This window comes from Gillisia sp. Hel_I_86 (assembly GCF_007827275.1).
Lineage (GTDB): Bacteria > Bacteroidota > Bacteroidia > Flavobacteriales > Flavobacteriaceae > Gillisia.
The window spans coordinates 2,537,543-2,998,915 of record NZ_VISE01000001.1 but is presented as its reverse complement, the minus strand read 5'-3'; the positions used below and the strand labels follow the sequence as shown (position 1 = coordinate 2,998,915).

At 36.8% G+C, this 461,373-nt stretch carries 397 protein-coding genes, 7 tRNA genes, 3 rRNA genes and 6 pseudogenes (1 of these 413 running past the window's edge); 207 read left to right on the top strand and 206 right to left on the bottom strand.

Annotated features, from left to right (window positions below; genetic code table 11):
- Positions 1-247, top strand: partial view of a response regulator gene (locus JM83_RS13530; RefSeq protein ID WP_144962705.1) — the 3' portion only. Its footprint begins 152 nt before the window's first position; only the last 247 of its 399 coding nucleotides appear in the window; its start codon lies off the left edge, out of view; its stop codon occupies positions 245-247.
- 191 nt (positions 248-438) lie between these two features.
- On the opposite strand, the gene carB is transcribed toward JM83_RS13530, so the two are convergent.
- Positions 439-3,291: a carbamoyl-phosphate synthase large subunit gene (gene carB, locus JM83_RS13525; RefSeq protein WP_144962704.1), complete on the bottom strand. Its 2,853-nt coding sequence runs from the start codon at positions 3,289-3,291 to the stop codon at positions 439-441.
- Between the two features lie 104 nt (positions 3,292-3,395).
- Complete coding sequence (gene rpmH, locus JM83_RS13520; protein ID WP_010230478.1) at positions 3,396-3,554, bottom strand: 50S ribosomal protein L34; 159 nt, start codon at positions 3,552-3,554, stop codon at positions 3,396-3,398.
- Positions 3,555-3,718: 164 nt separating this feature from the next.
- Here rpmH and JM83_RS13515 point away from each other — a divergent pair, with 164 nt between their 5' ends.
- Positions 3,719-4,234 carry a DUF2892 domain-containing protein gene (locus JM83_RS13515; RefSeq protein ID WP_144962703.1) on the top strand — a complete coding sequence of 172 codons (516 nt, stop codon included), beginning with the start codon at positions 3,719-3,721 and terminating at the stop codon, positions 4,232-4,234.
- A 135-nt stretch (positions 4,235-4,369) separates the two neighbouring features.
- The gene (locus JM83_RS13510; protein WP_261376467.1) at positions 4,370-5,077 is read left to right on the top strand and encodes a TlpA family protein disulfide reductase; all 708 of its coding nucleotides are present in this window, start codon (positions 4,370-4,372) and stop codon (positions 5,075-5,077) included.
- Between the two features lie 77 nt (positions 5,078-5,154).
- Here the strand turns inward: JM83_RS13510 and JM83_RS13505 are convergent, their stop codons facing one another.
- Both JM83_RS13505 and JM83_RS13500 read right to left on the bottom strand, forming a co-directional pair.
- On the bottom strand, positions 5,155-6,087 hold the full coding sequence (locus JM83_RS13505) for a lytic transglycosylase domain-containing protein (protein ID WP_144962701.1): 933 nt from the start codon (positions 6,085-6,087) through the stop codon (positions 5,155-5,157).
- 11 nt (positions 6,088-6,098) lie between these two features.
- Positions 6,099-6,788 (bottom strand): alpha/beta hydrolase, encoded by a 690-nt coding sequence (locus tag JM83_RS13500; RefSeq protein WP_144962700.1) that lies wholly within the window; start codon positions 6,786-6,788, stop codon positions 6,099-6,101.
- 387 nt (positions 6,789-7,175) lie between these two features.
- On the opposite strand from JM83_RS13500, the gene JM83_RS13495 reads away from it, so the two are divergent.
- Positions 7,176-7,481, top strand: coding sequence for an N-acetyltransferase (locus tag JM83_RS13495; RefSeq protein WP_144962699.1), 306 nt, complete (start codon positions 7,176-7,178; stop codon positions 7,479-7,481).
- A gap of 88 nt (positions 7,482-7,569) precedes the next feature.
- On the opposite strand, the gene mtaB is transcribed toward JM83_RS13495, so the two are convergent.
- The 3 genes from mtaB to JM83_RS13480 form a co-directional block, all read right to left on the bottom strand.
- Positions 7,570-8,907: a tRNA (N(6)-L-threonylcarbamoyladenosine(37)-C(2))-methylthiotransferase MtaB gene (mtaB, locus tag JM83_RS13490; RefSeq protein WP_144962698.1), complete on the bottom strand. Its 1,338-nt coding sequence runs from the start codon at positions 8,905-8,907 to the stop codon at positions 7,570-7,572.
- 167 nt (positions 8,908-9,074) lie between these two features.
- On the bottom strand, positions 9,075-10,247 hold the full coding sequence (locus tag JM83_RS13485) for a GlmU family protein (protein ID WP_144962697.1): 1,173 nt from the start codon (positions 10,245-10,247) through the stop codon (positions 9,075-9,077).
- Between the two features lie 676 nt (positions 10,248-10,923).
- Positions 10,924-11,175, bottom strand: a complete 252-nt coding sequence (locus JM83_RS13480; protein WP_144962696.1) for a type B 50S ribosomal protein L31 — start codon at positions 11,173-11,175, stop codon at positions 10,924-10,926.
- Positions 11,176-11,357: 182 nt separating this feature from the next.
- Here JM83_RS13480 and JM83_RS13475 point away from each other — a divergent pair, with 182 nt between their 5' ends.
- The 7 genes from JM83_RS13475 (at position 11,358) to JM83_RS13445 (ending at position 18,581) form a co-directional block, all read left to right on the top strand.
- Complete coding sequence (locus JM83_RS13475) at positions 11,358-11,888, top strand: DUF4199 domain-containing protein (RefSeq protein ID WP_144962695.1); 531 nt, start codon at positions 11,358-11,360, stop codon at positions 11,886-11,888.
- Positions 11,889-11,903: 15 nt separating this feature from the next.
- Positions 11,904-12,863 (top strand): glycosyltransferase family 2 protein, encoded by a 960-nt coding sequence (locus JM83_RS13470; RefSeq protein WP_144962694.1) that lies wholly within the window; start codon positions 11,904-11,906, stop codon positions 12,861-12,863.
- Positions 12,864-12,908: 45 nt separating this feature from the next.
- Entirely contained in the window at positions 12,909-14,639 is a 1,731-nt protein-coding gene (locus tag JM83_RS13465) for a phospho-sugar mutase (protein WP_144962693.1), read from the top strand.
- A gap of 9 nt (positions 14,640-14,648) precedes the next feature.
- Positions 14,649-16,472: an ABC transporter ATP-binding protein gene (locus JM83_RS13460; protein ID WP_144962692.1), complete on the top strand. Its 1,824-nt coding sequence runs from the start codon at positions 14,649-14,651 to the stop codon at positions 16,470-16,472.
- A 561-nt stretch (positions 16,473-17,033) separates the two neighbouring features.
- Positions 17,034-17,579, top strand: coding sequence for an RNA polymerase sigma factor (locus JM83_RS13455; protein WP_144962691.1), 546 nt, complete (start codon positions 17,034-17,036; stop codon positions 17,577-17,579).
- 39 nt (positions 17,580-17,618) lie between these two features.
- Positions 17,619-18,125 carry a hypothetical protein gene (locus JM83_RS13450; protein WP_144962690.1) on the top strand — a complete coding sequence of 169 codons (507 nt, stop codon included), beginning with the start codon at positions 17,619-17,621 and terminating at the stop codon, positions 18,123-18,125.
- Between the two features lie 3 nt (positions 18,126-18,128).
- A complete protein-coding gene (locus tag JM83_RS13445) occupies positions 18,129-18,581 on the top strand; it encodes a hypothetical protein (RefSeq protein WP_144962689.1) in 453 nt (150 codons plus the stop codon).
- An 84-nt stretch (positions 18,582-18,665) separates the two neighbouring features.
- On the opposite strand, the gene JM83_RS13440 is transcribed toward JM83_RS13445, so the two are convergent.
- Positions 18,666-19,709: a WD40/YVTN/BNR-like repeat-containing protein gene (locus JM83_RS13440; RefSeq protein WP_144962688.1), complete on the bottom strand. Its 1,044-nt coding sequence runs from the start codon at positions 19,707-19,709 to the stop codon at positions 18,666-18,668.
- A gap of 73 nt (positions 19,710-19,782) precedes the next feature.
- Between JM83_RS13440 and JM83_RS13435 the strand changes: the two genes are divergently transcribed.
- The 11 genes and pseudogenes from JM83_RS13435 (at position 19,783) to JM83_RS13385 (ending at position 35,714) form a co-directional block, all read left to right on the top strand.
- Entirely contained in the window at positions 19,783-20,994 is a 1,212-nt protein-coding gene (locus tag JM83_RS13435; protein ID WP_144962687.1) for an RsmB/NOP family class I SAM-dependent RNA methyltransferase, read from the top strand.
- A gap of 10 nt (positions 20,995-21,004) precedes the next feature.
- On the top strand, positions 21,005-21,781 hold the full coding sequence (locus tag JM83_RS13430; protein WP_144962686.1) for an endonuclease I family protein: 777 nt from the start codon (positions 21,005-21,007) through the stop codon (positions 21,779-21,781).
- A 145-nt stretch (positions 21,782-21,926) separates the two neighbouring features.
- Positions 21,927-25,604: a phosphoribosylformylglycinamidine synthase gene (gene purL, locus JM83_RS13425; protein ID WP_144962685.1), complete on the top strand. Its 3,678-nt coding sequence runs from the start codon at positions 21,927-21,929 to the stop codon at positions 25,602-25,604.
- Between the two features lie 120 nt (positions 25,605-25,724).
- Entirely contained in the window at positions 25,725-27,500 is a 1,776-nt protein-coding gene (locus JM83_RS13420) for an AMP-dependent synthetase/ligase (RefSeq protein ID WP_144962684.1), read from the top strand.
- Positions 27,501-27,667: 167 nt separating this feature from the next.
- The gene (locus JM83_RS13415) at positions 27,668-28,120 is read left to right on the top strand and encodes a MarR family winged helix-turn-helix transcriptional regulator (protein ID WP_144962683.1); all 453 of its coding nucleotides are present in this window, start codon (positions 27,668-27,670) and stop codon (positions 28,118-28,120) included.
- 60 nt (positions 28,121-28,180) lie between these two features.
- Positions 28,181-30,586 carry a 3-hydroxyacyl-CoA dehydrogenase/enoyl-CoA hydratase family protein gene (locus JM83_RS13410; protein WP_144962682.1) on the top strand — a complete coding sequence of 802 codons (2,406 nt, stop codon included), beginning with the start codon at positions 28,181-28,183 and terminating at the stop codon, positions 30,584-30,586.
- Between the two features lie 41 nt (positions 30,587-30,627).
- Positions 30,628-30,923: pseudogene (locus JM83_RS13405) on the top strand (four helix bundle protein).
- A gap of 39 nt (positions 30,924-30,962) precedes the next feature.
- The gene (locus JM83_RS13400) at positions 30,963-32,153 is read left to right on the top strand and encodes an acetyl-CoA C-acyltransferase (protein WP_144962681.1); all 1,191 of its coding nucleotides are present in this window, start codon (positions 30,963-30,965) and stop codon (positions 32,151-32,153) included.
- A gap of 42 nt (positions 32,154-32,195) precedes the next feature.
- A complete protein-coding gene (locus JM83_RS13395) occupies positions 32,196-32,555 on the top strand; it encodes a four helix bundle protein (protein ID WP_144962680.1) in 360 nt (119 codons plus the stop codon).
- A 42-nt stretch (positions 32,556-32,597) separates the two neighbouring features.
- The gene (locus JM83_RS13390; protein WP_144962679.1) at positions 32,598-34,406 is read left to right on the top strand and encodes an acyl-CoA dehydrogenase family protein; all 1,809 of its coding nucleotides are present in this window, start codon (positions 32,598-32,600) and stop codon (positions 34,404-34,406) included.
- A gap of 270 nt (positions 34,407-34,676) precedes the next feature.
- Positions 34,677-35,714: a mechanosensitive ion channel family protein gene (locus tag JM83_RS13385; protein ID WP_144962678.1), complete on the top strand. Its 1,038-nt coding sequence runs from the start codon at positions 34,677-34,679 to the stop codon at positions 35,712-35,714.
- Here the strand turns inward: JM83_RS13385 and JM83_RS13380 are convergent.
- Entirely contained in the window at positions 35,711-37,504 is a 1,794-nt protein-coding gene (locus tag JM83_RS13380; protein ID WP_144962677.1) for a glycoside hydrolase family 15 protein, read from the bottom strand. The genes JM83_RS13385 and JM83_RS13380 overlap by 4 nt on opposite strands.
- A 96-nt stretch (positions 37,505-37,600) precedes the next feature.
- On the opposite strand from JM83_RS13380, the gene JM83_RS13375 reads away from it, so the two are divergent.
- The 4 genes from JM83_RS13375 to JM83_RS13360 all read left to right on the top strand — a co-directional run bounded on the left by JM83_RS13375 (position 37,601) and on the right by JM83_RS13360 (position 43,814).
- Entirely contained in the window at positions 37,601-39,811 is a 2,211-nt protein-coding gene (locus tag JM83_RS13375) for a bifunctional alpha,alpha-trehalose-phosphate synthase (UDP-forming)/trehalose-phosphatase (protein WP_144962676.1), read from the top strand.
- 166 nt (positions 39,812-39,977) lie between these two features.
- Positions 39,978-40,265 (top strand): YtxH domain-containing protein, encoded by a 288-nt coding sequence (locus tag JM83_RS13370; protein WP_144962675.1) that lies wholly within the window; start codon positions 39,978-39,980, stop codon positions 40,263-40,265.
- Between the two features lie 137 nt (positions 40,266-40,402).
- Positions 40,403-41,761, top strand: coding sequence for a M28 family metallopeptidase (locus JM83_RS13365; protein WP_144962674.1), 1,359 nt, complete (start codon positions 40,403-40,405; stop codon positions 41,759-41,761).
- Between the two features lie 37 nt (positions 41,762-41,798).
- On the top strand, positions 41,799-43,814 hold the full coding sequence (locus JM83_RS13360; protein WP_144962673.1) for a S9 family peptidase: 2,016 nt from the start codon (positions 41,799-41,801) through the stop codon (positions 43,812-43,814).
- Between the two features lie 191 nt (positions 43,815-44,005).
- Here the strand turns inward: JM83_RS13360 and JM83_RS13355 are convergent, their stop codons facing one another.
- The 6 genes from JM83_RS13355 to JM83_RS13330 all read right to left on the bottom strand — a co-directional run bounded on the left by JM83_RS13355 (position 44,006) and on the right by JM83_RS13330 (position 54,343).
- Positions 44,006-45,859 carry a glycerophosphodiester phosphodiesterase gene (locus tag JM83_RS13355; RefSeq protein ID WP_144962672.1) on the bottom strand — a complete coding sequence of 618 codons (1,854 nt, stop codon included), beginning with the start codon at positions 45,857-45,859 and terminating at the stop codon, positions 44,006-44,008.
- A gap of 26 nt (positions 45,860-45,885) precedes the next feature.
- The gene (locus JM83_RS13350) at positions 45,886-47,322 is read right to left on the bottom strand and encodes a glycosyltransferase family 2 protein (protein ID WP_144962671.1); all 1,437 of its coding nucleotides are present in this window, start codon (positions 47,320-47,322) and stop codon (positions 45,886-45,888) included.
- Positions 47,323-48,339, bottom strand: a complete 1,017-nt coding sequence (locus JM83_RS13345; protein WP_144962670.1) for a hypothetical protein — start codon at positions 48,337-48,339, stop codon at positions 47,323-47,325.
- Positions 48,340-48,449: 110 nt separating this feature from the next.
- Positions 48,450-48,812 (bottom strand): response regulator transcription factor, encoded by a 363-nt coding sequence (locus tag JM83_RS13340; RefSeq protein WP_144962669.1) that lies wholly within the window; start codon positions 48,810-48,812, stop codon positions 48,450-48,452.
- Entirely contained in the window at positions 48,809-49,567 is a 759-nt protein-coding gene (locus JM83_RS13335; protein ID WP_144962668.1) for a response regulator transcription factor, read from the bottom strand. Before JM83_RS13335 ends, JM83_RS13340 begins: the two co-directional genes overlap by 4 nt.
- Positions 49,568-49,609: 42 nt before the next feature.
- Entirely contained in the window at positions 49,610-54,343 is a 4,734-nt protein-coding gene (locus JM83_RS13330; RefSeq protein ID WP_144962667.1) for a PAS domain S-box protein, read from the bottom strand.
- Between the two features lie 419 nt (positions 54,344-54,762).
- On the opposite strand from JM83_RS13330, the gene JM83_RS13325 reads away from it, so the two are divergent.
- Both JM83_RS13325 and JM83_RS13315 read left to right on the top strand, forming a co-directional pair.
- A complete protein-coding gene (locus tag JM83_RS13325; protein ID WP_144962666.1) occupies positions 54,763-55,245 on the top strand; it encodes a hypothetical protein in 483 nt (160 codons plus the stop codon).
- A gap of 197 nt (positions 55,246-55,442) precedes the next feature.
- Positions 55,443-56,069 carry a class I SAM-dependent DNA methyltransferase gene (locus JM83_RS13315; protein ID WP_144962664.1) on the top strand — a complete coding sequence of 209 codons (627 nt, stop codon included), beginning with the start codon at positions 55,443-55,445 and terminating at the stop codon, positions 56,067-56,069.
- Positions 56,070-56,078: 9 nt separating this feature from the next.
- On the opposite strand, the gene JM83_RS13310 is transcribed toward JM83_RS13315, so the two are convergent.
- The 3 genes from JM83_RS13310 to JM83_RS13300 form a co-directional block, all read right to left on the bottom strand.
- Positions 56,079-56,675 carry an HD domain-containing protein gene (locus tag JM83_RS13310; protein WP_144962663.1) on the bottom strand — a complete coding sequence of 199 codons (597 nt, stop codon included), beginning with the start codon at positions 56,673-56,675 and terminating at the stop codon, positions 56,079-56,081.
- A gap of 17 nt (positions 56,676-56,692) precedes the next feature.
- Positions 56,693-57,241 (bottom strand): phosphatase PAP2 family protein, encoded by a 549-nt coding sequence (locus JM83_RS13305; protein WP_144962662.1) that lies wholly within the window; start codon positions 57,239-57,241, stop codon positions 56,693-56,695.
- Positions 57,242-57,601: 360 nt separating this feature from the next.
- Positions 57,602-58,360 (bottom strand): sensor histidine kinase, encoded by a 759-nt coding sequence (locus tag JM83_RS13300; protein WP_144962661.1) that lies wholly within the window; start codon positions 58,358-58,360, stop codon positions 57,602-57,604.
- 182 nt (positions 58,361-58,542) lie between these two features.
- Here JM83_RS13300 and JM83_RS13295 point away from each other — a divergent pair, with 182 nt between their 5' ends.
- Positions 58,543-59,310 (top strand): IS5 family transposase, encoded by a 768-nt coding sequence (locus JM83_RS13295; RefSeq protein ID WP_144959460.1) that lies wholly within the window; start codon positions 58,543-58,545, stop codon positions 59,308-59,310.
- On the opposite strand, the gene JM83_RS13290 is transcribed toward JM83_RS13295, so the two are convergent.
- The 3 genes from JM83_RS13290 to JM83_RS13280 are packed head-to-tail and all read right to left on the bottom strand — an operon-like array spanning position 59,283 to position 62,648.
- Positions 59,283-59,756, bottom strand: a complete 474-nt coding sequence (locus JM83_RS13290; protein WP_144962660.1) for a hypothetical protein — start codon at positions 59,754-59,756, stop codon at positions 59,283-59,285. The two genes, JM83_RS13295 and JM83_RS13290, sit on opposite strands and share 28 nt — an antisense overlap.
- A gap of 1 nt (position 59,757) precedes the next feature.
- Complete coding sequence (locus JM83_RS13285; RefSeq protein ID WP_144962659.1) at positions 59,758-60,432, bottom strand: response regulator transcription factor; 675 nt, start codon at positions 60,430-60,432, stop codon at positions 59,758-59,760.
- A gap of 59 nt (positions 60,433-60,491) precedes the next feature.
- The gene (locus JM83_RS13280) at positions 60,492-62,648 is read right to left on the bottom strand and encodes an efflux RND transporter permease subunit (protein WP_261376899.1); all 2,157 of its coding nucleotides are present in this window, start codon (positions 62,646-62,648) and stop codon (positions 60,492-60,494) included.
- A gap of 89 nt (positions 62,649-62,737) precedes the next feature.
- On the opposite strand from JM83_RS13280, the gene JM83_RS13275 reads away from it, so the two are divergent.
- A complete protein-coding gene (locus tag JM83_RS13275) occupies positions 62,738-63,505 on the top strand; it encodes an IS5 family transposase (protein ID WP_144959460.1) in 768 nt (255 codons plus the stop codon).
- On the opposite strand, the gene JM83_RS13270 is transcribed toward JM83_RS13275, so the two are convergent.
- From JM83_RS13270 to JM83_RS13255, 4 genes are all read right to left on the bottom strand, one after another.
- Positions 63,478-64,377 (bottom strand): efflux RND transporter permease subunit, encoded by a 900-nt coding sequence (locus JM83_RS13270; protein ID WP_261376466.1) that lies wholly within the window; start codon positions 64,375-64,377, stop codon positions 63,478-63,480. The two genes, JM83_RS13275 and JM83_RS13270, sit on opposite strands and share 28 nt — an antisense overlap.
- The gene (locus JM83_RS13265) at positions 64,377-65,294 is read right to left on the bottom strand and encodes an efflux RND transporter periplasmic adaptor subunit (RefSeq protein WP_144962658.1); all 918 of its coding nucleotides are present in this window, start codon (positions 65,292-65,294) and stop codon (positions 64,377-64,379) included. The genes JM83_RS13270 and JM83_RS13265 overlap by 1 nt, the downstream gene beginning before the upstream one ends.
- Positions 65,295-65,297: 3 nt before the next feature.
- The gene (locus JM83_RS13260; protein WP_144962657.1) at positions 65,298-66,578 is read right to left on the bottom strand and encodes a TolC family protein; all 1,281 of its coding nucleotides are present in this window, start codon (positions 66,576-66,578) and stop codon (positions 65,298-65,300) included.
- A 247-nt stretch (positions 66,579-66,825) separates the two neighbouring features.
- The gene (locus JM83_RS13255; RefSeq protein ID WP_409994706.1) at positions 66,826-68,505 is read right to left on the bottom strand and encodes an APC family permease; all 1,680 of its coding nucleotides are present in this window, start codon (positions 68,503-68,505) and stop codon (positions 66,826-66,828) included.
- 222 nt (positions 68,506-68,727) lie between these two features.
- On the opposite strand from JM83_RS13255, the pseudogene JM83_RS13250 reads away from it, so the two are divergent.
- The 4 genes and pseudogenes from JM83_RS13250 to JM83_RS13235 all read left to right on the top strand — a co-directional run bounded on the left by JM83_RS13250 (position 68,728) and on the right by JM83_RS13235 (position 72,779).
- Positions 68,728-69,619: pseudogene (locus JM83_RS13250) on the top strand (IS1595 family transposase).
- A gap of 144 nt (positions 69,620-69,763) precedes the next feature.
- Positions 69,764-70,477 carry a glycosyltransferase gene (locus JM83_RS13245; protein ID WP_144962655.1) on the top strand — a complete coding sequence of 238 codons (714 nt, stop codon included), beginning with the start codon at positions 69,764-69,766 and terminating at the stop codon, positions 70,475-70,477.
- A complete protein-coding gene (locus JM83_RS13240; protein ID WP_144962654.1) occupies positions 70,474-71,124 on the top strand; it encodes a lipid-A-disaccharide synthase N-terminal domain-containing protein in 651 nt (216 codons plus the stop codon). Before JM83_RS13245 ends, JM83_RS13240 begins: the two co-directional genes overlap by 4 nt.
- Before the next feature lie 26 nt (positions 71,125-71,150).
- On the top strand, positions 71,151-72,779 hold the full coding sequence (locus JM83_RS13235; RefSeq protein WP_144962653.1) for an ArnT family glycosyltransferase: 1,629 nt from the start codon (positions 71,151-71,153) through the stop codon (positions 72,777-72,779).
- A 9-nt stretch (positions 72,780-72,788) separates the two neighbouring features.
- Here the strand turns inward: JM83_RS13235 and rimK are convergent, their stop codons facing one another.
- The 3 genes from rimK to JM83_RS19175 all read right to left on the bottom strand — a co-directional run bounded on the left by rimK (position 72,789) and on the right by JM83_RS19175 (position 74,298).
- Positions 72,789-73,664 carry a 30S ribosomal protein S6--L-glutamate ligase gene (gene rimK, locus JM83_RS13230; protein ID WP_144962652.1) on the bottom strand — a complete coding sequence of 292 codons (876 nt, stop codon included), beginning with the start codon at positions 73,662-73,664 and terminating at the stop codon, positions 72,789-72,791.
- A 201-nt stretch (positions 73,665-73,865) separates the two neighbouring features.
- Positions 73,866-74,144 carry a hypothetical protein gene (locus JM83_RS13225; protein ID WP_144962651.1) on the bottom strand — a complete coding sequence of 93 codons (279 nt, stop codon included), beginning with the start codon at positions 74,142-74,144 and terminating at the stop codon, positions 73,866-73,868.
- Positions 74,122-74,298 (bottom strand): hypothetical protein, encoded by a 177-nt coding sequence (locus JM83_RS19175; protein ID WP_186434998.1) that lies wholly within the window; start codon positions 74,296-74,298, stop codon positions 74,122-74,124. Before JM83_RS19175 ends, JM83_RS13225 begins: the two co-directional genes overlap by 23 nt.
- A gap of 193 nt (positions 74,299-74,491) precedes the next feature.
- On the opposite strand from JM83_RS19175, the gene JM83_RS13220 reads away from it, so the two are divergent.
- Positions 74,492-75,067 (top strand): pseudouridine synthase, encoded by a 576-nt coding sequence (locus JM83_RS13220; protein ID WP_144962650.1) that lies wholly within the window; start codon positions 74,492-74,494, stop codon positions 75,065-75,067.
- On the opposite strand, the gene JM83_RS13215 is transcribed toward JM83_RS13220, so the two are convergent.
- Genes JM83_RS13215 through JM83_RS13200 form a run of 4 tightly spaced genes read right to left on the bottom strand, consistent with a single transcriptional unit; the run spans position 75,062 to position 82,092 of the window.
- Positions 75,062-75,643 carry a biliverdin-producing heme oxygenase gene (locus JM83_RS13215; protein WP_261376465.1) on the bottom strand — a complete coding sequence of 194 codons (582 nt, stop codon included), beginning with the start codon at positions 75,641-75,643 and terminating at the stop codon, positions 75,062-75,064. The genes JM83_RS13220 and JM83_RS13215 overlap by 6 nt on opposite strands.
- Entirely contained in the window at positions 75,630-76,187 is a 558-nt protein-coding gene (locus JM83_RS13210) for a response regulator (RefSeq protein WP_144962649.1), read from the bottom strand. The genes JM83_RS13215 and JM83_RS13210 overlap by 14 nt, the downstream gene beginning before the upstream one ends.
- A gap of 27 nt (positions 76,188-76,214) precedes the next feature.
- Positions 76,215-78,425 (bottom strand): ATP-binding protein, encoded by a 2,211-nt coding sequence (locus JM83_RS13205; RefSeq protein WP_144962648.1) that lies wholly within the window; start codon positions 78,423-78,425, stop codon positions 76,215-76,217.
- A 19-nt stretch (positions 78,426-78,444) separates the two neighbouring features.
- Positions 78,445-82,092, bottom strand: a complete 3,648-nt coding sequence (locus JM83_RS13200; RefSeq protein ID WP_144962647.1) for a CheR family methyltransferase — start codon at positions 82,090-82,092, stop codon at positions 78,445-78,447.
- A gap of 232 nt (positions 82,093-82,324) precedes the next feature.
- Between JM83_RS13200 and JM83_RS13195 the strand changes: the two genes are divergently transcribed.
- Positions 82,325-84,598 carry a M3 family metallopeptidase gene (locus tag JM83_RS13195; protein ID WP_144962646.1) on the top strand — a complete coding sequence of 758 codons (2,274 nt, stop codon included), beginning with the start codon at positions 82,325-82,327 and terminating at the stop codon, positions 84,596-84,598.
- Positions 84,599-84,674: 76 nt separating this feature from the next.
- Here the strand turns inward: JM83_RS13195 and JM83_RS13190 are convergent, their stop codons facing one another.
- The 3 genes from JM83_RS13190 to JM83_RS13180 form a co-directional block, all read right to left on the bottom strand.
- Positions 84,675-84,896, bottom strand: coding sequence for a hypothetical protein (locus JM83_RS13190; protein ID WP_144962645.1), 222 nt, complete (start codon positions 84,894-84,896; stop codon positions 84,675-84,677).
- Positions 84,897-85,178: 282 nt separating this feature from the next.
- Positions 85,179-85,391 (bottom strand): hypothetical protein, encoded by a 213-nt coding sequence (locus JM83_RS13185; RefSeq protein ID WP_144962644.1) that lies wholly within the window; start codon positions 85,389-85,391, stop codon positions 85,179-85,181.
- A gap of 188 nt (positions 85,392-85,579) precedes the next feature.
- Complete coding sequence (locus JM83_RS13180; protein ID WP_144962643.1) at positions 85,580-85,843, bottom strand: zinc ribbon domain-containing protein; 264 nt, start codon at positions 85,841-85,843, stop codon at positions 85,580-85,582.
- 501 nt (positions 85,844-86,344) lie between these two features.
- On the opposite strand from JM83_RS13180, the gene JM83_RS13175 reads away from it, so the two are divergent.
- The 4 genes from JM83_RS13175 (at position 86,345) to JM83_RS13160 (ending at position 90,072) form a co-directional block, all read left to right on the top strand.
- Positions 86,345-86,767, top strand: a complete 423-nt coding sequence (locus JM83_RS13175; protein WP_144962642.1) for a hypothetical protein — start codon at positions 86,345-86,347, stop codon at positions 86,765-86,767.
- 447 nt (positions 86,768-87,214) lie between these two features.
- Entirely contained in the window at positions 87,215-88,018 is an 804-nt protein-coding gene (gene proC / locus JM83_RS13170; protein WP_144962641.1) for a pyrroline-5-carboxylate reductase, read from the top strand.
- 33 nt (positions 88,019-88,051) lie between these two features.
- On the top strand, positions 88,052-88,822 hold the full coding sequence (gene proB / locus JM83_RS13165; protein WP_144962640.1) for a glutamate 5-kinase: 771 nt from the start codon (positions 88,052-88,054) through the stop codon (positions 88,820-88,822).
- A gap of 50 nt (positions 88,823-88,872) precedes the next feature.
- Entirely contained in the window at positions 88,873-90,072 is a 1,200-nt protein-coding gene (locus tag JM83_RS13160; protein ID WP_144962639.1) for a glutamate-5-semialdehyde dehydrogenase, read from the top strand.
- Positions 90,073-90,746: 674 nt separating this feature from the next.
- On the opposite strand, the gene rrf is transcribed toward JM83_RS13160, so the two are convergent.
- From rrf to JM83_RS13130, 6 genes are all read right to left on the bottom strand, one after another.
- Positions 90,747-90,856 (bottom strand): 5S ribosomal RNA (gene rrf / locus JM83_RS13155).
- Positions 90,857-91,048: 192 nt separating this feature from the next.
- Positions 91,049-93,891: ribosomal RNA gene (locus JM83_RS13150) — 23S ribosomal RNA — on the bottom strand.
- Between the two features lie 231 nt (positions 93,892-94,122).
- Positions 94,123-94,196: transfer RNA gene (locus tag JM83_RS13145), tRNA-Ala, on the bottom strand.
- 130 nt (positions 94,197-94,326) lie between these two features.
- Positions 94,327-94,400 (bottom strand) — tRNA-Ile (locus JM83_RS13140).
- 178 nt (positions 94,401-94,578) lie between these two features.
- Positions 94,579-96,104, bottom strand: a 16S ribosomal RNA gene (locus JM83_RS13135).
- Together the 16S, 23S and 5S rRNA genes with 2 tRNA genes alongside form the textbook arrangement of a ribosomal RNA operon.
- 895 nt (positions 96,105-96,999) lie before the next feature.
- A complete protein-coding gene (locus JM83_RS13130) occupies positions 97,000-97,686 on the bottom strand; it encodes a DUF4294 domain-containing protein (protein WP_409994697.1) in 687 nt (228 codons plus the stop codon).
- 191 nt (positions 97,687-97,877) lie between these two features.
- Between JM83_RS13130 and JM83_RS13125 the strand changes: the two genes are divergently transcribed.
- The 3 genes from JM83_RS13125 to JM83_RS13115 all read left to right on the top strand — a co-directional run bounded on the left by JM83_RS13125 (position 97,878) and on the right by JM83_RS13115 (position 100,945).
- Complete coding sequence (locus JM83_RS13125) at positions 97,878-98,966, top strand: M42 family metallopeptidase (protein WP_144962638.1); 1,089 nt, start codon at positions 97,878-97,880, stop codon at positions 98,964-98,966.
- 72 nt (positions 98,967-99,038) lie between these two features.
- A complete protein-coding gene (locus JM83_RS13120; RefSeq protein WP_186434997.1) occupies positions 99,039-100,127 on the top strand; it encodes a DNA topoisomerase IB in 1,089 nt (362 codons plus the stop codon).
- A gap of 101 nt (positions 100,128-100,228) precedes the next feature.
- Entirely contained in the window at positions 100,229-100,945 is a 717-nt protein-coding gene (locus JM83_RS13115; protein WP_261376464.1) for a glycoside hydrolase family 16 protein, read from the top strand.
- 10 nt (positions 100,946-100,955) lie between these two features.
- On the opposite strand, the gene JM83_RS13110 is transcribed toward JM83_RS13115, so the two are convergent.
- Both JM83_RS13110 and JM83_RS13105 read right to left on the bottom strand, forming a co-directional pair.
- On the bottom strand, positions 100,956-101,915 hold the full coding sequence (locus tag JM83_RS13110) for a phosphoribosylaminoimidazolesuccinocarboxamide synthase (protein WP_144962636.1): 960 nt from the start codon (positions 101,913-101,915) through the stop codon (positions 100,956-100,958).
- 80 nt (positions 101,916-101,995) lie between these two features.
- Positions 101,996-102,949: a PhoH family protein gene (locus JM83_RS13105; protein ID WP_144962635.1), complete on the bottom strand. Its 954-nt coding sequence runs from the start codon at positions 102,947-102,949 to the stop codon at positions 101,996-101,998.
- A 199-nt stretch (positions 102,950-103,148) separates the two neighbouring features.
- On the opposite strand from JM83_RS13105, the gene JM83_RS13100 reads away from it, so the two are divergent.
- From JM83_RS13100 to dnaN, 5 genes are all read left to right on the top strand, one after another.
- The gene (locus JM83_RS13100) at positions 103,149-103,982 is read left to right on the top strand and encodes an S-adenosyl-l-methionine hydroxide adenosyltransferase family protein (RefSeq protein ID WP_144962634.1); all 834 of its coding nucleotides are present in this window, start codon (positions 103,149-103,151) and stop codon (positions 103,980-103,982) included.
- On the top strand, positions 103,983-104,279 hold the full coding sequence (locus JM83_RS13095; RefSeq protein WP_144962632.1) for a putative quinol monooxygenase: 297 nt from the start codon (positions 103,983-103,985) through the stop codon (positions 104,277-104,279). It abuts the gene before it with no gap.
- A gap of 11 nt (positions 104,280-104,290) precedes the next feature.
- Positions 104,291-105,028 (top strand): gliding motility-associated ABC transporter permease subunit GldF, encoded by a 738-nt coding sequence (gene gldF / locus JM83_RS19500; protein WP_144962631.1) that lies wholly within the window; start codon positions 104,291-104,293, stop codon positions 105,026-105,028.
- Between the two features lie 3 nt (positions 105,029-105,031).
- Positions 105,032-106,705 carry a gliding motility-associated ABC transporter substrate-binding protein GldG gene (gene gldG / locus JM83_RS13085; RefSeq protein ID WP_144962629.1) on the top strand — a complete coding sequence of 558 codons (1,674 nt, stop codon included), beginning with the start codon at positions 105,032-105,034 and terminating at the stop codon, positions 106,703-106,705.
- 190 nt (positions 106,706-106,895) lie between these two features.
- Positions 106,896-108,014 (top strand): DNA polymerase III subunit beta, encoded by a 1,119-nt coding sequence (gene dnaN / locus JM83_RS13080; protein ID WP_144962627.1) that lies wholly within the window; start codon positions 106,896-106,898, stop codon positions 108,012-108,014.
- A 102-nt stretch (positions 108,015-108,116) separates the two neighbouring features.
- Here dnaN and JM83_RS13075 read toward each other — a convergent pair whose 3' ends face one another.
- The 5 genes from JM83_RS13075 to JM83_RS13055 form a co-directional block, all read right to left on the bottom strand.
- Positions 108,117-108,440: a type II toxin-antitoxin system PemK/MazF family toxin gene (locus JM83_RS13075; protein WP_144962625.1), complete on the bottom strand. Its 324-nt coding sequence runs from the start codon at positions 108,438-108,440 to the stop codon at positions 108,117-108,119.
- On the bottom strand, positions 108,431-108,676 hold the full coding sequence (locus tag JM83_RS13070) for an AbrB/MazE/SpoVT family DNA-binding domain-containing protein (protein WP_144962623.1): 246 nt from the start codon (positions 108,674-108,676) through the stop codon (positions 108,431-108,433). Before JM83_RS13070 ends, JM83_RS13075 begins: the two co-directional genes overlap by 10 nt.
- A gap of 233 nt (positions 108,677-108,909) precedes the next feature.
- A complete protein-coding gene (locus JM83_RS13065; protein WP_144962621.1) occupies positions 108,910-109,215 on the bottom strand; it encodes a type II toxin-antitoxin system RelE/ParE family toxin in 306 nt (101 codons plus the stop codon).
- Entirely contained in the window at positions 109,215-109,433 is a 219-nt protein-coding gene (locus JM83_RS13060; protein ID WP_144962619.1) for a hypothetical protein, read from the bottom strand. Before JM83_RS13060 ends, JM83_RS13065 begins: the two co-directional genes overlap by 1 nt.
- A 141-nt stretch (positions 109,434-109,574) precedes the next feature.
- Positions 109,575-109,913 carry a DUF4870 domain-containing protein gene (locus tag JM83_RS13055; RefSeq protein ID WP_144962617.1) on the bottom strand — a complete coding sequence of 113 codons (339 nt, stop codon included), beginning with the start codon at positions 109,911-109,913 and terminating at the stop codon, positions 109,575-109,577.
- A gap of 103 nt (positions 109,914-110,016) precedes the next feature.
- Between JM83_RS13055 and mnmE the strand changes: the two genes are divergently transcribed.
- On the top strand, positions 110,017-111,501 hold the full coding sequence (gene mnmE / locus JM83_RS13050; RefSeq protein ID WP_144962615.1) for a tRNA uridine-5-carboxymethylaminomethyl(34) synthesis GTPase MnmE: 1,485 nt from the start codon (positions 110,017-110,019) through the stop codon (positions 111,499-111,501).
- A 468-nt stretch (positions 111,502-111,969) separates the two neighbouring features.
- Here mnmE and JM83_RS13045 read toward each other — a convergent pair whose 3' ends face one another.
- Positions 111,970-112,515, bottom strand: coding sequence for an RNA polymerase sigma factor (locus tag JM83_RS13045; RefSeq protein WP_144962613.1), 546 nt, complete (start codon positions 112,513-112,515; stop codon positions 111,970-111,972).
- A gap of 114 nt (positions 112,516-112,629) precedes the next feature.
- Here JM83_RS13045 and JM83_RS13040 point away from each other — a divergent pair, with 114 nt between their 5' ends.
- From JM83_RS13040 to JM83_RS12990, 11 genes are all read left to right on the top strand, one after another.
- Entirely contained in the window at positions 112,630-113,790 is a 1,161-nt protein-coding gene (locus JM83_RS13040) for a FecR family protein (protein ID WP_144962612.1), read from the top strand.
- Between the two features lie 97 nt (positions 113,791-113,887).
- On the top strand, positions 113,888-117,376 hold the full coding sequence (locus JM83_RS13035; RefSeq protein WP_144962610.1) for a SusC/RagA family TonB-linked outer membrane protein: 3,489 nt from the start codon (positions 113,888-113,890) through the stop codon (positions 117,374-117,376).
- A 10-nt stretch (positions 117,377-117,386) separates the two neighbouring features.
- A complete protein-coding gene (locus JM83_RS13030) occupies positions 117,387-118,808 on the top strand; it encodes a SusD/RagB family nutrient-binding outer membrane lipoprotein (protein ID WP_144962608.1) in 1,422 nt (473 codons plus the stop codon).
- A gap of 133 nt (positions 118,809-118,941) precedes the next feature.
- The gene (locus tag JM83_RS13025) at positions 118,942-119,799 is read left to right on the top strand and encodes an N-formylglutamate amidohydrolase (protein ID WP_144962606.1); all 858 of its coding nucleotides are present in this window, start codon (positions 118,942-118,944) and stop codon (positions 119,797-119,799) included.
- Between the two features lie 345 nt (positions 119,800-120,144).
- On the top strand, positions 120,145-121,623 hold the full coding sequence (locus JM83_RS13020) for an aminotransferase class V-fold PLP-dependent enzyme (protein ID WP_144962603.1): 1,479 nt from the start codon (positions 120,145-120,147) through the stop codon (positions 121,621-121,623).
- 20 nt (positions 121,624-121,643) lie between these two features.
- A complete protein-coding gene (locus JM83_RS13015; RefSeq protein WP_186434996.1) occupies positions 121,644-124,682 on the top strand; it encodes an amidohydrolase family protein in 3,039 nt (1,012 codons plus the stop codon).
- A gap of 14 nt (positions 124,683-124,696) precedes the next feature.
- Entirely contained in the window at positions 124,697-126,016 is a 1,320-nt protein-coding gene (locus JM83_RS13010; protein ID WP_144962600.1) for an amidohydrolase family protein, read from the top strand.
- Positions 126,009-127,379 (top strand): alanine/glycine:cation symporter family protein, encoded by a 1,371-nt coding sequence (locus tag JM83_RS13005; protein ID WP_261376463.1) that lies wholly within the window; start codon positions 126,009-126,011, stop codon positions 127,377-127,379. The genes JM83_RS13010 and JM83_RS13005 overlap by 8 nt, the downstream gene beginning before the upstream one ends.
- A 19-nt stretch (positions 127,380-127,398) precedes the next feature.
- A complete protein-coding gene (locus tag JM83_RS13000; RefSeq protein ID WP_144962598.1) occupies positions 127,399-128,664 on the top strand; it encodes a M14 family metallopeptidase in 1,266 nt (421 codons plus the stop codon).
- 717 nt (positions 128,665-129,381) lie between these two features.
- Positions 129,382-129,591 (top strand): hypothetical protein, encoded by a 210-nt coding sequence (locus JM83_RS12995; protein WP_010228566.1) that lies wholly within the window; start codon positions 129,382-129,384, stop codon positions 129,589-129,591.
- A 230-nt stretch (positions 129,592-129,821) separates the two neighbouring features.
- Positions 129,822-133,022 (top strand): Eco57I restriction-modification methylase domain-containing protein, encoded by a 3,201-nt coding sequence (locus JM83_RS12990; RefSeq protein WP_144962596.1) that lies wholly within the window; start codon positions 129,822-129,824, stop codon positions 133,020-133,022.
- A 228-nt stretch (positions 133,023-133,250) separates the two neighbouring features.
- Here JM83_RS12990 and JM83_RS12985 read toward each other — a convergent pair whose 3' ends face one another.
- Positions 133,251-133,865, bottom strand: a complete 615-nt coding sequence (locus tag JM83_RS12985) for a hypothetical protein (protein ID WP_144962593.1) — start codon at positions 133,863-133,865, stop codon at positions 133,251-133,253.
- Between the two features lie 49 nt (positions 133,866-133,914).
- Entirely contained in the window at positions 133,915-135,762 is a 1,848-nt protein-coding gene (locus tag JM83_RS12980) for an adenylate/guanylate cyclase domain-containing protein (protein WP_144962591.1), read from the bottom strand.
- A 489-nt stretch (positions 135,763-136,251) separates the two neighbouring features.
- On the opposite strand from JM83_RS12980, the gene JM83_RS12975 reads away from it, so the two are divergent.
- Both JM83_RS12975 and JM83_RS12970 read left to right on the top strand, forming a co-directional pair.
- Entirely contained in the window at positions 136,252-136,464 is a 213-nt protein-coding gene (locus JM83_RS12975) for a hypothetical protein (protein ID WP_144962589.1), read from the top strand.
- Positions 136,464-137,054: an HD domain-containing protein gene (locus tag JM83_RS12970; protein WP_144962587.1), complete on the top strand. Its 591-nt coding sequence runs from the start codon at positions 136,464-136,466 to the stop codon at positions 137,052-137,054. Before JM83_RS12975 ends, JM83_RS12970 begins: the two co-directional genes overlap by 1 nt.
- Positions 137,055-138,441: 1,387 nt before the next feature.
- Here JM83_RS12970 and JM83_RS12965 read toward each other — a convergent pair.
- The 11 genes from JM83_RS12965 to JM83_RS12915 form a co-directional block, all read right to left on the bottom strand.
- Positions 138,442-138,663, bottom strand: coding sequence for a CDGSH iron-sulfur domain-containing protein (locus tag JM83_RS12965; RefSeq protein WP_144962585.1), 222 nt, complete (start codon positions 138,661-138,663; stop codon positions 138,442-138,444).
- 114 nt (positions 138,664-138,777) lie between these two features.
- Positions 138,778-140,526 (bottom strand): hypothetical protein, encoded by a 1,749-nt coding sequence (locus JM83_RS12960; protein ID WP_144962583.1) that lies wholly within the window; start codon positions 140,524-140,526, stop codon positions 138,778-138,780.
- Positions 140,516-142,714 (bottom strand): tryptophan-rich sensory protein, encoded by a 2,199-nt coding sequence (locus JM83_RS12955; RefSeq protein WP_144962582.1) that lies wholly within the window; start codon positions 142,712-142,714, stop codon positions 140,516-140,518. The genes JM83_RS12960 and JM83_RS12955 overlap by 11 nt, the downstream gene beginning before the upstream one ends.
- Positions 142,711-144,009 carry a BatA domain-containing protein gene (locus JM83_RS12950; RefSeq protein ID WP_144962580.1) on the bottom strand — a complete coding sequence of 433 codons (1,299 nt, stop codon included), beginning with the start codon at positions 144,007-144,009 and terminating at the stop codon, positions 142,711-142,713. The genes JM83_RS12955 and JM83_RS12950 overlap by 4 nt, the downstream gene beginning before the upstream one ends.
- Before the next feature lies 1 nt (position 144,010).
- The gene (locus tag JM83_RS12945) at positions 144,011-144,907 is read right to left on the bottom strand and encodes a DUF58 domain-containing protein (protein WP_144962578.1); all 897 of its coding nucleotides are present in this window, start codon (positions 144,905-144,907) and stop codon (positions 144,011-144,013) included.
- On the bottom strand, positions 144,908-145,921 hold the full coding sequence (locus tag JM83_RS12940) for an AAA family ATPase (RefSeq protein WP_144962576.1): 1,014 nt from the start codon (positions 145,919-145,921) through the stop codon (positions 144,908-144,910).
- A 10-nt stretch (positions 145,922-145,931) separates the two neighbouring features.
- Entirely contained in the window at positions 145,932-146,552 is a 621-nt protein-coding gene (locus tag JM83_RS12935) for a DUF4159 domain-containing protein (RefSeq protein WP_144962574.1), read from the bottom strand.
- Positions 146,553-146,930: 378 nt separating this feature from the next.
- On the bottom strand, positions 146,931-148,244 hold the full coding sequence (locus tag JM83_RS12930) for a TldD/PmbA family protein (RefSeq protein WP_144962572.1): 1,314 nt from the start codon (positions 148,242-148,244) through the stop codon (positions 146,931-146,933).
- 32 nt (positions 148,245-148,276) lie between these two features.
- On the bottom strand, positions 148,277-149,917 hold the full coding sequence (locus JM83_RS12925) for a TldD/PmbA family protein (RefSeq protein WP_144962570.1): 1,641 nt from the start codon (positions 149,915-149,917) through the stop codon (positions 148,277-148,279).
- Positions 149,918-150,374: 457 nt separating this feature from the next.
- Entirely contained in the window at positions 150,375-152,504 is a 2,130-nt protein-coding gene (locus tag JM83_RS12920; RefSeq protein ID WP_144962568.1) for a Tex family protein, read from the bottom strand.
- Between the two features lie 81 nt (positions 152,505-152,585).
- Positions 152,586-153,554, bottom strand: a complete 969-nt coding sequence (locus JM83_RS12915) for an App1 family protein (RefSeq protein ID WP_144962566.1) — start codon at positions 153,552-153,554, stop codon at positions 152,586-152,588.
- A gap of 63 nt (positions 153,555-153,617) precedes the next feature.
- Between JM83_RS12915 and JM83_RS12910 the strand changes: the two genes are divergently transcribed.
- The 5 genes from JM83_RS12910 (at position 153,618) to JM83_RS12890 (ending at position 157,961) form a co-directional block, all read left to right on the top strand.
- A complete protein-coding gene (locus tag JM83_RS12910; RefSeq protein ID WP_144962564.1) occupies positions 153,618-154,514 on the top strand; it encodes a diacylglycerol/lipid kinase family protein in 897 nt (298 codons plus the stop codon).
- 108 nt (positions 154,515-154,622) lie between these two features.
- Positions 154,623-155,840: a bifunctional alpha/beta hydrolase/OsmC family protein gene (locus tag JM83_RS12905; RefSeq protein ID WP_144962562.1), complete on the top strand. Its 1,218-nt coding sequence runs from the start codon at positions 154,623-154,625 to the stop codon at positions 155,838-155,840.
- Between the two features lie 121 nt (positions 155,841-155,961).
- Positions 155,962-156,543 carry a superoxide dismutase family protein gene (locus tag JM83_RS12900; RefSeq protein WP_144962560.1) on the top strand — a complete coding sequence of 194 codons (582 nt, stop codon included), beginning with the start codon at positions 155,962-155,964 and terminating at the stop codon, positions 156,541-156,543.
- A 96-nt stretch (positions 156,544-156,639) separates the two neighbouring features.
- Positions 156,640-157,167: an RNA polymerase sigma factor gene (locus JM83_RS12895; protein ID WP_144962558.1), complete on the top strand. Its 528-nt coding sequence runs from the start codon at positions 156,640-156,642 to the stop codon at positions 157,165-157,167.
- Positions 157,168-157,169: 2 nt separating this feature from the next.
- A complete protein-coding gene (locus JM83_RS12890; RefSeq protein WP_144962556.1) occupies positions 157,170-157,961 on the top strand; it encodes an anti-sigma factor domain-containing protein in 792 nt (263 codons plus the stop codon).
- A 349-nt stretch (positions 157,962-158,310) separates the two neighbouring features.
- On the opposite strand, the gene JM83_RS12885 is transcribed toward JM83_RS12890, so the two are convergent.
- From JM83_RS12885 to JM83_RS12875, 3 genes are read right to left on the bottom strand one after another with little or no spacing between them, the layout of a single operon-like run.
- Positions 158,311-159,066, bottom strand: coding sequence for a LytR/AlgR family response regulator transcription factor (locus tag JM83_RS12885; RefSeq protein WP_144962554.1), 756 nt, complete (start codon positions 159,064-159,066; stop codon positions 158,311-158,313).
- Between the two features lie 16 nt (positions 159,067-159,082).
- Complete coding sequence (locus tag JM83_RS12880; RefSeq protein WP_144962551.1) at positions 159,083-159,376, bottom strand: 2TM domain-containing protein; 294 nt, start codon at positions 159,374-159,376, stop codon at positions 159,083-159,085.
- Positions 159,377-159,381: 5 nt separating this feature from the next.
- Positions 159,382-160,710, bottom strand: coding sequence for a 2TM domain-containing protein (locus tag JM83_RS12875; protein WP_144962550.1), 1,329 nt, complete (start codon positions 160,708-160,710; stop codon positions 159,382-159,384).
- Between the two features lie 208 nt (positions 160,711-160,918).
- Here JM83_RS12875 and JM83_RS12870 point away from each other — a divergent pair, with 208 nt between their 5' ends.
- Positions 160,919-161,353, top strand: coding sequence for a hemerythrin domain-containing protein (locus JM83_RS12870; protein ID WP_144962549.1), 435 nt, complete (start codon positions 160,919-160,921; stop codon positions 161,351-161,353).
- 266 nt (positions 161,354-161,619) lie between these two features.
- Here JM83_RS12870 and JM83_RS12865 read toward each other — a convergent pair whose 3' ends face one another.
- On the bottom strand, positions 161,620-162,924 hold the full coding sequence (locus tag JM83_RS12865; RefSeq protein WP_144962548.1) for an NAD(P)/FAD-dependent oxidoreductase: 1,305 nt from the start codon (positions 162,922-162,924) through the stop codon (positions 161,620-161,622).
- Positions 162,925-163,114: 190 nt separating this feature from the next.
- Between JM83_RS12865 and JM83_RS12860 the strand changes: the two genes are divergently transcribed.
- The 3 genes from JM83_RS12860 to JM83_RS12850 all read left to right on the top strand — a co-directional run bounded on the left by JM83_RS12860 (position 163,115) and on the right by JM83_RS12850 (position 165,318).
- Positions 163,115-163,609 carry an RNA polymerase sigma factor gene (locus JM83_RS12860; protein WP_144962547.1) on the top strand — a complete coding sequence of 165 codons (495 nt, stop codon included), beginning with the start codon at positions 163,115-163,117 and terminating at the stop codon, positions 163,607-163,609.
- Positions 163,610-163,613: 4 nt separating this feature from the next.
- Entirely contained in the window at positions 163,614-164,249 is a 636-nt protein-coding gene (locus JM83_RS12855) for a hypothetical protein (RefSeq protein ID WP_144962546.1), read from the top strand.
- A gap of 148 nt (positions 164,250-164,397) precedes the next feature.
- Complete coding sequence (locus tag JM83_RS12850; RefSeq protein WP_144962545.1) at positions 164,398-165,318, top strand: sterol desaturase family protein; 921 nt, start codon at positions 164,398-164,400, stop codon at positions 165,316-165,318.
- A 165-nt stretch (positions 165,319-165,483) separates the two neighbouring features.
- Here JM83_RS12850 and JM83_RS12845 read toward each other — a convergent pair whose 3' ends face one another.
- Together JM83_RS12845 and JM83_RS12840 are read right to left on the bottom strand one after the other, a co-directional pair.
- Positions 165,484-166,287, bottom strand: coding sequence for a lysophospholipid acyltransferase family protein (locus tag JM83_RS12845; RefSeq protein ID WP_144962544.1), 804 nt, complete (start codon positions 166,285-166,287; stop codon positions 165,484-165,486).
- Between the two features lie 63 nt (positions 166,288-166,350).
- Positions 166,351-166,992 carry an NUDIX hydrolase gene (locus JM83_RS12840; RefSeq protein WP_144962543.1) on the bottom strand — a complete coding sequence of 214 codons (642 nt, stop codon included), beginning with the start codon at positions 166,990-166,992 and terminating at the stop codon, positions 166,351-166,353.
- Between JM83_RS12840 and JM83_RS12835 the strand changes: the two genes are divergently transcribed.
- The 3 genes from JM83_RS12835 to JM83_RS12825 all read left to right on the top strand — a co-directional run bounded on the left by JM83_RS12835 (position 166,991) and on the right by JM83_RS12825 (position 169,317).
- Positions 166,991-167,731, top strand: coding sequence for a peptidylprolyl isomerase (locus JM83_RS12835; protein WP_261376462.1), 741 nt, complete (start codon positions 166,991-166,993; stop codon positions 167,729-167,731). The genes JM83_RS12840 and JM83_RS12835 overlap by 2 nt on opposite strands.
- A gap of 124 nt (positions 167,732-167,855) precedes the next feature.
- Positions 167,856-168,287 (top strand): DUF2141 domain-containing protein, encoded by a 432-nt coding sequence (locus JM83_RS12830; protein ID WP_144962542.1) that lies wholly within the window; start codon positions 167,856-167,858, stop codon positions 168,285-168,287.
- Positions 168,288-168,360: 73 nt separating this feature from the next.
- Positions 168,361-169,317 carry a hydrogen peroxide-inducible genes activator gene (locus JM83_RS12825; protein ID WP_144962541.1) on the top strand — a complete coding sequence of 319 codons (957 nt, stop codon included), beginning with the start codon at positions 168,361-168,363 and terminating at the stop codon, positions 169,315-169,317.
- Between the two features lie 23 nt (positions 169,318-169,340).
- Here JM83_RS12825 and JM83_RS19495 read toward each other — a convergent pair whose 3' ends face one another.
- The 3 genes from JM83_RS19495 to JM83_RS12810 form a co-directional block, all read right to left on the bottom strand.
- The gene (locus JM83_RS19495; protein ID WP_144962540.1) at positions 169,341-169,535 is read right to left on the bottom strand and encodes a hypothetical protein; all 195 of its coding nucleotides are present in this window, start codon (positions 169,533-169,535) and stop codon (positions 169,341-169,343) included.
- Between the two features lie 183 nt (positions 169,536-169,718).
- Positions 169,719-170,519, bottom strand: a complete 801-nt coding sequence (locus JM83_RS12815; RefSeq protein ID WP_144962539.1) for a TIGR00266 family protein — start codon at positions 170,517-170,519, stop codon at positions 169,719-169,721.
- A 524-nt stretch (positions 170,520-171,043) separates the two neighbouring features.
- Positions 171,044-171,508, bottom strand: a complete 465-nt coding sequence (locus JM83_RS12810; protein ID WP_144962538.1) for a DUF4442 domain-containing protein — start codon at positions 171,506-171,508, stop codon at positions 171,044-171,046.
- Between the two features lie 145 nt (positions 171,509-171,653).
- Here JM83_RS12810 and JM83_RS12805 point away from each other — a divergent pair, with 145 nt between their 5' ends.
- The 5 genes from JM83_RS12805 to JM83_RS12785 all read left to right on the top strand — a co-directional run bounded on the left by JM83_RS12805 (position 171,654) and on the right by JM83_RS12785 (position 175,768).
- Positions 171,654-172,178 carry a DUF4870 domain-containing protein gene (locus JM83_RS12805; protein WP_144962537.1) on the top strand — a complete coding sequence of 175 codons (525 nt, stop codon included), beginning with the start codon at positions 171,654-171,656 and terminating at the stop codon, positions 172,176-172,178.
- A complete protein-coding gene (locus JM83_RS12800) occupies positions 172,175-172,519 on the top strand; it encodes a PadR family transcriptional regulator (RefSeq protein ID WP_144962536.1) in 345 nt (114 codons plus the stop codon). Before JM83_RS12805 ends, JM83_RS12800 begins: the two co-directional genes overlap by 4 nt.
- On the top strand, positions 172,512-174,341 hold the full coding sequence (locus tag JM83_RS12795; protein WP_144962535.1) for a PspC domain-containing protein: 1,830 nt from the start codon (positions 172,512-172,514) through the stop codon (positions 174,339-174,341). Before JM83_RS12800 ends, JM83_RS12795 begins: the two co-directional genes overlap by 8 nt.
- Before the next feature lie 225 nt (positions 174,342-174,566).
- Entirely contained in the window at positions 174,567-175,388 is an 822-nt protein-coding gene (locus JM83_RS12790; protein WP_144962534.1) for a GIN domain-containing protein, read from the top strand.
- A gap of 65 nt (positions 175,389-175,453) precedes the next feature.
- Positions 175,454-175,768: a hypothetical protein gene (locus tag JM83_RS12785; protein ID WP_144962533.1), complete on the top strand. Its 315-nt coding sequence runs from the start codon at positions 175,454-175,456 to the stop codon at positions 175,766-175,768.
- A 65-nt stretch (positions 175,769-175,833) separates the two neighbouring features.
- Here the strand turns inward: JM83_RS12785 and trxB are convergent, their stop codons facing one another.
- A complete protein-coding gene (gene trxB / locus JM83_RS12780; RefSeq protein ID WP_144962532.1) occupies positions 175,834-176,814 on the bottom strand; it encodes a thioredoxin-disulfide reductase in 981 nt (326 codons plus the stop codon).
- 172 nt (positions 176,815-176,986) lie between these two features.
- On the opposite strand from trxB, the gene JM83_RS12775 reads away from it, so the two are divergent.
- Complete coding sequence (locus JM83_RS12775; RefSeq protein WP_144962531.1) at positions 176,987-177,628, top strand: trimeric intracellular cation channel family protein; 642 nt, start codon at positions 176,987-176,989, stop codon at positions 177,626-177,628.
- Here JM83_RS12775 and JM83_RS12770 read toward each other — a convergent pair.
- The 16 genes and pseudogenes from JM83_RS12770 to JM83_RS12695 form a co-directional block, all read right to left on the bottom strand.
- Positions 177,625-178,038: a YeeE/YedE family protein gene (locus tag JM83_RS12770; RefSeq protein ID WP_144962530.1), complete on the bottom strand. Its 414-nt coding sequence runs from the start codon at positions 178,036-178,038 to the stop codon at positions 177,625-177,627. The genes JM83_RS12775 and JM83_RS12770 overlap by 4 nt on opposite strands.
- A 1-nt stretch (position 178,039) precedes the next feature.
- A pseudogene (locus JM83_RS12765) lies at positions 178,040-178,601 on the bottom strand (YeeE/YedE family protein).
- Positions 178,602-178,748: 147 nt separating this feature from the next.
- Complete coding sequence (locus tag JM83_RS12760) at positions 178,749-180,290, bottom strand: acyl-CoA carboxylase subunit beta (protein ID WP_144962529.1); 1,542 nt, start codon at positions 180,288-180,290, stop codon at positions 178,749-178,751.
- Between the two features lie 351 nt (positions 180,291-180,641).
- Positions 180,642-182,084: an acetyl-CoA carboxylase biotin carboxylase subunit gene (gene accC, locus JM83_RS12755; RefSeq protein ID WP_144962528.1), complete on the bottom strand. Its 1,443-nt coding sequence runs from the start codon at positions 182,082-182,084 to the stop codon at positions 180,642-180,644.
- A gap of 69 nt (positions 182,085-182,153) precedes the next feature.
- The gene (locus JM83_RS12750) at positions 182,154-182,639 is read right to left on the bottom strand and encodes an acetyl-CoA carboxylase biotin carboxyl carrier protein subunit (protein WP_144962527.1); all 486 of its coding nucleotides are present in this window, start codon (positions 182,637-182,639) and stop codon (positions 182,154-182,156) included.
- 177 nt (positions 182,640-182,816) lie between these two features.
- Positions 182,817-184,154 carry an MBL fold metallo-hydrolase gene (locus JM83_RS12745; protein WP_144962526.1) on the bottom strand — a complete coding sequence of 446 codons (1,338 nt, stop codon included), beginning with the start codon at positions 184,152-184,154 and terminating at the stop codon, positions 182,817-182,819.
- A 25-nt stretch (positions 184,155-184,179) separates the two neighbouring features.
- A complete protein-coding gene (locus JM83_RS12740; RefSeq protein WP_144962525.1) occupies positions 184,180-185,058 on the bottom strand; it encodes a sterol desaturase family protein in 879 nt (292 codons plus the stop codon).
- A 354-nt stretch (positions 185,059-185,412) separates the two neighbouring features.
- Positions 185,413-186,102 carry a nitroreductase family protein gene (locus JM83_RS12735; protein ID WP_144962524.1) on the bottom strand — a complete coding sequence of 230 codons (690 nt, stop codon included), beginning with the start codon at positions 186,100-186,102 and terminating at the stop codon, positions 185,413-185,415.
- A gap of 147 nt (positions 186,103-186,249) precedes the next feature.
- Positions 186,250-187,821, bottom strand: coding sequence for a GMC oxidoreductase (locus tag JM83_RS12730; RefSeq protein ID WP_144962523.1), 1,572 nt, complete (start codon positions 187,819-187,821; stop codon positions 186,250-186,252).
- Between the two features lie 63 nt (positions 187,822-187,884).
- Entirely contained in the window at positions 187,885-188,511 is a 627-nt protein-coding gene (locus JM83_RS12725; protein ID WP_144962522.1) for a class I SAM-dependent methyltransferase, read from the bottom strand.
- An 11-nt stretch (positions 188,512-188,522) separates the two neighbouring features.
- Entirely contained in the window at positions 188,523-188,903 is a 381-nt protein-coding gene (locus JM83_RS12720) for a rhodanese-like domain-containing protein (RefSeq protein ID WP_261376461.1), read from the bottom strand.
- Between the two features lie 25 nt (positions 188,904-188,928).
- A complete protein-coding gene (locus tag JM83_RS12715) occupies positions 188,929-189,729 on the bottom strand; it encodes a sulfite exporter TauE/SafE family protein (RefSeq protein WP_144962521.1) in 801 nt (266 codons plus the stop codon).
- A 78-nt stretch (positions 189,730-189,807) separates the two neighbouring features.
- Positions 189,808-190,440: a Crp/Fnr family transcriptional regulator gene (locus JM83_RS12710; RefSeq protein ID WP_144962520.1), complete on the bottom strand. Its 633-nt coding sequence runs from the start codon at positions 190,438-190,440 to the stop codon at positions 189,808-189,810.
- Between the two features lie 275 nt (positions 190,441-190,715).
- A complete protein-coding gene (locus JM83_RS12705; RefSeq protein WP_144962519.1) occupies positions 190,716-192,005 on the bottom strand; it encodes an acetyl-CoA hydrolase/transferase family protein in 1,290 nt (429 codons plus the stop codon).
- A gap of 116 nt (positions 192,006-192,121) precedes the next feature.
- A complete protein-coding gene (locus tag JM83_RS12700) occupies positions 192,122-194,767 on the bottom strand; it encodes a cation-translocating P-type ATPase (protein WP_144962518.1) in 2,646 nt (881 codons plus the stop codon).
- Positions 194,768-194,869: 102 nt separating this feature from the next.
- Positions 194,870-195,487, bottom strand: a complete 618-nt coding sequence (locus JM83_RS12695; RefSeq protein WP_144962517.1) for a WG repeat-containing protein — start codon at positions 195,485-195,487, stop codon at positions 194,870-194,872.
- A gap of 244 nt (positions 195,488-195,731) precedes the next feature.
- Here JM83_RS12695 and JM83_RS12690 point away from each other — a divergent pair, with 244 nt between their 5' ends.
- Positions 195,732-196,577 (top strand): universal stress protein, encoded by an 846-nt coding sequence (locus JM83_RS12690; protein WP_144962516.1) that lies wholly within the window; start codon positions 195,732-195,734, stop codon positions 196,575-196,577.
- A 294-nt stretch (positions 196,578-196,871) separates the two neighbouring features.
- Here JM83_RS12690 and JM83_RS12685 read toward each other — a convergent pair whose 3' ends face one another.
- The 12 genes from JM83_RS12685 to JM83_RS12630 form a co-directional block, all read right to left on the bottom strand.
- The gene (locus JM83_RS12685; RefSeq protein WP_144962515.1) at positions 196,872-197,528 is read right to left on the bottom strand and encodes a hypothetical protein; all 657 of its coding nucleotides are present in this window, start codon (positions 197,526-197,528) and stop codon (positions 196,872-196,874) included.
- Between the two features lie 15 nt (positions 197,529-197,543).
- Positions 197,544-197,987, bottom strand: a complete 444-nt coding sequence (locus JM83_RS12680) for a hypothetical protein (RefSeq protein WP_144962514.1) — start codon at positions 197,985-197,987, stop codon at positions 197,544-197,546.
- A 49-nt stretch (positions 197,988-198,036) separates the two neighbouring features.
- The gene (locus tag JM83_RS12675; RefSeq protein ID WP_144962513.1) at positions 198,037-198,456 is read right to left on the bottom strand and encodes an Hsp20/alpha crystallin family protein; all 420 of its coding nucleotides are present in this window, start codon (positions 198,454-198,456) and stop codon (positions 198,037-198,039) included.
- 728 nt (positions 198,457-199,184) lie between these two features.
- A complete protein-coding gene (locus JM83_RS12670; protein ID WP_144962512.1) occupies positions 199,185-200,030 on the bottom strand; it encodes a restriction endonuclease in 846 nt (281 codons plus the stop codon).
- Positions 200,031-200,055: 25 nt separating this feature from the next.
- Positions 200,056-200,463: a hypothetical protein gene (locus tag JM83_RS12665; protein ID WP_144962511.1), complete on the bottom strand. Its 408-nt coding sequence runs from the start codon at positions 200,461-200,463 to the stop codon at positions 200,056-200,058.
- Between the two features lie 11 nt (positions 200,464-200,474).
- Complete coding sequence (locus JM83_RS12660; RefSeq protein ID WP_186434995.1) at positions 200,475-201,326, bottom strand: universal stress protein; 852 nt, start codon at positions 201,324-201,326, stop codon at positions 200,475-200,477.
- 64 nt (positions 201,327-201,390) lie between these two features.
- The gene (locus tag JM83_RS12655) at positions 201,391-202,239 is read right to left on the bottom strand and encodes a universal stress protein (RefSeq protein ID WP_144962509.1); all 849 of its coding nucleotides are present in this window, start codon (positions 202,237-202,239) and stop codon (positions 201,391-201,393) included.
- A 12-nt stretch (positions 202,240-202,251) separates the two neighbouring features.
- Complete coding sequence (locus tag JM83_RS12650; RefSeq protein ID WP_144962508.1) at positions 202,252-203,106, bottom strand: universal stress protein; 855 nt, start codon at positions 203,104-203,106, stop codon at positions 202,252-202,254.
- Between the two features lie 10 nt (positions 203,107-203,116).
- A complete protein-coding gene (locus JM83_RS12645; RefSeq protein ID WP_144962507.1) occupies positions 203,117-203,965 on the bottom strand; it encodes a universal stress protein in 849 nt (282 codons plus the stop codon).
- A 154-nt stretch (positions 203,966-204,119) separates the two neighbouring features.
- Positions 204,120-204,956 (bottom strand): universal stress protein, encoded by an 837-nt coding sequence (locus JM83_RS12640; protein ID WP_186434994.1) that lies wholly within the window; start codon positions 204,954-204,956, stop codon positions 204,120-204,122.
- Between the two features lie 86 nt (positions 204,957-205,042).
- Positions 205,043-206,098 (bottom strand): response regulator, encoded by a 1,056-nt coding sequence (locus tag JM83_RS12635; protein WP_144962505.1) that lies wholly within the window; start codon positions 206,096-206,098, stop codon positions 205,043-205,045.
- A 6-nt stretch (positions 206,099-206,104) separates the two neighbouring features.
- Positions 206,105-207,268: a PAS domain-containing sensor histidine kinase gene (locus tag JM83_RS12630; RefSeq protein WP_144962504.1), complete on the bottom strand. Its 1,164-nt coding sequence runs from the start codon at positions 207,266-207,268 to the stop codon at positions 206,105-206,107.
- A 278-nt stretch (positions 207,269-207,546) separates the two neighbouring features.
- Here JM83_RS12630 and JM83_RS12625 point away from each other — a divergent pair, with 278 nt between their 5' ends.
- From JM83_RS12625 to JM83_RS12615, 3 genes are all read left to right on the top strand, one after another.
- Entirely contained in the window at positions 207,547-207,957 is a 411-nt protein-coding gene (locus JM83_RS12625) for a hypothetical protein (protein WP_144962503.1), read from the top strand.
- A gap of 68 nt (positions 207,958-208,025) precedes the next feature.
- Positions 208,026-208,310, top strand: a complete 285-nt coding sequence (locus JM83_RS12620; RefSeq protein ID WP_144962502.1) for a hypothetical protein — start codon at positions 208,026-208,028, stop codon at positions 208,308-208,310.
- Between the two features lie 150 nt (positions 208,311-208,460).
- Positions 208,461-209,339 carry an RsiV family protein gene (locus JM83_RS12615; protein WP_144962501.1) on the top strand — a complete coding sequence of 293 codons (879 nt, stop codon included), beginning with the start codon at positions 208,461-208,463 and terminating at the stop codon, positions 209,337-209,339.
- Positions 209,340-209,390: 51 nt separating this feature from the next.
- Here JM83_RS12615 and JM83_RS12610 read toward each other — a convergent pair whose 3' ends face one another.
- The 3 genes from JM83_RS12610 to JM83_RS12600 form a co-directional block, all read right to left on the bottom strand.
- Entirely contained in the window at positions 209,391-210,224 is an 834-nt protein-coding gene (locus JM83_RS12610; protein ID WP_144962500.1) for a universal stress protein, read from the bottom strand.
- Positions 210,225-210,306: 82 nt separating this feature from the next.
- Positions 210,307-210,954, bottom strand: a complete 648-nt coding sequence (locus JM83_RS12605; RefSeq protein ID WP_144962499.1) for a hypothetical protein — start codon at positions 210,952-210,954, stop codon at positions 210,307-210,309.
- An 11-nt stretch (positions 210,955-210,965) separates the two neighbouring features.
- Complete coding sequence (locus JM83_RS12600) at positions 210,966-211,331, bottom strand: arsenate reductase family protein (protein ID WP_144962498.1); 366 nt, start codon at positions 211,329-211,331, stop codon at positions 210,966-210,968.
- Between the two features lie 216 nt (positions 211,332-211,547).
- Here JM83_RS12600 and JM83_RS12595 point away from each other — a divergent pair, with 216 nt between their 5' ends.
- Together JM83_RS12595 and JM83_RS12590 are read left to right on the top strand one after the other, a co-directional pair.
- Entirely contained in the window at positions 211,548-212,213 is a 666-nt protein-coding gene (locus JM83_RS12595; RefSeq protein WP_144962497.1) for a peroxiredoxin, read from the top strand.
- Between the two features lie 858 nt (positions 212,214-213,071).
- Complete coding sequence (locus JM83_RS12590; RefSeq protein WP_144962496.1) at positions 213,072-213,833, top strand: patatin-like phospholipase family protein; 762 nt, start codon at positions 213,072-213,074, stop codon at positions 213,831-213,833.
- A gap of 14 nt (positions 213,834-213,847) precedes the next feature.
- On the opposite strand, the gene JM83_RS12585 is transcribed toward JM83_RS12590, so the two are convergent.
- From JM83_RS12585 to JM83_RS12570, 4 genes are read right to left on the bottom strand one after another with little or no spacing between them, the layout of a single operon-like run.
- Positions 213,848-214,348 carry a hypothetical protein gene (locus JM83_RS12585; protein WP_144962495.1) on the bottom strand — a complete coding sequence of 167 codons (501 nt, stop codon included), beginning with the start codon at positions 214,346-214,348 and terminating at the stop codon, positions 213,848-213,850.
- 10 nt (positions 214,349-214,358) lie between these two features.
- Positions 214,359-215,342 (bottom strand): MlaD family protein, encoded by a 984-nt coding sequence (locus JM83_RS12580; protein WP_144962494.1) that lies wholly within the window; start codon positions 215,340-215,342, stop codon positions 214,359-214,361.
- Positions 215,343-215,347: 5 nt separating this feature from the next.
- A complete protein-coding gene (locus JM83_RS12575) occupies positions 215,348-216,100 on the bottom strand; it encodes an ABC transporter ATP-binding protein (RefSeq protein ID WP_144962493.1) in 753 nt (250 codons plus the stop codon).
- Positions 216,100-216,879 carry an MlaE family ABC transporter permease gene (locus tag JM83_RS12570; protein ID WP_144962492.1) on the bottom strand — a complete coding sequence of 260 codons (780 nt, stop codon included), beginning with the start codon at positions 216,877-216,879 and terminating at the stop codon, positions 216,100-216,102. Before JM83_RS12570 ends, JM83_RS12575 begins: the two co-directional genes overlap by 1 nt.
- Before the next feature lie 653 nt (positions 216,880-217,532).
- On the opposite strand from JM83_RS12570, the gene JM83_RS12565 reads away from it, so the two are divergent.
- The 16 genes from JM83_RS12565 to JM83_RS12490 all read left to right on the top strand — a co-directional run bounded on the left by JM83_RS12565 (position 217,533) and on the right by JM83_RS12490 (position 235,036).
- Positions 217,533-218,033 (top strand): c-type cytochrome, encoded by a 501-nt coding sequence (locus tag JM83_RS12565; protein WP_144962491.1) that lies wholly within the window; start codon positions 217,533-217,535, stop codon positions 218,031-218,033.
- Between the two features lie 23 nt (positions 218,034-218,056).
- On the top strand, positions 218,057-218,641 hold the full coding sequence (locus tag JM83_RS12560) for a fasciclin domain-containing protein (protein WP_144962490.1): 585 nt from the start codon (positions 218,057-218,059) through the stop codon (positions 218,639-218,641).
- A 10-nt stretch (positions 218,642-218,651) separates the two neighbouring features.
- Positions 218,652-220,616 carry a Sec-dependent nitrous-oxide reductase gene (gene nosZ, locus JM83_RS12555; protein WP_144962489.1) on the top strand — a complete coding sequence of 655 codons (1,965 nt, stop codon included), beginning with the start codon at positions 218,652-218,654 and terminating at the stop codon, positions 220,614-220,616.
- Between the two features lie 259 nt (positions 220,617-220,875).
- Positions 220,876-221,496 carry a hypothetical protein gene (locus JM83_RS12550; protein ID WP_144962488.1) on the top strand — a complete coding sequence of 207 codons (621 nt, stop codon included), beginning with the start codon at positions 220,876-220,878 and terminating at the stop codon, positions 221,494-221,496.
- Positions 221,496-221,918: a nitrous oxide reductase accessory protein NosL gene (locus JM83_RS12545; protein ID WP_144962487.1), complete on the top strand. Its 423-nt coding sequence runs from the start codon at positions 221,496-221,498 to the stop codon at positions 221,916-221,918. The genes JM83_RS12550 and JM83_RS12545 overlap by 1 nt, the downstream gene beginning before the upstream one ends.
- 198 nt (positions 221,919-222,116) lie before the next feature.
- Entirely contained in the window at positions 222,117-222,239 is a 123-nt protein-coding gene (locus JM83_RS19490; RefSeq protein ID WP_261376460.1) for a hypothetical protein, read from the top strand.
- Positions 222,240-222,351: 112 nt separating this feature from the next.
- Positions 222,352-223,602, top strand: coding sequence for a nitrous oxide reductase family maturation protein NosD (locus JM83_RS12540; RefSeq protein ID WP_261376459.1), 1,251 nt, complete (start codon positions 222,352-222,354; stop codon positions 223,600-223,602).
- Positions 223,589-224,299 (top strand): ABC transporter ATP-binding protein, encoded by a 711-nt coding sequence (locus JM83_RS12535; protein WP_144962485.1) that lies wholly within the window; start codon positions 223,589-223,591, stop codon positions 224,297-224,299. Before JM83_RS12540 ends, JM83_RS12535 begins: the two co-directional genes overlap by 14 nt.
- The gene (locus JM83_RS12530) at positions 224,292-225,074 is read left to right on the top strand and encodes an ABC transporter permease (RefSeq protein ID WP_144962484.1); all 783 of its coding nucleotides are present in this window, start codon (positions 224,292-224,294) and stop codon (positions 225,072-225,074) included. Before JM83_RS12535 ends, JM83_RS12530 begins: the two co-directional genes overlap by 8 nt.
- A gap of 261 nt (positions 225,075-225,335) precedes the next feature.
- The gene (locus JM83_RS12525; protein WP_144962483.1) at positions 225,336-227,144 is read left to right on the top strand and encodes a hypothetical protein; all 1,809 of its coding nucleotides are present in this window, start codon (positions 225,336-225,338) and stop codon (positions 227,142-227,144) included.
- Positions 227,145-227,275: 131 nt separating this feature from the next.
- A complete protein-coding gene (locus JM83_RS12520) occupies positions 227,276-227,887 on the top strand; it encodes a thioredoxin family protein (RefSeq protein ID WP_144962482.1) in 612 nt (203 codons plus the stop codon).
- Between the two features lie 757 nt (positions 227,888-228,644).
- Positions 228,645-229,115, top strand: a complete 471-nt coding sequence (locus tag JM83_RS12510; RefSeq protein WP_144962480.1) for a hemerythrin domain-containing protein — start codon at positions 228,645-228,647, stop codon at positions 229,113-229,115.
- Between the two features lie 1,323 nt (positions 229,116-230,438).
- Positions 230,439-230,954, top strand: a complete 516-nt coding sequence (locus JM83_RS12505) for a hypothetical protein (RefSeq protein ID WP_144962479.1) — start codon at positions 230,439-230,441, stop codon at positions 230,952-230,954.
- A gap of 96 nt (positions 230,955-231,050) precedes the next feature.
- Positions 231,051-231,566, top strand: a complete 516-nt coding sequence (locus JM83_RS12500; RefSeq protein WP_144962478.1) for a T9SS type A sorting domain-containing protein — start codon at positions 231,051-231,053, stop codon at positions 231,564-231,566.
- Positions 231,567-231,569: 3 nt separating this feature from the next.
- Positions 231,570-233,819: a hypothetical protein gene (locus tag JM83_RS12495; RefSeq protein WP_144962477.1), complete on the top strand. Its 2,250-nt coding sequence runs from the start codon at positions 231,570-231,572 to the stop codon at positions 233,817-233,819.
- Positions 233,819-235,036, top strand: a complete 1,218-nt coding sequence (locus JM83_RS12490) for a hypothetical protein (RefSeq protein WP_144962476.1) — start codon at positions 233,819-233,821, stop codon at positions 235,034-235,036. Before JM83_RS12495 ends, JM83_RS12490 begins: the two co-directional genes overlap by 1 nt.
- A 200-nt stretch (positions 235,037-235,236) precedes the next feature.
- Here JM83_RS12490 and JM83_RS12485 read toward each other — a convergent pair whose 3' ends face one another.
- The 24 genes and pseudogenes from JM83_RS12485 to JM83_RS12375 all read right to left on the bottom strand — a co-directional run bounded on the left by JM83_RS12485 (position 235,237) and on the right by JM83_RS12375 (position 263,659).
- Complete coding sequence (locus tag JM83_RS12485; protein WP_144962475.1) at positions 235,237-235,722, bottom strand: glycosyltransferase; 486 nt, start codon at positions 235,720-235,722, stop codon at positions 235,237-235,239.
- Complete coding sequence (locus JM83_RS12480) at positions 235,719-236,162, bottom strand: oligosaccharide biosynthesis protein Alg14 (RefSeq protein ID WP_144962474.1); 444 nt, start codon at positions 236,160-236,162, stop codon at positions 235,719-235,721. Before JM83_RS12480 ends, JM83_RS12485 begins: the two co-directional genes overlap by 4 nt.
- Positions 236,163-236,506: 344 nt before the next feature.
- Positions 236,507-237,412, bottom strand: coding sequence for a glycosyltransferase family 2 protein (locus JM83_RS12475; RefSeq protein WP_144962473.1), 906 nt, complete (start codon positions 237,410-237,412; stop codon positions 236,507-236,509).
- A gap of 8 nt (positions 237,413-237,420) precedes the next feature.
- On the bottom strand, positions 237,421-238,554 hold the full coding sequence (locus JM83_RS12470) for a glycosyltransferase (RefSeq protein ID WP_144962472.1): 1,134 nt from the start codon (positions 238,552-238,554) through the stop codon (positions 237,421-237,423).
- A 366-nt stretch (positions 238,555-238,920) separates the two neighbouring features.
- Positions 238,921-240,249, bottom strand: coding sequence for a glycosyltransferase (locus tag JM83_RS12465; protein WP_144962471.1), 1,329 nt, complete (start codon positions 240,247-240,249; stop codon positions 238,921-238,923).
- Between the two features lie 12 nt (positions 240,250-240,261).
- Positions 240,262-241,560, bottom strand: coding sequence for a hypothetical protein (locus tag JM83_RS12460; protein ID WP_144962470.1), 1,299 nt, complete (start codon positions 241,558-241,560; stop codon positions 240,262-240,264).
- Positions 241,560-242,801, bottom strand: a complete 1,242-nt coding sequence (locus tag JM83_RS12455; RefSeq protein WP_144962469.1) for a glycosyltransferase — start codon at positions 242,799-242,801, stop codon at positions 241,560-241,562. Before JM83_RS12455 ends, JM83_RS12460 begins: the two co-directional genes overlap by 1 nt.
- Before the next feature lie 9 nt (positions 242,802-242,810).
- Positions 242,811-244,193: an MATE family efflux transporter gene (locus JM83_RS12450; protein ID WP_144962468.1), complete on the bottom strand. Its 1,383-nt coding sequence runs from the start codon at positions 244,191-244,193 to the stop codon at positions 242,811-242,813.
- Between the two features lie 80 nt (positions 244,194-244,273).
- The gene (locus JM83_RS12445) at positions 244,274-245,404 is read right to left on the bottom strand and encodes a glycosyltransferase family 4 protein (protein WP_144962467.1); all 1,131 of its coding nucleotides are present in this window, start codon (positions 245,402-245,404) and stop codon (positions 244,274-244,276) included.
- 3 nt (positions 245,405-245,407) lie between these two features.
- Positions 245,408-246,637, bottom strand: a complete 1,230-nt coding sequence (locus JM83_RS12440) for a class I SAM-dependent methyltransferase (RefSeq protein WP_144962466.1) — start codon at positions 246,635-246,637, stop codon at positions 245,408-245,410.
- Between the two features lie 30 nt (positions 246,638-246,667).
- Positions 246,668-247,192, bottom strand: coding sequence for a dTDP-4-dehydrorhamnose 3,5-epimerase family protein (locus JM83_RS12435; RefSeq protein WP_144962465.1), 525 nt, complete (start codon positions 247,190-247,192; stop codon positions 246,668-246,670).
- A 5-nt stretch (positions 247,193-247,197) separates the two neighbouring features.
- Entirely contained in the window at positions 247,198-248,283 is a 1,086-nt protein-coding gene (gene rfbG, locus JM83_RS12430) for a CDP-glucose 4,6-dehydratase (RefSeq protein ID WP_144962464.1), read from the bottom strand.
- A 33-nt stretch (positions 248,284-248,316) separates the two neighbouring features.
- On the bottom strand, positions 248,317-249,108 hold the full coding sequence (rfbF, locus tag JM83_RS12425; RefSeq protein ID WP_144962463.1) for a glucose-1-phosphate cytidylyltransferase: 792 nt from the start codon (positions 249,106-249,108) through the stop codon (positions 248,317-248,319).
- 186 nt (positions 249,109-249,294) lie between these two features.
- Entirely contained in the window at positions 249,295-251,628 is a 2,334-nt protein-coding gene (locus JM83_RS12420; protein WP_144962462.1) for a GumC family protein, read from the bottom strand.
- 20 nt (positions 251,629-251,648) lie between these two features.
- Positions 251,649-252,410, bottom strand: a complete 762-nt coding sequence (locus JM83_RS12415) for a polysaccharide biosynthesis/export family protein (protein ID WP_144962461.1) — start codon at positions 252,408-252,410, stop codon at positions 251,649-251,651.
- A gap of 122 nt (positions 252,411-252,532) precedes the next feature.
- Positions 252,533-253,429, bottom strand: coding sequence for a family 16 glycosylhydrolase (locus JM83_RS12410; RefSeq protein ID WP_144962460.1), 897 nt, complete (start codon positions 253,427-253,429; stop codon positions 252,533-252,535).
- Between the two features lie 94 nt (positions 253,430-253,523).
- Positions 253,524-254,648 (bottom strand): GDP-L-fucose synthase family protein, encoded by a 1,125-nt coding sequence (locus JM83_RS12405; RefSeq protein ID WP_144962459.1) that lies wholly within the window; start codon positions 254,646-254,648, stop codon positions 253,524-253,526.
- Between the two features lie 49 nt (positions 254,649-254,697).
- A pseudogene (gene gmd, locus JM83_RS12400) lies at positions 254,698-255,809 on the bottom strand (GDP-mannose 4,6-dehydratase).
- Between the two features lie 32 nt (positions 255,810-255,841).
- Positions 255,842-257,191, bottom strand: coding sequence for an exopolysaccharide biosynthesis polyprenyl glycosylphosphotransferase (locus JM83_RS12395; protein WP_144962458.1), 1,350 nt, complete (start codon positions 257,189-257,191; stop codon positions 255,842-255,844).
- A gap of 16 nt (positions 257,192-257,207) precedes the next feature.
- Complete coding sequence (locus JM83_RS19485; protein ID WP_261376458.1) at positions 257,208-257,333, bottom strand: hypothetical protein; 126 nt, start codon at positions 257,331-257,333, stop codon at positions 257,208-257,210.
- Positions 257,334-258,407: 1,074 nt separating this feature from the next.
- The gene (pdxH, locus tag JM83_RS12390) at positions 258,408-259,097 is read right to left on the bottom strand and encodes a pyridoxamine 5'-phosphate oxidase (RefSeq protein WP_144962457.1); all 690 of its coding nucleotides are present in this window, start codon (positions 259,095-259,097) and stop codon (positions 258,408-258,410) included.
- Positions 259,098-259,260: 163 nt separating this feature from the next.
- Positions 259,261-259,638, bottom strand: coding sequence for a HEPN domain-containing protein (locus tag JM83_RS12385; RefSeq protein WP_144962456.1), 378 nt, complete (start codon positions 259,636-259,638; stop codon positions 259,261-259,263).
- A gap of 113 nt (positions 259,639-259,751) precedes the next feature.
- Positions 259,752-263,282, bottom strand: a complete 3,531-nt coding sequence (nifJ, locus tag JM83_RS12380; protein WP_144962455.1) for a pyruvate:ferredoxin (flavodoxin) oxidoreductase — start codon at positions 263,280-263,282, stop codon at positions 259,752-259,754.
- A 26-nt stretch (positions 263,283-263,308) separates the two neighbouring features.
- Complete coding sequence (locus JM83_RS12375) at positions 263,309-263,659, bottom strand: 4Fe-4S dicluster domain-containing protein (protein ID WP_144962454.1); 351 nt, start codon at positions 263,657-263,659, stop codon at positions 263,309-263,311.
- 129 nt (positions 263,660-263,788) lie between these two features.
- Here JM83_RS12375 and JM83_RS12370 point away from each other — a divergent pair, with 129 nt between their 5' ends.
- From JM83_RS12370 to JM83_RS12310, 14 genes are all read left to right on the top strand, one after another.
- On the top strand, positions 263,789-265,657 hold the full coding sequence (locus JM83_RS12370; protein ID WP_144962453.1) for a 2-oxoacid:acceptor oxidoreductase subunit alpha: 1,869 nt from the start codon (positions 263,789-263,791) through the stop codon (positions 265,655-265,657).
- Between the two features lie 2 nt (positions 265,658-265,659).
- Positions 265,660-266,670, top strand: coding sequence for a 2-oxoacid:ferredoxin oxidoreductase subunit beta (locus JM83_RS12365; RefSeq protein ID WP_144962452.1), 1,011 nt, complete (start codon positions 265,660-265,662; stop codon positions 266,668-266,670).
- A gap of 74 nt (positions 266,671-266,744) precedes the next feature.
- Entirely contained in the window at positions 266,745-267,095 is a 351-nt protein-coding gene (locus JM83_RS12360; protein WP_144962451.1) for an NADH-quinone oxidoreductase subunit A, read from the top strand.
- Entirely contained in the window at positions 267,086-267,646 is a 561-nt protein-coding gene (locus JM83_RS12355; protein ID WP_261376457.1) for an NADH-quinone oxidoreductase subunit B, read from the top strand. The genes JM83_RS12360 and JM83_RS12355 overlap by 10 nt, the downstream gene beginning before the upstream one ends.
- A 12-nt stretch (positions 267,647-267,658) precedes the next feature.
- Positions 267,659-268,135, top strand: coding sequence for an NADH-quinone oxidoreductase subunit C (locus JM83_RS19300; RefSeq protein WP_222430233.1), 477 nt, complete (start codon positions 267,659-267,661; stop codon positions 268,133-268,135).
- Positions 268,136-268,141: 6 nt separating this feature from the next.
- Positions 268,142-269,263 (top strand): NADH-quinone oxidoreductase subunit D, encoded by a 1,122-nt coding sequence (locus JM83_RS12350; RefSeq protein ID WP_222430232.1) that lies wholly within the window; start codon positions 268,142-268,144, stop codon positions 269,261-269,263.
- A gap of 10 nt (positions 269,264-269,273) precedes the next feature.
- Positions 269,274-270,338 (top strand): NADH-quinone oxidoreductase subunit NuoH, encoded by a 1,065-nt coding sequence (gene nuoH, locus JM83_RS12345; protein WP_144962449.1) that lies wholly within the window; start codon positions 269,274-269,276, stop codon positions 270,336-270,338.
- Between the two features lie 5 nt (positions 270,339-270,343).
- Positions 270,344-270,820 (top strand): 4Fe-4S binding protein, encoded by a 477-nt coding sequence (locus tag JM83_RS12340; RefSeq protein WP_144962448.1) that lies wholly within the window; start codon positions 270,344-270,346, stop codon positions 270,818-270,820.
- Positions 270,821-270,824: 4 nt separating this feature from the next.
- Positions 270,825-271,382: an NADH-quinone oxidoreductase subunit J gene (locus JM83_RS12335; RefSeq protein ID WP_144962447.1), complete on the top strand. Its 558-nt coding sequence runs from the start codon at positions 270,825-270,827 to the stop codon at positions 271,380-271,382.
- Between the two features lie 57 nt (positions 271,383-271,439).
- Entirely contained in the window at positions 271,440-271,757 is a 318-nt protein-coding gene (gene nuoK, locus JM83_RS12330; RefSeq protein WP_144962446.1) for an NADH-quinone oxidoreductase subunit NuoK, read from the top strand.
- Positions 271,758-271,768: 11 nt separating this feature from the next.
- Positions 271,769-273,691, top strand: a complete 1,923-nt coding sequence (gene nuoL, locus JM83_RS12325) for an NADH-quinone oxidoreductase subunit L (protein WP_144962445.1) — start codon at positions 271,769-271,771, stop codon at positions 273,689-273,691.
- A gap of 225 nt (positions 273,692-273,916) precedes the next feature.
- Positions 273,917-275,404, top strand: coding sequence for a NuoM family protein (locus JM83_RS12320; RefSeq protein WP_144962444.1), 1,488 nt, complete (start codon positions 273,917-273,919; stop codon positions 275,402-275,404).
- An 18-nt stretch (positions 275,405-275,422) separates the two neighbouring features.
- Positions 275,423-276,850, top strand: coding sequence for an NADH-quinone oxidoreductase subunit N (locus JM83_RS12315; protein WP_144962443.1), 1,428 nt, complete (start codon positions 275,423-275,425; stop codon positions 276,848-276,850).
- A 6-nt stretch (positions 276,851-276,856) separates the two neighbouring features.
- Positions 276,857-277,180: a hypothetical protein gene (locus tag JM83_RS12310; protein ID WP_144962442.1), complete on the top strand. Its 324-nt coding sequence runs from the start codon at positions 276,857-276,859 to the stop codon at positions 277,178-277,180.
- 250 nt (positions 277,181-277,430) lie between these two features.
- On the opposite strand, the pseudogene tnpA reads toward JM83_RS12310, so the two are convergent.
- Positions 277,431-277,832, bottom strand: a pseudogene (tnpA, locus tag JM83_RS12305) (IS200/IS605 family transposase).
- An 87-nt stretch (positions 277,833-277,919) separates the two neighbouring features.
- Between tnpA and JM83_RS12300 the strand changes: the two are divergent.
- Entirely contained in the window at positions 277,920-278,264 is a 345-nt protein-coding gene (locus JM83_RS12300; RefSeq protein WP_144962441.1) for a cupin domain-containing protein, read from the top strand.
- A 190-nt stretch (positions 278,265-278,454) separates the two neighbouring features.
- On the opposite strand, the gene JM83_RS12295 is transcribed toward JM83_RS12300, so the two are convergent.
- The 4 genes from JM83_RS12295 to nirK form a co-directional block, all read right to left on the bottom strand.
- Positions 278,455-279,663: a type ISP restriction/modification enzyme gene (locus tag JM83_RS12295; RefSeq protein WP_144962440.1), complete on the bottom strand. Its 1,209-nt coding sequence runs from the start codon at positions 279,661-279,663 to the stop codon at positions 278,455-278,457.
- Positions 279,664-280,300: 637 nt separating this feature from the next.
- Entirely contained in the window at positions 280,301-280,909 is a 609-nt protein-coding gene (locus JM83_RS12290) for an SCO family protein (RefSeq protein WP_144962439.1), read from the bottom strand.
- A 53-nt stretch (positions 280,910-280,962) separates the two neighbouring features.
- A complete protein-coding gene (locus JM83_RS12285) occupies positions 280,963-281,748 on the bottom strand; it encodes a formylglycine-generating enzyme family protein (protein ID WP_144962438.1) in 786 nt (261 codons plus the stop codon).
- Positions 281,749-281,924: 176 nt separating this feature from the next.
- On the bottom strand, positions 281,925-283,391 hold the full coding sequence (gene nirK, locus JM83_RS12280; RefSeq protein WP_144962437.1) for a copper-containing nitrite reductase: 1,467 nt from the start codon (positions 283,389-283,391) through the stop codon (positions 281,925-281,927).
- Positions 283,392-284,745: 1,354 nt separating this feature from the next.
- Between nirK and JM83_RS12275 the strand changes: the two genes are divergently transcribed.
- Positions 284,746-285,861 (top strand): ATP-binding protein, encoded by a 1,116-nt coding sequence (locus JM83_RS12275; protein ID WP_144962436.1) that lies wholly within the window; start codon positions 284,746-284,748, stop codon positions 285,859-285,861.
- Between the two features lie 443 nt (positions 285,862-286,304).
- Here JM83_RS12275 and JM83_RS12265 read toward each other — a convergent pair whose 3' ends face one another.
- Positions 286,305-287,216 (bottom strand): IS982 family transposase, encoded by a 912-nt coding sequence (locus tag JM83_RS12265; protein ID WP_144962435.1) that lies wholly within the window; start codon positions 287,214-287,216, stop codon positions 286,305-286,307.
- A 249-nt stretch (positions 287,217-287,465) separates the two neighbouring features.
- Between JM83_RS12265 and JM83_RS12260 the strand changes: the two genes are divergently transcribed.
- Positions 287,466-288,290: an IS982 family transposase gene (locus JM83_RS12260; RefSeq protein ID WP_144962434.1), complete on the top strand. Its 825-nt coding sequence runs from the start codon at positions 287,466-287,468 to the stop codon at positions 288,288-288,290.
- Between the two features lie 199 nt (positions 288,291-288,489).
- Here JM83_RS12260 and JM83_RS12255 read toward each other — a convergent pair whose 3' ends face one another.
- Entirely contained in the window at positions 288,490-289,257 is a 768-nt protein-coding gene (locus tag JM83_RS12255) for an IS5 family transposase (protein WP_144960962.1), read from the bottom strand.
- Positions 289,258-289,866: 609 nt separating this feature from the next.
- Complete coding sequence (locus JM83_RS12250; protein WP_144960960.1) at positions 289,867-290,193, bottom strand: phosphotyrosine protein phosphatase; 327 nt, start codon at positions 290,191-290,193, stop codon at positions 289,867-289,869.
- A gap of 116 nt (positions 290,194-290,309) precedes the next feature.
- Here JM83_RS12250 and JM83_RS12245 point away from each other — a divergent pair, with 116 nt between their 5' ends.
- From JM83_RS12245 to JM83_RS12215, 8 genes are all read left to right on the top strand, one after another.
- A complete protein-coding gene (locus JM83_RS12245) occupies positions 290,310-291,101 on the top strand; it encodes a type IV toxin-antitoxin system AbiEi family antitoxin (protein ID WP_144960958.1) in 792 nt (263 codons plus the stop codon).
- Positions 291,098-291,889, top strand: a complete 792-nt coding sequence (locus JM83_RS12240) for a nucleotidyl transferase AbiEii/AbiGii toxin family protein (protein ID WP_144960956.1) — start codon at positions 291,098-291,100, stop codon at positions 291,887-291,889. The genes JM83_RS12245 and JM83_RS12240 overlap by 4 nt, the downstream gene beginning before the upstream one ends.
- Positions 291,890-291,939: 50 nt before the next feature.
- Positions 291,940-292,302, top strand: a complete 363-nt coding sequence (locus JM83_RS12235; RefSeq protein ID WP_144960954.1) for a hypothetical protein — start codon at positions 291,940-291,942, stop codon at positions 292,300-292,302.
- A 49-nt stretch (positions 292,303-292,351) separates the two neighbouring features.
- Positions 292,352-293,119 carry an IS5 family transposase gene (locus tag JM83_RS12230; RefSeq protein WP_144959460.1) on the top strand — a complete coding sequence of 256 codons (768 nt, stop codon included), beginning with the start codon at positions 292,352-292,354 and terminating at the stop codon, positions 293,117-293,119.
- Positions 293,120-293,296: 177 nt separating this feature from the next.
- Positions 293,297-294,019 carry a DUF1524 domain-containing protein gene (locus JM83_RS12225; RefSeq protein WP_144962433.1) on the top strand — a complete coding sequence of 241 codons (723 nt, stop codon included), beginning with the start codon at positions 293,297-293,299 and terminating at the stop codon, positions 294,017-294,019.
- A 2-nt stretch (positions 294,020-294,021) separates the two neighbouring features.
- On the top strand, positions 294,022-294,183 hold the full coding sequence (locus JM83_RS19170; protein WP_186434993.1) for a hypothetical protein: 162 nt from the start codon (positions 294,022-294,024) through the stop codon (positions 294,181-294,183).
- A 902-nt stretch (positions 294,184-295,085) separates the two neighbouring features.
- On the top strand, positions 295,086-295,502 hold the full coding sequence (locus JM83_RS12220; RefSeq protein ID WP_144962432.1) for a BfmA/BtgA family mobilization protein: 417 nt from the start codon (positions 295,086-295,088) through the stop codon (positions 295,500-295,502).
- Complete coding sequence (locus tag JM83_RS12215; RefSeq protein ID WP_144962431.1) at positions 295,502-295,930, top strand: hypothetical protein; 429 nt, start codon at positions 295,502-295,504, stop codon at positions 295,928-295,930. The genes JM83_RS12220 and JM83_RS12215 overlap by 1 nt, the downstream gene beginning before the upstream one ends.
- On the opposite strand, the gene JM83_RS12210 is transcribed toward JM83_RS12215, so the two are convergent.
- A protein-coding gene (locus JM83_RS12210; RefSeq protein ID WP_144958303.1) for an IS630 family transposase occupies positions 295,927-297,062 on the bottom strand; the annotation gives its coding sequence in 2 pieces (ribosomal slippage) (positions 295,927-296,633 and positions 296,633-297,062; 1,137 coding nt in all). The genes JM83_RS12215 and JM83_RS12210 overlap by 4 nt on opposite strands.
- A gap of 100 nt (positions 297,063-297,162) precedes the next feature.
- On the opposite strand from JM83_RS12210, the gene JM83_RS12205 reads away from it, so the two are divergent.
- Complete coding sequence (locus tag JM83_RS12205) at positions 297,163-297,372, top strand: hypothetical protein (protein ID WP_144962430.1); 210 nt, start codon at positions 297,163-297,165, stop codon at positions 297,370-297,372.
- A 3-nt stretch (positions 297,373-297,375) separates the two neighbouring features.
- On the opposite strand, the pseudogene JM83_RS19480 reads toward JM83_RS12205, so the two are convergent.
- The 4 genes and pseudogenes from JM83_RS19480 to JM83_RS12185 all read right to left on the bottom strand — a co-directional run.
- Positions 297,376-297,902: pseudogene (locus JM83_RS19480) on the bottom strand (site-specific integrase); the annotation flags it as partial.
- 18 nt (positions 297,903-297,920) lie between these two features.
- Positions 297,921-299,471, bottom strand: coding sequence for an IS1634 family transposase (locus JM83_RS12195; protein ID WP_222430213.1), 1,551 nt, complete (start codon positions 299,469-299,471; stop codon positions 297,921-297,923).
- 23 nt (positions 299,472-299,494) lie between these two features.
- A complete protein-coding gene (locus JM83_RS12190) occupies positions 299,495-300,283 on the bottom strand; it encodes a phage integrase SAM-like domain and Arm DNA-binding domain-containing protein (RefSeq protein ID WP_261376456.1) in 789 nt (262 codons plus the stop codon).
- Positions 300,284-300,522: 239 nt separating this feature from the next.
- Positions 300,523-300,607, bottom strand: a tRNA-Ser gene (locus tag JM83_RS12185).
- A 261-nt stretch (positions 300,608-300,868) separates the two neighbouring features.
- Here JM83_RS12185 and JM83_RS12180 point away from each other — a divergent pair.
- Complete coding sequence (locus JM83_RS12180) at positions 300,869-301,891, top strand: M28 family metallopeptidase (RefSeq protein ID WP_144962428.1); 1,023 nt, start codon at positions 300,869-300,871, stop codon at positions 301,889-301,891.
- A gap of 371 nt (positions 301,892-302,262) precedes the next feature.
- On the opposite strand, the gene JM83_RS12175 is transcribed toward JM83_RS12180, so the two are convergent.
- The 6 genes from JM83_RS12175 to tgt all read right to left on the bottom strand — a co-directional run bounded on the left by JM83_RS12175 (position 302,263) and on the right by tgt (position 309,486).
- On the bottom strand, positions 302,263-303,522 hold the full coding sequence (locus JM83_RS12175; protein WP_261376455.1) for an asparagine synthetase B: 1,260 nt from the start codon (positions 303,520-303,522) through the stop codon (positions 302,263-302,265).
- 118 nt (positions 303,523-303,640) lie between these two features.
- Positions 303,641-305,200 carry a replicative DNA helicase gene (gene dnaB, locus JM83_RS12170; RefSeq protein WP_144962427.1) on the bottom strand — a complete coding sequence of 520 codons (1,560 nt, stop codon included), beginning with the start codon at positions 305,198-305,200 and terminating at the stop codon, positions 303,641-303,643.
- Between the two features lie 166 nt (positions 305,201-305,366).
- A complete protein-coding gene (locus JM83_RS12165) occupies positions 305,367-306,320 on the bottom strand; it encodes an acetyl-CoA carboxylase carboxyltransferase subunit alpha (protein WP_144962426.1) in 954 nt (317 codons plus the stop codon).
- Between the two features lie 59 nt (positions 306,321-306,379).
- Complete coding sequence (locus tag JM83_RS12160) at positions 306,380-307,291, bottom strand: DMT family transporter (RefSeq protein ID WP_144962425.1); 912 nt, start codon at positions 307,289-307,291, stop codon at positions 306,380-306,382.
- Positions 307,278-308,354 (bottom strand): LptF/LptG family permease, encoded by a 1,077-nt coding sequence (locus JM83_RS12155; protein ID WP_144962424.1) that lies wholly within the window; start codon positions 308,352-308,354, stop codon positions 307,278-307,280. The genes JM83_RS12160 and JM83_RS12155 overlap by 14 nt, the downstream gene beginning before the upstream one ends.
- 1 nt (position 308,355) lies before the next feature.
- Entirely contained in the window at positions 308,356-309,486 is a 1,131-nt protein-coding gene (tgt, locus tag JM83_RS12150) for a tRNA guanosine(34) transglycosylase Tgt (RefSeq protein ID WP_144962423.1), read from the bottom strand.
- A gap of 174 nt (positions 309,487-309,660) precedes the next feature.
- On the opposite strand from tgt, the gene JM83_RS12145 reads away from it, so the two are divergent.
- The 3 genes from JM83_RS12145 to JM83_RS12135 all read left to right on the top strand — a co-directional run bounded on the left by JM83_RS12145 (position 309,661) and on the right by JM83_RS12135 (position 312,392).
- Positions 309,661-310,506 carry a transketolase gene (locus tag JM83_RS12145; protein ID WP_144962422.1) on the top strand — a complete coding sequence of 282 codons (846 nt, stop codon included), beginning with the start codon at positions 309,661-309,663 and terminating at the stop codon, positions 310,504-310,506.
- 100 nt (positions 310,507-310,606) lie between these two features.
- Positions 310,607-311,560, top strand: a complete 954-nt coding sequence (locus JM83_RS12140; protein ID WP_144962421.1) for a transketolase family protein — start codon at positions 310,607-310,609, stop codon at positions 311,558-311,560.
- A 235-nt stretch (positions 311,561-311,795) separates the two neighbouring features.
- Entirely contained in the window at positions 311,796-312,392 is a 597-nt protein-coding gene (locus JM83_RS12135) for an outer membrane beta-barrel protein (RefSeq protein ID WP_144962420.1), read from the top strand.
- 136 nt (positions 312,393-312,528) lie between these two features.
- Here JM83_RS12135 and JM83_RS12130 read toward each other — a convergent pair whose 3' ends face one another.
- On the bottom strand, positions 312,529-313,479 hold the full coding sequence (locus tag JM83_RS12130; protein WP_261376454.1) for an FKBP-type peptidyl-prolyl cis-trans isomerase: 951 nt from the start codon (positions 313,477-313,479) through the stop codon (positions 312,529-312,531).
- A gap of 75 nt (positions 313,480-313,554) precedes the next feature.
- Here JM83_RS12130 and JM83_RS12125 point away from each other — a divergent pair, with 75 nt between their 5' ends.
- The 3 genes from JM83_RS12125 to JM83_RS12115 are packed head-to-tail and all read left to right on the top strand — an operon-like array spanning position 313,555 to position 315,059.
- Positions 313,555-313,974, top strand: a complete 420-nt coding sequence (locus JM83_RS12125; protein WP_144962419.1) for an RNA-binding S4 domain-containing protein — start codon at positions 313,555-313,557, stop codon at positions 313,972-313,974.
- Positions 313,971-314,555 carry a methyltransferase domain-containing protein gene (locus JM83_RS12120; protein ID WP_144962418.1) on the top strand — a complete coding sequence of 195 codons (585 nt, stop codon included), beginning with the start codon at positions 313,971-313,973 and terminating at the stop codon, positions 314,553-314,555. Before JM83_RS12125 ends, JM83_RS12120 begins: the two co-directional genes overlap by 4 nt.
- A 3-nt stretch (positions 314,556-314,558) precedes the next feature.
- Positions 314,559-315,059, top strand: a complete 501-nt coding sequence (locus tag JM83_RS12115) for a phosphoribosyltransferase family protein (RefSeq protein WP_144962417.1) — start codon at positions 314,559-314,561, stop codon at positions 315,057-315,059.
- Here the strand turns inward: JM83_RS12115 and JM83_RS12110 are convergent.
- A complete protein-coding gene (locus JM83_RS12110; RefSeq protein ID WP_186434992.1) occupies positions 315,051-315,572 on the bottom strand; it encodes a shikimate kinase in 522 nt (173 codons plus the stop codon). The genes JM83_RS12115 and JM83_RS12110 overlap by 9 nt on opposite strands.
- Before the next feature lie 121 nt (positions 315,573-315,693).
- Between JM83_RS12110 and JM83_RS12105 the strand changes: the two genes are divergently transcribed.
- The 3 genes from JM83_RS12105 to JM83_RS12095 all read left to right on the top strand — a co-directional run bounded on the left by JM83_RS12105 (position 315,694) and on the right by JM83_RS12095 (position 316,116).
- A tRNA-Lys gene (locus tag JM83_RS12105) sits at positions 315,694-315,766 on the top strand.
- Between the two features lie 125 nt (positions 315,767-315,891).
- Positions 315,892-315,964 (top strand) — tRNA-Lys (locus JM83_RS12100).
- Positions 315,965-316,032: 68 nt separating this feature from the next.
- A tRNA-Leu gene (locus JM83_RS12095) sits at positions 316,033-316,116 on the top strand.
- Between the two features lie 34 nt (positions 316,117-316,150).
- Here the strand turns inward: JM83_RS12095 and JM83_RS12090 are convergent.
- Positions 316,151-316,609: an RDD family protein gene (locus JM83_RS12090; protein WP_144962416.1), complete on the bottom strand. Its 459-nt coding sequence runs from the start codon at positions 316,607-316,609 to the stop codon at positions 316,151-316,153.
- A gap of 235 nt (positions 316,610-316,844) precedes the next feature.
- Here JM83_RS12090 and JM83_RS12085 point away from each other — a divergent pair, with 235 nt between their 5' ends.
- The 5 genes from JM83_RS12085 to JM83_RS12065 are packed head-to-tail and all read left to right on the top strand — an operon-like array spanning position 316,845 to position 321,661.
- On the top strand, positions 316,845-317,744 hold the full coding sequence (locus JM83_RS12085) for a MerR family transcriptional regulator (protein WP_144962415.1): 900 nt from the start codon (positions 316,845-316,847) through the stop codon (positions 317,742-317,744).
- Complete coding sequence (locus tag JM83_RS12080; protein WP_144962414.1) at positions 317,744-319,210, top strand: phytoene desaturase family protein; 1,467 nt, start codon at positions 317,744-317,746, stop codon at positions 319,208-319,210. The genes JM83_RS12085 and JM83_RS12080 overlap by 1 nt, the downstream gene beginning before the upstream one ends.
- Positions 319,207-320,046 carry a phytoene/squalene synthase family protein gene (locus JM83_RS12075; protein WP_144962413.1) on the top strand — a complete coding sequence of 280 codons (840 nt, stop codon included), beginning with the start codon at positions 319,207-319,209 and terminating at the stop codon, positions 320,044-320,046. The genes JM83_RS12080 and JM83_RS12075 overlap by 4 nt, the downstream gene beginning before the upstream one ends.
- On the top strand, positions 320,046-320,495 hold the full coding sequence (locus tag JM83_RS12070) for a sterol desaturase family protein (protein WP_144962412.1): 450 nt from the start codon (positions 320,046-320,048) through the stop codon (positions 320,493-320,495). Before JM83_RS12075 ends, JM83_RS12070 begins: the two co-directional genes overlap by 1 nt.
- 26 nt (positions 320,496-320,521) lie before the next feature.
- Positions 320,522-321,661 carry a lycopene cyclase family protein gene (locus tag JM83_RS12065; protein ID WP_144962411.1) on the top strand — a complete coding sequence of 380 codons (1,140 nt, stop codon included), beginning with the start codon at positions 320,522-320,524 and terminating at the stop codon, positions 321,659-321,661.
- Here the strand turns inward: JM83_RS12065 and JM83_RS12060 are convergent.
- The 6 genes from JM83_RS12060 to JM83_RS12035 form a co-directional block, all read right to left on the bottom strand.
- A complete protein-coding gene (locus JM83_RS12060; RefSeq protein ID WP_144962410.1) occupies positions 321,650-322,210 on the bottom strand; it encodes a TlpA family protein disulfide reductase in 561 nt (186 codons plus the stop codon). The two genes, JM83_RS12065 and JM83_RS12060, sit on opposite strands and share 12 nt — an antisense overlap.
- Positions 322,211-322,264: 54 nt before the next feature.
- Entirely contained in the window at positions 322,265-323,023 is a 759-nt protein-coding gene (locus JM83_RS12055) for an XRE family transcriptional regulator (protein WP_144962409.1), read from the bottom strand.
- A 1,762-nt stretch (positions 323,024-324,785) separates the two neighbouring features.
- Positions 324,786-327,053, bottom strand: a complete 2,268-nt coding sequence (locus JM83_RS12050; protein ID WP_144962408.1) for an aconitate hydratase — start codon at positions 327,051-327,053, stop codon at positions 324,786-324,788.
- 493 nt (positions 327,054-327,546) lie between these two features.
- Complete coding sequence (locus JM83_RS12045) at positions 327,547-328,500, bottom strand: AAA family ATPase (RefSeq protein WP_144962407.1); 954 nt, start codon at positions 328,498-328,500, stop codon at positions 327,547-327,549.
- Positions 328,501-328,509: 9 nt separating this feature from the next.
- Entirely contained in the window at positions 328,510-329,967 is a 1,458-nt protein-coding gene (locus tag JM83_RS12040) for a peptidylprolyl isomerase (protein WP_144962406.1), read from the bottom strand.
- A complete protein-coding gene (locus JM83_RS12035) occupies positions 329,930-330,790 on the bottom strand; it encodes a peptidyl-prolyl cis-trans isomerase (RefSeq protein ID WP_144962405.1) in 861 nt (286 codons plus the stop codon). The genes JM83_RS12040 and JM83_RS12035 overlap by 38 nt, the downstream gene beginning before the upstream one ends.
- 197 nt (positions 330,791-330,987) lie before the next feature.
- Between JM83_RS12035 and JM83_RS12030 the strand changes: the two genes are divergently transcribed.
- From JM83_RS12030 to JM83_RS12020, 3 genes are all read left to right on the top strand, one after another.
- The gene (locus JM83_RS12030) at positions 330,988-331,446 is read left to right on the top strand and encodes an SRPBCC family protein (protein WP_144962404.1); all 459 of its coding nucleotides are present in this window, start codon (positions 330,988-330,990) and stop codon (positions 331,444-331,446) included.
- Positions 331,446-331,688: a hypothetical protein gene (locus JM83_RS12025; RefSeq protein ID WP_144962403.1), complete on the top strand. Its 243-nt coding sequence runs from the start codon at positions 331,446-331,448 to the stop codon at positions 331,686-331,688. Before JM83_RS12030 ends, JM83_RS12025 begins: the two co-directional genes overlap by 1 nt.
- Before the next feature lie 529 nt (positions 331,689-332,217).
- A complete protein-coding gene (locus tag JM83_RS12020; protein WP_144962402.1) occupies positions 332,218-332,730 on the top strand; it encodes an OmpH family outer membrane protein in 513 nt (170 codons plus the stop codon).
- Between the two features lie 327 nt (positions 332,731-333,057).
- Here the strand turns inward: JM83_RS12020 and guaB are convergent, their stop codons facing one another.
- The 9 genes from guaB to JM83_RS11975 form a co-directional block, all read right to left on the bottom strand.
- Complete coding sequence (gene guaB, locus JM83_RS12015; RefSeq protein WP_144962401.1) at positions 333,058-334,530, bottom strand: IMP dehydrogenase; 1,473 nt, start codon at positions 334,528-334,530, stop codon at positions 333,058-333,060.
- Between the two features lie 109 nt (positions 334,531-334,639).
- A complete protein-coding gene (locus tag JM83_RS12010) occupies positions 334,640-337,105 on the bottom strand; it encodes a TonB-dependent receptor domain-containing protein (RefSeq protein ID WP_144962400.1) in 2,466 nt (821 codons plus the stop codon).
- Positions 337,086-338,450, bottom strand: a complete 1,365-nt coding sequence (locus JM83_RS12005) for an HTTM domain-containing protein (protein ID WP_144962399.1) — start codon at positions 338,448-338,450, stop codon at positions 337,086-337,088. Before JM83_RS12005 ends, JM83_RS12010 begins: the two co-directional genes overlap by 20 nt.
- Positions 338,451-338,462: 12 nt before the next feature.
- Positions 338,463-339,575 (bottom strand): imelysin family protein, encoded by a 1,113-nt coding sequence (locus tag JM83_RS12000; RefSeq protein ID WP_144962398.1) that lies wholly within the window; start codon positions 339,573-339,575, stop codon positions 338,463-338,465.
- A 55-nt stretch (positions 339,576-339,630) separates the two neighbouring features.
- Positions 339,631-340,839, bottom strand: coding sequence for a DUF4856 domain-containing protein (locus JM83_RS11995; protein WP_144962397.1), 1,209 nt, complete (start codon positions 340,837-340,839; stop codon positions 339,631-339,633).
- 138 nt (positions 340,840-340,977) lie between these two features.
- Positions 340,978-341,841, bottom strand: coding sequence for a hydroxymethylglutaryl-CoA lyase (locus JM83_RS11990; RefSeq protein WP_144962396.1), 864 nt, complete (start codon positions 341,839-341,841; stop codon positions 340,978-340,980).
- A 114-nt stretch (positions 341,842-341,955) separates the two neighbouring features.
- Positions 341,956-342,564, bottom strand: coding sequence for a LysE family translocator (locus JM83_RS11985; RefSeq protein ID WP_144962395.1), 609 nt, complete (start codon positions 342,562-342,564; stop codon positions 341,956-341,958).
- A gap of 15 nt (positions 342,565-342,579) precedes the next feature.
- Entirely contained in the window at positions 342,580-343,608 is a 1,029-nt protein-coding gene (locus JM83_RS11980) for a quinone-dependent dihydroorotate dehydrogenase (protein WP_144962394.1), read from the bottom strand.
- A gap of 312 nt (positions 343,609-343,920) precedes the next feature.
- Positions 343,921-346,839 (bottom strand): TonB-dependent receptor, encoded by a 2,919-nt coding sequence (locus JM83_RS11975; RefSeq protein WP_144962393.1) that lies wholly within the window; start codon positions 346,837-346,839, stop codon positions 343,921-343,923.
- A 130-nt stretch (positions 346,840-346,969) separates the two neighbouring features.
- On the opposite strand from JM83_RS11975, the gene pepT reads away from it, so the two are divergent.
- Positions 346,970-348,211, top strand: coding sequence for a peptidase T (pepT, locus tag JM83_RS11970; protein ID WP_144962392.1), 1,242 nt, complete (start codon positions 346,970-346,972; stop codon positions 348,209-348,211).
- Positions 348,212-348,219: 8 nt separating this feature from the next.
- Positions 348,220-348,816 carry a YdeI/OmpD-associated family protein gene (locus JM83_RS11965; RefSeq protein WP_144962391.1) on the top strand — a complete coding sequence of 199 codons (597 nt, stop codon included), beginning with the start codon at positions 348,220-348,222 and terminating at the stop codon, positions 348,814-348,816.
- Positions 348,817-348,871: 55 nt separating this feature from the next.
- Here the strand turns inward: JM83_RS11965 and JM83_RS11960 are convergent, their stop codons facing one another.
- From JM83_RS11960 to JM83_RS11950, 3 genes are all read right to left on the bottom strand, one after another.
- On the bottom strand, positions 348,872-349,591 hold the full coding sequence (locus JM83_RS11960; RefSeq protein WP_144962390.1) for an outer membrane beta-barrel protein: 720 nt from the start codon (positions 349,589-349,591) through the stop codon (positions 348,872-348,874).
- 563 nt (positions 349,592-350,154) lie between these two features.
- Positions 350,155-350,535 carry a rhodanese-like domain-containing protein gene (locus JM83_RS11955; protein WP_186434991.1) on the bottom strand — a complete coding sequence of 127 codons (381 nt, stop codon included), beginning with the start codon at positions 350,533-350,535 and terminating at the stop codon, positions 350,155-350,157.
- Positions 350,536-350,545: 10 nt separating this feature from the next.
- On the bottom strand, positions 350,546-350,857 hold the full coding sequence (locus JM83_RS11950) for a rhodanese-like domain-containing protein (RefSeq protein ID WP_144962388.1): 312 nt from the start codon (positions 350,855-350,857) through the stop codon (positions 350,546-350,548).
- Between the two features lie 317 nt (positions 350,858-351,174).
- Between JM83_RS11950 and JM83_RS11945 the strand changes: the two genes are divergently transcribed.
- The 12 genes from JM83_RS11945 (at position 351,175) to JM83_RS11895 (ending at position 360,888) form a co-directional block, all read left to right on the top strand.
- Positions 351,175-351,627 carry a MarR family winged helix-turn-helix transcriptional regulator gene (locus JM83_RS11945; protein ID WP_144962387.1) on the top strand — a complete coding sequence of 151 codons (453 nt, stop codon included), beginning with the start codon at positions 351,175-351,177 and terminating at the stop codon, positions 351,625-351,627.
- A 4-nt stretch (positions 351,628-351,631) separates the two neighbouring features.
- Positions 351,632-352,264: an NAD(P)H-dependent oxidoreductase gene (locus JM83_RS11940; protein WP_144962386.1), complete on the top strand. Its 633-nt coding sequence runs from the start codon at positions 351,632-351,634 to the stop codon at positions 352,262-352,264.
- A gap of 20 nt (positions 352,265-352,284) precedes the next feature.
- Positions 352,285-352,854, top strand: a complete 570-nt coding sequence (locus tag JM83_RS11935; protein ID WP_144962385.1) for a YceI family protein — start codon at positions 352,285-352,287, stop codon at positions 352,852-352,854.
- Positions 352,855-353,074: 220 nt separating this feature from the next.
- On the top strand, positions 353,075-354,469 hold the full coding sequence (locus JM83_RS11930; protein ID WP_144962384.1) for an anthranilate synthase component I family protein: 1,395 nt from the start codon (positions 353,075-353,077) through the stop codon (positions 354,467-354,469).
- Position 354,470: 1 nt separating this feature from the next.
- Positions 354,471-355,103 carry an anthranilate synthase component II gene (locus JM83_RS11925; RefSeq protein WP_144962383.1) on the top strand — a complete coding sequence of 211 codons (633 nt, stop codon included), beginning with the start codon at positions 354,471-354,473 and terminating at the stop codon, positions 355,101-355,103.
- 185 nt (positions 355,104-355,288) lie between these two features.
- The gene (gene trpD, locus JM83_RS11920) at positions 355,289-356,284 is read left to right on the top strand and encodes an anthranilate phosphoribosyltransferase (RefSeq protein ID WP_144962382.1); all 996 of its coding nucleotides are present in this window, start codon (positions 355,289-355,291) and stop codon (positions 356,282-356,284) included.
- A gap of 178 nt (positions 356,285-356,462) precedes the next feature.
- A complete protein-coding gene (gene trpC, locus JM83_RS11915) occupies positions 356,463-357,251 on the top strand; it encodes an indole-3-glycerol phosphate synthase TrpC (RefSeq protein WP_144963773.1) in 789 nt (262 codons plus the stop codon).
- A 31-nt stretch (positions 357,252-357,282) separates the two neighbouring features.
- On the top strand, positions 357,283-357,966 hold the full coding sequence (locus JM83_RS11910; RefSeq protein WP_144962381.1) for a phosphoribosylanthranilate isomerase: 684 nt from the start codon (positions 357,283-357,285) through the stop codon (positions 357,964-357,966).
- Between the two features lie 129 nt (positions 357,967-358,095).
- Positions 358,096-359,277, top strand: coding sequence for a tryptophan synthase subunit beta (gene trpB, locus JM83_RS11905; protein ID WP_144962380.1), 1,182 nt, complete (start codon positions 358,096-358,098; stop codon positions 359,275-359,277).
- 341 nt (positions 359,278-359,618) lie between these two features.
- Positions 359,619-360,380 carry a tryptophan synthase subunit alpha gene (trpA, locus tag JM83_RS11900; RefSeq protein ID WP_144962379.1) on the top strand — a complete coding sequence of 254 codons (762 nt, stop codon included), beginning with the start codon at positions 359,619-359,621 and terminating at the stop codon, positions 360,378-360,380.
- Between the two features lie 242 nt (positions 360,381-360,622).
- On the top strand, positions 360,623-360,751 hold the full coding sequence (locus JM83_RS19475) for a hypothetical protein (RefSeq protein WP_261376453.1): 129 nt from the start codon (positions 360,623-360,625) through the stop codon (positions 360,749-360,751).
- 2 nt (positions 360,752-360,753) lie between these two features.
- Positions 360,754-360,888, top strand: a complete 135-nt coding sequence (locus JM83_RS11895) for a 30S ribosomal protein THX (protein WP_144962378.1) — start codon at positions 360,754-360,756, stop codon at positions 360,886-360,888.
- 17 nt (positions 360,889-360,905) lie between these two features.
- Here the strand turns inward: JM83_RS11895 and JM83_RS11890 are convergent, their stop codons facing one another.
- The 5 genes from JM83_RS11890 to JM83_RS11870 form a co-directional block, all read right to left on the bottom strand.
- Positions 360,906-361,565 (bottom strand): uracil-DNA glycosylase family protein, encoded by a 660-nt coding sequence (locus JM83_RS11890; protein WP_144962377.1) that lies wholly within the window; start codon positions 361,563-361,565, stop codon positions 360,906-360,908.
- A gap of 162 nt (positions 361,566-361,727) precedes the next feature.
- Positions 361,728-365,177, bottom strand: a complete 3,450-nt coding sequence (locus tag JM83_RS11885) for a pyruvate carboxylase (protein WP_144962376.1) — start codon at positions 365,175-365,177, stop codon at positions 361,728-361,730.
- A 174-nt stretch (positions 365,178-365,351) separates the two neighbouring features.
- Positions 365,352-366,113, bottom strand: coding sequence for a peroxide stress protein YaaA (gene yaaA / locus JM83_RS11880; protein ID WP_144962375.1), 762 nt, complete (start codon positions 366,111-366,113; stop codon positions 365,352-365,354).
- Positions 366,114-366,447: 334 nt separating this feature from the next.
- Positions 366,448-367,509, bottom strand: a complete 1,062-nt coding sequence (locus tag JM83_RS11875) for an RluA family pseudouridine synthase (RefSeq protein ID WP_144962374.1) — start codon at positions 367,507-367,509, stop codon at positions 366,448-366,450.
- On the bottom strand, positions 367,496-368,128 hold the full coding sequence (locus tag JM83_RS11870; RefSeq protein ID WP_144962373.1) for a PASTA domain-containing protein: 633 nt from the start codon (positions 368,126-368,128) through the stop codon (positions 367,496-367,498). The genes JM83_RS11875 and JM83_RS11870 overlap by 14 nt, the downstream gene beginning before the upstream one ends.
- Before the next feature lie 196 nt (positions 368,129-368,324).
- Between JM83_RS11870 and JM83_RS11865 the strand changes: the two genes are divergently transcribed.
- Together JM83_RS11865 and coaD are read left to right on the top strand one after the other, a co-directional pair.
- Complete coding sequence (locus tag JM83_RS11865; protein WP_144962371.1) at positions 368,325-369,305, top strand: D-alanine--D-alanine ligase; 981 nt, start codon at positions 368,325-368,327, stop codon at positions 369,303-369,305.
- A gap of 53 nt (positions 369,306-369,358) precedes the next feature.
- Positions 369,359-369,808: a pantetheine-phosphate adenylyltransferase gene (gene coaD / locus JM83_RS11860; RefSeq protein ID WP_144962369.1), complete on the top strand. Its 450-nt coding sequence runs from the start codon at positions 369,359-369,361 to the stop codon at positions 369,806-369,808.
- 31 nt (positions 369,809-369,839) lie between these two features.
- On the opposite strand, the gene JM83_RS11855 is transcribed toward coaD, so the two are convergent.
- The 3 genes from JM83_RS11855 to JM83_RS11845 form a co-directional block, all read right to left on the bottom strand.
- Positions 369,840-371,234 carry an IS4 family transposase gene (locus JM83_RS11855; protein ID WP_144959452.1) on the bottom strand — a complete coding sequence of 465 codons (1,395 nt, stop codon included), beginning with the start codon at positions 371,232-371,234 and terminating at the stop codon, positions 369,840-369,842.
- A 519-nt stretch (positions 371,235-371,753) separates the two neighbouring features.
- Positions 371,754-374,042: a TonB-dependent receptor gene (locus JM83_RS11850; RefSeq protein ID WP_144962367.1), complete on the bottom strand. Its 2,289-nt coding sequence runs from the start codon at positions 374,040-374,042 to the stop codon at positions 371,754-371,756.
- Between the two features lie 11 nt (positions 374,043-374,053).
- Positions 374,054-375,337, bottom strand: a complete 1,284-nt coding sequence (locus tag JM83_RS11845; RefSeq protein ID WP_144962365.1) for a PQQ-dependent sugar dehydrogenase — start codon at positions 375,335-375,337, stop codon at positions 374,054-374,056.
- Between the two features lie 167 nt (positions 375,338-375,504).
- Between JM83_RS11845 and JM83_RS11840 the strand changes: the two genes are divergently transcribed.
- Positions 375,505-377,256: a M14 family metallopeptidase gene (locus JM83_RS11840; RefSeq protein ID WP_144962363.1), complete on the top strand. Its 1,752-nt coding sequence runs from the start codon at positions 375,505-375,507 to the stop codon at positions 377,254-377,256.
- Here the strand turns inward: JM83_RS11840 and JM83_RS11835 are convergent.
- The gene (locus JM83_RS11835) at positions 377,224-377,847 is read right to left on the bottom strand and encodes an NUDIX hydrolase (protein WP_144962361.1); all 624 of its coding nucleotides are present in this window, start codon (positions 377,845-377,847) and stop codon (positions 377,224-377,226) included. The two genes, JM83_RS11840 and JM83_RS11835, sit on opposite strands and share 33 nt — an antisense overlap.
- 7 nt (positions 377,848-377,854) lie before the next feature.
- On the opposite strand from JM83_RS11835, the gene pyrE reads away from it, so the two are divergent.
- Both pyrE and JM83_RS11825 read left to right on the top strand, forming a co-directional pair.
- Entirely contained in the window at positions 377,855-378,496 is a 642-nt protein-coding gene (gene pyrE, locus JM83_RS11830) for an orotate phosphoribosyltransferase (RefSeq protein WP_144962359.1), read from the top strand.
- 1 nt (position 378,497) lies between these two features.
- On the top strand, positions 378,498-378,887 hold the full coding sequence (locus tag JM83_RS11825; protein WP_144962356.1) for an SRPBCC family protein: 390 nt from the start codon (positions 378,498-378,500) through the stop codon (positions 378,885-378,887).
- On the opposite strand, the gene JM83_RS11820 is transcribed toward JM83_RS11825, so the two are convergent.
- Positions 378,884-379,615 (bottom strand): biotin--[acetyl-CoA-carboxylase] ligase, encoded by a 732-nt coding sequence (locus JM83_RS11820; RefSeq protein ID WP_144962354.1) that lies wholly within the window; start codon positions 379,613-379,615, stop codon positions 378,884-378,886. The two genes, JM83_RS11825 and JM83_RS11820, sit on opposite strands and share 4 nt — an antisense overlap.
- 94 nt (positions 379,616-379,709) lie before the next feature.
- On the opposite strand from JM83_RS11820, the gene rsfS reads away from it, so the two are divergent.
- From rsfS to JM83_RS11790, 6 genes are all read left to right on the top strand, one after another.
- Positions 379,710-380,081: a ribosome silencing factor gene (rsfS, locus tag JM83_RS11815; protein WP_144963771.1), complete on the top strand. Its 372-nt coding sequence runs from the start codon at positions 379,710-379,712 to the stop codon at positions 380,079-380,081.
- A gap of 17 nt (positions 380,082-380,098) precedes the next feature.
- Positions 380,099-382,114, top strand: coding sequence for an ATP-dependent zinc metalloprotease FtsH (gene ftsH, locus JM83_RS11810; RefSeq protein ID WP_144962352.1), 2,016 nt, complete (start codon positions 380,099-380,101; stop codon positions 382,112-382,114).
- A gap of 100 nt (positions 382,115-382,214) precedes the next feature.
- Complete coding sequence (locus tag JM83_RS11805; RefSeq protein ID WP_144962350.1) at positions 382,215-382,820, top strand: LUD domain-containing protein; 606 nt, start codon at positions 382,215-382,217, stop codon at positions 382,818-382,820.
- A 3-nt stretch (positions 382,821-382,823) separates the two neighbouring features.
- A complete protein-coding gene (locus JM83_RS11800; RefSeq protein ID WP_144962348.1) occupies positions 382,824-383,627 on the top strand; it encodes a phosphatidate cytidylyltransferase in 804 nt (267 codons plus the stop codon).
- Positions 383,617-384,270 carry a phosphatidylserine decarboxylase family protein gene (locus JM83_RS11795; protein WP_144962346.1) on the top strand — a complete coding sequence of 218 codons (654 nt, stop codon included), beginning with the start codon at positions 383,617-383,619 and terminating at the stop codon, positions 384,268-384,270. Before JM83_RS11800 ends, JM83_RS11795 begins: the two co-directional genes overlap by 11 nt.
- A 10-nt stretch (positions 384,271-384,280) precedes the next feature.
- Positions 384,281-384,547 (top strand): acyl-CoA-binding protein, encoded by a 267-nt coding sequence (locus JM83_RS11790; RefSeq protein ID WP_144962342.1) that lies wholly within the window; start codon positions 384,281-384,283, stop codon positions 384,545-384,547.
- 39 nt (positions 384,548-384,586) lie between these two features.
- Here JM83_RS11790 and JM83_RS11785 read toward each other — a convergent pair whose 3' ends face one another.
- Positions 384,587-387,217: a valine--tRNA ligase gene (locus JM83_RS11785; RefSeq protein WP_144962340.1), complete on the bottom strand. Its 2,631-nt coding sequence runs from the start codon at positions 387,215-387,217 to the stop codon at positions 384,587-384,589.
- Between the two features lie 131 nt (positions 387,218-387,348).
- On the opposite strand from JM83_RS11785, the gene JM83_RS11780 reads away from it, so the two are divergent.
- Complete coding sequence (locus JM83_RS11780) at positions 387,349-387,738, top strand: DUF1573 domain-containing protein (RefSeq protein WP_144962338.1); 390 nt, start codon at positions 387,349-387,351, stop codon at positions 387,736-387,738.
- 102 nt (positions 387,739-387,840) lie between these two features.
- Here the strand turns inward: JM83_RS11780 and JM83_RS11775 are convergent, their stop codons facing one another.
- A complete protein-coding gene (locus tag JM83_RS11775) occupies positions 387,841-389,175 on the bottom strand; it encodes an aspartyl protease family protein (RefSeq protein ID WP_144962325.1) in 1,335 nt (444 codons plus the stop codon).
- A 103-nt stretch (positions 389,176-389,278) separates the two neighbouring features.
- On the opposite strand from JM83_RS11775, the gene JM83_RS11770 reads away from it, so the two are divergent.
- Complete coding sequence (locus JM83_RS11770) at positions 389,279-390,469, top strand: pyridoxal phosphate-dependent aminotransferase (protein ID WP_144962323.1); 1,191 nt, start codon at positions 389,279-389,281, stop codon at positions 390,467-390,469.
- Positions 390,469-391,482 (top strand): UDP-N-acetylmuramate dehydrogenase, encoded by a 1,014-nt coding sequence (gene murB / locus JM83_RS11765; protein ID WP_144962321.1) that lies wholly within the window; start codon positions 390,469-390,471, stop codon positions 391,480-391,482. The genes JM83_RS11770 and murB overlap by 1 nt, the downstream gene beginning before the upstream one ends.
- A 55-nt stretch (positions 391,483-391,537) precedes the next feature.
- Here murB and JM83_RS11760 read toward each other — a convergent pair whose 3' ends face one another.
- Entirely contained in the window at positions 391,538-392,164 is a 627-nt protein-coding gene (locus tag JM83_RS11760; protein WP_186434990.1) for a fasciclin domain-containing protein, read from the bottom strand.
- A gap of 165 nt (positions 392,165-392,329) precedes the next feature.
- On the opposite strand from JM83_RS11760, the gene JM83_RS11755 reads away from it, so the two are divergent.
- From JM83_RS11755 to JM83_RS11730, 6 genes are all read left to right on the top strand, one after another.
- The gene (locus JM83_RS11755; protein WP_144962317.1) at positions 392,330-392,530 is read left to right on the top strand and encodes a membrane or secreted protein; all 201 of its coding nucleotides are present in this window, start codon (positions 392,330-392,332) and stop codon (positions 392,528-392,530) included.
- A 12-nt stretch (positions 392,531-392,542) separates the two neighbouring features.
- Positions 392,543-393,643, top strand: coding sequence for a glycosyltransferase (locus tag JM83_RS11750; RefSeq protein WP_144962315.1), 1,101 nt, complete (start codon positions 392,543-392,545; stop codon positions 393,641-393,643).
- Entirely contained in the window at positions 393,634-394,203 is a 570-nt protein-coding gene (locus JM83_RS11745) for an RNA polymerase sigma factor (RefSeq protein WP_144962313.1), read from the top strand. The genes JM83_RS11750 and JM83_RS11745 overlap by 10 nt, the downstream gene beginning before the upstream one ends.
- Before the next feature lie 76 nt (positions 394,204-394,279).
- Positions 394,280-395,152: a lipoyl synthase gene (gene lipA, locus JM83_RS11740; RefSeq protein ID WP_144962311.1), complete on the top strand. Its 873-nt coding sequence runs from the start codon at positions 394,280-394,282 to the stop codon at positions 395,150-395,152.
- A gap of 18 nt (positions 395,153-395,170) precedes the next feature.
- A complete protein-coding gene (gene gap / locus JM83_RS11735; protein WP_144962309.1) occupies positions 395,171-396,178 on the top strand; it encodes a type I glyceraldehyde-3-phosphate dehydrogenase in 1,008 nt (335 codons plus the stop codon).
- A 38-nt stretch (positions 396,179-396,216) separates the two neighbouring features.
- Positions 396,217-398,454, top strand: a complete 2,238-nt coding sequence (locus JM83_RS11730; RefSeq protein ID WP_144962307.1) for an ATP-binding protein — start codon at positions 396,217-396,219, stop codon at positions 398,452-398,454.
- Positions 398,455-398,552: 98 nt separating this feature from the next.
- On the opposite strand, the gene lpxK is transcribed toward JM83_RS11730, so the two are convergent.
- The gene (gene lpxK / locus JM83_RS11725; RefSeq protein WP_144962305.1) at positions 398,553-399,563 is read right to left on the bottom strand and encodes a tetraacyldisaccharide 4'-kinase; all 1,011 of its coding nucleotides are present in this window, start codon (positions 399,561-399,563) and stop codon (positions 398,553-398,555) included.
- Positions 399,564-399,608: 45 nt separating this feature from the next.
- On the opposite strand from lpxK, the gene JM83_RS11720 reads away from it, so the two are divergent.
- From JM83_RS11720 to msrA, 4 genes are all read left to right on the top strand, one after another.
- Positions 399,609-400,703, top strand: a complete 1,095-nt coding sequence (locus tag JM83_RS11720) for a Nif3-like dinuclear metal center hexameric protein (protein WP_144962303.1) — start codon at positions 399,609-399,611, stop codon at positions 400,701-400,703.
- A 2-nt stretch (positions 400,704-400,705) separates the two neighbouring features.
- Positions 400,706-401,485, top strand: coding sequence for a zinc ribbon domain-containing protein (locus JM83_RS11715; RefSeq protein WP_144962301.1), 780 nt, complete (start codon positions 400,706-400,708; stop codon positions 401,483-401,485).
- Positions 401,486-401,742: 257 nt separating this feature from the next.
- Positions 401,743-402,390, top strand: coding sequence for a hypothetical protein (locus JM83_RS11710; protein WP_144962299.1), 648 nt, complete (start codon positions 401,743-401,745; stop codon positions 402,388-402,390).
- A gap of 1 nt (position 402,391) precedes the next feature.
- Positions 402,392-403,051, top strand: a complete 660-nt coding sequence (msrA, locus tag JM83_RS11705; RefSeq protein ID WP_144962297.1) for a peptide-methionine (S)-S-oxide reductase MsrA — start codon at positions 402,392-402,394, stop codon at positions 403,049-403,051.
- 324 nt (positions 403,052-403,375) lie between these two features.
- Here msrA and JM83_RS11700 read toward each other — a convergent pair whose 3' ends face one another.
- A complete protein-coding gene (locus JM83_RS11700; protein WP_144962295.1) occupies positions 403,376-404,734 on the bottom strand; it encodes an FAD-dependent oxidoreductase in 1,359 nt (452 codons plus the stop codon).
- A 279-nt stretch (positions 404,735-405,013) separates the two neighbouring features.
- On the opposite strand from JM83_RS11700, the gene JM83_RS11695 reads away from it, so the two are divergent.
- The 4 genes from JM83_RS11695 to JM83_RS11680 all read left to right on the top strand — a co-directional run bounded on the left by JM83_RS11695 (position 405,014) and on the right by JM83_RS11680 (position 407,697).
- On the top strand, positions 405,014-406,126 hold the full coding sequence (locus JM83_RS11695) for an alkene reductase (protein WP_144962293.1): 1,113 nt from the start codon (positions 405,014-405,016) through the stop codon (positions 406,124-406,126).
- A 37-nt stretch (positions 406,127-406,163) separates the two neighbouring features.
- A complete protein-coding gene (locus tag JM83_RS11690; protein ID WP_144962292.1) occupies positions 406,164-406,409 on the top strand; it encodes a hypothetical protein in 246 nt (81 codons plus the stop codon).
- Positions 406,410-406,750: 341 nt separating this feature from the next.
- Positions 406,751-406,906: a lmo0937 family membrane protein gene (locus tag JM83_RS11685; RefSeq protein ID WP_144962290.1), complete on the top strand. Its 156-nt coding sequence runs from the start codon at positions 406,751-406,753 to the stop codon at positions 406,904-406,906.
- A gap of 104 nt (positions 406,907-407,010) precedes the next feature.
- Positions 407,011-407,697 (top strand): hypothetical protein, encoded by a 687-nt coding sequence (locus JM83_RS11680; RefSeq protein ID WP_144962288.1) that lies wholly within the window; start codon positions 407,011-407,013, stop codon positions 407,695-407,697.
- Positions 407,698-407,936: 239 nt separating this feature from the next.
- Here JM83_RS11680 and kynU read toward each other — a convergent pair whose 3' ends face one another.
- Positions 407,937-409,223, bottom strand: a complete 1,287-nt coding sequence (gene kynU / locus JM83_RS11675; protein ID WP_144962286.1) for a kynureninase — start codon at positions 409,221-409,223, stop codon at positions 407,937-407,939.
- Between the two features lie 126 nt (positions 409,224-409,349).
- Between kynU and JM83_RS11670 the strand changes: the two genes are divergently transcribed.
- Complete coding sequence (locus JM83_RS11670) at positions 409,350-409,994, top strand: O-methyltransferase (protein WP_144962284.1); 645 nt, start codon at positions 409,350-409,352, stop codon at positions 409,992-409,994.
- Here JM83_RS11670 and JM83_RS11665 read toward each other — a convergent pair.
- From JM83_RS11665 to JM83_RS11635, 7 genes are all read right to left on the bottom strand, one after another.
- Positions 409,991-410,548, bottom strand: coding sequence for a phosphatase PAP2 family protein (locus JM83_RS11665; protein ID WP_144962282.1), 558 nt, complete (start codon positions 410,546-410,548; stop codon positions 409,991-409,993). The genes JM83_RS11670 and JM83_RS11665 overlap by 4 nt on opposite strands.
- Positions 410,548-410,829, bottom strand: a complete 282-nt coding sequence (locus tag JM83_RS11660; protein ID WP_144962281.1) for a twin-arginine translocase TatA/TatE family subunit — start codon at positions 410,827-410,829, stop codon at positions 410,548-410,550. Before JM83_RS11660 ends, JM83_RS11665 begins: the two co-directional genes overlap by 1 nt.
- Before the next feature lie 209 nt (positions 410,830-411,038).
- Complete coding sequence (locus tag JM83_RS11655; protein WP_144962278.1) at positions 411,039-413,351, bottom strand: M1 family metallopeptidase; 2,313 nt, start codon at positions 413,349-413,351, stop codon at positions 411,039-411,041.
- 57 nt (positions 413,352-413,408) lie between these two features.
- Positions 413,409-413,912, bottom strand: a complete 504-nt coding sequence (locus JM83_RS11650) for a DUF6702 family protein (RefSeq protein ID WP_144962276.1) — start codon at positions 413,910-413,912, stop codon at positions 413,409-413,411.
- A 126-nt stretch (positions 413,913-414,038) separates the two neighbouring features.
- Positions 414,039-414,860, bottom strand: coding sequence for a hypothetical protein (locus JM83_RS11645; protein ID WP_144962274.1), 822 nt, complete (start codon positions 414,858-414,860; stop codon positions 414,039-414,041).
- Positions 414,861-414,876: 16 nt separating this feature from the next.
- On the bottom strand, positions 414,877-415,692 hold the full coding sequence (locus JM83_RS11640) for a hypothetical protein (RefSeq protein ID WP_144962272.1): 816 nt from the start codon (positions 415,690-415,692) through the stop codon (positions 414,877-414,879).
- A gap of 19 nt (positions 415,693-415,711) precedes the next feature.
- Complete coding sequence (locus tag JM83_RS11635; protein ID WP_144962271.1) at positions 415,712-416,524, bottom strand: hypothetical protein; 813 nt, start codon at positions 416,522-416,524, stop codon at positions 415,712-415,714.
- Between the two features lie 107 nt (positions 416,525-416,631).
- On the opposite strand from JM83_RS11635, the gene pepE reads away from it, so the two are divergent.
- Positions 416,632-417,339 (top strand): dipeptidase PepE, encoded by a 708-nt coding sequence (gene pepE / locus JM83_RS11630; protein WP_144962269.1) that lies wholly within the window; start codon positions 416,632-416,634, stop codon positions 417,337-417,339.
- A 1-nt stretch (position 417,340) separates the two neighbouring features.
- The gene (locus JM83_RS11625) at positions 417,341-418,255 is read left to right on the top strand and encodes a glutaminase (RefSeq protein WP_144962267.1); all 915 of its coding nucleotides are present in this window, start codon (positions 417,341-417,343) and stop codon (positions 418,253-418,255) included.
- A 286-nt stretch (positions 418,256-418,541) separates the two neighbouring features.
- Here JM83_RS11625 and JM83_RS11620 read toward each other — a convergent pair.
- A tRNA-Gly gene (locus tag JM83_RS11620) sits at positions 418,542-418,614 on the bottom strand.
- A gap of 47 nt (positions 418,615-418,661) precedes the next feature.
- Positions 418,662-419,087, bottom strand: coding sequence for a GNAT family N-acetyltransferase (locus JM83_RS11615; RefSeq protein WP_261376452.1), 426 nt, complete (start codon positions 419,085-419,087; stop codon positions 418,662-418,664).
- A gap of 64 nt (positions 419,088-419,151) precedes the next feature.
- Between JM83_RS11615 and JM83_RS11610 the strand changes: the two genes are divergently transcribed.
- From JM83_RS11610 to JM83_RS11595, 4 genes are read left to right on the top strand one after another with little or no spacing between them, the layout of a single operon-like run.
- Positions 419,152-419,703 (top strand): ClpP family protease, encoded by a 552-nt coding sequence (locus JM83_RS11610; RefSeq protein ID WP_144962262.1) that lies wholly within the window; start codon positions 419,152-419,154, stop codon positions 419,701-419,703.
- Positions 419,704-419,706: 3 nt separating this feature from the next.
- The gene (locus tag JM83_RS11605) at positions 419,707-419,997 is read left to right on the top strand and encodes a GNAT family N-acetyltransferase (RefSeq protein WP_144962260.1); all 291 of its coding nucleotides are present in this window, start codon (positions 419,707-419,709) and stop codon (positions 419,995-419,997) included.
- Positions 419,998-420,006: 9 nt separating this feature from the next.
- Positions 420,007-420,471 carry a GNAT family N-acetyltransferase gene (locus tag JM83_RS11600; protein WP_144962258.1) on the top strand — a complete coding sequence of 155 codons (465 nt, stop codon included), beginning with the start codon at positions 420,007-420,009 and terminating at the stop codon, positions 420,469-420,471.
- A gap of 4 nt (positions 420,472-420,475) precedes the next feature.
- Positions 420,476-422,134 (top strand): murein L,D-transpeptidase, encoded by a 1,659-nt coding sequence (locus JM83_RS11595; protein WP_261376451.1) that lies wholly within the window; start codon positions 420,476-420,478, stop codon positions 422,132-422,134.
- On the opposite strand, the gene JM83_RS11590 is transcribed toward JM83_RS11595, so the two are convergent.
- Complete coding sequence (locus JM83_RS11590; RefSeq protein ID WP_144962254.1) at positions 422,124-422,861, bottom strand: murein L,D-transpeptidase catalytic domain family protein; 738 nt, start codon at positions 422,859-422,861, stop codon at positions 422,124-422,126. The genes JM83_RS11595 and JM83_RS11590 overlap by 11 nt on opposite strands.
- A gap of 771 nt (positions 422,862-423,632) precedes the next feature.
- Between JM83_RS11590 and gpmI the strand changes: the two genes are divergently transcribed.
- The 6 genes from gpmI to JM83_RS11560 all read left to right on the top strand — a co-directional run bounded on the left by gpmI (position 423,633) and on the right by JM83_RS11560 (position 428,390).
- On the top strand, positions 423,633-425,150 hold the full coding sequence (gene gpmI / locus JM83_RS11585; protein ID WP_144962252.1) for a 2,3-bisphosphoglycerate-independent phosphoglycerate mutase: 1,518 nt from the start codon (positions 423,633-423,635) through the stop codon (positions 425,148-425,150).
- 15 nt (positions 425,151-425,165) lie between these two features.
- On the top strand, positions 425,166-425,759 hold the full coding sequence (locus JM83_RS11580) for a thioredoxin family protein (RefSeq protein WP_144962250.1): 594 nt from the start codon (positions 425,166-425,168) through the stop codon (positions 425,757-425,759).
- 67 nt (positions 425,760-425,826) lie between these two features.
- Positions 425,827-426,258 (top strand): BT0820 family HAD-type phosphatase, encoded by a 432-nt coding sequence (locus JM83_RS11575; protein ID WP_144962248.1) that lies wholly within the window; start codon positions 425,827-425,829, stop codon positions 426,256-426,258.
- Positions 426,255-427,070, top strand: a complete 816-nt coding sequence (gene map / locus JM83_RS11570; RefSeq protein WP_144962246.1) for a type I methionyl aminopeptidase — start codon at positions 426,255-426,257, stop codon at positions 427,068-427,070. Before JM83_RS11575 ends, map begins: the two co-directional genes overlap by 4 nt.
- Positions 427,063-427,626 carry an NUMOD4 domain-containing protein gene (locus JM83_RS11565; RefSeq protein WP_144962244.1) on the top strand — a complete coding sequence of 188 codons (564 nt, stop codon included), beginning with the start codon at positions 427,063-427,065 and terminating at the stop codon, positions 427,624-427,626. The genes map and JM83_RS11565 overlap by 8 nt, the downstream gene beginning before the upstream one ends.
- Positions 427,623-428,390, top strand: a complete 768-nt coding sequence (locus tag JM83_RS11560; protein ID WP_186435059.1) for a class I SAM-dependent methyltransferase — start codon at positions 427,623-427,625, stop codon at positions 428,388-428,390. Before JM83_RS11565 ends, JM83_RS11560 begins: the two co-directional genes overlap by 4 nt.
- Before the next feature lie 4 nt (positions 428,391-428,394).
- On the opposite strand, the gene JM83_RS11555 is transcribed toward JM83_RS11560, so the two are convergent.
- The 8 genes from JM83_RS11555 to JM83_RS11520 all read right to left on the bottom strand — a co-directional run bounded on the left by JM83_RS11555 (position 428,395) and on the right by JM83_RS11520 (position 435,845).
- Positions 428,395-429,402, bottom strand: coding sequence for an FAD:protein FMN transferase (locus JM83_RS11555; protein WP_261376450.1), 1,008 nt, complete (start codon positions 429,400-429,402; stop codon positions 428,395-428,397).
- Positions 429,403-429,406: 4 nt separating this feature from the next.
- The gene (locus JM83_RS11550; protein WP_144962240.1) at positions 429,407-429,766 is read right to left on the bottom strand and encodes a Na(+)-translocating NADH-quinone reductase subunit F; all 360 of its coding nucleotides are present in this window, start codon (positions 429,764-429,766) and stop codon (positions 429,407-429,409) included.
- 96 nt (positions 429,767-429,862) lie between these two features.
- Entirely contained in the window at positions 429,863-431,152 is a 1,290-nt protein-coding gene (nqrF, locus tag JM83_RS11545; RefSeq protein WP_144962238.1) for an NADH:ubiquinone reductase (Na(+)-transporting) subunit F, read from the bottom strand.
- A gap of 15 nt (positions 431,153-431,167) precedes the next feature.
- On the bottom strand, positions 431,168-431,782 hold the full coding sequence (nqrE, locus tag JM83_RS11540) for an NADH:ubiquinone reductase (Na(+)-transporting) subunit E (protein ID WP_144962236.1): 615 nt from the start codon (positions 431,780-431,782) through the stop codon (positions 431,168-431,170).
- A 20-nt stretch (positions 431,783-431,802) separates the two neighbouring features.
- Positions 431,803-432,549: an NADH:ubiquinone reductase (Na(+)-transporting) subunit D gene (locus JM83_RS11535; protein ID WP_144962234.1), complete on the bottom strand. Its 747-nt coding sequence runs from the start codon at positions 432,547-432,549 to the stop codon at positions 431,803-431,805.
- Between the two features lie 2 nt (positions 432,550-432,551).
- Positions 432,552-433,295, bottom strand: a complete 744-nt coding sequence (locus JM83_RS11530) for a Na(+)-translocating NADH-quinone reductase subunit C (RefSeq protein ID WP_144962232.1) — start codon at positions 433,293-433,295, stop codon at positions 432,552-432,554.
- A gap of 2 nt (positions 433,296-433,297) precedes the next feature.
- A complete protein-coding gene (locus JM83_RS11525) occupies positions 433,298-434,491 on the bottom strand; it encodes an NADH:ubiquinone reductase (Na(+)-transporting) subunit B (RefSeq protein WP_144962230.1) in 1,194 nt (397 codons plus the stop codon).
- Positions 434,492-434,501: 10 nt separating this feature from the next.
- Complete coding sequence (locus JM83_RS11520; protein WP_144962228.1) at positions 434,502-435,845, bottom strand: Na(+)-translocating NADH-quinone reductase subunit A; 1,344 nt, start codon at positions 435,843-435,845, stop codon at positions 434,502-434,504.
- A 167-nt stretch (positions 435,846-436,012) separates the two neighbouring features.
- On the opposite strand from JM83_RS11520, the gene JM83_RS11515 reads away from it, so the two are divergent.
- The 3 genes from JM83_RS11515 to apaG are packed head-to-tail and all read left to right on the top strand — an operon-like array spanning position 436,013 to position 438,768.
- Positions 436,013-437,260 carry a DUF5103 domain-containing protein gene (locus JM83_RS11515; protein WP_144962226.1) on the top strand — a complete coding sequence of 416 codons (1,248 nt, stop codon included), beginning with the start codon at positions 436,013-436,015 and terminating at the stop codon, positions 437,258-437,260.
- A 24-nt stretch (positions 437,261-437,284) separates the two neighbouring features.
- Positions 437,285-438,379: a DUF3667 domain-containing protein gene (locus tag JM83_RS11510; protein ID WP_261376449.1), complete on the top strand. Its 1,095-nt coding sequence runs from the start codon at positions 437,285-437,287 to the stop codon at positions 438,377-438,379.
- A 2-nt stretch (positions 438,380-438,381) separates the two neighbouring features.
- Complete coding sequence (gene apaG / locus JM83_RS11505) at positions 438,382-438,768, top strand: Co2+/Mg2+ efflux protein ApaG (RefSeq protein ID WP_144962224.1); 387 nt, start codon at positions 438,382-438,384, stop codon at positions 438,766-438,768.
- Positions 438,769-438,860: 92 nt separating this feature from the next.
- Here the strand turns inward: apaG and JM83_RS11500 are convergent, their stop codons facing one another.
- The gene (locus tag JM83_RS11500) at positions 438,861-439,568 is read right to left on the bottom strand and encodes an NRDE family protein (RefSeq protein WP_144962222.1); all 708 of its coding nucleotides are present in this window, start codon (positions 439,566-439,568) and stop codon (positions 438,861-438,863) included.
- Between the two features lie 141 nt (positions 439,569-439,709).
- On the opposite strand from JM83_RS11500, the gene pruA reads away from it, so the two are divergent.
- The 3 genes from pruA to JM83_RS11485 all read left to right on the top strand — a co-directional run bounded on the left by pruA (position 439,710) and on the right by JM83_RS11485 (position 461,175).
- The gene (gene pruA, locus JM83_RS11495; protein WP_144962220.1) at positions 439,710-441,338 is read left to right on the top strand and encodes an L-glutamate gamma-semialdehyde dehydrogenase; all 1,629 of its coding nucleotides are present in this window, start codon (positions 439,710-439,712) and stop codon (positions 441,336-441,338) included.
- 454 nt (positions 441,339-441,792) lie between these two features.
- Entirely contained in the window at positions 441,793-451,533 is a 9,741-nt protein-coding gene (locus JM83_RS11490) for a LamG-like jellyroll fold domain-containing protein (protein WP_144962218.1), read from the top strand.
- A 534-nt stretch (positions 451,534-452,067) separates the two neighbouring features.
- Entirely contained in the window at positions 452,068-461,175 is a 9,108-nt protein-coding gene (locus JM83_RS11485; protein WP_186434989.1) for an HYR domain-containing protein, read from the top strand.
- Positions 461,176-461,373: the final 198 nt, after the last annotated feature.

Sequence of the window (461,373 nt, the reverse complement as noted above, 5' to 3'; positions counted from 1 at the left end):
AGCAGGGGAAAAATTACCAGATATCATTTTATTGGATCTTAACATGCCCATTATGGATGGATGGCAGTTCTTGGATGAGTTTACAAAGATCAAAACCCAGAAAAAAATCACTATTTATATAATTACCTCCTCTGTAGATCCCACCGATGTTGAAAAAGCCAAAGAGTACGATAATGTAAATAACTATATTGTTAAACCTATAACACTGGAAACGTTAAAGGAGTTGTTGCATGAAAGTGTAGCATAGTTAACTTTAAAATATCGTGACCAAGAACCTCGTGGGCAAGCCCACGAGGTATGTATTGGAAAATATTTTTAAAAATCCGAGGCAAGCCTCGGGGAATTAAACCCTCAATGAGGGATTAAAGAAGCCTCCTTAAATTAAGGAGGCTAGGACTATCTCATAATAAACTTACACACTTTAAGAGATAGTCCCTTTTATTTACTCAAATACATTTTTCTTCTTGCGTACAGATCATAAAAAACATCATCTTTTAAACTGTCTATAAAAAGGATACTTTCTCCGGTACTCTTCATTTCCGGGCCTAATTGTTTATTCACATTATGGAACTTATCGAAAGAAAAAACCGGTTGTTTAATCGCGTATCCATTCAATTTCGGATTAAAATCGAAATCTGTAACTTTCTTTTCTCCCAGCATTACCTTAGTTGCATAATTCACATAAGGTTCCCCATACGCTTTCGCAATAAAAGGAACTGTACGAGAGGCTCTGGGATTGGCTTCTATGATATACACAACATCATCCTTGATAGCGAATTGAATATTGATTAGTCCAACCGTATTTAAAGCCAATGCTATTTTATGAGTGTGATCTTTTATTTGTTGCATTACCAGATCTCCCAAGTTAAAAGGAGGAAGTAAGGCATTGGAATCTCCGGAATGAACCCCACATGGCTCTATATGCTCCATGATCCCGATGATATACACATTTTCACCATCGCAAATAGCATCTGCTTCAGCTTCTATCGCGCCATCTAAATAATGATCTAAAAGCAGTTTGTTATTTGGGATCTTTCTAAGAAGATCTACCACATGTTCTTCCAATTCCTTTTTGTTGATCACGATCTTCATTCCTTGTCCTCCCAAAACGTAAGAAGGTCTTACCAATATCGGGAAATCAAGCTCGTCTGCTATTGCCAAAGCTTCATCGGCAGTTTCAGCAACTCCAAATTCTGGGAATGGAATATCATTTTCTTTCAACAGTTTAGAAAAACTGCCCCTGTCTTCTGCTAGATCCAAAGATTGAAAACTGGTTCCAATTACTTTGATCCCATATCTATCCAATTTCTCAGCCAATTTAAGGGCTGTTTGCCCACCTAATTGAACAATTACACCTTCTGGTTTCTCATGTCTTATAATATCGTAGATATGTTCCCAGAAGACCGGTTCAAAATATAACTTATCGGCAACATCAAAATCTGTGGAAACAGTCTCTGGGTTACAGTTGATCATTATGGTCTCGTACCCACATTCTGAAGCAGCTAGAACCCCATGCACACAACTATAATCGAATTCTATTCCTTGACCAATTCTGTTTGGACCAGATCCTAGAACTACTATTTTCTTTTTATCGCTTACCTTACTCTCATTGTCTACGTACCTAGTTCCATCTGCCATTTCAATTTCGGCTTCAAAAGTGGAATAATAATAAGGTGTTTCCGCTTTAAATTCGGCAGCACAAGTATCTACCAATTTAAAGATTCGGTTAATGTTCAGTTCATCGCGCCTATTATAAACCTGACTTTCCAAACATTTAAGCATATGTGCGATTTGTCTATCTGCAAAACCTTTTTGTTTAGCTTCCAACAATAAATCTTTAGGCAACGTGCCTATATTGAATTTAGAAATTTCTACTTCTAAGGCATATAATTCCTCGTATTGCTTTAGGAACCACATATCTATTTTGGTAATCTCATGGATTCTGCTCAATGGAATTCCTATCTGGATTGCATCATAAATCACGAACACCCGATCCCAACTCGCATGAGTCAGTTTATCTATGATTTGATTGTAATTTGTATAGCTCTTCCCATCGGCTCCCAGTCCATTTCTTTTTATTTCCAAAGATTGGGTGGCTTTATGCAAAGCTTCTTGGAAAGATCTTCCAATTCCCATCACCTCCCCTACAGATTTCATTTGAAGTCCTAACGTACGATCACTTCCTTCAAATTTATCGAAATTCCAACGCGGAATTTTTACGATTACATAATCTAAAGTCGGCTCGAATAATGCAGAAGTAGATTTGGTGATCTGGTTCTCCAATTCATCCAACGTAAATCCAATAGCCAACTTAGTAGCGATCTTTGCAATGGGATAACCCGTTGCTTTCGATGCCAAAGCTGAAGATCTTGAAACCCTTGGGTTTATCTCGATGGCAATAATGTCTTCATTTTCATCTGGACTTACTGCAAATTGCACATTACACCCCCCGGAAAAATTACCAATTTTACGCATCATCTTGATGGCAAGATCCCTCATTTTCTGAAAAGTGACATCACTCAAAGTCATCGCGGGTGCAACCGTAATTGAATCTCCCGTATGGATTCCCATTGGATCCATGTTTTCAATAGAACAAATAATTACAACATTGTCGTTTTTATCCCTAAGAAGCTCTAATTCGTATTCCTTCCAACCAAGTAAGGCTTTATCTATTAAAACCTCATGAATTGGCGAAGCTTCCAATCCGCGAGTAAGAAGCTCATCAAAATCTTCGGCTCTATGAACAAAGGCGGCACCACTTCCCCCTAAGGTGAAAGAAGCACGTATAACCAAAGGAAAACCAAATTCCTGCGCCACCTCTTTCCCTTGAAGATATGAGGTAACAGTCTTAGCAGGTGCAACTGGCACATCGATCCTGCCCATTAGCTGCTTGAACTTCTCCCTATCTTCAGTGATATTAATTGCGTCTATATCTACCCCAATAAGTTTTACACCAAAATCTTTCCAAATCCCTTTTTCATCTGCTTCGATACAAAGGTTTAATGCAGTTTGTCCTCCCATTGTAGGCAGCACTGCATCTATATTTGGATGTTTCTTAAGGATTTCTACAATGGATTTTGTTGTAAGAGGCAATAAATATACATGATCGGCCATTGCGGGGTCGGTCATAATTGTTGCCGGATTGGAATTGATAAGCACGGTTTCAATCCCCTCCTCCATAAGCGATTTAAGGGATTGGGCACCTGCATAATCAAACTCACAAGCTTGACCAATCACAATTGGTCCAGAACCGATTAATAAAACACATTTAAGCTGGCTGTTTTTGGGCATTTTAAAGTGGAATTTAAGAGTTATATAATACTAGGAGAAACTTAGATATAAAAAAAGGCGTTACTTATAAAAGTAACACCTTGTTATTTAAATACTAATTCTCACTAGTGTTTGTGTCTAGTTTCTGAAGATACAGATATTTTCTTTCTACCCTTGGCACGTCTTCTCGCCAACACCTTTCTGCCATTCACACTCGCCATGCGCTCCCTAAATCCGTGTTTGTTTTTTCTTTTTCTCTTAGATGGTTGAAATGTTCTTTTCATTTTAATTATCTTTAATCTTCTGTGGAATTCTTGGTTTAACTAGTTTAGACCTATCTCTAAAACTGCGGGCAAATATACAAAGACTTCTATATCTTCCAAAAACAAAATTGAAATAATTTCCAATTGTTTTTAGTAACTTTGCGCTCTCAAAAAATAGGAAACTCATGTTCAATAAAAATTTCAAATTAATATTAGCCGGAATCGTCTTTATTGCCTCTATCTGGCAATTTATTGAAGGTCACATAGGCAACGGAATAATGTTTGTTCTATTAGGGCTAATTTTCATATTCCTATATTTTAAGAACGAAATGATCTTGATGGCATTTTTAAGACTTCGGAAACAAGATTTCCCTGGGGCAAAAAAATGGCTGGATAAGATAAAAGATCCAGAAACAGCCTTAACTCAAAAACAGCAAGGTTATTATTGGTACTTAAACGGATTGATGCTTTCTCAAACCAATATCACCAAGGCTGAAAAATATTTCAAAAAAGCGATCAAATTAGGTTTGGCTATGGATCAAGACCTTGCCATGGCAAAATTAAATCTTGCCGGAATAGCCATGACAAAAAGAAGAAAAAGAGAGGCTCAAATGCTTCTTACCGAAGCTAAAAAATTGGATAAACATGGAATGTTGAAAGAGCAAATAACCATGATGAAACAGCAAATGAAAAAAATATAAACCCATAAGTGTTAATAACTTAGGGCATAACTTTTCAAATACGCACTTTAACTAATATACGTACTCTTTGGCGATAAAGTTTCGCTGTCTTCTACATCTACCATACCTTTGATATTGTAAGTGTAAATGCATCGAATGATAAAACTATTACCTCTATTAAGTTTACTTCTATTGGTTTCTCCAATTTTCGCTCAACAGGAAGAAAATAAAATTTTCTTTTCTGATGCCCTTAGCTTGCATCTTCCAAAATATGAATCCAATGCAGAAAATGCCTATAGCCGACGGGATTATAAAGAAGCTACTAGACTTTTCGATTCTTTAGTGGAATATGGTTTAAACGGAAGTTATATGAACAACTTTCAATTTAATCAGCTTAACAGTAAAGAGGTTTCTTTATACGATTTCAAAAAACCCACGTATCTTATAACATATGCCTCTTGGTGCGTAACTACCGAAGGGGAAATTCCGGCAATTAATGAACTTGCCAATAAGTACAGTGATGAAATTGATTTTGTGATCCTTTTTTGGGATGATCAAAAAACAACAAAGAAGATGGCAAAATCATATAACAAGAATATTACAGTACTATATGTAAATGAATTAAACAACAGGGACGCGCATGTTGTAAGCAAGCTAAAGCATTCTCTGGGTTTACCAACCACTTTTTTATTGGACAAGGACAAAATGGTCTTGGATGTAAGAAGAGGGGTTACACACGCTTTAAACAAAAGTTTTGAAGAGTCTTTCGACTTAAACTACACTTCGATGTACGACGGTATTGCCAATCACTTATTGGGCAATAAAAAATACAGCACGAATCAAGAAACTGTTGCAACTAATTAATGTATGGGTTATTTGCAGATTAAAGAAGCTGCACATTTAACAATGTGCAGCTTCTTTGTTTTAAATGAATTCCCTATTTACTTGTAGTATCCTTTCTCGGGGATATCTATAAAATAGGTTTTACCGGACTTATTATTTAAATGTGAATCCCTTAGCCAAGGATTGTGGATCTTCAGTATTTTATAATTAATATCCATTTCTTTAGCAAACGCAGCAAAATCTGTTACAGCCGTATCCACTTTCACCTTATAAGTTGGAATATCCTTATACAATTGATCTTCATTATAATTAAATCCATATTTTAGGGGATTGCTCATAATTTCTTTAAGAGCCAGGATCCTAAACACATAGCGCCCAGTTTCTTCCCCTAACAACAAATCATAATACTTGCTCGCATCTTGTCTCTCCAACTGTCTTATCATTCCTGCATTTCCAGCATTATAGGCTGCTGCAGCCATCGTCCAAGTACCAAACTTTTCTTTGGATTTTTTTAAATACTCACAAGCCACTCGGGTAGATTTTTCAATATGGTACCGCTCATCCACATTATCATTGATCTCAAGTTTAAAATCTTTTCCTGTCCCTTCCAGAATTTGCCAAAAACCAACTGCTCGCGCAGGGGAAACAGCCTGAGTAAGCCCACTTTCTATAACTGCTAAATATTTAAAATCATTTGGAACATCATACTCGGCAAGGATAGGTTCTATTACCGGAAAATATTTATTGGCCCGCTTTAATAACAATAAAGCATTCGATTGCCAATAAGTATTTACCAACAATTCCCTATCCATCCTTTCATAGATATCAGGGTTCTCAATAGGTACGGGCTCCCCCGCAAAATTTAAATTTTCAGGCATTGGTAAAGCATAAATTGCATAATGTTCCCCAACAACCTTTGTTTTTGAACCTGCCATAAGTTCAGCTTCTGGACCATCTTGGACTGCCTGAATGCTTATTGCACAAACACTTATAAATCCGATGCTCATCAATAATACTTTCAAAATTTTCATATATATTAAATTTAATTTTTAGTTTGCATTTTTCCTTTTAAAATAAGGGAAGGAAGATGCACATTGAACCATCTAAACCTATTTACAACCATTATATGAGTTCCTCCTTTTACGGTTATACACCCATTGATGTACTTATAAGGAAAAACAATATCTTGATCTCCATGGATATGTACAATTCCAGGGATTGGATTTTTGCGATCCCAATTGATCATATTCTTGAGTGCCCAATCTACATAATTCACATCTCTTATAGATAAATACTTTTTATAAAGTTCTGCTCTTTTTTTTAAAAAATCTCCAAAAGCCAATTTTTCAAACTTGTCTATATGATTCAATAAACTGGTGGGAATAAATTTTACCAGGCCTTTATTGGACGCATACCTCATCCTTCTAGGCAATTCCCTTCTACTTTTAACGCTTGAAATTATGATCAATCTTTTTAATTTCAAATATTTGCTCATCTCCTGAACAACCATCCCTCCAAAAGACACACCAATCAAAGCAATATTATCATGTTCTATAAAAGAGTTCATTCTTAAGGCATACTCCTTTAAAGATTCATTAGGTTCTGGTATAAGCCATTCTAACCAATGAATTCGGAATTTATCCTCAGGTAATTTTATATGTTCAAAAATCGAAGGATTAGCAGCCATGCCCGGCATAAAATATACATGGACAATTTTATTGTTAATCAGCATTTTAACAGGTGTGTAACATTAATAAGGAAAGTTTTATTGTAAATTTACTATCCAAATAACCACTATTTTTTTTGCTTTCGCAAATAAGATCTATTAAAATATGATCGAAGAAGTACACAATCCTTTCCTTTTCAGAAACAGTATAAATTACGGTTGGATTATGTGGTATTTTACTGTTTTCAGGTTTAAATTAAGAGAATTGAATTTAAGGAGACCCATCTTCTGAATTTAAAAACATAGGGTTTCTTCCCAGAAGTGTCTAAAAATGATATAATACGGCTAAATCCATTTTTTAAAACAATTGAAAATACCAACATAATTAAAATGAAAGTTAAACAAACCTTAAAATTGCTTCTTATTGAAGTATCTTTGGATTAAAACCTTACGATGATGATGGATGTAGAAATTAAGATTACAGACAACGAGTTTTTAAGACAATTTGAATCTGTGATCAACGAAGAATTAGTGATTGTGGAATATTCCCAGCAGGAGCGAAAAGTATTCTTAACAAAGCTTAAAATGACGGACGCACTTAAAGATGGTGGATATTTAGAACCATTTTTAGAGTCTCTTTTAAGCTATATTCAGGAAGGAACACATAGAGTGGTACCCACAAATCCCGAAATTGCCAAATATATGCGCAAGTACAGAAGAAAATATAAGGATCTTCTACCGGTGGGAATGAATATTTAATCCCTCATTAAAGGTTTAATTCCCTGTGATTTGCTTTGAATTTTAAAAAGTATTTTTTCATTTATGCCTCGTGGGCTTGCCCGGAAGTTTATGATTTTAAGATTTCCAGCTCACTATAAGCAAAGCGAACGATTCCATCTTCATCTATTTTATCCAATTTAATTTGATGCAGGGTATTAACCAACTCCGGATTCCACGGAGTTTTTACTTTTACATAGTTTTCCGTAAATCCGTGAATATATCCTTCTTTGTTTTCTCCTTCGAACAAAACCGTATGGGTAGTTCCAAGCTGACTTTCATAAAAAGCCCTTCGTTTTTTAGCTGAAAGTCCCCTAAGCATCTTACTTCTCTTTTTTCTGATGCTCAATGGAACAACTTCATCCATTTCGGCAGCCACTGTGTTTTCTCTTTCAGAATAGGCAAAAACATGTAAATAGGAGATTTCCAATTCATTTAAGAAATTATAGGTTTCCAAAAAATGTTCATCTGTTTCTCCAGGAAAACCTACGATTACATCTACTCCAATACAGGCATCTGGCATCACCTTTTTAATCTGACTTACTTTTTCCACATACAATTCGCGCATGTATCTGCGGCGCATTGCCTTCAAAATTTGGTTGCTCCCGCTCTGCAACGGAATATGGAAATGAGGAACAAAACTATTGCTTTGGGCCACAAAGTCTATTGTTTCATTTTCAAGTAAATTTGGTTCTATGGAAGAGATCCTTAACCTATTAATTCCTTTTACTTCATCTAAAGATTTAACTAGGTCCAAAAAAGTGTGTTCATGTTTTTTATCTCCAAACTCACCCTTTCCGTAATCTCCAATATTCACACCTGTAAGTACAATCTCCTGAATTCCTTTCGCTGCGATTTCTGAAGCATTCTTCAAAACATTCTGTAGATTATCACTTCTGGAAATCCCTCTCGCAAGCGGAATTGTACAATACGTGCATTTATAATCGCAACCATCCTGTACTTTTAAAAAAGCCCTGGTTCTATCACCAAAGGAATATGCACTTTCATAAAAGTCGGCATCTGCAATCTCACAAGAGTGAATTTCAGCAAATTCCTGTTTTGTGAGATCATTTAAATAATCTGTAATTTTAAATTTTTCGGTAGCTCCAAGAACAAGATCTACTCCATGAACATCTGCAAGTTCTTCAGGTTTTAATTGAGCATAACACCCAATAGCGATTACAAAAGCATCTTCATTAACTTTCTGGGCTTGCTTCACTATAGATTTAAACCTTTTATCGGCATTCTCGGTTACCGAACAGGTATTGATCACATAAATGTCAGCCCTCTCGGAAAACTCCACGCGTTGAAACCCTTCATTTTTGAAAGAACGGGCAATAGTGCTTGTTTCAGAAAAATTAAGCTTACAACCTAGGGTATAAAAAGCTACTTTTTGAAGATTGTCCATTGATTAAATCTTTAATCCCTCCATGAGGGTTTAATTCCAAAAAATATTTCAAATCAAAACTCCTGTTTAGGCACCGAAGCACTTAGATATTTTCGATAAATTTTGGAGTGCAAATATACCAACTAATCTCGGGTTGATAAAATGTATATGCAATGAGAATTCATCGTTTAATCCCTCCTCCATTTTTTAGAATCTTCAAAGACGTGTTCTAAGATTTCTTTATCATCTTCGGAAAATTCAATGCCTCGACGTTTCATCACTATTTCTGCTACTTCAAAAGCTTTAGCTGTTTTATAGGTTGTCATTCCAGCGCTCCCGCCCCAACTGAAACTAGGGATAAAATTCCGTGGAAACCCGCTACCAAAAATATTTGAGCTTACTCCTACTACGGTTCCTGTATTGAACATGGTATTGATTCCACACTTACTATGATCTCCCATCATTAATCCGCAGAATTGAAGACCTGTTCTGGCAAAACCCTCTGATCCATAATCCCAAAGTCGGACTTCGGCATAATTGTTTTTAAGATTGGAGTTATTGGTGTCTGCACCAAGATTACACCACTCTCCTATTACTGCATTTCCCAGATACCCGTCATGTCCTTTATTGGAAGATCCAAAGATCACAACATTATTAACTTCTCCCCCAACTTTGGAGTGAGGGCCAACAGTAGTTGGGCCATACACCTTAGCACCTAATTTTAAAACAGCATGCTTGCAAAGTGCAAAAGGACCCCGTACCAAACTTCCTTCCATTATTTCTGAATCTGCCCCTATATAAATAGGACCAGCTGAAGCATTTAAAGTTGCGAATTCTACCGATGCACCTTCTTCTATGAAAATATTTTCTGAATTAATCACATTATTGGAAGCTGGAATTGGCTGAGACTTTCTGTCTTGTGTGAGCAGTTCGAAATCTGCAGCAATAGCATCTCCATTTTTTGAGAAAATATCCCAGGTGTGCGCGATCTGAAATGGTTCACCTGCAAGTTCCAGTGCGATAAAGGTTGAAAAATCTACTTCTTGATCTTCTAAAGTATAAAATGCTACGATATCCTCTTCAAAAAAGATAGCTTGATTTTCTTCTAGATTTTCTATTTGAATCAGAAGTTCTGGAGTTGGCAGAAAAGAAGCATTTATCATAACATTTTGCTCCAATTCCACCATGGGCCATTTGTTGGCCAAGTAATCCTCGGTTACCGTAGACGTGGTTGTACCCAATAGTTTCTCCCATTTCTCACGGATGGTAAGAATCCCTATTCTTATATCTGCAACCGGCCTGGTAAAAGTAAATGGCAAGAGTTGGCCTCTAGAGGAACCATCAAAAAGTATATAATTCATGTTCTATAATTTGAGTGCTAAAATACTAATGAAATTGCGTTAAATAAAAAATTTCTTGAAACCGACTATCCTCCCAAGCCATAGAGGTATTTCGTCGGTTTCATTGTGGCCTCTGGGCCAGAAATCGAAATTTCGTATTTTACCTCACCTAGAACTGCCAAAAAAAAAGCAGTTCTCACCTCTCACAAGGAGAGGTGAAACGGAAACCCCGAGGCAGAGCCATCGGGGAATTTTATAGATTAAGATCCCTATTTATATATCTATGCATATCCGTTTTTTTTTCCAAAAGTTCTTTCGTCACCCTGAGATCTGTGATAAAAAAATCATCCAGCGTAGGAAATTGACGTGTTTTTTATATAAGCTGATGGGATGCTGAAACAAGTTCAGCATGAGGACAATTGCGCATCGTCACCCTGAACTGGTTTCAGGGTCTTGGATTCACAAATATATAAAAACACGTCAATGGTAATTTATTTCAGGGTCTCAACAGTGTATTGAGTTACATTGAGTTGAGATTCTGAACCTCCCGAACGGTCGGGACAGAATGACGTCCTTTTTCAGTTTAGGATACTTTACGGACAAACAAATATATCTTTTCAATAGAGAGATCAATAAAAAACAATGCAAAAAAAAAGCCTTCATTTCTGAAGGCTTTAGAGGATCACTAAAACAAGGATTATTTCTTGAATTTAGCGTATTTGTTCTTGAATTTATCAATTCTACCTGCTGTATCCAATAATTTGGATTTACCAGTATAAAATGGGTGTGATGTTCTTGAGATTTCCAATTTAATTAATGGATACTCATTTCCGTCAACTTCAATAGTTTCTTTAGTATTCGCGGTAGATTTAGTAAGAAAGACTTCTTCGTTAGACATGTCTTTAAATGCTACTAATCTATAATTTTCCGGATGGATTCCCTGCTTCATCTCTTTATTCTTTAATAATCGTGTTCGTTTTTCGAGTGGCAAATTTAATCATTTTTAATAAATATCAAACTATATCCACGTTATTTTTTCTATGCTAACAACAAAACATTAAAATTCCAAGTTTGTAACGAATTGCTATATTTGTTAACTAACCACAAAACTAATCTTTCAATCTTAATTTTATGGAAAATCAACAAGCAACCGCTAAAAAATTTGTTCTTAACTACGGTCTGTTATTAGGGATCGTATCGGTTATTTTTGGAGTAATAATGTACGTTACCAACGTATATCTAGATCCAGGTATTATATACACTGTTATTGGGTTCTTGGTTTTAATTACCATTATAACATTAGCCATTAAAGCTTTTAAATCTGAAAATGGCGGATTCTTAAGCCTGGGAGAAGCTTTAAAAGTTGGAATTGGAGTAGCTGTTGTTGGAGGTATTATCGCAGCAGTGTGGTCTTTCGTTCTAATGAATTATATTGAACCGGATTACATGAACCAGATGATGGAAGTTAACCGTGAAAAAATGATAGAAGCACAACCAGACATGACGGAATCTCAATTAAATGCAGCTGAAGAAATGACTGCTAAATTTGCTTCTCCTATTATGGTGGTTGCTTTTTCATTAATTGGAAATTTATTCTTTGGATTGGTTATATCCCTGATTGCTGGCCTAATCATGAAAAATAAAAATCCTATGGAAGGATAGTCTAAATAATATTGAATGCAACTATCTATAGTTATTCCTCTATTAAATGAGGAAGAATCTTTAACAGAATTATATAATTGGATTGTATCGGTGATGCAATCCAATTCCTATTCTTATGAAATAATTTTTATAGACGATGGGAGCACCGATGCTTCTTGGAAAACTATTTCTCAATTAGCAGTTCAAGATCCCCATGTTAAAGGAATCAAATTCAACCGGAACTACGGTAAGTCCCAAGCGCTCCATGCGGGTTTTTTGGAAGCTCAAGGAGATGTGATCATCACCATGGATGCCGATCTTCAAGACAATCCAGAAGAAATTCCGGAACTTTACGACCTTATCCAAAAAGATCAATTCGATTTGGTTTCAGGCTGGAAAAAGAAACGATACGATTCAGTAATTAGTAAGAATCTGCCTTCCAAACTTTTCAATGCAGCTGCCAGAAAAACTTCCGGAGTTAACCTACACGACTTTAATTGCGGGTTGAAAGCCTATAGGAAAGAAGTTGTAAAGAATATAGATGTGTATGGAGAAATGCACAGGTATATTCCTGTTTTGGCTAAAAATGCCGGGTTCAGTAACATTACTGAAAAGGAAGTACAACATCAAGCGAGAAAATATGGGAAGACAAAATTCGGTGTAGATCGGTTCATTAATGGTTTCCTTGATCTTATTAGTATTTGGTTCCTATCCAAGTTCGGAAAAAGACCGATGCACCTTTTTGGGGCTTTGGGCGTGCTTATGTTCTTTTTTGGATTTATTGCGGCTGCATGGATAGGAGTCTCTAAACTTTATAAATTATACCATAGTTTACCTAATATATTGGTAACCCAGAATCCTTGGTTCTACATCTCGCTCATTTTAATGGTGATAGGAACTCAGTTTTTCCTTGCCGGGTTTTTAGGAGAACTTATTTTAAGGAGCAGACGGGATACCGAGAGGTACCTAATAAGTAAAACTACCGGAATCCAATAAGCTCTTTCCACATTAATCCTTATTTTTGATTAAAATTTTGATCACATGACTCAAATTAAATCCGATATCCTCTCTAAAGCAAAACTTTGGCTTTCCGATACTTTTGATGCAGGGACACAGGCACAAGTAAATCATCTTATCAATAACGATCCAAAGGAACTAGAAGAGAGCTTCTATAAAAATGCTGCTTTTGGAACCGGAGGAATGCGTGGAGTAATGGGTGCCGGTCCCAATAGAATCAATAAATACACTTTAGGAAAAAATACGCAAGGTCTTTCAAACTACCTTAAAAGAGAATTCAAAGGAGAAGAAATTCGAGCTGTTATTGCATACGACTGTAGAAAAAACAGTAAAGAATTTGCACAAATAGTTGCAAATATCTTTTCTGCAAACGGAATTAAAGTCTTTCTTTTCTCTAACCTAAGGCCAACTCCGGAATTGTCATTTGCAGTAAAACATTTGGATTGTCACTGCGGAATTGTACTTACCGCAAGTCACAATCCTCCCGAATATAACGGTTACAAGGTCTACTGGCAAGACGGCGGGCAATTGGTGCCACCACAAGACAACAAGATTATTGAAGAAATTGAGTCTTTGGACTTTTCAGAAATTAAATTTGAAGCGAGACCAGAACTAATTGAGATTATAGATAAAAAAGTAGATGAAGCATTTCAAGCTGCTTCGGTAAAAAATGGAAGTTTTGGAACCTCTCCTTCAGCCAAAGATGATCTAAAAATAGTTTTCACCTCTTTACATGGAGCTTCTTCCACGGCCACGCCTCAAGTTTTAAAGAAAGCAGGTTACAATAATGTTTATTTGGTTGAAGAGCAAGCAGCACCAAATGGTAATTTTCCTACTGTAAAATCTCCAAATCCCGAAGAACCTGAAGCCTTAAAAATGGCCCTTGCCCTTGCTGAAAAAGAGCACGCAGACATTGTAATAGGAACAGACCCTGATGGAGATCGTTTGGGAATTGCCGTAAGGGATTTAAATGATGAACTGTTCTTGCTTAATGGAAACCAAACCATGGTAGTGATGACTTGGTTTTTGTTGGAGCAATGGAAAAAGAACAAAAAGTTGACCAAAGATTCTTTCGTTGCATCTACCATAGTTTCCACGCCGATGCTTAAAAATATTACCAAGTCTTATGGCGCACATTATTATGAGGTTTTAACAGGATTCAAGTGGATTGCGAAGTTAATTAAAGATCATCCGGAAATGGATTTTGTAGGTGGTGGTGAAGAAAGTTTTGGGTACATGGTTGGTGATTTTGTAAGAGACAAGGATGCAACCACAGCTACCCTGCTCGCTTGCGAAATTGCTGCACAGATGAAAGAAAACGGAAGTTCTTTTTATAAGCAATTAATAGCGCTATACCAAGAATTCGGCTTTTATAAAGAAGAACTCATCTCTCTAGTTAAAAAAGGAATTGAGGGAGAGCTTCAGATAAAACAAATGATGGTAGATCTTAGGGAGCATCCTTTAAAAGAGATCAATGGCGAAAAAGTGGTGCTTATAGAAGATTATCAGGCTTCGATTGCCAAAAATATGCAGGATCGTTCGGAAACTGCGATAGATCTTCCAAAATCCAATGTGTTGATCTATTATACAGAAGATGGCTCAAAAATAGCAGCAAGGCCCAGTGGCACTGAGCCTAAAATAAAGTTTTATATCAGTGTCAACGAAGAATTGACATCTTCTTCTGCTTTCGAAAAAGCACAAAAATTACTACAACAAAAAATCGCCGGAATTAGAGCAGATCTTCAGGTAGAGTAAAATTAACGAATGAGCTATTTTAGAAAAATTCTTGAATATGCGAAGCCCTATAAGCAGTTCGCGATTTTAAATATTATTTGTAACATCTTTTATGCGCTATTTAGCACTCTTTCATTTATCGCCCTGATTCCGGTTATTGATATCCTTTTCGATAAAAGCAAAAGAGTTGCTATTAAACCAGATTACGAAGGAATTTCTAGTGCTAAAGATTTTTTAGTAGACTATTTTAACTACCAGGTTACTCAAAAAGTAATTGAAGATGAAATTTCAGCATTGATTTTTATCTGCGGAATTGTAGTGCTATTATTTTTTCTAAAGAATCTATTTGGATATCTAGCTGCATTTTTCATCACCTTCTTAAGAAATGGAGTGCTTCGGGACGTAAGAAATGCTTTATATCATAAAATTCTTCACCTACCAATCTCTTATTTTTCCGAAAAGAAAAAAGGAGATACTATTTCCAGAATTACTGCCGATGTTAATGAAGTGCAAACATCCTTTCTTTCCATCCTTGAACTTATAGTTAGAGAACCACTAACTATTGTCTTTACTATTATCGCCATGTTAATGATAAGCGCCAAGCTTACCATTTTCGTATTTATTTTTCTGCCCATTTCTGGATTCATCATTTCATTGATTGGAAAAAAATTAAAAAGCCAATCTTTGAGAGCGCAGGAAGAAAATGGGAATTTCCTGTCTATTGTAGAAGAAACCTTATCTAGCTTAAAGATTGTAAAAGGTTTTAATGCTGAAGATAAATTTCAGGATAAATTTCAGGAATCTACCAATAAATTAAATAAAATCCTGAACAGTCTTATTAACAGACAAAATTTAGCCTCTCCAACCAGTGAATTTCTCGGGATCTTTGTTATTGTTATAATTCTTTGGTTTGGCGGAAATATGGTTTTAATAGAAGAAAGTTTAAATCCAGCAGCTTTCATTGCTTTCTTAGGTTTGGCTTACAATATATTAACCCCGGCAAAACAAATCTCCAAGGCTACTTATTCTGTTAAAAAAGGAAACGCAGCTGCAGAAAGGATCATAGATGTATTAGAAACACCATCGACTATTATTGATGCGAAAAATGCGGTTATTGCCACCGACTTTAAATCCAGTGTTCAAATTGAAAATGTTGACTTCAAATATGAAGATGAACTGGTATTAAAGAATTTTAGCTTGAAGGTACCAAAAGGAAGCACAGTCGCTTTAGTGGGACAATCTGGTAGCGGAAAATCTACAATAGCGAATTTAGTAACGCGTTTTTACGATGTTAACTCAGGAAGTATAAAAATAGATGGAGTAGATATTCGTGATATAACAAAGAGATCACTCCGTGATCTACTGGGCTTGGTAACTCAAGACTCCATATTGTTTAATGATTCTATAAGGGACAACGTCGCTTTAGGGAAAAACAACGCTACAGAAAAAGAAATTATTGAAGCTTTAAAAATAGCAAACGCCTGGGAATTTGTAAAAGATTTACCAAAAGGGCTAGACACCAATATTGGCGATAGTGGAAATAAATTGAGTGGTGGGCAAAAGCAGCGGTTATCTATTGCACGTGCCGTTCTAAAAAATCCTCCTATCATGATCTTGGATGAGGCAACATCTGCCTTAGACACCGAGAGTGAAAAATTGGTTCAGAAAGCATTGGAGAATATGATGCGCAATAGAACATCCATAGTTATTGCACACAGGCTTTCCACAATCCAGAACGCAGATCTTATTGTGGTAATGCAAAAGGGCGAAATCGTAGAACAAGGAAAGCACAGCGAACTGCTACTGAAAAATGGTACTTATAAAAGATTAGTAGAAATGCAATCTTTCGAATAATTTGCGTTTAGGTATAGAAGTTAGAGGAAGGTTGGTAATGCATATACAGGAAAACACCCATTTGATTGAGAAGAGCCTACATATGTTAAACACACTTTTAGGAATAAAAAAAAGGATGAAGTAGGTTCATCCTTTTTTTTCGTAGTTTTCATTTTGGGGAAATGAAAACTTAGGTTTAATTCAACTTATAATCTTTGGGGCAAAAAAAGATTAAATAATATTAACACTTCAAAGATATAAGAATAAATGGCTTCTGCAAATAAAAAATGTATTTAATCTTTAAAAAATGTATTTAATCTTTAAATTTAACATTTTTACTTACAAAATTCCTACAAAAAATATTATTTTGAGGAGTTTTAAGGTTTGTTTTTTTTGTATATCCGAAAAGTATTATAAAATGATAAATAACGTCATTCCGAACTTGTTTCAGAATCTCATAACGCTAAGAATCAATATAGTAAATATAGACCCTGAAATAAATTCAGGGTGACAAAACAACTATAGGACAAAAAACGGATATACAATTACTTTTTTACTTAAAAGCTAAAACAAGCTAAAATCTTGAAACTCGAAGAAAAACTATTAATTAAACGCCTTCAAGATCCCAACACACTTAAAAATTCGTTTGGGGAGTTGGTTACATTATATAAACAACGCTTGTACTGGCATATTAGGAATATGGTTAAAGATCATCAAGACACCGATGACATCCTGCAGAACACTTTTATCAAGATCTTTAAGAACATCCAGAATTTTAAAGGAGACAGTCAACTCTATTCTTGGATGTACCGAATTGCTACAAACGAGTCGCTTACATTTTTGAATAATAAGGCCAAACGATTGCATATAAATTCAGAAGAACTTCAGAATAAATTAATTGAAAACCTCGAAAGTGATGCTTATTTTGATGGAGACCAAATTCAATTAAAACTTCAAAAAGCAATAGCGATACTTCCAGAAAAACAGCAATTGGTGTTTAATATGAAATATTTTCAAGAATTAAAATATCGGGAAATTTCATATATTCTAGGCACAAGCGAAGGTGCCCTTAAGGCATCCTACCATATTGCAGTAAAAAAGATCGAAGAATATTTAAAAATGGATTAAACCTTGCTATAGAATAAGAGTCTAAATATTAGAATGAAAATGAATTTAGAAAAATATAAAAATAAACCTGGTTTTAAGATCCCCCATAATTCTATGGAAAATCTTGAAACAACTTTATTTGAAAAACTGGAAATCACCTCAACCAAAGGCAAGGAGAGCAAGTCAGGATTTCAAGTACCCGCAGGTTATTTTGATACTCTAGAGCACATTATCCAAGCTAAGTTAAATTCAGAAAACAAGAGAGGTAAAACAATTAAACTTTTCTCGAAAAAACAACTGTATTATGCCTCTGCAATTGCCGCAATATTTATTGTGCTACTTAGTACCGTATTATTGAAGTCCCCACAGGACAGCGGTTTAGATACCTTGGATTATGCAACATTAGAGGCTTATATAGAAGAAGATTTGAATTATACCGATATTTCCAACCTTATATATGAAGATGGATTAAATATAGATAATATTCATTCGTTTAGTTTTAGTGAAGATGCGATTTTCGATTATTTAAGTGAACATGTAGAAGATTCAGGACTAATTATAGAATAACAGATGAAAAAAGTAACACTTATTATTATATTGTTTTTTACTTTTTGTGGTTTGCAAGCCCAAGATTCCAAAAGTAAAGAAGATCATAGAGAGCGAATAAAAGCGATGAAAGTTGCCTACATCACTCAAGAAATGAACATGAACCCTGAACTTGCACAAAAATTCTGGCCTATTTATAATAAATATGAATGCCAAAAAACGGATTTACAAAGAAGGGAGCATCAAGAACTTAAGGAGATTGAAACGATATCTGAACAACAGGCAGAAAAAATGTTGATGGAATATCAGGAAATTGAGAATGAAGAATATCAAATTAAAAAAGCCCTTTTTGCTGATCTCAAAAAAATAATTTCTTCTAAAGAAATTATCAAACTTCATAAACTAGAATCTGACTTTAATAAGAAATTATGGAAAGAATACAGAGAGCGAAAAGCGAAAGAACGACAAAATAAGTAGTTCGATTGTAAAAAATTGTATAATAAGTTTTGGTTGGTTAGTTAGAATTTCCGGATCTCGCGATCCGGATTTTCGTTTTTGGCCTTATTTTTTAAATCTTAGTTTGGCAATTCTATTCTTTCCTGCTGCATAGGCTATAGAATCATTTAGAAAACGGATTGTATAAAATCCTTCCGAAGATAAATTATTCCAACTTTTCCCTGCATCCTTAGAGTAGGATATTCCAGTAAATCCGACGGCAATCAATTCATGTCCATTTTTACCCGGCACATATCTCACACTGCTTTTATAACCCGGCTCCTGTCCCACTGCCAACAACTTCCAAGTCTTTCCGCCATCCTTGGTAATAGCTTTATTAGCTTGGTTTTCATCTGGATTCGTATAATCCCCTCCTATAATAAAACCTTGATTTTCATCGTGAAAATCTAAACTATAACCTCCTTGTGTTGGAGTTCCTTGAATAATCGGAGTATCAAAAACCTCCCAAGTTTCTCCTTTGTCTGGAGAGAAAAATACACGTGATTTCATGCCCCCAGATAAGATCCAGGTTTTATTGCCTTTAATAGCAATATTGGAGTTACTGGCAGCAAAAGCCGCTTCGCCTTCCGCAGCTGCTGGTAAATTCTCACACGGGATCTTGTTCCAAGTTTTCCCACCATCCCTGGTTATAATTATAGAAAGGCAATTATCTACAGGATCGCCCATGGCAATTCCCTCTTCATCATTCCAAAATGCCAGCGCATCATAAAAAACCTTTTCATTTTCCTCTTTATACACCAATTCCATCCGACCGGAATCCCCAGTTTTATATAAAAGTGCGGGGTTTGCAACGCTTAGCATAAAGAAATTTGTAGAGGTACTGGCCACCGCACGAAACTCCGGAACCAGAGTGTCATATTTCTGAATATTTGTTTTCCAAGTATCTTTCTGGGAATTGTACATTCCATAAATTCCATTGTTTGTGGCAAAAGCAAGATTTTTACCCATCAATTCTATAGCCCTCACACTAATGGAGTCTTCTAAAATTATTTCAACTTCTACAGAAGTATAATAAGATGGGGCTGTTTTCTTTTCCTTGGAGTTGCATCCAATAATCAATAATAGCCCAAACCAGTAGTATAATTTCATCAATAAGAATTTGAATCAAATATAAAATAATCGGTGTCAAAATTGAGTACCTTTGCCACCTTAAAATTAAACTATGCGTTTACACCGAAATTTAGTATTTGCAACCATCGATGCATTATCAGATATCTTTAATGAAGGAAATTATGCCGACAAAGTAATTGAAAAAACATTAAAACGCGATAAGCGTTGGGGTTCCCGTGATAGAAGTTTTATTGCAGAAACCGTTTACGAGATCGTACGTTGGAAACGTTTATATACTGAAATCGCTGAAGTAAAAGCACCATATTCCAGAGAGAACCTATTTAGGGTCTTCGCTGTTTGGGCCACTTTACGTGGGGTTACACTACCAGATTGGAAACAAATTGAGCCAACTCCAAGCAGAAAGATCAAAGGTAAGTTTGATGAGCTTAGTAAAATAAGAAAGTATAAAGAGTCCATTCCAGATTGGATGGATGAATTGGGCATGAAAGAATTAGGCGAAAAGGTCTGGGAAAAAGAGATTCACGCATTAAATGAACAAGCTCCTGTTGTGCTTAGGGTCAATACTTTAAATACTACCAGAGATAATTTAAGAAGTGTTTTAAATGATGAAGGCATTAAAGCCGAGCCTGTAAAAGGCTATCCTTATGCTTTACAATTGGAGGAACGATCCAATGTTTTTAAAACTGAGGCCTTTAAAAAGGGATTTTTCGAAGTTCAGGATGCCAATTCTCAATTAGTTGCAGAATTTCTGGATGTTAAACCTGGAATGCGAGTAGTGGATACTTGTGCAGGTGCAGGGGGCAAAACCCTTCACATTGCAGCATTAATGGAAAATAAAGGCCAAATAATAGCGACCGATATTTATGAGAATAAATTAAAGGAACTTAAAAGAAGAGCAAAAAGAGCGCATGCCCACAACATAGATCCTAGAGCAATAGAGTCTACTAAAGTGATCAAAAAGCTTTATGGAACTGCAGACCGTGTTCTTATTGATGCTCCTTGTAGCGGATTGGGAGTTCTAAGTAGAAACCCGGATGCTAAATGGAAACTTCAACCGGAGTTTATTGAGAAAATTAAAAAGACTCAAGCCGAAATCTTAAACACCCACTCTAGAATTGTAAAGGATGGTGGAAAATTGGTATATGCAACATGTTCAATTTTACCTTCAGAAAACCAGGAACAAGTAGAAAAGTTTCTTGCAAGTGAACATGGGAAGGATTTTAAATTGGTGAAAGACAAAAAATTATTATCCTCAGAGTCTGGATATGATGGATTTTACATGGCACTTCTTCAGAAAAACTAATACTTAGATAATGAGAGTTAGGATTTTATATGTAGTTTTTTCCTTTCTAATTCTTGTTGGATGTAAATCTGAAAACAGAAAATCTGAAACTGTACTTGAGAATCCAGAAGAGCTAAGTGTCCCTTCTGAACTTATTTCTTATTATAAAAATGTGGATTTTAATCTTCGTGGAGAGGGTTTAAAAGATGAACTGGCAGTTACTACAATTGCTAAACATACCCGCTTTTTAGAATATTACGAAAGGCATCGCTATTTATATAAGGCAGATGAAGACCCTTCTAATTCTAAAAATGTTTTATTGATCTATTCAGGAGAAAGTAGGGATAAAAGGGAATTTTATTCTGGCAGCAATAAATACCTACCTCAAACCTTTAACACCGAGCATGTTTATCCGAGATCATTTATTGAGAATACCGCAGAAGCAGACCTTCATCATTTAAGAACCGCAGACACAAAAATTAATGCTCAAAGAAGGAATTATCGCTTTACTTCTGGAAGTGGAAAATACAAGTTGGTCTCAAATAATTCTTGGTACCCAGGAGATGAATGGGTTGGAGATGTTTCGCGAATGGTCTTTTATTTAAATTTAAGATATAATGAAGACTTTGAGCCCGTTGGGAATCTAGCTCTTTTCCTGAAATGGAATTCTCAGGATCCTGTGTCGAAAATTGAAATTCAGCGAAACGAGATCATTTTTAAAGCCCAGGGAAACCGAAATCCTTTTATAGACAATCCATATTTAGCAACCCTAATTTGGGGTAGTCCAAAGGCTGAAAATAAATGGTAAATACTACTCAAGATTTAAGGTGCTGCAATTAGTTTTTTAGGAGTAATCCTGTAAATAGGCTGTGTGTAATAATTTGATTTTAGGCTAACAATTCTCTCTAAAAAAGTTATTTTTGTGCTCACATCAACACACAAAAAAACTTAGAATGATCCTATTCTTCGGAACCCAAACCTCAAAGGTTTATGCTGTGCAAACGCACGCTGACTTATCTGCTCAAAACATTTCAAAATTAGACTGGCTTTTTGGTGACGCTCAACTACTTAACAAATCTGCACTGGCAGATTTTTTTGTTGGTCCCCGTGCCGCTATGGTTTCTCCCTGGAGTACCAATGCTGTGGAGATTACCCAAACCATGGGGATTTCTGGGATAATTAGAATTGAAGAGTTTCTAAAAGTAGATTCCCATTTTCATGATTTTGATCCTATGCTTTCTCAGAAATTTGAAGGCTTGGATCAAGAAATCTTTACCGTAAACACAAAACCACAACCTGTTTTGGAGATCAAAGATGTGGATGCTTTTAATAAGCAAGAAGGCTTGGCTCTTAATGGGGAAGAAGTAAAATATTTAGAAGAATTATCGGTAAAGCTCGAAAGACCTTTAACAGATTCTGAAGTGTTCGGATTCTCCCAGGTGAATTCAGAACATTGCCGCCATAAGGTCTTTAATGGAACTTTTGTGATCGATGGAAAAGAGAAACCATTTTCTCTTTTTAAAATGATCAGAAAGACTTCGGAAGTAAACCCGAACGATATAGTTTCAGCATATAAAGATAATGTTGCTTTTGTAAAAGGGCCTCGAGTGGAGCAATTCGCTCCAAAAACTCCATATAAACCAGATTTTTATCAGAATACAGATTTTGATTCTGTTATCTCCATAAAAGCTGAAACCCATAATTTCCCGACAACAGTGGAACCTTTTAATGGTGCTGCTACCGGAAGTGGTGGAGAAATAAGGGACAGATTGGCCGGTGGTAAAGGATCACTTCCTTTAGCCGGCACCGCAGTTTATATGACCTCCTACTCTCGTTTAGACGAAAGTAAGGAATGGGAAAAAGCAACGAAGGAGCGTAAATGGCTGTATCAAACCCCAATGGATATTCTTATTAAAGCTTCCAACGGAGCTTCAGATTTCGGAAATAAGTTCGGGCAACCATTAATCACAGGATCTGTACTGACTTTTGAACATAATGAAAATAACCGTTTTTTAGGTTACGATAAAGTGATCATGCTTGCTGGTGGAATTGGGTATGGAAAAGCAGACCAAGCCATAAAAGCAATTCCTCAAAAAGGGGATAAAATCGTAGTGCTAGGTGGAGATAATTATAGGATTGGAATGGGCGGTGCCGCAGTTTCTTCAGCAGATACCGGAGAATTTAGCAGTGGTATAGAATTAAATGCCGTACAACGTGCCAATCCAGAAATGCAAAAACGTGCTGCCAATGCTATTAGGGGAATGGTAGAAAGCGAAACGAATCCTATCGTCTCCATCCACGACCATGGTGCAGGTGGGCACTTGAATTGCTTGAGTGAATTGGTGGAAGAAACTGGTGGGAATATAGATCTGGATAAATTACCGGTAGGAGATCCCACCCTTTCTGCAAAAGAAATTATAGGGAATGAATCTCAGGAACGTATGGGCTTGATTATTCCTGAAAAAGATATGGACGTCTTAAAACGTGTTTCTGAACGGGAAAGAGCTCCAATGTATGATGTTGGTGAAGTAACAGGCGATAACAATTTCATGTTTCAACGCAATAGCAATGGGGAGAAACCGATGGATTTGAAGTTGGCAGATATGTTTGGAAGCTCTCCAAAAACCATCATGACAGATAAAACTATCCAAAGAAATTATAAGGAACTGGATTATTCTCAGGATAAAATATACAATTATTTAGAGCAGGTACTTCAATTAGAAGCGGTGGCTTGTAAGGATTGGTTAACAAATAAAGTAGATAGATGTGTTACCGGTAGGGTTGCCAAACAACAAACTACTGGAGCATTGCAATTACCGTTAAATAACTGCGGGGTAATGGCACTGGATTATAATGGCAAAGAAGGCGTTGCAACCTCGCTTGGGCACTCCCCTATTTCTGCCTTGATAGATCCCGTTGCAGGTTCCAGGAATTCTATTGCAGAATCTTTAACCAACCTTATTTGGGCGCCTTTGGAGCAAGGTTTAAAGTCTGTTTCTTTGTCTGCGAACTGGATGTGGCCTTGTAATAATGAAGGTGAAGATGCAAGATTATACGAAGCTGTTCAAGGAGTATCCGATTTTGCCATTGAGTTAGGTATCAATGTGCCAACGGGCAAGGATTCCCTATCCATGAAGCAAAAATATAATGGTGACGGTAGCGAGGTGATCTCTCCGGGAACGGTTATTATTTCAGCAGCAGGACATTGTAAGGATATCACCAAAGTTGTAGAACCGGTTCTACAGCCAGAAGGTGAGATCTATTATATCAACTTATCGCAAGATACTTTTAAACTTGGTGGAAGCTCTTTTGCTCAAACCCGCAATAAAATAGGAACCGAAGTTCCTACAATATTAGATTCTGCAAACTTTGCGAACACCTTCAATGTTGTACAAGATCTTATTTCTAAAGATCTTATTATAGCAGGACACGATGTGGCTTCAGGAGGATTGATTACCACTTTATTGGAAATGTGTTTTGCTGAAGTAAATCTAGGAGCGCAATTAGATCTTACTTCTTTGAATGAAAAAGATTCAGTAAAATTGCTTTTCAATGAAAACTGCGGAATTGTTTTTCAAGCAAAGGATGCTTCAATTGAAGCAGTTTTAGATGAAAACAATATTGAATTCCATAGAATCGGAAATCCTATTGAAGGAAATAGAGTTTCAGTAATTAATGGAACCGATTCTTTTGATTTTGACATTCCTACCTATAGGGACCTTTGGTATACTACTTCTTTTATGTTGGATAGAAAGCAGAGCGGAACAGATCACGCAACGCGACGTTTCAATAATTATAAGAATCAACCATTGGAATTCAAATTTCCAAAGAATTTTACAGGAAAACTTCCTGTCATTTCGAACGATAGTGAGAAATCTCAACCAAGAATAAAAGCTGCGATCATTCGTGAAAAAGGTTCTAACAGTGAACGGGAAATGGCACGTGCCATGTATCTTGCGGGTTTCGATGTAAAAGATGTGCACATGACCGATCTTATTTCTGGTCGTGAGAATTTGGAAGAAATTCAATTTATTGCCGCGGTTGGAGGATTCTCAAATTCAGATGTACTAGGTAGCGCTAAAGGTTGGGCCGGAGCATTTTTATATAATGAAAAAGCAAAAGTTGCCTTGGATAATTTCTTCAAAAGAGATGACACCTTATCTTTAGGGGTTTGTAATGGTTGCCAGTTGTTCATAGAATTGGGGCTTATTAACCCGGACCATGACCAAAAACCAAAAATGTTACATAATAGATCGAATAAATTCGAGTGTAATTTTACTTCCGTAGAAATTCAAGAAAACAACTCGGTGATGCTATCTAGCTTGGCGGGAAGTAAATTAGGGATTTGGTCTGCACACGGGGAAGGAAAATTCAGTTTTCCTTATGAAGAGAGCAAATACAGCATTGTTGGGAAATATGGGTATGAAGAATATCCTGCAAACCCTAATGGATCCCATTTCAATACCGCAATGCTAACCGATACTACAGGAAGACATTTAGTAATGATGCCACATTTAGAGCGTTCTACATTTTCATGGAACTGGGCCTACTATCCAAAAGATAGAAAAGATGAAGCAACTCCTTGGTTAGAAGGATTTACAAATGCTAAAAAATGGTTAGAGAACAAATAGAAATTATACTAATTAATGAAATTTAGGAAGGGAACGTAAAAATTCCCTTCTTTTTTTGTGGGATTCATTTGAAATAGCAAGCAATTTTACTATTTTGCAAGGAATATCTTATCCACTAACATGACCGAAATTAAAAGACTTTTTGATTTTCCTTACTATCAATTAGAAAATCACCCCCTAGAGAAGGCATTAGTTACCAAATATAATAACAAATGGGAAGCTCTAAGCACACAAGAATATATTGATAAGGCGAATGCCATAAGTAGAGGTTTGTTACGTTTAGGCATAAAACCAAATGATAAAATTGCATTGATCTCCTCTAGTAATAGAACCGAATGGAGTGTTATGGATATTGGGATCCTACAATTAGGAGCTCAAAATGTGCCAATTTACCCTACAATATCACAAGAGGATTATGAGTATGTTTTAAATCATAGTGAGGCTACCTATTGTTTTGTATCTGACGAGGATGTTTTAGAAAAAGTAAATGCAATAAAACACAATACTCAGCTTAAGGAAATTTATAGTTTTGATAAGATAAATGGCTGCAAAAATTGGTCGGAAATTCTAGATTCAGGAAAAGATAACAGCAATCAAGACCAAGTTGAAGCATTGAAAGATGCTGTTACAGAAGATGACTTGGCAACTTTAATTTATACTTCCGGAACTACGGGAAGACCAAAAGGAGTTATGCTTTCCCATAAAAACATAGTAAGTGATGTCTTAAATAGTGCACATCGCGTGCCTTTTGAAACAGGAAAGTATGTAGGATTGAGTTTCTTGCCTATGTGCCATATTTTCGAGAGAATGATCTCTTACCTCTATCAATATTATAGTGTTTCGGTTTATTTTGCGGAGTCTATAGAAAAAATAAGCGATAATCTTAAAGAAGTACAACCACATGTAATAACCGCGGTTCCCAGACTTTTAGAAAAAGTATACGATAAGATAATTGCCAAGGGAACAGCACTTGGAGGAATTAAACAAAAGTTGTTTTATTGGGCCGTAGAATTAGGTTTACAATACGAACCTTACGGTGCGAATGGCTGGTGGTATGAAATGCAATTAAGTTTAGCCAGAAAATTGATCTTTTCCAAATGGAAAGAAGGTCTTGGTGGAAATATAGAATTAATAGTCTCTGGTAGTGCCGCTTTACAGCCTAGGCTAACTAGGGTGTTTGCTGCTGCAGGCATCCCAGTTATGGAAGGTTATGGTCTAACAGAAACTTCCCCCGTGGTAGCAGTTAACGATGAACGCAATGGCGGATTCAAAATTGGCACGGTAGGCAGGGTAATAGATAATGTAGAAGTTAAGATCGCTGAAGATGGGGAAATCCTAACAAAAGGACCTAATTTAATGTTAGGGTACTTTAAGGATAAAGAAAAAACAGAGGAGGCCATAAATTCTGATGGTTGGTTCCATACTGGGGATATAGGTGAAATTGATTCAGAAGGATTTTTGAAAATTACCGATAGAAAGAAGGAAATGTTCAAAACTTCCGGCGGTAAATATGTAGCTCCACAGTTAATCGAGAATACAATGAAACAATCCCGTTTTATTGAACAGATCATGGTTATTGGTGAAGGCGAAAAAATGCCTGCAGCATTCATTCAACCAAATTTTGAGTTTATAGAAGAATGGGCAACTCGTAAAAACCTGGATATTGGTAAATCCAATGAAGAGATGGTCAAAAATCCCGATGTAATCGCGAGACTTCAGGAAGAAGTAGATTTCTATAATGAAAAATTTGGTAGCTGGGAGAAGATCAAGAAGTTCGAACTTATCCCCGAAGTATGGAGTATAGAGAATGACCTGCTTACCCCTACCATGAAATTAAAAAGAAGGAATATTAAAGAAAGGTATATGGACCTATACAATACTATTTACGAAAGATAGAATTAGCACTCATAACATCAAGTTATTGTTAAACTCTCCTCTTTTGGGGAGTTTTTTTGTTTATATGGAGTAAATTTAGGGTGGATATTAGGAAGTCAAAACATTTCTATAATTTATTATGCGCGCATAATAAATTTTCTTAACTTTGGGTTCACTCTAAATTAAAGATGAAGGAAAAAACTATCGATTATGTATTAAGGGCTACCTGGATGGCAGTCTCAAAGATGTATAATGAAGAAGCCGGAAAAGCAGGAAGTACTATGGCTACGGGTTTTGCCCTTTTAAGTATAGATCCCGAAAAAGGAACTCCTTCTACCTCTCTCGGACCCAAAATGGGCATGGAAGCCACTAGTTTGTCCCGAATATTAAAATCAATGGAAGAAAAAGGACTAATAATTCGTACAAAAAACCCTCAAGATGGTCGTAGCGTGTTATTGCACTTAACAAAACTCGGAAAAGAGATGAGGGATTTTTCCAGAGGGGTGGTCCTTAAATTTGATGAAGCCGTTAAAGAAAACATAGACGAAGAAGATCTTAAAACATTTATTAGAGTAGCCAATTCTATCATGGATTTAATTTCGAGCAAGAAAATCTATAGTCAAGAAATACGTTTAAAATAAATATATCATAAGAATTTAATTCAGGAATTGCCTAAATCAAATTCTAATTAAAAATCACATATGAAAAGAAGAATTAATAAAGTTGCAATTGTCGGTTCTGGAATCATGGGAAGCGGGATTGCATCTCATTTCGCAAATATTGGCGTAGAAGTATTGCTATTGGACATAGTTCCTCGGGAACTTACTGATAAAGAAAAAAGCAAAGGACTAACTTTAGAAGATAAAGCAGTTAGGAACAGGCTTGTGAACGATTCGTTACAGGCCTCCTTAAAATCGAAGCCCTCTCCTATATATAGTCAATCTTTTGCCAGCAGGATTCATACTGGCAACCTAGAAGACGATATCGCAAAGGTTTCAGAAGTAGATTGGATCATAGAAGTTGTTGTAGAAAGACTTGACATTAAAAAGAAGGTTTTTGAACAATTGGACAATCACCGTAAAAAAGGAACTTTAATTTCTTCGAATACTTCAGGGATTCCAATAAAATTAATGAGCGAGGGAAGAAGCGAAGATTTTCAGAAGCACTTTTGTGGAACTCACTTTTTTAATCCTGCTCGCTATTTAAGATTGTTCGAGATCATTCCTGGACCGGAAACTTCAAAAGAAGTTCTAGAGTTTATGAATGAATACGGAGAGAAATTTCTAGGAAAAAAATCTGTAATAGCTAAAGATACTGCCGCTTTTATAGGAAACCGAGTTGGTATCTTCAGTATAATGAGTCTATTCCATATGGTGGATGAGCTGGGAATGACCATAGAAGAAGTAGACAAACTTACCGGTCCAGTAATAGGGAGACCTAAATCTGCAACTTTTAGAACAGTAGATGTTGTTGGGCTGGATACCTTGGTCCATGTTGCCAATGGACTTCATCAAGGTGTGCCAAGTGATGAAAAGCATGATCTTTTTGCCCTTCCTAATTTCATCAATTCCATGATGGATAAGCAATGGTTGGGAAGTAAAAGTGGACAAGGCTTTTATAAAAAAGTAAAAGGTGATGATGGTGCTAGCGAAATTCAGTCGTTAGACCTTAAGACGCTGGAATACAGATCTGCTAAAAAAGCAAATTATGCAACCTTGGAACTTACCAAATCTATAGACAATGTCGTAGATAGATTTAAAGTACTGGTTGGCGGAAAAGATAAGGCCGGAGAGTTTTACCGTAAAAACTTTTCTTCTCTTTTCGCATATGTATCCAATAGAATTCCTGAGATCACCGATGAACTCTATAAAATAGATGATGCTATGAAAGCCGGATTCGGTTGGCAACATGGACCATTCCAGATCTGGGATGCTATTGGCGTAGAAAAAGGAATTGAAATGATGAAGGCTGAAGGGGAAGAACCGGCAGCTTGGGTTAGAGAAATGTTGGAATCTGGCAGTAAGAGTTTTTATACCGTAAAGGAGGGAAATACTTATTACTATGATATCCCTAAAAAAGAGCACGTAAAAGTGCCCGGACAGGATGCGTTTATTATTTTGGACAACATTCGAGAGTCCAAAGAAGTATTTAAAAACACGGGTGTTGTTGTTGAAGATCTCGGTGACGGAATCTTGAATGTAGAATTTAGAAGTAAAATGAATTCTATTGGAGGTGATGTCCTAGATGGTTTAAATAAAGCACTAGATATTGCTGAAAAGGACTATCAAGGACTGGTAGTTGCAAATAACGGAGCAAATTTCTCTGTTGGAGCGAACATCGGAATGATCTTTATGATGGCTGTAGAGCAGGAATATGATGAGCTTAATATGGCCATTAAATATTTCCAAGATACAATGATGAGAATGAGATATTCTTCTATCCCAACCGTAGCAGCTCCACATGCTATGACCTTGGGTGGAGGATGTGAACTTTCCCTGCATGCCGATAAGGTGGTTGCAGCTGCAGAAACCTATATTGGATTAGTGGAATTTGGTGTTGGGGTACTTCCTGGTGGTGGAGGTTCTAAGGAAATGACCTTAAGGGCTTCTGATACCTACCATAAAGATGATGTAGAGTTGAACAGATTGAGGGAGCATTTCTTAACAATTGCCATGGCAAAAGTATCTACTTCTGCATACGAAGCTTTCGATACCAATATCCTTCAGAAAGAAAAAGATATCGTAGTAGTGAATCCAGACAGACAATTGGCAATCGCTAAGAAACATGCACTTTTAATGGCTGAAACAGGATACACCCAACCAATTCAAAGAACAGATATTAAGGTTCTAGGTAAACAAGCCTTGGGAACTTTCTATGTAGGTACAGACCAAATGTATGCTGGAAAGTATATTAGTGAACATGATAAGAAGATAGCTAACAAACTGGCCTATGTAATGGCCGGTGGGGATCTTTCTGGCGCCTCTTACGTAACCGAACAATATTTATTGGATCTAGAAAGGGAGGCATTCCTTTCGCTTACAGGAGAACGCAAAACTTTGGAGCGTTTAGAACACATGATAAAAAAAGGGAAACCGCTTAGAAATTAGGAGTGAGGAGTGAGGAGTGAGGAGTGAGTAAATTAAAATTAATGCATAAAATTGAAGATTTGAAAATCTGGAAGAAATCTATGGAATTGACTAAATCTGTTTATAAAATTTGTGGTGAATTACCTTCTGATGAACGATTTGGACTTATTTCTCAGATAAAAAGATGTGCGGTTTCAATTCCTTCCAACATTGCTGAAGGTGCTGGAAGAAATTCAAAAAAAGAATTCGCTCACTTTCTATGGAACTTAAATTAATTTCAGAAGAAATAATAAAACCAATACTTGAAAATATAATTGAGGTACAAAAAATGAATTACGGACTTCAAAAATCCTTATAAAATCTCAATACTAAGTACTAAAATCTAAAATCTAATTAAATGAGAACAGCATATATAGTAAAAGCATACAGAACTGCAGTAGGAAAAGCCCCTCGAGGGGTATTCAGGTTTAAAAGACCAGATGAACTGGCTGCGGAAACCATCCAATATATGATGGAGAAACTTCCTGATTTTGACAAGGAAAGAATAGACGATGTTATTGTTGGAAACGCAATGCCAGAGGCAGAACAAGGTTTAAACGTAGGTAGATTGATCTCTTTAATGGGATTAGATACAGTAAAGGTTCCAGGGGTTACCGTAAACAGGTATTGTGCATCTGGATTGGAAACTATTGCTATTGCATCTGCTAAGATTCAGGCAGGAATGGCAGATTGTATTATTGCAGGGGGAGCAGAAAGCATGAGTTACATCCCAATGGGAGGATATAAGCCTGTTCCAGATTATAAACTTGCCGTGCAAGGCCATGAAGATTATTATTGGGGAATGGGACTTACTGCAGAAGCTGTTGCCAATGAATATAAAGTAAGTAGGGAAGATCAAGATGAATTTGCGTTCAATTCTCATCAAAAAGCATTGAAAGCTTTAAAAGAAGATAGATTTCAAGATCAGATAGTTCCTATAACCGTAGATGAAACTTATGTAGATGAGAACGGTAAAAAGCAAACCAGATCGTATACGGTAAACAAAGATGAAGGTCCTAGAGCTGATACTTCTAAAGAAGTCCTTGCAAAATTAAGACCTGTTTTTGCCGATGGCGGAAGCGTAACCGCCGGAAATTCCTCACAAATGAGCGATGGTGCAGCATTTACCTTGATCATGAGTGAAGAAATGGTGAAAGAATTCAATCTGGAACCAATAGCCAGATTGGTAAGTTATACCGCGGTGGGTATCGAGCCAAGAATTATGGGGGTTGCTCCTATTACTGCAATTCCGAAGGCATTGAAACAAGCTGGGCTCCAGCAAAACGATTTGGAGGTTATAGAGCTTAATGAAGCCTTTGCTTCACAATCTTTAGCAATAGTAAGAACTTTAGGTTTGGATCCAGATAGAGTAAATGTAAATGGTGGAGCAATTTCTATGGGACACCCACTAGGTTGTACCGGTGCAAAACTATCTGTTCAATTATTCGACGAGATGCGCAAACGTGATCTTAAGAACAAATATGGAATGGTAACTATGTGTGTGGGAACAGGACAAGGAGCTGCCGGGGTTTACGAATTCTTATCATAATTTCAAATAAGAATCTAGATTCAAGAATCAGGAAACAAGATTATGCAAAGGCATAATTTCAAAAAATTGAAGATTTGGCATGAGAGTATGGCTTTAGTTAAAGAAACTTATTCTTTCACAAAAAGTTTTCCTGATCATGAGAAATTCAGTTTGGTATCGCAACTAACAAGATGTGCTGTTTCAATACCTTCCAATATCGCAGAAGGAACTAGTAAAAGTACGTTGAAGCATTTTAAAACATATTTAGAAATTAGTCTAGGTTCAGCTTTTGAATGGGAAACACAGTTAATAATTGCATATAATGAAAAATATATTTCAGAAGAAAAATTTTGGGAATTAGAAAATAAAGTTCAACAAATACAAAAAATGATATCAGGATTTATAGATGGGCTAATAAAATAGTAGTCTTGTTTCTAACATCTTGATTCTTAAATCTTAAATAAAATGAGCACAGAAACAACCAATAAGGAATTACTTCGCGGAGGTCAATTTTTGGTAAAGGAAACATTAAGCGAAGATGTTTTTACACCAGAAGATTTTACCGAAGAGCAGAAAATGATGAAAGATTCGGTTAAAGAATTTGTAGACCGTGAAATTTGGCCAAAAAAGGAAGAATTCGAAAACAAGAATTACGCGCTTACAGAAGAGATAATGAAGAAAGCCGGAGAGCTCGGTTTTTTAGGCATATCTGTTCCAGAAGAGTATGACGGGCTCGGGATGGGCTTTGTTTCTACCATGTTGGTCTGCGATTATATTAGTGGTGCTACTGGATCTATTGCGACTGCATTTGGTGCCCATACAGGAATTGGAACTATGCCAATTACTTTATACGGCACAGAAGAACAAAAGAAAAAATATGTTCCAAAATTAGCTACTGGAGAATGGTTTGGGGCGTATTGCCTTACAGAACCTGGAGCAGGAAGTGATGCAAACTCTGGTAAAACCAAAGCAGTACTTTCTGAAGATGGAAAAAGTTATAGTATTAGCGGACAAAAAATGTGGATTTCCAATGCAGGTTTCGCAAAGGTATTTATAGTATTCGCAAGAATAGAAGATGATAAAAATATCACCGGTTTTATTGTTGAAAATGATGCTGAAAATGGAATCACTTTTGGGGAAGAAGAAAAGAAATTAGGAATTCATTCCTCCTCCACTCGCCAGGTTTTCTTTAATGAAACGAAGGTGCCTGTAGAAAATATGCTAGCAGGACGGGGGGATGGTTTTAAAATAGCCATGAATGCATTGAATATTGGGCGTATTAAATTAGCTGCGGCTTGTTTGGATGCTCAAAGAAGGGTTACAGATCAGGCAGTAAAATATGCAAATGACAGGATTCAGTTCAATACTCCTATTGCTCAATTTGGGGCCATTAAATATAAATTGGCAGAAATGGCAACTTCGGCATATGTAGGAGAATCTGCTTCTTATCGCGCTGCTAAAAATATTGAAGATAGAATTAGTAAAAGATTGGAAGAAGGAAATTCGCATGCAGAGGCAGAGTTAAAAGGGGTTGAAGAATATGCTATCGAATGCTCTATTTTAAAAGTAGCTTGTTCAGAAGATATTCAGAATTGTAGCGACGAAGGAATCCAAGTATTTGGTGGAATGGGCTTCTCTGCAGATACCCCTATGGAATCTGCTTGGAGAGATGCACGTATTTCCAGGATCTACGAAGGGACTAATGAAATCAATAGAATGTTAGCTGTGGGAATGCTTGTGAAGAAAGCCATGAAAGGACATGTAGACCTTTTAGGACCTGCAACGAAGGTGGGAGAAGAACTTACTGGAATTCCATCTTTTGATAAACCAGATTTTTCGGTGTTGTTTGCGGAAGAAAAAGATCTCTTGAAAAGATTGAAAAAAGTTTTCTTAATGGTAGCTGGTAGTGCTGTTCAAAAATTCGGGCCAAAACTGGAAGAACACCAACAATTACTTTTAGCTTCTGCAGATATTTTAATTGAAATCTACATGGCAGAATCTGCGATTTTACGTACAGAAAAAAATGTGAATCGTTTTGGGGAAGAAACTCAAAAGGAGCAAATTGCTATGTCCAAATTATACCTATACCATGCAGTTGATATTGTTAACCAAAAAGCCAAAGAAGGAATTGTATCTTTTGCTGAAGGCGATGAACAACGTATGATGTTAATGGGATTGAAACGTTTTACCAAATACGATAATCATCCCAATGTTGTTAAACTAAGAAACATTATTGCAGAAAAATTGACTACAGAGAATATGTATTGCTATTAATATTTTGAAATAAATCAAGAACCTCGGGGCAAGCCCACGAGGTATGCATTGGAAAATAATTTTAAAAATTCGAGGTAAGCCTCGCGGAATTAAACCCTCAATGAGGGATTAAATTTTAAATTTTGAAGAAGCCGTCTCGTTTACCAAAATGCGGCGGCTTCTTTTATTTCTACGAAATCCTTATAGGTTAATATTTATAGAAAGCCAAGTATCACTTTATACAAAAATCTTATTTTTAGTGGCAGTACAAAAAGATTTTCAAGAACAACTATGGTTTCAATCAATCCAGAACTAATAAACTATTTAATTTTAGGTATAATTGCGGTAATAATTTGCTTTTCATTGGCATACTATGCCTTAAAGAAAATAGGCAAAGATCCTAGAAATATACTTCCTGTAAATTTTGCCAATAGAATATGGATTCCATTACTTATTTTCATGGCTTCGCTATTTTTTCAAATAGCAATCATAGTAAAGTTATTCAGGTATGATTACACATATACTATAGTAGGGCATTTAAGTATTATAGGAATTATCGTAAGCACTGCTTGGTTTCTAATAATACTTCTTAAGATTTTTAAAGCTCGTATTCTTAGAAAATATGATGTGTCAACTTCAGATAATTTAAAAGCTCGTAAGGTTTATACGCAGTTCATGATCTTGGAAAATATAATTATCTTTATTATCACAGTATTAGCCGTAGGTGTGGCATTAATGAGTTTTGATAGCATTAGGTCTATTGGTGTTAGTCTTCTTACCTCAGCCGGAATTGCCGGGATTATTATAGGTCTGGCAGCACAAAAGGCCATAGGAACATTATTGGCTGGTATTCAAATAGCCATTACTCAACCAATTAGGTTAGAAGATGTTGTAATTGTAGATGGAGAATGGGGTTGGATTGAAGAAATTACACTTACCTATGTAGTGGTTAGAATTTGGGATAAAAGAAGACTTGTAGTTCCTACTACCTATTTTATTGAAAACAACTTTCAAAACTGGACTAGAAATACGTCAGAAATATTAGGCACTGTTTTTATTTATACAGACTATGAAGTGCCTTTTGAAAAGCTGAGGGAAGAACTTACCAGGCTTTTGGAGGGTTCTTCGTTATGGGACAGAAAAACAAATGTATTGCAAGTTACGGATGCTACTGATAGATCTATAGAAATTAGAGCTTTGATGAGTGCAAAAGATTCTCCAACAGCGTGGGACCTGCGAGTATATATTAGAGAGCAACTGATAGTTTTTATTAAAGAAAATTACCCTGAAAGTCTTCCGAAATCCAGGGTGGATTTAAAAACTAATTAAAACTGAATATTTTCTTCTAAAGCAGAACTTTTACTAAAATTTGCAGCTGCTTCTATTAAAGCAAGATGGGAATATGCCTGCGGAAAATTTCCCAACAATCGCTTTGTCTCAAAATCTATATCCTCACTAAACAAGCCTAAATGATTGCTGTAAGATAAGAGTTGATCGAATAGTTTTTTGGACTTTTCCTTTTCGCCTATTTTATACAAGCTGTTAATAAACCAAAAGGTACATATAGTAAAGGAGGAAGTAGGTAGGCCAAAATCATCTTTATTCTTATAACGGTACATTAACCCATCTTGGGAAAGTTCTTTTTCGGTAGCTTTTACGGTACTTATATACCTGGGATCTTTAGCATCAACAAAACCGTAACTCTCCATCAAAAGGGTTGAGGCATCCAAATCTTTGGATCCGTAAGATTGGGTATATGCCTGCACTTCTTCATTCCATCCGTTTTTATATATATCATCATATATTTCGGCCCTTAGAGAAACCCACTTGGTATCATTGATTCCTTTTCTAAGAATTTCCCCTATTTTTACAGCCCGGTCTATAGCAACCCAACATAGCAATTTAGAGAATACAAAATGTCGTTCTTCTGTTCTCAATTCCCAAATGCCTTTATCAGGCTCTTGCCAATGTTTTTCTACTATATTCACAATACCTCTTGTTACTGTCCATAATTCTTCGCTGTTTTCTAGATTGGTTTCAAATTGAAGAAATTGCTGATAAATCACCTCCATCAATATTCCATAAATATCATTCTGTTTCTGGATATAGGCAGCATTTCCTGTACGTACAGGCTTTGACCCCTCATAACCGTCCAAATGATCCAATATATGCTCGGTTAAATTCTTTTCTCCATTAATACCATACATAATCTGGATCTTTTCATCCTTATGGGGAATCAAATTAATAATAAACTCGAGAAAATCTTTAGCAGATTTAGCATGGCCTAAGCCTGCCATTACCTTTATTACCATGGAAGCATCCCTAATCCAACAAAACCTATAATCCCAATTGCGCTCTTCCCCAATGGTTTCTGGAAGGGACGTAGTGGCAGCTGCAAGTACCGCCCCCGACTTTTTAAAAGTTAAAGCTTTAAGTACCAATGCACTTCTTAATATTTCTTCATTATAATATTTGTATTTTGTGGTGTGCTCACTCCAATTCATCCAATAGGTCTTGGTGCGCTGATATTTAAGGTATGCCCTATCCAAGGATTGTTCAGCCAATTTTTCATGATATCCCATTAAGAAGTACCCATTCCCTTTTAATTCAATTTCCTTTTGTTCCAAAATATCATCCATATCAAAACTTGAGTATAGAAATAGAGAATCGTATTTTCCTTCGGATGTATAGCTCTTTATATAATTTCCTTTATTTTCGTTATAGGTTTTTTCTCTTGCAAAATCCAATCGGGGGTTATATAATACTTTAAAAGTTGGCGTCCCTTTTAAAAGTCTTAAAAATCGAATTATATCTGGAGCTGCATAAAAGGATCTATCCTCACGTTGGTAACGGGGCATGAAATCTATAAGTTGAAATGCATCGGTGCCATTATGAAATACGGTGCTTATTATATTGGTGCCCCACAGATATTCCTGAACTATTTTATAATTATCCATAACCTTTAATTCAAAGCTCCCACCCTTCTTTTCATCTAATAATTTTGCAAATACTGCTGCCGAGTCAAAATTTGGTAAACAACACCATTCTAGCGAGCCAGTTTTTGAAATTAAGGCTGCACTTTTACAATTTCCAATAATACCGTAGTCTAAATTCTTCATATGCTCATAAAGTTCTTTTAAAATAATGGTGGAACGAAAGTATTTTCGGAAATTTAGTAAAAAACCAAAACTCTTCAACAATTTTCATATTATATTATGGGTAAAACAATCATTATTTCCAATAGGCTACCGCTTCAAGTTTCAATCAAAAAAGGCAAATTAAACGTCACCCCTAGTGTGGGAGGTTTAGCTACAGGTTTAAAATCTTTTCATAGGGATGGAGATAGTGTTTGGATTGGATGGAGCGGTTTGACTATAGAAGAGCTTCCTGAAAATTTGATAAGTGAAGTTTCTCAAAAAGCAAAAGATCAGGCCTGTATTGCAATAAATTTTACTGAAAAAGAAATAGAAGGTTTTTATTATGGCTTTAGCAATAGAAGTATCTGGCCTCTCTTTCATTATTTTATGGAATTCACAGAATGGGAAACCTGGCATTGGGAAACCTATAAAAGTGTAAATCAGAAATATGCTGATGCAATTTTGGAAAATTACAAGGATGGTGATATAATTTGGGTTCATGATTATCAACTTCTTTTAGTTCCAAATATGGTACGGGAACAATCTCCCAATGCTACCATTGGTTTCTTTAATCATATTCCTTTTCCTTCCTATGAAGTCTTCAGGACCATGCCGTGGAGAGAAGAAATTCTTAATGGTCTCCTAGGCGCAGACCTTATTGGTTTTCACACCTACGATTATGAAAGGCATTTTTTGAGCTCGGTGAGCCGTATTCTCAGGCATCCGGTACACTTTAATGAAGTAAGCCTACCAGCGAGAATGGTAAAAGTGGATTCTTTTCCTATGGGAATAGATTATACCAAATTTGAGCAGGCTGCGCTAAACCATTTTGAGAATAGCTTAGAAAACCAATCAGATTTACAACGCAGACTGAATCACCATAGAAAAGAAGTACCCGGGGCAAAATTAATCCTGAGTATAGATCGGTTGGATTACACAAAAGGAATTGCTCATAGAATAAGAGCTTTTGAATATTTCTTGGAAAAATACCCCCAATATATAGAAAAAACACGCTTGGTGATGCTAGCAGTTCCCTCTAGATCTGAAGTGCCACAATATCAATTATTGAAAAAGGAAATTGATGCATTGGTAGGAAGGATAAATGGAAAATTCGCAACGGTAAGTTGGACACCTATTTGGTATTTCTACAGATCTATGCCATTTAACAACTTAATAGACCTTTATGCTTCATGCGATATAGCACTTCTAACCCCCATAAGAGACGGAATGAACCTTGTTGCAAAAGAATATATTGCAAGTAGGAAAGATCAAACAGGAGTGCTTATATTAAGTGAAATGGCAGGTGCAGCACAGGAAATGAACGAAGCTATTTTAATTAATCCCAATAACTTTGAGCAGGTGGCTGATGCTATCAAACAGGCTATAGAAATGCCCGCAGAACAGCAAATTAAAAGGAACAAAATCCTTCAAAAGCGATTGAAACGTTATGATGTGGAGAAATGGGCCAACGACTTCATGAAGGCTTTATCCAAAACCCAAGAGAACAGGCAAAGCAACAAAGCGACACTTATAACTGCGGACATTAAAGAAAACATATATGCCGATTTCAAAAAATCTAAAAATCGGGTATTATTTTTGGACTATGATGGAACCCTTGTAAATTTTGTGGATAATCCGGAAGATGCAAAACCCGATGAAGGCCTTATCACACTAATAAGCCAACTAGCGGATTTGGAAAATATTACCGTTGTACTAATTAGCGGAAGGGATAAAGAAACCCTAGGTACTTGGTGGAAGGAATTTAATGTGGAGCTAATCGCAGAGCATGGGGTTTGGGCTTTAAAATCCACTAAAGAATGGAAACTAAATGAAAATGTAAGAAATGACTGGATGGAATCAATTCGTCCCGTAATAGAAGCTTTTGTAGATAGGACCCCAGGAAGTTTTATTGAAGAAAAAAATTATTCCCTAGCCTGGCACTATAGGAAAACGGATCCCGATCTAGGAGAAAAACGAGCCAATGAACTTTCCAATGTATTAAAAGATTTAATTTCCAATCATGGATTGAGCGTATTGGACGGAAATAAAGTGCTGGAAATAAAAAGTAGCGGAGTTAATAAAGGAAAAGCTGCCACAAAATTTCTGCTAAAAAAAGAGAGTGATTTTATATTTGCAATTGGGGACGACTGGACAGATGAGTATCTATTTCAGGAATTACCACCCACTGCAGTGACTGTAAAAGTAGGTTTAAAGAATACCAGTGCAAATTATTATGTGAATAACACCAAAAAAGTAAGAGAGTTGTTGCAAGGATTTCTACAAATATAATGACGAGTCATCGTGATTTTAGCTGCAAATACCAACTGTTAAAATCCTTAGTAAAATCGATGAAAATTTATATCAAACTTAACTAAAGAAAATCCTCTAACCTTCTAATTAGAAGTACTTTTACATTATCGAAATTTATAAAACCAATATTTAAAATATCATAATTATGAAAGTAGGAAAGTTAATTACAGGATTGGTATCAGGAGCAGCCGTTGGAGCAGCAATTGGATTGTTATTTGCACCAAAAAAAGGAGCAGATACTCGTAAGTCAATTACTGAAACTGGAGATAGCTATATAAAAGATGCTAAAGGAAAGTTCAATGAGATGGCAGGTAATCTTAACCAAAAGGTTGATGCAATCAAAGAAAGGTCTAAAGCTAAAACAAGTAATTCCAAAGTAGAAGAAAAATATCATGATACTAAAGCAGATATTCATGACATGAGGGCTAGCTAGTCTAAACTCAAATATTTTATATGAACCCTCGGATTTTTTTCGAGGGTTTTTTATTTGTAATAATCTGGGTTATCAATAGAAAAGATTCTGAAAAACATTTCTTACTTTAGAAAACTCTAATAATTAAAAACAGATTAATGAAAATCCTTTTCTCCCCGTTGAGCATATTTCTATGCATTTTTACATTCCTCCCCTTCAATAAAACAAATGCACAAGCTACCGATGCTAGGATCTATAGTATAATAGATTCTGTGTCTGCCGATAGAATTGAAAATGATATCCGAAAATTAGCAGGTTTTGGGACTAGAAATACTTTTAGTGATACGGTTTCTACAACTCGAGGTATTGGAGCTGCAAGACGCTGGATAAAGTCTCAATTTGATAAAACTTCCCGGGATTGCAATAACTGTCTAAATGTTTTTTACCAAAAAGATCTGGTAACTCCCGAAGACGGAACTCGTGTGCCAAAAGAAGCATGGGTTGTTAATGTAGTGGCCATTCAAAAAGGAACTACATATCCAAATAGATATATCATTATGAGTGGCGATATAGATTCTCGAGCTAGTGACACCATGGATTTTGAAACCGATGCCCCCGGAGCTAACGATAATGCCAGTGGGATGGCTGGGACTATGGAAGCGGCCAGGGTACTATCCAAATATAAATTTGAAAACAGTATTATTTATGTGGGGCTTTCTGGAGAAGAACAAGGTTTGTTTGGTGGAAAAGGATTGGCTCAATATGCACAAAACAACAACTGGGAGATCATTGGGATATTAAACAATGATATGATCGGGAATATTGAAGGGGTTGACGGGGTAATAGATAATAGAAGTTTTAGGATTTTTTCTGAACCGGTACCTCCAACAGAAACAGAAAAAGAACGTAATGCAAGAAGATACTATGGTGGGGAAGTGGATGGAATTTCCAGACAGCTTGCTAGGTACATTCATGGCACAGTACAAACCTATATGCCGGAAATGAACCCGATGATGATCTATAGATTGGACAGATTTGGTAGAGGAGGTCATCACAGGTCTTTTAATGACCTTGGATTTGCAGGAATTAGAATTATGGAAGCCCATGAGAACTATAACAGGCAACATCAAGATATAAGAACAGAGAATGGAATAGAATATGGGGATGTAATAGAAGGGGTGAATTTTGATTATGCCGCAAAACTAACTGCGGTGAATGCTATTAACCTAGCCAGTATAGCTTGGGCTCCCCCTGCGCCTTCTAAAGTAGCAATTGGTGGTATAGTAGAACCTTCAACTAAATTACGTTGGGAAAAAGTTAATGGTAATATTGCAGGTTATAAAATCTATTGGAGGGACACCACTTCTCCCGTTTGGCAACATTCAAGATTTGTTGGAAATGTCTCCGAATTTATGCTGGATGGAATCGTAATAGATAATTTCTTCTTTGGGGTTGTAGCTGTTGGTAAGAATGGACATGAAAGTTTAGTTTCTTTTCCATCATCTACCTTTAGATAATTGTATTTAATATTGAATTGAGTTTAAAATTCCATTTATGAAAAAACTAACATTCCTTTTTCTATTAACTTCCCAGTTACTCGTAGCCCAACAATCCGATAAGTTGGAGTTATTGGATATCTTCAATCTCGAATATATTTCTGACCCACAAATATCCCCAGATGGAAAACAAGTGGTTTATGTCCGGAATTTTAAGGATGTGATGACCGATAAGAATCTATCCAATCTCTGGATAGTGAATTTTGATGGTACACAAAACAGGCCATTGACCACCGGTAACACTTTAGATAATTATCCGCGTTGGTCTCCAGATGGAAAAAAATTACTTTTTAAATCGAATAGGGATGGCGAAATGCGGTTGTATTTAATGTGGTTGGATTCCAAACAACCTTTGGTACTATCCAATTCCAACGATCTACCGGGAGCAATTTCCTGGTCTCCAGACAGCAAGTTTATCGCATTTTCAAAATTTGTAACTAAAGAGAATGCTTCACCTATAAAAATGCCAAAGAAGCCGGAAGGTGCCAAATGGAACGAGGCTCCCAAGTATATCACAGATATGAACTATCGGGCAGATGGTGCGGGTTACTTAAAAAGTGGAAACACCCAATTGTTTATAGTTTCAATAGATGGACATACACCAAGACAACTTACTTTTACCGGTTTTGATCACGGAGCACCAATTTGGGGTAAGGATGGTAAAAACCTATATTTTTCAGCAAATCTCAAGGAAGATCATGAGTTAGACCCGATGAATTCAGAAATTCACAAACTGAATATTACAGATGGAAAAATAACAATGCTAACGGAGAGACAAGGTCCAGACAGCGATCCTATAATTTCCACAGATGGTAAAAAAATAGCATATTTAGGCTTCGATGATAGATTACAAGGTTATCAACTGAGTCAGTTATATATTATGAACACCGATGGTAGCGGAAGTAAAAACATTTCAGAAGAATTTGATAGGGATATCAGTGATATTTCTTGGGATAAAAATAGCAATGGCCTATATTTTCAATATAACGATAAAGGCAATACAAAACTTGGTTATATTTCTACGAGTGGCAAAGTTAAAGGGATCACCAAAGATATGGGAGGACTTTCATTGGGAAGGCCTTATAATGCAGCATCCTATAGCATTGCAGAAAATGGGAATTATGCTTTTACTTCCGGGAAAAATGCAATGTTATCTGATCTGGGGGTTGGAAACAATGGAAATGACAGAGTGCTAACCGATGTAAACAGTGACCTGCTTTCGTTCAAAAAACTTGGAAAGGTGGAAGAGATCTGGTGGAAGTCTTCTGTGGATAAAAGGGATATTCAAGGTTGGATCGTAACTCCGCCCGATTTCGATCCGAACAAAAAATACCCGATGATCCTAGAAATCCATGGTGGGCCTTTTGCAAGTTATGGAAATGTGTTTTCAGCAGAGATACAGCTAATGGCAGCTGCCGGCTACGTTGTTCTTTACACCAATCCTAGGGGAAGTACAGGTTATGGAGAAGAATTCGGGAATTTAATACATCATGATTATCCCAATAACGATTATCATGATTTAATGTCTGGAGTAGATGCCGTGCTTGAAAAAGGGTATATAGATAAGGAAAATTTATTTGTTACCGGAGGTAGCGGCGGTGGAGTATTAACCGCATGGATAGTTGGGAAAACTGAGAGGTTTAAAGCTGCAGTTGTTGCAAAACCTGTTATAAACTGGACCAGCTTTGTGTTATATGCAGATAACCCTGGGTTCTTTGCCAAATACTGGTTTGGTAAAAAACCTTGGGAAGACCCGGAAAGTTATTTCAAGAGATCCCCTTTAAACTATGTGGCAAATATTACCACCCCAACGATGTTGTTAACTGGAGAAGAAGATTACAGAACTCCAATTGCGGAATCTGAACAATTTTATAGCGCTTTGAAATTAGAAGGGGTAGAAACCGCAATGGTTCGAATTCCCGGTTCCGGACACGGAATAGCAAATAGGCCAAGTAACCTTGTTGCTAAAGTAGCGGCAATCCTATCTTGGTTTGAAAAGTATAAGGACAACTAACTTATTAATCCCTCATTGAGGGAATAATTGCCGAGGCTCATCTGGAAATTTAAAAGTGTTTTCCAATCATCCCTGTGGGTTCCCAGAGGTTCTTTATTACTAAAAAAAGTTGCGAGTAGAGAATCACATATTCGCAGCCTTTTTTTAATCGATTAGTTTAGCTAAGCCTTAAAATAAACTAATCATAGTGGTTAAAATCGATTGGATTCTTGACCGTTTAAACTTTCCAAGATCGGTATTAAGGTCCATATTCTTTCTGAAGCTCCATCTTCAGAGGTGATTTTTATGGTTTTATATTTTTCACCCAATAAAAGATCTAATGATGCTCCAGGTTCAATTGAACTTTTCGCTCCAAAAGGGATATCAAAATCTATCTTGATTTGAGAAAGGTCTATATTGTTTGGAAACCTTATGTAAATTTCCTTTTTATCCCAATTAACAATAGGTGCAGCTATTGACCCTTCAAGCTTTACATTATAGATCCCCGAATTCCCAATTGCGATCCCTTCTGCTTTTGAATTTCCCAAAACAGCCATGTCCTTGGCATCCATGGAATAATTTCTAAGCTGGATGGCATTTATAAAAAATTCAGAAGTTTCATGATCGTTATCTGTAAAAAGCAAAAACCCTTGGTCTTGTCCGCCGGCAAATACATTATACACAGACCACCTTCCTCCAGATATTTCATTCTCCCCAATAAACTTTCCATCGATATATTTTTTGATAGAATTTTCTGTAACTACAATTCCCAATCTGTACCAAGTTTCAGGTTTTAAAGGATTATGGTATTCATTGTTCACGCCTATTCCTTCCCCATTTATAAACAATTCGGCATCATTCTCATTATCAGGATTTGTTTGATAAAGACTTATATACTTGCTAATGCTTTGTTTTGGGATATAAATATCCATTATTAGGGAATAGTTGTAATGAAGGTTTGCCTCGATCCCTGATGTGAAATTGGTGAAAATGAACAATCCGTTATTGCCATCGAATGCCGGTATTTTGGCTACTGGAGCCTCATTTCCATTTATAGATTTAATATTGAAAGAAGTAGTAGTCCCAAATTGTACTGGCTGAAAGGCAAATTCTTGATTATAATTGAAATGTCGAAGTTGGCTACCTACACCTGTGCTATATAAATTCCCTTTCTCAAAATTCCAGTTTCCAGTAGTGGCTCTAAGGGGTTTGGTATCTAATTCTATTCCCTCGCAAATAGATTTTAATGCAGAAGTTGCAATATCTGATTCCACCCCATCTACCCCGGCAATTTTTAATTTTTTGATCTCTTCAATATTATTGGAAGTAAACACCCAAACCTTGGCATTGTTCTCATGGACCTTAGTGAGAAAAGTTTTAAATTCTTGATTGGTTTCATCCAATGCAAAAGTATAGTAGGTTTCAAAAATAATACAACCTAGATCTGCCATTTCCTTGTACCAACTGTTATTATTTACATTTTCCGGCAACCCGCCAAAGTATATAAATGAAGAATCAGGACAGTAACTTTTAAATTGTTTAGCCTCTTCTATGGATGCCACAGCGGGCAACATCCTTTTGGGATTCACTTTGGAGTCTTGAAGTACCCTGCACATGAGTTCATGGTCAGTCTTTTTCGTATCCAAATAAAGATAAGCATCATATTTTTCGGCTAAGACGAGTGCTTCTTCCAAGGTTGCTATCTTAGTATTGGCAAACTGGCTTCCTTTCCAGCTACCAAAATCCAATTCCAATAATTCATTGTATATAGAAGAAACCACATAACCCTGCCCGCTACTTGTTCTATACATTGTAGGTTGATCATGAAATAAAACATATACATCGTCTGAAGTTATATTAATATCGATCTCACAATATTTAACGCCCCTTTTAAATGCCTCTTCTATACTTAGCAAGGTGTTTTCGGGATAGATATCTGAATATCCCCTGTGGCCTATTACCTGAAAATCACAGTCAGCATAAAAATATGAGGGTATTGGATGCTGCGCATAACTGCAAGGCAGAAGCGCCGAAAAAACGATAATAAATAGAATCTGGTTTTTCATCAAAATATATTTATTGTCGATTTCATTTAATCTTTTTGTTTTTTAACAGGCTTAGTTAATCCTGCTCTATTCATGACACCCCAACTATTTTTCCCTCTTAAAAGATCAAAATTCCCCATTACTGCAGACCACATGATTACAGGATGATAAATTATAGGCTCTAACAATGCTGTCCCAATCAATCTAAATATATAACGCGGTTTCTTATACTGCTGAAAGGAATATTCCTCAAAAAACAATGCAGTAACTGAAAACAGTACGGCGAAGCTATATACCGCCAAAAAGAAAGTGAGAAAAACCCACCCATTTATTTGGCCTAATGCTAAAAGAATTAGAAAAAATAAAATTCCTGTAAATTCTATTAAGGGTGCCAACCATTCAAAAAAGAACCAAAAAGGAGTACTTAGCATCCCCAATACTTTATACTTTGGGTTGAACATCATCTTTTTGTGTATCCAAAGGGTTTCAGCGGTACCTCTCGTCCACCTATTTCGTTGGCGCTGGAGTACTTTCCATGTTTGGGGGACTTCTGTCCAACATAAAGGGTCTGGAACAAAGCCTACGGTATAAGGCTCATCTCGTTCTTGCATCATTCGACGCATTCTTACCAATAATTCCATATCCTCACCAACAGTATTGGTATTATAACCACCAGCTTCAATTACTATTTGTTTATCGAACATACCAAATGCTCCAGAAATTAGTAGCAATCCATCTACTCTCGACCAAGCCATTCGACCCATTAAGAAGGCCCTAAAATATTCCAATACCTGTACTCTAGCAATAAAAGTATTAGGAAGTTTGACTTCTATGAGCCTCCCATCCTCAATTACACAAGAATTTGCAACCCGTATAACCCCTCCAGATGCAATAACCTTGTTTCCATTGTCCAAAAATGGCTTAATAAGCTTTAACATCGCATCATTTTCCAAAATACAATCTACATCTATACAGCATATAACATTATGCTGGCAAATATTTATTCCCGTATTAAGCGCATCTGCCTTTCCTCCATTCTTTTTATCAACTACAGTTAAATTTTTGAATGCTTTATTGGTAGACTTATAGATGTTTTTAATTTCTTTGGTTTCAACAAAATTGTGATAAAGAATATTTTTAGCTTCCAGCTCATATTCTTTAATGAGCAGTTCTAAAGAATTATCAGAACTTCCATCATTTATTATAACGATTTCAAAAGAAGGGTAATTAATTGTGAGGAGGGACCGCACATTCTCAACGATATTTAAACCTTCGTTAAAAGCAGGGGCTAAAATAGAAATAGCCGGTAAATTCAAGGATTGTAATAAGGCGATGTCGTCTTCAAAATTATTCCGTCGCTTATAATCCCTAATCTCAAAAAGAGAATAGATGGCTGTAAACAAATAACCAGAACTAATAATTGCCCCGTATATTAAAAAAAGCCAACTGGCTATTTCTGTAAATTGACTTAAAGTTGAACCCATTTATATACCATACTGCTTCTCCAGCATGAACTGCGAATATATGCGTTCTTTTTTATCTGGTAGGAAGCCTTGCTCAATATTAAGGTATTTAATTCTCAATTCCCAATCTGTAGTTTCTATTTGATCTCCAATTCTTTTTAAATCCCCGTAGTCACCTATTTGGTGGACCGCTTCAAGAATTTCTAATTTTATTATCCTACTGTTGTTCATAAAATCAGGAATAATATGGCGCAATAATTCTGTGTACTCTAAACTGACCAAGGAATTTATGGCTTCCCGTTTTATTATATCGCTTTGATGTTTAATATAAGGAAGTAATTTTTCTATATGTTCAAATTGATTGTACCTAGCGATCATTCTTATAGAAAATTCCACAACACTTAAGAGATCATGGTCCAACCACTGGGAAAAATCGGGAGGGGTTCCTTTATAAAAGTTTTTCAAGGCATTTTCAATATAAATTTGTTGCCAAGTGGTTAAAGGACGTACCGTTTTATTTAGGAACCCCAAGGGGTTTTCCTTAGCTAGTTTCAAAAAATAAACTTGGGATTGTTGCCTAACTTCATTTCGGGATTCATTTAGATAAGCTTCAATTTTATGATCTGGTACTTCCAGACCTAATTCTGAAAGTGCATTAATTGCCCTTGCAGTAGTGAACCAACTTCCTTTATTTAAATCTAAAAGTATATGATCTATAAGCCCTAAATTGGTGAATAACATTTCCAATTCCCTTGCAGACCCTCCCTTTAGGTTTTCATGGAAATGAAGAATCTCTTTAATGGTAACTTTTATTTCTAGTGGGGACTTTAAATGTTTTTCCTTAAAATTTTTAATTTCAAGCTCTTTTTCAAAATCTTCATCAAATAGAAAAGAATTCAAAAACTCTATTAAAAGCAATTTTTGCTTTTGCTTTTTCTCATTGCGAATATTCTTATAAATCCTGATCCAAATAATAGCGACAAAAAAACCAATTGCGAATAATAGAAAGAACAATGAAAAACCGATATTTAATTTCATAATCCATGGTAGTCCCGACCAAAAAGAATCAAAATTCGAAAAACCGATATTTATCATAAAAATTTGATTGAAAAGATGTGGGGTATTCTAAAAATCATGCGAAAATTGCTCTACTTCTTACCTAATAACCTTTTTACCCTTAAGGATAATTCATTTGGACTAAAAGGCTTGGTAATAAAATCGTCCACGCCCATGTTGAAGGCATCCATAATTATATTTTCTTGTGTAGAAGTAGACAGCACAATTATTGGAGTATCTGGGGTGTTTTTTTTAATATAGCTAATCAATTCATTTCCAGTAACAAAAGGCAGCATAAGATCTGTAAGTATTAAATCGAATATATCCTCCTTTAAGTGCTTCATGGCCTCACGGCCATCATTGGCAATTACTACATCATGTCCATCTTTGGTAAGCTTAAATTGCAATGATTTAATTACCATGGGATTATCTTCTATCACTAGAATTTTCTTCATTGTCCAATATTTAACTCGGGGAAATCTTTACTTAGTTGATTTGTGATGTTAATGAATTCCAAATTAAGTTCATCTATAAGTGAAGACATTTCTGTCTCTTTTGCACCTGAATTTAATAAATGACAAATACCTCTACCTGTCTCATTCTCCAACATTTCAAAGGATGGCTTTATGCCATGTGCTATTTCCCGAATTCTAAGATAATCTTTTTGATTTAAAACTTCCTTTAAGTTTCTTAATTCCGTATTAATAGTTGCGCTAAATAATTCTATGGATTCCTGAATAAATTGTTTATCCCCACCAGAAAGTTCGCTTAAATATTCAAGTGAGTAATAATCATTCTGTTCTGGAGAAATTTCTATAGAATTTTCTAGAATTTTTCTTATTTGCAGGATGGCAGAACCTTCCGCGAAAGGCTTTTTTAAGATAGCCTCTGCATAGGCCAACATTCTACTTTCCTGCTTAATTGGGATTTCACCAGTAGAAATAATCACTGGCATGGCAAGACCCAATTCAGATTTTATATAATCGGCTATTTGATATCCACTAATAGGCGACGAGTTCTCTTCTATTACAAGGAGATCTGCATTGCTGTTATCGGTCAACCATTGGATTACTTCAAGTCCGTCTTCGCAAACAACCAATCGCCAAGCTTCCGAAAGGGAAATATGGCTAAATTTTTCGCGTTCCAGCGGATTGCTCTCCACAAGAATAATGGTAGTGTGCTCCCGTTGGGAGGCTAGTAGGTTTTTCATAGGGCTCGGTGATTTGGGGATAAATTACCTTGTCCAGATTTTTTAAATTAAATCTAAAACTATATCTATTTCTTTTTTAATATTTTTATTATGTGTTAAAAGTACTGATTTTTTTTCGGCTTTGGTGTGTTCCAAAGCAAAAGCTAGTTCACTTAAGGCATAAAACCCGCAATTTAACGATGATCCTTTGAGACTGTGTGCTACTTTTCTTACATATTTGAAATCTTCATTCTCTATCGCGATATCAAGTTTCGACTGTATATCGGCTAAATTTATTTTTATCATTTCCATTAGTTGGGTGTATCCTTCTTCATCTCCTTCCAACTTATCCAATAATTCCACTTTATTAAAATGATGGGTATTGGACATCGCTACAGGGTCTTCTTCTTTTGCGGTTTTGGTTGAAGGAACAATCAAGAATGTTTTAATAACATCGCTTATGGTATTAAAGACTACAGGCTTAGTTACATAATCGTCCATTCCAAACTCTTGGCAACGTTCTTTTTCTCCTTTAACAGTTCTTGCTGTTAAAGCAATAATTGGGATATGCGAGCCATCACCCTCCAACTGCCGAATTTCTTGGGTAGCTTCGAAACCACTAAGTATAGGCATCTGGACATCCATAAAAATTAGGTCTATTTTTTCAGACTTAAACATATTCACAGCTTCTTCCCCATCGTTTGCTTCAAGAATATTACTATTTGGGAGTGCCTTTTTAATGATCGTTTTAGCAAGGAACATATTCACAGGGTTGTCTTCTGCTATTAAAATATTAAATACAATATCGGTTTTCTCAACTTTATGAACAAGCTCGCTAGAAGTTTTCTGAGCTGATGGTGCCTGAATATTTTTCATCATATTAAACAATTGGTCTATTTGAATAGGCTTTGTAATATTAAATTGCACGTTTAATTCCTTGCAGGCTTTATGTATTTTTTCATCATCTGCAGAGCTATGTAAAAGTATAAGCGGTAAATCCGCTGGAGTGTATTTAAGCTTATTGCGAATTTGAGCTATTAGTTCCACGCCGTTCATATATGGCATATTGTAATCTACAATTGCCAGGTCAAATCTATTCTTTCCTCCCAATGCCTGAAGGGCCTCTATTCCATTGGAAACCAGCTCGGTCTCAACATCACCAATAGCCAACATCTCTTTAAGAATAATCCTGTTACTCTTGTTGTCGTCTATAACAAGAACATGATTTATTTCTTTGGAATTTTCCTGTAGCGAGTTATCTCCTTTCTCTGTTTTAAAAGCAATTTTAAAAGAAAACTGGCTTCCAACACCTAACTCACTGGTGAGTTCCAATTTACTGTTCATTAAACCCAATAGCTTATTGCTAATTGTAAGCCCTAATCCAGTTCCTCCATATTTTCTGGTCGTGGACGAATCTTCTTGATCGAATGCAATAAAGATCTTCTTGAGGTTATTGGGGGCAATCCCAATGCCCGTATCTCTTATTAGAAAGGTGTACAGCATCTCCTCCGGATTGTTCGCTACAGGAGCGGCATCTATCCTAAGTTCTACTTCACCCGACTCGGTGAATTTTACTGCGTTACCCAAGAGGTTGGTAATTACCTGCCGTACCCTCACAGAATCGGCATAAATATATCTATTAACATCTGATGAAATGTTCAATAATACTTCCAGATCCTTTTCGTGAGCCTGATGTTTTATAATATCTATTGTTTGGCCACATAGATCTAGAAGGTCCGTCTTCTCTTCACTTAGTTCCAATTTTCCGGCCTCAATTTTAGAAAAATCGAGAATATCGTTTATTAAATCCAACAACGCATTGGCCGAATTATAAACGGTACCCATGTATTGTTTTTGACTGGGATTGAGCTCCGTTTTCATTAAGAGGTCTGTGAAACCTATTACTCCATTCAATGGAGTTCTTATTTCATGACTCATATTGGCCAAAAATTCAGATTTTGATTTGTTCGCTGTCTCTGCTTTTAATTTTGCATCAATCAGTGAATTTTCCATCTTTTTTCTTTGGGTAATATCCTGGATTGTAGAAAGAATGATCTTTTTTCCTGTGGAATCCTTAATTTTCACTCCGCTTATTAAAACTGGAAATGGTTCTCCATCCTTTCTAATAAATTCACTTTCGAAGGCCTCTTTGGTGCCAAATTTAATAAAGTTCTGAAACTGATCTTTATTCTTGTCCAGATTCTCGTTCGAGATATGCCCCATAAAAGAATGGTTGGTGAATTCTTTTAAACTGTATCCTGTAGATTCCAACAAAGCCTTGTTGGCGTTTATAAACTTACCAGATTTTACCTCTATTAAGCCTATACCAGCAGGAGAAAGTTCGTATAAGGACCTAAATCTGGCCTCATTCTCCTTAATGAGATTTTCGGCATTTTTCCTTTCAGATATATCTGTTTGGGTACCTATCATCCTCAATGGGTTTCCCCTGGAATCCCATTTTATAATCTTTCCTCTATCCAAGATCCATTTATAGGTACCATCCTTACATAATATCCTTTTTTCTATATAATATATTGTCACTATATTATTGAAATAATCTTGTAGTGCTTTTTCAGATTTTTTCTGTTCCTCTGGATGAATTCTCTTGTCCCACTCCTCGATATCTGTTAGGGACTCTTCTGGATCAAAACCAAGCATTTCCTTTGCCCGGTCGGACATGTATTGTTTACCGTTTGGTATATCCCAATCCCATACTCCATCGCCAGAGCCTTCTAAAGCTAAATGAAGTCGTTGCTCGCTTTCCCCTAATTCATTTTCGATATTTTTAATTCGGGATATATCGGTAGCAATCCCCAGGTAGCCAATTAATTCACCATTATTATTTGTCATCGATGTTATAACCGATTGTACAGGAAATTTGCTTCCATCCTTTCTCCTATAGGTATATTCATACGAATCAAAATTCCCTTGCATTGCATTATAAATAAGAACTTCAAATTCACTTAAATTTTTAGCATTTTGAAAATCCAATTCTTCCAATCGTTTCAAGATTTCTTCGGAATCATGAAACTTTAGAATATCTGCCTTTTTTACTACTTCTTCAGCAGTATAACCCAACAAATTTTCTGCTCCTTTATTGAATTTCCGGATAACCCCAACAAGATCAATTTCAATAATTGCAACTTGTGTGGTGGCGTCCATAACGGTTTGAAGTTCGTTCAAACTTCTTTTCAAGGCTTTTTTGGCCTCTATACTTTCGGTAATATCATTTATTTGCGCAATAAAATATAATGGATTCCCATCTCTATCCCGTAAAAGTGAAACGCTTATTAACCCGTATACAATATTTCCGTTTTTATGGAGATATCTTTTTTCAATTTTATAGGATTTTATTTTATTGGAAAATAATTCTTTGAGCATTTCAAGGTCTGTAGCTACGTCTTCTGGATGGGTCACATCATTAAAACTTCGATCTAAAAATTCTTGTTGGGTATACCCTAAAAGTTTCGATAAAATCCTATTTACCTTGAGCCATTTTCCTTCCAATGACACCATGGCCATTCCATTAGGGGAAAATTCAAAAGCATTTTTAAACTGGCCAGCAGTTTCTTCTGCCTTTTTTTCAAGGAGTTTTTGAGAGGTGATATCTTCTACCTGAGTAATAATTAGATCTTCGATGCCATTTTCTCCACGAATTATAGAAGTGTTGACGTCACACCAAATAATTTCATTTGCTACATTGAAAAATCTTATTTGTAGTTTATAGCTATTTACCTCGCCGTTCAATAATTTTTCTCGATACATACTGGCAATCTCCAAATCATCTTTATGGATTAGATCTTTGAATGTTAATTTAGAGATCCTATCTGCATCTGCCTCGGTAAACCCAAATATTTTATAGGAGGCTGTATTGGACATAAGAATCTGATTTTGAGGTCCCACTAAAACAATTCCTATAGGAGAATTATAAAAGATTTGTTGGAACCTGTCCTTATTCCGTTGAAATTCAATTTCCCTTTTTTTCTTACTATCAATGTCCTGAAAAGCGCCATATACACGAACACATTTATTATCCCTCATCTCTGGCTTTCCAAATGCTCTAACCCAAATTTCATTTCCTTTGGCAGTAACAAGTTGTAATTCTGTATTAAAAGGAATTCCCTTCTCCACAGCTATTTGAAAAAGTTTATTGATCTTGTCCCTACTCTCACCTTCCTTATAAAAATTGATCCCATTTTCCAGTGTTGGAACATAATCTGGGGAGACCTCGTGGATATCTTTGGTCACCCTTGTCCAAGTTAAAGATTGATCTTCTAAATTGATTTCCCAACCTCCAGTGCGGGTAAGTTCATTTGCCTCTTCAAAAACTTCGTTCAGCTTTTTTAAAGATTCATTTTCATCAAATAAACGCTGAAGGTGTTCTTCGTTTCTGGTAGCATCTGTATAAATAATTAAAATACGGGGAGAGGAAATCGAAGGGTCGTTTATAATTTTAGCCTGTCCTTCAAAAAGAAGTGTTTTTCCATTTTTAGCTTTAAATTTAAAAAAAACTTCAAAATTCATCTTAGGGTCTGCACTTTCTTTCAAAAGGTTAAATTCTTTTATCCCGTCTGAATCTTCCAAAATTTCACCTAAGTGGCCAAAGTGGGTCTTTTCTTTATTTTTAAAACCAAGTGATTTCCAAAAGGAATCGCTTACCCATAAATTTTCGGGATCATCTATACGGCCATACCAAATACCATTTACAGTATTTTCACTTATCCATTGAAATATTTGGGGGTCCGTTTTAAATAATTGGTAAAATTCTTCTTTCAAATTGATATCAGAAATCGGCATAGAGGTATTTGTTAGGGTTTTAGTCTGAAAATGAATAGGTTTGAATTTGACACTCCAAAGTAGGCATTAACTTTCAAGAATCAAACATAATATTCTCTACAGGGCAATTTTACCGATAAATCACGAATAATCATAGCTATTTAGTGGTTCAATGAAGTAAATCAAAAAAAAGTCTTTGTAGAAGGTGAAGAAATAACACCTTAAAAGGTTTTTGTATATCCGCTAATATGTCTAAAAGGCATAATGGAACTAAAAATGTCACGTCGAGCGCAGTCGAGACGTCCTTGTTTAACCCTTCGACTCCGCTCAGGGAGACAAAACCTATTTTTAGGTGTGTAAACGGATAAGCATTAAAGGTTTCTTAGAAAATACCTATGGCTTCCATATAAAATCATGTCAACAGGTTTCCAATCATTTTTATGACTAGCATATTCAAGGTAGCTTCACTAAGTATTCTTGCACTACTACAGCTATTGTTCTTAACTGCACTATTTTATGACTTACCTAAAAACGTCTATGGCGTAATTTTCATTGCCATGATTAGCTTATTGGTTTTAATGGGAAACCTTACGAGCACGAAGGCTTCAAACAATACTTCCTATAATGGCTTATGGATTGTTTTATATACAATTATTGCAGCAATTTCAACCTATATCTTGGCTATCGAACTTACTATGGGAACCGTTATTGCCTCAGCCCTGGTAGGAACTATAGGCTCTTTTTTACCCTTATTAAATAAAAAACCTAAACAACTAAATGAAATTTCAAAGGTGCTATGTTGCGGTTCTTTTGGGGGCATGACTGCTTCCCTTTTCCAGACTTGTTTTCAAACTATTTGCAATTACATATCCCTGTTGTATTTCTGGGAGCTTCTTTTGTTGGAATGGTATCGAAGGACTTAATTTCCAATTATGGGGAATTGGCAACGGCAGGACTTCTTTTTTCTTTATTATATTTAAATACCGAAACCTATTTTGAAGGTTTTGGAGGTGCCTTGGGACAGCCACTTCCATTTCTGTATTACTAATTTTAAGAATAAAGAATTTAAGAAGAATTGGTAAACTTGCTTTGAATAGACGCCAGAATAAAAAATTAAAGAATGAGTATTAGTAAAGCATATAATTCTTGGGCAGGGAGCTACGACGAAATGTTGAACAAAACCAGGGACCTGGAAGAAAAGGTGGCTAGACAAACCTTAGATGGCTATTATAAAACTATTGTTGAATTAGGCTGCGGAACCGGAAAAAACACAGGATGGTTGCTGGAAAAGTGCGATTCCCTGATTGCTTTGGATTTTTCTGAAGAGATGCTTGCCAAGGCAGGGGAAAAAACAAACTCATCAAAAGTGGGTTTTAGACAACAGGATCTTACTAAAGACTGGGGTTTGCCCGAAGTTTCTACAAATTTAATAAGCTGTAGTTTAGTGCTTGAACATATTGAAGACCTGGATGCAATTTTCGCGAAATCTTCTAAAATTTTAAAGAAAGACGGATTTTTTTATATTTCTGAACTCCATCCATTCAAACAATATTCGGGTAGTAAGGCTAGATTTGATACTGGTAAAGGCATACAGGAACTAGAAACGTATGTGCACCATATCACCGATTATACCGAAGCTGCCTTTACAAATGGATTTAAGCTGGTACAATTAAATGAGTGGTTCGATGAAGATGACAAAAAAAACATACCAAGATTGGTGAGCTTTGTTTTCAAAAAAACATCTTAATAGGAATATTTAATTATTAGGGACCCAACCCTGTTCTAGGAGCAGCAAATTCTTCAATTTATTTTGTTCCAAAACGGTACTCCCAAAGTTCGTATGGTATCTATGATTGGCTAGGAATTCAATATTTAGAACTCGCCATTCTTCATCGGAAAATTTCATGCCCAAGAAGCAGCTCCACTCTTCCCTAAGTAAAGCAATCCTTTGTAGATAATTGGTCGCTGAAAGATGTGCTAGATCTGCATCGCAAATAATTTTTTCTAAATTGCTTTCGGGCTGTTGTGGCATTTTTGTAGCAGCAATGCATTTTAAAACAGATAAAAGGTAATCATTGTTACAATTTTTCAGGGTTAAAAATTCTTCAGCAATTTGCATACTTATCTCCTCATGTCCTTTATAAATTTGAGAATATCCTGTATCATGAAAAAGCGCAGCTATTGATACTATTTCCTTTTCTTCAGCAGTTATATTTTCTGCTTCTGCGATTAATCGAGCGCTTTTACAAACTTCCAGGGTATGCTGTAAGTTATGAAAGTGATAATTAGAACACATCCTAGTAGAGAGCATGCTTGCACAAACTATTTTCGCTTCTTCGATTATTTTAGACATCGCTGTATTGGATTTTTCTAAAATTTATACACAAATCCCAGTAAATAATTCCCATTGGTAGAATTCATGGTTAATTCCAAATGTTCCTGTTGATATGGTGTTGTAAAAAGATAGGTGCTTCCAATTCCCACTACAGCTCCAGCTAAAATATCCCAGCCATCATGCTTTTGTGCATTTATCCTACTAAAGGCTGTAAAACCGGCGGCTATATAGACAGGGATACTATATTTAAAACCGTAACGTCTATGAATAAAAGAGGCACTTTGAAAGGTCGTTGAAGTATGTCCAGATGGAAATGCATTATCGCCATTGTTGTAAGGCCTGGGTTTGTTTAAAGCTATTTTTAATCCAAAAGTAACAGCTTCATTCACCAAAAATGCCTTTGTAAATTGCCAACTCCCTTCTTTATCCTTTAAAATTAAAGTTGTTCCAAAGGCTGCTGCAGGTAAGGCAAATAAAAAAATATCTCCGGAAGTTTCGATTGTTTTATTTTGAGCATAGGTATTTGGAATTAAGAGAAAAATAAACATCAAAAACAATACTACATTTGTATAAGCTTGTAACATAGGGCAGTTTATAATGATTAAAAAATTTAAAAATATTTGAATATATAGTGCATATAAGCTGTTCGTAGAAAAATGCCAAGAATTTTAGATCTATCTCAACCCCCGATCAATTACCTATTTGTATATCCGTAAAGTATCATAAGGTGATAAATAACGTTATTCTGTTACGATAGCTATTGAAATTGTTTCAGAATCCCATCACACTAATAATCAATACAGTAAATAGAAACCCTGAAATAACCCAGTACCAAGCAGTACCGTAAAAATTCCTTTTATAATTTTCATGCTGTCAATTTTAAATTTGTATCGTAAAACTAAAACTAAAATCTAAAGAGAAGCTAAAGGAATTCTAAATTGATTCTATTCTTTGGAAGTTTTAAAAAATATACTGAAGACATGCCTTCCATCCTGAAATTTATAAGTGATTTTAAAACCATAGAGGTCGCAAATCTTTTTAACAATTGCTAAACCCAAACCGGTAGACTGGTTGCTTTTAGATTCTCTATAAAATCTATTGAACAGTTTCTCTGGGTGCTCAATTGCTTTTTCTCCTGAATTGGAAATCACCAAGGAATTCTGGGAACAAGAAACCAAAATTTTATTTTTAAGGGCAGCATGCTTTACCGCATTTGAGATCAGATTATTACAAAGCACCTCAACTAAATACGGATCCATAGAAACAAATAAGGGCTGCTTATCTATAAAATCTATTTCAACATAAAACAAATCCCTAAAATTTTGAATGGTTTTACCTATGCTATCTGCAATATCTACCTCATCTATGTTAATAAATTGATTGTTCTCGATCTTAGTGAGCAAGGTTAATCGCTTGTTCAATTGCTTTAACCTTTGAATGTCCTTTTGTAAGGAGGCAAATAACAGGTATTGATCTTCGTCTATTTTATTGGTATTTATAATATTCTCGATCTTGGCTTGCATGATCGCTAGCGGGGTTTGCATTTCATGGGAAACATACTCTGTAAACTGTTTCAAATTTTGATAATCGTCCCGGACTTTATTGGTGAGCAGGGAAATTTCATTACTTAATTCCTGAAACTCCAGAATATTGCTCTCCACTAACCTGATAGGATTTTCAGATTTCACCGAAAAACCCTTCATTGCTTCTAAATTTTTAAAGAAAGGAGACCATAATTTTCTATTACCCTCTACATTGAAATAATAAAGAAATAAGAAGGCTAATAGAATAATAATAAGAGCATGTTTAAAAACAAATTTGGGTGAAAGTTTGTAAAAAAAGTTGGGCAGTATAAACTTTGTAGTTCACAAATAAAACAGAGTTTATGAAATCGAGATACACCCGATCGACTGCCCAACAGTGGGAAATTATGAAAAAATTCCTTCCCGTTAAAATCAAGGGCCACTATAAGTTGCGCGACATTGCCGACGCCATCCTTTGGATATTGCGCACCGGCTGCCAATGGCGGAACCTACCGGAATGCTTTCCCAAATGGGAGAGCGTCTACTACCATTTCAGGAAGTGGGGCCGGGACGGCACCCTTTCAAGGCTGAACGCAGGGCTGAACATGATGGAGAGGAAGCGGCAGGGAAAGGGGGCAACACCCAGTATGCTGTCGATCGACAGCCAGTCCGTCAAGGCGGGGCCGATGACCTCCGAGTCGAAGGGCATCGACGGGAACAAGAAGATAAACGGACGGAAACGGCACGCGATCACCGATACCCTCGGCCTGGTATGGGGCGTTGTGGTAGGCGCGGCGAACCAGGCCGACGGGGCGGTGGCCGAGAGGGTGGTGGAGCCCCTGTTGGGCTATCTGGACCGGATGGAAAAGATACTGGCCGACCATGCCTACAAGAAGGTGTTCATGGAGTGGGTCGAGAGGACGGTAATAGGGCTGGAAGTGGAGATCTCGTCATGCCCGCCATCCTCGAAAGGCTTTGTCCCGGTAAAGTGGAGATGGGTCACCGAAAGGACCTTCGGGATCTTCAATTTCTTCAGGCGACTGGACAAGGATTATGAAAAAACACCGGAAAGTCAGGAATATTGGGTATTGTGGCAGAATTGTCAGATTATCCTCAATAGAATCGAATGATTCTTGTGAATCGTTTTTAAACATGCTCTAAAATACGAAATATCTATCCCTATAAGGATATCCTCAGATTCTACCACCAAATTCCTCACAGTGATCCTGTATTTTTTACCGTTAATAATTGTGAAGGTGGAGAGTTCTCTAAAAATCTCATCCTCATTTTGAGAAGGATCATAGATCAAAGTGTCTTTTAGAATCTCTCCCTTTAATTCTTGAATTTCCACAACCTCTATAACGGGAGGTAAAGAAAATGGCACGTTATTTTTTTTAAGGGAACTTTCTATCCTTGCTACTGTAGAGAAGAGTTCCTCTTCTACTTCGTCTTGTAGTAAATTCTTGGTGTAAAAATATAAAGCTATAGTGCTGGCAATCATTAAAATACTGCTTAACAGCAGAAAGGTCTTAGAGGCCTTTCTTAAAAGCTTAATTGGCTTTTGTTTTTCGTTCAAATTAGTAGTTTATAAATTTATAACCACTTCCGTAAGCAGTCTTGATATATTTTGCGGTATCACTCGTCATTTTTTTTCTCAAATTATTGATATGTACATAAATAAAATCAAAATTATCCATAAGGTCACTATCGTCCCCCCAGAGATGTTCTGCAATTATTTCTTTTGAAAGCACCCTTCCTTGATTGGTTATAAAAAACACCAAAAGATCATATTCTTTTCTGGTTAACGATAGGGGGACATCGTCTATATAAGCCGTACGCGATTTTGTGTTAATCTTGATCTCGTTGAATTCTATAGTTTCGTCCCCACCAAATTTTCCTCTCCTTAGCACCGCCTTGATCCTGGAATTCAATTCGGCTAAATGAAAGGGTTTGGTGAGGTAATCGTCTGCACCCAGATCCAAACCTTCTAGCTTATCATCTAGCGAATTGTTGGCTGAAATAATGATCACTCCTGCCCTCTTTTTACCATTTTTCAACTCCTTTAATACTTCTAAGCCACTACCGGTAACTAGATTGATATCCAATATAATTGCATCGTAGTCGTAAAGGGCTACCTTCTCCAAAGCCTCATCAAAATCTGAAGCTACTTCACATACATTGGCATCCCGCTCTAAATAAGTTACTATGGATTGTTGTAGATCCAATTCGTCTTCAGCAATTAAAAATTTCATGATGTGTGGTTTTTAATATATTTTCAGTTTTAAAAAGGAATTGACAATTTAAAATTATATTATTCCTTTATCAATTTCAGGATTGTAGGCAATACAATTAAGAGTAAAGGTAATGCAAACACCAATCCCCCAATCACCGCAATTGCTAAAGGTTGATGCAGTTGTGCGCCTGCTCCAATTCCCAGTGCTAATGGCATTAATGCCATAATTGCTGCAAAAGCGGTCATTAATTTGGGTCTTAATCTGGCTGCTATAGCATACTCTATCTTTTCCAGATGGGACATAGACTTATCACTATCCTGATATTGCCTGTAGGTAAAAATGGCATTTTCCCCTATAATCCCCACAATCATTATAATCCCCGTATAACTTCCCACGTTTAGCGGAGTGCCCGTTAAATATAAACTCAACAAACAGCCTGCAACTCCCAAAATGGCGATGCTTATAATTGCCAATGCAATTTTGATCCTTCGAAATAAGAATAGAATAACAATAAATACTAATAGAATTGCAGAGATCAAGATCATCATCAATTCTTTAAATGCTTTTTGTTGTTCCTTATAAGCGCCTCCATATTCTATAGTATAACCCGAGGGCAAACTCACGTTTTTGGTAAGGGAAGCTTGAATTTCCTTTAAAGTAGAGCCCAGATCGCGATTATCCAACCGGGCAGTCACTACGCCCATAGATTTTTGATTTTCCCTATTGACCTCTGCCACCCCTTTCCCGACTTCTATACTAGCAACATTATTTATGGGAACACTCGCGCCATTAGGCAATAGAATAGATGTGTTTTTAATATCTGCTATGGAGGTTTTGTATGCATCCGGATAAATCAACCTTATATCTACAATTTGTTCCCTATCTAACATAGTACTGACCACAGTACCTTCTATCTGGGTTTGAAGCTGAAGTTGAAAATCTGCCGGAGTCATTCCATACTGAGCCAAAACAGGGACATTTGGAATTATGGACAAGGTAGGACCCGCCACTACAATTCCATCGAACACATCGGCAGTTCCAGAAACTTTTTCGATCTCTGCGGCAACCTCCATAGAAATAGCTTCTATTTTTTTTACTTCGTTCCCAAAGATTTTCACCTCTATAGGTTGCACAGAGCTCATAAGATCTCCTAACATATCTCCAATTACCTGTCCAAAATCTACCGTAAGTTGTGGTACCGCAGCTTCTACTCTTTTTCGTATTTCATCGGAAACCTCATCTGTGGTAGTATTTCTTTTATCCTTTAGCTTAATTAAATAATCTCCTCTATTGGGTTCAGTAATAAAAAATCCCATTTGCGTTCCTAATCTGGCAGAATACGCTTCTACTTCCGGCTGGGTATCCAAAATCCCATTTAATATTTGAAGCATCCTATCGGTTTCTTCTAAAGTGGTACCTGCCGGACTATTATAATCCAGTACAATACTACCTTCATCCATTTCCGGTAAAAATCCAGATGGTAAATTTGAAGGAATAATCGCTAAAATCACAATACAGACAACTAGGAAAGAAACCCCAATTATAGGTCTCCTTAAAACACTATGTATCCACTTGGTTTTAGGTTCGTGTTTTCTTTCTTTGGATTTCTTTCCTGCAAATAAAATAGAGAATACAGGAACTATCAACCATGTGACTACAAAAGATGAAGCCAAGGCGATAATCATACTAAAAGCCATTACCTGAAAATATGCCCCGGCAACTCCCGTCATTAAAACAAAAGGAATAAAAATCACCAATGTACTTAAAGAGGAACCTAACATAGCAGGGAAAAGATGCTGAATAGCCTCATGTGCCACCCAAGAAATTGGTTGATCGGGATGTTCCTCCCGTATTCTATGGATTTGCTCTATAATTATAACCACATCATCTATCATGAGCCCAATTGCCGCTGCCACTGCTCCAAGCGTCATGATATTAAAAGTGTAGTTTACCGCATCTAAAACAATTAAGGTAAGGGAAAGTGAAACCGGGATGGTAAACAAAACTACCATACTAGCCGAAAACGACCTCAAGAAAAAGATAACTACCAATAACGCCAGCACCAATCCAATTAGAAGTACATCTTGAATGCTTTTAATACTTGTATTTACAAAATCTGCTTGCTTATAATAAGGCTTTAATACCACCCCTTTTGGTAAGGTTTTAGATAGCTCGGCAACTTTTTGTTCGATACTTGCATTTACATCTATTAAGTTTGCGTTGGGTTGTTTTATAAGAGCATGTTTAAAAACAAATTTGGGTGAAAGTTTGTAAAAAAAGTTGGGCAGTATAAACTTTGTAGTTCACAAATAAAACAGAGTTTATGAAATCGAGATACACCCGATCGACTGCCCAACAGTGGGAAATTATGAAAAAATTCCTTCCCGTTAAAATCAAGGGCCACTATAAGTTGCGCGACATTGCCGACGCCATCCTTTGGATATTGCGCACCGGCTGCCAATGGCGGAACCTACCGGAATGCTTTCCCAAATGGGAGAGCGTCTACTACCATTTCAGGAAGTGGGGCCGGGACGGCACCCTTTCAAGGCTGAACGCAGGGCTGAACATGATGGAGAGGAAGCGGCAGGGAAAGGGGGCAACACCCAGTATGCTGTCGATCGACAGCCAGTCCGTCAAGGCGGGGCCGATGACCTCCGAGTCGAAGGGCATCGACGGGAACAAGAAGATAAACGGACGGAAACGGCACGCGATCACCGATACCCTCGGCCTGGTATGGGGCGTTGTGGTAGGCGCGGCGAACCAGGCCGACGGGGCGGTGGCCGAGAGGGTGGTGGAGCCCCTGTTGGGCTATCTGGACCGGATGGAAAAGATACTGGCCGACCATGCCTACAAGAAGGTGTTCATGGAGTGGGTCGAGAGGACGGTAATAGGGCTGGAAGTGGAGATCTCGTCATGCCCGCCATCCTCGAAAGGCTTTGTCCCGGTAAAGTGGAGATGGGTCACCGAAAGGACCTTCGGGATCTTCAATTTCTTCAGGCGACTGGACAAGGATTATGAAAAAACACCGGAAAGTCAGGAATATTGGGTATTGTGGCAGAATTGTCAGATTATCCTCAATAGAATCGAATGATTCTTGTGAATCGTTTTTAAACATGCTCTAACTGCAATAATAGGAACATTCTTTCCATTAGCTAAAATTTTCACATATTCCTTAACCTCACTTATTTTGATTTCTGCAACGTCTTTCAACCGTATTAATCTATTGGGACTATTAATGATTACCAATGACTGAAGATCTTCCAGATCGTCTACAGCATTATCGGTTAACGTAAGATACATGCGGTTATAATCTGTTATATAACCATTAGATTGTAAAACATTGGAATTTACAATGGCATCCTTTATAGATGTAATGGAAATTCCCAAAGATTTAATAATATCTGGTTTTAAAACAATTTGATATTCCTTATCCTTTCCTCCTATAACCGCGATATCCGATACCCCGGGAGCTGCAGCTAAGTAAGGTTTAATTTGATATTTCGCGATCTTCTTAAGATCTACTTGAGATAAGTTATCTCCCTCCAAGGAATATCCCATAACAGGCAAGATCGAAGGATTCATTTTTTCTACCGAAAATACCGTGTTGGGCAGAATGCCCCCTTGAGATTGATTAATAAAAGATTCAATCTGGGCTTTAGCGGTATTTATATCGGTATTCCAATCTAAAAACACCGATATCTCACAGCTCCCTCTGGACGTTGTACTTCTTATGTATTGTAAACCTTCCGTTCGCCGAATAATGTTTTCCAACGGGATGGTAACCGTAGTTAGCATTTTATCTACAGGTTGCTGCCCGGCATCTGCAATTACCTTGATCTTTGGAAAGGTGATATCCGGAAAAAGTCCTGTTTTTAAATTTGAATAAGAAAAAATTCCACCAGCTAACAGTAAGATTGCAATGGCTAAAAGCGGAAATTTATATTTAGAATGAAGATCTTTCATTAATTGGATTTGCTAACAATGGTGGAATCCTGCATTTGGTATGCGCCTTCCGTAATTATAATATCATTTACTTTTAATAATCCGGGAGCTATCTGAACCAAAGAATCATTTCTTAGCATTGGGATCACCTTTTGTTTTATCGCCAAGGAATCTTGAACAACCTTCATTACCCAGTATTCTGTGAGTAACTCATTGGTTTGTAAAGCAGAATTTGGAATACTTAGGGCATTTACAGCTTCCCTATATACCGTTCTCACCTGTACATTCAAATTTTCAGGCAGATCTGTATCCGGTAAAGCAATTAAAAATATTTGAGCTTGTGCAACAGGATCTATCGTTGGTAAACTACCTGTGATTTTGGCGATTATGGTTTCTTCATTTTGAAGCACGATCTCGCAAAGTGTTCCTATACTCACATAATCTTCATATTCATAAGGGACATTTACCTGAATTACCAAAGATTTAGGTTGCACTACTGAAGCTAATATATCTCCCTCTGCAATATAATCGTTGGAAGTTATTTTCAATTCAGAAATAACCCCAGAAACATTGCTCCTAATAACTATAGGGCTAATAAATTTAGAAAGGGAACTATCTATTTTTACAGCATCTTTTAGGGCATCCTGTTCTTTTGTTCTCACACTTGCAAATAGCTGTCCTTTGTTAATTCTGTCGCCAATTTTAAAATTCATTCGAGATATATAGCCCGTAACATTCGCCCTTATATTCTCCTTTTTCTGATACTTGCTAACCCCATTAAAAGTGAGATATTCCTTGATATCGCTTTGTTGTACCAAAGTAGTCTCCACTGTAATTGCAGCTTTTTTTCCTGAAGTGGTTTCAACTTTATTTTTACATGCCAAAAAGAACATGATGAAAACAGGGATATAAATACTCTTTATTAATTTACCAGTCATATTTTACCAGTTTATAAAATTATACTCACTCTGTAAGAGCCAATTATTGGTTTGCATTTGTAATTTTGCATATACATTCTGTTTGTAATTTTGAACAACATTCAAATAATCTACGATCGAAATTTGGCCTTGTACCAATTTCCCTTTATAGATCCCTAAAATATTTTGCTGCTTCTTCAGTTGATTCTCCAGAGCCATTTTATTTGCATTTAGCGCTTCCATTTGCTGTGCTATATTCCTTAAATTATTGGCATACTGAACATTGGAATTCTGCTTATAATATTTTAAATTATCTTGTTTTAATTGAGATTGTAGGGAATTGATCTTTCGTTGATTTCCATCGTAAATAGGGATAGTTAAGCGCAAACCCGCACTAGCTCCAATTTTATGCTCAATATTATTAAGTTCTACCGCATTAAGTCCGCCATTAGCATAGACACTAACTTGCGGCTTATACTGATTTTCAAAAACTGCTCGATCTGCTTCTAATTGTAGGCTATCATTTTCAAAACGTTGTTCATAGAATTTTTTTAATGGGGATTCAATTTGTTCAAAATTGGGAATTGTCAATTCATCAACCGCCTCCACTGGAAATCCGCTCAAAGTGTATAACTGATTTATAGCAGTAGTAAAGGAGCTTTCCAATTGTTGCAATTCCAACTTTTTTCCTTCAACATCCAGCTCCAATAACAAATAGTCACTTTCCATTAAGATCCCTTTTTTGACCAACAATTCCACCACTATTAACCTTGTACCCATGTCTTTTAAAAGTTCACGGTTAAATTTTTCTTGTAGCTGAAGTTGGTAAGCAATTATATAAGCTTCAGAAATGTTTTTTATTAAGTTGTGCGAGAATTCTTCCGAAGAAAGCACCAAGGAATTGTTGCTAATTTTGTTCTGAAAAAGAAGGTTGTTTAAAACAGCTTGATTAAAAAGGTTTTTGGTGATATTGATCTGGGAGGAATAAAGTCCACCATTGGTAATTCCCACATCGTAACCAAATGCATTCGAGGATGGTGTGGTGGTTATAGCCAATGCGCTACCATTATTATTAAAGTAAGGTGCAACCAACACTTCTGAAGTGGCATTTACTTTAAAGGCATTATTTTGAGATTTTATAAGATCATTTTGCAACTTTCCAATTTCCTGAAGATTTCCATTTTCTAAAAGAGCAGGAGCATTTTTTTGCCCATTTTCAATAAAATAATCCAGGCCTACTTTTTGTTGGGCGTTCAAAAATGAAGTGAATAACACGAAAAGTAATAGTAAACTAAACTGCTTCAATTGGTAGAAATTAAGGTAAATAAACAACCAGAATACCCCCTGTAATCAATTTTCAGATTATGAAATATCTATGATAAATTGTGCCTAAAACGAGAAGGGATGTTAATAACGGTAAAGTCACACCTCTTCTCCCTTAGGACTTAGAAACATATAAATCAACGGTTAGGGTATTTTAATTAATGTAAAATTAAACCTGGAATCTAAAGATATATTAAAGTTGAAAAAGCGAAATAGCTTGGAGGATACGTCAAATAATTACTCTTACCTCCCCTAAATCCTGGACACTAAATGGAAAAGAATCTCCTGGAGAACCAATAAACATAAAATGAATTGGGATTTTCCAACGTTTTGAAAGTTCCTCGATTTTATCTGGTCCAAACTCCCCAGGTTCTTCTATAAATTCTATATGGAGAGCTGGGTAAGCCCTATTCAAGACATCGATATCATTTTTCAAATTTTTAGCGACCACATCCCCTTCCTTTAACACAGTTACTATTTTTATCTTTCTGGTGGTTTCATTTTTCTTAATATAGAGCATAACTTTATTCAAGTTTTCTACATTATCATGATTTGTAAAAAACACAAATTGCTGAGAAGATATTTGAGCTAATTTTAATTTCACCTTTTGATTTATTCTTCGGAAAAGTCTATTGTTCTCAGGAAACAAATACATACCCATTACTAGAAACAATTTGAAGATATATCCTCTATAAAGCATAAAAAATATAACTCCCAATGTGGGGATTAAGTATTCTATAAAAATCAACAAGTATGATGGGTTTAAAAAGATATTACCAATTATAGCCGCAATAATGGCGGTAATTGCAATGAAAAGCGCTAACCAGCTTGCTCTTTCGGGTCGGGGAAGGCTGGATCTATTAACTTTTAGCAGTAAATTTCCAATTCCAAACAATGCCATTACAGATAAAAATGCGATGGTATAAACTCCTGCTAATTTGGCCAAGTTACCTCCTGTTACAATTAAAATTGAAGTACATAACACAAAGAATAATATGTAAATAAGATAAGAAGTATTTCTTCTATTTTTCTTCAATAAAAACTGGGGTAAAATTCTGTCTAAAGCCATACGTTCCATAAGGCCTCCCACGCCAACAAACGAGGTTAGTACCGCACCGCTTAGCACTAAAGAAGCATCTAAACCTATTAAAAAGGAAAGCCAGTTCCCTCCAGATATTTCCCCTAAAAAAGAAAGCAATGCATCTTGATTACTGTTTACAACATCTATTGGAATTAATGCCAAGGCAAGAAAAGCGATAAGTGGATTAAAAACACTTACGACAATCCACATATTACGCAGTGTCTTTGGGAATACCCCAGGTTTTTGTTCTTCCACGAAGTTAGCAGAACTTTCAAAACCACTTATACCCAACATAGCCGCCGAAAACCCAAAAAACAAAGCCTGAACAATACTTCCTTTAACAGGAACATGAAAATTTGAGATTAAAGTTTCAAAACCATTATTAAAAAAATAATAAAGACAAAATCCAGATAACAAGGTAAGAGATACTAAATGAAAAAGAAATATTGCAATAGCTACTTTAGAAGATTCTCCTATCCCTATAATTACCAATCCCATAAAAAGCAATAAAAGTGCGATGCTTACAGGTAATATTGGAATCTGGCCCCAAATACTATAAGCATATTTCACAGCCTCACTGGCAGAAATTACCGCCGTAGCCATGTACGACAACACTGTGAGCGCAGCAGCAAGAGAGGCCGTGGATTTCTTTGTTGTATTTAATAAGGCATTGTAGGCTCCACCGTTTAGAGGCAACGCACCCACCATTTCCCCATAAATTTTTCTGAAAAGAAAAAGAACTCCCGTGACCATAAGCAGTGAAATCCAAGCATACTGTCCGGCATAAAAGATGGCTAAGGCAGATACATAAAGACATGAAGAACTTATATCGTTACCACAGATGGCAGTAGCTTCGAGCTGATTTAATTTTTTGGCCTTTGATTACTTTAAATACATAACTAATTTAACGAGTAATACTTAAGCAATTTTAAAGTCGGCGGTATTTAACTTCCGGCGTAATCTTTTTTTTAATCCAATTTCAATTATTGACTTAGGCACTTTGTTATTAGTAATAAAGTCATTATATTAGGGCAAACAACTGTTGAAATTATGGAGCAAAGATTTAAAAGCCTATCTCTTTTCGAGTTTCAGGAACGGTATTCCTCGAAAGGAGACTGCCTCGCCTATTTGGCAGAGCTAAAATGGGGCAACGGTTTTTTATGCCGTAAATGCGGGCATGGGAAATCCTGTAAGGGCGTGCCAGCTGCTTCGCGGCAGTGCACCAGTTGCAATTATACGGAGTCCCCGACTGCCAACACACTTTTTCATATGGTCAAGTTCGATCTTGTCAAGGCGTTCTACATAGTCTATTTCGTGGCCACAAACAAAAAGGGCATCACCTCTACCGAACTCAGCCGAAAATTGGAGCTTAGGCAAAAGACCTGCTGGTCTTTCAAGCGCAAGGTCATGAAGGCCATGAAAAGCTCTGGAGACCACCCCATAACCGGAACCGCCGAAGTGGACGAAACAGTCTTTGGTGGACAGGAAGAGGGGGGTGCGTGGAAGAAAAAATGGGAGCAAAAAGCTCGTGGTAGTTGGTATTCAGAAAAAGAAAAAGGGCGTTTCAAGGCTCTACGCCCGAGAGATATCCCATGCCGATGCAGCATCGTTGGGTGATTTCATGAAGCATCATATCGCTGTAGATGCCAATGTGACCACTGACCAATGGTCAGGTTATGGCCCCTTGGCCAAGGTCTTCGAGAATCTAGTGCAGATCCCGTCGGGAAAGAAAGGAGCCAATTTCCCCGATCTCCATAGGGCTATAATGAACCTCAAGGGATGGCTCAGGGGAATGCACCACCACGTCTGGGACCTTCAGGACTATTTGGATGAGTACTGCTATAGGTTCAACCGAAGCTTCAGGAAGGAAGGAATATTCGAAAATCTTATGATACGAATGGTAAACGCATCGCCATGTCTTATAAAAAATATTAGTAATTAAGTGCCTAAGTCAATTCAATTATAATATAATTTTAAAAGAAAATATGGATTGAAGAAAGTTTCCAGAAGGCTTCTTTAGATTCTTTTTAGAATTATTACATACATTTGTTTACAATACTTAAGAAAACCATCCAATCTAGATTTAATGCCTGAAGCACTTACCGTAATTGTACCCCTTTACAACGAAGAAGACAATCTGAAACGTGTAGAAAAAGAACTTTCCGAATATATTAAAATAGCACATGTTCCTACACAAGTTTTATTTATAAATGATGGATCTAGCGATAATAGCCAACAAATCATTGAGGAAATTTGCAATGCGAACCCAGATTTTCAATTTATTAGTTTCGTAAAAAATTGTGGCTTAAGTGCAGCCATTAAAGCCGGCTTCGATCATGTGGAAACTTCTTTAACCGGTTATATAGATTCCGACCTTCAAACGGACCCAATGGATTTTAATCTTCTGCTAGACCATCTTGTGGGCTACGACCTTGTGACCGGCTATCGGAACAATAGGAAAGATTCTTTCGTAAAAAATATGTCTTCAACGATTGCTAATGGAATCCGAAGAACCTTTACCAATGATGGGATGGATGATACGGGATGTCCCTTAAAGGTGATAAGAACAGATTATGCCAAGCGCATACCAATGTTTAGGGGATTGCACCGGTTTTTACCTGCAATGATCTTGCTTCAACAGGGAAAGATCAAACAAGTACCAATAAAGCATTTCCCAAGAATGGCAGGAACGGCACATTTTGGGGTTTGGAATAGGTTACTTGGGCCCTTAATTGACTGCTTTGCCTACGTATGGATGAAGAAAAAATACATCAATTATAAGATCGCTAAAAAAGGATGAGCAATTGGATAATTTATAGTGTTGGTTTTTTGGCACAATTGCTATTCTCTGGGCGCTCTGTATTTCAGTGGATATTATCTGAAAAAAGCAAAAAAGTGCTCACACCCTCACTTTTCTGGAAAATGAGTTTGGTCGCCTCTTTCTTAATGTTCCTCTACGGATATCTAAGAAGTGATTTTGCCATTATGCTTGGGCAAACCCTTACCTATTTTATCTATATAAGAAATTTACAATTGCAGGGGGAATGGCTCAAATTAAATAAATATCTCCGGTTTTTACTCTGGATCTTCCCTATATTGATAGTTATTTTGGGATATAACAACAACATTTATGATGCAGAACGACTGTTTAAAAACGAAGCCATCCCATTTTGGTTATTAATGCTTGGAATAGTATCCCAAGTTGTTTTTACGCTCCGGTTCATCTATCAATGGATCTATTCAGAAAAACAAAAAGAATCTATACTACCATTAGGGTTCTGGCTACTTAGTTTTACAGGATCTTTCCTAATTATTGTTTATTCGGTATTTAGAGTAGACCCAGTTCTATTCGCAGGGCATGCTTTTGGAATTGTTATGTATGCACGTAATATGGTGATCTTACGTAGGCAGATACGATCTGAGAGCCGGGAGAAAAATGTCTTTTGAAAGTCATTAGATTTATACTAACTACTATGAAAGTAAAACTATTTACATTACTATTATTATTGTTCGTGGTATTTAATATTGGTCTTGGAAGTTTTGGGTTATCCGAAACAAGCGAGGCCAGATATGCCGAAATAAGCAAGGAAATGGTTATTAGTGGGGATTATTTGCATCCAACCTTATTGGGTATTAAGCATTACCATAAGCCACCACTCACCTATTATATAAGTTCTTTAGGATATGCTATTTTTGGCATAAATGAATTTGGCGCGCGATTTTTTCTTGGAATTGCTCTCCTTTTACAAATTTATCTAGTCTTTAGGATTGGGTACTTATTATTGAAGGATGAAAAAATAGCTTACGCAAGCGCAGTAATTTACAGCTCTTTCCCAATAGTTCTTATTGCTGTGAGGAACCTAACCACCGATGCTTTTTTAGTAACATTTATTTTGTGGAGCATTTACTTATGGCTTAAATACCAAAAAAGCAAAAAACCTATGGATTTATATGGCTTTTTTACGGTCTTGGGATTAGCATTTCTTACTAAAGGCCCTGTAGGTTTAATTCCTTCGTTGTTATTTATTGTATGTTATAAATTTTACTATAAAGAAAAGATCAAGTTTTCTTTGCCTGTACTGTTTGGAGCTATATTAACGTTGGCCATTTCGGGTTCTTGGTTTCTCGCTATTATCTTGGATGATCCTAAAGTCTGGGATTATTTTATACAGGAACAAATTATAAATAGGGCCACAAATGCCGATCAGTTCCATAGAAGTCAGCCAATTTGGTACTATCTTCTCTTGGCACCTGTATTAGGATTACCCTGGGTAATTTTTATTATCACTTATCTTCTAAAGAAAATAAAATTGGAGTGGAAACAGTCCCTGCTTTTAAAAATAATTTTAAGTACTTCTGTGCTTTTGTTTATTTTGTTTTCCCTCTTTTCCTCTAAATTGATCTTATATATCCTGCCAATATTCCCTTTTATTGCATTGTTGGGAGGAATGCTGCTTTATAAATTTTCAAAAAAACAACTGGGATATTTTATAAAGTGCTATTATGCGCTATTTATAATACTCATCCTCGCGTTGATCTTTTCTTTCTTTTATGCTGAAATAGAAGTGAATTATCTTCAAACTTCCTTTATAATTTTTCTTGCAATTGCATGTTTGCTATATTTTCTAAAGGTTTCCAAACAAAATACAACTTCTAAGCTTTTACAGTTGAGCGTTGGTTTTATAGTATGTTTATTATTGGTTCATACAACCTTTGCTTCCAGTAATCCAAACATAATTAATTCATTTAAGTCCATATCAAAATTTATTCAGCAAGAAAAAGGAGGTACTATTAGTGATGTAATTGTGTATGATGACCTGCTCCCTTCAGCAAAATTCTATTTAAATAGCAGCATTATCACAGTTCATGACAATAATTACAAAACCATTCGAGAAATCCAATTTGAACATAACACCACTTATAAGAAGAATATTATCAACCTTAAAGATCCTTCAGGATTAAGTAGGTTCAAGCACTTGTTTCAAGGAAGGGACCATGTATATATAGAACGAAAAAAGTCTCCATTAAACGACTCGTTGAGCTATCTATTGGAGACTTTTACTCATAAAGTCGAAAAAGGCAAATGGGTGATTTATTATTAATCCCAAAACCTATTCGGCATTTCTCTCTACATATTTTATAATTTGAAGGGCAATATTTTTCCCCGTTGCTTTCTCGATTCCTTCCAATCCTGGAGAAGAATTCACTTCCAAGATAAGTGGGCCTCTGGCCGATTGTAGCATATCTACCCCGGCAACTCCCAATCCCATAACACGGGCAGCTTTAAGTGCCGCATTTTCTTCTTCATCGGTAAGTTCTATGATCTCTGCAGAACCTCCCCTATGCAAATTAGACCTAAATTCCCCATCCTTTCCTTGCCTTTTCATAGCTCCCACGACTACTCCATCTACCACAAAGGCACGAAGATCTGCACCTTTTGCTTCTTTGATAAATTCCTGAACGATCACTCTTGCTTGCAAGCCATTAAAAGCCTCTAAGATGGATTCAGCCGAATTTCTGTTATCTGCCAGTACCACTCCCAGACCTTGAGTTCCTTCCAGTAGTTTAATCACCAAGGGAGCACCCCCAACCTTATCTATCACACTACTCACATCTTTGGAATAGTTACTAAATACGGTTTTAGGCAATCCTAAACTTGCTCTGGAAAGTATTTGCAAACTTCTTAATTTATCTCGGGATCTCACCAAGGCTTGTGATTCTGTAGCGGTAAAAACTTTCATCATCTCAAATTGACGAACTACGGCAGTACCAAAAAATGTTACCGAGGCACCAATTCTTGGGATTACACCGTCTATATCTGTAAGTTCTTTCCCTTTATAAATTACGATAGGTTTTTTCTTTTCGATAACAAGATCGCATTTTGTATGATCTACGACCATCATTTCATGTCCTTTCTTCTCCCCAACTTCAACGAGTCTTCTTGTAGAATATAAATTTGGGTTTGCAGATAGAATTACTAATTTCATGTATTAAATTTTAAATTGTTTTGAATCGTAAGGAAGAGGAATTACATTAAAATAAAACTTCCGGCAGAAAGGTGTTTTTTATAGGTTGATAAGTTACAGCGCAAAGAAACCAAAACTGAAACTATTAAAGTTAAACTTTCGATAAAAAAAAGAGTTGCCTGTAAAAAAGCAACTCTAAATATCTTCAATTCGAATTTTTATTTAATTTCTTTTTGCAAATACCTCGGTATAATTACTACTGTACTTAATAGAGAACTTCTTAAAACTATCCAGGAATGTGAGGGTTAAATTATCGCCAGAATTACTTCCGTTAGGCGTTAATTTAAATTGATTATCCCCTAAATTCTCCCATGTGCCATTTACAATCACAGCAACAGAACAATTAGTAGAACCTTCCCCGGCAAAAGTGGTTTTGGTATAGGTTTTCGTATTGGTAAAAGTATATCTGATTTGGTTACTATTGGTTACTACACGTAACATTTTCTATTAAATCCCCGCTCTGTATATAATAGTCCAGATCCCACGTTCCATACAAACTAGTAGTTTCAATTGGTGGGGAAGAATCATCGTCTCCCGAACAAGATGTGAAGAACAAAACGGGCAATGCAAGAAGTATCAAAAGTGTTTTTTTCATGGGTGCTTATATTTTTTAATGTTGGGTGGAAACCTTTCTTAAATTTTTCGGCTAATTTATTCCAATCAAATGAATTAGCAAGCTTTAATTTTATTATTTGATCCCTGATTTTATTATCAAAAGTCATTCCCGGTTTTCGGCTTTTCGCTTTCTTTCTTTTTTTAATACTTTTGAGCTTAAGTAAAACCATATCATGCCTCATCAACATTTCAAGATCTATAAACCCTACGGATATCTTAGTCAGTTTGTTTACAATCAGAATACCCGAAGGAACAAAAAATTACTGGGGGAATTAGGAACATTTCCAGAAGGCACGATGTCTATTGGGAGATTAGATGAAGATTCCGAAGGTTTATTGTTCCTTACCACCGATGGAAAAATGAGTGACACGGTAAGGAGCTCGAAAGTTGAAAAGGAATATTATGTTCAGGTAGACGGTTTAATAACCCAAGCTGCAATTTTAAACTTGCAAAAAGGAGTTGAAATAGGGATTAAAGGAACAAAATACATGACCAAGCCTTGTAAAGCACATAACTTGGAAAAAATTCCTCAATTCCCGGCACGAAGCAAAAAAATAAGGGACGAGCGTCATGGACCCACAAGTTGGATTGCTATTACATTAACCGAAGGTAAGTTTAGGCAAGTAAAAAAAATGACCGCGGCGGTTGGATTTCCAACCTTGAGACTAGTAAGATACCGCATAGCAAATGAGTATATAGACACTTTACGACCAGGAGAAATTTTCAGGCTTAGAAATTTTAAGCTATAAAATTTCCTTTAAGGTTAATTCTTCTGCTAGGATTTCTTTAAATACTTTGCCAAAGAATATAAATGTTTCTTTAGCTTTTTCTACAGCTTGATTTATTTCTTCTTCGGAATACTGAGTGTTCTTTACTTGTTTACAAAACTGTTTCCAACCATTTATATTAGTACGGTCTCCATTAAAGAAATGATGAATTTTAATATCATTAAGTTGAATACAGTTACTTAATTCCTTTGCAATCATAAGGCCTCCTAGAACCGATCCTTCCACTACATAGGCAGCACCCAGAGCCCCCATTTTATTTTGGCAATTAAATTTCGTTTTAAAATCCCTTAGTCTTATTATATCAACCTTCAGAAAATCCAGATCTTTTTTCAACTGATCGCTTTTACCCGTTTTGTAATCTTCCATATAAGGGGACACCTCATCTTCCACCACTTTATAAGCAATATAGTTTTGCAGCAACAACGTTTTATATTGGTTCCTGGAGATACTGTGGTCCATAATAAGTCCTGCAAGATTCTCTTTTTCTATTTCCTTGTGCAGGGATTGTGTATGCGCTCTTAACTCACTTAACATCATCGTCCAATTCTATTTCATCAATATTTTTTTTGATCTCTTTTAAATTCTCCCGCTGTTCTTCGTTCTCGCCTTTTATATTATCCAGATACTGATAAATTTGATTTACAGCAATTCTATTTTTTCGCACTTTTTCCCTCACGATTTCCTGTTGCGAGATATTAAAAACAACCCTTTTTAGCAAGGGCCTTAATTTATCTTGCAGTTGATGCATATTTTTCTTTAATATGAATCCGCTAGCGCCAGACAATATGGTATTCGCAGCCAATTCTTCATCTTCTATGGTACCTGTAATAAAAATAAAAGGCATATTTATATCATACTCCTGCGTGGCTTTTAAAATATCCAAGCCTGTACAGCTTGGTAAATTATAATCTGAAAGGATCACATCTGGTATAAAGTTTTGTAAAGCCGCCTTAAAATTAATCAGGTTGTCTACCACTTTTATTTCCGGAGCCTCCACTATAGCATGTAAGTGATACGTTATAAGCTCCGCATCGGTTTTATGGTCTTCAGCTATCAGTATGCGTAATGGTATGGTTATCATATTTAAACCAATAAAATGAATACATTATTAATTCCAATCTGGGAAGGTAAAATAAAAACCAGCCCCTTTATTTGGTTCAGATTCCACTCTCAATGTTCCCTTATGAATGTCAATTACTTTTTTAACAATAGCAAGTCCAATTCCAGAACCCGAATATTCTTCACCAACTAATCTGGAGAAGACATCGAAGATCTTATTATTTAAGGAGGGATCTATCCCAATACCATTATCTTTTACAAAAAAAACAGGGCCTTTATCGTCTCTTAAATAACCAACTTCTACCAAAGGTAACTCAACTTTAGCTGAATATTTAAAAGCATTGCTTATTAAGTTATTTATTAATTGTGAGATCATCCTTTTGTCTCCTTCAATTTTGGGCATATCGGGAGCTAGCTGTAGCTTCGTGTTAGGATATTCCTTTTCTAAATTGTGTTTAACCACTATATCTTCTACCAACTTTTCAATAGAAATTAATTCTGGCTTCATCACATTTTTACCAACGCTGGAATAAGTTAAAATATCCTCGATTAACCCATCCATATCCTCTGCAGATTTCACAATGGTCTCTATGGCATGCTTGCTGTAATCATCCAGTTCCTTTATATGATGATCTCTTAAAATTCTAGCGTACCCATCTATTCCCCTTAAGGGCGCCCTCAGATCATGAGATATACTATAACTAAAGGTTTGTAATTCTTGATTAGCTTCTATCAATTGATCGTTGAGATGTAAAATCTCATCCCTTTGCTTTTTTACGATCATGTGGGTAATGCTTTCTTGTAAGGAAGCTACGGCTTCCAGATCATAATTTTCCCATTGTTTAGAAATACCTGCATTTTGCTGCGTCCACTTTTCAAAAGATTTTCTAGGACTTAAATATTCTATTCCTTCCTTTACAAACCCAATTTTTTCTGGATTACCGCCCCATGTAACAGTTTCAGAAATCTCTGGCCTAAACCATAATAAATAGGAGTTTTTGCCATCTTTTAATTGAAGACTCAAAAGACCAGAAGCAAATTTGGTGTAGGCTTTGGCTTTTGGATATTGAGATCCAAGATTTTTTGTGAAAAATAATTCTTCCTCTTTCTGAAAAATGTAATTTTGAAGTAGGTCTAGAACTTCCTCTTTTTGAGGAGTAGTACCTACCAATCTTAAATTCCCATCCTGATACAGGGCACCTCCACTACATTCAACAATATCTGTAAATTTTGGGTTAAATTTTAAGAGCGATTCTTTAATATTGGGTATAGATTCCATTTGGCGCACTAACTCCTTCCGAATTACTTCAGATGCCCCCATATGGTCTAAAAATGTCTTCGTGGTTTTTACCGAAAGACTATTACTAAATACCTGGGTTAAGAACCTACAGGTTTGTCGCTGAGGATAGTTTATAAATTTGGGAGCGTAATGGTGACATGCCAATAAACCCCATAATTCTCCTTCCAAGATAATTGCTACCGTAAGGCTGGCTCCTACCTTCATATTTTTCAAATATTCTATATGAATTGGAGAAACACCACGTAATTCCGATTTAGAAATATCCAAAGGCTCATTGGTAATAGGAGAGATTTCGGGAATTAGTTTAGAAGGTTTAAAATTGACATCTGCAATTATTCGTACACCTTGTTTTAAAAATAGCTCACGAGCTTGTTTTGGAATGTCGCGCGCAGGATAATGCAATCCTAACCAGCTTTCCAATCGTTCTTCCTTTACTTCAGCGATAACTTCCCCATTCCATTCATCATCAAACTTATACATCATTACCCTGTCATACTCAAACAGTTGCTTTATTTGAGCTACTGCAACATTACACATCTCATCTATAGTTTGAGTGCTTTCAATTTCTGATAAAATTGCGGTAAGCTGATTTTGAAATAAAGACGAGTGTAAAATGGTACCTGCCGGTTCGAAATCCAAAACCAGATTAGAGTCGGATAGATGGGGGATTATAAAATACTTTTTTTGATTTATTATTTCTTCATCGGGAAGAAGGGTTTTTTCATTGTTCAGCTTTTCCTTAATCTGGCCAATTTTTTCAGAAGAAATTAAAACTGAAAGATTTTTTCCCAATAGATTCTCCAAAGACAAGCCTAATAATTTCGCTACATTCCCTGTACATTGAGTTATTTCTAAATTTATTGGGTTACATACCACAATAACCCCATGAGCCTGAGATTGCCCTATAATATGTATAGGTTCTTTTTCACAATTGGTGATGGTTGTTTTTTGCGTATCCATTTCTTCTGGTGCTTTTTAATTAAGCTTTTTTAAGCTTTACATAAAAGGTACTACCAACTCCCAATTGAGAATCTACCCACACACTGCCTTCGTGCAATTGTACAATTTTCTCCACATGAGCTAGACCTACACCGGTACCCTCGTATTTATCCTGGGTACGAACCCTATTAAATATCGTAAAAATGTTCTTTTGATCTTCTTCTGAAATCCCAATTCCATTATCCATAAAAGAAAAGATCCAATGATCGCCTTCCGGATATGCAGATACCCTAATTTCTGGAGTTCTATCTTTTGCAATATACTTTAACGCATTGCTTAATAAATTCTGGAAGAGTAATCTTAATTCGATCTCATAGGCCATTAATTTAGGAAGTGCACCTATATAAACCTTTCCTTTGGTTTCTTTCAATCTCTTACCAAGATCGTATTTCACAACTTCCATAAGCTCCTTAGAGTCTACAGATACTTTCTTAGAATCCCTACCAATTCTGGAATGCTCTAATAAACCTTTGATCTGGTTGGCTAATCTGTCTGAAGCCTCATCTATATAAGAAATATACTCCTTTGCTTTGTCATCCAATTTCTCTGCATAGATCTTCCCTAAAATATCACTTCCAAATTTAATGGTAGCCAAGGGTTCTTGTAGGTCATGGGAACATATGGAAACAAATTGTTCCAGATCTTTATTTACTCTTTCTAAATCTGATTTCTGCTCTTTTAGATCTTCTTGGGCTTTCTTTAAAGCCGAAATATCTACGCAAGTAAACCTATACGCCACAATGGTATCTTCATCATCCATTTCCAAAGTAGAATTTAAAATGATTGGCAGTTTTTTTCCATCTTTGGTAATCATTTCTTGCTCTACATTTACAAGTTCTCCCCGTTCTTTAAATAATCTATTTAACTTAAGAACTTGTATCTGTGCATCATCCTCATAAAGATCGAAAATAGGTTTCCCTATAATTTCTTCTTTAGAATCGTATCCCAATTTTTCTAAAGTATGCTTATTGCACTGGTTAATATTAAGGGTAAAGGGATCTACACTTATATGCATTATAGGATCTTCCTCATAAAAAGATTTGAACCTTTTCTCGCTAACTTCTACCCTTCTTTTTGCCTTTTCTAGCGATTCCACATCCACAAACGTAATTACAACACCAGTACTTTTATCGTTGGAATCTTTAAAGACAGAAATTCTTCGTAAATAACTTCTATTATCCAGTGATCTAATATTACTAACGATGGTTTTACCAGTAGCTAAAACCTCTGTGCATTTTTCAAGCAACGTTTTGGTTTTATTAACGCCGAAATTAGAATTGAAGTTATTTATTGGGCGTCCAATATCTGAATTAATAAGACTGAAATGTTTTTTAATTGCAGGCGTGAATTTTCGAATCCGCAATTCATTATCTAAAAATATGGTGCCAATATCTGTACTTTCTAATAGGTTATTGATGTCTGCATTTAAAGAAGCCAGATCATCAATTTTCTGAATATTTTCAGCATTTACTGTATTTATTTCTTCATTTACACTTTGTAATTCTTCATTGGTACTCTGCAATTCTTCATTAGAAGCTAATAATTCCTCATTTGCAGCTTGCAATTCCTCATTGCTGGTTTCAACCTCCATAATAGAAGATTGAAGCTCTTCCTTTGTTTTTCTAAGATCCTCCTCTAATTCCAGAATATAATTTTGAGATCTACTATCTACAGTAAGCCTTTCTACAGTATCTATTTGAGAAAGTTCTAAATCTTTTTCAAGAAATGTAAGTACATAGTTTACCTCTTGATCCAAATTATGACGTTTAAAAGGTTTTACTATGAGATCTAAATTTTTGTTTTCATCTTGATGTATATAGGTAGCATCCTTATAAACCACTTTTTCGTTCTTTTTCACGGCCGCTTTTACCGTCGCTTTTACAATATGTTTAAGATCTGTACTTAACATATCCAGTAAATTGATAGAAAACCCGTTAACAGGAAGGCTTGCATATTTTCTAAATTCTCCTATTGCTTGAAGAATATTATATTCTGAATCTATAAAAACGCTGGCGCCCCCAAATTGCTCTAGAATGGCTTCGTTTAACTCATTGCTAACTTTTTGTACAGCACTTGAAACTTGAGGCCGTGAATTGGAAATTAATCTTGCATTTGATTTTTCTCTAGGCCTATTGTTTGCGGAGGAGTGAAGCACTTCGGCATTTAAGCTTTTTCTCAATAGCGTATTTCTATATATTTTCCATTTTCTATTAATCACTTCAAAACTCTCCGAATGGCTACTAACGCTTTCACTTGTTCCCAATACTAAAAAGCCATTTTCTTTTAAACTATAATGCAAAACATTTAATGCTCTTTTTTGTATACTTGGTTGAAAGTAGATTAGCATATTTCTACAAAGTACCAAGTCCATATTATGAAATGGAGGGTTCTTGATAATGTTGTGATGAGAGAATATAATCATATCCCTCAATTTTTCTACTGCCTGATACCCATTGCTTTTGGTAATAAAATATTTTTGCAGCAATCTAGGTTCTATATCTGCTACTATACTTTCAGAATAAATCCCCAATCCCCCAATATCTAAATGTTCTTGAGAAATATCTGTGGCAAAAATTTTCACTTCAATCTTTTTGTTCTGGCGCTCCAACTCTTCATTAATGTACATTGCTAAGCTATAAGCCTCTTCTCCCGTACTGCAAGCAACATCCCATATTTTAAGTTTTTCTCCATTTGCCTTGCCTGCAATAATTGTTGGAAGCACGGTTTCTTCCATAATATCCCATACAGGAAGGTCCCTAAAAAATTTAGTAACCCCAATTAAAAATTCTCTTGCTAATATTGGAATTTCAAGTGGTTGTGCTTTTAGCAAATTATAATATTCAGAAAGAGAATTACATTGACAAACATTTACCCTTCTTGCAACCCTTCTTGCCAGTGTAGAATGTTTGTACTCGTTAAAATCCACATCGGTGGTTTCGAGAATAAGATTTAAAATTTTAGAGAGCGTAACCTCGTCATATTGAATATCATCATCTGTAAAATGAAGTACTACGGGAGCATTAATGTATTTTTGAAGCTCCTTCCCCATATCCTCGGTTTTCAGGATATAATCTACCAAGCCCGTTTGAATTGCACTTTGAGGCATTCCATCAAATTTTGCTTGGGCAGGATCTTGCACCATTACCAATCCGCCATTTTCTTTTATGGTTTTAATCCCTCTGGTCCCATCGCTTCCTGTACCACTTAAGATTATTGCAATTGCTTGATCTTCTTTAAATTGTGCCAAGGATTGAAGAAACATATCTATTGGCAAGTTCAATTTTTGGCCCTTTGGCTTGTCTATCAATTGCAACTGGCCATTTTGTAGAATAAGATTGCTCGTTGTAGGAATAAGGTAGATGGTTCCCGGGTTTATTTCAGTATTCTCCTCGATTTCTTCTATAATTAGATCGGTAGATTTTTCGAGCAATTCCCCCATCATACTTTTAAAATCTGGGGATAGGTGTTGAATTACAATATATGAGTTGGTATCGGAAGATGGAATTCCCTCAAAAAAGGATTTTAATGCCTCTAATCCTCCAGCACTGGCACCTACCGCTATGAGCCTAGATTCCCGATTATTATTATTTGTTATAAAGGAAGATTTTAATGAACTTGATTGGATCATAGCTATAATTCACAATAAAAATTGAATATTGTTTAAGGTATTGAAAAATAAAAGTAACAAATTTAATTATTTTCGGGATGTATAAGAAAAAATAGATTAAAGTTTATAACTATAAATCGTATAAAAGTTAACCCAAATACTTAAATTTAAAGACGGGAGCTTTAACAAGTTTTTTAAATCATTTAAATATCAATTTTATAAATTTCAACCTGACAAATAACTTCAACAAAAAATGAAAAAAACCTTTTTAAATTATCAAAAAGCACTTGGGCTTATCGCAATTACAGTAACGGCAATCTCTCCCATGATGCAAATTAATGCCCAAGAGAACCCAAAAAACAAAATGGAAACCGAAGCAATCACAAATTCAGAAAATATCTTGTTATCCAAATGGACAGGGCCTTACAGTGGTGTACCTGCATTCGATAAAATGGAGCTTTCCAAATTGCAACCTGCCATAGAGGTGGGAATGGAAATGCATTTAAAGGAAATTCAGAAAATTGCCAGCAATCCGGATCCAGCTACCTTTGAAAACACGATAGCCGCAATGGAAAGATCTGGCAAAGAATTGGATAGGGCCTTTACCTATTATGGAATTTGGAGCAGTAATGTTTCTTCACCTGAATTTAGGGAAATACAGAAAGAACTTTCTCCAAAAATTTCAGATTATTCCTCCAAGGTCTCACAAAACAAAAAATTATTCGAGCGCGTAAAGACGGTATATGATAATTCTTTAAAGAATCCTTTAGACGAGGATCAGCAACGTGTGGTCCAACTTATCTATGAGAATTTCGACATGGAAGGCGCTAATTTAGATGAGGAATCCAAAAAACGCTATGCCGAGATCAATAAAGAACTATCTCAGTTATATACTCAGTTTTCCAACAATGTATTGCATGACGAAGAAAGCTATGTTACGTACCTAGAAAAAGATCAATTAGGCGGGTTACCAGATTCTTTTGTGAAAGCCGCTGCCAAAGCTGCAGCAGACAGGGGCAAAGAAGGGAAATATGCCATTACCAACACCCGTTCGTCCATGGATCCGTTTCTGACCTATTCTGATGAGCGAGAGCTACGGAAAAAAGTCTGGGAAACCTATTATTCTAGAGGAGATAATAATGATGAATACGACAACAATCAGTTGATATCGCAAATATTAAAACTTCGAAATGAGCGAGTTAAGTTGATGGGATATAAGAATTTTGCCGAATGGCGTTTGCAGAACAGGATGGCAAAAAATCCGGAAAACGCAATGAAGCTAATGAATGCTGTTTGGCCAGCGGCCCTTGCACGAGTAGAGCAAGAAGTGGCAGATATGCAAGCAATTGCCGAAATGGAAGATCTTGATATCACTATAAAACCTTGGGATTACAGGTATTTTGCTGAAAAAGTTAGAAAAGAAAAATACGATCTCGACTCTGATGAAGTAAAACAATATTTACAATTGGATAATCTTACACAAGCATTGTTTTTTACCGCAGGAGAATTATTCAATTTTAATTTTAGTCCGGTAGCAGAAGGAAGCGTTCCTGTTTTTCATGAAGACGTAAAAGTATGGGAAGTAACCGATAAAACTACTGGAGAGCATATTGGGCTTTGGTATTTAGATCCTTATGCACGTCCAGGAAAACGCTCTGGAGCATGGGCAACAACATATAGAAGTTACACCACTTTTGATGGTAAGGAAACCGTTTTAGCCTCAAACAACTCCAATTTTGTAAAACCAGCCCTGGGAGAACCGGCACTTATTTCATGGGACGATGCAACCACCTTTTTCCATGAGTTTGGACATGCTTTGCACTTTCTATCATCCAACGTAAAGTATCCCACATTAAATGGAGGGGTCCGGGATTACACAGAATTTCAGTCTCAGTTATTGGAAAGATGGCTATCTACAGATAAAGTGATCGATCAATTTTTGTTGCATCACGAAACAGGGGAGCCAATTCCTGCTGAATTGGTACAGAAAATCAAAAATGCCTCTACTTTTAATCAAGGATTTGGAACAACAGAATTTTTAGCTTCCGCTTTGATGGATATGAAATATCATACTATAGATCCTTCCAATATAAATCCGAAGAATTTCGAGAAAAAAGCTTTGAAGGAATTAAATATGCCTGACGAAATTGTGATGCGTCACCGTTCTCCACAGTTTGGACATGTTTTTTCCGGGGAAGGTTATGCAACTGGATACTATGGATATTTATGGGCAGATGTTTTAACTGCTGATGCCGCAGAAGCTTTTGCAGAATCCCCTGGAGGTTTTTACGACAAGGATATGGCAGCCAAATTGGTGAAATACTTATTTGCGCCAAGAAACTCTATGGATCCTGCGGAAGCATATAGGTTATTTAGAGGAAGAGATGCTAAAATAGATGCTTTAATGAGAGATAGAGGTTTTCCTGTACCTACAACTACTGAAGATAAAGAAGATCTTGATGAAGATGCAATGGAGGACATGAAAGAAGAAATGGAAGAAGATCAGGGAGATGAAAATAAGAACTAGCTAAACTGAGTTTTTTAAAAATAAAAAAGCCCGAACTCTAAAAGTTTGGGCTTTTTATATTAGAAAGGTGCTGCAATTAGTTTACCGCAGTTTCAGTCATTGTGTCTTCCCTTTCTACAGTTTCTTCGTTTAAAGTATCTATTACTTCCTCAGAGGGAGTTTCAATAACTTCTGCAGGAGTTTCAACTTCTGTTTCCATTACTTCCACTTCTTCAGTTTTCTCTGCTGAATCTTCTTTACAAGAAGTAAAACTCAGCACTAATACGATAGCTGTAAGAGCAAAAAATGATTTTTTCATTTTAAAATTTATTAATTGATTTAGTGCGCCAAAAGTAATCGATTCCAGAACACAAAAATCAAAATAAAATTTATTTAAGAAATATTTTAACAAAACATAATTAGCTGAAAAACAATATATTAACCTCTATGTCATTAAAATAAGAAATTTATGAGGCTGGGAAGATGACGTTTTATATCAAAATCAAGAACCTCGGGGCGAGCCCACGAGGTATTCATTGGAAACTATTTTTAAAAATTCGAGACAAGCCTCGGGGAATTAAACCCTCGATGAGGGATTAAATCAATTTATCCGATGGGTTTCTTTATGATGGAATAAAAGTTGTTTTAGACTTTCTAAATAGTCCAACAATACTTCAGAATTTATTTTAGGATGCTCTCTAACAGGAAGCGTTAAGGTATCTTCATCTAAAAATTTATAGATCTCGGGATATTTTGTTTCCATTTTCAAAGTGATTAAAGTGATCTCGTTTAATAATTTAGTGATACTTTCCATAACGTTTAGATTATAATATTTTTGTATATCCTCCAGTAATTTTGTTACCCTGGTCCGTGTCGGGATATTTCAGGGTCTCAATTTACTATATTGATTCTTGGTGTTATGAGATCCTGATACTCCCTAAGGGTCGGGTTAGAATGATGTTATTCACCATTTTATGATACGTTATGGATAGACCTGAATATTCACATAATACTCATGTGCCATCGTTTTAAATAAGGTAATTCTTTGATTACTTCTTGAGCTTCTTCCAGAGTGATCTCATTATGCACCTCTGCCATCTCCACAAGTTTTACCTCTAATTTGTGCATGGTTAAGGAATGGTCTGTAAATTCTCCTTTATCGAAACAACCAATACAATATTCATCATTTTTTGTTTTGTCCCTATTGGTTCCCATCGATTTCTTCCCAAATGGCAATCCGCAACTCTGGCAAATTAAAATTTCCATACCTTCTCTTTTTATAAAACTATTGGTTTAAATCCCAAAATTATAGCACCCCTTAATTTACTAAAAATTGACTTTATAACAAGTGAATTGTCACATTAAAACTTTTAAAATTTAAAAGGTAATAATTAAAAATCAAACAAGTTCAAATATCTAAATATCAATTATTTACTATTATATTCAAAAGATTTAAGAAGTTAAAAATATCTGTATAGCCGCGTTTTTTGACCTATAATAATTTCGCCCCTTGTGCGGAAGCCTCGGGATATTTTAGGGCTTCAACTTAGTATATTGATTGTTAGTGTGATGAGATTCTGGAACTCCAGACGCTTCGGGACAGAATGATGGTATATATCATTGTATGATACCTTAAAGATATACCTTAAAATATGAATTATTCATAAGGTCCTATAAGATTTTAATGATGTCTTAAATCCTTGCTATTTTTTTTTGAAAAACTTATCTTTATAAGACATAAGTGTAAAATTTTTTAAAACTTGCGATATGGCGATCTTAATTAAACAAAGTGGCTCTGCAAATGAAAAAAATGTAGAAGAACTTATTGCAGATATTCGGGAATGGGATAAAAAACTTCAAACCTGTTCCGAAGAAATTACATTTTTGAGTCAGTTTATTTCTGCGGATATCTTCCAAGAAGACTTGCCAAACCTTTATGAGAACCTATTTACCTATTCCAGTTCCCTTACAGCTTTAAAAACAGAAAAAATAGAACTCCACCAGGCTATTAGCAATCACAAAAATGATATTAATGGGATGATGGAATGTGAAGATATTTCGTGCGAATCATTTTATTATACAGAACACAAAAAATTAGAAAATAGGCTCTTTATTTTTCTTTCCAATTTCAACAAATTTCAGACAGCACTCTTTCTGTTCTGCACCAATAAACTGCGTAAGCACGATTAAGCACTTCGTTAGGTCCTGAAATTACTTCATCAGCGTACTGCCAATATTGCCCTTTTTGACATATTGGCGCAAATCCTATTTAATTAAACTATTCTTATTCATAAAGTGTTTCTAGGGGATATTATTAAATAATTATTGTTAAAATTCTTAATTCACTGAAAAAAAAATTAAATAAAAAATTTTAGCCGTTGATTCTTACCCCGCTTCAACACATTGAATACTAAATACTTAAATAAAAACCTGTGCTTCATTTTCAAAAATTTATTAAAGCATATAGGTGTAATCTATTTATTGACTTGATACTTCAAAATTCTGTTATTTCCAATCTCAAAGCTATAATCCAAACTTTTCCTATTATTTGGGCACCTAGTATGGTCTTTGTGCCACTTGTTATAGAAAATCAACCGAATTGAATTTCGGGGAAAATCATTTAATTTAAATAGCATAATGAAAATTTTAGTAATTGGAGGAGGAAATATGGGATTAACATATGCAGAAGGCATGTCCAAATCCTTTCTTTTGAACAGACACAAATTAATGATCTATGACAAATCTGAAGAATTAATAGCATCCTTAAAAGAACATTCCCACTTTAATGTTTATAATAAGATAGAAGATTGCCTACCGCAAGCAGATGTGGTTTTTATAGCGGTAAAACCTTATCACTCTGAAGTATTGTTCAACGAGATACAACCTTTGCTTAATAAAGAACAGATCTTTGTTTCTATAATGGCGGGTGTTACTATAGAAACCATTCAGAACAGCTTAAATGTAAAAAAAGTGATTAGGGCGATGCCTAATTTACCAGCGCAAGTTGGAAAAGGGGTTACTTCTTACACAGAATCTAAGGAGGTTTCCAGAATAGAACTTCTTATGGTGAGAAACTTACTAGATACCACAGGAGAATCTATTAGGGTATCTAACGAGAATTTTATAGATGCTTCTACTGGAATTTCTGGAAGCGGTCCAGCTTATGTATTTTATTTTATGCAGTCTATGTTGGAGGCAGCATTAAAAATGGGCTTTTCTACGAACGATTCTAAAATACTCGTTAGTAAAACCTTTGAAGGCGCGGTAGAATTATTCAATCAGTCAGATCTTTCCCCAAACACTTGGATGGAACGTGTAGCTTCCAAGGGTGGCACTACAAGAGCGGCATTGGATTCTATGGAAGACAACAACGTTAAAGAATTAATCAAGGATGCAGCCTATGCCGCTTTCGACAGAGCAGTGGAATTAGGTAAAGAATAAATATTTAAGAACACGAATAGTAAGATCGATAAAATGAAGAAGAAAAGAATTGTTGTAAAAGTTGGTACCAATGTAATGACCAACAAGGACAACAGAATTTTAGGACCGGTATTGAAAAATCTCGTGGAACAAATAGCTACCCTCTATGAACAAGATATTATGGTGGTGTTGGTGTCTTCTGGATCTGCAATTGCAGGAAAGGAAGTTTTAGGAGAAATAAGTATTAAAGATGAATCTAAAAGAAGACAAGTATATTCTTCGGTAGGGCAACCTAGAATGATGCGTCACTATTATAGCATATTTCATGACTACGGAATGCGGTGCGCCCAAGTACTAGCAACCAAAAGGGATTTTAGTCCAGGAATGCACCGTGAAAATATGATAAATTGTTACGAGTCCTTACTTTCTGAAGGAATTATACCCATTGCAAATGAAGACGATGCCGTTTCGGTTACCATGTCCATGTTCTCAGATAATGATGAATTGGCGAGTCTGGTTGCAGAATTGATTAAAGCTGATGCTTTGATCATTCTAAGTGACACAGAAGGTTTGTATGATGGTAACCCAGATCATGAAGATTCTATTAAATTGAATAATGTACAGATAGATGAAAATGTAGAGAAATATGTGCAAGCATCAGAAAAAGGTGAAGGCCAAGGCCGCGGGGGAATGAAATCTAAGATCAAGATCGCCAAAAGTACGGCTGCCAAGAATATCCCTACCTATATAGCCAATGGAAAACGAAAGAATATCATTCTTGATATTATGGAAGGAAAAGAAGTAGGTACTTTATTCACTGCCTAATTCCATGATTTCAGATTATAATAAATAAACATTTTAAAGAGAGAGATAACATGAAGTTGATAAAAACAGAAACAAAAAATAATGTGCTTAAAGCGATGATCCGAATTTTGGATTCCAAGCGTGCGCATATCATAGAAGCAAATAAAAAGGATTTGGATGCCTTTGGGGAAAAAGAAGGTGCCATGTACGACAGGCTTATCGTAAATAATAAAAAGGTAGATGGGATGATCCATTCTATAAAAGAGGTGATGGCGCAGGAAGATCCTGTTGGAAAAACCATTTCTCATGATATACTGGAAAGCGGATTGGATATCACCAATAAAACAGCCCCCTTTGGTAACATCCTTATTATCTATGAATCCAGACCAGATGTAACCATAGAAGCAGCTGTTCTTGCCTTTAAAGCAAACAACAAGATCTTTTTAAAAGGTGGGAAAGAAGCTATTAACAGCAACAAAATATTAGAAGAATGTTGGCATGAAGCTTTAACTGAAAACGGTCTGGAAACCAATTGGATAGAACTTTTACATTTAAATAGGGAGGAAACTCAAGGGTTCTTGAAGAATCCTCCGGTACAATTAGATCTTATAGTACCACGAGGGGGAGAACGATTGATCGCTTTTGTAAAAGAACATGCAACTGGTGCTGTTTTGGTAAGCGGGAGAGGAAACAACTTTTTATATGTTGCTGAAAATGCCGATTTTGAAACTGCCAAAAAAGTGATCTTAAATGCCAAGACCGATAAAATTTCTGGTTGCAATGCCTTGGATAAAGTATTGGTAGATCAGAATTTACCTGAATATGAATCCAGATTGAAAGAGCTTCAAAAATTATTAAAAGATCATGATGTAGAGATCCTTGTAGATGATAAGATTTCCGAAGTTTTGAATTCCGAAGAAAAGCTATCTAAGGAAGATACCTGGTATGAAGAGTTTTTAGCCATGAAAATAGTGGTTGGAAATGTAAACGGGATCGACAAGGCTATAAATAAGATCAATACATATTCTGGCGGGCATTCTGCGGTGATCATCACCAAAGATAAAACCGAAGCTTTGGAATTTATGGAGCAAGTAGATAGTGCTGCCGTGTACCATAATGCCTCTACCCGCTTCACAGATGGCGGACAAATGGGCGTGGGAGCAGAACTTGCCATTAGTACCGATAAGTTGCACCACCGTGGACCTCTTGGCCTAAAACAATTGGTAACCAATAAATACTATGTTTTGGGTGACGGGCATATTAGGGAGTAAGGCAATTAAATTACAAGCAAAAGAAACTTGTCTAAAAACGCGTCATTCTGAATTTACTTCAGAATCTCTATAAATTAGTGGTCTTACGTACAGAGACCCTGAACCAAGTTAAGGGTGACGGAATTCATCATTTAATGTAGATAAGTCAATTAAAAAGAGGTGCCAAAGGGTGCCTCTTTTTTGTTACTAAACTTACTTAACAAAAACCTTCATGAAACCGACTATCCCCCGAAGCAAGCCATAGGGGTGTTTCGCCTTCCGAGCTATCGGGGTCATTTTGGTGGCAGGAATCCAAAACCGAAATTTTATAATTTTGCCTCACCCGAAACTGCCTAAAAAGGCAGTTACGACCTCTCCCAAGGAGGGATGAACAGGAAACCCCGAGGCAGAGTCGTCCTGGGATTTTTAGATTAAAGATGCACTTAAAGAAAAATGTAATCTTAGAAATAAGTAACATCATATAAATTCTTCCCTTAGCTAAAAAAATCCAAGTTCATATACGTCTCCCTCCAGCTTTGCCTCGGTGCCGCACTACGCGGTGGCCCGGCTGCGGTCCCTGGCCGGGAGGGCCCCTTAAAAACACACTTTTCGGGACGTGGTACGATTTACTTTATATTTGAAGTCCCCACAAAACAAAAAAACCCCTCCATCGGGTGATGAAGGGGTCTTCAAAAAAAAGGCGGCGACATACTCTCCCACAAAAATGCAGTACCATCTGCGCTAACGGGCTTAACTTCTCTGTTCGGAATGGGAAGAGGTGAGCCCCGTTGCCATAGCCACCTTAAATTTAAGTGATCAGTGAGGGGCAAGGGTGATCAGAAAAAACCTGTTCACGCTTCACAATTCACTTCACGCCAAGGCGTGATAATAAGATCAACATATGGGAAACAAACAATAGAAGAATACCAGTTCGAACGATCAATGGCAAATTGGATAGGTTTTTCGCCCTCCCTTCTTCCGAAGAAAAAGGGAGAACTGCACTAAGCTTTACGGATTATTAGTACCACTCGGCTATGACATTGCTGCCTTTACACCTATGGCCTATCAACGTGGTGGTCTTCCACGGTCCTTTAAAGAAATCTCATCTTGTGGTGGGTTTCGCGCTTATATGCTTTCAGCGCTTATCCCTTCCGAACGTAGCTACCCAGCAATGCTCCTGGCGGAACAACTGGTGCACCAGAGGTTCGTCCAACTCGGTCCTCTCGTACTAGAGTCAGATCCACTCAAATTTCTAACGCCCACTGTAGATAGAGACCGAACTGTCTCACGACGTTCTGAACCCAGCTCGCGTGCCACTTTAATGGGCGAACAGCCCAACCCTTGGGACCTTCTCCAGCCCCAGGATGTGACGAGCCGACATCGAGGTGCCAAACCCCCCCGTCGATGTGAGCTCTTGGGGGAGATCAGCCTGTTATCCCCGGCGTACCTTTTATCCTTTGAGCGATGGCCCTTCCATGCGGAACCACCGGATCACTATGCCCTACTTTCGTACCTGATCGACCTGTATGTCTCTCAGTCAAGCTCCCTTATGCCATTGCACTCTGCGCACGGTTACCAAGCGTGCTGAGGGAACCTTTAGAAGCCTCCGTTACTCTTTTGGAGGCGACCACCCCAGTCAAACTACCCACCAAGCATTGTCCCCCGCAAAACGGGGTTAGGCTTCAAACAAGTAAAGGGTGGTATTTCAACAATGACTCCACCACACCTGGCGATGCAGCTTCAACGTCTCCCACCTATCCTACACATCACTTGTCCAAAGTCAATACTAAGCTATAGTAAAGGTGCACGGGGTCTTTTCGTCCCACAGCGGGTAATCGGCATCTTCACCGATACTACAATTTCACCGAGCTCATGGCTGAGACAGTGTCCAGATCGTTGCACCATTCGTGCAGGTCGGAACTTACCCGACAAGGAATTTCGCTACCTTAGGACCGTTATAGTTACGGCCGCCGTTTACTGGGGCTTCAATTCAATGCGTCGTGCAAGCACTAACATCTCCTCTTAACCTTCCAGCACCGGGCAGGTGTCAGGCCCTATACATCATCTTTCGATTTAGCAGAGCCCTGTGTTTTTGATAAACAGTCGCCTGGACCTCTTCACTGCGGCCCCCGCAAGGCGGGGGCGACCCTTCTCCCGAAGTTACGGGTCGATTTTGCCTAGTTCCTTAGCCATGAATCTCTCGAGCACCTTAGAATTCTCATCCCAACTACCTGTGTCGGTTTACGGTACGGGCTGCCACCACTTGCTTTTCTTGGAAGTCGATTTGCTGGATTGTCACGCCGGCCGAAGCTTTTGTGTACTATCGGAGTGTTGCCACTTCCTTCAACGTACTATTCCGTCAGTACGCACCAACTTTTCGCCTCCGTCACGTTCAACGTGGGGCAGGTACAGGAATGTTGACCTGTTGTCCATCCACTAACCCTTTCGGGGTCGCGTTAGGTCCCGACTAACCCTCAGCTGATTAGCATAGCTGAGGAAACCTTAGTCTTTCGGTGTGCGGGTTTCTCGCCCGCATTATCGTTACTTATGCCTACATTTTCTTTTGTAACCAATCCAGCATGCCTCACGGCACACCTTCAACTTTGTTACAATGCTCCCCTACCACTTATACCCCTAGGGTATAAATCCATAGCTTCGGTAGTATATTTATGCCCGATTATTATCCATGCCGGACCGCTCGACTAGTGAGCTGTTACGCACTCTTTAAATGAATGGCTGCTTCCAAGCCAACATCCTAGCTGTCTGGGCAGTCCAACCGCGTTATTTCAACTTAATATACATTTGGGGACCTTAGCTGATGGTCTGGGTTCTTTCCCTCTCGGACATGGACCTTAGCACCCATGCCCTCACTGCTGACCAACATTTTATAGCATTCGGAGTTTGTCAGGAATTGGTAGGCGGTGAAGCCCCCGCATCCAATCAGTAGCTCTACCTCTATAAAACTTTAAATCAACGCTGCACCTAAATGCATTTCGGGGAGTACGAGCTATTTCCGAGTTTGATTGGCCTTTCACCCCTACCCTCAGGTCATCCCAAGACTTTTCAACGTCAACGGGTTCGGTCCTCCACTATGTGTTACCACAGCTTCAACCTGCCCAAGGGTAGATCACACGGTTTCGCGTCTACCACTACCAACTATACTAGCCCTATTAAGACTCGCTTTCGCTACGGCTCCACCTCTTAAAGGCTTAACCTTGCTGGCAACGGTAACTCGTAGGCTCATTATGCAAAAGGCACGCCGTCACCCCTAAGGGCTCCGACCGCTTGTAAGCGTATGGTTTCAGGATCTATTTCACTCCGTTATTCACGGTTCTTTTCACCTTTCCCTCACGGTACTGGTTCACTATCGGTCTCTCAGGAGTATTTAGCCTTAGCGGATGGTCCCGCCAAATTCATACAGGGTTTCACGTGCCCCGCACTACTCAGGATACCACTATGGTTCATGTTCATTACCTATACCGGGCTATCACCTTCTTTGGCCACCCTTTCCAAGGTGTTCTAATTCTGTTCACAACCAACAACGTGGTCCTACAACCCCACGCGCGCCGTAACGCGCGTGGTTTGGGCTAATGCGCGTTCGCTCGCCGCTACTTGCGCAATCACTTTTGTTTTCTTCTCCTCCGGGTACTTAGATGTTTCAGTTCCCCGGGTTCGCCTTCCTTACGGAATACTATATCTTCAATATAGTGGGTTGCCCCATTCGGATACCTGCGGATCAATTTGTATGTGCCAATCCCCGCAGCTTTTCGCAGCTTATCGCGTCCTTCTTCGCCTCTGAGAGCCTAGGCATTCCCCATACGCCCTTATTTAGCTTATGTGCTTTTACCTAATTTGCTCAAATCTTGTTTTTGCCGATATGCAAAAACAACACTTTTATTATAATTGTTCTTTTGCACTTGCAATTCCTTGCAAGTACCTAATGTTCTCGTATTCTTTATTTCCCAATATGTCAATGAACGTGTGGCGAATCGCCACTGATAAATAATTATCAGTAGGCGTTTTGCCTGCAACACCCTTGTGATACATAATATATCCCAAGGCATTGCCTTGTGGAGAATAACGGAGTCGAACCGTTGACCTCTACGGTGCAAGCGTAGCGCTCTAGCCAGCTGAGCTAATCCCCCATTTTAAAGAAATTCAAAATCTTGAATTCAGAATTTAAAATGATTAGAATTCTCAACTTCTAAAATTTCCCAGTATTGTAATGAACATGTTCAATTTTGAATTCAAAACTCCGAATTCAGAATTAAAAAGTAGTCTCAGGCAGACTCGAACTGCCGACCTCTACATTATCAGTGTAGCGCTCTAACCAGCTGAGCTATGAGACTGCATCTTTAACAGTTTCAAGTTTAAAATGACAAGTTTCAAGTAATACCATTCACTCTTCACATTTCACTTTTTACTATTATAATATAATTAAATTGACAGGAATCAAGACCAAAAGGACCTCTTGAGAACCTTTTTGATGTAATTGCGTCTTGCCTTTTAAAACGGCAAAATCTCTAGAAAGGAGGTGTTCCAGCCGCACCTTCCGGTACGGCTACCTTGTTACGACTTAGCCCCAGTTACCAGTTTTACCCTAGGCGGCTCCTTGCGGTGACCGACTTCAGGTACCCCCAGCTTCCATGGCTTGACGGGCGGTGTGTACAAGGCCCGGGAACGTATTCACCGCATCATGGCTGATATGCGATTACTAGCGATTCCAGCTTCACGGAGTCGAGTTGCAGACTCCGATCCGAACTGTGATAGGGTTTGTAGATTCGCTCCTTCTCGCGAAGTGGCTGCTCTCTGTCCCTACCATTGTAGCACGTGTGTGGCCCAGGACGTAAGGGCCGTGATGATTTGACGTCATCCCCACCTTCCTCACAGTTTGCACTGGCAGTCTTGTTAGAGTTCCCGACTTGACTCGCTGGCAACTAACAACAGGGGTTGCGCTCGTTATAGGACTTAACCTGACACCTCACGGCACGAGCTGACGACAACCATGCAGCACCTTGTAAATTGCCCGAAGGAAAAGGTGTTTCCACCCCTGTCAACCTACATTTAAGCCCTGGTAAGGTTCCTCGCGTATCATCGAATTAAACCACATGCTCCACCGCTTGTGCGGGCCCCCGTCAATTCCTTTGAGTTTCATTCTTGCGAACGTACTCCCCAGGTGGGTTACTTATCACTTTCGCTTAGCCACTCAGGATTGCTCCCGAACAGCTAGTAACCATCGTTTACGGCGTGGACTACCAGGGTATCTAATCCTGTTCGCTACCCACGCTTTCGTCCATCAGCGTCAATGACTTATTAGTGATCTGCCTTCGCAATCGGTGTTCTATGTAATATCTATGCATTTCACCGCTACACTACATATTCCAACCACTTCATAAGTATTCAAGAACAACAGTATCAATGGCAATTCTATGGTTGAGCCACAGACTTTCACCGCTGACTGATCGTCCCGCCTACGGACCCTTTAAACCCAATGATTCCGGATAACGCTTGGATCCTCCGTATTACCGCGGCTGCTGGCACGGAGTTAGCCGATCCTTATTCGTAGAGTACCGTCAAGCCCCTACACGTAGGGGTGTTTCTTCCTCTATAAAAGCAGTTTACAACCCATAGGGCCGTCTTCCTGCACGCGGCATGGCTGGATCAGGCTCCCGCCCATTGTCCAATATTCCTCACTGCTGCCTCCCGTAGGAGTCTGGTCCGTGTCTCAGTACCAGTGTGGGGGATCTCCCTCTCAGGACCCCTATCTATCGAAGTCTAGGTAAGCCGTTACCTTACCTACCAACTAATAGAACGCATACTCATCTTGTAGCCATGAATGTTTAATTATAAAACAATGCTGTCCTATAATACCATGGGGCATTAATCCAAATTTCTCTGGGCTATTCCCCTCTACAAGGTAGATTGTATACGCGTTACGCACCCGTGCGCCGGTCGCCGGCTCCCGCCCGAAAGCGGGACCGCTGCCCCTCGACTTGCATGTGTTAAGCCTGCCGCTAGCGTTCATCCTGAGCCAGGATCAAACTCTTCATCGTTGATTTTTAAATGTTGCAACAATTACAAGGCCTGTTTCATTAGCTCCTCCGAAGAGAAACCAATCACTCAAAATATTCTTCTAGTCTTAATTCTTTTCTTTTGGTTTCTTCTGCCGTCCTTGCGGACAACATTGAAACGCGCTGTCAATTCAATATATCAATGAACATTTCTCCCATCTGCCCTTGCGGGCATCTTCCCTAAGGGAAGGATTATGGGAACTTCTTGTCGAAACAAAAGGAGTCGAACCTCTTCTTAACCGCCCTAGCCCAGGGACCTCTTTTCAATAACTTTTCGTGAACTTTTGATCCCGCTCAAAGCGGCTGCAAATATACAATGCTTTTTCTTTACCGACCAAAACTTTTTTGAAGTTTTTTTTGGTTAAACTTTTTGATAAAATTTATCCTCAAATCTTACATCATATCATCACTGATCAAGGAACGTATTGTAGCGCTAAACGCGGCTGCAAATATACCAACTTTAATTTTTATCCCGCAAACTTATTTTAAACTTTTTTTTAGTTGAATTTTAACCGCCAAAACCGCTCTAAACCCACGTCAACCAAAGAACTTTGCCTCCCAAACCAACTACTCGTTGATCGCTTAGCGGCTGCAAATATACACCCTCTTTTTTCTTAACCACAAGCTTTTGTTCAACTATTTTTTAAAATAAATTTCATCCCCCGGTAAGCCTTTGAACGCTCGGGAGTTAACAAAGGATTATTTTTTATTAATCTATGTGTGCTTTTGTAATAAAAGGCATCAATGATGCCCGCGTTAGGGATTGGAGCGGTAGCTCCCAATGGAACATCGTGGAATTGGGACTACAAGCGTAAAGCCCGGCCCCCGAGCAAAGCGAGGGGGAACGCCCAAAAAAAACTTGAGAAATAACAACAAACTACCTACCGGCTGTCCATTTATTGGTAAGCTCATGGAAATTAAAATCCAGTACACTGGGTTGGGGCTCTAATATTTTAGATTGAAAAGAGCGCTGAAGGATATCTTCTATTAAATAGTCTTCCTGATTGGATTCTGGATGGTACTCTTCTTTTAATGATATATCGAATAAACTGGCCGTGGAATTATACCAGAAAGCGCGCCAACCACTCTTTAGCTCTTTGATAAGCTCGAAAGCCGTCTCGCCAGTTTGTCTATGAATGAGCTTCACTAATATTTGACCCTCGGTGCGGGTCAATTTTTTAAGTTCAGCCGAAAATTGATCATCGATATAATTTTGTACTATTTTAGTATACCTCTTTCTATCTCGTTTGGATTTAATTTGATCCAATCTGGATTCCAGCTCCAATAACCTTTCTGAGGCCAATTTTGCATAGGGATATACTTTTCTGGTTTTTCTCCTTAATATAAGGTAACGCCTTCTCGCCTGATCTGAACCAAACTTAAGCCTTCCTAAAATAAGCACCTCATCTAAATCTATCGTTTCCCGAACAATAGTATCCCCCATCACAATAAAGTATTCTCTTTGAACAGTGTCTTGCTGAATAGTGTCCTGCTCTGGAACATTGATTTGGCTCCATGCATTCAACAGAAGAAAAAAGAAAATATATGTTAGCTTAAATTTCAATCTTTTTAATTTTGGATACCATTTACTAAAACCATTCCAAATTTACAATTATTGCCCTTGTAGAAAATTTTATTCTTATTAAATTCGTGCTAAATATTAGGTATACAAGCTCTTTTTAGCTTATACTAGGATTATTACTAATTTCCCATACTTTGGAAAAGTAGTAAATCAAAAAACAATTAAAATATACTATGACAAAGAAAGATCTGCTTGACAAAAAATCGATGGAATTCCTCGAAAAGTACCTAAATAATGCCTCCCCTACAGGTTACGAATGGGAAGGACAGAAAATTTGGATGGATTATTTGAAACCCTATGTAGATGAATTTATAACCGATACTTATGGAACTGCCGTTGGGGTAATTAATCCGAAAGCAAAATTTAAGGTTGTGATAGAGGGTCATGCCGATGAAATTTCATGGTATGTAAACTACATATCTGATGAAGGTCTTATATATGTAATAAGAAATGGAGGAAGCGACCATCAAATAGCTCCTTCTAAAAGGGTAAATATCCATACAAAAAATGGCATTGTTCAAGGAGTATTTGGATGGCCTGCTATACACACTCGAAATAAAGAAAAAGAAGAAACTCCTAAATTAGATAATATCACTATAGATGTGGGATGTTCCACAAAAACCGAGGTAGAAGAATTAGGAGTTCATGTAGGCTGTGTAATTACGTATCCTGATGAATTCTTTATTCTGAATGACAACAAATTTGTTTGTCGGGCATTGGATAATAGGATTGGCGGATTTATGATCTCTCAAGTTGCACGTTTATTAAAAGAGAACAAGAAAAAATTGCCTTTTGGATTATACATCACCAATTCTGTACAAGAAGAAATAGGATTGCGCGGAGCAGAAATGATCACTCAGCGTATCAAACCAAATGTGGCTATTGTGACCGATGTTACGCATGATACGACTACGCCCATGATTGATAAGAAAACCAATGGATACGCTAAAATTGGAGCTGGACCTGTGATCTCCTATGCTCCTGCGATTCAAAACAAACTAAGGGAATTAATAATAGATACGGCAGAGAAAAAGGACATTCCTTTTCAAAGAAATGCTTCTTCTCGCGCAACTGGGACAGATACTGATGCATTTGCATACAGTAATGGTGGTGTGGCATCTGCTTTAATATCTCTCCCGCTACGATATATGCACACGACAGTAGAAATGGTTCATAAGGACGATGTGGAAAATGTTATTAAGTTGATCTATGAGAGTTTGCTTAATATTAAAGATGGGGATACTTTTAGTTATTTTGACTAGGAACTACCAGTTCTCCAAAATAATTATAATCTGTTTGCTTCCAATCCTTTTATATTTATAATAAAAAAGGAAATGACCTTAACTCCCAATGAAGTAAGCGGATTATTGAATGATCCCCAACAAGCTGCTAGTATTGCAAACCTTATCTATGTATCTGAATCTAACCTTAGCGTTTTACGAAAAAAGAGAGGTCGAGGCTATACCTATAATAGAAATGGAAAGAAAATCTTAGCCGGCCGAGAATTAGATAGATACAAAAGCTTAGTTATTCCACCAGCATGGAGAGACGTTAGAATATCCCATCTTGAAAATGGACATCTACAGGCAGTAGGCTTAGATGAGAAAAGCAGAAAACAGTATATGTATCACCCAACGTGGTCTGAATTACGGAATAAAACCAAATTCCTTAAAATGATCACTTTTGGAAATGCCTTACCCAAGATCAGAAAAAAGGTGGAGGAAGACCTCGAACACCCAAAAATGAACGAGCGTAAAATCTTAGCATTAATTATCCGATTAATGGAAGAAACACATATAAGAATTGGAAATGAATATTATGCAGCCAAAAACAAGACATATGGCCTATCTACATTAAGAACAAAACATGTTAAGATTGCAAAGGGTAAACTGAAATTTGAATTTGTTGGTAAGAAAGGAAAGGAACATTCAGTCCCTGTTTCCGACAAAAAGTTGATAAAGCTAATAAATCAATGTGAGGAAATTCCAGGATGGGAACTATTTAAATTCTATGATGAAGATGGCCAGAAACAAACTGTAGACAGTTCTATGATAAACAAATATATCCAAGACTTAAGCGGATCGAGTTTTACTGCCAAAGATTTTAGAACCTGGGCGGCTTCAAAGATATACTTTGAAACACTTCATGAAATCGGGTATAAAGAGAAGGAGAAAGAAAATGCAAAAGCCATTTTAGCAGCTATTGATGCTGCAGCAGAAGGATTGGGCAACACCAGAGCAGTTTGCAGAAGCTATTATGTACACCCGTTTATTACCAAAAATTATGAGAACGGATCTATTGTTCCATATTTCAATAAAATAAAAGAGGAAGAATCTGAAAATTCCTCCTCTTTATCGAGTTCAGAAAAAGTAATGCTGGAAATGATAAGCGACTATGAAATTGAGTTGGATGGTGACCAATAGAAATATATAACTTTTAATGGCATACTTTTAGCAAACAGTGAGTCTGAAGTTATTTATATATGCGAGCATTAATCTACTTATTTTTATTAATATCCCCTTTTATGCAATCTCAAGAGCTTAGTCTAATATGGGCTGAAGAATTTGATGGAAAAAAGATCGATACCGATATTTGGAATTTCGAGAAAGGTTTGGGGCATAATAATGAAGAGCAATACTATACTTCCAGAGCTAAAAATATTCAAATTAAAAAAGGTCTTTTAGTTATTGAAGCAAGAAAAGAAAATTATAAGGGTTCTAAATATACTTCGGCTAGAATAACTACTGTTGATAAAAAGCTTTTTAAATATGGCAGAATCCAAATAAGAGCAAAATTACCCACAGGTAATGGAACGTGGCCGGCAATATGGATGCTGGGAGAAAACAGATATCGGGACGGATATCCTGCTTGTGGGGAAATTGATATCATGGAACATGTTGGAAAATCCCCAACAGAGATACATGGAGCTATCCACTATCCGGAATTGGATAACAAAAAATTGAATTCTTCAGCAAAGAGTTTTAAAATACCCTATTCTGAAGATGGTTTTCATACTTATACTATTGAATGGGACGAAAAAAGCATCAATTACTTTATAGATGATGAGCCATTCCATTACTTTAAAATTGAAGACGCCGAGAGGGAAGGAAGGGATAATATCTTTCAAAAACCATTTTATCTTATCATAAATTTAGCTCTTGGAGGAAAATGGGCCCGAGAAATAGATAATACCATTTTTCCAGCCCGTTTTTATATCGATTATGTTAGATATTATAAATAGACAAAGAAATCTACCTCTTTCTGTGCTTTAGGCATTCCAAAACATTGCTTTCTATACGCGCTTCAATATTTGAAAGATCTGCCTTTTCGAAAGGAAATCCTGTGATCTTTTCGTATAATTCTATATACCTCTCTGAAACTGTTGCTATATAAGCATCGCTCATTTCTGGAACTGTTTGGCCTTCCAAGCCCTGAAAGTTATTTTGAATAAGCCATTGCCTTACAAATTCCTTCGATAATTGCTTTTGGATTTCTCCTTTATCTTGTCGCTCTTCATATCCTTCCGCATAAAAATAACGAGAAGAATCTGGGGTATGGATTTCATCTATCAATACGATTTCTCCATCTGCGGTTTTTCCAAATTCGTATTTGGTATCTACTAAAATTAAACCATGAGAAGTGGCAATTTCGCTTCCTCTTTGAAAGAGTTTTCTGGTATAATCTTCAAGAAGTTCATAATCTTCCTTCGAAACAATATTGCGCTTTATAATAGCTTCTCTAGAAATGTCCTCATCATGATCCCCCATTTCGGCTTTTGTAGCGGGAGTGATGATGGGATTAGGGAATTTATCATTCTCCATCATTCCTTCTGGCATAGGAACTCCGCATAGCATGCGTTTCCCGACTTTGTATTCTCTGGCTGCATGCCCGGATAAATAACCGCGTATTACCATTTCTACTTTTAAAGGCTCACATTTTTTTCCCACAGCCACATTTGGATCTGGAGTTGCCTCCAACCAATTGGGAACAATATCTTGTGTGGCAACCATCATTTGGGTGGCAATCTGATTTAAGATCTGACCTTTAAAAGGGATTCCTTTTGGCATAACCACATCAAAAGCAGAAAGCCTATCGGTTGCAATCATCACCAATAGGTCGTTTTCTAAATAATATACTTCTCTAACCTTTCCTTTATAAACTTGCGTTTGTCCTGGAAATTTGAAATTCGTTTCTATTATAGTATTTTTCATGAATTTTACAAAACCTCAACAAGGAGATCACTTTATTGTTTTATTGTATAAAATTGAATTGAGTTTACTTCTAAAATTAGTTATTCGGCGTGCTCAATCTTCTTGTATGCTGCTATGATGCTTTTAACCAGCTTATGCCTTACCACATCTTTATCATCTAAATAGACCATTCCAATTCCTTTGGTATCTTTAAGTACTAGCAATGCTTCTTTTAAACCCGAAACTGTTCTTCTTGGAAGATCTATTTGTCCTGGATCACCGGTTATCATGAATTTTGCATTTTTTCCCATTCTGGTGAGGAACATCTTCATTTGAGCATGGGTCGTATTTTGTCCTTCGTCCAAGATCACAAAGGCATCATCTAAAGTTCGCCCACGCATAAATGCCAAGGGAGCTATCTGAATAATTCCTTTTTCTATAAATATCTCCAGTTTTTCATGTGGAATCATGTCCCTAAGCGCATCATAAAGCGGTTGCATGTATGGATCCAATTTCTCTTTTAGATCTCCCGGCAAGAACCCCAAATTTTCCCCTGCTTCAACAGCAGGTCTAGTTAAAATGATGCGTTTCACCTGCTTTTCCTTGAGCGCCTTTACAGCAAGGGCAACTCCGGTATAGGTTTTTCCTGTACCTGCGGGACCAATAGCAAAGATCATATCGTTCTTTATGGCCAGCTCCACCAACTTTCGTTGATTGGCCGTTTTGGCCTTTATAAGCTTGCCTCCTACTCCGTGCACCAAGGTTTGCCCGCTCTCTGTGGACGTTGAATAATCTTCTCTCCCATTACTGGAAAGCACACGCTCTATCACGTTTTCATCTAGCGTGTTGTACTTTCCAAAATGATCCATTAACATGGTAAACCGCCTATCAAACTCCTCCAGCATATCCTCATCCCCATAAACCATAATCTTGCTGCCACGAGCAACAATCTTTAATTTTGGGTAATACTTTTTAAGGAGTTCAATGTGTTCATTTTGTTGTCCAAAAAATTCTCTTGGACTAATTTCGGAAAGTTCGATGATGAGTTCGTTCAAAAGCAGTAGGTTTAAATTTAAATTTTAAATTATTTTTTCAGTTTTATTATAGTGACAATGTAAGATTTTACTTGAAGGAAATTGTCAATTTTTATATAAATTTCTTCAAGATTTGGATGAAATAAATTTATCTTCGCCTGTATTACAAATTTACAATAAATAACAAGCTACACCTTTAAAAAAACTTCAATAATTGTCTATGGCCATCATAACTTTAACGACAGATTTTGGGGAAAAAGATCACTTTGTAGGAGCTGTTAAAGGAACCATCTACTCCGAAATGGATGATGTTCATATTGTTGATATTTCGCACTCCATCTCCCCTTTTCATATTACCGAGGCGGCCTATATTATAAAAAATGCCTATACATGTTTTCCAAAGGGCAGTATTCATATTATCGGGATAGATTCAGAATTAACCCCGGAAAATAAGCATGTAGCGATTTTACTGGACGATCATTATTTTATATGTGCAAATAATGGGATCCTTTCTTTGATCGCTTCAGAAATCAAGCCTGAAAAGATTGTGGAGATCAACATTCACAATATTGTAGAGACAAATTTTCCTGTACTGGATGTGTTTGTGAGAGTAGCTTGCCATATTGCTCGTGGTGGAACGCTGGAGGTAATAGGGAAATCTATTGAAAACATTAAATATCTAAAAGAGATCGAGCCGTATATTAATTCTGAAAATAATCAGATCATTGGCCATGTTCTTTATATAGACAACTATGGGAATGTAGTGACGAACATCACCCGAAAGATATTCGAGAATATTGGCAAAGGCCGAAAATTCAAAATAACGGCACGAACAGCCAAATTTTCTAATGTGTACAAAACGTATAGCGATGCGATAGAATTTAACCAGGATAAAGATAAGCGCGAAGAAGACGGAAAGAAACTTGCCATTTTTAATTCTGGGGGCTATATAGAACTTGCCATTTATAAAAGTAATCCCAGCACAGTGGGAAGTGCCTCTACGCTATTTGGGTTGGAGTTAAGGGACACCGTAACTTTAAAATTTGAATCTTAAATGTTTGTACGAATAGTGAAAATGGGCTTTCAACCAGATAAAGTTGAAACTTTTTTAAATGATTTTGAAGCAATAAAATCCAAAGTTAGAGGATTTGAAGGTTGTCTTTTTTTAGAACTATACAGGGACAAAAGCAATACAAATCAGTTTTTCACGTATAGTTATTGGGAAAATGAACAGGCTTTGGAAAATTATAGAAATTCTGAGTTGTTTAAAGGAGTTTGGGAAAACACCAAGCAATATTTCAATCAGAAACCAGAAGCTTGGAGTGTGGATAAATTAGTGAGTTTAGAGTAAAAACAATCATATTGGTAGCGATCCTTAATAAAGAAATACGGTCTTTTTTTTCTACCCCAACCGGCTATTTGGTGGTGGGAATATTTTTAACGCTATGTAGTCTATTTTTGTTCGTCTTTTCTGGGTCTTATAATATTTTGGATAACGGCTTTGCCGATCTAAAACCCTTTTTCGACCTCGCGCCTTGGATCTTTATCTTCCTTATCCCTGCAATCACCATGAAAAGCTTTGCTGAAGAAACCAGACAAGGCACTATGGAACTTTTGCTCACCAAACCCGTTAGTATCTGGAACCTTGTTTTAGGAAAATATTTTGGAGCTTTGCTGGTATCTTTTATTGCATTACTTCCTTCCCTATTTTATGTATTTACAATATATGCGTTAGGAGACCCCTTGGGAAATATAGACATTGGAGCCACCTTAGGTTCTTACTTAGGACTGGTTCTAGTTGCAGCTTCCTACACTTCAATCGGCATATTTTCTTCGGCAGTATCCAGTAATCAGATCACAGCATTTATAATTTCGGTTTTTCTTTGTTTCGTTCTATTCTTTGCCTTTGATGGTATAACCGATTTTAAATTGTTTGGAGATTCCGATTATGGAATAGAATATTTGGGAATGAGCTATCATTATAAAAGCATGAGTCGCGGAGTGCTGGATACCAGGGACCTTATCTATTTTTTGAGTTTGATCCTTCTCTTTCTTTCGTTCACTTATTTCAAGATGCATTCAACTAAAATTAAAGCCTAGCCCTTGAAAAATTCAACAAAATATAAAGGGCTGTTTATCGTGATCTTAGGACTGCTGTTGATTAATATTATCGCATCCAAAGTTCATTCCAGGTTCGATCTTACTCAGGATAGCAGATACACCCTCTCTGTCGCGGCAAAAAACATTATAGATAAAATTGAATCGCCTATAATAATCGATGTGTTTTTAAAAGGCACATTCCCACCGGAATTTAGAAGGTTACAAAATGAAACCCGGCAATTCCTAGAAGAGATGGCCGCCTATAATTCCAATGTAAAATTCAACTTTATAGACCCTTTAGCTGAAGGTGATGATGCAAATGCTGTTGCTCAGGAATTTTTTGAATTGGGAATGACCCCTGCGCGGATTAGCGTTATGGAAAACGGAAAAGCCAGCGAATCTATTATTTTTCCTTGGGCGATCGCTAATTTCAACAACAAAACCGTAAAGATTCCATTGCTTAAAAATAAGTTGGGAACAACCGATGAGGAGCGTATAAACAACTCGGTACAGCAACTGGAATATTCCTTTGCAGATGCCATAGGGCAATTGGTACAGCCCAAAAAGAAGAAGATCGCCATCATGCGGGGGAATGGAGAATTGGGAGATGCCTATATCGCGGACTTCATTAAAACCATTGGACAGTATTATTTTGTAGCACCATTTACCTTGGATTCTGTTGCTAACTATCCCAATAAAACCCTGGAAGACCTTAAAGAATTCGATCTTATCATTGAAGCAAAACCCACACTGGCATATTCAGAAAAAGAAAAATTTGTCTTGGATCAATATCTTATGAATGGGGGTAAATCTTTATGGTTGGTAGAACAAACCGCTATGGAAAACGATAGTTTGTTCAATCCAAGTGGAAGTGCTTTTGCATTGCCGAGAGATCTCAATTTAAACGATTTTTTCTTTTCCTATGGTTTACGGATCAACCCTGCCTTGGTGAACGATATTTATTCGGCACCCATCGTACTGGCAAGCGGCAGTGGAAACGACACCCAGTTTTCTCCTTATCCTTGGTTCTACAGCCCGCTCACTACTTCGCCAAATGCGCATCCAATCATCAATAATATAGAAGCGGTAAAATTTGAGTGGGCAAATCCCATAGATATTCTAGGCAATAATATTAAAAAGACCGTGCTACTTTCCAGTTCTCCCCAATCCAAGATAGAAGGAACTCCTAAAGGGATTAGCCTGAATTTACTTAATATCCGTCCAGATCTTTCCACTTATACCGCAGGGGAATTACCAATGGCTGTTTTATTGGAAGGAAATTTCAAATCGGTGTACAAAAACAGGGTGAAACCTTTCGCTCTGGATAATGCCTTGGATGATGGAAAATCAACTAAAATGATCGTGATCTCCGATGGGGATGTTATAAAAAACCAGCTTCAAAAAGGGCAGCCTTTAGAATTAGGGTTCGATCGGTTTACTGGAAACACTTATGGCAACAAGGAATTTCTACTGAATGCCGTAAATTACCTTTTAGACGATTCAGGATTAATAGCCATTAGATCCAAAGAAATAAGCATTGCTTTTCTGGATACAGAAAAGACCGCCCAAGAGCGTGAAAAATGGCAAATATTGAACCTTGCAATTCCGTTACTGTTATTGGGGATGGGCGCTTTTATCTATACTTACTTCAGAAAAAGGCGCTATATAAAAAAGTAGGCTTTTCGTTCATAAATATAAGCCAAGATTAAATATTAACAATATCCCAGGCAATATTTTCAATAAGCCTTTAATTTCAAGGGGTTTATAGAAATAATTTCATTTTTTATGTTAATAAAATATCACTTATTACACTTCGGTTTTTAAAGGATTAAGATATATTTGTATTGATTAAATAACTGTTAGATCCATGAAATTTATAGTATCCAGTACGTATTTATTGAAACAGCTTCAAATATTAGGAGGCGTTATCAACAATAACAACACCCTTCCAATCTTAGATAATTTTTTGTTCGAATTAAAGAAGGATGAATTAACGGTTTCAGCTTCAGATTTGGAGACTACCATGTCGGCTAAATTGAAAGTAGAATCAGATTCTGAAGGTGCTATCGCTGTTCCTGCAAGATTGTTATTGGAAACCCTGAAAACGTTCCCAGAACAGCCACTTACTTTTGTAGTAGAGGATAACAACACCATAGAATTAAGTTCCAACCACGGGAAATATGCTTTGGCATATGCCAATGGTGAAGAATTTCCAAATGCGGTGGAATTGAGCGATCCTAGCAGTACCATCATCCAAGGAGATGTATTGGCCATGGCAATAAGCAAGACCATTTTCGCATCTGGAAACGATGATCTTAGACCCGTAATGAGCGGCGTGTTCTTTCAGTTCTCTACAGAAGGTTTAACATTTGTTGCGACAGATGCCCATAAATTGGTAAAATATTCCAGGGAAGATGTAACGGCTTCTCAGGCAGCAGAATTCATCATGCCTAAAAAACCCTTGAATCTTTTAAAAGGGATTTTAGCAGGAAGTGAGACCGATGTACTTATTGAGTACAACGAGTCCAATGCTAAATTCATTTTTGAAGACACGCAGTTGATCTGTAGATTGATCGATGGGAAATATCCAAATTACGAAGCGGTAATCCCAAAAGAGAATCCTAATAAATTGGTTATAGATAGAAGTCAGTTTTTAAGTTCTGTGAGAAGGGTTTCTATTTTCTCCAACAAAACCACCCACCAAGTTCGTTTAAAGATTGCTGGTGCCGAGTTGAACATTTCAGCAGAAGATATAGATTACAGCAATAAGGCCGAAGAGCGTTTAACCTGTTCTTACCAAGGTGATGACATGCAAATTGGGTTTAACTCCCGTTTCTTAACAGAGATGTTGAACAACCTGAACGCTAATGAAGTTCAGTTGGAAATGAGCTTACCAAACCGTGCCGGAATCCTAACTCCGGTAGATGGATTGGACGAGGGCGAAAAGATCACGATGTTGGTAATGCCGGTGATGTTGAATAATTAAGACTTTTCCCTACTCTTGGGAAATTGATATAGTTTAAAAAAGGGCGGGAACTTTAATAAGTTCCCGCTATTTGCTGTTAAACGATGTTGGCATTAGTATCTTTTAATCAACGAGTGTTTCTCTTATTACGTCCTTTAATTTTCTTATTTCAGCACTGGTCAATTTATCAAAGGTTTTAATAATCCGTGATTTGTCAATTGTCCGTATTTGATCAATCGCCATCATTCCTTTTTTTCCGTTCGATTTAATTGAAATCCTAGTTGGATATTTGTTGGGATTTGTTGTCATTGGAACCACAACAATAGTTTTTAAATATTTATTAAGTTCATTTGGAGAAATTATCACGCAATGACGAGTTTTTTTAATTTCACAACCAATTGTCGGATCAAGATTTACGAGAATTATAGAATATTGTTTTAAATCCATTCATCAAAATTTTCGTCCTCAAAAACGTCATTCATTAAAAGTTGATCGTCTCCAATTTCAGCCATTTTTTTGAACTGATCTTCCCAGTTTTTTCTAGGAGATTCTATTGGTCTTAGGATAATTTGACCTTTTTCAAGAATAAGCTCAACTTTGTCTTTAATATGATATTTTTCAAGGATCGTTTTGCTCAAGCGCAACCCTTTTGAATTTCCGATTTGTATAATTGATGTTTCCATAACCCTAAATTTTGTACATACAAAGTTATTACTTTTTCTTAGATAACAAAATTTAATTTTGAGTTCGGATTGTATTAATGCCAACAGTCTTGGTTAACGCAAGTGGTGTGGAATGGGGACGCTCCCGAGCTATCGGGATTGTCGGCTTTGTTGTTTGTTATTTGTGTCTAAAATAGCACTTTTCACTTGATTGCTCGCTATTTGCTGTTAATCGATGTTGGGCTTTCGTACTTTTATCTAATATCTTTTTTTATTTTTTTTGGATTTTGTCTTGTATCGAAAATTGTAATTATTTCAATTTCTTTATTAGAATTAGATATTCTGTAATAAAAGGTTGTTTGTTTTGTGACAACACATTTAAAGAGTCCTTTTAAATCAGTGGATTTCGGACAACTTTCTGGTTGTGAAGATATTTGTTTGATTCTTTTAGATAACTTTTCTATAAAATTATCTCTTACTTTTTTACTCCAGTTTTCTAAAAGAAATTCGTTAAGTTCTAAAAGTTTTGATTCGGCAAGTGCTGATAAAAAAACTTTCATTAAGAAATTTTCTTTAAAAATGAATCGTATGAAACTTTGTTACCTTGATCAAGTTCTTGAATTCCTTGTTTAATTTCGTTCTGTTCAGCAAGGCTTAACTCATTCCAAAAATCAATTTTTTCTTTATTAATAAAATCCGCAACTCTTTGAATAAATTCATTATTATCTATATCCAAGATAGCTTTTACTAATTCAATTTTTGTGGTTTTAATATCCATTTCTATTTCTTTAATTCAAAGATACAAAATAAGATTTCAAATTTTTTAAAGTATGAAGCCCAACTTATTTTAACGCCTCCTTCCTATTTACCGGGTTCCTGAAAAGAGTTCGATACTTACTGGAAGTGGAGGCCGGTAGTTCTATTTTATAAACTCAATAGAAAGGGGATATGTTGGAATCTCCCCATTGCTTACTTTAATAGCATTTAAAATCGGAAAAACTATAGCTACAATTCCAATCCCTATCAATAGAATAACCCCTAACCCGAATAAAAAGATCAACGGAATAGAGATGATGGAATAGATAAAAATACTGATCTGGAAATTAAGGATCATTTTTCCATGGGCATCCATCCCAAAAACCTTGTCTTTTTGGGTGAGCCAAATTACCAAAGGCACTATAAAACCCCCTATTCCGGTAACTAGATCCAATAACTGACTTAAATGTGTTAATACCAATAATTGATTGTCTTCTCTCATGATGTTTGTTTGAATGATGATGTACTTTATAAGTGTTGCTTTTCTTCATTATGTTACACTGCTACAATTTAGTAAAATCTCTTTTCTTTAGTATCTTTGCCGCATGATTTTAAATGATACTATTGTAGCCTTGGCTACTCCCTCTGGCGCAGGTGCAATTGCAGTAATACGGGTTTCCGGACCACGGGCTATAGAAATTGTTGCCCCCTTGTTTGTATCTAAAACCAATAAAAATTTAAGGGAGCAGGCAGCGCACACGCTTCATTTGGGGAATATCGTTGATGGAAAACGAATTATAGATGAAGTTTTGGTGTCTATATTTCATGGGCCAAAGAGCTACACGGGAGAACACACTCTCGAAATTTCTTGCCATGGAAGCCAATATATCCAGCAAGAGATCATTCAATTATTGATTAGGAAAGGCTGTAGATCTGCTGAAGCAGGGGAATTTACCTTGAGAGCCTTCTTAAATGGGAAAATGGACCTAAGCCAGGCCGAAGCCGTAGCCGATCTTATTTCTTCTGAAAACGCTGCCTCCCACCAATTGGCAATGCAACAAATGAGGGGAGGTTTCTCTAATGAAATCCAAAAGCTTCGCCAAGAGTTGTTGAATTTTGCTTCACTTATAGAATTGGAACTGGATTTTGCCGAAGAAGATGTGGAGTTTGCCAATAGGGATGAATTTCAAAATTTGGTGACCCGCATTCAACAAGTGCTAAAAAAACTGATTGATTCCTTTGCCGTTGGAAATGTGCTGAAAAATGGAATCCCAGTGGCGATTGTTGGCGAACCAAATGTGGGAAAATCCACCTTGTTAAACGCGTTGCTGAATGAGGAAAGAGCCATCGTTTCGGACATTGCAGGAACTACCAGGGATTCTATTGAAGATGAAATTAGCATTGGCGGGATTGGTTTTAGGTTTATAGATACTGCCGGGATTAGGGAGACCAAGGATATCATTGAAGGATTGGGCATTAAAAAAACCTTTGAAAAGATCAGTCAGGCACAAGTGGTGATATATTTGTTCGACGTTTCAAAACTAAGTCATGCCGAACTTGTTTCAGCATCTCAAAAGACCCTGAAATCTCCCGAAGCTTCGGGACAGGGTGACGCTACTTTTCCAGATAGAATTACAATAGAGATCACAAAAATCCGCAACCAGTTTCCTCAAAAACCTTTGTTAGTTATTATAAATAAAGTAGACATATTAGATGCTGTGGCACAAGATAAGTTGAAAAAGGAACTGGAAATCATCTCGAGCGGGATCGAGAAATCCCAATATTTATTGCTTTCAGCAAAAACAGGCCTTGGGGTTGAAGAATTGCGACAAAAACTATTAAAATTCGTGAATACCGGGGAATTAAGAAATAACAACACTATTGTTACCAACAGCAGGCATTACAATGCACTTTTAAGTGCCTTGGAAGAAATCAACAAAGTGCAACAAGGCTTAAATGATAATCTCTCCGGCGACCTTATGGCGATAGACATTAGGCAAGCTTTGTACCATTTTGGGGAAATAACAGGCGAAATTACCAATGATGACCTTTTAGGTAATATCTTTGCTAATTTTTGTATTGGCAAATAGACAGTCATTTTTTTTGATTTCATTTAATAACCAAGAACCTCGGGGCAAGCCCACGAGGTATGCATTGGAAAATATTTTTAAAAATTCAAGGCAAGCCTCGGGGAATTAAACCCTCAATGAGGGATTAAATAACTTTAAATCAAATATATAAAAACCGCTATTTCCTTTTCTTTTCTTCTTTAGGTTAAATATCCCAGTATTTTTACGCCTCATTTACATCTTTTTAATAATGATAATACTTAATCAATTCAAAAGGTTTTATCATTATGTCTTCATTAGAAACAGGAAAGTTTAGTTTTACACAAGATATTAATCTGTTGGCGCATTGTAATGCACTTTATTGTAAGGTTTAGGTAAATTTGAGGTATATCAGGTCGAACTAGTGCTATATATTGCACTATTAAGTATTGGAAAATTGAAATAAATTATTAAATAACGTATAAATTAACTTAAACAGAGATAAATAGTTTACAACTTTCCATCCATTTTTTTACGGATGGTAGAAAATGCAATGCTCATTTGGTTTTCCACGGTTTTGATGGATACATTGAGATACACTGCTATTTCCACATACGTGAGCCCCTCCCTTTTACTCAATAAAAAGGTTTCTTTGCATCTAGGGGGCAATTGTTCTATTTCTTTTTCAACCAAAAGCATTAAACGATCCAACTCTTCACTCTTTTCTTCATATAATGGATTGATACTCTCATAGTACTTTTTTTCCATCTTGTTAATGGAAATTTCCTTTCGATATTGGTTTGCAAATTCATTATAGACCGCTTTATAAAGAAAACTTTTTAAAGAAAAGCCTTGTTTTAGTTTACTGCGTTGTTCCCAGATCCTTATGAACACATTTTGAACAATGTCTTCTGCTTTAAAGGTATTTCTAGAAAGCCCAAAAGCATAGTTAGATAAAGGCTTATAGTAAGTTTTCACAATAAATGCATAAGCATTTTCATTGCCTTTTTTAAGGTCTTTAATGAGCTTACGGCTTGTGTAAAAAACTTTTTTCAAGGGTGCAAATTGAATTAGATTTCATGTAAACATATAAATTTTTTTATGATTTTTTAGGGGTAAAGCAAATTGACTTTTGTATTGATAGTGAGACTAAGCTAAAAAACACCAAAAATGAATATTGAGCCCTTAATTATTAAATTTCTTTCTAATGGCACTTTTGATATTTCAAACGAAGAACTGGAGTATTTGGGGACTTGGATTGAAAATCCTAAAAACGAATCCATTTTTTTAGAGTATGTTAAAATAAATGCTGCTATAGAAAAACACATGCACAGCCATGATTTGGAAAATGCACAGCAAAAAATCAGAAGTTTGATAAAACTAAATAAAAAGCGGCACTCTAAAAGAAAGGTAAAAAAAATCATAACCTTTACTCTAGCCGCATCTATCTTATTAATGGTAGGACTTAATGTTTTTTTGAATCAAGAAATGGAATCGCCCTTTGCTGACCCCATTATTGAAAACACTATTATCCAAACAGGTACGGATAAAGCAACCTTAACCTTAGCAGATGGTTCTGAAATTTTCCTGAAAAAAGGAGAAAAATATATAGCCGATGGCCTATCAAGTAATGGACAAGATCTGGTCTATGATACAGAAATAAAAAGTGAAGATATCACCCATAATATTTTGACTATCCCCAAAGGCGGACAATTTCATGTTGTATTATCTGATAGTACAGAGGTTTGGCTAAACTCGGACTCCCAAATAAAATACCCTATGGCGTTTATAGGTGGAAAAACTAGACAAGTAGAGTTGATTTACGGTGAAGCCTATTTTGATGTGTCCCCAAACACCAAGCATAATGGCGCAACATTTAAGGTTATTTCAAAAAATCAAGAAGTTGAAGTTTTGGGAACGGAGTTTAATGTAAAAGCATATTCAGATGAAAATAGCATCTATACTACCTTGGTTGAAGGTAAGGTCGCTGTTGATTTTGGTTTTGAGAAGGAAACATTGATCCCAAATCAACAATCCATTATAAATATTGCTACTAAAAAGGTAACTGTTGATTTTGTTGATGTATATAATGAAACCTCATGGAAAAACGGAATTTTTAGCTTTAAAAGTAAATCTTTAAAAGATATTATGAAAGTACTGTCCCGATGGTATGACGTCGAAGTTGTTTTTTTAAGTAAAGATCTTGAAGAAGTAAAATTTATTGGATTATTAAGTAAAAACCAAAACATTGAAGATATTCTATTAACCATAAAAAACACCAATTTTATAAATGCCTATGAAATAAAAAACAACACCATAATTCTAAAATAAAAAATAAAAGGGAACGAAGTTTACACCGTTCAAAGTACCACTATCCCTCCCTTTTTTGAGTATTAATCAATTGTCTAAACAACTAACATGCAAATTTATGAAAATTAAATTAACCAAAGTTCTTTTCTGTCATGGAAAAAAACTCTTAACCACCATCATGAAAACCTTTATTTTCTTGTTCTGTACAACAATTTTTAGCTTTTCGCCAAATAATATGTTATCGCAAAACACGAAAATTATAATAGATATGGATAAAACCCTGAGCGTCGATGAAGTTTTTGATTTAATTAAAAACCAGACCGATTACACATTTATCTATCAAGAGGATTTATTTAAAAACGCACCAAAAGTACATCTTAAAAAAGGGGTGGTGAAGGCGAAAAAGCTGCTTGAAGAAAGTCTTGATTATGGAAATTTCAACTTTAGCCTGTCCGATAAAAATACGATTATTTTAGAGAAAACAATCGAAGATGTTACTGTTGAACCTCAACAACCAGTTACGGGCAATATTAAAGATAACAATGGATTGCCCTTACCGGGTGTTAATGTTATAATTAAGGGAACCAATAGAGGTGTTACCAGTAATTTTGAAGGAAATTATTCCATAGAGGCAAGCAGTACCGATGTGTTGGTTTTTTCTTATCTTGGCTATGCCACCCAGCAGGTTACTATTGATAATCAGGTAACTTTAAACATCGTCCTGCAGCCCAACGCAGATGAGTTGAACGAAGTTATCATTACGGCCATTGGTACCAAGCAATTTGTTGACGAATCTGGGTCAACCAGCTCCATCGTTAAAACCGAAAGCATTGTAAAGTCGGGAGAAGTAGGAGTCATCAATGCCTTGGCAGGTAAGGCTTCCGGTGTAAGGATTGGCAAATCCAATGGCGACCCGGGCTCGGGATCTGCCATACAAATTAGGGGAACCAATACCATTCAAGGTGCCAGCCAACCTTTAATCATCATGGACGGCATTCCAGTGAGCAATGATAATATAGGAGATGTTACTATCAGCCAGCAATCCAGGTTGGATGATATCAATGCCAAGGACATCGAATCTGTCCAAGTGTTAAAAGGCGCTTCTGCAGCGGCGCTATGGGGCTCACGTGCCGCCAATGGAGTTATTGTCATTACCACCAAAAATGGAAGTTTGGGACGTAAACCCACCGTGCAATATTCATTTACACAATCGTTTGACGACATAAACGTAAGAACACCTTTACAAAATAAATTTGGACAAGGACGAGACGGCGTATGGCAAATCAGTAGGGCTGAATCTTGGGGAGACAAGATTGCCGACCGAGCAGGAGGTGCCGATGAAGTAAATGAAACAGGGCAATATTTCCTTTCAAACAACACCGGGAATATATATTATCCCGTAACCACGAAAAACTCCAGGGAAACCTTTGTTGATAGTAATTATGATCAGGTTTTTCAAACAGGTGTGTTTGCACAGCATAATATATCGGTAAGTGGCGGCGGTGAGAAGGCATCGTATTTTTTCAGTTATGAAAACCTTGTTCAAGAAGGGATCATCAAAAATTTCGATTATAAACGCCAAAATTTAAGACTAAACACACAAACAGAACTTACCAAGTGGTTGAGTTGGAGCAATAGAATATCCTATACCAATACAGACTCCAACAGGATCATACAAGCGGGGGAGAATACAAATGGTATTTTGCTTGGCCTTTTGCGCACATCTCCAGATTTTGACATTTCGGATTACAAAGGCACTTATGTGGCGGCCAATGGCGATGTTTTTCCAAACAGGCAGCGATCGTACCGGAGACCCTTTGGAGAATCTGAAAATCCCGTGTACAACAACCCTTTGTGGACCATTAACGAGCAAAAATCACCCAATGAGGTCAATCGGTTTATTATCAATCCAGAACTAACAATCGATCCGGTCAATTGGCTAAAAGTCATTTTAAGGGGTGGTCTTGATTATTATTCAGATTCCAGAGGTTCCTTTTTTCCGGTAAGTTCAGCTAGTGGCGCAAGAAGTGCCGGCTTATGGACGCAAACAGATATTACAAGTCGGGAACTTAATTTTGACGGTATTGCCATAGCAACACAAAATATTAATAAGAACGTGGAAGTAACGGCAACCTTAGGATTGAATTTTAATGACAGGCAGCGATTTTCCAATACGAATACCCTTAGTCCATTTGCGGTAAATGCAAGTCTTCCAACACCCGATCTTAATCCGGACCAAGCCGCTTCGTCCTGGAACAGATTTATACAGAAAATACGTTCCAATAGAGGGTATGGTATTTTAGGGTTCAATTTATTCGATCAACTGTTTGTTAATGTTTCCGGAGCCTTGGAAGCCTCTTCTACCATAAAAGGGAGTTTCTTTTATCCATCGGCGGATTTGGCTTGGCAGTTTAGCGATTTGATCGAATCGGAAACCTTAAGTTTTGGTAAGTTGCGATTTGCATGGGGAAAAGTAGGGATACAGCCTGCACCATATAAATTCACCACCTTGGCAACAACTGGTTTTTCAACCTTTGGGGGTAGTTTTTTGGTTGATTCAGAAAAAGGGAATTCAAATCTGCAACCCGAAATAAAAACCGAATGGGAAGTAGGAACGGATTTAAGGTTTTTTAACAACCGGATAAGTTTGGGGCTAACCTACTATAACAACGAAACAAAGGACATCCTTTTTGCCGTGAATACAAATCCAAGTTCCGGGTTCAATACAAATTATACCAACGCCGCCGTGATAGAGAATAAAGGCTTTGAAATTGACCTGAACGGTAAAATAATAGATGACCAAGATCTTCAGGTTTCACTCAATGCCAATTTTAACAACAATAAAAACAAAGTAGTGGATATTGCAGGGGCAGAAACCGTTGATATTGGTGGTACTTCCAAGGCGGTTAAAGGATTTCCCATGAGTTCCTTCTACCTTCCGGGAACACTCCGTAACGACGATGGCAGTTTGGCACTGGATGCGAGAGGGTTTCCTCAATTGGACGCTAACGGTCGGGTCATTGGTGATCCCAATCCAGATTGGCGCGGTGGTTTGGGTATGGACCTGAGATGGAAAGGACTTGATTTTAGCTTCCTATTTGAACATTCACAAGGGGGCGAATTCATCAATAGGACTAGGGTAGTACTTAATGGTTTCGGAATGTCTGAAGAAGTTGGGAACGAAGTAACACTTACCGAAGATTTAACCAATATTAATGGTACTGTTTTTACCGCAGGGACTACCGTTCGGGGCAATATACAAGATTTTGGAGGCGGAAACGTGCTGCTTGACGAGCTGTACTATCGCGGTATTGGTGGCGGATTGGGATTCAACAAGCTTAATGATCTTTATATTGAAGATGCCACATGGACCAAACTGCGTAACGTAACCTTGGGATATACGCTTAAAGGGCTTAAATTATCCTCTAAGCTCTCGCTAGAATCTTTAAGGATTTCGGTTACCGGTAGAGATCTTATCCTTTGGACAGACCTTGTTGGCGTTGACCCCGAAACCAATAACTACGGGGTCAGTAATGCGTTTGGGATGAATTATTTCAATAATCCGGGGACACGGTCCATATTGTTTAATCTTCAAGCTAATTTTTAAACCTTAAACTATGAAATCTATATATATAAAATACGTATTTGTTTTTACAACCATACTTTTAAGTAGTTGTGAGAGCATGGTTGAAAACTTAAATGACAATCCAAACCAACTAACGCTCGACGCCATAGACCCGGGCTTATTTCTCAATGGAGCGGAAATTGCGAACATAAATATCCATTTAGGTTCAACAGTAAGTGGTCAAAGAGGTGCTTTAAACAGAATCGGCGCATATTATTCTGGTCAGTTAGTTGGTTTTGAGCAAGTTGATTATGAATGGTATCAATATAATGTTACGAATAGGACCTTTAATTGGGACGGCTATCAGAGCGTGATTACACCCCTGCGCGAAATGCGTGGCAGAACAACCGAAAATCCGCTTTACCAAGGCATTTCAAAAATATTGGAAGCACATCTTATGGGAACTTATGCCTCTCTATTTGGCGACATTCCCTATGCAGAAGCCGTAAGCGATGTTGAAGAGCCTAAATTTGATGACCAACGTGCTATTTTTGATGCCTTGCAGATATTGCTGCAGGACGCTATCGTTGATCTTGAAAACGCCAGTGGGAGCGTTATTATAGAAGATTTTATTTTTGACGGCAACCGTATAAAATGGTTGGAGTCCGCATGGACCCTTAAAGCGCGGTATTATATGCACACCAAGCAGTACGACTTAGCATATGCCGCGGCACAAAATGGGATTTCATCCAATGGAAACAGTATGATGTTTAACCCATTGGATATTCCCGGTGAAAACACCACTAAAAACAAATTTTACATCGTGTTGTCAGGCGGTCCCAATACCGGTACGGGAAACAGTTATTTGATTCAACTATTGGATAACGCAAGTGGTATCTCACGCAATAATGCCAAAACCGATGAAACAGCACGTTTGGGTTATTACACCATTGATCCAAGCAGTCCTAATGCCAATTTGGGCATCGCACATGAACTGGAGCCGCAACCGCTCATTACCTATCAGGAAAACCTCCTTATCCTTGCCGAAGCAGGAGCGCGTACGCAAAGTTTTGCAACGGGTTTAGTACATTTAAACGGACTCCGCTCTTTTTTGAATACTGGGGCTTTTTTGAATTCCAATTTTTCGACAGAACCATATTCGTATGACGCCTATGTGGCTTCAGATTTTGATGCCGGTGGTATGGAAAATATGGATAATATAAATCCGGACAGGGCTTTATTGAGAGAGATAATTGAGGAACGCTACATTTCAGGATTTACGACCTTAATGCCTTTTGATGATGCAAGGCGGTTGAAAAAAAGCGATATGGACGTTGCCGTGCCGTTTCCTTTAAATGTCCCAACCGCTACTCAAAATGTGGAACGGTTTTTATATCCCGAAGATGAAATACTATCAAATCTAATGGCACCGGTTGATCCAGGTTTGTATTCGGCTACAGAAGTAAATCAATAATTAAAAAATTAGATCACCCAAAAAAATGCGTAAGGATTTATTTATTCAAGTATTTTTTAGAAAAGGTATGATTTTTTGTTTGCTCTGTGTCACTGCCCTTTTTCAAGTGCAGTGTTCTAGCAGTGAAAAAATAATGAAATCATCCGATAAGGAAAATGGAATATCGGTAAAACAAAATACCTTTGATGATAGCTGGCTGGAAACCGTCAACGGCAACATGCCCTTGGTCATAAGTGCTCCCCATGGGGGCACCATTTCCCCAGAAGGAATTAAGGACAGGGATTGTGGTACAAAGGAAATGGACAACAATACAGCTCAACTCGCACTTGAAATTGAAAATGCATTCAAGACTTCTGAAAAGAAACCTTATCTAATTATTGCCAAATTGGCAAGGAACAAGATAGACTTTAACCGAGACCTGGAAGAAGCGACATGTGGAAACCCCCAAATGGAATATACGTGGAAACAATACCACAAGTATATTGAAGAGGCCATCGATGCAGCCATAAAAAAATTTGGATATGCCATGTATATCGATCTGCATGGACAAAGTCATCCAGTAAAACGATTGGAACTGGGCTATTTTTTAAGCACGACAGCGCTTAGGGAAGTGCAAGAAAGCACAGAGATGAATTCGGAAGTGGGCGCAAAAACATCCGTCAAAAATTTGTTGAAAAACAACAACCAACTAACCCTTAAGGAGTTGTTGATGGGCGAAAATGCTTTTGGCACCCTGATGGAAAAATCTGGTTTCCCTGCAGTTCCAAGCCTTGGTGATCCTTATCCAAAACAGGGTGAGCCCTACTTTAATGGCGGGTACAATACCCGTAGATATACCTCTTCCGATTATCCAAAGGTTTTCGGTATGCAAATAGAGGCCAATTTTCAAGGCGTTCGGGACAGTGAGGAAAACCGTAAAAAATTTTCCAAAGCGTTTGCCCAATCGGTGACCAGTTATCTGGACTTTATAGAACCCAAATGGGATTATTAGGCCATTGCCATTTGATTATTGATCGGAATAAAATAATAACTATGGCGGGACATTAAGTTCTCATAGTATATGAATTCCAAGCGATATGGTTCAAATCAAATTAAAATCAATAAACTATTAAAAGGCTGTCCTTGTTAATTGAATACAATTTAATGAATGTACATTCTTCCATTATGGGTTTGGAAAAGACATTTACTAAGATTATTTGAGTTAGTACAATATATTCATTAATAAAGGGCAGCTTTTAAAAAAGACTTATGAAACTTCCATAACAAGAATTCGATACCCAAGGAGATGATTATATGGAAGCTACATGTGACCATTGAACAACAATAAAATAAACACATGAAACTGAAACAAAAAACATTAGAGCAATATTTTCAAGGATTCAGGGAACATATCATCGGGATAGATACAACAATTGAAACGCCTTACGGCACGAAACCCCTTGTATATGCCGATTGGATAGCCACCGGAAGATTGTACAAGCCCATAGAAACGATATTGCAAAACCGTATAGGGCCCATGGTAGGCAATACCCATTCTGAAGCCAGCCATACAGGCCGGTTAATGACCTCCATATACCATGATGCCCATCAAGTCATCAAAAAACATGTCAATGCTTCCCCAGAGGATGTAATCATTACATCCGATTCCGGTATGACCGGTGTTTTATGCAAATTTCAACGCATATTGGGGCTGAAAATCCCTGAAAAGTATGCTGACCAAATCCAAATTCCTGAAGAAGACAGGCCAGTGGTTTTTTTAACCCACATGGAGCACCATTCCAACCAGACCACTTGGCTGGAAACTATTGCTGATGTTGTAGTTTTGGAACCCTCTGAAAACTTATTTGTTGATGCCAATATTTTAAAAAAGGAATTGGATAAATATAAAAACCGAAAAATAAAAATTGGTTCGTTTACCGCCTGTTCCAATGTTACGGGCATCGGATCCAACTATCATGAATTGGCTGAAATAATGCATAAAAATGACGGATTATGCTTTGTGGATTTTGCCGCTTCGGCACCTTATATGACTATGGATATGCACCCACAGAATGAGGCCCAACACTTGGATGCCATATTTTTTTCCCCCCATAAATTTTTGGGTGGCCCGGGCAGTGCGGGCGTACTTATCTTTAATAAATCCTTATATAAAAACCGAATTCCCGATCATCCCGGTGGAGGCACCGTAACCTGGACCAATCCTTGGGGCGAGCACCATTATTTTGACAATATAGAAGTGCGGGAAGATGGTGGTACACCTGGGTTTTTGCAGGCCATAAAAGCAAGTTTGGCAATTAAGTTGAAGGAAAAAATGACGGTCGATAAAATTCGCGTTCGCGAAAATGAACTGGTTAAGGAATGTTTTGGGAAATTATCAAACATGTCGGGCTTACATTTACTGGCCAAGGATGTCAGATACAGATTGGGCGCCTTTTCATTTTATTTTGAAAACATCCATTATAATTTAGCGGTTAAATTATTGAACGATAGATTTGGTATTCAAGTAAGGGGAGGCTGTTCGTGTGCAGGCACTTATGGGCATTTATTATTGGAAGTTACCAAAGAGCAATCCAAACAGATCACCGACAAAATTGATCATGGCGACCTCTCATATAAACCGGGTTGGGTACGTTTATCGCTCCACCCCACCATGACCAATAAGGAATTGCGGTATATTTTGGAGGCCATCCAGCAACTAATCAAACATCGGGTAGCATGGAGCAAAGACTATACGTATTCAGAAATAACGAATGAGTTTTATCACAAAGACGAAACAAAATATCAAATAAACACGGCAAGCTTTTTCGAAGTATGATTGCTTTTGAATACATAGCCATGAAAATACATAATAGTATCACTTGCAAACACACCTTTTGGATAATGCTTTCATTTATCATCCTACGGGTTTTAAATGTAAATGGCCAAGAAACATTTCCTAAAAATGATGTGTTGGACCAAAGACCAAATACCATTGCCATTACCAATGCAACCATAGTTTACGCACCTGGGATGATGGTACAAAATGCTACCTTGTTAATACGCGATGAACATATTGAAAAAGTGGCCAGCACAAGAAACGTGCCTTTGGGATATACCGAAATTGACGCCAAAGGAAAATACATTTACCCTTCTTTTATTGATATGTTCAGTACGTACGGACAACCCGAAGTGAAAATACCGCCAAGAGGAAACCCTTATGTGAAAAGGGAACAAATCCAATCCAACACAAAGGGGCCGTACAACGCTAACGAAGCCATTAAAGCTGAATACAACGCTTCAGAGCATTTTTTAATTGATAAAAAACAAGCGCAACAACTTCGAAAACAAGGGTTTGGACTTGTAACCATATTTAGGCCAGATGGCATTGCCAGAGGAACGGCTTCTTTGGTCAGCCTTGGCGAAAATAATGAGAATAAGAGCATGTTAAAGCCTAAAGCAGCAGTTCATTTTTCTTTTGATAAAGGCAGTTCGACCCAGGACTACCCCATTTCGCCCATGGGAAGAGTTGCACTTTTGCGACAAACCTATTATGATGCCCAATGGTACAGTCAATTTGAGCACAAGCCATTTACAGATCGGTCTTTAGATGCTATTTTAGAAACAAAAAGTCTTCCAAAAATATTTGAGACCAACGGTTGGTTGGAAGCCTTGAGGGTGCAAAAAATAGCGAAGGAATTCAATATCGACTATATTATTAAAGGAGGTGGCGACGAGTACCAACGCATAGATGACATTAAGGCGTTAAACGCAACATTAATAATTCCGCTTAATTTTCCAGAGGCTTATGATGTCTCCAATCCGTTTGTTACCCAAAAAATAGCTCTGGCCGATTTAAAACATTGGGAGCTGGCACCATCAAATCCCGCACGTCTTGAAGAACAAGGTGTTGAATTTGCAATTACTTCAAACGGTCAAAAAAAGATAGAGGATTTTTTGACCAATCTTAAAAAGGCCGTGAATTATGGTTTAAGCCCTAAACAGGCCTTATACAGTTTAACAGTGCTCCCAGCAAAATTGCTGTATCAAGAAGACCATATTGGAACATTGGAAAATGGAAAACTTGCAAATTTCCTCATGGCTTCAGGGGATATTTTTGATGACAATACCGTCATCTATGAAAATTGGGTACAAGGTAAAAAGCATATAGTTAATGAAGAGGGTGATCCTTCGATTATGGGGACCTATGAGCTTTCCGTTGATGGCGAAAAGGCTTCCTTGTCTATTAAAAAAGGAAAAAAAGATTACAGGGCAACACTATTTTACCCAGATTCAACCGAAATTAAAACAGATTTAAAGATGGACGGCGCTATGGTAAGCTTTGAATTTAACAAAGGTCCTGATTCATTTTATCGGTTGGGAGGTTGGATTAGCAATGAACCGGAAAAAACGGTATTACAAGGTAAAGGGCAGCGAAACGATGGTAAATGGGTTGATTGGGAGGCGACAAAACTAAAAGAAGGTTCAGAAGACCCAACAAGTCAACAGAAAAAAACACCTTTACCAAAAAAAGAGTTGGGAGATGTTATATTTCCGTTTGTTGCCTTCGGGAATCCTAAACAACCAAAACAAGAGGATATTTTAATAAAAAATGCAACAGTTTGGACCAATGAAGATGCTGGCATTTTAACAGAAACCGACGTCCTACTTAAAGATGGAAAGATATCCCAGATAGGAAAAAACATTAAAGCCTCAAATGCAAGAACGGTTGATGGCAAGGGAAAACATTTAACCGCTGGGATAATTGATGAGCATTCACACATTGCATTAAGCGCCGTAAATGAAATTGCCACGGTCTCTGCAATGGTAAGAATGAGCGATGTGTTAGATTCAGAACGTATCAATATATACAGGGCATTGGCAGGAGGTGTGGTAGCAGCACAGATATTGCATGGCTCGTCCGATCCCATTGGGGGTCAATCGGCATTAATAAAATTGAGATGGGGTAAAAATCCCGAAGGGTTATTGATAAAAGAGGCCAAACCCTTTATAAAATTTGCTTTGGGTGAAAACCCCAAACGGTCAAAAAGCGCACCCTCAATCCGTTTTCCAAGGTCATTAATGGGATTGGAACAATTGTATTCCGATGTGTTTACCCAAGCACTGGCATATAAAAAAAATTGGCAAGAGTTTAATGCTTCAAAAAATAAACACAATGCCATAAAACCAAGAGTGGATTTAGTCAATGAGGTCATGTTGGAAGTTGTGGAAGGGAAGCGGTTCATTTCCTGTCATGCTTATCAACAGGGCGAAATGTTGATGCTCATGGATGTTGCAGAGCGGTTTGATTTTAAAATCAACACCTTTACGCATGTTTTGGAAGGCTATAGAATTGCCGACAAAATGTTGGAACAAGGTGTTGGAGGTTCCACTTTTTCGGATAAATGGAATTTTAAATGGGAAACCAGAAATGCCATACCCTATAACGCTACAGTAATGCACAAAGAGGGTGTGGTTACTGCCGTTAATTCAGACAGTCAGGAAACCATACGGCATCTTAACCAGGAAGCGGCAAAATCGGTTAAGTATGGCAATATGAGTGAGGAAGAAGCCTTAAAATTAGTAACCCTGAACCCAGCGAAATTGTTGCATTTGGATGATACCATGGGAAGTATTACGGTTGGAAAATCAGCCGATGTTGTATTGTGGTCGGACAATCCGTTATCCATTTATGCCAAAGCCGAAAAAACAATCATAGAAGGTACTGTATATTTCGACATTGAAAAGGATAAACAATTGCGAAAGGCCATTCAAACGGAAAGGAACAGGATAATGGATACAATGAAAAACGCGATTAACACCGGAGCCAATGTTCAGCCACGTATATCCTCATCAAAACCCGATTTTACCTGTGAGTATGTAGGGAAGTTAAACTAACATTAAAACCAAGCATGATGAATTTTAATAAACACTATATAGTCCTGATTTTAGTGGCTATTTACTGCATGCCATTGAAACCGTATGCGCAAGATAAATTTGATATTAAAAAGCCGGTAAAACCTACCGCATTGGTTGGAGGCAGCTTACATATTGGTAACGGTAAAGTGATACCAAATGGAATTATTGGATTTGATAATGGCAAAATATCGATAGTGGGCACAACAGATTCCATAAAGCTTGATTCGGAAACCTATCAAGTGATCGATGTTTCCGGACAGCATATTTACCCAGGCTTTATTTTGCTCAATTCCTTGATTGGGATTGAAGAAATAAGTGGTGTTCCGCACTCTAATGACAGCATGGAGGAAGGAAGCATCAACCCCAATTTAAATACGGCGTTTGCCTTTAAATCAGATTCGGAATTTTTGCCGGTCATAAGGTTTAATGGTATTCTCACTGTTGAAACCGTTCCAAGAGGTGGTCTGGTTTCTGGAACATCTTCCGTCATGAAACTCGATGGAAGGGATTGGGAAGAATCTTTGTACAAATTTGGTGCGGCCATTCATTTAAATTGGCCAAATGCCATGAGGTCGTCTTATGATGCAGCCACGCATACCAGGCAATTGAAACCAAATAGCACTTATGATACGGACATAGCAGAATTACAAAATCTATTTACCCAAGCGATAACTTATGGTAAACGGGATGATAAAATTCCCAACCTAAAGCTACAGGCCATGCAAGGGCTGTTCAACGGTACGCTATCGTTGTTTGTTCATGCCACAGACCCAAAGGAAATCATTGAAAGCATTCAATTTTCAAAAGAAATGGGCATAGACCATGTTGCACTTGTAACAGCGGAATCGGCATTATTGGTCAAGGATTTTTTAAGGGAACATCATATCCCTGTTATATTGCCACCAACCCATAGTGTACCGGGTCAGGTGGATATGGACTATGATATACGCTATAAACTTCCTTATCTTCTTACAAATGAAGGTATTGTGGTAGCAATTAGCCATACGGGGATGCTTTCCACCTCAAGAAATTTACCGTTTTATGCTGGTGTGGCTGCTGCTTATGGTCTCGATAAAGAAGATGCCTTAAAAACCATTTCCCTGAATGCGGCAAAAATTTTAGGGGTAGATGATACTTTAGGGTCGCTGGAAGTTGGCAAGGACGCCACATTGTTTGTATCAAAAGGGGATGCCTTGGATATCAGGACAAATAATCTTACACAAGCCTTTATCCAAGGGAAAAAAATAGAACTGGAAGGGAAACAACAGGAACAATATAAAGAGTGTTCCAAATTACTTGGCCATAATGAATAACCTATTGCAACGCATTGAAGACGCAATTGTAGCGTTTAGTAATTGGATTTGGGACATTCCCTTATTGATTTTACTGATTGGTGGTGGGGTTTATTTTTTAATGTATTCCAGGTTATCGCCATTTAAACATTTTTGGTATGCCATAGAAATCCTTAAAGGTAAATATGACAATAAAAACAATCCCGGACAAATAAGTGCTTTCCAGGCCTTATCCACCGCACTGTCCTCAACTATAGGAATGGGCAATATTGCAGGTGTTGCCATTGCAATTTCCATGGGTGGCCCAGGCGCCTTATTTTGGATGTGGATAAGTGCCATCATTGGAATGACAACCAAATATTTTACGTGTTCCTTGGCCGTAATGTACCGTGGGAAAGACGATTCGGGCGAACTGCAAGGCGGTCCCATGTATGTCATTACAGAAGGCTTGGGCAAAAAATGGAAACCCTTGGCGATATTTTTTTCAATGGCAGGGCTTATAGGGTCGCTGCCCATTTTTACCGCCAACCAATTAACACAAGCATTAAATGATATATTACTTCCGGCTTTAGGTTATCAAGAGTCAATCACCTCGTCACTTATTTTAGGCATTATTATCAGTGTTTTTGTGTCCATGGTAATTCTGGGAGGCATAAAAAGAATAGCAGGTTTTGCCTCAAAGCTTGTACCTGCCATGGTCATACTATATTTCCTGTCGGTCAGCTATATATTAATTGTTAATTATACGTCCATTATCCCCTCGTTTTATCTTATTTTTCAAGATGCTTTTACAGGCAATGCCGTTTTAGGGGGCAGTATTGGCAGCATCATTATCATTGGCGTAAGACGGGCGGCGTTTTCAAACGAAGCCGGAATAGGTACGGCACCAATGGCTCACGGTGCATCCAGAAACCAAGAGCCTGTGAGAGAAGGACTTATTGCCATGTTAGGACCTTTCATCGATACCATTGTTGTTTGCACCTTAACGGCTTTGGCCATTCTTGTGACCAATAGCTGGTTGCAACCAAATATAGAAGGCGTAACCATAACGTTGAATGCGTTTATCCAGGCCATGCCAAGATATGGATCATTTCTGCTGGTATTTATCGTTTCTATTTTTGCCTTTACTTCTTTATTTACGTACTCCTATTATGGTTCAAAATGCATCTCATTTTTATTAGGGACAAAATTCAAGAAGAGTTATAATTATGTCTATATTTCCAGTATTACCATTGGTGCGGTGTCTTCCATGACAGGAATTGTGGCTTTAATTGATATAAGCTTTGCGCTTATGGCAATCCCTACAATGGTATCCGGAATTATACTGTCTCCAAAAGTAATGTATGCCACCAAATTATATTTTAACAAACTTGAAAACAAATAAATAACCAAACAGAAATACCATGAAAAAAATAGTCTTTCTTTTTGTATCCATCTATACTCTAAATATATATTCCCAGAAGCCCGTTTTTAAAGGACAAGAACCCATAGAGCAAGTCTCAACGGTTTCAAAACCGGTACAAAAACAATGGAAAGGCATTTTTCCTTTTGAAGATGGTTCTGTTTATTTTTCGAATGATTTTGAAGGCGGTCGATTGAATGGCATAATAAAAGATAGCGACGGCACCTATACTGCACTCATAACTTCTGAAAATACGCCAATAAACGTTAGCCCTTGGTATGCATTTAAGGTGTGGTCCAAACACAAAAAGCAAATTTATCTGACCCTTACGTATAGCGAAGGCTTTAAACACAGATATTATCCCAAATTAAGTAACGACGGATTACACTGGATATCGATAGATTCTACAGATTATGTTGAATTTGAAAAAGGGGATAAAAATTTTGGTCCTGGGTCGCTTCCATTAAAAGTGCAGATGAAGTTAAGCGTTAATCCCGATACTTTATGGGTAAGTGCCCAAGAGCTCCAAACCTCAAAGCATGTCAAGAAATGGGTGGAAGCCCTATCTGAAAAACCATTTGTTTCAAATCAGCAAATAGGTTTAAGCAAGGAAGGAAGACCATTGATGGCTTTAACCATTGGTAAAGAAAAGACCGCAAGAATGCTAATTATTATTTCCAGGCAACATCCGCCGGAGGTAACAGGATATTTGTCAATGAAAGCGTTTGTGGAAACCCTAAGCTCGGATTTGAAACTCGCTAAAAAATTCAGAAAAAAATTCACGATTTATGTTGTCCCCTTGATGAATCCCGATGGTGTTGACAATGGATATTGGAGGCACAATGCGGGTGGTATAGATTTAAATAGGGATTGGACTTTTTTCAATCAGCCGGAAACATTGGCGGTAAGTGAATTTATAAAAGAAACGGAAAGGAAAACAAATGGAAAATTTTATTTTGGCATTGATTTCCATTCCACCTGGGACGATATATATTATACCATAGCGGATAATTTCAAAGGGAATATGCCGGGATTGGTACCAGGATGGTTGGAGAATGTAAAAAAAGAAATACCCGGTTATAATCCGAATATTCGACCAAGCGACAATATGGAACCTGCCATTATATCACGAAATTATTTTTATGTTGCCCATGGTATGGAGGCTTTGGTTTTTGAAATTGGAGACAATACTGATAGAGACTTTTTAAAAAAGAAAGGGCAAACAAGTGCCATTGAATTGATGAAACTGATGCTTTCCAGATTATAACTGACATTACCCAAAAAGTGTATTATGTAAAAATGGACTTACTATATTAGCCTGGACATTAAAATACGAGATTTATTAACTTTGAATCATGAAAAAAGAAGCCGAAATTACAGCCCGTCATCTAAGAAGAAGAGAAGAATTAAATTATGCCTGAAGCAATGCAAAACAAGTATGTGAAGAACTAAATATATTTTATTCGATAATGCACCGTTGGTGAAAAGAATCACATGAATATGGCAAGAACAGTTTTCCAGATCAAGAAAAGCCAAAATTAACAAAAGAAGAATATGGATGTTAGCAAGTTATCCATTAAGAGGGATAAAGAAGTTATCATTCCAAGAATGTTATGGGCTCCAAGTGAAAATACTTTTTAAAGAAGATATCGCTATTGTAGAGGAGAATATACTGCAAATGAAATCTATTCAGTACTTAAAACACTAAAGAAAATATAGGGTGTGTAATTTAAACTCTGTCTTTTTACGCTACAAGTTTTAGTGAACACGATATTATATTTTTTGTCTCCTATTTGCCCCTCAAACCTTTGACACCTTTGTAAAGCAAAGAAAGTTGCATAGTGTATTGAAATCATTTTTAAATAAGTTTTATTTCCTCGTTTTTTTATTATATTTTGAGCCATTAATCCTTTAGGTTACGTAAATTGTAACTTTATAAATAACAAATTAGGTTACGTAAATTGTAACTTTAGAAATAATAAATATGGGAAGACCTTCCACAAAACCAAAAGATTTAAGAGACGGATTTTATATTGAAGTCCGAAATAAAAATCAAAGAACAGCTATTAAAATCCGTAGAGATACCAAGGAACAATTGATCCTTGCCATAGAGGAATACCGGAAAAACAAAGAAGTTACCGTTCTTGGGGAATCCAAGAAAGGGAAAATGATTGAAATCCCTGGCGTAAGCTAGCTGTGCCTAATCCATTTTAGAAGTATCCACTGAAATTACATCCTCCAAAAAAGGATGGGTTTAAAAGCACCCGTTCTTTTTTGGAATTTATTTTAGGCTTTGCCCAGCGATATTCAACATTTTTTTTAGCTTTACTAGCTGGTGTTTCTTGTAAACCAGCTTCTCCCCTATAAGTCGCGGTTTCATGTTAAAAATTGGAATTCCAGGACCAAATCAATTCAGCTAACCAAATGGCGTTATATCAAGTTTCGGTGCTTAAGAAATACCTTAAATCCCAAGAAGAAAAGGGGATTTCCAAGGCTTATAAAAAATATGCTTCTTACTTTTTAAATCCTGTAATCCAGGAAAATATTAGGAGCTCTAAAGAAGAACAGTTTCAGGCCACGTTCCTTAACGAGCTGTTTGTAAACATACTGGGCTACACCTTGAACCCCCATCCAAATTACAATCTTACCACCGAGCATAAAAACGAAAAAAATGCGCGCAAGGCAGATGGCGCTATCCTCCACAATGGAACTGCCCTGGCCGTTATAGAGTTAAAAGGCACCAATACCAAAGATCTTGAAAGCATAAGGAAACAGGCTTTCGATTATAAGGCCAATCAAAAAGGCTGTGTGTATGTGATTACATCGAATTTTGAAAAGCTTCGGTTTTATATTAACGATGCTACCGAGTTCTTGGAATTCAACCTTTTTGAGCTCACTTTAGAAGGGTTTTCACTCTTATATCTCTGCTTATACAAAGAAAACCTGGTTGCCAATATTCCTTTAAAAATCAAGGAGGCTTCCATTGTTGTAGAAAAAGCGATCACCAAGAGCTTTTACAAAGACTACTCGCTGTTTAAAAGGGAGTTGTTTAGGGATTTGGTGCGCCAAAATACAGCGCGCATCAAGAATAATAGGCAAGTGGAACTGGATGCAGCAGCTCCATCCTCGCGGGGTTCCCTTTCTACAGAAGAAGAAGCCGACTTAAACCGACTGGAGAAAAATATAAAACTCACCTTGTTCAAGAAATCACAAAAGTTGATAGATCGGTTCCTTTTTATCTTTTTTGCTGAAGATCGCGGCTTGCTGCCTCCAAATTCCACCATGAAAATCGTGGACGATTGGCACTTGCTTGAGAACATGGATGCCGTAATGCCCCTTTACGATAGGTTTAAGCTCTATTTTAATTATTTGGACAAAGGAAGAAAAGGAACCGGGCAACGCGCAGAGATCTATGCGTATAATGGCGGCCTGTTTAAACCGGATGCTATTTTGGACCAGCTGGAGATAGACGATAAGCTTTTGGCAAAGCACAGCGTACAATTAGCCAAATACGATTTTGAAAGCCAGGTAGATGTAAATATCCTGGGGCATATTTTCGAGAATTCCCTAAATGAGATTGAAAGTGTAAATGCCGAAATTGAAGGAGCCGACTTTGATAAGCAAAAGAGCAAACGAAAGAAAGATGGTGTTTTTTACACGCCAAAATATATCACCAAATACATTGTAGAAAATACCGTTGGGAAACTGTGCGAAGAAAAGAAAACGGAGCTTGGTTTTCGCGAGGAAGAATATTTTAAAGGCCGAAAAAACCGTAATAAAACCACTATAGAAAATCTGGTGAGCATCCTGGATGCCTATCGCGATTGGTTGTTGCAGCTTAGCATTTGCGACCCCGCTTGTGGTTCTGGCGCGTTCCTAAACCAAGCCTTGGATTTTCTAATTAAGGAACATCGATATATAGACGAGCTAAAAGCCAAACTTTTGGGTGGCGGCCTGGTGTTTAGCGATATAGAAAACACCATTTTAGAGAACAACATCTATGGCGTGGATATTAACGAAGAAAGTGTGGAGATCGCCAAGCTAAGCCTTTGGCTACGCACCGCACAACCCCGTAGAAAACTCAACGATCTAAGCAGTACGATTAAATGCGGCAACTCATTGATAGACGACAAAAAAGTAGCCGGCGATAAAGCCTTTAAATGGGAAGAAGAATTCCCGGAGATCTTTAAAAATGGTGGTTTTGATGTGGTGATTGGGAATCCGCCTTATGTACAGAGCCATTCGATGACTCAATCTACAAAAGATTACATATATAAAAGATACAAAACAAGTGAATATCAAATCAACCTATATACAGTTTTCACTGAAAAATTTATAAATATTTTAAAGCAAAGAGGACTTTATGGAATAATAATTCCAAATTATTGGATGTCTACAAAATATGATGAGAAATTTAGAAAACTTTTATTTTTAGAAAATCACTGTATCCAAATACTAAATACTTTTGAAGTTTTTGAAAATGTCATTGTTGATACGGTCATAATAATTGGAGAAAAACAAAATGAAGAGAAATTTCCAAAAATTACTAATATACTTTCGATTGCTGATAATTTAAAAACTCACCATGATAGATGGATAGCAATAGACAATCAAGCTTTTATAATAAACAAAGATCAACAGTTTCTAAATCTGAATGACTCCACATTATTATCATTTCAAAATACAATTGACTTCCCTTTTAAAATTAAGTTGAAAGAATTAGTAGTTTTTAAAAAAGGTATGCAGCCCTATGAAAAAGGAAAAGGTGTTCCTAAACAGACAAGAGAAATGATGAATGAAAAGGTTTATCATTCTGAAATAAAAGTTAATGATAGCTATAAAAAACTTTTAAAGGCTACTAATATTCAGAGATTTCTTATAAGAGATGATAGCGGTTTTATTGAATATGGTAATAATCTTGCAGCTAAAAGAGACATTTCAATTTTTCAAGGACCGAGAATTCTTATGAATCGTATTCTATCTGATGCAACGATTGATGCTGCATATATTGAAATCGATGATATTATAAATAATTCGGATGTGTTTAACATTTTACCGAAGAACCCCGATGTTAATATCAAATCATTATTAGCTTTAATATCATCAAAACTTTGCTCTCATTTTTTTAGAAGTAATAATATTAATTTGAATCGCAAGGCTTATCCAAAATTGAATGTTGGAACATTGGAACAATTTCCAATACCTGATTTGTTTTTTTTAAATGAGGATTTTTTTAGTAGTTTGATAGATAATGTTACGAACGCAAGATTAAGCTTACATCTCTTAAGACAAAAATTTCTGACTTTTTTATCATCTAAATTTAGGATTACTAAACTTTCTCGCAAACTCCAAAACTGGCATGAACTGGAATTTGGAGAATTTATAAAAGAGTTAAATAAATCGATTAAGGCAAGTAATAAAGTCCGTGAAAAAGAAGGACTCGCCGCGGTTCCCGAGCTCACCAAAAAAGACGAGTTCGAGTGGATGGAACTGTTTGAGGAAAACAAGAAAAAAGCAGTTGCCCTCCAACAACAAATAACCGCCACCGATAACGAAATCGACCGATTAGTTTACGAATTATATGGTTTAACTGAAGAAGAAATTAAAATTGTTGAAAATGCCTAGGGAAGTTAAAATCAAGGGAGATTCACGAGCTCCACTTTATCAAATAGAAATGAAGAGAGTAAATCGACCAAATGGTGTATGCGCTGTATGGCTTAACAGAGGAAGAAATCGCAATTGTAGAGAACAGTTAACAGGGAACAATTAGCAATTAGCAGTTTGCAGTTAAAATAATTGCCATTTCGACGGAGCATTTTGCTGCCACTGAGAAATCCCGTGCATAAAAATTGCTTACTCCGCCTCAATCCCCATTTTTAATTTTGGATCTACTTCAAAGGTTCTTACTGTGGTTCCGTTAATACTAAACTTCACACTATAATATTCAAAACCTTCCACTTTTTTGTTTTTAACTTTTCCAACCACAACACCATCCTTGTTGGGATCTTTAAAGGTTTTTTTTAATATTTCTGCGCCCCCCTGTTGTTTTCTTATAACCTCAAGGATATATATAACATCCGTACTGTTTTCATCTTTGGGAATCCCGCTCCAATAAATTTTCATGTTCTTATCTACCACCGACGTGAATTTTTCTGGATTTCCCGGATTCTCGGAAGGATCACTACGATCATCTGAAAATACAATTGTTGCGTTTAAATTGCCCTCATCAATATTTTCTGTATCAATAGTTAACAGGATATGGGTGTCCCTTCGCTCCACGTCCATAACGCTATTTTTATGAGGGACCGCTAAGTTCACCGGGGCCTCCATCCTCATTGCGAGCTCATTAACGTGCTCTAAATAAATTTCGGAGGCCCGTTTCTCATTTTTAAAAGAGAGCAATACGAGGAGGATGGTTAAAAATCCTACAATTTTAATCGTTCTTTTTAGTAATGTGTTTGTTTTCATAATATGTGATTTTGATTGGTTTTATTTTTATAAACAGCTATTAAAATTATTAGCTCCATTTAGTGGGAGCCCCATTCGGGTTTTTAACTTTAAGATCTTTGATGTTCTCTACAAAATACATGGGCACCATCCCCTTGTTCTTCACTTCTATCTTCCCTCTTTCTTTACAAGAAAAACTGCCTTTCACCAATTGAAAAGTGTCTTCAGAAATGTTGATTTTCCCCCTCTCCGAGCAAGATTCCATACGGGAAGCCGTATTTACCGAATCCCCCCAGATATCATAAGCGAATTTTTTGCTTCCCACCACCCCGGCGATCAAAGGCCCACTGTTAATCCCTATCCTTATTTCAAAATGAGCACCCATGGCTGGATTGTCCTTTTTTGTTTCTTCTACAAACTCCAAAATTTCCAGCGCGGCATACATTATGGAGATGGCGTGATCTTTCATGGGAAACGGCACTCCCGCTGCGCACATATAGGAATCTCCAATGGTTTTTATTTTTTCCAAACCATGCTTTTCTATGATTTTATCGAACTGCGAAAAATAGAAATCTACGCTCTCCACCAGCGCTTCTGGAGATAGGCTTTCAGAATATTGTGTGAAATCTTCGAAATCTGTGAATAAAATACTTGCCGCTTCAAATTTTTTGGCCTGTACCTTCCCTGTTTCCATGAGCTCCAAGGCGGTTCCCTCCGGAAGTATATTTCGCAACAAGTGTTCAGACCGGTTCTTTTCCCGTTCTATGATCAAGTTGGTACGTCTTATAAAATTGTTGCGCCTATACAATCCAAAAGCCAAGAGCATTAATAAGAATAGCGCCACGAGCACCCCTATTACTATATTTTGTTGGTTTTTTTTCTGTTGATTTAGAAGATCTACTTCCGTTTGCTTTTGCGAGATTTCAAAATTGGTGCGCAAATTGGCCATTTCACTTACAGATTCTAAATTCCTAACACTATCGCGATAGGTGATATAATCTTTATAATATTGAAAGGATTTTGCAGTATATCCTATTTGTTCATACAATTCTGAAAGCTTTAGGTAGGCATCGGTTATATAGTTCTTGAACCCGTATTTCTTGGAAAGCTCTAAACTTCTGTTTGCGTACTGAAAGGCAATTTCTGCATCGCCATTTTCAGAATAAACATCGGCAAGGGAAAGAAGGAATTCTGCAATCGCATTATGGGCATTCAAATCTTGAAGCAATACAATTGCTGAATTTAAATTTTCTTCTGCTAATTCGTCGTTTCCCAATTTCGCATTGATTCTCCCTAGATTTCCCAAACTATAGGCACGCCCCATTGGAAAATCTACTTTCTCAAAAATACGCTCGGCTTCGTTGGTAAACTCCTTCGCTTTCTCTAGATTTCCTATCCGCAGGTATTCGTCTCCGGCATTAAAGAGCGCAGTTCCCAACGAGGTAGAATCTTCCCCATTTCGCAACTCTTCTATTCCTTTATTATAATAGAGATCTGCATTGGCAGTATTTCCGCTTAAGGAATATACGTTGCCAATTTCAATATTGGCGTAAGAAATTCCCATTCTATCCTTGAGGCTATGGGCATAATCCAAGCTCTTAAAATAAGCTTTTAAGGCTTGCTTAAAATCACCTTTTAGACGAAACCCATTGCCAAGTTGGCGATATCCATTATAGAGCTTCTCATCGTTTCCAGCAGCCTTGCTCTTTGTTATGAGCAGTTTGGAGTATTTAATGGCACTGTCTGGGTCTGCTTCGTTATTTGCAATTTCCCATAGTACTTCCAAATTCGCTTTTTCCCCGTTTTTGGAGAAATAAATGCTTTTTAAACTGTCGGCAATCCTTGGGTTTTGGGCGAAGCTTTGCCAAGAACAAAATAAAAAGGCTATAAAAACCAACGTGCATCTTAATCTTCCCATAAAGGCTATAAACTAAATAACATCCTAAAATTTTAGAAGCTGTTATACATTAATGTGTTCATTGTTTTCTATACCATTTAGGATGCCTATCCTAAAAGAAAACGCGTTAGGAACGAGCAAAACAAAAGGTATAAAATAGTATGGGGCGGGCTACAAAATGTAGTACTAATATTTCTCGATAAATGAATTTGCTCCCCTTGCAGGACTCACAACTCAATTATTGGTTTTCGCTTTAAAAATAATTTTTCACTTAAAGCGAGCTTACTGATTCTCAAGGTAGTAAAGATATGAACATGAAAAAAGGGTTTTTCGGTAAACGACTCTAAAATCCTGTTAAACAAACATATATCTATTGGTTAAGGAACGTTATTATAAACTTTAAGTGATTTTTCGGCATTTTTCGCTTTTAACTTTGTTAAAAGCTATCCAATAAAGAGTTTAAAAACAATTCTTGCTTGATTATTGCTCTAAATTACCTAAGTTAGAGGTATGGATTTGTTCATTTTAAAGGATTATTATAGAATAGGATACAACAAAAAATTTGTATTGCTCTTTATTTTTTCGATGGCTAATGTGGAAAACGCTTTGGGAAAAATGGAGTTTTTTAAGATCCTTCTTGGCGCCATACATGGTGATTTTACTGTTCCCATGCTATATCATGGTCATGAAAAAATTGGAATGCACAACAAAAGATTCGTTTAATGGACAAATTCCTACCTATTTATACAAAAGTGATTTCCAATTTGGAGCAGAATTTACCTTCTTGGTTGCATTATCACTGCCCAGAACATACTAAATACGTGGTAGACAAGGTGATCTACATCGCCGGAAAGGAAAATGTGGGGGGAAATGACCTGTTCCTATTGAAAGTTGCTGCGCTCTATCATGATATCGGATTTATTATAGATAGGGAAAAACATGAAGAATTAAGTTGTAAGATAGCCACCAAAGAGTTGAAGGAATTCGGGCTGAAACCGAAAGAAATAGAACAGATCTGCGAAATGATGAAAGCTACCGAGATACCCCAAAAACCCACCTCCCACTTGGCAGCCATACTCGCAGATGCCGATTTGGAATATATTGGTACCGATGATTTTTTGGAGTGGAGCGAAAAATTATATCAAGAACTTTTATACTATCAGCCAGACCTAAGCGAGGATAAATGGAATGAAATCCAGTATAATTTCATGTCCAAGCATGATTACCATACCACCTACTGCAAGCAAAACCGTGAGCCAAAAAAGCTAAAGAATTTGAAGTTGATAAAAGATAAATTGAAGAAAAAAAAGTAAGCTCACTTTCGAGTTCAGCATGACGGCAATTCCCCATCGTCACCCTGAGACCCGTGATAAATAAATTTAACTAGCGTAGGAAATTGACGTGTTTTTATATAAGCTGATGGGATGCTGAAACAAGTTCAGCATGACGGCAATTCCACATTGTCACCCTGAGACCCGTGATAGAAAAATTTATCTAGCGTAGGAAGTTGACGTATGATGGTTCTTAGCATATTTATCGTTTTTAAAAAACTTCTTTTTTGCAGTGTAGTGCTTCCCCAGCGTAAAATTTTCGAAGCCTTGGAGAAAATTTAGCTGGGGGAGTACGGTTCTAATTATGCGGGAGCATAATTGGAAACACCTACAAAAAAGTGTTCTTTTTTTGGTTCCGTTTTTTTGGACAAACAAAAAAATGAACAATCATTAAAATTAATCAAAGCTTTATAGACCAAAGGAAGTGTTTTACAAATTCTTGGAATTACCGTAATGAGAACAAAAAGCGTATTAAAAAATGGCCAAGGAATTAGATACTATAATTAACTATAAATCATAAACTTATAAAATACGTTAATGGTAGACCCATGATAAAAAAAATATCTAGTGTAGGGAATTAACGTATTTTTCATATAAGCTGATGGGATGCTGAAACAAGTTCAGCATGACGGCAATTCCCCATCGTCACCCTGAGACCCGTGATAGAAAAATTTATCTAGCGTAGGAAGTTGACGTATGATGGTTCTTAGCATATTTATCGTTTTTAAGAACTTCTTTTTTGCAGTGTAGTGCTTCCCCAGCGTAAAATCTTCGAAGCCTTGGAGAAAATTTAGCTGGGGGAGTACGGTTCTAATTATGCGGTAGCATAATTGGAAACACCTACAAAAAAGTGTCCTTTTTTTGGTTCCGTTTTTTTGGACAAACAAAAAAATGAACAATCATTAAAATTAATCAAAGCTTTATAGACCAAAGGAAGTGTTTTACAAATTCTTGAAATTACCGTAATGAGAACAAAAAGCGTATTAAAAAATGGCCAAGGAATTAGATACTATAATTAACTATAAATCATAAACTTATAAAATACGTTAATGGTAGACCCATGATAAAAAAAATATCTAGTGTAGGGAATTAACGTATTTTTCATATAAGCTGATGGGATGCTCAAACAAGTTCAGCATGACGACAATTCCGCATCGTTACCCTGAACTGGTTTCAGGGTCTTGGATTCACAAATAAATAAAAATACGTCAATGGTAATTTATTTCAGGGTTTTATTGCACTAATGCCCAAATACTCTTCGTGCCATATCCTGAACCAATTCCGATTGTTATAGGAATATAAATCGGGTTCGAGATATCCCGCTGTGCTTGAAATTACAAGGAACAAGCAACTTTTAAAGCTCACCCATTTATTTTTTTGGAGGCAAGGCAAAAGCTACTGCGTCATGCTCGAAATGGTTTCTGTGCGAACCATCGCAAAAAGGCTTGTTCTGGGATAATCCGCACCTACAAAGGGAAATCACATCCCTTCCTGCCAGATCGTATACATTTCCTTCTTTATCCACGATCTCAAAATCTCCAGATACTTTAAGGGATCCGTTATTGTTTACTTTTAGTGTTGTTTTGGCCATAATAATATTTTAGGGTGTTAAATTCAGAAACTTCTTGAAAACAGTCCAAGAAAAATTTAAGGAAACGAAAATAGCACAAACTTTGTTAGTCTTGCCACTCAAAATCATAAATTATTACTGACTTCCCATTTTTGGTACTAACCATAAATAACCCATACTAAATAAGAAAAGCAGGTAAAAGTAAATTGGGTTTATAGGATTGGGGTCTAGAATTTTAGATTCGGGGGAGTCACTTTTGCCAGCATATCGCTTATTTGCTTGAATAGCCTCATTCGCCCTCAAGATCTTCCACTCCTGCACAGGGGCCACATAATAATCGAAAACCTGTGCTGTATCCTGTTGCATTTTTAGTTGCTGCCATCCCGTGATTTTGGGATATGTAGTACCCGTCCATAAACTTGGAATATCAATATCTTGGGCCAAAGGGATCACTGCACCTTCATTATTAAGAACCCTTGGCTCCGGTTCCAATGTGCGGATAGAAAACTGAAAAGGTTCATCGGGAATTCCCGTTTTTGAATCTGAAGACCACTCAGCTAAGGGGATTGTCCTTTTGCTAAGCGTATTGATGTGCTTTGTCCATAACCGCTGATATACAAGGCTATGTCCATCTAAAAGCAATTCGTAGGTATTTTCCAAAACACTGCTACCAAGTTTGCCCTGCCCTATTCTCTTATAAGCGGAAAGGATTTTTCCTCCTGAGTTTTCAATGGGTTGAAGCGATAAACTTTTCTGAAAAGAAAATGGATACTTTGTAAGGTTCACATTTTCCTGAACTGTGGCTGTCTCACTATTTTCTTGGGTAACATCAAACGATACCAATCCCGAATTGGATCTAAATAAAGCAGCATCAGGTTGAATAAAAACTCCCAAGCCGTTTTCCCTGATGGATCTTTCCAAGGATTTTTTTTCTGAAGGTGAAAGGGCTCTAAAAGAATTAAAATCCATTATTAAAAGGTCATAGCTTTCGAGGAGTTTTTCTGAAATATTTCCTATACTTGATGTTCCTGTATTAAAATGTTCATATTTAAACCTTCCCTTGGTAACCTGGCTTCTAACGATTACTTCATGATCCATTTCCGCCAAAAAATTTTTTAAATACTTGGTTTCAAATGTCGGAAACCCATTGATCATCAACACCTTTAAAGCCTCTTTTTCATTTACTTTTATTGGGATTGGGTTTGATGATTTTATCGTGCCCACAGAATCTTTTTCAACTAGGGTATAAATAAATTTCCCAGCAGCCTTGAGTTCTGTTTCCAAAGTAAAAGCTTGTTCAGGATTGTTTTTCAAGTGAAGTGAATCCAAGTTCTGTCCGCCTGGACCTTCTAGGACAAGTTGGATGTTTTGATCAGGAGATTTATAAAGGCCTTTTATAACCAACTTATCGCCTACAGAATGTGCTTGATGATAGTTGAATTTTGTAATTCCGGTTAGTGGGATGCCTTCCACATACTTAGTGGCTTTCCCCTCTAGTTGCCAAAGATCATATGGCTTTATTCCATGTCCCAAAATGTAGACCGAATCTATACCAACCAATTCTTTAATGATTGGAATATCCGGAGCATCCTTTAAAACCTTGATGTTTTTGTTTTCTTTTTTAAGGCTGTCCAAAGAAGTTTTCCTGAAACCTTCCGTTAATATGATAAGGCCACCAGAATGCCCAGTGTTTATAACTGCTGGCTGTAATGCAATCATGGCCAACGAAAAAACAGCTAAAAGAGCCACGAAAATTTTAATATAGAATCGAAAAGTGAACTTTTGAGGGCTTTCTTTCCAAACAAATACTACCAATAGGACAACTGCTCCCAAAAGTATGGGCCAGCTCCAAGAGTTATTTAAAAAAGTGAATTTATCTATCATTCAGCTCCAGTTCTTTTAAAAATAAATTATTGATCTCACTTTCGAACCCCTTTTTCTTTGCAGGATCGGGGGTTGGCTTAGGCAATGCCGATAAAAGGCCTTTTTGAACCTCTCCTAAAATTGATCTTCTTTCCTTGAAATCCTCAGCCAACCATTTTAATTGTTGAAGCGTTTTTAGATAGTTCCCCGGCTCTGCAATGGCTTTAACCGCCAATTCGGTTCCGGCTTGTTTAAAGAGTTGACGATCTTCGGTAGTAATCTTACTTTTATTGGAGATCAATTCTTCCAATCTTTGGATACTTTTTTTTATAAAGGGAAAACTTTTCGATTTTCCAATTTCCTCACTTTTTCTAAAACTTGAAACCTCTTCCAATTTTCCTGTAAGTCGTTTTTCTTCCTTGATGGGCGGTGGATCAAAACCTATCCTATGAACGTAAATCCGGGCACTGTTCTTAATTTCCTGGATCAGTTTCAAAGCCCTATTCTGAAAAGGCAAGGAATTTTCCGGTTTGTACATTCTCAAATGAAGTTCTGCGTCCCACATCTCTGTCATCGCCAGCCGTAACATACTTTTTAAGGAATTACTGAAAAGTGTAGCTTCCTCTAGATCATCGTGATTATGCAAATACTCCTCTAAAGGCGTTTTGGACTCTTCTTCCTTCTCTTCAACAAGATTATGCTCGTTATCGCCATCATGGTCATGGGTATATGCTGCCAAAGGATCCTCTTCTTCGTTATGTTCGGTGGTTTCTTCATGCTCAATCATTGCATCACCTTCGGTTTCATCTCCCATGAACTGGCCATATTTCAATCTAAGTGCTTTTTGATCGAATCCCAGTTCGTTGCTCTTAAAGTTGAATTCCTTTTTAGATAAGGATCTGCGTTGTTTGATCAATTTTTCGGTATCTATTATAAGTTGCCGCTGACTTCTAAAATAATCCGGCATCAAGTCGGCTCCCAAAGTGCCTTCCACCGCAAAATCATGGGTTGTGGTATCTTTGATCACCGCAAAATAGGTTTCGCTCCTGCTCCTATTGGGTTCCGGCTGTTTTAGATCGCTTGCCTCTACATAAAAATACAGTTCATCCCCGGCTTCCATTTTTAGTTCATCGAGGTCTATGCTTTTTGAGAGATACAGTTTTCGGCTCCCTCTTTTAAAGCCTCCGTCAAATTCCATTTTTTGTTCCCTGAACTTTACCGACTCCCCGCTTCCCTTACTTACCGTGGCAATAATAAATGCCTCCCCAACCCCTAAATCGTCCGTGATCAGGGTATTGAATGCGAGTTTTTTACTGTCCCGAAATTCAAAAGTCGTGAATTGATCTATCCCTTGGATTTCCACCACTGGTTCTTCATCCTTAATCATTTCAATGGCATATAATTTAGAAACATACGATGCGCCTAAAGTATCTTCAAACCTAAAATTATAAAATCCAGCAGCATTCAGTTTTAAGGAATACGTATATGCAGTTTCCTTTGAGTTCATCGGATAAAGCTCCCCCATTAATTCTATAACCGGTTTTTTGATAGCGGCATCAAATGATAGTTCCCAGGTAAGCACAGAGCCTTCCAAAACTTTAATATCCATTTTTGAAGTGGTTACTGAAGGGATTCCAGTATAAGCAGGATAATTGATGCGTACCAACTGTTTTTTGATCCTTGGGACTTGAGTTTGTTCAGAAGTAGAATCCATCTTTTTAAATACGATTTCCGTTTCTTCTGAAGGTTTTAAAGTGTTGTTATCAATGGGAAGAAAATTAAAATAGGATACAACGAATCCCAGCGCAATCAATCCAAAAGCAATACTACTTGCCTGTATCAATTGATTGGGAGTTTTTACTGTTTTTATCTTTTCTTCTAATTCTCTTGCTACTTTTTGTTGCTGAAGCTTCGCCAAGCCAGATAATCCTTCAGGAGAAAGTAAAAGCAATCCCGAGCTATATTCGGCAGATTCCAGTTGATGATCTATATATCCGCTTACTTTTTCTAAGCTAAGTTGCCAAGGTTTCTTCAGAAATGATAGGATTGAAAAAACAAGAAAAAAGATCAGAATGCTACCTAGGTAGTTTTCAATTAAAAAGTAAAGTAATACTGAAGCCCCAGAAGCATATAGAAAAATCTCCGCCCAAAGCAGTAATTGCCATCGCTTTTTGAATTTGATCAATATTTTTTTTCCAGTGTTTATCATTGTTTTCTGTATCTGGAAAAAATCCGTTCTGTAATCATCAAGAAAAATAGCGAGAGCCAAAGCCATTTTGAAAAGCTCAGTAACCTTTGTGCAGACTTTTCTGAAATTGTTTCGGTGGTCCCAGTAGAAAGTTCATTAACATCCATTGTTCGTCTATCTAAAGATGCAATCTTACTGTCCAGTTCTCTATTTACATCCAATAGTTTCAGCAATTGTTCTGGTAAATTTTCAGCAAGAACATTTTCTGTAGTTAAAGTTTTAGTAAGATGAAAAATGTGTTTTTTGGCACTAGGTTCAATTAAGGAAGTTGAGAGACTGTCGGGAACGTAAATCAAGGCGCGTTGAGACGTTTTGAAACTGGGATTTTCCTTTAGCCAAACAAGAAAATTATAGGAATCCCATTTTATTCCTGTGGTATCTTGAACATCAACAACCTCAATAGGCCTTTCTAAATAGTTGGAAATGGCATTAAATGAAGATTTCAATAAAACCTTTGTTGTTTCCAGTTCCTCTTCATAATGAATTAAAATAGCTATGGAATCCTGCGTTTTTAGAGGAAACCATTCTTGTTTTTCATTCGAAAGAAAACCTAAGCTATCTTTGCTTTTATTAAACTGAAGTGACTCGCTGTTTAAAGGAAACTTTTCTTTCTTAAAACTTAATTTTTGTTGATCACTGCGCAATTCCAGCACTTCAACCTCATCGCTCTTTTGTACAACTTCCAAGGCCTCATTTACTTGAGCTTCTGCATCTAGAACGATCCAGGCTATATCCTTATTTAATTTGGGTCGTTTCCCCTTAACACCTTGTAAGTACCCATTTGTAAAGACCACAATACTATCGGTTGGCAAATCCTCCATTTCCTTTGCGAGTTGCCAGTAGTTGGGAATTGGATTCTTTATTTCTACTTCGCTATACGTATTTATATCGGGGAAACCAGGTTGTAATAGGCGAATCGAAGAGTTTTGCGGTAAGCTATCAATCATTGTACTATAGCTTCTATTTTTCAACAAAGAGGGTTCAATTAAATAGGTGATTTCAGCATTTGCTTGCACTCTTTTAATCTGTGGTTCTGCCAAAATAAAGACCAAAAAAGCTATTATTAGCATCCTTAATAGCAATAACAAGAACTCATTTAGCTTTATGGAGTTGGTTTGCTTAACATCTGAAGTTTCTAAAAACTGGACAGTTCCAAGCTTGATTGTTCTTCCTTCCTTATTGCTCCATAGATGAATCACCACCGGAACAACCAGTCCCAACAATGCCCAGAGATATGTAGGATTTAGAAAAATCATGTTAGATAAGCCTATTTCTAATTTTTAGAAAGGATTGCAAAGCTTCTCCTATGGGATCCTCCAAATTGAAGAGATGATAACCTATTCCATTTGCCAACAAACTGTCTTTGGTAGTTTTCATCATGGCCTCCAGGGATAGCAAATAGTGTTTTTTTGCTTCTTTGGCATCCACCTTCAATCGTGCCCCGGTTTCCAGATCTTCAAAAGTTATCGTGCCTTGGTAGTCGAAATTCAATTCACGCTTTCCCATGATATGCATCACGACCACCTCATTTCTCGAAGTTTTTAACTGTTTTATAAAATTGGTGAGTTCCTTGTTATTTTCATAAAGATCTGTTATAAAAAAAATCAGTTCTTTATGGCTTCTATCATGCAATTTGTTCAGCGCCATTTGATCCTCTGGCCAATGCCCTTCATTTTTGATGTTGATGAGTTCTAAAAGGATCCTATTAAAATGTTGTTTCTGAATTTTAGGATAGAGGCTTTGGAGGGTTTTATTGTTCAAGGTAAACAAACCAACTGCATCCCCTTGGTTTTGGGAGAGAAAGGCCAAGGAAGCAACCAGTACCCGTACATGGTCCATTTTAGAAAGCCCGTTTTCTGTATGCAGCATCGATTTGCTGGCATCCAAAATGAATTTTACCGAAATATTGGTCTCTATCTCAGATTGCTTGATATAATAACGCCCAGATCTCGCGAGCATCTTCCAGTCCAGCAACCGCAAGTCGTCGCCCGGCTCATAACTTCTATATTGACTAAATTCCATTCCGGGACCTACGCGCCTACTATGATTTAAACCGGAGAGATATCCATCTACTATTACCCGTGCTATCAGCGCCAATCCCGAAATAGAATTGATGATCTCAGGTTTTAGTAACTGGTGATAATCCTGTTTCACTTATTTCTTGGACTTTAAATGTGTGCTAGCGGTTTTTAGCAATTCTCGGGTAACCTCATCGGCCGTAATTCCTTCCGCCTCTGCCCTAAAATTTACAATAATTCGATGCCTTAGAACCGGCAAAGCCACGTGTTTAAGATCTTCTAAAGTAACCGACAATCTTCCGTTTATAAGTGCACGCGCTTTAGCGGTTAGGATCATAGCCTGACCCGCTCTAGGTCCTGCGCCCCAATTCACCCATTCTTTTACATAGCTATTCTCCGTGGTTTCCGGTCGGGTTGCCCTGGTTACTTGGCTTACAAAATTAATGAGATCATCGCTTATTGGCACTTCCCGTACCAAATATTGCAATCTTTGGATCTCTTCCCCGGTGATCACTTTATTAAGTTTTTCCTTTTTAGTCCCCGTGGTGTTTTTTAGGATTGAAGTCTCTTCTGCCTCGTTTGGATATCCGATTTTTATATAAAACAGAAACCGATCTTGTTGTGCTTCCGGCAATGGGAAAGTTCCCGATTGTTCTATAGGGTTTTGGGTAGCCAGGATAAAAAATGGCCTATCCAGCTCGTAGGTCTTTCCTGAGTAAGTAACTTCAAACTCCTGCATGGCTTCTAAAAGAGCTGCCTGAGTTTTGGGAGGGGTTCTGTTGATTTCATCTGCAAGGATGATATTGGCGAAAATAGGACCTTTATTGAATTTGAAAAATTTCTTCCCTGTGCTGTGATCTTCTTCCAGGATCTCTGTACCTATAATATCTGAAGGCATCAAATCTGGAGTAAATTGAATCCTTCTAAAATCAAGAGCTACTGCCTGTGCAAGCGTACGGATCATCAAGGTTTTAGCCAATCCGGGAACCCCTTCTAAAAGGGCATGACCACCTGCCAAAAAGGTAATAAGCAATTGTTCGACAGTTTCTTCCTGTCCAATAATTACCTTTCCTATTTCTGACTTTAAATCCTTCAGTTTTCCAGCGAGATCTTTCACTTCTTGCGCTATTTCTACCAAATCTTTTTCCATAAATACTATTTTAGGATGTAAGTGCGTACATCACTATGTTCACTCCAAAACGAGTGTTATCTATTTTATACCAACGTTTGTTTCTAAAATCGTAATCCCATTCGCAGCCATAATCCTTATTGCTATAAAGCACTCCAATTCTTCCATTTATCTCTATGGCCTTCAAATATTCATGAACCAGATCGTCTCCCCATCCATTTAACTCTTGCGAGGTGGTTGGTGGGCCATCTTCAAATTCAAAAAAAATATTATACAATTCGTGATTGTTCGGAATCTTTTTTAGTTCTTTTGGTCCAAAGATATCTTCCATTTGGCGTTCGAAGGATTTTGCAAAAAGGCCATCAATATCATGGTTGCAATCGTCTGCAAATACGAAGCCTCCATTCCTGATGTATTTTTCGAAATTCTCTCGCTCTTTTTTGGTGAATTGCACCAATTTATGACCAGAGATATAACAAAAAGGACATTTAAAAATCTCGTCACTGCTAAGCGGAACAATATTTTCCTTAATATCTACCTCCAAAGTGGTGTATTCTACCAAAGAATTTAGCAGATTAGAAGGCATACGCTGGTCTACATCCCAGTCTCCGGATTCGTATTGTAATCTTGTGAAGAAAAATTTATTGTTCAAGATATTATGTGATGATTATAAAAGTAATATAACAATAAAAGTAACTAGCTCTTAACTTTAATACTCTTAAAAATTCATAATTCCTTAGTTGAACATAAAATTGGTTGCTTTTTCTAATAATATCATTGATTTAATATTGTTTGTCCTTGCGACAGTTCCGATAGCTATCGGAAGAAGTAAGAGCGACGAGAAATGTCTACAGAATGAGATTCCTCCTCATTCTTCGTTCGGAATGACAGCATTTTGGATTAAAAAAAAACCAATAGTTTTCCAAATTTTTTTAGTTCGAACTAACTTTGTTGATTTGAATCTTATAAAAGAAAAACTGGTTGTTTTGAAAAGTTCAAAACAACCAGTTTAAAATATTCTTATTTTCAATTATACCGCATCAGATAAACTAGTGAATGTGAAATCTCTCACCTTCATATAAGGGATTAAGTTTCCATCTACTCTTACTTGTTTTCCAAGAGTCTCTAAATTATTCAGCATAATAATAGGGCTTTCATTGAATCTGAAGTTCTTTACCGGATACTTGATCTTTCCATTTTCAATATAAAAAGTACCGTCTCTGGTAAGTCCTGTAAATAGCAAAGTTTGTGGATCTACACTTCTAATATACCAAAGCCTTGTAACTAAAATTCCCTTTTTGGTATCCCGAATAAGGTCTTCCAAACTAGCAGTTCCACCTTCCATAATAATATTGGAAGGATAAGGTACCGCATCTACCCCTTTTTGCTCTGCCCAATAACGGCTATACGCTAGGTTTTTAACCACTCCGTTCTCAATCCATTTAGTTTTCTTTAGGGCTTGACCATCTCCATTCCATGTAGCAGTAGGAACATCGGGATGTAAAGGATCTGAATAGATATTTACCCGCTCATCCACAATCTTATCTCCTAATTTGGTACCACCTTCTTTAGACATAAAACTTCTACCTTCATCTGCAGTTCGAGCGTCCAATGCCCTGCCCATATTTCCTAAAAGATCACCAGCCGCTGCAGGCTCTAGAATTACAGTATACTTACCAGGTTCTATTGCTTTTGCTTCCATAGACATAATTGCCTTATCTATGGCCACTTTAGAAGCCTCGGCGGCATCGAACTTTCTAATATCATTGTAATCCCTGGTTACCCATCCAGATCCGGTACCGTCATTGGTTCTCATGGTTACCGTGAAATCCATACTGGTCGCCTTATTATACGCAAACAAGCCATTTGAATTCAGGATCGCATTAAACCCAGCCGAATCGTTTAAGAATCCTGCTGCAGTCACATCTTTTGCTGCTGCTGGAGCAATACTTTTATTGGCCACTTCGGCCCTAAATTCTGGAGTGATCTTTGCGGTTGCTTCTACATAACTCACAGGTTCATCATAGGTTTGTGCCCCCAGCGGTGCCATGAATTCAGGGTTCTCTGGTGATAGCTGGGCTAATTCCTCAGCTCTTCTCACTACTTTCTCCAGAGACGCATCATCAAACTCATCAATAGTTGCAGTTCCAGATTTTTTTCCGAAGCTGGACTGAATTACCAAGGTTTGATTGGATCTATGCCCAGAGGTAGAAACTGTATTTCTAGCATACCGGATGTTTCCGCTTTCGCTGCCTCCCATATTTATTTCGCAAGCATCGGCCTTGGAAAAGCTTAACGCTTTTTCCATGATCTTCCGAGCCTCTTCTTTTGTATATATTGCCATAATGTTGTTATTCTTTAGAGTAAAACAATAGATTAAATGCTTCTACCAGTATTTATTACGTTAACATCGTTAAACCTGGAAGTAGAACTACCATGGGATACCGCGCTCACCTGTGAAGGTTGGCCTTTCCCATCGAAAAAAGATCCAAAAATGCGATAATCACTCTCATCACAAATCTTTGTACAAGAATTCCAGAATTCCTGAGTATTGGATTGATACGCTACATCATCCAGCATCCCTACAATCTCTCCATTTTTGATCTCGTAGAACACTGTGCCACCAAACTGGAAGTTATATCGCTGCTGATCTATTGAGTATGATCCCCTACCGGCGATATAAATTCCTTTTTCCACATCCTTGATCATATCGTTAATAGAATATTTTTCTTTTCCGGCTTCCAAGGATACATTCGGCATACGCTGAAATTGTACATCGTTCCAAGACTGCGCATAACAACATCCATGAGATTCATTTTGATCTATCATATGAACCTGATCACGAATTGCTTGATAATTTTTAAGCACTCCGTTTCTTACCAAATCCCATTGTTTTGTTTTCACCCCTTCATCATCGTAGCCCACATTGCCAAGTGATCCCGGCATTGTTTTATCGGCTACTAAGTTTACAAGGTCGCTACCATATTTAAAGTCGCCAGATTTCCATTTATCCAAGGTTGCAAAACTGGTTCCTGCATAATTTGCTTCGTACCCAAGTACCCTATCCAATTCTAATGGATGACCAACAGACTCATGAATAGTTAAGCCTAGGTGGTTAGGTTCCAATACAAGATCATATTTCCCGGCATCTACAGATTTTGCTGTAAGCATTGCTTTTGCTTGTTTAGCAGCAAGAGTGGCATCTTCTACTATATCGTAGCTGTTTCTATATAATTTTAAACCTTCGGGACCTTCCAGTTTTTCTGAAGCAAGTCCGTCCATATATTCATATCCCATCCCCATGGGCGCACTCATTGCTTGCCTGGATTTAAATTTCCCTGCAGCAGGATCTATAGCCGTTACCCCAAAGGTTGGCCAAATACGGTGGATATCCTGATCTATATAAGAACCTTCTGTGGAAGCGAAATATTTTTGCTCATTCACCATAAAAAGGGCAGAATTCACATAGTTTGCTCCGTTATCCATTGCCGCAGCATTGGCTCCAAGCAAAAGTTCTACTTTTTCTGAAACGGGTACTTCCTTAAAATCTTTTTTGATCGGGGTTTTCCAAGAAACCTCTCCATAGGATTCTACCGGAGCCAGTTTTACAGGATCCTTTTGAATTTTAGAATTCGCTTTTGCAATTGCCACCGCTTGTTCCGTTGCTTTTTTAATTCCATCTTCAGTCACACTATTAGTTGAGGCAAAACCCCAAGTTCCATTAGCGATTACACGAATACCAATCCCAAAAGATTCGGTATTTACCACATTCTGTACCTTATCTTCCCTCGTAAATACATATTGATTAAGGTACCTGCCTATTCTGGCATCTGCATAAGTTGCTCCCAAGCCCCTCGCAGTATTTAAAGCCGTATCGGCCATTAGTTTCTTGGTGATCAAATCCATTCCGGGATCTAACAAGGCCTCTACCGGTATAGAGTTTCCGAGCAAAAGTGAAGGCATCATGATTGCACCTGCACCTAAACCCGCTAGTTGAACAAAACTTCTTCGTTTCATATAAACGTGGTTTTCAGATTGATAATTTATTCCCTTTTAGCTAAAATTAATATTGTTCCACCTATTTAAAAAATGATAAAAAACACACAAAATTTAAGATTTAGATCTCCATGAAAATATGGTATTGGAACTATTTTAGAAAAGAATATCTTTTTAAGATCCCTAATTTAATAAAAATTTAAGAATAATTACGATTTGATCACCAGAAGCTTATAAAAATTATGCTTATCCGTTTACACACCTAAAAATAGCTTTTGTCTCCCTGGGCGGAGTCGAAGGGTTAAACAAAGACGTCTCGACTGCGCTCGATATGACATTTTTAGTTCCATTATGCCTTTTAGGCATATTACGGATATACAATAAAAATTAAAATAATGGAGGTATCTACCCAAGACATGGAATTAATGTAGGTTGATAGAACTTGAAATAGCGATTATTTGGATGTCATCGCGTAAGATCAAAATAATTTGATAAGTGAAAGCTGAATACGTTTTAAATCCAGATCTACTTCCAAAACAGTGACCATTAAATGTTGCCCTAATTTCACCACAGAATTTACATCATTTATATATTCATTTGCCAGTTTAGATATATGGACAAGACCACTTTCTTTAATCCCGATATCCACGAAACATCCAAAATTGGTGATATTATTAACGATACCTGGTAATTTCATTCCTGTTTTTAGGTCGTTGATACTATTTACATGCTCATCAAACTGAAAAACCTTGATCTTACTTCTGGGATCTAAGCCTGGCTTTTCCAGCTCCTTAATAATATCTTTTAATGTTGGAAGCCCGAGGTCTTCTTGAACATAATTATCCAATGATATTTTTTGAAGCACTTCCTTATTACCTATTATTTCGCTTATCGCAGTTCCCCGATCCTTTGCCATTTTATTGACCAACTCATATCTCTCCGGGTGAACAGCAGAATCATCCAATGGATTTTTAGAATTTTTGATCCTTAAAAACCCAGCAGATTGCTCGTATGCTTTGGCTCCTAATCTAGGAACTTTTAACAATTCTTCCCTACTCTTAATACTTCCTTTATTTGATCTATAAGAAATGATGTTTTCAGCTAGTACCGGTCCAATTCCGGAAACATAGGATAACAATTCTTTACTGGCAGAGTTTACGTTGATACCGATTCGGTTCACACAATTCATGACCACTAAATCCAATTTGCTCTTTAATTTGGTTTGATCTACATCATGCTGGTACTGCCCTACTCCAATAGATTTCGCATCGATTTTCACTAATTCTGCCAAGGGATCAATCAATCTTCTCCCTATTGAAACTGCGCCTCGAACGGTGATATCATAATTTGTAAATTCATCCCTTGCAATTTTAGATGCTGAATAAATTGAAGCCCCTGCCTCATTAACCACATATACAGAGATCTCTTTATTAAATGGCACTTTCTTAATGAATTCTTCTGTTTCCCTTGAAGCGGTACCATTTCCAATGGAGATCGCTTCAATATTATAGGCGTTCACCAGAGATCTTATTTTCTTAATGGCAAGGATCATTTCTTTTTGGGGAGAATGCGGATAAATAGTTTCATTATGAAGCAGCATTCCGTTTGCATCTAAACACACCAACTTGCAACCAGACTTGTACCCGGGATCCAAGGCTAAAATCCTTTTATTACCAAGGGGTGGCGCCAATAAAAGTTGTTCTAAATTTTCAGCAAAAACCTGTATAGCTTCTTCATCTGCTTTATTTTTTGCTTCAGATAAAACTTCATTGGAAAAGGAGGGTTTTAAAAGTCGTTTGTAAGAATCTTCAAATGCCTCTTTAATATATTTTGAAGCTGAAGAATTTTTAACCTGAAGCACCTTATCTATTAACCTTAAAGCTTCCTTTTTTTCTACCTCAATCTTAACTTTAACTATCCCCTCACTTTCGGCTCTAAGAATTGCTAATAATCTATGGGAAGGAATTCTTTTTAGAGGTTCGTTCCAGCCAAAATATTGCTTATATTTTTGAGCGATTGGGTTTTCTTTTTCAGATTTAACCACACTTGAAGCTATATCTGCACTATTCTGAAACAATCTTCTAAGCTTTTGGCGAACATAAGGATTTTCACTTACCCACTCTGCAATTATATGTTGAGCGCCGTCCAAAGCATCAGCCGTAGATTTTATCTCTTGTGACAAAAACCTCTTCGCCACTTGCTCTAAATCGCCTCCTTTTTGGGACATTACTATCTTCGCCAGCGGTTCCAAGCCTGCTTCTCTAGCAACTTCCGCTTTTGTTCTTCGTTTCTTTTTAAAAGGAAGGTAAAGATCTTCTAATTCCACCATCGAAGTGGAATGCTGAATCTTGGACAGCAAGGAATCTGTCATTACATATTGATCTTCAATAGCTTTAATGATCGATTTTTTACGGTGTTCTAATTCAGAATAAGATTTTAAAAGCGCTGCGATTTTTTCAATTTGAACTTCATCCAAATTTCCAGTTACCTCTTTTCTATAACGCGCAATAAAAGGAATGGTAGCATCTTCTTTTAATAAGGAAACTGTATTTAGAATTGATTTTTCGGGAACAGCGATTTTAGCTTTTATATATGATATTAACTCCAAGTCATGAATTTTAAGGAATAAAAACAAAGATACCGGGATTCTAATTTATCTGTATTAATACCCTGAGATATTTCCCAAAAATTAGATGATATTAATTTTTTTTGAATGCTCAATCGCTTTTTCGCTATTAATAAAGTAACAGGTACTTACTCCCATATCCTTAATATTATTTAGAACAATTGCAACAGTCTTCTTTTTAACCTTTTTGGTCTTTCGAATATATACTGCATTTATATTTAAAGGGAATATTTTACAGATGCGCTCATAGATATAAGGATCTTTCTGGGAATCATCACCAATAAGCACATATTTTAGGTTTGGGTAAAATGAGATAATATCCTTGATCTTTTCGAATTTATGATCGTGTCCCCCCCTCCCCGTCATTAGGAAATCTGAAATTCCTGTTTTTATCTTTTTCAATTTTATAACTGCTTTGGGCAACTCATGTCTTTTAGCAAATTCATTGATGAAATCGTATAAATTCCATTCGCTACTAGACACGTAAAAAAAGGAATTGAAAGCCTGTTCGTTTTCCTGCCCATAAGAACTTAGTGCCTTATAATGTGGCACCACATCTTCAAATATTTTTCTTTTATTGATATTTTTAAGCAACATGACATATAGCTTCTTAAAAAAATTACCGCTGTAAGAAATGAGAAACGTATCATCTATATCAGATATTATTCCGTACTTGCTTTCAAAGGGCTTCAATATCTCCCCGGTATCCACAATACCAAAACCATTGAATTGGCAGGAAACCTGATATTCATGCCAACCACTTGCCAGTTCTTCATCAAAAGGAATATTAAACCTGAAATACCCATCATCCAACGTTTTTGTTTGAACCTGCAAACCTTGAAATTCTAGTGTCACCCGAATATTGGACATGGGTTTTATATTGAACATGTGCATGATAGACACCGCATGTTTAATTCCGCGTCTATCTATCCGGTATTTATCTGGAGCCCAGGATTTAAACACGTGGCCAAAAACTACCAGTTCTTGATCGTTTATGTATCCACGATATAATTTTAAGTCGATTTTTGTCAATTGAGATTTTATTAACGATAGATTACTTCCAAAATAGCTAATTTTAGCAACAATCTACGGTACATGGAATCAAATAATCAAATTTTACTGGTCGTAAATCCAATTTCAGGAGCTTTCGATAAAGCAAATCTTATTGAAACAGTTGAAATAGAACTAAATAAGAAAAACATAAAACTTGAGGTTTACGAAACCCAAGGAGGAGAAGATGATGAAAGTGCGATTAAGAATTTGATTAACACGCATAAACCAGAGCGCATATTGGTTGCAGGTGGAGATGGAACAATTCAGCTTGTTGCAAAAGTCCTTAAAGATTTCGATCTTACCCTTGGGATTTTACCTGCAGGTTCTGCTAATGGTTTTGCAATTAATTTGGACCTTCCAGATAATCTTAAAGATCAAATTGAAGTTGCTACAGGATCTAAAACTTTCACGGTGGATACTTTGGAACTCAATGGGGAAATGTGTTTACATATTTCGGATCTTGGTATAAACGCAGAACTCATAAGACATTACGAACATTCCAATTTTAGGGGGATGTTTGGGTATTTCCTTCAATCTTTCCCTACATTGTTCAAATCCAATTATCCTTATAAATTTACTATTGAAGCTATGGACCATCGATATGTAAAGAAAGGAGTGCTCTTAGCTATTGCCAATGCCAATAAATTTGGAACTGGAGCGAATATAAATCCACATGGAAAATTGAATGATGGGAAGTTTGAAGTCATTATTTTTAAAAGAATAAGTTTATTTCACATTATAAAAACTTTATTTAAAAATACCGAAATGGATTCCAATTTCGTGGAAGCCATCTCTATAGAAGAAGCTATAATCACTTGTAAAAAGCCCGTAGCCTTCCAAATAGATGGAGAGTTCATAGGGAAAAGAAAAAAAGTAGAGGTGAGAATAGCCGATAAGAAATTGAGAATTGCAGTACCTAAAGATTTTGTCCCGGCTTAAATCAAGCAGATTGATCTTATTATTGGATATAGGGTTCGCTCTATATATCGCTAATTTCAATCGCACGAAATAGAATTATTTTTAAAACACTTAAAATTCAAAAGAACAATGAGCACGTTAAAAATTACATTCAAAAATAAAGAAGGTTTCGATTTAAAAGGTAGTATTGAGTTGCCCGAGAACAGAAATCCACACAACTTTGTATTGTTCGCGCATTGCTTTACATGCAACAAAAACTTTTTAGCGGTAAGGAATATAAGTAAAGCATTAATAACTAAAGGTTTTGGGGTTCTTAGGTTCGATTTTACCGGATTGGGCGAAAGCGAAGGAGAATTTGCTGATTCCAATTTTTCTGGAAATGTAGAAGATCTAATCGAGGCCGCTGGTTATTTAGAAGAAAATTATAAAGCGCCCTCATTGCTTATTGGACATTCCCTAGGCGGTGCAGCGGTGCTGTTAGCAGCTACCTTATTGCCATCGGTAACAGCGGTTGCAACTATTGGAGCGCCATCCCATATTGGCCATGTGAAAAATCTATTGAAAAATGATGTAGAAGATATTCAGAAAAATGGAATCGCTGAAGTGAATATTGGGGGCAGAAAATTCAATATAAAAAAGCAATTCTTAGACGATCTCGAAAACAACGATCTTCCAGATATTATTTCAAAATTAAATAAATCTTTATTAATTCTCCATTCCCCACAGGATAGGATAGTGGGCATTAAAAATGCCGAAGAAATTTACATTGCAGCAAAGCATCCCAAAAGTTTCATTTCTTTGGATGGAGGAGATCATTTGTTATCCAATAAAATGGATTCTAGTTATGCTGGTGATATTATAGGCAGCTGGGCTTATAGGTATATTGATATCCCCGAGCAAAAAAACTTAAAAACCAATTTGGACGTCGTTGCACATTTAGGCCCAGAAGGTTTTACTACACAAATAAAAGCTGGAAGGCACAATCTAATAGCCGATGAACCGGAGCATGTTGGGGGAAACGATTTTGGGCCCAATCCATATGAATATGTATCAGCTGGTTTAGCAGCTTGTACTTCTATGACCATCCAGATGTATGCCAAAAGAAAAGGCTGGATCGTAGACTCTGTAGATACACAGGTTAATTATGGCAGAGAGCATGCCCTGGATTGTGAAAAATGTGAAGAAGCTGGAACCAAAATAGACACTTTTAAACGAGAGCTTATAATTAAAGGAGATTTGGATGAAAAGCAGCGAAATCGATTATTAGAGATCGCTAATAAATGTCCCGTACATAAAACATTACATTCTGAAACCCAAATTATTACAAGCTTGGTAGATCCAAAGTAAACAACCTTAAAGCATGTTTTGGTGACCATAAATCTATGTTAAGCAATCCTTAAATCTTTGGAGATTCCTTATTATACAAGTACTTTAGATGAGTTCAATGTAAAACCAATCCATATAAATTATGAAACGTATTAGCTTAACACTTTTATTTTGTGCATCCCTTTTGATTATTGGATGTAAAAATGACAAAAAAGAAAAAGACGATAAAAAAACTTCCGACACCGAAATGACTCAGGAAAAAGAAGTTGAAGTCAAAAAAGTAAAAATTACTTTGGAACCTAAAAGCGATAGTAAACTATCGGGAAATGTTGTTTTTACTGAAGAAAACGGTGAGGTTACCATGACCGCGATTATAGATGGTTTAGCTGAAGGCATGCATGCCATCCATATTCATGAAAGTGCAGATTGCTCGGCAAAAGATGGATCGTCTGCAGGAGGACACTGGAACCCAACATTTGAACAACATGGAAAATGGGGTGATGCCTCAGGATACCATAGAGGTGATATCGGAAATTTTAAAGTAGATGGAAATGGAAATGGTACTATTACCATGACTACGGATAAATGGTGTATTGGTTGTGACGATGACACTAAGAACATCGTTGGAAAGGCTGTCATAGTTCATGATGGCGTAGACGATTTTACCTCTCAACCCTCTGGTGCTGCCGGAACAAGAGTTGGATGTGGTACCATTAAGATGTAATACTTTTTTAAGGATATTATAATAAAAGCAACCTTCGGGTTGCTTTTTCTATTTTAAATAGAATAATGTTCTATTTTTAAGCATAATTTCAAACCTATGCAACAAGATAAGTTAATTGAAGAACTCCAAGCTGGCAACCAAAAAGCCTTTGAGCGCATTTATGAACTTTATTCCCATAGTACCTATGGAATTATATATAACATAATTAAAGACACCGCTGTTTCAGAAGAAATTTTACAAGATGTTTTTATAAAAATATGGAACAATGCTTCAAGCTATAACCCCGATAAAGGCCGATTCTTTACATGGGTCTTGAACATTGCAAGGAATGCTTCTATAGATAAAATTAGGTCTAAAGATTTCAAAAATAAAAAGTTAAACCTAAAGAGTGATAATTTCGTAGATATATTGGAGTCTACAACGAACTTCTTCGGAAAAATCGATGCTATTGGTTTACAAAAATACATCGATGTCCTAGCACCTATTTGTAAGAGCTTAATAGACTTGTTGTTTTTTAAAGGCTATACTCAAAAGGAAACTTCAGAAGAACTTCAAATGCCCCTTGGAACTGTCAAAACAAAGAACAGGGCGTGTATAGATGAATTACGATCTAAAGTATTATAATAATGGATATTAATAATTATATATCATCGGGCATTCTTGAACTATATGTTTATGGTGCACTTTCTGAACCAGAAAGTAGAGAGGTAACGCGAATTTTAAAACAATTCCCGGAAGTAGAATCTGAAGTAGAGGAAATTGAAGAAGCCCTTATTCAATTATCTGCCGCTGTTGCACCTGCAGATGCCGATAAATTAATTCAGCGTATTAAACAAAAACTTTCCCACAATCCAAAAGTGGTAACAATGAAAAGTGGCAGATCTAATATCCCTATGTATATTGGATGGGCTGCCAGTTTAATATTCTTAATTGGACTGTTCTTGATGTTCAATAAAAACCAGAAACTAAGACAAGATCTACAGGCTTTACAAGGAGAAAAAGCTCAAATGGAGACTCAAATTGCAGAAGCTCGATTAGATGCAGAGAAAACCAAAGAGTTACTTTCTATAATTAGGGATAAGGATATTATAAAAGTGCCTTTAGCAGGTCAAGCTGTTGCTCCAGATGCTTACGCTGCTGCTTATTGGGATAAAACCACAAATACCACGTATATAGATGTAAAAGACCTACCAGAGCCTCCAAGAGGGATGGTTTATCAAGTATGGTCTTTACAGTTGGAACCATTAACACCAACAAGCATAGGTATTTTGGACACTTATGAGGAAGACGAAAATAAAATATTCCCTCTGGAAAACACAAACCCTTCTGAAGCTTTCGGAATTACATTAGAACCTGCTCGAGGTAGTAAAACGCCAACGATGGAACAATTGTATGCCTTGGGAGTTGTTTCTTCCTAGAGATCACATTCTTTTTAAAAAGAAAATTACCTTTAAATTCACGATATGCTGTGATCTTAAAGGTGATTTTATTTTTATCGAAATTTTTTAAACTTGCATAAATGTAAAGAGCCTGCTCTGTTAAGAAACAAACTCTTCACTAACCAACCAAAAAAATCGAAAACAATTATTCTAAGGGCAGAATTTAAAATGCAGTAGGCTTTTAAAACTTCATCATTAGGGCAATAAAAGTTTTTAGTAGGGTAAAATCACATTCATTGCGCTGCTCTTAATAACTCTCTTCTACCATACTTACGAGAATAAATAAGACATGGTTTTAAATGTTGAAATTTTTAACATTGTGGTGTTGTTATTCAAGCCATTCCTTAAAGAGCTTCACTCGCTCCCTGCTTACAATTAACTGATGTTTGTTAAAACAATCCAACTTTACCTCTAAGCGCAAATTAGAATAACTTACAATATCTTTTATCGCATTAAGGTTCACTATAAATTTTCTACTGATCCTAAAGAATTTCTCGGGATCCAGATCCTTCTCTAATTTTTCCAAACTAAGATCCAATAAATAGCTTCTATCACTATTGGTGTGCAAGTACGTGCCTTTATTTTCTGAATAAAAGCAACAAACATCATGTATTTCAACAATCTTTAAATGCTGCCCTACCTGTAAGGCAAATCGCTTTTTATATTCATTTTTATAAGATTGCCGAAACATTTTCTGAATGTCTTCTGCTCTTATAAAAGCGGGTTTTTGCTTAAGCCTATTCGCACTAAATTTATCCACTGCCTCCTTCAACTCTTCATCATCTATAGGTTTCAATAAATAATCCACACTATTTAACTTGAAGGCCTTTAATGCATATTCATCATAAGCAGTAGTAAATATGATGGCGCTTTTAATTTCAACATTTTCAAAAATCTCAAAAGACAAACCGTCACTAAGTTGAATATCTAAAAAGATGAGCTCTGGATGCTCATTATTCTGAAACCATGCAACAGCCTCTGCCACACTATGAAGCATTGTAACTACTTCTAGATCCAAAAGGCTTAACATTCTATTGAGTCTTCTAGCAGATGGCTTTTCGTCTTCTATAATTGCTACTTGCATCCCATTGATTTAAATTCTATTCCCATTTTTGTTTTTCCTCTTCTTCCATAAAAGATTTTATTTTGCGTTCTTCCCAATCTTTGTTGAACATCGGGTTTATTTGATAAGCCTTTAGCGCATCAAAGACCAGCCCTATTCCCCAGCCAGCGGTTACCCATAAAAACCATGGATATTCCCATTGGTTGGAATAATAGTTCACTGCGGCAAGAAAGATGTTTACAACGATATAGGAAAAAAGGTGGTTATAGAATTTTTTTAATTCGTCTACCCGTTCTTTTGCCCTTTGATAAGTGTTTTCTGAATTTTCCATTTTCTTTATTGATTGCGTTTCATATATTCTTTTATCTTTTTATCCTCCCAGTCCCTCCCAAGGATAGGGTTATACCCAAAAACATCCATGGCATGAAAAAGCAAGCCTATCCCCCAACCTATTGCAGGAAAGATCACCCAAGGAAAATCACTTTTTGTGAGCCAATTAAAAACCGCTAAGGCAGGGATTACTATGCAATAGGAAGTTAAATTACCGTAGAATCCCCTTAACTTTTTTACCTTATCCTTGGCTCTTAGGTAGGTATTGTTCTTGTCCCATGTTACTTCTCTTTTCATAACCGCAATCTTTTTGGTTAATAATGGCAATCGTACTTCGAAATAATTTTTAGATTTATTTATTTGAACTATTCGTCTAGTTAGCAATCCATATCGTTGCTGAATATTGATCAAGCCAACCTTGCTCCCCTTTCCTAATATTTCTTTTTCCTGAAGGTTGTTCCTCACCACCAATTCATTCTTATCTTCAAAAATCTCGATATGTAAGGGTTGTTGTGGAGAAACCCTGTTATGCTTCACTGCATTTTCCAGTAACAGTTGTAAGGATAAAGGCACTACTTTAGCCTCGGCCAAATTCAACTTTAAGGGAATACTACAATTAATCCCATCTTCAAACCTCATTTTAAGTAGATTTATATACGTTTTGGCGAATTTTATCTCTTCAGAAAGTTCCACAAGATCCTTGTTCTTTTGCTCCAAAACATACCTATAGGTTTTGGATAAAGAGGTGGTGAATTTTTGAGCAGCGATTGGGTTTTCTTCAATAAGGGAAGTCAAAACATTTAAACTATTGAATAAAAAGTGTGGATCTAATTGATTCTTTAAGGCATCGAATTTTGCCGAAGCAGTTCCGGCAATTATTTTTTGTTCAGCAACCCTTCTCTCCTGCAATGCTTTATAAAAATAAAATAGGTGAAAACTAAGAGAAACAATAGCAGTAAAGAGTAACGGAAATAAATAATTCCCTATGCGCTCATTTTCCAAAAATTCATCTAAATTATATCTGCTCTCGAAATAAACCAGGTGAATCATTCGAGAAATAAAAAAGGCAATTAAGGTCAAAACCATACTCCCTACAACCCCAATCACAACTCTTTGGACTCCTTTTCCCTCCCAATTAATTCTTTGGTTCATAAAATAAAAGAAAAGACCATTTACACTGGAAAGCACAAAACTATAGAAGAAATAAAGACCCAAATTAGTAACACTTAACAGATCATCCAAGGTAGTGGATGGGCTAAATACAATATCCAAAAAGCCTATTATAATAGTGATCATGATACTTACCTTAAGTATCTTGTAAACAATTTTATACATCTTTTTGCTCTTGTTTTATTTTGACAATTCAAATATCCTTAAAACATCCTTTAGAATAAAGGTTTATAGACCGAACTGTGGTAATTTTAGGTTGAATTGTATAAAAGAGCATCAAAATATCGACCTATTTAATTATTAATTTGTGTTTTTAAAAAACCTTAACGCTATAATTTATATCTTCAAACCTTAACACAATCTAACCCAAATTATGAATATTTTTGAAGCTTTAAGGCAAGAACATGAAATCCAAAGAAATCTTGTAAAAAAACTTGTATCTACACACGGGGATACCCAAGAAAGAAAAAAAATCTTCGAGCAATTAAGGCACGAGCTTAAAATACATGCAGATGCCGAAGAAAGACATTTTTATGTTCCCTTGATAAAAAAAGACCTTACGCAGCAGAAAGCAAGGCATAGTGTTGCAGAACACCATGAAATGGATGAACTAATTGAACAATTGGAAGATACCGAAATGAGTGCTTCCAACTGGTTGAAAATTGCAAAGGATCTGGAACATAAAGTTACGCACCACTTGGACGAAGAAGAGCAAGAAGTTTTTCAGATGGCTGGAAAAGCACTTACCGAAAAACAAAAAATATCTTTAGCATCAGATTATAACAAGGAGATTACCAAGAACAGATGAATTTTTTGAAGTTTGAGTCCCCAGAAAGCAGCTTTAATTTTAAAACCACAAAAAGTCATAATCTACATACTTTCAAAACCTTGATCAACAGCCGTATGCAAAATGGGAAGATCCAAAATTTTTGACTTTTTTACTCTTTTCCTATTTAACTTGAGTTTACTCCGAAAACTCAAGTTTCTAAACTTAAAAATCAGCTTCAGTTAAAACTGAAGCTGATTTTTTTGTTATATCAATACACGATGCAGCAAAACTTATAAGAAATACTTTTACAATGCTTTATCTGATTTGGATTGCTTTTGATTTTCTTTAAATGGCCTAATTATAAGTCTAGCTGCTTTATCGAAATTCACATAATTATACACCCAATTAAAGAAAGTTACCAATCTATTTCTAAACCCAATTAAAAACCAAAGGTGGATAAACATCCAAACGAACCAAGCAAAGAAACCTCCAAAATTAAATTTTCCAAGTTCCACAACAGCCCGGTTTCTCCCAACAGTTGCCATTGTGCCTTTATCAAAATACTTAAAAGGCTCTAGTTTTTTATTATTTAATAATTTTTTGAAGTTTTTACCTAAATGTTTCCCTTGCTGAATAGCTGGTTGGGCAACCATGGGATGCCCTTTGGGATATTCCTCGCTTTCCATAACGGCAATATCGCCAACTGCAAATATGTTTTTGTACCCATTTATCTGGTTAAATCGATTAACTTCATATCTATTGGCTTTCTCTATTAGTGCCGAAGCGTCTAATCCTTTTACGGGAGCTCCTGTTACCCCAGCGCTCCAAATAAATGTATAGGTATCAAATTTTAAGGAAGTATTTGTTAATACCTCTCTCCCATCATAAGACTTTACTTGTGTGTTTAAATGGATTTGGACTCCCAGCTCCTCCAAAAATTTCGCAGCTTTTCTGGAAGATTTCTCACTCATGGGGGGCAATACCCTTTCCCTGCCTTCAATAAGATGGATTTCCATTTCTGAAGGATCTAGATCTGGAAAATCTTTAGGGACAATATGGTTTCTTAATTCTGAAATCGCTCCACTTAGCTCCACTCCCGTTGGTCCGGCACCGGCCAGCACAAAGTTTAATAGCGCCCTGCGTTCTACTGGATCTGCGGTAATTACAGCCTGTTCCAAATTTTCCAAAATAAGGCTTCTAATATTTAATGCATGGGGCACCGTTTTCATCCACATGCCATTTTCTTCGATACTATCATTGCCGAAAAAATTGGTTTTAGAACCTGTGGCAATAACCAGGTAATCGTAGTGCAACTCCCCAATGTTGGACTGGATCATCTGCTTTTCAGGATCTATATTGGACACCTCTGCCATTCTAAAAAAACCCCTATTACTGGATCTAATTATTTTCCGCAATGGATAGGCAATGGAACCCGGCTCTAATCCAGAAGTAGAAACCTGATACAATAATGGCTGAAACGTATGGTAGTTATGTCTATCTATTAATACGGTTTGCACTTTCTGCTTTAAAAGGTTTTTAACTAAGGAAATTCCGCCAAAGCCCCCTCCTATAATTACTACGCGAGGTAGCTCAGTTTTTGGTATATTCATTTATCAATCTGGGATTTATTTTGAATCATAGAATTCTTGTTTAGACTTCAGTATTATTCATCAATTTATATATCTTCGAAAATAAGAATAATTTGGCTTTTAAATAAATCCTATTAAACAGTTTGGATTTCACCCTCCAAGATGTAACACTGTACGACAATCGAAGACTAACCATTTGTAAACCGCTTCTGTGAATAAAGAATTAGAACATCAATTTGTAAGCAATTTGGAGAGAGACCAAAATATTGTGCACAAGATATGTAGGATTTATACCAATGACCAAGCTTCTCACAATGATTTGTTTCAGGAGATAACCATACAGCTTTGGAAGGCATATCCTAAATTTAGGGGAGATGCAAAATTTAGTACTTGGATGTATCGCGTGGCATTGAACACTGCCATCACTTTATATCGTAAGAAAAAGCGTGGAATTCAGACTCAGGATTACGATTCGGTGCATTTCCGAATAAAAGTAGATGAATATGATGATGAGACTGAGCAACGATTATCGCTGATGTACAATGCTTTAAAAGAATTAAATGATATAGACAAAGCCTTGGTGTTTCTATATCTGGAAGATAAAAATTACAAGGAAATATCTGAAACAATGGGTATTAGCGAAGTGAATGCACGAGTTAAGATGAACAGGGTTAAAACAAAGCTAAAAAAAATATTAAATCCGTAAGCGTATGGATGAATTAGATTTATTAAAAAAAGATTGGAGCAGGCAGCAAGGGAATTATCCCAAACTTTCCTATGACCAGATCTATAAAATGATTTGGAAACGTTCCCATTCTATCGTAAAATGGATTTTTTATATAAGCCTTATAGAATTATTAGCTGGTACTATTGTAAATATTGTTTTCTCTGGAGATCAATATTGGGAGCAGATCGAAAAGAATGATCTTTCCGAGGTGGTTACTGTTTTATATGTAGCGAGCTATGCCATTACCTTTTATTTTATCTATAGGTTTTATAGAAATTACAAAAGAATCTCTACTACAGATGATGCCTCCACGTTAATGAAGAATATTTTAAAGACCCGAAAAACGGTAAAATACTATATCGCCTATGTGTTGATTTCTACTGGGGTTTTAATTGTGGGGATTTTCACTTACATGATTTTAAATCATTCAAATCCTGATGTGGGGAATATCTCAAAATATTCTTTTGAAGCGATGGATTGGATGAAATTTATTGGTGTGAGCATAGTGGTTTTAGGCACATTTCTTGGCTTAATCTGGTTGTTCTACCGCTTGCTTTATGGGATATTACTTAAAAGGCTGAAGAGAAATTATGTAGAATTAAAAAAGTTGGAACTGTAATCCTGATCTTGGGGCTTACTCCTTTTTAATTATTGTTTCATGGCCCTCTTTTATTTGAGGTTTTAAACCGTTTGTGCTTTAAAGACCTTGAAATACTATACTTTTGCAAAAAATCGGTTTTGCGCTCTAATATTAAAAATTCATAAAAATGGAATTTACAAACCCCCTGGTTTATGGGGTCCCCGTTTTTTTAGGACTTATCCTAATAGAACTAACTTACAGTAAAACCCATGAAAACAAAGACCTGTATAATTGGAAAGACCTCCTTTCAAGCCTTTCTATGGGTATTGGCTCTGCGGTAATAGGGGCATTGATAAAAACAGTTTCCATCATTCTTATATTTAATTTTGTTTACGAATTTTTTAACCCGGTTATTGAAGGCGTAAGGACTAATATTATGGGGTGGCAATCCTTCGGGTATGCTTGGTATCTCTGGCTTTTATGTATGTTTTTGGACGATTTTACATATTATTGGTTTCATCGGCAAAATCATATGATACGGTTTTTTTGGGCAGCTCATATAGTGCATCATTCCTCTGATAATTTTAATCTTGGAACAGCGGTTCGCAATGGTTGGTTCACAATTCTCTACAAACCTTTTTTTTACATGTGGATAGTCATAATAGGTTTTCCACCTGAAATGCTGGTGGTATGCCTTGGAATTGAAGCCTTATGGCAATTCCAGTTGCACACTAAATATGTTCCTAAAATGGGAATTATAGAAAATTTTGTTAACACCCACACAATGCACCAGGTACATCATGCGAAAAATCTGGAATACATGGATAAAAACCATGGAGGTTTTTTGAATGTTTTCGACAGAATTTTTGGTACATGGAAAGAGATGGATACTTCAATTGACATTGAATATGGGGTTTCTACACCACCCAATTCATATAATTTATGGGTGATCCTAACGCATGAATACCAAAATATTTGGGAGGATACCAAAAAAACAAAGAACTGGAGGCATAAATTTATGTATGTGTTTGGCCCTCCTGGCTGGAGCCACGACGGAAGTACCCAAACGGTCAAGGAAATGCAAAAAGCCCTTAAAGTAAATAATTGATACTTCTGAAATTCATTTCCCTATTTAGTAGTGAGTGAAAGATACTGAAATTTTTCACTCTTTTCCTCTTTTCCTCTTTCATTCTTTCACTCTTTCACTCTTTCACTCTTTCACTCTATTCCTGTTTAACTTAAGTTTTGCTTTGAATCTTGAATCTTGAAACCATTAATATTCCCACTTTCTTTTTTCGTTCAATTTCTCCATATCGTCCAGTTCTTCCTGTGGGATAACTTTTAGAAAAGAAGAATGCTGCTCTATGGCATATTCCAACTTCTCTACAATATCATCTATAGAATCATTTTCGTAATCGAAATCTAAAGCTGGTTTTATCTGAAAACTTTGAAGAATGCCCCTTTTTTTGAGTCGGATTCCTTTTTTATCGAAAGATCTTCTAAAACCATCTATAACAATAGGAATAACAATGGGCTTATGCTGCATAATAATATGTGCAGTTCCTTTTCTAATGGGTTTAAAAGGTTTGGTTGTTCCTTGTGGAAAAGTGATCACCCAGCCATCTTTTAAGGCGACCCCAATATTATCGGTATCTTCTATGTTTACTTCTCTTTTTATATCCTGCCCTTTAGAGCGCCAAGTTCTTTCTACAGTAATGGCTCCCGCATAGGCCATAATTCTTGTAAGCAGTCCAGCTTGCATCGTTTCTTTCGCAGCCACATAGTATAAATTGAGTTTGGGCTGCCATATATAGCCAACATTTTTTATAGAGTCCACTCTCCCGCTTAAACTTGCATTAAAAACATGGAACATCGCTGTAACATCGGCAAAATAGGTCTGGTGGTTAGAGACAAATAGCACGTTAGTGTTTGGAAGGTTTTTAATGATTTCGGAACCTTCTATATGAAGCTCATTAAAACCTCTATAACGTCTGTGTGATAAAACGCCAAAAATACGAATCAACCACTTTTTAATATATAGATAATGTCCGAATGGATTTTTAGAAAACAACCCCATATAGTCCTAATGATCTTGATTTGTTAATATTATCTTAAAAGAAGCCAAAGGTACTAATAAAGATTAAAGACTAAGCTTCAATAAATCCTTTAATTCACTAAGCATCATTGCGGTTGCTCCCCAAACCACATGACCGTTCAACGAAAATGCAGGAACTTGTATATTTTTCGCATAAGAAGTACTTAATTCTTGAGAAATCAAATTTCTTTCATCCATAAAATCTTCCAAGTCTACTTCCAATATTTTTTCAACTTCAGATTCCTGTGGAACAAGTTCAGGAGTTCTATCTATAAGCCCCACATATGGATGTACCCAAAAATTACTTGGTGGGATATATAACTTGGTTAATTTCTTTAATACCCGCACCTCAGATTGGGGAATACCAACTTCCTCTTCTGTTTCCCGCAATGCGGTATATTTTAAATTTTTGTCGAAATTCTCTACACGCCCCCCTGGAAACCCAACCTGATTGGAATGAACTCCTTTATAGGTCTTTCTTAAAATTAAAACGAGATTGGTAATTTCATCTTTATTGGGATAAAATACTGCCATTACCCCAGCCTTACTGGGCTTCTTGGCATTAATATCTGTACGGGCCAATTCCTTTAATCTTAATAACGGAGCCAATTTATGTTGAGCCTCCACGCCTGGAAGTTCTAAATTCTTTAAATTTGAGATCTTATATGTAAATTCAGTAAAATTCATGACACGTCTACTTTCTTTCCTTTTCGTTTCCCTGATCCTTTTTTTTGCAAGTTGTGAAGATACACAAAAATCAAGGAGCAATACTGTAAAAACACCTTCAGCCAAGACTATTACAAAGGTAAAGGACTCTTCAGAAAAAATAACCGATACACCAAAAAAAAAGGAAGGGGAATTATTTCTTCATGACGAACCAATGCTTGTTCAGGAGAAATTGATTCCTTTTTTAACGGAATATGGGAAGAAGAACCCAGAGAACAAAGTAAGGATAACCACGAGCTTTGGTGATATTGATATATTGCTATATAATGACACACCACTGCACAGGGCGAATATGATCTTATTGATAAAAGAAGGATATTTCAATGGTACGTTTTTTCATAGGGTTGCCAATGGGTTTGTAATTCAAGGAGGGAATTCAGACAATAAAGAGACAAGTATTAAAAGAAACAACATGGGCTCTTATTTAATTCCAAGTGAATTTGAAGCGGGACACAAACATACCCGAGGTGCATTTGCAGCGGCTAAATATGCCGAACAAAATGTGAGTAAAGCTTCTTCCCCATTTGAGTTCTTTATTGTCCAAAGCAAGAGGGGGGCTCATCATTTAGATAATGATCATACCGTATATGGAAGGGTGATAAAAGGAATGGAGATAGTAGATAAAATTGCAGAACAACCCATTGGAGAAGGAGAATGGCCATTAATTAATATCCCGATGACTGTAGAGATCTTAAAATAAGGACAAGCTGTTATAACTTAAAATTCAATTCATCTTTAAATCTATACAATTGGGTAAGTTTAATATTTATAAAATGAGGGTTGGGGTTACATTTGATCCTATAAATTATTAAAAACTTTAAATTATGAAAACCATTGCTGTATTGATCGCGTTATTTTTAAGTCAACTATTTTATGCACAAACCAATGCTTCCCCAGAAATTTCAGTGAGTGTAGAAAATATAAAAAGCGATAAAGGAACCATTTTTTTCGGGGTTTATTCTGAAAATACGTTTATGAAAAAGGCACCAGAATTTCGGGCTAAGAGTGAAATTGTAGATGGAATTGCAAGTGCAATATTTAAGGACCTGCCCCCGGGAACCTATGCGATATCTTGTTTCCATGATAAAAACGACAACTCACAAATGGATTTTGAGCCAACGGGTATGCCATTAGAACCTTATGGGATTTCCAATAACAACATCAATGATTATGGGCCTCCGATTTGGGAAGATGCAAAATTTGAACTTGCAGATGAGTCCCTAAATATGACTTTAAAGCTGACAAACCAACTATAGATAACTGAAGCTGAATTATTAGTTGTAATAGAAAAAATCAATACCTTTGTTTTTGTATTAATTCTACTATTTTATGACTATAACTCAGCTTCAATATGTTCTTGCAGTTGCAGAACACCAAAATTTTACCAAGGCAGCACAAAAGGTTTTTGTGACCCAACCTACCTTGAGTATGCAAATCCAAAAACTGGAAGACGAACTTGGGGTTAAAATCTTCGACCGTACCAAGAAACCTATCCAATTAACCGAAACCGGAAGAAAAATTGTAAACCAGGCTCGAAATATTGTTAATGAGAGCGATCGTATTCAGGATATTGTAGATCAAGAAAAGGGTTTTATTGGAGGTGCCTTTAGATTAGGAATTATACCCACCATAATGCCAACCCTGTTGCCGATGTTCCTTAACAATTTTATCAAGAAATACCCAAAGGTTAAATTAAAGATTGAAGAATTAAATACAGAAGCAATTATCGAACGCTTGAATGAAGGACATTTAGACGCCGCTATTGCTGCAACTCCTTTAGAATTGGATGGCATCAAAGAACAGGTGTTATATTATGAGCCTTTTGTTGGGTATGTCCCAGAAGGACATCGATTGGCCGCAGATAATAACCTAAATGTTGAGAATTTAGATATAGACGATATTTTGCTTTTAGAAGATGGGCATTGTTTTAAAGATGGCATTATTAATCTATGTAAAGTCTCCAGAAACTACGATGGGGACCATTTCCAATTAGAAAGTGGGAGTTTCGAAACCCTTATAAAATTGGCAAATGAAGGTTTAGGAATGACGTTGCTGCCCTATTTGCACACCATGGATCTAGGAGAGAAAGAGCGCAAGAAACTAAAAATGTTTGAAGAACCTGTACCAGCAAGGGAAGTGAGTTTAATTTACACCAAAAGCGAATTAAAAATGCATATTATAGAAGCACTTCGCACTACGATAGCAGGTGTTATAAAAGGAGCTATCGCTTTCCAAAATGTAAAAATCATAAGCCCTTTGAACAATAGAAAGAATGTTCTAAACTAAAAGATCGGCCAATGGCCGATCTTTTAGTTTAGATATATTAGACATTGATTTAGCTCGGGATTCTGTCGAGTTAAAGAAAGTATCCAAATTTTTAATTCCTCTATTTCATGAGGAAGAAGTCGTTGGATTGCTTTCTTAACTTCTTTACAGAACAACACCGCATCAAAACTTACTTTATGAAGAATTGTTTTGGTGTATTCAAACATCGCTCTCGCCATATTTTTATACTGTTTTAAGTTGTTGATTTAATTTAAGTAAAAGTAGAATTATACTATAGGCAGGTTTTATAAATCCTCTTCAAGATAGTAATAATTCATCAATAATGCAATTCGATTCCGAAATTTAAACCCTCATTTAGGGTTTAATACCCCGATGCCTGCCATGAGGCACTTTATTTAAATTTAAAACCTATTATCTCCACTTAAAACATCTCCTATACCTCCTAAAATACTTCCTTCCCCTTTATCTTTCCCACCTCCTTGAGGAGCAGCTTGCAGTACCCTATTCGCTAATCTACTAAATGGTAAAGATTGAACATATACTACTCCAGGCCCTGTTAAGGTTGCAAAAAACAATCCTTCGCCACCAAAAATGGTGTTTTTGATACCCCCTACAAATTCGATATCGTAATTAACGTCTTGCGTAAAACCGATGATACAACCTGTATCCACACATAATTTTTCACCAACTCCCAATTCCTTACGAGCCATAGTGCCACCGGCATGTACAAAGGCCATTCCATCCCCTTCTACTTTTTGCATAATAAAGCCTTCTCCACCAAAGAAACCTCTCCCTAATTTTCTGCTAAATTCGATTCCAATAGAAACTCCTTTGGCAGCGCATAAGAAAGCATCTTTCTGGCAAATGAATTTTCCTCCATATATACTAAGATCCAAAGGGAGTATTTTTCCAGGATAAGGCGATGCAAAACTCACCTTCTTCTTTCCAGAAACTTCGTTGGAAAAAATGGTCATGAATAAACTTTCTCCTGTAAGCAGTCTTTTCCCTGCGCCAAGTACTTTTCCGAGAAACCCTTCATTTTGCTTAGAGCCATCCCCAAAAATAGTGTTCATCTTAATCCCACTATCCATCATCATAAAGTTACCGGCTTCGGCAATTACTGCTTCATTAGGATCTAACTCCAATTCCACATATTGCATTTCTTCTCCAAATATCTGATAATCTATTTCGTGTGCATTCATAATTACTTATTTATAGAAATAGGTAAGTAAAACAATGTAAACGTTACAAAAAATAGGTGGAAATATGTAAAAATGGGTTGAATGCCATAAATTGCAGAAAAGTGTTCAATTGCAGAATTATGCAAACGTTTTCCAATCCCTTTTAGCAAATACATGACCATCTCGTCACCCTGTTCCAAAACATCCTTTAAATTTGTAATACACGAGTTGCCCTATTAGGAAAGTTTAATGATTATTTTTTTTAGGAGATTCTTCAGTACACTACGTTCCCTTCAGAATGACAAACATTTTATATTGTCATCCCGACGGGAGGAGGGATCTTTACTTAAAATAACCATTCCATTAATTTCCATCAATTCGTTAAATCATATTCAGAATGATAATTGTATACTCTAACTTCAAACTGTTTAAAGGAATAGAGGATATTATTTTTTTTAAGATCCTTAGACGCTGGAACAAGTACCATTGACTTACTTTTTAAATATGTCAATTCCTTATAAAATATCTAAAATATTATAGAAAAATTATTGCTTTTTCTGTTTTATTCGAACCGTCCACTCAAATTCGAATGTAGACACTGCTGCCCCATCTTCATTTAAACCAACAGATTTCATCCAGAAAATTTGTCCTTCTCCTGTTTTGATGGTTTCCTGAATTGCTTCAGATATTAAATGCCCATCATTACAAGTGAATTCTAACTTACCAGTGGCTTTTTTAGTAAAACTGGCTTTGTTTTGTGCCACTAACATAGAAATTTTTTGCCCGCTATCTTTTATTTGTGCTATAACCATAGCTCCGGTACTTAATTCGGCAGCCATAGCTTGCACTGCGAAATACATCGAATTAAATGGGTTTTGGTTGATCCATTTATGCCGAACTCTTACCGTACAGCCTTCTTGGTTAAGATCCTTTACCCTCACTCCACACAGCCATGCGCTTGGTAATTTCAGCATTAAAAATTTATTAAGTTTTCCGGGAGTCATTTTCATTTTAAGGTGTAATTTTTTATAAAAGTATCTAAAATATATTTAACCTCTAAATGTTAAACTTTTCTTAAAATTTATACCATACAGTACTTTGTTTTGCATAATACCATCTTAAAGATATATATTTGTATAAGAAAATCAATCAACTATGGAAACCACATCATCAAATCCAGACAAAACAGTAGCAGCTTTTATTCATCTCTCTACGTTTAGCAAATATTTTATTCCGCTAGGGAATTTTATCCTTCCCTTAATATTTTGGAATGCAAAACAAAAAGATCCATTTGTGGATCATCATGGAAAACAAGCTCTAAATTTTCAAATAAGTATGTTCCTGTATTTTATACTATTGGTATGTATAGCAATAGCAGGAGTTATTTTTTGGGGAGTCCACTTTAATTTAGACGATCCATTTATTATTTCTGACGACTTTATAAGCACAGGACATCCACGAAATTTAATTTCCCTGCTCGTGTTCGCTACAATTATGGGTCTATTATTTTTGGGGTTGTTTATACTGGATATTGTAGCCGTAATTCTTGCTACCATCAAAGCAAGTGAGGGACAATTATATAAATACCCTTTAACCATCAATTTTATTAAGCCAACTCAGGTTGGTGACCATCAATCAAAAAATGAACAGTTTAACAACATTCAAAACCAAACGCTATGAAGATTGAAAACACCAAAGCACAAATGCGTAAAGGAGTGCTGGAGTATTGCATTCTGTCGGTGTTGCGAGATAACGATGCCTACGTGGCAGAGATCTTGGACACCCTTAAGGACGCAAAATTATTAGTGGTGGAAGGAACAATTTATCCTTTGCTTACCCGGCTTAAAAATGCTGGATTACTAAGCTATCGCTGGGAGGAATCTACCAGTGGGCCACCAAGAAAATATTATGGCTTAACAGATACCGGCCAATTATTTTTAACAGAACTCACCCATACTTGGAACGAACTACAAACCGCTGTAAAAGTTGTAACCACTCAAAAAAACAAGAATCATGAATAAGACAGTAAATATTAACCTTGCCGGCATTTTCTTTCATATTGATGAAGATGCATACGCTAAACTACAGCATTATCTAGAAGCAATTAAACGCTCGCTTACGAACACGCAAGGCAAGGAAGAGATAATTGCGGATATTGAAGCTCGTATTGCTGAACTTTTTAATGAAAAAATAAAAGATAAAAAGCAGGTAATAGGAACTACCGAAGTAGAAGCAGTAATAGCTACAATGGGACAACCAGAAGATTATATGTTGGACGACGAGATCTTCGAGGACGAACCTAGTTATACTAAATCTTCTACTACTGGAAAACAACTATTTAGGGATACCGAAAACTCGTATGTTGGCGGAGTATCTTCAGGATTAGGTCACTATTTAGGAATACAAGCCCTTTGGGTACGTTTGTTATGGGTTATTTTAACCATCGCATCCAGTGGTGCATTTGTACTTATTTATATAGCACTATGGATTTTTGTTCCTGAAGCTAAAACCACGGCAGATAAACTTTCCATGCGTGGAGAAGAGGTTAATATCTCCAATATAGAACGCAAGATCAAGGAAGGTTTTGATGATGTTGCAGGAAAAGTTCGCAATGCCGATTTTGACAAATATGGCAGACAAGTGAAATCTGGAGCCAGTTCTGCTGCTACCGGGATTAGTTCTGCTATTCTTGCCATACTAAACGTCTTCGTAAAATTTATAGGTTTATTAATCCTATTAATTGCAGGATCTACCCTTATAGCTTTATTTATAGGCCTGTTTACTGTAGGAACATTTGGTATTGTAGAAGCACCTTGGACAGATTATATTGAAATGGCCGCCATAGGCGCACCAATTTGGGTGATCTCCCTCCTTACATTCTTTGCCGTTGGAATCCCATTTTTCTTCCTTTTTATCCTAGGATTGAAAATCATGGTAAGAAAACTAAAATCTATTGGTACGCTGGCAAAAATGGTATTACTGGGATTATGGTTGTTATCTGTAATTGGATTGGCATTCTTGGGAGTTAAACAAGCCACCTTAAGAGCATTCGATGGAGAAATTGTAATTACCGAAAAATTACCGATCACGCCACAGGACACCTTGTACTTATCAATGAGATCTAATCCAGAGTATTCTTCCAATACCCGAAGAAGGGGTTTAGAGATCAAGTATGATGACAATGACACTAAGATCATGTATATCACAGATATAAATGTGGTAGTAAAATCTACAAAAGATTCTATTGGTAGAATCGAAATCATTAAAACCGCAGATGGAAGCGACTATAAAGATGCTAAGGACAGAGCGAAAAATATTAGCTACAACACTAATTTAGATGGCAACAAGCTCTATTTGGACTCTTACCTAACCTCTAATTTAGATGAATACTATAGGGATCAAGAAGTTAAAGTAACTGTCTATGTACCTGAAGGAAGTGTGTTATTTGTAGATGATAATGTTGGGGACTATTATAGATATTCAGATTACGCCGGTGGAATTTTAAAGTACGACCAAGAAGAGCACTTTGTAAAAGTAATTGAGAATGGTACCATTTGCGAAACCTGCCCAATAGAAAGTATCGATTCCAGCGATGGCTCTTGGGACAATGATGATAACTGGGACGAATCAGATTCGTTTGATGACGATGAAATTAATGTTCGTATAAATTCTGATGGGGTACAGATCAATAACAAGAAAAAAGATAACTGGGAAGAATCCAGCAAATTTAGTGACGACGATAACGTGAAGGTTCGAATTAACTCGGATGGGGTTCAAATAAATAAAAACAATGACAAGAAAATTAAGATTGATGAAAACGGAATAGAAATTAAAAAGAACTAGTCATGATAGCATTAATTAAACTTATAATCATTTTGGTTTTATCCATTTTCCCCGGAGAACCAACCGAAGAAAAAATATCTGTAGACTCCAATCATCTGGAACAATTTCAATATCAAAAAATGGATATGTTAATTAGATGTAAAAAGTCTTGTGTACCGAGCTAAAAATAAGCCTCCAATAAATGGGGGCTTTTTCTATATTTGTTTGAATTTTAATCATTCATATATGCATAAATATATATTTATTGCTTTTCTATTAATCGGGTTAAATTCTCAGGCACAAAAAAGTGTAAAGGGAAGCCGAAATGTTACCACAGAGCAAACCGAAATCAATTCATTTACAGCTATAGAATTGGATGGGGAATTTAAAGTGGGGCTTTTAAATGGGAACCGCTTTATGGTGGAGGTTGAAGCCGATGATAATTTGCATGACCTAATCCAGATTGAAGTTGTGAACAATGTACTTTACATAAAACCATCAACGAAAATCTCAAACAGCAAATCCCAAAAATTAAAAATCACTTTTGCAGATACCTTGACCAAGATCACAGTAGATGGAAAAGTAGAATTTGAGGCCCTTGAGGAATTCTATTTGCATGATTTTGAATTTATAGCCAAAGGAAGATCAAAAAGTGAATTCTCGGCTACCACCAACACTTTCAAATTAAACAATTCGGGGAAAGCCAAAGTTGATGTTGAAATAACTTCTGAAGAAATTTCTCTTGAATTAAACGAATCCAGTGACTTGGAAGGGTCTTTAAAATCCACTTTATTAACTGTAAACGCACTAGATGATTCTTCAGCAAAATTAAAAGGGTCTATTGAAGAACTATACCTTAGCGCAGCAAAATCTTCTAAATTTGATGCTGAAAAACTAACATCTGAAACTGCGGAAGTGTTTGCTACAGGGAATTCTAAAAACAGTATAAATGTTTCCAAAACCTTAAAGCTTTCAGCAAAAGATAAAAGCGAAGTGGATCTTTATAACACGCCCAAAATAGATTTAGTGGAATTTTCACAAAAAGCCGTACTTTCTAAAAAAAATTAAATAACAGACAGACATTCTTGAAATTAGAGTATGTTTACAGCTATTAATCCCTAAATAACAATAAAATGAGAAATATTTTGAGAAATGGCTTGATCCTTACCATGCTATCTATAGCATTGGTTTCCTGCCGAGATGAAAATCGTGAAGCAAATGATATGGATGATGAAAGTGCAATTCGCGAAGAAATGAACCTGAATGCCGATGATAAAGTAGAAATAAGTGAAGACGGGGATAAGATAAAAATTGAAACCTCTGAAGGCGACGAAATTAAAATCAAGAAAGACGATGGAGAATACAAGAAAAAAGTTGACAGGGCAGACGGAACTGAATCGAAAATAAAAATTGATGATGGGGAAGTAAAAATAAAAAGGGATAATTAGCCATGACTTAAAAGCAATAAAGCCTCAACATTTGTTGAGGCTTTATTGTTTAATATAAATTGTAATTATATAGTAGCTCCTACCTTCTTTTCTTTGATCTCTTCAATAGAACTTAAGTAACGCTCTGCATCCAAGGCAGCCATACATCCAGTTCCTGCCGCAGTCACAGCTTGTCTATATTCTTTATCTTGAACATCCCCAGAAGCAAAAACACCAGGCATATTGGTCTTGGTGGATTTTCCCTTGGTAATTAGATATCCCATATCGTCCATCTCCAGTTGACCTTTAAAAATCTCGGTATTTGGCTTGTGTCCAATAGCGATAAATAACCCGGTAATTGCAATTTCTTCTTTCTCGCCAGTTTGGTTATTCAGCATTCTAAGTCCCTCAACTACTTGTTCCCCTAAAACTTCATCAACTTGAGTGTTGTATTTTAGGTCTATATTTTTGGTATTTGTAACTCTGTGTTGCATTGCCTTGGATGCTTTCATCTCATCTTTACGCACCAACATGGTCACTTTATTACAAATATTGGCAAGGTACGTCGCCTCTTCAGCAGCGGTATCCCCCCCACCAACTATGGCAACATCCTGATTTTTATAGAAAAATCCATCACAAACGGCACAGGCAGAAACTCCTCCCCCGCGTAAGCGTTGCTCACTGGGCAATCCCAAATATTTTGCGGTAGCCCCAGTAGAAATAATAACGGTCTCGGCTTCTACCCATGTAGCATTATCTATACAAGCTTTATGAATACCTCCTGGTTTTTCATTAAACTGAACCTCTGTAACCATTCCAAATCTTACTTGTGTACCAAAGCGCTCTGCCTGTTTTTGAAGATCTACCATCATGGCCGGACCATCTATGCCTTCTGGATATCCAGGGAAATTATCTACTTCTGTGGTTGTCGTTAATTGCCCCCCTGGTTCCATCCCAGTGTACATAATTGGTTTCATGTCTGCTCTAGCTGCATAAATAGCCGCTGTATAACCAGCAGGTCCCGAACCTATTATTAAACATTTTATTCTTTCTACTGTATTTGACATTTCAATATTTATTTTGTCCTGTAAAAGTAGGTAGTTTAGTTAAAAACTTACAGGATTTGTTATTAAGATTTACTATTTGTTTATAATTCAAATGAATTCCTCAAGCCTAAAATAGTAATTTAATCCCTGTACCTCATAAATAGTATTATAAAAAGTAACTTTGCCGCCAATTATGGATATATCCCTTTTTAGTACGTTCGATGTTTTAGGAACCATAGCTTTTGCTATTTCTGGTGCTTTAGCAGCTATGACCAGAAAGCTTGATTTATTCGGTATTTTTATAATTGCATTTGTTACTGCAATTGGTGGCGGGACAGTACGAGATATTTTAATTGGGAACAATCCTGTAATGTGGATGGAGAACAGTTTTTATATTTATTTAATAGGTGTGACCACTTTTCTTACCATAGTTTTCCGGTATAGGATAAACCACCTAAAAACTTCCCTATTTCTCTTTGATACAATAGGATTGGGAGTTTTTACGATTACCGGTGTAGAGGCAGGCATCAATAATGGTCTGGATCCTATAATTTCGATAGCCCTGGGTGCCATAACAGGTACATTTGGGGGTGTAATTCGCGATATCCTCTGTAATGAGATCCCAGTGATCTTTAGAAAGGAAATTTATGCCACCGCTTGTATCGTGGGAGCTTTAGGTTATGTGATATTGTATAATTTAAATGTAGATAACGATGTGATCTACGTAATCACTTCGCTTATCGTGATTAGTATACGGCTGGTTGTGGTGAAGTTTAAAATATCGCTTCCCTCCTTTACCATGGATCCTTCTGAAATTAAACCACCTAATATTTAATGCGGTAATTTCTTCTGAAGCAATCCATATAGAAATGTACCAAGAATAGCTCCTATTAGAACAACAATAATAGAGATATATCCAGCTCCAATAAGTGTATAAATTGGCCCAGGACAAGATCCAGCCAACGCCCAACCTAATCCGAAGATAGTTCCACCAGCAATATATCTAGTAAATCCTTTTTCCTTCGGAACAAATTTTATAGGCTCTCCAAAGAAGGAGTTTATATTGTTTTTATTGATCAATTGCACCCCTAGCACTCCCAGTACTAAAGCTGAACCTATAATTCCGTACATATGAAACGACTGAAACTGGAACATTTCATAGATCCTAAACCAGGAAGCGGCTTCAGATTTATACATTACAATTCCAAAAATGATTCCTATAAATAAATACCCAAGTGTCCTCATTCTAAAATATTAAGGGAAATAAAACATGGATCATAAATAATCCACCTATAAAAAATCCAATCACCGCAATTAATGAAGGTAACTGCAAGTTGCTTAACCCATAAATTGCATGTCCGGACGTACAACCACTTGCATATCTAGCTCCAAAACCAATAAGAAAACCTCCAATTAAAAGGATTCCTAAAGATTTTATATTGAATAGGGCATCTAAACTAAAGAGCTCATCTGGTAAATAAGCATTGCCTGCACTATTAAAGCCTAATTCTTGAAGTGTGGCTACTGTTGCTGGATTTATAGCTACAGTAGCATCATTGGACAAGAAGTGAGCTCCATCCAATATAACCTCCAATAACAGCTCCAACTACCACCGTTAAATTCCATCGCTCCGTTTTCCAATCGAAATTGAAATAATCGGATGCATTATCTGCACCACACAAAGTACATATAGTCCTAAGGCTAGAAGACATTCCAAACTGTTTCCCCACAAAGATCAGGAGAAACATGATCACTGCTATTAAAGGCCCAGCCACATACCAAGGCCAAGGCTCAAAGATCCATTCCATAGATTATAATTTCATTGAGCTGCAAAGAACTCATTTTTAAGATTTGGTTGCAGTAACATTTATTACTGTCTAAAAGAATAGAAAAAACTTAAAACCCAAGACGGCTCATTAATTTTGACCCACCCTCTACCAGTTCCATAGTTAATATTATAATGGGATATTTCCGTGTTTTCGATCTATCCTTAAAACCGACTTTTTCTCAAGCATACTGAATGCTTTCAGCAATTTCTTTCTAGTATCTCTTGGCATGATCACCTCATCTATAAACCCGCGTTTTGCAGCTTCAAAGGGGTTGGCAAATTTATCGGCATATTCTGCTTCCTTTTCAGAGAGTTTTAATTCAGGGTTTTCCGCTTCTTGGATCTCTTTTCTGAAGATGATCTCACTAGCTCCTTTTGCACCCATCACCGCAATTTCAGCTGTTGGCCATGCAAAGTTAAGATCGGCTCCAATGTGTTTGGAATTCATCACATCATAAGCTCCCCCATAGGCTTTTCTTGTGATCACTGTTACTCTGGGCACGGTAGCTTCACTTAATGCATATAAAAGCTTTGCGCCATGCAAGATGATCCCGTTCCATTCCTGATCTGTTCCCGGCAAGAACCCTGGAACATCCACCAAGACCAAAAGTGGGATATTAAAGCAATCACAAAATCTCGTAAACCTGGCTGCTTTTTTAGATGAGTCTACATCCAGGACACCTGCCAAGCTCATTGGTTGGTTGGCAACAATTCCAATGCTTCTTCCTCCCAATCGTGCAAAACCAACTATAATATTATCGGCATAATCTTTATGGATCTCAAAAAATGAATCCTCATCGATGATCCCTTTTATCACCTCATGCATATCATAAGGTTTATTGGCACTATCAGGAATCATATCGTCCAACGCCCCTCTTATTTCATCTGTTAATTCATAGGGAAGTTTATCAGTTGTTTCCTTATTGTTTTGAGGCAGATAACTCAATAAATTTTTAATATCCTCCAAACAAGCGATATCATTGTTGGAAGTTAAATGGGTAACCCCAGATTTAGTGGAATGTGTACTTGCACCACCCAGTTCTTCTGAAGTCACTTCTTCATTGGTTACGGTTTTTACAACATTGGGGCCGGTTACAAACATATAGCTGCTTCCTTCCACCATCACCGTAAAATCTGTCATTGCTGGAGAATAAACAGCACCCCCTGCACAAGGTCCCATAATTGCTGAAATTTGCGGAATCACTCCTGAAGCTTGGACATTTCTATAAAAAATATCGGCGTATCCACCTAGAGAACGAACTCCTTCTTGAATACGGGCACCTCCGGAATCATTCAACCCGATAATAGGCGCTCCAACTTTCATGGCATGATCCATCACTTTACAGATTTTTTCGGCATGGGTTTCAGATAACGCTCCCCCAAAAACAGTAAAATCCTGAGCGAATACATAGACCAATCTGCCATTTACAGTTCCATAACCAGTAACCACTCCATCTCCATAGAATTGTTGTTTCTCCATCCCAAAATCTGTGGTTCGGTGGGTGACCAAAATTCCTATTTCTTCGAAAGAACCCTCATCGAGAAAATAATCCACGCGTTCCCGAGCGGTCAGTTTTTTCTTTTCGTGTTGTTTGGCAATGCGTTTTTCGCCTCCCCCTAAATGGGCCTCAGCAATTTTATTGTTTAGGATCTCTATATTCTGGCTCATGATTTTATTATGATTTTATTTTTTATTTTCAACTAGTTATAACCAAGTTTTTCATCATGTTGTCCCCAACATTCGGGACTGGGTGACGAGATAATCATTAAGCCTGCTTGCTGGGTTAAAAACAGACATAAATTTCAATTTAAACAGACAGAGATCAGTAGATAACTTTATACTATTTTTATTCTTTGTTTTTCCGGTTTTCCAACAATTAAAAATATCATTTTGTCTGTTCGAGCGCAGTCGAGAACTTTTTAGTGGAAAAGGAGGTTTCGACTCCGCTCAACCTGACATCCCTATTACTAAATTATAATTTTAATATGAACATGCATACTGACCTCTATAAAGTAGAAATTAATTGTGCGGTAACCTTGTTATTTGTTGATCTTTTAAATATTGCTTTAGGGCTATCAAACCTGCAAGCTTTGCTTCTTCTTCGGTTCTATCTGCCAGTTTTGCTGCCGAATAGTAGTTTTTCACGAAATGTGTATCGAAATTCCCACTTCTAAAAGCCTCATGTTCAAAAACGAATTTCCCAAAAGGAAGTGTTGTTTGCACTCCTTGTACTTCATATTGGTCTATAGCCGAAATCATTAACTGAATAGCTTCTTCCCTAGTCTTCCCATAGGTAATGAGCTTTGCAAGCATAGGATCGTAATAAATTGGAACTTCCATGCCCTCCTCGAAACCATCATCAATTCGAATCCCTTCTCCTTTTGGAGTACGATATCGTTCCAATGTTCCCACACTCGGCATAAAATCTGCCATAGGGTCTTCTGCATAGACCCGTAATTCTAGGGCATGTCCATTTATTTTTAGATCTTCCTGGCCAAAAGCTAACTTTTCGCCCCTTGCAACTTTTATCTGTTGTTCTACCAGATCTATTCCTGTAATAAATTCGGTTACAGGATGCTCTACTTGGAGCCTGGTGTTCATTTCCAAAAAATAGAAATTCCTGTTTTCATCCATTAAAAATTCCACGGTACCAGCACCCACATAATCACAAGCCTGAGCAACTTTAATTGCTGCTTCTCCCATTTCCTTTCTAAGCTTCTCATCTAAAACTACCGATGGTGCTTCCTCTACTACTTTTTGGTGTCTCCTTTGTATGCTGCATTCACGCTCAAAAAGATGCACATAATTGCCATGAGTGTCTGCCAATACTTGAATTTCTATATGTCTTGGAGAACCCACATATTTCTCTATAAAAACCGAGCCATCCCCGAAAGCAGATTCTGCCTCGCTGATCGCCCTTTTCATTTGGTCTGCAAGCTCAGATTCTTTTTCCACAACTCGCATTCCTTTTCCCCCACCTCCGGCAGAAGCTTTTATTAAGATTGGGAACCCAATTTCCCTGGCGATACCTTTTGCCTTCTCTACATCTGTAATCGCTTCATCTATTCCTGGAACCATAGGGATATCGTAAGCTTTTACTGCATCTTTTGCTGCGAGCTTACTTCCCATAACCCTTATTGCCTTTGAGCCGGGGCCAATAAAAGTAATTCCGTTCTTTTCTGCTTCCTCAGCGAAATCGGCATTCTCACTTAAAAAACCATAACCAGGATGAATGGCATCTACTTGATGTTCTTTTGCTACTTTAATAATATTGCTGCCCATTAAATAGGATTGGTTAGAAGGTGCTTCTCCAATACATACCGCCTCATCGGCATATTTTACGTGGGGGGCATTCCTATCTGCAACAGAAAAAACAGCAAGGGTTTTAATTCCCATTTTTCTAGCTGTTTTCATCACCCTTAAGGCAATCTCTCCCCTATTGGCTACTAATATTTTTTTCATTTATCTAAATTGTATATGAACTGATCTTTCAATCAATTAAAATTTTGATTTGCCCCCTTTCCGAAGAAATTATTCCATTTCTATGAGCAACTGATTTTTATCTACTGTCTCTCCTTTGGTTACTGTAATAGATTTTACCACCCCGTCTCTTGGCGCTGTCAAGGTGTTTTCCATTTTCATGGCCTCCAGAACCACCAAATAATCTCCTTCACTTACTGAAGCACCTTGTTCTACCAAAACATCCAAAATGAGTCCCGGCATTGGCGCCTTGATATCATTCACCTGTTTGGTAGCGCTAATGGCCAATCCCATATCCTCTATCAAGAGATCCAACTCATTGGAGATCTCGACTTGATAGGTATTGGAATTGATCTTTATGGAATATGTTTTTTTTAGGAAATTTGAATATAAGATCTCGGAATTAAATGATTTCCCATCTTGAAGTACATGGTATTTGGATTCTGAAATTTTCTGGGTATCCAAAGAAAGAACTTCCTCATTGCTAAATCGATGCTCATAAGAATCGTTCACCTTAACTTTATATTTTTTGTCCATTATGCGGTATTTATCGACCTAATGTCATTGAAAGTTGTAAATATAGAAAAATGCGCAGGGAACTTATGGTTTTTTTAAACGAAAAAACCTCTCAAATATAAATACTTGAAAGATTTTTATGGTTTCTAATTGGGGGTGGAAAACGTTTAAAAACAGAATAATTCCATCTTTTCAACATTAGCTAAAATCCTCAATGGCATCACTAAGATCAAAGACTTTAACGTTTTTAAGTTCATTCTCCAATATGCTGCTTCCTGCTGCCGAACGATACCCTCCAGCACAGTGGACCACGATAGGTTTTGTAGTAGGTATTTTGGAAGCGGCCTCACGCAGTTCATTTAGTGGAATGGCAATGGCACCTTCAAAGATCTTTCCTTCCGCTACTTCGGCATTATTCCTAATATCGACGATGGTATAGTTATCCTGATTTTGTTTGAAGTCATCTAAATAGAGTTTATCCGACTTCCCAGAAACATCTTCAGATAAAGTAATAACTCTTTTCAGCTGTTTTTCATATCCAATTTTGGCAATTCGTTCTAAAATTTCTTCAACCTGTGAGATACTTTCAACTACCAAATAAAAAGCTTCTTTGGGCTCGATAATAGCACCTAACCAAGTTTCAAATTTCTGAGTTGGGGTAGTTGCCATGATATTAATAGAATTTGCTAAATGTCCATTCTTATATGCTTCTCCACTTCGAGTATCTACAACTGTAACTCCAACTTCTATTTTGGATACTAACAGTTCTAGCTTCACTCCAGCTTTAGCGACTTGTACATTTTGTGCTCCGGCTTTGTTAAGATCTACATCAAATCCAAAGTATGAAGGTATAAATGGTTGATCTTTCAAGATCTCTTCCACGAATTTCTCTTCAGTTTGATTTTTAAACGCCCAGTTTCCTAAACGTTCATTTCCTAAAGTGCTAAAAGAATCGGTGCTCATGTTCTTACCACAAAGTGAACCAGCACCATGCGCAGGATAAACCAAGGTAACATCAGGTAGATGGTTGTATTTATTTTGCATGGTGTGGTACATGTCTTTAGCCAACTCTACTCGTTTAGCGGTCATATTTCCAACACTTTCACGTAGATCTGGTCTTCCCACATCTCCAATAAACAAGGTGTCTCCTGTAAAAACAGCTGTTTTGCCTTCTGCCTCGGCAACTATACTAATGCTATCTGGAGAATGTCCTGGAGTATTGATAGCGCTGAATTTTATATTTTCCATTTGCAGGGTATCTCCATCATCAAAAGTTTCATGTTTATAATCGGCTCCCAATAATTTACTCACATAAATCTTAGCTCCCGTTTGCTCCTTTATTTGTAAATGGCTACTTACAAAATCTGCATGCGGATGCGTTTCAAAAACTGCAACAATTTTGGCATTTTCCTCTTCGGCATATTCATAATACTGCATAGGGTTCCTACTTGGGTCTACAAGTGCCATTTTACCTTCACTAACAATTGCGTAGGAATAATGTGCCAATGGAGCATCATTAAATTGTTTTATTTTCATTTTACTGCGTTTTTATGATTCGTAACTATTTATTTTGATGTTTAAAAGGAAATAACAACTGGTTCCCAAAATCTTCAGGAAAATCTTCATCTCCCTTAAATCCTATTTCTATGTTTTTTCCGCTCTTCGGAATATAGGCAGAGCCAAAAATATAATCCCAAACACTTAATGTTAGCCCGAAGTTCATTCCGTAGGGATGTTCTTTTGGCAATTCTTTTGAATGATGCCAAATATGCATTTTAGGATTATTGAAAACATAACCGAAGATGCCATAGCTCCATCCCACGTTCGCGTGGTTTAAATGACCTACAAATACAGCGAACATGTGCACTACAAAGAATTCCTGGATCCCAAAGCCAATCATTGCCAAAGGTACATATTGCACTGTTTTATACACAATGGTTTCCATAAAATGAAACCTGAATTGCGCGGCAAAACCCATTTCCTTTACACTGTGGTGCACTTTATGAAATTCCCATAGCCAAGGCCTTCTATGTAATTGCCTGTGCACATTCCATTGAATGAAATCTGCAATAACAAACATAATAAGCAATTGTAGCCCAACAGATAAATTTTGAATATTAACAGCTACCAAATTTTCTATGCCAAACAAGCCCAAGAAATCATTAAAGAGTTCTACAGCAACATTGGAAAGAGCATTATATCCTATGAGGGAAAAGAGGAAAAAATTAAATAGGATGTAAAATGAATCTAGCCAAAAACCTTTTCGAAAGGCGGATTGATGCTTCCTCCATGGAATTAAAACCTCCAAGGCCCAGACCAACAATGAAAGCCCAATTAACCAATAGAAATAGTTGGTCCAAGATGGATTGGTTATTTCCTGAACGAGGTAATTAAAATATCCAGAAAACGAATCTTGAATGATTTTTAAGTATTTATCCAACTTTTTTAATGTTTACCGTGCAAAAATAAACATTTGAGTGGGTTGTTCCGGTAACAATTGTTACAGATCTTAAAATGAAGTAAGTGTTTATTATTTATCATTAGTGTCCGATTAAAGATTAAAAGAAGTGTCGGGGCTGCTAGAGACAAGAAGAAAGACTTGATTGTAACTAACTGATGACCAATATGAAATTTATTTGATTGTTTTTTAAAACGAGTATAGCCAAAATAGTATCTAAAGCATGCTCTTAAATAAAAAAGCAGCTCCTAATCATTACCCATATGGGATCTCTCAGATTCTCGAAATTTTTATCGGACAACAAAAATAGTTTTTTATAGAAACCAATTAATTATTCTACCCATAGAAAACAGCGACTTCATCTAGTGTTTTCCTGTGAATTTCTGGAACATAGGCAGGTTCTTTTGCGTATCCAACTGGTAACAACAAAAATGGCCTTTCATTTTCTGGCCTTGCCAGCACTTTGGTCAAAAAATTCATGGGGCTTGGCGTATGGGTCAAAGTTACCAATCCGGCATTATGAATGGCAGCGATCAACATCCCACAAGCGATCCCAACCGATTCGTTTACGTAATAATTATTGTGCTTCTTACCATCTTCAATTTCGTATACCCTTTTAAAAACCGCAATCAGCCACGGAGCTTCCTCCAAAAATGGCTTTTCCATCGTTGTCCCAAGAGGAGCGAGATCTTGGAGCCAGTTTTCGCTCATTCTTCCAGAATAATTTTCTTGCTCTTCCACCTCGGCAGCTTCCCTGATCTTGAATTTTATTTCCGGATTGGAGATGGCGCAAAACGTCCATGGTTGTTTATGTGCTCCAGAAGGAGCCGTAGATGCCGACTTAATTATATTTTCAATAATTTGTCTTGGCACCACTCTTTCTGAAAAATCCCGAACAGAACGCCTTTTATCCAGAAACCCAAAATACTCCTGGCTGCTTTTTATCATTTCTCTTTCGGAAAGAGATTGAGTTTCGTACAACGTATGCTTGAAACCGTTGATGAGCTTGCTTTGTTCTTTATTCATGTTTAGATATGAGGTTTTAGGTTTCAAAATTACCTGTTCTTCCATAATCATCGGCATATTTGAGTCCGGTTATATTTAATGCTTGTACATGCAGTTATAAATTTCAAAAAAATATATGGCTTCTTTTATTATTAGGATTATTAAGGATCAGGACTTCATTTTATCAGGTATTTTGGACATCGCCCTTTCTGCTATTGCTGTTATGGAAAGGGATGGATTAACACCAGGGTTTGCAGAGATCATAGATCCATCTATAATATACATGTTCGGGTATCCATAGACTAAATTATCCTTGTTAATAACCCCTTCTTCAGCATTTATCCCCATAACCGCGCCTCCTAAAATGTGGGCCGTGGTTGGAATTCCTCCTAAAGCCTCTAAAGCAAAAGAGGTTGCTTTCCCATTCACTTTTTCACTGAATTTCTCAGTCAGAAATTTAGACTCCGGAATGTAGGAACTTGTTGTGCCCGTACCAATAGTTGTGCTCATTCCAAAAAGTCGGTTTCTTTTAAATTTAAGGGTACTGTCCAAGGTTTGCATAAAAAGTAAAACGCTGGTGCTTTTAGACCAGCTATTTAAAAAATAAATTTTAAAGTAGCTCAATGGAGCACTGATAAATTTACTAAGGATTCTTAAGATTCTTATACCTGGATTGCCCCTGCTTACATAAGGGAGATGCAGTAATTTCCAAAATCCCGAACCTTTGGAATATCTAACCACCTCCAAATGGCTATTTGCGTCTGTATACAATAAGCTTCCAATTGCCACTCCCTTGGACATATCTTTGGTATTGTCTAAAGTAGAGACACTAATTAGGGTTTCATTATTTGTTCTAATATCGTCTCCTAATTTATTGGATAAAGCAGGTAGCGATTTTAATTTCAATTTTAAAAGCAATTTTATGGTACCTAAAACGCCTCCTGAAAAAATCACAGCCTTTGCGGTGTATTTCTTTTTAGGAGCTATAAATTTGGTGCTTGATTTTACATGAACTGCATATCCCGAAATTAATTTAGAATCATTATTTAAAGGGATCACATCATAAACTTTATTCTCAGCTAAAATAGTTGCTCCCAATTTCTGGGCTAAATACAAATAATTTTTATCCAATGTGTTTTTAGCGTTATGTCTACAACCCGTCATGCAGGCGCCACAAAAGATACATCCAGTTCTGTCGGGGCCCTTACCTTTAAAATAGGGGTCGGTTGTGGTTTTACCTTTTTCTCCAAAATAAACTGCTACTTTGGGTCTTTCGAAAACTTGTTCTTTTCCAAGGTCTTTTGAAATTGACTCCAAAGCAAGATCGGCATCAAAAAGTTTGGGGTTTTTGGTTGCACCCAGCATTTGTAATGCTATTTGGTAAAAGGGCTTTAATGTTTCTTCCCACTTTTCCAGGGCCTTCCAGCTCCCTGTATTAAAAAAAGCAGATTTTGGTATGGGCAATGTATTGGCATAAACCAGCGAACCACCTCCAACGCCGGTCCCTGAGATCACCGCAATGTGTTTAAAAATACTAAGTTTCATGATGCCAAAAAAACAAAAATGTGGCATCCATAACCATTTTCGAAGATTCCAATTGGTTTTTGCAAAATCTTTCGAATTATACCATTTTCCTTTCTCTATCACCAAAACTTTATAACCCTTCTCAGAAAGTCTCAAGGCGCTCACAGAACCGCCAAAACCGCTTCCTATTATAATATAATCGTAATTATATAGCATGAAATAGTATCTATTTTAAAAATAGAAAGATATAGAAATGTTCCCCACGAAAATAAAAGTGATTTACTTTATCTTCTGAAAGTAGCAAAATATAAAGCTCTGCGAAGTTTTAAAAGGCGTACTATGATCTACATTTTGGCATTCCACCGTAAGAAAATTAGCTGAAAGGAATTGGGACAGCTCTCTCTGGGAATATTGTTTTATTTCTATCCCACTGCATTTGGTGGGGCCATTCTCAGAAAATGTTCCAATAATTACCTTGCCATCTGCAGCAATGGAATTTTCGAGAATTTGCTTATACTTATCTATCTCCCTTACTGAAGTTAAAAAATGTAGGGCTGCCCTGTCATGCCATATATCGTACTTTTCTTCTGGCTCAAAAGAAGTAATGTCTGATAGGATCCAGGTTACCTCATCGGATTTCTGGCCTAATCTGGTTTTAGCCCTTTCTATGGCCGTAGCAGAAATATCTAAAACAGTGATATTTGTATATCCTTGAGAAAGTAGGTTGTCTACCAAAAAACTATCGCCCCCACCAATATCTATGATCGAAGCTTTTGTGGAGACAGCAGCAGCCTTTATAAAATCCAATGAAGTTACTGGTACCGGTTGATACCAACTTACTTCTTCTAACTTTTTGGTTTTATAAACAGTTTCCCAGTGCTTTTTTTTTGACTCCACTTCATCCATAAACAGTCTATTTATTTCTGCGTTGCTTCCCAGCCCGAGTATCCACCTTTTAAGTCATAAATCTTCGTAAACCCTAATTCAGCTAACTTTTTTGAAGCTTTGCCGCTTCTATTTCCACTTTGGCAATATATATAGATTGGCTCCTCTTTATTGTACCCATCAAAAGAAGTGATAAACTGGGGATCAAAAAAATCGATATTTACCGAGTTCTTAATGTTGCCCTGCTTAAATTCTCTTGGAGTTCTTACATCTACTAGAACAACCTTTTTATCATTTATTTGTTCTTTGAATTCAGTAATATCGAGCACCTTGATATTGCTGTTTGTTTGTGCTTTAACCCCAAAGATGGATGCAAAAAATCCCATAATTATCAATACTTTTAATTTAGACATATCTTTTTTATTTAATTGATTCTTTTTATTTACTCAATTCTTTCCAGAATATATATATTCCCATTACCAGAACAAACCAGCCAAAAGATTTTTTTAATTTCTTACCGTTTATAAATTTACTTAAATAAATTCCTGCAAAGATACCTATTATAGACAATCCTGTAAAGATCAGTAGAAATATCCAATCTATTTCCATATTTTGAATATCTCCAATAAAACCAATAAGGGATTTAATTGCAATGATCAAAAGCGAAGTAGCTACCGCTTTTTTCATAGGTAACTTTGCGAACAAAACCAAAGCTGGGATTATAAGGAAGCCCCCGCCTGCTCCCACAATACCTGTTAACAGTCCAACACCAACTCCTTCAATAATTATAAGGGGATAATTGTAAGTAACCTTACCCTCTATATTATTGTCACCACTTTTATCAAGAATCATGGATATGGCAGAGACAACCATGATAATTGCAAAAAAAAGCATGATACCAATATTCTTGGTTACTTCAAAGCCGGCAATACTGAACAAGGTATCTGGAATCGCCGGAACAACAAACATTCTGGTTGCATAAACAGCTATAAACGCAGGCACTGCAAATACAAATGCCGTCCTAAAATCCACCTGCTTATTTTTAATGTTCTTTATAGCACCAATTAAGGAGGTGGCACCTACCACGAACAAGGAGTAAGCAGTTGCAGTTACAGGATTAATAGCAAGCAAATATACAAGAATAGGCACCGTAAGTATAGATCCCCCACCACCAATTAAACCAAGTACCAATCCTATTATTAATGCCCCAATATATCCAAGGATTTCTATAACATCCATTTTTTTAGTTTAAACTGAGGCAAAAGTATTCTTCTCATAATATGTGTACAGTAACATTGGTTACATTATAACCTAGGTCTATAAATCTATGATTTGAATGCTGTTTCGTTGCAAGCTGATCTTCCCTTTCAACTCCAGTTTTTTCAATAACCTGGAAATAACTACTCGGGAAGTATGCAAATCGTACGCAATTTGCTGATGGGTAATTTGTACAGTTTCATTTTGATTGATCTTTGCTTTGTCCCTCAAATACTTCAGCAAACGCTCATCCATATTTAAAAATGCGATGGTATCTATAGTGTCCAGCATTTCTAAAAGCCTTGAATGATAGCTTTCAAAAACAAAGTTTCTCCAAGTCTTGTATTTCGAAGTCCATTCCTCCATTTTTGCAACAGGAATCATAATAAGTCTAGTTTCCATTTCTGCAACTGCCCGTATTTCACTGGTGGTATGCCCAAGACAGCAAGAAAGTGTCATGGCACAAGTATCCCCCCTCTCTAAAAAGTACAAAAGGAGCTCATCTCCATCTTTATCTTCCCTTAAAATTTTAATTGCTCCATCTATAAGTAAAGGCATTGAAGAAACATTATCTCCTATTTCTATAATCCGTTCGTTTTCTTTAAAGGATTTTAAGGTTCCTACTTCCTCTATCTCCTGTATCAATTCTTTTTCAAAAACAAATGAATAAGCATCTTTAATTTCCTTTGTCATATACTACAATTCTGAAAGATTAAAATTAAGATTAAATTTGAGAAATCAATACTATTGGGATTTATATTGGTCATTAATTTAGGAATTCTATAATTCTCGAGTAAAAAAAGAGGCTGTCTAAAAAGTTAAATAGCATCAAGCTGTTTGATACCTATTGGCTCAGTTTGGCGAAAAGAGGACTTTTTAGGCAGCCTCCCTATGTATTGGGAATAAGAAGATCTCATTTTTAAAGACCATCGGCCTTCGGGCAACCTGCCCAGCTGAGGAGGTGGGTTTTAAACCCTCAATGAGGGATTAAATCTTTCTTTTGCCGCTTTTTCCAAGGATTCACGATGGTCTGGATGTGCAATGGATATTAAGCCTTTGGCACGTTGTTCCAAGCTCTTGCCAAATAAATTTACCACGCCATACTCTGTAACCACGTAATGAACATGTGCTCTTGTAGTTGTAACGCTTGCACCTTGCTTAAGAAAAGGGGTTATTTTTGAAATTCCTTTGGCCGTTATTGAAGGCATCGCTATAATTGGTTTTCCATTTTTGGAAAGGGAAGCTCCTCGAATAAAGTCCATTTGCCCACCTACCCCGGAATATTGATAGGCGCCAATAGAATCGGCACACACCTGCCCTGTTAGATCTATTTCTATAGCACTGTTTATAGCTGTAACTTTGGGGTTTTGCCTAATAATCGCTGTATCATTTGTATAGCCCGCTTCCTTAAAATGAACTATGGGATTATCGTCTATAAAATCATATAGTTTTTGAGTGCCCATTGCAAAACAAGTAACAATCTTTCCTGTTTTAATTTCCTTATCTTCCCCGGTAATAATACCTTGTTCTACTAAAGGCAAGATCCCATCGCTAAACAATTCGGTATGGATACCCAATCTTTTATGGTTGGTAAGATTGTTAAGTACAGCATTTGGTATATTGCCTATTCCCATTTGTAAAGTTGCACCATCCTCTACCAATTCTGCAACATGCTTACCAATAGTTGTTTCTATTGGAGATGGCTTTTCTAAAAAAGATGCATGGATGGGAACATCCACTTCCACGGCCAAATTAATTTGGTTGATATGAATGATCCCATCCCCATGTGTTCTTGGGACTTGAGGGTTCATAAGGGCTACCACGGTTTTAGCCGTTTGTATTGCTGGCAAAGTAATATCTACTGAAACTCCCAAAGAACAATACCCGTGCTTATCTGGTGGGGAAACTTGTATAAATGCCACATCCAGGGGAAGGATATTCCTTCTAAAAAGCCAATGTATTTCACTTAAAAAAACAGGGATATAATCCCCCGTGTTCGTATCTACCCCTGCCCTTACATTAGGGCCTACAAAACAACTGTACAGTCTAAATGACTTGCAATAGGGATGCTGGGTATATTTTGCTTCTCCATGGGTATGTATCTGAATGATTTCCACATTATTCAATTCCTGATATCTTTCACTTAGCATATCTATCAATAAATTTGGAGTCATCGCAGCTCCCTGAAAAAATATCCGATCATTAGACTTTACTATGGATACCGCTTCTTTTGCGGTTACAATTTTTAATTTGTTCATTTTTAATTTATTTTCAGCAAAGATTGATGTCCAGCCATAATAATTATATGATTCTCATCATGTTTTAATGGCTTTTCTGTTAATAAATGGTCTGTTCAAAGTCCAAGAAGTCCTAATTATTCTGTAATTCCAATTCTCTTGAACACCTGGATTATCACTACCGAAGATATCCCTGCAAAAAATACAATTAGATATTGTTCTATAGTTAAGGGTAAAAGGGATAATGCCTCTCGAACAGCAGGGATCAAATAAGCAATAACAACTAGAAGTACAGAGAGTACCATGGCCGCCCAAACCCATTTATTGTGCACTACTTCATTATTAAAAAAAGAATGAATACGAGATGGAATATTAAAGACATGAAGTAACTGTGTCCACACCAGGGTATAAAAAGAAATATTATTTACTACGCTACTTGGCAATTTTAAGACAAAGTGCGTATACAAAGTAACACCCGTCACAATGAACGTAACACATAGCCCATACACTATTACTGATCGCCAGAGCAAAGGAGTGATAATTTGCTCTTGAGGATTTCTTGGAGGTCGCTCCATGATCACTTTTTCGCCTTTCCCCATTCCAAGGGCCAATGCCGGAAATGTATCTGTTACTAGATTGAGATAAAGAATTTGTAAGGGTAGAAGAGGTAGCGGAATATTTATGAGCGCAGCGATCACTACTGAAAGTATTTCAGCCAGGTTACAGGATAAAAGATACACAACGAACTGCCTAATATTCCTAAAAATAGTTCTTCCCTGCCTTATCGTTAATTCTGTTGAAGCAAATTTATCATCCAGTAAGATTACATCTGCCACCTCTTTTGCCGCATCTGTACCTCGAATACCCATGGCGATTCCTATATCGGCCTTTCGAAGCGCAGGAGTGTCGTTGATTCCATCTCCCATCATTCCTACTACATGATTGTTCTTTTGGAAAAACGCTACCAATTGTAGTTTTTGCTCTGGAATTATCCGTGCAAAAACATTTGCGTGCAGCAGTTTGTTTTTAAAATCCAGGTCTGCACTATCCAAATCCTTTATCATGTCGCCATGAATAACCTTCTTTTCATTATCCTCGCCTGGAACCAATAAATTAATCTCTTCAGCAATCTTTTGCGCAGTAGCCAATTGATCCCCTGTGATCATGGTTACTTTTATACCGGCTTTTTTATAGGTTTCTATTGCTTGTCGAACATCAGATCTTGGAGGATCCAAAAACCCAACGATCCCAATAAATATGAGATCATGAATTTGTCCCTCTATAGTGGTTTTTTCAGTTTCCTTATATGCAAAGCCTAATACCCGTAATCCCCGGCTTGCAATTTCTTCCGACGCTTGAAGCCACTTACCCCTATCTAGTTGGATCTTATCCCCATCTTCGTCCAATCCCGAGCTGCACCTATTCAAAACGATTTCCAGTGCTCCCTTGACACAAATTTGAAAGGTATCTCCATATTTATTTAAGGTAGCCATGAATTTATCATTTTCATCAAATGGAATTTCATGGACTTTTGGGTATTTAGACTTAAAATCTCGTGCGTTATGTCCCAACTCTTCAGCAAAAACAATTAATGCAATCTCTAGGGAGTCTCCACTGGAATTTTCATCTTGAACGAGGGCATTGTTGCACAGAATACTCACTTCAATAAATTTTAGAAATGAAAGTCCCGAGTTTTTGGAAGATTCTCCATCCCTGTTAGGGTTCAATGACGATGCCATGATAGTTTTGTCTTCCAAAACCACTTGTGCCACATTCATTTTGTCCAGTGTAAGGGTTCCTGTTTTATCTGTACACATCATTGTGATCTCGCCAAGGGTTTGCACGGCTTCTAGTCTTTTTATAATTACCCTTTGCTTGGATAATTTTACCATACCGTGAGCAAGGGTAATTGTGGCGACTATGGGCAACCCTTCTGGAATTGCAGCAACGGCAAGTGCTATGCTGGTTTTAATCAATATTTCCCAATCTTCCCCTTCTATATAACCAATGATTATAATTATCATGATTAAGAAAATGGTGAGAAAAATAAGCCTATGGCTTAAACGATTTAATCGTTTACCCAGCGGGGTATCTTCTTTAATTGCTTCTTGAACTAATTTATTGATGGAACCCAATTCTGTTTGAGACCCGGTTGCAGTTACAATTGCCTTTGCATGCCCTTTATTTATGATGGTGCCCTTAAACACCATATTGCTTCTTTTATAAACAGGGGTATCTACCTCTAGTGCTTTTTCTGATTTTGTAACTTGGTCACTTTCCCCTGTTAGAGCCGATTCGGTAACGGCAATACCCTCCTGATGGATAATACGGGCATCTGCACCTACAATAGTTCCCGGAGAGAGAATGAGCACATCCCCTGGAACCAAATTGGCGGCTGCAATACTGTGAACCTTCCCATTTCTTAATACTGTAGACAACAATTGAGCGCTTTTTTGCAAGGACTCTATCATTCGGGTTGCTTTTAGCTCCATAGTAAATCCAATTACAGCATTTAAGAGGATTACTATTATAACCGCAATTCCTTCTAGCCAATCCTGAAACAAAAAGGCTAAAATTGTGGCTGCTACCAGTATATAAACTATCGGATTTAAAAATTGGTTTAAAAGTATGAGAGCCCAACTTTTAGCTTTTTTAACTTTAAAAATATTGGCGCCATATTTCTTCGTTCTATCTTCAACTTCTTTCTCGCTTAATCCTTCCAAAGGATCTACTTCCAACTGTTTTAAAAGGGATTCAACAGTAAGTGTATAAGCATTTCCCATATCGTTAAAATATATTGAAAATATAAAAATTAGTGAAACGTTTTTGAAAATCAGAGAAATAGTAACGCTGAAAAACAACACGTATGGAAGTTAAAACATGGATTAATGTAGTCTCATGACCGTCCAATTTTTTGTTGTTTTACTTGGAACAGCAATTAATTTTTCATTGAGCACGGTAGATTTGATCTTTGGAAGTTTCCTTAAATATTTTTTATCCAACGTTACGTGTTGGGGATCTGTAAGAAAATATAAGAGCTTTCCAGACTTGTCTATAGCTATTTCTGAAAAACTGTAGTTTACGACCCTTTTGTCCAAAAGATCATTCCTACCAAGGCTCTCTTTGGTAAGCTCCCCTACTATTGCCATGCCATCTTTAAAATTAGTGGCATTTATATATACGGGATCAATTACAATTGTTCCCGATGTATCCATAAAACCATAGAAAGGAATGTCTTTTACTGTTTTTTGGATAAGGCACATCCCTTCTTTAAAATAGGGGAATTTTGATTTGCCTTCTTCCTCCACAGGCAATATCACCACATCTTTTCTAAAATCTATCACCAAAGCTCCAGACTCATCTATAAAACCCCAATCCCCATCCCTCTGAACAGCCGCCAAGCCCTCCTTAAATGGAGCTATAAAATTTAAATCTTTAATATCCTGAGCAAAACCCAGACAGCTTAAAATAATTAACCCGAAAGTAAATACTGTTGTTCTCATAACGCAAGTGTTTTATTTTCCTAAAGTTAAAAGCATCGCGTCACATTTTAAATGATATTGATCACTTTTAATTGAAAAACTAGAGGTCAACATTCAACTTCGCTATGCTTTTAGAAGAATTTTAAATTATTAGGGATCCTTCACCTCCAAGGCTTTTATAATACCCTCTACCCAAGGTTAACATGACTTTTATCATTCTTTTATACTTGGTTTACACCTACTTTTATTCTTATAATCTACTGCGATGAAAAATATCCTATTACCTACAGATTTCTCTGAGAACTCTTTGAATGCTATAGAGTATGCGCTTGAATTCTTTAAAGGAAATAGCTGTAATTTCTATATTCTGAATGTTCAAAAATCTTCAGATTTTCTATCTGCAGATTTGGTAACAGCAGCACCGGAAGCTTCAATTTATGAAACGATCGCAAATGATAACAAGAAGCAGTTGAAAAAATTGATCAAAAAATATAAACTGCAATTTCTCCACGAAGCCTATACATTTAAACCGATTTTTGATTTTGATAATCTTGTTAATGCTATAAACGAAACCTTAGCCTCCCATAAAATAGATCTTATTATAATGGGTACAAATGGGACCACAAATGCTAGGGAAATAGTATTTGGCAGCAATACCATACGGGTAATAAGAAACATCCAATGTCCGGTATTAATTATTCCTGAAAAATTTAAATTCTCGAAAATAGAAAATATACTTTTTTCAACTTTTAGATCTGAAGATTTTAGTAGTGCTGGAATTTCAATTTTAAAGGAAATAATAGCGAGGCATGAACCCAAAGTGAATGTGGTAGAGCTAAACAACAACCCCATTACCACAAGCGTCAAAAAAGACAATGCTAGAATCAAAAGACTTTTTAAGGATATTAATTACAAATTTTCTGTTGTTAATAGAATTCCAGCCGCGATGGTCATAAGTACTGTTGTACAACTTTTACATATAGATCTTCATGCCATGTTCCTTGATGAAAAAGAATCTTTTCTGGAACGCTTTATTTTTGGTTCCGAAAGAACAAAAATGAGCTATGGATCCAGTGTCCCTCTTTTGATACTGCACAAATTGAATTCTTAAGATACTATTTTGTAGTGTTCCTAATAGGTTATTAAATAATACCAATGAAAAAGGATTGTGTAGCTTTTATCAATTGAGTCTTAATTGATACTCAAAAATCTTACTGATTGTCCGTTTTTGTACCGTACTTACTATTACCTATCTATATTCAGGGGTTTGTCACACTGTTACCTATCTTGGGATTGTTCAGCATCCAGTAAGTCCAAACGAGACCCTGAAACTTTCCGTAGCGTCGGGACTGGGTGACTAGAGGAGAAGCTGCCGTGTTGGATGAAAAATGGATATAACCAAATGTTATTTCAAAAGGACCCGGCCATCCTTCAAACTTTTAAATAGCACTTTTATATAATCATTTATATTCTTAACCAAACGTTCCGTATCAACGATATCTATAGTTGCCTTCCACAGTACTTGCCGTTCGGTTGCAGGACACAAACAATAAAGTGCAGTTTCTGTGTGGTAAAGCACATAATTTTCAGATTCCTGACTTCCGTAAATTTCCTGATTGTAATAATAGTAATCTGTAAAAGAATTAAAATCCCTTAAAAAATCCCTGTAGGCTTGGGCCACTCCCACTTTTTCTTCTTGTCCTGTAACTTTGGCCAACAAAACAGCATCAAAGTTTGCTTCTATTAATTGTTCTTGAATTTGATTTAATTGCTCCTCGGATTTTTGGTTTTCTGCAAACGATTTTTCAAAAAAATCGATACTCTCTACGGCAATCACATCCCGCTTATAGAATTCGTCTGCTACCTTTTTTTCAAAGATTCTTCGAACCTCTATATCAGGGGTCATTCCAATAACCAAAACTTTTTTGATTTTTAAATTTTGTAGAGCTGGATTTGTGTATTGTTCTACTAAATTAGTGGAGGAGCAACTTATAAATAGAAAGCATAGTAGAATTCCAACTATATGAACTTCATTTTTTCTGGGAATTGGTACAGCTTTCATATATCCTGAGTTCAACTATTTTAGCAATCTTTTTTGTTTGCTAACTTTCATGATTTCTTTTATAAGGCCAAAAATTTTAGTTTTTAACTTTCTTACTTTTAAGTTATAGGCCCTAGCTTCAGATATAAGTTTGTCATGAACTATTTGGTAGTCATCTTCTTCATCTGGAATATCTATATCGTCTAAAAGGGTTTGTAGGTCGTTTTTATGAATTTCAATTTCCTTAAGCAAAGGTTTCAACGCTTTTTTATAAGCGCTAAGATCATTTATAATGGCTTTGCTTTCTTCAAAATTTTTACCGGAAATAAGTTCTAGTGTAAACTCTTTTATAAGATCACTTAAAAACTGAATTTCATCATCTATAAATTCAAGTTCAGAGATGCATCTTATGGTTTCTTCGTGTAAACTACTGGGATTACGCCATTCTTTATATTTCATTTTATATGAGTTAGTGTTCATCTTGTGTTTTTTAACGGGGGGATATAAATATTCTATTTATCAGGTATAACTAAGAAATTTTAATGACCTTCTTTGGGTGCTCTATAACCGAATTCTTTTTTGCGAGTTTCAGTTTAAGGATTCCATCTTTATAACTGGCCACTACCTCTTTACCTTGATCTACCGTAGGTGGAATTTGCAGTTTTCTGTCAAAGGAGCTGTATTCAAACTCTTTTCGAGTATAATCTTCGTCTCCTGTTTTCTCTTCTTTACTCTTTTCTGCAGAAACATGGAGGATACCATTTTCTAATGATACTTCCATCTCCTTTTTTGAAAATCCTGGGACGGCCATTTCAATTTCAATGTTTTTTGGATTATCTTTCACATTCATTGCTGGAAGGTTTCTTGAAGAAGCGATAAAATCGTTTTCAAAAAAATTATCGTTATCCAACCAAGGAAAACCCCTTCTTTTAAATTTTACTAAAGACATAATATTGTTTTTTAAGATTAATAATTAATTTCATTTGAAAGTACAATTGGAAAAAGGAAAATGCAATGATAATTATCAGTTGAAGTCAGTAATTATGTTATGATATTCATTCGCTTTTGCATCGCAATAAATTCATCCAACAGAAGTTTGTGCCAACCCGGAAATTATTGAAAAACAGCTACTACATTATTGTTCAATGGACCATCTATAAAAATTGAAATATGAGGAGTGCGATTTTCGTTGTAGGGTTTTCATAGTATGAACATTAAGATTTGTAATCTTTCCGAAGCAAACAATAGAATAACAAGCGTCGCTCTATTGTGTATGGTTTCATTAATTAGTTCGATGAGCTTTACCGAAACTCTTTCTTTAGGCTTAAAAAAAAACCCTTTATTTGTTCTTTCTCTACCTTCTTCATGAATTTTGGCACTATCCCTCAAAATGATTTCAGTGATGGCTAGGATGGATCCTGTTTCAATGATCTTTCCCACGATACCTTTGCTTCACCAACTTTGGCAAATACCGGTATATCTAAATACCCATGGGTTGGTTGCACACAATCCATGGTGAAAGCATTCAGTGGGAAAGGTTCCCAATTTTGTATTCGTAACCCTTTGAGTGCTTGAAAAATCTGCAATCAGTTTAGATAGTGCCCACTCAATTTCAATAAAATTTCGAACCAGTTAGCGTACAATACACTCCTGAAAAATGAATTTTTATAGATGGCATCAGTGAATTTTCATATGGTTACAAAGCGTATTAATTTCTTTAAAAATCTTCTCTATTCTTTTTTCTGAAATGCCCAAATGGTCCAAATAAAATTTATCCTTTAAAAGCTGTCGTAGCAAGACTATATCCCTGCTTAAAAGGAATTGTTTTTCTCTAATGGTTAAAAGGGTGGAGACTGTAACAGGATATAATCTAAGCCGGTCTATTCTATCCTTTATCCCATTGTCCAGAGGATAATCCCAACTTAACAAATGCAAGCCACTGCACTTCCCGTAAATTAAAGCATCTTTTGTAAACTGCGTATTGGTTACTACCCAACCTTCATTAGGACAGCTTTTGGAATTTTTATAATTTACCAGGATGTCTTGATATCTGGAATGGATATAGAGGGGGACTTTCACATCGCACTTTTTGCTGCGATCGCTATGGAATTTACATTCTGCTACGATGTATTCTTCCTTCTTTTTTGCAATTACATCTACCTCATGTGTTACACATTTACCTTGTAAAATCGAACCAATTTTTATGGAGTATCCAGAAAATTCAAGTAAAGCACCAATAAATTTTTCAAAAGGAAATCCCGTGGGACCAAGTTCATAAATGGCATTTTTAAGCTTGTATCTTGAGGCATATATTGGTTTGTTCTTTTTTAATAATGCGAAGGCTCGATTATAAATTTCCTTTGTGGAAATTCCTTGATACAATTCATTGCTCACAACGTCTATAATTTTCTTTATGGTAGCCCTATCTGCCCCGCTCCTCTTTAACGAATTATGCAGTTTTGAAATTGAAAACTTCTCTCCTTCGCCCGAAGATTTCTCTATAAAAATTTCTTCATTGCCCATGGGTTGTTTCTATAAAAACATGCAGTTAAACCTTGTAATAATTGGAAACCATTGCCTTTATTTGATTCTCAGTCATACTATCGGCTTTTAAGACGTCTATTACGTTCTTGTGTAGTTTGGGATAATTTGTTTCCAACTCCTTGTTAAAAATCAAGGGCATATCTGCCGGGCCATAAATTACGATGCTATCCAAATCTTCTAAATACGAAACAATTTGCTTAAAGTAATTTTTAATAGCATGCTTTTTAATCTCCAATACTTTTCGATCTTTCACTATTTCTAGCGCCCCGCTTTTGTCGAAATCTTTTAATCCGCTAAAATCACTATCTGTATTTTCAACTTTAGAGACCACTTTTTCTATTTTTGTCCCCCTATTTTCCAGCGTAATAATAATTGCTTTTTTTCGGTCTATCCAAATACCTGCCCTTTTCATAATTCATCATTTTAATTGCGCAGATCGTGTAGAACCAAAACAGGAACCTTCGCATGTTGACCAAGATCTTTTACCATTGGTTTGGAAAAGAGCACATCAAAAAAAGCGTGTTTTTTATTTATAAAAACAATCATTTCACTGCCCCGGCTTTGTACAAATAAATGCAAGCCTGTTTGTACATTATCATGTTCTAACCAATGAAATGTATATACCACTCCATCCAAATATTCTTCCAGCAAAGCTCTTTTTTCCAGTTGTTTTTCATCGAGGGAAGCTGATTTATTTACATGTAAAATTCTCACGGGGGAATTGGTTATTTTCGAAATTTCAAAAAGATATTCCAGTTCCCGTTTTTTATAATGAGTCTTATAACTTGTTGGGAACACAATCTCTTTGGGATCCTTATATTCAAAATGACTAGGAATTACAAGGACTGGACAATTTCTAATTTTTTCCATAATAGTGATAGCGTTACTTCCATACACTATATCCAAAGCGTCCGTCTCTCCTTTATTTCCTACTATTATTAGCTCGATATCTTTGGTTTCCACAAACTCTTTTATTGCGTTTATTGGATTATTATTGACCGCATGGGTAGAATAGGTGTGATTATACCCCGAATTCCTTATAGCAAGCATTTTTATGAGTTTTTTTAATTGCGCTTCAGATTTGGATTTAGCCATATTATAGATACGATCTTCTGAATTAGCTGGAGTATTAACTCCTAAATCAACTACCTCATATTTAAATGCATTCAGCAAATAAAAATTACATTCTTCATTTTTGAATAATTCACTTGCATAAACTATTGTGTTCCATGAATGCTGGGAAAAATCTGTTGGTAATAAAATTTTCTTTTTCATCGTTTGCATTTTAAATTCCACCATTAAATGTACTAGGCAAAGACCATGATTTCTATGATAATTATCAGTTGGCTGCCGGAATCACCAAATAGGGACGATTGGAATATAATCCCATCATCTTGATTACAGGTTCCCTTAAAAGGTCTTTTAAGAAACTGTGCTTATAATGTACCATTGCCAAAATATTAAAATCATATAACATAACATATTGTAATAAGCTATCTGTTTTATTGTATAATACTCCTTCTTCAAAAAGCTTGTAATCTATCTCGTAAAGCATCTCTTTAAGCTCATGTATGTTTTCACGCTGCGTTTCGGTAATTATCTCTTGTTCCCCTAGGAATATTATCCTTAATACCGCATTATGGTTTTTCGCAAACCGGATGATTGGAGCTATTTCCTCGGGCATGAATTTTCTGGTAAAATCTGTAGCAAATCCAATTCTTTTAACCTCCACATATTCCATTTCATTAGGGATCATTAAGAGTGGTGCTCCTTTTAGTTTTTTGATCGCTTTAACCGTATTGCTCCCAAACAATACATCCTTTGCCCCGGTTGCTCCTTTGGTCCCCATCACTACATAATCTATTGCTTTGGATTTAATAAGATTGTTTATGGTTTTTTGGAAATCTAAAAAGGTGGAAATAATTTCAAACTTATGAAGTTTGTTTTCTGTATCCAGAATTATTTTATGCCTTACCTGTTTGGCCTTATCTTGAGATTCATTATTTAGCCGCGCTATTATCTTTTCACTCTTACTTGTTGGAATTCCTTTTGTTTGGGCGATCACATTGGCTTCAAAGGAATTCACCAAATAAAATGTCGCCGTCTCATTTTTAAATAATTGTGTTGCATAGTGCAGCGCACTATAGGCATTCTGGGAAAAATCTGTTGGTACTAGTATATGTTTCATCGGTATCAGCTTTTAATTCATCATTCTTTCTTCTGAAGGAATGACCAAGAAAGGAACTTGGGTATGAAATACTATTTTATTGATAACAGGCTTGAACAACAAGTTTTCAAAAAAGGAATGCTTGTTATGAATCATAATTAATAAATTGATTTTGTTCTTTAACTCGAATGCCACTATCGCTTCTTGAAGATCTTTGTTTTTAGCGATATGAAATCTATGAAAATTATCTTCGAAATATTTGTCCAAGAAATCCATCATCATATCATTTTTAGAAGCTGTGGTTTCTTCTTTAACAACATTGAATATATGCAGTTTAGATGTATGTGTTTTGCACAGGTCCCTTATAAATGATAAGTACTTGTTTTTGTAGGAGAATTTAAAATCGGTTGGAAATAAGATCTCTTTTGGTTCTTCATAACTAAAATTTGCCGGCACGGCGATTACTGCACATTTAACATTTTTAATGGTATACATGGTGTTGGTGCCCAGAAAAATTTCTTTTGCCCCAGTTGCTCCCGTGGTACCCATCACAATAAGCTCTATGTTTTTCTCTTTAATTAGATCCTGCATTTCGTTGATCAGTAAATTGTAAGTGCCTTTTTTTTGAAAAGTATGATTTGGGTTCTTGAATTTCCCTTTTAACAGCTCCTCGGTTTTATCCAGGTTTTGCCCCACTGTCGACTTCAAAACTTCCAGTAATTCGAATGTAGAATAACTATCTGCTACGGTTCCCACATTATAGGTAACAGGAGTATAAGTATGTAACAGCGTAAACTCGCATTTCTCCTTCTCAAAAAGTTGAACTGCATAGCACATCGCATTGTATGCCGTATCGGAAAAATCTGTGGGTAGTAAAATACGTTTCATATCTATTATTTTAATAACGTTGTAAATTTTGGAGTATTAAAAATGGAACCTCTAAATGAAGTCCCATTTTATCGATGGTAGAGGTGTACAGCATGCTTTCTAGATAAGAGTGCCTTGAGTTGACCATAACCACCATATCGATTCCATTGGATTTTATTTGGTTATTTATTGTAGCGGTAAGATCACCCCCCTTAATGTTCATAAACTCGGTCTTATTATCTTCTACACAGCTCTCTAAAAAAGTTTTATTATCCTGCTGCCTGTAGGATGCTTGTTCAAATTTGGAAATATGCAGAAAAACAATACGGGCAGCAAAACTATTTGCCATGGTGCTTAAAAGTTTTATCTCTCTACGCTTATACGGCAGCAGGTAATCTGTAGGAAATAGGATTTTAGAAGGTGCCCCATTTTTAAAAGTATTGGGAACCGCTAGGACCGGGCATTTAACATATTTAACAACTTGAAGTGTATTGCTCCCAAAGGTTAATTTTTTATCATTGGATTTACCTCTGGTCCCCATAATAATTATATCTATATTTTCTTTATCGGCGAGATCATTTACGGCATCTACCAATATTTCGAATTTAGAAAGTGTAATTATCCGATGTTTTGGGTTTGGGGAAAATAAAAGGATTTCCTTCTCCAGTTTTTCTAGTTCTTTTTCGGAATTTCTGAAAGTTTGCAGCTTCAGCTCCTCAAACCCTGCACGAACCAGAAGGCCTTTTGTATTGTACACCTCATCTGAATATGCATGGATAAGGTATATTTCACAGAGCTCATATTTAAATAGTTCCAGTCCATACTTTATGGCATTCAAAGCATTTTCAGAAAAATCTGTGGGTATTAGTATTTTTCGCATGAGACTAGATTTAAATAGTATTTAAAACTACAATAATGATTGTAAACAAAAAATGATAAGAATCATCTATTCAATGTATTATAAACTGTAAATAAGTGATTAGAATTTGAAAGTATCTGCATTTTTTATAAGACTCGTTCCCAAGAATTATGAATTATTCATGCAAAACCAAAAAAGGGATTTCCCTATGGTAATTAAACTGAGTTACGGATGGTTTAAATAAAAGCCTTTGGGAAAAGTTGATGTTTTTTGCCACCATGGCGACCATATCCACTTTCATTGTATTTATAAAAAACTGAAGTCCTCTTTCCAGATTTGGATTGTCGATAACATGAAAACTATAAGGAACATTATCTAAATTTTTCTTTAAATAATCCCTGTTTTCAACCTGATAGTCATTTAGTTTTTTTTGATTTTGAGCTACCCTTAGAATTTTTATTGATGCATTTTGGATATTCACTATATCTATAAGTGAATTAATTATTTTACTCTTATAGACAATATTAAAATCTGTAGGGAACACCAAGCTTATTGGGATTTTAAATATTGCTTTTTCCGGGATAACAAGAATTGAGCATTTTACTTTGGTAATTACCTCCAAGGTTTGGTTGCCAATAGGAAATTCATGGTAATTGGAAGCGCCTTTGGTGCCCATTATTAGTAAATCTATATCTTCGTTTATAAGATATAGGCGAATACCTTCTATAACTTTGGCACTACGAATAACTGTTAAAATTTGGCTTCGGTTTTCAGGAAAAAATTGATTGATCTTATCTAATAATTTTTTAAAATTGGGACTTTCCATTTTAGAGTTGGACTCATTTAATGAAGTTTCATTTTCAAATGAGTGTTCTCCATGAGAATTATCGCTTGGCAAAGTAAAATGAATAAGATGAAATGTAACCTCTTCTTTTTGAAAAAAAGAAAATGCATAAATAATAGCGTTCCAAGAATTCTCAGAAAAATCTGTAGGTATTAAAATATTTTTCACTTTCGTATTTATAGTATTTATAGATAAAAAGCTAAAATATTTTAGTTTGGTGATTAAAAGAATGATAATTGTCAGTTAACCAAAGTCTATTCTATTGCATTCAATTTTTCTAGGTCGAGTATTCTAATGTTTCTGCCTTCAATTTCAATTAAGCCCTTTTTCTTAAAGCCAGAAAGGGTTCGTATTAAACTTTCGGTAGCAATACCAGCTACACTTGCCAAATCGTACCGCGAGATTTTAATGGTATCTTGCGGGTTTTTATCGAGAATCTTAACAAACTGCAGAATGGTTCTTGCTGTTTTTTTGCGCACCGAACCATATGCCATTTGTAACAATTGCTCTTTAATCTCGGAAATATCACCTGTTAGTAAGTTTAACACCTCTATGGACACCTCATTATTTTTGCCCAAAATTTCCTTTAGGTCGCTCTTGGATATTCCAGCAAGTTTTACCTCTTCTACTGCCATTACAGATTCTTGATAGGTTATGCTCTCAGCAAAAGACGTAAAGCCTAAAAAATTATCTGCCTTATAAAGCGCCGTAATTAATTCTTTGCCCTTCTCGTCCATTTTATAACTTTTAACTACTCCTTTCAGGATTAGGTAAATAGTATTGGAGCGTTCTCCTTCCTTATAAATTAGCTCCCCTTTATTAAAGCTTAAAATATTACCCTTGGTATCAAAAAAATTCTTTAACTCGTTAAGGTTCCTAAGTGTGGAATTTCCATTTTGATCCTCTTGTACAGCTCTGTTATCTGAAGTTTGGGCTAATATTTCAGCTTTAGCCAACCGGCTTTGTATTGCGCTAATTAATTCATCCTCCTCAAAGGGTTTGGTAATATAATCGTCTGCACCAAGATCCATCCCTTTACGAACTTCCTTGTGCTCTGTTTTTGCTGAAAGAAATATAAATGGGATGTGGGAAGTTTTAGGATCTTTAGAAACCAGGTCCAATACCCCATAACCATCTACTTCTGGCATCATGATATCACAAACAATAAGATCGGGTATATGCTCATTGACCTTTTCTATTCCAATTTGGCCATTTGAAGCAGTAATAACCTGGTAATTGGACAATTCCAACAGCTCTGCAGTATTTTCCCGTAAAGCAGCATCGTCCTCGATCAATAAAATTGTTTTCATATCTCTTTAATTTGTGGAAACTGGAATTGTTATCGAAAAAGTACTACCCTTATTTTCTTCACTTACAAAGGTAATTGTACCTCCCAAGTTTTCCAAGTGGCTTTTAACTATATTAAGCCCTATTCCCGTACCTTGGTTTAAAAGAGCATTTTCTGCCCTAAAATACCTATTGAATATATACTTTTGCTCGTTAACAGGAACTCCTATACCTTCATCTTTTACAACAATACTAAGCCTTTTAGTATCAAGAACAGCTTCAATATCTATAGTGGAATTTTCTGAGGAATATTTAACGGCATTATTTAAAAGATTTGTCATTATGAGTTGTAAGATTTTTTCGTCAAAACTTATAAAAATGCCATCAATATTTTCTGGATAATTAATTTTTTGCCCATCTTTAAGAAACATATTGGCATCATAAATCACTTCGTTTATGATCTTGCTCAAAGGAAACGTTGAGAATTTATAATTTACCTTTCCACTTTCCAAACGCTCTATAGACAAGAAATCATTAATTATATTATTTAGGAACTTAACCTTATTTTGAATGGTTTTAATATGCTTGTCACGCTTATCTTGTTGCCCTGTATTGGGATATTTACCAATTAGGGTAGATGAAGTGAGAATACCGCTCAACGGGGTCTTGAATTCATGAGACACCAACGAAAGGAATTTTGTTTTTAATTCATTTAGGTCCTTTTCCTTATGCAGGGCTTCCTTTAACTGATAGGTTCTCTCTTCCACCTTTTTTTCCAGATCGGCATTCAAGTCCCTAATTTCCTTTTCTGCCTCTTTTCGCACGGTAATATCTATAACAAATGCCATGACATACATGTTCCCATTTATATTAAAAGGATTTAATCCTGCTTCTACCGGAAATTGGGAGCCGTCTTTCCGCAACCCATATAGATCCCTCCCATGGCCCATTTGCCGTTTATCGCTATCTTCTAAAAAAGTCTTCACCTGCTTAGGATGTGAATGACGGTACTTCATGGGAATTAAAACATCCAAGGATTTTCCAATAAGCTCATTTTTTGCATAGCCAAAAATTGCATCGGCAGCTTTATTAGTGGTTACAATTTGCTGGGCTTTGTCAACCACAATAATACCTTCTGAAACTGCTTCAGAAAGAATCCTGAATACATCACTCTCCCGTTTAAAACCTTCCATAATTCAAAAATACCCATTATTATTATAATGAACTCCTCTCGACTTTTTCTTTTACCTACGAATTTTACATTTTGCTCCTTAATCTCATCTTTTTAGTGTACCGTAGGTATGGCTATGCTACTCAATAAAGCCTTCTTTAATAAATAAAATCCTTAATTCCCGGTTCCAAACAGAAAGTCAAAATGAGTCCAATATTCCACTGGTATTGTACTTAATGATAATTATCATTGTTACTATCCATAGAGGCTGGTAAATTTATAAAATAAAATCCTTTAACCATGCAGAAAATTATAGAACCAGAATTAATATTCTATCAAAAATTGGGGGAATTATTCTATGCCATTGCTGCAGTAGATAAAGTAGTTAGGGAGCAGGAATATGAACGCTTATGTGAACTTGTTATATCCAATTGGCGAAAACCGGAAAATTCCAAAGATGAATTTGGTACAAATGCAGCCTATCAAATTGAAATTGTTTTTGAATGGTTTGACCATGAACAAGCCGATGCGAAAGAATGTTATGAGAGCTTTAAAGACTATTTTGAAAAACACCCTAAATTATTCACTAAAGAACGAAAACAGCTCATTTTAAAAACCGCAAATGCAATTGCAAATGAATTTGCAGGAAAAAACAAGGCAGAACTTATGATCCTTGCTAAACTTAAATTATTATTTGAAGGAAATCAGTAAAGTGATTATTTTAATATTTCGAGAGAAGACAGCCTTTCGAGTTGCCGGTATCACTAAACAAAATCGATATGACACTTTACACAAAAATGAAAATCGACTTTTCTGAGAACGTAATCGGGTATTCTTCTATAGGAATTATTGCCTCTACGGGTATAGGCTCCATTGCTGTAGTGACCTCCCTAATGCATGGCAATGGATTTCTGCATAAGTTTATGGTGGTTATTACAGTAATTGTATGCAATACCCATAATGCTGCTATTCTTACGATTCAAAAACCAAAATTAATATTAGACCTGCTCTTGTTAAGTGTCGTTGTGAACAGCCTAATAATCATAGTAAATGGCCTTTATTGATTAAACAGAATTTGAATTTTATAAGTACCTAAAAACGTACATAGAATTTTAACGGCGTTTTTAGAATCAAGAATCCCCTTACAAGCCCACCCAAACATTACGGGCAGGCCTCGGGAAATTAAACCTCAATAAAGATTAAATACATCTTTTATGAAAATCCTGATAATACTGGTAATCTGCATAAGTTTATTGGCATGTAAAAAAGAGACGTCCAAGCAAATGGAATACAAGCGTATTCAATTAGAGAAACAGCGCGATACAAAAAGCAATGACTCTATAACCGGCTTGGACGAAATTGAATTTCAGAGAGAACAATCTTTAAAAATCAAAAGAGAATCAATACTTAAAAAAGAGGATGACCAAGAGGAATTGAAAGAACTCGTTTTATCCAAATCATTTTTAAAAGATGAAGACTGTTATCTAATCACTTTTAAATATCCTTATTTAAATGAAGGAATCAACCAGTCCCACGCCAATTTCAACAGCTATTTAGAAAAAGATTATTTGGATATAGAAGGCGTGGAGAAAGCTATTTTGGAAGAGGGAGAAGTGGTTTGTGATTCTACACGAACGCGTGATGATAGATCCAAAAAGATGGTCGATTATAAAATTTTTAGCCTAGATGATAAGTTGATCAGCGTGCTCTTCTATAATGAGACCTATTACCACAGAAAGCCCTATCCTTCTTATTCTTTCGATAGCTTTAATTATGATTTGGTGAATTCCAAGTTTATGAAATATGAAGATTTCTTTAATACAGGATCTGAAGAAGAGCTTAGGGAAATATTAAATGAAGTGCTCTCCAAAAAAATAAAATCTGGAGAAATTTATTATGACTGTTGGGAAATTTCAGCAGAAGATTTTTATAGCAGTAAAGATAATTTTGTGATCAACAATTTAACCGTAGAATATTTCTTTGATGATTGTGTTATCTGTCCGGCTTATACGGGAACTTTTTCTGTTAGCATTCCCCTAGAATTATTGAAACCTGTATTAAAACAGCATAATTCCAATCCATTGTTATTATAATGGGTGTCCGACCTAATTGATTTAAGAAAAACTAGATAGCCAAAAGCAATTCTATTTTTTAAAAGTCATGATGGGTATATCTGAATGGTTCACCAAGGATTCCCCTTTATTTGCTGAAAAAAAGTGAGCTATCCCCCTTCTCCCACGTGTAGGGATTGCAACGACATCTGCCTCGAACTTTTTGCTAAAACGGTAGATCCCTTCTTCTAAATTATAATCGTTGTAAAAAATGATGTCTTCTAAATAATTTAGATCCTTTATCCCGGCCTGTTTAATAAATTCCATCGCTTTTTCCTCCATTTCTTGATTGCTCAAAAAGTTTTCTGGATGATTTATATAAAGGATCTTAAATAAACTTTTATAAGGTTTAAAAAAGTTCCAAGCCTTGCAAAATGGTTCAATATAATCTTCTTTGAAATCGCAGGCAAATACAACTTTTTTAAATTTAAAGTTCACCACAGGACTCTTAATAACTAAAACAGGCAAACTAGATGTGCGCACTACTTTCTCTGTATTAGATCCAACAAGAACCTCGCTTAAGCCTTTACTGCCATGGGAACCCATAACTATTAAATCGGCTCCAAACTTTTTTGCAATAGCATCGATTTCAAAAAAATCTTTATTTCGCTGCACCGCATGCTGAATTTTAACTCCATTTAGATATACACGGTTCAGGAAATCTGTAAACTTACTATCAGAAAATTTTAAATTTAAAATCGCTTCTTGCAGTTCTTGGGTTTCCACCTTGGTAAGACCTTCATCGGAGAGCCCTAACATATGGAGTGCTACGATTTCACGATTATTTTTCCTTGCAATAGCCGCTGCTACCCGCAATGCGAATTCTGAGTGCTCGGAAAAATCTATAGGCACAAGAATTTTATCCATTTTATTAGAATTAAGAAATGATTTTTTTTTTAGAAAATCTATAGTTTTTTATAGGGTAAAGTATCTTGGAGGGAAATATTTGTTAGATATTCCATTCATTTACACTAGGTATAACCTTATCTTTTTCCAGTTTTTTAATAATTGCTTTGATATAATCGTTTAGAGTAGAAGTTATGGTTTGTGGGTTTACAATATTAAATGCTCCTACCCAAACTAAAGATTTGCCCTCCGTCTGTTGCAATTTATAGATAGATGTTTCTACATGAAATACTTTATAATTATTGTAGTAACCTGGATTATAATATATATCCTGGTATCTATAGTAGTACCTTCCAAACCTTGTCCATCTATAATTGGTGATATAATAATCTGGGTTATAGTTTTTCTTATCTTCCACCCCTTTTAAAGCAGTTACTATAACGGCATCGAAACCTGCATCTGAAAGTCCCTCAATCATCCGGTTTATTTCCTCTTCCGTTTTTTCCGAATTTATAAAAGATGGTTCCAAAACAGATAAACCCTCTACAGCTGGCAACCCCCTTCTCACTAATTCCTTTGTTAAATTTTCTTCAAAAATTTTACGCGCGGTTAAATTCTGGGTAACCCCTATTACCAATGTCTTTTGAGGTTGAAATTCCCTTAGTTCCTTATTTTTCCAACTATCTACAAATTGCGTGGAAGAACAGGAAGAAAGCATCAAAATATTCAAAAGTATAAAGATCTTTTTCATAACAACAACTATTAAATTTTTATAATATCTGTAGGGGTTTCTATAAGTATGGTTATGTCACCTCGCAATGCAACGGGTTGCTTCATGATTTCTGGTTGATGCTGTATCATTTTCACCCAATCCTCCCCAGAAAGTTCATGGGGTTTAAAATGGGAGCTGTAAGAGGGATGTTCTTGGTTAATTAGATCCTTAATCTCCAAATTCAGTTTATTTGCCAATTCTGCAATTTGTGTACCTGTAAGTTTGGTTTTAAGGAGGTTTACTTGCAGGATAGGAAAACCTTCAGCTTTGGCAAATGCCAATGTTTTCTTTGCCCGAATAGAATTGGGATTATAAAACAAGGTGATTTGTCTTTTTGATGTGGCTATTTCTCCCATTTTTTAACAATGATTTTTGTTGAATATGCTCTTCTCCTTTAAACCCGGTTTTTTTTTGTTTTAGGACTTCTACCATTAATAAACCAGACTTTAAACAGGTATTTAAAATTACTTACTATCCCGCAATTTCCATATGATTAAAGTCATATGAATCCAGATACATGAAAATTATATTTAATAGGAGTTAAAAAAAAATAACCATTTAATTAAATAGTCATGGAAACTGAAGAAAAGCAACTGTACTACATGCCTCGAATTGGCGATAATGCTGAAGATTTTGAAGCAATAACGACCCATGGAAAACTCCAATTTTCAGATTTTGCCGATGGGAAATGGGTGATCTTATTTTCACATCCTGCAGATTTCACCCCAGTATGCACCACTGAACTAAGTGGCTTTGCAGAAAGAAAAAATGAATTTGATGCGCTCAATACAAAACTAATAGGTTTGAGCATAGATAGTATCCACTCTCATTTGGCGTGGGTAAACAATGTAAAAGAAAAAACCGGAGTCTACCTGGATTTTCCAATTATTGCAGATATAGATATGAAGGTGGCAAAGTTGTATGGAATGCTACAACCAAATGAAAGCGAAACAGCAGCAGTAAGAGCTGTGTTTTTTATTGATCCCTATTTCAAAATCAGATTGATAATGTACTATCCTTTGAATGTAGGACGAAATATGGATGAAATCTTAAGAGCGCTAATGGGACTACAAATTTCCGATGAATATAGTGTGGCCTTACCCTTAAACTGGAAAAAAGGAGATAAAGTAATTGTACCACCACCAAAAACGTTGAAAGAAATGGAAAAAAGAATCAAGGATGACTCCTACGAGAAAGTAGACTTCTATTTGGCTAAAAAAGATCTGAAATTAGACTAAGTAATTCTATACGCAATAAAGAACCTTGACGCAAGTACGCCTAAACATTACGGGCAGACCTCGGGGGAACTTGCCAAGCTGGCCAGAGGGATTAAAAAAAAACAGGGACCTTAAGTAAGACCCCTGTTTCTTTAAAACGAACTGCAGTTGATTAATTATCTTGACAACCTCTACAAATTAATCTAGAAATCAAGAAAAATGAATCTTTACAGACGTTTCAAAATCGGCTATTATATAAAATTTAAGGCTTATAATTTTAAATCGGGGAAATCCCTAAAGACTCCCCCGATTTATAGAAGACTAAAAATGTCCTATTAATAGAGAGTATGTTAGACACTCCATTACGAAAATGCCTCATCACTTCTTCAAGAACAAACTTGCCTCCTAATGATTTTTACTGCATTGCTGCAATAAGAACCAATGCTTTTATAAGTATCAAAGAACTATTATTTTCAACTAGATTACTAAGATACATAAGCTCTTCTATTTAAAACATGACAATTGTCATGTTTTGAAAAATAATTTAATCTTTAAGTCGTTTGTTGATTTTAGTCCCCAATTTTATAGCCATTTTCACAACTAAAGCAACATTAGATTTTTTTATCCTATTTTCATTGTTTGGTTTTAATAACCAATAAGTTTTAGAGGCTATCACATTACTGCTTTTCTTCCTTATAATTTTTTCAAAAATTCGTGGGATCCTATGGTAGAACACGGTGGCTTAGAAAAGTTTGCTGAAAACAAATAGTATATTAGGGGCAATATCATTATATTATTTCCAGCGCTTAAGCTATGGAGGCTTTATTAAAGAAGGGCTCTGGACTTAATCAAAAAAAATAAGCGCATAAATTTTTAAATATGGGAACTGGATTGGTTCTATCGGGTGGAGGTGCGCGCGGTGTCGCACATATTGGAGCGCTCAAAGCCTTTGAGGAGTATCATATTGAAATAACCCACATTTCGGGCACCAGTGCTGGAGCAATCGTTGGAGCAATGTATGCTGCTGGAAATTCCTGGCAAGATATTTTTAGATTCTTTAAGGTAGTTCCTGTTTTCAATTATCGGCGCTATGCGATAAACAAACCAGGGTTTATAGACACGCTAAAATTTTATAAAGACTTTGAAGGCTTTTTTAAAAAAGATGATTTCGCTTCTTTGGAAAAAAAGCTATTTGTTACCGCTACCAATTTGTTGGATGGTAAAATTAAGATTTTCAGTTCTGGAGAATTAATAAAACCGGTATTAGCTTTGGCCTCTTTTCCAGGCGTGTTTACTCCTATTTCTATTAATAATGGGGTTTATGTAGATGGTGGGATCCTTAATAATTTCCCGGTGGAACCTCTAAAATCTATTTGCGACAAAATAATTGGAGTGTTCGTAAATCCAGTAGAGACCATTCAAATTAAAGAATTAAGCCATTCCTATAATATAATAAATAGGTCCTTGCAAATAAGTTTGGGAAATCAATCACGGCATAAATTTAAAGATTGTGATTTCGTTATTTCTCCAACAGGCCTTACTAAGTACGGAATCTTCAATTTAAAAACTTTAGACATTATTTTGGATATAGGTTACAATGCCGCAATAAAAGAATTGGAAATGCACAAACACATGATATAAATCCTATTTAAAATTTAAGCAGATTGATTAAAACCCAACTTTCTAGGTTTATTTGGAAGCTCCCAATTGATCATCTCCTTCAAAAATTCATCTACTTTTTCTATAAGAAACTTTTCATTTATATCTATTGGATTAAATAGTCCCATCTCTATAATATTGTTTTCTGTGGGCAACAAATCAATTTCAGGAAAAAGGATGAATATAAATACATCCCCACTATAGGTTTGGGAAAAAACCAAAGCACCTCCCGGGATAAATTGAAATGCAGGGATCTGGTTTGTACAATCTATGAGGTCTTTAGGAAAGGAATCGAACGAAATATTTATAGCCTCGTTATTATGAATCCAGTTTAGCTCCTGTACTCTCCATCCCAACTCATATCGGGCTGTAATACCCTTTAAGGTTTTATGTAAAAGTGGTTTTGCTCGCTCGGTCCAGTACACTTTTTTATCTACTACTGTCTTGATGGACTTTTTATAGTCGGCAATTCGTTCCTCTAGATGTTCTATTTTCATGTTCATCGAATTAATTGCGTTTATTTTCTCTCTTTTTTTGTCTTTCCAACTTTCTAAAATACCCCCTAAAGAAAAAATTGTGTTTTAAGGCTTCCATATTTTGGTTCAACTTAAAAGTCGATTCTTTTATATATAGCATGGTGGAGTCTATATCCTTCACCAACTCCTCATCTGTTGTTAGGTAATTTAGAGCGCCTTCCCCATTTTTTATTTCCGCAACAATCCCTTCTAAGTTGTTTGTCGTACCATTTATATCGTCGCTGGATTGCTCTAAATTATTGAGCACTGTTTTTAATTGTTGCCCAGTGACCGTATCATTAAGAAGGACACCGGCCACACTTCCCTCCATATTTATTTTAGCAATCACTTTATTTAATTTGTGCATGGTATTAGAAGTACTTATAGTAGTTGCTTTGAGTTTCTCTATGGTTTCTTTAATGTTCCCTGCCATTGTGGTGTCTGCGATCAAAACCCCAAGCGTTCCTTTACCTTCCAGGATTTTATTGGTGATCTTCAATAAATCCGAAGTAAGCAATGCTGCATTTTCATTGGTGACATTTAAAGTAGATAGCATATCGTCTGCCCCAATTTTACTATAGGATACAATAGTATCGCCAGAAGTTACAAATGGAGCCTCTCCTTTTCCGGGAAGTATATTCACTACCATACTTCCAACCAAACCATCTGAACCAATAGTAGCAATAGCATTTTTCCGAATAAAATTGCCCGTCTTTTCTTCCACCACCATCTCGATAATGATTTTTGATTCCCCTAGCATTTCAATTTTACCTACCGTTCCCACATTAATTCCAGAATAGCGCACATTATTCCCTAGTTGCAAACCATTCACATTGGCAAATTCCGCATAGATCTGAATGTTATTACTGAATAAATACTGTCTATTTCCTATAAAATATAGGGCAGCAAAAAGAAGAAGCGATCCTACAACTACAAATACCCCCAATTTTATTTTTTGTGAAGTTGACTTGTTCATATCTATTAATTTTTAAAGAATGCTTTCACTTTTGGATCATTAGAAGCTAATAATTCCTGATAAGTGCCTTCTACATAATTAATCCCATCTACCAATAATATCATCCTATTGGAAATTACTCGTGCACAGTCCACATCATGGGTTATGATTAACGAAGAAGTATTATATGTATCTTGAATAGTTCGCATAAGCTCAATTATTTCCTTGGACGTTATGGGGTCCAGACCCGTTGTGGGCTCGTCATACAAAATTATTTTTGGCTTTAAAATAAGGGCTCTTGCCAAGGCTACCCTCCTCTGCATTCCGCCAGAAAGTTCTGCTGGCATAAGATCTATGGCATGCGCCAGCCCTACGCTATTCAATGCTTCCAAAACCAGGGTTTCTGTATGTTCTTTTAATTTAAGCATTTTTTTATGGCGTCTCAAGGGGAATTCCAGATTTTCGCGAACCGTCATGGAATCATAAAGGGCACTTCCCTGAAATAAAAATCCAATCTCTGTTCGCAAAATATCCAATTCTTTTTGACCCAACTTGGTAATGTCATGATCTTTGATCTTAATACTTCCACTATCGGCTTGTATTAAACCAACCAGGCACTTTATCATTACAGATTTCCCCGAACCCGATTTGCCCATTACCACCAGACTCTCACCTTTAAAAAGTTTCAAGTTAAAACCGTTGAGCACTGCTTGACCGCCAAAAGATTTTTTTAAATCCTTTACTTCCAAGACGGGTGCTATGTTGATAGGATCTTGCATTATCCATAAAATATATCGGTTACAAAAACAGCTATAAAATCTATTACAAACAATAACATGGATGTATAGACAACGGCGGCATTAGAAGCCTCTCCCACTCCTACTGTACCTTTGGAACAATAATATCCCTTATAACATCCCACCAAGCCTATAGCGAATCCAAAAAAGAAGGATTTTATGGTGGCGGGAATTAGATCGGCAAAGCTAAGTGCATCAAAAACCTGATTGAAATAGAGCTGGAAAGAAACTTCACCTTTTAGATTTTCGATGATCGCTGAACCGAAAAGTGCTATGGCATCACCTATAAGAATCAGTAATGGCAACATTAAGGTAGTAGCCAATATTCGAGTAACCACCAGGTATTTGAATGGATTGGTGCCCGAAACCTCCATAGCATCAATTTGCTCTGTAACCCTCATGGATCCAAGTTCTGCACCGATGCCTGATCCTATCCTTCCTGCAGAAATAAGAGCGATTATAACCGGGCCTATCTCCCTAACGATTGAGATACTAACCATGGAAGGCATCCAAGATTCTGCGCCAAATTCCATTAGCGTTGGCCTAGACTGTATGGTAAATACCAAACCTAAAATAAAGCCCGTAACCCCTACCAATAATAGCGAACGATTGCCCATGTTATAACATTGCCGCAATAATTCTTTAAACTCAAAAGGTGGCTTAAAGGCCTCCCGAAAGAATCGGGCAGTGAAATAAGTCATGTCACCTATTTCAGCAAAAAACACTTTTGAACTATCCATTATGGTTTTCTCTCTCCCCATAGAACTAAATTTATTCCAAACTCAAATATAAAAGGGGTTGGTGCCAATAGAAATGATATAGATCATATGAAGGGAGAATAGGTGGGCTTATGATAAAACATGATCCAAAAACAGAAGGGAATGTGGAATTCTAATACAACAGTCTTGTTTACTTGCGAAAAAAGAATTATTCAACAAAGATGAATGGGTACTTCACCAAGCTTATGCAGTTGTTTTATAAGAAATAAAATGACCCTTATGATATTTATCATATTCCCAACCAGCACAAAGCGATACTTTAGACAATAAATATAAAGCTATCAAATTACTTGCTTTCTTTAATGAGGTGTTTGTAGGGTGATACTTCGTTTTAGATTCTGGTAATGGGGTTCAGGATTATTTTAAAATAAAAGACATAATAAAAGGGACACCATACATATAAAAACAAATTTAATTTTAATGGACTCCCATGGAGGGAAAAAGGTAATGCGCGGCTCCAACACCGTAAAAAACAACTAGAATATCGAATGTTGCTATATAGATCAGAATGAAAAAATGATGATATGGATAAGAGCAACAATTAATAAACGATAATTTTATCTTTAATATGATTATCGTCATATTTTGTTCTATTCTATACTTTTAATTTTGGTTCCTAATTAATCTATATCATTATGAAATATGTATTTAAAAGCCTCTTCCTCTTCGGATTTGCACTGCTTGTTAGTTGCGGCGGAAAAGGGGACAAAAAAGAAAAAGAAGAAATCCAATTGGGCGATTATGAAAAAAATGTGGTAAAAGAACCAGAGGCCGCTCCTCCGGAAGCAGATCTTATTGATATGTCCAATAAAGGTATTGGGCCTGTTAAGAATTTGGAGCTTCCTGAAAATATAGATCAGGGAATGGTGGCTAAGGGAAAAGCGATATTTGATTCTAAATGTCTTGCCTGTCACAAACCAACTAAGAAATTTATAGGTCCGGCGCCCATTGGTGTTCTAGAAAGAAGATCGCCGGAATGGGTAATGAACATGATATTAAACCCCGTGGAGATGGTTCAAAACGATCCTGTGGCCAAACAATTACTTATTGACTATAACGGAGCTCCAATGGCTAATCAAGGGTTAACCGAGGAGGAAGCTAGACAAATTTTGGAATATTTTAGAACACTAAAATAATGTTCAACTAAATATAACTAACCATGAAAACAACACTTCAAACCTTCTTTCTTCTTGCGATGATTTTATTGTTCATCTCTTGTGGTGAGAAAAAGGAATCGGGACAAAATGATGATACAAACCCTACAGAAGTTTCAAATTCTGAAGCTCCTGAAAGACAAGGCCAGGCATTTATTAAAGACGATGAGTCTCAACCTACCGTATTGGATATTGCCATTGGAAGTAAAGATCATACCATATTGGTTAAAGCGGTGCAGGCCGCCCAATTGGAAAATGTCCTTGTAAATGCCGGGCCACTTATGGTGTTTGCACCTACTGATGCAGCTTTTAAAGAGTTGCCCGAAGAAACATTGAACGATTTAATGAAACCAGAAAACAAAGAAAAACTGGCATATATCCTTAAACATCACGTAACCCCTGGGAATTATAATAAGGAATTCCTTAAAAAGTTCAAAAAATTAGGCCAGGCCAGTGATCAAAGTATTCCGGTGGAAGTAAAAGGCGATGATGTATATGTGGGCGGCGCAAAAATATTGGCAAGTGTACCTGCGGGAAATGGAATTGTACACGTAGTAGATAAAGTAATCCTACCCGAAAATTCAAATTAAATTTTAAATCATGAAAAAATCAATAAAAATTATAGCATCGCTCTTGCTTACAATTGGTCTCTTTGGTTGCGATAATGACAACAAGAAAAAGGATGGCAATCGTGGGGCTTTAGCTTCGAATGCAGCCGAAAAGGTATATGTGGCACCAGGGGACCATGATGAGTTCTACGCCTTTATTTCAGGTGGGTACAGTGGTAACTTAACAGTTTACGGATTGCCATCTGGTAGAATGTTCAAAGAGATTCCCGTTTTCTCTCAATTCCCCACCAATGGGTATGGTTATTCAGAAGAAACAAAACCAATGCTTAATACTTCCCATGGTTTTATTCCATGGGACGATTCCCACCACCCCGATATTTCACAAACCAGTGGAAAGCTGGATGGGCGCTGGATTTTTATAAACGGGAACAATACCCCGCGTATCGCAAAAATAGATTTGAAAACTTTTGAAACCACCGAAATTATCGAGGTTCCAAATTCTGCGGGTAACCACAGTTCTTCCTTCGTGACAGAAAATACCGAATATGTGGTCGCAGGGACCAGGTTCTCGGTACCGGTACCCCAACAAGATATGCCTATTAAGGAGTATAAAGGAAAATTTAAAGGTGCGCTTTCCTTTATTAGTGTAGCTCCGGAAACAGGCAGGATGAACATTAAGTTCCAATTATTGATGCCTGGGTTCAATTATGATCTTGCCCACCCGGGACGAGGAAAATCCCATGGTTGGTTCTTTTTTACTACGTATAATACCGAAGAGGCCAATAGCCTTTTGGAAGTAAACGCTTCTCAAAATGACAAAGATTTTATTGCAGCGATAAACTGGAAAAAAATCGAAGAATATGTAAACAACGGTGGTGGAAAAACAATGCCAGCAAATTATGCGCACAATGTATATGACGATGAAACGCACAATGCCACTTCAACCATGATGAAAGAAGTCTTGGTAGTAGATCCACTAGAAGTTCCAGGTGCTGTATTCCTACTTCCAACCCCTAAATCCCCACATGGCGTAGATGTAGATCCATCGGGTGAATATATTATTGGGAACGGAAAACTTTCTGCCGACCTAACGGTACATTCCTTTACTAAAATGATTGATGCCATAGAAAACAAGAAATTTGACGGGGATGCTTATGGAATTCCAATCTTGAATTTTGAGGATATTTTATCGGGCACAGTAAAACAAGCTGGATTAGGGCCCCTACATACAGAATTTGATGGAAAAGGAAATGCTTATACAACATTCTTTATCTCTTCAGAACTTGTAAAATGGGATGTGGAAACGCGTGAGGTGATAGACCGTAAACCAAATTATTATTCTGTAGGACACGTAATGATTCCTGGAGGGAATTCGGCAGAACCGTTTGGCAAGTATGCAGTTTCTATGAACAAAATCACGAAAGATCGTTATTTGCCAACAGGACCGGAATTAGAACATTCAGCTCAATTATTTGATATCTCTGGAGAAAAAATGGAGCTCTTATTGGATTTCCCTACCCATGGGGAGCCTCATTATGCAGCAGGAATTCCAGCAAGCATCATTAAAGAAAATTCTCAGAAGATCTTTAAATTGGCCGAAAACAAGCACGAATACGCAGCGCTTTCTGTTAATGATGCCAAGGTAGAACGGGATGGTAACGAAGTACATGTTTACATGACCATGATACGTAGCCACTTTACTCCAGATAATATAGAAGGAATAAAAGTAGGAGATAAAGTGTATTTCCATATTACCAACCATGAACAAGATTTTGATGTGCCACACGGTTTTGCCATGATTGGTGCAAACAATTCAGAGTTGCTTATTATGCCAGGTCAAACTAAAACCCTGGTATGGGAACCTAAACAAGTTGGGGTATGGCCATTCTATTGTACAGACTTCTGTTCTGCCTTACACCAAGAAATGCAAGGTTATGTGAGAGTTTCACCAAAAAGTTCCAATATTGAGCTTAGCTGGTCCCTTGGGGACGATTAACAGATAATTAGTTGAAAATCCACATGCATGTTCCCCATGATTTCCATGTGGTACCCAAGACGGGGGTTTTTTGATGATTGCCCCCGTCTTTTTTAAAAATGATTAATAAAGAGCCTCGGGCAAGCCCACGAGGTATGTCTTGATAATTCGGGAGAAATATACTTTTAAAAAAATCAAGGCAGGCCTTGGGGGATTGGATCCTCAATGATGAGGCATTAAGGATCAACCTTTGTACCACTTAGGTTCAAATTTAAAAAGCATGAAAAAAGCAGGTATCATAATGATCATTGGTTCTTTATTGTTATTGGGGCTATTTAAATTTCCCCTTTGGAACATTATGCTGGGTGCTCCACAATATCCAGAACCCCTAGGTATGGATATTTATATTGAAGGAATAAAAGGAGTACAAGAATTCGATATTCAAAACATAGATGGGATAAACCATTACATAGGTATGCAAAAAATACCCAAGCCAGAAGCCATGTGGGAATTCAGGATTTTCCCACTCGTTATCGGGGGCATGGCCGCTTTAGGGGTAATTATAGGAATTTTAGGTTTCTTCGGAAAAATAAATTACTGGGGGGTTTTGGGCTGGCTGGTATTAATGTTTGTTTTGGGAGTTTTGGGAATGTACGATTTTAATACCTGGTTGACAGATTATGGAACTAATCTAGATCCCCGAGCAATTATGAAGATGACGAATCCAGATGGTACGCCAATGTCTTATAAGCCCCCCCTTTTTGGACACCAGAAAATGCTGAATTTTGATGTGGATTCTTTTCCTTCATTAGGAGCTTACCTTATGTTTGCAGGTATGTTACTCACGTTGGTAGCTTTTTTTATAGGGAAAAAAGAATGGAAGCAAATAAAATCAAGATAATGAAGAGCCCTATTTATTTAGTAATAGTCGCACTATTATTGATTTCTTGTGAAATTAGCCCACAACCAATAAATTATGGAAATGAAGCTTGTGAATTTTGCAGAATGACTATTGTGGATAAGCAACATGCCGGCCAACTGGTAAATTCCAAAGGGAAAGCTTACAACTTTGATGCGATAGAATGCATGATCAATTATACTGAAGAAAACAAGGGCACCTCTCATGAACTTTACCTAATCAATGATTTTGAAAATCCAGGAGTTTTAATAAATGCCAAAACGGCTACATATTTGGTCAGTCCTCAATTACCAAGCCCTATGGGTGCCAATCTTTCCGGGTTTGCTTCAGAAGGAGATGCGAAAAGGGCCAAAAATCAATATGGTGGGGAGCTTTATAATTGGGAAGCTATTACTAATAAATAGAAGAATAAGCATGTTGTACAGCATAGAAAAACTTATAGAACTACAATCTTTCGATAAACCAAGGATTGGAAAGATTAAAACTGGTAAAGATTTAGATATTTTATCTAACAGCCTTAGAAAAGGAGTGGTTTATCCCAAACATTGCTCCCCCAGGGCTGCCCATCTATTTATGTTGAAAGAAAAACACGCTTTCATATAATGGCAGAAGTTTATACCTTAGCCAGATACCAACATTTTAGTTTTGAAAAAGATCACCCGCTTTGGGTAGAAGCTATTGAAAATTTCAAATTTTTGATAGTTGGATACAACCTAACTACATAATGTTCTAATTCTTTTTTAGAATACGTCCATCACACACAAACCAAAAAAGCATTTTAAAACCTGTCCGTCGTCATAGGATTAACATATAGCAGCTTGTAATTTGCTCGAAATCTTGAAAAACTTCCTCTACATATCAATTATTACACTGAAGCTTTCGCTTTCACCATCCTTTGCACAAAACCTAGAGGTATGCGCTTCCTGTGAATTTACTTCCATCACGGAAGCTGTAGATAAAGCAACTGCTTTCGATACGATTTACGTAAAAAAAGGAATTTACAATGAATTCAATATAGAGATTATTAAACCACTCACAATTATAGGCATAAACAATCCAGTAATCGATGGGCAAAACAAAGGGGAAATCATCACTGTTCAAGCTAATAATGTTGCTATAGACGGACTAACTATTGTAAATGTTGGAACCAGTTACACTACAGATTTTGCTGCGGTTCGGGTAGTAAAAAGTGAAAATTTCCTACTACAAAATTTAAAACTGGAACGTCTCTTTTTCGGCATTTATCTGGAAAAATCAAAGAATGGTAAAGTTTTTAACAATACTATTGTTGGCGATGCGAAGAATGAATATAGTTCTGGGAACGGAATCCAGCTTTGGTATTGCAGGAATGTAGAAGTTCGTGGCAATAAAATCAAAAAAGTTAGGGACGGTATTTATTTGGAATTTTCAGATGAAATCATAATTAACGAAAATATAAGTTCAGAAAATCTTCGGTATGGTTTGCACTTTATGTTTTCCAACAACGACACGTACACAAATAATCTTTTTGAAAATAACGGCGCGGGCGTGGCAGTAATGTTCTCCAAATTTATAATAATGAAAAACAATACTTTCAAAAAAAACTGGGGTTCGGCTGCTTTTGGATTGTTGCTTAAAGAAATAAACGATTCTGAAATCTCACACAACACTTTTGAAGAAAACACGGTGGGGATCAATGTTGAAGGCTCCAACCGGGTGAACTATGCCCATAATGATTTTAAAAATAACGGCTGGGCGGTAAAAGTACGTGGTGCCTGCTACCACAACATCTTTAAGGAGAACAATTTTCTCTCCAATTCTTTTGATGTTTCCTATAATAGCAGGCTCAACGATAATAAATTCGACCGTAATCACTGGAGCAATTATACGGGCTACGATTTAAACCGAAATGGGATTGGAGATGTACCTTACCGGCCTGTAAAACTGTTTTCGTATATCGTAAACCGTACCCCCGAAACAATCATTTTGTTGCGCAGTTTGTTTATTGATATCATTGATTTTTCCGAAAAAGTATCGCCCATCTTCACACCCAATGACCTGTTAGATGAACATCCACTGCTAAAACCTGTTCGCCATGATTCAAATTGAATATTTACATAAAAAATTCGGCACCAATCAGGTGCTAAAAGGCATTGACCTGGAAATTGAACAGGGTGGAATATTTGCGGTGTTGGGACCTAATGGTTCAGGAAAAACAACCCTGATAAAAAGCATATTGGGGATGGTGATCCCAGATTCCGGGAATATTAAGTTATCGGGCAAAATGGTTACAAACCATTGGAAATATCGCAATGAGATCAACTACCTTCCGCAAATAGCGAATTTTCCTGGAAATTTAAAGGTAAAGGAACTCATTGATATGATTAAAGACCTTCGCACCGGAAAAAAAGCCGAAGACCAGCATTTGATGGAGCTGTTCCGTTTAGGTCCTTTTATGGATAAGAAATTAAGCAACCTTTCCGGCGGCACCAAACAAAAAGTAAACCTGTTGCTTACCTTTATGTTCGATAGTCCGTTGATTATCTTGGACGAACCCACATCAGGATTAGACCCCATCTCGCACCTTCGGTTAAAAGAACTTGTTAAAGCCGAAAAAGCCAAAGGAAAAACCATCCTCATCACTTCCCACATTATGGGTTTTGTGGAAGAAATAGCCGACGAGATCGTATTTCTCTTGGAAGGAAAAATATATTTTAAAGGCAGTATCAGGGAATTAAAGACCAAAACCGAACAGCCCGACTTTGAACATGCCATTGCCTCCATTTTAACTACAAGTGATGCTTAAAATATTAAAATACAGTTTTTTTGACTTGGTACGCAGCCGATGGAGTTACGTATATTTTCTCTTTTACTTATTATTGGGGATCGTACTCTTGTTTCTAAACAACGACCTTTCCAAAGCCGTAATAACATTAATGAATGTGATCATTATCCTGGTACCTTTGATTGGAACCATTTTTGGGGTGATGTATTATTATAATTCACGGGAATTTACCGAACTCCTGCTTGCACAACCGGTGAAGCGTAGTTCCATCTTTTTAGGGCAGTATTTTGGGGTGGCATCCTCGCTGGCCATGAGTTTGGTGATTGGTCTGGGACTGCCTTTTGTTTTCTACGGTATATATAACAGCAGCGCAATTTGGGACTTTTCGTTGTTACTGATAACAGGGGCATTTCTTACTTTTATTTTCACCGCGCTGGCATTTGTGATTGCGCTGGCCAACGAAAATAAAATCAAAGGTTTTGGATATGCAATTTTGTTATGGTTGTTTATGGCAGTAATCTATGATGGCCTGTTCCTAATGTCCTTGGTTTATTTTGAAAATTACCCGCTGGATAAATTCTCCCTTGTTGCCACCATGCTGAATCCCGTGGACCTTTCTCGGGTACTAATTTTACTAAAACTGGATATTTCGGCACTTTTGGGATATACCGGTGCGGTTTTTCAGAAATTCTTTGGCACAAACCTGGGGTTAATAATTTCCATTGGCATGTTGATATTGTGGGTATTGATCCCAACTGGAATTATTTACAGGATGGCCAAACGAAAGGATTTTTAAAGTTCAAGAATTTTTCATGCAAGGTTTATAAAACTTACAGGTATTATAATTTCGGCCCTGTTATTTATGGAATTGTCGATAAGGCGAAGAAATCTTTCGAAGAATACATTCTGGACATACAATTTTTACCTAATTTTTTATCTGGTATAAAATACAAACTAAATAGTGTGAAAGGATCATCATAAATCCGCCAAAATATGACCAACGTCATATAATAGATAGGGAAGGTTGAGCATCTTTACAAATTAAAACTTAATTATAATGCAAATATCATCACCCCACAATTTTCACATACCCGTTATGGGTCTGGCATATTCCATAGATTCCCCAATAAAAGTGGCTTGTTTTGGCATAAATTCAGCCATTTCCATCATTGAAGATAATTTAATAGAGACAATGCGGAAGCATTATACCCAGAAAAATGGCGAAACCTATGTACCTATAAGCACCAAAGAAAAAGATTACCGTATAAAGCGAATTACGAATTACCTCAACCTGATGCAAAGGCTGGTGAATACTGAATTTGAAAAAATCAAGTCTTCTACTTTCACACTGGGTTCAGATATAATGAAGTATTTTGAGATGCTTCCAGATACCGGGGACCTCAAAAAAGCTTTTCAAAATTTTCTACTCACAGAAAGTGCTTTAGAAAAGGAAAACCTGGGGAACCTACTCAAAGAAAAAATGAAGCCCGGGGCAATAGAGGTCAATATAATGACCAAAGTAGACAAGGACAATCTGGGCAAAGATGATCTCCCAATCCCGAATGCTTCAGATGCGCTTACCGCTTTAAAGGCCTATGCTACCAGTGATTTAAAGAATTCTGCTGTTATTTTCTCTGCGGGCATGAACCCCAAATTGTTCAATTATATGGAAGATTTCAGGGAATTTGATGCAATTTCCTGGGGGCATTTTCATAAAAAAGTGGTGATAAAGGTAAGCGATTACCGGTCTGCGCTTATTCAGGGCAAATATTTGGCGAAAAAAGGGATTTGGGTAAGCGAATTCAGGATTGAATCTGGGCTGAACTGTGGCGGGCATGTTTTTGCAACCCAAGGATTACTAATGGGCCCAATTTTAAATGAATTTAAAGAAAAGAAGAAGGACCTTCAGGAAAGCCTGTTCAGCCTATACAACCCAGCTATATTGGCTAAAGGGCAACAAGGCTTTTCCAAGCCCCACCCCATAAAAATTACCGTACAGGGTGGAATTGGCACCTCTGAGGAAGATAGTTTGCTGCACAATTATTACAATGTGGATAGTACAGGTTGGGGAACACCATTCTTGCTTTGTCCAGAAGCTACTACGGTAGATAAGGACACGTTGCAATTGCTGTTAAATTCTAAAGAAAAAGATGTGATTAGGAGCCAGTCATCCCCACTTGGGGTAGGTTTTAATTATTTAAAAGGTACAAGTGCAGAAACGGAAAGGCTCAACCGCATTGAAAAAGGGGTTCCTGGAAGTCCCTGTACAGAGAAATTTTTGGTTTCCAATACAGAATTCACCAAAAAGCCAATCTGCACTGCTTCCCGAAAATATCAAAAATTGAAGCTAAAGCAGTTGGAAGATAGCGGTTTACCTGAAACAGAGTACCAACAACAAAAAGAAGATTTGCTTAGTAAGGAATGCCTCTGCGTTGGGCTTAGCAACGCGGCCCCACTCAATTATGACGTGCCATTCCTAAAAAAACAAAAGTCGGTTACTATATGTCCCGGTCCCAATATTGTCAATTTTTCACAGGTATCCACTTTACGTGAAATGACGGAACATATTTATGGCCGTCGCAACCTTATGTACCAAACAGACAGGCCCCATATGTTCGTTCGGGAGTTGGAACTTTATATCGATTTCCTTGAAAAACAAATTGCCCGTACACAAAATCCTGATAAACGGATGCTTAAAAACTGGGAAGGTTTTTGTAACAACATGTTAGAGGGCATCGAATACTATCGGGAATTGGTGAATAAACAAGTAGTAGGCAGCAATTTAATGGCATTTGAAAAATCTTTGGAAAATGCCGAAAGAACAATTTGCAGCACCAAGACCAATTTACATGAAACCAATTCGTGAAATTCGATAAGTTTTTCAAACCTGGATTTTACTCGCATGCGACACCCGAAGAGAGGAACGCATGTTTTAATCAGTGGAAAAAATTAACAAAAACAATTATATAGGACAACATCGATTTGAAATCTATAACTATGGAACAAATAATAAAAAATTCGGTTGCCAAAGCAATAAGCTATGCCGAATATAATTTGCTTTTTAAACAATTGGTAACTGAAGGAAGGACTACTGGTGAACCTACTTCAGAGAAAATAGACTATACCAAGCTCAACTTTAGCAGGAGCAAACGCCTTGATAAAACCATAAAACTTTTAGAAGCACAAAAGCAATGTTTTCAGGATATCAATGAAAAGCAAATCTGGCTGGTCATTACCGAGCCTTGGTGTGGGGATGCCGCCCAAAGCCTTCCCTTCTTCAATCACATTGCTGAAAGTTCAGAAAATGTGGAATTAAAAATTGTTTTGCGCGATGAGAACCCAGCACTCATGGATGTTTTTTTGACCAATGGTTCACGTTCTATCCCCAAACTAATCGTTCTCGATAAAAATTTACAGCCAATTGCCCACTGGGGACCGCGTTCCAATGCCACGGCCAAAGTGGTGGATGACTATATTCAAGTCCGGGGTGCAGTTGACGACCAACTTAAAACAGAACTTCAAATATGGTACAACAAAAATAAAGGGGAAGCCATATTAAGCGAACTTCAGGCATTAACCCTCTGCGAAGAAAATTCAATAAATGTATAGAGAACTGAATAGTTTCCCTGTTTTTTTTAGGCCAAAATTGGCTTAAAGTGCAATTTTATTTTATTATCTGATGTTACGCAAGGATTCAGATGATTTCACCCATTTTAACAAAAAAGCTGTTGACAACCTCGTTTTTCTTAACTTTTTGTAACATTTTAAGCTGTTTTAACGTTCTAATTTTAGTCTATGATCCAAAGCGAATATAAAAATTAAAAATATTCACAAGTATAATAAATTCATTTTCAGTATCTTATGCAATTATCAACATTAAGTTCTAGTTTTCAGTATTTAAGTGCGTAACATCAGTTATTATTATAAAAAAACTAAAAAGTCTGTGAATACGGTATCTGAGCTTATATATAGCCCAACAATCCAAAAGTGGAATGCGGTCCAGCCTTAATGAAATAGCTAAAGTTGTTAATTTCCCAAAAGTTTTTACTGCCAAAATTATGCGAAAACTTGCCAAAAATGGAGTGCTTGAATCCTAAAAAGGGTCTACTGGCAGGTTATTTTATGACCCTGCCAGCAAAATGAAACTTATAGAAGGTATACAGGCAATTGATGGGAGTATGATCTATAACCCCTGCGGAGTGGGATTGGCAGAATGTTCGGAAGTTCGCCCCTGCCCTTTCCATGACGGATTTGTATCCATTCGCAACAATATAAAAGAAATGATGAAAAAATATTGAAATTATGAGTCTAGCTGGAAAATTAGAATCAGGCCCATATTTTTAAAACTCTAAATCGAAACTAAATTATGGATAATAAAAAACCAATAAAACGCCACGAAGCATTAAAGCCACTTAGCCGCCAACATCATTTTGGCTTGCTGTTTTCGTGGAAAATTCGAAAAGGATTTGCAGAAAATATTTCTGTTGATAGGTTAAAAATTTATGCAGACTGGTTTTTTCTACAAGAAATCAAACCTCATTTTAAGTTGGAAGAAGATTATATTTTTCCAATTTTAGGTGCCGAGCATCCTTTAATAGAACGTGCTTTAAAAGAACACCGGCATATTGAACGCCTTTTCCGCGATCGCGAAGATCCCCAAAATTCCCTAAGTCTTTTAGAAGAAGAACTGGAGGCACACATCCGCTTTGAAGAAAGGGTTTTGTTCACTGAAATTCAAGAGATGGCCACTAAAGAAGAACTCACAAAAATTGATGAAATCCATTTTGATGCAGGTTCAAAAGAAGAATATGCAGATCCCTTCTGGGAGCAAAATTAGATAAAAAAATACCATTCCTATTTTAGATGGTTTTATACTCTTTATTATAAGAAGGATTTTGCACATTCCCGATGTAGTGGAAATTTGAAATATATAATTCTCGAAATACAGCCTTCAAAATAACCAACCCATGAAGGCTTTAACATTTTATTCCTTCATTACGGCCTACCTCCCTAAAGACCACTTCAAATTTTTAAAAGTCCATTTCTACTGAATTATCGGGACATACCTCGTGGATTTTCCCCTCGATGTTCTTGACTATTTGAAGTGATAACTTAGACTAAACTAACTATAAAAATCAATGATTATACATTGCACTTAACTATTTACAGAAAATTAAAACAATAGAGGTCCGTAGATAGTCACCTATTGGAAAATTTATCAATGTCGCTATCTGTCAGGTTGAGCGTAGTCGAAACCTTTATTTGGAGGACGAAGAGTTCTCGACTGCGAACTGACATTGTGGTAAAGATTAAAATACTGATTATTAACAGGATAATCATCTTATTTAGATTAGATATGTGTTTATCTACTGACCTCTGCAAAACAATAAAAGGCAGTAGATAACTGCATTTGATCTTCAGGATTCATTTTGTTTATTTTTAAACAGTTGAAATATTTCGTTTTGTCCGTTCGGGCGCATTCGAGAACTTCTTGGCTTAATAAAAAATGTTTCCAGCCTGCTCCACCGGACGTCCCAACTACACCTTATAATTTTACGATGAACATAACTGATAAATCTCTATAAAATAACATTAGTAGCCTTTATTAATATTCCATGGGATTCTAATGTATCTGGATTTTTCATAAATAATAAGAAAATGGCAATTGGGGAATTTCTAAAATTTATGTGGAAATATAGGGCAATATTTATATTAAAAATTGGCATAAAGAAGTAACCAAAATAAATCCAAGCTTGGAATTGATGCCTGAACCTAATAACCTCGCTACATATCCATCCCTTTGTACTACATCTAAGAAGATTGCCGATAATCGGTATTATTTTTGGAAATAAGGTTTTGTCAGTAAATAGATAAGGATGTTATTCATTCAAAAAAAGAAGATTTTTTCTGAATAAATTAGGTTTTAAAAGACCCCATTGATTGATACTGAATATTTTGTACGTTAAAATATTGCTTTTCAAACTTATTGATAATAGTTTTTAAGGTGATTTTGACAGTCATTTTAGGGATAGACCATGTAATCGCTCCTACAAATTTTTAAATATAAAATCAATAAAAAAGTTAAAAATGTTAAAAATTAACAAAAATGTGCACTTTAACGATTATTTCGTATATTTGATCGGATCAAAAGCTTAAAACTATGAAAGACATTTCTTTTACACTAGATCAAAATAACTTTGTTTCTCACTATATATTAAATAGAGGGCTGTCTCAAGAGACAGAAAATGAGGATGAATCTTCATCGTCTTTTGCTCAAACATTTAATAAAAATTCTCAAAAAGAGAATGCTGGTGGGTCTAACTTTTTATCCAATTTCTGGAATAGGTTGATTTCCACGCCCGAAAGCTTCAGCCAGCACTCTAGTACTTCAATAAGTACTATTCTCGAAGAAGAAAAAGGGATTTCTTCTTCTAATATGATAAATACCGTACTTTCTCAAAAGTTGAATTTAGAACCCAATTCTACAGCTTTATCAGAAGCAGCCCAAGAATGCAATAAAATATATCACGAGGACTTTCCTGGTGATTATATTTTAGAATTTAGAGGAGATAGATTGGGCATTTTCCTAAGGGATCTATGTTATGATGCCAATGGTAAAGCGATGGTCGAATATATATTCAAACCCGAAATTAAAAGTTTTAGAGGACTTTTTTAAGCATTTTTCGGGTATTTATTATTTTAATTAAAAGAATTAATACCCATGGTTTAAGTTCCTTCTGGAATATAAGTACCCCAACCTACTTCCGCATCTATGAAATATTTACCCCTGGTATTTGCTTTACTATTGTATGCTATACCCCAATGTCAAAATACTGGTTTTGCCGGTAATACCAAATCTTCCAATTCTTCTTTGGCAATAATCGATGCCGCTGGCGGTGATGGTATTGGCGAAGGTGGTTCAATCGCTTTTTCTGTTGGACAGGTTTTTTATAATGAAGATATGAACCAAGATTTTTCTATCCGTGAAGGAGTTCAGCAACCCATACCCGTAAATAAGTCCCAGCCGTTAGCTCTACCTAAAACTCAAATAAAAATATCTACCTATCCTAATCCCGTAGACGACTTTTTTATAATTGAAACTTCCGACCTAAAAGACAAAAATATTTCTTATAAATTACTTGATCTTTCTGGTAAATTAATTGTACAAGACAATTTAGAAAAAACACGAACACGAGTAAATGCATATAATCTTCAAGCAGCACTGTATCTTCTTTATCTTGTAGAAGATGGTCGACACATGAAAACATTAAAAATATTAAAGAGATAAAAAATGAAATGGATATTTAGCTTTATACTGATAGCTTTAACAACTGTAGCGGTTGTTGCCCAGGCACCTGAAAAAATGAGTTATCAAGGTGTTATACGAAATAGCTCCAATCAACTCGTAAATGCATCGGATGTTGCCCTTAAAATACTTGTTAAACAAGGCTCAGCAAATGGTTCAGTTGTTTATGAAGAATCTCATTATACAAAAACCAATGGCAATGGACTAGTTTCGTTACAAATTGGAACAGGAACACGTAAAAATGGAAAATTTGGAGAAATCAACTGGTCAGAGGGTCCCTATTTTGTAGAAAGTCGGGTAGATCCTAATGGAGGTGGAAATTATACAATTTCAGGTATTAGCCAAATGCTTAGTGTGCCGTATGCATTGCATGCAAAATCTGCAGAAATCTTCACCGGTACCATTTCTGGATCTCAAATTTCAGATTTGGATTTTAAAGTAAATAATAATTCTGCTTTTAATGGTTGGGATAAAAATAGCGATGATGATTTTTCTGGTGATTATCAAGATTTGACCAATCTTCCCGATTTATACACAAGGGAGGAAATAGATAAACTTTTTATAGATGTAGACGTAGAAGGAGGGCTAGTACAAACTTTGGAATGGAATGACGATCGCCTCTCGATCTCAGGTGGCAACAGTATTACCTTAACCAAATGGGACACCGATGTTACAGATGATTTCTCTGGAGTATACGATGACCTTCAAAACAAGCCAGAGTTGTACAATAAAATTGAAATTGACAATCTTATAAACGGAATAGAAACAACTGGAGGAGTTCCACAAAATTTAAGCCTAGAGAATACTACTCTTAATATTTCTAACGGAAATTCTATCTCTTTCGATAATTGGGACACCAATGTAGCCGATGATTTCTCTGGAGTATACGATGACCTTCAAAATAAGCCAGAGTTATACAATAAGCTTGAAATTGACAACTTAATTGCAGGTATCGAAACCACTGGTGGGGTTTCACAAAACCTCAACCTTGATCAAAATACATTATCCATATCTGGGGGGAATTCCATTTCTTTTGACCAATGGGACACCAATGTAGCCGATGATTTCTCGGGAGTGTACGATGACCTTCAAAATAAGCCAGAGTTGTACAATAAGCTTGAAATTGACAATCTTATAAACGGAATAGAAACAACTGGAGGAGTTCCACAAAACCTCAACCTTGATCAAAATACATTATCCATATCTGGGGGGAATTCCATTTCTTTTGACCAATGGGACACCAATGTAGCCGATGATTTCTCGGGAATGTACGATGACCTTCAGAATAAACCAGAGTTGTACAGTAAAACGGAAATTGACAACTTAATTGCAGGTATCGAAACCACTGGTGGGGTTTCACAAAACCTCAACCTTGATCAAAATACATTATCCATATCTGGGGGGAATTCCATTTCTTTTGACCAATGGGACACCAATGTAGCCGATGATTTCTCGGGAGTGTACGATGACCTTCAAAATAAGCCAGAGTTGTACAATAAGCTTGAAATTGACAATCTTATAAACGGAATAGAAACAACTGGAGGAGTTCCACAAAACCTCAACCTTGATCAAAATACATTATCTATATCTGGGGGGAATTCCATTTCTTTTGACCAATGGGATACCAATGTAGCCGATGATTTCTCGGGAATGTACGATGACCTTCAGAATAAACCAGAGTTGTACAGTAAAACGGAAATTGACAACTTAATTGCAGGTATCGAAACCACTGGTGGGGTTTCACAGAACCTAAATCTGGACCAAACGACTTTATCTATTTCAGGGGGGAATTCCATTTCTTTTGACCAATGGGACACCAATGCCAATGATGATTTTGATGGAGCTTACTCCAGTTTAACCGGATCACCTAAAATCTATACTCAGGACGAGGTTAATAATATCAAGGCAGAAATACTAAAGCAGGTTGAAGACAATTATGCCAAAAAAGCTATTGTTGTACCATTTTCATCGTCTAGAAATATAAACAATAATGATGTTGGCAATACTCTTGCCTGTACTTCCACAGCAACCCTAACTATAAGTTCCGGTTTTTCGGCTATGGAGGTTGGTGATGTGATTAATTTAGAGGTGCACGGTACCACTTTTACCGTAAAAGGTGCTTCAGGTGTTTTGATCAACGGTAAATCAGGTGGTAATACCAGCATTGGAAACAATGAATTTTATACTGGTGGGATCCTTAGAAAAACCGGTAACAATTCTTATATTGTATTATAATGAAATATATCTTTTATATATTATTCCTTTTTTCTGTTAGCGCATTTTCGCAAAACTATCATTATGCATTAGAGGAACAGGAAGAAGCTATTCCTCCCAATGTAACCACGATCAGTAATGTTGGTGAGTTAATTGCCGGACTCAAATCTGATGCAAATTTATATTTACTTCCCGGTACTTATACCTTAAACGCTAGGATTAACTTAAGGAACATCTACAACCTAAATATTTCAGGGGCTGATGGTGTGGTAATTTCGGGTAACCTGGAAACCTTAATACAATTTGAAGAAGACGCAAATAACATTTCTTTTAAGAATATAAGTTTTAATTCCACCTCTACTGCTAAAGCAATAAATTTTGGTGGCCTTGTTAATTTTAGTCAGACAAATGCGGAAAACATCCTTTTTGATAGGTGCAGTTTTTCTTCTCCCAATACAGATACAAATGGTCTAAAATTTGTTTCCCAGGGGCCTTATAGGTCCAAAAAAATAGAAATAATTAATTGTAAATTTCAGGATATAGGAAGAATGGCCATTGAGACCGTAAACCATGACGGAGATGATATTGTGAGGTTTGAAGATATAACAGTAAAGGACTGCTATTTTAACAATCTGGGCACGGCGTCTATTTATGGAATGGCAATAAGTATAAGTGGCACCGGAAATAATGCTGAGATATTGAATAATATTATTGTGGACGCCAAGGATCGTGCAATTGAAAATGTGGCCTGGAATAATGTAGTAATAGCAAACAACACTTTCTCTTCCATAAAAAACGCCTATAATCCTATAACCATGAATAGAAGAGCTGGAGGAAGTCAATATATGACAAATGTCTCTGTAATTGGAAATTCTGGAACTGTCTCAGGAAATGCCCCACATTTGAACGAAATTTATAATTGCGATGGATTGGAATATTCAAAAAATTCATTTTATGCAGATGCCCTACATTTATTTGATGTTAAAAACTCATCTTTCACGAATAACTTTCATTATTCCGATGGGGGAATAGGCTTATATGTGGAGAATAAAAGCACTAACAATTCCTTTTACGATAATACCTTTGTCACCATTAGGGATTACGCAGATACCGTAGCTTTCTTTTCAGGCGCAACAGGCAATACATTACAAAGAAATGAAATTTTAAAAAAGGGAAATGGAGGAATGTCCTATAACGATATGGATGGAGGTAATTATAATTTAGATCTATCCAATTAACATTTTAACACCAAGATTCAATTGGAAACTTCAACGTGTGTTTCCTACGTGTCCTAATCCAGTAAATTAAGTTCAAATTGTTATTTGTTTCGAAAATATAATTGCAGAAGGGCCATCATACATTGAAGATGATAGGATGCATTCAATGTAATTCACTCATCACTATTTAAACGCTAACTTAGTAACTATGCTAATCCTACTTACTTAGGATTTATGTATTTTCTTATAGAATCTATTAATTCATCTGAGGCATATTCCCCCATTCTTTTAGAAACTAATAATTGTTGTTTATTTTTGCCTAGCAGTACTGCTTTTAGCTCGTTTTCATCATCAACCACATTAATATAGTTCAAGGATTTAAATTTTTTGGCTGTATGAAGTTGATGCTCATTCCTATGTTCACCATACTTAATAAGTCTTGGCATTATTATTAAAGTTTTCCCAGTTGTCATTGCAGATAATATAGTGCCCATTCCAGCATGGCTTATAATAAAATCGGCTCGATTGAAAATCATATTATATTTTATGGGATCGATAAACTTAAACGTTTTAAAATGAATGGGTTTGTAGGATTTCATTGGAGCCTGGACAATTATTTCTTGATCCTCCAACTCTGGGATTATTTCATCAACAGCTTTTATAAGTCTATCAAATGGTTCTTGAGTACCAACAGTTACAAATATCATGAAAGAACATTTCCGTGAAACAAACATTTTTTTTTGGCGAGATCGGGCCATTGTGTATAGGTCCTATCGGCAAAAACAGAAGCAACTTTTCCACTAAGGGAAAGCTCTTCTACATTGGCTATGCTATCCACCCAAATTGTTTTTGCACCATACATCTTTCCAGCAAATATGGAGATAAGTCCTGGAAGAGCCCCAGTAGAAATAACAACATTGGGTCGGATAGAATTTATCAGGGAAAATATTTTATATATCGCATTCGGGAGCTTCAATTTTTCATTCCTATTTATATCTGGAATCCTATGAAACTTAGAGAGCGCCACCGTTTCTGCAACACTTTGTTTCGTGGATGCAAATATAATCTCATTGCCCTCGAAAGCTGGTACCAGTCGTAAGAGTTCAACCCAATGTCCTCCTACCGAGGCAACTGCCATAATTTTCATGTTATTTTAATTTTAACCAATTTATTTATATTAATCGCCAATCCCAAATGATAATTGTTATATAATGTGGAACTGGTTATTTAAATATTTGTATATCCGTTTTATGTCCTATAAATGTTTCGTCACCCTGTCCCGAAAGCTTTCGGGATTATTTCAGGGCCTCTATTTACTGCATTGATTCTTAGTGTTATAAGATTCCAAAACAGGTTCAGAATAACGTTATTTATTATTTTATGACAGTTTGCGGATATACAATTAAATATTTAAGCCTTTGGCCAATTGTTTCATTTTTTAATATGTTTTGGGCTGGACACTCATTCCCTAATAAGCTTTAAGAAAAGTAATTATTGGGAATTGGTAAAATATTCCAAAGATTTCCAAGAAGGATCATCTGCTTCTAAAACAGGTCCTTGAGAGTTTTGTTCACTGATAATTTTGTACATTTTATTAAAAACTGGCCACTGACTTATCTTATATTTTATTGAAAGCATCCAAAGAGCCCGCAACCTATACGGATCATTTAAACCTTTGGCATGATAACGCCTTAAAGCATTGCGGAAAACATTATAATGATTTTGCAGTAAATTTTGTTTGGGAACATCCGTAAGGCGGTGCAGATTATGAAGACGAATTACTGTACCATAGTGGACCGCATGAATGCCTTTAAAATTTTCATTGATACGCATCCACATATCCGTATCTTCCGCATTTTTATAGTGTTCATCAAATAAACCGACCTTTTCAAAAACCTCCTTTTTAAAAATAAAACCGTTGGTGTTTGCAAAATGAAAAGTTGAAATGGAAAGATTGTTAATATCCCTGGGTTCGATATTGGTTTTCGTCCAGCGTTTAAATTTATTTTCCTCATCAATATCCAGCATTACCAAAGAATTACAGAGAGCAAACCCTAACTCAGGATCCGATTCTATGGCAATTACCATTTTTTGCAGGTGTCCACGAAGATATAAATCATCTGAATCCAAAAAGCAGATAAAGGCTTGGGTCGCTTTTAAGATTCCTCGATTACGCGCACCAGAAGCTCCTTGTGAATTACAGTCGTTTGGTTTTTTTAGAATTTTCACCTTGTTGCCAAAAGAAGATGCCACGGCCAGGGTCCCATCTGTAGAGCCATCGTCTGAAACGATAATTTCCAGGGGTCCTGGAAAGTCCTGCTCCATCACACTTTGTAAAGCGTCTTTTACAAGTTCTGCCCTATTATACGTAGGTATGATTATACTTATACCCTTCATTTGTGCAACTATAATTTGGTGTGACTATTTGACGCAGGAACTTCTGAATTTTGGAGCACCTTTTTAAATTTTTCTAATGTGGCGGCAAAAGAATAAGATTCTAAAAAACGATTTCTATTGTACATGTTGAACTTTAGCCTCTTTGAAGAGGAGCATTTTTTGAGTACATGGATAAATTCACTTTTGTTGTTGCATTCTGCTCCCGTTTTATTCAAATCCAAATTATAGCCCACAAAAGCTTCTTTGGTGCCCACAATATTTTTTCCATACATTAATGCTTCGCAAATTTTCACTTTCATTCCTCCTCCCTTAAAAAGAGGAGCTAATATAAAATCGGCATTCATTATAACAGAAGAGAGATCAGGAACAAATCCCAAATACTCTATTTTAGGATCAACAAATTTTTTCTTCAAAACATTGGACGCACTTCCCGCTATTTGCAGCTTTATATCCACATTGTCCAGAACTTCTTTCACAAACCACGTAATTCCATGAACATTGGCAAACCAATCGCTCCCTACAAACAAAAAAACCGGTGGTAAATTAGATTGCTCCTGAAGGTCTATTTCCCCAGCAGGAAAACTATCTTTAAAACTTATGGGGATGACATGGGTCTTAAATTTGAGCAACTTTTTATAAATTTGACCCAGCTCCATTAAATCCCTCTCATTTAAGACAATGACTTGATCCGAAAATTTTACGGCATTTTTTTCATTGTAATAGATAATAAAGCTTCTCCAAAACTTTAAGGGGTTTGCTCTCACTTCCTGAAGGTACATCTTGTGCTCTACATTGTGAAAAAAACATAGTATTTGTCCTTTGTAATTATTTTTTTTTAGGTACTTGCAAAGTATTCCATAATAAGATGAATCTATAAAAATATAATTATATTTAAATGCCTGCTCCAGAATACTTGTTACTTGCTGTTTTGATAATCCAGCATTGTATCCTCTAGAATAGTTCCTAAACCTGGACAATATGGAGTATAGGTTTTTTCCTAGCGAAGTGGCAAATTGAACAACATCAACGTTATCTTCTCCAAGGATATCGCAAAACGACAGATAATTCCTATTGGTACATTGGGAACCACCACCTCCAGAATTGGTTTTGAAGTTATTTGAACATATAAACAATAATTTCATTTTAATTTTTTAGGTAATGCCGAGATTAATTTTTTGTTATTTGATTTTGGGAACCCCATTTAAATGAGTAGATATTCTTAGAAGCTAAAATGGAAGCCATTCGAGGTTTTAAAAAATCTTATGTATATCCGTTTTATCTACTATAGTTCTTTCGTCACCCTGAATTTATTTCAGGGTCTCAATTTATTATATTGATTATTAGTGTTATAAGATTCTTAAACAAGTTCAGAATGAGGTTATTTATTATTTTATGACACTTTACGGATAATCTTAATTAATAAATCTACAAAAAAAATATGGATGGAATAATTCTGGAAAAAAATTGAAATTGTTACTCTTGTTTTATAAAATTAGAGGTTGGATTGTTTATTCATAGGTATTCTTTTTTGTTACATTCAAAAGTATTTGTTGAAATTCTCTTCCCACGAGTTCTGAATCATGACGGGTTTCAGCGGTAGTTTTCGCGGTTTTTGCTATTTCCTGCCTAAGGGATTTCTCAAGAAATAATTGCTTTAACTTTTCAGCCAATACGTCTATATTATTATTTGTGACTACCGCAGCCCATTTATATTTTTCAGCATATTGTACCAATGCGGTGTCTTGAGGGGCAAAAACAACAATTGGAGTGCCACTTGCCATATATTCAGGGGCTTTTGTGGGCATGGAATATTTTATATAACTTAAAGATTCTACACTAAAATCGTAAGGGAGGATTAAAAGATCTGCTTTTGCAAAAACGCTTGGAAGTTCTTCATATTTTACAAATTCCCGATGTTCTATATTTTTATCATTTTTCATCCAATCCAGTGCGTCTTGTGCCTGAACCACAAATTTTATATTTGTTTGAAGTTCTTTATTAACCTTTTTTATGGCTTCCGCTATGCTCTTTAATGATTTATCGATACCAAGGCCTAATCTTCCGGCATACAATACTGTTGGAGTTTCAGGGAGCTCATAATTTTCCCTTTGTTCTTTCTCCCAAAATTCCAGTTTTATAGGGTTATGAAAAGTGATGAATTCTTTCCCATATCGTTTTTTATATTCCTCGCACATATAATCGCTTATTCCCATAAGCAAGTCTGCCCTATCCAACAACACTCTAAATTCATTGTTTATTTTGCTTTTCCAAAACTTTTTCAATATACCTTTTACCCCTATTAAGGTTGGCCAATCATCCATCATATGGAAAACCATTCGTCGTTTTAAATAATCACAAATTTCGATTCCAAATAAAACATCTTCCCTATTATGAGCTTGGATATATAAAATATCAGGGTCAAAATCATCTAACCAGGAACAAAATTCTGAAGACAACCTTGTTCTGGCATGAAAATGTGAAAACCCAATGGATTCAAAAATAGGATGCATGTATTGCCTTATAAGCTTTACCCGCAGTTTTGATTTATTAACAACGATCTTGTCTTTAATATTGATTTCGTCACTAATATTTAGAGTGCCGGAATAATATTTTCGACTGAAAAGGTTAAATGGGAAAATCCATTTACGTTCTTTAGAACCTAATTGATAATAGTTATTGCAAAGCGTAGGATCCATCTTTTCGGTAAGCAAGTAACCCGAACAGGCTACTGCAATTTTGTCTCTATCCCATTTTGCAAATAAATTGGATAAAGTAATCCCTCCCCCAGTATTGGTATTAAAGGGTTGGTTTATGATCAAGACTTTGGGTAAGTGCATGTTTTAAATTTTTTAGGTTTGATTTTGCAGGTCCTCAGCTATCTCATGAGTGTTTTTAGAACCTCTAAAATAATCCACAAGAATTTGTTCTGGGATATTTCTTATAGTTTTGGAGTAGCAAATGCCAACAGCTATCCATAATAAAATATACTGCATGGTGAAGGTATGAATAGTTGAAGGGTACATAATTATCAATGCCCATATTATCCACATAGCTGCTGCTTTGCTAAGCAAATTATTTGAATTGAAAAGTCCTTTGAAAATAGCGGGGATTGTTATTAGGAGAAAGAGAGACAAGGAAATTAATCCGCCTTTCAAGATTAGTTGGAGATAATCCGTCTCAATAGTACCTCTATAGCCGGTCACCTCATTAACATCTATTCCCGGACAAAAATATTCCCCCATCAATCCGCGGCCTATTAGCCAGTCTTTAACGCTCATATCCTGATAAAAACAAGTTTCAACAAGCGATCTCGTATCTTCCAAGCCCCGGTCCATAAGATTGCCGAACAGGCCGTCTTGTTCCGCATTAAACAACTCCATTCCGAACATTATTAAAAATCCCCCTAGGAAAATTGACATTAAAACAATAAAAAATTTACTACTATTATTGGAAAGATAGAGAAGATAAACCAATACCAATGGAAGCAATTCCATTAACAACAAACCTCTCCTTGCCCTAACTACTGCAAAGAATAAGGTTATTACCAATATGCCTATTGAAAATACCCTTCTTCGAAAAGTATGATACCTATAGGTAAGCAGTAAAAATAAACTTGGGGTGGCCAAAGTTTTAGAAAAATATTCAACAATGGCCTGACTTTGCAGGTCTTGTCCGGCACGCATGAGTTCTTTAATATATACAAAGTCATAAATAATATAAATTACCCCTAAAATAATAATAACATCAAAAAGCTGCTTATAGCAAATCAATTTCTTGGGCAAGAATAAAAAAAGTGGGACTAAATACAAAAAAACACCAAACCATGCATCAAAGAGAATAAACTTTATAGAATCATAATTAAACTCAACACCCCTTATTACTATTACTAGCAACCATATTAAATATAGGGTATATAATACTTGTAAATAGCTGTTTTTTATAGTATAGCTCATTAAATGAATGGCCGTAGGGACAAAAATAAAAATCCCTATTATTTGAAAAGTCTGAAACACATTATAATTTACAGTATCGGTAGTAGAAATTGTATAACTTGCAGTATATAGTATAAACCCAAACCAGAAAAGATTGAGTACCTGCCTGTCCCTGCGGCCCAAAAATAAATGATCTTCTAAAATTTCCTGGTTCATTAAAAACAACTGTCTGAGTTCAAAATTTGTTCGATTAATCCCAAATGTTTCCCCATAATCAAATCCCCTTCAAACTCCGGCAAGGCATAACCCTTAACATCATTATCAATACAATACTTTATACCAGTAGCTAAATCATGCGAATCCTTATAATTTGCAAGATACCCGTTATTTTTATGGTCGATCAAATCTGGTATTCCTCCTGTATTAAAAGCAACCACGGGAGTGCCGCAATATTGTGATTCTAATATGGAATAAGGAAGATTATCAGCAAGGGAAGGTGCGAGGAATACATCGGCTGCATTATACATAAGGTTTGTTGCATATTCATTAGTAAGAAATCCCATGAATTTTGTTTTAAACGGTATCGCTTCGGCAACCTCTTTGTTGTAACCACTTCCAAATATCAATATACTCACATTTTTAAAATTGCCATCTTCTTCCATTATTTCCAAGGCCTTCTGCAGATACTCCCAACCTTTATAGGGACTACCAATGGAGATGGCACCAAAAGCAATAACAATATCATCTTTATCAATATTAAGTATCTTTTTAGCAACGTTTTTCTCAAATGGTTTGAATATTTTATCGTCTAAATAATTAGGGATATAAAATACAGGTTTTTCCTTTGTAAGTGCAGACTGTTTAGCGCAGTTAAACAGCCATTTACTCGGAGCTATAAAATATACATTATCATATGTTGAAAATAATTTTTTCTTTCTTTTAAATTCACTAGTAGATAAATCATTCTTCTTATCACCTATAAAAAATTTGCAGTTATGGCAGTGTTCCATGTATTTATCACAGCCAAAGCTGTGGTGGCACCCTCCCGTAATAGTCCACATATCATGCATAAAAAATATTATCGGCTTATTGAGCTTAACCAATTGCTCTATATTTTTAATGCTTAAAAAACCGTTGAGCACCCAATGAATATATATGACATCTACTTCTCTAACCACATTCATTTCCGAAATATTGGAACCAATAACTGGATAGGAAAAAATACCAAATTGAGAGGTCATTCTTCTTTTTAAATAGGATTCGACCCAGTTATTCATCTTAGAAACCCAACGAGCCTTTCTCTCTAGACTACAAATATTCTCTTCCGCGTCTATCTCACCGTATAAGGAAAGAAGACTGGAATTAGCCCCGGCTTCTAAAAAGGCCTTATGAAGTCTATTGCCTGGACTGGCCTTGGAAGAGCCATACTGAAGATGAAGTATCTTTAAATTAGCCATATTTAGATTTTATTTAAGCCAGAGCCCTTTTTTATTCTTAACGATTATCATATAATATTGCAGTGGAGCTATTATAAATCCATTGATATTGGCTAAAACAGAAGCTATAAATAGCGCATAAACACCCATCCTAAAATAATTAAGGAACAAGAAAACCAAACCTATGAATATAATGGGGCTAAAAATACTTGCCCAAAACTGTATATATAATGCACTGATTCCATTTAAAAAACTAACATATTTAGAACCAAAGATAATCGTAGACACATATATAAACCCCCAAAGGGAAAGGGGAAAGCTAATCTCAACGGTTCCCGCTCCCAACCAGAGGTCATAGATTTTATTTGAAAAAATTAGCATTACACCTCCAATAAAAACAAATGCGATGTTCAACAAATTGTATTTTCTCATGCTGTTTTTTATCCATTCTATGTCTTTTTTTAAATATGCCTCTGTAGAAGCTGACCAAAATGGGGAAAGAAAAATAACAAACCCCATCGTAAGCACATTAAAGTATTTATAAACAATATTGTAGGAAGTAACCTGTGAGGGACCAAAATTCCTGGCGATTATAATATTTGCAGTTTCAAATTGTACAATAGCAGCAATTTGAATCACAAAAAACATCATACCCAAATTGAAAAGACTTTTGGCATGTGAGAACTTAACCTTAGATAATGTAGGCCTATAAGGTCTATATTTTGTTCTAAACAAAAGCAAATTAGCAGCGATCAGCGTAACTAAGGGGGAAAGGCATAAAGCAAGTCCCAAATAGATCAGTGATCCCGATGTAGTCATCACCAACAAACCAATGATGATCAGGGATAGAATTTGCGATACTAGATCAATCAAAGATGCTTTTGCAGGTTCTTGATCTGCTGTCATTATCGTAGTAATTATCTTAAAAACAAACTGAAAGCAGAAATAGGTAAACACAATCAAAACAAGTATAGAAAGTTCTGATTTATAATCGTTAGCTAAATTAAGCATGTTGCTCCAATCCAAAAACGGATTTATAAAAAGAAATAAAATCCAGACACTTAAAAAAACGATGGTTAAGATCGCGTAGGCCGTACTCACAAAAACCTGGGCACTCTCATCATCACCGGAAGCTTTTGCTTCAGCAAATTTATTGCGCAAACCTTGAGTTAGCCCTATATCAAAAAAACTAAACCAGGCAACTATAGAACTGATTGTCAACCAAATTCCATAACGATCCGCATTAACATAGTTGATCGTTAGGGGCACAAGCACCAAACTGATGACTATACTACCTCCTTTTATTAAGAGCGAGGTAAGAATGTTTTTTTTTGCCTTAATACTGCGTTCCTGACCTTTATTTAGGAATTTCCGGAAAAAAGTAAATAAGGGTATAAGATTTCTTTTAATCATAAATAATAATTACTTTTTTAGGCACCGTAGGCTAATAGATTTCTTCTGACAAATAAAGAAGATATTTTTGTAAACTCGCTTTATTTATTGGAGTGAACCCGGAAATTGAATTTCTTAATTAAGGTATCTGCATGAGTCAATATTTCATTTGAAAATGCAGAATAATTATATATATCACAACTTAACCGCTGACCTTTTTCCCCCATTTCTTTAGCCTTTTGTGGATTATTGATCAAAAAATTGATGGCCTTTTCCCAACCAGTCTCATCATAATAATCAACCAATATCCCAATTCCCTCTTTTTCTATATTAAATGGATAGGCCTTGTTATCTGTAGCTATAATAGCTTTGCCAGCTGCCATTGCTTCAAAAACAACAGTACTGCCAAAAGGTGAGAAAGAGGAGGTTTCTTCAAGAGGTATTGCTACGGCCAAACAATTATAATATTCTTCACGAAGCTGGCCAGTAGAGGTTAAACCAGGGATTATAGAATTATCTACATATACATTTGAGGGGATTTCGGTTTTTAGTTCACTTTCAAAATTAGGCCTGGCAGTTATATGAAGATCAAAATTAATATTTTTAAAAGATTTTAATAGGGTATTATAATCTCGTCCACTCCCGCCAGTTGAATAAATAAAATCTAAATGAGGTGGTTCTACTTGTGCCCTATTATAATTCTGAAAAAAATAATGGTCCACCCCCCAAAATCTTAGATAATCTGTGTTGCCTTCAATTTTGTGTTTTTTGCTTTCTATGAAAATTGATTGATTGATAAAGACAATTTTATCTATTCCTTTAAAATAAACATACCGCGTTAAATATTGCCGGGCACGTTTTAATGGATTTTTCTTATTAACAACATAGGCCCGCTGTGCAATTGTTAATATGGGTTTTTTAAATAAATAGAAAATTTTAAAAAGAGCTATTAAAAAAGTAAATTGCATAAAAGGATCGAAAATCACGTCATATTCTTTTGCCCTACGTATTACCTGCAGTTGTTGTTGAAGGTTATCGATTTTTATAAATTTTCCTATTTTACCAAGGATCCCACTAGGTTTATTTTCAATGAAAAGAACTTCATATCCCTCCTTTTTGAATTGATCGTAACACCACACATGATGCAGCGGCAATAAATCACCGCCATTTTCAAGGTATTCCAATGCTTCGTCCAAAGAATAAAATGGTACTATTTCAAGCAATCGTTTCATAAATTACGCTATTATGTTCAATTCTGGAACTCCCACAACAAAACGCGTCCCGGTATTTTTTAATTCAGCCTGTTGCTGTATAATTTCTTTGCTAATATTCCATGGTAAGATTAAAAGCCACTTAGGTTTATTTTTATTTATAAGGGCACTAGGGTGCAAGATAGGGATATGACTTCCAGGCATAAACTTACCTTGTTTTGAAGGGGCGGCATCACATACAAAAGGTAATAAATCACTTTTAATTCCGGCATAATTAAGTAGGGTGTTCCCTTTTGCTGCGGCTCCATATGCAGCCACAAGTTCATTTTTTTTCTTTTTTTCAATTAAAAAAGAAATCAAATCATTTTTTAAAGTGTTGGCTTTTTCCTGAAATGCATCGTAGATTTTCAGGTCTTGCATTCCTGCATTTTTTTCCTGGTCCATAATTTCTTTTACACTCGGTTCTATTTCCCGGGAGTCTTCAAGGTTACAACCATATACCCTAACGCTTCCACCATGAGTTGGGAGTTTTTCTACCTTAAAAATCCTTAGCCCATTTTCTTCAAAAATTTTAGAAGTTGTGAATACTGATAAATAGGAATAGTGTTCATGGTAAACGGTATCGAATTGGTTGAATTTCAGCAAATTAAATAAATGTGGAAATTCAAGCGTTACTGTACCTCTTTCTTTTAGGAGCATTTTTATGGCAGCTGTAAAATCATTTATGTCGGGTACGTGGGCATAAACATTATTTCCAACAATCAAATCTGCTTTTTGACCATTCCCAGCTAATTGTTTTGCTAGTTTTAGACTAAAAAACTGCTTTATTACCGGGATACCTAAAGAAATAGCTTTATCAGCAGTTCCGGAGGTTGGTTCAATACCCAAAGATGGAATTCCATTTTTCACAAAATTCTTTAATAGGTAACCGTCATTGGATCCTATTTCAATTATTTGGCTTGAAGCATTTAATTCAAGGGAACTAGTTATTTTCTCAGAATACTGGAATGCGTGGTCCAACCATGATTTAGAAATAGATGAGAAATAGGAATAATCGTCCTTAAACAATTCTTCCTTACTTGCATAATCAGCAATTTGAACTAACCAACAATTGCTGCACACATACAATTTTAATGGAAAATACACTTCAGGTTCGTTAAGATTTGCTTCCTCTAAATATGCATTCGAAGGTGGGGCAAAGCCTAAATCCAAAAAAACATGTTCAAGTTTTTTTTGGCAATGACGACAGTTCATAGTTCAACAGATTTGTTATTAAAATTCAGATTATAAATTAGGATGGTTTAAGTCCCTTTCTGAAACAACAGATACAGGAAAAGGCCAGGAAATCCCTATTTTGGAATCATCATAGGGGAAACCCCGTTCGAAATTAGGATCGTAAAAGGAAGAATGCTGATAAATTATTTCTACATCCTTGCTCAAGGTTTGAAAACCGTGGGCAAAGCCCTCGGGCACATATAATATTTGTGGGGAATCTTCTGACAAATTATTGGATATCCACTTTAGAAAGGTATCAGAATCAGGTCTCATATCCACAATAACATCATAAACACTCCCTTTGATTACCCTGATAATTTTAATTTCTGATGCGGTACCCACTTGATAATGCATCCCCCTTATTGTGCATTTTTCCTCGGTAATAGAATGGTTAATTTGTACTATTTTTTTATCAAATCCAATTTCAGCTAATTCTTTTTCACAAAATATTCGTGTAAATGAACCCCTTTTATCTCCTTTTGGATCGAGTGTTATGATATAGGCTCCTTTTAAAGCAGTTTCTATAAATTCCATAGTTGTTATTTATCCCTTGAATCTTTGATTTTCATAAATTCATCAATTTGAAATTCGCATAGCTCACGTACCATTTTACCATTTAAATATTCTTTATACCATTCCACGGTTTTGTCAACCCCTTCTTCTAAAGAATAAACATTCGACCAAGCCAACCTCCTTTTAGCTTTTGAGGAATCGAGTTTTAAAAATTTAGCTTCGTGCTCGTTCGATGTATCTTCTATCGTATAAGAAGCATTTCCTCCCCAGTTTATACATAACTGGGACACCACCCATCCAACGGTTTTATTATGATCCTCTCCCGGCCCAAAATTCCAACTTCCAGCATAATCTTGACCTTCTGTGTATAATTTCTTAACCAGGATCAAATACCCAAAAAGGGAATCTAAAATAAATTGCCAAGGTCTTGTAGCACCCGGATTTCTAATAACCACATTTTCTAGAGCCTGCATCGACCTCATGAAATCTGGAACCAGTCGATCTAAGGACCAGTCGCCCCCACCAATGATATTACCTGAACGCGCTGTAGCAACGGCAATTCCATTTTTATCATTTCCATCTGTTTTAAAAAAGGCATTTCGATAAGAGGCAGTTATAAGTTCTGAACAGGCTTTGCTATTGGAATAAGGATCGTGGCCACCAAGAACGTCATCTTCCCTATATCCCCAAACCCACTCTTTATTTTCATAACATTTATCTGTAGTAACATTTAGAATAACTTTAACAGTTCCTGTGGTCCTGGCCGCTTCCAAAATGTTTACTGTTCCCATAACATTTGTTTCGAATGTAAAACGAGGGTCTTTATATGAAGCCTTTACCAATGACTGCGCCGCCAAATGAATGATGATTTGCGGTTGGGTTTCCTTAATAAAATCTTTCAACCGCTCAAAATCCCTAATATCGCCAATATATGATTGGATGAACCTTTCGCTATATACCAAATCGTATAGATTAGGGGAGGTTGGAGGATTTAAAGCATAACCAAATACTTGTGCGCCAAATTTATTTAGTAACAGACTTAACCAGGCTCCTTTAAAACCAGTATGTCCCGTAATGAGAACTTTTTTTCCCTTAAAAAACTTTTTTTCCAAAAAATTCGATTTAAAAATTTATCTAAAAATTCACTATGCTTTTTCAGGGCTGGATTCCCATTTTATCCAAGGCGCTGTCTTATTTTTAATAAATGCATCTAATTGTCTTTTATCCCTCAAAGTATCCATAGGCTTCCAGAAACCAAAATGTTTATATGAAAAAGCATTTCCAGATTTGGCTAGGTTTCTAAGTGGTTCATTCTCGAATATTGTATTATCATCAGTTATATAATCCATTATTTCAGGCTCACAAATAAAATAACCTCCATTTATCCATTTTCCATCACCCTTGGGCTTTTCGGTAAACTTTAGAACTTTATCATTATTATCTGTAATCAAGGATCCAAACCTTCCTTCTGGTTGCACAGCAGTAATTGTAAGGATCTTGCCGTGGGCTTTATGGAAATTTAGAAGATTATTTATGTTTATATTAGAAACACCATCTCCATAAGTAAGCATAAATGTATTGTGTCCTATATATTCTTTAGCCCGTTTTATCCTACCGCCAGTCATGGTATCTTGACCGGTATCTATTAATGTGACCTTCCATGGCTCTGTTTTATTTTTTCTATATATAGTTTTGTTCTCTGCAAAATCAAAAGTAATATCTGAATTGTGGAGGTAGTAATTGCTGAAGTACTCCTTTATCATGGATCCTTTATATCCTAAAAGGATAATGAAATCATTAAACCCATAATAGGAATATGTTTTCATAATATGCCAGAGTATAGGTTTATTTCCTATTTCTATCATGGGCTTTGGTTTTAATCCGGTTTCTTCCGAAAGCCTAGAGCCTAAGCCTCCTGCTAAAATTAACACTTTCATACTTTTAGTTTTTTTGGACGATTTTCTGTTCCCCTCTAGATTACCTTCTATTATTGTGGTTTTTATAGGGGATAACTTAATACTCCACCTTTAAAAAATATGTCATTCACATAAAAAATAGTTTGATCCTACTCTTTTTTGCTTTTACCATTCACTATTGTATTGCTAAAAAAACAAATAGTTAGTTCATCTTTTTTGTACATAGGCCCCATATCCATAAGCTTGGCCATACCCATATCCATACCCACTATCTTCCTTCACTAAACCTCTTTTTTTCAATCCATTGAAGATTATCCCTATATGTTGCAAGTTCTTATCTCCCAGATTTTGATCCAATCTTCGAACGATTTTTTTAGGAGTAAAACCATGCCTAACTACTAATAGGGTGATCTCACTGAATTCGGCAAGCAAATTTGCATCAGAGATCAATCCAATAGGAGCAGAATCCATAATAACATAATCATACCTTTCAGATAATTTCTCAAAAAGGAGTTCCAATTTACCGTTTAAAAGCAATTGGGTATGGTCACCTCCTTTGGTCCCTGCCGGAAGGATATCTAAATTAGTATCCAGTTCTGAAGTAATTACAATACTATCCAGGCTGGCTTCCCCCTTTAAGTAATCTACTATCCCTTTATGGTCCTTTAAGTTGAAAGCCTTAGTAGCATTAGGCTTTCTAAAATCCATATCCAGTAAAACAACCTTTTTCCCTGTTTGAGCTAAACTATATGCCAGGTTCTTGCTTACAAAACTTTTACCTTCCCCTGACAAACTTGAGGTAACCAAAATTTTCTTTTTCCTAAAGGTTCTGCTATAAAGTCCCAATTGAGCATCCAGCTGCCTAAACTGCTCAATAAAAGGTATATCTTCGGGCTTATTTAAGGATAGTTGTTTATCTCCTTTTAAATAAGACAATTCCCCGATAACAGGTAAATTGGTAGATTCTTCAATTTCTGAACGGAAAAGAATTTTTTTGTTCATCATTTCTTTACCAGTCACATAGGCAATCCATAGGCCTGCTCCAAGAAAAATTGCGATTCCATAAATTTTAATTCCTTTAGGACTTACAGGCTCTAAAGAGGCCTGGGCACTGGTAACTACTATATCCTGCCCATTAGTAGGCATAAAAGACAGCGCTATTTCTTCCCTTTTCTGCAATAAAGAAGCAAAAATTTCTTGTTTTACCGCTCTCCTACGGGTAATTTCCAAAAGTTTCCGTTCTTTTTCGGGAATGGTCTGTAAAGCCGAAGTATATTTTCCGGAATTGCTGTATAGATTGGAAAGGCTTGCATTAAGATTGCTTTTTTGGCTTTGTACATTGTCCAAAATATTGGGACGTATTTTATTAATTTCATCGGCAAGTGAAGTCAACATTGGGTTATTGACCGCCGTGGTTTTTTTTAGGCGTTCATACTCTATTTCAGAATTGTAAAGCTTCTGGAGCAATTGCGTTAACACGGGATCATCTATTCCCAAAGTAGAAGGAACAATACTTCCCCCTCCATCTTTTGATAAGATATAATTTTCTACTTTATCCAATACGGAAAGTTTGAGCCTTATATCGGCAATTCGTTGGTCATTATGCCCGGCATCCTGTAAATATATCCTGCTTTGCTGGCTAAGGTCCACAACACCTTTGGAAGAACGATACTGCTCATTTTCGCTTTCAAGTGTATCAAGTTCATTTCCTATATTGCGAATGCGGGCTTCAATAAATTTCATGGTGTTCGCAGCCAAAATATTCTTGTCTTCAATGCCATTTTGGTTGTAGGCTGCTATTATACCGTTCAAAATATCTTCCCCCCTGTTGGGCACCGCATCTTGCAAATAGAGATTGATTACGGTAGACAATTTTTCTGGCGGGGCAACTTCAAGTGATTTCAGTAAACTTTGGGTAACGCTACGAGGGTTTATCAAAATAAAGTATAGGGGTTTTTTGGCCTGTTGAACTTTATTTTTATTGGGATAAAACATGATTTTTCCAAAAGGACTATCCACCCATTCGTTTAGAGGATAGATTCTTCCATCAACCTTTACATTTTTTTTGGAAAAATCGACTGTAAAATAATGTTCAGCAGGAACATCTTTTTCAATTACGATCTCATCTGGATTTTTAAGCTTAATCTGAATAGGTGAAGAATTGTAAGCAGAAACCGATTTTATATTCAAACCAAAAAAATCCTTTTCTTCATAAACTGGGGCATAAAGGTTCAGGGTATCTACCACCTTTTTCATGATATCGGGGGATTGGATTACCTTGATCTCATTTTCCACGATTTTTTTTGAATCGAAGGGACTCATGGATTCCACCATTTTTGAATTATCTACCCCTTTATTCTCATCTTTGATGATCAATGTAGCGGAAACCTCGTAAATAGGGGTAGCATAATTTTTATAGCCCCAGGCCAGAAATAAAACCACTACCAAAATTACTGCAAGCAACGGCCAAAATGGAAAAAACAAATCCATCATAGAGCTGAACAGGTTCTCGTTTTTGGCCGATTTATTATTGTAGGACATAAAATCTAATTTTCGATATATTATCTAGTAACTGCAATGATCCCAAAAGACAGCGCACTAATTATTACGGGCAGCCAAACTATAAGTCTTGAGGTACTCGCTACTTTAGATTCGTTGGGTTGCACATAAAGTACATCATTCGGTTTTAAATAATAATTTGGAGAAGTAAATATGTCATCGGAAGTTAAATCGATTCGTATAAGATTTTTAACGCCATTTTCTTCCCTGATCAAGAGCACATTGTCCCTTTGAGCATAAATGGTAAGGTCTCCGGCTAAGCTCAAGGCTTCCAACAAACTTACTTTTTCGCTGGGAATTGTCAAAACCGCAGGGTTTTCCACTTCTCCCATAACCGAAACTTTAAAATTCAGATACCTTATATTCACTATAGGTTCTACCAATAATTTTCTTTTTATTAGTTCATTAGTAATTTCTTCTCTTAAATCTTGCTTTGTTTTACCTGCAGCTTTAATTTTTCCTAGAAAGGGAAAACGTATATAACCTTCTTCATCTATTAAATATTCCGGAGCCCAATTGTCATTGTTTTTAGCTGTTTCTGAACTATTCACTGGATTAAAAACCTCTGTGGCCCCTGGATTTAAACTGCTTACCAAAATGCTTAACAAATCATTCTCCCTTAAAACAGGTGCCAAGTTTTCGATGTTCGATTGGAACTGGGAGTCTGGGATATTATTGAAGTAGGTCGCCTTTTTCAGATTTGTACAGGAGGCCAATGATAAAACCGCAACGCATAAGTAAAAATATTTTTTAAATTTTATCATAGCTGAAGGTGGTATATTTTATAAGTACTAATTAAAAACTATTTGATTTTTTGGGTATTCTATATATCCTGAAGATATCAATTATAAATTTATCCATTCCTTATAAGGGAAGACATTATTATTTATTTGGCATGGTATACCCTTATATAATCTATTTCCATAACCGCTGGAAACATAGAGTCATCCACTCCTTGGGCTCCGGCATATCTTCCCCCTACAACCGTATCTATTAAAAGATAAAAAGGCTGGTCAAAGGGCCAATTGAATTCTGTGGCATTGGATGGACGGTCCAGCGTATAAACTATATTTTCTGGCTGGTCCATATAAAATTTAATATAATTATTGGTCCATAAAATTCCATAGGTATGAAATTCTTCCTCCAAAGTCTCCAGCACATTTCTTGAGCTTATTAAATTACCGTTATTTTCGTTGTTCGCTGCAGAATGTACGGTAACATTATAGGTATTGGGCAAAGAACTAAAATATTCCATTATATCAATTTCACCACTGTTTGGATAGCCCACAACATCTATATTATTACCAAGTAATGCTAATTTAAACCAAATTCCAGGCTTTTCACCTGTAGGAAGTTTAGCGTTAATTTCTATGCGACCGTATTGAAATGCAAATTTTCCGCTTAACCTGGAAGAAGTATAGTCTCCTTTGTTTTGACCTACACCAACTTTTTTAGCATATAGTTTTAACGTTCCATTGTTTAACTCTACATTTTCTTCTGTATATTTTTGCAATTGATCATTATTGCCGGGATTGTTGTAATTTTTTTCAAAAACCCAGTTGTCCTTAAAGGAGAAATCATCAAAATCTTGACTCCAAACCAGTGTGGCATTGTTCCAGTTATAACTATCAAGATTTCCCCCGCTGGGAATTTCCATTATTATTTTTGTCCTTTCTTCCCCAGTACCCTCATCTATGGTATCATCCGTCTTGTTGCAACCCAATAAAATAAAACTTAGAGTTACTGCCAATAAGATTGTATTAAATGTTAGTTTTTTCTTCATGAACAACTTATTTTATTTATGTGGGTAAATATATATTATTCCGTCCATTAAATTTGATCTTTTTAATGATTTTAAAACACTACGAATATAGCGATCAGAGGATTATGATCAAATTAAGATTTAAATACCAATCATACACTTTTTTTATACCTTCATCCAGGCTAGTATTAAAGCTCCACCCTAATTTCTTCAATTTTGAAGGATCGGTTAGTTTTCTCATGGTGCCATCTGGTTTATTTTCATTAAAAAAAAGTTCTCCTTTAAAACCAACAATATCCTGAATGGAACAAGCGAGTTCTTTAATTGAAATTTCTTCTCCTGTACCAATATTAATATGGGTGTTCCTAATCTCTTTTTTTACATTTTCCTTTATAGAAGATGAAACTTCTGGAATATCTTTAAAGTTTACTTTTTCCATTAAAAACACACAGGCATCGGCCATATCTTCGCTCCATAAAAATTCCCTTTTTGGATTGCCACTGCCCCAAATTTCAATCTTGACTTTATTATCCTCTTCTATTATTCCATACTGTGCTAAAATCCTCCTAATTTCGGTTTGGGTTGCGTTTTTGGAAATCCCGTTTATCGGAAATTTTTCAAAGTCATTTCGTAAACCACCCCAGTTATTATCTTCCAAGGCTTTTCCTAAATGCATTTTTCTTAACAGCGCCGGGAGGACATGCGATTTTTCCAGGTCGAAATTATCATTGGGCCCGTATAAATTCGTGGGCATCACTGAAATAAAATTGGTTTGGTACTGCACATTATAGCTTTCGCACATTTTGATTCCGGCTATTTTGGCTATAGCATAAGGTTCGTTTGTATATTCGAGGACATCGGTAAGCAGGTAGCTTTCCTTCATGGGTTGAGGACAGTTTTTAGGATAAATACAGGTGCTCCCCAAAAACAATAATTTTTTTACATTGTTTAAATAACTGTTATGGATAATGTTGTTTTGAATCATTAAATTAACATAAATAAAGTCCGCACGGTATTCGTTATTGGCCGAAATACCCCCAACTTTTGCTGCGGCAAGAAAAACATATTCGGGCTTTTCTTTTTTGAAAAATTTTGAAACCGTGCCAGAATTTGTTAAATCCAGTTCCTTATGGGTCCTCAACAAAAGGTTGGAATATCCTTTGGATTTCAATTTGCTCAAAATTGCAGAGCCTACCAACCCTGTATGACCAGCTATATAAATTTTAGAGTTCGTGTTCATTTTTTGAATGATTAAAGAATTAATTACTTAGGAATCCAGTAATTATTTTTTATTCATAATAGTTGTTGACATAATATCCATTTTCCTTTAAAAAATGATCCCTTCCCATGAGTTTCATATCACTTTCCATCATTTCGGTAACCAGATCTTTTAAATCATATTCGGGCGTCCAACCCAATTCGTTTTTAGCTTTTGAAGGATCTCCCAACAAATATTCTACCTCCGTAGGCCTAAAATATATAGGATCTACAGATAGAATTTCTTTGCCATCCTCTATAATATAATCAGGATTGTTACATGAAACGATAAAAGCTTTTTCTTCGACCCCTTCTCCTTCAAAACGTACCGTTATTCCCACTTCATGGAATGCCAATTGAACAAATTCCCTTACCGTGGTAGCTCTCCCAGTAGCTATTACCCAGTCTTCCGCTTTTTCCGCTTGCAATATCATCCACATCATTCTCACATAGTCTTTTGCATGCCCCCAATCCCTTTTTGAATCCAAATCGCCCAAATAGATTTTATCTTGTAATCCTAACGCGATCCTGGAAACGGCACGCATAATTTTTCTGGTAACAAAAGTTTCACCCCTAATTGGTGATTCATGATTAAAAAGAATCCCGTTACAGGCAAACATTCTATAAGCTCCCCGGTAGTTTACGGTAATCCAATACACATACATTTTGGCAACGGCATAAGGGCTTCGTGGATAGAAAGGAGTTGTTTCAGATTGTGGAACCTCTTGTACCTTCCCATATAATTCTGAAGTTGAAGCCCGATAAACCCTTGTTTTTTTTCCATGCCTAGAAGCCTTACTGCATCTAAAATTCTTAATGTACCCAAACCATCTGCATTCCCTGTATATTCAGGAATTTCAAAAGAAACCTGCACATGGCTCATAGCCGCCGGATTATAAATTTCATCTGGTTTGATTTCCTGTATGAGCTGGATAAGGTTGGTGCTATCAGTCATACCCCCATAGTGTAGAATAAATCTTCTGTTCTCTACATGCGGGTCTTGATATACATGATCTATACGATCTGTATTAAAAAGGGAAGCCCTTCTTTTTAGTCCATGTACTGTAGAGCCTTTTCTCAGCAGGAATTCGCTTAAATATGCACCATCTTGACCTGTAACGCCAGTAATAAAAGCAACTTTCATTTATTCTATTTTCTTATGAAATATTAAAAATATTAATAGGCTTTATCATCTCCTTTAACCGAATTGATTATGGTTTCATAAATTATTAGAAGGTCCAACCAAGGAGTCCATTTTTCCAGATAGAAGATATCCATCCGGATACGATTAACAATATCAGATTTTTTCACAATTTCTCCACGGTAGCCATTTACCTGTGCAAGTCCAGTTATTCCAGGCTTAACAAAATGTCTTACCAAATATTTGTCTACATATCTTTGATATTGTGTTGTATGCGCCTCCATATGTGGCCGTGGTCCAACAATACTCATATCCCCTAAAAATACATTTATAAACTGAGGTAATTCATCAATGCTGGTTTTTCTAATAAATTTCCCAATTTTAGTAACCCTTATATCGTTACGGGTGCACATTTGTTTATTGGCATCATTGTTTACTGCCATAGATCTAAATTTATAGCACCAGAAAGATCTTTTCTTCTCACCATGTCGCAATTGCTTAAATATTACCGGTCCTTTGGATTCTAACAAATTCAATAAAAATAAAACCGGTATTAACCATGAAAGCACAAATACAATCATAAAAGAAGAAGCTAGAATATCGAAAATGCGTTTGCCGTATTTAGCATAATTTTTATCCAGTGGGGATTTACGCAAGTTGAGAACGGGCACGTTTTCAAAAAGCTCAAATTCCATGGAACTGGAGTAAAATCCTTTATTATCTGGTACTAATTTTAATTTTATTAAATTATTATCGGCAAAGGTCCTAAGTCTTACTAATTCTTTATAAGAGAACTGACTCACTGAACAATAAATTTCATCAACTCCCTTGTTTAAAATATAATTAAAAGAATCTTCAAAAGGACCTAAATGCATGCTATCTGTTACATTTTCATCTTTATTATGGAAATATCCTAGATATCTATAACCATAATCTGGTTTATTAAATATACGTACAAGACTGGGTAAATTTTTATCTTTCCCTAAAATCACCACATTTAAAAAATTGCCACCACCTTTCCGGTACAATTTGCGGGACTCAAAAAACAACCATCGGTATGTAGATAATAAAATAAGCAGTATTAAAAGAACAAGGATTTGTTCCTGTGGATAGAATTCTGTTTTTGTGAAAGCTAAAAGCGTAAAGTAGGAAAGTGAAAAGACGAAATAATGGCGTAAGAACTTATGAAATTTATTTATAAACTTCTCTTTTCTGTCTATACTATAAAAGTTAAGACCAATTCCAATAAACGACCATGCCAAATTTACAAATATTGCCACCGTATAATTAGCATATGTCTCTGGTGTTAAAACATAGAGTGTTAAATTGATTATCAATAGATGAAAAACAACAGAGAACGGAATTATTAAAAAAGAACCCTTCACAATTTTCGTATTAGATTTATATTTCAGAAAACAAGATTAATATTCTCTTCGGGATATAGTCCAATAAAATTTGTTCTGCTAAAGAAGTAAAACCAACAAAGGGATAATTTTCAAAATCAAAAAGGTCGTAGGTTAGTTCCATAAGTTTTTAACAAATCAATTACTGGAATTGAAGAATAATTAAACTGATATTCAAATGTTCAAAAATCAACTTTTATAATCTATTTTTAAATTATCGTATTACTATTTAATATAAATCTTTTATGGTTTTCATTTTGAACCAGCAAGAAATATTAATTTAAATAATTAAATTTGGGGAAATAAATATAAAAGTTAAGGATGAATTATATGCTAAGTGTGGGGGGACAGCTATAAGTCAAATCAAATATCCATTTATTTTTTTCAACATTCACAATCTTAAATGTTAAAAAAATTAAAATAAAAAAAATAAATATTTTTTTTGATTTATTGTTATAAAAATAAACATTTTTTTAAAAATATTTATAAAAAATTATAAATTTATAAATTTAACGTATATATTTAAGAGTATTTAGATAAATAAATTATTAGATAATATCGTTATTTTGATAAACAGCAGAGAATAAATTATAGCGCTCTCGATGAAGTGTTAATTTTTATCCTTCACTGACACACTTGGGTTTTGCAGATTTTCCCAGAAACGCAGATTTCTAGTTTTTCATGTCAAATATTGCGAAAGACACTAAAGAAATTTAATAATTCACAGAAAATTTTGGGTGAGATAGTGCATAGGAAATAACTTTCAAGTTCAATGGTAGACCGAACGGAAAAGAACCCTCTTCTCTATTACTACTCTCCGAGCCTTCATATTACCTTTCTGGCCACTATTTAAAACTTCTAGGACAAACTGGTTTTTCTTTGTGGGAAATAATTGCGAAAATGAAAAAAAAATCAAGGTTTGGGTTTTAAAAGGGTTTAGGAAGTGTCACCAAGTTTACACCCCGCTAACAAATTTATTGAAGATGGATGCCGTAAGGTGAACATAGGGAAATATAAAAACCTGTGCTAAAATCATTTCTAAATAATAACACGTACTACTTTTTTGGTTTTTTAAATTATATTGCTGCGCACTCTAGTTTGAAAAAGTTGGATGCCTCAAGAAGTGGATATGCCGGCTGTATGTGATGTCTCTCTGAACGAATAAAAAACAATAAAAAACCAGGCAATCATTATCCGCTTAAGGAAAAAGTCGTTTCACTTTCCAAGTAGTATCTTCTTCGAGCTGGTACTGGATGCGATCGTGTAAACGATTAACCCGCCCCTGCCAAAATTCCATGATTTTTGGCGATAAACAAAATCCTCCCCAATTTTCTGGACGGGGGATTGGTTTATTCTTAAATAGCACCTTAAATTCCTTTACCCTCTTTTCTATTTCTGTTCTATCAGCAACTTCATGGCTTTGAGAGGAAGCCCATGCCCCAATTTGACTCCCTCGAGGTCGACTATTAAAATATTTATCTGATTCTTCCTTGGAAATGGGAGTAACCACCCCCTCTATTCTAATTTGTTGAACTAGTTCGAGCCACAAAAAGGTTAATGCGGCAAAATTGTTTTCTCTTAATTCCTTAGCCTTTCTACTCTCAAGGTTGGTAAAAAAAACAAAACCATTTTCATCAAAATCTTTGAGCAATATAATCCTTCCTGCTGGTTTTCCCTGAAGGTTAGCAGTAGATAAGTGCATGAGATTAGGTTCCCTAACTTTATTTTTTACAGCTTTATAAAACCATTTTTCAAATTCATCAATTGGATTTTTAGCAAGAGCTTTCTCATTGATGCCTTTAGAGATATATTCCGTTCTAAAGTTAGCAATCAATTGGTGAATAGAAATGCCTTGTAAATGTTTTTTAATATTTTGGTTAAGTTTCATTACCTCCCATATTTACTGAATTTAATACGAAGAAGTATGGAGTTTTTCTTTTAAATCATTTTTCCGAACTTCTTTGTAAATTCTAAAAAGGTTGGATACCGCACTATAAATTTGATCCATGGTTTTATTTATAAATTTTGGATTTAAGGGTTTAGATATGATATTAGGAAATGATTTTCTCCTGTTTAAAAAAAGTATCTAAATTGCTTGCTGCCTCGAAACATTTACTCACTTTTGAAACTTCATTACAAGATTTTGAATTCCTTAGCTCGGAATTACATTCCATATGGGATAATTCAACTTTCTCAAAATTCTTATTGATGGTTTTACATTGTTGATAAAGACTATCAATTGTTTTATAATTGGTTGGATCTATCCCTTTTTGCAATAGAAATCCTTTTAAATAGTTTTCAATAACATGTTGGGCATTCTTACATACTAAATAAGATACTACATCTTCTTTTGGTTTATACAACTCATTATTTGCTTCATTTAGTTTTTCCCTTCCATCATCAAATAATCTATTGGCTTCCTGTTCCATGGTGAATAATTTTTAAAGTTAAACTTAGAAAGTATTTAATTTCAATAATTCCCCGACACCCCCCGCCTCCAGGAGAGTCGGGTTCAGGAAATATTTTATTTCCCTAAATTAATTTACATATCCCTAAAAAGCTCTAACCTTTCCCATTTGGTTTCTACCTCTTCCTGCGCCTGTGCAAGCAACTGCTTTCCTATTTCCGCATTCTCTTTGACAACCCTTGTAAAACGTGTTTCGTTGTACATAAAGTCTTCTAAAGGCGCCGCCGGCGGTTTAGAATCTAACTTGAACTTTTTGCCTTTAGGTTTTAAAGGATCAAACCTGAACAGTGGCCAGTAACCTGTTTCTACCGCTTTGATTTGTTGGGTAGCTCCGTGTTTTAAATCATAACCGTGTTCTACGCAATGAGAATAGGCTATAATTATTGATGGGCCCGGATACGCAGCAGCTTCTTCAATGGCCTTAAGGGTTTGTAAATCTTTTGCCCCAATAGCTATCTGGGCTACATAAACGTTTTGATAGGAAACGGCCTGTAATGCCAGGCTCTTCTTGCTGGTGCGTTTACCAGAAACCGCAAACTTGGCACTAGCACCCAGAGGGGTAGCTTTGGACATTTGCCCGCCGGTATTTGAATAGACCTCGGTATCCATAACCAGGATATTGATATTCTCCCCCGAGGCCAGCACATGGTCCACACCACCGTAGCCTATATCATAAGCCCAGCCGTCACCTCCAAGTATCCAGACAGCCTTCTTGCGCAAATACTCCGTTAATTGATTGAGCTTACGGGCATTTTCAGAATCCAGGGTATCCAAAATTTTCTTCAAAGATCTTATTTGAGCTAATTTATCGGCCTTTTGTAACTCTGTTTCTTCGGGGTTCTCAATAATTGCCGATACCAGATCACTACCAACCTCAGCTTCTAAAGACTTCAATAAATCTACGGCGATTTCCTCTTTTTTGGTCAAGGCCAGCCTCATCCCTAAACCAAACTCGGCGTTATCTTCAAATAAGGAATTGGCCCAGGCAGGACCCCGTCCCAGTGCATTGGTTTTGTATGGGGTTGTGGGTAAATTACCCCCGTAAATTGAAGAGCAACCGGTAGCATTCGCGATTAAAATACTATCTCCATATAACTGGGTAAGCAGTTTAATGTAAGGGGTTTCCCCACATCCCGGACATGCCCCCGAAAATTCAAACAGCGGTTCTAAAAACTGCGAACCTTTTACATTGGTTATTTGCAGTTCCGTACGGTCATAATCTGGAAGGTTGATGAAATAATCCCAGTTAAGGTTTTCTTGGGCAGCAACATCCAGCTTTTTTCTCATATTGATAGCCTTGAAGTTTTCAACTTCTTTGCTTTCAGCAGGACAAACGACCACACAAAGATCACAGCCCGTACAATCTTCAGGGGAAACCTGTAACACATAAGAATCGGTCGCACTTGTAAATGGCCTTCCTTTTGCAGGGACCGATTTTAAGGTACCCGGGGCATCTGCAAGCTCATCGCTAGGAACTACTTTGGCCCTTATGGCTGCGTGCGGACATATAGCCACACACTTATTACATTGTGTACAAAGGTCTTCCCCTTCCCAAATTGGGATAATGTCGGCAATACCACGTTTTTCATACTGGGTGGTTCCTGTAGGGAATGTGCCGTCTACCGGGAAAGCACTTACCGGAAGTTCATCTCCATGACCCGCAAGGATTTTACCTAAAACCTCTTTCACAAAAGGATCGGCCTCTCCGGTCATCATTGGTTTTAAGCCTCTGGTATTTGTAATTTGTTTAGGATATTCTACTTTTTGCAGGTGCTCAAGGGATTTATCAACAGCGTCGAAATTCATTTTTACGATCTTATCCCCTTTGTGAGAATAAGATTTTATAATGGCATCCTTTATTTTTTGTATTGCTTCATCTTTTGGCAGCACCCCTGAAATTGCAAAGAAACAGGTTTGTAAAACCGTATTGGTTCTTTTGCCCAGTTTAGCTTCATACGCAACTTTAGTGGCATCTACCACATAAAATCCCAACTCGTTTTCTATAATTCCCTCCTGCATTTTTTGCGGCAATTCGTTCCATATCTCTTCTTTTGAGAATGGTGAATTCAATAGAAAGGTGCCGCCTTTTTTAATCTTTTTCAGAATATCATATTTCTGGATAAAATTAAACTGGTGGCAGGCAATAAAATCGGCTGTATTTATCAGGTAGCTGGAATAAATTGGTTCGGGTCCAAAGCGAAGATGCGATACTGTTTGGGCACCCGCTTTTTTAGAATCGTAAACAAAATAACCCTGTACATAATTATTGGTGGTTTCTCCGATAATTTTAATAGAGTTTTTATTGGCCCCAACAGTACCGTCAGATCCCAATCCGTAGAACAAACAATTAAAGGTTGTTTTACGGGTCTTAAATACCGGATTGTACAACAAGCTGGTAAAGCTTACATCGTCATTAATTCCAATAGTGTAATGATTTTTTGGCTGGTCTTTTTCAAGTTCATCAAAAATTCCTTTTACCATAGCGGGATTAAATTCTTTCGATGACAATCCATAACGGCCCCCAACTACTTGTGGCATTGCCCTGTCGCTTTCGGCAAAGGCAGTAATCACATCCAAATATAGGGGTTCACCTGTACTTCCCGGTTCTTTGGTACGATCCAGTACAGATACTTTTTTTACTGTCTTTGGAAGGGTATCAATAAAATGTTTAATTGAAAATGGCCTGTACAAACGCATAATCAGTACTCCCACTTTCTCTCCGTGCTCTACCATAGTATCTATTACCTCCCTTACAGCACCTTCGCCAGAACCCATAATAACAATTACACGCTCGGCTTTAGGATGACCTATATAATCAAACAATTTATATTTGCGACCGGTATGCTGGTAGAACTCATCCATGACTTGCTGAACGGTTTGGGGCACTTTATCATAATACAGGTTTGCCGCTTCCCGGGCCTGGAAGAAAACATCAGGATTTTGAGAAGTTCCCCTTATTACAGGATTATCAGGATCCAGAGATCTCTTTTTGTGCTGCATGATTTTATCTTCCGGCATCATCGCCTTAATAATATCATCGGTAATCCCATCAATCTTGGAAATTTCGTGGGAGGTCCTAAAACCGTCAAAGATATTCAGAAAAGGAACCCGGGAATGCAGGGCGGCTACCTGGGATATCAATGCAAAATCCATTGCTTCCTGGACCGAGCCTCCAAACAACATGGAAAACCCGGTTTGCCTTACTGCCATGACATCTGAATGGTCTCCAAAAATGGATAAAGCATGGGTGGCAATGGTCCTGGCCGCAACATGTATAACTGTAGGCAACAATTCTCCTGCTATTTTATACATATTAGGGATCATTAACAAAAGCCCTTGCGAAGCCGTGAAAGTAGTGGTCAATGCCCCTGCCTGCAGGGAACCATGAACGGCACCGGCAGCCCCTCCTTCACTCTGCATTTCAACAATCCTGGGAACATTGTTCCAGATATTCTTTTTTCCTTTAGAACTATATACATCTACATGCTCGCCCATCGGGGAAGCAGGGGTTATAGGATAAATAGCGCAAATTTCATTTGTTTTATGGGCAACCATTGCAACCGCTTCGTTTGCGTCACAAATAAGTTTCGGGAATTCTTTTGTCATCTTGCATATATTTAGTTCATTCCATTTTATTCACCATGTAACCAGGCCTTTTTCTCCAGTAATTGTTCTTCGGTTTCATCGTGGTCCCCATCAGGTATACAACAATCTACAGGACAAACCGAAGCACACTGGGGCTCATCATGGAAGCCTTTACATTCTGTGCACTTATCGGCCACAATAAAATAAAATTCATCCGAAATAGGTTCGTTTTCAGCATCGGCATCAACATCCTTCCCATTTGGGGTTGTTACCATACCACTTAAAGAAGTTTCGTCTGAATAAGACCATTCCTGGTCCGGTTCATAAATTGCATTATTTGGACATTCTGAAATACAAGCATCGCAATTGATGCACTCGTCTGTTATGATTAGAGCCATTTTACCTTGTTTTATTGATTATAATGAAATAAAATTAAAGTCATTTAAGCTTCTATAATATGACGATTATCATATTTCATTATAAAGTGTAAAATTATATTTGAAGGATATAAATCTTAATTAAAGATTATGATTACAGAAAAGATAATAAACAATCAAGGGAAGCTTCCTGAATCTCTAAAAGCTGTAGTTATCAGGTTTGTTGGTGATTCAGGCGACGGTATGCAGTTAACTGGGACCCAGTTTTCCGATACTTCCGCCATGTTTGGAAACGATGTTGCAACTTTCCCTAATTACCCCTCAGAGATCAGGGCTCCTCAGGGCAGTTTATATGGGGTCTCAGGCTTTCAGGTACATATTGGAAGCGTGGAAGTGAGCACACCGGGAGATAATGTTGATTTGCTGGTTGCAATGAATCCCGCTGGTTTAAAAACCAATTTATATGCGGTAAAACCAGGGCATACCGTTATAGTGGATGCCGATTCTTTTAATAAAAAGAATTTAGAGAAAGCACAATATACAACCAATCCCCTTGAGGATGGCAGCCTTGAAAACTATCGTGTTATTGAAGTGGATATGACTACCCTTACAAAAGAAGCTTTAAAAGGCATTGAGGGCTTGGACAATAAAAGCATTACCCGAAGCAAGAACATGTTTGCCCTGGGCATGGTGTATTGGATGTACAACCGGTCTAAAGACCATACTATCGATTTTTTTAATAAAAAGTTCAAATCCATCCCGCACATCATTGAAGCCAATACCAAAGTATTAAATGCAGGGTATTTTTTTGCTGAAACCTTGGAACTTATACCTAATGCCTATTCTATTTCCCCCGCAAAAATGGCGCCCGGTACCTATAGGATTATTATGGGGAATACGGCTACTGCCTGGGGTTTTCTCGCAGCCGCCGAAAAATCGGGACTAGAATTATTCTTAGGCTCCTACCCCATCACCCCGGCTACGGATATTCTCCATGAGCTTGTTAAGCATAAGCACTTTGGTGTGAAGGCGTTCCAGGCCGAAGATGAAATAGCAGGTATTTCCTCGGCAATAGGAGCTTCTTTTGCCGGTGATCTGGCCATCACGACCACTTCAGGTCCGGGGCTCGCTTTAAAAGGGGAAGCATTGGGATTGGCCATGATGATAGAATTGCCGCTTGTAGTAGTAAACGTTCAACGCGGCGGACCTTCTACGGGCTTACCCACAAAAACGGAACAATCCGACCTTTTACAGGCCATGTATGGCAGAAACGGGGAAAGCCCCGTAATAGTGATTGCCGCCAGTACACCCGCCAATTGTTTTGATTATGCATACCAGGCCTCAAAACTTGCCCTGGAGCATATGACCCCTGTAATTTTGTTGACCGATGGTTATATAGCAAACGGCTCGGCTCCATGGAAGATAAAAAGTATTGCAGACCTACCGGAAATAAAAAATCATATTATCAAGGAGGCTAAAGAAAACTGGCATCCTTATGATCGTGATGAGGATAGCCTTGCCAGAAATTGGGCCATTCCGGGTACCCCTGGATTAGAGCATAGGGTTGGAGGCCTTGAGAAAGACCATATAACGGGAGATGTTTCGCACGTTCCTGGGAACCATGAAGTAATGACTTGGACCCGGGCCGAAAAAATTAAGCGCGTTCAAAATAATATTCCCATTCTAACAACTTCATTCGCCAACCAAGGTGAACTCTTGGTAATTGGTTGGGGAGGAACCTTCGGCTCCCTATATTCGGCCGTAAAACATTTAAATGAAGAAGGATACGAAAATATTGGCTTCGCACATTTCAACTACATTAATCCGCTGCCAAAGAACACAGGGGAAATCCTAAGTAAATTCAAGAAAGTTATTGTTTGCGAATTGAACAACGGTCAATTTGTGAACATTTTAAGAATGAACTTTAGCGGAATTGAATTTTTACAATTCAATAAAATACAGGGCTTACCCTTTGCCAACGATGAACTCATTGAAAAATTTAAACAATTAGCCCAATAATTATGGAAACAGCTGTAAAAAAATATACGTATAAAGATTTTGCAAATGACCAGGAGGTAAGATGGTGCCCGGGCTGTGATGACTATGTTATTCTGCGTTCGGTACAAAAAGCCCTTCCTGAAGTTGGCGTGAAAAAAGAAGATGTGGTCTTTATTTCGGGAATAGGCTGTTCTTCCCGTTTTCCATACTATATGGACACCTATGGAATGCATGGTATCCATGGCAGGGCTCCCGCGATAGCCTCTGGCGTGAAACTGGCAAATCCCCAACTGAGCGTATGGGTTATTACCGGGGATGGAGATAGCATGGCCATTGGAGGAAACCATTTTATACATGTATTGCGAAGGAATATAAACCTTAATATTATCCTTTTTAATAACGAAATTTACGGCTTGACCAAGGGGCAGTTTTCTCCAACCTCGCTAGTGGGCCAAAAAACAAAATCGTCTCCTTACGGAAATACCCAGCCACCATTTACTCCCGGAGAACTGGCCTTAGGGGCCCAAGCAAGATTTTTTGCCAGGGTTGGGGGAAATTCACCCAAAGAAATGACCGATATCTTTATCCAAGCTGAAAAATTTAAAGGCACCTCTTTGGTAGAAGTACTTCAAAACTGTGTAATCTTTAACGATGGTTGCTATGTGAAATATACCGATAAATCTGTTCGAGAGGACAAACAACTTTTCGTGGAACACGGTAAACCTATGTTATTCGGAAAAAACCGGAATAAAGGTCTTGTGCTAAACGGCTTAAAACTGCAAGTGGCCACTATTGGAGAAAACGGAATTACCCAAGAAGATTTTCTTGTCCATGATGCCAAAGAAAAAGACCCTACCCTTCACCAAATGCTGGTGAGGCTGGAATACCCTTTAGTAACCGGAATAATTAGAAGTTTTAACGATGTAACCCTAGAAGAAAGGGAAGATGCACTGACCGCAGAAGTTAAAGCAAATTCCAGTTTCAGAAAAACAGATGATCTGTTCTTTTCAGGGGAAACTTATGAGGTAAAATAAGGAAATAACTGATTTTTATCAGTAATTAAAATCCTAAATACTTTTAATTTTAAACATGTTAAGTCTATAAAAATATGGGATCAGAAGCACTTATAGTATTCCTTATTGCCGGGGTGGTTTTAGTAGCCGGTGCGAACTTTCTGTCAAATTTAATTTCACCAAAATCCGATAATTCTCAAAAGCGGGAACCTTATGAAAGTGGTATGGAAACCATTGGGCCTACCTGGGTTCAGTTTAAAGTAGGTTATTATTTATTCGCCATCTTGTTTTTAATCTTTGATGTGGAAGTCGCATTTTTATTTCCTTGGGCGGTGGTTTACCAAGAAGTGGGCGTCGTTGCTTTGGTTGAAATAATCATCTTCCTGCTCATACTAGGATTAGGACTGGTTTACGCATGGAAAAAAGGAGCATTAAAATGGGAGTAGACAACAACAATAAGACGCCTGAAGGTTTCCCGGGAAAAGTAATTCCGGCAGGAAACGGGGCAAATGTAATTGTCACTTCACTGGATAAAATCATTAATTGGGGGCGTTCAAATTCGCTTTGGTCCCTTTATTTTGGAACCAGCTGCTGTGCCATAGAAATGATGCAAACAGGGGCTGCCCGCCATGATTATTCCAGGTTTGGTTTTGAAGTCGCCCGCCCCTCCCCAAGGCAAGCCGATTTGATAATTATTGCCGGAACCATTGTGAATAAAATGGCCCCGGTATTAAGGCGCCTCTACGACCAGATGGCTGAACCCAAATACGTAATCGCCATGGGCGCGTGTGCAATTTCCGGAGGCCCTTTTTTTTACAACTCCTATTCGGTGGTAAAAGGTGCTGACCATGTGATCCCGGTAGATGTTTATGTGCCGGGATGCCCCCCCCGTCCCGAAGCTTTACTGGAAGGTATGTTAATGCTGCAGGAAAAAATAAGGACCGAAAGCATGAAGCATAAAAAGAACCCTGTAGAAGGCTTTGATGAAGGACTTTAAAACCCGAAAGCTATGACTAACGAAGCATTACAAAAACATATAGGCGGCTGGTTTTCAGATCCAGGTGCTGTAAAACTTGAATTCTCAGAAGAAGGCTCCCAATTTTTAAATATAAGCATCCACCCAGACTATCTCCACGAACTCATGTGGAGCTTAAAACACAATAAAGGAACCCATTTAGATTATTTATTCTGTTTAACCGGGGTTGACTGGGGAAAAGAATTAGGTGTGGTTTATCACTTAGAATCTACTGTCCACAGGCATATCCTTGTTGTAAAAACCCTCACTGAAGATCGTGAAAATCCTGAAGTGGATTCGGTTCAGGATATCTGGGCTACTGCCAATTTCCATGAACGGGAGGTCTATGATTTCTTCGGAATAAAATTCAATAGCCATCCTAACTTAAAAAGGCTCTTCCTTACCGATGAGTGGGAAGGCTTTCCGCTAAGAAAAGATTATGTAGATGAAGTTAATATGGTCGTTAAATAATGGAATATGGAAACAACGATTGTCAATAACAACTTTAAATCTGAAGAATACTTCATTAACATGGGGCCACAACACCCTGCAACGCACGGTGTGCTTCGCCTCCTGTTAACCATAGATGGGGAGATTATAAAAAAAGTAGAGCCAGACCTGGGATATATACACCGTTCGATTGAAAAAATGTGCGAACGGGACAGCTATCAGCAAATTGTTCATCTAACAGACCGGATGGATTATTTATCGTCACATATCAATAACGAGGCTGTTTGCTTAACAGTAGAAAACGCCCTGGAACTTGAAGTTCCCGATAGGGTAAAAGTAATAAGGACCATTATTGGCGAGTTAACCCGTATTGCTTCACACACCCTGTGGTGGGGAGTTATGGGGATGGATGTAGGTGCCCTTACCACTTATTTTTATGGGTTCAGGGACCGGGAAATGATCAACGATATCTTCGAGGAAACCTGCGGGGCCCGCTTAACCATGAACTACAATATTCCCGGGGGATTAATGCATGATGTTCATCCTAATTTCGTAAAAAGGGTCAAGGAATTTATAACGCATTTCAGGATCAAATTACCCGAATATGACCGCCTATTGACCGGAAATGTGATTTTTCAGAAACGCACCAAAGGTGTGGGGGTATTAACCCGCGAAGATGCCATATCATTTGGGGCTTCGGGCCCGGTTGGAAGGGGATCCAACTATTCCTGCGATGTGAGAAAACACCATCCCTACAGTGCAATTGATAAGGTCACTTTTAATGAAGCCATTAAGACGGAAGGCGATTGTTTTGCCCGTTACCAGGTACGTATCCAGGAAATGTGGGAATCCATGTCTATAATAGAACAATTGATAGATAAAATTCCGGAAGGGGATTATCAAGTTCCCACCAATGCCGTAATAAAATTACCGAAAGGGGAATTTTATCAAAAAGTGGAAACAGCAAGGGGAGAGCTTGGAGTTTACATAATTAGTACTGGGACAAAAAATCCGTATCGCATGAAATTTAGATCGCCTGGCCTCTCTAACCTTTCATTGTTGAACCACATTAGCATAGGGGGGAAAATTGGTGACTTGGTGGCTACCATGGCAACCTTGGATCTCGTAATACCCGATATAGACCGTTAAAATTAATGCAATGAATATACCTTTAAGTATAGCAAACAATATTCACAACTGGCTTCTAAATATCATGCCGGCAATGGCCGTTGGTATTATAGAAATGGCATTGATTGCCCTAGCTTATCTGACCCTTTTTGCTGTTCTGGGCTTATATCTGGTTTTAATGGAAAGAAAAGTAGCCGCTTGGTTTCAATTAAGGATTGGGCCAAACAGGGTTGGTTTTCATGGGTTGTTGCAAACCATGGCCGATGCTTTAAAACTTGTGTCCAAGGAGCTTACAGGCACCGTAAAAGCCGATAAATTTTTATACAATTTAGCTCCTTACTTTGTCATTATTTCTTCATTAATGGCACTGGCCGTGTTTCCATTTACCAAGGATCTACAAGCATTCGATATTAATATTGGTATTTTCTTCCTCATCGCAATTTCATCGGTAGGGGTTATAGGTATCCTTCTCGGGGGCTGGAGCAGTAATAATAAATTCGCTTTGATAGGTGCCATGAGAAGTGGTGTTCAAACTATAAGTTATGAACTTTCCATAGGTCTTTCCCTGCTTACCATGATCTTAATCACCGGAAGCCTACAACTTTCAGAGATCATAGAGGTTCAAAAAAACGGATGGTTGATTGTGCAGGGGCATATTCCCGCCATTATTGCCTTTATGATTTATATGATTGCCGGAACCGCCGAAACCAACCGAGCCCCTTTTGATATGGTTGAAGCCGAATCTGAACTGGGCGCAGGGTTCCATACCGAATATTCAGGGATGAAATTCGCCTATTTCTTTTTAGCAGAATTCATCAACATGTTTATAATTGCGGCAATTGCCACCACCGTTTTCTTTGGGGGATGGCTTTCCCCTTTTGGCATTACCCAATCTATACCCTGGTTGGGTGTTTTCTGGTTCCTGGCAAAAACCTTTGTGCTGGTATTTTTAATGATGTGGTTTAGGTGGACCTTCCCAAGGTTAAGAGTAGACCAGCTGCTTACCCTGGAATGGAAGTATTTGCTGCCCATCAATCTGGTAAACATTGTAATCATGGCGGTAATTGTATGGCTTAATTTCACTATTCAATTCTAGAAATTATGAGTTATTTATCAGAGATATACAACGGAATAAAAACACTGCTCACCGGAATGAGCGTTACGGGAAAATATTTCCTTAATTCCAGAAAAGGGGCAATTACCCAACAATATCCAGACAACCGGGACACCTTAAAAATGTTTGAACGTTTTCGTGGGGAAGTAGTAATGCCCCATGACGAAAAAAATGAACACCAGTGCACTGGTTGCCAGAAATGTGAAATTGCCTGTCCTAACGGCACTATTGAAATTATCTGGGACCGTGCTATAGATGAGGACACAGGTAAAAAGAAAAAAAAGATAGACAAGCACATTTATCATTTGGGCATGTGCACCATGTGCGGCTTATGTATTGAAGCTTGCCCCACCGATGCGATTAAATGGGCACAGAATTATGAAAATTCGGTGTATGACAGGACCCAGCTTACCAGGGTTTTAAACAAACCGGGATCCAAAGTAAAAGCAGGTATAGAAGATTAAGCTTATGGAAAAAATTGTTTTTTATGTTTTAGCACTTATCATGGTGGTTTCAGCAATTGCCTCTGTTACCAGCCGAAAAATGCTCCGGTCTGTGATTTATCTGCTGTTTGTGCTTATTGGAATTGCAGGCTTATATTTTATGGCCGATTACAATTTTCTGGCAGCCATCCAGCTTACGGTCTATGCCGGGGGTATTATCGTACTTATCATATTTTCGGTTTTACTGGTGCACCATATAGAGATGGAGCTGGAAATGGCCAAAAAATCCAAACGGATCATGGCGGCACTTACCTGTTTAATTGGCTTGGCAGTTTTCTTAACGACCATCTATACGCATCCTTTTCAGGCGGTTCCTAATTCAGTGACCACCACTACCGCTGATATTGGGTTTAAATTATTAAACTATGGGGAGGGGGGCTTTATACTCCCTTTTGAAGTAATAAGCGTGTTGTTGCTGGCTACAATGATTGGAGCAATTGTAATAGCCAAGGGCGGAAAGGTTACCAGGGATAAAACCGAAAATATATCCAAACCGGAAAAAGAAAAAGTTCTGGAAAGTTAATTACTGGTTTAAAACCATAGATAATGATATTCAATACAATAATTAAAAGTTAACAATATGATACCCGGAATTAGCATTGCCGAAATCCTTACTGTAACCTCTATTTTGTTTTTTATTGGGGTTTACGGATTTATAACACGAACAAACCTGATTTCCATTTTAATTTCGGTAGAACTGATCCTGAATGCTTCAGCAATAAATTTTGTGGTAATTAATAAATACCTGTACCCCGATGTGCTGCAAGGGGTCGTGTATTCCATTTTTATCATAGCCGTAGCCGCAGCCGAAACTGCCCTGGCAGTATCCATCATAATCAACCTTTACCGGCAAATAAACTCTGTAGAAGTTAAGGACACTGAAACGATGAAGTACTAATATTTGACGTTATGAACTTAAGTTATATCCTCTTAATTCCATTAATTCCCTTAGCGCTGTTTTTGGTACTGGGAATTTTCAATAAAAAAATCAAACCGGCCGTCTCGGGCTCCATGGGGGTATCGGGACTGGCCATTTCTACCATACTTTCTTTTTATTCCGCATATGAGTATTTTTTTGTTCAGGGGAAAGTAAATGGTGCATATCAAACCTTCGTTGAAAAAATGCTCTGGCTGAACTTTACCGATACGCTACATATAGATATGGGAATCCTTATAGACCCTATTTCTGTAATGATGCTTATCGTGGTATCTACCGTCTCCTTAATGGTACATATTTACAGCAGGGGCTATATGAAAGATGACGAAGGTTATACAAAATTCTTTGCCTTTCTGGGATTATTTACTTTTTCTATGTACGGATTGGTGTTAGCTACCAATCTTTTTCAGCTATATATCTTCTGGGAACTGGTAGGGGTTTCTTCATTTTTGTTAATTGGATATTACTACACCAAAAACTCAGCGGTTGCAGCCGCAAAAAAAGCCTTTATAGTGACCAGGTTTGCCGATTTCGGATTTTTGATAGGCATTCTTATAATTGGATTTTATACCGGCACCTTCGATTTTGAAACTTTAAATAATCCTGAAGGCACTGCCATTTTAAACTGGGCTTCTACTTCCTTTATGGGGTTATCGGTTATTACCTGGGCATTAATTTTAATCTTTATAGGAGGGGCCGGAAAATCGGCCATGTTCCCCTTACATATTTGGTTGCCGGACGCCATGGAAGGCCCCACGCCTGTTTCTGCCTTAATTCACGCCGCTACCATGGTAGTGGCCGGAGTTTATTTGGTAGCCCGCCTATTCCCCATGTATTTTATGGTTGAAGAAGGCTTTGCCTTGCAAATTGTGGCTTATATAGGTGCCTTTTCAGCATTGTTCGCAGCAATAATAGCCATTACCCAAACCGATATTAAACGGGTACTGGCCTTTTCTACCATGTCACAACTGGGCTACATGATGATGGCTTTAGGGGTATCGGGTTTCGACGGGCATGAAGGGGTTGGTTATATGGCTTCCATGTTCCACCTGTTTACCCACGCCATGTTTAAAGCTTTACTATTCCTTGGGGCAGGCTCGGTAATCCATGCGGTCCATAGCAATTATTTAAAAGATATGGGCGGCCTCAGGAAATATATGCCCATTACCAATATCACTTTTTTAATAGCAGCTTTGGCTATTTCCGGGGTTCCACCACTGGCGGGATTTTGGAGCAAAGATGAAATTTTGGTGGCGGCTTTTGAGAACAACCTCTTTATTTATGGAATTGGAGTGTTTGTAGCCGGATTGACCGCATTTTACATGTTCCGGCTTTATTTCGGGATTTTTTGGGGAAAAGAGACCAACTATAAGCATACACCCCATGAGCCCCCATCTTCTATGACATTACCGCTAATCATATTGGCAGTACTTAGTGCAGGGGTAGGCTTTATTCCTTTTAGCAAGTTTGTAACAGCCGATAAAACTGGCTTTGAAGCCCACTTAAATTATCCCCTGGCTGCCATTGCCATTGGGGTTGGACTAATAGGAATTATACTGGCCTGGGTATTCTATAAAAAAGAAAATGACCTGGCCAACAGGTTCGCAAATGCTTTTGGTGTCTTTTATCGATGGACCAGTGCCAAATTTTACGTTGATGAACTCTATCTTTTTATAACCCGTAAACTGATATTTAAACGAATCTCTGCCCCCATCGCTTTCTTTGATAAAAAATATGTAGACGGTACCATGGAGGGCATTGGAAATAAAACAGTAGTGGTTTCACAGAAAATAAAAGCTTTGCAATCTGGGAAAGTCCAGGACTATGCCTTTGGTTTTATTGGAGGGGTCGTGGTACTGGCGCTGGTGTTTATTTACTTATGGACCAGCAATTAGAAAAAACAAATGACAAATCTCATGGTGTTTCAAACAAAATAGTTATCGAAGAATTAAATCAGGAGTCAGCAGAATTGAAATAAATATTTTCAGCAATTATTAAAAAATAAAATAGGTTAAATCCTGAAAATCTGGTTGCACATGAATATCCTGTCTTTTGTTTTAAGGCTTGTATCTGGAGTCTATTTGAGTTTTGAAACCTGTTATTTTAAATTATAGAAGAATATGGACATCTTATCACTCTTTGTCATAGTTCCCGTACTTGTTATGATCGTGTTGATCTTTACAAAAGGCTTAATCCAGGCCCGAATGGTCTCTATGTTTGGCGGGCTCATACAGCTTGCCATGGCCATAAACCTGATTTTTGCCTATCTAAAGGAAAAAACCATTAACGATAGTGTCATGGTTTTTACCCGGGACCTTGTCTGGTTTGAGGAGTTCAACATTCATTATCATATTGGGGTCGACGGTATTTCGGTAGCCTTGATCCTGCTCACCTCCATCATAGTGCTGGCAGGGGTTTTCATTTCCTGGAAAATAGATGATCTACCAAAAGAATTTTTTATTTCTTTAATCGTTCTTTCCACCGGGGTTTATGGGGTTTTTATTTCAATAGATCTTTTTACTCTGTTTCTTTTCTATGAAATTGCCGTGATCCCCATGTATTTATTAATTGGCATTTGGGGCTCCGGTCCCAGGGAATATTCGGCTATGAAACTCACTTTAATGTTAATGGGGGCTTCCGCGGTCTTACTGGTGGGTATATTGGGGATATACTTTAATTCCAATGCAGATGGAGGTGCTTTAACTTTTAACATCCTTGAAATTGCTAAAGTAAATATCCCCTTTGAAGCTCAAAAACTATTTTTCCCGTTAACCTTTATAGGCTTTGCGGTCATTAGTGCCTTATTTCCCTTCCACACCTGGTCTCCCGATGGGCATTCCTCTGCCCCTACCGCAGTATCTATGCTACATGCCGGGGTATTAATGAAACTGGGGGGGTATGGTGTATTTAGGGTAGCGATGTTCCTTTTGCCACTAGGGGCTATAGAATGGTCCTGGTTTTTTATCATCTTGTCGGCCACAGGTGTTATTTACGGTGCTTTTGCAGCAATAAGACAAACAGACTTAAAATATATAAATGCCTATTCTTCGGTAAGCCACTTAGGGCTGGTCTTGTTCGCCTTGTTGATGTTGAATAAAACCGCATGGAACGGGGCTATCCTACAATCTTTATCCCACGGTTTCATTACCGCGCTTTTCTTTGCCTTGATTGGGATGATATACAGCAGGACCCATACCCGCGATATTACCAAACTTGGAGGGCTTTTAAAGGTCATCCCGTTTATATCGGTCATTTATGTGATTGCCGGATTGGCTTCCCTGGGATTGCCCGGCTTTAGCGGATTTGTTGCCGAAATGAACATTTTTGTGGGCGCATTTCAAAATGAAGGAATGTTCTACAGGATAGCCACCATTATTTCGGTTTCGGCCATTGTGGTTACGGCAGTTTACATTTTGAGGGTAGTTGGAATTATGCTGATGGGACCTGTAAAAAACAACGAATACCTGAACCTGCCAAAAGCTACCTGGTTTGAAACCACAGGAATACTATTATTGCTTATCCCGATAGTAGGAATTGGAGTTGCACCTTTATGGTTAAGTGAAATGATTATGAAAAGTTTACAGCCTTTCATTCAAGGAGTATTATAATTTAAAGAGAAAACTAAAATGAATTTTAGTAGTTTTTTACTCATGCGGCACGAGATATTACTTTTAATAATAGCATTAGTACTGCTCATAGCCGAAATTTTTATTCCCAATAATAAAAAAAACGGCATTGTACACCTTGCAATCTTCCTGTTCGGGATCCATACGGCCCTTGGTTTTATGTCCATTGATGAAAGCAGCCTCTTTGGAGGGATGTTCCGTACCAATAACCTTATCCACTTCTTTAAAAATGTCCTGAATATTGGCGTGTTTATCCTTTTACTGCAATCTGCCGACTGGCTGCAGGAAAAAATAGTCAAGCAAAACCGGGGCACCGAATTTTTCATCCTGCTCTTCTGTTCTTTACTGGGCATGTATTTTATGATTTCGGCAGGCGATTTCCTAATGTTCTACCTGGGCCTTGAGCTATCGACCCTTCCTGTAGCTGCCCTTGCCGCCTATGAAATCATAAAAAGAAGCTCCAGTGAAGCCGGTATAAAATTAATCCTCTCAGCAGCACTCGCCTCGGGTGTATCCTTATTCGGGATTTCAATGCTGTGCGCCACCACCGGTTCTATCTATTTCAATGATATTATTGAAGTGATAACCTCCAATAACCTGACAATATTAGGATTTATCTTATTCTTTGCAGGCTTGGCCTTTAAAATTTCTCTGGTCCCCTTCCACTTTTGGACCGCCGATGTTTACCAGGGTGCTCCAATAAGCATAGCCTCTTACCTTTCGGTTATTTCAAAAGGGGCCGCGGTGTTCATTTTAATGATATTGTTGTTCACCGTATTAAAGCCCCTTATGCATGTTTGGGAAAACCTGATTTATGTAATAGCCCTGGCTACTATGTTTACCGGTAACTTATTTGCATTGCGCCAGCAAAACATGAAACGTTTTCTGGCCTATTCATCCATAGCCCAGGCAGGTTTTATCTTGCTTGGATTAATCACCGGCACCCAGTTGGGCACAGCTACGGTGGTATATTTTGTATTGATCTACATTTTTTCAAACCTTGCCGCCTTTGGAGTGGTACAGGCAATTTCCCTGGAAACAGGCAAAGAAAACATGGACGACTATAATGGGTTGTACCGTACCAATCCCAAATTAAGCATGATAATGATGCTTGCTTTATTCTCCCTGGCCGGTATTCCCCCGGTTGCGGGATTCTTTGGGAAATTCTTCCTCTATACCGCAGCAGCCAGTAAAGGCTATTATCTGCTGGTTTTCCTGGCGGTGGTAAACGTTACCATCTCCCTGTATTATTACTTGCTGGTAATTAGGGCCATGTTTTTAAGGCAGAATGACCATCCCATTCCGTTTTTCAAAAATAAGATCTACATGCGGTTAGGGTTGATCATTACCGTGATAGGGATTTTAGTATTAGGCCTTTACAGCCCATTGTACGATTATATATATGAACTAAGCGCTGTTTTTAAATAAAAAGTTATGGCATTGGAAGGAAAACATTCTTTTGGAAGTATAGGTGAAATCAGGGTAACTTTTGTTGAAAAGAAGGTTACAGAAAACCGAAAAGATTTTTTGCAAAAATTGCTTGAACACAATGGCTTTGAAGTAATTATTGAGGAAGAAAAAAGAAAAACCGAAGAAGATCCACAGTTGTATACAGTTGCAGTAACCCATATGGTTTTTAATCCTACGATTTGGGTCTATGAGCGTAAATTAAAAACCTTTGATGGGCATAAGGTAACCCCCGATTATTGGAACCAGGTTTCTGAAGATACCAATCCGCATTACTGGAAAAATTCTTAAAAATTTACGTGCGTCAAATCTTAGATGTATTGATGTGACAAAACCAATAGTATGCAAAACCATTACGGATTATGACCATAATGGTTTTACGTTTTAACGTTTCGTTTTAACGTTTCGTTTTATTATTTCCTAAAAGAACGATGTTCGTGAAACATTTCATTTACCCTTTGTTTTAACAAATAGTAAAAAACCACCGTTAAAGACGGTGGCTTCGATTTTCAGATTTAGCTCCAAAGTGGCATAAGACTCATCAGTGATGTTCTTGATATTTCACATACCGTTTTATCATATCCTCCTCTAACCCTACTGTGCTCACAAAATAGCCTCTGGACTAAAAATGATTGCCCCACTAGGGCTTGTGTTTCAAACTTGGATAAGTTTTGAAAAGTTTTATTGCAATCTTTCCTTTCAAAACCCCCATATATTCTGATATTGAAACTTTTGGAGGGATCGAACAAACTAGATGAACGTGGCCTTTTTGTACATTCATCTCTAACACCATTACATCTTTCCATGTACTGATTACTTGCAAATCATGCTCAACTAATGATTTGACCATGCCTTCAAGTATCTGAAAGCGATACTTAGGTGTGAACACAACATGGTAGTCACATTTGTAATACATATATGTTAATTTTCTATATTTACTCATCTTAAAAAGTTTTAGATGGGCAAAACCTTTAAAACATAGCCACCGTCAAAGACGCTGGTTTTTCAATGATAAATAAATATGAAAAATATGAAAACAGCATCTTTAACCAACGATCTTGAATACAATGAAAAAAACCCCAATATCAAAGTATTATTGGATACCAATAGCGGAAAGGAAATTAGAATTGTCTTTAAAAAAGGTCAAATCATGAAAAAACACCAGACTCCCTTCCCCATCGTTGTGGAAATATTCGAAGGCAGTATAGAGTTTGGGGTTAACGAGGAAGTTCATATGGTAAAGAAGGGAGATTTACTTGCGTTGGAGGCTAATGTACCTCATGATCTTATCGCGGTGGAAGATAGCATTGTAAGGTTGAGCTTGAATAAAGCAGATTCCGCTAAGCGTGTAGAAGATGTTGCCAAAAATTCATAACTTGAATTACTGGACATATAGGTCCTGGTTTTGATGATTTTCTAAAGATAATGAACTACCCCGATGCCTCTGCCTCGGGGCATCAAAATAATTTAAGCTGATTTGAATATGCTTTTTATATTCTTTTTGCTCTCCCTGATTTTTCACATATTTCTTCCTCTGGTACTATCTTTTAAAATTTAGCCTTGGCTTACTCAATTTCTATTTTATCCATTTCTTTCATAATTCGGTCAGTTTTAAGTAAAGCAACTATTATTTTTTGATAATGTAAAATATCATCAACCACTAGCGTGCGCCCTCTACGCTCTTTTAACCATTTTTGAGCAGGTTGATAGCCACCAATATAAAACTCCCAAGCTATTAATGGAATGTCATCAAAATACTGATCTTCATTTATCCATATTCTACCAAGTTGGTTTTCCTTATCAAATAACTCCCAGTCTTTTTCGGCAATTTTAGTTTTTATTTGGTTGTTACCATCTTTTGGATAGCTTGCATTGTAATCCTCAACTTTTCGGGATTCCAGCAAATGGATTTGCCTTATTTCCCCGCCCACTTTTATCAGTTTCCAAAATGAATCCGTATTTTTTGGATAAGGAACTCTTGGAAAACCTATTTTCAGGGATTCCTTATATTTTTCCCTGTAAGCATGTGAATGCAAAACAGCATAAATATAATCGAGAATATCGATTGGAGCGAAAGTTTGCCTAAAATCTGGTCGAACGTCTTCATTGTTTGCCATACACACATTACCTTCAACTTCTTTTTTAGCGATAAAGGTCAAGCCTAAATTTTCTGCTATTTGGCCAACAATTTCTTTCTTTAAATTCGGTGTTCTTTCGGTGTGTTCTGGGAGATTTTGCTGTTTGTTGATTTCGGGATATAAGTACAATGGAAAAACATTGCCTGCACCAAATTGAGCTGCCGAACCTATATAGTTTTTATCACAAATATTAATAGTTATAAATATGTGGTTAAACCCGCTAATTGCCTGTTTTGAAACAATAAGCGCTAAATTCCTACCGCTTAAAAAATGATGCATTATGCCATTCTTTGGACAACTATGATACCCTTTTGCATTACCTGTATAAAATGTCCATCTTTCATCAAAAGGTCGGTGGCTCGACTTTAAATAAATTCCCTTATATGGATAATTTGCTTCTAAGTCCTTTTTGGCAAAAGAAACTTTCCAATCACGAGCATCATTTCCCAAATTAAAATAACTTCTTGCCTCTTCATCTTCTAAAGACAAGAATTTCTCTATAGATTTTTTTGATTCGTCCTTTGTGAAATTAAGGGTGAATGCATCACGTCCAGTTACAATAGCAGTATTGTTTTTCATAAAAAGTTCATCGACCGAAAAACCCTGATAATAAATATCACTATCTTCAAAATCCATTTTTATAAAATAATAATTTGGGGCTCATTTTTTAATTTAGTCATTTTATTGAATTAATAGAATTATCATTAAGGAAAGTATATTTATCGCTGCTTTTTCCCTACAAATCAACATGTCAAATTCAGTTGTAATAAGGAGTTGGTTATCATCAAAATTCAGGAAATTGGTTTGGTCTGAAAAATTGCCGAAGTATATAGCATAAAAATCAGTTCTATTGCTTTCTTCAGAAAAACCTGCGTTGTTCAATATAAGTTCAAGGGTTGATAATGTTCTATTTCTTTCAAAAATTCCAATATATTGACCTTCGATATTGGGTTCCAATGCAACATCATTCTTACAAGTAAAATCCGTAATCTATATTCCGATTAAGAATCGGGAACCTCAGGGCGAGCCTACCTTAATGGTACGGGCACGCCTCATGGGAATTTTTAGAATCAAGAACCTCGGGGCAAGCCCACGATACATGCATTGGAAAATAATTTTAAAAATTCGAGGCAAGCCTCGGGGAATTAAACCCTCAATGAGGGATTAAAACCTTGGTCTTAACTTGGAATGGTCCTTCAAGTTCCTATGCAAAATAAAAGAAGTGCCATAGAAGAGCCCAATTAGGAAATACACAATTTTTCATTTCTAAGGATCAGCCTTTCTTAGCAGTCTTGATGATACTTTTTATGGTGTTGTCAGAATTTACTCCAAGCCCTTCCTGTTGGAAAACCATTTCACCTTTTCTATTGAACACGCTGATGATATTGGAATGGGAAAAATCTATTGGGGTAATTTGTTTATAATTTACAGCTAAAACGGCAGCAAATTCCCGTGTATTTTCTTCTGAAGACCTTAAAAACATCCAAGGTTCTTCGTCCAAAAGGTTCTCTTTTGCAAATGCTTTTAGTCTTTCCGGGGTATCTGTTTCTGGATCTATGCTTACAAAAATCATCTTCACTTCAGGCTTGACCTCTGCCGGCAGTGCTTTTTCAATATTCCTCATATCTGCTACCAACCTTGGGCACGCTGCGGTACAAGAGGTGTATATCATCACCATTACAAGAACATCACCCTCTAAGTCGTGTAATTTTATATCTTCCCCATCTTGGGTCGTCCAGGTTGTGGGCAGGTTGTAAATAGACATTTCAGAAAATTCTTCAGATTCTACTTCTGCAATTTCTTCAGACTTTTTCTCTGTGTTTTGATTACAAGAGGTTACCAATAAAGCACTTAAAAATGCCAAAACCAATATCTTTTTCAAATTATGATTATTTTAGATTAATGCTGAGTCGAGTCGGCTTTACACCAGCCATATTATAAATTTTCTATATCCTTTGCACAGCGGAACCCCAAATTTTTGATGGAGTAGGTTGCTTTGATACTTCCTCTAAAGGCATATCTCATAAAAGCCGCATAATTCATTAGATCAGATGCGCCTAACGCCCCACTTCCGCAAAAGAGATTCCTGTCTGCTTCGCTACCAGCCCTGGATTCCCCCGAAATCATGACAGAGTTGAAATCGCTGGTCCATTCCCAAACCAAACCATGCATATCATAGATGCCCCAGTAATTTTTGAAAGTACTTCCTACCTTGTTTTTATGGGAATCGGGACTTTCGTACCAAGAAAGGATTTTTTGATTGTAGCTTTCTTTAATCCTTGCATCTGGGGTGTCTTCATCTGCCATTGCGGTATATTCCCATTCATCCATGGTAGGCAATCGTTTTCCCTGGCACTCACAGTAGTTTTTGGCAGCAAACCAGGAAACGTTTGTAACTGGGGAATCTGGTGATATATTTTTATCGAAACCCTCATCACTTTCCCAGTTGTACAAATAGCGTTCATCTGCAAAAATTTTTATAGCCCTGGATTTTTTCCACTTCGGGTTTTCCTGCACAAATTGCAGGAACTCTTTATTGGTTACCGGGTATATATCCAAAAGGAAACTTTGCACCTTTACCTTTGTAGAATCGGTTCCGTAAAGCGGGATATAAGATCCCCCTTTCACCTGGGCCATTTCTGTTACCTCTTGTGAAAAACCGGTCAAACTTGTAATCCCTATAACAGTTAGGAACATCAAAATTAATTTTCGGTTACCCATTTTTGCTGTTTTTAACCCTCATTGAGGAGTTTACTCTTCCAAAGCCTGCCTTAAATGGCATTGATTTAAAAAGCCTACTTCAAATTTTTACAATTTTCGTCACCGATTTATATTGATAAATACCTCTTGGGCTCGCCTGTAGCTTCTGGTCAGGCTTGCCCAGAGGTTTTTGCTTTTTATTTCCTTTGTGCCTTCACCATGGCAGGGGTAACTTTCGTTTTGTTGTTGCCCCAATTATTATAAATATAGGTCATTACATCTGCAATCTCCGCATCGGTAAGGTTTTGACTTGTCATAACAGAATTATATTTTTCTCCATTTACCGTGATCTCCCCAGTTAACCCATGGATCACTGCATTTATAGCCCTATTGGTATCCTCGTTCAGGTAATCTGAATTTGCCAAAGGAGGGAAAGCGCCTGCAATACCTTGTCCATTTGCTTGGTGACAGGCAAAACATGTTTGCATATAAATTTGTTTTCCCTGCTTCATTTGTTCTTCCAAAGATTTTACCTGCTCAACTTCAGGCTCTGTGGATTTTTCAGCAACTGGCATCGCTTGTATCGTACTACCCTCCGGTAAATAGGTTTTTTCCAGCTGGGTACCGGAATATACCTTTTCATTTTCCTTTCCTTCAACCTTTAGCACACCGAGGGCACCTTTGTTAAAGGCCCGGAATATGGAGTGGTCCACAAGGATAAAAGATCCTGGAACATCCACTTTAAATTCAACTATTGCAGCACCACCGGCTGGGACAAGGGTGGTTTGAACATTCTCATTGATCATATTCCCTCCTTCTAAATACACTTTATCAAATATCTCCCCAATAAGGTGGAAAGAGGATACCAAGTTAGGTCCTCCATTCCCCACAAACAACCTTACAGTTTCCCCAACTTGGGCAGTAAGGGCGTTGTCTCCGCTTAAAGAACCTACGGCACCGTTGAAAACAACATAATCTGGGTTTTCATCTATGGCCTTCTGCATATTGAAAGGCTGAAGGCCTGGTTTTCCATAAGCACCTTCAGTATAGAAATCCCCCTGCATAACGTAGTATTCTTTATCTACAGGAGGCAAACCTCCTTTTGGTTCTACCAAGATCAAACCATACATCCCGTTTGCAATGTGCATACCCACAGGGGCGGTCGCACAGTGATAAACATAAAGTCCTGGATTCAAGGTTTTAAATGAAAATACTTTTTCCTGACCGGGAGCTACAAAAGAGGACTCAGCACCTCCACCAGGACCTGTTACCGCATGCAGGTCTATATTATGAGGGAGTTTATTGTCTGGATGGTTCTTCAAATGAAATTCCACCTCATCCCCCACTCTGGTCCTAATAAAACTCCCAGGTACAGATCCTCCAAATGTCCAGTAGGTATATTTTACGCCACCTGTCATCTCTCCTACTTTTTCAACTATTTCCATATCCACCACAAGCTTAGCAGCCTTTCTGGCTCCCACCGGTGCGGGAACAAATGGTGGTGAAGTCAAATGCGCTTCGATCTTTGCTTCTGTTCGCATATCTTCAGTCTTTTCTTCCTCAGGCTTGCAGGAATAAATACTTAATAAAATTATCAGAGATGCCAATAAAGCAAGTCTAGATTTAAAAATACTTTTTTTGCTGAAATAAGATATACTCTTCATGGATTTCGGTTTAATTGTTTGATGATGTAAAGAAAAGCAATAACCTTCTTTAGTTAGATGACAAAAATCATTTTTATTCTGTTTTTTTTATATAAAGTTTAACAAAATTGTTGCTATTTTGAGCCTTAAGTGCTTCTTAAGCGTTTCTACAGTACTCCTTACATATAATTGAACAAATGACTAATGGAATATCACTAATTATTTTTCGAAGTGAATATTTCCCATCGCGTATTGATTGTAATAAATCGTCTTCGCTTGATTATCCTGGCGCAAGCAACCAATTAACTTAACAACCAAGAACAACAAAATGGCCGTATTCCAATTCCAGTGCACAAAGCCAGAACCAAAAGATATTGTTTGTTTCTAAAGATCCATTTTAGATTTACTTCCCATAGCACCCTATCTTTTCGCTTGTTTTGCTGCTAATACATTTTCAATATTTGGAATTGATCATGACATATGAAAAGAGAAGCGCAACGGTTTATGCAGTCTGTTCAACTTCCGAATGTTGTGTTTTGTTGTCAAAAAAGTGACGGACAGTGGGGGTGCAGGTCTAAAGGCATTTGTAGAATATCAGAACATAGGCAGCGGCACCAAATGAATAATGGAATTTCGGTTTGGCAGATGCCATTCACGATTTTGGATTGGAAATGAAGCATTAGACTACATTGAGCGTCAGCATTCCTGCCTTTTCTCAGCAGGGCTAGTACCATGGAAACTGAAATCCAAAAAAATAACTAAACTACCATCGGCTAAAGACCGATGAGTTTGAAATCGCCTAAAGGGGACTAAAGATTGCATACTTAAAAAAAGAAGCACATCAATAACGAATAACTATTAACCAATAACTATTCTGGGGATACTAAAGTCTTCGCCTGAAGGCGAGGGATTTTCCCCCAGAATGATACATTAATAAAACACGTATGAAAATAAATTAATAAAATTCCTAACCATTTTCACTTCAATAATAACGTTTTCCTGTTCCGATAAAAGTTCGAGTTTGGAAGGAACATACGTGAGAGAAGTATCAACAAAAAATCCAGACTCAATATTCATTACACATATCAAAGAAAATCATTTTCAAATAGAGGCACGACAATGGAAAAATGGTCGTAAAAAATCGAAGAGTACAACAGGAACATTAGATAAGAATAATATCTATTTTGAGAATGGCAATGTTCTATCTCTTACAGAGAATAATAATATTAGGGCAGGGGAAATTGAGTACGTGAAAGTTTATTAGAAATCTTCATTTAAAAAAATTGAAATGATCCTAATCTATCTCTAATTAAGTTATAAATTGGGGATTACAATCCCTGAAAAATGCTATATTTGGGGATTACAATCCCTAACTATGATCAAGAGAGACTTAGAAGAGAAGATTATAAATCGTTTTGGTACTGGTAAAGCGATTCTGTTAATTGGTCCACGACAAGTGGGTAAAACTACACTTTTCAACAAGTTATTGGAAGGAAAAGAATATCTCTTTTTAAATGGTGATGATCCAACTGTCAGAAAATTAATTTCCAATCCGAATTTAGAACAACTCAAAAATATTATTGGTAACTACAAAATTGTGTTTATAGATGAAGCACAGCGCATAGATAATATAGGATTAACACTAAAATTAATTACAGATCAACTAAAATCTGTTCAATTACTTGTGAGTGGCTCATCTGCTTTCGAATTAAATAACCAAACACAAGAACCGCTTACAGGTAGAAAATGGGAATATCAGCTCTACCCTATTTCTTGGGGCGAATTTGAATCGAATGTTGGATATCTTAAAGCTGAACAACAATTAGAACTAAGAGTTATTTATGGGATGTATCCAGATGTCATTAATAATTTTGGTGATGAAAAAGAAATCCTAAAACAACTTACAGATAGCTACTTATATAAGGATCTTCTAAGTTATGGTGGAATACGCAAGCCAGAAATACTTGAAAAATTATTACGTGCTTTGGCTTTTCAGATAGGAAGTGAAGTAAGTTATAATGAATTAGCACAATTGTTAGGTATAGATAAAAAAACTGTCTCCAATTATATTGACTTGCTATGCCAAGCATATGTGGTTTTTAAACTTCCAAGCTTCAGCAAGAACTTAAGAAATGAAATTAAAACCAATCAAAAAATATACTTCTATGATACAGGCGTTAGAAATATGATTATTGGTGATTTAAATCCTCTAGAAGTGCGCCAGGACAAAGGTAATCTTTGGGAAAATTTTTTAATTTCAGAACGATTGAAAAAAAACGCTTACAGTGGCTCACTAGCCAAAGGCTATTTTTGGAGAACTGTTCAGCAGCAAGAAATTGATTATGTAGAGGAAGAAGCGGGAACAATTACTGGTTTTGAAATAAAATGGAATGCAAAAAGTAAGGTGAAAATTCCTAGAACGTTTACAGGGACCTACAATACAGAAGTGAAAATTATTACACGAGAAAACTTTAGAATGTTTTTAAAGTAAAAACAAATTGATGGGGAAAACAATTTCAGAATAAGATACAAGGGCAAATTTCATTGATCCAAAATTTAATGACAATCAATGGGAACCACTTCATATTGTTAGAGAATACTACTTTACTGATGGTAGAAAACTACTTGGGAACAAGAGAGGAAAAAGATTGTTTTTTGGATTACCTTCTAAAATTCAACAATACCAATTTAGCTATTGTTGAAGCCAAAAAAATTACTAGACAAATGGATTGAATCACAAAGTCTATGATGAATTAGACTATTTATGTTTTGAATATCCGCATAAAATATCTGTAGTTTGTGCCGTAGATACATATCCAAGTTATTCTTTTAAAAACGAACCAATTAATATAAATCCTAATCCAGATTTTGAATATTCTAACATAATCACAACAGTAATCCCTTTCTCTAATAACCTGAGTTCGACCTAAGGACTTAGCAGAATAATGCAAGTTGACTACCCACATGAGGTTGTTCTTCAAACTTTATTCCTGGTTTTTTCTCTTGGAAGGAGTAGGCGATCAGGCTGGCCACCAGATTGGTTATAAAATTCCCAAAGCTTCTGTGCCTTGAATGCTCGGCATGGCAAATATTCTTGAGCTGATCGTTTATCGTCCCTATTACCGAACGTTTTCCCAGCAATATCTTGTCCCTCATTGTCATCAGTACGTTTTTCATATTATTGCGTATCCCGGTGACCAGGTGCAGCCCGTCATCAAACAGCATCGCTGTAAGATTCTTTGATATATATCCTTTATCTGCATATAGGCTTCCAAATACCTCCTTCAATATGTTCCCTTCTTTAAGAGGTTCCCTGTCGTCCATATTTCCCTGGGTGATAACGAAATTCAGGATTTCCCCCTTATCGTTCACAATGATATGGAGCTTGAAACCGTGGAACCAGCCAACTGTGGACTTTGCGGTGGTTGCTATCCCCTCAAAGACTTTGTGTGAACCAATGCGCTTGTTCTTGCAGACCCTAACGGGGGTGGAATCGATAAAGGAGATCCCCGTGCACTCTCCCAGGCAACAGGTCTTCATAAATAGAACAAGTGGTAGCATATTGGCCTGCATCAATTCAGTAAAACGATTATAGGAAACAGTATCAGGAAATTCGGCTTTCATATGCTTTTGAACGTAAAAAAGATAAAAGTGTTTGAAGGTCCTGTGTCCGCTGAGTTGAAAGATGACCGTAATGGTGAGGATCTCGCCCATCGACATCGTGAAGGTCATTTTTCTGCGTTTTTTTCCGTCCTCCAGAAGTTTTTGTGTAAAAGCAGGTTCAAAAACCTTACAGACCTCATCGATGTCAAAGAAAATTCCAGTAACTTTATCATTAGAAATCATGGCGGGAATTTTAGTTGAATATTTGGTTTTTAGATACTTGAATATACTAGATTTCCGCTTTTCTATTGCCCAAAAAACACAGTAATAATTGATATTCTTACATCGAACTCAGGTTAATAGGTCAATTGTAATTCTTGCAGCATTTTCTAATGAGCCGAATGGAGTTAAATATTTAACCCGAGTTTCCTAAAAAGGAGGAGCACAATGAGTTTGGTAATTTTAAGGTGTGAACTTTAAAAACATCTCAAAATGCTCCAGGAGAAAGTTATAGCAATTTATTGTTTGGTCGACGACCTATTGAAAGGAATGAACCACAGCGAACACAACAACAGGAAATTCACCGACGGCCAGGTCATTGCCACCGCATTGGTATCGGCCCTCTATTTCCGCGGCAACCAGACGATGTCGCTCGACTATATGGACGGCCATGTTTTCGACCATGTGCTGAAAAAGAGCGGTTTCACCAAACGCCTGCACAAGTTGAAGGAAATCCTGATGTTCATCCTTTTGCGCATAGGCAGGATATTCAAGTACATGTGCTGCGAGATGAGATACATCATCGATTCCTTTCCCGTGAAGGCATGCCACAATATTCGGATAAGCCGTTGCAAGCTCTTCAGGGAGGAGGAGTACAGAGGCTGCAACGCCTCCAAACGGGAACATTTCCACGGCGTCAAGATAAAGTTGGTGACCACCGCCGAGGGTATCCCCGTGGAGATGTACCTGGTCCAAGGTGCCGAGCACGACTCGCAGATCCTCAAAAGGATGTACCACGACCTGCCGCCCGAAAGCTCGTTGTACGGGGACAGCGCATACCCCAACTATGAGATCGAGGATATGTTAAGGGAGGTCGAACAGGTAGACCTGGCAATCAGCAGGAAATCCAATTCAAAACGGAAGGACATCCAGGCGGTGGCCTTTATAAAGGAACACATGAGAAAAAGGATAGAGACCTCGATAAGCCAGATCTGTGCGTTGATGCCAAGACATATAAACGCGGTGACGGCGGACGGGTTCATCATCAAACTTATCCTGTTCGTGATGGCATTTCAGTTTGAAAAAACAGTATTATAATAGGAAACTCGAGTTAATTAAATAAAATTAATAAGATTAAAAGTGAAATTTTCCAACAAAAATTTCTAAGCTATCATCTAATAAATAACGTAGAAAATTGTTACATTTCTCCATAGTATTATGATTCAAAAAATATTAGTTGGAAAAAGGAGTGTATTGCTATATGATTAAGAGCATGTTTAAAAACGATTCACAAGAATCATTCGATTCTATTGAGGATAATCTGACAATTCTGCCACAATACCCAATATTCCTGACTTTCCGGTGTTTTTTCATAATCCTTGTCCAGTCGCCTGAAGAAATTGAAGATCCCGAAGGTCCTTTCGGTGACCCATCTCCACTTTACCGGGACAAAGCCTTTCGAGGATGGCGGGCATGACGAGATCTCCACTTCCAGCCCTATTACCGTCCTCTCGACCCACTCCATGAACACCTTCTTGTAGGCATGGTCGGCCAGTATCTTTTCCATCCGGTCCAGATAGCCCAACAGGGGCTCCACCACCCTCTCGGCCACCGCCCCGTCGGCCTGGTTCGCCGCGCCTACCACAACGCCCCATACCAGGCCGAGGGTATCGGTGATCGCGTGCCGTTTCCGTCCTTTTATCTTCTTGTTCCCGTCGATGCCCTTCGACTCCGAGGTCATCGGCCCCGCCTTGACGGACTGGCTGTCGATCGACAGCATACTGGGCGTTGCCCCCTTTCCCTGCCGCTTCCTCTCCATCATGTTCAGCCCTGCGTTCAGCCTTGAAAGGGTGCCGTCCCGGCCCCACTTCCTGAAATGGTAGTAGACACTCTCCCATTTGGGAAAGCATTCCGGTAGGTTCCGCCATTGGCAGCCGGTGCGAAATATCCAAAGGATGGCGTCGGCAATGTCGCGCAACTTATAGTGGCCCTTGATTTTAACGGGAAGGAATTTTTTCATAATTTCCCACTGTTGGGCAGTCGATCGGGTGTATCTCGATTTCATAAACTCTGTTTTATTTGTGAACTACAAAGTTTATACTGCCCAACTTTTTTTACAAACTTTCACCCAAATTTGTTTTTAAACATGCTCTAATTATATATCCAATAATAAAAACACCGCATTTAAGTTTCAATAAAAAATTTCCAATAAATCACTTTCGACCTTTAAAATTCTAAAAGTAAATAATTTAAAAACCTCATAAACAACACCTAATTCAACACCCCTAAAAACAAAGCCCCGTAAACACTAGTGTTACGGGGCTTTTCAGCGGAGAATGAGGAACTATCCAAATTTTTATTTTTTGAGGTTTTACAGGACTTAAAACGACCCTCTAAAATTAGTGACACCGAATTAGCCCCTTTTTAACAAAAATTTGTGAGTTTTGGGATATTTATGCGAGTTAGGTATACAAACCCACATAAATGAGTTCAAATAAAATTATTAAGAGCGAGTTTTAGTAAATTTTCGAGTAAAGTACCAATTTTTAGTGTTTTTCTCGAAAGTTTACTAAGGTATGTAGTTGAACAATCTCAAATCGGACGAAAGTTAAAAAACCATTATAATGGTATATATGATGCTTTTTAGGAGTTTTTTACCACTATAAAGGTAGTTTTAGAAAGACACCTTCTCTTCCAAAATCGTGATCAAATCAGCATCATAGTATTTGTAGATATCTGGAATATCTAACACCTTAATTTTTGAGTAATACTTTGAGCCTGTATGCTTCTTAATTTGGTCTAAATGTTTCTTTTCCATAACATAGACCTTGTCGGCCCATTTTAATAAATCCTCAGTCAGTTCAGTTGTTCCTTCTTTTCTACAAATTTTAATATTAGTGCCTGCACTTAGAAATTCGTGCCCTGGATATTTTGAAGCCAAATAGTCTTCAGCCGTTTTTGAGCGTTGTTTGTTTGCGGAACAGATGAAGAGCGTTTTCATATAAAATTGATACTAATAGCCTTTATGGAAATCCTTTGGCAAAATTAAAAATTTTTATAGTAGAATAACGAGATAATTACCGTAAAATGGTATCTTTCTCGAAAATTTACTTTTAAGTGGATATTTCAGACTATATAAAGCAACTACAATCCTTTGAGGAATACTCGTTTTCTTGGGATGAACTTGTAAAAAAGTGTCATAAAACTGATACTGCTTTAAAGCAAGAGCTTTCACGTTTGGTAGCCAAAAAGGAAATTGTAAACTTAAGAAAAGGGTTTTATTTAATCATTCCACCAAGATATTCCAAACAAGAACAGCTACCTGTGCAGTTATTTGCACATAAGCTTTTTGATTATTTGGATAGTAATTATTACTTAGGCTTTTATTCTGCTGCAAAGTTTCACGGCGCAGGACATCAACAAGTGCAACGGGAATATGTAATGACAGATAAGTCATTCCCTAATATTAAAAAATCATCGATAGATATTCATTTTTTTACAACTTCAAAATGGCCAACAAAAAACATTTTAGAGAAAAAATCGGATGCAGGTATTTTTAAAATTTCAAGTCCAGCGTTAACAGCTGTAGATTTAATCCATCATCAAAGCAAGTTGGGAGGTATCAATAGAATGTTAGCCATTCTCGAAGAACTGTCAGAAGAAATAAACGTTCAAGATATAGAAGACTTACTTAGTTGGTATCCTCACAAAAGCACCTTACAACGTTTGGGTTTTTTGCTAGAAGACGAACTACAAGTTGAATCGAATTTGTACGATCCCATAAAAGAGTACTTAAAGACATCAAAATACTATCCGGTGTTATTGAGTCCAAAATCAAAAGAGAGACCTGGAGCCATTCATAATAATTGGAAAGTGGATGTGAATATAAAAATAGAGAGCGATTTATGATTCCGAAGCCTTATATAGCGAAATGGCAAGAACAAGCACCTTGGAAACAGTTTTATCAAGTAGAACAAGACCTTGTCATTAGTCGTGCATTGGTAGAAATTTTTTCAGATGAATTCTTAAATGAAAACTTAGCCTTTAGAGGCGATACCGCCCTTCACAAATTGTATTTGAATCCAGCGCCAAGATATTCTGAAGATATAGATTTGGTCCAAATAAAACCAGGTCCTATAAAACCAATAATGCAACGTCTTAATGAAGTAATCACATTTTTTGAGGAACCAAGAAAAACACAAGTTAAAGGACACGGAGCAAAAGCACTATATCGTTTCAATTCTGAATATGAAGAAATTAGATTGCGCTTAAAATTGGAAATCAACTGTAAAGAGCATTTTAACGTGTTGCCTTGGGTAGAGTTTCCTTTTGAAATAAAGAGTGATTGGTTTGAAGGGAAAGCCAATATCCGAACTTATAATATCAATGAATTACTGGGCACAAAATTACGAGCATTATACCAACGCAGTAAAGGCAGGGATTTGTTCGATTTGGATTACTCAAGGTTGAAAATGGAATTGAATATAGAGCAGATCATTAAATGCTTTAAAGAGTACACAACATTTTCAACAGGAAATAGACCGCCAAGTCAAAAAGAGTTTCTACTAAATATTGAAGAAAAAGAGCAAGACCCAAATTTCACCGGAGATATGGAGGCTTTATTGAGAACGGGAATAGCATATAATCAAGAAAAAGCTTTTGAATGGCTAAAGAATAAAGTAATTGCGAAAATTTAAAAAATGAAAAGTATATAGGAATTTGAAAATTCTTGAAAAAATAAAATTTGATGAATAAAAAAGACTTTTCCGAATCTGATATAAAAGCGAAATTCATTACGCCTGCAATACTTAATTCAGGTTGGGATGAGCAAACTCAAATTGGAGAGGTATATGATACCTTTAAACTCTATTTTAATAACCATAAAGATAAATTAGGAACAGAAAATATTGTAAAAAGCCTTTACGAATATTCTCAATACTATGTCGCGATTGCTTTACAGAAAGAAGAAGATAAAACCCTAAAATCTGTATACAAAGAAATTACCAAATTACGAATGGATACTTCATACCCATTCTTATTAGCAGTTTATGGCGATTACAACAATGAGCTAAGAGCATGTTTAAAAACAAATTTGGGTGAAAGTTTGTAAAAAAAGTTGGGCAGTATAAACTTTGTAGTTCACAAATAAAACAGAGTTTATGAAATCGAGATACACCCGATCGACTGCCCAACAGTGGGAAATTATGAAAAAATTCCTTCCCGTTAAAATCAAGGGCCACTATAAGTTGCGCGACATTGCCGACGCCATCCTTTGGATATTGCGCACCGGCTGCCAATGGCGGAACCTACCGGAATGCTTTCCCAAATGGGAGAGCGTCTACTACCATTTCAGGAAGTGGGGCCGGGACGGCACCCTTTCAAGGCTGAACGCAGGGCTGAACATGATGGAGAGGAAGCGGCAGGGAAAGGGGGCAACACCCAGTATGCTGTCGATCGACAGCCAGTCCGTCAAGGCGGGGCCGATGACCTCGGAGTCGAAGGGCATCGACGGGAACAAGAAGATAAACGGACGGAAACGGCACGCGATCACCGATACCCTCGGCCTGGTATGGGGCGTTGTGGTAGGCGCGGCGAACCAGGCCGACGGGGCGGTGGCCGAGAGGGTGGTGGAGCCCCTGTTGGGCTATCTGGACCGGATGGAAAAGATACTGGCCGACCATGCCTACAAGAAGGTGTTCATGGAGTGGGTCGAGAGGACGGTAATAGGGCTGGAAGTGGAGATCTCGTCATGCCCGCCATCCTCGAAAGGCTTTGTCCCGGTAAAGTGGAGATGGGTCACCGAAAGGACCTTCGGGATCTTCAATTTCTTCAGGCGACTGGACAAGGATTATGAAAAAACACCGGAAAGTCAGGAATATTGGGTATTGTGGCAGAATTGTCAGATTATCCTCAATAGAATCGAATGATTCTTGTGAATCGTTTTTAAACATGCTCTAATAACATTTGATGAATTTGTAGAGATATTACACCTTACTAAAAACTACGTTTTTAGACGTGCCATTTGCGGTATTCCTACCAACAGTTTAAACAAAACATTTGCAACACTTTATAAGAATATTAAAAGTGAAACCTATGCAGAATCTGTGAAGGCAGCATTTATTTTAATGGATGGATATAGAAGATTTCCAGATGATGCGGAATTTACAAGAGAAATTCAATTAAAAGATGTGTATAATTTCAGATCAAGAAACTACCTTTTAGAATCCTTAGAGAATTTCAAGCGAAAGGAATTAGTGAATTCAGAAAACTACACCATAGAACACATTATACCTCAAAACCCAAAAACACCTCTTGAATGGCAACAAGAATTAGGAGAGAATTGGAAACTGGTAAAAGAAAAGTATTTACATACGTTAGGCAATCTCTCATTAACAGCTTATAATTCAGAACTATCTGATAGGCCATTTACCAATAAAAGGACCATTGAAGGAGGTTTTAATGACAGTCCTTTATTCCTAAATAAATCGGTTAGAGTAGCTGATATTTGGAACGAACAAGCAATCAATAATAGAGCAGTAGAATTAGGTCAAAGAGCATTAAAAGTATGGCCATCACCTTATATAGATGCTGATATTTTAGAAATGTACAAAGCACCTGAAAGCACAAGAGATACAGTTCAATATACCATAGAACAATACGAGTATTTACAAAATGAAATGTTAGACTTATATCGCTTGTTTGAGAAAAGAGTATTTAATATTGATGCAACAGCAAAAGTTGAATTTAAGAAGCTATACATAGCATTTAAGGCACAAACTAACTTTGTTGATGTAGTACTCAAAAATCAAAATTACGTCTATCCTTAAATATGGATTTTGAGAATATCAAAGATCCTAAAAACTTGTGTAGAGATATTAGTGGTTTAGGTAGATGGGGTAACGGTAATGTAGAAGTCAATTTACGTCACGCTTCAGAATTAGATAATATTATCGAATTAGTAGAACAAGCATTTGAAGAACAGCTTAATTAAAAATTTCACAAAAAAATAACCTAATCACCTCAAAATACCCCAAAAATTGAGCCGAATAGCATTCCTAATCGGCTCATAATGTCAAATTGGTATAGTAATCACAACCCATTCCACCCCATTCCTCTGCATTTCGCGCAAAGCTTTATTCCGAGAAAAGCGGTTCACTACAATGTCTTAAACCCAGTCGCAGAAAAAGCGACCGCGTTCGCCTTGCAAAAAGATTACCATAACCTTTTCTACACAAAGTTTAAAATTCTGACCGAGACGAACTGCATAACCGTTCGCTCGCCCATTCGACTGCGCTCAGGACAGGCTCACTTTTATAAGTTCTTACTCGCTCATAATTTTAGTTTTGGTTACCGAAAAGGTAACGGCGATGGCGCTATGGGAAGTAAGTGAACAAGATTGAAATGAGCCCTAATCTGTATCATTGTGCTACATATAAAATCGGTAATTATATGATAAAATAGAATTCAATATCAAATGAAAAGGAAAACGCTCAAGATATAATAAGTATGTGATTTAGAAAGAAAAAGTATATCAAATTACATTAAAATAAACCATCCAAAATGATTATAGAAATTAGCTTATTTAAATGATTGTCAGTTACTTATAAATAATTAACTTCACTTTATTACTAAAAAATAATGGTGTTAAAAAGTACCTAAAATAGCTTTTCTGCCTTGGTTGAAAAGTATGAAGATCCTGAAATGAAATGAAGGAATCGAATAGCAAGAGGGTAACACGCTGAAGCGATGTTACGGTTATTCGATTTGTTGCAAACCTAGTGTTTATAGGTGTTTCCGTGGTTTTCTATTTTATAAAATTTTGAGCATAAATGCCGCTTTTTACTAAAAACATTTGTTAACCCCTGTAAACAGGCAATTAATTTACTAAAAACCATGGATAAAGGATATGAAAAAGAAGAATTTGAGACTTTAAAAATCAAAAAATCTGTCGCGATGAAATTTAGAAAAATTAGTAAATTATTATCGAAATCCCAATCGATGACATTACTATTAATGATTGATTTTTTTGATGAAAACGGAATTTCACCAGTGGAAACTTTGGGACCTCGGATGGAAACTTTGGAACACAGGATTTCTATTCTGATCAAAAAGCGAATGAATGGAATGATCGCAATCATGAAAGACATTGAAAAGTCACAAACTAAACCAACCATAGCTATGATGCAAGCTCTTTTTCAAGCTACAGAACCACCCAATAAGAAATTGCTTTTGGAAAAGAAACATATAGAAGAAAAGAAGGAAGTGCACATTCGTGAAAAAAAATATTTGAACACCAATATGAATGACTAATGGAGAAGGTTAATTATATAATTCAACTTAACGCCGTATTTGAACGTTTCAATAATGATGACAGGATTAAACAGGGGCATATTACGTTGTATCTGGCATTCTTTCAGAAATGGAATCGAGAATATTTCAAAAAGACAATAACTATAAACAGGGAGTGGGTTATGGAAAAAGCAAAGATCAAATCAAAAACAACCTATCACAATTATCTTAAAGAACTGAATGATTGGAGCTATTTGCAATACTATCCGTCGTATCATCCGGCTCGAGGTTCAAAAGTTCAGATGTCCATTTTTTTTAGCTCAGATAGTCAAAAATTGGCCAACAGCATCCCAGCACCAGGCCAAAATTTGGTACCTTCTTATAAACATAAAACAATAGAAAACTTAAATAAACTGGCAAGGCCAAAAAATGAACTAGTGTTATGTTAAGTTGTAATTGACGGGTAGAGTCTTTTGAGTTTTATACGTGCCTGGTCATTTGTAAACTGCCAATTGATTTTTGAGGTTTTGTTGTTTCTGTGATTTTGCCACGCATCCACTTCTGATTTTATTTCCTTCTCGCTGGCAATATGACGGTTTAAGCATTGGCCATTGAGTACATGCAATTCTATTTCTGCCATGTTCAGCCAGCTCCCGTGCTTAGGTGTGTAAACAAATTCAAACCTGTCCCGGAGCCTTTTGGCTTCCTGCGGTTCAAATGTTTCATAAAAGGCCGATGCATCATGCGTTTTGAAATTGTCCATCACCAGTTTTATCTTTTTAGCCTGTGGGTACACCTCATCAGCTATTCTCTTGATAAATTTAGCCCAGTCTGTTTTTGTTTTACGCTGGGTAATTTCAACCAGCCTTTTACCCTTCAAGGGTTCATTGGCCATAAAAATATTTACCATACCATGTCTGATGTACTCATAGTCCATCCTGGCCTCCTGTCCCGGCTTGATGGGCGTTGAGGCTACCTCTTGGATTAACTGCTTGGGCGATTCGTCCATGCAAACAACCGGAAAGTCTTCATCGTATGGCATTTTGTATACGTCTAGCACATATTCCATATTAGCTACAAATTCACTGCTCTGCTCTGGGGGAATGACCCAGCCTTTTACTTTCCAAGGCTTAAGTTCGTTTTTTTTAATACCTGGCCCACTGTGACGTGCGATATGTAATCGATATATTCCAATTCCACCATCCTGTCCGCCAAAAGTCTCAATGACCATTTCGAAAATCCTTCTGGGGGCTCACTGCAACAGAGTTTAACCAATTTAGCCTCAATATCCCCATCTACCTTTTTTGTGTAATTCTGGCTTGAAACACGTCGTTCCAAAACACTTTCAAATCCTTCTTCAATGAACTTCTTCTTTACCCGGCCTATCGTTCGTTCACCTATTTTGAGAACTTTGGTAATCTCCGCATTCTTTATCGTGGTATCATCGGAAAATTCCCCTTTATCGCAGTTTAACAAAATGTAGGCGGTGCGAAAGGCCTGAGAGGTATGACGTCCTTTACTAATAATTCCGTTAAGCTCTTCAACTTCCGTTTGGCTCAACTTGATGGTGTAGTGTATCATTGGCTTATTTTAAGGCCAAGATATAAATAATAACCGTCATATCATAATTAACTTAACACTAGTTGTTTTAAATTTTTTTAAAGAAAATAACTGGCCAGCTGTGGAAGGAAAAAAGTTCTATGCATATTATCAGGCTAAAAATTGGACACTTAGCAGGGGACTTAAAATAATAAACTGGAAAGAGAGTGCTAAAAATTATGTCGAGAAAGGTTTTAAAATAAAAGAGGAATCCACCAGTCCAATTTCTGGCCATCTCGATAATCTGCGAAGATATGATAACAGAGACAAAAACTACGGGATCCCCCTTTAACGCTTATTTAAATTTTGATCGTAGAATTGCCATATCCTTGCTTACTTTCATATCCAGAATCTTTGCATAGTGCTGAGTCGTTTTAAGATTGGTATGTCCCAGCATTTTGCTTACAGATTCTATGGGAACTCCGTTGGTCAGTGTGACAGTGGTAGCAAAAGTATGTCGTGCCAAATGGAAGGTCAGATTTTTGCTGATGCCTGCAAGCGTGGCGATTTCTTTAATATATGCATTCATTTTTTGATTACTAAGGAGTCTTTTTCTTTCAAAAGCTCGTTATTTTCGTATTTCTCAATGATGGTTTTAGCTATTGGCAAAATTGGGATATTACTCCGAGTGTCGGTTTTAGAGCGTTTTGTTTTAATCCATTCTTCGCCATCAGTGCCAGTACTTATATCGCCTCGATTTAATTTCTTAACATCAGCATAGGCGAGGCCAGTGAAACAACAAAAAATAAAAATATCGCGCACCTGATCTAGGCGTTCCATTTCTAAATCAAGTTCTATAACTTTTTGAATTTCTTCTCCTGTCTTCAGCGTTGCAACACCCTAGAAATTTTTCTCGATGATTTGATATAATTCTGCCTGCTGATCATCCATTTTCAGGAGCTTTGATTTAGTGTGTTTAGAATCAGGAAGGGTATAAGTTATTTGATATATATTATGTGTGAGTTCTGCTGCTTTTCTTAGTGATATAGTAGAGTTTTCTGTGTGCAGCAACCTTTCCAATTCCTTATAGATACTGTAAGCCGTAAATGAGATGCAGATATGGGCTTCGATCCGGTGACGTAATCTGTGGTAAATGGGCCGTATTCGTAAATCGGTCTTTGACATTCTGAAGGCCTTTTCAATATGCCATAAATTTTTGTAATTTTCGACTACGAGTTTATCTGATAGTTCTGTATTGGTTACATAGCCTTTCAATCCATCCCAGGCGTTGTCTTTCCAGAATTTTTCATAATCAATTTCAATGGTCACATCCCCCTGCATTTTTAAATATTTATTGTAACCCTTATTGTTGATGTTGGATTTGGTGAGCTTTCCAGACTTTATCCGCTTTTCCAGGCGCTGCAATCCTCTTTTTCGGTTGTGCTCATCTTTTGCCGCTCGATTGTTGGCATAGGTAACAATCAGACGGGTTTTTTCAGCCTTTGGTATTTTGATCATCTGGCCATCGATAAGCTTTTTTGCCAGTATCTGTTTCTTTATTTTTTCTGGTTCGTTTTTTAACCTTGCCCCAATGATATATTGGTAACCTTTTTCTTCAAGGGCCAAGATGTTGGAATTTGACAATAAGCCAGCATCGGCAACAATCACAGGTTTTTCCAAATTAAATTTTGCTGTTGTTTTTTCTATGAATGGAATCAAAGTATGCCCTTCATAAATATTGCCTTCGAAAATATCATAGCTAATAGCATAGCCTCCAAGCCCCACCAACAAACCAAGAAAGATCTGGGGGTTCTGATGCTTCCCATCCTTACTGAAGCCTGCTTTTCTAAGATCATCCTCATCGCTGGCCTCAAAATAAAGTGTGGTCATATCATAGAAGACAATACTGATCTTACCTCCAAGAACTTTTAAAGTATGTGCAAAAGAAATCTGCTCAACCTGTGTTTTTAAACGGTCATTGAGCTTGTCCAGGAAACGATATACAGCATCTATATCCAGCCTTACACCTTGAAACCGGTACAGGTATTCAATAGTCTTTAATTTGCTCAAAGGAAAGGCCAATCTGGCAATCACCAAATGGCGAAACAGATCTTCATTGATCTCATTAAAACCGATGCCGTCATATATTTTTCCAAAAATAATTTCCGGGCCCGCGGTTTTAATACTGGCATTGCCCAAAGCTTCAAATAACTGCTCAACAACAATGTCATTTTCTGAAACAAACAATTTTCCCTGAGCCTCCAGTCTTTCTATTTCCTGCTTTCCCAGAAAAACAAGTTTTTGGATCTCCTGCTCATTGCTACTGCTGCCAATAGACTTAACAACCTTGTATTTCCCTCTTTCTTTGGAAATAATTTGTACCGATATACTACCAGAACGATTCTTTAATTTTCTTAAAAACATCCTCAAAAATAGGCTTGCAACACCCATTTTCAAAATTCATTCCAGTAAAATCAATGCATCCCAAGCTGATTTTTAAAAAGTGCGGAAGACAGGAAAATATCGCGCACCTGATCTAGGCGTTCCATTTCTAAATCAAGTTCTATAACTTTTTGAATTTCTTCTTCTGTCAGAAATTCACGCTCTACGATTTTGAGTTTTGCCTTCCAATGCAAGAATGGGTCTTTATCTATCCAATCATTTGCGTGAGCAATCCGGATGATCTTTTTAAAATTTGTGATGTATTTGATTGCGGAGTTGTGTGCACACTTGCGTGTGGTTTTTAGATAGTATTCAAGCCCAGTGATGAACTTATGATCAACTTCCTGCACCGGAATATCGTTTTTCTTGTATTTCGACTTAACGAAGGCTGCTACGTGTTTTTTGCACGTACGATACCGTTCTGCAGTTCCGGCAGCGAAATCCTTACCCACAAGACTATCAACTTTGTCATTATGTTCTTGAAAGATTTCCAGAAGCATTTTTTTAGTTTTGTCCTTGCCTAAATACATATCGCGCAGATCATAAGCCGTATAATCTATTTCCTGTCTCTGATAATGTTGCTGAATGGAATAGATTCTGTTTCTAATAACGCTAGTCTCTCGGTTGATTTCTTGAGCTTGTGGGAAATTGCCTAAAGCACGTTGAGTTCTGGAGTCCCATTGATTGATCCGTAATTTTCTATGAATACTGCATTCAGCCCTTTTACCATCAAGGGTTAGACGTAGGTATATATTGGCTTTGCCGTGCTCATCGGCTTTGCTTTTTTTAATGTAAAACAGAAGAGAAAGAGAATGTGACACCGAATAGATTTTAAATTCTCTTCAATTTAGTAAATTTTATTTAAATCGTTTTGATTTTAAGTATCTATTTATCAACGACTTAACTGCAATTCGGTGTCAGTTGGAAAGAGAATTTTAGTGACACCGAATTAGCCCCTTTTAGGATGATATTATATGATATTAAATGAAATCATATAAAATTAAAAACCCTGTAAATCAATGATTTACAGGGTTTTTGGTGCCTTTTGTAGGACTTTTCGCGGAGAATGAGGGATTCGAACCCCCGGAGGTGTAACCCTCAACAGTTTTCAAGACTGCCGCATTCGACCACTCTGCCAATTCTCCAGTGCGCCTCATCAAGTATTCCTTGATTGCGGGTGCAAATATAATGAGCTTTTTTTAAAATAATGAACTATTTATTCCTTTTTTCTATATTTTTTATTTTGAATGAAATCTGTCTGGGAATCGACCTTACTCTCAGGACTATAAGCATATTAGCTCTATTATTCTCCATCCTTCAAGTATTAGTATTTATTTATAAATGTAAATCTTCTAAATATTCACATTTCCCTTATCTTGCAATTTATTTTTAATTAATAAACCTTTATGAAAAATATACTTTTTGGTGCAATAGCATTGGCCTTACTAGGATGTGGTGCACAACAACCTAAAATGGTAGAGAATGCAGATCCTATGGAGTATGCTAACAGCATTACCTCTAAAGAATTAAAAGAACATCTCTATATCTTTGCAAGCGACGATTTTGAAGGTCGTGAAACCGGTGAGCCAGGCCAAAAGAAAGCAGCAGAATATTTAAAGAAAGAATATAAATTATTAAATGTTCAATCCCCTTTAGGTGGGGACGATTACTATCAGGAAGTACCTTCTTCCATGTTTAGAGGAGATGTGAAAGATTCTGAAAATGTATTAGCATATATTGCAGGAAGTGAAAAACCAAATGAAATTTTAGTGATTTCCTCTCATTACGATCACCTTGGTATGGATGATAAAGGGAATATTTATAATGGAGCAGATGACGACGGGTCCGGTACCGTTGCAATCCTAGAAATCGCAGAAGCTTTTGCCAACGCCAGAAAAGATGGATACACTCCTAAACGTTCTATTTTATTCTTGAATGTAACCGGAGAAGAAAAAGGCTTAATTGGTTCTAAATATTATACAGATAATCCCGTTTTTGCTCTTTCTCAAACTGTTGCTAACCTAAATATAGATATGATAGGTAGAACAGATGATGTGCATAAAAAAAAGGACAACTATGTGTATCTTATAGGAAGCGATAAATTGAGTACAGATCTACATAAGTTAAGTGAAGCAGTAAATGCCAAGTACACAAAACTAGACTTGGATTATACTTATAATGATGAGAATGACCCAAACCGTTTTTATTACAGAAGTGATCACTATAACTTCGCTAAAAACGATATTCCAGTTATCTTCTATTTTAACGGTGTTCATGCCGACTATCATAAAATGACAGATACTCCAGATAAAATAAATTACGATCTTTTAGAAAAACGGGCTCGTTTGGTTTTCTTGACAGCATGGGAAATTGCCAATAGGGCAGAACGTCCTGTAGTAGACAAAGGAGCAAAAACTTCGTCTAAGTAATTCTTTCCAAACTATTGATCAAGAACCTCGGGGCAAGCCCGGCTGAACATTACGGGCAGGCCTCGGGAAATTAAGCCCTCGATGAGGGATTAAAAAATCCTGAAGATAATCTTTCAGGATTTTTTTGTTTTTTATATTTTGATTATAACTATTACCTCACCTTAAGCATAGTTGAGAGGCCATACTGAGCCTAGTAAATCGAGGTGATCCTAGAATATATACTGAGATACTAAAACTCCCAATGGGTTTGGATTGTATGAGAAAAATGAGAATGTCATTCTGAAAGTAATGACGCAGATTGAAGAATAGAAGCTATTTTCCTGTAAAAAAGGGATTCCGCCTTCGTTGGAAGGACAAATAAGAGGGTGTAACTAGGTTTTCTGTTTCTTTTTCTTGGCCGCTGGGAATAACACATTATTTAATATCAATCTATAACCTGGTGAAGTGGGATGCAATTCCAGTTCGGTTTTGGGATCCCCTACCCTATGCTGGTAATCCTCTGGATCGTGCCCTCCATAAAAAGTAAAGAAACCACGACCTTTAATTCCGTGAATATATCTTGCTTCTTCATTTAATTTATTTTCAGCGAGAACCAAAATATTGGATTTTATAGTACTTCTATTAAATGCCGTGGTTTGTCCCATGAAACCCTTAACCAACATGGTATGGTTCTGATTTAACATGGTTGGAATAGGATCCCATTTGGCAGAGAACTCCATTAAAGTAAAATAATCTGTATTCATGGCTATTTGCCTTTTATCGGTCATATCAATAGAGGAAAACTCGTAAACCATCGGGTTTCTCTCTAAAGTAAAATCGGTAAAAGCAAAAGTATTCATATAATCGATCTTGGACTGATAACCAGGCTCGCTGGGATCTCCATCGAACATAGGTTCAGCTATATCCACACCTTCAGCTGCAAGGGCAATATCAAAACTATCGGTAGCACTGCACATGGCAAACATAAAGCCTCCACCAATCACATAATCCTTGATCTTTAGTGCAACAGCCAGTTTTTCTTCGGAAACCTTCGTGTACCCTAATTTATTGGCTAATGCTTCGGCATCTGCTTTTTCCTTTATATACCAAGGAGTAGTTCTATAATTTCTATAAAACTTTCCATATTGTCCTGTAAAATCTTCATGGTGTAAATGAAGCCAATCATATAAAATAAGGGCATCTCCCAACACCTCTTCATCGTAAATAGTTTCGTAAGGAATTTCAGCGTAAGTCAACACCATCGTTACCGCATCGTCCCAAGGTTTATTCCCTGTTGGTGCATAAACCGCTATTTTTGGAGCTTTTTCTAAAATAACTGCTTCCATATTTCTGGAAGGGCTTTGAATTTCTTCCAATATAGATTCAGATCTTGAATCACTTAAAACTTCAAAAGAAACACCTCGAATTTTACATTCCCTCTTTAGAGTTTCTGTATCTGAAATAAGAAAAGAACCACCCCTATAGTTAAGCAACCACTGTACATTCAAATTGTTTTGAAGGGCAAAATAGGTGATTCCATATGCTTTTAAGTGATTCTCTTGGGTTTCAGCATCCATAGGAATCAAAATCCAGGAAGCTTGCATTTGAAAAGATGTAATAAAAAAAACCAGTATAAAAAATAAATTTTTCATACTGGAAGGTAATTGGCAACTATATTGGTTGGAATAGAATACACTATCAACACAACATGTAGGTTTTGGTTTAATATAAGATTTGGCAACTACTTTAATGTAGTCATGTAATTTTCTTTTAAAATGGCACGTCGTTGTCATCTTCATTTAAATCATCATTCATCGAACTTCCAAAGGCTTCATCTGCCGTAGGGCTGGGCAACTTTTTTCCTCCAAAAGGATCGTCATTTCCACCATCATTCATTTTAGAGTGAAATTCACCAAATGGCGAGTCAAAGTCATCTAAGTTATCAAATTTACCAAGATGTCCAACAAATTTCAAACGAATACTTTCCAATCCACCATTACGGTGTTTGGCAACAATAAATTCTCCCTGTCCGGCTGTTGGAGAACGTTCCTCATCATCCCATTCATCAATTTTGTAATATTCTGGTCTATAAATAAAGGAAACAATATCGGCATCTTGTTCTATCGCCCCAGATTCCCTTAAATCACTCAATAATGGCCTTTTGCTTCCTCCACGGGTTTCCACAGCACGGGAAAGTTGTGACAGTGCAATTACCGGGATTGCTAATTCTTTAGCCAAGGCTTTTAAGTTTCTCGAAATAGTGGATATTTCTTGTTCCCTATTTCCTCCTTTTACAGAACTTCCAGCGGTCATTAATTGCAAGTAATCTATCATGATCATTTTTATACCATGTTGGGAAGCTAGTCTTCTTGCCTTTGCCCTAAGGTCAAAAATGGATAAAGAAGGAGTATCGTCAATGAAAAGTGGTGCTTTTTCAAGATCTTTTACTTTTACGTTTAATTGCTCCCATTCATGGGTCTCTAAATTTCCTGTTCTTAATTTTTCTGAAGACAATCCTGTTTCAGAAGAAATTAAACGGGTTATCAATTGAACCGCAGACATCTCCAAGGAGAAGAACGCTACCGGAAGGTTATGCCCCACAGCAATATTTCGAGCCATGGAAAGTGTTAAGGCTGTTTTACCCATACCCGGACGAGCAGCAATAATAATTAAATCACTTGGCTGCCAACCAGAAGTAAGTTTATCCAGTTTATCAAAGCCAGACGGTACACCGCTTAAGCCTTCTTTATTGGAAATTTCCTGAATCCTGTTTTTTGCTTGAATCACCAAACTGTGTGCAGTCTCTGAAGATCTCTTGATATTTCCCTGAGTAACTTCATATAATTTAGACTCTGCCGTATCCAAAAGATCAAAAACATCGGTACTTTCGTCGTAAGACTGCTCAATAATTTCATTTGAAATTTTAATCAAGCTTCGCTGAATATATTTTTGGAGAATGATCCTTGCATGGAATTCTATATGCGCCGAAGAAGATACTTTTTGAGTAAGTTGAATCAAGTAATACTCTCCTCCCACTTTATCCAATTTTCCATCCTTTCGCAACTGATTGGAAACGGTTAATAAGTCAATCGCCTCGGTGTTTTCGAAGAGTTTATAGATGGCTTCATAGATGTGCTTATGAGCCGTTTTATAAAATACATCAGCATGTAGGATATCGATAATTTCATCTACCCCTTTCTTGTCGATCATCATGGCCCCAAGCACAACTTCCTCTAAATCAACAGCTTGTGGGGGTATTTTACCTTTCTCAAGGTTTATTACATTGCCTTGTCCATATTTTAGATTTTGGGGGATTGTGACTTTTTCCATATTACGAATGTAAATAAATTGTTAAGATATCCATAATTAAAGAAGGACAACTTAGTACACAGGTAATGAACATTTTACCTGTTTATAACTTGATATTTTTGTTGATAAGGCCAAAAAAATCCGAAGCTGACGCCCCGGATTTTTTGAAAGAGTGACTAAGAAAGAACTAATCTTTAAAGACACCCATATTTGAATATTTATCCATTCTTTTATTAACCAGATCTTTTGGTGATAAGTTTTGAAATTCCCCGAAAGCAGTTAAAATTGATTCTTTTACCGTATTAAAAGTTTCTTCCCTATTGGTATGGGCTCCTCCTAATGGTTCCTTTACAATTTCATCTATCAGCTTTTGCTTTTTCATGTCTTTAGCAGTAAGCTTCAGTGCATCTGCGGCTATCTCTTTATACTCCCAACTTCTCCATAATATAGAAGAACATGATTCTGGAGAAATTACAGAGTACCAAGTGTTTTCCAACATGAGTACCTTATCTCCCACTCCAATTCCCAATGCACCACCACTAGCACCTTCTCCTATAATTACCACAATAATTGGCACTTTTAAGCGGGTCATTTCCAATATATTCCTAGCAATTGCTTCCCCTTGCCCTCTTTCTTCTGCTTCCAATCCTGGATATGCCCCTGGAGTATCTACAAAGGTTACAACTGGAACTCCAAATTTCTCTGCAGATTTCATCAAGCGCAATGCTTTACGATACCCTTCAGGATTTGCCATTCCAAAATTGCGATATTGTCTTGTTTTGGTATTAAAGCCTTTTTGTTGACCAACAAACATAAAACTCTGGTCACCAATTTTACCTAGACCACCAATCATGGCTTTATCGTCCTTAACATTTCTGTCCCCATGAAGTTCCAAAAAAGTATCACCACAAATGGCTTTTATATAATCCAGGGTATAGGGTCTGTTGGGGTGTCTTGAAAGTTGAACGCGTTGCCAAGCCGTAAGATTTTTATAGATGCCTTTTTTGGTCTCTATTAGTTTCTTTTCAATTTGTTTACAAGTGGCAGTAACATCTACATCACTTTCTGCTCCTATATTACAAGCTTTCTGGTATTGTTCCTCTAACTCTTTAATGGGTAATTCAAAATCCAAATATTCCATATTAAGTTATTCTATTTTAATTAGCCTACAAATATAACAAACTTTAAAAGGAAGAATTCCTAAGATATCTTATTAATTTTTCGTTTTGTTTTAAGATACCCATTTAGGATCACGGTAGAAAGAATTAGTAAGGCTCCATAATAGAATTGTGGGTTCATTTGCTCTTTACTGCCAAAAACTAAAAATGCCAAAAATATTCCGTAGATAGGCTCCAAGTTAATTGTGAGCATGATCGTGTACGGACTTAAATGTTTCATCACCGCAACTGCCGCAATAAAGGCATAAGCGGTACAAATAGATGCGAGAACCATTAAATACAACCAATCTTCAGAAGAAACCGTAAAAAATGCAAGATTAAACCCTTTATCTCCACCACTATTGAAGGACATGAAAGCTAAATAAATACTTATAGCGGCCACTCCGGTTAACAATTCATAAAATGAGATCACGGAAGGAGCCGTATCCTTTATCAATTTCCCGTTCATCAAAGTAAAAACAGCCGATAAGAAAGCTGAAGTTAAGCCCAAGATAATCCCCAGAATATATTCTGTTTCTACCTGAAATATAATATATAAACCTACGATCACGAATATCCCAAACAGAATTTCATAACCCACAAACTTGCGTTTATAAAAAATGGGCTCAAGGATCGAAGTAAAAAAAGCACCTGTGGAAAGTAGCGCTAAAGTAATTGATACATTGGATACTTTTATGGCACCAAAAAAAGTTAGCCAATGCAAGGCGATCACTATGCCTGCGATTATTAATACCAATAATTTTCGTTTTGAAACCTTGAGATTTCGCTTTTTCCATTTGATGTACAAAAAAATAAAACCACTTGCCAGCAACATTCGGTACCAAACCAAAGGAACTGCATCTAGGGATATTAATGCCCCTAAAACCGCAGTAAATCCCCAAATAAAAACTATTAGATGAAAATGGAGGTAGCTTTTGAGTTTATCGCTTGGCATTGAACAAGAGATAAATAGCCAAAATTCCAAAGGTCACATTGGGAAACCAAACTGCGATCAATGGTGAAAAAGTAGATTGTTCTGCCAAAGTTCCAAAAACCTTATCGAAGAAAATAAAAATAAAGGCTAGGGATATTCCTAAGGCCAGACTTACTCCCATTCCCCCTCTTCTTTTAATTGAAGAAACAGCAACGGCAATAATAGTAAGTATAAATGCTGAAACGGGTAAGCTCCACCTTTTATAAGCCACAACCAGATACCTATTCATATTTCCAGAACCTCTCCTGCCCTCCTGTTCAATAAAATCATTAAGCTCATTATAATTAAGGGTTTCTGCTATATAAGTAACAGGAGTTAATTCATCAAATTCAAAAGGCAAGATGGTGTCTAGGGTCTGCTCATGAAAAATTTGATCCCCTTCTTCCCCTATAATCCTCTTATCGAAATTGCTTAAGGTGTAGGTGCTATCTGCTTCGTTGTACTGCAATCTGGAAGCGCTTAATTTGAATGTCATTTTATTTCCTTCAAAATGCTCTAAGGTGAAATTCCTGGCAGATTTCGATTTCGGCTGAAAGTTACTCGCGTAGATATATTCATCGTCATTTATCTGTCTATATACGTCACTCGTTTCCTTGATCTCTGTCCCTTTTTTGAGGTACTGGTATTTAAATTCATTAAAACCTTTACTTGCGTTTGGGGCCAAATACATACTTAATACCAAGGCACCTATACAAACTATGGTCGCACCTATTAAATAAGGTCTTAAAAAACGCCAGAAAGAAACACCACTGCTCAAAAAAGCGATGATCTCTGTATTATTGGCAAGTTTAGAGGTAAACCAAATCACCGATAGAAATAAGAATAAAGGAAATAGCAGGTTTGCAAAATAGATCGTAAAATCCAAATAATAGGCGGCAACTTCTATAAAAGGAACCTCATTTTCCAAGATCTTATCGATCTTTTCAGCAAGATTCACAGTAATCCCAATAGGTATAAACAACAAAAGCATCAGGATGAAAGTTCCTAAATAACGTTTAAGTATGTACCAATCTAATATCTTCAACTTACAGTCGCTTATTCATTTGTTGCACCATTTTATTTTTCCAGCTTGCGAAATCCCCGGCTAAGATATGTTTTCTAGCCTCACGTACCAACCAAAGATAGAATCCTAAATTATGGATAGTAGCAATTTGTTTACCAAGTAATTCATTTACCGTAAAAAGGTGCCTTAAATAGGCTTTGGAATATTCGGTATCAACAAAGGTAATAGCCATATCATCTATTGGAGAGAAATCATCATGCCATTTGTTGTTCTTGATATTAATTGTTCCATGTGCCGTAAACAGCATCCCATTTCTTGCATTTCTGGTGGGCATCACACAATCGAACATATCTATTCCCAGTGCGATATTTTCCAAAATATTGATTGGCGTTCCCACTCCCATTAGATATCTTGGTTTATCTTCAGGCAATACAGCGGTCACAACTTCCGTCATCGCATACATTTCTTCAGCAGGTTCCCCCACAGATAATCCCCCAATTGCATTCCCCTCTGCTCCTACAGATGCTATATATTCAGCAGATTGTTTTCGAAGATCTTTATATGTACTTCCCTGTACAATTGGAAAAAAGGCTTGGCTATAATCATATTCAAACGGAGTTTTCTCCAAATGGCTAATACATCTATCCAACCACCTATGCGTCATGTGCATAGACCGTTTTGCATACTTATAATCGCAAGGGTACGGCGTACATTCATCAAAAGCCATAATAATATCGGCTCCAATTACACGCTGAATTTCCATTACATTTTCTGGAGTAAACGTATGATAAGACCCATCTATATGGGACTTGAACTTTACTCCGTTCTCTTTGATCTTCCTTCTTTCTGAAAGCGAATATACTTGGTACCCACCACTATCGGTAAGGATATTTCTATCCCAATTCATGAATTTATGCAATCCACCCGCTTTCTTTAAGATCCCTGTTTGAGGCCTTAAGTATAAGTGGTAGGTATTTCCTAAAATAACATCTGGATTGATATCTTCTTTTAATTCCCGTTGATGCACCCCTTTTACAGAACCCACTGTTCCAACGGGCATAAAAATTGGGGTCTCAATAACGCCATGATCTGTGGTAATTTCTCCCGCCCGGGCATTGCTCTGAGGGTCTTTGGCCAAAAGATTAAACTTCATAGTATATTTTAAATAGCTGCAAAGATACTTAAGTAAAATTCATATAAAAGAGCCAAGATTTTAAAAATTGTTAGCTATTACATACAAATCGTTGATAACTGGTTTCTTCTAGCTTTGTGATGCGTATATAAAAACTTATTTTTGCTAAATTCAAAAACAACAACACAACAAACAATGCCAAACACAAAAGAATTAGAAGATTTTGTCACTCAGGTTCGCCGGGACATTTTAAGGCAAGTTCATAAGGTAAATTCAGGGCATCCTGGAGGATCTTTAGGTTGCGCCGAATTTTTCACAGCCCTTTATCAAGAGGTTATGGATTATAACAGTGATTTTGATATGAACGGAATAGGGGAAGATCTTTTCTTCTTATCCAACGGGCATATTTCGCCGGTTTTTTATAGCGTTTTAGCAAGAAGTGGTTTTTTCCCAGTGGAAGAATTAAATACTTTCCGCTTAATAAATTCAAGGTTACAAGGACATCCTACAACTCATGAAGGCTTGCCTGGAATTCGTATTGCATCTGGTTCTTTAGGTCAAGGCCTATCTGTTGCTATTGGTGCTGCGCAAGCAAAAAAACTAAACAAGGATTCTCATATCGTGTATACCTTGCATGGAGATGGGGAATTACAAGAAGGTCAGAATTGGGAAGCTATCATGTATGCCGCTGGCAATAAAATAGACAACCTTATTTCTACTGTAGATGTGAACGGACAGCAGATTGATGGAGCTACAGATCAAGTTTTACCAATGGGAAACCTTAAAGCTAAATTTGAAGCTTTTGGATGGGATGTCCTAGAAGTAAAAGAAGGAAATGATATTTCTAAAGTGATTGATGGTTTAAATGAAGCGAAAAGCAGAACCGGAAAAGGAAAACCGGTATGTATTTTAATGACCACGGTAATGGGACATGGCGTAGACTTTATGATGCATACCCACAAGTGGCACGGGGTTGCTCCCAATGATGAGCAATTAGAGAGCGCATTGGCTCAAAACCCGGAAACTCTAGGAGATTATTAATCCCCTATCGCCCGAAGGGGGAACTGAAAACTTTAAATGAAACAATAACTATAAATACAACCCACTATAAGCCCCTCCTTAGGAGGGGTTTGGGAGGACTATGAAAAAATACACAAATACAGGAAATAAAGATACAAGATCTGGTTTTGGTGCAGGTTTAACTGAACTTGGGAAAAAGAATGAAAATGTGGTTGCCCTTTGTGCCGATCTTACCGGTTCATTAAAAATGGACGATTTTAAAAAGAACCATCCAGAACGTTTCTTTCAAATAGGGATTGCAGAGGCAAATATGATAGGTATTGCAGCGGGAATGACCATTGGCGGAAAAATACCTTTTACCGGTACTTTTGCAAACTTTTCTACAGGTCGTGTTTATGACCAGATTAGGCAAAGTGTGGCCTATTCAGGGAAAAATGTGAAAATATGTGCTTCTCATGCAGGAGTTACTTTAGGCGAAGACGGAGCAACCCATCAGATACTGGAAGATATAGGCTTAATGAAAATGCTTCCTGGGATGACAGTTATTAATACGTGCGATTATAACCAAACCAAAGCAGCTACATTAGCAATAGCAAATTTTGAAGGTCCTGTTTATTTAAGATTCGGACGTCCAAAAGTGGCAAATTTCACTCCTGAAAACGGAAAATTCGAGATTGGAAAAGCTGTACAATTAACCGAAGGAACCGATGTTAGTATTATTGCAACAGGACATTTAGTATGGGAAGCTTTAAAAGCTGCTGAACAATTGAATGAAAAAGGAATCAGTGCCGAAGTGATAAATATTCACACCATTAAACCTTTAGATGAAGAGGCTATTTTAGCTTCAGTAAAAAAGACTGGTTGTGTAGTTACTGCTGAAGAACATAACTTTTTAGGAGGTTTGGGAGAAAGTGTTTCCAGAACTTTGGCAGAAAATTTCCCTGCTCCACAAGAATTCGTTGCCACTAAAGATACTTTTGGTGAAAGTGGAACCCCGGAGCAGTTAATGGAAAAATACGGATTGAATGCCGAAGCCATTGTAAAAGCTTCAGAAAAAGTTTTAAAACGTAAATAGGATTTATTTTTGAGTGAAGAGTTCAGAGTGAGGAGTGAGGAGTGTAACCTTTTTTGCTTATAAAGCAGCTAAAAATTTCATTACCCTAGCCTGGACGGATGACGAAAAACTGGGCAATCAGTTTAATTATAATGTAAACCCTTCAATCCCAGTGTTTGAAGGCTTTATTCTTTTTAGCAGAAAATAAATGGCACATTTTCTGCGTTATCCATACTCAAATAAAAAAACTTAATTTATGAAAAAATTATTGATACTTAGCCTTATTTTAATTAGTGGCAGTGCTATGGCGCAAGCCACTTATGGACTTAAAGGTGGTCTTAATTATGGAGCTACCGGAGAATATGAAGATTATGGACAAGTAATTGGAGACGCCTCCACGGTGGTGGATGGAAAAGAAAAAACCGGATATCATTTAGGAGCATTTGCAAAATTGGAATTCCTTGGTATTTTCTTACAACCAGAATTGGTATATACTAGGCTTAACACAGATTATGGTCAATTCGATTATAATTTAGACAAGATCGACGCCCCAGTTTTAGTTGGTATACATGTCTTAGGACCCTTAAACATAAAGGCCGGGCCTTCTTTTCAGTATATTTTAAAAAACGAATTGGAAAACACCAATCTTAGTATTTCTGATGTTGAAAATGAAATCAGTGTTGGTTATCAGGTTGGATTGGGAATAGAATTGGGGAATTTAGGTTTCGATGCTAGATACGAAGGAGCTTTTGAAGAAAACAATGCTTTTGGACAAGCTGCAACCGATCAAAAATTTAAGATAGACTCTAGACCTTCACAATGGATTTTAAGTGTTTCTTATACCCTTAACTAGGGTTTAAAATTTAAGAACTGTGAGTCACGTTCAGGAACTTAAGTATTCGAAAATACTTTAAAAAAATCTATGTAGAGCCATGGAGGATTAGACCTCAACAAAAAACATAACAGCCACGAAAATTCGTGGCTGTTTTTTATTGATTTTCATTTACGTTTTCGAACTCATCCTCATCAAGATAGTTTGGAATTCCGTTGCCATTTATATCAGGAAAACTTACTGTACCATCTTCATTGACAGTTATTTCATCCTTTGTTAAAGTCCCATCCCCATCATCATCTACATCTAGATAGTCAGGAATATTATCTCCATCACTATCATCATTTACAACAATCCTATCGTTATCCAGATCTTCTAAATAAGAAGGAATTCCATCTTGATCGTGATCTGCTTCATTTACTTTATATAATTGAAAGCTAAAAATAAGCGGACTATAAGATGGAATAGCCCCTTGCGAAAGATTAAAATATCCTAAACCAGATGGTAAAAACACCGCTCCTACCCCAAAATCATCGGTAAAATTAACTGTATTATCATCATTCAATGTAAAACTTGAAGCTCCTCCAAATTCCACAAGGGTTTCTGTTAAGGCGACAACTATTCCTGGATTTGTCTGGGATAAAGTCCCTGGATGATCAAACCAAACAGGGTTTGCGGTATTATCAAAAGAAACTTGATCCAATAACTCTCCTTTATAATTCTGAAAAGTGGAATCGGCAAAAGTAGGATGTGCCCCAAACCCTTCCCGAATTTTTAGAATATAGATAGTATACTCCACATCGTCTCGAGTAATCATTTTTGTAGATAATAAATCTGAATCTATTAATGGGGTTTTCTCTGAATTTGATCCTGCAATAGAATCCAATTTTATTCTATAGTCAAAACCTTCTGCTGGATTCTGAAAATCTTCTTCGTTATAAAAATGTGTCTGTAAATAGGCTCTCAGTGCTTCGTCATCTGCAATAGCCTGCTCTCCACGATCTCTTACTGGAATTGGCTCTATAGTACTAGCATCGTCTTTTTTACAGGATATAATAGAAATGCTTACAAGAAGCATCAAAATAAACAACTTATTCAATTTCATCATTAGGTAAATTTAAAGCCGCAAGATACAATAATCTTGTATTTTTGCTTAGGATTTAGACAGTTTTAAGAAGCCAATATGAGAGTTGACAAATTTTTATGGTGCGTGCGATTTTTCAAAACACGAAGTTTAGCCACTAATGCATGTAAAACGGGGAAAGTAAAAATTAAAGGAGCAAATATTAAACCTTCCAGAGAGGTGTTTCCACAAGATAAAATTACCATTAGAAAGAATCAAATAAATTATGAAATAGAGCTTCTTGATGTTCCAACAAGCAGGTTAGGTGCAAAATTGGTAGGACTTTATATTAATGATATAACACCAAAAGAAGCGTTTGAAAAAATGGAATTGCTTAAATACTCCAAAGATTACTATAGAAAAAAGGGGGTGGGAAGACCAACTAAGAAGGATCGAAGGGATATAGATGATTGGTTCGAAGAAAAAGTAGAAGCAAATGAAACCAAAGTAGAAGATAAAGGGGAAAGTGAAAAAGAATGATACTAGACAAAAACTATTGGGCAACACGCTACAAGGAAAATAGAATAAAATGGGATATTGGAGAGGCTTCCACCCCGATTAAGGCATATATAGACCAAGTAGAAGATAAATCCTTAAAAATATTGATTCCCGGTTCAGGGAATTCTTATGAAGCCGAGTATTTGCACCTCCAAGGTTTTACGAATGTGTTTGTTGTGGACATTGCAAAAGAGCCCCTAGAGAATTTAAAAAGCAGGGTGCCTAGCTTTCCAGAAGAGCATTTGTTGCAACAAGATTTTTTCGATTTGGATCTACAATTCGATCTAATTTTGGAGCAAACTTTTTTTTGCGCTTTAAACATCAATCTACGACCGAAATATGTTGAAAAAATGAAGGGTTTATTAAAGGAAAATGGGAAATTAGCTGGTTTATTTTTCGATTTTGAACTTACAAAATTTGGCCCTCCATTTGGTGGGAGCCAAGAAGAATATAAAAAACTATTTCAGCCATTTTTCGAGATATTGAAACTGGAAAATTGTTATAATTCCATCTCTCCGAGATCTGGGAATGAATTGTTTTTTATCTTTAAAAAAATTAAATAACCTATGCCAACCTCAAACAAGATCCTCAACAACGAGCAAATCCAGCATAAAATAAAACGTATTGCTTATCAAATCTATGAAAGCAATGTAGAGGAAACGGAACTTATCCTAGCTGGAATTGCAAAGAGCGGATATATTTTTGCAAATAGGCTTAAAACAGTTTTAGAAGAAATTTCAGATTTAAATGTCATCTTGTGCGAGGTAAAACTAGACAAGAAAAATCCGTTAAACGGCGTAAAAACATCTTTGGCAGCATCGGAATACCAAGATAAATCAATAGTCTTAATAGATGATGTCCTTAACTCCGGAACCACCTTGATCTATGGGATCAAGCATTTTTTAGAGGTTCCTTTAAAACAGTTTAAAACCGCCGTTCTTGTAGATAGAAGTCATAAAAAATATCCCGTAAAGGCAGATTTTAAAGGAATTTCCCTATCCACATCATTGAATGAGACCGTAAAAGTGAATTTTTCCAAAGGAAGGGATAAAGTAGAATTACTTTAGTTTCTCGACGATTTCCTTCACTATTTCATTTGGAGAGCGATTTTCTATATTAACCACCAAATCAGCTTGGTTATAGTAATATCCGCGCTCGAACAAATGTTTTCTTACAAAATCTTCAAGATCATCTTCTGTCTCCAAATGACTGATCATAGGTCTTTGCGCCTTTTCCTTAAACAACCTTTTTACCAAAAACTCCACCGAAGCTTTGAGGTACACCATCTTGGATTCAGGAAAATTCTTGATTAGCTCCAAATTGGCGCCATAACAGGGAGTTCCTCCACCTAAAGCTACAATAAGGTTATTAGGGTCTTCCAATACATCTTCTAATATCATGGTCTCCATTTTTCTAAAATAAAGCTCTCCCTTAAACTTAAAGATTTCAGGAATAGTTAGTTCTTCAATCAGGGAGATTTGATCGTCTATATCTATTAGCGGAAAGGACAATTTTGTGGACAATTTTTGTGAAACCACAGATTTACCGGAGCCCATATATCCTGAAAGAAATATTTTCATACTGAAAAAGAGGTGTTTAGATATTAATTTAAAACATTTGCAAATTTATATCAAATTCCTCTTGAAAAATAAATTAATGATAGTATATTTGCACCCGCATTTGCAAAACAACGCAAATCCCGATTTGGTAGCTCAGTTGGTAGAGCATCTCCCTTTTAAGGAGAGGGTCCTGGGTTCGAGCCCCAGCCAGATCACTTTTTAAAATAGGATCTTTCTGGGCGAGAAGCCTGTCCTGAGCGAAACGAAAGTGAAGCCGAAGGAAGCCCCAGCCAGATCACTTAATTTTTGGATTAATTTCCACTAGGTTCTTTACAATTTAGATTTGGTAGCTCAGTTGGTAGAGCATCTCCCTTTTAAGGAGAGGGTCCTGGGTTCGAGCCCCAGCCAGATCACTAAATTTTAGTCTCACTAAAATTATTTTCAAGGCCCTTTAGAAATTCTGTTTCTAATCGTGTATTTTGCCCGGGTGCTGGAATTGGTAGACAGGCATGGTTGAGGGCCATGTGTCCATTAGGGCGTGCGGGTTCAAGTCCCGCTCCGGGTACTTTTTAACTTCCATGCTGCTCCAAAACATTTTTTTATTTTTCCTGCTTTTTTTCTTGAGAGTAGTTTTCTACAACAAAGGTTTCTGTAACTTTATCGTAAAGATTTTGGTTCTCTTTATCCCATAGCAACCATACTACTGGAATAATTAAAAATCCGCCCAAGTATTTTAGCAATTCACGAAGAGCACCATCTGAAGCAAATTTATATTCTTCTCCCGATTTCGAAGAGATAACTTTAAGACCCAGCAATTTGTGGCCTAAATTTCCAGAAAACAAAGGGTAGAAAATGAAGCCGGTTACTATAGCCGAAAGTGCTGAATAAAGAAAATCCGCAAAGTGGATTTCACGGTTTAAATAATCATCTACGGAATTACCCAATAAGGTGTAGTATATTAAAGCGATGAATAAGTAAATAATTCCTTCCAGAAAATGTGCTAAAAGGCGCTTTCCTTTGGATGCTATTTTATATTGATAATTGGGAGTTTGCTCCATTATTATTTAATTTTTATTTCAAGCCGAATAAGGTGCGAAAATATCATTTATTAACTACTATCCTTATTTAAATTTGAACTTCTCTTAACACGATATGGTAATTTTCAAAAATAATACAAGCCATACTTCTAATTTTTGTTTAATCATTTAACAAAATAATTAAACATTTTAACATTACTTATAAGGGTTCTTTTAGTATTTTATGTAGATTTGTCTATCTCGATTCAAGTAGACTATGGAACATATCAAACAAAACTTCAGCATAAAAGATTTAGAGCATCTAAGCGGTATTAAAGCTCATACAATAAGGATTTGGGAGAAGAGGTACAACATTCTAACTCCCGATAGGACCGAAACCAATATTAGGACATATGATCTCGAAAACCTTCAGAAGATATTAAATGTGACTTTTTTGAATGGACATGGTTATAAAATATCCAGAATTGCCAAATTGAGCGACCCCGAAATTGGAAAAATGGTAAAAGAGGTGGCCGCTACTGCAAGCGAAGAAAATAGGGCCATTAATTCTTTTAAGGTAGCTATGGTAAATTTTGATTCGAACTTGTTCCATAACACGTATCAAAACCTACTCGATTCCAAGAGTTTTAGGGAAATATTCTTAGAGATCTTTATTCCCCTTTTAAACGAAATAGGTTTTTTATGGCAAACAGATACTATAAATCCCGTACACGAACACTTTTTGGTAGGATTGATAAAGCAAAAATTATATCTAAATATCGCGCAACTTAAAACACCGGAAGAATATACCGATGATTACCTCTATGTGCTCTTTCTTCCTGAAAATGAAATTCATGATCTAGGAATTTTATATTTGAACTATGAGCTGAGTTTCCATCGTAAAAAAACTATTTACCTTGGGCCCAGTATGCCGCTACACGACATGCGATATCTACTGGAAATCCATCCAAATCCAACTTTTATAAGCTATCTTACTACGGAACCTAAAAACCTTTCTGGATTTATTAAGGAATTTGATGCAACCTTGGGCAACGATTTAAAAATGGAATTGAACCTTTTTGGAAGTAAGGTCCAATCCTTGGATCCCAATAATTTTCCATCACACATCAAGATATTTAAATCTATCCCCGAATTTTCCAACCAATTGATAAGTTAATGAAAAAGACGGTTAGCATAATAGGTTCTGGTTTTGCATCCCTTGCTGCAGCTTCATATTTGGCCAAAGATGGATATGGAGTTACCGTCTATGAGAAGAACAATGATCTTGGCGGAAGGGCCAGGCAATTAAAAAAAGACGGATTTACATTCGACATGGGGCCTTCCTGGTATTGGATGCCAGATGTGTTCGAGCGTTTTTTTGGAGATTTCAATAAAACTCCATCAGACTATTATAATCTAAAGAAACTAAATCCGGCTTACAAAGTTTTTTTTGAAGGTGGAAAGAGTATTACTATTGAAGATACATTGGAAAAAATTTATAGCGCTTTTGAAAATGAGGAAAAAGGAAGTTCTAAAAAACTTAAAAAGTTTATAGATCAGGCTCAAAGCAATTATAATATTGCCATTAAAGACCTTGTTTATAGGCCCGGGGTCTCTCCCATAGAACTTATAACCCCAGCCACAATTAAAAAATTGGGACAATTCTTTGGAACCATTGCTACAGATGTCCGTAAAGAATTTAAAAATAAAAACCTTGTACAAATATTGGAATTCCCTGTGTTGTTTCTAGGTGCTAAGCCCAGTGACACCCCATCGTTCTATAGTTTTATGAACTATGCCGACTTTGGATTGGGAACCTGGCATCCCCAGGGAGGAATGAATGAAGTGATTCTGGCTATGATCTCTTTAGCAGAGTCCTTGGGAGTAATATTTCATACCAATGCTCCAGTAGAAAAAATAAATGTTATTGATGGAAAAGCAAAAAGCCTTTCTATCGGCGGAAAAGAAATAGCATCGGATGTTATTTTAACAGGCGCAGATTATCATCATAGTGAAACTTTATTGGAGCCAAAATACCGTCAATATTCTGAAAAATATTGGAATAAAAAGACCTTTGCTCCCTCTTCCTTGCTTTTCTATGTTGGTTTCAGCAAAAAGTTAAAAAATATAGAGCACCATAATTTATTTTTCGATGTAGATTTTGAAGCTCATGCAAAAGATATTTACGATGTTCCCAAATGGCCTAAAGAGCCGCTTTTTTATGCCAATTTCACTTCTGTAACAGATCTCAACACTGCTCCAAAAGACCGTGAGAATGGTTCTTTTCTTGTTCCGTTGGCACCTGGCCTGGAAGATACCGAAGAACTAAGGGAAGAATATTTTGAAAAAATCCTCACGAGATTTGAAAAACTCACAAACCAAGAAGTAAGAAATTCCGTATTATTTAAAGAGTCTTTTTGTGTAAACGATTTTATCAAGGATTACAATAGTTACAAAGGAAATGCCTATGGCATGGCCAACACTTTAATGCAAACCGCATTTTTAAGGCCAAAGTTGATGAGCAAAAAAGTAAAAGGTTTGTTTTTTACTGGACAACTCACTGTTCCCGGCCCGGGTGTGCCTCCCGCACTAATTTCAGGCAAACTGGTATCAGGACTCATTCAAAAAGAATTTAGCCTATGAAATCGATTTTTGACACAGTATCGCACACCTGTAGCCAGGTAGTAACCAACGCATATAGTACGTCATTCTCTATGGCCACAAAAATGCTGGCTCCTTCAATAAGACAGGATATTTACAATATTTATGGTTTTGTAAGGTTTGCAGATGAAATTGTGGACTCTTTTCATGACTACGATAAAGAACAATTATTGGAAGAATTCTCACAAGATCTTTACAAGGCTATCGAGAGGAAGATAAGCCTCAACCCAATTTTAAATTCTTTTCAAGAAACTGTGCATAAATATAAAATTGAACCAGCACTTTATAATGCATTTTTAAAGAGCATGAAATTGGATCTACATAAATCCACATATCTTACCCAAGAAGATTATGAGGAATATATTTATGGCAGTGCAGATGTTGTGGGCCTAATGTGTTTAAAGGTGTTTGTAAAAGGTGACAATAAAAAATATGAAGAATTAAAAGGATCTGCAATGAGTTTAGGATCTGCCTTCCAAAAAGTGAATTTTTTAAGGGACCTGAAAGCAGATTTTGAAGACCTTAGCAGAAGTTATTTTCCAGGTGCTAATCTTGCCGCACTTGATGAAATTAGCAAACAAAAGATTATTTTTGAAATTGAAGAAGATTTTAGGGCGGGTCTAAAAGGTATCGCCAAATTACCCCTGGAAGCAAAATTTGGAGTATATACAGCCTATATTTATTATAGCAAACTATTGACCAAATTAAAAAAAATACCGTCCCTGGAAATCAAGAACAAGCGTATAAGCGTTCCTAATTATCAAAAAGCAGGTTTGCTCGCTAAATCTTACATCTCATATAGATTAAATTTAATATAATGGAACTCATTCTTTGGATCCTAATTTTTGTCGCTACTTTTTTAATGATGGAAGGGATGGCATGGTTCACCCATAAATATGTAATGCACGGTTTTTTATGGAAATTGCATCAAGATCATCACAAAAAAGACCATAGCCACTGGTGGGAACGAAACGATTTATTTTTCGTTTTCTACGCAATCGTTAGCATTAGCTTTTTTCTTTTATGGAGATATAATGATCTTTGGATAGGATTGCCTATTGGATTGGGAATTCTTGCTTACGGCATCGCATATTTTATGGTACATGATATTTTTATACACCAACGATTTAAAATATTTAGAAACGCCAATAATAGATATGCAAAAGGAGTGAGGAGAGCACACAAAATGCATCATAAGCATCTGGGCAAGGATGAAGGGGAATGTTTTGGAATGCTTTGGGTGCCCTTTAAATATTTTAAAAAGTAATTTCATGTTCCAAAACCCGCGACCAGGTGCCACAAAATTTTGATTATATTATTATTGGAAGTGGCCTGGCAGGACTACAATTAGCATATAAGCTAAGCGAAGATCCTTTTTTTGGGAAATCACAAATTGCCATCATAGATCCCTCTTCCAAAGAAACCAACGATAAAACATGGTGTTTTTGGGAAAAGGGAACTGGAAAATGGGATGAAATAATTACAAAATCATGGGATCAAGCTAAATTTATTTCTACAGAAGCAAATATAGATTTGGAGCTCAATCCATATTCGTATAAAATGTTGAGAGCTATAGATTTCTATAATTTTGTTAGATCTGCATTAAAAGGCAAATCCAATTTTCATTTTATTTTAGATGAGGTTGGGGAAATAGATGAAATAAATTCTCTTGCATTCGGAAAGAAGGACAATTATGCTGCAACTCATTTTTTTGACAGCCGAATTGGCTCTGATTACTTAGAGAACTCAAAATCCACCAAAATTTTTCAGCATTTTAAAGGTCTGCGAATTACAACAACCAATCCTGTTTTTGATGAAGCGATTTTTACAATGATGGATTTCAGGTTAAAATTTCCGGAGAGCACCAGTTTTACCTACGTTTTGCCCTTAAGTGAACGGGAAGCATTAATAGAATACACTTTTTTCACCCCATTTCTTATCGAGGAACCTGTTTACGACACCTATTTGCAGACCTATATTAAAGACATTCTTAAAATAGAGGACCATGAAATTATTGAAACCGAAAAAGGAGTGATCCCCATGACCGATTATAATTTTCATGAAGCCAGTGGTCCAAAAGTGACAAAAATAGGCACTGCCGGATCTTGGGTCAAAGGTTCTACAGGCTATTCTTTTAAACATACCGAAAAGAAAACAGCCCAATTAGTGCAAAATATTAAATCTGGGAAAAATCCTAAAGATGGATTGTTAAACGCACGATCCAGATGGTACGATGCTATTTTTCTAGATGTATTACATAGAAACAATGAACTTGGAGAACAGGTTTTTACTAAATTTTACTCGAACAACACTCCCCAGGAAATATTTAAATACTTAGATGAAGAAACGAACATATTGGAAGAGCTAAAAATAATGTTCAGTATTTATCATCCAGAGTTTGTGCGTTCATTTTTTAGAAAGCTATTCCAATAAAAGTTTATCGATAGTTTTTCTAAGGCTTTCACTGTTCCAATCGGCTGCGCCAATCTTTTTAATGACAATGGCACCATTTTTATCAATTACATATGTTGTTGGAAGTGTTCTTCCATTTAAAGGATCTGGAGCCTTGCTTAAAGGCCTGTATGCAGGAATCGAATATTTTTTTCTGTTTAAAAAACCTCGAACGGTTTCATGGTCTTCAGAAGAAACAAATAAAAATTCCACTTTATCCTTGTAATCTCGATACAGCAATTCAAAACTCGGCATTTCAGCAATACAAGGAGGACACCATGTAGCCCAAAAATTTACAATAACAACCTTATTTTGTAGATCTTCAAACTCCAATCTATCCTTATTGTTTTTTTCCAAAACCCAATTATAATCTGCAAGCGATTCCCTTTCCTCTTCAGAAGTTACAGAAGGACCAAAAGCCAATAACTTATTTACAAAAATTTGAATGGGTCTACGGGTACTGGGAATGATCATCACAAGAATTATTACGGCAATAATAATATTGGACCATTGATTTTTAAAAAGCTTCATCTTAAAATTTTCTATTAACAATTGGTACTCACAACTTAGCAACAAAGTTACTATCTATTTATTAAGATTACTCAACTTTTTGTTCAATATAAACAATTCCTTTTTCAAAAAATCTATAGCTTCTTCCATTTTCTGGATCTTCCCTTTAGAGGTGATTTGATGGTGAGGAAGTATTACACTACTAATTTTGCCTCGTACCACCATAGCTTGATAAATATCGGATTTATTGATTTTTTTGGATTGCTCCTTTTCATCCTCATTATCACTTTCCAACAGAAGGTACTCATTGTTGTTATCCAAACGAATACGTTTAATTAAAATACCGCCTTCGGTTACCAAAAGGATCAAAGAACCATCCAATATATTATCTATTTTAGGTTGCGCTTGGCAAATAATCACATCTCCGTTAAGAAGGGTGGGAGACATACTCTGGCCAGTAACTTCAAATAATTTTTGCTCTATGGCAGGATTAAAACCAGGGATCCTGTACCAGTCGGATACTTCAAAACTATTTTCTTCATGAAAGTTTTTAACAAAACCTGCGTGCGCTTGTGCCCTAATTAGGGGAATGAACCCGTTTGATGGATCTATTCTTATCAAAAACGTATCCCCTTTTAAAATAAAATCAGTGGTCACCTCGTAGAGTTTACTTAAATTGATGATATGATCTACTGCGATCCCATTTTGGGAATTTTCGATCAAAGAATATGCAGCTTGGGAAATAAATAATTTTTCGGCCACAAGAGCTTGTGAAAAGCTGTTTTTCTTTCGAAGTGCCTTAATTCTATCTCCAATAGATGATCTCTTTGTCATGTTCAATTTTCTTTTTATGCTTGGTACATATGGAGTAGGGAATACCTTGGTAAAGGTCGACTATTAAAACTGAAAGAAATAAGTTATAACGAATAATAATAAAACAGTGTGTTGCCAGTTGGAGAATTGTTAATCTTATACTAAAGCATGTTGATGGTATTGACAGGTATTACATTAATTTATATTTTCATGTTGGATTTTAACGAGGTTAAAGTAGTTTTAAGTTTTTGCCTTTTAGTACAGCAATAAATTCTCATTTTAACACCTATTTTAATTTGTTTATATCTATCCAAAAATTACTGGGATTGTTTAATAAATAAAAGATTGGATATCCGCTAATATGCCTAAAAGGCATAATAAAACTTAAAATGTCACGTCGAGCGCAGTCGAGACGTCTTTGTTTAACCCTTCGACTCCGCTCAGGGAGACAAAACCTATTTTTAGGTGTTTAAACGGATAAGCATATAAAAGAAATGCTTTAGTTTTTAAAATGTTTAGTGAAATAAAACAACGAAAAATATTGATTGAGCGATTGTAGGGTGTTGCTCAATCAATTGGAAGAAACTCGGAAATCTTTTCCGAGTTTTTTATTTTTTTGAATATCAATATGATAATGAAATATAATTTCTTGGAATAATTTTAAATTTCCATTACTTAACATTGTTTGTCCGTAAAGTATCATAAATTGAATAATGACGTCATTCTGAACTTGTTTCAGAACCCCATTTCAATGTAAAATCAATGCAAGATTGAGACCCTGAAATAAATTCAGGGTGACAAAAGAACTTTTAGGACAAAAAACGAATATACAAACTTAACATCTGTTATTTTATAGATATGTTAATTACTTGTTAAAGCTTCACAATGCTTTTTTATACCTCAATAAATCCCTAAATTTATTTTTTTAATCGCACAGCGATTTTTAACTGATTTTGCAATCCCTACCTTCTAAAATCAGTTTATTTCAATAATCACTATTCGGAATTAAGCTTTAATACTTGCTGATATTAAGTCTGTTGTACAGAAATAATGTTTTTATAAGGAACTTTATGCGTTTCATTTAAATTGATGCGCATGGACAACCTAACGTCGACAATTGGTTGGTTGGTTAATAGTAGGGTATTAATTCTTCTAACTAAAAAACCCCGGAAAATGAATTTTCCGGGGTTTGCTTTTTAAAAAAAAAGTTTGTCCGTAAAGTATCCTAAACTGCAAAATGACGTCATTCTGAACTTGTTTCAGCATTTCATTTAAATGTAAATCAATGCAATACTGAGATCCTGAAATAAATTACCATTGATGGAGTCCTAAAATATATCAATTTCCTATGCTTTTATGTTTTTATCAAAGGTTTTAGGATGACCAACAATAAACAGGATCCTTGGCCACGAATGCACGAATTATTGCTTTTAACAATCCTGGAAAATTATTCGTGAATTCGTGGCAATATCCAGAGAACCAACAAAACGCCGAACAATGCTGAACTGGTCTCAAAATCTTGAAAACCTGGAAATAAATTTTCTTTAATAGAATTTTAAACACGTCAATTTCCTACGCTAGATAATTTTTTTTATCACAGGTCTCAGGGTGACGATGCGGAATTGTCGTCATGCTGAACTTGTTGCAGCATCCCATCAGCTTATATAAAAACATGTCAATTCCCTACGCTAGATAAATTTTTTATCACAGGTCTCAGGGTGACGAAAAAACTTTTAGGACAGAAAACGGATATACATAAAAAAATACAGAATTATATTACATCTTATGCATTGTTCTGGATCTTGATCAGGTTTAATGCAGAACCTTGCTTAAACCATTCTATTTGAGAATCGTTATACGTATGGTTTGCCTTAAATGTATCCTTACTACCATCTGCATGTACAACCTCTATCGTTAAAGGCTTATCTGGCGCAAATTCAGAAAGGTCCACTAGGTTGAAGGTATCATCTTCTTGAATAAGATCGTAATCCTTTTCATTTTCAAAAGTGATCCCCAACATTCCTTGCTTTTTAAGGTTGGTTTCGTGAATTCTAGCAAAAGATTTCACCAAGACCACCATTACACCAAGATGTCTTGGTTCCATCGCTGCATGCTCTCTAGAAGATCCTTCTCCATAGTTGTGATCTCCCACTACTATAGTTGAAATTCCGGCTGCTTTATATTTTCTGGCCACTGCGGGTACTCCGTCATACTCCCCAGTAATCTGGCTTTTTACAAAGTTTGTTTTTTTATTAAAAGCATTGATTGCCCCAATAAGCATATTATTGGAAATATTATCCAAATGCCCTCTATATCTTAACCATGGCCCCGCCATCGAGATATGGTCTGTAGTACATTTACCAAATGCCTTAATAAGCAATTTCACTCCCATAAGGTTTTTACCATCCCAAGGTTCGAAAGGCTCCAATAATTGTAAACGCTCGCTATCTTCCGCAACCTTGATCACTACTTCGCTTCCATCTTCAGAAGGCGCAATATATCCTGGGTCTTTTACATCAAATCCTTTTGGAGGAAGTTCTATTCCAGTTGGCTCATCCAATAGTACTTCTTCTCCATCTTCAGTCAATAATTTATCCCTGGTTGGATCAAAATCCAATCTTCCGGAAATTGCGATTGCAGCAACCATTTCTGGAGAACCTACAAAAGCATGTGTATTAGGGTTCCCATCGGCTCTTTTAGAAAAGTTTCGGTTAAAGGAGTGCACAATAGTATTTTTCTCATCTCCTTTTCTATCGCTTCTATCCCATTGCCCTATGCATGGACCACAAGCATTGGTGAAAATGGTGGCGTCCAAATCTTCAAAGATCTGAAGCAAGCCATCACGCTCTGCTGTAAAGCGGATAGTCTCTGATCCCGGATTAATTCCAAAATCTGATTTTGCTTTTATTTTCTTGTCTACGGCTTGCTTCGCAATAGAAGCTGCACGGGTTAGATCTTCATACGATGAATTTGTACAAGATCCTATAAGGCCCCAATCTACTTTTAAAGGCCAGTCGTTCTCTTTTGCTTTCACTCTCATTTCTGAAATAGGAGTCGCAAGGTCTGGAGTAAATGGTCCGTTTAAATGTGGCTTCAATTCAGATAAATCAATTTCGATCAATTCATCAAAATATTGTTCAGGGTTTGCATAGACTTCATCATCCCCTGTTAAATGTTCCCTAATTTCATTAGCTGCCGCGGCAACATCTGCCCTATTGGTAGCATTAAGATAACGCTCCATAGAATCGTCGTACCCAAAAGTAGAAGTTGTTGCACCTACCTCTGCCCCCATATTACAAATAGTCCCTTTTCCTGTACAAGACATAGATCGTGCACCATCACCAAAATATTCGATGATAGCACCAGTACCACCTTTAACCGTTAGAATTCCTGCCACTTTCAAAATAACATCTTTTGCAGAGGTCCATCCAGAAAGTTTGCCAGTTAACTTAACCCCGATCAATTTAGGGAATTTAAGCTCCCATGCCATTCCAGCCATTACATCTACAGCATCTGCACCACCAACTCCAATTGCAACCATTCCCAGTCCACCTGCATTTACGGTATGGGAATCTGTTCCAATCATCATCCCTCCAGGAAATGCATAATTTTCAAGCACAACCTGGTGTATAATTCCTGCTCCAGGTTTCCAAAACCCAATGCCATATTTATTGGATACAGATTCCAAAAATTCAAACACTTCATGACTCGATTTATTTGCTGAAACCAAATCCAAAGCTGCTCCCATTTTCGCCTGGATCAAGTGATCACAGTGTACGGTAGTGGGAACTGCAACATTCTTTTTTCCAGCCTGCATAAACTGAAGCAAAGCCATTTGGGCAGTTGCATCCTGACAAGCAATCCTATCTGGAGCAAAATCCACATAATCCTTCCCACGCTTAAACGCCTGCTTGGTTTTGCCCTCCCATAGATGAGAATAAAGTATTTTTTCTGAAAGTGTTAAAGGCTTTCCAACAACTTCTCGTGCTTGGTTTACACGATCTGCCATTTGGCTATATACCTTTTTGATCATATCTATATCGTATGCCATAGTTTGTTTGATTTTATGTTGTAAAAAACTCTTGCGAATTTACGAAATTCAACCGAATTTTAAAAATTAGAACCAAAATTGAACAATAATCAGGAATAGTTTAAACAAATGATCGATTTAAAATCTAAACTTAAATTTGAGATAAAATTGAATAGAAAATTTAAGAATATGATAATTTAATTACATTTGGAATACCAATTTTGAAGCATTATTATCTTTATTATATATGAACAAGGATAGAGCATTTTAATTTAGAGCCAGAGAAAATAAGTCTGATTGTCCCTTTTTGTATGAAATTAATAATCTCTAAGTAAAAAAGATTTCTCTACTATGAAAAGAAAAGACACGTTTGTCATTCTGAAAGAAGTGAAACAAATTGAAGAATCCCAACACAAAATAACCTCTAAATAGAGATCCCTCCTATCGTCGGGATGACAATAGAACCTATTTGTCACCCAGAAAAAAATAGTGAATTTAACAAGTTCAAAAAAATTCAGAATAAGGATTGGATAATCTGACCTTCAGTGATTCCTTCTGCTTCCGCTTTATAATTTCTTATAATTCTATGCCGAAGTATCCCAGAGGCTACCGCTTGAATATTTTCTATATCGGGAGAGAATTTTCCGTTTAAAATAGCATGTGCCTTTGCAGCGAGCACCAAATTCTGTGAAGCCCTGGGACCCGCTCCCCAGTCTACATAATTCTTTATTAGCTCTGGTGCAGCTTCCCCATTTGGCCGACTTTTGCCCACCATTCTAACCGCATATTCAATTACATTATCCGGCACGGGAACCCTTCTAACCAATTGCTGAATTTCAATAATTTCAGAAGCTGAAAATAAAGGATTTACAACTTGCTCTATATTGGAAGTCGTTGTTTTAACCACATCTACTTCTTCCTGAAAGGATGGGTAATCTAAATTAATAGCAAACATAAACCTATCCAATTGCGCTTCAGGCAAGGGGTACGTTCCCTCCTGCTCTATTGGGTTTTGTGTTGCCAGGACAAAATATGGCAAACTAAGCTTATAATGATGTCCCGCAACAGTCACAGAACATTCCTGCATGGCCTCTAGCAAAGCTGCTTGAGTCTTTGGCGGAGTCCTATTTATCTCATCGGCCAGAATAATATTCGAAAATATAGGGCCTTTTATAAATTTAAAATGCCTGTTCTCATCCAGGATCTCCGATCCCAAAATATCACTGGGCATAAGATCTGGGGTAAATTGGATCCTTTTAAAATCCAATCCCAAGGCTTTAGCGATGGTATTTACCATTAAAGTTTTGGCTAAGCCAGGAACCCCTATCAGCAACGCATGTCCTCCAGAAAAAATAGCTAAGAGGATCTGATCTATAACTTCCTCTTGACCAACAATTACCTTCGCTATTTCCTTCTTAAGTAGCCGATGCTTATCGACTAAATTTTCTACAGCGGTGACATCAGACATTTGTGTGTTTTATTTCTTTAACCAATCACTTTCGTAAGAACAGTCTCTATATTTACCATTGATTTTAATATAGGTGTCTGCGATCTTTTCCTTTTGCCATTTGGCAATAGCTTTTAATTGCTTATCCCTTAATGCCAATTCTTTGATCTTCAAATAATCCTGTACAAAATCTGCCTTATGCTCCTTATACCTTTTATTGACCGTAATAATCTTATAGAAAATCTTCCCAGTACGCTCTTGGTCCCTTAATACCAGAGAAACATCGCCTTCCTCCAAATTCACCACTTGTTCATAAACTTCCGGATCTATTTTTGTGAGTTCAAACCTAGTATCTCCATTGGTTGGGTTTATTAACTTCCCATTATTTGCAGCAGTTTGTTCTTCGTCTGAAAATTGTTTTGCAGCAGCTCCAAAGGTGATCTCCTTATTTAAAATTCTGGCTCTTAGGCTATCAATTTCAGCCTTTGCGCTTTGTACAGTTGCATTGGTAACGTCTGGGATCAATAATATATGTCTGATTTCTAAATTTTGACCAATCACTTTTTCAACTTTAATAATATGATATCCAAAGGATGAAGCAAATGGTTCACTAACCTCTCCTTCTTGCAAACTAAAAGCAGTGTCCTTAAAATCTTTATCCAGACCATCTTTTCGAGTGATCACCATTCTACCTCCATCGCTGCTGGAACCTGGATCTTGTGAATAAAGTACCGCCTTCGTTCCAAAGCTCGCTCCATTATCCACAATATCTTCCCTAAATTGATTAAGTCTATCTATTACCTTTTGTTTTTCACCCTGCGGCACTTCAGGTTTGATTACAATTTGTGCTATCTCTACCTCATCTCCAAAAAATGGTCTTTTATCTTCTGGAATCTTATCAAAATAGGAACGAATTTCTTCGGGAGTAATTTCCACTTTCTCAATAATGCTTTGTTGCATTCTTTTAGAAAGTTCCTGGTTCTTGTTCAGCTCGAATAATTCAGTTCTAAAAGCATCTTCTGAATCTCTTTTGTAAAAATTCAACACTTTTTGCATGGAACCAACTTGCCCAACCATTTGGGTGATCTGCTGATCTACATAATTTCGAACCTCCGCATCAGAAACAATAATACTGTCTTGGATTGCATGGTGTGCATATAATTTATTCTCTAGCAAGCTTCCTGCCAACTGGCAGTCTGTAATATCTTCAGTAGAAACCCCTTGGCTTTTAAGATCCTTGTACATAAGGTCTATATCGCTATCCAAGATCACATACGCCCCAACGACCGCTGCAATTCCATCAACTTTATATCGCTGAAATCCTGCCGGCTCCTCCTTAACTTCTGCTACCTCTATTTTAGGCTGAATTGCGGTACTATCTGTCACAATCACTTCTTGTGCCTTGGCATTGCCATGGAACCCTACCAATAGCGCCCCTATAGCTAAACTTTTAATTATATATTTCAAATTGTTTGTTTTCAATTGCATCTCTAGTTATATCTTTTTCTAATTCTTTTACCAAATTGGCCTTTCGCTTATTAAGCAGGATCTGTTTTATTGTGGAAGTCGCATATTCCAAGGGTGCCTGATCGTTCCTTAACAAGACATCGTTTACATACACCAAATATACCTCTAATGAATCTTCAAGCTGAAGAAAATTCGACTTTTTTAAAAGTTGGGACTTATTACCATCGTTTAAGGGAACAATCCTATTGTAAACAGATTTTGTGCCCACCCAAACCGAATCTTTAAAGGAGTAGGATTTAAACTGAAGGGAAATTTTATCAAGATCAGATTTATCCTCTTCGTTAAACCTAATGAACTTCTTTTTTATATCATCAAAATCCAAATTGTTGTTCAGATTGATGAACCTTAATTTTACAAGATCTTCATTCAGCCTAAAGTTTTCGAGGTGTTCCTTATAATATTCTTCAATTTCATTCTGATTAAAGGTAGTGTCCAATCCCTTTGCAACCATAGCATCTGCATAGGCTTTACTATAAAGTTCGTTTTTATAGTTGCTCACCAATTCATCAAATTCCTTTTGCTGTTCGCTGCTTAAATTAAATTTAGCCTTATCTATCAATAATTGCTGGGTTGCCCATCTATTTATAAAGTTGTTTACCATCAATGTGCTATCTTCTTTGGAAACCCCTTCCCCAACCAATGCTTGAACATCTTCTAAATACAAATAATTCTCATTTACCCGCGCAACAACTTCTCGTTCTTCTGCCGTTTGAAAATAATTACAACTTTGTACTAGGAGCAAGCAACCAAGGGATAAAATAAATTTCGAGATATGATTCTCCATTGTAGGCAGATAACTTTAATAATAAACAATATTTCCACGTAAACCAGAATCTGATTATTATAAAAATACAAGCGCAAAAATACTAATTCCTTAAGCTTACACAAGCTATAAACTCTAAACGATTCAAATTTCAAGAAATTATAGTCAAAAAATTTAATTTTCTGAAGTATCTTGATACCAACTAAAATGATACCAAGATGAAATATTCAAAAGAAATTATCATCGATCTACCCAGGGAAGAAGTAATTGCCAAAATGGAAGACCCCAATAATTTTAAGCACTGGCAAAAGGGTTTTATTTCATATAAACACCTAAGTGGAGAACCTGGCCACGAGCAAGCGCGATCCAAGTTAAAGTATAAAATGGGGAAACGGGAAATGGAAATGATAGAAACTATCGAAAAAAACAATCTCCCAAAAAAACTTTTTGTAAGCTATGATGCCAAAAGAGTCTTTAACAGGCAGAAGAATTATTTTGAAGAAGTTGAAAACAATTCGACCAAATGGATCTCAGACAATGAATTTGAATTTTCGGGCTTTATGAAAATAATCGCATTTTTGATGCCCGCTTCTTTCATGAACCAAACCTATAAATACATGAAAGACTTTAAAACTTTTGCTGAAAATGGTACAAGCGTATTAAACGAACAACCCTAATGGAGAGACAAATTAAACTTATCTGGGACTTTAGGGGTCCCCAAGCATTTTCTATTGCCAAACATCACGAGATTCACCTAAAAGATTTTATCAAAGCTGAAAAAATAACAGATCGGGACCTTACAGGTTTTGAAGGATTAAGCGATTTACATGCCATTGCTTTTTGGGTAGTGCCAGAATCCGAGATCAAAAAATATAGGGATGTATTAAAGCCAAATAGAGCAACAGTCTACGAAAAGTGATCTTTTTATGTATCTCTTAATATTTGACATAAAAGTTAACTTGTCACCCTGAGACCCGTGATAAAAAAATTATCTAGCGTAGGAAATTGACGTGTTTAAAATTCTATTAGAGAAAATTTATTTCCAGGTTTTTAAGATGTTGAGACCAGTTTAGCATCGTTAGGCGTTTTGTTGGTTCTCTGGATATTGCCGCGAATTCACGAATAATTTTCCAGGATTTTTAAAACCAATAATTCGTGCATTCGTGGCCAAGGACCCTGTTTATTGTTAGCCATCCTAAAAGCGTTGATAAAAATATATAGCATAGGAAATTGATGTATTTTACGAATCCGTCAATGGTAATTTATTTCAGGGTCTTAATTTATTTTGTTGATTTACAGTGTTATGAGATTCTGAAACAATTCCGATAGTTATCGGAACAGAATAACGCCCATTATCAATTTAGGTTACTGTATGGACAATCAATCTTTTTATGATAAATCTTGTAATTATTTAACTGTCTCCATTATATTTGGAAAAATAAAAAATCATGAAAAACACATTACTGGCATTAGCCCTTTTTATTACAAGTTTAAGTGTTCAATCTCAAACAAAAGTAGGAACAATAGATGCTGAATTTATAATGTCTCAAATGCCTGAAATTGCAGCTGTTGAGGAAGGCTTAAAAACCTATAACACCAAACTTCAGGAAGATCTACAAACAACTATTACAAAATATGAAGATTTGGTGGCCAGCTACCAAACCAATAGCACCACATTTACCGAAGAGGAAAAAAAGAGCAAAGAATCTGAAATTATTTCAATTGAAAATGATATCAAAAACTTCAGGCAAAAGGCTTCCGTCCTTATGCAAGTAAGACGTAACGAATTAACACAACCCCTTTACGTGAAAATTGACGAAGCGATGAAAATGATTATCGCTACAGAAAAGTACACCCAAATCTTCAATACAAGTGTGAATGGATTGGCCTATTCAGACGAAAAGTATGATATCACGGATGCCGTGATGAAAAAGTTAGGTATAGAATTACCAAAAGAGTAAGTTCAATTAAATGTAAAAAAAATGCTGCTTCAAAATTATTGAAGCAGCATTTTTGTTGTATTAATCAAATGTCATCCCGACGCTGGGAGGGATCTCTAGTTAAATTGATGCTGTTTTATTGAGATTCTTCAGTCCACTACGTTTCCTTCAGAATGACAGCTCAGATTACTCGTCATACATAACTTGTTTCAGTATCCCATTTAATCCAGTACAGACCCTGAAAGTAGTTCAGTATGCCAACGTGGTCAAGTGCCTTGTTTGACGAAAAGCGGATATACATTATTTAGTATCTCTCCATATTTCGACATGCCTAATATGACCATAAAATTATCTACTATAGTTAGGAGATTCATTAGTGATGGTTACATCATGAGGATGACTTTCATTGATTCCAGAAGAAGAGATCTTCACAAACTTCCCGGTCTCTTTTAAAGTTTCAATATCCTTTGCACCACAATACCCCATACCGGCCCTTAAACCACCTACAAATTGATGGATGCTTTCTTCTAATTCTCCTTTATAAGGCACACGTCCTACAATTCCTTCTGGCACCAACTTCTTGATATCGTCTTCCACATCCTGGAAATACCTGTCTTTGGAACCTTGTTTCATAGCTTCTACAGATCCCATTCCTCGATATGACTTGAATTTTCTACCTTCATAAATAATGGTTTCACCTGGAGATTCTTTTGTTCCCGCAAGAAGAGATCCCAGCATTACACAATCTGCTCCAGCCGCAATAGCCTTTGGAATATCTCCTGTATACCGAATTCCTCCATCTGCAATTACAGGAACACCGGTTCCTTTAAGAGCAGCTGCAACTTCTAGTACTGCAGAGAACTGAGGGAATCCTACTCCGGCCACAACTCTTGTGGTGCAAATAGATCCAGGTCCAATTCCAACTTTTACGGCATCTGCACCTGCATCGGCCAAATATTTGGCAGCTTCAGCAGTTGCTATATTTCCAACAACAACTTCTAAATCTGGAAATTTTGCTTTTATATTTTTTAATACTTCAACCACTCCTTTGGTATGACCGTGAGCAGTATCTATGATAATAGCATCTACACCTGCTTTCACCAAAGCACTGGCACGTTCTACAGAATCTGCAGTTACACCGATAGCCGCTGCAACGCGAAGCCTTCCGTAGCCATCTTTATTGGCATTTGGTTTTTGGGTAAGTTTTGTAATATCACGGAATGTAATTAATCCAACCAATTTATCCTGATCGTTTACAACCGGTAATTTTTCAATCTTATTTTTTTGCAAGATCACCTCAGCTTCTTCCAAAGAAGTCCCTTCAGAAACCGTAACCAAATTCTCTGAAGTCATAACTTCAGCAATTGGTCTACTATTGTTTTTCTCAAACCTTAGATCCCTATTGGTTACGATACCCAATAACTTCCCATGGGCATCTATAATTGGAATTCCCCCAATACTGTGCTCCTTCATATTATTTTTGGCATCGATCACCTTTGCGGACAATGGCAAGGTAATCGGATCTATAATCATCCCACTTTCCGCACGTTTCACCTTACGAACCTTCAGGGCTTGTTCCTCAATGCTCATATTCTTATGCAACACACCAATACCACCTTCCCGAGCCATGGCGATAGCCATCTTGCTCTCGGTAACCGTATCCATGGCTGCGGATATTATCGGCAAATTAATAGTAATATTTTTTGTGAATTTTGAGCGAATACTTACGTCGCGGGGTAGAATTTCTGAAAATGCGGGAACCAATAATACGTCGTCGTATGTAAGTCCTTCCCCAACAATTTTGGAATCGTGTGCAGTCATAGCAATTAAAGATTTAATTGCGTGCAAATATACGTAATTTAAAACAAGGAAATAGTCTGAAAATCAGCTAATCTTGGATTTATTCTGAAAAGGAACAATCAGCATCTGTTTACAACTTTATTTGTAAAGTAGCATACCAAGTAAGAGGTTGTGCCGGAATTATTCCCGGACCTGGGTATCCTGTTGCCCTCCGCGTAAAATAAGATTTATCCAATAAATTATTAATACCTGTCTCTATTCTAAATTTTCCCAAGGAATAGGAAGTGGAAAGATCCATTATTCCGTAGGCGGGAATGCTTCCTTCAATTCCACGCTGATTGTCATTTAAATCCTGTGGAGCATTGGTTGCATCTGTAAACTGACTGGATAAATAAGTGTATTGCAATCCAGCGAGAAAGTTTTTATATCCAAAGTTCAATCCCGTCTTAAGATTGACTTCAGGAATAAATTCCACTTGATTTCCTTTAACATTAACCTCTTGGGAACTAGTGTATTCCGATTTTGTAAACGCGGCGTTTATAAAAACATTCAATTTGTAATTCTTTGCCGAATCGAAAAAAGTGTTTCTAAGGTTCCAATCAGCAAAAGTTTCCAATCCATAGATAAAGGCATCACCTATATTTCCTCTAAAACGCACGATCCTTCCAGTTTCTTCAACTTCTCCTTGGGCATTTTCCCTAGTTTCAGACTTTAAAACCTCGCCAATCCTTTTATTGTATTTCAAAGCAAAAACACTAAAATCATAAGAAACGAAATCCTTAAGCCTACCACGAATTCCAAGATCTGATGTAAAACCTTCCTCATCCTTGATATTTGGATCTACCTGAAAAACCGGATTTATCACCCGTATATCATTAAAGGTAACAGAGCGATAATTCTGGGAAAAATTAGCGTACAGTTCGTTAGTTGTATTCAAGTTGAAGCTACTGCCAATTCCAAGTAAAACAAAGTTTCTGTCAAATTTCCTGTTATCGGGAATGGTTTGGTTTACAAGAATATTTCCTGCCAAATCTTCAAGTATAAATTTATAATCTCCCTCTGCTTGGGTATTTATATATTCATATCGAAATCCTGGTGTAATGGAAAACCTGTTGGTAATGTTGAAGATATTCTCACCGAAAAAAGCGAGGTTTTTATTTGGAAAAACAAATTCAGATTGTCTTGAATAACTGGGAAATTGCTGTTTAGCAAAATCGAAATCAGGACCTGCAGTCGCACTTCCCGGTCCTTGGCGCTGATTATTTTTTGCATCATAATACTTACTTCCAAATAGTAGAACAGATTCTTCACCCAAGAAATTATATCTTGTTAAAACACGGGCTTCTGCTCCCCAATTGGAGAAATTGTCCACCAATAATTCTCTAGGCGCAGCTGGATCATCTGCTTGGGAAACCCTATTTTCTCGAAATCCCACTGCTTTTCTTGTAGCATCAAGGCCAAATATATTTAAACTAAAATCTGTTCTCTCTGAAATTTTATGTTGAAGTTTTAGCGCAAATAAATTCCAGTTCACATCAAACCAGTTACGTTCCCTATTGGAAAAATTAGGGTTTTCATAAAACTGGGCATCTGTGAGACCGCCGGGTTGCTGAGCCAAATAATCTAAAAAAGTATATTCGAAACTTATTTTAGTTTTTTCATTGAACTTCCAACCTATATAAGCAAAAGCATTATGAGAATCATATTCAGAATTTGGCCGGAAGCCTTCCCCACTTTTATAATTATAGTATGTATAATAACTGAATTTCCCAATGGTACCGCTTAAGCTGTTAAAACTGGTAAACAAATTATACGACCCCACAGATTGTCTGGAGATAAGTTCAATTTCCTTATCTGGAACTGGCTCTTTAAATTTAAAATTAATAAGCCCTCCAAACTGGGTTCCATATTGAAGTGATGCAGCTCCACGTACCACCTGGATCTCCCTTAATGCTTCTGGAGGTGGGGTGTAATAACTTTCCGGATATCCTAAAACATCTGCAGAAATATCATAACCATTTTGCCTAGTATTAAAATTCTGGGTCCTGTTGGGGTCCAATCCCCTACCGCCGATATTTAGTTGGAGACCTGCATCGCCATTGTCATAAATATTTAGTCCAACCACTTGACTGTAAATTTGTCTGGCATTGTTGGCTGCCAAGTTCCCAGCAACCTTACCCAATAGGACTACCTCGCTTTTTTTACCGGCATAAATCGCAGTTCCTTCTACTTTCCTTAGTTGCCTTAAAGCAAAAATCTGTTCCCTTCGGTTAGTAAGTAAAACCTCGCTTAATCTTTCTGCCAAGGGCGACAACCTAAATTCTGCCGTGGTATCTAGATTAATACTAATTTGCCGTTCTTCAATTTCATAATCGTAACTAAATACGGCAAATTGGTAAACTCCAACTGCAAGATCTTTCATTATAAAATTTCCATTCACATCTGCCACAGTCATTTTACCAATTGTTTTGTTCCATACCTCTGCATTCGAAATGGGTTCACCTGAATCTGAAGAAAGTATTTTTCCGCTGAGGGAATACTGCGCTTGAACGAAAAATGTAACTAAAAAAAATATACTAAAGGCCTTTAATTTCATCTTGAAATGGTAATATGAAAGATTTATGTTTAAACGAATCGTCAAAATTTAGCAGATTTAGTTCAGGATCTATATAGGGAGCACTTTTTCTGCCATTTAGCGCCACGTAATTTTCTACATAAACTTCAATATTTTTATGCCCATCTTTTCTAAAATGCTCAGCAAGAAAGTGAGCATACTGCAACATAAAATCGGGTTGAAAAGACATTTGTTTTTCCTGAAATGGCGTTAAAAAGTCGGAATTGTCCACATAAAATCTTCTTCCACTTTCACTGTCAACAATTTTAAACTGCGAATATCCAGCTTTTTCTATCAACATGACCCTCCAGGAAAAGCGAAATCCTTCTTCGGTCCAGAAAAGTTCTCCTGGATACGCTAAATATCTCCACGGAAGCAAGATCTGAATAAAGAAAAATACGGCTACTACAGAAAGGAAAATCTTTCTTTTTACAGGCTGAAAGACTAAGCCTAGAGAATTGTCAAATTTCGATTTATTAATTCCGAAGAAACTAGAAATTTTACGGAGAATCTTATGGTGCACCTTGGGACTAAAAAATATCAGCGCACTTACGATCATTACATACGGGAACATCCCAATAGGAAATAGAACCCGGGTCATAACGTGAAATATAACTACCAAAAGGAATGCAAAAAAACGGGTTTTTCTCCAAAGTAATAAAAATGGAATTGTTAGATCGTACAACATCCCACTCCAACTAAAGGCATAATGCACCCATTCCTGTTGCATAAGATTTCCAAGCAAAGGAAGATCGTATTTGGAAGGCAGCCATATCTTTAATGGCATAGCACGCAGCAACCAATCCGAGTTTAATTTGGCAAGCCCTGCATAGAAATAAACAATAGCCAGCAATAATTTTAAGGAGTCTATGCACCAAGCGGGAATCTGTTGAAAAGCTTTTTTAGGATCTTTCCAAGCATCTAAAGAAAAGTAAGCATTTGCAGGAAGAAAAATCATTAAAAAACTAAGAATACTTATGAAGTAATAATGGTTTAAATAGGTGGTTTTATCCATCAACTCGATGTACGTAAAACTCAAAAAAAAGCTGATGATAAACAGGCGGTACTTATAACCGATGGCAACAAAAAAAGCTGATACTCCGCACAGGATAAAAATTAAATAGGTAAAATCGCCCAGCGGTTTCACCCATTCAAACCCATAATAGGAAAAAAATAATTTAGGATTTATATAAAGCTTTTCGATCCATCCATTCAACCAGAAACGGATAATACTTGCCAACATCATACTCCCAAAAAATAAACGGAAGACTGCCAGAGGGGCAGCTTCCGTATAAGAATTGAAATATTTATTGATCTGAAGCCTCATTTAAAAAAAAGACTAATCCCCATCTGAATCTACATAGTCTACACTAATGGAAAGTGACTGCATCATATCTACTTTCAATAATATAACCTCCTTCTGCAATTCATCAAATGCTTGCAGCATTACGGTATTATTTGTTTGCACCTGAGATTTTAAACTTTGATCCAAACCTGTAGCCTGACTTAAAATAGTATCGAATTGATTATTGATTAAAGTACTTAATATTTGCCCGTCTTTCATAGAATCTAGATAATCCAGATATTGTTTATAACTAGGCCCTGTTTGGCTACTAGCATAATATTTACCGTTAAAAAAATCTTGCACGCTTTTTACCGATTTAATATATAATTCCTTAGAAAGATCTTGAGAGTATAAAGCCTCTACATTTCCTGGAGAAGGCTCTCCAGTAAAGACCCCTGCAGGAAAACCAATTTTACCGGACCTAAGGAATTTTTCAAAATACAAAACGTAATCATTCGTAAACTTATCTACAGAACCAGTACTGGATGAGCTTGTATTATTTACAAAATTATCTCTAAAAGTTCCTTGCCAAGAAGCATTAACTTCACTTGTAAGGTTATTTATCCTTTTAGAAACATCTAATAAGTAACTTTTATATTTTTCTGAAGAATAGATGTTAACTATTTCCTGGTCACTATCAGCCAGCCCGTTTATTAATAAATCCAAGGCAGGAAAACCCTGCTCATTATAAGTGCTTGGAAGTGTAAGATTATAATCCCCACTTTCAATCTTGTTTATAATTGCACTAACATTTGTAGGGTAAGTATTTAAGAAATTTCTGTAGTTTAATTCTTCAGCTTTGCCAATCTCGAACATAGAAACCGTCTGAAAATCAAGATATGCCTTTTTATATGCAGCTCTTAATTGCACCAAGTTCCCTTCAGAAGGATCGGTTGTAAAAGAGTTGGTTTTTTCCTGAAGATTTTGTGTGGAAGATGCAAAATTCTCAAAAGACGGAACAATAATATTATCGGCCCAATTGGCTAACATAGCTTTACGGTCAAAAGAATTTTCACCTCCACTAATTGGTTCTTCGCCATCATTATCTGAAGTGCAGGCAGCAAAAACAAATAGCGCTAAAAATAAAAATTTCGAAATTTTAATCATAATATTGAATTTTAAAATCTGGGGCAGAAATTAATTCGGCCCCAGACGATTATTTTTATTCTGCAGCCTGTGCAACTGTGAAACCAAATGCAGTAGCTATTTCTTCAGAAATGCTATCCAAGGTTTGCGGAGTTACATCCCAAAATCCGTTTCCGGCTAAAAGTTGCGCTTTAAACTCATCTACCTGTGCTTTATTGATATATGGCATATTAGTAGCGGGATTATTAGTAAACCTCAAGCTATAGACAAATCCAAAACCTTCAGATAACTGATTAAATGCCCTACCTTTATTATTGTTTTCAAAAGCTTTTTTTGCATTTTGCAAGTACCTAACGGACCTTACACCAATAACCTTAGAAAGGTTACTACTAATGATACTTACTTGCTCATCGCGAATTTCATAATTTTCAGCAACTATTGCCGCTCTACCTTTTTTGAAGGCATCAAAAGTACTTGTTGCCAAGCCTGCAAAATCTGGATCGGCATCAACCTCGCCTAAATAATCGAATAGTAATTTATCTTGACTCTGGCCTAAAACCGAATTAGGATTTGCAGAAGGAATAGAGGGATCGCCATATAGATATCCATAGGCTTCATCCCATGTATGTTCCATTGTGGTAAAATTTGTTCCATCTTCAACAACTCCATTCGCATTCTTTATCCTATTATCCCCTTCATCAAGAACTGCCGTAGTTAAATAATTGTTTATAATTTGATCCAGCACAAGCCCTCCAATTAAACCTTTCGCAAATGCTTGGTTTAATTCAAGACCTTTTCCATTTACATATCTTACGCCAGATCCTGCGGCAATTTGTCCAGCAACTCCGGGTTCAGCTAATAGATCCTTGTTTGCTTTTACAACAGTCATTTGCTCTTCAATAAATGCTTCAAAGTCTGCTTTTATTTCTGTGCTTTCTACTGTGTTTGATGAAAAATATAAGCTAGATGCTGCTACTTTAGATTTCACACTTTTTGAAGATTCATTTAATGCAGCTGAAGAAAAAGGTGAATTTTCATTGGAGAACATATTGGAAAGTGATTCTGCTGTGGCATTTTCAAAATCAGTGAAAGAAGACAGAATTTCGGCAGACATTTGGAGTCTGGTAGTTTGCCCCTCGAAATTTACGGTAGTTGCATTCCCTCTTTCAAAAGTGTAATTTTGTGGGATTACAAGCGTGTTTTCCATTGGTAATTGTGCGTCGTCTGAGCTGCAAGAGGTTAAAGTTAATCCTGCGGTGAACGCAATTAAAGCTAATCTTTTCATGAATATTTATTTAGACTGAATTAAAATAGTGATCTGTTTCGAGTGCAAATATAAAAACGAATTCTAGTTACACAAAACTTATTTAGATTAATTTTAAATAATATTTAACAATAAAAAACCGAAGAAGTATCGATAATACTAATGATAAGCTGAGAAGATTTTAGTTGCCTCATTATAAGAGGATTCAAAACTGGTCATTTTAATATTGGAATCTGCTTTTTTAGAATTGAAGTAAGAAAGCATTTTTTCGGTAGGCATATTCCCTGTTAATTCATCTTTTGCCATCGGGCAACCTCCAAAACCTTGAATGGCTCCATCGAATCTTCTGCAACCCGAAGTATAAGCTGCATCTATTTTTTCATGCCAAGAGGTGGGCGTTGTATGTAGATGAGCCCCAAACTCTATTTTTGGGTATTTTGGAATTAGATTAGAATACAAATATGAAATAATCTCGGGCGTACTACTCCCAATAGTATCGGAAAGTGATAAGATGCTCACCCCCATATTAGACATCTTTTCAGTCCATTCTCCAACTATCTCCACATTCCATGGGTCACCATAAGGATTTCCAAAACCCATGGATAAATAGGCAACAACTTCTTTATTGGAAGCATTTGCTATTTCTAATATCTGTTTTAAAGTTTCTACAGATTCATCGATGGTCTTATGGGTATTCCGCATCTGAAAATTTTCGGAAATAGAAAAAGGATATCCCAAATATTGTATTTCTGGATGTTGAGAAGCATCCTGAGCACCTCGAACATTTGCAATAATGGCGAGCAATTTACTTTGAGTTGCAGAGAGATCTAGTTTAGATAAAACCTCGGCTGTATCTACCATTTGCGGAATTGCCCTAGGAGAAACAAAACTCCCAAAATCTATGGTATCAAAACCACATCGTAGCAAAGATTGGATATATTGAATTTTCTCCCCAGTAGGAATAAAGGTTTTAATGCCTTGCATGGCATCTCTGGGACATTCAATAATCTTTATTTTATCCATAGCCCAAAGATAGTATTTTAGCATATATATAAAAATAAAGAAGCACAATGGGAAGATGGAAAATCCCATGGGAATTAAGCACTGAAAATTAGGATATTGCGGTGATCTTTTATTCTAAATCAAGATCAATACTCCTATTCCAATGAAAACAACAATCTGGATCCATTTCAACAAAACCCCCGATTGCTTGTGCTGCAATAAATAATGGGAGATCTTCCCTGCTAAAAGGGCAACTGCTCCAAAGATCAATAAAGCCTGCAGCAGGAACAAGATGCCAAGTATATAAAATTGAAGAATAGTATTCCCTTCTGGTTCCCATAAAAAGCCAGGAAAGAAAGCTAAAAAGAAAACAGTCACTTTTGGGTTTAAAACGTTCATGATAAAACCTTGGCGAAATAAATTTCCCATCCTTTTGGCCGCAACATCACGTATCGCAATGGAGCTATCGCTTTTAAAAACCTTATAGGCTAGATAAAATAGGTACAAAGCACCAAATATCTTAATTAAAGTGAACAATATTGGGGAAGCTTTAATAACTGCTGAAACTCCAAATGCAACTAAACTGGTGTGAATTAAAATCCCTGAAACCAAGCCTAAAGTTGTTATTATTCCAGCCTTTTTCCCGTTTGAAATACTCTGCACCAAAACATAAATAATATCTGGTCCCGGGGAGAGGGTCAATAATATGGAAGCCGTTATAAATGGAATAAGTTGTACTAACACTAATACGTGGATTTGCTATTTTTTGTTGGATGCCAATAAAACAGCTTTATTGATCTCTTTAATCAAACTAGGTCCTTCGTAAATAAACCCTGTGTAAAGCTGAATTAAACTAGCTCCTGCTTCCAGTTTTTCAAGAGCATCTTCGGCCGAATGAATTCCACCAACACCGATTATTGGAAATGCTTTATTGCTTTTTTCCGAAAGAAAACGAATCACTTCCGTAGCTCTATTTTTTAATGGCTTTCCACTTAGGCCTCCCATTTCATCTCTATTCCCAGACTGAAGGCTTTCCCTTGAAATTGTGGTATTAGTAGCAATTACCCCTGCAATCCCAGTTCCTGCAACTATATCAATTATGTCCAATAATTGCTCATTAGTAAGGTCTGGAGCTATTTTTAAAAGAATGGGTTTCGATTTTGCTTTGGTTTCGTTTAATTTCTGAAGCGTATTCAAAAGATCCGTTAGCGGTTCTTTATCCTGAAGGGCTCGTAAATTTGGCGTATTTGGGGAACTTACATTAACCACAAAATAATCTACATGATCGAACAATGCTTCAAAACATATTTTATAATCTGAAACCGCTTCTTCGTTGGGAGTGATTTTATTCTTGCCAATATTCCCTCCAATTAGAACATTCTTGTTGGGTTTTAACCGTTTTACTGCTGCCTCCACTCCCTCATTATTAAATCCCATCCTATTAATAATAGCTGAATCTTCCCTAAGCCTGAACAATCGTTTTTTATCATTTCCTGGCTGGCCTTTTGGGGTAACAGTACCAATCTCCACAAACCCAAACCCTAATACATCCAGCTCCTTGTATAAAACCGCATTTTTATCGAAGCCCGCAGCCAGTCCAACCGGATTTTTAAAGCTTAGTCCAAATACTTTTCTCTCCAATCTTGGGTCATTCATTTGAAATTTATTTTTCAAAAGAGACGAAATTCCTGGGGCCCTAAAAAGTAGTTTAAGCGCATCAAAAGTAAAATCATGAACCTCTTCAGGATCAAATTTGAATAAAAGCGGTCTTATCAGGGATTTATACATAGTAACGATCTTTGTGCAAAAGTAGCTTATTTCGCAAAATGGAAGTAATTATTTGAAAGGACTTTAAAACAGTCAACCAGGGAACTTCCATTTGTGTATCCATTTTATGTCCTATAGTTCTTTCGTCACCCTGAATTTATTTCAGGGTCTCATTTTATTATATTAATTCTTGGTCTTATTAGATTCTGAAGCAAGTTCAGAATGACGTTATTTATTATTTTATGACACTTTACGGATATACATACTTCCATTAATCATCTGCATAAAAAAACAGCCCGAAGGCTGTTTTTTAAAATTTATAAATAGTTGTTTTTACTTCAGCGTAAATGCAAGTCTTGCAAAAAGGAATCGTCCTCCAATTCCAAATTGCTGTGCCCGTCTGGACCAATCGAAACGACCATCGCTTCTATTTCCAAAATCTTGTTCTGCCCTATCTGGATACACATCCAATAAATTATTTGCTCCTACTGTAAGCGTAAGAGGTTCAGATACTTTATATCCTAGGGACAAATCTGTCACGATCTTAGAACCAAATACTTGTTGGTTGGCAATAGTGGTGGTAGCTTCGGTAACTTCTCCAAAGAACACATTTCTTAGAAAAACATTGAATTTTCCGGCAGTTAAGCTATTGGTAAGGTTCACTTTTGTTCTTGGAACTGCTTCTTCTAAATACACCCTACTGTCTTCTGGAAAATAAGTGCCTACTTTCTCAGCTCTAATTAATAGGTCTGAAGCTTTAATATCTCCTACTTGCTTTGTTTTGGATAAAGTGGCAGCAAGATCAGATTTCAATCTGAATCCGTTGTTAAATGTTGCATTGTGAGTTAAGACCAAGTCCACACCTTTGGACTCGGTATCTATGGCATTGGCAAAGAATGATGCAGCGGTGGCATTTGCTTGTCTTAACAAATTAAAAAGTTCTAATTGTGCTCCAGAATATACAGCCGGAACACCGTTGGTGCCAGTCCCGGGATCTGGTGTAGGTTGAAATTGCCCCGTATAAACTACCCTATCATCTATAGCTACAAAATAACCATCCACTGTCAAAGAAAGATTTGCATCTGGAATTTGTGCAGTAAATCCAACACTCAAACTTCTAGATGTTTCCTCCTTTAATTGAGGGATCCCTAATAATTTTGCGGCACGACTATCGTTAGAAAAAGTTCCTACTTCTTGAGGATTTCCTTCATTATCAAAAATTGTAGAAGTTGAGTTAAAATTTAACTGATGCAAAGAAGGGGCTCTAAAACCTGTATTGGCTGCTCCCCTAATATTAATATTATCTGTTAACTTATATCTTGATGACAATTTAAAGTTAATTGTAGAACCGAAATCTGAATAATCTTCAAATCTAGTGGCAAAGGTTAACAAAAATTGTTCAGTAAGATCTGCTTCAATATCAAAATAACCAGCAATACTACTTCGTTCTCTGGACAATTCGTTCTTTGGACTAAACCCTGGGAATACTTGTGAACCTCCTGGTCTACCACGACCAAAGAAGTCAGTTGAAGGCGACTGAGAAGCTAATGTTATAGGAGTTCCATTTTCTGTATACTGCTCATAAGAAGCTCTTTCCCCAGCGACTATTTCATAATTTTCCAGCCTATACTCTCCACCAAAAGCGACATTCATTCCAGAAAACATATCCTCGTAAAAATTAGAAATATCTAAATTGGTCGTGTTTTGAGCAAAAGAAAATCCTCCCGCATCAAAAGTAGTAGGGCTTGCTTGTTTTAGCGAAGCGTTCGAGGTATTGGAAATAAGATATAAGAATTCATTTCTTCCCCATGTATTACTAAAATCCACATCCCAGTCCCCAATTTTTCCTTTTATCCCTGCTGCAATGGATTTATCATTGATTTTAGAGTTGATCTCTGGTAAAAAACCATTGATATAAATAGGTGTATATGTCCTATTTTGGTTTGGCAACCTATAGAATCCTGCAGAATTTCCATTTCTTGAACTAATTCCCGCAAAAGAATAAAGCTCGGTTCCAGCATCGTCCAATGGCAATGAAAAATTAGCGAAGAACCTTCCACCCCTAAGTGCAGATTGTCCCACTCTCATATTATAATCGCTTCTTTCTTGCCCACGCGCATTTAATTCATCTTCAGTAACATCAAAGTTTAACAACGACTGTAAAGTTGCTCTATCTGGGGCATTATTAATATCATCTTTTAGTTGCTCACTAAAATAAGGCACGTTTTGAGCATACTGCTGAATTTCAGCATCGGTTAAACTGGCAATATCTGCTCCTGCATTAAATGCAACATTTTCAATGGCGTTGTACCCTTTAAAAATTTCGCCTTCCCATTCCTTCATTCTACTATAATCTTCACGATAGTCAAAATCCCCGGAGAAATTAACAAACCCACCATTCTCACCTAATGGAATCCCATAACTGGCAGCCACATTTACTGTTTCTCCATCTACTCCTCCTGTTTGGTCGTTTGCATTTTCAGTGAAATTTGCCCCCGTAGTCACAGTAAGATTCAATTCATTTACATTTTTATTCAACACAATATTTATAACCCCGGCAATAGCATCAGACCCATATTGCGCTGCAGCCCCATCCCTTAAAACCTCTATTCGTTGAATAGCAGCCGCAGGTATCGCATTTAAATCGGTTCCTACACTTCCCCTACCAAAGGTTCCATTTACATTTACCAGAGAAGTGTTATGCCTTCTCTTTCCATTTACAAGTACCAACACTTGATCTGGTCCCAATCCCCTTAAAGAAGCAGGATCTATATGATCTGTTCCATCTGAAATTGTTTGGGTATTCGATGTAAATGAAGGTGCTACATAATTCAGCATCTGATTTAAATTCACTTGTGGTACTGCTGAAGCTAATTCTTTTATATCCAATACATCAATGGGCACTGTTGATTCCACAACGGTCCTACTTGGATTACGGGAACCTACCAGCATTACTTCACCTAAAGCCATTCCCGAAACCATTGTTACATTCATCACAGCACTCTGAATCTCCATTTTTTTGGTGTCAAATCCTACAAATGAAAACACCAAGGTTTGCCCCATGCTTGCTTCAATAGTAAATTTTCCATCAAAATCTGTAATTGTTCCTCTATTGGTGCCTTCAATAGCAACAGATACGCCCCCTAAAGGTTGTGCTTGGTCATCTATAACAGTTCCCGTGATTTCTTGTGTTTGAGCTTGAGCAGCCCAAGCAACAAAAAACAAACAGAACATTACGTAAAAATTCTTCATAAGTTTATATTTTTGATTTTAATCAAAGATAGTGAAAATTTTGGGCCATTGTTATAAGCCAATGAGTATCCTATATGAACTTATCACTGATTTATTAACATAAATTATTACTAATAATTAAATATTTTAAATGATTTCAAAAAAAAATATCATCAATAGGTTTATTAGTTACGTAACTATAGATACCCAAAGTGATCCAGACAGCAATAAAACCCCTAGCACAGAAAAGCAATGGGATCTCGCTAATAGGCTTGCCGTAGAGCTTAAAAAAATTGGAATGGAGGAAGTGGAAATAGATGAAAATGCATATATCATGGCGACGCTGCCCGCTAATGTTGCCCATGAGGTTCCTGTAATTGGTTTTGTATCGCACTTTGATACATCTCCAGATTTTACCGGAACAAACGTGAAACCCCAAATAATTGAAGATTATGACGGAAAAGATATTATCTTGAATAAAGAACAAGACATTATCCTATCGCCAGATTATTTTGATGATCTTTTGCAATACAAAGGACAAACCTTGATCACTACAGACGGAACTACCTTACTAGGCGCAGATGACAAAGCAGGAATTACCGAAATAGTAACCGCCATGGAATATTTAATAACTAACCCGCAAATTCCGCATGGAAAGATCCGCGTGGGATTTACACCAGATGAAGAAATAGGAAGAGGCGCCCATAAATTTGACGTTAAAAAATTTGGGGCCGAATGGGCCTACACGATGGATGGTAGCCAAATTGGAGAACTGGAATATGAAAATTTCAATGCTGCAGCAGCTGTTGTGAAAATTAAAGGAAAGATCGTACATCCGGGATATGCCAAGGACAAAATGATAAACAGCATGTATATCGCACAGGATTTCATTAATTCCCTTCCAAGATTGGAGACGCCGGAACATACCGAGGATAGACAAGGTTTTTTCCATTTAACGGATATCGATGGAGATGTAGAAGAAACAACCCTAAAATATATTATTAGGGATCACGATAAAAGCCATTTTGAAGCTAGAAAGGAAATGATTAGCAATCTCGCTCAGGAAATTAATTCCCAACATGAAAGGGAAGCGATACGTATCGAAATTAAAGACCAATATTTTAATATGCGGGAAAAAGTAGAACCTGTAATGCATATTGTGGATATTGCTGAAGAAGCTATGAAGCAACTAAATATCACGCCAATCATAAAACCAATTAGGGGCGGGACAGATGGTTCCCAATTGAGTTTTATGGGATTACCTTGTCCCAATATTTTCGCCGGGGGCCATAATTTCCATGGAAGGTACGAATATGTTCCTGTGGAAAGCATGCAAAGAGCTACAGAAGTAATCATTAAAATTGCAGAACTGACTTCAGAAAAACATAAATAATTATTGTTATGGCCAAGATTGAAAATGTAGGGCAATACATAGATGCTCATCCAAAATGGAAAGCTCAATTGCTTAAGCTAAGACAGTTGTTGCTTTCTTGCAACCTATCTGAAACCATAAAATGGGGTGCTCCGGTATACACCAAAGACAGCAAAAACTTGATTGGAATTGGTGCTTTTAAGAATCACTTTGGTTTATGGTTTTTTCAAGGAGCATTGCTTCAAAAAAACACAAAATTATTGGTGAATGCCCAAGAGGGAAAGACCCAAGCGATGAGACAAATTAAGTTTGACGAAACTTCTGAAATCCATTTGGATATTCTAAAACGATATGTGGAAGAAACTATAAGCCTCCACGATCAAGGAAAAACAGCAAAGTTAACCACTCCCAAAAAAGTTGAAATTCCCAATGAACTACAACAGGAATTAAATGCTAATATTGAGCTTAACAAAGCTTTTGATACACTTACCCCAGGGAAACAAAAAGAATACTCCGTATATATTATTGAAGCCAAAAGAAAAGCCACCAAACAAAATAGAATAGATAAAATAATCCCTTTAATTTTAGCGGGAAAAAGTCTTAATGATAAGTACAAAAATTGTTAAATAAAAAAGGAGCAAAATAAAATTTGCTCCTTTTTGTTTATAAAATGCATCTTAATTAGAAATAACAGCTTCCGCCCTTTCTCCGTCTCTTACCTTTGTTTTCAGAATCCCATAATTTCAAAGTAAGGCTAACTATAAGTTGGTTTAATCTAGGATCATCGAATGTTGCTTTATTAATTCCAAAATTCCCACCGTTAAAAAAATCTAAATTCTGTTTTTCTTCAGAAGAAAGAGAATAATCATATCTTACATCTACCCCAATAATTCCGAATTGAGCTTTTGCGCCTATCTGGGCAGAAAAAGGAGTGTTCTGTACAACTAATCCTGAAGGTGGCGTGGCGTTAGGTACATCTTCCAACCCAAATAAGCTAACATCAATTATATTCTTATAGGCTGCCCCCACATAAAGATCTAATGGTCCATATACATTATACCCAACGAGAACCGGCACGCTTAACTCCTCGATATTATATAAAGCATCATAATTCTGAAATTCGAACGTAGATTCAAGATTTGAATAAACAAGTTCTGGCCTTATAAAAAATTTACCAAAATTAACTTGCACCCAACCCCCACCATGGTAACCAATATTTCCTACTGCTTCAAAAGTATCGCTTGTATATTGTAAAGGAAGCCCTGAATCTATTCCAGTAATTTGTCCACCAGATGTTTTATTGATTCCTCCTTTTACACCAACTTGAAATTGTTGGGCATTCATTTGTGAAAAAGAAAAGCTAGTTAAGCTTATAAGGAGGGCGAAAACTAATTTATTCATTATGTAAGAGGTTAGTCTAATAGGTGGCTATATTCGGTAAATATATTGTTTTAATAGCTATTACAAAGTTGTTCTTCTGATAAACGCTTCAAAAATAAAAAAATTATGCAATTCTAAAAAAACCTAAAAAATAATATTCAATAATAAGGCTATCTATTAGAAAGAAAAATTTTATTTGTTTGTCCGTAAAGTATCCTAAACTGAAAAAGGACGTCATTCTGAACTTGTTTCAGAATCTCATTACAATGTAAATCAATACAATATTAAGACCCTGAAATAAATTCAGGGTGACGAGAGAACTATTAGGACAAAAAACGGATATACAAAAAATTTTATTTCATTAGTATCGGTTACAAATTTAAAAGTTATTCTTGTATTGGCAATGGTGCGAAGAAACGATGTATTTGAATATTTACCGCTTGCTTTTTCAATTAGAATTATAATTCTAGAACTTAGTAGTGTTGTAAAATTCGATATGCTTGTTTTTGATGGATTAAGAACAAGCCCAATTTCTATTATCCAAAAGCGAAGCAGTCTGATATCTTAATTGGACATGCCTATTTTTATTTGGCTTCTATCTTTCCCATTGTCCATTTCTTAATTCCCCCATCTAAAATATAAATTTGCTGAAATCCTAGATCTTGTAGGATTAAGGCAGCTTCGTGGGATTTATTTTCAGAAGTAAAATATACAGCAATTGGCAAACCCTTGTCCAGCTTATTTAAACGTTCTCTTACATTTTTCTTAGCAACCAGGCTCTCAGCATTAATAAGATGGGATTTTTTGAAATCTTTCTTAGATTGAACCTCGGTTTTATCGGCTGCATATTTAATTTCAGTCCGAACCTCAGCTGGGGTGATTGCATGAATCTCCTTCGCTTTGGGTTGGACACAGCCTTGCGAAAAAACAGTGATTAACACTAAACTAAAAAAAACTCTAACCATATACAAAAAGTTATTTTTGAATATCACCTTCCCAATCTGTAATACCTCCCATAAGATTGGAAGCATTATCAAAACCTTGTTGTTTCATTAATGCGCAAGCTTGAGCACTTCTCGCACCAGACCTGCAATACACATAGTAATTTTTAGACTTATCCAGCTTTTCAACTTCATCCAAAAATCCTTGTCCTTTATATATATCTATATTTTTTGCGTTTGGAATGTAGCCTTCAATAAATTCTTCTTCTGTGCGTACATCTAGAATTACCGCTTTTTCATCTTCGCGTACTTCTTTGGACCACTGTTCTTGTGTAAGGTTTTTCATATTTTAATTTTTATGCTGAACTAATAATCAATTGAGGCGTAAATATAATGTAAACCAATTTACTTAATTAGTCCTAAATTCAATAATTTTAAACAATCCCATTTTAGTCAAGAACCTCGGGGGCAAGCCCACAAGTAAGCATTGGAAAATAATTTTAAGAAATTCGAGGACATGTCTCGGGGATTTAACGCATATTATTTTCATTTATTTTAAAATTCACAACGCCCCTTGTTCCTCTTTAAAAAACTTTAACAAAAAATTGGATTTTCATTTCATTAATTCAACTACATTTGTATGTACAAATTTTGTCTAAACAAATGAAAATTGAAAAAATAATAAATACTGAAAATGAATTGCCCCCATCAAGGAAATTAATTCTAAGTATTTTACTTTCTACAAATGTGATTAACGATACAATTGCGGAAACCTTAAAACCATTCGAGTTGAGTATCCCTCAATTCAATGTGTTACGGATTTTACGGGGGCAAAAGGGAAAACCCGCCAATCTCTCCACAATTCAGGAAAGAATGGTGAGCAAAATGAGCAACACCACAAGATTAGTGGACAAACTCATTGCCAAAGACCTTGTTTCCCGCATGATTTGCGAAAAGAACAGGCGGAAAGTAGAAATCACGATTACCAAAAAAGGATTGGATCTACTCTCAGAGCTAGATCCAACTATAAATGAAACGGAATCTGAACTTACCGAAAATTTAAGTCTTTCTGAGATCACAACTTTATATGAAACACTACAAAAACTATTAAAATAATACTATGAAAAATTATATCGAAGATTTAAACTGGCGATACGCCACCAAACAATTTGATGCCAATAAAAAAATTTCTTCTGAAGATCTAGAAACCCTTTTAGAAGCTATTCAACTTACTGCTTCCTCTTATGGATTGCAACCTTATGAAATTATCGTGGTTAAAGATGCTGTTCTAAGAGAAAAATTAAAAATGGTTTCATGGAACCAAACACAGATCACAGATGCTTCTGAAGTTATAGTTTTTGCAAATAAAACCTACATTACCCCGGCTTATGTGGATTCTTATTTACAAGATATTGTACAAACAAGGGATCTTAAGATTGAAGATTTACAAGGTCTAAAAGAAATGTTGGAATCTACCATTTTAAAACTTAATCCGGAAGATCAAAGCGCTTGGGCTGCAAAACAAGCATATATCGCATTGGGGAACCTACTATCTGCGGCTGCAAATATGCGAATAGATACATGCCCAATGGAAGGTTTTGATGTGGCAAAATATGACGCACTTTTAAATTTAAAAGAAAAAGGATTAACCACTGCCGTTATTGCGACTGTTGGTTATAGAAGCAAAGAAGATCAAACTCAGTTCGCGGCAAAAGTTAGAAAAAGCAAGAATAATTTAATAAATACCATATAAACCAAAAAAAGAAAATTGTTATGAAAAAGAATGTTTTAAAAGGCCTAGCGGCTTCAGTAATTGTATTATCCACAGTGGCTTTTACAAGTATAAAAAAGGAAATTGATGTTGAAGAAAGTAAAGTTACCTGGAGGGGTGAAAAAGTAACTGGCTCTCATATTGGGACTATCAATTTAAAAAGCGGATTTTTGAATATAGAGAATGATAAATTAATTGGGGGAGAATTCGTAATGGATATGACCAGCATTTCCAATACAGATCTATCTGGTGAAAACAAACAGAAATTGGAAGGACATTTGAAATCTGAAGATTTCTTTGGGGTAGAAAAACACCCAACCTCCACATTGGTAATTACCAGTATCGCTGAAAAAGGAAATGGCTCTTATGGGGTTGTTGGTAACTTGACCATCAAGAATATCACAAAGCCTGTGACTTTCGATCTTAAAATGAATGGAGATACAGCAAATGCCAAATTGACCATAGATAGATCTAAATACGATGTAAAGTACGGTTCTGGAAGCTTTTTTGATAATTTAGGTGATAAAACGATCTACGATAATTTTGATTTGGAAGTGAATTTGAAGTTCTAAATATTAATCATAAAGATCAAATAGCGTTTCAGTTGAAAAAAACCTTTGTCAATTCAATTTGGATACCTATATTTGAACCGATGAAAAATAATACAGTACATACTTGGTGGTGGAACAACTTACGTCAAAACGTCGTGAAGTAACACTGCTATAGTATTTTCTCATACAAGGCTTGTCTCACGACAAGCCTTTTTTATTTAATTTTTTTTGAAGCAATAACATGTATACCTTAAAGACCACTTATAAAAAACTACTTGCAGATACGCTTACTCCCGTGAGCGTGTATCTCAAAATTCGGGATAAATATCCAAATAGCTTATTGCTGGAAAGTAGCGATTATCATGCCAACGATAATAGTTTTTCCTATATATGTTGCAATCCCATCGCCTCCATAAAGGTAAAAAATGACATTATTGAAGAGCTTTATCCGGATGGTTCAAAAAAAGTGACTTCTATAACTTCTGAAATTAAAGTCCCGGCCGTTATTCAAAATTTCTCTTCCTTATTTAAAACAGGGAATTCCAATTTCAAGTTTATAAATAACGGTCTTTTCGGATATACTGCATATGATGGGGTTCAATATTTCGAAAATATTAAGATCACCAAAAAGAAAGGGGATCTTGAAATCCCGGAAGTCTACTACGCAGTGTATCAAAACATCATAGCCATCAACCATTTCAATAACGAAGCTTATATTTTCGACCACAAATTCAATTCAGAAAACAAGCTGGAAGAAATTACGCAGTTAATAAAAGTGAAGAACTTCGCGAGCTATAATTTCAGAAGGGAAAATGCTGCGATTTCAAACTTAACCGATTCAGAATTTAAAGAAAATGTAGCTTTGGGGAAAAAGCATTGTCAGCGCGGGGATGTATTTCAATTGGTATTATCCCGCAGGTTTTCTCAAAGTTTTAAAGGAGACGAATTTAATGTATATCGCGCATTAAGAAGTATCAATCCATCCCCTTATTTGTTCTATTTCGATTATGGCGACTTTAAGATCTTCGGGAGTTCTCCGGAAGCGCAATTAGTGGTTTCAAACGGAAAAGCGGAGATCCATCCAATAGCCGGAACTTTTAAGCGTACCGGAAATGATGAACAAGATGCAGCATTGGCTAAAAAACTCTCTGAAGACGATAAGGAAAATGCAGAACATGTGATGTTGGTGGATCTTGCCAGAAATGACTTAAGCAGACATAGCACCAATGTAAAAGTGGAGAAATACAGGGAAGTGCAATTTTTCTCCCATGTTATTCATTTGGTTAGTAAAGTTACAGGGACGAAAAATGGGAAAATCAGCACCATGCAAATTGTTGCCGATACTTTTCCTGCAGGAACGCTTAGCGGAGCACCAAAACATAGCGCAATGACGCTCATCGAAAAATATGAGAATGTAAATAGAAGTGCTTATGGGGGTGCCATTGGATTCATGGATTTCAACGGAAATTATAACCATGCCATCATCATTAGATCTTTTGTGAGCAAGAACCATCAATTGCATTATCAGGCGGGAGCAGGAATTGTTTCAGAATCTAATGAAGAAAATGAATTGCAGGAAGTATATAACAAGTTGGGCGCATTAACTCAGGCAATTGAAATTGCTGAAGAAATTTAAAATGAAAGTGAACGAAAATAAAAACATAGCACAAAAGGTCGAATTTCAAACTGGTAAGAGAACTTCGGTTTTGGTCATAGACAATTACGATTCCTTTGTATATAATTTGGTGCATTACTTGGAAGAATTGGATTGCGAAGTAACAGTAGTTAGAAATAACGAAGTGGATCTGGACATGATCGCCAAATACGACAAGATCTTGCTTTCTCCCGGTCCCGGAATTCCCGATGAAGCTGGTTTACTAAAAGAGATAATTATTCGCTACGCACCAACAAAAAGCATTTTGGGCGTTTGTTTAGGACAACAAGCCATTGGAGAAGTTTTCGGCGGAAAGTTGATCAACTTAGAATCGGTTTTTCACGGGGTTTCCACCAAGATCAATGTTTCGGTAGAAAATGAAAGCTTGTTTAAAAACATAGCTAAGGAACTAATGGTAGGGAGATATCACTCCTGGGTGGTAGATCCAAATTTGCCGGGAGCCTTGGAAGCCACCTCTTTCGATGAAAATGGGCAGGTAATGTCCTTGCGCCATAGGGAATACGATGTAAAAGGGGTTCAATTTCATCCGGAATCGGTGTTGACTCCTATGGGAAAACAAATAATGAAGAACTGGGTTTTGGAAGTTAGAAAGTAGCTATTACAATTTATAACAATAAAAGATTTACAATGTTGAGTAGGATATCAGGTTGAGCGGAGTCGAAACCTTCTTTTTAAGTTAAAAGTTCTCGACTGCGCTGGAACAGACAAAACGAGATATTAAATGACTGAATAGAAATCGTATTCAGTATCTAAAAACTCTAAATAAATTTATCTAGACAAATGAAACATATACTTAACAGGTTAATCAATCACGAAACCATTTCGAAACAGGAAGCCAGCGAAGTCTTGGTGAATATTTCGAGAGGAGAATATAACGAGAGTCAGATCGCGGCATTTCTAACCGTTTATATGATGCGGAGTATCACTATAGATGAATTGGAAGGATTTCGGGATGCCTTGCTAAATCTGTGTCTTTCGGTAGATCTTAGTGATTATAACGCGATAGATCTTTGTGGAACAGGAGGTGATGGAAAAAACACTTTTAATATCTCTACCCTATCTTCTTTTGTAACTGCCGGTGCAGGAATTAAAGTTTCCAAGCATGGTAATTATGGAGTTTCTTCCATAAGTGGAAGTTCAAATGTGATGGAAGCTTTGGGAATCAAATTCAGCAATAAAGCCGACTTTTTAGAGCGTTGTATAGATAAGGCCGGGATATGTGTTTTACACGCTCCCCTATTTCATCCGGCCATGAAAAATGTTGCTCCTATCAGGAAATCCCTGGCGGTAAAAACCTTTTTCAATATGTTGGGGCCCATGGTAAATCCTGCATTTCCGAAGAACCAGTTGGTGGGGGTTTTTAGTTTGGAATTGGCAAGAATGTACGGGTATCTCTATCAGAACACCGATAAGAACTTCACTATTTTACACGCATTGGATGGTTACGATGAGATCTCTTTAACTGGTGCTACGAAAACTATTTCCAATGCTACGGAAGGAATGTTGCACCCTTCAGATTTTGGAGTGGAAGCTTTGAAAGCTTCAGAAATCTCGGGTGGCAGCTCCATTGAAAATTCAGCTAAAATATTTGTCGATGTATTAAAAGGAAAAGGTACCCTTCCCCAAAACAATGTGGTTTGTGCCAATGCAGGCATGGCTATTGCAACTTCTACGGGATGTACACCCATGGAAGGTTTTACGAAAGCACAAGAATCATTGAATTCTGGAAAAGCTTTGATAGCACTGAAGAAATTACAAGAATTAAGTGCTGTATAAATAAATGAATTGTATACCTGTTTATGTACTATAGTCGTATCGTCACCCTGAATTTATTTCAGGGTCTCAGTTTACTATATTAATTTTTAGTATTATAAGATTCTGAAACAAGTTCAGAATGACGTTATTTATCATTTTACGAGACTTTACGGTTATACTTAATATTGAAAACAATAAAATGAATATTCTAGATAAAATTATTGCTGATAAACGAAATGAGGTTACTCTTAAAAAGAAGCTTATTTCTGCTGAAGATTTAGAACATTATCCCCTTTTCGGTTATAAAACAAATTCTTTGGCAACTGCCCTAAAAAATAGTTCTAGCGGAGTTATTGCAGAGCATAAACGAAGATCGCCTTCTAAATCTGTGATCAATCAGGATCTTAATGTACAGGATGTTGCTTTGGGGTATGAAAATGCAGGGGTGTGCGGAATGTCGGTATTGACAGATGGAAAATATTTTGGAGGTTCGTTGGATGATCTTATTTTGGCGAGAGCAGCTGGGAAAATGCCTTTGTTGAGAAAGGAATTTATAATTGATGAATATCAGATCCTGGAAGCAAAAGCTTATGGTGCAGATGTTATTCTGCTAATAGCAGCTGTGTTGACTCGAGATGAAATAAAAACATTTTCTGAATTGGCTAAAAGTCTGGATTTAGAAGTGCTTTTAGAAGTTCATAACTTGGAAGAATTGGAAAAATCCATCATGCCAAGTTTGGATATGTTGGGAGTGAACAACAGAAATTTAAAAACTTTTGAAGTCAGCACCGATATCAGCAAACAGCTTTCAGAAAAGATCCCAACCGATTTTGTAAAGGTTTCGGAAAGTGGAATAAGCAGTGTGGAAGCTATTCAGGATCTAAAAAATTATGGGTATCAAGGCTTTTTAATTGGAGAGAATTTTATGAAGACCGATGATCCCGGAAAAAGCGCCGCTCAATTTATTCAAGAATTAGCAAGTAACTAAAATGAGCGATCTCAAACTGAAAATATGCGGCATGAAGCAGCCAGAAAACATTCTGGAGGTAGCCGCTTTAAAACCCGATTATTTAGGTTTTATCTTTTATGAAAAATCTTCCAGAAATTTTTCAGGAGAAATTCCGGAAATAGATCCAGCGATCAATAAAACGGGCGTTTTTGTAGATGCCGGGATCAAATTTATTTTAGAAAAGCTTAGAAAATATAATTTTGAAGCCATTCAGCTTCACGGAAAAGAATCAGCTGATTATTGCAAAAAATTAAGAGCAGCATTGGATCAGAATAATTCAGTAGAGATTATAAAAGTGTTTTCCGTAAAGGAAAGCTTCAATTTTGAGGAGCTTAAACCTTACGAAGGTATTGTAGATTTCTTCCTTTTCGATACCCAAGGAAAAAACAAAGGAGGGAACGGAATCACTTTCAATTGGGAGCTTTTAAAAAAATATCCCTCTTCTACTCCATTCTTTCTAAGTGGAGGAATTGGTTTAAATGAAGTTTTAAAAATAGAAGAATTCAATGCACATCTCGAAAAGTTGGGGAAATCACATTTGTTTAACGGACTGGATGTGAACAGTAAATTTGAAATAGAAGCAGGTTTAAAAGACCCTCAAAAATTAAAGTTGTTTAATTTGTATATCCGTTTCTCGTCTTATAGTTGTTTTGTCACCCTGAATTTATTTCAGGGTCTCTATTTACTGTATTGATGCTTAGTATTATGAGATTCTGAAACAAGTTCAGAATGACGTTATTTATCATTATAGGATACTTTACGGATATTCAATTATTTAAAGACAAATTAAAATTAGGCTTGGGCTAATTATAAAATAGAAAATATGACATATCAGGCAGACGAAAAAGGCTATTACGGGGAATTTGGAGGAGCTTATATCCCGGAAATGCTGTATCCCAATGTTGAAGAATTAAGGCAGCAATATATACAGATCATGCAGTCAGCATCTTTTCAGAAGGAATTTAAGGACCTTTTAAAAGATTATGTAGGAAGACCCACTCCGTTATATTTTGCTTCCAGATTAAGTGAGAAATACAACACCAAGATCTACTTGAAACGTGAAGATCTTTGTCATACCGGTGCTCATAAGGTGAACAATACAATAGGCCAAATTTTAATGGCAAAACGTTTGGGCAAGAACAGGATTATTGCCGAAACTGGTGCGGGACAGCACGGGGTTGCCACTGCTACAGTATGTGCCCTGATGGGAATTGAATGCATCGTTTACATGGGTGAAATAGATATTGACCGTCAAGCTCCAAATGTTGCCCGTATGAAAATGCTGGGTGCTACTGTAATTCCAGCAAAATCTGGAAGTAGAACTCTAAAGGATGCCACGAACGAAGCTATACGGGATTGGATAAATAATCCGGTAGACACGCATTATATTATTGGTTCTGTAGTAGGACCTCATCCTTATCCAGATATGGTGGCGCGATTTCAAAGTGTGATCTCCGAGGAAATTAAAGTGCAATTGAAGGAAAAAGAACGAAGGGAAGCGCCAGATTATGTGGTAGCTTGTGTAGGCGGAGGGAGTAACGCCGCAGGAATTTATTATCATTATTTGGATAATCCAGAAGTGGGAATTATTGCCGTGGAAGCTGCCGGAAAAGGTGTTCTATCTGGTGAAAGTGCTGCGACTTCTGCATTGGGAAAAGAAGGCATTATCCACGGAAGCAAAACCTTATTAATGCAAACTCCAGATGGACAGATCACAGAACCTTATTCAATTTCTGCGGGCTTGGATTACCCTGGAATTGGGCCGATGCATGCCAATCTATTCAGATCTGGAAGAGCAGAATTTATTTCTGTAACAGATGCAGATGCAATGAAAGCTGGGCAGAAGTTGGCAAAGCTAGAAGGGATTATCCCGGCAATCGAAACTTCTCACGCGCTTGCTATTTTTGAAGATCGAAAATTCAAGAAAGATGATATTGTGGTTGTAAATCTTTCGGGACGTGGCGATAAGGATCTTAGCACTTATATAGAATACTTTAATTTATAATATAGAGGTCAGTTGTTATCCTCATATAAAAAAAATATGTGAAGGAGGAATGTCAGGTTGAGCGGAGTCGAAACCTCCCTTTTAAGCTAAAAAGTTCTCGACTGCGCTCGAACGGACAAAACAAATTATTTTAATTGTTTAAAATTATTAAAATAAATGATAATGATCGCATTAAGCTATTTACTAAACTCTACTATAATTACACCTATGTAAATTCTGTAACTATGATCATTGGGACACTTAAAAAATTATTTTCTTAGACCCTGAAATAAATTCAGGGTGACGTGATTACTAAATGATAAACAAAAAGGAAACTTTATAAAAGAATTAAAAAAACAGTGATGAATAGAATTCAATCGAAATTACAAGAAGGTAAAAAGCTTCTTTCCATCTATTTTACAGCGGGCTATCCTCAAATTAACGATACCGTATCTATTATTCAAGACCTTGAAAAGAATGGAGTAGATATGATAGAGATCGGCTTGCCATTTAGCGATCCCCTCGCAGATGGCCCTACCATTCAGGCAAGCAGCACTCAGGCATTAAGAAATGGAATGACCACAGAAAAGTTATTTCATCAACTTAAGAACATCCGAAAAACAGTGAATATCCCATTGATCATTATGGGATATTTTAATCCGATACTTCAATATGGAGTGGAGGAATTCTGCAAAAAATGTGAGGAGATTGGGATCGATGGGTTGATAATTCCGGATCTCCCGGTGGATGTATATTCAGAAAAATATCAGGCTATTTTCGAAAAACACAACCTCATCAATGTATTTCTAATTACGCCCCAAACTTCAGAAGAGCGCATTCGTTTTATAGATTCGGTATCCCACGGGTTTATTTATATGGTAAGTAGCGCTAGTGTAACCGGGGCAACTTCTGGTTTCGGAAATCAAACTAAGGATTATTTTAAACGAATAGATAACATGCAACTTAAGAATCCACAAATAGTTGGTTTTGGGATAAGCGACAAGAAAAGTTTTAAAGAAGCTACAGAATATTCCAATGGAGCTATTATTGGAAGTGCTTTTATAAAACACCTAACTAAAAATGGAATTGAGCAAATCCCAGAATTCATTAAAACGATTAAATAGCTTTTGTATATCCGTTTTTTGCCCTATAGTTGTTTTGTCACCCTGAATTCATTTCAGGGTCTCTATTTACTGTATTGATTATTAGTGCTATGAGATTCTGAAACAAGTTCAGAATGACGTTATTTATCATTTTATGATACTTTACGGATATACAAAATAGCTTTAACCATACTCTAACACGCTATTAATACTTTTTATGATTCTTTAGTGCTATCTTTAAATGAATTTAAAAATAAAGTATCATGGAAAAGAAGTTTGAAAGAAAAACCGAACAAACGAATCCTACCAATCCTACTGGTGATAGAAATCAAAAAACCAATAGAGTGGACATCGATGAAAAGACAATTAAGAAACAACAAAACAAAAAGTAATTATGGGGAGAGGAGATAGGAAAACAAAACGCGGAAAAATAGCTTTAGGAACAAGAGGAAGATTAAGGCCTAAAAGAGGAAAGTTTAAAACCAAACCTTCTGCAATTTCAGATCATGATAAGAAAGAGCTGAAATAACCCCGTTTAAAACTTCTTTAAAAATACCCTTTATATTGAAGAATCCTGAAATCGATAGTATTGAATTCAGGATTCTTCGTTTTGGTATTTTTATAGAGCTCCATACTCCCAATGGCTCTATTTGCAGAGCCTGAAGGCGCAGTTAGAGACACCGTTTTAATCAATCTTCCATCCAAAACAAATTGATGCACCCTAGGAACTTCATTGGAAATTACTTTCAACGTAATATCTTCCTCCAAACTTTTTAAATGTCTTCTGAAAAAATATTCAGGACCATTTTTACTGTTTCCTCCGGTAAAAAGTAAGGTATCAATTTTTACATTTGTCCTTAATATCCCAATTAGATCCCGAAGTTCCACTTTTTGCATTCCCAGGTCCGATGCATCTATTTTACTTCTTCTACTGCTTTCCACCACATCACAAATTCCAATTCCGCGTTTCGCTAAAAATTCCTTTCGCTGAATTATTGCTGCTTCGTTATTTTCATACTTCAAGTTTAGATCGAACAATTTATCCAAAACCGGCCAAAGCAAGCCATCTCTACTCCCGTAGCAGAAATTCACGTCGTCTGGTTTTAGTTCCCCGGAAGTAAACCTAGGAGGTGGCAACGTACCAACAATTAATTTAGTTGCATTCTTAGGAATAAATGGTTCGTATGGATGGGTGTGATGAAACATAGTTTATGTATCCGCTTTCGTATAAGAATTATAAATAAATGTCACATCAAGCGGAGTCGAGATGCTTTTTAACCCTTCTACTTCGCTCAGGGAGACAAAACAACTAAACTTATAAAGTTTCTCAATCATCTGCATAAGGTGGATATTTATAATATTCTTAATTTACTTCATTACTACAATTAAATCGTCTGAAAACACCATTTGCCCTTCCGTAAGCACCACTTTATCTACTTCGCCATCGGAATGAGCTGTAATTGTTGTTTCCATCTTCATGGCTTCGATTATAAATAAAGGCTCGTTCTTTTTCACTTTTTGACCCGACTTCACCAATACAGATGCCAAGGAACCTTGCAATGGCGCACCAATTTCAAGATCGTTCCCCTTCTCTTTTTTCTGATGTACAACCTTTTCAACCTTGATGGATTTATCCTGAACTTCGACCGCCCTGGTTTGACCGTTTACTTTGAAGAAAATTGTTGCCATTCCCTCATCGTTAGCTTCACCCACCGAAACAAGCTCTATCAACAAGGTTTTTCCTTTATCCAACTCCACAATGATCTCCTCTCCTATTTCCAGTCCATAGAAAAAATTCTTGGTTGGAATAGATATTACGTTGCCATGATCTTTATGATGATTGTAAGCATCCGTAAAAACTTTTGGATAAAGTTTATAAGATAAGAAATCGGACATGTTCAATTCCCGCCCCATGCCATCTTTGAAAGCTTCTTTAAATTCCATCAACTCCTTATCGAAGTCTATTGGTTCCAAATGTGCATTTGGTCTTTCAGTAAAGGGTTTTTTATCTTTTAATACCAACTTTTGGATCTTTTCTGGAAATCCTCCTACAGGCTGTCCTAAGCTCCCTTCAAAAAAGCTCCTTACAGATTCCGGAAATGAGATGTTTTCTCCTTGTTCCAATACATCATCTATAGAAAAGTTATTGCTCACTAAATATTGTGCCATATCCCCCACCACCTTGGAACTCGGTGTAACTTTTACTATATCTCCAAATAGGTCATTTACCTCTGCATACATCTTTGTAATCTCATGGAACCTGTTGCTAAGCCCCAAAGATTCTGCCTGCGGTTTTAAATTGGAATACTGCCCTCCGGGAATTTCATGTTTGTATACGGCAGCAGATCCAGCTTTCAGACCACTTTCGAATGGATAATAATAACTACGCACTGCTTCCCAATAGTTGGAGTATTCGTTCAATTTATCCATATCAAAATCGTTTGCACGACTTTCAAACTTCATCATTTCCACAATCGAATTGAAGTTGGGTTGCGAGGTCAATCCCGAAAGCCCTCCCAACGCAACATCTACAACATCCACCCCTGCTTCAATAGCTTTTAAATACGTAGCCGATTGGATCGAAGATGTATCATGTGTATGTAAATGTATAGGAATGTTTATCCTGGATTTTAATGCTGAAATCAATTCCTCGGCAGCATATGGCTTTAGAAGTCCGGCCATATCCTTAATTCCTAATATATGTGCTCCGGCATCTTCCATTTGCTTTGCCAATTGGATGTAATATTCCAAGGTGTATTTTGTCCTATTGGGATCTAGAATATCTCCTGTATAACAAATAGAGGCCTCTGCAAGTCCGCCTGTATTTTCCCGTACATATTTTATACAAGGCTCTATGGACTTCATCCAGTTTAAGGAATCAAATATCCTAAAAACATCCACCCCTTGCTCCCAAGATTCTGTTACAAATTTCTCGATAAGATTATCCGGGTATGCGGTATAGCCTACTCCATTGGAACCTCTCAACAACATTTGCAGCAACACATTTGGCATTGCCTTTCTCAATAATTGCAATCGTTCCCAAGGATTCTCTTTTAAAAACCGAAGACAAACATCGAAAGTAGCACCTCCCCAAACTTCCATAGAAAAAATATTGGGATGGTTTTTAGCGAAGCCTTCAGCAACCTTCATCATATCATAGGTCCGCATCCTGGTGGCCAATAAACTTTGATGTGCATCGCGCATCGTGGTATCTGTATATTGAACTTTACCTTGATGCCTTAGCCAACGAGAAAATTTCTCCGGGCCCATTTCTGTAAGAAGATCTTTGGTTCCTTTTGGGTAGTCCGCAAACTCATCGAATTTAGGAACGTGTGGAATAAGAAATTTCGCAGATGGATTTTTGATTTTCACATCTGGATTCCCATTTAAAGTGATATCCCCTAGAAAACTAACAATTTTATTCGCCCTGTTTCTGGATTCCTTAATTTTGAATAGATCGGGGTTCCTATTTATAAAATTAACAGTAACATTTCCTTGTCTAAAGGTTTCATGAGCCAAGATATTATCCAGAAAGCTCATGTTGGTTTTCACACCTCTTACCCTGAATTCTGCCAGGGTCCGTCTCATCTTTCTACATGCTCCATCCAAGGTCCTGCTACTCGCAGAAACTTTTACCAGCATAGAATCGAAAAATGGCGAAATTGTTACCCCTTGGTAAATACTCCCTGCATCCAAACGAATCCCAAAACCAGAAGCACTTCTATAGGTAGTGATCGTGCCATAATCGGGTTTAAAGTCATTTTCGGGGTCTTCAGTTGTAATTCTGCATTGCAGCGCAAAACCATTGGTTTTTAGCTTCTCCTGACTTTCAATTTTTATTTGGGTATCGGACAATTTGTAATTACCAGCAATGAAAATTTGAGCTTTTACCAGGTCTATTCCCGTGATTACCTCGGTAACTGTGTGCTCTACCTGAATTCTCGGATTTACCTCTATAAAATAGATCTCCTCGTCTTCTACCAAGAATTCTACCGTTCCAATATTATTATAATTCACCGCTTTACATATATCTAGCGCATACTTATAAAGCTTGTTCTTTGTTTCATCCTTTAATCCTAAAGACGGTGCAAATTCGATCACTTTTTGATAGCGCCTTTGCACAGAGCAATCCCGTTCATAAAGATGCACCATATTCCCGTGATTATCGGCTACGATCTGAATTTCTATATGTTTTGGATTCTCAACGAATTTTTCTAAAAAAACAGTGTCATCTCCAAAGGCACTTCCGGCTTCCCTTTTAGATTCTGGAAACGCTTTTTTTAATTGTTCTTCATCCCTAATCACCCGCATTCCTCGTCCTCCACCTCCAGAGGCAGCTTTTAACATTAACGGATACCCAATTATCTTTGCTTCTTCTATAGCTATCTCTATAGAGTCTAAATCTTGTGAATTACTTTTTATAATAGGAACATTATTAGCAACAGCAACTTCTTTGGCCATTACTTTATCTCCTAAAGATCTTAAGACACTTACTTTAGGACCAATAAAAATGATTCCATTCTCCTCACATTGTTTTGCGAATTCTGCATTTTCTGAAAGAAACCCATAACCTGGATGGATGGCATCTACCTCGTTCTTTTTAGCAACTTGGATGATTGCCTTGATGTTTAAATAAGGTTTCAAGGGATCGTTGTCTTCCCCAATCTGATAAGATTCATCGGCTTTATAGCGGTGTAGGGAATACCTATCCTCAAAAGTGTAGATCCCGACCGTTTTTAATCCGATTTCGGTACATGCCCGAAAAATCCTGATGGCAATTTCCCCTCTATTTGCGACTAAAACCTTTTTGATCTTCATATGTTGATGTCTTTGAAAATTAAAATTCTATGGCTCGAAAGTTATTAAATAAAACAGGTACGCGGCAAGTAGGGAGCCTGATTAAAACAAAGAATTAACAAAAAAAGCCATAATTTGACAGCTTTTTAAGTATCTGAAAAAATAAGGCCTAATAATTATTGGATCCTGAAAATATCACCTTGTAAATACCAATTCCGTATCGTGTGAAGGTTCCTTTTCGCTGAATTTATAACCCTCATAATCAAAACCTTTTAAATCTTCCATGGTATTTGCTTCTGTATCTACAATATAGCGTACCATAGCTCCGCGTGCTTTTTTAGCAAAGAAACTCACGATCTTAAGTTTCCCTTTACTAAAGTCTTTAAAAACGGGGGTGATCACTTTTCCTTTTAATTTCTTTTCGTTCACCGCTTTGTAATACTCGTTACTGGCAAGGTTGATGAAAAGTTCCTCTATTTCCATCTCCTTGTTCAATGAATCTGTGATCTTTTTTTGCCAAACCTCATAAAGATTCTTTTTTGAATAAAGACCAAGGCTGGTTCCCATTTCCAACCTATAAGGCTGAATGAGGTCCAAAGGTTTTAAAACGCCATAAAGCCCAGAGAGAATCCTTAACCTATCTTGAATGAAATCCAGTTTTTCTACCGGTAAGGAATAGGCATCCAATCCCGTATATACATCCCCATTAAAGGCATATATCGCGGGCCTGGAATTCTGGGAAGTATGTTCTTCCTGAAAATCTTTATAGCGGGTATAATTAAGATCGGCTAATTTGTCGCTAATATCCATTAATTTGGAGATTTCCTTTTTGGATGCTCTGGACATTTTCCTGTTTATCTTAATAGCAGTTTCTAAAAATTGTGGTTGTGTACCACGAGTTGTGGGCAATTTAGATTCGAAATCCAAGCTTTTAGCGGGGGAAAGGACAATTTTCATGATTTATTTTTTAGAGGTTGGTAGATAATTTTGTACGATTCTTATTATTGGTTTTCAAAAAGTTAGAACATCTCGTTTTGTCTGTTCGAGCGCAGTCGAAAACTTTTCAGCTTAAAAGGGAGGTTTCGACTCCGCTCAACCTGACATCCCTAAAATCACCCTCCAAAAATAACATTATATCAAGAAGATTTAAACCGAAGTTTTATTTTCTTCTTGATATAAGTATCAAAAGTTTTTATTTGCGTGAGGGATTGAGGCGTTGTTGGAGCTCTCCCGATTTTTATCGGGAAGCGACCGCCAAAAGCCCGACCCCAATTTTTATTGGGGGCACGCCCTAAGAATCCATATAATCCTTCTGGTTTGAAGAATATTTACGCCATTTTTCGATACATGCCTGCATATCTTGTGGTACTTCGGAATCGAAACTCATCCACTCCCTGGTCTCGGGATGCATGAATCCGAGTGTTTTTGCATGCAAGGCCTGGCGCGGAAGCACCTTAAAGCAATTGTCCACGAACTGCTTGTATTTGGTAAAAGTGGTGCCTTTTAAGATTTTATCGCCTCCATAGCGCTCATCGTTGAACAAAGTGTGCCCAATATGTTTCATATGAACCCTAATTTGGTGCGTTCTCCCGGTTTCCAACTTACAGGAAACCAGCGTTACATAGCCTAAACGTTCCAAAACTTTGAAATGGGTAACGGCAGGTTTTCCTTGCTCCTCGGCATCATCCATATATACGGTGTTTTGTAATCTGTTCTTTGGGTGTCTCCCAATATTTCCTTCTATGGTGCCTTCATCTTCTTCCACATTTCCCCAAACCAAAGCCACGTACTCGCGAGAACTTGTTTTTTTAAAGAACTGCTTGGAAAGATGTGCCATCGCTGTTTCTGTCTTGGCAATCACCAACAATCCGCTGGTGTCCTTGTCTATCCTATGCACCAATCCTGGGCGCTCGCTGCTATTATTCGGCAAATTATCGATATGAAAAATAAGCGCGTTTATGAGCGTGCCACTATAATTTCCATGACCTGGATGCACCACCATTCCTGCCGGTTTGTTGATCACCATTAGGGAATCATCCTCATAAACGATGTTTAACGGAATATCCTCTGGGGTAAGCAAGAACTCATAAGGCGGATGTTCGAACATTACCTGCACCACATCCCCTGGTTTTACCTTGTAATTGGATTTTACCGTTGCATTGTTTACATAGATATTGCCATCTTTTGCCGCTTTTTGGATCTTACTTCTGGTGGCGTTCTCTATATAGTTCATAAGGTATTTATCTACCCTAAGTGGCTGTTGCCCTTTATCTGCCGTAAATTTATGGTGTTCGAAAAGATTGTCGTCTTGGGTGTCTTCCAGTTCTGGACCTATTGATTTAGAATTCGTCATTGTTTTCATTTTCATTATCGCCTTCATCACCATCTATGCTATCATTTTCTTCCAAATCGCCGGTATATCTTCCTGAGCCATCCCCTAGCACCAAATCTATTTTGGCGGTTTTCATAAGTTCATCCCCTGCTTCTACCAGTTTTCCTTTATGCCTCAATTCCAAAACCGCATCTTTGGCGATGTCTGGTTTATAGGTTACAGAACCTATTTCGAAACCTAGCGATCGTAAAGTAGGTTCTACCTGTCTTCTTGTTCTTCTTATAAGATCTGGAACCATTACTTTTCCATAACCGGAAGGATTTAATGTGATATAAATCTTTCTATTTTCTTTTACAAATTTTCCTGGTTGCGGAACTTGATCTATCACAGAGTATTTTGGATAATCGGGATTAAAATTTGCCGAATCCAATATTTCATATCGAAGATCCAATTCCTCCAAGGTAATCTCTACCCTGCCCAACGACAGTTTTGCAAGATCTGGAACTTTTATGCGTTCATCCTGATTGGTAGAATATTCCAACCATTGCATCGTTAAGAACGCTAGCACCACAAGGGCCACAATTGCCAAACCTATTTGGATTAAAAAGGTTTTGCTGAAGATAAATCTAAGTAGGCTCATAAATTATTTATAAAAGGCAAAGATATAAAAACGCCGGGGTTTTGGTCGCACCCAGTATTAATCATATTTTTGTTAACCTCAAATCAAGAGCCTCGGGGCAAGCCCATGAGGTATGAATTGAAAAATATTTTTAAAAATTCGAGGTAAACCTCGAAGAATTAAGCCCTCAATGAGGGATTAAAGCTAATTATTAAATATGAAGAAAAGAATTGCCATCGCCATGGGAGGTTATTCCAGTGAATACAGGATCTCCATTAATAGTGGGAATGTGGTTTATAAAAATCTGGACCGTTCTCTTTATGAGCCATATCGGGTACATATCATGCAAAACGAATGGTTTGTGGTGGCAGATGATGACACCCCTTACCCGATAAACAAGAACGATTTTACAGTAAAGATCAAGGATAAAAAAATTCAGTTCGATTGTGTTTTCAATACTATTCATGGAACTCCCGGTGAAAACGGACTTTTACAGGCATATTTAGATCTTGTTGGCATTCCTCAAACTTCCTGCGGATCTTATCAAGCGGCGCTTACCTTTAACAAACGCGATCTTATAAGTGTTTTAAAGCCCTACGGAATTAAAACTGCTGTGAACTATTTTCTTGATAAAGGCGATGAAGTTGAAGTTGATGAAATAGTCAAGAAAGTAGGCTTGCCTTGTTTCGTAAAAGCGAACAAAGCTGGAAGCAGTTTTGGAATTACCAAGGTGAAAGTTGCGGAAGACCTGGAGCAAGCCGTAAAAATAGCCTTAAAGGAGGATGATGAAGTTATCATTGAATCTTTTTTGGATGGTACCGAAGTATCTGTTGGCGTGATCCTGTATAAAGGAAAGATTTTGGCATTGCCTGTAACCGAAATTGTTTCTGAAAATGAATTTTTCGATTATGAAGCCAAATACCTAGGAAAGTCTGAAGAGATCACTCCTGCAAGAATTTCCAAAGAACAAACTAAAAAAGTACAGGATATTTCTAAATTGATCTATTCGAAATTAAAAATGAAAGGATTTACGCGATCAGAATTTATATTTCATAACAATGAGCCACATTTTATTGAGATGAATACTACCCCAGGACTTAGCGAAGCCAGTATTTTACCTCAACAAGCCGAAAAAGCAGGGATTGGTTTGCCCCAACTTTTTGGAAGCGCGATAGAAGCCGCTTTGAATCTTAAATAATTCTGAACTTGCACTAATTAGCTATATTTGTTGGACATTAGAAACACAACTTCATGAAAAGAGCAGTTTTTCCAGGGTCTTTTGATCCCATTACTTTGGGCCATGTGGATATAATAGAACGTGCGTTACTTCTTTTTGATGAAATTATTCTTGCAATTGGCATTAATGCCGATAAAAAATACATGTTCTCCTTAGAAGATCGGGTTCGGTTTTTAGAAGAAACCTTTAAAAATGAAACCAAGGTTAAAGTAATGACCTACAAAGGACTTACGGTAGATTTCTGTAAAAAGGAACATGCGGCATTTATTTTAAGAGGACTCCGAAATGCCATAGATCTTGAATTTGAAAAGACCATAGGACAAACCAATTATAAAATGTCTGGAATAGAAAGCGTTTTCTTGATCTCTTCTTCCGGAAAAGGACATATTTCTTCCAGTGTAGTTCGAGATGTGAGAAAAAATGGTGGCGACTTTTCTTTTATGGTGCCAGAGGTGGTTAAGTAGTTTTTTTTTAAAAGAGATCCCTCCTGCCGTCCTATCGTGTGGACACATCTTTATGAATGGTCCACCCTTCCATGGCAGCCTTAAAATATTTCAATCCTATCCATAGGGTCGTTATGCCCGGATGCCTTTTGCTTTCATAGCCTTTCCATCCGCCAAGTCTTGCTATCGCCCAAACATATCTCTTTAGCCCTTTTTCCTTATACGGGTTTTTTTGTTTCTCTGTCCTACCTTCCAGTCTTATTATCTGGTGCTCTAAAAACGTTTGTTCTTCTTCCGTGAAACAGCTATCGGCGCTCATCTCTCCTTCTGGTACCGCATACGCCAGCCGCATCAAGAACAGTTTGATGATGACCTCCATTATCAACAAGCTCAGTTTTCTTACCGATGACCCATACTCCAGCTCTGACGCCTCGATATTGTAGCCCTCTTTTTTTAATATCTTGAACACCTCTTCTATGGTCCACCTCCACTTATACCATTCCACGCACATTTCTGCCATTTCCAGAGTCTCTATGGGCAGGCTTGTCAACAACCTCCAGCACACCCTGTCCGGCCCGGTACGGTTCGCCTCTTTGGCCTCTACCAGGTATAGTTTTATGCTGGGTGCCACTGCTTTGCTTGCCGCCCTGGTCCTTTTAAGTTCCACCTCTTTATATCTGATTTCAATTTTTGCAATCCTTTTTTTTCTTCTGGTCTTTGCACAGGCATCCACCTGTACCTCATAGGATCCTTGATAGGGTTGGTCCGCCAGGCAGCTAAACAATTTTGACCCATCCGCCAAGGTCCTATCCGTACGGGCCCTTATCAATAGATCTGTTTGTGCATCTGGTATGGTTGCAAACTGTTCGTAGATATCGCCTTCCCTATCTTGTACGATCACCATTCCCGCTACCACGCCCCTTAGCGAGGCCTGTGTGTTTTTGGAAACTTCTATCCACTTATAGGACTCTTTTTCTTCTATGGGCAGCTTGCCGTACTGTCTTTCATGCTTTGATGCGAACTCCAAGGGCCTGTTCCAGATCTTTATATCAGAATAGCCGTAGGGGGTGCCGCTCACGGCATCCAAGACCAAACTTGGGTGGATGAAGAACCCCAGTCCCTGGGAATTCTTCGCATTGGTCGTGCCCACAAAGCCATCTTTATTGATCCTATTACCATGGCTGCTTAGGTTGACCTCCGTGGTATCTTGGATACAGACAACAAATTTGCCCGCACAAGCCATCTGGCAATTATGTACCAAGTTCTCTACTATATCTCCTTCACTGACCCTATCGTTCTGCAAAAAACGGTAAACGGCCTTTGCGTCTGATTCGTTCCTGCTGAGCTGACGGATCGAATGGACGCTCTTGCTGAACAGGTCCGATAAAATCTTGTTGCCCCGATAAACCAACCGTTTATCCCCTAAGCCTGTGAACCCCCTTCTCATTTTTTGAGTAAAATTAATGCTAATCCCTTAAAATATTAAATAATTGTGTCCACACGATAGCTGCCGTCGGGATGACAAACTACTCAAATGTCATCCTGATAGCTTGTCGAAGGATCCCAAAAAAGTCACTTTCTCACATTAAAGACTTCTCGACTCCGCTACCATTGACGTGTTTTTTATTTATTTGTGAATCCAAGACCCTGAAACCAGTTCAGGGTGACGATGCGGAATTATCGTCATGCTGAACTTGTTTCAGCATCCCATCCCATCAGCTTATATAAAAAACACGTCAATTTCCAACGCTGGATAATTTTTTTATCACGGATCTCGAAGTGACAATTGTCAATGTCATTCTGAACGAAGTGAAGAATCTCATTGAAATCAACATATCAAATTAATGACTTCTCGACTCCGCTCGAAGTGACCAAAGCCTTGAATGTCATCCTGTCGAAGGATCTCAAAGAAAAATATTCTCTCCCGTTAGAGATCCCTCCTTCGTCGGAATGACAAATAGTATTATTAAAAAACATAATTCAGCCCAACACCAACAAAATAATTTCTCGGATTCCCCGGATAATAATATCGCGGGGCAGCACCGCCGAATCCTACCGCGTTTGGCAAGACACTGGAAGCATACTTTTCATCCAATACATTATTGATTCCTGCCGAAATATTTGCTTCAAAATTATTGAATACCTTAAAATCATATCGGGCTTTTATATCGATCACCTGATAATTATCAGTGCTTAGGGAATTGGCATCGTTCAGCATTATTTCCCCAACAGCTAATAGATTGGTGAAAAGTGTGAAATTATTGGCATATCCAATTTCAAAACCTGAATTGAAAGTGCTTTTTGGCACCCCTGGTAATTTATTTCCGCTGAAATCTTCTTCCCTATTTACAAATTCTTCAAATTCAAAATAATTGAAAGCAGCATTAAAATAAGGTTGGATCCTGATTTTAGGAGTTAACTGAACATTATATTTAATAGTCGTTTCAATTCCGTTGTGATTGGTCTTACCGGCATTGATCCCCACATATTGATCTTCCGAAATCCGTTGGGCGACCAATAAATTGTCGATTTGGATAGAATACAAAGCAATTTCAGTATATAATCTATTGTCCAGCCAATTCCCTTTAAAACCAATTTCATAATTAATTCCTGTCTCGGGTTTTAAATCGGTATTGATTTGTCCTTCCGGGGTTAAAGTTTCTTCTACTGTGGGTGTGGAAAAACCATGGCTTATAGCTGTATAAATATTCCTCCCCGGAACAATCTCATAAGAAAGTCCCATGCGTGGCGAAAAAGTGGTTTTAAAGCGATAGTCCCCAGATTGATCGATCTCATCGGCTACATACAAATCCTCTAAACCATAGCTGGTTGTATTTATGTTGAAGCCTGTCTCCAAATTCAGTTTTTTGGAGAGCTCCAAGTTTAGCTGGCCGAAGAAATTTGCATAGTTTCTATCTTGCTCGTTATTGCTTAAAACAGCTCCCAACACGCTTCCTTGATCTTCAAAATCCTGGTATAAATTCTCGAAGGTTTGCATAGAATACCATTCCTTATAATATTCGGCTCCAAAACTCAGTTCTGAATCCAATTTAAATAGCTTTAATTGCAAATTGAACTTTGTCCTTGCTCCGGTAGCCACTCTTTTTTCTTTTAAGATATTGAAAGGTCGCGGCTCATAAGCGTCCCTAAAATTAACAAACAAACTCGTTTGGTTTGCGAAATCTGTTGAAAAGTGATGTATGTATGAAACCCCAAAGAGGCCTCTTTCATAAGACTCATAGCCTCGAGATTTCCCCCAAGTAAAAGCAGCTTTTTCAGGATCGTTTACATAATCGTTTTCATTTAGTGAGCTCGGAATAAACGCTTTTAGTTTTGTGAAATTTCCGAGAAAGGAAAGTTTATTTCCATTCTCGGTAAAAACATTTGCATTTATCAATCCAGATTGTCTTTTATAAGAGCCATTGTCCCGGTACCCATCGCTTTCCAGATCATTAAAAGTGGCAAATAAGGAAGTGCTCTTTGTTCCATGAGAAGCAGAAACCGTTTTTTTATATGTACCAAAACTTCCTACTTGCGAAGAAATTCCGATTTGGGCTTTATCAATTTCAGCATTACCGGCATACATATTAATGACTCCGCCCAAACCTGCCCCATACATGCTGGAGGTAGGCCCTTTAATAACTTCAATTTTAGAGATGGCTTCAACATCAAAATCATCGATCGTTAACTCACCCTCTCCAGATGTTAAGGGAATCCCGTTAAAATAAGCCTGAATCCTGTTTGTGCTATACTGAGATCGTGCCCCAATCCCCCGAATATTTAATTTTGTGGTATTTAAAGCTCCTTGATTTACATACACCCCGGGAACAGCATTAAAAACTTGCGCAAGGTTTGAATTATCAATTTTCTGAAGATCTTTAGTACTTAAAACACTTATTGACGCTGGCGTATTTTGAAGTGTTTTGGAAATAAGCGCGCCGGTTATAACTACTTCAGAAAGATTTTCCCTAGATGGAATTAGTGAAATGCTTTTTACTGAATTAGGGTTTGCCTTAATTTGACGCGTGACATACCCCAAAGCAGAAACTTCTAAAATAATATTTGTAGTTGAAGTTTCTATTTCAAAATTTCCGCTGGCACCGGAAAAGGTAAAAACACCGGAACCAACTTCCAAAACCTTTGCATTTTCGATAGGTCCTAAAGTTGTTGCATCAATTATTTTACCTTTTACCACTTGTGCTAAAGCTTCAGAAATACTAGAAAGTAGGAGAAAAACAAGAATAAATTTTTTCAATATTAATAGTTTTATTCCGCAGAAATTTTCCAGATTACATTGGAGTCATCATCATTTACCAATAATGAACCATCTGGTAAAGTGGTCACCCCAACTGGTCTTCCATGTACTTCCCCAGTTTCTTCGTTTGCTATGAACCCTGTTAAAAAATCCTCTGGTGTCTGTGGTTGTCCGTCTACAAAAGGCACAAAAACAACTTTATAACCAGAAAGCGGATCGCGGTTCCAGGAACCATGCTGACCTACAAAAGCCCCGTTTTTATATTTTTCAGGAAAAGCATCGTGTGTATAGAAAGTCAAACCTAGAGAGGCTGTATGTGGTCCAACAGGCACATCTGGCATGATAGATTTTTCAACTAGCTCATTATGCGGATTATCTTCCCAACGCGGATCCTTGATTTGCCCATAATAAGAATAAGGCCACCCATACCAGCCCCCTTTTTTCACACTCGTAATATAATCTGGCACTAAATTGTTTCCCAACTTATCCCTTTCATTAACTGCAGTCCATAATTCCCCGGTAACAGGGTTCCAGTCCATTCCAACTGGATTCCTGATCCCGCTGGCATATATCTGCTCCCCAGAACCATCAGGGTTAATTTCTAAAATCCCAGCCCTACGAACTTCCTTATCCATTCCATATTCCCCTACATTACTGGCAGAACCTACAGAAATATAGATCTTGCTGCCATCTGCATTTGCAATTAGATTTCGGGTCCAGTGATTGTTATAGCCACCAGCAGGCAGATCCACTATTTTTTCGCCATCAGATTCCAGTTTAAGATCTCCTTGCTTATAAGCATATCTATAAAGCCCATCTGTATTAGCGATGTAGAAATAATCGCCCAAAACCAACATCCCAAAAGGCTGGTTTAAGCCTTCCTTAAAAGCACCGCGATGTTCAAATGTGCCATCTCCATCTTGGTCTCTTAAAATAGTTACCCTGTTAGCACTATTTTTTGTATTGGCTTCTACAACGAAAACATCCTTATTTGGAGCCACATAGGTCCACCGTGGATGCTCAAATCCATCAGCAAAAACTTCCACTTTAAAGCCTTCAGGTGCTTTTGGTGTTTCGCCCTCTTTCCAACCAACAACTTTACTTACTTTTTGGATAGACTTGGAGTGAAACGGTGCTGGAATCCCTAATTTTCCAACTGCAGTTTCAACTACATTGGCAGGGCGCTGTGACAACTTTTGCTTTTCTTGCTCATTAAATTCCTTTACTCCTTTCATTGGTGAACAGGAGGTTAAAATAGTCCCGGCAAGCAGTAAACTAAACGTGATATTTTTCATGGTTTTTCGAATAAAAATTAAAAATAGGCTATAATTTAAATGGATTAAAATATTATGTGTGCATTAGGTTTACTTTAACTACTTCCAAAAAAACGAACTCACATATAATAGTTTTGGCTGCCATTGCAGTTTTAACTAAGTTTATAGCGCAAAATGGATTATTTCTTATGAAGAAAATTTTTATAGCCTCCCTATTAGCTTGTGTTTTTATTTCGTGTGATCTATCTAAATATAAGCTGATAAAAGAGTACGATTTTGAAACAGTTTTCGAAAAATCTGGTGGAACACAAACTCCTACCTATCCGGAAGTTATAAAATATTACGAAGAATTAGATGATGCCTTTACCTCTGTTCAGCTAACGAAATTTGGAAAGACCGATAGTGGAGAACCCATGCATTTAGCTATTTTTAGCCCTACCGAAAATTTTAGCTTAGATGAGATTAGGGAAAATTATACTATTGTCTTAATAAATAATGGCATTCATCCGGGTGAAAGCGACGGCATAGATGCCACCATGATGCTTTTTCGGGATTTGGCACAAGATTCCATACCCATTCCAAAGAACACAATTATTGCAACTATTCCTATTTACAATATAGGAGGTGCGCTTAATAGAAATTCGACCAGCAGGATCAATCAAAATGGACCCGAGGAATATGGCTTTAGAGGGAATGCCCGTAATTATGATCTCAACCGCGATTTTATAAAAGCCGACACAAAAAATACCAGAAGTTTCTCTGAGATCTTCCATAAAGTAAAACCAGATATTTTTGTTGATACCCATGTGAGCAATGGTGCAGATTATCAATATACCCTCTCCCATCTTTTTACCCAACACAACAAGCTTGGTGGGGAATTAGGAGATTATCTCAATAACAAAATGATGCCTGCTTTGCAAGCCTCCTTATGGGAAAATGAATGGGATATCACTCCTTACGTAAATGTTCATAACGAGCTTCCTGAAAAAGGGTTCACGCAGTTTATGGATACTCCAAGATATTCTACCGGCTATGCGGCCTTATGGAATACATTGGCACTAATGATAGAAACCCATATGCTGAAACCCTACAAAAAAAGGGTGATGGGTACTTATAGAACTTTACGATCTGTCATAGATATTGCTGAAAGAGATCGGGCAAAGATCAAAGATCTTAGAGCAAGGGCACAGAGAAAGTATCTTACAGAGCGCTTTTACCCCGTAAATTTTAAAGTTGATAGTACAAATATCACCAAACTTCAATTTAAGGGATATGAAGGAGAAGAAATCACCAGCGAAATTACTGGCAGTTCAAGGTTAAAATATGATGGAAAAAAGCCTTTCAAAAAAGAAATTGATTATTACAACAATTTCATTTCACAAGGCCAGATCGAAATCCCACGAGCCTATATTATCCCTCAAGGCTGGTGGAACGTGACAGCCATTTTAAAGGCAAACAATGTAGAGATGACCGCATTTAAAAAGGATACCACCATGTGGGTGGAAACCTATACTATCGAAGATTATAAAACTTCTCCAAACCCTTATGAGGGTCATTATCCTCATTACGAAACCAAAGTGACCACTACTAAAGATAGTATCAATTTCAGAAAAGGGGACCTCTATATAAAAAGCTTTCAGCCTTCTGTTCGCTATTTATTGGAAACATTAGAACCCACAGCTCCTGATTCTTTCTTTAATTGGAACTTTTTCGATACCGTGCTTCAACAAAAAGAAGGCTTTTCACCCTATGTTTTTGAAGATTTCGCAAAGGATCTACTAGATAAAAATCCTGCTTTAAATGAAGAATTTCAGGAAAAGAAGAATACCGACCAAGAATTTTCCCGAAACTCGTCAGCTCAATTGAATTGGTTGTATAAAAAATCGGGTCGGTTGGAAAAAGCCTATTTACGCTACCCTATCTTTAGGATGAGTCGTTAGATATTCTTTTGGGAACAACAATTTAATATTGGCATACGATTTTGTGAGTGCTTTTTGAGACTTTGCAAAGTTCTTCCATTTAACTTTTTTAATTCCTTCAGAGTGTTCGGGAACCAATTCCCCTGTAAATGAAGTTTTCATCTCGTACCAATGTGTCACTTTCAACCTGTATTTATCCTTGCGCTTAAATATATGATAGGTCTTTCTAAGGAACCTAACAATTTCAAGGTCCTGCACTCCAGTCTCCTCCATCACTTCCCTAATTGCAGACTCTTCTAAACTTTCATCTTTTTCGGTTTTTCCTTTTGGCAAGTCCCAACGCTTGTTACGGTAGATAAATAAAATTTCTTTGTTTTCGTTAAATACCATTGCACCAGCGGCAGTAACCACAGGGAGTTTTTTTAGAAGGTGTTTAAAGAGTTTCTCCTCATTTTTATGATAAAGGTTTACATATACCAATTCCCCATCATTTATTTTCTGGATAACCTGCTTCAGCTTAACCGTTTTAATGGGAAACGCAGTATAATTTTCACCTATTTCTTTCTTGGTTGAAAGAATAATAGGGATATCATTTACAAAAACTTTATACATTTGCAGTATGATTTTAAATAAAGAAACAGCAATTAAAACAGCTGAATTGCTGTTGCAAATTAAAGCAATTAAATTGGAACCACAACAACCCTTCATTTGGGCAAGCGGATGGAAGTCGCCAATCTATTGCGACAATAGAATAACCCTTTCTTATCCTCCCATTAGAAATTACATAAGAGAGCAGTTTGCCAAGCAAATTGAAGAACTTTATGGAAAGCCAGATGTGATAGCTGGAGTAGCTACTGGTGCCATTGGCATTGGAATGCTGGTGGCAGACTATATGAACCTTCCTTTTGTATATGTAAGACCGGAAGCCAAAGGACATGGAAGAAAAAATAAGATCGAGGGACATGTGGAGAGCGGTCAAAATGTGGTTGTAATTGAAGATCTTATTAGTACAGGCGGAAGCAGTATTCATGCGGTAAAAGCCTTAAGAGAAGCCAATGTGAACATTAAAGGTTTACTTGCCATCTTCACGTATGGCTTTGATATTGCTGAAGAGAATTTCAAAAAAGCAAAGGTAGATTTACATACCTTGGGGAATTACGAGCATTTAATAGAAACCGCTTTAAGAACGAACTATATTAATGCCAGTGAGGCAGAAACATTAAAAACCTGGAGACAAGATCCCAGCAAATGGAAACCATAACATGAATTTAGAAAGTCCAAAAGTTACCACCCAAAAAAGTCAGCAAGAATTATATAATTTTCTAACCGATGTAGGGAATTATAAAGAATTGATGCCAGACAGTATCGAGAAATTCGAAGTTACCAAGCCAGACACGTTTCTTTTTAGCTTAAAAGGAATGCCGGAAATAGAATTGGAAATCAAGGAAACCGTTGAACCAGAATTAGTGGTTTTGGGATCCACATCAGATAAATTCAATTTTTCATTGAATATTATTATTGAACCAAGTGGAGATCAAAGTGATGCCCAATTGTTATTCGATGGAAAATTCAATGCGATGATGGGGATGATGGTAAAGGGCCCGTTAAAGAAATTTATTGCCACCTTAAGCGAAAACATGGCTGCTCTTTAAAAGAGCAACTTAAGTTCTTTAAGATCGAACGTCCTTATTTCTTCATCTTCCACTTTTAATTTAAGAAGGCCAGAGGGGGTAACTCCCAAGATAATACCTATAAGCAAGCTTCCATCTTTTAATTGAAAGGTGGAAGCTTTTTTTCTTCGGAATAAATTGGTTTCATAATCTTCTAGGACAGCTTCAAAAAACGAATTATCATTGGATGTTATCATTTTTTCTAAATGTTCCAGAATAACAGAAAGAACTTCTTCAGTAGCATAAATAGTTCCTGTAAGATTTTTTAGGGAAGCTGCCTTTGGGAGCTCTGGGAAGTCAACTTGATTCACGTTAAGGCCTATTCCAATAATACTGGCTCCTATTTGATTGTTTTGCAGGATATTTTCAATGAGCACGCCACCTATTTTATAGCCATCTGCCATAATGTCGTTAGGCCATTTCAGCTTTAAATTGTTAATTTTTAGTTGCTTTAATGCCTTTAATAGCTGTAATCCCACAGCAGCACTAATAAGGAATTGATCTGTAATATCCACGCTTGGCTTTGGGTAAATAACACTAAATGTGAGGTTTTCTCCCGCATTGGAAACCCATCTCGCTCCACGTTGTCCTCTTCCAGAAGTTTGATTACTGGCAATAATACAAATTGGGGAATCATATTTATTAGTATTAAACCATTCCCTAGCCAAGGAATTAGTAGATTCGGTGGCACTAACTTTGATAATATGCATATATAATTGTAGTTAAGAATGGTGTTAAATGTTTGTAACAACAGAGCACTAAAAAGACTAAAAAGTAATAACTTTGCGCAAAGAAATAAATTTAATGGCAAAAAAAGAAACGAACAACGATCAACTTATTGCTCATATCATAAAAGGAATAGAAGAAGTAAAAGGAAACGATATTGATATTCTTGACTTAAGGGAAATTGAAAACACTGTTTGTGATTATTTCATTATCTGTAATGGTACTTCAAACACACAGGTAAATGCCATTGTAAGCTCCGTACAAAAAACCGTAAGCAAATCTCTAAAAGACAAACCTTGGCATATAGAAGGAAGTGATAATGCCGAGTGGATTTTAATGGATTATGTGAACGTAGTCGTTCATGTTTTCCAAAAGCATATTAGGGAATATTATGATATAGAGGGTTTGTGGGGAGATGCCAAAGTAACCTCAATTGAAACAAAGTATTAAAAACTAATTAAAAAAGAATGTCGAAGCAACAACCAAATAAAAAAATAGAGCCTAAAAAACCTAAGTTCAGTGCTTACTGGATTTATGGAGCTATTATTATCATATTCCTAGGTATCAATTTTTTTGGTGGGTCCGGGTTCAATGAACCAACAAAAACAAATCCTGCAGAGTTTGAAAGCTACCTAAGGGACGGTGATGTTAAAAAAGTAGTAATCGTAAATAGAAACCAGGCGAAGGTTTATTTAACTGAAGATGCCAAAGCCAAGGATATACATAAAAAAACCGGTGACGACGAATTATTTGCTACCGGTGATTCCCCAGATTATAGTTTTGAGTTTGGAGATCTTCAGAATTTTGAAAACAAAGTTCAAGAAATAAAATCTGAAAACAATTTAGACACTTTTGTTACCTATAATACTCAAACCAACGTTTGGGGAGAAATTTTAATGACCCTTTTACCTTTTGTGTTAATAATTGGGATTTGGATTTTCATAATGCGTAAGATGAGCTCTGGTGGTGGAGGTGGTCCTGGCGGACAGATCTTTAATATTGGTAAGTCCAAAGCCAAGCTTTTCGACCAAAACACCGATGTTAAAACTTCCTTTAAGGATGTAGCAGGGCTGGAAGGAGCAAAAGAGGAAGTCCAAGAGATTGTAGATTTCTTGAAAATGCCGGAAAAATACACTTCCCTAGGTGGTAAGATCCCAAAAGGAGCTATTTTGGTAGGTCCTCCGGGAACAGGAAAAACTTTATTGGCCAAAGCCGTTGCAGGTGAGGCAAAAGTGCCATTTTTCTCTTTATCCGGATCAGATTTTGTAGAAATGTTTGTTGGTGTAGGAGCTTCCAGGGTACGTGATCTTTTTAAACAAGCAAAAGAAAAATCCCCCTCCATTATTTTTATAGATGAAATTGATGCCATTGGTAGGGCCAGGGGAAAAAACAACTTTTCTGGATCTAATGATGAGCGTGAAAACACATTGAACCAGTTATTAACAGAAATGGATGGTTTTGGGACCAATACCAATGTTATTGTTATTGCTGCAACCAACCGTGCAGATGTGCTGGATAAGGCATTGATGAGAGCTGGCCGTTTCGACAGGCAGATCTATGTGGATCTACCAGATGTAAGAGAACGAAAAGAAATATTTGAAGTACACCTTCGTCCCATCAAAAAAGTGGCAAACGAGTTGGATATTGAATTCCTTGCTAAGCAAACACCAGGTTTCTCTGGGGCAGATATCGCAAACGTATGTAACGAAGCTGCTTTAATTGCTGCCAGAAAGGGAAACAAAGCCGTTGGAAAACAAGATTTTCTTGATGCTGTAGATAGAATTGTGGGAGGTCTTGAAAAGAAAAACAAGATCATTACCCCAGACGAGAAGAAAGCGATCGCTTATCACGAAGCTGGACACGCCACCGCCAGTTGGATGTTGGAACATGCCGCACCATTGGTAAAAGTTACTATAGTGCCTAGAGGACAATCCCTAGGAGCTGCTTGGTATCTTCCTGAAGAACGATTAATTGTACATCCAGAACAAATGTTGGATGAAATGTGTGCTGCCTTAGGAGGAAGAGCCGCAGAAAAAGTGGTTTTCAATAGAATTTCCACAGGTGCATTAAGCGATCTGGAAAAAGTCACAAAGCAAGCCAGGGCAATGGTTACCATTTATGGTTTAAATGAAAAGGTAGGAAACCTAACTTTTTATGATTCTTCCGGCCAGAGTGAATACAACTTCACAAAACCTTATAGCGAGAAAACCGCTGAACTTATTGATAGGGAGGTCTCAAATCTAATTGAAACCCAATATCAAAGAGCAATTGCATTGCTAGAGGCTAATAAAGATAAATTGTCTCAATTAGCAGATATTTTACTTGAAAAAGAGGTGATCTTTAAAGACGATCTTCAAAAGATATTTGGAAACAGGCCATTCCCTGAAAAGGAAGAAGTTCCATTGATTACCAAAAAAACCAATTCCAAAGATTCCGCTTCGAAAGACAGCGAAATTGAGGAAGAAACTCAAGCGAATAAATAATTAAATACCACATAGGAAAAAATCTTAATTTATCTTAATTTAAATTAAGATTTTTTACCTTTGATTTGAAAGGTGCCAAAAAAAACCCCGAATTTTCAATATGAGTCTATTTAGAAATTTTTTAAACCCTAAACCAGACAAAGGTCAGGACGTTTCTGAAAATTCTGACCGGGGCAAGTATATGCCGGATGTTAAACTGCCTACCGATGAGCGGTTCATGCTCAACTTCAAAAACAATGGTGGGAAATTCTTGTACTGCGAGAACGAAGAGGAAGTGACAGACGCCTTCGACAATATTCTATTGGAAAATGATTGGTACGAAAAACCAACATGTTGTTTCGACCCTAACTTAAAAAACAGGTTCGATAAATTCAATTTAGAATTCAATAAATCTGGAGATTCTGCATTTTTTCTCTCTACCTGCGAATATCTGATTGCGAACGACGGATCCATTTTAATTTCTTCAAATCAAATAAAAGAAAAGAGATTTAATGAGCTACCCGAAAATTTTATAATCTTGGCCTCCACGAGTCAATTAGTAGATAACATTGGTGAAGGTTTAAGAGGAATTAAATTCAACAACAAGGAGCGAATCCCCTCCAACATCACCACAATAAAAAGTTTTGAAACCCAAAAGGAAGGTAATTTTATGAGTTATGGAAGTAGTACAAAAAACCTATATTTGCTGCTTCTGGAAGATTTATAAAATATGAGGGAAACTATTATTAGGGCAATATCTGGATTACTATATGTATCCATTTTAGTAGCATCAATTCTTTCTTCCGAATTGATCTTTATTGGCCTCTTCTTTCTTATTGGTTTTGTTTGCCTTTTAGAACTCGAAAAACTATTAAGATTAAAAAGTTATGCTTTATATGGATTGCATGTTATTTTGTTCTTTTTCTTCAGTTATCTAAAATTCAACGCAAATGCGACCTTACTACTTTTAATAATCACACTTTTCGTGAATTTATTTTTAGTGAAGGACTTACTGTTCATTCGGAAAATACCGGTGTTTGAAAAGAAAAAATATATCATCCTTATTTTCTACTTAATCTCTTCTACCATTTTTCTTACCTTGATACCAACGTATTCTGGAACATTCAATCCCAGTTTAATAGTTGGGGTCTTTGTGCTTATTTGGACCAATGACACTTTTGCGTACTTGGTAGGAAAGAATTTTGGAAAAACTAAATTGTACGAAAAAATATCCCCCAACAAAACAATTGAAGGATTTTTGGGCGGAATTGTATTTAATTGTGTTGCCGCATACTTCCTGTTCTATTTTACCCGTTATCTGAATGTTGAATTTTGGTTGGGATTAGCCATTTTATTGAGTATTTTTGGTACTCTGGGAGATTTAATACAGTCCAAATTCAAACGTCAGGCTGGAGTAAAAGATAGTGGAAAATTAATGCCGGGCCACGGTGGATTGTTGGATAGACTAGATAGCATTATATTTTCCAGTCCATTTGTTTATGCTTATTTATTGATTATAGATTATGTTTCATAAAGAAGGTTATAAGATGATGACAGTTACTGCAATTATATTAATTGTAGGGAACGTACTGTCCTATTTATATATTAATACCTATTGGGTAAAATTTTCTATCCTGGCCCTTAGTATCTTGTTCTTTTTATTAATTGTACAGTTCTTTAGAAATCCAAAAAGGCCTACACAACTTAATGATGCTAGTGTGGTTTCACCTGTGGATGGAAAAGTTGTTGTGATAGAGGAAGTAATGGAAAAGGAGTACTTCAAGGAAAAACGCCTACAGGTTTCTATATTTATGTCCCCAATAAATGTACACGTAACCAGGCATCCTATTGGTGGATTGGTGAAATTCAGCAAATATCATCCGGGAAAGTTCTTGGTTGCATGGCATCCAAAATCCAGTGAAGAAAATGAGCGAACTACTGTTGTGGTAGAGAACAAGGTAGCCGGAGAAATACTATACAGGCAAATTGCAGGCGCTTTGGCAAAACGTATAGTAAACTATGCTGTAGAAGGTCAAGAAGTGGTTCAAGGAAGCGATAGTGGATTTATAAAATTTGGATCTCGTGTAGATGTGTTTTTGCCGATCGGTACTAAGATCAATGTAAAGTTAAATGATAAAGTTAAAGGTGGTGTAAGTGTAATTGCCAATCTCGACTAAGAAATTTACAATGACAGATTCTTCAGATCAAAAATTTTTAAAGGCTTACGAAATGGCAAACAACACCAGTTTGAGATTTCCTCCAGACATCATGCTTCATTTTTATGCTTATTACAAGCGAGCTACAACGCTAAATGGTTCCTACAACACAAAAGATGAAGAGGATGTGCGAAGTGGCTTTAAAGCCAATGCGCTTGTACAAGTAGAACAACTCTCCCAATTGGAAGCCAAACAGAAATATATAGAAATGGTGGAAAAATATATTGGGCAAATATAACACGATTCGCCCAATATCTATTTTACTCTGAATCATTTCTTACTCCAGCCCAGCCAAACTAGCCTTTAACATTTGGATTTTCGCCTCGGCATCAGCCTGTTTTGCTTTTTCTATAGCAACAACAGCATCTGGCGCATTCCCTACAAAACGCTCATTGGAAAGTTTTTTCTGAACAGATTTTAGAAAGCCTTCAGTATATTTTAATTCCTCCTGAATTTTCCCTTTTTCAGCCTCTACATCTATCGCCCCTTGAATTGGGATAAAATATTCATTGGATTTCACCCTATATGAAAGAGTTCCTTCTACTTGTTGAGCTACATATCCTAGATGGGAAACATTCCCAAGTTTCGTTATCACCTCATTAAAGGTAGCAGATGTGTTTTCATTGTTCAATATCTGAAGGGAAATTTGATCCTTGAAGGAGATGTTTTTGGATTTTCTAATATTTCTTATTCCCGAGATCACTTCTGAAGCAAAAGAAAATTCAGAAATAATCTTTTTATCTATTGAAACCGATTCTGGCCATTGAGATACGATTAAAGCTTCTTCTTTAGTCCGAGTGCCCAATTGTTGCCATATTTCTTCAGAAACAAAAGGAACAAAAGGATGCAATATTTTTAAATTATCTTCTAAAATTGAAATTACGTCTTTATAGGTCTTTTCGTCTATCGCTTCTCCAAAATTTGGTTTTACCATTTCCAAGAACCAAGAGCAGTAATCGTCCCAAATAAGTTTGTAAGTGGACATTAAGGCATCACTCATCCTATATTTAGAAAAATGATCTTCTATCTCTAATAAGGTTTCCTGAAACTTGGCTTTATACCAGTTTATTGCAATTTCTGAAGATCTAGGTTGCGGAATTTCTTTATCTACCTCCCAACTTTTCAGTAATTTAAACGAATTCCAAATTTTATTTATAAATCCGCTTCCTTGCTTACAAAGATCTATATCGAACATTAAATCATTCCCTGCGGGAGAACTCAGCAACATTCCAACTCGAACCCCATCTGCCCCGTATTCGTTTATAAGTTTAATAGGATCAGGAGAGTTACCAAGCGATTTGGACATTTTTCGTCTTTGCTTATCCCTCACAATTCCGGTTAAATAAACATTCGTAAAGGGTTTTTCACCTCTATATTCATACCCGGCTATGATCATTCTGGCAACCCAAAAGAATAAAATTTCTGGAGCAGTTACCAAATCGTTGGTTGGATAGTAGTAATTTATTTCTGGATTGTCCGGCTCCAAAATTCCATTAAACACGCTCATCGGCCATAACCAAGAAGAGAACCATGTATCCAAAGCATCTGAATCTTGTTTAAGATCTTGCAGTTTAAGCTCAGGATTATTTGTTTGTGCTTTTGCTTTCTCTAGCGCTTCCGCCTTTGTTTCTGCAATTACAAAATCATTTTTACCACTTCCATAATAATACGCAGGGATTTGCTGCCCCCACCATAATTGTCTTGAAATGTTCCAATCCCTCACATTTTCCATCCAGTGCCTGTAAGTATTCACAAACTTGTCTGGAACAAGGTTCACGTCTTTATTAAGCACTGCATCCAAGGCTGGTTGCGCCAATTCTTTCATTTTAAGGAACCATTGGTCGCTTAACTTGGGTTCTATCACCGCACCGGTACGCTCACTGGTGCCCACTTTATTGATATGGGTTTCGGTCTTTAGTAAAATACCCAAACTCTCTAATTCTTTAACGATCTCTTTTCTGGCAACAAATCTATCTTTTCCTTGATAGTGCAGTCCAAATTCATTTAATGTGGCATCATCGTTAAAAATATCAATCACTTCCAGATTATGGCGCTCCCCTATTTCCTTATCGTTGATATCATGGGCTGGGGTTACCTTTAAACATCCCGTACCAAACTCCACATCTACATAATCGTCTTCTATAATTGGGATAGCCCTATTTGCCAAGGGCACGATCGCTTTTTTACCTTTAAGATGATTAAAACGCTCATCGTTTGGGTTGATACAAATAGCAGTATCCCCCAAAATGGTCTCTGGACGAGTGGTCGCAATAGTTACAGTCTCCTCACTATTTTCTATTTTATAAGTTAGATAGTAAAGGTTCCCTTGTTTTTCCTGATAAATAACTTCTTCGTCGGAAAGGGTTGTTTTCGCTTCCGGATCCCAATTTACCATTCTATAGCCCCTATAAATAAGGCCTTTTTCATATAGGTCCACAAATACTTTTATAACCGAAGCAGACATGTTCTCGTCCATGGTAAACTTGGTACGTTCCCAATCGCAAGAAGCACCCAACTTTTTAAGCTGTTCCAGGATAATCCCTCCGTGTTTATGGGTCCAGTCCCAAGCATGCTCCAAAAACTCCTCTCGGGAAAGATCCTTTTTGTTTATCCCCTCTTCCTTTAATTTAGCAACAACTTTTGCTTCTGTAGCAATCGATGCGTGATCTGTTCCAGGTACCCAACATGCATTAAAGCCTTTTAACCTTGCCCTCCTTATAAGGACATCCTGAATTGTATTATTGAGCATATGGCCCATGTGCAGTACTCCCGTCACATTGGGTGGAGGAATAACAATGGTATATGGAGTCCTTTCATCTACTTCAGAATGAAAATAACCTTGCTCCATCCAGTAGTTGTACCATTTCTCCTCTACCTGTTGAGAATTGTATTTTTGGGATGCTGACATAGTTGGTCTGGTTTTTGAAAATATCTGCAAAAGTACTTATAAGTTGAAGATTATAAAAGAAGTTGTTTTGGTTATATGTTTTTGAGTTTATTCAAAACGACTTACCTTTACTTAATTGAAAATTAGAAATCATGAAAACATTCCTTACAATATTGATACTGACAGTAACTGGTTTTTCTACTGTGAACGCTCAAAATACTGCTAAATTTGAATTTAAATCTGAAGTTATAGACTATGGAGATATAGAAAAAGGAAGCGATGGAGTTAGAACATTTCAATTTAAAAATGTGGGCACCGAACCCTTAATTATCGAAAATGTTTATTCCAGCTGTGGCTGTACTGTTCCTACTTGGACCAAGGCGGCAATTGCGCCAGGAAAAACTGGGGAAATCCAAGTAAAATATGACACTACTCGAGTTGGACCTATTAGAAGAACGATTACCATTTATTCTAATGCAGATGAACCTACGAAAGCGGTAAAAATAAAAGGGCGGGTTCTTGATCCTGATGAAAAATCTTAATCCTCATTGAGGGTTTAATCCGCCTGACCGGTTGCGGACAGGTTCCCGGAAGTTTGTCTCGAAATTTTTAAAGTTTTTTTCCTCCCGAGAAATCGGGAGTTTTTATAACACTCTTTTCAACTTAAACTGGATATTTAATAAAACTCCATTTCTCTTAATTTTCAATCTAACAGTTTTTCCCTCTTCAGAACTAAACATTCTATTTATTTCGGACAGCTCATAATTATAAGCAGGTTTTTTATTGATGGTCTCCACCAAATCCCCAACCTGTAATCCTGCCAGGGCTGCTGGCGAATTTGGCCTTATTTCAACAATAATATATTGAGGCTCCAATTTAAATTTAACTTTAGAGTAGCTCTTATAAACTACCACACCCTGAAAATCATTATCCGTTTTACTAAAAACTGGAGAATTGTTGTTTTCAAAATCCTTCACTACAGTATATCCCTCATGCGCAAGTACAATCCCGCTCATATCATACTCGAACGGCTTGCTAAAATTTTTATTGGGCTTTAACCGGAGTCGCTTGTTCTTATAATCGAAGGTAGAATGGAATCGTTTTAATATCTGGGACCCCAAGCTTCCATTACGGGATTTATAGGTTGCAACCCCTTCGAAGTATAGGGTATCAGGAAAACTTGCAGTGACTCTTTCCAATTTGAATTTACCCAGTTTTAAATTATTAACCCTAGCCCGTCTTCCATAAACACTGCCACCCATTCCAAATCCCAGGAAATCTTCAAAATTCTCATCAGGAATTTTTATCCCTAACTTGGGAGCTTCGAAAATCCAAAGCGCATCCCCAGAACCACTATCTATCAATAGATCCATCGGAATAAAATCTTTATTATCTATACTCACTAACACACTTATATAAGGTTTGTTTTTGTGAAGCACCAAATCGAAATCATCGCAACGCTTACACTTATCATAAACATAAGAATCTGCTATATAAGCAACTAGTCGTTCTTTTGTATAACTGAACTCCACGACAAAGTCCTTAAAAAAATCATACCCAATAATTCCGTGAATAGGCAAGCCCATTCTATTGGAAAGGCTAATTTGATGGTCGTACACTATATAAACGGTAAAATTGGAATGCGATGCATTTCCTATTCGCACAGTATTGCCTGTAGATTTAATAGCGGTGATTGCTTCTCCATCCCCCCATCCCCGAAGCAAGATATCGGTGGCATTTTTCACGTTTAAAGAATCTTTCTCTTCCAAACTGAAAATAATGGAGGATTCCACGCCCGTATCCAGCAAGAATGAAAGTTCCACCCCATTTATTTCTATTGGAACAACCACAAGATCGTTTACAGACTGGAATAAAAGCTCGAATTTATTTTTCCCTCCATCTATTTCAAAAACTCCTTGAGCCATGGAAGTATTGAAAAAACAAAGAAGAACAAACAATATGTAAATAGGGTAAGACATATTTTTAATTAATTTACGAAAAATATGAGTATAAATGGCAATCCTAAAAAATTGCATTCTGCATTATATTTCGCATTTTTGCATTGAAAAATAAAAAATTGTTATGCCTAAAATTTCAGTGAAAGGTAATTCCATGCCAGAATCGCCAATTAGAAAATTAGTTCCCTTCGCAGAAGCAGCCATTAAAAAAGGCCGAAAGATATATCAGCTAAATATTGGACAACCAGATATAAAAACCCCTTCGGTAGCACTAGATGCTGTTAGGAAGCACACTATTGAAGTGCTTTCCTATAGCCACTCTGCGGGTTTTGAAGGATACCGCAATAAATTGGCGAATTATTATAAAAATCATGATATCCCTGTAAAGGCTGAGGAAATAATAATTACCACAGGGGGTTCTGAAGCTTTGCTTTTTGCCATGGGGAGTATTGCCGATGCAGGGGATGAAATCATTATCCCGGAACCATTTTACGCAAATTATAATGGTTTTGCTACGGCTTCAGGAATAAAGATCGTTCCTGTTGAGTCTAAAATTGAAACAAATTTCGCCTTACCTCCTATTGCAGATTTCGAGAAATTGATCACTTCAAAAACCAAAGCAATATTGATATGCAACCCAGGGAATCCCACTGGATATTTATATACCAAAGAGGAAATAGATCAATTGGCCGAAATGGCCATTAAACACGATATCTTTTTGGTAGCCGATGAGGTTTACAGGGAATTTGCTTATGATGGCGCAAAGCATTACTCTGTTATGAGCATCGATAAATTGAAAGATCATGCTATTATGATCGATTCGGTTTCTAAAAGATATAGCATGTGTGGGGCTCGAATTGGATGTTTGGTTTCCAAGAATAAGGAAGTAATCAACACTGCAATGAAATTTGCTCAGGCTAGGTTGAGTCCACCCACTTTTGAGCAAATTGCAAGTGAAGCGGCTTTGGATACCCCACAAAGTTATTTTGATGAAGTTATAGAGGAATATACTTCCAGAAGAAACTTACTTATCGAAGGCCTCGAAGCAATTGAAGGTGTAAAGGTTGCCACCCCAAAAGGGGCATTTTATTGTATCGCCCAATTGCCCATTAAAAATGCCGATAATTTTGCAAAATGGCTATTGGAAGAATATCAGCTAGATAATGAAACCATCATGGTTGCACCCGCAGCTGGGTTTTATTCTACACCAAATACCGGTTTAAATCAGGTTAGGATTGCATATGTTCTTAAAAAAGAAAATTTAGAAAAGGCAATACTAATTTTAAAAGATGCACTAACGGTTTACAACGACTAATGAAGGTTTCCCAAAATGCTTCTTTAAAATCCTATAACACCTTTGGCATAGATGTCAAGGCAAAAACCCTGATTTCTGTACGCAGTATAGGGGAGTTGGTTTCCGTCCTTAAAAAAAATTATGCTGAAGATCTTTTTATTTTGGGGGGAGGCAGTAATATGTTGCTTACCCAAAATGTGGATGCCACGGTAGTTCATATAGATATTAAAGGGGTCGAAGTTATTAGGGAAACTGAAGAATTTGTATTTGTAAAAGCGAATGCGGGGGAAAACTGGCATGAATTTGTTTTGTATACTCTCCAACAAAATTGGGGCGGACTTGAAAATCTCTCACTTATCCCTGGAAATGTAGGCACTTCCCCAATCCAGAACATTGGTGCGTACGGCGTAGAATTAAAAGATCATTTTATCTCTTGTGACGCCATTGATATCCAAACCCTGGAAATTATAAATTTCACAGCCGAAGAATGTGAATTTGATTATAGAAATTCTATTTTCAAAAACAAGGCTAAAGGAAAATACATTATCACCAATGTGATCTTTAAACTAAGGAAAACAAATCATACATTGTTGACCAATTATGGAGCAATCAATGAAGCATTAAATGAAATGGGTGTAGCTGATCCAAGCATTCGAGACATCTCTAAAGCAGTGATTAAAATAAGACAGCAAAAATTACCCGATCCCAAGGAGTTAGGAAATAGTGGCAGTTTTTTTAAAAATCCTGTAATTACAGAGAAAGAATTTGAAATTTTAAAAAATCAATTTCCAGAAATACCAAATTATCCTGTAGGGCAAAATAGCGTTAAAATACCCGCGGGATGGTTAATAGACAAGGCTGGGTTAAAAGGGTACCGGGAAGGGGATGCTGGTGTCCATAAAAACCAGGCTTTAGTACTGGTGAATTATGGGGAAGCCACTGGGGAAGAAATCCTTGATCTGGCACATAAAGTTCAGGCAGAAATACGTGCCAAATTCAAGATTCATTTAGAACCCGAAGTAAATATTATTTAAAATAAAAAGTCCCGCAATTGCGGGACTTTTTTCTAAATTAGGGTTTTGTGCCTAATTATGATTTCTTCATTACCACAGCATCAATAATATGTACAACTCCATTGGAAGCATCAACATCTGCTTGTACGATTGTAGCGGTCTTGCCATTACCATCTTTCAGTATTATTTTATCCCCTTTCATCGTAGCTGTTAATTCAGCACCTTCCACAGTTTTAAATTTATAAGTACCCTTGTTATCCTTAATGGCCTTAGCTAAATCTGCAGAAGTAATTTTACCTGAAACAACATGATATTTCAGTACAGTTTGTAAATCAGATTGATTTTCCTTCATCATTAATTTATCCATAGTAGCTTTTGGTACTTTGGCAAATGCATCATTCGAAGGTGCAAAAACTGTAAACGGTCCCTCATCTTCGTTCATCATTTGAGCTAATTCAGCAGATTGCAATGCACTAACCAAGGTACTTAAATCTTCGGTAGCCATGGCTTTAGCAGCAATACTATTGGATTGCATTTCCATGCGCTCCTGCTCTATTTTCATGTCAGCTTCCCTTTTTGCCTCTTCAGCTTCCATTCTTTCCATTTCCATTTTCTCTTCCTGCTCTTTTTTCTTGTTATCTTCACAAGATGTAAAAGCAAATACAGATAAAACAGCAACTATTAACAAATGTTTAATTTTCATAATTTGGTTTTTTGTGTTAATTAATTGATGTAAGTTAACACAGATTCCACGATTATTGCACATTTTGCAATTAAAGTTTAGTTAAATATTGTAAAGGTTATACTAATCTAAAAATGGTTTTTTTTGACCTTTTTTATCCGTATTTTTGTATCATAATTAATGATCATGGAATTACTTATAATTACAATAATATTGTTGGGCCTTGCGTTTGCAGGAATTGCAATTAAGATCTGGGCGAAAAAAGATGGTAAGTTTGCCGGAACTTGCGCTAGCCAGAGTCCGTTTTTGAACAAAGATGGGGAAGCTTGTAGTTTTTGCGGAAAATCTCCAGATGAAATGAAAGATTGCTCAGATTCCAAAGCATAGGAATTATAAAATATGGCAATACTTTTACTCGGATTATTTATTCTGGTTACCCTTGTTAATATCCTATTTTTTATAGGATATTTTAGTTTTGCCTCGGCAAAGGAATCCACTTCCAATGGCACGCCCCCAGTCTCTGTAATGATATGCGCAAAGAATGAAGCTGAAAACCTAAAAGATTTCATTCCATATATCCTTGAACAAAACTATTCTGATTTCGAAGTTGTCCTTGTAAATGATGCCTCTACTGATAGCACCTTGGAGGTTATGGAACATTTCGAGAAACTGGATCCACGTGTACAATTGGTAAATGTGCAAAACAATGAAGCTTTTTGGGGCAAGAAGAAATATGCCCTCACCTTAGGGATCAAAAAGGCAAAAAATTCAACTTTACTTTTTACAGATGCCGATTGTAGACCAGAATCCAATATGTGGATTTCTGAAATGGCTTCAAGTTTTGAGCATCAAAAAACTATTGTTCTTGGGTATGGAGGATATTTAAAAAACAAAAGCTCTTTTTTGAACAAACTAATCCGTTATGAAACCTTGTTAACTGCTATCCAATATTTTTCATTTGCCAAATGGGGCATGCCTTACATGGGAGTTGGAAGAAACCTTGCATACACAGCAAAGGAATTTTACAATCAAAATGGGTTTGCAACGCACTTACACATTAGATCTGGAGACGACGACCTTTTTGTGAACCAAGCAGGCACTCAAGAAAATACTGCGATTAACTTCCATAGGCCTTCTATTACCAGGAGTATCCCAAAAACGAGTTTTTCTACTTGGATACATCAAAAAAGAAGACATATCTCTACGGCGAAATTTTACAAGAAGAAACATAAATACTTATTAGCATCTTTTTATTTCTCACAAATTGGTTTTTGGATTTTGCTGATATCTTTGCTATTATTAAAAATTCATTGGCCAATTGTTCTTGGAATTTTTGCGATAAGATTGCTTGTACAATATATAGTGTATTACAAGTCTGCCCAAAAATTGGACGAGATGGATCTTTTATGGTTAATCCCCTTCCTGGAAGTGTTCCTAATCTTAACACAATTAAGTATCTTTAGCATGAATGTTTTTTCAAAACCAACCAATTGGAAATAAATAGCGAAGCCCTACTTAAAGAAATTGAAAAAGCTAAAAAAGGAGATCAGGCAGCTTATAAATTTTTGTTGGACACATTTTGGATGAAAGTTTATAGTTTTCAACTAAAGAGAACAAGAAACGAAGCAGATGCTGAAGATATTACCATTCAAACCTTTTCCAAGGCTTTTGACAAACTAAACAGTTTTAATGACAGGTACGTTTTTAAAACATGGCTCATCACTATTTCCAAGAATATACATATAGACCTTTTAAGAAAAAAGAAAGCCTCTATTAGAGCAAATACTTCAGACACCATGGTGGAACATGTTCATGAAATCATGGACGAAACCCCAACTATGGAGGATATTTTAATTAATGAGCAACATTTGGCAGAACTGTTAAGTGACATTAAACAATTAAAACCACCGTATCAAGAGGTAATTAATCTTCGGTATTTTCAAGAAAAATCTTATAAAGAGATGGCATTTCACTTACATGAACCTATGAGCAATATAAAGGTGAAACTTTTACGTGCCAAAAAATTACTTGCACAAATAATAGAATCCCGAAAGTCTTAATTTCTATTTTAAGACTGTGCCCTTCTTATTATCGATTTAACCATATTATTGTATCTTTGAGCCATAGATTTTTGATATGACAACAGAAACTTTAGCTACCCCAAAACGCACTCCAAAACCAAAATGGTTGCGCGTAAAACTTCCAACTGGTAAAAAATACACAGAGCTTAGAAGCCTAGTGGATAAATACGACCTACACACCATTTGCACATCTGGAAGCTGTCCCAATATGGGGGAATGCTGGGGCGAAGGCACCGCTACCTTTATGATCTTAGGGAATGTATGCACGAGATCCTGTGGATTTTGTGGAGTAAAAACAGGAAGACCAGACACTATAGATTGGGACGAGCCAGAAAAAGTGGCCAGATCTATTAAGCTTATGAAAATTAAGCATGCCGTAATTACCAGTGTAGATAGAGACGATATTAAAGATATGGGGTCTATTGTTTGGGCAGAAACCGTTAAAGCAATACGGCGAATGAATCCTGAAACAACATTGGAAACGCTTATTCCAGATTTTCAAGGAAACGAGAGAAATATAGATAGGATTATTGCAGTGAAGCCAGAAATTGTTTCCCATAACATGGAAACTGTAAAGAGATTGACAAGAGAAGTTAGGATCCAAGCAAAATACGAGCGCAGTTTACAGGTTTTAAAATATTTAAAAGACCAGGGTATCGCCAGGACCAAGTCCGGTATCATGCTTGGGCTGGGAGAACAAGAAGATGAAATAATACAAACCCTTAAAGATCTTAGGAGTGTTAATTTAGATGTTGTTACTATTGGTCAATACTTACAGCCCAGTAAAAAACACTTGCCCGTAAAACAATTCATTACGCCAGATCAATTTAAGAAATATGAGACCATAGGATTGGAATTAGGTTTTCGACATGTTGAAAGTGGTGCCTTGGTAAGGTCTTCTTACAAAGCACAAAAACATTTAACCTAATAGAATTTCTTGCACATAATGGCACCAAAAATTAAGATCGGCATCAATGGTTTTGGTCGTATAGGTCGAAACTTATTTAGACTGTTGTGGAATCACCCATCTATAGAAGTTGTTGCAATAAATGACGTTGCCGATGCTCCAACTTTGGTTCATTTATTGAAATATGACAGTATTCATGGTCGCTTTTCTGAGGATATTTCCCATAAGAATTCCAGTATTATTATAAATAACAGGTCGATTCCCGTTACGCAGAAATTCCATCCAAAAGAAATAGACTGGAATAAAAATAATGTAACTATTGTTATTGAAGCCTCCGGTAAATTTAAAAAGGAAGAAGACCTGAAATTTCATTTACAAAAAGGAGTAGAGAAAGTAATTCTTTCGGTTCCTCCAGATGACGATACGATTAAGATGGTTGTATTGGGGGTAAATGAGGATATATTAGATGGAACGGAGCAAATAATATCCAATGCATCATGCACCACGAACAATGCCGCACCGATGTTGGATGTAATTCGAAAGAATTTCGGGATAGAACAAGCATATATTTCAACCATACATTCTTACACTTCAGATCAAAATTTACATGACAAACCCCATCGTGATCTAAGAAGAGCAAGGGCCGCGACCCAGTCTATTATTCCAACAACAACCGGGGCAGCCAAAGCCCTGACCAAAATCTTTCCAGAATTTAAAGATGTGATTGGTGGGTGTGGCATTAGGGTACCGGTTCCAAATGGATCATTAACAGATATGACCATCAATATTTCAACAAATACTACTATTGAAGAGATAAATGCGGTTTTTAAAGATGCATCCGAAACCTATTTAAAAGGAATATTGAGCTATACTGATGAACCGATTGTTTCCATAGACATTTTTGGCAATACACATTCCTGTATTTTTGATTCAGGAATGACCTCTGTCATTGGAGGAGGATTGATTAAATTAATTGGCTGGTACGATAATGAAATTGGCTATTCCAGCCGCCTGATAGATTTAATTTTATTCGTCTCAAAGAAATAAACTATATTTAACATTATTATGCACCAGCCATTGCCCCAATGAGTAAGTTATTAGTTTCCATTTTTATTTTCCTTAGCTTCTATGCCATGCAGGCCTTTCAAGAAAAAAGCGCTGCTGAAATAGCTGAGATAGATAACCAGGTAAGACAATTATTGACTAGTGCTGAAATTTCGATAAATGTTCTGGATTTTGAAAAGGCTCATGAGCAACTTGATACTGCTTTAGAGCTCGCTAAACAAATTGGTAACCAAAAATCAATTGCGCTTTCCAGTAGTATTCTCTCACAATTATTTTATATACGCCGTGATTACCCTAAAGCCATTACCGAGCTAGAACGGGCTATTTCCATACAAAGGGAAATAGAAGATTGGTCTGGGCTGGCATATAGTTATATAACTTATGCTAAACTTTTTAATGCCACAAATGCCCCAGAAAGGGCTATCAAATATTTGAATTTGGCACAAGAATATTATGAAAAAGAAAAGGATGAAGAATTTTTGGGAATTGTAGATCTTAATAGAGCCATTGTCACTATAAGTATTAGCCATTCCACAGAAAATTTAAATCTCGCATTAACTTATTTAAATAATGCCCAAGTATACCTTAAAGACACCGATAACAAATATGAACTTTCGCGCCTGTATTATTTTAAAGCTAGAACGTATTTATTGTTAAATAATCCAAATCAGGCCGAATTGGAAGCGCTTAAATCTATTAGAATCTCTAACCAACATGATTTAGGCACAATGATCATGTATTCCAATGCGCTTTTAAGCCAAGTAAAAGAGGCGCAAAGAAAATACAGTCAATCCTTGGATTATTTAAAAATCAGCAATAAAGTTAGGGACTCTATATTTAATTTGAACAAGGAGGCTTTAGCTTTAGAGGCAAATACAAGATATGGGGTGGATGCCATGCGAAGTCATTTGCAAGATTTGACAGAGGAAAACGCCGAACAGGAACGCTCCCTAAAAGTCAACAAACTAACAACTATATTAAGCGTTGCGCTTATTACCATACTTTCGCTACTTACACTCTCATTATATAAAAACAATAACTTAAGGGCAAGAGCAAATGACCTATTACAAAAAAAGAATGATGAATTGACCTTCGCTAAAGAAAATGCTGAAAAGGCATCATTGGCCAAAGCACAATTTCTCTCTACTATTACCCATGAATTACGAACACCACTGTATGCAGTAACAGGTTTAACACATTTATTGTTGGAGGAAAGCCCAACAGAAAACCAGAAAGAACACTTAAATTCCCTGAAATTTTCTGGAGAATATTTATTGTCCCTCATAAATAATATACTCGACCTTAACAAACTAGAAGCCAAGAAAGTGGAAATTCTGGATACTTCATTCGACCTTGAGAAAAGGATTTCAGATGTACTAGTCGCCCTTAAAAACTCTGCCGACGATAAGAAAACAAAGTTGCACTATCATTTTGATCCGGATATACCCAAAAAGTTAAAAGGAGATCCACTTAAAATTTCCCAAATCCTTATTAATTTGGTTGGTAATTCAATTAAATTCACAGAGAATGGCGATATATGGATCAATGTAAAAAGAGTTAACCAAGTAGGTCAACTTGTATTCCTTCATTTTGAAATAAAGGATAACGGAGAAGGAATTTCAAAGGAAAAACAATCTTCGATTTTCGAGAATTTCACCCAAGGTTCACTGCAAATCAACAGAAAGTTTGGAGGAACTGGTCTAGGTTTGTCCATTGTAAAAAACCTTCTTAATTTAATGAATAGTGAGATCTATCTAGATAGTGAAATTGGGAAAGGTTCTACATTTAGCTTCGACTTAAAATTTGAAGCCTACGAGCAAGCAGAAGGGGTAGCTGTATCCCAGTTAGCGAAAGTTGCACCCTTGACCAACGACATAATGCACAATAAAAAGATCTTGATCGTAGAGGACAACAAGATCAACCAAATGATTACAAGAAAAATCCTGGAAAAACATAAAGTTATTTGCGATGTAGCAGATAATGGGACCATCGCGGTAGAAAAAGCTTCCAATAATTATTTCGATCTTATTCTAATGGATATTCATATGCCGGGAATTAGCGGGATCGAAGCCACCGTTTTAATTCGTGAATTCGATGATAAGATTCCTATTGTTGCTTTAACAGCGGTAACCTTGGATGAAAACCTAGATGAATTTTATTTAAACGGATTTACAGATATCATCCCGAAACCTTATAAAACAGAAGAGTTTTTCACTAAAATAAATTTTCATTTATCCAATAGGAACGTACCTACATGATTCTTGGCACGCAGTTTGAGGTTATCGGTTTAGTAGAAGTATATAAAAAAATATATTTTGAATTAGCCAAATAGAAAAAATGAGATGTAACCTGCATCTCATTTTTCATTTATAATATAGCTTGAGATTTGTTTATTGAACCCATCGGTATTCTGAATGAATTTCATTTTAATAGGCAAATAGAATAGCTTGTCCAGTGCTACTTCTCCCTTTAACCGCATAAAATCCTTTTCTGTAGTTATGACAAGCTTGGATAGATCAATCTTATTTATTTCTTCCGAAGAAAAATTATGGTGATCGGGAAAATTTAAATGTTTATAAGAAATCCCGGATGTTCTTAAATGTTCACATAAAGAAGCTGGATTTGCAATTCCCGTTACCAAGGTGATTTCCTTATCTACTAAATCCCGAAGCAAAATCTTCTTGCTCCCATTAAAAACGTGATCACTATAACGTATATAACTAAAAAACAATCGCTGATAGTTCCTTGGTTTCAACTTAATTCTAATACTTTCCTGATCCTCTATGCTTAGATTTTCTGGACATTTTGTGACTACAATAACTTTTGCCCTTCCTGCACCTATTGCTGGCTCCCTTAAATTTCCCGTTGGCAGCATAACATCATCTTCATAAAGATCGTTATAGCGGGTAAGCAAAACATTCAAACCTGCTTTCACTTTTCTATGCTGATATGCATCATCCAACAATATGAGATCTGGGTGATGTTCATCCCGGAGTTTAACTATCCCTCGTCTTCTATTCTCATCTACAGCGACCAATGCTTCCTTAAACTTGTTTTTAAATTGAAGCGGCTCATCCCCAACATTTGTTGCGCTTTCGGCCATATTTACCAATCTATAGCCTTTGGTATTTCTTCCGTAGCCCCTGCTTAATGTCGCCACTTTATAATCTGGAAGCAATAGCTCCAGGAGATATTCGATCATTGGTGTTTTCCCGGTGCCTCCAACACTTAAATTCCCAACACAAATCACAGGAAAGGAATAAGACTCATATTTCAAGACCCGCAAATTGTAAAGCAAATTCCTGATCAACATGATTAGGCCGTGCAGAAGGGCGAAGGGAAAAAGGAATTTTCTTAGGATACTCATCTTAGCGAAAGTATAATATTTATATTTGAATTAAAATAGAACAATATGATTATTGCCAATGTTATAAGTCACCTCGAAGATTTTGCCCCCATAGCCACGGCCGAGGATTTTGATAATGTGGGCTTATTGGTGGGAGACGCAAAAACTGCGCTAAAAGGTGTTTTGGTAGCTCATGACACTTTAGAGGAAGTAGTAGAAGAGGCCATCTCCAAGAATTGTAATTTAATAGTCAGTTTTCATCCTATTATTTTTTCTGGGCTCAAAAAATTGAACGGCAGAAACTATGTGGAGCGCGCAGTAATCAAAGCAATTAAAAATGATATTGCTATCTATGCAATTCATACGGCACTGGATAATCACCATTTGGGGGTAAACAAGATCATGTGCGACAAGCTTGGACTTCTAAACACCAAGATATTGATCCCGAAAAATGGTGTTATTAAAAAACTCACCACCTATGTTCCCAAAGAGCAGGCAGATGAATTAAGAAAAAGATTGTTTGAAGCAGGAGCGGGAGCCATTGGCAATTATGACGAATGCAGCTTTAGTATTCCGGGCACTGGAAGTTTTAATCCGAATGAGAATGCCAATCCTACAATCGGCAAAAAAGGAGAAATTCATTTTGAAGAGGAAATTCAGATAGGAGCAACTTTTCCAAAGCATTTGGAAGGCAAGGTCTTAAAAGCACTTTTTGACAACCACCCTTATGAAGAAGTGGCTTATGAAGTGATCACCTTAGATAATTCCCATCAACAAATGGGAATGGGCATGATCGGGGAACTCCCTGAAGCTCTTGAAGAAGAAGAATTACTTTCCCTTCTCAAGAAAACATTTAAAGCAGATGGAATTAGGCACTCCCAATTATTGGCTAAAAAAGTGAATAAAATAGCTGTTCTTGGAGGAAGCGGAAGTTTTGCGATAGATGCGGCAAAAAATGCCGGCGCAAACTTCTTTATTACTGCAGATCTTAAGTATCACGATTACTATAAAGCCGAACAAAAACTGGTGGTTGCAGACATTGGCCATTATGAAAGTGAGCGTTACACAAAAAACCTATTACATTCGTATCTTAGTAAAAAAATTAGTAATTTTGCAATTATTTTAGCGAATACAAAAACGAATCCTATCAAGTATTATTAAATATGGCAAAGAAAACCGAGGTTACTGTAGAAGAGAAGTTAAGAGCATTGTACGATCTTCAGTTAATTGACTCTAGAATAGACGAAATTAGAAATGTACGAGGTGAACTTCCTTTAGAAGTAGAAGATTTAGAAGATGAAGTAGCCGGATTAAATACACGTATACAAAAGCATGATACAGATCTAGAGGTTATTGAAAATGACATCAAAACCAAAAAGATCCTTATCGAGGATGCCAAAGCATCTATCAAAAAATATGCTGAACAACAGAAAAATGTTCGTAACAACCGTGAATTCAATGCACTTAGCAAGGAAGTAGAATTTCAAGAACTTGAAATAGAACTTGCAGAAAAGCACATTAAAGAATACAGGGCTTCTATTGAGCAGAAAAAGGAATTTATTGGGCAAACCAAAGAGAAATTGGAAGATCGCCAAAAACACTTAGTGCACAAAAAAGGAGAACTGGATGAAATTTTAGCTGAAACCCAGAAAGAGGAAGACATGCTAACCAAAAAATCCAATGATTTCGAAACTCAAATCGAAAACAGGCTTATTAGTGCTTACAAGAGGATTAGAAACAATGTAAAGAATGGTTTGGCTGTAGTTCCTGTAGAAAGGGGAGCCTCTGGTGGATCTTACTTTACTATTCCCCCACAAGTTATCGTTGAGATTGCAAGCAGAAGAAAGATTATTACAGATGAGCACAGCGGTAGGATCCTAGTTGATGAGGATTTGGCAAAAGAGGAACAAGAAAAAATGGAAAAAATGTTTTCTAAGTTTTAGTACAACATTCCCTGAATATTTTTAAGGTCTAAAATAATTGCCAAATATGCGATTATTTTAGACCCTATTTTTTTAAATCAAGAACCTCGGGGCTAGCCATGAGATATGAACTCAAATTATTTTTTTATAAATTTGAGGCAAGTCTAGGGGAATTAAACCCTCAATGAGGGAATAAATTGATTAACACCAATTTCACACTATCCCATGCTTAAAAGGGATAACTTTAGTGTTATTATGAACACCCTGATCTATTATCTATGAAAACATCAATTATTGCCTTTTTAGCGATTAGTTTATTTTTTGCTTCTTGCAAAGATTCAAAAACTTCAGAAAATGATTCCAGTATAGAATCTGTTTCAGAGGAGAAGATAAATTCTGAAATGAATTCAGATAATAATGATAAGTCCAATACGTATTCTAATTCTGAAAGTATTGGTAGTGACAATACCATTACAGATTCAAAAACCGATACTGCAACCTCAAATACTACCGCTAGCAAAAACAAAACCAAGCCGGATCTTTCAAATTCCAGTTTAAGTGGAACTTATATAAAAACGGGGGAAGAAATGGATAATTCCTGTGCCTGCTATTGCGTGGATATCAACTATACAGGGAATTCTGAAATGTGCTTGACCGCATCTAAAATTTTCATCAATACCCGAATGGAAAAGGCGGGCAATCAAACCACAAATATATTTCTTGTAAATCCTTCTTCTAAAAACACCGAAGGAAAAGATATTCCTTGGTCTAAATTCGATAAAAATGCCCCTATTGCAACCATAACGTCTAAAGGAAATGGAGAATTGGAATTGGATTGGTTAGGATTCTCCCTAAATGGGGACTTAGCTATAGATTATGCCATTCTGGGCAAAAAAACTTTAGAAGGAAGCTATAAAAAGAAATAATATGAAGTCTATTTTATTAATTACATTTTCAATTGTCCTATTGGCTTGCGGAAATGGAAATACCAAAACTGCAACCAATCCAAAGATTGCCAACGCAGAGCCTGTAGAGGTGCCGGTTCAGGACAATATGGCCAAGGCTTATTTTGCCAGTGGCTGTTTTTGGTGCGTAGAAGCAATTTACGAAAGCCTTAATGGCGTTTCTGAAGTTATTTCGGGTTACTCGGGAGGCCATACCGAAAATCCTACTTACGAAGCTAGCAATACCGGCAAAACAGGTCATGCGGAAGCTGTAGAGGTGATCTATGATCCGGAAGTGGTAAGTTTTGAAACACTTGTAAAAGTATATTATGGTTCACAAAATCCAACCCAAGTAAATGGCCAAGGACCAGATAATGGGTCCCAATACCGTTCCATCATCTTTTTTCAGAACAATGAGCAAAAGAATATGATAGATAAGGTTTCTGCGGAAGTTGCCAAGCGCTATGACAAGCCGTTAGCCGCAGAAATATTGCCTTTCCAAAAATTTTGGATTGGAGAAGATTATCACCAGAATTACGAAAAATTACACCCGGAGAATCCTTATATTCAAAATGTGTCTATCCCGAGATATAATAAGTTCAAGAAAAAATTTCCTGAATTACTAAAGCCAAATGCGCATTGATAAATCGGGAATCCTGTAAATAAAAAGGAGGCCTAACAGCCTATTTTATAGTGTTTTATTGGTTGTTCGATAAAAATTTCAGAAATCCCATTTTGACATTTGTTGGAAATTGCTATCCTGCCCGACCATGTTGTTCAGGCGGGTATATTTATAAAGCATGCTTATGATACTATCTAGAACTCGTTTTAAAAGCAATCACTTAAATTTCATATTGTTTATCAGTTAGTTACAAATAAGTCTTTATTCTTGTATCTAGCAGCGAAGCGATCTTTACTCTTTAATCGGACACTAATGTTTTTTATTTCTTAAATAACCTACAATTATTTAGGGTTTACCCGAATTAGATTGTAGTAATTTCAAGATCAGTTTATCTACTTCCACACTTTCCCATTTATCTTCTATTCCTTCAATATTCATAACCTCATCCATAATATCCCGTTGCTCCTCCCCTATTGCAAGGGCATCAGCATAAGGTTTATCTGAAAAAGTGACCCTGGAATATAAAGGAATCCATTTTTCGGGATATTTTTCGGCAAAATGCTTTTCGATCTTTTTCCGAAGAATAAATTGTGGGTTTGCAGTCTTGCTGCTCATCTCCACAAAGTTCCTGTAACTTAATTCTGCAATGGCATCTGTGTTAGGCTTTCTACTTTCTTGGTATTCTTTAAATATCATTTCCCAATCGTCTTCATGCTTTTCAATAAGTTCATCCAGGACAGAAATATCTTCAAATCCCGCATTCATACCCTGTCCATAAAAAGGAACTATAGCGTGGGCAGAATCGCCAACCAATGCAACTTTATCCCAATAAGTCCAAGGATAACATTTCATGGTTACCATTGCACTGGTTGGGTTTTTAAAGAAATCCCGGGTTAAATTGGAAATATCAGATTTGATATCAGGGAAATAGTTACTAAAAAATTGTTCTGCATCGGCCTCGGTTTTAATCTTTTCAAAAGAAATGGCTCCTTCAAATGGCATAAATAACGTACACGTAAAACTGCCGTCCAAATTAGGCATTGCTATAAGCATGAACTCTCCCCTGGGCCAAATATGAAAAGAGGCATTGTCCAATTTATGAGATCCGTCTGCATTGGCCGGAATGCTTAGCTCCTTATAACCAACATCTATAAAATTTTGGGAATAGTTAAACCTGCTTCTTCGCTGCATTTTATGGCGTACCCTTGAGAAAGCGCCATCGGCTCCAAAAACCATATCAAATTGATATTCTTGCCACTCTGCCTTCTCAGACGCCCCTGTATAAATTTTAGCTTCGGCCAAATTCACATCCCAGACTTTTTCTTCAAATCTAAATTTAGCTCCTGTTTCTTCAGCAAGATCGATCATCTTTCTATTGAGCACTCCACGAGAAATGGAATAAATTGCTTCTCCCTCTTTTCCGTATTTTTGAAAATAAATGGGTTTCTCATTTACATGCAACGCACGTTTATCCAACGGCAACGCTATTTCTCGTATTTCATCTTCTATCCCAACTTTTCGCAAAGCACTCCAGCCCCTATTGGACATCGCCAAGTTTATGGACCTTCCTGAAAACTCTACTTTTCTCACATCCTGCCTACGATCAAACACCGTTACTTTATGACCTCTTTTTTTTAAATAAATGGCAAGTAAAGAACCAACTAACCCGGAGCCAATAATGGCGATATTTTTAGGTTTCTGCATTAATTTTTATAGGTAGATAACATGTATTTTATAAATGCTTATCTAAGTTGAAAATAGAAAATTGATGATTCAAAAATACAGATTAATTCCCAATTGATTTTCTAATGCGCGGTCCATATAGCAATCTTTAGTCGCTATTCTTTACAATATTGAATAGTTCAATATTCCATACCTACAGCCCAGGTCATTAAAATAACGTTAAAAACCATCCCATTTACAATTTGTTTAACAGCAGTTGGAACCTACATCCTGTAACTTTAATTTTTTAAATAAAACAATATGAAAGAGAATCAACCATTATTAGAATCATATAAATTAGAAGATATTACTTTAAACAACAGAGTCGTTATGGCTCCAATGACAAGAAATAGGGCAGACAACAATGAAAATGCTCCCACAAAGCTACATGCCGAATATTACAAACAACGAAGCGGGGCAGGATTAATAATTACTGAAGGCTCCCAGATCTCGGAAAGAGCTATGGGCTATATAAACACCCCTGGGATTTATACCGATGCTCAAACCGAAGGCTGGAAAAAAGTGACCACCGCAGTTCATGAAGCAGGTGGGAAAATATTTATCCAATTATGGCATTGCGGGCGAATGTCCCACCCAAAATTTCACGATGGAGACAAACCTTTGGCACCAAGTGCCGTTAATCCCAATGAGAAATCCTATACCCCAGATGGGTTTGAGGATACCGTAGAACCAAAGGCGATGACGCTTGCAGAGATCAAGGAAACCATCCAGGAATTTAAAAAAGCAGCACAAAATGCCAAGGAAGCAGGTTTTGACGGAGTTGAGATCCACTCTTCCAACGGATACCTCATCCATCAATTTTTCAATAAAAATGCAAATACACGAACAGATGAATATGGGGGAAGCTATCAAAATAGGGCACGATTCTTTTTTGAAGTAATAGATGCCGTTAATGAAGTTTGGGAGGAAACTAAAATTGGGGTTCGGCTAAACCCTTCTTTACACAAAGCTTTCGGAATTACAGCTACAGAAGAAACAATTCCAACCTTCAATTATATCGTGGAAAAATTGAATGCCTATAATTTAGCTTACCTTCATTTATCTGAACCATTTACAGATGTTTCTGAAGTAGATTTCTTGGTTTCAGAAATTGCCAAACATTACAGGCCCATTTATCAAGGAACTTTAATGATCAATGGAGGTTTCGATCAAGAAAAAGGAAACAAGGTGATAAAAGATGGCCATGCAGATCTGGTAGCGTATGCCAAGCTGTACATTTCCAATCCGGATCTTCCTACTAGGTTCGAAAAAAATGCCGATTTAAACAAATGGGACGAAGACACATTCTACACTCCAGGAGCAAAAGGATATACCGATTATCCAGCATTAAAGGAAGAAACCGTGGACGAATAAATAATTTTCAACAGCTATTAATCTAAAACCAACAAAAATGAAACAAGAGAAAATCGACCAATTAAAGGGAATCTTGAATAAACTAGAAGATGTTAAGCATACTCAGGAAAGTGTTATCGATAAAATTAACCATGTAATTACAGACCTATTTCAAAATCCAGATAAAAAACTAGAAAAGGCTATGGAAGATGCACATCAAAAATCTTCAGATAATATAGATGCCGTAAGCGAAGTTATAGAAGAACTTGAAATGAGAATTAACAAAGCAGAAAACGAGAGTTAGGTTGACTACAAATTATAAGCTTAATATCAAAAAGGCTGGAAAATGCATTCCGGAAGGCTTTTGTATTTAATTATTCTAGAGAGGTTTATAGAAAAAACCATCATATAATTTATGGATTAAAAAAAATTCTCTTACTCGCAAAAATTTTAATAAATTAGTTAAACACTCGTTAAAATAGCTTAGATTAGTTAATGCATTCCCTAAATTCGTAATTGAAAACCAATCCGGTTATTTTCATGGGAGTGTATTAAACAGCGAGAAATCCAACTTTAATTATGCTTTATATTTTTTTTAATAACCATTAATTAGCAACACTCTGTTGCACTAAAACCACTAACAATATGAGAGATTTAATTTGGCTTATCGTAGTACTATTAATCATAGGATGGTTAATCGGATATTTTGCCTTCCCAGATTTAGGTAGCATCATCCACATCTTAATTGTAATTGCAGTAATACTTGTTTTATACAAACTTTTAACTGGAAGAAGATTATAATCTAGAAATACATTTTAAAAAGCCCTTTGAAGTTCAAAGGGCTTTTTTTATGAGCTATTTTTAGTTATAAATAGAATCCCTATTTTTAATAAAAATTTCGAATTATGAAAAGAATTATTGTCCTATGCATGTTCTTCACATTTTTAGTGGGATGTGAAAATAAAGCCGAAAAAACGAAAAATTCGGACAACAGCATTTCTGAAGTTACTCCCGAAGAACTCCCTATTACAACTCAAATTGCCAATGCAAATGGCATAGAGAAATTCAAAGAGCTAGAGGAAGTATATTTTATGTTCAATGTAAAAGTAAACGACACGTTGCGTTCTAAAAGAGCTTGGAAATGGTTCCCAAAATCCAAAAAAATAGAGCTGACTGAAAAAGGTGAAACAATAAGTTATATCCAAGGAGATAGTTTATCTGAAAAAGCTTTAGCTGCAGATCAAAAATTTATCAACGATTCTTATTGGCTTTTATTTCCTTATCAATTAATGTGGAGCGATTTTGAAGCTACATACAATGAAAAAGGAATTGCTCCCTTAAGTAATGAAGAAATGAAAATGCTTACGGTTAGTTATAAAGGTAAAGGCGGATATTCTCCAGGCGATTCTTACCACATCTTTTTTGGAGATGATAATATGATCATGGAATGGACCTATGTTTCGTCCACCGGTCGGGAATTAACCACTACCTGGGAAGATTACGAAACTTTTAAAGGCATTCCAATTGCAAAAATGCACAAAACTGCAGATAGCAGTTTTCAGCTATATTTTACAAATATTAAATTGAAATAAAAGTAAAAGTAAAAACATTCAAGCATCCCTTCCTAAATAATCCATAGCAAGGGAGGTCTTAATCAAGAACCTCGGTGAAAGCCCACGAGATATGAATAGGAAAATACTATTAAAAAATTCGAGGCAAGCCGCGGAGAATTAAACCCTCAATGAGGGATTACAAAACACTATTTTAAATTAGATCTAAACTTTTAAAAATCTTGGAGTTCTCGATGGCTATTGAAACATAAATTCGACCCTCAGTGAGGGTTTAAATTTTGAATACCCTTCTTAAGCATCTGTCCAAAATTGTACATATCTTGAAAAGAGCAGTAAAATGGTGCCGGAGCCAAGCGAATAACGTTTGGCTCCCGCCAATCTGTGATTACTCCATTTTCCATTAAGTAATTGAAAAGCTCTTTCCCTTCACCATGAAGGAAAACAGATAATTGAGTACCTCTTTCTTCTTGATTAGAAGGTGTTATAATTTCGAAGCTGGCATCCACGTCCTTATCAATTTCATGTAAGATAAATTCAAGATAAGCCACAATCTTGTTCCTTTTTTCTATAAGTGCTGGCATTCCTACTTCATCAAACATCTCGAGAGAGGCCAAATATGGAGCCATTGCCAAAATAGGCGCATTGCTAATTTGCCACGCATGGGCGTTAGGCTCTGGCTTAAATTCCGGTTCCATTAAAAAACGACGTTTCTTGTTATGGCCCCACCAACCTTCTAATCTAGTTATATCATTTCTACCATGGTATTTCTCATGGATAAAACAGCCAGAAGCATTCCCGGGACCAGAATTCATGTATTTATAACTGCACCAAGCAGCAAAATCCACATCCCAGTCGTGTAATTTTAGTTCTATATTTCCCGCAGCATGGGCAAGGTCCCATCCCACTTTGGCACCAATGGCATGTCCAGCTTTCGTTATGGTTTCCATATCCAAGACCTGTCCCGAATAGTAATTAACTCCTCCAAGGAGCACTAAAGCACACTCCTCTCCTACTTCTTCAATTTTAGCAAGTACATCTTCCGTTCTAAAAAAATGCTCGTTCTTGCGCTTCTCTATTTTTACTACCGCTCCATCTTCTGTATAGCCATGAAATTTAACTTGCGAAGCAATCATATATTGATCGCTGGGAAAGGCTTTTTCTTCACAAATGATCTTAAACCGTTTTCCTTGGGGCTTATAAAAAGTAGCCATTAATAAATGAAGGTTTACGGTAAGCGTATTCATCACCGTAATTTCACTTGGCTTTCCTCCCACTACTTTTCCCAGTTTAGCTGAAAATCTTTCGTGATAGTCCCACCAAGGTTTATCTGCATAAAAATGTCCTTCTACTGCAAGGTTTCCCCAGTCCTCCATCACTTCATCTACATATTTCTTTGCAGATCTAGGCTGAAGTCCTAGAGAATTGCCTGTAAAGTAGATCACTTCTTTCCCATTTACCTTCGGAAAAATAAATTCATTTTTATAGGCAGCCAATTTATCCTCATCATCCAATTTCATTGCAAACTCTAGGGTGTTCTCAAATTTCATAGTACTTATTTGTCGTAAAAATACTATTAATAATCAGCTACAAAAAGTTACTTTTAATGCAATTCCTATTTAATAGGGGTCCTAGGAAAATAGATATGTTTAAATTTGCTGAAAAAACATACCAACATGCATTTTCTTCCCGAAGCAATAGAGTCTTATACCGTTTCACACACTCAGGCCGAGCCTGATATTTTGGCTCAATTAACCAGGGAAACTTATCAAAAAGTGCTTCAACCAAGAATGCTCAGCGGGCATTATCAAGGCAGGCTGTTAAGCATCCTTTCCAAAATTATTGGCCCTACAACAATACTGGAACTGGGAACCTTTACTGGCTATTCTGCGATTTGTTTGGCCGAAGGATTAAAAGAAAACGGAACACTGCACACTTTAGACGTGAACGAGGAATTACAAACAATTCAGAATAAATATTTTAAACTATCTGGTTATAGTGCTAAAATCCATCAGCATTTAGGGGAAGCTTTACTTATTCTACCAACATTGGACATTAAATTTGACCTTGTTTTTATGGATGCAGATAAGCCCAATTATCCCGCATATTTCGACTTAATTATTGACAAATTAAACCCTGGAGGGATCTTGCTAACAGATAATGTGCTTTGGAGCGGAAAGGTTGTAGAAAGTTTAAAGGAAGATGATGAATCTACCAAAGCCCTTTTGGCATACAATAAAATGGTAGCAACAGATGCTCGATTGGAAACCATCATGCTTCCTATAAGGGATGGCTTAAGCTTAAGCCGAAAGAAAGCTTAATAGAACCTTTTTCCCGATACGAGATATAATTTGTAAAAGATAAATCCAAACACTATTCCAACAATAGCTCCCACTATAAGATCCAATGGATAGTGGACTCCAACATATACCCTGCTCATTATAAAAATGATTGGCCATATATAAAAAATATAAATCCATTTATACTTTTCCCGTAAGCTCAAGACCACAAAGGTTGTTACTACAAAAGAAGATGATGCATGACCGGAAAAGAAGCTGTAATTTTCGGGAGTTTGTAAAATTCTAATTAGATCCAACAACTCAGGATCGTTATTTGGCCTGAGCCTTCCAGCTAAACCTTTCACAAAATTAGTGAACGCCAAGGTGGTAAGAAAGGAGGATAATAAGAAAGCAGAATTAAAAAGTGCCTTCTTTTTATGAAAGGCAACAAAAAATAGAATGAAAAACAGAAGATAAAGAGGGATCCAATGCTTTATGTTGGTTACGAAGATCCAAAAGCTATCGTATTCTTCAATTCCCAGACTGTTTAAATAAACAAAAAGTTCCCTATCCCATTTATTTAAATGCTCCAGCATTAAAACCTACGTTTTACCGATCCTGTAATTTCGTCTATATCCTCTTTTATTTTGCTGATTTCATTTTGAACATCTAAAGAGACATCTTTACTAATACCTTGCTTTTCGGCGCTCTTGGTGATTTCACTTTTAATGTCGTTGGATGCATTACGCAGTGTGCGCATGCCTTTACCAAGACCTCTAGCGATATCCGGTATTTTATCGGCACCAAAAACCATGACTAATATAAATATTATAAAGCCAATTTCGGCACCACTTATAAATAATGGAAGTGTTATCATAGGCAACAAAGATAATCACAATATATATTAAAAAAAGAAGCCGACTCGTTAAAGTCGGCTTAAATAAAAAATCTCTTGAAAACGAAATTTTTTGTTTTGCCTCACCCGAAACTCCCAAAAAGGCAGTTCCGACCTCTCCGAAGGAGAGGTGAATCGGAAACCCTGAGGCAGAGCCGTCGGGGAATCTTTAGAATTATATTCCTGAAAAATTACTCTCCAGCTTCTTTCTTAAACTGTTCAAATTTGCTCTCTTTAGCTTCTTGAGGCCAGCTGTTGTTATCCAAGTTCACATCGGCAGTTTCCATGTTGGGATCTACCACTACTTTAGTAATTTCCTTATCGCTTGCTATTGCTTTACTAACTTCAGTATCATTCTTTCTCCAAACTTGTACTGGATATGTCACATTTTTAGTGGTTCCATCTGCATAGGTATATTCAACTATCAAAGGCATCACCAATCCACCCGGCTTATCAAAAGTGATCTCGTAGAAATACATAGGAGACTTCATTTTTGCACGCTCTTCAGCAGTAAAGTTGTCCATCAAGTATTCGTTCAATTGTGGAGCATTTTCCAAGGCATTTTTAGATTTCATGTCTTCAGAAAAGCCTTCGCCACCTTCTTCAACTACATACACTAAATTCATGCTATCTGGATCTGTAACCCCATAACGTTCCAACATTGCCAATCCTTCTTTGGTAGCCTTATCTGTAACAAAATATTTCTTAACATTTTTAACTCCTATATCTACATAGTCTGTACCGTAGAACCAACCTCTCCAGAACCAATCCAGGTCTACGCCAGAAGCGTCTTCCATTGTTCTAAAGAAATCTTCTGGAGTTGGGTGCTTGAACATCCAACGTTGCGCATAGGTTTTAAAAGAAAAGTCAAAAAGCTCGTGACCCATTACCGTTTCCCTCAAAATATTAAGCGCTGTTGCAGGCTTTCCATAAGCATTGTTTCCTAATTGGAACACGTTCTCAGGATTGGACATGATAGGTGCAATATATTTTTGATCTCCTTTCATGTAAGGAACGATCTTAGACGGTATCCCTCTTCTAGATGGATAAGCAGATTCTGGAGAAATAGCCAAAGGATATTGTTTTCCAAAATCTTGTTCAGCTAAATATTGCATAAAAGTATCTAAACCTTCATCCATCCATCCCCACTGGCGCTCATCTGAATTTACGATCATTGGAAAAAAGTTGTGTCCAACCTCATGGATAATGACACTTATCATCCCAAATTTCACTCGGTCACTATAAGTACCATCCTCTTCCGGACGTCCGTAATTCCAACAAATCATTGGATATTCCATCCCTTGATTCTTTGCGTGGACAGAAATTGCTTTATGATATGGATATTGAAAAGTGTGTTTAGAATAAGATGTTAAGGTTGTAGCTACAGCCCTTGTAGAATATTCTTCCCACAAAGGGTTTCCTTCTTTAGGGTACATAGAAACAGCCATTACATCTTTCCCCATAACATCTACATTCATCATATCCACTACAAATTTTCTTGAGGTAGAAAATGCAAAATCCCTTACCATAGTAGCCTTAAGCTTCCATGTTTTCTTCTTGTCTGAAAATTGCTTTTCAGCAGCTTCTGCTTCAGCTTGGGTAACAATAATTACAGGCTTATCATACGATTTTTTAGCTTGCTCATACCTTTTCATCATCTCTTTGGTATAAACGTCTTTTCTATTCTGAATTTCCCCAGTTCCATCTAAGATGTGATCTGCAGGAACGGTAATATTCACTTCGTAATTTCCAAAAGGAAGCGCGAATTCACCATTGCCCCAGAACTGCATATTTTGCCATCCTTCTACGTCATTGTAAACTGCCATTCTCGGAAAGAATTGAGCAATTACATAAACATTGTTCCCATCTTTGGGAAAATGCTCGTATCCAGATCTGGCCCTATCTGTAACATGGTTGTTAACGTTGTACCACCATTTGATAGAAAAGGAAGTGCTTTCCCCAGCTTTTAACGGCTGTGGCAAGTCTACACGCATCATCGTGAAGTTAATAGTGTGCGCAAGGGCTTTCCCATCTTTGGTAACAGATTCTATATTGAAACCACCATCGAAAGGTTCGTCCAAAAACTGATTTGCAAAAGTTCCCGGCTGACTTACAGGAGCTATCCCGCTCCCATTCTTCTCTATAGCTACAGAATTTTTAGAACGGATATTCTGATCCAGCTGCACCCATAAATATTCTAAATCGTCTGGGGAATTATTGTGGTAAGTTATAGTTTCTACCCCGGTAAGTTTTTGAGTTTTATCATCCAACTCAATATCCATTTTATAGTCCGCCTGATTCTGATAATAAGCAGCACCTGGCGCCCCTGAAGCAGTCCTATATTGATTGGGAGTTGAAAACTCCTCATAAAGTTGCCTAAATTGATTTTGATTTGTATGGCCCATTTCCTTTACTTCTTCCTTGGGAGCTTCAGTTTCCTGAGCATACATTCCTGTAGAAAGAACCAAGAAAAACACCAACATGGCAGATTTAAATTTTCTCATTTGTTATTTGTTGATTTTAATGTTGCTAAAAATAAGTATTAATTGGTGCCTCACAATTCAATCGCTAAAATTTAACACATCTTCTTGTTTAGCTTTATTGAGGATCAAACTTTTTGTAGAACCTTTATAGGTAACATGCACCAGATTTTTTTGCTCACTGAACATATCTGTTAAAAGTGCATTTTTTAACCCGATCTTTTTAAACGAAGACACTTTTGAAATTTCCAAATAAAGCAGTACCATATCATCCTCATATTCTTTCCCAAGATAATTGACCTCCACAGACTTTCCATCCAGCTGAACTTCAATTTTCTTATTCAGGTATTTTTTGATGTAGTCGTGAACTTCAGTACTTTCATTGGATTTCCCTAAACGAATAGATTTATCATATCTGGTTTGAAGGAGATCTTCCAGATCGTCTATAAAAACGCGGGAAATTATTTGAAGGCTTTCAGCTTTCTCATTGTATTCAATTTCTGTAACACTCACATAAAATTTATGATTGGTCTTAAATGAAGAAAAGCCAATAAAAAGAAGGACCAGGGCTAATTTAATTTTCATAGATATTAAAGAAAAATCGAAAATACTTTTATTTCGAGGTTTATTTAGATGTTTTCAAGTAAAATTAAAATGTTCAAAAAACGTTCCAAAAAAAAAAAAAAATCGGCCCCTTCTATTCTCGCTCTCTTAATCCAATTTTTCTAAATTATAGATTTTGCTCTGCTCGATCAAGAATTCGACTAAAGCGAGTTTGTTCTGCCTTTTCACCAAGATCAGTCCCAATCCATTATCATTTGCATAATAAATGAACTCATCTATAAAATCCTTTTTAATCGCCAAGGTTTCAGTAAAGAATTTCTCGTCGAACAATTCACGTAGCTGGGCAATAATATCACTGTTGTTCTTATACTTATTCAAGTCTAATTTAATTTCTGCTGGTTTACTGTCAGGAAGAATAGGACTAAATATTAAACCAATAAGACCTAGAATATCGGCACCCGGCAGTCCCGGGCGCTGGCCTAATGCTAGATTTAAGGGTGCCGATTGTGGATCGTTGATATCCGATTCGAATCTCATGTTTTTTATATCTCCAAACTTAATGTTTACCGGCATATCCCGTACAATTGGGATCTGAGCGATATCTGTATTGATGTTTCCTGAAAGATTGATATTGCTGATATTTACTTCATCCAGAACATTTAGGTCTTCTACCAAAACCACATCCAAAACCCCTTTTTTAATGATTTCTGGAGTAATTAGGACAGTAACGTTTTTATATTGAATTGAGGAAAATAATAGTTCATCATTTTCTCTCACCAAGATCTGAAACGAGCCAGAACCTGAATTCACCGTTCCTGTTTTTTGAGTAGAATTTATAATGTGTACGGAAGCTTCTTCAAGATAAGGTGCAGATATAGTTCCCTTAAGCTGGGTGCTTTCTTGGGCAAACAAAGGGGAAACAGTAACTAATAGTAGGGTGATTACTTTTAAATAAGTTTCTTTTTTCATATTTATTATTAAGTAATTAATTTTTATCCAACTCCCTCCTATAATTCTTGCTCTGATCCATCAAAAATTCAATTAAAACTAATTTATTAGAATTTTTAAGAAGATTACTTAATCCTTGATCATCTGCATAATAAATAAATGCATCGATGTCACTTTCTTTAAGTTCTAGCGTATTAATAAAAAAATCTTGTTGAAACAGATCCTTTAACTGCTCACTAGAAGTTCTTCTTGACCCACTATAAATCCGTGTTTGATGTTTTTCTTCGATACCTAAAACAGCCATTATGGCACCAGGGAGTGCTAAAAAATTAACTCCGCCAGGCTTGATTACTTCATTGGTTAAAAATGCCCTATTCAATGGAGCTTCTTGAGAATCATTAATATCTGCTTCAAAACGCATATTTTTAATATCACTTAGACCATAATTTAGAGGAAGATCATCTAAAACCTTCATCTTTTGAAGGTCTGTACTAATATTTCCTGAAAGACTTATGTTGCTTATATTCACTTCATCCAAAACATTAAGATCTTCTTGCAACACCACCTCTAAAATCCCCTTTTTCATCATCTCTGAAGTAATAACTAAAGTGATATTTTTATACTGAACCGAAGAAAACAATAGTTCATCATTTTCTTTTACTAAAATTTGAAACGAGCCAGAACCTGAATTCACCGTTCCTGTTTTTTGAGTGGAATTTATAATATGAACAGAAGCCTCTTCTAAAAAAGGTGCAGAAATAGTACCCTTAAGCTGGGTGTTTTCTTGTGCAAACGAAGGCGAAACAATAAATAAGAGTAGGGCTATTACTTTTAAATAAGTTTCTTTTATCATAATTCTTACGAATGGTCAGTTAATTTTTGCTCAATTGCTTTTTATATTTCTTGCTCTGCTCCATCAAGAAATCTATAAGATCCAATTCATTACCTTTTCTTAGCATTTCTTCATCCAAACCATTTCTATCTGCATATAAAATAAAATCTGGAATGTTTTCGAGTTCTATTTTGAAGTATTCTTTAAAGAATTCATCATTATATAAATCCCGAAGCTCATTGTCTATCGATTCATAAGATTTTGTATACGGATTTGAGATGTCATTTTTTTTATTTGATATCAATAATGACTTGAACAAATTCACAAAATTGAGTCCGTTTACGAGTCTTGTCTGACTAAAAGCCAAGGCTTGATTTTTAGGAGCTTTCCCGAAATCCACGACATTTTCGACGTTTGCAAATTCTCCTTCGGGAATTCCAACCTCCATATTTACCGGCATCTGTATCACTTCCAGATTTTCCACATCGGCATTCAACTGTCCAGAAAGATCATAGGGAGAAACCAGTACTTCAGGAAGCCTGTTTACAAGTTCGCTCACATAGATATTCATTTTTTTTGTTTCCAGTACCCTTTTATCTATCACCACTGTAAATTCCTGGAATTGAACAGCAAAAACCTTTATCGTATCACTTTGTGTAACAGAAATAGCGAACTTACCTTCAGCATTGGAAATGGTGCCTTCCTGAGAATTGATATTAAAAATACTTATTCCTTGGGGATCCTCTCCCACAGGAACTTCTATAGAGCCGCTTATCCTTATCCTATCATTGGATTGCGCATAAGTAAATTGCACAGTAAAGAACACAACTAGTAAGTAGGCAAGCTTTTTCATAAAATAAATTTTGTTTAAAGAAACAATTTAAGACGAAATAAATATAACAAGGTTTACTTAAACTTTGGTTAAAGCATCACAATTCCTAAATTTACAAAAATTCGTGAATGAAAAATGCCATATTAGCAAGCACTTCCACCTTGCACGGACAAAATTACCTATCCTATTTATTACCAGAAATTGCAAAACTCTTCAAGAATTGCGCCGAAATAGTTTTTATTCCCTTTGCCAGACCGGGTGGAATCACCCATGATGAATATACCGGTAGTGTAAAAAAGGTCTTAAAAACCATATCTATAAATGTAAAAGGGCTTCATGAATTTGAAAATAAAGAGCAGGCTTTAAGAGAAGCTCAAGGGGTATTTACAGGCGGCGGAAATACTTTTTTGTTGGTAGATAAATTACATAGAAACAATTTAATGATGCCTTTGCGAGAACAAATCTTGGAGGGCACTCCTTATCTTGGCAGCAGTGCAGGAACCAATATTGGAGGACTTACAATGCAAACCACCAATGACATGCCAATAATTTACCCACCGAGTTTTAAAACGTTGGGAGTGGTGCCTTTTAATATAAATCCGCATTATTTAGATCCAGACCTAAACTCAAAACATAAGGGCGAAACCCGTGAAACCCGAATCAAGGAATTTCACACGTTAAACACACAACCGGTTATTGGCTTAAGGGAAGGAAGCTGGTTGGAAATTAAAGATGAAAACATCATTTTAAGAGGCACCCCTTCAGCAAGGATATTTACAGTGGGTAAAGAGCCAATGGAACTAGTTTCTAATAGCAATCTTTCGGAAATTATATAATATGGATTATCAAAAAATACTCAATACGATTCATGAAGAAATTAGCTATCCTAACGCAATTGGTAAGGTTGCAGCGTATATTCCTGAACTGGCAAAAGTAGATCCCAAAAAATTCGGGATGCATTTGTATTGTAGGGATTCTGAACATTATTCGTTTGGGGACAGTCAAGAAAAATTTTCTATCCAGAGTATTTCCAAAGTTTTCACCTTAACCATGGCAATGCAGCTCTTGGGGGAATCTTTATGGGAACGAGTTGATGTAGAACCCTCTGGAGACCCATTTAATTCCTTGACTCAATTGGAGTATGAACAAGGAATCCCTAGAAATCCATTTATTAATGCTGGAGCTTTAGTAATTGCTGATGTTTTGGTCTCGAATTTAAAAGATCCAAAAAAAGACCTTTTAGAGTTTGTAAGGAAACTCACCGGGAACAATGAAATAAATTACGACCTGAAGGTTGCGGAATCTGAAAAATCTACAGGCTATAGAAATTACGGATTGGCAAATTACATGAAGGCTTTAGGGAATATAAAAAACGATGTAGAACCTATACTCGATTTCTATTTCCATCAATGCTCGTTAGCAATGTCCTGCGAAGAACTGGCAAAAGCTTTTATGATCTTCGCTAACGAAGGGAAAATATTAGGGACTGAAGAAAAAATTATATCTAAAAAACGAGTAAAACGTATAAATGCTTTAATGCAAACCTGCGGATTTTATGATGAAGCCGGAGAATTCAGTTTTGAAGTCGGCTTACCGGGAAAAAGTGGTGTTGGTGGAGGCATTGTTGCTATTCATCCTTCCCAATATTCTGTTGCTGTTTGGAGCCCACTTTTAAATCCTAAAGGAAACTCTGAGCTGGGAATGGCTGCCTTGGAAAAACTCACCACGCTTACCGGCTTTTCCATTTTTTAGAACTTTTTTAAAAAAGTAATAAGCTTTAGAAATATACTTTTTTGAATCAGATTCCTCCTTCGTCGGAATGACAAGTCTCTAAATATGTCATTCTGAAAGTAGTGAAACGGATGGAAGAATCCCTAGTGTTTATAAATAAAAAAACCTCCCTGGTTAAGGGAGGTTTTAGAGCGAAAGACCGGGTTCCCTTCGACTACGCTCAGGACAGGCTTCTCACCCTATATTACAACTCCAAATAGCAACTGGATTAAAATGAAAAAACCTCCCTAAATAAGGAAGGTTTTTGAGCGAAAGACCGGGTTCGAACCGGCGACATTCAGCTTGGAAGGCTGACGCTCTACCAACTGAGCTACTTTCGCAAGACCGTACAAATATAATCCTTAAACTTTTCAACTTCCAAAAAAAATTATAGCTTTTTTAAAAAATGATAGCCCTTGATCACATAGTCTAAATTCATATAAAATTTATGGGACTTAAAGTTCTGAACGTAAGAGTTTAACTCTTGCATCTCACACCCTTTCCCTTTAGCATATTCAAAAATATATTCGAATATTTCTTTTCCAAAACCTTGATTTTGATATTCAGACTTAATAAAAACGTGATCTGCTTCACAAGATTTACCGGCATAATGGCGCGTCATGAACCAAAGACCAAACGTGCCTATAAGTTCTTCCTTTAAATAAATGGCAAAGCACTCATAATTTTGATCGAACATTTCCCCCAATCGGGATTTCAATAAAGATTCTTCTGTTTGATATTCAGACAGTTCCATAATAAGTGGAACAACCAGATCCATATCTTTCTTTAAAATCTTGTTAATTGATAATTCCATCCTACGGTTTTCTGCGAAATTAGTCATAATTTTAGCTAGAATTATAAATCAGAATAAAATACTCATGAAAAATAAACCTGGAAAAATCCAAGACCTTATAGACGAAAAATTCATAGAGCAACGAAAGGTATTTATGTGGGGACAAGTAGATGGCAAATCTGCTAAGCACGTAATAGATAGATTGCTTTATTTGGATGCCATTTCAGATAAAGAAATTCAATTTTTCATTAATAGCCCAGGGGGTTTTGTAACCGATGGATTTGCAGTTTATGATACGATGAAATCGCTTAGGAGTCCAATTTCCACTATTTGTAGTGGATTGGCAGCATCGATGGGATCTATCTTGCTTTCCGGAGGCACCAAAGGAAGAAGGTTCATACAGCCGTTGGCTAAAGTAATGATCCATCAGCCAAGTGGCGGTGCACGCGGACAGGCTTCCAACATAGAAATTCAAGCTGCCGAAATTATAAAGATAAAAGACATCAGCGCAAAGATCCTTTCTGAAAATTGTGGTCAAAAAATCGAAAAAGTACTTAAAGATTTCAACCGTGATTATTGGATGGATGCCGATGAGTCTATTGCTTATGGCATTGTAGATGGTGTATATAAACCATAAATTATGAACAAGGAAATAAAACACAAAGAGAACCATACTAGAGGTATGTTCTATATGGAAGATGACAAAGGAATAACATCCGAGCTTACCTATACAAAAAAAGATAATGGCGTTTTGGTAATAGACCATACTGAAACACGATCCGAATTGGAAGGAAATGGATTGGCCTCTATGCTTTTGGAAAGAAGTATAGCATACGCTAGAGAGAACAATTATAAAATTGATCCCCTTTGCCCTTTTGCTGAAGTTAAATTCGATGAACATAAAGAATATAGGGACGTATTGGCAAATTAAATCATTAACATGCGTGCTACTTTCACTGTCCGACTAATTTCTGCGAGCACTACCTACGCGATAAGGAATGAAGTTTTGAGGCCGGGAAGACCAGTTAAAGAATGTTATTTCTCGGGGGATGATTCCCCAGGAACATTTCACTTGGGTATATTTAAGGACGAAAAAATAATTGGGGTTGCCAGTTTTATGAAAAACAGCAACCCCTTTTTTGAACCTATTGCCCAGTTTCAATTAAGGGGAATGGCAATTCTCCCTGAACATAAAGGACAGGGCTTGGGCACGCTGCTTTTAAAAGAAGGCGAATCTAAAATAAAACAAGAGGTTAAAGAGCCATTTTTATGGTTTAATGCCCGGGTTACCGCCATAGATTTTTATAAAAAACATGGCTACGAAAGTTTTGGGCAAAAATTTGAAGTTCCCGGGGTTTGTGAGCATATCGTGATGCTTAAGCATCTTGAAAGCAAGAATAAATAGCAAAATGAATCTGTTAAAAATCCTAGATCCAGTTATTAAAAAAGTGTTTCTTCTTGGCGTACTGCTCGTATTCGGAATTTATAGTTGTAAAAACGGGAATAACCATACTGATAAATTCGAGGCTTCCGAAGAAACTTCCAAAAATGCTTCGTTAGGATCTAAAAATGAGATTTCAAATATTCTTACTAATGCCAAAAATGAGGATTTCTTCCTAAGTGACTCGGTAAAGAAATTTTATACTGAAAGGGATTATTCCCCAGCATGGAGCAATCCTGAACTAAGAAAAGGTTTCATTGAAATCCTTAAAAAGGGAGAAACAGAAGGTCTTTATTTTGAAGATTATCATGGGGAAGAAATTGCAACATTAGAAACGAGCATAAGCTCATTAACTAAGGAAGAAAAAAGCAAGTACGATATTTTGCTTACCGAGGCTTTTTTCAAATTCAGTTCTCACCTTCTTAATGGTAAAACCGATCCTCAAAAAATTCATGAGGTCTTTGATATTCCAAAAAACCAGGCAAATCTTACCTCCCTCCTGAAAAATGCAATTTCTGATAATGATTTGGAAACTGCCCTTGATAAGGTAAGACCTAAGCACCCCATCTATAACCAACTCATGGTCTCTTTAAAAGAATATAAAGAGAAAATGAAAGACACCGATGAATTCAAGGAGATACCAGGTGGCGAAATGATAAAACCGGGAATGCAGGATATCCGATTACCAAAAATCAAATTCCGGTTGATGGTTTTGGGATATTTAAAAGATATAGATCCTTTTACTTACGATCATTCCCAACCTGTGCAAGATGCTATTAAGCAAATCCAACTGGAAAATGGTTTACTATCTGATGGTATTATAGGGAACAGCACTATTAAATTGTTGAATATAGGTTATAGAGATCGGTACAACCAGATTCTAGCCAATCTAGAGCGTTGGCGTTGGTATCCCAGGGATTTAGGAGCGCATTATCTCCTTGTGAATATTGCCAATTATCACTTAGAGGTGGTTAAGAACAATGAAAATATAAGAAGTCATAAAACAATGGTGGGAACCGATTCGCGAAAAACACCTATTTTTTCAGAAGAAATAAAATACACCGTCTTTAACCCCAATTGGACGATCCCTCCAACTATAAAAGCCAAGGATGTAATTCCCGGGGCAAGAAAAGATTCAACTTATTTGACCCGAAAAAACATAGACGTTTATAGTTCCAACGGAGACTTATTGGATCCTAGCACAGTAGATTGGAACAGCAATAAAGTAAAATCCCTAACCTACAGGCAAAAACCAGGCAGTTCCAACCCGTTAGGCAAAGTAAAAATCATATATCCAAATAAACATTTGATCTATTTGCACGATACGCCTTCAAAATCCCTTTTTGCACGTAACTCCAGGGCGCAAAGTTCTGGATGTATTAGGGTCGAGAATGCATTGGATCTTGCTGAATATCTTTTAAGTGATCAATCAGAATATACTCCAGAAAAGATTAATGATATCCTTGAAAAAGGAAAACAAAAGGAAGTTAAGATGAAACAACAAGTACAGGTTCATCATTTATACTGGACCGCTTGGACAGAAAATGGAAGACCTAGATTTACAGAAGATATCTACAATTATGATGAAAAAATTATATCAGAATTAAATAAGCCTTCTAAGCCTTGATCATTTCAGAATTTTTTAAATAAGTCTTGTCCGCAGAGTGAATATAAATAACCGACTTGTTTTTGATAACATCTATAATATCATTATTCAGTGCTGTTGGCAAAGCTGGACAGCCATAGCTTCTACCTAGTCTTCCTAAATTTTTTATAAAAGAAGGATTTGCATAATTGGCACCGTGGACCACAACGTAACGTTCTCGTGCTTTGGAATTGAATTGTTTTTCCATTCCATCTATAAACATGGAATAGCCATTTTTGCCATAATATGTTTCTCCTGTAACATAAAAACCTAAAGAACTCTGTAGGGAATTTACCTTATTGGAGAACTTCGTAGCAAATTCGCTCCCAGTATTTTTACCATGCGCAACAACTGTGTTGAACAACACTTTATTATTGGTCATGTCTAAAACCCACATTCTTTTTTTGGTGGAGGACAAAGTGAAATCTATAATTGTAAGGATCTTCTTTTCAAATGCATTTTCATCAGATAATTTAGAATATCCCATCATGCCATTTTTAAAACTCTCCAAATCTGGAACGCTGGTATTATTTTCCACAAAATCTGTATATACCCTATTTATATCTTCTTCCACGGTTAAGTTCACTTTGGTTGTTTCCAACAAAGCGATCGGCTCGTCCACAATATTAGCCGACTCAAGGCTATCTGTAGTGGTGAAAGCAAAGGAAAAAGTAAGCAAAGTAATTACGGTTAAGATTTTGTACGTCATAAAAAAATAAAAATTTTAAAGAATTGTTAATTTTTTCCAAATAGTGTGCCAACATACAAAAATAAAATTAGATTCTACCATTTATCGTGTTTTAATTACTTTTTGACGACTAAATCTTCTAATTTATTAATTTTCAGGGCATTTATTTCTCTATTAAATAGAGGTAACGAGTAATCTAACGAAAGAATTTCAATAATATTTTATAATTGTTAGGAAAAATTTAAGAAAATATTAGAATCACAAAATTTAACATTTCAACATTTTAATATATGCTTTTTTGATCTCTTCTATTAAAGTAGATTTGTTTGTCCGTAAAGTATCCTAAACTAAAAAAGGACGTCATTCTGTCCCGACAGTTCGGGAGTTTCAGAATCTCATTACAATGTAAATGAATGCAATATGGAGACCCTGAAATAAATTACCATTGACGTATTTGAATACTTTGTCATCCCGACGCTAGGAGGGATCTCTAGTTAAATTGATTCTGTTTTATTGAGATTCTTCGGCCCCCTGCGTTTCCTTCAGAATGACATCCTTTTTTATGTATTCCCAACCTAGAAGGGCTCTGACATCTTTCAACAGGCTACATTCGAGGTGATTTTTAACCATGTCAATTTCCTACGCTAGGTATTTTTTTTACTGGTTTCAGGGTGACGAAAGAACTATTAAGACAAAAAACGGATATACATATCAATTTTTAATAAAATATTAATAAGAGTATTTTAACAAGCCTACATATAGTTTATATCTTTACATGCTTATAAGTAACTAATGAACAAGAAAGTAATTCTAATGATCTTGGATGGCTGGGGCATTACCCAAGATCCTAATGTCTCTGCTATCTCCAAGGCAAATACTCCATTTATCGACAGCCTTTTGGCAAAATATCCCAATGCTCAACTGCTCACCCATGGAATGAATGTAGGCTTGCCGGAAGGGCAAATGGGGAATAGCGAGGTTGGCCATATGAACTTGGGTGCGGGAAGAATCGTCTATCAGGACCTTGCAAAGATCAATTTAGCTGTTCACAACAATAGCCTTATTAGGGAGCCTGTTTTAGAGCAGGCCTTTGATTATGCCGTAAAACACAACAAGCCAATTCATTTTATGGGATTGTTAAGTGATGGTGGGGTGCACTCCCATATCAATCATTTAAAAGGATTGTTAAGCGCTGCGGAAGAATTTGGCGTGAAAGAAAAATATGTACATGCTTTTACAGATGGTCGTGATGTAGACCCTAAATCTGGCGTAAATTTTATTGCTGAAATTGAAGAACATTTAGCTAAAACAAATAGCAAATTGGCTTCGGTTATTGGAAGGTATTTTGCAATGGATAGGGACAAACGTTGGGAACGGGTCCAGAAAGCCTATGATCTTATTGTATCTGGAAAAGGAAACAAAACCACCAATGCTGTTGCAGCAATTTCAGAAAGCTATAAAAATGGGATTACAGACGAATTCATCGGGCCCATAGTGCTCACAAATGAATCTGGGCAACCGGTGGCTACCCTAAAAAATGATGACGTTGTAATATTCTTCAATTTTAGAACAGATAGGGGTCGTCAATTAACCCAGGTGTTGTCCCAAGAGGATATGCCCCAGTTTTCCATGAAAAAAATGCCGTTATATTATGTAACCCTTACTAAATACGATGATCAATTTTCCAATATAAATATTGTCTTTAAAAAAGAGAATATCAAGACCACATTAGGGGAAGTTTTGGAATATATGGGCAAAACTCAAATTAGGATTGCCGAAACAGAGAAATACCCCCACGTTACCTTCTTCTTTTCTGGTGGACGGGAAAAACCATTTAAGGGCGAAAAGCGCATCATGTGCAATTCCCCAAAAGTTGCTACCTACGATCTGCAGCCAGAAATGAGTGCTTATGAAATTCGGGATAAAATAATTCCGGAGCTCAAATCTCAAAAAACAGATTTTATATGTCTAAATTTCGCAAATCCAGATATGGTAGGCCATACCGGGGTTATGGAAGCTGCAATAAAAGCTTGTGAAGTTGTAGATGAATGCGCACAAAAAGTAGTAGAAACCGCTATTGAAAATGACTATAGTATTTTGTTACTTGCAGATCATGGGAATTGTGAAGTGATGATGAACGCCGATGGATCGCCAAATACATCCCATACTGTTAGTCCAGTTCCCGTAATATTGGTGGACAATGATATAAAATCCATAAAAAATGGTAATTTAGGGGATATAGCACCGACTATACTTAAATTAATGGGAATAACCAAACCGGAGTTAATGACCCAAGAACCTTTAATTTAATTCAACCATAATAATATGAAAATTAGTTTATACCTTTTAGCATTCACATTTTTAGCTAGTTGTGGCAATACCAATAAAACAACAAATAGCGATGCTACAAATACAACTACATCTTCTACAGCCAGCAGTTCTTCGGAAATGGCTGTAGGGACAAAATCTAATATGCAACAAGGAATGTTAATTGGTGAATTTGATAAAGCAGATTTGGCTCAAGAATCATTTTCAAAATGGTACAATGAAGGATATAATGAGTACGCTCCATCTGCAGAAGCAATGGCTACAATCAAAAAGCACATTTCAGATTATGAAATAGTTGCTTTTATGGGAACTTGGTGCCCTGATAGTAGAAGGGAAACCCCAAAGGTTTTCAAGATCCTGGATGAAGCTGGTTATAACATGTCCAAGCTTACATTTTATGGAGTGAATAGACAAAAAACCACTACAGATAACATTGAAAAAGAATTTGATTTGAACAGGGTTCCAACAGTAATCTTTTTTAAAGATGGAAAAGAAGTAAATCGATTTGTAGAGTATCCAAGGGAATCTATAGAAAAAGATTTTGCTAAGATTGTTTCCGGGGAAGATTATAAGAACTCCTATGCAAACTAATAAATAATACGAATATCCCTACATATTGTGAATTTTATTAATGCATTTTTCTTGCTAATTTTACAGCATGCATAATCCCAAAACGATTGCTGTAGATTTTGATGGAACTATCGTAGAAAATAGGTACCCTAAAATAGGAAAACCTATCCTTTTTGCTATAGAAACATTGCTCCACTTACAGAAAGATGGGCATTTATTGATCCTTTGGACCTACAGGTCCGGTAGAGAATTAGACGAAGCCGTAGAATTCTGCAAACAAAAAGGCATTAATTTTTATGCTATAAATAAAAGTTACCCCGAAGAGATATACGATGAATCCCTGAGCAGAAAAATTCAGGCAGATATTTTTATTGACGATAGGAACATTGGTGGGCTTCGCGGTTGGGGAGAAATTTATCATGAATTATCCTCCACGCCAGAGAAAGCAAAATTCGTCACCAAAAAGAAAAAAGTAAACTCCAGCACAAGCGTGCTGAGTTATATTAAATCGAAACTATGATTATATCCAAAACCAAGGAGGAAATAGAATTAATGCGCGAGAGTGCTTTGGTAGTTTCCAGGACTTTGGGAATGTTGGCTTCAGAAATAAAACCTGGAACAACCACCCTGAAATTGGATAAACTTGCTGAAGAACATATTAGAGAACAAAATGCCGTTCCTGGGTTTTTAGGTTTATATAATTTCCCAAATACGCTGTGTATGAGCCCAAACGCCCAAGTGGTTCACGGAATCCCCAATGACATTCCGCTTGTAGAGGGGGATATTATCTCTATTGACTGTGGAGCCATCAAAAATGGCTTTTATGGGGATCATGCTTATACGTTCCCAATTGGCGAGGTATCCGAAGAGGTTAAAAAATTATTGCAAGTAACCAAGGAATCACTTTACAAAGGCATCAATGAATTTAGAGCAGGTAAGCGAGTGGGTGATGTTGGTTATGCGATTCAAAAATATTGTGAAGACCATGGTTATGGAGTGGTGAGAGAATTGGTGGGCCATGGTTTAGGTAAAACCATGCATGAAGATCCAGAAATGCCAAATTATGGCAAAAGGGGCCGTGGCAAAAAATTTATTGAAGGAATGGTAGTGGCTATCGAGCCTATGATCAATCTGGGAACAAAAAATATAAATCAGCTTAAAGATGGCTGGACCATCCTTACTGCAGATAATAAACCTAGTGCGCATTTTGAACATAATGTAGCCTTGGTAGATGGAAAACCCGAGTTGTTATCTACTTTTAAGTATATCTACGACGCATTGGGAATTACGAGTAACGAAGAAGACAAATTTAGATCTAAAGTGTATGGTTAAGAATTTTCGACAAGAGCAATGGGTAACCTATCATGATGAATCATGGCAGGATAGATTCGTATATAAGATTTCCAATCATGGAAGAGTAATAAGTTTCGTCAAAAATCCCGAAGGCGAACTTATTAAAGGTGGTAGGACCGCAGGATATTTATCTTTTGTGGTGATGCTGAAAAATGGAAAAAAGAAAAATTTATATTTCCATAGGGTTATTGCAGAATGTTTTCTAGATAAAAAAGATGATGATATTTTCGTGATCCATAAAAATTATAAGAAACAGGAAAACCATGTTTCCAATTTAGCTTGGACCAATAAGGAAGAATGGACACAACACCAGTTTGGGAATCCAAATGTAAAGGAGAACAAGATGAAGCGCAAGCTAAGGCAAGTAACTTCGTACTCTAAGTTAAGCTACGCCCAAGCAGTAATTTTGAAAAAGAAACTATTGGATCCCAATAGAAAAACCAGGATAAGAATATTGGCAAAGCAATTTGGCGTGTCCGAAATGCAGTTGTATAGGATAAAATCTGGAGAAAATTGGGGCGATATCGAAGTATGATCCAAAAGGCATTTAAATTTTTTCTGAATAAAATTCCTCGACCTCTTTTAATAAGAGCTAGTTATTTAATTCGACCTGTAATCGCTTTCAGCTTAAAAGGCTTCAAATACACAGATCCCATAGATGGGAAATCTTTTAAAAAGTTCTTGCCTTATGGGTATGGGCAGCAACGGGAAAATGTACTTTCCCCTTCTACCCTTTCTTTAGAACGCCATCGGTTATTATGGCTGTACCTAAAAAATGAAACCGGGCTATTTTCCGAAAAAAAAAGACTTTTGCATTTTGCCCCGGAACAAGCTTTTTATAAACGGTTTCGAAAAATGGCAAATCTGGTGTATACCACCACAGATCTCAATTCGCCTTTGGCAGATGTAAAAGCCGATATCTGCAAGCTCCCATTTGAAGATAATGCCTTCGATTTTATTCTTTGCAATCACGTCTTGGAACATATCCCAGATGATACGAAAGCGATGCAAGAACTTTATAGGGTTTTGGCATCTGGAGGAACTGCAATTTTACAGATCCCCCAAGATCTAAACAGAGCTGTTACTTTTGAAGATAATTCCATCACTTCCAAAAAAGAAAGAGCCAAGATTTTTGGACAATATGATCATGTTCGGGTGTATGGACGGGATTATTTTGATAAGTTGAGAAGTATCGGTTTTAACGTTGAAGAAGTGGATTATACAAATATACTAACTCCTTCAGAAATTGATAACTATAGATTGGCGAAGGGAGAGATTATTCCTGTGTGCACCAAATAAAAAATCAATCCTTGCGTAGCACTTCCTTAAAACCAGAAGTGCTGTACTCATTTACTTCTCCATTTTCTTCAGCATATATAAAATATACTTCCACACCTTCAATGTTGGATAACATTTTTTTGGAGCGCTCCAAGCCTAAAGCCATAAAGGCAGTAGCATACCCATCTGCCAATGTGCAATTTTCCGCGAGCACAGATGCGCTTAATAAATTGCTTTTTTCAGACTTTCCTGTTATGGGATTGATGGTGTGAACGTAACGTTGTCCGGTAATGGAATCCATTCTGAATTTCCTGTAGTTCCCGGAAGTTGCCATTCCCCGATCCTTCAAATATAAAGTAGCTTTGAATTCCCTTTTACCCTCCTTCTGTAAAGGATCATCTATGGCCACCACCCAAGGCGCTTCAGAATCCATATTCAGTCCTTTTGCGACCAACTCTCCTCCCACTTCAACCAAGTAATTATCCACTTTTTTAAGGTCTAAGTATTTAGCGATCACATCTACCGTAAAGCCTTTGGCAATCGCATTAAAATCCAAATAGATCTCCGGCTGCTCTTTGATTATTCTCTTTTCAGCGGAAAGTTTGATCTTGTTTAAACCCACATATTGCAGCATAGAGTCAATACGCTTTTCATTTAAGTTATCTTTACGTTTTTCCGGTCCAAAGCCATAGGCATTTACCAAATTGCCCACAGTGGGATCGAAAAATCCATCGCTTTCAGTATAAATCTTTTTGGAAGCAGTTAACACTGCTATAAAATTGTTATCCACAACAATACTCGTGTCCCCTGCATTGATTTTCGAGATATCCGAATTTGATTCATAGGTGCTCATAGATTTATTGATCACCTCAAAAATGGAGTCCAATCCCTTTTGGATTGGCAATTCGGTTTCATGAAAGAATTTAACTTGATAGGTGGTTCCCAAAGCTTCACCTGAAAAAACCTGTGCCTCTTTTTTCTCTGCACATCTTATTGCCATTATAGATACAACCAAAAGCAGAAGTATTTTCATCGTTCTAAATCTCTTGTAAACCCTCATAGTTAACTATATATTTTTCGTCCTTTAATACGGGCTTATCGTAGTCCTCGCTGTTGGCTATTCCTACTCCCGCATAATAGGTTTTGGCATTGAATTTTAGTGCATGTTCCTTAATTTCTTTCATAAACCAAGGATCGTAATATTTAGGATCTACAGGATACGGAATAGCACGAACGATCACGAAATTCAACTTTTTCTCTTTTAGTGCCACAAACTGTGGATTCCTTTTTAATTGGCTGTTCACTCCCAAGAATTCATAACCATCATCCTCCAATTCCTTCCCCACTATATTCATGGCAAGGTTATGTAATTCTTGATCTGTCAGTTGCTCTTTCATACTTTTCAAAAATACGTTTATTGCCAAACAGCTTATAAAAAAAGACCGACTATTTACATAGTTCGGTCTTTTTTTATAATTGAATTAGATCATGGCTTAGCCACCAAAATCATCGAATCTTACATTTTCTGGCGGAACTCCAAAATCTTCGGTCATTTTCTCTACCGCCTTGTTCATCAATGGAGGCCCACAGAAATAGTATTCTATATCTTCCGGATTCTCATGATATTGTAAATAGTTATCTATTACCACTTGGTGAATAAAACCAATAAATCCGTCTCCTTCCCCCTCGATTCCGTCTTTCACCTTCCAGTTATCTTCTTCCATAGGTTCAGATAAGGCCAAGTAAAATTTAAAGTTAGGGAAATCCCTTTCCAAAGCCCTAAAATGTTCTGTATAGAAAAGTTCCCTTTTAGAACGTCCCCCATACCAATAAGTTACTTTTCTACCGGTTTTAAGCGTACGGAACAAGTGGTATAAATGGGAGCGCATTGGCGCCATCCCGGCTCCACCTCCTACATAAAGCATTTCCGAATCACTTTCGTTAATAAAGAATTCTCCATAAGGTCCCGAAATAATCACTTTATCATCTTTTTTCCTTGAAAAGATATACGAAGAAGCGATCCCAGGATTTACATCCATCCACCCGTTCTTGGCCCTATCGAATGGTGGTGTTGCCACACGTACATTCAACATAATCTCACGACCTTCAGCAGGATAAGAAGCCATGGAATAGGCACGCTCCACGGTTTCGGAGTTTTTCATCTTCAATGGCCAAAGCTTGAATTTGTCCCATTCGTCCTTAAACTTGTTAGGTTCCCCAGGATGTTCGTCTGGATGTGCCGTAATGTCCATGTCTTGGAAGCTCACCTCACATTTAGGAATTTCAATTTGGATATAACCACCGGCTTTGTAATCCATATCTTCAGGAATTTCCACAACAAATTCCTTTATAAATGAAGCTACGTTATAATTACGAACTACGGTAGCTTCCCATTTTTTGATCCCAAATACCTCTTCAGGGATCTGGATCTTCATGTCTTCCTTTACTTTCACCTGGCAAGCTAGACGCCACCCACTGGCGATTTCTTTTCTGGTAAAGTTAGGTTCCTCTGTAGGAAGGATACTCCCTCCCCCTTCAGAGACTATACATTCGCACTGCATACAGGTTCCCCCGCCCCCACAGGCCGAAGGAAGGAAAATTTTCTTTGAACTCAAAGTGGATAAAAGTGTTCCACCAGAGCTAACTTCCAGATCCTTCTCTGCGTTTACATTGATCTTAACTGGTCCTGATGGAACCAATTTGGCTTTTGCGCCTAGTAATATGGAAACCAATAAAAGTATTAGAACCAAAAATACTACTACACTTGCTATAATAACTGTCATTGTTGTATCTTTTTATTATAATTCGATTCCCATAAAACTCATAAACCCAATTGCCATTAACCCTGTAATAATAAAGGTTATACCTAATCCTTTTAATGGAGCAGGAACATTGGAATAAGCAATTTTCTCCCTAATAGCAGCAATAGCAAGGATCGCTAGAAACCAGCCTATCCCACTACCTAACCCGTAAGTAAGGGCTTCTGTAACTGCTGTAAAACTTTTTTGTTGCATGAACAAAGATCCACCCAAAATAGCACAGTTTACCGCGATAAGGGGCAAGAAGATCCCTAAGGCACTATACAAAGCCGGAGCAAATTTTTCTACTACCATCTCTACCAATTGAACCATTGATGCAATAACCGCAATAAATATGATGAAACTCAAGAAACTAAGATCTATACTTGCATACTCTGGATTTAACCATTGCAATGCTCCCGGTCTTAATAAATATTGATCCAACAAATAGTTGATTGGAACGGTGATGGTAAGTACAAAAATTACAGCCGCACCTAAACCAACAGCTGTTTTTACTGTTTTTGACACTGCTAAGTAGGAACACATCCCTAAAAAGTAGGCAAAAATCATATTTTCTATGAAAATACTTCTAACAAATAAATTTATATAATCCATTTTATAGTGCTTTAACGCTATTAGTTTTGTTCTATTAATTTACGGTTACTTGCACGCTGTACCCAAATTAGGATACCAACTACAATAAGTGCCATTGGTGACAATAACATCAATCCGTTGTTCTCATATCCATACGCATATAATCCAGTAGATTCTGCTGCTACCGCTGCTTTGTGTCCCAATACTTCAAATCCGAATAATTTACCAGATCCCAGTAATTCCCTAAAGAAGGCAACAATAATTAAGATCACTCCGTATCCCGCTGCGTTACCAATCCCGTCCAAGAAAGACTTATAAACTCCGTTTCCTAAGGCAAAAGCTTCCAAACGTCCCATTATAATACAGTTGGTAATAATAAGTCCAACAAATACAGAAAGCTGCTTACTTACATCGTAGGCGTAAGCTTTTAAGATTTGATCTACCAAGACCACCAAAGAAGCCACAATTACCAATTGCACGATAATTCGAATTCTATTGGGAATTAAATTCCTGAGCGCAGATACGATCATGTTAGAAAAAGCAAGTACTGCAGTTACTGCCACTGCCATTACTATTGCCGGTTCTAATTGTACTGTAATTGCAAGTGCCGAACAAATTCCCAATACCTGAACGGTAATTGGGTTATTGTCGTTCAATGGATCGCTTAACAACTTACGATTGTTCTTCGATAAGAAATGCTCTCTTTCTTCAGTATTGGAAAGAAATAACACCATTTCCCTTTTCTTTGCTTCTTTTTCTTCAGAAGCTATTTTAGTATCTATAGCCATAATTACTGAATTGCTACTTTAATGTCCTTTTGCTTTTTTAAATAGGGAAGATAGTGTTGTAATCTTTCAGAGATCATTTTTGAAACTCCATTTCCGGTAATTGTAGCTCCAGAGATGGCATCTACCTTATTGTCATCCTTATTGGAAGGTCCCACATTTCCTTTTACTACAGAAACCCCAATAAGATTTCCGCTTTCGTCAAATATTTTTTCATCTGTAAATCGTTCTCTAAACCAAACCTGAGTGATCTCTGCACCAAGTCCGGGGGTTTCTCCTTTATGATCGAAAACAGCACCCTTAATAGTGTTTACATCATCTTTTAAGGATACATATCCCCAAATGGCATCCCAAAGTCCTTTTCCTCTTAATGGAATGATGTAGTATTTAGCCCCATCTATCTCTGCGATGTACAAAGGGTATATTTGCTCTTCTCCCGGCTTCTTCAATTCCCTTGCAAGATCCACCTCAAAAGCATCTATACCTTCAGCTGGAGTTCCATCTTCTTTTAAAGCGATGGTTTCGGTGATATATTTATTATATAAATCTTCCGATTCACTTCTTTCGGTCTCTATACCCACTGTTGCCAAAATATTCTGCATCTTTTCCTGACGCACATTCTCATTTTGGATAGGTTGCAGCGAAGTAGCTGTAAAAGCCAATACACTTGCTACCACTACCACCAGGATAATGGCAAACATAAAAGTATAGCCGTTGGTTTCCGTTTTGTTTACTGTTATTTCTTCCATAACTAAACTGCTGTTTTAATTTGTCCTGTGGCGCTTACTGCTCTTTTCTTACGTCTATTAATATTCGCTTGAATTACATAATGATCTATTACCGGAGCAAAAACATTCATCAATAATATAGCCAACATGATCCCTTCCGGATATGCCGGGTTGAATACACGAATCATTACTGCAAAGAAACCAATCAAGAATCCGTAAATCCATTTTCCTTTCATGGTTTGGGCTGCAGAAACAGGATCTGTGGCCATAAACACAATTCCAAAGGCCAATCCCCCAATTACCAAATGCTGGTACCATGGAAAATTGGTTAAATCGTTGCCTTCCAGTCCTAGGCTAGGGAGGGAATTAAATATTAATGCCATTAGGGCAGCACCCGCAAATCCGCTTAAGATAATGCGCCAGCTTCCAACTTTTGTCAAAATTAAAATTAAGGCACCCGCTAAGATAAAGAGTGTAGAAGTTTCTGCAAAAGATCCAGGGATGTTTCCTATAAACATATCCATAAAACTATAATCTACTTGGTGGCCTACGGGATGTCCCCCGGCCAAAGTCCCCAAAATCGTTTCCCCGGAAACTCCATCTACCTTTGCAGCTTCACTCACCCACACTTGGTTTCCAGACATGTATGTTGGGTATGCAAAGAAAGCAAAAGCCCTGGCCGTTAGTGCAGGGTTCAGGATATTCATTCCTGTTCCCCCAAATGCTTCTTTCCCAATTACCACCGCAAATACCACAGATATCGCCACCATCCATAATGGAATGTCTATTGGCATGATCATAGGAATTAAAAGTCCTGTAACCAAATACCCTTCATTTACTTCGTGCCCCCTAAAGATCGCGAAAGCAAACTCGATTCCCAAACCAACACCGTAAGAAACAGCGATCATCGGAAGGATTTTCCATGCTCCATGAGCAAAGGCTTCCATAAATCCTACTTCAGATTGTATTTGAGAAAGATACTGGTAGCCTCCATTCCACATTCCAAAAATAAGCGCAGGAACCAAAGCGAACACCACGGTAATCATGGTTCTCTTTAAATCCACAGCATCCCTAACATGGGCTCCTTTTTGGGTGGTATGATTTGGAGTATAAAGAAAAGTGTCCAAAGCATTGATTGCAGGAGCGTACTTTTCAAATTTATTGCCCTTGTTAAAAGGCTGTCTAAATTTATCTAATTTTTGTCTTATCCATTCCATAGTTCAACTTTTAACCTACTTCGGTAATCATTAAATCCAAGCCAAGACGAATAATATCCTGAGCTTCTAATTTTGAAGTGTTCACATAATCTATCAACGCAAAATCCTCTGGAGCTACTTCATAGATCCCAAGATTTTCCATTTTTTCAATATCTCCCGCGATACACGCTTTTAGCAATTGCATTGGGTAAATATCCATAGGCAACACTTCTTCCATTTCTCCCGTAACCACCAAGGCACGTTCTTCCCCGTTTAAATTGGTGTTAAGTGCATACTTTTTCTTGGGAAACAGCCAAGAAAGGGAAGTTCTGGAAGCGGAATGAATATTATTATATGTAAATGGCAACCATCCCAACATCCTGTATTTGTTCCCTTCCGGGATCAAAGTCAAGGTGTTGTTATAAAACCCGATATATTGATTGTTTGAAAGTTTCGTTCCCGTTAAAACATCACCGGAAATAATTCTAACATCATCTGATACCTGCCCAATTAGATCTGAAGAATTAGCTCCAATCTTGATCTGGTAATACTTTCGCTCTTTAGCTTCGCTTCCTACTAGTGCAAGAGTTCTATCTGCATGGTATTGTCCTGTTAAGAACACATTCCCGATAATAGCAACATCTTCTGCCCCAACAGTCCAAACTCGATCCTTGGAATTAATAGGGTCTATTTTATGAATTTGAATCCCAACATTTCCTGCCGGGTGGGGACCAGAGACTTTATGAAGCTCTACTCCTGTGATCCCTTTTAAAATTGCTTCGGAAGAATCATCTACTGAAAGATGCACTTTTCCTGGTGTTAATTTCTGAAGGGCATTTACCCCCTCTTGAAAAGCTGCAACTTTATCCTTCAGCACAAAACCTAGATCTGCCGATAAAGGCGCGGTACTTACTACCGAAATAAAGATCGCTTTGGGGGTGTCTTCTGGAGCCGCAACGATATCGTAAGGACGTTGATTTAAAAATGCCCCGCAACCACTTTCATACACTCGGCTTTTTACAGCTTCCGCAGAAGAACTTGCAGCATTCATTTTTCCAAAATCCTTAAAACTATCTGTTGGATCTGCATCCACAATAACTTCAATAATTCGGCGCTTTTCTGCACGCTTAATTTCCTTGAGGGTTCCACTAACAGGAGAAGTGAATTTTAAATCTTCATCGTATTTTGAAGAAAATAAAACATCGCCTGCTAAAATCGCAGCTCCTTCTTTAAGAGCCATTTTTGGAACGACAGTATGGAAATCCGGGGGTTTAATGGCGTAAGTCTTGGATCGAGGAGCCTTTAAAACTTGTTTTTCTGCCTCCCCTTTTAAACGCAGAGTAAGCCCTCTTTTAATTCGAATGTCTTTTGACATAGGATGGAGTGTGTATTAAATTTATTTTTTAAAGTGTGCAAATTTAGTAATTTTAACCCTAGAACTCCCAATGAAATTATATATTTTTCAATGTAACACTTGTTAAAGTCCTCTTTACAATAAAGGGAATAGAATTTGCAATTGCCTTAAAACCAATAACTAATTAAATGAAGAAAATTCTTAGCTTGTTTTGTTTTCTTTGGGCAAGCCTTTTGATTGCACAAGAACAAGTAGAAGTTTTGCCCCCAAATTACATAAAAAGCATCATTTTTAATGGCAATTCCAATATTAAGGGAAATCCAGTTATAAAATTAGGAGAATCCATTCATTTAGAGTTCGATGACATTATTGGAGACGAAGCCAATTATTATTACATAATAGAGCATTTTAACTACGACTGGACCCCTTCAGAATTAATAAAATCTGAATATTTAAACGGGTTCGATAATGTGAGGATAGTCAATTATAACAACTCTTATAATACCCTTCAAGGATATACGCACTATAATTTAAACATCCCAAATAAAGACACTCAATCCTTAAAAGTGAGCGGGAATTACCTGCTTAAAGTTTTTACCGAGAACGACGAGTTGGTATTTTCAAGGAAATTTATGGTATACCGGCCAATTGCCCAAGTTAAAGTAGCCATAAAAAGATCTCGTGATCTTAAATATATCAATTCTAGACAGGTGGTTAATTTCAGTATAAATTCGCCAGACTTTTTAATTAGAAATCCGGAATCCACCATAAAAATACTTATTACCAAAAACCATAATTTAAAGTCGGCTATAGAAAACATCAAGCCCCAATACACTATAGGCAATGAACTCATTTATAAATATGATCAAGAAACCTCTTTTTTGGCAGGTAACGAATATTTACAGTTCGACAGTAAAGATATTCGCGCAACCACTATCGATATTGGACGAATTGAGCTAAACGAACTTTACAGCCACTTTCTTTTTGCAGATCGCTCCAGGGCTACAGAGCCATACACCTACAACCCAGACATCAATGGACAATTTGTTGTTCGCACTTTGCAGGGCGAAAACGCTTCTATTGAAGCAGAATATGTTTGGACCCATTTTAAACTTCAAAATTACGATCCTTTGGATGGGGGAGAACTTCATTTATATGGAGCATTCAATAATTTTGAACTAGATGATTCTACTTTAATGAAATACAATAAGACAACGGGTTTATATGAAAACACGCTTCTTTTAAAACAGGGGTTTTACAATTATAAATATGTGCTTTTAAATAAGAACGGTTTCTTGGACGAAGGATTTATTAGTGGGAATTTTGATGTAACAGAAAACGAATACCAAGTTTTAGTGTATTTTAGGGATCTGGGAGCGAGATTCGATCAAATTATCGGTTTTGGAAATGCAAGTTCCCTGAATATATCTAACTAACCAATTTTCAAAATTATTTAGCTTATGAAGAGCGAACGCTCCTTAACTAAATACCGCGGCCTTATTTGTTTGAATTGTGGCCATCCACTGGACATAAGCGACAAATACTGTACGAACTGCGGCCAACTAAACAGCACCAAAAAGTTGTCTTTCAATGACTTTTTCTTGGAATTCTTCGCTGGAATTTTCTCTTACGATTCCAGAATGAGAAGGACTTTAAGTACGCTTATCTTCCGTCCCGGAAAGATTAGCAGAGACTATATTAGCGGTATGCGCACCCGGTATGCCAATCCGTTTCGATTCTTTTTAAGCATCTCTATTATTTTCTTTATTGTTTTTAGCTTAACTAATAATTCATTTGATTTTAGAGCTCCAAGCGAGGAGGCTATAAAACAACAGATAGAGCAAATTCCAGAAAAAGATAGAAAGGAAATTTTAAAGAATCTTGAAGGCACACCACTTGCCAACGGTTATGATCTGGATTCTATAATTAATAATTCAGCAACTAAAGAAATTAAGAATTATCAAGACCATTATATTTCTCAAAAACAATTAGACAGTCTAAATTTTATAAATTCCAGCACAAAGCAAATAGATCTCTACACTGTGTTTTATGAACAAACAAAGATTATAGAGCCGTTAGAAGCTTTGGATAGTCTGGAGCACATCAATAAATTCTGGAATCGCTACCTATATAGAAAGGCGGTAGATACTCAAATCATAAAAAATAACCCGAGAATATTTTTCGATTATTTAATAAGTAAGTCCCCATTTATTATATTTTTCTACTTACCCGTTTTTGCACTAATTATTTGGCTTTTTTATTTCTATAAACCAATTAATTATATGGAACATCTGGTCTTTACCTTCCATGTACAGAGCACCTTTTTTGTGTTTGTACTAATTGGTTTAATAGTAGACCTTATTTTTAAGACCAATGTATTTACCGCGATAGTGCTTTTATTGTTCCTTTTCTATCTATATAAAGCGCTTCGGAATTTCTATAAAGAAGGAAGGTTTGTAACTATTGTTAAATTTATGGCTCTAAATTTTATATTTCTTACATTAGCAGTAATTGCAGCAATTATTTCTGCGCTTACCTTTTTTGCAATTAGATAATTATGGTTCAAAAAGTTACATCTGGAATTAAAATTTCCGTTGAAACCAATTTCGAAGGCACATTTTATAAAAACTATAAGATCCACTTTGCCTTTGGTTATCGGGTAACTATTGAAAATCAGAGTAAGGATTCGGTACAATTAACCTCTAGGTTCTGGAACATCAAGGATGCACTTAAGGATACCGAAATAGTACAAGGGGAAGGAGTTATTGGAAAAAAACCGATTTTAAAGCCTGGCGAGACTCACACGTATAGCAGTGGATGCCTACTTTCTGCACCATTTGGTTCTATGAGTGGTCATTACGATATGATCAATTTTTCGACATCAAAAAAATTCAAGGTCGCAATACCCGCCTTTAAACTAAGTGCACCTTTTGCTTTGAATTAAATTAATCGAGGGTTTATTTCCCAGGAGCTTAATTCGAATTTTCAAAAAGTATTTCAGTTTTTATTCAACCCGCTTGCTCTAGGGTTCTTGATTTAAAATTCAATTTCAATTTTATTCCTATCCTTTAAATCCATAAACCGCATACCTATTACATCCTGAGCCCCTTCAATTTGAGTGATGTTTTGGGTTTTTACATATCCCCTATCCATTATTGCATCTATATCTGGATCTCCAATTCCTGCTGAAATATGGAAATTCCAGAGGGCATCTGCATCAAGAATATTTTCTTTCTGAAAAGCTTGAAACCATGTTTCTCTCATTTTTTTCATTTCCGAAGAATATAAAGGAGAAGAAGACCAAATGTAAGGTTTTAAATCCAGGTCATTAAAGTGCTTTTCCTTACCATCCCAAACAAGTTCCAAAAAACGTAGGCCAGCATTCCAATCTACCGCAACAATTGTAAAAGGTTCAATATTATTGAAGTCGTAATATTTAACCGCATCATCCATAGCAATTGCCGCTAAAAGATCTTTCACTACCACACCCCTGCTCAATCTATAACCAGCTTCCCTAATATGCGGCTTAAACTCTCCGTTCAATAAACAGATCAACCGTTTTCGTTCACTTATACCAATCCAGGTTCCACCAGCAAATTTATCCTTTGGATAGAGCATTTTTATCCCATTTTCAGCATAAAAACCTGGAGGAAGCGCCTCCCTTTCTGCTGCCTCATCCCTATTGGATGTGAGAATGAATCCGTTTTTTTTAGCTGAAACAGGAAGTAAAGTTACCGTACACATAGGCTTAAGATATGCTTGCTAATTTACAATTTCTTTACCTAATTTTTAGTCGAACTTCTCTAACTGAAACCCAAGGTATCCCGGTTAATTTTTTTTATATTTACGACCTTAAAATTGAATAGAAACATCTAAAAAATAATTATGGGAAAAGGATTTTTTCAAGTTCCGACTGCTATTAATGAGCCTATTAAGTCTTATGCTCCGGGATCGCCTGAAAGAGAGGAAGTGTTGCTTACTTATAAAGACATGTACAACGAAAAAATGGACGTTCCATTGTACATAGGTTCTAAAGAGGTACGCACTGGAGATACTATGAGCATGCATCCTCCACATAATCATAAACACGATCTTGGGCAATTTCATATAGCCAAGAAAAAACATATAGAACAAGCTATTTCCACTGCATTGGAAGCAAGAACCGCTTGGGCAGAACTTCCATGGGAACAAAGAGCCGCGGTATTTTTAAAAGCAGCCGATCTTATCGCTGGACCTTATAGAGCAAGGATAAATGCCGCTACGATGATTGCGCAATCCAAAACCATTTTTCAAGCTGAAATTGATGCGGCTTGTGAATTGATAGATTTCTTGAAATTCAACGTAGAGTATATGGCTCAAATTTATGAAGAGCAGCCGGAATCTTCTCCAGGGGTTTGGAACAGGTTAGAATATCGCCCATTGGAAGGCTTTGTATATGCAATTACACCTTTCAATTTTACGGCTATTGCCGGAAACCTTCCCGCAAGTGCTGCATTAATGGGGAATACCGTGGTTTGGAAGCCTAGTGACAGCCAAGTGTTTTCTGCACAGGTTATCATGGAAGTTTTCCAGGAAGCAGGCGTACCAGCCGGGGTAATAAATATGGTGATGGGAGATCCGGTCATGATCACCGATACCGTATTGGCAAGTCCAGATTTTGCCGGAATCCATTTTACGGGAAGCACAAGTGTTTTCAAAGGAATTTGGGGCAAAATAGGTGCCAATATAGATACCTACAAAACCTACCCTAGAATTGTTGGGGAAACAGGAGGAAAAGATTTTATCCTTGCACATCCTTCTGCAAATCCAAAACAAGTTTCCACCGCTATTGCTAGAGGGGCTTTTGAATTTCAAGGTCAGAAATGTAGCGCGGCATCCAGGGCTTACATTCCAAAAAGCCTTTGGGCAGATGTAAAGAAATATTTAGTTGAAGATGTGAATTCATTTAAAATGGGTTCTCCAGAAGATATGAGCAATTTTATCACTGCTGTGATCCATGAAGGTTCTTTTAATAAATTGGCGAAGTATATAGACCAAGCGAAAAAGGACAAAAATGCGGAGATCGTTGTAGGTGGAAATTATGATAAGTCTGAAGGATGGTTCATTGAACCAACAGTTATCCTTACCACAGATCCTAAATATCCTACTATGGAAACTGAATTATTTGGACCTGTAATTACGATTTATATATATAATGACAACAAGTGGGAAGAAACCTTAAAGTTGGTTGATGAAACCAGCATTTATGCATTAACTGGTGCTGTTCTTTCCGGAGATAGATATGCAGCAGCACAAGCAACACAAGCTTTGCAAAATGCCGCAGGTAATTTTTATATAAATGATAAACCAACCGGGGCCGTTGTAGGACAACAACCCTTTGGAGGAGCCAGGGCAAGTGGAACCAACGACAAAGCAGGTTCCAAGCTCAATTTATTAAGATGGATCTCGCCACGTTTGATCAAAGAAACCTTTGTAACACCAACAGACTACAGATATCCGTTTTTGGGAGAGTAAACGTTAAATAAATAATCCCTCATCGAGGGTTTAATACCTTGAAGCTTGCTTTAAATTTTTTAAAGTAATTTTCCAATTCATACCTCGTTGACCCGTCCCGAGATTATTGAATATTGAAAGCCGTGAATTTTAAATTTGCGGCTTTCTTATTTATTTTAATGAAAAATTACTTATTTAGATATTTATTGCCAATGTAGGCTAATAGCTATTTTATTATAACAAATTAATAAATAAATTGATTTTTTAACGATTATTATTCCATTTCACCGAATAGTTATTAAAAATTAGATGTAAAAATGTAATTTAGATTGTTAACTCCCAACATTCCAATCTGATACTTCACAAAACTCTCCCAAAGTTTTGTTCTACTTTATTAATAATTACCCGAATACCCCATATAAATTATCACTCGAATTCCCCCACGTAATTTAGTTTGCTCTAAATAAAAACGGCTATGGGAAAAAAATTACCATTTCTCTTTGTTTTGCTAATTGCCCATCTGTCACCTACATCAGTAATGGCACAATGCCCTACCTCGGTTTCAATTTCTGCAGCCCCGGGCACAACTATATGTGCAGGCACCTCTGTAACATTCACAGCAACACCTAATAGTGGTTCAAATTGGACTTACGAATGGCTTATTGGCAATACGAGCCAATCTACGACAGGAAATACATTCACATCAAGTACTCTTGGTAATTCAGATAAAATAAAAGTTATAGTTACTTCTGTAGATGGTGCTTCATGTAACACCAATAATAACCTTACAATGACCGTGAACCCGATGTTAACTCCCTCGGTATCGATATCGGCATCAAAAACCACTATATGCCCAGGGGAGAATGTTGTTTTTACTGCAGCTCCTATTAATGGAGGCTCTTCTCCATCATATATATGGAAAATTGGATCAACCGTTCAAAATAGCACCTCCAACACATTTTCTACTACAGCACTTACCGATGGCCAATCTGTAACAGTGCAGTTAACTTCTAATGCAACTTGTGCAACACTAACAACTGCAACTAGTTCGCCAATTAGTATCACTGTAAAACCGGGAACTCCTGCCACCCCCGAAATTATTTCCGGACAAGCTGAGGTTTGTCCAAGCATTTCTTCTTTAACTTATTCTATCTCACCAGTGGCAAATGCCACTTCGTATGAATGGACACTGCCAGTGGGCTGGTCTGGAAATAGCACAAACACTACTATAAATGCCACTTCTGGCACTACAGGTAGTGGCACAATTAGCGTAAAAGCTAAAAATGACTGCGGAACCAGTGCAGCACAAACATCTGCAGTAAACGTCCTAAACGGCACACCTAACGTACCTAAAACGATCTCCGGAATGGCAAATTTATGTCCGGGAGCTAACGAAACATATTCTATTGCTACAGTCTCTGGAGCCACCGAATATGAATGGACCTTACCCAATGGCTGGGCAGGAACAAGTATCACTAATACTATAGATGTTACAGCAGGTGCCCCAGGCAATGGTAATATTACAGTTAAGGCAAAAAACAGCTGTGGCACCAGTGCCGCTAAAACCATGGCTGTTTCATTAAAACCGGCTACGCCGGCAGTACCCATCGCAATTTCTGGAACTGTGGATATTTGCCCGGGCACCACCAATACTTATTCCATCGCCGCAGTTGCCAATGCCACAAGCTATGAATGGACATTGCCAAATGGCTGGACAGGAACAAGCACATCCACATCTATTAATGCTACAAGCAATACTTCCGGCGGAAATATCACGGTAAAGTCAATTAACGATTGTGGCACAAGTACCGAACAAACTTTGGCTATCACAATAAAACCAGGAACTCCTGCGACACCTTCAGCTATTTCAGGCTCTAACACGGTTTGTCCAAATACTTCAGAGACCTATTCGGTTACTAACGATGCAACTGCTTCAGAATACATCTGGACACTGCCAAACGGGTGGACAGGAACAAGTACTACTTCATCTATAACGATTAATACAGGCAATTCAGGATCTGGAAACATTACAGTAAAAGCTAAAAACGATTGTGGTACCAGTTCGGCAGCTACTATTGCTGTAAGTGTAAAAGCGCCAGCGCCAGTTATGAGTGGGACGATATCAGGTCCTGCCTTGATATGTGCCGGTAGTGGAGGCTTAATTTATAGTATACCAGCCATTACAAATGCGACTTCTTATACTTGGACACTTCCAAATGGATGGTCTGGAACTAGTACAAGCAATTCTATCACCGCGACGGCGGGTTCTAGTGGAAACATTTCGGTAATTGCAAAAAATAGCTGTGGGGACAGTAGTGCCTCACAGAATTTCAATGTACAAAGCACCTCTGGAATTCCTGCCACACCTGGATTAATAACTACAAGCTTAGGTGATAATGAAAAAATATGCCCACCTTATTCCAATATAAGTTTTAATGTTCCCAGTGTCGCCAATGCAACAAGCTATAACTGGATCCTGCCTTCTGGTTGGGAAATTACTGCGGGTATGAACACCAATAATATTATTGTTAGAGTAAATGCCACAGATGCTTCTTCCAGTACTGTTTCAATTGCTGTTGAAGCAACAAATATTTGCGGTAAAAGTGGACAATCAGTAAAAACCGGGATTGAAGTAGCTAATTTTATAATCACAGATTTGGGTGAGGATAAAACATTTTGTAAATCCTTAGCTCCTATAAAAATAAGCGGAAATGTAGAATTTGGCAATGCAACTTTTAAACCTACATTTAAAGCAACAGATAGAAATAATAATGTTGGCTTTGTGGCTCCTTCTAATGTAAAGGGACGTTTTGACTTTACATACACACCTATTCAGGCAGACATAGATAGGGGTCAGGTAACTCTCTTACTTACTGTACCTAAACCTAATGGAAGCAACACCAGTTGCAGAAATGGTATAGACGAAATGGTTATTTTCTTTAAACCAGACCCCACCGCAACAATTGCAGGAAATGCTACAATTTGTTCTGGAACATCGTCTGATATTACTTTTACCGCCACTCCCAATACCACGATTACTTACAATAAAAATGGAGGAACCAATCAAACTATTGGCATAGGCGCAAGTGGAACTGCAACTATAAACTCTGGGCCTCTTACTGCAAATACCGACTATAACCTGGTTAGTATAAAATATGCAGATGCTCCCGACTGTTCCAAAAGTGTCACTGGAACCGCGACAATAACAGTTACCCCCATTCCAACTGCAAGTATTGGTTATACATCTTCTTCTTTTAGCAAATGTATAGATACAGATCAGCCTGTTAATTTAACCGGTACAGGGGCATATCAAAACGGAGCTTTTTCGGCTCCGGCTGGATTATCCATCAATTCATCTACAGGAAGTATTAATCCATCATCGAGTACAGCAGGAACTTATAACGTATCCTATACCACACCCGCTTCTGGAGGTTGTGATGCGGTTGCGGTTACTACAGATGTTACTATTATAGAACTTCCTACCATAACTTTAAGCTATGCGGGAACACCCTTTTGTTTAGATAACACTTCTTCCACATTACCAAGCTTGGGGGGAACTGGAAATTACCAAGGGGGAACCTATTCTGCACCTTCAGGTTTAAGTATAACGAGCGGAACCGGAGCAATTGATATTTCAAATAGTACCCCTGGAACTTATACAGTAACCTATTCCATTATACCTTCTACAGGATGTGCTCCAATAACTCAAACCGCGGGAGTTGTTATCACTGAAAAACCAACACCGGTCATTGCTTATGGTGCCGCAGAATTCTGTAAATCCCTGAGCGCTTCTCAATCGGTAAATTTATCCGGATCTGGGATCATAAGCGGAGGCATCTATTCCTCTACCCCGGCGGGATTGAATATAGATGCAAATGGAGGTATTAATCCGAGTTTAAGCAATCCCGGGAATTATACTATTACTTATTCTCTGGATGCCGCCAATGGTTGCGAAGGAGCAAGTGCTGAAACACCTATTAGTATTTCTGATATTCCTTTTGCTGAAATTAGTTATGCAGGGCCTTTTTGCCAATCTGATACCACTGCTAAAACCGTTAGCTTCAGTAATACAACAGGAGCTTATCAAAATGGCACTTTTTCGGGTACCGCAGGATTGGATATCAATGCCACATCAGGTGAAATTATTCCTTCAAGCAGTCAATCTGGAAACCATACAGTAACGTATACAATTCCGGCCAGCGTAGGTTGTGCTCAAATTATTATTACGACACCGGTAACTATCACGGCAACTCCACAAGCTACTATTGCATATGCCAGACCATTTTGCAACTCAGACACTAATACATATACTGTAACTTTCTCCAATACAGCGGGAGCATACCAAAATGGGGTATTTTCTGGCACAAGCGGTTTAAGCATTGCTTCAGATGGAGCTATTACACCTTCTACAAGTTCTGCTGGACCTCATACTGTAACGTACACAATTCCTACTGAAAATGGATGCCAAGAAGTGGTTTCAACTACAGATATAGAAATTTTTGAAAAGGTTCTAATTACCACCCAACCTTCTAATTTAGGAATATGCTCTACCCAGCCGGCTTCGTTTAGCGTTGTTGCTTCGGGAGATAATTTAACATACCAATGGTTCAAGGACAATGCAGCCATTAGCGGTGCAACTTCTGCAAGTTTCAACCTTAATAATGCAACTTCTACAAATGCCGGTGATTACCATGTAGTTGTGAGTGGCAGCAATTCGTGCTCTTCTGATACTTCTGATACAGTTACTTTAAATGTAGATGAAGAAATAATCATTATTAAACCTGCCGAAGATGAAACATTCTGTGAAAATGACGTAACAGAAATCACTTTTGAATATATAGCACATGCCAATGGTGCACCGCTAACCTTTGAATGGATAAAGGTTAATAATGTAATAACTGCCGGAGGTAATTATACTATGACAACATCGGGTCCTACAGGAGTGACAGGAGAATATAGCGGCAAACTTATAATTTCCAATTTAACTGTTGCAGACAATGGAGCGTATGCAGTAAAAATAAAAGGACCAGATTACTTTACCTGTCCAGATGCTACTTCCAAGTCGTTCACACTAAGTATTAAAGACCAGCCAGATGCTCCTGAAACCACCGACATTAGTTACTGCCAAGGAGATGTAGCTTCAGCCTTAACAGCAACTGGAACTAACTTAAAATGGTATGCCACTGAAACCGGGGACGATCTTATTACAGGTACACCAACCCCTTCTACTACTACTGTTGGAACTACATCCTATTGGGTAAGTCAGAGTCCCTTAACTTGTGAGAGTCCCAGAGCTAAATTAGTGGTAACAATTAATGAAAAACCAGCTATACCAGCAACCACAGCGGCTTTGAGCTTTTGTTTGAATGAGGCTGTGACCACACCTTTAGAAGCCGAAGGCGATGCGGGAAATACAATAAACTGGTATGATGCTGTAGATGCCTCTACTCCACTAGCTTCCGCTCCTGTTCCAAATACAAGTACAGATGTTACTACATACTACTGGGTTAGTCAGACCAAAGATGAATGCGAAAGTGATCGGGTACAAGTCACTATTACAATAAATCCGTTGCCAATATTGACTGCAGATGCTGCAAATTCTATTATTTGTTCCGGGTCTTCCACAACCCTCGATGCTGAAGGAGCTACAAGCTATTTATGGACTGTAGATGGTACTGCCATTGAAGCCGCAGAATCCACTAAACCATCACCCACTGTGAGTCCTACTGTTACTACCACATATTTGGTTACGGGAACCAGTGATCAAGGTTGTACCAGTACCGCTGAAGTTACCATAGAAGTGGAAGAAAAAAGTGTGGGCGGCTCCATTGCAGGAACAACTACTGTATGTACCGGTACAAATTCAGGAACCCTTAGCCTCTCCGGGCATTTAGGGGATGTTATGGAATGGCAAAGTTCTACGAATGGTACCGATTGGACTTCTATATCAAATACATCTACTACACTTAATTATTCAAATCTTACCGAAACTACTGAATATATTGCACTAGTTAAAAATGGAACGGTTTGCGAACCGGCAACCTCATTAAGTGCTGTAATTACAATAGATCAATTACCCGTAGGTGGGGAACTCAATTTTGCAGGTGGCCTGGGCAATGTTTATTCTTTATGTGATAACGCTACTGCAGGAAATAATGTGCCTATTGAGTTAACAGGATATATAGGAACCATAATAGATTGGGAGTTGAGCTCAACTGCCGGAGCTACCTGGACATCTGTAAATGGAACTCCCCATACATCAACAACATATAACGGCTATAGTAATTTAACCGCCACCACACTATTTAGGGCTATTATAGGCAATGGCGTATGTGGAAATGTATATTCAGATTTAGCTATAATTAGTATTATTCCTTCCAATATTAAACCATCACCAGTTACAGCATCGCCAACAATTGTATGTTTAGGAGAGCCGGTAACATTGGCGTCTGACACGGGTTATGGAACCATTGGAAATATAAATGATAAAGGAGATTTTAACAGTGCCAACTCTATGACCAATAACGGATGGAGGGTAAGGAGATATGGTAGCACAGTAGATCTTGATTTTCCGGCAAGTGGAGATAATTTAAGACCCGATAAATGGGTGAATACCAATGATCATCCTTTCTATACCCGTACGTTGAGTAATGTTACTCCTTTCCAGGAATATAACCAGCGATATGATTCCCGCGATAAAAAATTCGCTATAGTTTCGGGCAATAATCCATCCACAATGGAAACCCCTGTTTTCAACACCTTCGCTATGGATGATCTAAGCTTGACCTATGATCAGGCATATCATTTGGTAAATCCTGAAGACAGGATTTTAGTAGATATTTCTATTGATGGTGGAAATACATATAATACTATTCTAAAAGAAATTACCGGGCCAAGTACCTCAGGAAACTATGATAAATTTGGAATAGTAAATACTCCCGAAAATCAGGTAAAATTAGATTTAAGTGACTATATAGGGCAAACAAATCTTAGAATTAGGTTTACATATTTAGGAACTATAGCGGGTAGTATTTGGGCGATAGATAATATTCAGGTACCAGACGAACCTAATAAAGTTACATTGGAATGGCGGGACAATACTTTAAGTGATCCCGGAGAATTAATTGGAACTACAGACACGGTAACATGGATACCAAAATATATAGGTGAAAACATATTTGAGGTAACCACATTTATCTTAACGGATGATGCAGGAAACGGATGTACTGCCCAAGGGAATTCTGAAACTATTTCGGTGTACGCCTTTGATCCATACACTAGTGTTGCTACTGCAGAAACTGTGGGGTGCGGGACTAAAAGCATCAATATTAATGCTACAATTACGGGTTTAAATCAGGGTGAGATCACCGCTTTTCCCGATGGCGATGATTCGACGGTAAAATGGGAAGTAATTTCAGGTCCTGCTGGTGGAACTTTTGTAGACATGACCAGTGCTAATACTGTATTCACTCCAGCTGTTCCTGGAGAATATACTTTACGTTGGGAAATCGCTAAAGATACAGATAGCCCATGTACTCCCATTCATACCGATATTACATTCACAATAGAAGATTGTACTACCTTGGATTTCGATGGTGAAGATGACTTTGTGGATCTGGGAACTGATTATACTGGAACCTATAGTATTGAAGCTTGGTTTAGACCTGAAGCAACTACAGGAACTATTATTTCCAAAAGGGATGAAAACAACGGGAATGGTTTCGATCTTGGTCTAAACAATGGTAAAATTGTATTTAGCTGGAATGCCGGTGTGCTTACCTCACCACAAAATATTACTGCAAATAACAGGTGGTACCATGCCGCAGTTAGTTTTAATGGTAGTAATGCCGAACTCTTTATAGATGGTATCTCTGTGGCCAGCCATACGGGGGGCGCTTATTTAAATGGAACCGCTTCTATGATCATTGGAGCCAAGCATGATCCTGCAGCTCCACTTACAAATAAAGGTAATTTTTCAGGATGGATAGAAGAAGTTAGAATTTGGAACACGGTTCTTACCGAAAAACAAATTCGATTTATGATGAACCAACGTCTTTATAATAATGGTGCCCAAATGGGGGTTGAGATCCCGATGGATGTTCCAGAAGGACTCACCTTTAATAATCTTGCTGGATATTATCGATTAATTGCTACAGATATCTTAACGGGAGGCCTTACTGCAGATCTTGCAAGCACTGCGATAAATGGAGTACTTCATAATATGGAAACGCTTCAAGAAAACACTGCCCCCCTCCCATATACTTCTAGGGTAGATGGACAAACTTGGGGCACCGATGATACTTGGACATATTTTGATGTGTGGGATGCGCCAAATAGCAATGGTGTAGACGGCACACCAATAGAGTGGAATATTGTAAGGACTTCCCACGATATAAAATCTGGAGGAAAAGACATTACAATATTAGGATTATTGTCTGATACTGCAGGCAAAATGTTAAGCATCGCAGATCCTGGTGGCGCACAAGATGAAACAAACAATGGCCAATTCATAAGGGTTACCCATTATCTACTTTTAGATGGAAATATGGATCTAGTTGGGGAATCTCAATTATTACAAGATGAGGGCAGCCTACTTGCCGAAGCTAGTGCTGGATATTTAGAAAGGGATCAACAAGGAACTTTAAGCAGCTTCAACTATAATTATTGGACAGCCCCAGTAAGTACTCGGGGAGCGGCCAATAATTCTGGATTTACTGTACGTAACATTATGTGGGACGGAACAGATTCCAATAATCCTAAAGCAATAAATTATCAACCAGGTTATCCCGCTGCAGATGGAGCAAAAACAAATCCAATTACCAAGAGTGATTACTGGATCTTTAAATTTGCAAATAAATTGACCAATGATTATGATTCTTGGCAACATATTGGAAGTACAGGTTTCTTAAAAGCTGGAGAAGGACATACCATGAAAGGTGCTTCTGGAGTTGATGGTATAGCGGCAATTCCTCAAAAACAAAACTATGTTTATAGAGGCAAGCCAAACAATGGAGATATTACCTTAACTATAGACAAGGAACGAAATTACCTAATTGGTAATCCGTATCCTTCGGCATTAGACGCAACAGAATTTATTTTAGATAATTTAAATTCCAGCACTGTTTCTGGAGCGAGGAACAATAAAAATGTATTTAATGGTGTGATCTATTTCTGGGATCATTTCTCTGGAGCAACACATATTCTACGAGAATATATTGGAGGTTATGCTACCCTAAATTTAATTGGTGGTGCCCCTGCAATTTCAAATGACGAAAGGGTAAATGCCAATAATGCCGTTGGTACAAAAACACCAGAGCAATTTATCCCTGTTTCTCAAGGGTTCTTTGTAAACACCGGTACCGATGAAAGTTTATCTGGTGGGGAAGTGTTTACCCTAGATGGCGGAGCCATTACCTTTAAAAATAGCCAACGTGTATTCGCTAGGGAAAGTTCTGGAAATTCTATCTTTTTAAGACCTGAGAATATCACTAAAACTGGGAAAGAAGAGATTAAAAGTATAATTCCTAAAATTCGAATTTCATTTAAATCTCCCAAAGGATATAACAGACAACTTTTAGTAGGTGCAGATCCAAATACTACCAATGGATTTGATATTGGTTACGATGCACCGATGATTGAATATAACTTGGAGGATATGTATTGGTTACAGGGTGGTAATTTCTTGGTAATTCAAGGAGTTCCAGATTTTGGGAAAGATCAAGTTTTACCATTAGGGGTTCGAATAGACCAATCTGGAGAGTTTAAAATAAAAATCGATACCCTGGAAAATATCAATGAAAATCAAACTATCTATTTAAGGGATATCATATTGGATACAATTCATGATATGAGATCTGAGCCTTATGTATCAACATCTGAAGCTGGAGAAATTACAAATAGATTTGAACTTATATTTTATAAAGAATCAAAACAAGACCCAATTATTGAAGATCCAGTACTAATAGATGATCTAACAGACATAAGCCTTCTCCATTCTTATACCGAAAATGAAATGATGGTATTAAATCCTAAAGAATTAAGGATCTCTGCCATCTATTTATTCGACCTTAATGGTAAATTATTAAGTGTATTTGATGATGTCCCCTGTGAAAAAGAGATCATCCTAAAAGTTGCCAATTTCAGCGAGGGAATATACATATTAAAAATGCATACTGATAATGAGATCGTTACACGAAAAATAATAATGAAAAATTAGGGAAACAACTCCTCTTGAAATTTTATAAATTGTGTATCCATTTTTGGTGCAGCAAGGCCTTGACCATATCGTCATTCTGTTCGGGCCCATCACAAGTTTTACGTCCTCCTCCATACTTACTTGTATACTGAAACAAGTTGGGCATGACAAAAATTATGAAGGTTGCGGCTTTAAATTAAAATTAAGTACAAAAGCGGACAATTGGAAAACTTTTTCTGAATATCCGGAATCATTCACAATGTAGCATTTGGACGTCACCCTGAATTTATTTCAGGATCTCTACTTAATGTATTGATTCTTAGTATTATGAGATTCTGGAACAATTCCGATAACTATCGGAACAGAATGACTGTATTTATCATGTTATGATACTTTACGGATATGCATAAAAATTAACAAGTAATCACTTACTTATTTTTATAATATTATGTTTAAATGGGTTAAAATCTGTATTTTATAGATAATTTTGATCTTTAATCAAGTATGTTTATAAACATTCTACGTAAATTTGGTAGCTGTTATAAAAAAAATTATATGGGAAAAATTACCCCAAGGGTTAAAATCATACTATTATATTTATTTTTTGTAGGTGCTTTTTTTAATTCTTATGCTATTTCAAATTCATACTTTCTGACACTTCCAGAAACTGATGCCCATATATCAGTTTTTAAGGTTTCAAGTAAGGAGGCTTCTTCTAGTTCCCGCGATTTCAATGAAAGCTCTTCTCCATTGAAAGAGGGGGGGAATTATTTAAATTTTTTAAAGCAAATATCCTATAGGTTAAATCCTTATTCTGTTCGTTATTATCTCAAAACAAATTTTAAGAAGAAAATTCAGTCGCATTTTTCAAGTGGCCTAATGTTATCTAAAGCTCATGATTTTTTAGAAAGAACCTCCTATTCAGGATCTTGTGATAATGATACGATAAATCCAACACTTACACCACCGGCCAATGTTACCGTAAACTCCGATACCAATAAGTGTGCAGCTTCCGCAGTGAACCTTGGAACCCCTACCACTAACGATAATTGTGGTGTAAAAAGCGTCACCAATAATGCACCCGCCACTTTTCCATTGGGTTCCACAACTGTTACCTGGACGGTAACCGATGATTCCAACAATACCACTACTGCCACTCAAACAGTTACGGTAAAAGACAATCAAAACCCAACGATTGCACCACCAGCCAATGTTACTGTAAACTCCGATACCAATAAGTGTGCAGCTTCCGCAGTGAACCTTGGAACCCCTACCACTAACGATAATTGTGGCGTGAAAAATGTCACCAATAATGCACCGGCCACTTTTCCATTGGGTTCCACAACTGTTACCTGGACGGTAACCGATGATTCCAACAATACCACTACTGCCACTCAAACAGTTACGGTAAAAGATAATCAAAACCCTACAATTACGCCACCGGCCAATGTTACTGTAAATTCCGATACCAATAAGTGTACAGCTTCCGCAGTGAACCTTGGAACCCCTACCACTAACGATAATTGTGGCGTGAAAAATGTCACCAATAATGCACCGGCCACTTTTCCATTGGGTGCAACAACTGTTACCTGGACGGTAACCGATGATTCCAACAATGCCACTACCGCCACTCAAACGGTTACGGTAAACGATAATCAAGCCCCAACACTTGCACCACCGGCCAATGTTACTGTAAATTCCGATACCAATAAGTGCACAGCTTCCGCAGTGAACCTTGGAACCCCTGCCACTAACGATAATTGTGGTGTAAAAAGCGTCACCAATAATGCACCCGCCACTTTTCCATTGGGTTCCACAACTGTTACCTGGACGGTAACCGATGATTCCAACAATGCCACTACCGCCACTCAAACAGTTACGGTAAAAGATAATCAAAACCCAACGATTGCACCACCGGCCAATGTTACTGTAAATTCCGATACCAATAAGTGTACAGCTTCCGCAGTGAACCTTGGAACACCTACCACTAATGATAATTGTGGCGTAAAAAGCACCACCAATAATGCACCCGCCACTTTTCCATTGGGTTCAACAACTGTTACCTGGACGGTAACCGATGATTCCAACAATGCCACTACCGCCACTCAAACAGTTACGGTTAATGATAATCAAGCCCCAGTCAAGCCAATCTTGTCAGATATTGTAGATTGGAGTTGCAGCAAGCAAATCACTGATTTTCCAACAACTACAGATAATTGTGAAAATCTAATTACAGGTACTACTACAGATAATCTTCAATTCGAAACATTTGGAGAATATTCTATTACATGGACTTTTACTGATAATTCAGCCAATAGTACTACAGCTGTTCAAAAAGTAATTATTCCTGAACCAACAGTGAATCAACCTAATGATATTATAGTATGTAACGACGAGACAATTTCAACTATTGGTTTCTCAGGAAGCCTCGTATCTGGAACTACTTATAATTGGATAAACACAGACACTTCTATAGGTTTGCAAGGAAGTGGAATTGACAATATTGCTTCTTTCACAGCTATTAACAACACTACAGATCCAGTTATTTCAACAATTACAGTAACACCAATAGCAAATGATTGCCAAGGTGATCCGGTAAGTTTCTCTATCACTATAAATCCTACTCCAACCATTACAAAACCAGCCGACGTAGTAGTTTGTGACGGTGGAACTGTGGAAGAAATTGTTCTTCGAGGTTCCTCTGTAAATGGAACAAAAAGAGATTGGACAAATGATAATACTGCTATAGGACTGGGAGCAAGTGGACGTAACAGAGTAGGTTCATTTGTAGCATCGAATACCACCAATCAAAGTATTTTTGCAACCATAACTATAGTTCCAACCGCGAACGATTGTGAAGGTATTCCAGAAACCTTTAAAATTGAAGTTAAACCTAGGCCTACCGTTACGGCCCCTGAAGACCAAGTTTATTGTAATGGGATTTTAACTAACGCTATCCCTTTAACCGGAACACCTACCGGTATTATCTATGATATTAAAGGAGGAGGAGCGATAGGTTTATCCAATAAAATAGGTGTGGCAGAAATTCCTGCATTTACTGCCCTAAATGGGTCTGCAACTATAGAAATTACACCCAAAGCAAATGGTTGTAGTGGAGATCCAGTTACCTATAACATTACTGTGAATCCTACCCCAACTGTATCCTTAACTCCACCAAACCAAGCTATTTGCTCGGTAGAAACAACAAATATTTCTTTATCTGGTCCAATAGAAGGATCTACTTTCAGTTGGACAATTGCTGAAATTTCTCCTGCTGGAAGCATTACGGGAGCTACCGATGGAACAGGAGAAAAAATACAACAACTCCTTACCAACACTACAAATGCAGTGGCTACCATTAAATATAAAATAACACCAGTTGCAAATAATTGTGATGGAACCCCAATAACAGCGACCATAACCGTAAATCCAACACCAGTATTACAAATAACAATTCCAGAATGTACAGAATCTATAGATTTAACTTCTCCAACTATAAAAACTGGGAATACGACTTCTGGTCTTACTTATACTTACTGGAACGATATTGATGCCACTATACCCCTTTCAAATCCATCTACTGTTGGAAAGGGCACTTATTATATAAAAGGAACTACCTCATCTGGCTGCTATATTATAAAAGAAGTAGTGGTTATTAAGTTAGAACCAGTTATTATCAATTTTAACGATGCACCTTCCCAAATATGTAGCGGCTCTAATTTTGATTTCACCCCGATAAGCAATATAGAAAACACTTCCATTACATGGACTAGAGCTGCAGTAGGGGAAAATCCTGCTACTCAATCAGATGATAAAAATATAGAAAACCCTAATGAAACCTTATTAAATACCAGTTCCAGTACTATTACTGCTAAATACCTGTTTAAGCTGGAAACAGATGATGGTTGCATTAATTCTAGGGAAATAAACGTTGATATCCTCCCGGAACCTCAATTAACCAACAATCCAATTGGTGATCATTGTAATGGAGAGCAAATATCCCATAATTTAGAAAGTAACCTAAATGGCACAACGATAACTTGGAGAAGAGATGCGTTTCTAGGCAATCCTGCGAATACAGGCTCCGGAAATATCAATGAAGCCTTGTATAATGATTCCGGAAATACGGTAGGTGTTACTTATTACATCACCTTAAAATCTTCTGAAGGATGTTCTAGTGAAACGCAATTAAGTTTCCCCCTTTTATCGGGTCCAAAGGTAACAGTCACAGCATCTTCTACTGAAATATGCCCTGGTGGAAGTGTGAATTTATTTTCTACTTTTGAAGGTGAAGCATCCCTTTCCACAACTTTAATAGATGAAAATTTTAATGGAAATGCAAGTAACTGGGCTAAACTAAACAGAACTACTCCTTCCTCAAGTCGCACTGCTGCAGCCTGGACTTTACGTCCGAATAATTACGATGCCACCTATAATATTATAAGCTCAAATGATTCGTCTCAATTTTATCTCTCTAATAGTGATGCTGCTGGCTCTGGAAGTAGCACAGACACTTTCCTAAAATTTAAGAATCCAATTAATACAGTTGGCTATTCATCTTTAACATTGAGTTTTTGGAGTTTTTTTAGAAAATATAATACTGATGATATAGCTGAAGTTCAAGTTTCCACTGTAAATAATGATAATGATTCCAATTGGACCACCATCAAATCCTATACTTTTAATTTAAATGGAGTTCAATCCATCGATCTCTCTGGATATACAGGAATATCTACATTGTACATACGCTTTAGGTACAAAGCAACCTGGGGCTACTACATGGGTATAGATAATGTGAAAATAACCGGAGAAACTAAAGTCCCTGAGGTTACCTGGACTTCTTCTACAGATCCTGATTGGACTTCGAATGAGCAAAATCCAAATAATGTTTTTCCTTCTGAAACTACTGTATATACTGCGACTTATAGCGACCCGGATATTGAATGTCCGGGTATTGGTAAAGTTGAAGTTATTGTAAGACAACCCCCAGTGGTAACTATTACCCCAAATTATTGTGGGGATTCCACTTTTATCGAATTAGTGTCGGACAGCGAGTTTTCAACTTATCAATGGGAATCTGGAGGTGAAATATTAGGAACTGGCCGCTCGGTAGATGTAGAACTTGCGCGAACTTATACTTTAACGGTAACAGACAGTTTTGGCTGTTCGGGAATTGGCTCCATAAGTGTTTCAGATGAATTGCTCGTAAACGGTGATTTTGAAAGTGGTACTACAGGATTCTACACCGAATATACAGATCAAACTGGAGTTTCAAAGAGCTTATATCCTGAAGGGTATTTTGCCGTAGACGATAATGCCAATTTTTATCATGATAATTTCTATGGTAAGGACCATACCACTGGAAGTGGGGACTTTATGATTATTAACGGGCACCCGGGTTCTGGAAAAGTTATTTGGAGACAAACCATAACCAATATTCAACCAAATACCAACTATTACTTTAGTGCCTGGGGAATGAATTTAAACCCTGCGAATCCCGCGCGACTTCAATTTCAAGTAAATGGCGTTCCCACGGGTACTATAGCAGATCTAAAAGACGCTCCAAAGCCTACCAGTAATGGGCAAGTGAATACAAATAACTGGATCCAATTTTATAGCAACCCGTTCTGGAATTCTGGCAATGCAACTAATGCCGTACTGGAAATTATAAACTTAGAAACAATACGAAGCGGTAATGATTTTGGATTAGACGATATTTCTTTTGGAACTCTGGAACCAATTATTTTCAGCATAGACCCCACAAATAACTCTGCAATATGCGAAGGAAGTACTTTAGAATTATATGCTAATATTGAAGGTGGAAGAGATCCTATAGCATTCCAATGGGCCAATGCCAATGGTATTATTGTTTCTACAGAAGAAAATCCTATTTTAGAAAACTTATTAGCTACAGATTCTGGTACTTATACCCTAACAGTTACAGATGCTTATGATTGTTCTCCACAAGTTGGAAGTACGGAAGTAGAGATTATCCCAAAAACCATTGTAAATGCCGGGGAAGATCAAACTGTTTGTGCAGAGAATGCTTTAATAACTTTAAATGGCTTGGTTACTGGATCTATTTCCACCGGAGCATGGACTGGAGGGGAAGGGACTTTTAATCCTAATAGAAATACCTTAAATGCTACCTACACTCCAAGTGCCGGAGAAATTTCTACAGGATCTGTAATTTTAATACTTACTTCTGGAACACCTGTTTCTCCCTGCACTATTGCAGAAGATGCTTTTACACTAACCATAAATCCAACTCCAATAATTGATAGTATTGAAACCATAATGCCTAGCTGTTATCAAGGAAGCGACGGATCGGCAAAAGCTATGTTATCCAGTGGAACCGGAACTTATAGCTATCTATGGAGTGATGGCCAAACTACCCAAACGGCTACAGGCCTTAGCAAAGGGGGTTATAGTGTAATTGTGACAGATGAAGCGGGTTGTTCCGTTACTGGGAACATCACAATAATTGAACCTTCTCCATTAGAAATTGTTGCATCTAGTTTTACCCCGGTGCAATGTTTTGCAGGGGAAGATGGAACTGTCTCCATAGAAGTCACTGGAGGGGTGTTAGATGGTGAGTCGCCAGAATATATAATTACTTTGCTTGATAAGGATGGTATTGAAATTTTTAAGGCTGAAACAAACACAACAGGAGCCATTACGGTATCCAACTTAACCGCTTCTACGTATACCTTTACAGTTACCACTCCCAATGCGTGCACTTCGCTTTCTATAGCCTTAACAGTAAATCAACCAGATGAAATCCCTGCGAATGCTGGAGATGATATCTCTATTGCTGAATGTGGTACTACAACATTCAATCTTAATGCTGCCGAAATTGATCCTACAGCGGCTTCTGGCAGCTGGTCTATCACTTTTCCTGCCGATGGCGGGGGTGGTACATTTAGCGATGATAGCGCCAGGCAAAGTACATTTACAGGAACAGCCAACACTTCTTACACCTTAAGATGGACGATTACACCAGCCAATGGTTGCCCGCCTATTTTTGACGAACTGGATATCACTTTCCCTCCCAGCTGTAGTAAACTCGATTTTGATGGAATAGATGACTATGTGGATTTTGGAGATAATTTTAATTTACGAAATCCTGAAAATACTTTTTCCTTAGAGGCTTGGGTAAAACCCAATTCTATAAATGGAATCAATACCATTATCTCTAAACGAAATTTAAACGATCTAGCTGAAGGTGGCTATGATTTAATTTTAAACAATGGCAAACCTAGTTTTAGATTAAACAACAAAACAATTACGACTACCAAATCCATTGGCACAGATAGATGGTATCATTTAGCAGCAGTTCAGGAAGGAAGTGTCATTAGTTTATATGTAGATGGCATTAAATTAAAGACAGATAATTTGTCTACCAAACCAAAAAATATTGATGCGCCTATGCTCATAGGTGCTATGTACGACTCAGCTAATCCGTTATTCCCTAAAAATAATTTCCATGGTTGGATAGAAGAAGTTAGAATTTGGAATACTGGATTAAATCAAGAGCAGGTAAGGTTCATGATGAATCAGCGTATTCAAAACAATAACGGAAAAGTTCAGGGTGAAATAATTCCATTAGATGTTCCTTTAGGGCTGTTATGGAACAATTTAGATGGCTATTACCGCATGATTGTTGGAGAAGTGAACAATGGACTTACTCTGGACATGGCCTCTTCGGGTATAAGTGGAATACTGAAAAATATAGAAACCACTCAAGAAAACACCGCTCCACTTCCTTATATCTCCAATAGTGATGGTAAATGGTTCGACAATACTTCTTGGCTTCATTCACAAGTCTGGGATGCCCCTAACTCAAAAGGCATTGACGGCTCCAATATTAATTGGAACATTGCTAAAATTTCCAATAATTTAAATTCTGATGTAAAAGATCTAACACTTCTTGGATTGATCTCCGAAAGCAATATCCTTACCATGGGCAAACAAAATAATCAGAATCAAGGGCAGGGCTTAATTATTTCCCATTACCTTAAACTTGACGGATTTATAGATTTGGCAGGAAAATCACAATTGGTTCAAAATGAAGGCAGTATTCTAGATGAGGCAAGTGCAGGTTATATAGAAATAGATCAGCAAGGAACCGCTAGCAGCTATAATTATAATTATTGGTCGTCACCAGTGAGTGAACAAGGCAAACCAAATAACGCTCCATTTACAATTAAAAATATAGTCCAAGATGGCAGTGACCCCAATAATCCTGTAGCTATGAATTTTGGAAATGGCGTTACCTACGCAGATGGGCCCTTTGCAACACCCCGAAAAATCAGTAATTACTGGATCTATAAATTTAGAGGTACCGCAAACCAGTATTCGGAATGGCAGCATATTGGAAGTGATGGAACATTAATGTCCGGAGAGGGTTATACTATGAAAGGGACCTCTGGAGATGGTAAAATTAACGAAGAGCAAAATTATGTGTTTAAAGGCAAACCTCATAATGGGACTATAACGTTAACAATTGGAAAAGAACAGAATTATCTTTTAGGAAACCCATATCCTTCTGCTATGGATGCTCATGAATTTTTGCTGGATAATATTAAAGCTAACGGTGGCAGAAACGATGTTAACATATTTAATGGAGCCTTATATTTTTGGGATCACTTTGGCGGTAAGACCCATGTTTTAAGAGAATATATTGGTGGTTATGCCACAAAAAATTTAATAGATGCGGTTCCAGCAATCTCAACTGATGACAGGATAAACTCCAATGGGAATAGAGGGGTTAAAAAGCCAGAAAAATATATACCTGTTGGGCAAGGCTTTTTTATAAATACTTCTTTAGATCCATCCCTCTCTGAAAACATTAGTGTAGCCGGAGGAAATATAGTTTTTAAAAATAGCCAAAGATATTTTATTCCCGAAACGCCCGGCAATTCCCAGTTTTTAAAACCAGAAAAAAATAATAAAGAAACTAAAGGCGCTGACGTGAGGGCCAAAATAAGATTGAACTTTAAATCACCAATGGGTTATTATAGACAAATTTTAGTAGGAGCAGATGTTAATGCAACCAATGGTTTTGACCTGGGATATGATGCTCCTATAAATGACTATAACTTAGAGGACATGTATTGGCTTATAAACAAATATGAATTTGTAATTCAGGGGGTTCCAAATTTTAATAAGGACCAAGTTTTACCAATAGGAATTAGATTGGAACAAGCAGGTGAATTTAAAATTTTACTGGATACTACAGAAAATATTGATCCTGCTCAAAATATTTATTTAAGGGATCTTGTAAGGGATTCGATACATAATCTTAAAAAAACCGACTATTGGGCCAATTCGCCTTCAGGTGAAATTGTGGACAGGTTTCAAATTATCTTTTTTAATGAAGCCGATGCTACCCCGGAAATTCCTATTATAGATGACCTAACAGACATAAGCCTTCTCCATTCTTATACCGAAAATGAAATGATGGTTTTAAATCCTGAAGAATTGAGGATCTCTGCCATCTACTTATTCGATCTTAACGGTAAATTACTAAGTGTGTTTGATGATGTCCCCTCTGAAAAAGAGATCATCCTAAAAGTTGCCAATTTCAGCGAGGGAATATACATATTAAAAATGCATACTGATAATGAGATCGTTACACGAAAAATAATAATGAAAAATTAGGGAAACAACTCCTCTTGAAATTTTATAAATTGTGTATCCATTTTTGGTGCAGCAAGGCCTTGACCATATCGTCATTCTGTTCGGGTCCATCACAAGTTTTACGTCCTCCTCCATACTTACTTGTATACTGAAACAAGTTGGGCATGACGAAAATTATGAAGGTTGCGGCTTTAAAGTAATAATAAGTTCAAATGCAGA

What these genes read in the sequence shown, in the direction of transcription:
- JM83_RS11670 (WP_144962284.1), top strand. Translation starts at nt 409,350, where the DNA reads ATGCATTTTCTTCCCGAAGCAATAGAGTCTTATACCGTTTCACACACT.
- JM83_RS12760 (WP_144962529.1), bottom strand. Translation starts at nt 180,290, where the DNA reads ATGAGCCAGAATATAGAGATCCTAAACAATAAAATTGCTGAGGCCCAT.
- apaG (WP_144962224.1), top strand. Translation starts at nt 438,382, where the DNA reads ATGGTTCAAAAAGTTACATCTGGAATTAAAATTTCCGTTGAAACCAAT.
- JM83_RS12785 (WP_144962533.1), top strand. Translation starts at nt 175,454, where the DNA reads ATGAGAAATATTTTGAGAAATGGCTTGATCCTTACCATGCTATCTATA.
- guaB (WP_144962401.1), bottom strand. Translation starts at nt 334,530, where the DNA reads ATGACTGCACACGATTCCAAAATTGTTGGGGAAGGACTTACATACGAC.
- JM83_RS11775 (WP_144962325.1), bottom strand. Translation starts at nt 389,175, where the DNA reads ATGTCTTACCCTATTTACATATTGTTTGTTCTTCTTTGTTTTTTCAAT.
- JM83_RS12495 (WP_144962477.1), top strand. Translation starts at nt 231,570, where the DNA reads ATGAAATGGATATTTAGCTTTATACTGATAGCTTTAACAACTGTAGCG.
- JM83_RS13075 (WP_144962625.1), bottom strand. Translation starts at nt 108,440, where the DNA reads ATGGATTTAAAACAATATTCTATAATTCTCGTAAATCTTGATCCGACA.
- JM83_RS12505 (WP_144962479.1), top strand. Translation starts at nt 230,439, where the DNA reads ATGAAAGACATTTCTTTTACACTAGATCAAAATAACTTTGTTTCTCAC.
- JM83_RS12140 (WP_144962421.1), top strand. Translation starts at nt 310,607, where the DNA reads ATGAAAAAATACACAAATACAGGAAATAAAGATACAAGATCTGGTTTT.
- JM83_RS12875 (WP_144962550.1), bottom strand. Translation starts at nt 160,710, where the DNA reads ATGTATAAAATTGTTTACAAGATACTTAAGGTAAGTATCATGATCACT.
- JM83_RS13125 (WP_144962638.1), top strand. Translation starts at nt 97,878, where the DNA reads ATGACAAAGAAAGATCTGCTTGACAAAAAATCGATGGAATTCCTCGAA.
- JM83_RS12665 (WP_144962511.1), bottom strand. Translation starts at nt 200,463, where the DNA reads ATGAAAAGGGCAGGTATTTGGATAGACCGAAAAAAAGCAATTATTATT.
- pepT (WP_144962392.1), top strand. Translation starts at nt 346,970, where the DNA reads ATGATTTCAAAAAAAAATATCATCAATAGGTTTATTAGTTACGTAACT.
- JM83_RS13360 (WP_144962673.1), top strand. Translation starts at nt 41,799, where the DNA reads ATGAAAAAACTAACATTCCTTTTTCTATTAACTTCCCAGTTACTCGTA.
- JM83_RS12830 (WP_144962542.1), top strand. Translation starts at nt 167,856, where the DNA reads ATGAAAACCATTGCTGTATTGATCGCGTTATTTTTAAGTCAACTATTT.
- nosZ (WP_144962489.1), top strand. Translation starts at nt 218,652, where the DNA reads ATGAAAAAATCAATAAAAATTATAGCATCGCTCTTGCTTACAATTGGT.
- trpA (WP_144962379.1), top strand. Translation starts at nt 359,619, where the DNA reads ATGAATAGAATTCAATCGAAATTACAAGAAGGTAAAAAGCTTCTTTCC.
- JM83_RS13495 (WP_144962699.1), top strand. Translation starts at nt 7,176, where the DNA reads ATGATGATGGATGTAGAAATTAAGATTACAGACAACGAGTTTTTAAGA.
- JM83_RS11525 (WP_144962230.1), bottom strand. Translation starts at nt 434,491, where the DNA reads ATGGAATGGATAAGACAAAAATTAGATAAATTTAGACAGCCTTTTAAC.
- JM83_RS13430 (WP_144962686.1), top strand. Translation starts at nt 21,005, where the DNA reads ATGAGAGTTAGGATTTTATATGTAGTTTTTTCCTTTCTAATTCTTGTT.
- JM83_RS11560 (WP_186435059.1), top strand. Translation starts at nt 427,623, where the DNA reads ATGATCCAAAAGGCATTTAAATTTTTTCTGAATAAAATTCCTCGACCT.
- JM83_RS11610 (WP_144962262.1), top strand. Translation starts at nt 419,152, where the DNA reads ATGAAAAATAAACCTGGAAAAATCCAAGACCTTATAGACGAAAAATTC.
- JM83_RS12175 (WP_261376455.1), bottom strand. Translation starts at nt 303,522, where the DNA reads ATGAAAAATTTATTTTTTATACTGGTTTTTTTTATTACATCTTTTCAA.
- JM83_RS12660 (WP_186434995.1), bottom strand. Translation starts at nt 201,326, where the DNA reads ATGAAAAAGAAAATTTTATTACCAACAGATTTTTCCCAGCATTCATGG.
- JM83_RS13190 (WP_144962645.1), bottom strand. Translation starts at nt 84,896, where the DNA reads ATGAAAAAATCATTTTTTGCTCTTACAGCTATCGTATTAGTGCTGAGT.
- JM83_RS11645 (WP_144962274.1), bottom strand. Translation starts at nt 414,860, where the DNA reads ATGAAAAAAGAAACTTATTTAAAAGTAATCACCCTACTATTAGTTACT.
- JM83_RS13180 (WP_144962643.1), bottom strand. Translation starts at nt 85,843, where the DNA reads ATGGAAATTTTAATTTGCCAGAGTTGCGGATTGCCATTTGGGAAGAAA.
- JM83_RS12970 (WP_144962587.1), top strand. Translation starts at nt 136,464, where the DNA reads ATGGACAAATTCCTACCTATTTATACAAAAGTGATTTCCAATTTGGAG.
- JM83_RS12880 (WP_144962551.1), bottom strand. Translation starts at nt 159,376, where the DNA reads ATGGAAAATTCAGAAAACACTTATCAAAGGGCAAAAGAACGGGTAGAC.
- JM83_RS12000 (WP_144962398.1), bottom strand. Translation starts at nt 339,575, where the DNA reads ATGATTAAAATTTCGAAATTTTTATTTTTAGCGCTATTTGTTTTTGCT.
- JM83_RS12480 (WP_144962474.1), bottom strand. Translation starts at nt 236,162, where the DNA reads ATGAAAATTATGGCAGTTGCCTCGGTAGGAGGACATTGGGTTGAACTC.
- JM83_RS12120 (WP_144962418.1), top strand. Translation starts at nt 313,971, where the DNA reads ATGATACTAGACAAAAACTATTGGGCAACACGCTACAAGGAAAATAGA.
- msrA (WP_144962297.1), top strand. Translation starts at nt 402,392, where the DNA reads ATGAAGTCTATTTTATTAATTACATTTTCAATTGTCCTATTGGCTTGC.
- JM83_RS13035 (WP_144962610.1), top strand. Translation starts at nt 113,888, where the DNA reads ATGAAAATTAAATTAACCAAAGTTCTTTTCTGTCATGGAAAAAAACTC.
- JM83_RS11530 (WP_144962232.1), bottom strand. Translation starts at nt 433,295, where the DNA reads ATGGAAGAAATAACAGTAAACAAAACGGAAACCAACGGCTATACTTTT.
- JM83_RS13020 (WP_144962603.1), top strand. Translation starts at nt 120,145, where the DNA reads ATGAAACTGAAACAAAAAACATTAGAGCAATATTTTCAAGGATTCAGG.
- JM83_RS12570 (WP_144962492.1), bottom strand. Translation starts at nt 216,879, where the DNA reads ATGGGGAGAGAGAAAACCATAATGGATAGTTCAAAAGTGTTTTTTGCT.
- JM83_RS12350 (WP_222430232.1), top strand. Translation starts at nt 268,142, where the DNA reads ATGGAAACAACGATTGTCAATAACAACTTTAAATCTGAAGAATACTTC.
- JM83_RS12250 (WP_144960960.1), bottom strand. Translation starts at nt 290,193, where the DNA reads ATGAAAACGCTCTTCATCTGTTCCGCAAACAAACAACGCTCAAAAACG.
- JM83_RS13065 (WP_144962621.1), bottom strand. Translation starts at nt 109,215, where the DNA reads ATGAAAGTTTTTTTATCAGCACTTGCCGAATCAAAACTTTTAGAACTT.
- JM83_RS11865 (WP_144962371.1), top strand. Translation starts at nt 368,325, where the DNA reads ATGAAGAAAAGAATTGCCATCGCCATGGGAGGTTATTCCAGTGAATAC.
- JM83_RS12145 (WP_144962422.1), top strand. Translation starts at nt 309,661, where the DNA reads ATGCCAAACACAAAAGAATTAGAAGATTTTGTCACTCAGGTTCGCCGG.
- JM83_RS12240 (WP_144960956.1), top strand. Translation starts at nt 291,098, where the DNA reads ATGATTCCGAAGCCTTATATAGCGAAATGGCAAGAACAAGCACCTTGG.
- JM83_RS11690 (WP_144962292.1), top strand. Translation starts at nt 406,164, where the DNA reads ATGAAACAAGAGAAAATCGACCAATTAAAGGGAATCTTGAATAAACTA.
- JM83_RS12165 (WP_144962426.1), bottom strand. Translation starts at nt 306,320, where the DNA reads ATGGAATATTTGGATTTTGAATTACCCATTAAAGAGTTAGAGGAACAA.
- JM83_RS19300 (WP_222430233.1), top strand. Translation starts at nt 267,659, where the DNA reads ATGACTAACGAAGCATTACAAAAACATATAGGCGGCTGGTTTTCAGAT.
- JM83_RS11635 (WP_144962271.1), bottom strand. Translation starts at nt 416,524, where the DNA reads ATGAAAAAGCTTGCCTACTTACTAGTTGTGTTCTTTACTGTGCAATTT.
- JM83_RS12535 (WP_144962485.1), top strand. Translation starts at nt 223,589, where the DNA reads ATGATTCAAATTGAATATTTACATAAAAAATTCGGCACCAATCAGGTG.
- JM83_RS12890 (WP_144962556.1), top strand. Translation starts at nt 157,170, where the DNA reads ATGGATATTAATAATTATATATCATCGGGCATTCTTGAACTATATGTT.
- JM83_RS13235 (WP_144962653.1), top strand. Translation starts at nt 71,151, where the DNA reads ATGAAAGTAAAACTATTTACATTACTATTATTATTGTTCGTGGTATTT.
- dnaB (WP_144962427.1), bottom strand. Translation starts at nt 305,200, where the DNA reads ATGGAAAAAGTCACAATCCCCCAAAATCTAAAATATGGACAAGGCAAT.
- JM83_RS12965 (WP_144962585.1), bottom strand. Translation starts at nt 138,663, where the DNA reads ATGGCCAAAACAACACTAAAAGTAAACAATAACGGATCCCTTAAAGTA.
- JM83_RS11925 (WP_144962383.1), top strand. Translation starts at nt 354,471, where the DNA reads ATGAAAGTGAACGAAAATAAAAACATAGCACAAAAGGTCGAATTTCAA.
- JM83_RS12980 (WP_144962591.1), bottom strand. Translation starts at nt 135,762, where the DNA reads ATGGGAAGATTAAGATGCACGTTGGTTTTTATAGCCTTTTTATTTTGT.
- JM83_RS11660 (WP_144962281.1), bottom strand. Translation starts at nt 410,829, where the DNA reads ATGATAACACTTCCATTATTTATAAGTGGTGCCGAAATTGGCTTTATA.
- JM83_RS13465 (WP_144962693.1), top strand. Translation starts at nt 12,909, where the DNA reads ATGACTCAAATTAAATCCGATATCCTCTCTAAAGCAAAACTTTGGCTT.
- JM83_RS19475 (WP_261376453.1), top strand. Translation starts at nt 360,623, where the DNA reads ATGGAAAAGAAGTTTGAAAGAAAAACCGAACAAACGAATCCTACCAAT.
- JM83_RS12115 (WP_144962417.1), top strand. Translation starts at nt 314,559, where the DNA reads ATGCCAACCTCAAACAAGATCCTCAACAACGAGCAAATCCAGCATAAA.
- JM83_RS12415 (WP_144962461.1), bottom strand. Translation starts at nt 252,410, where the DNA reads ATGATAAAATTTAAAAAATATTTTTACTTATGCGTTGCGGTTTTATCA.
- JM83_RS12805 (WP_144962537.1), top strand. Translation starts at nt 171,654, where the DNA reads ATGGAAACCACATCATCAAATCCAGACAAAACAGTAGCAGCTTTTATT.
- JM83_RS12615 (WP_144962501.1), top strand. Translation starts at nt 208,461, where the DNA reads ATGAAAATCCTGATAATACTGGTAATCTGCATAAGTTTATTGGCATGT.
- JM83_RS12180 (WP_144962428.1), top strand. Translation starts at nt 300,869, where the DNA reads ATGAAAAATATACTTTTTGGTGCAATAGCATTGGCCTTACTAGGATGT.
- JM83_RS12985 (WP_144962593.1), bottom strand. Translation starts at nt 133,865, where the DNA reads ATGAAAACAAACACATTACTAAAAAGAACGATTAAAATTGTAGGATTT.
- JM83_RS11655 (WP_144962278.1), bottom strand. Translation starts at nt 413,351, where the DNA reads ATGAGAAAATTTAAATCTGCCATGTTGGTGTTTTTCTTGGTTCTTTCT.
- JM83_RS11965 (WP_144962391.1), top strand. Translation starts at nt 348,220, where the DNA reads ATGGCCAAGATTGAAAATGTAGGGCAATACATAGATGCTCATCCAAAA.
- JM83_RS13000 (WP_144962598.1), top strand. Translation starts at nt 127,399, where the DNA reads ATGAAAAAAATAGTCTTTCTTTTTGTATCCATCTATACTCTAAATATA.
- JM83_RS13115 (WP_261376464.1), top strand. Translation starts at nt 100,229, where the DNA reads ATGCAATCTCAAGAGCTTAGTCTAATATGGGCTGAAGAATTTGATGGA.
- nqrE (WP_144962236.1), bottom strand. Translation starts at nt 431,782, where the DNA reads ATGGATTATATAAATTTATTTGTTAGAAGTATTTTCATAGAAAATATG.
- JM83_RS12300 (WP_144962441.1), top strand. Translation starts at nt 277,920, where the DNA reads ATGAAAACAGCATCTTTAACCAACGATCTTGAATACAATGAAAAAAAC.
- JM83_RS13475 (WP_144962695.1), top strand. Translation starts at nt 11,358, where the DNA reads ATGGAAAATCAACAAGCAACCGCTAAAAAATTTGTTCTTAACTACGGT.
- accC (WP_144962528.1), bottom strand. Translation starts at nt 182,084, where the DNA reads ATGAAAAAAATATTAGTAGCCAATAGGGGAGAGATTGCCTTAAGGGTG.
- JM83_RS13335 (WP_144962668.1), bottom strand. Translation starts at nt 49,567, where the DNA reads ATGAAAAACCTACTAGCCTCCCAACGGGAGCACACTACCATTATTCTT.
- JM83_RS13460 (WP_144962692.1), top strand. Translation starts at nt 14,649, where the DNA reads ATGAGCTATTTTAGAAAAATTCTTGAATATGCGAAGCCCTATAAGCAG.
- JM83_RS12720 (WP_261376461.1), bottom strand. Translation starts at nt 188,903, where the DNA reads ATGTCTAAATTAAAAGTATTGATAATTATGGGATTTTTTGCATCCATC.
- JM83_RS12320 (WP_144962444.1), top strand. Translation starts at nt 273,917, where the DNA reads ATGGACATCTTATCACTCTTTGTCATAGTTCCCGTACTTGTTATGATC.
- JM83_RS11820 (WP_144962354.1), bottom strand. Translation starts at nt 379,615, where the DNA reads ATGCATATTATCAAAGTTAGTGCCACCGAATCTACTAATTCCTTGGCT.
- JM83_RS12410 (WP_144962460.1), bottom strand. Translation starts at nt 253,429, where the DNA reads ATGAAGAAAAAACTAACATTTAATACAATCTTATTGGCAGTAACTCTA.
- JM83_RS12905 (WP_144962562.1), top strand. Translation starts at nt 154,623, where the DNA reads ATGAGCACGTTAAAAATTACATTCAAAAATAAAGAAGGTTTCGATTTA.
- JM83_RS11680 (WP_144962288.1), top strand. Translation starts at nt 407,011, where the DNA reads ATGAAAAGAATTATTGTCCTATGCATGTTCTTCACATTTTTAGTGGGA.
- JM83_RS11780 (WP_144962338.1), top strand. Translation starts at nt 387,349, where the DNA reads ATGAAAACATTCCTTACAATATTGATACTGACAGTAACTGGTTTTTCT.
- rpmH (WP_010230478.1), bottom strand. Translation starts at nt 3,554, where the DNA reads ATGAAAAGAACATTTCAACCATCTAAGAGAAAAAGAAAAAACAAACAC.
- yaaA (WP_144962375.1), bottom strand. Translation starts at nt 366,113, where the DNA reads ATGAAAATTGTCCTTTCCCCCGCTAAAAGCTTGGATTTCGAATCTAAA.
- nifJ (WP_144962455.1), bottom strand. Translation starts at nt 263,282, where the DNA reads ATGACAAAAGAATTCCCGAAACTTATTTGTGACGCAAACGAAGCGGTT.
- JM83_RS12695 (WP_144962517.1), bottom strand. Translation starts at nt 195,487, where the DNA reads ATGAGAACAACAGTATTTACTTTCGGGTTAATTATTTTAAGCTGTCTG.
- pruA (WP_144962220.1), top strand. Translation starts at nt 439,710, where the DNA reads ATGGGAAAAGGATTTTTTCAAGTTCCGACTGCTATTAATGAGCCTATT.
- JM83_RS13300 (WP_144962661.1), bottom strand. Translation starts at nt 58,360, where the DNA reads ATGAAGGGTTTTTCGGTGAAATCTGAAAATCCTATCAGGTTAGTGGAG.
- JM83_RS11875 (WP_144962374.1), bottom strand. Translation starts at nt 367,509, where the DNA reads ATGACGAATTCTAAATCAATAGGTCCAGAACTGGAAGACACCCAAGAC.
- JM83_RS11700 (WP_144962295.1), bottom strand. Translation starts at nt 404,734, where the DNA reads ATGCAGAAACCTAAAAATATCGCCATTATTGGCTCCGGGTTAGTTGGT.
- JM83_RS13200 (WP_144962647.1), bottom strand. Translation starts at nt 82,092, where the DNA reads ATGATCCAATCAAGTTCATTAAAATCTTCCTTTATAACAAATAATAAT.
- JM83_RS13245 (WP_144962655.1), top strand. Translation starts at nt 69,764, where the DNA reads ATGCCTGAAGCACTTACCGTAATTGTACCCCTTTACAACGAAGAAGAC.
- JM83_RS11910 (WP_144962381.1), top strand. Translation starts at nt 357,283, where the DNA reads ATGAAGCAGCCAGAAAACATTCTGGAGGTAGCCGCTTTAAAACCCGAT.
- JM83_RS12675 (WP_144962513.1), bottom strand. Translation starts at nt 198,456, where the DNA reads ATGTCTTTAGTAAAATTTAAAAGAAGGGGTTTTCCTTGGTTGGATAAC.
- JM83_RS11555 (WP_261376450.1), bottom strand. Translation starts at nt 429,402, where the DNA reads ATGAAAATACTTCTGCTTTTGGTTGTATCTATAATGGCAATAAGATGT.
- JM83_RS11750 (WP_144962315.1), top strand. Translation starts at nt 392,543, where the DNA reads ATGGCAATACTTTTACTCGGATTATTTATTCTGGTTACCCTTGTTAAT.
- JM83_RS13365 (WP_144962674.1), top strand. Translation starts at nt 40,403, where the DNA reads ATGAAAATCCTTTTCTCCCCGTTGAGCATATTTCTATGCATTTTTACA.
- JM83_RS12955 (WP_144962582.1), bottom strand. Translation starts at nt 142,714, where the DNA reads ATGATAAACACTGGAAAAAAAATATTGATCAAATTCAAAAAGCGATGG.
- JM83_RS13440 (WP_144962688.1), bottom strand. Translation starts at nt 19,709, where the DNA reads ATGAAATTATACTACTGGTTTGGGCTATTATTGATTATTGGATGCAAC.
- JM83_RS11720 (WP_144962303.1), top strand. Translation starts at nt 399,609, where the DNA reads ATGATTATTGCCAATGTTATAAGTCACCTCGAAGATTTTGCCCCCATA.
- JM83_RS13420 (WP_144962684.1), top strand. Translation starts at nt 25,725, where the DNA reads ATGACCGAAATTAAAAGACTTTTTGATTTTCCTTACTATCAATTAGAA.
- lipA (WP_144962311.1), top strand. Translation starts at nt 394,280, where the DNA reads ATGACAACAGAAACTTTAGCTACCCCAAAACGCACTCCAAAACCAAAA.
- JM83_RS11715 (WP_144962301.1), top strand. Translation starts at nt 400,706, where the DNA reads ATGGCAAAGAAAACCGAGGTTACTGTAGAAGAGAAGTTAAGAGCATTG.
- JM83_RS12870 (WP_144962549.1), top strand. Translation starts at nt 160,919, where the DNA reads ATGAATATTTTTGAAGCTTTAAGGCAAGAACATGAAATCCAAAGAAAT.
- JM83_RS12635 (WP_144962505.1), bottom strand. Translation starts at nt 206,098, where the DNA reads ATGAAAACAATTTTATTGATCGAGGACGATGCTGCTTTACGGGAAAAT.
- JM83_RS12360 (WP_144962451.1), top strand. Translation starts at nt 266,745, where the DNA reads ATGGGATCAGAAGCACTTATAGTATTCCTTATTGCCGGGGTGGTTTTA.
- JM83_RS11565 (WP_144962244.1), top strand. Translation starts at nt 427,063, where the DNA reads ATGGTTAAGAATTTTCGACAAGAGCAATGGGTAACCTATCATGATGAA.
- JM83_RS11685 (WP_144962290.1), top strand. Translation starts at nt 406,751, where the DNA reads ATGAGAGATTTAATTTGGCTTATCGTAGTACTATTAATCATAGGATGG.
- ftsH (WP_144962352.1), top strand. Translation starts at nt 380,099, where the DNA reads ATGTCGAAGCAACAACCAAATAAAAAAATAGAGCCTAAAAAACCTAAG.
- JM83_RS11890 (WP_144962377.1), bottom strand. Translation starts at nt 361,565, where the DNA reads ATGTTTCATCACACCCATCCATACGAACCATTTATTCCTAAGAATGCA.
- JM83_RS12900 (WP_144962560.1), top strand. Translation starts at nt 155,962, where the DNA reads ATGAAACGTATTAGCTTAACACTTTTATTTTGTGCATCCCTTTTGATT.
- JM83_RS12865 (WP_144962548.1), bottom strand. Translation starts at nt 162,924, where the DNA reads ATGAATATACCAAAAACTGAGCTACCTCGCGTAGTAATTATAGGAGGG.
- JM83_RS11665 (WP_144962282.1), bottom strand. Translation starts at nt 410,548, where the DNA reads ATGCTGGAGCATTTAAATAAATGGGATAGGGAACTTTTTGTTTATTTA.
- JM83_RS11605 (WP_144962260.1), top strand. Translation starts at nt 419,707, where the DNA reads ATGAACAAGGAAATAAAACACAAAGAGAACCATACTAGAGGTATGTTC.
- JM83_RS13110 (WP_144962636.1), bottom strand. Translation starts at nt 101,915, where the DNA reads ATGAAAAATACTATAATAGAAACGAATTTCAAATTTCCAGGACAAACG.
- JM83_RS12530 (WP_144962484.1), top strand. Translation starts at nt 224,292, where the DNA reads ATGCTTAAAATATTAAAATACAGTTTTTTTGACTTGGTACGCAGCCGA.
- mnmE (WP_144962615.1), top strand. Translation starts at nt 110,017, where the DNA reads ATGATTTTAAATGATACTATTGTAGCCTTGGCTACTCCCTCTGGCGCA.
- JM83_RS12405 (WP_144962459.1), bottom strand. Translation starts at nt 254,648, where the DNA reads ATGAACACGAACTCTAAAATTTATATAGCTGGTCATACAGGGTTGGTA.
- JM83_RS13225 (WP_144962651.1), bottom strand. Translation starts at nt 74,144, where the DNA reads ATGTTACGTGTAGTAACCAATAGTAACCAAATCAGATATACTTTTACC.
- JM83_RS12275 (WP_144962436.1), top strand. Translation starts at nt 284,746, where the DNA reads ATGATCAAGAGAGACTTAGAAGAGAAGATTATAAATCGTTTTGGTACT.
- JM83_RS13205 (WP_144962648.1), bottom strand. Translation starts at nt 78,425, where the DNA reads ATGGATACGCAAAAAACAACCATCACCAATTGTGAAAAAGAACCTATA.
- JM83_RS13330 (WP_144962667.1), bottom strand. Translation starts at nt 54,343, where the DNA reads ATGCCGATTTCTGATATCAATTTGAAAGAAGAATTTTACCAATTATTT.
- JM83_RS12840 (WP_144962543.1), bottom strand. Translation starts at nt 166,992, where the DNA reads ATGAATTTTACTGAATTTACATATAAGATCTCAAATTTAAAGAATTTA.
- JM83_RS12790 (WP_144962534.1), top strand. Translation starts at nt 174,567, where the DNA reads ATGCATAAATATATATTTATTGCTTTTCTATTAATCGGGTTAAATTCT.
- JM83_RS11695 (WP_144962293.1), top strand. Translation starts at nt 405,014, where the DNA reads ATGAAAGAGAATCAACCATTATTAGAATCATATAAATTAGAAGATATT.
- JM83_RS19490 (WP_261376460.1), top strand. Translation starts at nt 222,117, where the DNA reads ATGGCAGAAGTTTATACCTTAGCCAGATACCAACATTTTAGTTTTGAA.
- JM83_RS13515 (WP_144962703.1), top strand. Translation starts at nt 3,719, where the DNA reads ATGTTCAATAAAAATTTCAAATTAATATTAGCCGGAATCGTCTTTATT.
- JM83_RS12550 (WP_144962488.1), top strand. Translation starts at nt 220,876, where the DNA reads ATGAAAAAAGCAGGTATCATAATGATCATTGGTTCTTTATTGTTATTG.
- JM83_RS11625 (WP_144962267.1), top strand. Translation starts at nt 417,341, where the DNA reads ATGGATTATCAAAAAATACTCAATACGATTCATGAAGAAATTAGCTAT.
- JM83_RS13285 (WP_144962659.1), bottom strand. Translation starts at nt 60,432, where the DNA reads ATGAAATTTTTAATTGCTGAAGACGAATTGGATCTACAACAATCCATA.
- JM83_RS11825 (WP_144962356.1), top strand. Translation starts at nt 378,498, where the DNA reads ATGAATTTAGAAAGTCCAAAAGTTACCACCCAAAAAAGTCAGCAAGAA.
- JM83_RS13470 (WP_144962694.1), top strand. Translation starts at nt 11,904, where the DNA reads ATGCAACTATCTATAGTTATTCCTCTATTAAATGAGGAAGAATCTTTA.
- JM83_RS12690 (WP_144962516.1), top strand. Translation starts at nt 195,732, where the DNA reads ATGAAAAATATCCTATTACCTACAGATTTCTCTGAGAACTCTTTGAAT.
- JM83_RS11995 (WP_144962397.1), bottom strand. Translation starts at nt 340,839, where the DNA reads ATGAAAAGATTAGCTTTAATTGCGTTCACCGCAGGATTAACTTTAACC.
- JM83_RS12950 (WP_144962580.1), bottom strand. Translation starts at nt 144,009, where the DNA reads ATGATTTTTCTAAATCCTACATATCTCTGGGCATTGTTGGGACTGGTT.
- JM83_RS12260 (WP_144962434.1), top strand. Translation starts at nt 287,466, where the DNA reads ATGCTCCAGGAGAAAGTTATAGCAATTTATTGTTTGGTCGACGACCTA.
- JM83_RS12545 (WP_144962487.1), top strand. Translation starts at nt 221,496, where the DNA reads ATGAAGAGCCCTATTTATTTAGTAATAGTCGCACTATTATTGATTTCT.
- JM83_RS11845 (WP_144962365.1), bottom strand. Translation starts at nt 375,337, where the DNA reads ATGAAAAATATCACGTTTAGTTTACTGCTTGCCGGGACTATTTTAACC.
- JM83_RS12490 (WP_144962476.1), top strand. Translation starts at nt 233,819, where the DNA reads ATGAAATATATCTTTTATATATTATTCCTTTTTTCTGTTAGCGCATTT.
- JM83_RS13340 (WP_144962669.1), bottom strand. Translation starts at nt 48,812, where the DNA reads ATGAAGAAAATTCTAGTGATAGAAGATAATCCCATGGTAATTAAATCA.
- JM83_RS12195 (WP_222430213.1), bottom strand. Translation starts at nt 299,471, where the DNA reads ATGGGTGTTGCAAGCCTATTTTTGAGGATGTTTTTAAGAAAATTAAAG.
- JM83_RS12035 (WP_144962405.1), bottom strand. Translation starts at nt 330,790, where the DNA reads ATGGAGAATCATATCTCGAAATTTATTTTATCCCTTGGTTGCTTGCTC.
- JM83_RS13350 (WP_144962671.1), bottom strand. Translation starts at nt 47,322, where the DNA reads ATGGGTTCAACTTTAAGTCAATTTACAGAAATAGCCAGTTGGCTTTTT.
- JM83_RS13175 (WP_144962642.1), top strand. Translation starts at nt 86,345, where the DNA reads ATGGCGATCTTAATTAAACAAAGTGGCTCTGCAAATGAAAAAAATGTA.
- JM83_RS12725 (WP_144962522.1), bottom strand. Translation starts at nt 188,511, where the DNA reads ATGGATGAAGTGGAGTCAAAAAAAAAGCACTGGGAAACTGTTTATAAA.
- JM83_RS12800 (WP_144962536.1), top strand. Translation starts at nt 172,175, where the DNA reads ATGAAGATTGAAAACACCAAAGCACAAATGCGTAAAGGAGTGCTGGAG.
- JM83_RS11980 (WP_144962394.1), bottom strand. Translation starts at nt 343,608, where the DNA reads ATGTATAAATCCCTGATAAGACCGCTTTTATTCAAATTTGATCCTGAA.
- JM83_RS11835 (WP_144962361.1), bottom strand. Translation starts at nt 377,847, where the DNA reads ATGTATAAAGTTTTTGTAAATGATATCCCTATTATTCTTTCAACCAAG.
- JM83_RS12500 (WP_144962478.1), top strand. Translation starts at nt 231,051, where the DNA reads ATGAAATATTTACCCCTGGTATTTGCTTTACTATTGTATGCTATACCC.
- JM83_RS12075 (WP_144962413.1), top strand. Translation starts at nt 319,207, where the DNA reads ATGAAATCGATTTTTGACACAGTATCGCACACCTGTAGCCAGGTAGTA.
- JM83_RS13385 (WP_144962678.1), top strand. Translation starts at nt 34,677, where the DNA reads ATGGTTTCAATCAATCCAGAACTAATAAACTATTTAATTTTAGGTATA.
- JM83_RS13015 (WP_186434996.1), top strand. Translation starts at nt 121,644, where the DNA reads ATGAAAATACATAATAGTATCACTTGCAAACACACCTTTTGGATAATG.
- JM83_RS12005 (WP_144962399.1), bottom strand. Translation starts at nt 338,450, where the DNA reads ATGAGGCTTCAGATCAATAAATATTTCAATTCTTATACGGAAGCTGCC.
- JM83_RS12265 (WP_144962435.1), bottom strand. Translation starts at nt 287,216, where the DNA reads ATGATTTCTAATGATAAAGTTACTGGAATTTTCTTTGACATCGATGAG.
- JM83_RS12285 (WP_144962438.1), bottom strand. Translation starts at nt 281,748, where the DNA reads ATGGGTAACCGAAAATTAATTTTGATGTTCCTAACTGTTATAGGGATT.
- map (WP_144962246.1), top strand. Translation starts at nt 426,255, where the DNA reads ATGATTATATCCAAAACCAAGGAGGAAATAGAATTAATGCGCGAGAGT.
- JM83_RS11760 (WP_186434990.1), bottom strand. Translation starts at nt 392,164, where the DNA reads ATGAAAATTAAACATTTGTTAATAGTTGCTGTTTTATCTGTATTTGCT.
- JM83_RS12230 (WP_144959460.1), top strand. Translation starts at nt 292,352, where the DNA reads ATGAAATCGAGATACACCCGATCGACTGCCCAACAGTGGGAAATTATG.
- JM83_RS11805 (WP_144962350.1), top strand. Translation starts at nt 382,215, where the DNA reads ATGAGTCTATTTAGAAATTTTTTAAACCCTAAACCAGACAAAGGTCAG.
- JM83_RS11840 (WP_144962363.1), top strand. Translation starts at nt 375,505, where the DNA reads ATGAAGAAAATTTTTATAGCCTCCCTATTAGCTTGTGTTTTTATTTCG.
- JM83_RS12700 (WP_144962518.1), bottom strand. Translation starts at nt 194,767, where the DNA reads ATGGGAAATGCTTATACACTTACTGTTGAATCCCTTTTAAAACAGTTG.
- JM83_RS13325 (WP_144962666.1), top strand. Translation starts at nt 54,763, where the DNA reads ATGACTAGCATATTCAAGGTAGCTTCACTAAGTATTCTTGCACTACTA.
- JM83_RS12750 (WP_144962527.1), bottom strand. Translation starts at nt 182,639, where the DNA reads ATGGACAAAAAATATAAAGTTAAGGTGAACGATTCTTATGAGCATCGA.
- JM83_RS12470 (WP_144962472.1), bottom strand. Translation starts at nt 238,554, where the DNA reads ATGAAATTATTGTTTATATGTTCAAATAACTTCAAAACCAATTCTGGA.
- dnaN (WP_144962627.1), top strand. Translation starts at nt 106,896, where the DNA reads ATGAAATTTATAGTATCCAGTACGTATTTATTGAAACAGCTTCAAATA.
- JM83_RS12060 (WP_144962410.1), bottom strand. Translation starts at nt 322,210, where the DNA reads ATGAAGCTTTTTAAAAATCAATGGTCCAATATTATTATTGCCGTAATA.
- nuoK (WP_144962446.1), top strand. Translation starts at nt 271,440, where the DNA reads ATGATACCCGGAATTAGCATTGCCGAAATCCTTACTGTAACCTCTATT.
- gap (WP_144962309.1), top strand. Translation starts at nt 395,171, where the DNA reads ATGGCACCAAAAATTAAGATCGGCATCAATGGTTTTGGTCGTATAGGT.
- trxB (WP_144962532.1), bottom strand. Translation starts at nt 176,814, where the DNA reads ATGTCAAATACAGTAGAAAGAATAAAATGTTTAATAATAGGTTCGGGA.
- JM83_RS13030 (WP_144962608.1), top strand. Translation starts at nt 117,387, where the DNA reads ATGAAATCTATATATATAAAATACGTATTTGTTTTTACAACCATACTT.
- JM83_RS13210 (WP_144962649.1), bottom strand. Translation starts at nt 76,187, where the DNA reads ATGATAACCATACCATTACGCATACTGATAGCTGAAGACCATAAAACC.
- JM83_RS11955 (WP_186434991.1), bottom strand. Translation starts at nt 350,535, where the DNA reads ATGGTTAGAGTTTTTTTTAGTTTAGTGTTAATCACTGTTTTTTCGCAA.
- JM83_RS11595 (WP_261376451.1), top strand. Translation starts at nt 420,476, where the DNA reads ATGAATCTGTTAAAAATCCTAGATCCAGTTATTAAAAAAGTGTTTCTT.
- JM83_RS12420 (WP_144962462.1), bottom strand. Translation starts at nt 251,628, where the DNA reads ATGTCCTACAATAATAAATCGGCCAAAAACGAGAACCTGTTCAGCTCT.
- JM83_RS12650 (WP_144962508.1), bottom strand. Translation starts at nt 203,106, where the DNA reads ATGAAACGTATTTTACTACCCACAGATTTTTCCGATACGGCATACAAT.
- JM83_RS12795 (WP_144962535.1), top strand. Translation starts at nt 172,512, where the DNA reads ATGAATAAGACAGTAAATATTAACCTTGCCGGCATTTTCTTTCATATT.
- purL (WP_144962685.1), top strand. Translation starts at nt 21,927, where the DNA reads ATGATCCTATTCTTCGGAACCCAAACCTCAAAGGTTTATGCTGTGCAA.
- JM83_RS13010 (WP_144962600.1), top strand. Translation starts at nt 124,697, where the DNA reads ATGATGAATTTTAATAAACACTATATAGTCCTGATTTTAGTGGCTATT.
- JM83_RS13060 (WP_144962619.1), bottom strand. Translation starts at nt 109,433, where the DNA reads ATGGATATTAAAACCACAAAAATTGAATTAGTAAAAGCTATCTTGGAT.
- JM83_RS12355 (WP_261376457.1), top strand. Translation starts at nt 267,086, where the DNA reads ATGGGAGTAGACAACAACAATAAGACGCCTGAAGGTTTCCCGGGAAAA.
- nqrF (WP_144962238.1), bottom strand. Translation starts at nt 431,152, where the DNA reads ATGACAGTTATTATAGCAAGTGTAGTAGTATTTTTGGTTCTAATACTT.
- proC (WP_144962641.1), top strand. Translation starts at nt 87,215, where the DNA reads ATGAAAATTTTAGTAATTGGAGGAGGAAATATGGGATTAACATATGCA.
- nuoL (WP_144962445.1), top strand. Translation starts at nt 271,769, where the DNA reads ATGAACTTAAGTTATATCCTCTTAATTCCATTAATTCCCTTAGCGCTG.
- JM83_RS11930 (WP_144962384.1), top strand. Translation starts at nt 353,075, where the DNA reads ATGTATACCTTAAAGACCACTTATAAAAAACTACTTGCAGATACGCTT.
- JM83_RS12375 (WP_144962454.1), bottom strand. Translation starts at nt 263,659, where the DNA reads ATGGCTCTAATCATAACAGACGAGTGCATCAATTGCGATGCTTGTATT.
- JM83_RS11935 (WP_144962385.1), top strand. Translation starts at nt 352,285, where the DNA reads ATGAAAAAGAATGTTTTAAAAGGCCTAGCGGCTTCAGTAATTGTATTA.
- JM83_RS11550 (WP_144962240.1), bottom strand. Translation starts at nt 429,766, where the DNA reads ATGAAAGAGCAACTGACAGATCAAGAATTACATAACCTTGCCATGAAT.
- JM83_RS12440 (WP_144962466.1), bottom strand. Translation starts at nt 246,637, where the DNA reads ATGAACTGTCGTCATTGCCAAAAAAAACTTGAACATGTTTTTTTGGAT.
- kynU (WP_144962286.1), bottom strand. Translation starts at nt 409,223, where the DNA reads ATGAAATTTGAGAACACCCTAGAGTTTGCAATGAAATTGGATGATGAG.
- rsfS (WP_144963771.1), top strand. Translation starts at nt 379,710, where the DNA reads ATGGCAAAAAAAGAAACGAACAACGATCAACTTATTGCTCATATCATA.
- JM83_RS13355 (WP_144962672.1), bottom strand. Translation starts at nt 45,859, where the DNA reads ATGAAAAACCAGATTCTATTTATTATCGTTTTTTCGGCGCTTCTGCCT.
- JM83_RS12020 (WP_144962402.1), top strand. Translation starts at nt 332,218, where the DNA reads ATGAAAAACACATTACTGGCATTAGCCCTTTTTATTACAAGTTTAAGT.
- JM83_RS12685 (WP_144962515.1), bottom strand. Translation starts at nt 197,528, where the DNA reads ATGAAAGCTGTACCAATTCCCAGAAAAAATGAAGTTCATATAGTTGGA.
- JM83_RS11600 (WP_144962258.1), top strand. Translation starts at nt 420,007, where the DNA reads ATGCGTGCTACTTTCACTGTCCGACTAATTTCTGCGAGCACTACCTAC.
- JM83_RS12580 (WP_144962494.1), bottom strand. Translation starts at nt 215,342, where the DNA reads ATGAACAAGTCAACTTCACAAAAAATAAAATTGGGGGTATTTGTAGTT.
- lpxK (WP_144962305.1), bottom strand. Translation starts at nt 399,563, where the DNA reads ATGAGTATCCTAAGAAAATTCCTTTTTCCCTTCGCCCTTCTGCACGGC.
- JM83_RS19485 (WP_261376458.1), bottom strand. Translation starts at nt 257,333, where the DNA reads ATGGAACTAACCTACGACCTTTTTGATTTTGAAAATTATCCCTTTGTT.
- JM83_RS12130 (WP_261376454.1), bottom strand. Translation starts at nt 313,479, where the DNA reads ATGATGAAATTGAATAAGTTGTTTATTTTGATGCTTCTTGTAAGCATT.
- JM83_RS12135 (WP_144962420.1), top strand. Translation starts at nt 311,796, where the DNA reads ATGAAAAAATTATTGATACTTAGCCTTATTTTAATTAGTGGCAGTGCT.
- JM83_RS12925 (WP_144962570.1), bottom strand. Translation starts at nt 149,917, where the DNA reads ATGAAACGAAGAAGTTTTGTTCAACTAGCGGGTTTAGGTGCAGGTGCA.
- JM83_RS13375 (WP_144962676.1), top strand. Translation starts at nt 37,601, where the DNA reads ATGGGTAAAACAATCATTATTTCCAATAGGCTACCGCTTCAAGTTTCA.
- JM83_RS11785 (WP_144962340.1), bottom strand. Translation starts at nt 387,217, where the DNA reads ATGTCAGCATCCCAAAAATACAATTCTCAACAGGTAGAGGAGAAATGG.
- JM83_RS11870 (WP_144962373.1), bottom strand. Translation starts at nt 368,128, where the DNA reads ATGAGCCTACTTAGATTTATCTTCAGCAAAACCTTTTTAATCCAAATA.
- carB (WP_144962704.1), bottom strand. Translation starts at nt 3,291, where the DNA reads ATGCCCAAAAACAGCCAGCTTAAATGTGTTTTATTAATCGGTTCTGGA.
- JM83_RS11990 (WP_144962396.1), bottom strand. Translation starts at nt 341,841, where the DNA reads ATGGATAAAATAAAGATTATTGAATGTCCCAGAGATGCCATGCAAGGC.
- JM83_RS12600 (WP_144962498.1), bottom strand. Translation starts at nt 211,331, where the DNA reads ATGGGAGAAATAGCCACATCAAAAAGACAAATCACCTTGTTTTATAAT.
- JM83_RS12125 (WP_144962419.1), top strand. Translation starts at nt 313,555, where the DNA reads ATGAGAGTTGACAAATTTTTATGGTGCGTGCGATTTTTCAAAACACGA.
- JM83_RS13450 (WP_144962690.1), top strand. Translation starts at nt 17,619, where the DNA reads ATGAATTTAGAAAAATATAAAAATAAACCTGGTTTTAAGATCCCCCAT.
- JM83_RS12525 (WP_144962483.1), top strand. Translation starts at nt 225,336, where the DNA reads ATGCAAATATCATCACCCCACAATTTTCACATACCCGTTATGGGTCTG.
- JM83_RS11975 (WP_144962393.1), bottom strand. Translation starts at nt 346,839, where the DNA reads ATGAAGAATTTTTACGTAATGTTCTGTTTGTTTTTTGTTGCTTGGGCT.
- JM83_RS11500 (WP_144962222.1), bottom strand. Translation starts at nt 439,568, where the DNA reads ATGTGTACGGTAACTTTACTTCCTGTTTCAGCTAAAAAAAACGGATTC.
- JM83_RS11950 (WP_144962388.1), bottom strand. Translation starts at nt 350,857, where the DNA reads ATGAAAAACCTTACACAAGAACAGTGGTCCAAAGAAGTACGCGAAGAT.
- JM83_RS12010 (WP_144962400.1), bottom strand. Translation starts at nt 337,105, where the DNA reads ATGAAATTAAAGGCCTTTAGTATATTTTTTTTAGTTACATTTTTCGTT.
- JM83_RS12630 (WP_144962504.1), bottom strand. Translation starts at nt 207,268, where the DNA reads ATGGAAGGTTTTAAACGGGAGAGTGATGTATTCAGGATTCTTTCTGAA.
- JM83_RS11945 (WP_144962387.1), top strand. Translation starts at nt 351,175, where the DNA reads ATGAAAATTGAAAAAATAATAAATACTGAAAATGAATTGCCCCCATCA.
- JM83_RS11580 (WP_144962250.1), top strand. Translation starts at nt 425,166, where the DNA reads ATGAAAATTAGTTTATACCTTTTAGCATTCACATTTTTAGCTAGTTGT.
- proB (WP_144962640.1), top strand. Translation starts at nt 88,052, where the DNA reads ATGAAGAAGAAAAGAATTGTTGTAAAAGTTGGTACCAATGTAATGACC.
- JM83_RS19175 (WP_186434998.1), bottom strand. Translation starts at nt 74,298, where the DNA reads ATGAAAAAAACACTTTTGATACTTCTTGCATTGCCCGTTTTGTTCTTC.
- JM83_RS11510 (WP_261376449.1), top strand. Translation starts at nt 437,285, where the DNA reads ATGAAGAGCGAACGCTCCTTAACTAAATACCGCGGCCTTATTTGTTTG.
- JM83_RS11615 (WP_261376452.1), bottom strand. Translation starts at nt 419,087, where the DNA reads ATGGAATTATCAATTAACAAGATTTTAAAGAAAGATATGGATCTGGTT.
- JM83_RS13380 (WP_144962677.1), bottom strand. Translation starts at nt 37,504, where the DNA reads ATGAAGAATTTAGACTACGGTATTATTGGAAATTGTAAAAGTGCAGCC.
- coaD (WP_144962369.1), top strand. Translation starts at nt 369,359, where the DNA reads ATGAAAAGAGCAGTTTTTCCAGGGTCTTTTGATCCCATTACTTTGGGC.
- JM83_RS12910 (WP_144962564.1), top strand. Translation starts at nt 153,618, where the DNA reads ATGGAATCAAATAATCAAATTTTACTGGTCGTAAATCCAATTTCAGGA.
- JM83_RS12845 (WP_144962544.1), bottom strand. Translation starts at nt 166,287, where the DNA reads ATGGGGTTGTTTTCTAAAAATCCATTCGGACATTATCTATATATTAAA.
- JM83_RS12625 (WP_144962503.1), top strand. Translation starts at nt 207,547, where the DNA reads ATGCAGAAAATTATAGAACCAGAATTAATATTCTATCAAAAATTGGGG.
- JM83_RS12680 (WP_144962514.1), bottom strand. Translation starts at nt 197,987, where the DNA reads ATGAACACTAACTCATATAAAATGAAATATAAAGAATGGCGTAATCCC.
- JM83_RS12930 (WP_144962572.1), bottom strand. Translation starts at nt 148,244, where the DNA reads ATGGCAATATATACAAAAGAAGAGGCTCGGAAGATCATGGAAAAAGCG.
- JM83_RS13435 (WP_144962687.1), top strand. Translation starts at nt 19,783, where the DNA reads ATGCGTTTACACCGAAATTTAGTATTTGCAACCATCGATGCATTATCA.
- JM83_RS13185 (WP_144962644.1), bottom strand. Translation starts at nt 85,391, where the DNA reads ATGGAAAGTATCACTAAATTATTAAACGAGATCACTTTAATCACTTTG.
- JM83_RS12030 (WP_144962404.1), top strand. Translation starts at nt 330,988, where the DNA reads ATGAAATATTCAAAAGAAATTATCATCGATCTACCCAGGGAAGAAGTA.
- JM83_RS12855 (WP_144962546.1), top strand. Translation starts at nt 163,614, where the DNA reads ATGGATGAATTAGATTTATTAAAAAAAGATTGGAGCAGGCAGCAAGGG.
- JM83_RS12815 (WP_144962539.1), bottom strand. Translation starts at nt 170,519, where the DNA reads ATGAATGCACACGAAATAGATTATCAGATATTTGGAGAAGAAATGCAA.
- JM83_RS12885 (WP_144962554.1), bottom strand. Translation starts at nt 159,066, where the DNA reads ATGCAAGTAGCAATTATAGAAGACGAAAAGCCATCTGCTAGAAGACTC.
- JM83_RS13485 (WP_144962697.1), bottom strand. Translation starts at nt 10,247, where the DNA reads ATGAATTATATACTTTTTGATGGTTCCTCTAGAGGCCAACTCTTGCCA.
- JM83_RS13275 (WP_144959460.1), top strand. Translation starts at nt 62,738, where the DNA reads ATGAAATCGAGATACACCCGATCGACTGCCCAACAGTGGGAAATTATG.
- JM83_RS12340 (WP_144962448.1), top strand. Translation starts at nt 270,344, where the DNA reads ATGAGTTATTTATCAGAGATATACAACGGAATAAAAACACTGCTCACC.
- JM83_RS12315 (WP_144962443.1), top strand. Translation starts at nt 275,423, where the DNA reads ATGAATTTTAGTAGTTTTTTACTCATGCGGCACGAGATATTACTTTTA.
- JM83_RS12995 (WP_010228566.1), top strand. Translation starts at nt 129,382, where the DNA reads ATGGGAAGACCTTCCACAAAACCAAAAGATTTAAGAGACGGATTTTAT.
- JM83_RS12220 (WP_144962432.1), top strand. Translation starts at nt 295,086, where the DNA reads ATGGATAAAGGATATGAAAAAGAAGAATTTGAGACTTTAAAAATCAAA.
- JM83_RS11485 (WP_186434989.1), top strand. Translation starts at nt 452,068, where the DNA reads ATGGGAAAAATTACCCCAAGGGTTAAAATCATACTATTATATTTATTT.
- JM83_RS13395 (WP_144962680.1), top strand. Translation starts at nt 32,196, where the DNA reads ATGCAAAGGCATAATTTCAAAAAATTGAAGATTTGGCATGAGAGTATG.
- JM83_RS13195 (WP_144962646.1), top strand. Translation starts at nt 82,325, where the DNA reads ATGAAAAAAACCTTTTTAAATTATCAAAAAGCACTTGGGCTTATCGCA.
- JM83_RS13315 (WP_144962664.1), top strand. Translation starts at nt 55,443, where the DNA reads ATGAGTATTAGTAAAGCATATAATTCTTGGGCAGGGAGCTACGACGAA.
- JM83_RS11535 (WP_144962234.1), bottom strand. Translation starts at nt 432,549, where the DNA reads ATGGCTATAGATACTAAAATAGCTTCTGAAGAAAAAGAAGCAAAGAAA.
- JM83_RS12025 (WP_144962403.1), top strand. Translation starts at nt 331,446, where the DNA reads ATGGAGAGACAAATTAAACTTATCTGGGACTTTAGGGGTCCCCAAGCA.
- trpD (WP_144962382.1), top strand. Translation starts at nt 355,289, where the DNA reads ATGAAACATATACTTAACAGGTTAATCAATCACGAAACCATTTCGAAA.
- JM83_RS12735 (WP_144962524.1), bottom strand. Translation starts at nt 186,102, where the DNA reads ATGAATAAAGAACAAAGCAAGCTCATCAACGGTTTCAAGCATACGTTG.
- JM83_RS12850 (WP_144962545.1), top strand. Translation starts at nt 164,398, where the DNA reads ATGGAATTTACAAACCCCCTGGTTTATGGGGTCCCCGTTTTTTTAGGA.
- JM83_RS13040 (WP_144962612.1), top strand. Translation starts at nt 112,630, where the DNA reads ATGAATATTGAGCCCTTAATTATTAAATTTCTTTCTAATGGCACTTTT.
- JM83_RS12775 (WP_144962531.1), top strand. Translation starts at nt 176,987, where the DNA reads ATGGATATATCCCTTTTTAGTACGTTCGATGTTTTAGGAACCATAGCT.
- JM83_RS12520 (WP_144962482.1), top strand. Translation starts at nt 227,276, where the DNA reads ATGGAACAAATAATAAAAAATTCGGTTGCCAAAGCAATAAGCTATGCC.
- JM83_RS13370 (WP_144962675.1), top strand. Translation starts at nt 39,978, where the DNA reads ATGAAAGTAGGAAAGTTAATTACAGGATTGGTATCAGGAGCAGCCGTT.
- JM83_RS13160 (WP_144962639.1), top strand. Translation starts at nt 88,873, where the DNA reads ATGAAGTTGATAAAAACAGAAACAAAAAATAATGTGCTTAAAGCGATG.
- JM83_RS12810 (WP_144962538.1), bottom strand. Translation starts at nt 171,508, where the DNA reads ATGAAAATGACTCCCGGAAAACTTAATAAATTTTTAATGCTGAAATTA.
- JM83_RS11960 (WP_144962390.1), bottom strand. Translation starts at nt 349,591, where the DNA reads ATGAATAAATTAGTTTTCGCCCTCCTTATAAGCTTAACTAGCTTTTCT.
- JM83_RS12465 (WP_144962471.1), bottom strand. Translation starts at nt 240,249, where the DNA reads ATGCACTTACCCAAAGTCTTGATCATAAACCAACCCTTTAATACCAAT.
- JM83_RS12255 (WP_144960962.1), bottom strand. Translation starts at nt 289,257, where the DNA reads ATGAAATCGAGATACACCCGATCGACTGCCCAACAGTGGGAAATTATG.
- JM83_RS12435 (WP_144962465.1), bottom strand. Translation starts at nt 247,192, where the DNA reads ATGGAATTTATAGAAACTGCTTTAAAAGGAGCCTATATCATAACACTC.
- JM83_RS19170 (WP_186434993.1), top strand. Translation starts at nt 294,022, where the DNA reads ATGGATTTTGAGAATATCAAAGATCCTAAAAACTTGTGTAGAGATATT.
- JM83_RS12825 (WP_144962541.1), top strand. Translation starts at nt 168,361, where the DNA reads ATGACTATAACTCAGCTTCAATATGTTCTTGCAGTTGCAGAACACCAA.
- rimK (WP_144962652.1), bottom strand. Translation starts at nt 73,664, where the DNA reads ATGAAATTAGTAATTCTATCTGCAAACCCAAATTTATATTCTACAAGA.
- JM83_RS11755 (WP_144962317.1), top strand. Translation starts at nt 392,330, where the DNA reads ATGGAATTACTTATAATTACAATAATATTGTTGGGCCTTGCGTTTGCA.
- JM83_RS13220 (WP_144962650.1), top strand. Translation starts at nt 74,492, where the DNA reads ATGCCTCATCAACATTTCAAGATCTATAAACCCTACGGATATCTTAGT.
- pepE (WP_144962269.1), top strand. Translation starts at nt 416,632, where the DNA reads ATGAAAAATGCCATATTAGCAAGCACTTCCACCTTGCACGGACAAAAT.
- JM83_RS12655 (WP_144962509.1), bottom strand. Translation starts at nt 202,239, where the DNA reads ATGAAACATATACTAGTACCAACAGATTTTTCCCAGAATGCCTATAGT.
- JM83_RS13265 (WP_144962658.1), bottom strand. Translation starts at nt 65,294, where the DNA reads ATGACTGGTAAATTAATAAAGAGTATTTATATCCCTGTTTTCATCATG.
- JM83_RS13400 (WP_144962681.1), top strand. Translation starts at nt 30,963, where the DNA reads ATGAGAACAGCATATATAGTAAAAGCATACAGAACTGCAGTAGGAAAA.
- JM83_RS12070 (WP_144962412.1), top strand. Translation starts at nt 320,046, where the DNA reads ATGGAACTCATTCTTTGGATCCTAATTTTTGTCGCTACTTTTTTAATG.
- JM83_RS13005 (WP_261376463.1), top strand. Translation starts at nt 126,009, where the DNA reads ATGAATAACCTATTGCAACGCATTGAAGACGCAATTGTAGCGTTTAGT.
- JM83_RS12050 (WP_144962408.1), bottom strand. Translation starts at nt 327,053, where the DNA reads ATGGCATACGATATAGATATGATCAAAAAGGTATATAGCCAAATGGCA.
- JM83_RS12670 (WP_144962512.1), bottom strand. Translation starts at nt 200,030, where the DNA reads ATGGGCAATGAAGAAATTTTTATAGAGAAATCTTCGGGCGAAGGAGAG.
- JM83_RS12510 (WP_144962480.1), top strand. Translation starts at nt 228,645, where the DNA reads ATGGATAATAAAAAACCAATAAAACGCCACGAAGCATTAAAGCCACTT.
- JM83_RS13390 (WP_144962679.1), top strand. Translation starts at nt 32,598, where the DNA reads ATGAGCACAGAAACAACCAATAAGGAATTACTTCGCGGAGGTCAATTT.
- trpC (WP_144963773.1), top strand. Translation starts at nt 356,463, where the DNA reads ATGAATATTCTAGATAAAATTATTGCTGATAAACGAAATGAGGTTACT.
- JM83_RS11885 (WP_144962376.1), bottom strand. Translation starts at nt 365,177, where the DNA reads ATGAAGATCAAAAAGGTTTTAGTCGCAAATAGAGGGGAAATTGCCATC.
- JM83_RS11895 (WP_144962378.1), top strand. Translation starts at nt 360,754, where the DNA reads ATGGGGAGAGGAGATAGGAAAACAAAACGCGGAAAAATAGCTTTAGGA.
- JM83_RS13270 (WP_261376466.1), bottom strand. Translation starts at nt 64,377, where the DNA reads ATGAAAGATCTTCATTCTAAATATAAATTTCCGCTTTTAGCCATTGCA.
- JM83_RS13415 (WP_144962683.1), top strand. Translation starts at nt 27,668, where the DNA reads ATGAAGGAAAAAACTATCGATTATGTATTAAGGGCTACCTGGATGGCA.
- JM83_RS12085 (WP_144962415.1), top strand. Translation starts at nt 316,845, where the DNA reads ATGGAACATATCAAACAAAACTTCAGCATAAAAGATTTAGAGCATCTA.
- JM83_RS13215 (WP_261376465.1), bottom strand. Translation starts at nt 75,643, where the DNA reads ATGATGTTAAGTGAGTTAAGAGCGCATACACAATCCCTGCACAAGGAA.
- JM83_RS13500 (WP_144962700.1), bottom strand. Translation starts at nt 6,788, where the DNA reads ATGCTGATTAACAATAAAATTGTCCATGTATATTTTATGCCGGGCATG.
- JM83_RS13240 (WP_144962654.1), top strand. Translation starts at nt 70,474, where the DNA reads ATGAGCAATTGGATAATTTATAGTGTTGGTTTTTTGGCACAATTGCTA.
- JM83_RS12960 (WP_144962583.1), bottom strand. Translation starts at nt 140,526, where the DNA reads ATGATAGATAAATTCACTTTTTTAAATAACTCTTGGAGCTGGCCCATA.
- JM83_RS12585 (WP_144962495.1), bottom strand. Translation starts at nt 214,348, where the DNA reads ATGAAAATAGAACATCTAGAGGAACGAATTGCCGACTATAAAAAGTCC.
- gpmI (WP_144962252.1), top strand. Translation starts at nt 423,633, where the DNA reads ATGAACAAGAAAGTAATTCTAATGATCTTGGATGGCTGGGGCATTACC.
- nirK (WP_144962437.1), bottom strand. Translation starts at nt 283,391, where the DNA reads ATGAAGAGTATATCTTATTTCAGCAAAAAAAGTATTTTTAAATCTAGA.
- JM83_RS12080 (WP_144962414.1), top strand. Translation starts at nt 317,744, where the DNA reads ATGAAAAAGACGGTTAGCATAATAGGTTCTGGTTTTGCATCCCTTGCT.
- tgt (WP_144962423.1), bottom strand. Translation starts at nt 309,486, where the DNA reads ATGAAGTTTAATCTTTTGGCCAAAGACCCTCAGAGCAATGCCCGGGCG.
- JM83_RS11855 (WP_144959452.1), bottom strand. Translation starts at nt 371,234, where the DNA reads ATGAGAAGGGGGTTCACAGGCTTAGGGGATAAACGGTTGGTTTATCGG.
- JM83_RS12565 (WP_144962491.1), top strand. Translation starts at nt 217,533, where the DNA reads ATGAAATATGTATTTAAAAGCCTCTTCCTCTTCGGATTTGCACTGCTT.
- JM83_RS12610 (WP_144962500.1), bottom strand. Translation starts at nt 210,224, where the DNA reads ATGGATAAAATTCTTGTGCCTATAGATTTTTCCGAGCACTCAGAATTC.
- JM83_RS13100 (WP_144962634.1), top strand. Translation starts at nt 103,149, where the DNA reads ATGGCCATCATAACTTTAACGACAGATTTTGGGGAAAAAGATCACTTT.
- JM83_RS12595 (WP_144962497.1), top strand. Translation starts at nt 211,548, where the DNA reads ATGGAAACTGAAGAAAAGCAACTGTACTACATGCCTCGAATTGGCGAT.
- JM83_RS12450 (WP_144962468.1), bottom strand. Translation starts at nt 244,193, where the DNA reads ATGATTAAAAGAAATCTTATACCCTTATTTACTTTTTTCCGGAAATTC.
- JM83_RS13120 (WP_186434997.1), top strand. Translation starts at nt 99,039, where the DNA reads ATGACCTTAACTCCCAATGAAGTAAGCGGATTATTGAATGATCCCCAA.
- JM83_RS13305 (WP_144962662.1), bottom strand. Translation starts at nt 57,241, where the DNA reads ATGTTACAAGCTTATACAAATGTAGTATTGTTTTTGATGTTTATTTTT.
- JM83_RS12335 (WP_144962447.1), top strand. Translation starts at nt 270,825, where the DNA reads ATGGAAAAAATTGTTTTTTATGTTTTAGCACTTATCATGGTGGTTTCA.
- JM83_RS12090 (WP_144962416.1), bottom strand. Translation starts at nt 316,609, where the DNA reads ATGGAGCAAACTCCCAATTATCAATATAAAATAGCATCCAAAGGAAAG.
- JM83_RS11800 (WP_144962348.1), top strand. Translation starts at nt 382,824, where the DNA reads ATGAGGGAAACTATTATTAGGGCAATATCTGGATTACTATATGTATCC.
- JM83_RS12645 (WP_144962507.1), bottom strand. Translation starts at nt 203,965, where the DNA reads ATGCGAAAAATACTAATACCCACAGATTTTTCTGAAAATGCTTTGAAT.
- JM83_RS12575 (WP_144962493.1), bottom strand. Translation starts at nt 216,100, where the DNA reads ATGCAAGATCCTATCAACATAGCACCCGTCTTGGAAGTAAAGGATTTA.
- JM83_RS12460 (WP_144962470.1), bottom strand. Translation starts at nt 241,560, where the DNA reads ATGAACCAGGAAATTTTAGAAGATCATTTATTTTTGGGCCGCAGGGAC.
- JM83_RS12385 (WP_144962456.1), bottom strand. Translation starts at nt 259,638, where the DNA reads ATGGAACAGGAAGCCAATAGATTATTTGATGATGGAAGGGAAAAACTA.
- JM83_RS13025 (WP_144962606.1), top strand. Translation starts at nt 118,942, where the DNA reads ATGAAATCATCCGATAAGGAAAATGGAATATCGGTAAAACAAAATACC.
- JM83_RS12445 (WP_144962467.1), bottom strand. Translation starts at nt 245,404, where the DNA reads ATGAAACGATTGCTTGAAATAGTACCATTTTATTCTTTGGACGAAGCA.
- JM83_RS12295 (WP_144962440.1), bottom strand. Translation starts at nt 279,663, where the DNA reads ATGGATTTTGAAGATAGTGATATTTATTATCAGGGTTTTTCGGTCGAT.
- JM83_RS12370 (WP_144962453.1), top strand. Translation starts at nt 263,789, where the DNA reads ATGATTACAGAAAAGATAATAAACAATCAAGGGAAGCTTCCTGAATCT.
- JM83_RS11490 (WP_144962218.1), top strand. Translation starts at nt 441,793, where the DNA reads ATGGGAAAAAAATTACCATTTCTCTTTGTTTTGCTAATTGCCCATCTG.
- JM83_RS13055 (WP_144962617.1), bottom strand. Translation starts at nt 109,913, where the DNA reads ATGAGAGAAGACAATCAATTATTGGTATTAACACATTTAAGTCAGTTA.
- JM83_RS11790 (WP_144962342.1), top strand. Translation starts at nt 384,281, where the DNA reads ATGACAGATTCTTCAGATCAAAAATTTTTAAAGGCTTACGAAATGGCA.
- JM83_RS12560 (WP_144962490.1), top strand. Translation starts at nt 218,057, where the DNA reads ATGAAAACAACACTTCAAACCTTCTTTCTTCTTGCGATGATTTTATTG.
- JM83_RS13410 (WP_144962682.1), top strand. Translation starts at nt 28,181, where the DNA reads ATGAAAAGAAGAATTAATAAAGTTGCAATTGTCGGTTCTGGAATCATG.
- JM83_RS12365 (WP_144962452.1), top strand. Translation starts at nt 265,660, where the DNA reads ATGGAAACAGCTGTAAAAAAATATACGTATAAAGATTTTGCAAATGAC.
- mtaB (WP_144962698.1), bottom strand. Translation starts at nt 8,907, where the DNA reads ATGGACAATCTTCAAAAAGTAGCTTTTTATACCCTAGGTTGTAAGCTT.
- JM83_RS11590 (WP_144962254.1), bottom strand. Translation starts at nt 422,861, where the DNA reads ATGACGTACAAAATCTTAACCGTAATTACTTTGCTTACTTTTTCCTTT.
- nuoH (WP_144962449.1), top strand. Translation starts at nt 269,274, where the DNA reads ATGAATATACCTTTAAGTATAGCAAACAATATTCACAACTGGCTTCTA.
- JM83_RS13070 (WP_144962623.1), bottom strand. Translation starts at nt 108,676, where the DNA reads ATGGAAACATCAATTATACAAATCGGAAATTCAAAAGGGTTGCGCTTG.
- JM83_RS11575 (WP_144962248.1), top strand. Translation starts at nt 425,827, where the DNA reads ATGCATAATCCCAAAACGATTGCTGTAGATTTTGATGGAACTATCGTA.
- pdxH (WP_144962457.1), bottom strand. Translation starts at nt 259,097, where the DNA reads ATGAAACTTAACCAAAATATTAAAAAACATTTACAAGGCATTTCTATT.
- JM83_RS12835 (WP_261376462.1), top strand. Translation starts at nt 166,991, where the DNA reads ATGACACGTCTACTTTCTTTCCTTTTCGTTTCCCTGATCCTTTTTTTT.
- JM83_RS12770 (WP_144962530.1), bottom strand. Translation starts at nt 178,038, where the DNA reads ATGAGGACACTTGGGTATTTATTTATAGGAATCATTTTTGGAATTGTA.
- JM83_RS11640 (WP_144962272.1), bottom strand. Translation starts at nt 415,692, where the DNA reads ATGATAAAAGAAACTTATTTAAAAGTAATAGCCCTACTCTTATTTATT.
- murB (WP_144962321.1), top strand. Translation starts at nt 390,469, where the DNA reads ATGAAGGTTTCCCAAAATGCTTCTTTAAAATCCTATAACACCTTTGGC.
- JM83_RS12485 (WP_144962475.1), bottom strand. Translation starts at nt 235,722, where the DNA reads ATGATATTTGTAACTGTTGGTACTCAAGAACCATTTGATAGACTTATA.
- JM83_RS11940 (WP_144962386.1), top strand. Translation starts at nt 351,632, where the DNA reads ATGAAAAATTATATCGAAGATTTAAACTGGCGATACGCCACCAAACAA.
- JM83_RS13505 (WP_144962701.1), bottom strand. Translation starts at nt 6,087, where the DNA reads ATGAAAATTTTGAAAGTATTATTGATGAGCATCGGATTTATAAGTGTT.
- JM83_RS12310 (WP_144962442.1), top strand. Translation starts at nt 276,857, where the DNA reads ATGGCATTGGAAGGAAAACATTCTTTTGGAAGTATAGGTGAAATCAGG.
- JM83_RS11710 (WP_144962299.1), top strand. Translation starts at nt 401,743, where the DNA reads ATGAAAACATCAATTATTGCCTTTTTAGCGATTAGTTTATTTTTTGCT.
- JM83_RS12715 (WP_144962521.1), bottom strand. Translation starts at nt 189,729, where the DNA reads ATGGATGTTATAGAAATCCTTGGATATATTGGGGCATTAATAATAGGA.
- JM83_RS13095 (WP_144962632.1), top strand. Translation starts at nt 103,983, where the DNA reads ATGTTTGTACGAATAGTGAAAATGGGCTTTCAACCAGATAAAGTTGAA.
- JM83_RS12745 (WP_144962526.1), bottom strand. Translation starts at nt 184,154, where the DNA reads ATGAAAATAAAACAATTTAATGATGCTCCATTGGCACATTATTCCTAC.
- JM83_RS12730 (WP_144962523.1), bottom strand. Translation starts at nt 187,821, where the DNA reads ATGCTATATAATTACGATTATATTATAATAGGAAGCGGTTTTGGCGGT.
- JM83_RS12235 (WP_144960954.1), top strand. Translation starts at nt 291,940, where the DNA reads ATGAATAAAAAAGACTTTTCCGAATCTGATATAAAAGCGAAATTCATT.
- JM83_RS12040 (WP_144962406.1), bottom strand. Translation starts at nt 329,967, where the DNA reads ATGCAATTGAAAACAAACAATTTGAAATATATAATTAAAAGTTTAGCT.
- JM83_RS12605 (WP_144962499.1), bottom strand. Translation starts at nt 210,954, where the DNA reads ATGAAAAAGATCTTTATACTTTTGAATATTTTGATGCTTTCTTCCTGT.
- JM83_RS12110 (WP_186434992.1), bottom strand. Translation starts at nt 315,572, where the DNA reads ATGAAAATATTTCTTTCAGGATATATGGGCTCCGGTAAATCTGTGGTT.
- JM83_RS12895 (WP_144962558.1), top strand. Translation starts at nt 156,640, where the DNA reads ATGCAACAAGATAAGTTAATTGAAGAACTCCAAGCTGGCAACCAAAAA.
- JM83_RS12620 (WP_144962502.1), top strand. Translation starts at nt 208,026, where the DNA reads ATGACACTTTACACAAAAATGAAAATCGACTTTTCTGAGAACGTAATC.
- JM83_RS12975 (WP_144962589.1), top strand. Translation starts at nt 136,252, where the DNA reads ATGGATTTGTTCATTTTAAAGGATTATTATAGAATAGGATACAACAAA.
- JM83_RS11770 (WP_144962323.1), top strand. Translation starts at nt 389,279, where the DNA reads ATGCCTAAAATTTCAGTGAAAGGTAATTCCATGCCAGAATCGCCAATT.
- JM83_RS12475 (WP_144962473.1), bottom strand. Translation starts at nt 237,412, where the DNA reads ATGAAGGGTATAAGTATAATCATACCTACGTATAATAGGGCAGAACTT.
- JM83_RS13445 (WP_144962689.1), top strand. Translation starts at nt 18,129, where the DNA reads ATGAAAAAAGTAACACTTATTATTATATTGTTTTTTACTTTTTGTGGT.
- rfbF (WP_144962463.1), bottom strand. Translation starts at nt 249,108, where the DNA reads ATGAAAGTGTTAATTTTAGCAGGAGGCTTAGGCTCTAGGCTTTCGGAA.
- JM83_RS11650 (WP_144962276.1), bottom strand. Translation starts at nt 413,912, where the DNA reads ATGAAAATTAAATTAGCCCTGGTCCTTCTTTTTATTGGCTTTTCTTCA.
- JM83_RS13510 (WP_261376467.1), top strand. Translation starts at nt 4,370, where the DNA reads ATGATAAAACTATTACCTCTATTAAGTTTACTTCTATTGGTTTCTCCA.
- JM83_RS12045 (WP_144962407.1), bottom strand. Translation starts at nt 328,500, where the DNA reads ATGTCTGATGTCACCGCTGTAGAAAATTTAGTCGATAAGCATCGGCTA.
- JM83_RS13295 (WP_144959460.1), top strand. Translation starts at nt 58,543, where the DNA reads ATGAAATCGAGATACACCCGATCGACTGCCCAACAGTGGGAAATTATG.
- JM83_RS12710 (WP_144962520.1), bottom strand. Translation starts at nt 190,440, where the DNA reads ATGACAAAGGAAATTAAAGATGCTTATTCATTTGTTTTTGAAAAAGAA.
- JM83_RS12940 (WP_144962576.1), bottom strand. Translation starts at nt 145,921, where the DNA reads ATGGAAAAAGATTTGGTAGAAATAGCGCAAGAAGTGAAAGATCTCGCT.
- JM83_RS11730 (WP_144962307.1), top strand. Translation starts at nt 396,217, where the DNA reads ATGAGTAAGTTATTAGTTTCCATTTTTATTTTCCTTAGCTTCTATGCC.
- JM83_RS11795 (WP_144962346.1), top strand. Translation starts at nt 383,617, where the DNA reads ATGTTTCATAAAGAAGGTTATAAGATGATGACAGTTACTGCAATTATA.
- JM83_RS12160 (WP_144962425.1), bottom strand. Translation starts at nt 307,291, where the DNA reads ATGCCAAGCGATAAACTCAAAAGCTACCTCCATTTTCATCTAATAGTT.
- JM83_RS13480 (WP_144962696.1), bottom strand. Translation starts at nt 11,175, where the DNA reads ATGAAGCAGGGAATCCATCCGGAAAATTATAGATTAGTAGCATTTAAA.
- JM83_RS13345 (WP_144962670.1), bottom strand. Translation starts at nt 48,339, where the DNA reads ATGAAATTAAATATCGGTTTTTCATTGTTCTTTCTATTATTCGCAATT.
- JM83_RS12055 (WP_144962409.1), bottom strand. Translation starts at nt 323,023, where the DNA reads ATGACAAAGAGATCATCTATTGGAGATAGAATTAAGGCACTTCGAAAG.
- JM83_RS12215 (WP_144962431.1), top strand. Translation starts at nt 295,502, where the DNA reads ATGGAGAAGGTTAATTATATAATTCAACTTAACGCCGTATTTGAACGT.
- pyrE (WP_144962359.1), top strand. Translation starts at nt 377,855, where the DNA reads ATGATTTTAAATAAAGAAACAGCAATTAAAACAGCTGAATTGCTGTTG.
- JM83_RS11515 (WP_144962226.1), top strand. Translation starts at nt 436,013, where the DNA reads ATGAAGAAAATTCTTAGCTTGTTTTGTTTTCTTTGGGCAAGCCTTTTG.
- JM83_RS19495 (WP_144962540.1), bottom strand. Translation starts at nt 169,535, where the DNA reads ATGGCGAGAGCGATGTTTGAATACACCAAAACAATTCTTCATAAAGTA.
- trpB (WP_144962380.1), top strand. Translation starts at nt 358,096, where the DNA reads ATGACATATCAGGCAGACGAAAAAGGCTATTACGGGGAATTTGGAGGA.
- JM83_RS13310 (WP_144962663.1), bottom strand. Translation starts at nt 56,675, where the DNA reads ATGTCTAAAATAATCGAAGAAGCGAAAATAGTTTGTGCAAGCATGCTC.
- JM83_RS11520 (WP_144962228.1), bottom strand. Translation starts at nt 435,845, where the DNA reads ATGTCAAAAGACATTCGAATTAAAAGAGGGCTTACTCTGCGTTTAAAA.
- JM83_RS12455 (WP_144962469.1), bottom strand. Translation starts at nt 242,801, where the DNA reads ATGGCTAATTTAAAGATACTTCATCTTCAGTATGGCTCTTCCAAGGCC.
- JM83_RS12990 (WP_144962596.1), top strand. Translation starts at nt 129,822, where the DNA reads ATGGCGTTATATCAAGTTTCGGTGCTTAAGAAATACCTTAAATCCCAA.
- JM83_RS12590 (WP_144962496.1), top strand. Translation starts at nt 213,072, where the DNA reads ATGGGAACTGGATTGGTTCTATCGGGTGGAGGTGCGCGCGGTGTCGCA.
- JM83_RS12705 (WP_144962519.1), bottom strand. Translation starts at nt 192,005, where the DNA reads ATGAACAAATTAAAAATTGTAACCGCAAAAGAAGCGGTATCCATAGTA.